The following is a 456,580-nucleotide window of genomic DNA, read 5'->3' on the forward strand; positions in this document are numbered from 1 at the left end:
CTACCTCAAGGCGGGCAAGGTCATCGCGATCGACTGCGTCAACGCGACCAAGGACTATGTCCAGGGTCGCATGATCGTCACCGCGGGGCTTCGCGCGACCGCCGAACAGCTCGCCGACGCCGAAACCCCGCTCAAGACGCTCCTGCCCGCCTGACGACTACCAGCTGATCGTCACGCCGACCGTGCCGCCGTAGCGCCGGCTGCGCGGCCCGTCGGCGTCGAAGCCGTAGTCGCCCTTCACATGCACCGCGACGCTTGTTCCCAGGCGCGCGATCAGCCCGGCGCCGACCTCGGCCTCGGTGCGGCCGAGATCGGTGCGGATCGGATCGCTGCCGAAACGCGTCGTCTGATCGCCGGAAAAGCCGTGCCACAGGCTCGCGTGGAGATAGGGCTGGAACCCGCCATATTCGCCCTGCAGCCGAAGCCCGGCGCGGCCGGTGAGCGAATCGCCCGTCGCGAAGTCGATCGTCGAAAAGCTGTCGGCGCGGTCGTCGAGCTTCACCTGCTGCCACAAGATCTGCGCTTGCGGCTCGAGCGTCCAATTGTCCGAGAGGGCGAGCGGATAGCCCGCTTCGAGCGAAGCGGTCCACCCCTTGCCGTCGACGTCGATCGCCTCGCCGGAACTGGCCGCGGTTTCGCCGTCGAACCAGCTGTGCATGACGACGGCATCGACATACCAACCGTTTTCGCCGACGAGCGTGGCATAACCGGCAAGGCTCGTCGCCTTGACGTCGATCCGGCCGACCGCCAGGTCGTTCCAGCCGATCGCCTGTCCGCGCACGGTCCCGTCGGTCGACGAGCGTCCGACAAAGGCGCCGAGGCGGATATTCGTGCCGCCCTCGTCGCCGAAACCGGCAAAATCCTGGCCGATCTGGAAGCCCGAAAGATCGCCGTCGAGCGACGGGGCGACGTCGCCGTCCCATTTGATCTCGCTATTCTCGGCGAAGACGCGGCCCCAGGTCGCGGGCAGTGCGCCGCCGCCGCGCAGCAGCGCCTGTTCGCCGCGCCGTTCGTGGAAGGTTCCGAGCGTCGCACTGGCGAGATGATGCGCGACCGGCACGGTTGCGACGAAGGCGGCGACCTCGGGGCGATAGAGCGGCACGACTTCGCCGACTGCTGCGACCACGGGTGTGGCGCCGGGGGTCGGCGGCTCGGGCGCGACCTCGGGGTCGGGTGAGGGGAGCGGCGCGGGCTCCGCCGGCGGTTCGGGCGGCGGCGGCGGCGCTTCGGGTTCGGGCGCGGGCGGTGGCTCCGGCGTCGGCGTGGGCGGCGGATCGGTCTCGGTCACCGGCGGCGCGGGGTCGACCGGATCGGGATTGTCCGGCGTCGGTTCGGGCGGCGGCGGGGGCGGCTCGGGGGCCGGCGGCGGGGGCGGTGCCGAAGGTTCGGGGGGCAGCGGCGCGGGCGCAGGCTCGGGCGGCGGCGGCGTCAGCACCGGCGGCGCGGGGGCGGGCTCGGGCGGCGGCGGGGTTTCGGGCTCGGGCGTCGGTTCGGGCGGCGGCGGCAAGGTCGATCGGAGATACCAATTCTCGCCGCTGCCTGCCGTAGTGCCGCCGCGGAACAGAAAATATTCATAGGCGCCGACGGCGAGGCGGTTGTTGAGCGCGAAGGCACCGCTCGCGGTCGTCGCGCCACCCACCGCCTCGACGACGAGGATGCCGTTCTGCCGGGTAAGGGCGCCGGTTCCGCCCGCGTTGAGCACGGTGATTCCGGTCGTGCCCGAGGCGCTGCCGCCGTCGATCACCAGCTTGTCGGAAAGCGATGCGTCGTCGCCGAGGACGGTGTCGAGCAGCAGCAGCCCGTCGTTGCCGACATAATCGCCGCGTACCGTGAAGCTGTCGCCCGGCGTATTGCCGCCGTTGGTCAGGTCGATGCGTCCGGCGTTCACCAGGGTCGCGCGCTGGTCTGCGGCGAACGCGGCGATCCCGCTCTGCTGGCCGCCGCCGAAAATCGTGCTCGACGCGTCGAGTTCGAAGCGCCCGGTGCCCGTGCCGGCGTCGCCGAGCGTCAGAAAACCGTCGAACGTCAGTTCGCTGTCGTTCGTCGCCTGGATATTTTCCCAGCCGTCGAAGCGCGCGATCCCGTCCGTCGTGACATTGTCGAAAACCAGCGCATCGCTACCCACCCCGCCGGTGATCCGCGGCGACCCGCCGAGGTTCGCATTGGTCAGATTGGCAAGCCGCGCGCTGTCGTCGTCGCCGCCCAGGTCGACCATGCCATGCACGACGCCGCCGCCGTCCCAGACGAAGCTGTCGGTGCCGGCGCTCAGCAGCACGTCGCCGCCGACCGATCCGCCGGTGATCGTCACGCTGTCGGTGCCGCCCGACACGCTGATATTGCCGCCGATCGTCCCGCCCGACAGGATGATCGTGTCGTTGCCGAACCCGGCGACGAGGTTGCGGTCGATGACGCCGCCCGACATGTCGAAGAGATTGTCGGCGAGCTTCATATTGACGCGGCCGATCCGCCCGCCGGTCATCCGCGCGGTGTCGCCGTCGTCGAAGGCATCGACGATGCGCCCGCCGGTCATCAGGAACGTATCCATCGAACCGCCCTGATTGAGCGTGCCCACCTCGCCCCCGGTCATGACGAAGTCGTCGATGCCTTCGCCTTGCTGCACCTGGCCGGTGACGGTTCCGGCGCTGATCGAGAAGCTGTCGTTGCCATTGCCCTGGTCGACAGCGCCCTCGATCCGGCCGGAATCGATGACGATTATGTCGGCGCCGCCGCCGAAGCTGACGTCGCCCGCGATGGTGCCGGTGCCGCCGGCGGGGAGGGTGAGTTGATTGTTTCCGCCCGGATCGTCGAGCCCGCCTACAGACGTGCCACTTTCGCAGATATGGACATCGTCACCTGCGGTGGGCGTGAAGACGCATTGCGCAAGGGCGGGAGAAGCCTGTCCCAGCGCGAGGACGGCGACGGAAGACAGGAGTATCGGCCTGAGGGAATATTTCGCGGACATAGGACATCGCTCCCTTATCGGGTCGGTGTGCCCCCCTGTTCGTCGAGGCTTATTAACCGAATATTGCCAAACTGTTAAGCATCGATCGACGGCGCCGGCTCGTCGCCCAGCGCGCGCTTCAGCGTCGCCTTGATATTGCGGAGCAGACGGCGCAGCGCGATGATCACGACGACCGCGGCGACCGCGAGCAGGACCGCGATGACGATCGCCAGCGGCGGATAGGCGATGGCGAGCGCCAACAGTCCGCCGGTCGCGACATCTTCGCCGGTCGAGACCGCGGCGTTGCTGAATGGTTCGGGGCTGACGTTGACGACCGCGCGTGTCGTCGCCTTTGCCCCGTGGCTGAGCAGCGCGCCGCCGCCGCCGAGCAGGAAGGCGATGACCTGCCACGCCGGATCGGAGGAATCGACGAGGGCCAGCGCGAGGAGCGCCCCGCCCAGGGGCCGCACGATGCTGTGAACCGTATCCCAGGCCGAATCCACCCACGCGATCTTGTCGGCGAGGAATTCGGCGAGCGTACCCACCAACGCCACGCCAAGCACCCAGGGATTGGCGAGTATCTGCAGCGCCGCGAGATGTTCGGGGAGCGGCAGCCAGCCGAACCGCATCGCCACGCCGGTCGCCAATATGGTGAGATAGAGCCGCCAGCCGGCGAGGAGGCTGAGGCTGCCGGCGACGCCCAAAATCTCGACGATTCCCATCTTCTGCTCCCCGTCCCGGATCGCGTCATCGCACATCTGCTTGCACCCGTGTTCTTGCACCCGTCCGCGCGTGCCCGCAATGCCGCGATGAAATGCCGAGATGACAGCGTGGCGCGGCCCGGTTATCGCTTGGGTCATGACCGACGAAACTTCGCCGACCGCACCGCCCGAAGTCTTGCCCGACGGCGCCATTCCCGCCGCGACGCTGGTCATCATGCGGCCGGCGGACAGCGGCGGCCCCGACGAGATATTGATGGTCAAGCGGTCGGCGACCATGGCGTTCGCCGCGGGCGCCGTCGTCTTTCCGGGAGGGCGGGTCGATCCCGACGATTATCGCGTCGCGCGCCTCCATGGCTTCGGGGTCGACGAGGCCGACGGCGCGGCGCGTGTCGCCGCGCTGCGCGAGACGCTGGAGGAAACCGGGCTGGCGGTCGGCTGGCCGGGGTTGGCGGAAAAAGAGGTGGCGGAGGTGCGTCGGGCGCTGCTCGACGGCACGCTGCTTTCCGACATATTGGCCGCGCGCGGCGACCGAATCGCTCTGGAATCCTTCGTTCCCTTTGCGCGCTGGTGTCCGAACTTCAAGGAAGCCCGGACGTTCGACACGCGATTTTATGCCGTCGCCGCCCCGCCGCACAGCCATGAACTGACGGTCGAAGAGGCCGAGCACAGCCATATCTTCTGGGCGAGCGCCGAGGCGACGCTGGCGATGGCCGATCGCGGCGAACTGTCGGTGATCTTCCCGACCCGGCGCAATCTCGAACGCATCGCGCAAGCGTCTGACTTTTCGGGCTTCTCCGCCCATAGCCGGCAATTTCCGGTCGAGCTTGTCACGCCGTGGGTCGAGGACCGCGACGGGCACAGCTATCTGTGCATTCCGACCCACCTCGGCTATCCGGTGACAAGCGAAGCCTTCGACCGTGTGCGGCGCGGATAAACGCTATTCTCTGCGACAAGTTTTTCTCTATTTATTATTTACTAACATTTGGCGGGCTAGGGCAAAACGTCGTTGCAATTGCTGAAGGCCGTGCCTAAGAAGGCGCTGCAGAAGCAGACCGGGGAGGTTCCCTCCGGTGTGATTCGACAAGAGTAATCCAGTGGACGGAGAATAAGATGAACCTGCTTAAGAAGGCTGCGATCTCTCTCGCAGCGACCTCGATGATCGCGGCTCCGGTCGCCGCATCGGCAGCCCCCGCGGCTCGCGCAGCTTCGGCCGTTGACGGCCAGAGCGAACTCGAAGGCAGCACGAGCTGGATCATCGCTGTCCTCGCTCTCGTTGCCGTCGTTGGCGGCATCATCATCGCGTCGGACAACGACGACGACGAACCGACCAGCCCGTAATATCGGCTGATCGATACCGATACCAAAAGGCTCCGAGCTTCGCTCGGGGCCTTTTGTGCATTTGGGATTTCGGATATCGCTGGCCACCGCGCGAAGCCGCGGCGCCGCTCGGTCAGAGCATGATATTCCGCGCGGCGCGGGATCGTTCCAACGGGATCGCCTGCCGGGCGAGTTCGCCCCCCGCCGCGTCGATCGGCGCCAGCGCCAACGCATAATCCTTCGCGGCCATCGCTTCCGTTCCCCCCGCATCGGCAACGACCGTGCCCCAGGGATCGATCGCGACGCTATGGCCATAGGTCTCTCGGCCGTCGGCATGCGTGCCGCACTGCGCCGCCGCCACGACATGGCATTGCGTCTCGATTGCCCGCGCGCGCATCAGCACATGCCAGTGCGCCTCGCCGGTCGATACGGTGAAGGCGGCGGGAATCGCGATGATCGTCGCGCCGCGGTCGGCCAGCGCCCGATATAGTTCGGGAAATCTGAGATCGTAGCAGATGCTGAGACCCATCCGTCCGAGCGGTGTGTCGACGACCACCAACGCGTCTCCACCTTCATAGCTCGCCGATTCCCGCCAGTTTTCGCCCGAGGGCAGCGCGACGTCGAACATATGGATCTTGTCATAGCGCGCCCGGATACTGCCGTCGGCGGCGATGACATGGCTGCGGTTGACGCGCCGCTCGCCGTCGTCGGCGAGTAAGGGCATCGACCCAGAATGCAGCCAGATCCCGTGCTTTTGCGCCATCGCCTGTAGCGCCGAAGGCCAAGGGCTGTCGGCTTCGCGGGCAATATGCCCGCCCGATCGCGCGCGGTCGCGGTCGAGCAGCAGCGACATTTCGGGAAGGAAGGCCATCGCCGCGCCCTGCTCAGCGGCCGCGGCCAGCGCGCGATCAATCGTCGCCAGATTCGCATCGGGGTCGATGCCGCTCGTCATCTGGATCAGCGCGGCGAGCGGGGCGGGAGATGAAGCGTTCATTCTAGCTGGCTAAGCCCGAGCTGCGCCCCGGGCAAGCATGACAGTTCAGTGGCCAGCAAGGTTCGGAAGCGATAAGACGGGGCAATGTCCTATTCTCCCCCGCGCCGCTCGCTTCGTTTCGCCCGTTCACTTTTCCTGTCCGGTGCCGCCGCACTGCTCTTGGCGCCGCTAACCGCAAGCGCGCAGGACGGTGATCAGGCGACGACGGTGAGGAGTCAGGCGAAGAACGCCGACTGGCTCTATGCCGGCAGCGACATTCCGCGCGATACCGCGTGGCAGTTCGGCGTGCTCCCCAACGGCCTGCGCTATGCCGTGCGCAACAATGGCGTGCCGCCGGGGCAGGTGTCGATCCGCGTGCGCATGGACGTCGGCTCGATGTTCGAAACCGAGGAAGAGCGTGGCTATGCGCATTTGCTCGAACATCTGACCTTCCGCGGGTCGGAACATATCCCCGACGGCGAAGCAAAACGCATCTGGCAGCGCTTCGGCGTGACCTTCGGCAGCGATTCGAACGCGCAAACGACCCCGACGCAGACGGTCTACCAGCTCGACCTGCCCAGCGTGACGCCGGCCAATCTCGACGAAGGCATGAAATTGCTGTCGGGCATGATCCGCGCCCCGCGCATCTCCGAACTTGCGGTCGCCGCCGAACGCGGCGTGGTGATGGCCGAACTGCGCGAAGCCAACGGTCCGCAAAAGCGGATCGCCGACGCGACCAACGCGCATCTTTTCGCCGGCCAACTGCTCGGCGACCGCTCGCCGATCGGTACCACGGAGTCGCTTGGCAAGGCGAACGCAACCGCGGTCGGCGCCTTTCACGATCGCTGGTATCGCCCCGACCGGGCGGTGGTCGTCATATCGGGCGACGGCGACCCGGCCGAATTCGCACGGCTGATCGCCAAATATTACGGCGACTGGCAGGTGGACGGCCCGAATCCCGCGACGCCCGATTTCGGCAAGCCCGATCCGAACCAGCCCGCCGCGCTCGAGATCGTCGAGGCCAGCCAGCCGCTCGCACTCACCCTCGCGATGGTGCGGCCGTGGAAGAAGCGCATCGACACCGTCGCAAATACGCGTCGGCTCTACCTCGAATATCTTGCCCAGGCACTCGTCAATCGCCGTCTCGAAAACACAGCGCGCGCCGGGGGCAGCTATCTCGTCGCGACGGTCGAGCAGCAATATGTCAGCCGCAGCGTCGACGTGACGATGGCATCGATCGTTCCCTTGAGCGACTGGAAGGCCGCCCTCGCCGATGTCCGCGGGGTGATCGCCGACGCCGTGAAAACGCCGCCGTCGCAGGCAGACATCGACCGCGAGATGAACGAGATCGAGGCGTTTTTGCTGAAGGAGCTGGAGAACGCCCGCAACGAACCCGGTGCGCGGCTCGCCGACGACATGGTGCGCGCGGTCGATATCGGCGAAACGGTGACGAGCCCGCAGGGGCAGGTCGATATGTTCAAGGCGATCCGCGCCTCGGCGACGCCGCAGGTGATGCTCGACATCAGCAAGGCGATCTTCGCCGCGCCGGTCACGCGCGTCGTGCTGACGACGCCGACGTCGGCGGGCGGCAACGCCGCGGTGCTCGCCGCACTGAAGGCGCCGGTGACCGCGCGCGACGACCGGCTGGCGGCGGTCGACGCCGATTTCAAGCAGCTGCCCGCGCTCGGTCCAGCGGGGACGATCACGTCGACCAGCCCCATCCTCGGGCTGCGCGCCGAACGGATCGAATTCGCCAACGGCGTGACCGCGCTGGTTTCGAACAACAAGGTCGAACCGGGCAAGGTTCGCGTCAATGTGCGTTTCGGCACCGGCAACCGCAGCGTTTCCGCCGATGCGCCGAATCTCTTGTGGACCGGCGATTATGCGCTGGTCGCGAGCGGAATCGGCCCATGGGGCCAGAACGAGATCGACAAGCTGACCAACGGCCGCCAGATTCAGATGAATTTCGCGATCGACGACGACGCGTTCGAGCTGTCGGCCGAAAGCCGGCCCGCCGACCTTGCCGACCAGATGCGGCTCATCGCAGGCAAGCTGGCCGTTCCCCGCTGGGATCCGGCGCCGGTCGAGCGGCTGCGCATCGGCTATCTTACCGGCTACGACCTCAACGACGCGACGCCGAACGCGGTGCTCGACCGCAATTTGCGCGGCTGGCTGACCGACAATGACGCGCGCTGGGCCGCGCCCGACAAGGCGCAGATCGAGGCGCTGACGCCCGCTGCCTTCCGCGCCTTTTGGGAACCGCGTCTCGCAAGCGGGCCGATCGAAGTGCAGATTTTCGGCGACCTCGAAACGGTCGACTATAAGAAGATCCTAGCCGAAACGCTCGGCGCGCTGCCGCCGCGCAAGGTCCTCGCGCCGCCGAGCGGCCAAAAGGTCGCCTTCGCCAAGCATGTGACCGAGCCCGACATCGCCTATCACCGCGGCGAGCAGGGGCAGGCCGCAGCGATGACGGCATGGCCCACCGGCGGCGGCCTTGCCAGTCCGCGTGATGCGCGCGGGCTCGAGATTCTCGCGGCGATCTTCAACGACCGCCTGTTCGACCGCCTGCGCGCCGAACAGGGCGCAAGCTATGGCCCCGTCGTCGATAGCCACTGGCCGACCGGCTTCGACAGCGGCGGCTATCTGCTCGTCGGCAGCCTGCTGGCGCCAAAGGATCTCGACCGCTTTTATGCCATTGCGAAGGAGATCGCCGCCGACCTGGTGACGAAACCGGTCGGCGCCGACGAACTGGCGCGCAACGCCGGGCCGATCCGCGAACAGGTCGCACGGGCCTCGACGGGCAATGTCTATTGGATGTTCCTGCTCGAAGGCGCGACGCGCGATCCGCGCGTCGCCGCGGCGGCGCTGTCGATCCAGGACGACATCGCGGCGGTGACCGCCGCCGACCTCCAGCGGCTCGCACGCCAATATCTGGCGCCCGAACGGCAATGGTCGCTGGCGATCCTGCCCAAGGGGATGACGCTCGCCGACGCGTCGGCGCTGGATGCTTCGCCCGCGCCGGCAGCCGGAGGACGCTGATCGAGTACTGTCCCTAGGCGGTTTCGCCGCCGGCGGTGTGACGGCGCGTCCGCCTGATCCGCGGTTCGTGGTCGAGCTTGCCCTTGGCCATGATGTCGTGGCGCATCTTGGCGCGGACGTCGTGGATCGACGCGATCACCGGCCCCATCGCGACGCCGAGGTCGATCAGCACCGCTTCGGCGAGTTGCAGCGAGCTTTCGAGCGTCTCGGGCACCGCATCGTTCGCCCCAGCCTGATAAAGGGCTGCGGCATGGTCGGAATCGCGCGCCCGGCTGATCACCGGCAGGTCGGGATATTTCTGCTTCAGCTGGCGCGTCATGCGCAGTTGCTGCACCGGGTCGTCCATCGTCAGCACGATCGCATTGGCGTTTTCGATGCCCAGCCGGTCGAGGCTTCCGGCGCGCGCGACGTCGGCAAAACGCACCGAAAAGCCGTCGCGCCGCGCCGCCGCGACCGTGTCGATATCGGCGTCGACCGCGATATAAGGCCGGTCATGCTCGCGCAGCAGCTCGGCGACGGTGTGGCCGACGCGGCCAAAGCCGACGATGACGGTGCGCCCCTCGGGTGTCTCGTCGGTCTGCGTATCGCCGCTGCGCATCTCGATCCGCCGCGCGATGTCGTGGCCGACCCGCGCGAGCAAGGGCGTGATCGTCAACCCGATCGCGGTGACGAGCTGCCAGAATTCGGCGGTCGCGCGGCTGATCAGCTGCGCCTGAAGTGCGGTGGTCAGCACGATCAGCGTCGTCTCCGACGGGCTCGCCATGAGCAGCCCGACCTCGGCTGCCGTCCCGCGCCGCGCCGCGCCCGAAAAACGCAGCAGTGCGGCGGTGACGACGGCTTTGACCAGCACGACGCCGACGACGGCCACCACGAGCGCTGGCCACTGGCTGGCGATCGTCTTGAGATTGAGTCCCATGCCGACGCTGATCAGGAACACCCCGAGCGCGAGCCCCTTGAACGGTGCGGTGATCGCCTCGACCTCGCCATGATATTCGGTTTCGGCGATCATCAGCCCGGCGAGCAGTGCGCCGACGATCGGCGACAGCCCGACCGCCGCCGTCGCCAGCGCGGCGACGATCACGACGAGCAGGCTCGCCGCGAGAAAGAGTTCAGGGTCCTTCGCCCGTGCCGCCTGTGCGAAGATCTTTGGCAGCAGGAACCAGCCGCCGACCGCGAGCGCCGCGACGACGAGCCCGCCCTGCCACAGCGTCGTCAGCATCAATTCGGTGCTGTCACCCGATGCCGCCGGCGACAGCGCGGCAAGGACGAAGATGATCGGGACGAGCGCCAGATCCTCGAACAGCAGCATCGAAAAGGACGCGCGCCCGACCGCCGATTTGGTGCCCGCGATCGGCAGCACAAGTGCCGTCGACGACAGCGCGAGCGCGATGCCCAGGCCATAGGCGGCGGGGGTCGAAAGATTGCCGAGGAACAAGAGCGCGGTACCGAGGATCGCGCCCGCGATAAAAAGCTCCGCCGCGCCGATCCCGAACACGAGCTTTCGGAGTTGCCACAGGCGGCGAAACGACAGCTCGAGCCCGATCGAGAAGAGCAGCAGGATGATCCCGAACTCGCCGAACAGCGCGATATCCTCGGTCGAGGCGATCGTGACATGTTTGAGCCACGGATAATCGGCGGCGAGCGCGCCGAGCCCCGACGGTCCGACGAGCAGCCCGACGAGGATGAAGCCGATCACCGGCGAAATCCTGAAGCGCGCGAAGGCGGGGATGACGATGCCCGCCGCGCCGAGCACCACGAGCGCGTTGCCGATGGCGGAGGTTTCTGTTTCGGATACCATAAGGGCCGACCTTATGCAGGCCGGCCCCGATTGGCTAGATAGCTAACCCAACCTTTTTGGTTGTTTATGCGCCCATCTTCTTGTCGAGGTTTTCGACGATCGCCTCGAAGAAGCCTTCGGTGGTCAGCCAGTTCTGGTCGGGACCGATCAGCAGCGCGAGATCCTTGGTCATCTTGCCGCTTTCGACCGTCGCGACGCAGACCTTTTCCAGGTCGTCGGCGAACTTGATCAGCGCAGCATTGTCGTCGAGCTTACCGCGATGCTTGAGGCCGCCGGTCCAGGCGAAAATCGATGCGATCGGGTTGGTCGAGGTCGCCTTGCCCTGCTGGTGCATGCGATAGTGGCGGGTGACGGTGCCGTGCGCGGCTTCGGACTCGACGGTCTTGCCGTCGGGGGTCATCAGCACGCTGGTCATCAGGCCCAGCGAGCCAAAGCCCTGCGCGACGGTGTCCGACTGGACGTCGCCGTCGTAATTCTTACAGGCCCAGACGAACTTGCCCGACCATTTGAGCGCCGAGGCCACCATGTCGTCGATCAGGCGGTGTTCGTAGACGATGCCGAGCGCGTCGAACTGCGCCTTGAATTCAGCCTGGAACACTTCTTCGAACAGATCCTTGAAGCGGCCGTCATACGCCTTCAGGATCGTGTTCTTGGTCGACAGATACACCGGCCATTCGCGGGCGAGGCCATAGTTCAGGCTGGCCCGCGCGAAGTCGCGGATCGAATCGTCGAGGTTGTACATGCCCATAGCGACGCCCGACGACGGGAACTGGAAGACTTCCTCGTCGATCAGCGTGCCGTCTTCGCCTTCGAAGACCATGCGCAACTTGCCGGGGCCGGGGACGCGGAAGTCGGTCGCTTTATACTGGTCGCCGAACGCGTGGCGGCCGACGACGATCGGGTCGGTCCAACCGGGGACGAGGCGCGGGACGTTCTTCATCACGATCGGCTCGCGGAAGACGACGCCGCCCAGGATGTTGCGGATCGTGCCGTTCGGCGACTTCCACATCTTCTTGAGGCCGAATTCCTCGACGCGCGCTTCGTCGGGGGTGATCGTCGCGCACTTCACGCCGACGCCATATTTCTTGATCGCGTTCGCGGCATCGACGGTGATCTTGTCGTCGGTGCGGTCGCGTTCCTCGATGCCGAGGTCGTAATAGTGGAGATCGACGTCGAGATAGGGGAGGATCAGCCGCTCGCGGATCCACTGCCAGATGATCCGGGTCATTTCGTCGCCGTCGAGTTCGACGACCGGATTGGCTACCTTGATCTTGCCCATGCTTTCTGCCTTTTTCCTAGGGGAGTCGGAGTTGCAGCGGGCCTTAGGCAAAGCGGGACGATTGATCAACCGCCCGTCGTGCGTTCCCCCCGGTGCCGGACGGCAACGATCGGGCCGCCTTATCCATTGTCAGTATAGAAGCCGCCCCCTAGAAGAATGACCATGTCCATAATCATCTCATCGAACCGGCCCGGTGGCGGCATCAAATGGCAATGGCCCTCGGTTCATCCCGAAGGCCGGAAATTCCTGCTGATCTCGGGCATTATCACTCTTTGCCTGTGGCTGCTTCCCGTCTGGAACCTGTTCGGCTGGCTGATGCTCGGCGTGACAATATGGGTCGGCGCCTTCTTCCGCGACCCGGTGCGCATCACGCCGGCGAGTAGCGACCTGGTCGTCGCGCCCGCCGACGGGCTGATCACCCAGATCGCCGAAGTGCCGCCGCCGCCCGAAATCGCGGGTCCCGACGGGCTCGGCGCCGCGCCGATGCTGCGCGTCTCGATTTTCATGAGCGTCTTCGACGTCCACATCAACCGCACGCCCGTCGCGGGCACACTGCGCAAGCTCGTTTATATCCCCGGCAAATTCGTGAACGCCGACCTCGACAAGGCGAGCGAGGAGAATGAGCGCCAGCATTTTGTCGTCGAGCGTGGCGACGGCGTGCGCATCGGCTTCACCCAGATCGCAGGCCTCGTCGCGCGGCGCATCATGCCCTTCGTGTCGATGGGCAATGAACTCGCCACCGGCCAGCGCGTCGGCCTGATCCGTTTCGGCAGCCGCGTCGACGTCTATCTGCCCGCGGGCACCGCGCCGCAGGTGCTGCTCGGGCAGCGCACGCTGGCGGGCGAGACGGTGATCGCGCGGATCGGTGCCGCCGAGACGATTGAAGGCGTCGGGCAGTAGGGATGGCGGAGGAGGCCCAAGTTTCCCTTGATGCCGAGCATCGCCGCATCGGCGGGATTCCGCTGCGCGCCTTTGCGCCCAATGCGATCACGCTGCTGGCGCTTTGCTCGGGGCTGACCGGGGTCCGCTTTGCCATCGACGGCGATTGGGCGGCGGCGATAACGATGATCATCGTCGCGGGGGTGCTTGACGGAATGGACGGGCGGATCGCGCGGCTGCTGCGCGCGCAAAGCAAGTTCGGCGCCGAACTCGATTCGCTCTCCGATGTGATCGCCTTTGGCGTCGCGCCGGCGATGATCCTGTTCTTCTGGTCGCTCAACGCGGCGCCGAAGTTCGGCTGGACTGCCGCGCTTGCGCTCGCGGTCTGCTGCGCGCTTCGGCTCGCGCGTTTCAATTCGCGCATGGATGCCGAGTTTCAGCCGCACAAGTCGGCGGGCTTCAATACCGGCATTCCCGCACCCGCGGGGGCAGGCATGTCGTTCGTGCCCATCTATCTGTGGCTGACGACGGGCAACGACCTGTTTCGCGAATGGTATGTCGTGATGCCGTGGGCGCTCGGCATTGCGATGCTGATGATCTCGGCGATCCCGACCTATAGCTGGTCGTCGATCCGGCTGCGCCGGTCGTGGCGCCTGTTCGCGCTGGCGGGAGTCGGCCTCCTCGGCGCTGCGCTTGTCACCGCGCCCTGGCTGACCTTGCTTGCGGTCTCTGCGCTCTATGCCGCGACGCTGCCTTTCGGGCTCGCGAGCTATGCGAAGGTCAGGCGGCGCGGCTGATTGCCGGCTGCATCCGCACCGCGGCGCGGATCGGGCGCGGGGCATCGCGGCGCGCCGGCGAGCGGCGCAGCGTCATCTTTTGCGGCGCGGGGCCGGGTTGCGGCGCGGCGTCGGCCGGGAAGGCGCCTTCGCCGAGCAGCGCCGACAGAATCGCATCTTCATTATTCTTGAGCATGGCGAGGATCACCGTGACGCCGAGCCCCGCGGCGAGGGCGAAGAGAAGAGCGGCAGCGACCTGAACCATGATCTTGTCCTTTCGGCTTTCTTGTGCGAAACCTTTTGTTAACCAGCGACGGTTCCATGGTCTTTTCGTTCCATGTTCCCGTTTTGTTCTCAAGTGATTTGCGACGAACGGAGTCGCTTTGTCGCCGAACCGAGTCCGCCGCGCGCGACCGGTTGAGCGCGAAAAGGCGCCGATACCCCTTGCTTTTGGCGGCCAAGGCGGCTAACGGGCCGCCCATTCCACATGGAAGGCGCACATACCGGTGCCGGGTTCATCCCTTCGCGGATGCCTCGGTTCTTGCTTTCCAGAGGACTAACCGGAAGGAGAAAGACTATGGCGGCACCTGTCGTCACGATGCAGAATCTTATCGAAGCTGGCGCCCACTTCGGCCACCAGACCCACCGTTGGAACCCGCGCATGAAGCCGTATATCTTCGGCGCGCGCAACGGCATCCACATTCTCGACCTGTCGCAGACCGTGCCGCTCTTCGCGCGCGCGCTCGACTTCATCGCCTCGACCTCGGCCGCCGGCGGCAAGGTGCTGTTCGTCGGCACCAAGCGCCAGGCGCAGGGTGCGATCGCCGATGCGGCGCGCGCGTCGGGCCAGCATTTCGTCAACCACCGCTGGCTGGGCGGCATGCTCACCAACTGGAAGACGATCTCGGGTTCGATCAAGCGCCTCAAGACGCTCGAAGAGCAGCTTTCGGGCGACACCTCGGGCCTCACCAAGAAGGAAGTGCTCAACAAGACCCGCGAACGCGACAAGCTCGAATTGAGCCTCGGCGGCATCCGCGACATGGGCGGCATTCCCGACGTGATGTTCGTGATCGACGCGAACAAGGAAGAGCTGGCGATCAAGGAAGCCAACGTTCTTGGCATCCCCGTCGTCGCGATCCTCGATTCGAACGTCTCGCCCGACGGCATCGCTTTCCCGGTTCCGGCGAACGATGACGCCGCGCGCGCTATCCGCCTCTATTGCGAAGCGGTTGCCCAGGCGGCGACGCGCGGTGGCCAGCAGGCCCGCGCGAACCGCGGCGAAGATCTCGGCGCCGCGGTCGAGCCCGCCGCCGAAGCCGCGCTGACCGAAGAAGCGCCGGCCGCCGACGCCGCCGCTCCGGTGACCGAGGACGAACAGGTTCCGGCCGAAGCCGCAGCCGAAACCGAACGTCAGAGCGACGCCTGATCGCCTGCGGGCATGACGGGACGGCGCGGCAAAGGTTCGCGCCGTCCCTGTCATCCCTTTGACTTATCGCCCCGCCATGCGCGCGAGGCGTCCCGCGGGCCAGACGGGCTCGCCCCTTTTGAAAGGAATATTCCATGGCTGAAATTACGGCCGCTCTCGTCAAGGAACTGCGCGACCGCACGGGCGCAGGCATGATGGATTGCAAGAAGGCGCTCGCCGAAAACAATGGTGACATCGAAGCGTCGATCGACTGGCTGCGTACCAAGGGCCTCGCCGCCGCCGCCAAGAAGGCCGGCCGCGTCGCCGCCGAGGGCCTCGTTGGCGTCGCCACCGACGGCAACCGCGGCGCGATGGTCGAAGTGAACAGCGAAACCGACTTCGTCGCCAAGAACGAACAGTTCCAGGGCTTCGTCCGCGACGTGACGCAGGTCGCGCTCGCCGGCAGCATCACCGACATCGACGCGCTGAACGCCGCAGCCTATCCGGGCGGCGCCACCGTCGCCGAACAGCTGACGCAGAATATCGCGACGATCGGTGAGAACCAGTCGCTGCGTCGCTCGGCGATCGTCTCGGTGAATTCGGGCGTCGTTACCGGCTATGTCCACAACGCCGCCGCCCCCGGCATGGGCAAGATCGGCGTGCTTGTCGCGCTCGAATCGACCGCCGGTGCCGACGTTCTCGAACCGCTCGGCAAGCAGCTCGCGATGCACGTCGCCGCCGCCAACCCGCTGGCGCTGAACGGCGACGATCTCGACGCCGACCTCGTCGCGCGTGAACGCGCGATCGCCGAGGAAAAAGCCGCCCAGTCGGGCAAGCCCGCCGAAATCGTCGGCAAGATGGTCGACGGCGCGATCGCCAAGTATCGCAAGGAAAACGCGCTGCTGTCGCAGCTCTTCGTGATGGACGGCAAGACCCCGGTCGCCGAAGTCGTCGCCGCCGCCGGCAAGGATGTCGGCGCGACGATCACGCTCAAGGGTTTCGTCCGCTTCCAGCTCGGCGAAGGCATCGAGAAGGAAGAAAGCGATTTCGCGGCGGAAGTCGCCGCCGCCGCCGGCGTTTAAAAGGCACAATACGGACTGCCGCATTCGCCGCGGCAGTTCGCTTGGCAATGGCGCGTGCCCGTTCTAGGGTGCGCGCCATTCGCTTATTCATCGATACCAAGAGGTTCCCCCGCACATGGCATTGCCCGGCATGAAACGCATTTTGCTCAAGCTGTCGGGCGAGGCGCTGATGGGCCCCAGCCCGTTCGGCATCGACCCCGAAACGGTCGCGAGCATGGCGGCCGAGGTCAAGGAAGCCAAGGATCGCGGGCTTGAAATCTGCCTCGTCATCGGCGGCGGCAACATCTTCCGCGGCATGGCGGGCGCCGCCAAGGGCATGGACCGCGCGCAGGCCGACTATATGGGCATGCTCGCGACGGTGATGAACGCGCTCGCGATGCAGAATGCGCTCGAGCAGCTCGGCGTCGAAACGCGCGTCCAGTCGGCGATCGAAATGGACAAGGTGTGCGAGCCGGTGATCCGCCGCCGCGCCGAGCGCCATATGGAAAAGGGCCGCGTGGTGATCTTCGCCGCAGGTGTCGGGGCGCCCTATTTCACGACCGACAGCGGTGCCGCGCTGCGCGCCGCCGAGATGAAATGCGACGCGTTGCTCAAGGGCACGAGCGTCGACGGCGTGTATAACGCCGACCCCAAAAAGGACGCGAGCGCGGTTCGCTACGACACGCTGAGCTACGACCGCGTGCTCGCCGACAATCTGAAGGTGATGGACGCGAGCGCGGTGGCGCTGTGCCGCGACAATCATATCCCGATCGTCGTGTTCAACATCCGCGAGCCCGGCAATCTGGCGCGCGTTCTGGCGGGCGAGGGCGTTTCGACCGTCGTCGCGGACGCCGCCTGACAAGATCAAGAGAGGAAAGACAGATGGCGAAATATGACAAGGCCGACCTCGAACGCCGGATGCACGGCGCGGTCGAATCGCTGAAGCACGATCTTGCCGGCCTGCGCACCGGCCGCGCGCACACCGCGCTGCTCGATCCGGTGACGGTCGAGGTCTATGGCAGCCACATGCCGCTGAACCAGGTCGCCTCGGTCAGCGCGCCCGAACCGCGCATGCTGTCGGTGCAGGTGTGGGACAAGTCGAACGTCGGCCCGGTCGACAAGGCGATCCGCTCGGCGGGGCTCGGGCTCAACCCGATCGTCGACGGCCAGATGCTGCGCCTGCCGATCCCCGAAATGACGCAGGAACGCCGCAAGGAATTGTCGAAGCTCGCCGGCCAATATGCCGAAAAGGCGCGCGTCGCGGTGCGCAACGTCCGCCGCGACGGCATGGACAATCTGAAGCAGGACGAGAATAAGAAGGAAATCAGCGAGGACGATCGCAAGCGGTCGGAAACCGAGGTCCAGAAGCTGACCGACGCGACGATCGCCGATATCGACGCCGCCGCGACCGCCAAGGAAAAGGAAATCCTGGGCTAGTGCTATTCCGGGCTTATCTCTCTTCCGTTCGGGCTGAGCCTGTCGAAGCCCCGTCCTTTTCTTCCGAAAGAAAGAACGGCCCTTCGACAAGCTCAGGGCGAACGAGTTTTTAGGTTCTTCCTGTGACTGTTCCCGATCACGGCGCGCGCCATGTCGCTATCATCATGGACGGCAACGGCCGCTGGGCCAAGAAGCGCCTGCTGCCCCGCGTCGCCGGGCACAAGGCGGGAGTCGAGGCGGTGCGCACGATCGTGCGCGCGGCCGGCGACCTCGGCATCGAGGCGATGACGCTCTACGCTTTCAGCTCCGAAAACTGGAAGCGGCCGGAGGAAGAGGTCAGCGACCTGATGGGACTGATGAAGCGCTTCATCCTGTCCGACCTCGACGAATTCGCCGCGAACGATGTGAAGCTCAAAGTGATCGGCAACTGGCGCGCGCTCGCGCCCGACGTTGTCGCACTGATCGAAAATGCGCTCGAACGCACGTCGGGCAACAAGCGCACGACGCTCGCGGTCGCGCTCAACTATGGCGCACAGGACGAGCTCGTTCGCGCTGCGAGCGCCGCCGCCGCGCAGGGCGAGATCACTGCAGAGGCGGTCGAGGCGAACCTCGACACCGCCGATATGCCGCCGCTCGACCTGCTCATCCGCACCTCGGGCGAAGTGCGGCTGTCGAACTTCCTGCTGTGGCAATCGGCCTATGCCGAACTCTATTTCACCGACATTTTGTGGCCGGACTTCAAACCGGCCGATCTCAAAGCGGCGCTCGACCATTTCGCGCGCCGCGATCGCCGTTACGGGGGACTTTAAGGGCATGGCGACAGCGGCGAAATCGGATCTCTGGGTGCGGCTCGCGTCGGCGATCATCCTGTTCGCGATCGCGGGCACCGCGCTGTGGTTCGGCGGCATCGCCTTCGGTCTGCTGCTGCTCGTCGGCGGGGCGCTCGTCCTCGTTGAATGGTTTCAGCTCGTGAAGGCGATGACGCTCGGCAGCGGCGTCAAGACCGCGCTCCACATCCTCGGCCCGATCCTCGTGCTCGGCGCGATGGCGGGGCTCTGGTTCGTCCGCGACCATCTGGGCATGACCGCCGCGCTGTGGGTCTTCGGCATGGTGTGGGCGACCGACATCGGCGCTTATTTCGCCGGCCGCGCGTTCGGCGGCGCGCGTCTTGCGCCGACGATCAGCCCGTCGAAAACCTGGTCGGGGCTGATCGGCGGCATGGTCGCGGCGCTGATCGCCAGCGCGACGATCGGCGACCGCGCGGGCATCGCCGGCGTACCCTTGTGGATCGGCCTGTTCATGGGCCTCCTCGCGCAGCTTGGCGACCTCGCGCAAAGCTGGATGAAGCGCCGCGCCGGCGTCAAGGATTCGGGCAAGCTCATCCCCGGCCACGGCGGCCTCTTCGACCGCGTCGACGGCGTGCTGCCCGTGGCGCTGCTGCTCGGCGCGCTGGCCTTCGCCGGCCAGATCGCGGTGCGCGGCTGACATGACGCGCCGCCTCTCCCTCTTCGGCGCGACGGGCTCGGTCGGGCAATCGACCCTCGACCTCGTGCGCCGCGATGGCGAGGCGTGGCGGGTCTCCGTGCTGACCGCCAATTGCGACGTTGCCGAACTCGCGAAACTCGCCAAGGAATTTCGCCCCGACCTCGCCGTCGTCGCCGACGAAAGCTGTCACAACGCGCTCAGGCAGGCGCTCGCCGGAACGGGCATCGAAACCGCCGCGGGCGCCGCCGCGCTCGTCGAGGCGGCGCAGCGGCCCACCGACCTCGTCATGGCGGCGATCGTTGGCACCGCGGGCCTCGCCCCGACGATGGCGGCGCTCGCGGCCGGCACCGACGTCGCGCTCGCCAACAAGGAGGCGCTTGTCTCCTCCGGCGAGCTGATGACCGCGGCGGCACGCAAATCGGGCGCGACGATCCTGCCCGTCGACAGCGAGCATAATGCGATCTTCCAGTGCCTGGCAGGCGGCCGGATCGACCAGGTCCGGCGCATCATCCTGACCGCGAGCGGCGGGCCCTTCCGCACGATGCGCGCCGACGACATGGCGCGCGTCACGCCCGCACAGGCGGTCGCGCACCCCAACTGGTCGATGGGCGCCAAGATCAGCGTCGATTCGGCGACGATGATGAACAAGGGCCTCGAACTGATCGAGGCGCACCACCTGTTCCCCGTCGGGCTCGAACGGATCGAGATCCTCGTCCACCCGCAGTCGGTGATCCACAGCCTCGTCGAATATATCGACTGCTCGACGCTCGCGCAGCTCGGCTCGCCCGACATGCGCATCCCGATCGCGTCGGCGCTCGCCTGGCCGCAGCGGATGGCGACGCCGTGCGCGCCGCTCGACCTCGCGACCATCGCCCGGCTCGATTTCGAGGCGCCCGACGAGGTGCGCTTCCCCGCGACCGCGCTCTGCCGCGCCGCGATCGCCGAGGGCGGCGCGCGCCCGGCGCAGCTCAACGCCGCCAACGAGGTCGCGGTCGCCGCCTTCCTCGCCGGCCGTATCTCCTTCCCCGCGATCGTCGACACCGTGCGCCGCGTGATCGATGCCGACGCCCCGGCCGTGCCGGCATCGCTTCAGGACATATTCAGCGTCGATGCCGCATCCCGCGCGACCGCTCAGCATTTTGTGGACCAGTACGAACATGCCTGATGTGCCGCTTTGGCTTTATCTTGTTGCTTTCCTCGCTGTGCTCGGGCCGCTCGTCTTCGTGCACGAATATGGCCACTATATCGTCGGCCGCTGGTGCGGGGTGAAGGCCGAGACCTTCTCGATCGGTTTCGGGCGCAAGATCCTCGGCTGGACCGACAAACGCGGCACCGAATGGAAGATCGGCTGGCTGCCGCTCGGCGGTTATGTCCAGTTCGCGGGCGACCGCGATGCGGTCAGCCAACCCGACGCCGATTGGCAGCAACTGCCTGCGGAGGAGAAATCGCACACCTTCCCCGCGCAGCCGGTGTGGAAGCGCGCGTTGATCGTCCTCGCGGGGCCGGTGACCAACTTCCTGTTCGCCATCTTGATCTTTGCGGCCTTTGCGATGGTTTACGGCGTTGGCCGTACCCCGGCCGTGATCGGTGCGGTGGACGCGGACAGCGCCGCGCAGGAAGCGGGGTTGCGGGCCGGCGACAGGATCGTCCGCATCGACGGTCGGACGATGGATACGTTCAACGACATTCAGGGCGCGGTGGCGTTCAACCTTGGCAAACCCGCCAGCCTAGAGATCGCGCGCGGCAATGAGCGATTGAACGTCATATTGCGACCGCGGATAATTTCCGAACGCGACCCGTTCGGCAACAAGAGCGAGCGCGCCGTGATCGGAATACGTTCGGGTGCGCCGGTCTATACGGCCGTGGGTCCCGTCGCGGCGTTCCAGGAAAGCGCCGCGCAGACCTGGGAGATGGTGCGGCTGACGGGGAGCATCCTCGGCCAGTTCGTGACCGGCCAGCGTTCGATCAAGGATATGGGCGGACCGGTCAAGATCGCCAAGCAGTCGGGTGAGATGGCAACGCTGGGGATCGGCACGCTGATCTTCTTCGCCGCCTTCATCTCCATCAATCTGGGGTTCATCAACCTCTTGCCATTGCCGATGCTCGATGGCGGTCATCTGGCCTTTTACGCCTATGAAGCGATCCGGCGACGTCCCGCGCCCCCAGAGGCGCAGGAATGGGCGTTCCGATTCGGTTTTGTGGCGATCGCGACCCTCATGCTGGTCGTGACTTTCAACGATTTGGGCTCAATTGGCGTGTGGGACAGGATCGCCCGCTTGATTGGTTAGCGAGTCTGGGGCAGGGAGTGGCGCGCAATCCCGCGGTCAGGCGGGTTTGTCGCTTTTGAATTATTTTTTCGGGATGAACAGCGTGGCTTCACACAAATTTTCGGCGCGGACGCAGCTGTCGGTGGTTCTTCTGGCCGGCACGATGCTCGCGACGCCGTTGATGGCGCAGGAAGTTGCGCCGCCGCCCGTCCCCGCGCCGACGGTCCCGGCGCCGGCGCCCGAAGCGGTTCCGGCTGCGACGACGATCCAGTCGATCACCGTCGTCGGTAACCAGCGGCTCGAGGCGCAGACGATCCTGTCGTACCTGCGCCTGCGCGTCGGACAGCCATATGACCGCGCGGTGCTCGACCAGGCGCTGAAGGACCTCGCCGCGACCGAGCTGTTCAAGGATTTCCAGATCACCGACAACAATGGTGCGCTGACGATCCAGGTCGCCGAAAACCCGGTGATCAACCGCGTGATCCTCGAGGGCAACAAGCGCCTCAAGGAAGACAAGATCCGTCCCGAGATCAAGATGGCGCCGCGTCAGATCTACACGCGATCGAAAGTCCGCGCCGACGTCGCGCGCATCATCGAACTCTACAAGCGGCAGGGCCGCTTCGCCGCGACCGTCGAGCCCAAGATGGTCTCGCTCGACCAGAACCGCGTCGACGTCGTCTTCGAAATCAACGAAGGGCCGAAGTCGAAGGTCCGCCAGATCAACATCATCGGCAACGAGAAGTTCAGCGACGGTGACCTCAAGGACGAGATGGCGACCAAGGAGGCGGGACTGCTGACGATCCTGTCGTCGAACACCAGCTACGACCCCGATCGCCTCGCCTATGACCAGCAGAAGGTGCGCCTTTTCTACCTGACCAATGGTTACGCCGATTTCCGCGTGATTTCCGCGGTCGCCGAACTGACGAGCAACAAGCAGGACTTCATCATCACCTATGTCGTCGAGGAGGGCGAACGCTACAAGTTCGGCGACGTCGACGTGCAGAGCGAGATCCGCGACTTCCAGCCCGAGATGCTGAAGAAGCTGCTGCCGATGAAGACCGGCGACTGGTACGACGCCAAGCTGGTCGAGGATACGGTCGAAAGCCTCAGCGAAACGGCGGGCCTGTTCGGTTACGCCTTTGCCGACATCAATCCCGAATTCCGCCGCAATCCCGACGACCGGACGATGGCGATTACCTTCAACGTCGGCGAAAGCCCGCGGACTTATGTCGAGCGCATCGACGTCAACGGCAACACGCTGACCCACGACAAGGTCGTTCGCCGCGAATTCCGCCTGAACGAGGGCGACGCGTTCAACAGCTTCGGCGTCAAGCGCACCGAGAGCCGCCTCAACAGCTTGGGATATTTCCAGGAAAATCTGGAAATCGAGCGCAAGGAAGGCAGCGCGCCCGACCGCATCATCCTCGAAACCAATGTCGAGGAAAAGCCGACCGGCGAACTGTCGCTGTCGGCCGGTTTCTCGTCGATCGAGAATTTTCTGCTGCAGGCGTCGATCCGCCAGCGCAACTTCCGCGGTCTCGGCCAGCAGCTTCAGGCCTCGGTCAACTATTCGAGCTATTCGAAGTCGATCGAGCTTGGTTTCACCGAACCCTATCTGTTCGACCGCAATATCTCGATCGGCGGCAGCGTCTATCGCCGCGACCTCAATTCGTTCAACTTCATCGACAACGATCGCCGCACGACCTTCGAACAGGTCACGACCGGCGCGCAGATCAACGTCGGTGTGCCGCTGACCGAATATATGTCCTTCTTCGGCCGCTACAGCATCAACTTCGACGATGTGACGCTCGACAAGTCGATCTATTATTTCGGCGACGAATGCGATCCGCTCGTCGCCGGCCGCTATCTCTGCGATGCGATCGGCAGCCGCACGACCTCGCTGCTCGGCTACACGCTCGCCTATGACGACCGCGACAACCGCATTCGTCCGACGCGCGGCCAGTCGCTGTCCTTGAGCCAGGATTTCGCCGGGCTCGGCGGCAGCGTCAAATATGTCCGTACGCGCCTTCAGGGCAGCAAGCACTTCAACCTCGGCAGCCGCTTCATCCTCAACATCTCGGCCGAGGGCGGTTACATCTATCCGTTCGGCGGGCGCCCGACCCCGACCAGCGACAAGGTTCGTCTGACCGACCGCTTCTTCCTCGGCGAACCGCAGATGCGCGGCTTCGACATTCGCGGGGTCGGTCCGCGCGTCATCCGCTATGCCGCGACCTATGATCCGCTCAATCCGGTGATCGACACCAGCAACGACAATCGCGGCCAGATCGATGACGCGCTCGGCGGACGCGCTTATTATCAGGGCCGGATCGAACTCGATATTCCGCTCGGTACCGGCGCGAAGGAACTGGGGCTGCGGCCGTCGATCTTCCTCGACGTCGGTTCGGTATGGAGCGTGAAGCGTCCGACGCTGACCACGCTCGACGATTTCCGTGACCCCGCCGACGGCTTCACCAAATTCCTCTGCCGCAACGCGACCACGGGCGTCAGTCAGTTCGCGACCGAAACCGTTACGACACCGGAAGGCGGCGTCCCAACGCCGACCGGCGACTATACGACCTGCCCGGAAGGTTTCTCGTCGCTCGCGCCGTTCGAGGAACGCTTCTTCGGCGACACCTGGATGCCGCGCGTCGCGATCGGCGCCGGGGTCAACTGGAACTCTCCTTTCGGTCCCTTCCGGATCGACTTCGCTTACGCCCTTCGTAAAGAAGAGGGCGATGACACCAAACGCTTCTCATTCAATGTAGGAACCCAATTCTGATGAAGAAAATCTTTGCCGCTTCCGCGCTGGCGATCGCCGCGCTGTCGGTTTCGCCCATATTGTCGGCCCCCGCTCTCGCGCAGGCCAAGGGCGTCGGCGTTGCCGACGTCCGTATCGCCGCCGCGCGTTCGAACGCCTTCCGCACCGCATCGCAGCAGATCGAAACGACCTACAAGGCGCAGATCGATCAGCAGCAGTCGCGCGGCCAGACGCTGCAGGCCGAAATCAATGTCCTGATCGCGAAATATAACGAAGAAGCGAAAAAGACGCCGCAGAACCAGGCCGCGCTGCAGGCCGCCGCCAAGGCGGTGCAGGACAAGCGCCAGGCCGCACAGGCCGAACTCGGTCAGATCGGCGCGCCGGTCGACCTCGCCATCGCTTATGTCGAAGACCAGATCAGCGTCCGCATGAACGAGGCGATCAAGGCCGCGATGACCGCCAAGAAGATCGACCTGCTGCTCAACCCCGACGCGGTGCTCGCACGCGAGAATAACGTCGACATCACTGACGCGGTGGTGACCGAACTCAACCGTATCCTGCCGAGCGTGTCGATCGCGGTTCCGGCCGGTTACCAGCCCGGCCAGCTCGTCCAGCAGCGCAACCAGCAGCTGATGGATCAGGCCCGCGCAGCGCAGGGAACCGCGACCCCGGCCCCGGCCCCGACCGGCACCCAGCCGACCACGCGCTGATCCAATGGCGGACGGGGACAATGGGGCAGGGGCGCTGGGCCCGGTGGATATCCGCCGGATTCTGACGCTGTTGCCGCACCGTTATCCGATGCTGCTCGTCGACCGGGTGGAATCGATGGTGAAAGACACCTCGATCCACGCGGTCAAGGCGGTGACGATGAACGAGCCCTTTTTCCAGGGCCATTTCCCCGGCCGGCCGATCATGCCCGGCGTCCTCATCGTCGAGGCGCTGGCGCAGGCGGGCGGCATTTTGGCGATCGAATCGCTCGGCCTCGGCGGCTCGGGCAAGCTCGTCTATTTCATGGGCATCGACGGGGTGAAGTTCAGGAAGCCCGTCGAACCCGGCGTGCTGCTCGACCTCCACGTCACGATCCTTCAGGCGAAGCGGAACATCTGCAAGTTCGAAGGCCGCGCGATGCTGGGCGATAGCCTCGCGACCGAATGCCAGTTCACCGCGATGATCGCCGATCCGCCGAGCGACTGAGCGGACCGCCCTTCGTCGTCATCCCGGACATGATGACGAGGCAAGTGTTGCATTTTCGACTATTCGCCGTTAGGGGCAGCCGCTTCGCGGGCCCCGTGACGGGGAAAGCATCGACTCAGCCGCTGGTCGGTAACCAGCGGCACAGGAGCCAAGAGATGAAAAAAGACGTTCACCCCGACTATCACATGATCACGGTCAAGATGACCGATGGCACCGAATATCAGACGCGCTCGACCTGGGGCAAAGAGGGCGACGTGATGACGCTCGAAATCGACCCCACCGCGCACCCGGCCTGGACCGGCGGCACCGGACGCCTGCTCGACGCCGGCGGTCAGGTCGCGAAGTTCAACAAGCGTTTCGGCGGTCTCACCCTCAAGCGCTAATCCGCTTCGGGTTTACCCCAAGACTTTTGCAAGCGCGCTTTGCCACCCGGCAAGGCGCGTTTTGCGTTTCTGGTCGTCGATTGCGGGCGTGAAGCGCGTCGCGGTGCCGCGCATCGCGGCGGCGGCGCTCGCGAGATCGGGATACAGACCGGCTCCCGTCGCGGCGAGCATCGCGGCGCCAAGCGCGGTGCTCTCGACGAAGTCGGGCCGCTCGACGGTCAGATCGAGCATATCGGCGAGATCCTGCGCCATCCAGTCGTTCGCGGCCATGCCGCCGTCGATGCGCACCTCGGCCCAATCGACGCCGTCGGCGGCGAAGGCCGATTTGAGGTCGTGCGCCTGATAGGCCTGCGCCTCCAACGCCGCGCGCGCGACATGCGCCTTGCCGCTCGCGAAGCTCAGCCCCGACAGTGCCGCGAGCGCATCGGGCCGCCAGTGCGGCGCGCCGAGGCCCGCAAGCGCGGGGACCAAATAGACGCCGCCATTGTCGGCGACCGAGCGCGCCAATCCCTCGCTCTCGCCCGCGCTCGCCAGCAGGCCGAGCCCGTCGCGCAGCCATTTGATCAGGCTGCCCGCGACGAACACCGACCCTTCGAGCGCATAGGAGCGGACCTCGCCCTCCTGCACCAGCACCGTCGCGAGCAGGCGATTGTCCGATATGGGCCGCGCCGTGCCGCTCGCCGACAGAATGAAGGCGCCGGTGCCGAAGGTCGCCTTGGTCTGCCCGGGCGACAGGCACGCCTGGCCGACCGTTGCGGCCTGCTGGTCGCCCGCCATGCCCGTGATCGGGATCGCGCCGCCGAACAGCGCTGGGTCGGTCGTGCCCACCGTCGTGGTGCAGCCGGTGATTTCGGGGAGCAGCGCCTTCGGCACGCCGAGCAGGTCGCAAAGCCCGTCGTCCCAGCCCCCATTGCCGTTGATGTCCATCAGCAAGGTGCGCGACGCATTGCTCGCGTCGGTGACGTGCATGCCGCCGGTCAGGCGATAGACGAGGTAGGATTCGACCGTCCCGACCGCGAGCCGGTCGCCCGCTTCCTCGAGCTGCGGCCAATGCCGCAGCGCCCAGCCGATCTTGGTGCCGGAAAAATAGGGATCGAGCAGCAGGCCGCTCGTCGCCTGCACCGACCTCTCGTGCCCCGCCTCCTTTAGCGCGGCGCAGTCGGCGGCGGTGCGCCGGTCCTGCCACACGATCGCGCGGGCGAGCGGCTCGCCGGTCGCGCGGTCCCAGAACACCACGGTTTCGCGCTGGTTGGTGATGCCGATCGCCGCGACACGATCGGCGCCGCCCGCGCGCGTGATCATCTCGCGCGTGCAGGCGAGCGTCGCGTCCCAGATTTCGGCGGCGTCATGCTCGACGAGGCCGGGGCCGGGATAGTGCTGCCGTATCTCGCGCTGCGCGCTGCCGAGCGGGGCGCCGTCGGCCGCGAAAAGCATCGTGCGGGTCGAGGTCGTGCCCTCGTCGATGACGATGATCTTTTCGGCCATGGCATTCCCTCTCCCGTCGCTCTTCCACAAGCTCAGCACGAAACGGTGGAGGGGAGCAATCCCGTGCCAAGCAATTATCTTGCAATATCGCGTAATCCATGCCATATATTGTGCAGCGCAGCATGGCGGGCCTTCCCGCCGCAACCACCGGCAGCGTGATTTTCCCGTCCAAATCTGGCGCGGGACGAGCCGGACCAGCGCTTTGTCCCCAGAGGCACCCTTTCACGCGGGTCGTTTCGAACCCGCGGCCGTGCGCCGTCCGTTCGAACCGAACGGATGCTGTGCGCGTCGCCCCATGTGAGTATATTATGACGACTTTCAACGATTTTGGCCTGCACGCCGACATCAATCGCGCGCTCGCCGCCAAGGATTATACCCAGCCGACCCCGATTCAGCAGCAGGCGATCCCGCCGCTGATGAAGGGCCGCGACCTGTGCGGTATCGCGCAGACGGGCACCGGCAAGACCGCCGGTTTCTCGCTGCCCTCGATCCACCACCTGCTGACCTATCCGCATCGCCCGACCCCGCGCGGCTGCCGGATGCTCGTGCTCGCGCCGACGCGTGAACTTGCCGCGCAGATCGCGCAGAGCTGCCGCGACTATGGCCGCTTTACGAAGCTCAGCGTGTCGACCGTCTTCGGCGGCGTGCCGATTAACAAGCAGATCCGCGACCTGTCGGGCGGCGTCGATATTCTCGTCGCCACGCCCGGCCGCCTGCTCGACCTGATCGACCAGCGCGCGCTGCGCCTCGACGACGTCGAGATCTTCGTCCTCGACGAAGCCGACCAGATGATGGACATGGGCTTCATCCATTCGCTGCGCCGCATCGCCAAGCTGCTGCCGTCGCGCCGCCAGAATCTTTTCTTCTCGGCGACGATGCCGAAGGAAATCGCGCATCTCGCCGAACAATTCCTCGAGGAGCCGGTGACGGTGTCGGTGACGCCGGCAGCGACCACCGTCGAAAAGATCAGCCAATATTCGACCTTCGTCGAACAGAAGGAAAAGCAGGCGCTGCTCCATTCGGTCATTGCCAGCGAAGATATCGATCGCGCGCTGATCTTCACCCGCACCAAGCATGGTGCCGACCGCGTCGTGCGCCATCTCGCGGGCGCCGGGATCAAGGCGATGGCGATCCATGGCAACAAGAGCCAGTCGCAGCGCACCCACGCGCTGCAGGCCTTCCGTTCGGGCGACATCAAGCTGCTCGTCGCGACCGACATCGCCGCGCGCGGCATCGACGTGTCGGGCGTCAGCCATGTGATCAACTTCGAGATCCCGAACGTGCCCGAGCAATATGTCCACCGCATTGGCCGCACCGCGCGCGCCGGCGCCGAAGGCAAGGCGATCAGCTTCATCGCGCCCGATGAGCGTCCGTACATGCGCGATATCGAACGCGTCACCCGGTCCAAGTCGGCGCCGATGCCGCTGCCCGAGAATTTCAACGAGCTCGTCCGCAACCTGCCGAAGCCGGCACAGCCGCCGCGCGACACCGGCAGCAAGGGCCGCAACCCGCAGCGCCAGCGCGAAGACGCCCACCGCCAGCGTGACGGCGGGCACCGTGATGGGGGCCAGCCGCGCGGCGAGCGCGGCCCGCGCCGCGACGCTCCGGCGGCTGACGGCCAGCCGCAGCGCAAGCGCCGCTTCCGCCCGCGGAACAAGAGCGTCGGCGCGCACAAGGGCGCGGTGAAGCGCGTCGGTTAATCTCGAAACGTCATCAATTCCGTTCGTGCTGAGCTTGTCGAAGCACCGTTTTTTCCTCTAGCGTTCCGCAAAAGGAAGAACGGCCCTTCGACAGGCTCAGGGCGAGCGGATGTTGGGATGAACCACTTCCGGAAAAAGGGAGTGGTAAATGACTGACGGCGCAGGCGTAACGGCACCCATCGACACCCGGCAGAGCGAACGCAAGGTCATCCTGGCCTCGTCGCTCGGCACGGTGTTCGAATGGTATGATTTCTACCTCTACGGCCTGCTCGCGACGATCATTTCGGCGCAATTCTTCTCGGGCGTCAACGAAACCACCGGTTTCATTTTCGCGCTCGCTGCGTTCGCGGCGGGCTTTGCGGTCAGGCCGTTCGGCGCGCTCGTCTTCGGGCGCATCGGCGATCTCGTCGGGCGCAAGAACACCTTCCTCGTCACCATGGGGCTGATGGGCGCCTCGACCTTCCTCGTCGGCGTGCTGCCCAGCTATGCGTCGATCGGCGTCGCGGCGCCGATCCTGCTCGTCCTGCTCCGCCTCGTCCAGGGGCTCGCGCTCGGCGGCGAATATGGCGGCGCCGCGACTTATGTCGCCGAACATGCGCCCGAGGGCAAACGCGGCCTGTTCACCAGCTTCATCCAGACCACCGCGACGCTCGGCCTGTTCGCCGCGCTCGGCGTCGTGATCGTCATCCGCTCGGCGATGGGCGAGGCGGCGTTCGCCGACTGGGGCTGGCGCATCCCCTTCCTGATCTCGATCATCCTGCTCGGCGTCTCGCTTTGGATCCGCCTCCAGCTCGAGGAAAGCCCGGTCTTTCGCCAGATGAAGGAAGAGGGGACGACGTCGAAGGCGCCGCTGACCGAAGCCTTCGGACGCTGGGAAAATCTCAAATGGGTGCTCGTCGCGCTCTTCGGCGCGGTCGCGGGGCAGGCGGTCGTCTGGTATTCGGGGCAATTCTATGCGCTCTTCTTCCTCGAAAAGACGCTGAAGGTCGACGGCGCGACTGCGAACATATTGATCGCCATCGCGCTCGCGCTCGGCACGCCCTTCTTCATCTTCTTCGGCTGGCTCAGCGACAAGGTCGGGCGCAAGCCGATCATCCTCGCGGGCTGCGCGCTCGCCGCGATCACCTATTTCCCGGCGTTCCACATGCTGACCGAAGCCGCCAACCCGGGGCTTGCGGCGGCACAGACCCGGGCGCCGGTGACGGTGATCGCCAACCCCGCCGCCTGCTCGTTCCAGTTCGATCCCATCGGCAAGAACAAGTTCGATCGAACCGCGTGCGACGTCGCGAAATCGCATCTGGCCAAGGCCGGCGTGCCCTATGTCTCGCAAGACGCGGGGAGCGACTGGGCAACGGTTTCCATCGGACGCAAGGCGATCACGATCCCCGATCCGTCGGGCGGTCCCGGCCCCTGGCAGAATGCAGCGGGCATTTCGGGCCGGCTGGCCGAGATGGACGCGGCGCTCGCTGCCGCCAGCTATCCCGCCAAGGCCGACCCCGCCGCGATGAACAAGCCGCTCGTCGTCGCGATCCTCTTCTACCTCGTGCTGCTCGTGACGATGGTCTATGGTCCGATCGCCGCCTTGCTTGTGGAGCTGTTCCCGAGCCGCATCCGCTACACCGCGATGTCGCTGCCCTATCATATCGGCAACGGCTGGTTCGGCGGCTTCCTGCCGACGACGGCCTTCGCGATGGTCGCGGCGACCGGCAATATCTATTACGGGCTCTGGTATCCGGTGGTCGTGGCGGTCATCACCTTGGTGATAGGCCTTTTGTTCCTGCCCGAGACCTTTCGGCGTCCGCTCCATCCTCCGGCATAGATTGACCCTGCGTCCACGCGCGCTAGGGTCGCTTCACGCCTTGAGGGGGGCGCGTGATGATTGCTGACGATATGGATTTCGACGAGCCGCCGCCGCGGCGTCGTCCCTTGTTCCGGCGCAAGCGGGTGTTGATCCCGCTCGGCGTCCTGCTCGCTATCGTCGCCGGTTTCCTGCTGCTGCTGACCCCCGATACCGACCGCGACGAAATGATCGCCAAATATGGCGGCCCGGACGCGGCCTTCGTCGCGGGGCCGGCGGGCCAGCGTATCCACTACCGCGATCAGGGCCGCGCCGACGGCCCGCCGATCATCCTGATCCACGGCGCCAATGCCAGCCTCCATACGTGGGAGCCGCTGGTGAAGCGGCTCGGCGACACCTGGCGCATCGTCACGCTCGACCTGCCCGGGCACGGACTGACCGGCGCGACGCCCGACAGAGATTATTCGGCCGAGGGGATGATGAACGCCGTCGACGTCGTCGCGGCTAAGCTCGGGCTCGATCATTTCGTCCTCGGCGGCAATTCGATGGGCGGCTGGGTCGCGTGGCGCTATGCGCTCGCGCAGCCCGCGCGCGTCGATGCGCTGCTGCTGATCGACGCCGCGGGCATGCCGCTGCGACCGGGCGAGAAACGGCCCGAATCGAACGTTGGCTTCCGCGTCCTCGAATATCCCTTCGGCCGCTGGCTAGCGACGCGGGTGACGCCGCGGATGCTCGTCGAACAGTCGCTGCGCGGCTCGGTCGAGAAAGAGGACATCGTCGATGACGCGATGATCGACCGCTATTGGGAGCTGCTCCTTTTTCCCGGCAATCGCGAAGCCACGGTGCTCCGCGCGCGAATGGATCGCGAGCCCGAAATGGCGGCGCGGATCGGCGAGATCGCGGCGCCGACGCTGATCCTGTTCGGCGCCAGGGACCGCGTGATCAACCCCAGCGCCGCGAAGACGTTCAACGAGCGGATCGCGGGGTCGGAGGTCGTGATCCTGCCGGCTATCGGCCATTTGCCCATGGAGGAAGCGCCCGACGCGACCGCCGCCGCGATCGCCGACTTTCTTACGCGGCGGCTTGCGCCCGCGCCGGCTGGTCCAGAAACGCGCTGATCCGCGCCGAAATCGTCGCCGCGTGGGTGAAGGGGAAGAGGTGCGATCCCGGCACCACCTCGAGCACCGCGCCATCGATCAGGTCGGCGATCGCCTGGCCATGGCACGCCGGAACGACGCCGTCGCGCTCGCCCATCAGAATCAGCACCGGCGTGCCTTTGAGGTGCGGGAGCATCGCCGCACTCGTCCACCCCGCCATCGCCATCGACTGATAGGCGAGGCCGAGCGGGGTTGCGGTCGGCAGTTTGAGGCCGCTTGCCAGCATATCGTCGTCGAGCAAAGCCCCCCAGCCGATCCCCGGCGCGCCGACCGTCGGCGTCGTCGCCATCAGCACCAGCCGACGCACGCGCCCGGGAAACTGAATCGCGACCTGCTGCGCCAGCGCGCCGCCCCAACTGAACCCCGCGACGTCGATCACCTTGTGCCCGAGCCGGCCGGCAATCTCCATCACCACCGCCGCGATCGTCGGCGCGGCATAGGGCAGCAGCGCATCGGGCGATCCGCCGACGCCGGGCATGTCGAGCGTCCAGACTTCGCGGCCGTCGATCTGCGCGAGCAGCGGCGCGGCGGCGGCGATGTCGGCGCCGATGCCGTTGAGGAACAGGAGCGGCGTGCCGGGCGCGCCTTCGCGCCAGCGCGCGACGCGCAGGCTCAGGCCGTAAACATGTTCGGTGCTGATGGCGGGCCGGCCGCTGATCCTGCTCATGACGCGTGCCTTGGCATATCCTGATGACCGGCGAAAGACCGGTGCGCTAGCCCGCCCGCCTCGCGGCCTCCGCCGCCTGCTCGTAGCGCAGGCAGTCGAAAATCTTCGCGCCGGCCAGGAAGACCGACCCGGTGCACGCCAGCAGCAACAGCTTGCCGCCATAACCCGGATATTCGTGCAGATAGGCCGCGCCGCGCGCCATCGCGCCGACGGCGAGCGCATAGATGATCAGGCACGCCTCGAGGCGGGTCTTGATGACGAACAGGCGTCCGATCTTCTTCAGCATCGCCCTATCCCAAGCAAGCGCCGTGCCACCGGCGCAAATCGGGGATTCGGTGCACCGGGCTTATGGTAAATTGTAAGTTAATCCGACAGGTGGCGGAAGGGCGGGCGCTTGGAGATAGCGCGAAATCGGCCCGATCTGTCGCGTCCGGCCAGCAGCGGATCTATCCCGCCCGCGCGAACCAGATGACATGCCGCGCGCCCTTGCCGCTCGACCGCGCGCGGGTGGCGACTTCCTCGACCCGAAACCCCGCCGCCGCCAGCCGTCGCGCAAAACGAGCGTCGGGCGCGGCGGACCAGATCGCGAGCACCCCGCCCGGCCGCAGCGCCGCCTTCGCCGATGCGAGCCCCGCTGCCGAGTAAATCCCGTCGTTCGCCGCGCGCACCAGCCCGTCGGGGCCATTGTCGACGTCGAGCAGGATCGCATCATAGCGGCCTCGCCCGCCGGCAATCGCCGCCGCGACGTCGCCGATGACCAGCTCGACGCGCGGATCGTCGAGGCAGCCCGCCGCAAGCTTTGCCATCGGCCCGCGCGCCCAGTCGATGATTTCGGGGACGAGTTCGGCGACGGTGACCTTCGCGTCCGGACCGAGCGCCGCGAGCGCGGCGCGCAGCGTGAACCCCATGCCATAGCCGCCGATCAGCAGTTGCGCGGCCTCGGGCCCTCGCAGCCGCTCGCAGCTCATCACCGCGAGCGCCTCTTCGGAGCCGCTCATCCGGCTGTTCATCAATTCATTGCCGCCGATCGCGATGATGAAATCATCCCCGCGCCGGTACAGGCGCAGTTCGTCGCCGCCGGGGATCCGCGCCGTGTCGATCAGTTCGCGTATCTTCAAGCGATGTCAGTCCAGCTCGCCGAGGCTTAGTGCGGCGAGCAGCGCGCTCCGCGCCTTGCGCACATCGTTCGCCAGCGCCGCCGAAGCGAGATCGCCCGGCGCGATCGCCTCGGGCCAATGCGCCGCGACGATGTCCGCGATCCGGTCGAGCTTCGCCTCGTCGGCGACGAAGCGCGGATCGACGGTCGCGGGATCGGCGACGACGCGCAGGCGCAGGCAGGCCGGGCCGCCGCCGTTCGCCATCGACTGGCGGACATCGACGGGCAGCAGGCGGCGGATCGGGCCGTTGCCCGCGATATGCGCTTCCAGCCAGTTCCAGACGGCGGGTGTGTCCTGCGCTTCGGTCGGCAGCACCAGCCCCATGCCGCCGCCATCGGGCAGGGTGACGAGCTGCGCGTTGAACAGATAGGATTTGATCGCGTGCGCCAGGCTCACCGCGCTGGCCGGCACCTCGACGATCTCGACCGCGGGGAAGGCCGCGCGGATTTCGGCGTGCGCCGCCTCGCGGTCCTCGAACGCGGTCTCGTGCGTGAACAGCACATGCTCGTTGGCGACCGCGACGACGTCGTTGTGAAAGGCGCCGCCCTGGATCGCGCTGTCCGACTGGCGGATGAACAGCGTGCGCGCCGGATCGAGCCGATGCTTCCGCGCGATCGCCTTCGACGCGTCGAGGTGCTGGCGCGCGGGGAACCGCCCGCCGCCGACCCCATAGACGAAAATCTCGACGCCGGCCGCGTCGTGCCCGCTGCACAACCGCATATGGTTCGCCGCGCCCTCGTCGCCGAACGGCGCGGGCACGGGGGCGTGCACCTGAAACGCCGGATCGGCGAACGCAAGGCGAAGCTGCGCCAGCGTGCCCGGCCATTCGTGGCTGCGGTGCGGCATGGTGACGAGGTTCGCGACCGTCAGATGGCATTTGCCGTCGGCGCTGTCGGGCGCGGGCGAAACGGTCGCGGCGTTCGCGGCCCACATCGACGACGCCGACCAAGCCTGCGCACGCAAATGGCCTTCGGCGCCCTCCAGTGTCGTGCCGAGCGTTTCGAGCCAGGGCGCATCGGGCCGATCGAGCGGGACGAAAAAGCCTTGCGGCAGCCCGAGCGCCAGATTGTGGCGCATCTTCTCGATGCCTTGCAAAGCGGCGGCGCGCGGCTGCGACACGTCGCCGGCGTGACTCGCCGACGCGATATTGCCGCGGCTGAGCCCCGCATAATTGTGGCTCGGGCCGATGATCCCGTCGAAGTTGATTTCGGTGAGCATGGTTACCGCCCGATCCAGCTGATTTCGTCGCCCTTGCCGATGCCCAAAATCCGCGCCGCTTCGGCATCGATCGTCGCGTCGGCGCCGACCTTTCCGAAACAGCAGCGAAAATCCCCGAGCCGCCCGGTCGCGATCAGCGCGTCCTCGCCGTCGTCGGAAATGCCCGTCACCTCGACGTGGCTGGCATCACGCACGCTCGCGACCTGATCGGTACGCGCGGTCATTGTCGGGCCGCCGTCGAAGATGTCGACGTAATTTTCGAACGCGAAGCCTTCATTCTCCAGCATCCGCATCGCCGCACGACCCGTCGGGTGCGGCACGCCGATCACGCTGCGCGCATGTTCGTTCAGCATCGCGATATAGACGGGATGCTTGGGCATCAGGTCGGCGATGAACTGGTTGCCGTGGACCGCGTTGAACTGGTCGGCTTCCTGGAAATTCATCCCGAAGAATTTGCCCGCGACCCCGTCCCAGAAGGGCGACCCACCCGCCTCGTCGATCACCCCGCGCAGCTCGGCGAGGATTCGGTCGCCAAAGCGCGCGCGGTGGCGTGCGATGAACAGATAGCGCGAGCGCGCGAGCAGCAGCCCGAGCCCCCCGGCGCGCGCCGCGGGGTGCAAGAACAGCCCGCCGACTTCGGATGCGCCGTTCAGGTCGTTGCTCAGCATCAGCACCTGCGCGTGAAAGGTGCGGTTCAATTGTTCGCTATGCTTGCTGTCGGTGCCGATGCGATAGCTGTAGAAAGGCCAGCGCTGGCCTACCTGCCCGAAAATCTGGCAGGTGCCGCGCACTTCGCCGCTGTCCAGATCCTCGAGCACCATCAGATAGAGCTCGTCGGCGGGATATTCCTTGTCCGAATTGAAACCCGCCTCGGCGCGCTCGAGCTTGGCGCGCAGTGCCTTTTTGTCGGGGGGCAGGTTGGTGAAGCCGCCGCCGGTCAGCTTCGCCATTTCGTAAATGCTTTGCAGATCGCCCGGTTTGGCCGCCCGGATCACATAATTCACACAGTCCCCCGTTCCGCTATTCTCAACATGGTCAGCGCCGACAGCTGCGCCCTTTCGGCGAGGCTGTCGACGATCAGAAATTCGTCCGAGCTATGAATCGCGCCGCCGCGCGGGCCCATCGTGTCGACCACCGGAATCCCGCACGCGGCGATATTGTTGCCGTCGCACACGCCGCCGATCGCGTTCCAGCCGATCGGCGGCAGGCCGAGCGCCGTTCCGCAATCGCGCACCAGCTCGAACAGCCGCGTCGCGGCGGGATCGAGCGGCTTCGGCGGCCGGTTGAAGCCGCCATGGACGTGGCAATGCACATCATGCTCGCGCGACACCGCCGCGATGGCATCGCGCATCGCGGCTTCGGCCGCCGCCATCGCTTGCGGGGTCGTCGGGCGCATGTTGACGCGCAGGATCGCCTGATCGGGCACGATATTGTTCGGGCCGCCGCCGTCGATCTTCGCCGGATTGACCTTCAAGCTATCCGATTTGAGCGCGCCGAGCCGCAGCGCAAGGTCGGCCGCTGCGAGCAGCGCGTTGCGCCCCTCCTGCGGATTGCGCCCGGCGTGCGCGGCGCGGCCGTGGACGATCACCGAGAAATTGCCGCTCCCCGGCCGCGCGCCGGCGAGCGTGCCGTCGGGAAGCGCGGGTTCGTAGGTCAGCGCCGCGATCTTGCCCTTCGCGAGCTCGGCGATCAGCCGCGCCGACGCCTGGCTGCCCGTTTCCTCGTCGCTGTTGATCATCACGTCATAGCCGACGCGCTCCGCGAGCGGTGAGGCTTCGAGTCCCGCGAGCGCGGCAAGGATCACCGAAATGCCCGCCTTCATGTCGGCGGTGCCGGGGCCGTTGAGCACGCCGGGTTCGAGCCATTTCAATGTCTGAAACGGATGGTCGGCGGCAAAGACCGTGTCCATATGCCCGGTCAGCAGCAGCTGCACGGGCGCCTCGGGCCGCACGCGGAGGTGCAGATGGTCGCCGCGCTGGATGATATTGACGTTGCCCGCGGCGTCGACGCTCTCGACCGGATCTGCCGCGACGAGCCGGACCTCGCCCGGCAGGGCGGAAAAGGCGTCGGCCAGCGCGCCCGCGACGGTCTTGAGTCCCGCAAGATTGCCCGTGCCGCTGTTCACCGCGGCCCATCGCTCGACCTGCGCGAGCATGGGCGCGTCGGCGGCGCGTTCGAGCACGGAGGCCTCGGCGGTCGTGACGGAGTTCATGCGCCGGCTATAGACGTGCCTGCCGCCCTTTTGCCACCCCCGACGCGCTATGGCGTCTTTGCGGCAGGAGCGACGGGTTTGAGGAGCGGCGTATAACCGTGAAGCTGCAATGCCTTGCGCGGCGAAAGCGTCGCGGCGAGCGTGTCCAGCACTTGCCGCGCCCGCACATCCTTGTCCTGCGCGAACAGGGTGCGGGCGAGTTCGACCCGCGCCCGCTGGCGCACGTCGAGATTGCCGAAGGGGTCGAAAAAGGAATCGATGCGGCTCTTATCCTTGACGCCGGTCCAACCGAAAGGCTTGGCGCTCGCCGCGTCCTCGGCGATCGTCGTATAGCTCCGTGCGGCCTCTGCGAGCGATATCTTGCCCGTCAACATGCGGTGTCGCGTCTGGAACAGCCGCGCTTCGGGCGACGGGTTGCCCGCAGCGAAATCGGTGAGGACGCGTTCGATCCATTGCCAGTTTACAACGCCCGTGATCGCCTGCAGCCCGAGCAGGTTGAACGCGAGGATCGCACTGCGATGGTCCGCCGTCGTCGCCGCGCGCACGGCGGCGTCGTCGGGGCGGCCGAGGCTCGCGGCGGGCACGAACTCGATCGCGGGATCGTGCTTCAGGATCGCCTCGATGTCGGGCTTGTGAAAATATCCGACGACGACCAGCACGGTTTCGCCTTTCCGCTTGTGGGCGATCGCGCGGACGCGCTGCGCCTGCATGAAGGTGCGATAGAGATAGAGGCGGCGGGGCAGGTCGCGGTCGGCGCGCGGCGCGGGCTCGGTTGCCCATTTCTGCAACGGCGCGAGCGTCGCGGGATCGTCGGCCGAAAAGAAATCCCAATCGAGTATCTTGCGGTCGGGGAAGGTCAGGAAGCCCTGAAACCCCTGTGCCTTCCGGACTTCGAGCGGAGTATCGAGATCGAGGCCGAAGCCGAGCAGTTGGTCTTGGGCCGGCGGCATCCAGTCGATCGGGCAAAGCTCGGCCGCATTCTTCGCGGCCCAAGGCAGGATGATGCCCTGGATTTCATAAGTGAATTCGTAATAATCCTGCCGCGATGCCTGTTCGGGCGGGCGCTCGATGCACACCGCCGCAGGCTTTACGAGATCGAGCCAGGCCGCGAGCATCCCCGGCTGATCCTTTTCGGCGACGAGCTGGGCGGCGTGCTCGACGCCGAGGATCGTGACGCGCGTCCTGGCTTCTTGGGCCTGGGCGAGAGACGGAATGACGGCGAACAGAAGAGCAAACCACGGAAAGGCACGTCGCAGCACGGTCGATATCCTCGGCTAAGGAAATGGATGCTCGCATAGCATGGGTATCGGCGGGGGCAACGCGCGAACCCGCGATACGGTAAAGTCACTGCGGCGGGCCCGCCAATCGGGTAAACCCGCGCGCGAATCATCCCGAATCGTAATATATTAACCGAAAGTTCGGGACAGTCCGCTTACGCTGACGGACGATGATGAGTGGGAAGCGATGACTGCGGCCTTTATATTTGGCATTAACATGTCCGTGGCCGGCATCTTCGCCGTTGCGTTTGCCGTTGTCGCAGCGACCAACCGCACCGCGCGCGGCGCGGGGTGGCTCGCGCTCGGCTACGGCATGGGGATTCTCTATGTCGGCCTCGAATTTCTGCTGACGCAGCAGGTCGATCCGACCCCTGTCGGAATCGGCATTTTCCTCGTCTTCATGCTCGCGCTCAGCTTCGCGCTGGTCGGAATTGCGCATCATTATCGCGTGCCGCTGCCCCTGGCCGCGATGGCGGTGATATGGGTCCTCACGATCCTCGCGGTGCCCGTGATTTTCAGCATGACCTATGGTTCGACGTTGCGGCTCACTCTTTATCAGCTTCCCTATTTCGCGATGCAGTCGCTACTCGGGCTGGTGATCTGGCGGTCGGGCCGGCGCCAGGCGCTCGACCTGCTGCTGATCGCGTTGCAGGCGGTCGCGGCGATCATCTATGTCGCCAAGCCTTTCATCGCCGCGATGATCGGAACGGCGAATTCGCCGCAAGGCTATATGGCGACAACTTATGCCGCCATCTCGCAGAGCGGCAGCGTCGTCACGCTGATGGCGATCGCGCTCGTCATGCTGCTCGTGATCATGCGCGACACGACGGCGGAAATGGTCGCGCGTTCGGAAACCGATCCGCTGTCGAGCGTGCTCAACCGGCGCGGTTTCGAACATCATGCCGAACTGGCGTTTCTGCGCGGCGGGGCGGCGGTGCTGATCACCGCCGATCTCGACGATTTCAAGAAGATCAACGACAGTTTCGGCCATGCGGCGGGCGACGGGGTGATCGCGCATTTCGCTGCGATGCTGGTCGGTGCCGCGCCTGCCAATGCGATTGTGGGCCGCATCGGCGGCGAGGAGTTCGCGGTCCTGCTTCCCGACGCCTTGCTGTCCGACGGACGGCTTTATGCGGAAACCGTTCGTGCCGCGTTCGCATCGGCGCGATTGCCGGTGCTCGGCGTCGATCGCGGCTTCACGGCGTCGTTCGGTGTCGCCCAGCGAACCTCGGACCATTCGCTGTTCGAACTGGCGCGCCGCGCCGACGCCGCGCTCTATCGCGCCAAGGCCGCGGGACGGAACCAGGTTCGCGTCGCGCTCGGTGAAATGCCGCCTGTGCCGGCCGTCGGCGTCGCCTGACGTCAGACGCCGAGCAGCGGCGTGTCTTCATCGCGTGGCGGCGCGGGTTCGAAACCGGGCAGGGGCTCGAAGCCCTCTTCGCTGAGCTCGATCGACGCGAGGCCGCCGAGCTTGAAATGTCCCAGCCGCGGCTCTTCGTCCGACCGCCAGCTCTTGTTCAGGTTCAGCGCGCTGATGAACAGGTCGCCGCGGCGTTCGAACAGCAGATGCGGCGCCAGCGTCAGCGTCTGGCCGTTATATTGCGCCGTCACCAGCTTCTTGCGGGCGATGGCTTCCATCAATTTCAATCGTGTGTCGTCCATGGATCCGGATCATTAGGGGAGGGTGTCTTTTTTCGTTGTGCGTTGCAACGTAACCTACGCGGTGCGCATTGAAAAGCGCCCATTGCCAATCGAAACCAATCGCGGCATAGGGCGGCGGCCCTTTCCTCCCCGGGTCCACTGGCGCAGCCGCGCCGACCAGAGGGTGCTTGCATGACCGAATTTCTCGATCGCTCCGGCCTGTCCGTCGATTCGCGACTGGCCGATTTCATCGAACAGCGCGCGCTACCGGGGACCGGGCTCGACGCCGCCAGATTCTGGAGCGATTTCGCGGACCTGCTGGGCAAGTTCGCGCCCGAAAATGCCGCGCTGCTCGCCAAGCGCGAGGATCTGCAGGCCAGGATCGACGCATGGCACAAGGCCCGCGAGGGGCAAGCGCACGACGCCGCCGCCTATCAGGCTTTCCTGCGCGAGATCGGCTATCTCGTCCCCGAACCCGCACCGTTCAGCGTCGGCACGAAAAATATCGATCCCGAAATCGCGACGATGGCGGGGCCGCAGCTCGTCGTCCCCGCCTTGAACGCCCGCTTCGCCCTGAACGCCGCCAACGCGCGCTGGGGCAGCCTTTACGACGCGCTTTACGGCACCGACGCGCTCGACGCGCCGCCCGCAAAGCCCGGCGGCTATGATGCGGAGCGCGGCGCCGCGGTGATCGCGCGGGCGAAGGCATTCCTCGACGAAGCGGTGCCGCTCGCTTCGGGAAGCTGGGCCGACTGGCAGGGCGGGCAGCTCACGCTCGCCGACCCGGCGCAATGGGCCGGCAGCAAGTCCGGCGGCATTTTGCTCCGCCACAACGGCCTCCACATCGAGCTGGTCATCGACCCCGATAGCGCGATCGGCAAGACCGATCCGGCGGGGATCGCCGACGTCCTGCTCGAAGCCGCGCTGACGACGATCATCGACCTCGAGGACAGCGTCGCCGCGGTCGATGGCGAGGACAAGGCGCTCGGCTACACCAACTGGCTTGGCCTGATGCGCGGCGACCTCGTCGAAAGCTTCGACAAGGGCGGCAATACGGTGACTCGCGCGATGGCGGCCGACCGCGAATGGACCTCGCCCTCGGGCGAGGCGTTCACGCTGCACGGCCGCAGCGTGATGTTCGTGCGCAACGTCGGTCATCTGATGACGACGCCGATGATCAAGCTGCCGGATGGCGCCGAAGCGCCCGAAGGGCTGTGCGATGCGGTGATCACCAGCCTCTGCTCACTCCACGACCTCAAGGGCCTCGGCAAGCTGAAGAACAGCCGCGCGGGCAGCATCTATATCGTCAAGCCCAAGCAGCACGGGCCCGAGGAATGCGGCTTCACCGATCGTGTTTTCAACGCCGTCGAGGATATGCTCGGCCTCGCGCGCCACACGATCAAGGTCGGCGTGATGGACGAGGAACGCCGCACCAGCGCGAACCTCGCCGCGTGCATCGAAGCGGTGAAGGCCCGCATTGTCTTCATCAACACCGGCTTCCTCGACCGCACCGGCGACGAGATCCACACCTCGATGCGCGCGGGACCGATGATCCCCAAGGGCGAGATGAAGGCATCGGACTGGATCGCCTCCTACGAGGACCGCAACGTCCGCATCGGCCTTGCCTGCGGCCTTTCGGGCAAGGCACAGATCGGCAAGGGCATGTGGGCGATGCCCGACCTGATGCGCGGCATGCTTGAGGCGAAGATCGGTCATCCCAAATCGGGCGCGAACACCGCATGGGTGCCGTCACCGACCGCCGCGACCTTGCACACGCTCCACTATCATCAGGTCGATGTCTTCGCGCGGCAGAAGGAAATCGCCGGAGAAGCGGTGCCGTCGCTCGATCGCCTGCTCGCCATCCCCGTCGCGACGGGGCGCAACTGGAGCGAAGCCGAAATCGCCCGCGAACTCGACAATAATTGCCAGGGTATCCTGGGCTATGTCGTGCGCTGGATCGACCAGGGCGTCGGCTGCTCGAAGGTTCCCGATATCGACGACGTCGGGCTGATGGAGGACCGCGCGACGTTGCGCATTTCGAGCCAGGCGCTCGCCAACTGGCTGCTCCACGGCGTTTGCACCGAGGCGCAGGTCGATGCCGCGCTGGCGCGCATGGCGGCCAAGGTCGACGCGCAGAACGCCGGCGATCCGCTCTACGAAAAACTGTCGCCCGACGGCATCGCCTATCGCGCCGCGCGCGCGCTGATCCTCGAAGGCGTGACGCAGCCGTCGGGCTATACCGAACCGCTGCTACACAAATACCGGCAGATGAAAAAGGCGGGCTGAGCCATCGGCGCGGGGCTTTGCTTCGCCGCCGGTTGAACCCGTACCCCGGTGTCGGTAAGATAGACCTGTCAGAAAGGGATAGGCCGGTGCGGTTGGCCCGGCCCCCGCGTTCGCGGGTCCTGGCAGCCGTTCGGCGGCGAGCCCCATGACCTGGAACGGCGGCGTATCTTCGCGTTGCCGCATCGAAAGGTCGTGTCATGCAACAACAGATTTCGGTTATCACGCTCGGCATCGCGGACCTCGCGCGCTCGCGGCGCTTCTACGCCGATGGCTTCGGCTGGTCGCCGGTATTCGAGAATGAGGAGATCATCTTCTACCAGATGAACGGCCTCATGCTCGGTACCTTCCTGCAAGCTTCGCTGGAGGCGGATATGAACCGCCGCGGGCTTGTTCGCCCCGGATCCTTCGCGCTCGCACACAATGTCGAAAGTGCGGGGGCGGTCGACGCCGCGATCGACCGGCTTCTCGCAGCCGGGGGCGCCTTGCTCCGCAACCCCGATGCGCCGCCGCCCGGCGGCTATCGCGGCTATGTCGCCGACCCTGACGACCATGCGTGGGAAATCGCTTGGAATCCCGCTTGGTCCATCGACGGTGAAGGGCGCGTCGCCTTCGGACTTTGATCTCTTGCCCGAACGGTCGTTATAGGGTAGGGGGGTATAGTATGGTTCACCTCGCTTCCCGCCCCGATCTCGTCGCGCGCGTCCACCGTATCGCGGGGCAGGTCGCCGCCGTCGAAAAGGCGCTGGCGTCGGATGAACCCTGCGCGACGGTACTCCATCGCGTCGCGGCAGTGCGCGGCGCGGTGAACGGCTTGCTCGACGAAGTGATCGCCGAGCATCTGAAGGAGCATGTCGCCTTGCCCGGGCTGGACGACGATGCGCGCGCAGCGGGCGCCGAAGAGTTGCTTGCGGTCATCCGCCGTTACGCGAAATAAGACAGACCATGTCCGAATCCCCGTCCACCCAGCATCTGCACGACTTCCTCGGCGCCTCGCACGACGAGAATGCGAAGCGCACCCTTTGGGTCGTCGCGCTGACCTCGGTGATGATGGTTGCGGAGATCGCGGCGGGTTACTGGACCGGGTCGATGGCGCTGCTCGCCGACGGTTTCCATATGGCGACCCACGCCGGCGCGCTCGGGCTTGCCGCGCTCGCCTATCGCTATGCCAAGCAGCATCGCCACGATCCGCGCTACAGCTTCGGTACAGGCAAGGTCGGCGACCTCACCGGCTTCGCCTCGGCGCTGATCCTCGGCATCTTCGCGATCGGTATCGCGGTCGAATCCTTCCTGCGCCTGATCGACCCGGTGCGCGTCGATTTCGCGAGCGCGACGCTCGTCGCGGTGCTCGGCCTCGCGGTCAATGTCGTCAGTGCGCTGCTCTTGATGGGCGGGCATCACCATCACGGGCACGGGCATGACCATGATCACGGCCACCACCACGGTCACGACAATAACCTCCGCTCGGCCTATTTCCACGTCCTCGCCGACGCGCTGACCTCGCTGCTCGCGATCGGCGCGCTGCTCGCGGGGCGCTATCTCGGGCTCCACTGGCTGGACCCTGCGATGGGCATCGTCGGGGCGCTGGTGATCGCGCGCTGGTCGTGGGGGCTGATGCGCGACACCGCCGCGATCCTGCTCGACACGAACGACGATCAGGCCGCAGCGGCGATCCGCTCGCGCGTTGAGGCGGCGGGGGCGGTCGTCACCGACCTTCACGTCTGGCGCGTGGGGCCAGAGGCGCGCGCCGCGATCGTCGAAGTGACGGGCGACGTGTCGTGCGAGGAGCTGCGCGACCGGCTGAAGGATATCGTGGCGGTCGCGCATCTGACGATCGCGCTGCGCTGACCCGTCGATAGCGGTTGCGCTGCCACGCGATTTGATTAGAACATAGGGGGAACAAAATGGAGCCCTGCCTATGTCCGCCGCCGTCGACCCCGCCTATCGCCATTATCCGAAAGCAGCGCGCTATCATTCGCGCGTCGAGGCCGGCGGCGCCGCGCTGAAACTCTATCATCTGACCGCGCCCGACGCGCCGGTGCCGGACGATGTCGAAACGCTGGCGGCGCGGTGGTTCGCGGGGCAGACGCCCGCGACGCTCGCCAAGGATGATTGCGGCTTCGTCATCCTCCACCGCTGCGGCGCCGATTTCTATTTCCTGCTCGTGTCGGTGTGGCGCGGCTCGAACGAACTGTGGGAAGCGGTCTGGTACCGCCATGGCGACATGCCCGCCTTCGCGCCCTTCGACGCGGCCTATCCGCCGCGGCCCGGCGTCGTGCGCCCGACCTTCTGCGTCTGGGAACTCGGCATCGTCGCGCACGAAAGCGCGGCGTGGGCCCGCTATCTCGGTTCGCCGCGCGACGATGCCGCGCGGTCGCGCTGGGTTGATGACATCTTCGAAGGCGCGGTGTAGGCGCGAGCCCCTTTGGTCCTTCATCTTTTGCGGGAGTTTTGACGTGCAGATCGCGGTGCTGACCTTCGACGGCTTCAACGAACTCGATTCGTTCGTCGCGGCCGCCATATTGAACCGCCTCCGCGGGCAGGGCTGGGAAGCGCACATCACCGCGCCGACGCCGCGCGTCACTTCGATGAACGGCGTGACGATCGAGCGCCAGCAACCGCTGGACTTCGCGGCAAAGGCCGATGCGGTGATCGTCGGAAGCGGCATCAAGACGCGCGAGATCGCCGCCGATCCGCTGATGCTCGGCCGCATCCGGCTCGACCCCGCACGCCAATTGATCGGCGCGCAATGTTCGGGAACCCTGTTGCTCGCCAAGCTCGGGCTGATCGGCGATCTCCCTGCCTGCACCGACCTCACCACCAAGCCGTGGGTGATCGAGGCGGGCGTCGAAGTGCTCGACGCGCCCTTCGTCGCGCACGGCAATGTCGCGACGGCGGGCGGCTGCCTCGCGTCGCAATATCTCGCGGGGTGGATCATCGCGCGCCTCGCCGGGACGGCGGCCGCCGAAGAAGCGCTCCACTATGTCGCGCCGGTCGGCGAAAAGGCCGATTATGTGAGCCGCGCGCTGGCGGTGGTTCAGCCCTTCCTCGTGCCGGAAGAAGTCGCGCGCACCGCATAGCTGGCGATCCCATACAATACAGCTTGCTCCGCACCGCTATAAGGCGGCATTTTGCGGCAGAGGGCAATTGGGGGCAGGGCGATGACGGCACCGTTCAATTTCGGGCAGCTCAAATTTCTGAAGGCGCTGACCGAGGCGCTGTTCTACGAGGCCGAGATGGTGATTTCGGCCGATCAGGTCATCGCCAATGTCTGCGACCTGTTCGAAAAGATCGGCGGCACCAAGCTCGATGAGATCCGGCTGTCGCTGACCGCGACCGAACTGGTGCTCGGCGGACCTTTCTTTACCGAAAATGACGTCGCGGACCGCGTCGAACGGCTGACCGACCGTCTCAAGAACAGCCAGATCGACCTGTTTCAGGACATGGCGCGGCTGCGCGGCATCATCTATGCCTGCTATTACGGCCATTGGCAGCCGGGGCTGGAGCCCGGCGATCAGGGTGCCAACGCCGCCAATCCGGTGCACCGGCAGATCGGCTTCACGCTTCCCGCCTTCCGCCAGCGCGGCGACTATGACGTGCCGCTGGCGCCGGTCCACGGGCGCGAAATCGACCCTGCGCATATTCTCGACGCCGACAGCCTCGAGGATGAATATGACGTCGTCGTCATCGGCTCGGGCGCGGGGGGAGGGGTCGCCGCGCGCAATATCGCGGCGCAGGGTTACAAGGTGCTGATCGTCGAGGCGGGGCCTTTCTATCCCAGCCACGCGATCACCCACCACGAACTCGACATGATCGCGCGGCTCTACAAGCATGGCGCGCTGCAAACCTCGACCAACCGCGATTTCGTCGTGTTTCAGGGCCGCTGCGTCGGCGGTTCGTCGACGATCAACAACGGGATATGCCTGCGCGTCAACGAGGCCGGGCGGACGCATCCCGACGCGCAGGATGTGCTCGCCAAATGGGCGAGCATCGGCGCGCCGATCGACGCCGCCGCCTTTCACGCCAGCTATGACGCGGTGCAGGCGCGGCTCGGCATTGCGCCGATCGAACCGCGCAGCGGGCGCCACAACGGCCCGCACCTGATCGAGGGGTGGCGTGCTTATGCCGCGACGTCGAGCAACCCGCGCGACCAGCGCGCGGTCGCCGACTGGTTCGCCAAGAATTTCGGCCCGCCGAACACGGCCAGTGCCTGCGCTTACTGCGGCTATTGCAATTCGGGCTGCGCCTATGGCCGCCGCATGGGCATCGCGCAAACCTATCTGCCCGAGGCGTGCCGCGATTTCGGCGCGCGGATATTGCCCGGCACCAAGGCCGACCGGATCGTCTGGCAGACCGCCTATGACGGCCGGCGCGAGGCCGAGGCGGTGAAGCTGGTCCTGCCCGACGGATCGAAGCGCCTCGTCCGCGCGCGCGTCGGCGTCGTGGTCGCGGCGGGCACGATCGCCTCGTCGAAGCTGCTCGACCGCAGCGACATCGATCGCACCGGCTATCAAGTATCGCTCAACGTCGCTTCGCCGGTCGTCGCGCTGATGCCCGATGGCGTCGGCGGCGACGCGTGGGACGAGGACCAGATGTCGAGCTATGTCGACTGCGGCGACTATCTGCTCGAAAGCCATTTTCAGCCGCCGATGTCGATGGCGTCGCTGATGCCCGGCTGGTTCGGCGATCACGCGAGCCGCATGAAGAATTTCGGCCGCGTCCATTCGGCGGGCATCTTGTTCCCGGCCGACCGGCGCGGGCGGGTGAAGGACGGCAAGCTCGAATTCCGGCTCGACGCCAGCGACGACCTGCCGGTGCTGCGCGATGCGATGGCGACGCTGACCAAGGTCCATTTCGCCGCCGGCGCGCTCGAATGCTATCCCGCGCTGGCGAAGGGGCAAAAGGTCACGCCCGACATGGATGTCGATGCCTTTTTCCGCGATGCGATCCGCGAACAGGACGATGTGACACTGTCGAGCAGCCATCCGCACGGCGGCAATGCGATCAACGAGGATCCGCACTACGGCATCGTCGACCTCGATTGCCGCGTCCACGAAACGACCAATGTGCTCGTCACCGACGCCAGCACCTTCCCCAGCTGCATCCGCGTCAACGCGCAATGGACCACGATGGCGATGGCGCATTATGCGACTGGGCGAGGCGATCCGTTCGGGTGAAGGCTTTTTCCCAAGCCCGCTCGTGCTGAGCTTGTCGAAGCACCGTCCTTCTTTCTGACCTTGCGCGAAGAAAGAACGGCCCTTCGACAAGCTCAGGGCGAACGGCTATGGGGGCGGCCGCCATGACCTACACCGTCGCCGCCCTCTACCGCTTCGCCTCGTTCGATGATCCCGCCGCTTTGCGTCAGCCCTTGCTCGACGTCTGCGTGGCACAGGGCATCAAGGGAACGTTGCTGCTCGCGCACGAAGGGATCAATGGCACCATCGCGGGAACCGCAAACGGCATCGCCGCCGTTATCGGCCATATCCGCGCGCTTCCCGATTGCGCGGCACTCGACGTCAAATATTCGGCCGCCGCCGACATGCCGTTTCAGCGGATGAAGGTGCGGCTGAAGAAGGAAATCGTCACGCTCAAGGTCCCCGGGCTCGACCCCGCGCGCGAAGCCGCGCCCTATGTCGATCCCGCCGACTGGAACGCGCTCGTCGACGATCCCGACACGGTGCTCATCGACACGCGCAACGCGTTCGAGGTCGGTTATGGCAGCTTCGCGGGCGCGGTCGATCCCGGAACGCAAAGCTTTGGCGACTTCCCCGACTGGTGGCGCGCCAACGCCGACAAATTCGCGGGCAAGCGTGTCGCGATGTTCTGCACCGGCGGCATTCGCTGCGAAAAATCGACCGCCTTCCTGCGCCACGAAGGCGTCGAGGACGTCGTCCACCTGAAGGGCGGCATCCTCGCCTATCTCGAACAGGTGCCCGAGGACGACAGCCGCTGGCACGGCAGCTGCTTCGTCTTCGACGAGCGGGTGAGCGTCGGCCATGGATTGGTCGAGGTGGGCGAGAAGGATTGAGCCGTCAGCCCGCCGTGCGCGCCACGCCATATTCGACCCAGCCGAACGGCCGCGGCGTTTTCGGCATATAGGCGGCGCCCTGCCGGTCGACGGAAAATCCTGCCTTTTCATAGGCATCACCGATCGGGCGGGTCAGGTGGCAGTTACCGCCGATGCGCTTCCAGATCGGCTCGATCCGCCGCTGCCATTTCGCGACCCCCGCGTCGGGCGCGGCGCCATGCTCGAGGAACAGCGCCGTCCCGCCGGGCTTCAGCACGCGGCGGATTTCGGCGAGCACCGCCGCCTGATCGGTCACCGAACAAAGGGTGAAAGTCGTGACCACCGTGTCGAACCGCGCGCTTTCGAACGGCATCGCCTCACCGACGCCGCTCCGGATGTCGGCGTCGATCCCGCGCGCCGCCGCCGCCGCCGTGCTCATCGCGAGCAGCTCGGGCGAGGGGTCGAGGCCCGAAAAGCTCTCGATCTGCCCCGGCCGGTAGAATTCCATATTGATCCCGCCGCCGCAGCCGAGTTCGAGCACATGACCGCGCGCGAGCGGCACGACTTTGCTCCGCACCTTCATGATCTGCCCCTGCGAACAGGCGCATTTGATCAGCCGCGGCACTCCATGACGTTCCCACCAGCTTGCCATTCGCCAGTCTCCCCTTGGCGCGGAAGGTGACCCTTGCTAGCGCGGTTGGCAACACCCATCTGTGCCTGCCGCACAGCCAATGAAAGATCGCCATGCCCGCCGTTCACCACACCAAGATGCTCATCCTCGGTTCCGGCCCCGCCGGCCTCTCGGCCGCTATCTATGCCGCGCGTGCGGGCATGATGCCGATCGTGGTGCAGGGACTCCAGCCCGGCGGCCAGCTGACGATCACCACCGACGTCGAAAATTATCCGGGTTTCGCCGAGGTGATCCAGGGCCCGTGGCTGATGGAACAGATGACCGCGCAGGCGACGCACGTCGGCACCAGCATGATCTGGGACACGATTGTCGACGTCGACTTGTCGCGCCGCCCGTTCAAGCTGACCGGCGACGGCGGCGACGTCTATATGGCCGAAACGCTCGTCATCGCGACCGGCGCGCAGGCCAAATGGCTCGGGGTTCCGGGCGAGCAGGAGCTGGGCGGCAAGGGCGTCTCGGCCTGCGCGACGTGCGACGGCTTCTTCTATCGCGGCAAAAAGGTCGTGGTGATCGGCGGCGGCAACACCGCGGTCGAGGAAGCGCTGTACCTCACCAACCACAGCGACGACGTGACCTTGATCCACCGCCGCGATCACCTCCGCGCCGAAAAGATCTTGCAGGACCGGCTGTTCGCCAATCCGAAGATCAAGATCCTCTGGAACAAGCGCGTCGACCGCTTCGTCGCGGGCGAAGGCGTGTCGGGACTGGTCGGCGTCGACCTGGTCGACACCGAAACCGGCGAAGCAAGCCACGAGCCGACCGACGGCGGTTTCGTCGCCATCGGCCACAGCCCGTCGACCGAGCTGTTCAAGGGCAAGCTGCCGCTCGACGCCGACGGCTATCTCGAAGTGACCCCGGGCACCTCGCTGACCTCGACCCCCGGCGTCTTCGCCGCGGGCGACGTCACCGACAAAATCTATCGCCAGGCGGTGACCGCGGCGGGCATGGGCTGCATGGCCGCACTCGACGCCGAACGCTTCCTCGCCGAAGCCGAATATCACGCGATGGCGGACGCCTAGCCGGCTAGAGCCGCCAAAACCCGCGCCGCCAGCCAATCCCCATCCTCGCCGGCAAAGCTGTGCGACGCGCTGGCAAGGCGCTCGACGCGGACCGCGCCGGGCTCCTTTTCGATATAGGCGAGCGCCGGACCGCAGCTCTCCGCAAAGGCCTGCGCGGTGCGGTCGCCGGTCGCGAGCAGGATCGTCACCGGACAGGAAAGTTCGGCGAGCGCGCTTTCGAGGCGGTGGGCGAGGCTGTCCGCCGCCGCCGGTCGCGGCGCTTGTTTGAGCGCCGAAAGGCCGCGGAACAATTTGCGGAAATCGATCTCGCCTCGCAGCAGGCGGAGCAGGCTCTTCGGATCGCGCAATCGCGACAGGTAGCGCGCGCGGATGGCGGACGCGGGGGGCAGCGCGGGTTCGTCGCCACCGTCCTCGTCGGGCCCTTCGTAAGTCCACGGATTGGCGAGGATCAGCGCGCCCAGCGCGAGCGGCTGGTGCAGCAGCAGCGCGCTCGCCGCGTCGCAATTGCCGAAGGCGACGACGCGCGTGACGTGGGGCGCGGCCTGCCGAAAGGCGGCGATCGCGGCGGCGATGTCGGCGCCGCTTCCTTCGAAGCCGCGGTTTTCTCCTTCGCTGTCGCCGATCCCGCGCCGGTCGAAGCGGAACACGGGATGCCCGGCCGCCGCCACGTGCTGCGCCAGCATCGCCATGCCGCGGTGCGCGCCGCTGCGGATTTCATTGCCTCCCGACACGATCAGCAGCCCGGTGCCGCCGGGCGCATCGTCGAGCGACGCGGCAAGCGCGGCGCCTTCGCAATCGAAGGTCAGCTGATGCCGCATGTCTTGCCCCATGCGGCGATGTCGGCCGCGATCGCCGCCGCCATCGCGGCATCCTCGCCGGGTTCGGCGCGCAGCCAGAGCGGCGTGCCCGCGATGCCGTCGGCGCCCAGCGTGACGCTGCGCAGCGGTTTTACGGGTTGCGCTTCGGCGGCGCCCAGTTGGGCGACCATTGCGGGCGAAAGCGCATTGCCGGCGAGGAGCAGCGGCGCGGTTTCCGCTGCGGTCTGCAGGCTTTCGAGCGACGAGGTGAGCCCCGCCTCGCGGTCGGCGGCGACCCGCGCGCGCATCAGCGTCCTCAGCAGCGAGGCGCCGCCGACGGGGGCAAGGCGCCACCATGCCGCAACGCCGGCGCTATGATCGATCAGCGCGCCGCCGCGCACCGACGCGGCGATGACCGGGCCGTCGATACCCGCCGCAGCCTCGGCGAGCGCGTCCCGCCAGCGCATCAGATCGGCCTCGACCAGCGGAACAGGGCTCTCATTCTGCCCCGGCAGGTCGGGCAGCACCGCGGCGAAGCCATGTGCCGCCAGCGCGCGCATCGCGAGCACCAGCGTTCGGCGCGTGCGATTCGCTTCCTCGAACAGCGGCGGAACGATCAGGACGGTGGGGTGCGGAGAACCCGCGGGAGCGATGCGCAGATGATGTTCGGTCATACGCGCATCGGCTAGTTCAGCCGTTCACCTTGCGCCACGAGAAGGCGAGAAGATTGCCGTAGGTCTCAAAGATTTCGCCGTCGACCTCGTCATCGTCGATGACAATGCCGAGCCGGTCTTCCATCTCGGTGAGCACCGTCGCGACCGCCATCGAATCGAATTCGGGAAGTTCGCCGAACAGTCCGCTGTCATCGGTCAGCGCGGCCGCGCGCGCTTCGCCCAAGCCGAGTACATCGGCGAGCAGCGCGCGAAGGGTGGCGTCGACGCCGGTTGCGTCAGGGGCGGGTTCGGTCACGGGTCTTTCCTCAACAGCGAACGGGCAAAAGCCTTCAATGCCGGTCCCCATGCCGCGAGGCGCGACGGATTGAAAGCCTCGATGCGCCATAGCGGCTCGTGCCGGTTCATCCAGTCGCGTTTATAGGCGTCGTTGCCTGTGCCGAAATCGACGCGTTTCACTCCATCGACCTCGATGACATGACGGAACAGCGCCGCCGAGAGCAAAGTGCCGGGAGAGGCTTTCAGGCTGTCCTCGACATGCGCGAGCTTGTGGATGAAGGCGGTGCCGCCCTCGACCGTCCAGAACTGCGCCGCGACGGGCGCGCCCTCGATCCGCGCGATTCCCATGCGAAAGGTGCCGCGCGCGCTTTCCATTTCCGCAAAGGCGCGAAGCAGCGCGGGATGACCCTCTTCGGGTTTCCAACTCGCGGCATAGATTTGCTCATAGGCCGCCCAGCTGCCGGGATCGAAAGTGGCGAGCAGCTCGATCGCGACGACCCCCTTTTTCGCCTTGCGTTGGACGGTGCTGCGCAGCGCGCCGGGGCGGCTGGCCCACCAGCCATCATGGTCCAGATCGGACAGATCGAGCCAGTGGCGGTCCCCCGCCGGATTGGCTTTCACCCACCAGCCCGCGTCCCGAAGCGCGGAAGCGATTTGCGCCCGATCTTCATCGCGCAGGGGATAGAACGACAGCCGCGCTGCCTTGGCGCGCAGATCGTGAAACAGCGTGGTCAGCGCGGCAGCATGATCGCCGCGGCCCGAAAAAAGCGGCCGGATGGCAAAGCTATACCAGTTGGTGAGCCCCGCCAGATGCCCGGGCGTCTCGGTGCGCAGCGGCAGCCACGCGGCGGTGCCGTGCGCCGAACCGCGCGCATCGATGCGTCCCTGGCCAGCAAAGCCATGCGCCGCGAGTAGATCAAACCATTCGGCCCGGTCGAAAGGCGCGGCGAAACCTGCGGCGCGCGCCGCATCATCGTTAGCCTGATCTTCACCGTTCCCTTGCATCGTGCGGCCCTCTATCACCTCACTCCTAACAGCCGATGACCAAAGCCGAAAACCCGCCTTCGTATCCGATCGACCATCTCGCCCTTCGCGGCGCGGCGAATGCGGCTGCGCTGCTGATCGGCGACAAGGTCACGACCTTCGCCGAACTCGACGCCGGGGTCGGCCGGCTCGCCGCGTGGCTGCTCGAACAGGCGGGCGGACCCGGCGAGCGCGTTGCGAGCTGGAGCGCGAAGACAAGGACGGCCTGCCTGATGCCGCTCGCCGCGGCGCGTGCGGGGCTGATCCATGTGCCGGTCAATCCGCTGCTCAAGGGGCCGCAGGTCGCCCATATCCTTGCCGACAGCGGAGCGAAGCTGCTCGTCACCAATGGCTCGCGCGCCGACATGCTGGGTGATGGACGTCCCGAAGACTGCGCGCTGCAGGATCTGAAGATCGCCGAAGAGGTAATCGATTCGGGCGGGCAGGGACTACCGCCGTCGATCGCCGAGCCAGGCGACCTTGCCGCCATCCTCTATACCAGCGGTTCGACCGGGCGGCCGAAGGGCGTGATGCTGAGCCATGCCAATCTCTGGCTCGGCGCCGAAAGCGTCGCCTCCTACCTCAAGCTGTCTCCCGACGACCGGGTGCTCGGCGTGCTGCCGCTCAGTTTCGACTATGGGCAGAATCAGTTGCTTTCGAGCTGGTATGCGGGCGCGGCGGTCGCACCGCTCGACTATCTCACCGCGCGTGACGTCGTGAAGGCGGTCGCGCGGCACGGGATAACGACGCTCGCCGGAGTGCCGCCGCTCTGGGTGCAGCTCGTCGAGACTGAATGGCCCGCCGACACGGCGGGCCTGCTCAAACGTCTGACCAACAGCGGTGGGGCGCTGACGCCGTCGCTGATCGACGCGATGCGCCGGACCTTCCCGGGCGCCGACATCTACCCGATGTATGGGCTGACCGAGGCTTTCCGTTCGACGTATCTGGACCCCGCGCTGGTCGCCGACCATCCGACCTCGATGGGCCGCGCGATCCCGCACGCCGAAATTCTCGTCTGCCGCCCCGACGGCAGCGTCACCGCCGACGACGAGCCGGGCGAACTCGTCCACACGGGGCCGCTGGTGGCGCAGGGCTATTGGCGGGATGCCGAGCGCACCGCGCAGCGGTTCAAGCCCGCGCCCGCCGCGTCGCGCTATGGCGGCACCGCGGTCTGGTCGGGCGATACCGTCCGCCGCGACGCGTCGGGACTCCTCTATTTTGTCGGCCGCGACGATGCGATGATCAAGACTGCGGGCAACCGCGTCAGCCCGACCGAGGTCGAGGATGTCGCGGTCGCGTCGGGGCTGATCTATGAAGCCGTCGCCTTCGGGGTGCCCGACGCGCGGCTCGGCGCCGCGATCGTCCTGATCGTGCGCGGCAGGGGCGCCGCCGCCGACGAAGAGGGGCTCGCGGCTTGGCTTCGCCAGAACCTCCCCAATTTCATGCAGCCGCAGACCGTCGAATGGCGGGATGAACTCCCGCGCAACCCGAACGGCAAGCTCGATCGCGTCGCCATCGCCGCGGGCTGGACACAGGAGGAAGTGGTATGAAGCCGCATGGCCCGATCCCGCCCGGTTTCGTCGCCGATGCGGGCGGCATGCTGCTGATCGGCGGCGACCGCGCCGCGGCGCTCGCCGACGTCGCGGGCGACACGCCGCTCTTCGTCTATGACAGCGCGATGCTCGCCGCACGCGTTGCGGAATGGCGCGCCGCGATGCCCGCCGAGGTGCAGCTTCACTACGCGATGAAGGCGAACCCCTATGCGCCGCTGCTCGCCTTCATGGCAGGGCTCGTCGATGGCTTCGACGTGGCATCGGGCGGTGAGCTCAAGGCGGCCCTGGCGAGCGGGATGGCGGCGGCGGACATCAGCTTCGCCGGTCCCGGCAAGCGCGACCGCGAGCTCGAGGCGGCGATCAGTACGGGCGCGACGCTCAACCTCGAATCGGCAGGCGAGGCGGCGCGCGCGCTGTCGATCGCCGACCATCTCGGCGTGACGCCGAGCCTCGCGGTGCGCGTCAATCCCGATTTCGACCTCAAGGGGTCGGGGATGAAGATGGGCGGCGGCGCCAAGCCCTTCGGGGTCGATGCCGCCGAGGCTCCCGCGCTCGTCCGCCGCCTGATCGAAGTCGGCGCCGACTGGCGGGGTTTCCATATTTTCGCGGGATCGCAGGCGCTGGGCGCCGCCGCGATCGCCGAGACGCAGGCGCAGACCGTCGCGCTCGCCGCGCGGCTGGCGGATGAAATCGGCGCGACGCCGCCGCTCGTCAATATCGGGGGCGGCATGGGGGTGCCCTATTTTCCCGGCGATACGGCGGTCGATGCGGTGGCGGTCGGGCAGGCGCTAGGCGAAACGCTGCGTGCGCGCGACCCGATCCTCGCGGACAGCCGTTTCGCGATGGAACTCGGCCGCTGGCTCGTCGCCGAGGCGGGGGTCTATCTGACGCGCGTCGTCGATCGCAAGACCAGCCACGGCGAGACCTTTCTCGTCACCGATGGCGGCCTCCACCACCAGCTCGCCGCGAGCGGCAATTTCGGCACGGTGATCCGGCGCAACTATCCGATCGCCCTCGCCAATGCCTTCGGCCGCGAGCCCGCCGAAACCGTGTCGGTCGTCGGTTGCCTTTGCACCCCGCTCGACCGGCTTGGCGATCAGGTCGCTTTGCCACGCGCCGAGGTCGGCGACCTGATCGCGATCTTTCAGGCGGGCGCCTATGGCGCGAGCGCGAGCCCGGCGGCGTTTCTGGGGCAGGGGCCGGCGCGCGAAATGCTCGTCTGATGCTGCGCGAACTGTTCCCAATCGGGACAGTTTGATGCGCTCGCGGTCCAGACTTATGTCAATACTAACATTATGTTCACCCTTTTCGAGCAAGGACGAACGCTGACGATATGGCTGTCGCCGCTTAAGTTCCGGACCGCGGCTCCCCCGGCGGCTCGAAAGGTTGATGATTATGGCTTCGTTTCCCTCGCTCCGCATCGCGCGCGCCGCGCTCGTCTCGGGCATCGCCGCGACCGCGCTGACGGCGTGCATGGGCGCCGGCAACGCGCCGCAGCTTCCCAGCGCGAATTTCGTCGCGAACCAGGAAGGGCCGGGCGAGGAATATATCATCGGCCCGCTCGACGAGCTCCAGATCTTCGTGTGGCGCAATCCCGAACTCGGCGGCAAGGTCCAGGTGCGCCCCGACGGTCGCATCACCACGCCGCTGATCACCGACATGCCCGCGGTGGGGAAAACCCCCACGATGCTGCAGCAGGACATCAAGCTCCAGCTCAGCCAATATATTACCGATCCGATCGTCAGCGTGATCGTCACCAGCTTCAACAGCACCTTCTCGCAGCAGGTGCGGATCGTCGGCGCGACCGAGAAACCCGCCTCGATTCCGTTCCGCGCCAACATGACCGTGCTCGACGCGATGATTGCAGTCGGCGGCCTGGGCGAATATGCCGCTGGGAACAAGGCGCGACTCGTCCGTTTCGACAAGGGCAGTGGGAAGCAGCAGGAATTTGCCCTGCGGCTTAATGACCTGATCAAGCGCGGCGATATCAAAGCGAACGTGCGGCTTCAGCCGGGCGATGTGATCATCATCCCCGAAAGCATGTTCTGATATCGACCGGCGGCCACCCACCCATCTCCCAAGGATAGATTTCGAGCGATGAACAGCCTCTATGACGAATTCCGGGTGGCCGTGCACAGCGTCTGGACGCGCCGCTGGCTCGTGCTGGCGGTCGCTTGGGGCATCTGCATCCTCGGCTGGCTCGCCATCGCGTCGATCCCGAACCGCTACGACAGCCGCGCACGCCTGCTCGTCGAGATCAACCAGATCCTGCCCGACGAGGCGCAGGGCGGCCGGGGACCGCGCATCGACCAGATCCGCGAGACGCTGACCAGCGCGCGCAATATGGAAAAGGTCGCGGCGACGACCGGTCTGCTTCCGGCGGGTGCCAACGATCGCGAAAAGGCCGGCACGGTCGCGATGCTGCAAAAGAGTATCAAGGTCGTTCCGCAGCAGGACAATATCTTCGAAATCACCTCGAGCATCGCGGTGGGCAGCCTTTCCGACGCGGACAATGCGAAGCTCGCGTCGGGCGTGCTCGACAGCCTGATCACCGTGGTTCGCGACGATCAGCTGCGCGGCGGCCGGATGAACGCGCGCGAGAGTCTGAAATTCCTCGATTCGCAGATCGCCGACCGCGAAAAGGCGCTGCGCGAGGTCGAGGCGCGCCGCGCGGCGTTCGAGGCGCAGAATATCGGGCTGATCCCCGCCGGCGCCGGCTCGCCCGCGCAGCGCGTCGATGCGGCGCGCGCCGAACTCAGTCAGATCGATTCGCAGCTCGTCTCGGCGCAGGCGCAGCTCGCGGCGGCGAACGGCCAGCTCGCTTCGACCCCGCAGTCGATCCCCGGCGGAGGCGGCGTCGGCGGCGGTGTCGCGCGCCAGCAGCTCGCCGGCGCGCAGAACGAGTTGTCGGCGATGCGCGCGCGCGGCCTGACCGACGCGCACCCCGACATGATCGCGATCAAAAGCCAGATCGCCTCGCTGAAGGCTATCGCCGACCGCGAAGGCACGGGCGGCGGCGGCGGCATCCAGAACCCCGCCTATGCCTCGCTCGCCGCGATGCGTGCCGAGCGCCAGGCGACGGTGAGCGCGCTGTCGGCGCGCAAGAGCCAGCTCATGGGCGACATTGCGAAGATCACGGCGCAGCAGATCCAGAACCCCGGCATCGCCGCCGAATATGACCGGATCAACGGTGAATATACCGCGTTCAAGGCGCAATATGACAAGCTTCTCGCGCAGCGCGAGCAGGTACGCCTGCGCGGCGAGGTGCAAACCGAAACCGACGCGGTCAAGATCGAGCTGCTCGATCCGCCGTCGAAGCCGACGAGCCCCGCGGCGCCTAACCGGCCGCTGTTCCTGACGCTCGTGCTGCTTGCGGGGATCGGTGGCGGTATCGGTGCCGCCTTCGGATTGGCACAGGTGCGGACAAGCTATGCGACCGCGGCGAAACTCGAACGCGCGAGCGGGCTGCCGGTGATCGGCTCGATTACCGAGGTAGTGACGCCCGAACGCCATGTCGAGCGGCGCAAGAAGCTGGTCTGGCTGGCCAGCGGCGGCGGTGCGCTCGTCGGGCTCTATGCCTTGCTGCTCGTCGCCGAATTCATCCAGCGCGGCATGGTTGCGTGACGGGGGACGATGACATGAACGATCAACGCAAAGTCAAGCGCCCGCCCTCGCTCCTCGAACGCGCCGCCGATATGTTCGGGCTCGATCCCGCCGCCAACGCGCCGACGATCGACGTGTCGAACCTGCCGCCCGAGCCCGAGAAAAAGGCGAAGGCCAAGCCGGCCGAACCCGTGGTCGAGGTGCCGCAGCCCGAAATTCTCGAGCCGGTCGTCGAGGCCGCGCCCGCCGTCGAAACCGCCCCGGCACCGAAGCCGTCGCCGCGCAAGGACGTCGCAAAGGCTCCGCCCGCGATCGTCCCGACGCGACAGGGGACGATCGACCGCGAGCGGCTCGCCTCGCACGGCATGATCGTGCCCGGCACGCCGGTTACCGGCATCGCCGAAGAATATCGCATCGTGAAGCGCGAACTGATCCGGAATTTCGGCGGCGCAGGCAACCGTCCGATCCTGCCGCGCGGCCACCGCGTGCTGATCGCCTCGGCGAACCCGGGCGAAGGCAAGACCTTCTCCGCGGTGAATCTCGCGCTCAGCCTCGCGGTCGAGGCCGATCACGACGTGCTGCTGATCGACGCCGACATCGCGAAGCCGAGCGTGCTCGACGCGCTGGGTCTGGAAGACGGCCCGGGCCTGATGGATGCGCTCGCCGATCCGCATCTGCCGCTCGGCGATTGCCTGATCCAGACCGACATCGCGGGGCTGAAGGTCATGCCCGCCGGCACCCAGCATATGCATGACACCGAGCTGCTCGCCTCGGCGCGAACCGAAGCGCTGCTGGCGCAGCTCGAAGCGGGTGCGCCGGGCCGCATCCTGATCCTCGATTCGCCGCCGGTGCTCGCCGCCTCCCCCGCCGCCGTGCTGGCCGGCCACGTCGGTCAGACGATCATGGTCGTGCGCGCCGACGAGACGCTCGAATCGGCGCTGCGCGACGCGATCGGGTTGATGGGCGCGTGCCCGCATATCCAGCTGCTCCTCAACGGCGTGAAATTCTCGCCGGGCGGCCGCCGCTTCGGCACCTATTACGGGCAGGGAGGCGCGTGATGCGCTCCGCGACCATCCTGCGCCATGGCGCGGCGCTGGCGGCGCTTCTGCTCGCCGCGACGGCGACGGGCGCGCAGGCGCAATTTTCGGGCGATCCGGGCTCGGGCGCCGGCGAGGCGCCTTCGAGCGCGCCCGCTGCCGAAACGGGCCGCACGGCGGAACGCGGCGAACGCCAGCGTTCCCAGCGCCAGGTCGATGTCAGCCCCTATCTCGAGGTCGGGCAGGTGCTGACCGCCGATCTCAAGAACGGCGGCGACGTGCTCACCTACACAACCGTCGCGGCCGGCATCGACGCTGCGATCGTGACGCGCCGCGCCGAACTCGCCGCGACCTTGCGTTACGAGCGTCAATTCGGCTGGGGCGATCAGGGCGATACCGATGTCATCAGCGGCCTCGCGCGCGGACGGCTGGAAGTCGCGCGCGGCCTCAATCTCGAAGGCGGCGCGCTCGCGACGCGCACGCGCGCCGACGGGCAGGGCGCCGACAGCGGCCTGTTCATCGGCGACGCCAGCAATGTCGCCAACCTCTATTCGGTCTACGCCGGGCCGACGCTCGCGCGGCGGATCGGTGGGCTCGACTTCGGCGCCGGCTATCGCTTCGGCTATACCAAAGTCGATATCGACCAGCCCGCGATCCTGTCGCCCGGTGTGCAGCCGCAGGATATTTTCGACAGCTCAACCAACCATGTCGCCTGGGCCAGCGTCGGCGCGCGTCCCGGCGACCTGCCGTTCGGCTGGCAGGTGTCGGGCGGTTACGAGCGCGAGGATGCGAGCCAGCTCGATCAGCGTTACGAGGGCAAATACGCCCGCGCGGACGTCACCGTGCCCATCGGCCCGACGGTGGCGCTGCTCGGCGGCGTCGGTTACGAGGATATCGAGATCGGCCAGCGCGATCCGGTGCTGGACGCCAATGGCGTGCCCGTGCGCGACGCGAACGGCCGCTTCGTCACCGACAAATCGACCACTCGCCGCTTGTCGTTCGACACCGACGGGCTGATCTGGGATGCCGGCGTGATGTGGCGGCCGAGCCGGCGCACGTCGCTGACCGCCCGCGTCGGTCGCCGCTATGGCGATACTATCTATACCGGCAGCTTCGCCTACCGCGCCGACCATGCGACGACGATCCAGGTCGGCGTCTATGATGGGCTGTCGAGCCTCGGTCGCGGCCTTTCGGGCGGGCTTGCCGCGCTGCCGACGCAGTTCGACCCGACCCGCAACCCGATCGGCGGTAATATCAACCCGTGCGTATTCGGGCAGGAGGGCGGCGGCTGCCTCAATAACCAGCTCGGCAATGCGACCTCGGCGCAATATCGCAGCCGCGGCGTCCAGGCGACGCTGTCGTCGCGCTTCTCCGGTTGGGCTTATGGCGTCGGCATCGGTTACGACCAGCGCAAGCTGCTCGCGCCGCAACTGTCGCCGATCGGCGGGCTCAACGGGATCAAGGACGAGAGCTACTATCTCTTCGTCTCGGCGGGCCGCCAGCTCGACATGGATTCGGACCTCAGCCTCTCGGGCTACGTCAATTATTTCGACAATGGCGCCCCGGGTGCGAGCGACGTCCAGTCGGCCGGTTTGTCAGCCGCTTATGCGCGCCGCTTCTGGCGCGGCCTCACCGGGACCGCGGCCGCCAGCCTTAACGCCTTCGATCAGGACGGCTTCAACAGCCAGCTTATCGGCTCAGCTTTGGTGGGACTGCGTTACAACTTCTGATGGGTTCGACCCTTCGGGCAACGGGAATTCGCGATGTACGATCAATTTTATGGTTTCACCGGCCGTCCGTTCCAGCTGACGCCTGACCCGCATTTCTATTTCGAAAGCGGCACGCACCGCAAGGCGATGTCCTATCTGGGCTATGGTCTCGCGCAGGGCGAAGGCTTCATCGTCATCACCGGCGACGTCGGCGCGGGCAAGACGACGCTCGTCGGCCATCTGATGAACACGATCGATCCCAATCGCCTGACCGCGGTCAAGCTGGTGTCGACGCAGGTCGAGGGCGACGACCTTCTCCGGCTTGTCGCCGAACAGTTCGGCATCGAATGGGAAGGCGAGAGCAAGGCCGAACTGCTGCGCTCGATGGAACAATATCTGCGCGAACAGGCGCGCGCCGGCAAGCGCACGCTGCTGATCGTCGACGAAGGGCAGAATCTCGCCATCTCGGCGCTCGAAGAGCTGCGCATGCTCTCGAACTTCCAGCTCGGCGGCCATTCGCTGCTGCAGATCTTCCTGCTCGGCCAGCCCGAATTCCGCCAGACGCTCTTCCACTCGCCGACGCTCGAACAGCTGCGCCAGCGCGTGATCGCGACGCACCACCTCGACCCGATGGAGCCCGAGGAGGTCGAACCCTATATCCTGCACCGCCTCGGCAAGGTCGGCTGGACCGGAAACCCCAGCTTCAGCCCCGACGCGTTCGAGGAAATCTTCGATTACAGCGAAGGCGTGCCGCGCAAGCTCAACGTCCTCGTCAGCCGGCTTTTGCTCTATGGCGCGGTCGAACAGATGAACCGCATCACCGCGCAGAATGTCCGCTCGGTCGTCGCCGAGATCGAGGCCGATCGCGGCATCGACGCATCGACGCTCGCGCCGATGCCGGTCGAAGAGGTGGTCGCGGCCGCCGCGACGGCGGTCGCGCCGACCCCCGCGCCGTTCGCCGCCCCGACGGCCACGGACGAAACGCCCGAATGGCCGCAGCGCGCTACCGAACCCGCCGTCGAGGGCCCGGCGCCTTTCGCCGTGCCCGCCGAACCGGCGCAGGTCATCACGCTGACCCCGCCCGCAGCCGAAGCGGACGCGCCCGCAGCGCCCGAAGCGCCGCCGCCCGCCGCGCCGGCGATCGACCCCGAACATCTCGCGGCACTCGAAGCGCAGGTCGCCTCGCTCGAGGAGCGCCTCGTCGAACAGGATGCGGCGCTGCGCCGCGTGCTCGACCTGCTCATCGAATGGGTCGAGCGCGATCCCGAAAACGCACCCAATCCGGCGACGTCGCGGACCTGGGCCGCCTGACAAGCCGGCCGAAATCGGCTATCCCGCTGATGAAGGTGAGGGAAAATGCAGAACGGCCTGTCGGTCGATGTCGAGGACTGGTTTCAGGTCGGCGCCTTTGAGCGCACGATCGACCGCGCCGACTGGCCGACGCTCGAATGCCGGGTCGAGGCGAATTGTGATGCGGTGCTGCGCATTTTCGCCGATGCGGGCGCGACCGGGACCTTCTTCACATTGGGCTGGGTCGCCGAACGCTATCCCGCGCTGATCAAGCGCATCGTCGCGGCGGGGCACGAGCTCGCCAGCCACGGCTATGACCACAAGCGCGTCTTCAACATGACGGCGGACGAATTCGCCGCCGATCTCAAGAAGACGCGAGCCATCCTCGAGGATCTCGGCGGCGTGGCGGTGCGTGGCTATCGCGCGCCCAGCTTCTCGGTCGATACGCGCACGCCCTGGGCCCATGCTGTGCTCGCCGAACAGGGCTATGCCTATTCGTCGAGCGTCGCGCCGGTCGTCCATGACCATTATGGCTGGCCGCAAAGCCCGCGCCATGCGTGGCGGCCGGTGGCGGGCAGCGACCTCGTCGAATGGCCGGTGACGACCGCGCGCGTCGCGGGGCGCACATTGGCGGCGGGCGGCGGCGGCTTCATGCGGATGCTGCCCTATGGCTTCACGCGCTGGGCGATCGCGCGGATGAATGAAGAGGGGCACCCCGCGATCCTCTATTTCCACCCGTGGGAAATCGACCCCGGTCAGCCGCGCGTCGCCGACGCGCCGATCAAATCGAAGATCCGCCATTACAGCGGCTTGTCGGCCATGGCTGGCAAGCTCAGGAAGCTGCTCGCCGACTTCGAATGGACGCGCGCCGACGCCTTGCTTCCCGCGCAGCAGCAACGCGCGCAGCCGTGGCGCGTGGCGGCGTGAACACAACGGTGCTTGCCGCGAAGGACGGCTTTTCGGGCGCGCCGCTTTCCGACGCGGGCGAATGGGACGCCTATGTCGCCGCGCATCCGGAGGCGACCCCCTTCCACAGTCGCGCCTGGTGCGAGGCGATCACCAGCGCGACCGGGCATCGCTGTCACCTCGTCACCGCGCGCGACGCGGCGGGCGCGCTCACGGGTATTCTGCCGCTCCACCATATCCGCTCGCCCCTCTTCGGGCAGGCGCTCGTCGGCAGCGGCTTCGCGGTGGGGGGCGGCATCTTGGCCGACGATTCCGCCGTGGCCGCGACGCTGGCGCAAGGCGCGGCGGCGATGGCGAAATCGCTCGGCGTGCCGTCGGTCGAACTGCGCGGCGGCGCGCAGCCCGAAGGCGAGAGCTGGGCCCAAGAGGAAGGCGTCTACGCCGGCTTCGCGCGCGACCTCGCGGCCGACGATGACGCCGAGCTCCTCGCTATCCCGCGCAAGCAGCGCGCCGAGGTGCGCAAGGTGCTCGAAAGCGGGCTGACCGTCACCACGGGAAGCGACGCCGCCGAACGCCGCGACCATTACCGGATCTATGCGACCAGCGTTCGCAACCTCGGAACCCCCGTCTTTCCGAAAGCCTTGTTCGATGCCGTCCTCGACACCTTTGGCGACGAGGCGGATATTCTGACCGTGCGCGAAGGCGGCCGCCCCGTCGCGAGTGTGCTCAGCCTCTACTGGCGCGGCGTCGTGATGCCTTATTGGGGCGGCGGCACTGCCGACGCGCGGCGGCTGCGCGCTAACGAACTCATGTATTTCGCGCTGATGCGCCACGCGCGCGAACGGGGCTGCACGCGCTTCGATTTCGGCCGCTCGAAGCTCGGCACCGGCCCCTTCGCCTATAAGAAGAATTGGGGCTTCGAGCCGCAGCCGCTCGTCTACGCGCGCTGGCTCGCGGCGGGGGAGGCGCCGCGCGATACCAATCCGAACAGCGCCCGATACCGCCTCCAGGTCGACCTCTGGAAGAAGCTGCCGCTGTGGGCGGCAAACCGGATCGGGCCGCTGATCGCGCGCGGGCTCGGCTAATGCCCGAAATCCTGTTCCTCGTTCACCGCGCGCCTTGGCCCCCCGACCGCGGCGACCGGATCCGCAGCTGGCATATGTTCGAGGCGCTGGCGAAGCTCGCGCCGGTGCATCTCGCGGCGCTCGCCGATAATGAAGCCGATGCCAAGCTTGCCCGCGAAAAGATGGCCCCGCTTTGCAAGAGCCTGACGATCGAAGTGCGCAACGCGTCACGCCCGGTCGCGCTGGCGCAGGCCGTCCTGACCGGCGATCCGGTGTCGAACCGCTTGTTCCGCAGCGCCGCGCTCGCGCGCCATATCGACGCGCTGATCGGGCAGGGCGGCATCAGCCATATCGTCGCCTTCTCGGGCCAGATGGCGCAATATCTCCCCGCCCGTTTCGACGGGCCGGTGCTGATGGATTTCGTCGACGTCGATTCGGCGAAATTCGCGACCTATGCCGAACAGGACCGGCGCCAGCCGCTCCATTGGGTGCACAAGCGCGAGGCGCGCGTGCTCGCCGCCTATGAAGCGGTTGTTGCGCGCCACGCTGATACGAGCCTGTTCGTCAGCGAAGCGGAGGCGGCGCTGTTCCGCGGCCAAAGCGGCCTCGGTGACGACAAGGTGCGCGCGGTGGGGAATGGTATCGACACCGAGCACTTCGATCCGGCCGTCCCGTTGGAAACGGTCGGGGCGGGGGAGGGGCCGCTCGCGGTCTTCACTGGCCAGATGGATTACCGGCCCAATATCGACGCGGTGCACTGGTTCGCGTCCGGCATATTGCCGCTGATCCGCGCGCGCCATGCCTCGGCGCGGTTCGCGATCGTCGGCCGCGCGCCGACGGGCGAAGTGCGCGCGCTCGAAAAGCTGCCCGGCGTGACCGTAACCGGCGAGGTGCCCGATGTGCGCCCGTGGCTTGCCGCCGCCGATGCCGTGGTCGCGCCGCTACTGCTCGCGCGCGGGGTACAGAACAAGCTGCTCGAAGCGATGGCGATGGCGCGTCCCGTGGTCGCGAGCACCGCCGCCGCGACGGGGATCGACGCCGTGCCGGGCGAGCATCTGCTCGTCGCCGACGGGACGGAGGCGATGGCCGACGCCGTTTGCACGCTTTTCGACGACCGCAACGTCGCCGCAAAGATGGGGCAGGCTGCGCGCGCGCAAATGATCAAGCGTTACGGCTGGGACGCGCGCATGGCACCGCTCGGCGAGCTGCTGGGGCTGCCCGCATGACGCGCTGGCAGCGCCATCTTGCCGCCCTCGGCCTGCTCGCGGTCGTCATCCTCGCGCTATTCTGGCGCGATGCCGCCGACATGGCGGGCATCTGGTGGAATAGCTCGACCTTCACCCATTGCCTGCTGATGGTGCCGATGATCGGCTGGCTGGTGTCGCAGCGCGTATCGCTGCTCCGCCCACTCACGCCCGCCTTCTGGTGGCCCGCGCTTATCTGGATGGCGGGCGCGGGGCTGGTGTGGCTGGTCGGTGAAGCGGCGGGGGTCGGCCTGTTCCGGCAGCTCGGGCTCGTCCTGATGCTGCAGGGCGCGGTCGGCGCGGCGCTCGGCGAAAAGCTCGTGCGCGGATTGCTGTTCCCGCTCGGCTATGCGCTGCTGCTCGTGCCCTTCGGCGAGGAACTGGTGCCGCTGCTCCAGACCTTCACTGCGCATATCAGCGTCGTCTTGCTCCACCTCTCAAGCATCGCCGCCGAGATGCAGGGCGTGTTCATCACGACGAAGGCCGGTTTCTTCGAGGTCGCCGAGGAATGTTCGGGGGTCAATTTCCTGATCGCGATGCTCGCTTACTCGGTGTTCGCGGCGCATCTCTGTTTCAAAAGCTGGACGCGGCGGATCGTCTTCGTCGCGGCGGCGCTTGCGACAACGATCCTCGCCAACGCCCTGCGCGCTTATGGCACGATGGTCGCCGCCGAAATCTGGGGGATCGAGGCGGCGGGCGGCATCGACCATATCTTCTACGGCTGGATTTTCTTTGGTCTCGTCATCCTGCTCGTCATGTTCGTCGCGCTCCGCTGGTTCGACCGGCCAGCGAACGACGCCGCGGTCGATGTAAGCGGGCTGGGCGGCGTGCCGCGCTTTGCGGGCACGGCCAAAAGCGTGCTGCCTGCCGCGCTCGCGCTTCCGCTGGTCTTTGCCGGATGGGGGACGCTGATCGGCGGTCGCAGCGCGCCGCTGCCCGCGACAATGGCGATCATCGCGCCGCCGGGCTGGAGTGAGGTCATTCTCGAGCGCCCGATATGGTCGCCGCGCTTCGATGGTGCCGACCAGATCCGGCTCGTGCATTTCGTCGACGGCGCCGGGCGGCAGGTGACCGTTGCAATCGGGGGTTATGAGCGTCAGGCCGAAGGTCGCGAGGTCGTTGCCTTCGGGCAGGGCGCTGTCGATCCTGACAGCAAATGGGCATGGAGCGCGGCGCTCCCCGCGGTCGAAGGCGCGAAGACCGAACGCCTGCTCCATCCCGGCCCGGTGCTGCGCGATGCGGCCACCTGGTACGTTGTCGACGGCAGTGTGACGGGCGATCCCCGGCGCGCCAAACTCGCGGAGCTGCAGGCGCGGCTGCTTGGCGGCGACCCGCGCGCGCTGTCCTTGATCCTTTCGAGCGAGGAGCGGCACGGCGGCCTCGATGCGATCACCGATTTCGTTTCCGCGTCGGGTGGGGTCAAAGCAATGGCTGACCGCGCGCTGAAACTGCGATAGGAGCGCAGCATATGTGCGGCATCGCGGGCATCTATCATCTCGAAACCGCGAAGCCGGTCGACCCGGCCCGCTTGCGCGCGATGCTCCAGCCGATGCAGCATCGCGGCCCCGACGGGTCGGGCGAGTGGACCGCGCCCGGCGTCGGCCTGGCGCATCTTCGCCTGTCGATCATCGATATTGAGGGTAGCCCGCAGCCGATGGCGAGCGACGACGAAGCCGTCACGCTCACCTATAACGGCGAAATCTATAACTTCCGCGAGCTGCGTGCCGAACTCGAGGATCGCGGCCATCGTTTCCGCACCAGCGGCGACACCGAAGTCATCATCGCCGCATGGCGCCAGTGGGGCCCCGATTGCCTCGCGCGGCTCAACGGCATGTTCGCCTTCGCGATCCACGATCATGCGCGCGGGTGCCTGTTCCTCGCGCGCGACCGGCTTGGGGTAAAGCCGCTCCATTATGTCCGCCTGTCCGACGGCTCGGTGGCGTTCGCGTCCGAACTGAAGGGGCTGCTGCGCAATCCCTTGCTGCGTCAGGAAGCCAATCTCACCGCGATCGAGGATTTCCTCGCCTTCGGCTACGTCCCCGACGACAATTGCATCGTCGCGGGCGTGGAGAAACTGCCCGCAGGCCACTATCTGATGCTCGAACGCGGCAAGCCGGTGCCGGCGCCGACGCGCTGGTGGGCGCCCGATTTTTCGAAGCGGATCCGCGCATCCGAAGGCGAGGCGGCCGAGCATCTCGTCCACCTGATGCGCGCCGCGGTGACCGACCGCATGGTCGCCGACGTGCCGCTCGGCGCCTTCCTGTCGGGCGGGGTCGATTCGAGCGCGGTCGTCGCGCTGATGGCCGAAGCGAGCGCGAAAGCGGTCAAGACCTGCACGATCGGTTTCGACCAGGCGGCACTCGATGAGACGGCGTACGCGCAGCGGATCGCCGAGCGTTTCGCGACCGATCACCGCACGCGTACCGTTTCGCCCGGCGATTTCGCGCTCGTCGACCGGATCGCCGACATGTTCGACGAACCCTTCGCCGATGCGAGCGCGCTGCCGACCTACCGCGTCTGCGAACTCGCGCGCGAAGAGGTGACGGTCGCGCTGTCGGGCGACGGCGCCGACGAGGCGTTCGCGGGCTATCGCCGGCTCGTCTTCCAGCATCAGGAGGAAAGGCTGCGCGGGCTGATCCCCGGTTTCCTGCGCCGCGGCCTGCTCGGCCCGCTGTCGCATGTCTGGCCGCAGATGGACTGGGCGCCGCGCCCGCTGCGCGCCCGCGCGACGCTCGCCAGCCTCTCGAAAAGCGGGGCGGAAGGCTATGCCGAGGCGGTCGGCGTGACCGGGCCGGCGCAGCGCGCAAGGCTTTTCAACGATGCGGCACACCATGCGCTCGGCGATCATGTCGCCGAAGCGCGCTACTGGAAAGCGATGCGCGAGGCGCCCGCGCGCGAGGCGCTCGACCGCGCGCAATATGCCGACCTGATGATCTGGCTGCCGGGCGACATTTTGACCAAGACCGACCGGATGAGCATGGCGGTCAGCCTCGAGGCGCGCGAGCCCTTGCTCGACTATCGCCTCGTTGAATTCGCCGCGAGCCTGCCCGCGTCGATGCGCGTCAAGCGCGGCACGGGCAAGGCGATCATGAAACAGGCGATGGAGCGTTATCTGCCGCATGATATTCTTTATCGGCCGAAGATGGGGTTCGTGACCCCCGTGTCGGCGTGGTTCCGCGGCGCGCTCGCGCAGCAGGCGAAGGGGCTCGCGACCTCCTCGACGCTCGCGCGCTCGGGCTGGTTCGACATGGCCGAGATCGAACGCATCGTTGCCGCGCACCAGTCGGGCCGCCGCGACCATGGCCGGCTGATCTGGCAATATTTCATGCTCGAAAAATCGCTGGCGAAGCTGTTCGGGATTTGAACGGGCTGGCGATTTGGGGGTGGAAGGTGGATGTTTCATGATCCTCCCTGTGGCGAAGCCATGGGGAGGGGGACCGCCGCCGCAGGCGGTGGTGGAGGGGCGACGACGTTGCGTCATGGCCCCTCCGTCAGCGCTTCGCGCTGCCACCTCCCCATCGCTTCGCGACAGGGAGGATCGCTTGTTTCCGCAATCGACCGAAAACCGCCCACCATCCGAAAATCGCATAAGAAAAGGGCCGCGCCTCCATCCGGAAACGCGGCCCTTTCAAAAGGCTTCGGCCTGAAAAAGCTTAAGCTTCTTCGGCCTCGTCGGCAGCCGGAGCTTCCTCGGCGGCGAGTTCCGAAGGCGGGGTCGCGTCTTCGAACTCGTCCTCGCTGTCGGGTTCCAGCGCCGAAGCGACGGCTTCGGCCTGTTCTTCTTCGAACATCGCGGCGATGACGTCGATGCCCTGCTTCTGCATTTCGGCTTCGTCGGGCGAGCGCGCGACGTTGACGCCGACGGTCACGACGACCTCGGGGTGCAGCTTGACCTTGACGTCGACCAGACCAAGCGACTTGATCGGGCGTTCGAGCTCGACCATCGCCTTGGTGACGCCCTGGACGCCGTCTTCGGTCAGTGCCTCGACGATGTCGCGGACGGCAACCGAACCATAAAGCTGGCCTGTGTTCGACGCCTGGCGGATCAGGACGATCTGCTTGCCGTCGATGTCCTTGGCGCGGCCTTCGGCGTCGGTGCGACGCTCGGCGTTGTCGGCTTCGATCTTCGACCGGTTGGCTTCGAACAGCTTCTTGTTGGCGTCGTTCGCACGAAGCGCCTTATTGTTCGGCAGCAGATAGTTACGGGCAAAGCCGTTCTTGACGGTGACGACGTCGCCGATACCGCCCAGTTTCTCGATACGTTCGAGCAGGATGATTTCCATCTGTCCGCCCTCCTTACTTCACGATGTAGGGGAGCAGGCCGATGTGGCGCGAACGCTTGATCGCCTTCGCCAGCTCACGCTGCTTCTTGGTGGACACCGCGGTGATCCGCGACGGGACGATCTTGCCGCGCTCCGACAGGTAACCCTGGAGCAGGCGGACGTCCTTGTAATCGATGACCGGTGCGTCCTTCGCGCTGAAGGGGCAGGTCTTGCGGCGGCGGAAAAAGGGTCGTGCCATGCTACTGTTCCTTATTCTTCGCCGTCGCGGTCACGGCCACGGCCGCCGCGGCGTTCCTGCTTGCGCATCATCACCGACGGACCCTTTTCGAGTTCGTCGACCTTGATGGTGAGCCAGCGGATGATATCTTCGTTGATCGCAGCCTGACGCTCGATCTCTGCGATCGCTTCGCCCGACACTTCGGCCGACAGCATCACATAGTGACCCTTGCGGTTCTTCTGGATCTTGTAGGCGAGCTGCTTGAGGCCCCAGGTCTCGGTCTTGTGGACCTGGCCCTTATACTCGCCGATGACGTTGGTGACGGTTTCCGCCAGCGCATCGACCTGAGCCTGGCTCAGGTCCTGACGCGCGATAAAGACATGCTCGTAAAACGGCATGGTTTGCGTCCTTCGATTTGGCCGATCGCTGATTTCGCGCCAATCGCGAAACCCCTCCGGCTGTCGTCCGGCTTTGCCTATTGGTGCAAAGCAAACGGGGCGAACGGCACAAGGCCTCGCCCCGAATGAGCGCGCCTATACAGATTCGCGCGCGGAAATCAAGCGTGGAGGGCGAGCTTTTCCAGCAACTCGCGCCCGAATTCGGTGAGCGTGTCGTCGCGCGCGCCGAGGATCAGGATGCGGTCGCCCGGCTTCGCTTCGTCGAGCATCGCCGCGCCGCAGTTCGCGCGGGTCGTCAGATGGACGGCATCGCCGCCGCCCGCGACGATGTCGGCGACCAGCGCCTCGCTGCCGATGCTGCGGTCCACCGTGCCGCCGAAATAGACGGGATCGCAGATGAACAGCCTGTCGTCAGGCCGCATTCCCGCCGCGAAACTCGCCGCCAGCTCCTTGCCCATCTGGCGCAGCGGACCATAGCCGTGCGGCTGGAAGAAGAGCAGGGCGCGGCCGGGCAGTTCGGCCACAGCCGCCAGCGTCGCGGCGACCTTGTCGGGATTATGCGCGAAATCGTCGATGACGGTGACGCCATTTGCTTGCCCGAGCACTTCATAGCGGCGTGCAAGACCGGCGAAGTCCGCCAATGCCTCGACGGATTGTGCGACGGTCGCACCTGCCGCGTGCGCCGCGGCTATGGCAGCGAGCGCGTTGGCGGCATTGTGGCGGCCAGGCATGCGGAGCTTCACCTGATAGGCGGTACCATCGACATGGACAGCGAAGCGGCAGCCGTCGGGCAGTGCCTCGAAATCGCTGCCACGCACCGCCGCATTTTCGCTGAAGCCAAAGGTTACCACATTACGCCCCGACAGCAACGGCGCCGATTCCGGATCGTCGGCGTTGATCACCGCGACCCGCGCCTTCGCGGCGAAATCGCCGAACAGCTGGTGCAATTCGGCGAGGCTCTTGTGGTCGAGGCTGATGTTGGTGACGACCGCGACGTCGGGCGCGTAGAGCGCGATCGACCCGTCGCTTTCGTCGACCTCGCTGACATAGAGGACGGCGTCGCCGACCAGCGCGCTCGCGAAGGGCATTTCGGCGCCGGCGAAATTGCGCATCACCGCGCCGTTCATCACCGTCGGTTTCCGCCCCGCGCTTTCGAGGATCCAGCCGATCATTCCCGTCACGGTCGACTTGCCGCTCGTGCCGCCGACGCCGATCGCCTTGTCCGCCGCGTTGAACAGCGCCGCATTGAGCTCGGCGCGCGTCATCCGCGGGAGGCCGAGCGCGTTGGCGGCGGCGACATCGGGTACGCTGTCCTCGATCGCGGCCGAAGCGACGAGGGTCTGCCCCGCCTGCGGCCCGCTGCCGTCCTGCGCGAAAAAGGCGATGCCCTGGCCTTCGAGCCAGGCGAATTTTTCGGGCGTCCGGCCCTGGTCGCGGCTGCGATCCGACCCCGAAACCGCCGCGCCGCGCGCCGCGACGATCATCGCGAGCGGCAACATGCCCGACCCGCCGATGCCGCAGAAGAAATAGGATTTGTTTTCGGCCATCGCGGCGCGATATGGCTTTGGCGAAGGGTTTGCAAATAGAGATGGGCGCGATGCTTCTTCATCGTCACCCCGGACTTGATCCGGGCCTGCCTTTCTTGAAGGAAAAGGCGGATACCGGGTCAAGCCCGGCATGACGGAGAAGGAAAACGAGTGATGCGCATCGGGATCGTGGCCCCTTCCACCCCCATCCTGCCCGACGATGCCGAGGCTGTCCGCGCGGTCGTCAGCCTCGGCTACCCCGGCGTCGAGCTGGAATTCGACCCGCAATGCTTCGCCGTCGCCGGCCATTTCGCGAGCGAGGATGCGCAGCGGCTCGCCGCGCTGGTGACGATGGCGAACCGCGCCGATATCGACGCGATCTGGTTCGCGCGCGGCGGCTATGGCGCGTGCCGGATCGCGGAAGCTGCTGTCGCCGCGATGGAGCCGGTGGCGCGCGGCAAGGCGTTTCTCGGCTTTTCGGATCAGGGCAATTTGCTCGGCTGCCTTTATCGCGAGGGGTTCGACCATGTCGCGCACGGGCCGATGGTCGCCGACATCCGGCGCGAGGGCGGCGAGGCGACGGTGCAGCGCGCGCTCGACTGGCTCGTCGCGCGCGACCCGGGGGCGTGCGAAGCGGGATTGCAGCATGGCGCGCGCCACGCCGCGTTCAACCTGATGACGCTGTCGATGATGCTCGGCACCCCGCTCGAACCCGACCTGTCGGGGCATATATTGCTGGTCGAGGAGGTCAGCGAATATCTCTATGCCTTCGATCGCGTATTTTTCCATGTCACCAGCGTCCTTGCCGGGCGCGGGCTGGCGGGGCTCAGGCTTGGGCGGGTCAGCGACGTTCCCGAGAATGACCGGCCATTCGGCATCGAGGCCGAAGCGATCGCGCGTTACTGGTGCGAGCGCAACAATATTCCCTGGCTGGGCCGCGCCGACATCGGGCACGACGGGGACAATAAGGTGGTGCCGTTCGGCTTGCATCGCGCGGGGTGAAGGAATAGGCGCCCGTCCGTCGCCCCCGCGAAGGCGGGGGCCGCTAGAGTTAGAACGCCAACGGCCCCCGCCTTCGCGGGGGCGACGATAAGAGGTCAGGGTCATGCGCGCATTCATCTTTCCGGGTCAGGGCAGCCAGTCGGTCGGCATGGGCAAGGCGCTCGCGGACGCATCGAGCCACGCGCGCGAAGTGTTTCAGGAGGTCGACGACGCGCTGGGGCAAAAGCTGTTCCAGCTGATGAGCGAAGGCCCCGAGGACCAGCTCACCCTCACCGAAAACGCCCAGCCCGCGATCATGGCGAACGCGATCGCGACGCTGCGCGTGCTCGAAAAGGAAGGTGGAGTCGCGCTCGCCGCCAAGGCCGATTATGTCGCGGGCCACAGCCTCGGCGAATATAGCGCGCTCTGCGCCGCGGGCGCCTTCGACCTCGCGACCACCGCGCGGCTCTTGAAGACGCGCGGACAGGCGATGCAGGCGGCGGTGCCCGTCGGCGTCGGCGCGATGGCGGCGTTGCTCGGCGCCGACATCGAAACCGCGCAGAAGCTTGCCGACGCTGCGGCCGAAGGCGAAGTCTGCACCGTCGCCAACGACAACGATCCGTCGCAGGTCGTGATCTCGGGCCACAGGGGTGCGGTCGAGCGCGCGGTCGCTCTCGTGAAAGATTATGGTATCAAGCGCGGCGTGCTGCTCCCCGTTTCGGCGCCCTTCCACTGCCCGCTGATGCAGCCCGCTGCCGACGCGATGGCAGAAGCCCTCGGCGCCAATCCGCCCGCCGCGCCGCTCGTGCCGGTCGTCGCCAATGTCACCGCGAGCCCGGTCAGCGACGCCGACACGATCCGCGATCTGCTCGTCCAACAAGTCACCGGCCGCGTCCGTTGGCGCGAAAGCGTTGGGTCGATGGAAGATATCGGGGTCCAGCAGTTTGTCGAATTTGGCGGCAAAGTGCTGTCACCGATGGTCAAGCGCAGCGCGGCGGGCGAAGTCGAAACCATCAGCGTCATCTCGATGGACGACATCGAAGCGCTGCTGAAGACGCTCTAAACCAAAGATTTCAGGAGACCAAATATGTTCGATCTCACCGGCATGACCGCCCTCGTCACCGGCGCTTCGGGCGGCATCGGTTCGGCCATCGCGCAGGCGCTCGCCGCGCAGGGCGCGCGGCTTGCGGTGTCGGGCTCCAACGCCGACAAGCTCAACGCCTTCCGCGATACGCTCGGCGGCGACCATGTCGCGCTGCCGTGCAATCTCGGCGACGCTGCCGCGGTCGACGCGCTCGTCCCCTCGGCGGTCGACGCGCTCGGGCAGATCGACATCCTCGTCAACAATGCCGGGGTGACGCGCGACAATCTGATCCTGCGCATGAAGGACGATGAATGGTCGGACGTGATCCGCATCAACCTCGAGGCCAATTTCCGCCTCGCGCGCGCCGCCGCCAAGCCGATGATGAAAGCGCGTTTCGGCCGCATCATCTCGATCACCAGCGTCGTCGGCGCGACCGGCAACCCCGGGCAGGCCAATTATGCAGCGTCGAAGGCGGGCGTCACCGGCATGACCAAGGCGCTCGCGCAGGAGCTCGCTAGCCGCAACGTCACCGTGAACTGCGTCGCGCCGGGCTTCATCGCGACCGCAATGACCGAGGTGCTGCCCGACGCGCAGAAGGAGGCGCTCAACCAGCGCATTCCGGCGGGCCGGATGGGCGAGGGCAGCGACATCGCCGCCGCCGCCGTCTATCTCGCGTCGAAGGAAGCGGGCTATGTCACCGGCCAGACGTTGCATGTGAACGGCGGCATGGCCATGCTATCCTGACGGCGCGATCCCTCCGGACAGAAGGACGAGTCGATGATCAAGGCTTTGATGGCGGGTGCTGCGCTGGCGCTGGCAACGTTGCCCGGTGCGGTCGCGGCGCAGGATGGCGAGAAGCTCGATTGCGTCGCCCTGTCGGTGCCGGGCGACACCAGGGATTCGATCGGCGCGGCGATGGCCGGCGAGGGCGATGAGGCATCACGCGAAGCCCTGTTCAAGCAACTCGCGAGCATCACCGACGCCTGCGTCGCGCGCCACGGCGTCACCGCCGAGCAAAAGGGGCCCTATTTCGATTACGGCCTCGCGCGCATTTCGCGCGAATGGCTGGCGAAGGACATCGCCAAGCTCGACCTGTCGCCGGTGATCGTCGACAAGGCGCTCGACTTCGGACCTGCCGGCGCGAACCCCGACCTTTCGGCCGACATGACCGAAGAGCAGATCATGAAGATCGTTCAGGCCTATGTCGAATCCGGGGTCGATATCGACAAGGTCGACGGCGCGGTTTGGGAAAAGGTCGGCGCCTACGCCGCGGCGACCTCGATCTACTGGAACAAGCGCAAGCTGCTCGTGCCCTGATCTGAAACCGTCGCCCCCGCCTACGCGGGGGCGAGGGGCTTTTTAGAAGCTCGCCCGCGCCGTCAGGCGGAAATCGCGCCCCGCGAGCGGCACATAATCCTTGGTGAAGCTCGCATGGCGGCGCGCTTCGACGTCGAAGATATTGTTCGCCGACAGCATCAGCGTCAGATTCTTCGTATCGGGAAGCGGGCGCCAGCTCAGCGAGGCGTTGACCAGCGTGAAGCCGTCGGTCGGCGTCTCGAATTGCGCGACGCGTGTCTGGTCGTCGGTCCATTCGACCTCGACGCGCGCATCGATACGCTCGCCCTGCGCCTCGAGCCCGCCGAGCACGCGCAGCGGCGGGATGCGCGGGATATTGCGGTCGAGCCCGGCATTCTTGATCTTCGCGCGCGTCATGTCTGCGGTCACGTCGCCGACGATGTTGAAGCCGCCGATCTGCGCCAACCGCGCGCTAGCCTCGGCCTCGAAGCCATAGACGCGCGCGTCGCGCTGGAAATATTGAAAGACGGGCAGCTCATCCTCTTCGGCGCCGGTGGCGGCCGAATAGATGAAATTGTCGAACCAGTTCGAATAGCCGGTGAGGTTGAGGTTGAAGCCGTCGGACTTGAACTTGAACGACGCTTCGGCGCCCCAGTTCGATTCGCGCTTCAAATTCGGGTCGCCGACCTCAAAGCTCTGCGTCGCGATGTGCGGTCCGTTCGACAGCAATTCCTCGGCCGACGGCGCCCGCACCGCGCGCGATATCGAAACGCCGAACTTCGCGCCTTCGAAGATATCATAAGTCGCGCCGAGCGCGCCCGAGAAGCTGTCGAAATTGCGCTCGAAGCCCAGCGTCTGCGCGCGCACATTGGTCTTTTCGTAACGCGCCGCGGCCTCGAGCCCGAGCGGGCCCATCGTATATTCCTGCAGCGTGAAGAGCGCGAACTGGTCGGTCAGGTTGCGCGGGACGAAGGCTTCGGCGCCGACCGCGTTGAAATCGCGGTGACTGTACTGCACGCCGCTCGCGCCCCGCCAGCCGCCGCGGTCGTTCTGCGCCAGCTCCAGCCGGCCCTCGACGCCCTGGTTGGTAAAGATCGTGCCGACCTCGTCGCCCTCGAACTCGGTGTGCTTGTAATCGGCAAAGCCCGCGCGGACGCGCAGCTTGTCGAAGAATCCATCGCCCAACTCGACCTCGCCGCGCAGGTCCGCGCGCCATTGCTTCATCCCGATCGTGACCGGGCCTTCGCCATGGTCATGGCCGCCTTCCTCTTCCTCGCCGCCATGATCGTGCGCGGTGTTCGGGCGTGCGGGGACGCCATAATTGGTGTCGAAATAGCCGACCGAAATGCCGAGCTGGCCGCCGTCGTTGATCAGCGAGATGCCGCCGCCCGCGGTCCAGGTCTCGCTCTGGGTGTTATCGATCTTGCCGCGCTTGCCCGCCTGTTCGGTCAGCTCGGCCGCTTCGTCGAGATGCCCCTCTTCGACTTCATGCTCGGCGAGGTGGAGCAGGTCGCCGCGAATATCGGGGGCATAGACGAAGCCGCCCGAGCGCGTGTCGCCGGTCTTGCGCCAGCTGCCGTCGAGATGCGCGACGATCTGCGGGCTCAGCGCGACGTCGATCGAGCTGCCGATATTGCGGTCGTTCGCCGCGGTCGCATAGCCGCCGATCGCATCGACATGGACATGGTCGGCGGGGACTTTGCGCGGGATGCGGCGGTCGAACATATTCACCGCGCCGCCGATCGCCTGGCTGCCGAAAAGCAGCACCGCGGGGCCGCGCAGGATTTCGATGCGCTCGACAGTCAGCGGGTCGATCGTGACGGCGTGATCCGCCGACGTGTTCGACGCGTCGATCGATCCGATGCCATCGGTCAGGATTTTGACGCGCTCACCCGAAAAGCCGCGCAGAACGGGCCGCGATGCGCCGGGGGAGAAGCTCGTCGCCGACACCCCCGGTTGCCGCGTGAGCGTATCGCCGATCTGCCCGCGAATGTCGCGCGCCAGCTCGTCGCCCTCGAGCACCGATACATTGCCGAGGATGTCGAGGCTGCGGACATAAGGGGCGGTGACGACGATCGGTCCGCCGGAATGCACATCGTCGTCGTTGCTGGGCGCCGTGCTGTCCTGTGCGAAGGCCGGGGCGGCAAGGAAGAGGGCAAAAGTAAAACCGGCGGAACAAAGCAAGCGCATGGGGAGAGAGTCCTGTATTTTTGGCGACCAGATGGCGCGTCAGTAATGATATACTGTCACAGTGACAACCCCCGGCGCTCGTCCGGCCTGTCGTTCGTCGGACCGCGGGGCCCGTTGGTCGACAAGACCGATCATCGGCGGCGCAAGCGAAGCTGTCTTGCGGGGCTGCGGGCGGCGCCCTAGATCATGGGCATGACTATTGCTGCAAACAGCCTCGACCTGATCGGCAACACCCCGCTAGTGCTGCTGAAAGGGCCGAGCGAAGCGACCGGCTGCGAAATCTGGGGCAAGTGCGAATATGCCAACCCCGGCGGCTCGGTGAAGGACCGCGCCGCGCTCTATATCGTCCGCGACGCCGAAGCGAATGGCAGCCTGCGCCCCGGCGGTACGATCGTCGAGGGGACGGCGGGCAACACCGGCATCGGGCTGGCGCTTGTCGCCAATGCCTTGGGCTACAAGACGATCATCGTCATGCCCGACAATCAGAGCGCCGAGAAAATGGCGACGATCCGTGCGCTCGGCGCCGAACTGGTGCTCGTTCCGCCCGCCCCCTTCGCCAACCCCGGCCATTTCGTCCACACCTCGCGCCGCATAGCCGAGGAAACCGACAATGCGATCTGGGCCAACCAGTTCGACAATATCGCCAACCGCAAGGCGCATATTTTCGGCACGGCCGAGGAGATATGGGAGCAGATGGACGGGCGCATCGACGGCTTTACTTGCGCGGCGGGCACCGGCGGCACGATCGCGGGGACCGGGCTGGGGCTGAAGGCGCATAATTCGGACGTCGTCATCGCGCTCACCGATCCGCACGGCGCTGGACTTTATAATTATTATCAGTGCGGCGAACTGAAGCCCGAAGGGTCAAGCGTCGCCGAGGGCATCGGGCAGAACCGTATCACCGCCAATCTCGAAGGCGCGCCGATCGATACGCAGTTCCGCATCTCCGACGCCGAAGGGCTTGCGGTGGTTCGCCGCCTGCTCGACGAGGAGGGGCTGTGCCTCGGCCTCTCGTCGGGGATCAACGTCGCCGGCGCGATGGCGCTTGCGCGGCAGCTGGGCCCCGGCAAACGCATCGCAACCATCCTCTGCGACAGCGGGTTTCGTTACCTCTCGACGCTCTACAACCCCGAATGGCTGGCGAGCAAAGGATTGGAGGCGGCAGCATGAGCGTGCGGATCGACACCCCCTCGGCGCCGAAGCCGCAGACCGCGCCGCCAGCGCCGACGGCGCCGGTCAACGACACGATGCGGCGGTTGCAGATCGGCATCGCCGGCGTGCTTACCGTGCTGCTGCTCGTCGGCATGGCGGGGCTCATCGGCGAGCGCGCGCGCGAACGGGCCGAAGCCGAGGCTCCGGCAACCGCCGAGGTGAAGATGCCCGGCGAAGAGCCCGCCGTCGGCGCGCCGCTGGAGGAACTCGGCGTCCAGCCGGTCTCGCCGTCGTCGTCGAAGGATGAAAATGCGGCAACCTCGGTCAAGGTCCCGCAAGCGGTGGCGCCGGCGGCGACCGTTCCCGATCTCGAACCCGACCCCGAACTCCAGCGCGCGCGCCAGTCGAAACAGTGATCGCGGCATCGCGCGGGCCGGTGCTGCGCGCTTCCACTATCGCCGTCACGATTGTCACCTTCGCGTGGGTCGCGGGCGGACAGGCGCTGCTCGGGCGCATCGACCCCGCGCTCGCCGTCCCCTTGCTTGCGCCTCCGATGCTGCTTCTCGCCTGGTGGCAGCGCCGCGAGCCCGCCGCGGCGCGGCGGCGCACTTGGCTCGTGACGCTGGCGTTTCTGGTCGCCGCCCAGGCGCTGCTCGGGCTTGCGTTCGCGGGCTCGGCCGGCTGGTCGCAACTGCTGCTGATCATCGTCGCGGCGGGCGTTGCCGCATCGCTCGCCGATCTTGTCGTCCAGTGGCGTCCGCGTCCGGCATTCCTGCCATGGCTCGCCGCGTTCGCGCTCGCCGCCGGCTGGTTCGTGGCGGGGCACGCGCTCCTCGCCGCCCTCTACCGCCCCGCCGCGGCGCGCGCGGACGCGCCCGCCGTCACCATGCTCACCAGCCTGCCGCTGCGCTGGTCGGGCGGCGGCGACATCGCGGCGATGATCGCCGAGGGGACGAATGACGATCCGGCGCTCGCACGGCTGACCGCCGCCGGCCCGGTGTCGCTCGTCGACAGCCTCGTCGATCATGTCCCGCCCGCCGGCGGGGCGCTGCTGCTCGCGCATCCGCGCGCGCTCGCGCCGCGGGAACTGGTCGCGATCGATGCCTTCGTGCGCGGTGGCGGCCGCGCGGTCGTCCTCGCCGACGCGCTGTCGGGCTGGCCGGCGCTCCACCCGCTCGGCGATCCGCGCAACCCGCCGGTGACGAGCCTGCTGACTCCGCTCCTCGATCATTGGGGCATCACGCTTGCCGCCGCACCCGGCGCCGAGGGCGTGGCGCTTCCCGCCGATGTCGATGGCGCGCGGCTGCGGCTGTTCAGCGCCGGCCGCTTCGACCGCCTTCCTCCGCAATGCCGGACCTTCGCCGGCCGGCGCGTTGCCCGCTGTCCGATAGGGGGGGGCGAGGCCTGGCTCGTCGGCGACGCCGACCTCCTCTTCGCGCCGCTCTGGCAGCCGCTCGTGCCCGGCGCCGACCATTTGCGGCAGGCCGACACGATGGAGTGGCTCTCCGCGCGCCTCTGGCCCGGCGCGGGCACCGGCCTGCTCCGCCCGCTTTGGATTCGCGCCCGCGCGACCTGAGTCGGCGTTTTCGCCCCAATTTACCCCGATCGAAGCTGTCCGACGGTGCCTCCGCTGCGCCGCGCGACCGCCATTTACCCAATTCGGAGTGCTTTTTGCGGCAAATAGGGGCTAGATTCCCTATTTCACCCTAAAATACCCCTTTTCACCCCGATCTATAGTTGATACTCAGGAATCGGAGAGGGGCATTCTCCACCCGCGCCGAACCATCCGGAATCCTGCGATTCCGGGGCCGGGAAAGTTTTGCCCGGTGGCGCGATACGGGGGGCAGAGCGATGGCGATTGTGACGCCCGGCCAGTATGCGGGCACCAATTTCGCCGCGATCGATGGCAAGGGGCGCGTCGCCGTTCCCTCTCAGTTCCGCAACAATGTGCCCCTCAATGCGGACGGCCAGCGCGTGCTCTGGGTCGGTTTCCACGAAAAACTGCCCTGCCTCGTCGCTTATGGCCCGGACCAGTACGACCGGCTGAACGGCGAGATCGAACGCGACCGCGAAACCGCGCGGCTGCGCAACCTCGACTTCGACGAGGACGCCGAATTCAAGAAGCGCTTCAGCTATACCGAGCCCTACACGCTCGACGACAGCGGTCGTTTCCTTCCCAGCTTCATCCACCGCGACCGCGTCGGCGATGCCGGCGCGACGGCTTTTGTGGGCTCGGGCCGCCGCCTCGAAATCTGGTGGCTGCCGACCTTGGCCGAATGCGCCGACGCCGACCCGGTTCTCCAGCGGCTCGCGGCGTCGTGGGACGCGACGAAAGGGAAGGGGCGCAAGTGACCGACCTCCTCCCCAGGGATCCCCGCCACGACCCGGTCCTCCGCGAAGAAGTCATCGCCGCGCTCGCCATCGCCCCGGGTGAGCGCCATGTCGATGCGACCTTCGGCGCCGGCGGCTACACGCGCGCGATGCTCGCCGCGGGCGCCGATGTCGTCGCCTGCGACCGCGATCCCGACGCGATCGCCGAAGGGCGGGCGCTCGTTGAGGAAGCCGGCGGAAAGCTGACGCTGGTCCACGGCCGCTTCGGCGAAATCGACCGGCTGCTCGCCGAGCGCGGGATCGACGCGGTCGACGGCATCACCTTCGACATCGGCGTTTCGTCGATGCAACTCGACCGCGACGAACGCGGCTTTTCCTTTCAAAAGGACGGCCCGCTCGACATGCGCATGGCGCAGGAGGGCGAAAGCGCCGCCGACTGGCTCAATCGCGCCGACGAGGCCGAGATCGCCGACGTGCTCTTCCACTATGGCGACGAACGCCAGTCGCGCCGCGTCGCGCGCGCGATCGTCGCCGCGCGCCCGCTGACGCGCACCGCCGAACTCGCGAGCGTGATCCGCAAGGCGCTGCGCCATCCGCCTGGCGCGCCCAAGGATCCCTCGACCAAAAGCTTTCAGGCGATCCGCATCCACATCAACAGCGAGCTCGACGAGCTGGTCGCGGGCCTTTCCGCCGCCGAGCGGCTGCTGCGCCCCGGCGGCCGGCTCGCCGTCGTCAGCTTTCACAGCACCGAGGACCGGATCGTGAAGAATTTCCTGCGCGAACGCAGCGGTGGCGATGCCGCGGGTTCGCGTCACCGGCCCGCGCCGATCCCTCTGGCGCGGGCCGCAACCTTCGAGACGCCGGCGCGCAAGATACGCCCGGGCAAGGAAGAGGAAGCGCGCAATCCGCGCGCCCGTTCGGCGACGCTGCGCAGCGCGGTCCGCACCGCGGCGCCCGCCTGGCCGGATAGTTCGATGAAGGAGGCGATGTCATGCTGATGGCGGCCCGCAAGCTCCAGGGAATCGGCCTGGTCCTGCTCGTGCTCATCTTCGCGATGATGCTGTATCCGGTGTCGCTCAAGGTGGCGGCGACGCGCAGCGAATTGACGCGTATCGAACGCGATATCGTCCAGGCGCGCGACAATATCCGCTATCTCGAATCCGAACTCGCGGTGCGCGCCTCGATGCGCCAGCTCGAACAGTGGAACGCCGATGCGTTCGGCTATTCGGCGCCCGACGCGGCGCAATATCTGGAAAACGAACGCCAGCTCGCCTCGCTCGACCGGCTACCGCGCGCGCGCGGTGCCAACGAGGTGGCGCCGGTGCTGATGGCGATGGTCTCGCCGGTCGCGGTGCCCGCCGCGCCGAAGGACAGCCCGGTCGCCAGCGCACCCACGGCGACGAAGCCCGCGGCGGCCAAGCCCGCCGCACCCAAGCCGGTCCAGCTCGCGCAGGCCGATACCGGCGTGCGCAGCGACGTGACGCCGCGCATGGCGCCGACGCGCCGCCGCGAACAGCTCAAGATGATCGAGGATCAGTTGCTCGCCGAATCGACGCTCGCCGATCTGAAGCGCGCGGCCGCCCTCGAAGCCGCGGGAGGCAAGCCCGGCCGATGAACACGCTCGTCGTCCGACCGACGCGGGTCCGAACCGCCGGGGTGCGGCAGCAGATATTGCTGACCGCGCAACAGCGTTTGATGATCCTGATGCTGCTGTTCATGGCGGCATTTTTCGTCGTGTCGGTGCGTCTTCTCTATTTCGCGCTGTTCGATACCTCGTCGGGCCATTCGTCGGCCGCGGCGTTCGTCCCGGCACGCGCCGACATCGTCGACCGCAACGGCGTCCCGCTCGCGCGCACGATCGACGGCTATTCGATCCGCGTCGTGCCGGCGAAACTGCTAAACGACCGGCAATATCTGGCGGCCGAGCTGCACAAGATTTTCCCCGACATGACGCGCCAGGATTTGCTGGCAAAGCTGACCGGGCCGCGCCCGACCTATATCCGCCGCCGCGCGCTGCCCGATCAGGTCGCGGCGGTGAATGCGATCGGCGATGTCGGCTTCGACTTTCCGCGCGAAAAGGAACGCCTCTATCCGCAGCTGACCCTCGCGGCGCATGTGCTCGGCTTCATCAACGCCGACGGCCATGGCGTGACGGGGGTCGAAGGCGCGTTCGACCAGCGGCTGATCGACGAGGCGACGCGCGGCCAGCCGCTCGCACTATCGATCGACGCGCGCGTGCAGGGCGTGCTCGAAAGCGAGCTGAGTTCGGCGGTCACCAACCTCGAGGCGATCGGCGGCGCGGGCATCATCCTCGACGTCCACACCGGCGAAGTCGCCGCGATGACCTCGCTGCCGACCTATAACCCCAACAAGCTGACGGGTAGCGATCCGACGACGCGCCGCAACGCGGTCACCTATAATCTCTATGAGCTCGGGTCGACCTTCAAGCCGCTCTCGATCGGCGCCGCGATCGACGCGGGCACGGTGACCAGCATGGCGCGCCGCTATGACGCGACGGCGCCGCTCCCGATCGCGGGCTTCCGCATCCGCGACAGCCACCCCGGTCGCTGGTATAATGTGCCCGAGACGCTGATCGAAAGCTCGAACATCGCGACCGCGCGCATCGCCGACGAGCTGGGGCGCGAAAAGCTGGAAGCGCTGTTCCGCAGCGTCGATTTCGACAAGCGCCCCGAAATCGAGCTCAAGGAACGCGCCTTCCCGCTCTGGCCCAAAAATTGGGGCCGGGTGACGACGATGACGACCAGCTACGGGCACGGCATCGCGGTGACGCCGCTGCATCTCGCGAGTGCATACGCCGCGCTCGTCAATGGCGGCCTCTACCGTCCCGCGACGATGCTCAAGCTCGGCGACAAGCCGCCGCCGCAGGGGCGCCGCGTGTTCAAGGCGTCGACCAGCGCGCGGATGCGCCAACTGCTGCGGCTGATCGTTTCGGACGGCACCGGCAAACAGGCCGACGCGCCCGGCTTCCGGGTCGGCGGCAAGACCGGGTCGGCCGAAAAGCCGGGCGCGGGCGGGTATCGCCGCCATTCGCTCGTCTCGACCTTCGCCGCGGCCTTCCCGATGGATAATCCGCGCTATATCGTGCTCGTGATGATCGATGAGCCCAAGGGCAACGCCTACAGCTCGGGCCAGCGCACCGCGGGCTGGACCGCGGCGCCGGTGGTGCGCAAGGTCGTGACGCGCGCGGGTCCGATGCTCGGCGTATTCCCCGACGAAAGCCGCGACGTCGACGTCTCCGAACTCACGCCGCTGCTGCAAAGAGGCGAGGAAACGCACTGATGCGTCTCGCCGCGCTGCTCGAGGATCAGGCGCTGGAGGGGGGCGGTCCCGTGGTGACGGGGCTCGCGATCGATCATCGCAAGGTCGCCCCGGGAACCATTTTCGGCGCTTTCGTTGGCGAAAAGTTCAACGGCGAGGACTTCATTCCCGCCGCGGTCGAAGCGGGCGCGGTCGCGATCGTCGCGCGGCCCGAGGCGGAGGTGGAGGGTGCGGTGCATGTCGCCGACGCCAATCCGCGCCGCGCCTTCGCGCATATCGCCGCGCGCTTCTTCCATCGTTTCCCGGCGACCTCGGTCGCGGTCACCGGCACCAACGGCAAGACCTCGACCGTCGAAATGACGCGCCAGTTGTGGCGCATGGCCGGCTTCAACGCCGCCTCGATCGGCACGCTCGGCATCACGACCTCGATGGAGAGTGCCTCGACCGGGCTCACGACGCCCGACATCGTCACCTTTCTGTCGACCATGTCGGGCCTCGCCGCCGAAGGCGTCACCCACGCGGCGTTCGAAGCGTCGAGCCACGGCCTCGACCAGTATCGCACCGAGGGACTGCCGGTGAAGGCGGCCGCCTTTACCAACCTCAGCCACGACCATCTCGACTATCATGGCACGATGGAGGCTTATCTTCAGGCCAAGCTCCGCCTCTTCGCCGAGGTGGTCGAGCAGGGCGGTGCGGCCGTGGTCTGGGCCGACGATGACTATTCGTCCGCTGTGATCGATGCGGCAAAGGCGCGCGGCATCCGCCTGCTGACTGTCGGCACGAAGGGCGAGGCGCTCCGCCTCGTCTCGCGCGAGCCGACCCAGCTCGGCCAGTCGTTGATGATCGCGGCGGGCGACGCTACGCACAAGGTCAACCTGCCGCTGATCGGCGCCTATCAGGTCGCGAATGCGTTGGTATCGGCAGGACTCGTCATTGCGACCGGCGGCGACATTGGCCAGACGCTCACCAACCTCGCGCGGCTCCAGCCGGTGCGCGGGCGGCTCGAACGCGCCGCCATCACCAAAAGCGGCGCGCCGATCTATGTCGACTACGCCCACACCCCCGACGCGATCGAAGCCGCGCTCGACGCGCTGCGCCCGCATGCGGCGGGGCGCCTGATCCTCGTTTTCGGCGCGGGCGGCGATCGCGACCAGGCGAAGCGCCCCGAAATGGGCAAGGTCGCCGCCGCCAAAGCCGACGCGCTCATCATCACCGACGACAATCCGCGCGGCGAGGACCCCGCCGCCATCCGCGACGCGATCGCCGCTGCGGCCCCGAATGCGCAAGTGATCGGCGACCGCCGCGCCGCGATCGCCGCCGCGATTGCGGAGGCGCGCGCCGACGACATCATCTGCATCGCGGGCAAGGGCCACGAACAGGGCCAGATCGTCGGGCGCGGCGACGATATGCGCGTTATCCCCTTCGACGATGTGACCGTCGCGCGCGAGGAGGCGGCATGAACCCGCTCTGGACCGCTCGCGGCATCGCCGCTGCCACCGGCGGCACCGCCAACGCCGACTTCACCGTCCAGGGCGTCGCGTTCGACTCGCGCGAGGTGACGAAGGGCGATCTCTTCATCGCGATGAAGGGCGAGAGCGCCGACGGCCACGCCTTCATCGACAAGGCGATCGCGGCAGGCGCCGCGGGCATAATCTGCGAAACCCAAATCGACCATCCGCACGTCCGCGTCGCCGACAGCGCCGCCGCGCTGAACGCGCTCGGCATCGCTTCGCGCGCGCGCAGTCATGGCCGCATCATCGGTGTCACCGGATCGGCGGGCAAGACGGGGACCAAGGAGGCGCTGTTCGCCGCGCTCGACCGCTTCCGCCCGGGTAGGGCGCATCGCTCGGTCAAAAGCTACAACAATCATGTCGGCGTGCCGCTCAGCCTCGCGCGTATGCCGAGCAGCGCCGATTACGGCATCTTCGAAATGGGGATGAACCATGCGGGCGAGCTCGCCGCGCTGACGTGCATGGTGCACCCGCACGTCGCCGTCGTCACCACCATCGCCCCCGCGCATATGGAGTATTTCGGCAGCGAGGAAGCGATCGCCGACGCGAAGGGCGAGATTTTCGAAGGGCTCGAACCCGGCGGCACCGCGATCGTCCCGTTCGACAGCCCGCATTATGCACGGCTGCGCGCCAAGGCCGAACAGCATGCCGCGCACATCGTCAGCTTCGGGCTTAGCGAGGGCGCCGACGTCCGCGCGGTCGACTGGCTGCCCGATGGCCAGGGTGGCTCGCTCGTCACCGCGCAGGTGCAGGACTCGCTGCTCTGCTTCACGATCGCGCAGGCCGGCGCGCACTGGGTCGCCAATTCGCTCGCGGTGCTCGCCGCGGTGAAGGCGGTCGGCGGCGACCTGCCCGCGGCGGGCCTCGCCTTTGCCGAAATGGGCGGGCTGGCGGGGCGCGGGGCGCGCCACCGCATCGAGGTGCCCGGCGGCGACATCCTCGTCATCGACGAAAGCTATAACGCCAACCCCGCCTCGATGGCGGCGACGATCGGCCAGCTCGGCGCCGAATCCGCAGGCCGCAAGGTCGCGATTCTCGGCGCGATGAAGGAGCTCGGCCCGGACGGCGAGGCCTATCACGCCGCGCTCGCCGCTCCGCTCGTCGCGGCCGGAGTGCAATTCGCCCTGCTTGTCGGCGAAGAGATGGCGCCGCTCGCCAAAGCACTTGAGGGCCGCATCGATTTCGAGCATGTGCCCGCCCACTCGGCCGCGGTAGGGCGGCTCGGTGACCTGATCCGCCCCGGCGACGCCGTGCTGGTCAAGGGGTCGAACAGCGTCGGCCTGTCGCATGTCGTGACGGCGCTGACCAACGGGGATTATTGATGTTATATTGGCTGGCGGAATGGCTTGGCTTTCCGGGGGCGCTCAACCTCATCCGCTACCTGAGCTTCCGCTCGGGCGCCGCGGTCGCGACCGCGATGATCCTCGGGCTGTGGATCGGGCCGCGCTTCATCCTGATGCTGCGGATGCGGCAGGGGAAGGGGCAGCCGATCCGCGACGACGGCCCGCAGAGCCACCTCGCCAAAAAGGGCACGCCGACGATGGGCGGGCTGATGATCCTCATTTCGCTGATGATTTCGGCGCTCCTCTGGATGGATCTCTCCAACCGTTTCGTCTGGGCGTGTCTGTTCGTCTCCGCGGGCTTCGCGGTCGTCGGCTTCCTCGACGATTACGACAAGGTGACCAAGGCCAGCCACCGCGGCATTCCCGGCCGCGTGCGCCTGCTCATCGAATTCCTGATCGCGGGGGTCGCGGTGCTACTGATCGTGTCGCGCACCGGCACCGACCTTTATCTGCCCTTTTTTAACGACGTCTATGTCCCGCTCGGCCCGCTCTATTATGTCTTTGCGATGGTGCTGATCGTCGGTTTCGGCAACGCGGTGAACCTCACCGACGGGCTCGACGGGCTCGCGACCTTCCCGGTGATCATCGCCAGCCTGACCTTCCTCGTCATCGTCTATCTCTCGGGTAACGTGAAGTTCGCCGAATATCTCGGCATCCCGCACGTCCCCGGTGCGGGCGAGCTCGCGGTGTTCGCCGCCGCGATCATCGGCGCTTGCCTCGCCTTCCTCTGGTTCAACGCGCCCCCAGCCGCCGTCTTCATGGGCGACACGGGAAGCCTTGCGCTCGGCGGCGCGCTCGCGACGATCGCGGTCACCGCGCAGCACGAACTGGTGCTCGTCCTCGTCGGCGGACTGTTCGTGGTCGAGGCCTTGTCGGTGATCATCCAGGTCTTCTGGTACAAGCGCACCGGCAAGCGCGTCTTTCGCATGGCGCCGATCCACCATCATTTCGAGCAATTGGGCTGGCCCGAATCGACCGTCGTCATCCGCTTCTGGATCGTCTCGATCGTCCTCGCGCTGGCAGGGCTCGCGACCTTGAAACTCCGGTGATCACCTCGCGCGCCTTCGCCGGCCGCCGCTACGCGGTGCTGGGACTGGCGCGCTCGGGCCTCGCGACGGTCGAGGCGCTCGTCGCCAGCGGCGCGGGCGTCACCGCGTGGGACGAGCGCGAGGACGCGCGCGACGACGCGATGGCACTCGGCGCCGACATCGGCAATCCGCTCGAGATCGACCTCGTCGGTTTCGCCGGCGTCGTCGTCTCGCCCGGCGTGCCATTGAACCGCCACCCGATCGCCGCGCACGCGCGCGAAGCCCATGTCCCCGTCATCGGCGACATCGAGCTCTTCGCTGAAGCTGAGGGCGACCTTCCGCCGCACAAGCTCGTCGGCATCACCGGCACCAACGGCAAGTCGACCGTCACCGCGCTTGTCGCCCACATGCTCGAAAGCGCGGGGATCCCGACGCTGATGGGCGGCAATATCGGCCTGCCGATCCTCAGCCGCGAGCCGCTACCTGAAGGCGGCGTCTACGTCCTCGAACTGTCGAGCTACCAGATCGACCTCGCGCACAGCCTCGCGTGCGATATCGCGGTGCTGACCAACCTTAGCCCCGACCACCTCGACCGCTACGACGGCTTCGCCGGCTATGCGGCGTCGAAGGCGCGCCTGTTCAGCCTTCAGCACCGCGATCAGGTCGCGATCGTCGCGGTCGACGACGATCCGTCGAAGATGATCGCGGGACGCGTCAATCACCGCCTCCACCGCGTCTCGGGCAAGGATATCGACCCGGTGGACCAGGCGCGCTGGCCCGCGCTGCAGGGGCCGCACAACGCCCAGAACGCCGTCTGCGCGATCGCGGTGTGCCGCGTGCTGGGGCTGGATGACGAGCAGATCGAGCGGGGGCTCGCGACCTACAAGTCGCTGCCGCACCGCATGGAATTGGTCGGCGAAGCCGATGGTGTGCGCTGGTTCAACGACAGCAAGGCCACCAACGCGGCTTCCGCTGCACCGGCGCTGGCGGCATTCCCGCCGGCGCCGGACCAGCGTTTGCACTGGATCGCCGGCGGGCAGGCGAAGGGCGACGGGCTCGCCGCGTGCCGGCCCTGGTTCGGCCACGTCAAGCGCGCCTATCTGATCGGTGAGGCGATGGAGGGTTTCGCCGCCGAGATCGGCGACGCTGTTCCGCTCGAGCGGTCGGGCGATCTGGCGACGGCGGTGAAGCAGGCGGCGGCGGCGGCGCAGGCGGGCGATATCGTCCTGCTGTCGCCCGCATGCGCCTCTTTCGACCAGTTCAGGGATTATGAGCAGCGCGGCGACGCGTTCCGCGAACTCGTACAGGCGCTCGGGGCATGAGCGGGGGAGACAATATGGACGCGACGAACGAACGTCCGGTGATCGCCGCCACGCGCACGACCAAACGCCGCGGCCCGCGCCTCAGCCGCGCCGACCGCACCCCGCTCGGCCTCTGGTTCTGGGAGATCGACCGCGTCCTGCTGCTGCTCGTCTCGATCCTCGTCGCGGTCGGGCTCGTCGCGGTCGCGGCGGCATCGCCCGTCGCGGCGCAGAAACTCTCGACCTCGACCGCGGCGCTTGATCCGCTCTATTATTTCTATCGCCAGCTGATGTGGGTGATCGTCGGCGTTCCCGTGATGCTGATGGTATCGATGCTGCCCAAGCCGCAGGCGCGGCGCTTCGCCATTTACGGCACCGTCGCCTTCCTCTTCCTGCTCTTCCTCGTGCCGCTGGTCGGCACCTCGGTCAACGGCGCGCAGCGCTGGCTCGGCAGCGGGATGCTCCGTCTCCAGCCGTCCGAATTTCTGAAGCCCTTTTTCGCGGTGTCGCTCGCCTGGGTGCTGTCGCTGCGCCTTCACGACCAGAGCCTGCCCGTCGTCCCGCTCGCCGCAGCGCTCACCGGCGTCATAGCGCTGCTGCTGATGGGCCAGCCCGATCTGGGGCAGACGGTCATTTTCGCCGCGACCTGGTTCGTGCTCGTGCTCGTCGCGGGCCTCTCGATGCGGATCATGGGGATGCTCGCGGGCACCGGCGTCGCCGGCCTCATCCTCGCCTATTTCTTCTATCCCGTCGCGCAGCAGCGCATCAACATCTGGCTGTTCGACAAGGGCGACAGCTTTCAGGTCGACAAGGCGCATGCGACGCTCACCGCCGGCGGGCTGATCGGCACCGGCCCCGGCGCCGGGCTTGCCAAATTCCAGCTGCCCGAAGCGCACACCGACTATATTTTCTCGGTGATCGGCGAGGAGTTCGGGATGATCGCGTGCATCGCGATCGCGGCGCTGTATCTGGCAATCATCGTCCGCGTGCTCGTCCGCCTGCTCGACGAGGAGGACAGCTTTCTTATCCTCGCGGTCGCGGGGCTGATCGCGCAGTTCGGCGGACAGGCGGTGATCAACATGGGGGTGAACACGCAGATCTTCCCGTCGAAAGGGATGACGCTGCCTTTCATCTCCTACGGCGGCTCGTCTTTCATCGCTTTGTCGATCGGCATGGGTTTGCTCTTGTCGCTGACCCGGCGAAACCCCTATGCGGCACGGGTGTCGATGACCCGCAACTGGAACAAGAAATGACCGCAACCCGCCACTTTCTTCTCGCCGCCGGCGGGACGGGAGGCCATATGCTGCCCGCCTACGCCCTCGCGGGCGAACTGATCGCGCGCGGCCACCGTGTCGCGCTGGTCAGCGACGACCGCGGGCTGAAGATTCCGGGCGCGCCCGCCGAGATGGAAACGCATGTCCTGCCCGCCGGCCGCGTCCATGGCGGTCCCGTCGGCTGGCTCAAGGCCGCGCTCGCGATCCGCAAGGGTCGCAGACAAGCGATCGACCTGATCCGCGAGTTCGATCCCGCGGTCGTCGTCGGCTTCGGCGGCTATCCCTCGCTCCCCAGCCTGCTCGCGGCGGGCGCGACGCGGCGGCCGCGCGTGCTCCACGAGCAGAATGCCGTGCTCGGCCGCGTCAACCGCATGATGGCGCCGCGCGTCGACGCGGTCGCGGTCGCCTATCACAATATCCAGCGCTATCCCGCGGGGCACGAGCTCAAGAAACATATCACCGGCAATCCGGTGCGCGACGAGATCATCGCGATCCGCGACGACGGTTTCCCGCCTTTGCCCGAGGATGGCATCTTCCGCCTGCTCGTCGTAGGGGGCAGCTTGGGCGCGACGGTGCTCAGCGAGGTCGTGCCCGCCGCGATCGCGATGCTGCCGCGCGCCTTGCTCGACCGGCTGCAGGTCGTCCAGCAATGCCGTGAGGATGATCTGGAAGCGGTGCGCGCCCGCTATGCCGAGCTCGGTGTCGCCGCCGAATGCGCGTCCTACATCAAGGATTTCCCAGATCGGCTGCGCTGGGCGCATATGGTCATCGCGCGCGCCGGGGCGTCGACCGTCGCCGAACTCGCCTGTGCGGGGCGCCCCGCGATCTTCGTCCCCTATCCAAGCGCGATGGACGATCATCAGACGTGGAATGTCGTCGACCTCGTCGAAGCGGGCGGTGCGATCGCCTTTCAGCAGCCGGCCTTCACTCCCGCCGAGGTCGCGAAGCATATCCAGCGCATGGCGCTCGAACCCGGCGCGCTCGAGGAAGCCGCCGAGCGTGCGGCAAGCTGCGGCCTGCCGAACGCGACGCGCGACCTCGCCGATCTCGTCGAATCGCTCGTCGCGCCGCCGATGATGGACGTGATCCGCGTCGGCGCGCCGTCGCGCTCGGCCGCGGTCGCGGGCGGCGTCGCCGCCACCCGCGCGGGAGACAAATGATGCGCGGCGTCGCGACCGACATCGGCACCATCCATTTCATCGGCATCGGCGGCATCGGCATGTCTGGCATCGCCGAGGTGATGCACAATCTCGGCTATCAGGTGCAGGGCAGCGACATCGCCGACTCTTATGTCGTCGAGGGGCTGCGGGGGCGCGGGATCAAGGTCGCGATCGGGCATGAGGCCTCGAACGTCGACGGCGTCGCGGTGGTCGTCACTTCGACGGCGGTCAAGCGCGGCAATCCCGAGGTCGAGGCCGCGCTCGCGGGCCGCATCCCGCTCGTCCGCCGCGCCGAAATGCTCGCCGAACTGATGCGCCTCAAATCGACCGTCGCGATCGCGGGCACGCACGGCAAGACGACGACGACCAGCCTTGTCGCCGCGCTGCTCGACGCGGGCGGGATCGACCCGACGGTGATCAACGGCGGTATCATCAACAATTACGGCTCGAACGCGCGCCTCGGCGCCAGCGACTGGATGGTCGTCGAGGCCGACGAGAGCGACGGCAGCTTCCTGCGCCTCGACGGGACGATCGCGGTCGTCACCAACATCGATCCCGAGCATCTCGATCATTATGGCAGCTTCGATGCGATCAAGGACGCCTTCGTCGAGTTTATCGAGAATGTGCCCTTTTATGGCGCCGCGATGCTCTGCCTCGACCATCCCGAGGTGCAGGCGATCATCCCGCGCATCCGCGACCGCCGCATCATCACCTATGGCTTCTCCGCCCAAGCCGATGTGCGCGGCACCAATGTGACGCCGGGTCCCGACGGCAACCGCTTCGACGTCGTCGTGCGCGACCGCGACGGCAACAGCCGCACGATCGAGGGGATTCACCTGCCGATGTCGGGGCGTCACAATGTCCAGAACGCGCTCGCCGCGATCGCGGTCGCGCTGCACATGGGCGTCAGCGACGCGAAGATCGCCACTGGCTTCAACGGCTTCGCCGGGGTCAAGCGCCGCTTCACCAAGGTCGGCGAGATCGCTGCCGGAGACGGCGTCGTGACCGTGATCGACGATTACGCCCACCATCCGGTCGAAATCCGCGCCGTGCTTTCAGCGGCGCGCGAAGGGGCGGGGGCGGGGCGCGTCGTCGGCGTCGTCCAGCCGCACCGCTTCACGCGCCTGCGCGATCATATGGACGATTTCCAGCAGGCGTTTAACGACGCCGACATGGTGCTCGCGCTTCCCGTCTACGCCGCGGGCGAAAGCCCGATCGACGGCGTTTCGTCCGATACGCTCACCGCTGGACTGCGCGACCGCGGCCACCGTCACGCGCAAGTCGTCGCCGACGCGAACGCGCTCGCCGCGAGCCTCGCCGCGAGCATCCGGGCGGGCGAGCTCGGCGCGGGCGACATGATCATCTGCCTCGGCGCCGGCGATATCACGAAGATGGCGGCAGGTCTGGCGAGCGCGGTGGAGGCGGCGAAGTGACCTCCAACCCCAAAACCGCTCGTCCTGAGCTTGTCGAAGGACCGTCCTTTTCTTCCGCGACGGAGAAAGGGAAGAACCACCCTTCGACAAGCTCAGGGCAAACGGCATTTGAAAATGTTCGCGGCAAACTCACGCCCAAAGCCGCGCTCGCCCCGCTCGTCTGGTTCAAGTCGGGCGGTCCCGCCGACTGGCTGTTCGAACCGAAGGACGCCGACGATCTCGCCGACTTTCTGCGCGACCTCGATCCCGCCACCCCCGTGATGGCGCTCGGGCTCGGCTCGAACCTCATCGTTCGCGACGGCGGCTTCCCCGGCGTCGTCGTCCGGCTCGGCAAGGCGTTCGCGAAGGTCGAGGCGATCGACGCGACCACGCTGCGCTGCGGCGGCGGTGCGTCGGGCATCCTCGTCTCCTCGACCGCCCGCGACGCAGGCATCGCGGGGCTCGAATTCCTCCGCTCGATCCCCGGCACCGTCGGCGGCTTCGTGCGCATGAACGGCGGTGCCTATGGCGGCGAGGTCAAGGATATATTGATCGACGCCGACGTCGTGCTGCGTTCAGGCGAGCGCAAGTCGCTGCCGCTCGCCGATTTGGGCTACACCTATCGCCACAGCGAATTGCCCGAGGGCGCAGTCGTCATCGGCGCGACCTTCCGCGGCCGCCCCGGCGAAGCGCAAGCCATTCAGGCCGAAATGGACCGCATCTCGGCGAGCCGCGAGGCGTCGCAGCCACTGCGCTCGAAAACCGGCGGCTCGACCTTCAAGAACCCTGATGGACACAAGGCCTGGCAATTGGTCGACGAGGCCGGCTGCCGCGGCTTCGCCGTCGGCGGCGCGCAGGTCAGCGAGAAGCACACCAATTTCCTCATCAATACCGGCGAGGCGACGAGCGCCGACATCGAGGCCTTGGGCGAGGAAGTCCGCCGCCGGGTGAAGGCGAAAAGCGGCATCGAATTGCAATGGGAGATTCAGCGCGTGGGGAAGGCCAAGTGAGCCGGGGTCCGTGGCATGTCGCCGTCCTGATGGGCGGCTGGTCGGCCGAGCGCGAAGTGTCGCTGATGAGCGGCAACGGCGTCGCCGACGCGCTCGAATCGCGCGGCCACAAGGTCACGCGCATCGACATGGACCGCGACGTCGCGCAGCGGCTTGCCGAGGCGAATCCCGACGTCGTGTTCAACGCGCTCCACGGCGTCCCGGGCGAGGACGGGACGGTGCAGGGCATGCTCGACCTGATGGGCCTCAAATATACCCACAGCGGCCTCGTCACCTCGGTGATCGCGATCGACAAGGAGTTGACGAAACAAGCCCTCGTGCCGCATGGAATCCCCATGCCGACGGGGACGATGGTCGATAGCGAAAGCCTCTTTTCCATCGACCCCTTGCCGCGCCCCTATGTGCTGAAACCCGTCAACGAGGGCTCGTCGGTGGGGGTTGCGATCGTCAAGGACGACAGCAATTACGGCAACCCGATCGCGCGCGAAGCCGTCGGCCCGTGGCAGGAGTTCGACCGCCTGCTCGCCGAACCCTTCATCAAGGGGCGCGAGCTGACCGTCGCGGTGCTCGGCGATCAGGCGCTCGCCGTCACCGAACTGCGCGTCAAGTCGGGCTTCTACGACTATGACGCCAAATATACCGACGGCCTCACCGAACATGTCTGCCCCGCCGACGTCCCCGCGGACGTCGCGCAGCGGATGAAGGACCTCGCGCTTCAGGCGCACCGCCTCCTCGGCTGCAAGGGCGCGTCGCGTTCGGATTTCCGCTGGGACGACGAACATGGCCTCACCGGCATCTTCCTGCTCGAGGTCAACACCCAGCCCGGCATGACGCCGCTCAGCCTCGTGCCCGAACAGGCGCGCGCGGTGGGCATGGATTATGCCGAACTCGTCGAACGCATCGTGGGGGAAGCGTTGTCATGAGCAAGACACAGATCAAGCGCGGGAAAGCACCGCCCAGGCGGCCCGCGCGCGCGCCGAAAAAGCGGCGCAAGATCCAGCAGTCGCGCCTCAACGCGATCATCAACGCGCTGCCGGTCAGCCCGCAGCGGCTGCAGAAGATCGCCAACTGGACGATCGGGCTCAGCCTCTGCGCCGTCGTGGCGATCGCCGCCCACGCGACCGGCGTCACCGCCAAGGTCCACGAGGAATATGCCCAAGCCGTCGGCCGCGCGGGCTTTCAGGTGAAGAAGGTCGAGGTCGTCGGCGCCGACCGCATCGACCGGCTCAAGGTCTATGACATCGCGCTCGCGCAGAAGGACCGCTCGATGGCGGCGGTCGACCTCGAGGATGTCCGCGCGGACCTGATGAAATATGGCTGGATCAAGGATGCGCGCGTGTCGCGCCGCCTTCCCGACACGCTCGTCGTCGACATCGTCGAGCGCACCCCGGCGGCGATCTGGCAGCATAATAATCGCCTGTCGCTGATCGACGAAAAGGGCGTCGTGCTCGAACCCGTCACCGTCGCGACCATGCCCGACCTGCCGCTCGTCATCGGGCCGCGCGCGAACCAGCGGTCGCAGGATCTCGCGCGCCTGCTCGCCTCGGCGAGCAGCCTCAAGGAATTGCTCGCCGGCGCGACCTGGGTCGGCAACCGCCGCTGGGACCTCCGCTTCCGCAGCGGCGAGACGCTGTCGCTGCCCGAGGGCGAGGCCGAGGCGAAGGCCGCGCTCGCCAAATTCGCGCATATGGACGGCGCCAACCGCCTGCTCGGCCGCGGCATCCTCCGCTTCGACATGCGCGACCCCGCGCGCTTCGTCCTCCGCCTGCCGCATGAGGGGCAGGTGGCGCCCGCGAAGCTCGACGACATGCGCGCCGCGGTCGATGCCGTCGCCGACGCGGCGGCGGAGAAGGGCTGAGCCATGGCGCCGCCGCGCATCGAAAAGATCATCACCGCGCTCGATGTCGGGTCGTGGAAGGTCTGCGCGCTGATCGCGGGGCAGACCGCCGACGGCCAGCTCCACGTCCTCGGCACCGGCCAGCGCGAGAGCCGCGGCGTCCAGCGCGGCTATGTCGCCGACATGGAACAGACCGAACATGTCGTGCGCGAGGCGATCGAACAGGCCGAGCGCATCGCGGGCCTCAACATCGACGACGTCTGGGTCAGCTTCTCGGCGGGCAGCCTTTTGAGCGACGTCGCGCCGATCGAAAGCGAGCTCGGCGGGCACCGGATCGAGCAGGAGGATGTCGACGACCTGCTCGCCGCGGGCCGCGCCGGCATCGATCCCGAAGGCCGCATGATCCTCCACGCCCAGCCCGCGCTCTACACGCTCGACGGGCTCAACGGGGTCAAGAACCCGATCGGCCTTCACGCCGACCGCCTCGGCGTCGACATCCACATCATCATGGCCGACGGCGCGCCGGTGCGGAATCTCGAGGCGGCGGTGCGTCAGGCGCATCTCGACGTCAACGCGGTCGTCGCCTCGCCGATCGCCGCGGGGCTCGCCTGCCTGTCGGAGGAGGAACGCGATTTGGGCGTCGCGCTCGTCGAACTCGGCGCGGCGGTCACCACCGTGTCGCTCTACGCAGGCGGCATGCTCGTCGAAATGGCGTCGCTGCCCTTCGGCGCCAGCGACATCACCGACGACATCGCCTCGGCCTTCGGCATCCGCCGCAGCCAGGCGCAGCGGCTCCAGAGCTTCTATGGTTCGGCCTCGGCCAGTCCGCGCGACAATAACGAGATCATCGAGCTCGAACCCGGCGCGCCTTCGGGCGGCGATTCCCCGCGCATCACGCGCGCGCAGCTCGTCGCGGTGATCCGCCAGCGCCTCGACGCGATGATGGGAGAGATCGGCCGCACCTTGAAGGACCTCCATTTCGTCGGCCCGATCGGGCGCCAGGTCGTGCTCGTCGGCGGCGGCGCCGACCTCAAGGGCATCGCCGACTATACGCAGGCCGCGCTCGGCCGCGCCGCGCGCGTCGGGCGACCGCGCGGCTTGCACGGCCTGCCCGATGCGCATGGCGGCCCGGCTTTCGCGACGCTCGCGGGTCTGGTTCTCTATGCCGCATCGGACCCCGTCGACCTTCGCGACCTGCCGATGATGGCGCAGGATGTTTACAAGCCGGCGGGGACCTCGATCCTCCACCGGCTGATGGCCGCGTTGAAAAGCAGTTTTTAGCGATCGAATGGTCGAAAAGGTTAATTTTTTGGGTGATTCCGACGTCACAATAGTGCAATGCGGTAACAGTTATCCGGGCGGCAGGACCACCGCCCGACGGGTCGCAAGGTGCAGGGAAGCGGCATCGGTTCGCCGCTGCAGGGAGATTATTTGATGAGCATCAATATTGGCCCGCCGCAGGTCGACGAGCTGAAGCCGCGCATCGCGGTGATCGGCGTCGGCGGCGCGGGCGGCAATGCCATCGCAAACATGATCGCGGCGCGCGTCGAGGGCGTCGATTTCGTCGTCGCGAACACCGACGCGCAGGCGCTCAACGCCTCGCCGGCCGAACGGCGCATCCAGCTGGGGACGCAGATCACCCAGGGACTGGGCGCGGGTTCGCGGCCCGAGGTCGGGCGCGCGGCGGCCGAGGAAAGCATCACGCAGGTCGAAGAGGCGCTCAACGGCGCGCATATGTGCTTCGTCGCCGCGGGCATGGGCGGCGGCACCGGCACCGGCGCGGCGCCCGTGATCGCCAAGGCGGCGCGCGACCGCGGCATCCTGACCGTCGGCGTCGTGACCAAGCCCTTCATGTTCGAAGGCTCGCGGCGGATGCGCTCGGCCGATGCCGGCATCGCCGAGCTGCAAGAGCATGTCGACACCCTGATCGTCATTCCGAACCAGAATCTCTTCCTCGTCGCCAACCCGAACACGACCTTCAAGGAAGCGTTCACCATGGCCGACGAAGTGCTGCAGCAGGGCGTGCGCGGTATCACCGACCTGATGGTCATGCCCGGCCTCATCAACCTCGACTTCGCCGACGTGCGCAGCGTGATGCGCGAAATGGGCAAGGCGATGATGGGCACCGGCGAAGCCGAAGGCGACGGCCGCGCGCTCGAAGCCGCCCAGAAGGCCATCGCCAACCCGCTGCTCGACGGCGTGTCGATGGCGGGCGCGAAGGGCGTCATCATCTCGATCACCGGCGGCGAGGACATGCGCCTGATGGAAGTCGACGAGGCCGCGAACCATATCCGCGAGCTGGTCGACCCCGACGCCAACATCATCTGGGGCAGCGCCTTCAACGACAACCTCGACGGCAAGATCCGCGTCTCGGTCGTCGCCACCGGCATCGACGGCACGGGCGAAGCGGCGCAGGCGGCGCCCGCGACGCGCAGCTTCTCCTTCGCACCTGCCCGCACGGCTGCGCCCGCGCCGGTGGCCGAAGAAGTGGTCGAACCGGCTGTGCAGGAAGAGCCGGTCGCCGAAGCGCCGGTGGCCCAGGACAATGATCCGGCACCCGGCTTCTCGCTCGGCGATGCCGCCGAACCCGAAGCCCCCGCTGTGGCGGAAGAAGAAGAGCCGATGGAATTGTCGCAGGTCGCCGCGACCTATGACGATACCGCCGACGAACTGGTGCTCGACGCGCCCGAAGCCCCGGCGAGCGACTATCGTTCGGCGCCCGCGGCGGAGGCTCCGGCCGAAGCACCGGCGCGCTCGGTCGGCGGCGGCACGCTGTTCGAACGCATGTCGCGGCTCTCGCGCGGGGCATCGACCCCCGACGCCGAAGAGGGCGGCAAGGACGACGGGGTCGATATTCCGCGTTTTCTGGGACGGCAGAACAACCAGTAACGGGGCTATCGAGCGGCCGCCCGCCGGGCACGGCAGGCCGGAAATCGGGATGAGTTGCCCATGCGGCAGGTGAAATTGACGGCGAAGCCGGCGCGCGCGCGCTATCTTGTTCGCGCGCTCGGCGCGCTGTTGCTTGGAACCGCGGCGCTGGCGCCCGTACTGGCTCAGGTGACGCCGCCCGACCCCGCGACGAAGGCGGCGATGGAAAAGCGCACCGCCGCGCGCACCTTGCTGTCGTCGTCGCTCGCCCGCATCGCGGCGAACAACAGCGACACGGCGGCGCTGCTCGATGCGGGGCGCGCGTCGATCGATCTCGAGGATTATCGCGCCGCGCTCGGTTTCCTCGTCCGCGCCGAACAGGCTCGCCCGCGCGACGGCACGATCAAGGCGGCGCTCGGGTCGGCGATGGTCCATATGGAAAATCCGACGCGCGCGCTCGACTATTTCGGCGAGGCGCAGCTGATGGGTGCCCCCGAACGGCTGTTCCTCGCCGACCGCGGCCTCGCGCGCGACCTGCTGGGGCAACAGGACGCGGCGCAGCGCGACTATCAGCTCGCCCTGTCGATCGCGCCCAATGACGAATTGACGCGGCGCTATGCGCTGTCGCTCGGGATCAGCGGCGACGCCGATCGCGGAATCGCCATGCTGACCCCGCAACTCCGCGCGCAGGATCGCGGCGCGTGGCGGCTGCGCGCGATGATCCTTGCGATGAATGGCCGCGACAAGGAAGCGACCGAGATCGTCAACGCGACGATGCCGCCCGCGATGGCGCAGAATATCACCCCCTATCTGCTCCAGATGGACCGGCTCAATCCCGCGCAGCAGGCCGCGGCGGCGCATTTCGGCCGCTTCCCCAGCGGCCAGCCGGGTCCGAAACGTGCGCCTGTGCAGGTCGCGGCGGCGACGCCGGCACCCGCAGCGGCGGGCAAGCCGGCGGCGACCGACCGGCCGCGGCCCGCAGCAGCGGTAACGCCGACGCCCGCGCCGATGCCCGCCACGCGCAAACCCGAGCCTGCACCGGCGGTGCGCACACCCACGCCTGCGCCGCCGCCGGCCGCCCGGCCGGTCGCCGAGCCTCCCCCCTCGACATCCGCGCAGGCGGAGGCGGCGCGCTCCACTCTGGCGCCCGCGCGGCCCGCGGCGGCACCCGAACCGGTCGGTGCGGCCGTCGACGCCGGAAAAGGACCGATCGGTCCCGGATTTTCGATCGCCGATATGGGCCGTTCGACCGCGTCCACATCGCCGCCCGCGCCGGCCGCTTCTTCGCCCGCCACGAGCGCGGCTGCCGCGTCCGCCCCGCTCGCGTCGCTCGCCGACATCGTCGGGTCGATCGAAATCCCGGCCGAAGAGCTGAGCCGACCCGACAATGCGATCGGCGCCGACACGCTCGCGATGCTGCTCGAAGACAAGCGCAAGGCCGAAGCGGCCGAAGCGGCGAAGCGCGAAAAGGAGGAAGCGGCCGCCAAGGCGAAGGCCGAAGCCGACGCCAAGGCGAAGGAAGAGGCCGCGAAGAAAAAGGCGAACCCGGCGCGCATCTGGGTCCAGATCGCGACCGGTTCAAACCTCAAGGCGCTCGCCTTCGACTATAATCGTTTCGCCAAGCGCAACGCCGCGCTGTTCAAGGGCAAGTCGGGGTCGACCGCCGAATGGGGCCAGACGCGGCGCCTGCTCGTCGGGCCCTTCGCCAACCGCAAGGCGGCGCAGGACTGGCTCGCCGACTATAAAAAGGCCGAAGGCGACGGCTTCCTCTTCGACAGCGAGGCGGGCGAAACCGTCGACCCGATCAAGTGAGCGAGGCTAAATTGAACCCCAATCCTCCCTGTCGCGAAGCGATGGGGAGGGGGACCGCGCCCGAAGGGCGTGGTGGAGGGGCAGCGACCTCGCGTCATAGCCCCTCCGTCAGCGGCTTCGCCGCTGCCACCTCCCCATCGCTGCGCGACAGGGAGGATCTGCGTGATCGCTAACTGCGCCAGCGACCCCGCGCGCAGCCGTGGCCGCCGCCACCCCGAACCCGGCCGCGTCGTGCGCGGTCCCCGCGACGATTTTCAGCGCGACCGTGACCGCATCATCCATTCGATCGCCTTTCGCCGCCTGCGCCACAAGACGCAGGTGTTCGTCGCCCCCGACGGCGACCATTATCGCGTCCGCCTGACCCACAGTATCGAGGTCGCGCAGATCGGCCGCGGCATCGCGCGCGCGCTCGGGCTCAACGAGGATCTGACCGAAGCCCTGTGTCTGGCGCACGACATCGGCCATCCGCCCTTCGGCCACGCGGGCGAGGATGCGCTCAAGGCCGCGATGGCGGCGCACGGCGGATTCGACCACAATGGTCACACGCTGCGCACGCTCGCGCGCCTCGAATGCCCCTATCCGCTGTTCGACGGCATCAACCTGACGTGGGAAACTTTGGAGGGGCTCGCCAAGCATAACGGCCCCGTCGCAAGCCCCGGCTGGGCGCTCGCCGAAATCGACGGCGATTTCGGGCTCGATCTCGCCAGTCACGCCAGCCTAGAGGCGCAGGTCGCGGCGATCGCCGACGACATCGCCTATGACAATCACGACATCGACGACGGGCTGCGCGCCGGTCTGCTCGACCTCGACCAGCTGATGGCGCAGCCCTTCGTCGCGGCCAATTATCGCGCGGTCGAGGGGCGCTTCCCCGGCGCGCCACGCGACCGGCTGCTCCGCGAACTCGTCCGCGACCAGATCGGCGTGATGGTCAACGATGTGATCGCCGCGACCGCCGCCAATGTCGCCGATGCCGGCGTCGCGAGCGCCGACGAGGTCCGCGCCGCGGGCCACACGCTCGGCGGCTTCTCGCGCGAATTGGCGGCGCAGGAACGCGAACTCAAACGCTTCATGTATGCGAACCTCTATCACCACCCCGAACAGCTCGCCGCCGCCGAGGCCGCGAACCGGGTGGTCGCCGACCTCTTCGCCGCCTATGCCGCCGATCCCGCGTTGATGGGCGCCGACTGGGCGGCGCGGCTGCCCGGCGAAACATGCGCGACAAACCGGCATATCGGTGATTATATCGCCGGCATGACCGACCGCTTCGCCATCGACCGCTATGCCGATATCTTCGGCCGCGACGCGGTGCCCGCCGCGCTGGCCCATGCCTGACGCGCTGATCGTCGGGGCGACCGGGATGGTCGGTCGCGCGGTGATCGCCCGTTTCGGATCCGCACCCGTCACCGTGCTCGCGCGGCGCGAGGTCGAGGGACTGGCCCCGCATCACCGGGAACTGGTCGCGCCGTCCGAAGGCTGGGGCGACATCATCGCCGCCGAACGGCCCGCCGTCCTCATCTCCTGCCTCGGCACCACGATCCGCCAGGCGGGATCGCAGGCCGCCTTTCGCGCGGTCGATCACGACCTCATACTCGCCGCCGCGCGCGGGGCGAGGGCGGGCGGCACGCCGCACATGATCGCGGTCAGCTCGGTCGGCGCCGCAGCGAAGAGCGGCAATTTCTACCTCCGCACCAAGGGCGAGACCGAGGATGATCTCCACGCGCTCTGCTTCAATCGCCTCGATTTCCTGCGCCCCGGCCTGCTCCGCGGCGACCGCCCGGGGCCGCAGCGTCTCGCCGAAGGGCTGGCGACGATCGCCGCGCCGCTGACCGATGCGCTCCTCCACGGCTCCTTCCGCCGCTACCGCTCGATTTCGGGCGACCGTGTCGCCGCCGCGATCGTCGCGCTGGCCGGGCAAAAGGGTTCGGGCGTGTATATCCACGAAAACGACGCGATCCGCGCGCTCGCCGATTGACTCCGCCGGGGCGCGGCGCCAAGGCTCGCGGCGTCTGTCGGGTTCCGCCAAGGGATTCGACCGGCCGCGCGGGAGAGCGCGGGGGCAACCCCGCCACCGAAGGAGCAACCGCCCCGGAAACTCTCAGGTCAGCAGGACCGCGCAGGCTGGAACGGACACTCTGGAAAGCGTTCCGGCCAATTCTGCCGGAACCACCGAAGGGGTAACTCCGTGATATCATGGAGGAAAACTCTCAGGTTCCCGTGACAGAGGGGGCATGGCACAGGGCGGCACCGGGCCGCGCCTTGCCGTGTCAACGACGGGAGTGCGATATGCGCGAAGATGAAGAAACTCCGATCGAAACGGCGACCCTACCGCTCGACGCCTGGCACCGCGCGAAGGGCGGCCGCATGGTCGAATTCGCCGGCTATTGGATGCCGATCCAATATGAAGGCATCATGGCCGAACATCTCTGGACGCGCGAGAATGCCGGCCTGTTCGACGTCAGCCATATGGGGCAGCTGCAGCTTTCGGGCGACGGCGTTGCCGAAGCGCTCGAAACGCTCGTCCCCGGCGATATTTCGGCGCTGAAGCCCGGCCGGATGCGCTATTCGCTGCTGCTCGACGAAGACGGCGGCATTCTCGACGATCTGATGATCACCAACGAAGGCGACCAGTACGGCATCGTCGTCAACGGCGCGGTGAAGTGGGACGATATCGGCCACTTGCGCGAAAATCTTCCCGATCACATCACGCTCAATCACAATGAGGATTACGGCCTGCTCGCGCTGCAGGGACCGAAAGCGATCGATGCGCTCGCGCGGCTGGTGCCCGAAGCTGCGACGCTCGTCTTCATGCAGGCCGCCCGCGCGACCTGGCAAGGCCATGCGATCGGCCTTAGTCGCTCGGGCTACACCGGCGAGGACGGCTTCGAAATCTCGCTGCCGGACGAGGCGCTGACGGCCTTTGCCGACGCGCTCTGCGCGATGGACGAAGTCAAGCCGATCGGGCTCGGCGCGCGCGACTCGCTGCGGCTCGAAGCGGGCCTGCCGCTCTACGGCCACGACATGACCCCCGAAATCGACCCCGCCGAAGCCGACCTCGGCTTCGCGGTTAGCAAACGCCGCCGCGAGGAAGAGAATTTTCCCGGCGCCGCGCGCATCCTCGGCCATCTCGAGGACGGCCCGCCCCGCAAGCGCGTTGGCCTCACCGTCGACGGAAAGCTGCCGGTGCGTGAAGGCGCCAAGCTGTTCGACGGCGAGGATGAAATCGGGGTCGTGACCTCGGGCGGCTTCGCGCCGAGCGTCGGCGCACCGATCGCCATGGGCTATGTCCCGCGCGATCACGCCGCGCCCGGCACCGCGATCGCCGCCGAAGTGCGCGGCAAGCTGGTCCATTGCACCGTCACCGCCATGCCATTCATTCCACACCGCTATGTGCGCAAACAGGGAGCCTGATCGATGCCGCGTTATTATACCGAAGAACATGAATGGATCGACGTCGATGGCGATGTTGCGACGGTCGGCATCACCGACTTCGCGCAGGGCCAGCTCGGCGACATCGTCTTCGTCGAGGTTCCCGACACTGGCGCCGAACTGACCGCGGGCGGCGATGCCGCGGTGGTCGAATCGGTGAAGGCCGCCAGCGACGTCTATGCCCCCGTCGACGGCACCGTGACCGAAGGCAATGGACAGCTCGAGGAAGACCCCGCGCTCGTCAATTCGGACCCCGAAGGCGAAGGCTGGTTCTTTCGCATGACGCTGTCCGACAAGGGCCAGCTCGACGGCCTGATGGACGCAAAGGGCTACAAGGCCTTCTGCGACGCCCTGTAACCGATCGCCCCTCCCGCGGGCGGGAGGGGGAGGGATGCGATGACCGACGCCGCGCCAGCCAATTGCCGCCTGATGGTGGCGACGCCGATCTATGACGGCGCGCAGGGCCCCTATGTCCGCGCGGCGCTGGGTCTCGCGTTGGCGGCGCAGGCCGAGAGCGTGCCGGTGCGGTTCGAGTTCATCCTCCACGAAGCGCAGATCCACCGCGCGCGCAGCCTGCTCGCCGACCTGTTCGTGCAAAGCGATTGCAGCCATCTGCTCTTCGTCGATGCCGACATCGACTTCGCCGCCGCCGACATTTTCGCGATGATCGAGGCGATGGCGGGCCGACCGGACTGCGCGATCCTGGGGGCGGCGGTGCCGCGCCGCACGGTCAACTGGCCGCAGGTCGCGCGCGCCGCCGAGCGCGGACTGGCAAAGGACAATGCGGCCGACCTCGCCCGCTATGCGGGCGATTTCGCATTGAGCTTCCTGCACGCCGATCAACGCTTCGCGCTGACCGACCTCGTCGAGCTGTCGCAGCTCGGCACTGGGCTGATGCTGATCCGCCGCGACGTCGTCGAAACGCTCGGCGCGCGGCACCCCGAACTCGCCTTTCGCACCGATGCGCGCGACCGGCGGGGAACGGGTGTGGGCGAAAGCGTCCACGCGCTCTTCCTGCCCGAGATCGACCGGACCAGCGGCCTGATGCTGTCCGAAGACTATGCTTTCTGCCGCCGTGCGCGCGAAGCGGGCTTTCGCATCTGGCTCGCGCCCTGGGTCCGCACGACGCACAGCGGCCCCGCCACCTTTCGCGGATCGCTCGCCGATCTCGCCCCGCTTTTTGCTTCTTCTTCCGATAGCTGACCGGAGTATTTCATGCGTTATCTCCCTCTCACTCCCGATGACCGCGCGGCGATGCTCGGCGCTATCGGTGCGTCGTCGATCGACGACCTGTTCGCCGACGTGCCCGCCGAGGCGCGGCTCGATGGCCCGATCGCGGGCTTGCCGAACCATGCGAGCGAGCTGGCGGTCGAGCGCCACATGGGTGCGCTCGCACGCCGCAGCCGCGCCGCGGGCGAAGGTCCCTTCTTCCTCGGCGCCGGCGCCTATCGCCACCATGTGCCCGCCAGCGTCGATCATCTGATCCAGCGCGGCGAGTTCCTGACCGCCTATACGCCCTACCAGCCCGAAATCGCGCAGGGCACGCTGCAGATGCTGTTCGAGTTCCAGAGCCAGGTCGCGCGGCTGCTCGGCACCGACGTCGCCAACGCGTCGATGTACGACGGTTCGACCGCCTGCTGGGAAGCGATCGTCATGGCGCGCCGCATCACCAAGCGCGCCAAGGCTTTGCTCTCGACCGGCCTCCACCCGCATTACCGCAGCGTCGCGCGCACGATGGCGAAATATACCGGCGATGTGCTGGTCGACGGCGACCCCACCCTCGAAGCGGGCACCGACTGGACGGCGCTCGCGGGCAGCATCGACAAGGATATAAGCTGCGTCGTCGTCCAATATCCCGACATCCTCGGCCGCATCGACGATATGGCGAAGCTCGCCGAAGCCTGTCAGGCCGCGGGCGCACTGCTGATCGCGGTCGTCACCGAACCCGTGGCGCTCGGCCTCATCAAGTCGCCCGGCGAAATGGGCGCCGACATCGTCGTGGGCGAAGGGCAGTCACTCGGCGTCGGCCTGCAATTCGGCGGGCCCTATGTCGGCCTCTTCGCGTGCAAGACCAAATATGTCCGCCAGATGCCCGGCCGGCTTTGCGGCGAAACCGTCGACGCGAACGGCAAGCGCGGCTTCGTGCTCACGCTCTCGACGCGCGAACAGCATATCCGCCGCGAGAAAGCGACGAGCAATATCTGCACCAACTCAGGCCTTTGCGCGCTGGCCTTCAGCATTCATATGACTCTGCTCGGCGAAGCCGGCCTCCGCCAGCTTGCCGCGATCAACCATGGCCGGGCAAAGGCGGCGGCCGCCGAACTGGCGAAGGTGCCGGGCGTGTCGGTGCTGAACACCAGCTTCTTCAACGAATTTACTTTGCTGCTGCCAACCGCGGCGCGGCCGGTGATCCACAAACTCGCCGAAATGGACATCCTCGGCGGCGTTTCGCTCGGTCGCCTCTATCCCGACAACGACGGCCTCGAAAACGGCCTCGTCGTCGCCGTGACCGAAACCGTGACCGAGGCGGATATCGCCGCCTTCGCCGCGGCCCTGAAGGAGGTGCTGGCATGACCGCGCTCAACCGCGCCGGCTGGCGCCCCGAAATGAACGCCGCCGGCGGCGCCGACGACAATGTCACCTTCACCGGCAACCGCGCGCTGATGCTCGAAGAACCGTTGATCTTCGAGATCGGCGGCAACGACACCACCGGCGTCGATTTCGACGAGGACGCGCCCGCCGCCGATCTGGGCACGCTCGCGCGCACCGCGCCGATCGGCCTGCCGGGGCTCAGCGAGTCCGAAACGGTGCGCCATTACACGCGCCTCAGCCGTCAGAATTATGCGATCGACCTCGGGCTCTTCCCGCTCGGCAGTTGCACGATGAAGCACAACCCGCGCCTTAACGAGAAGGTCGCGCGGATGCCGGGCTTCGCCGACGTCCACCCGCTCCAGCCGCAGGAAACGGTGCAGGGCGCCTATGCGGTGATCCACGAACTCGCCGAATGGCTGATCACGCTCACGGGCATGCACAGCGTCGCGATGTCGCCCAAGGCGGGCGCGCATGGCGAGCTTTGCGGCATCCTCTGCATCAAGGCGGCGCTCGAAGCGCGCGGCGAGGATCGCCGCGTCATCCTCGTCCCCGAAAGCGCGCATGGCACGAATCCGGCGACCGCGGCCTTCGCGGGCTTCACCGTCGAGGATATTCCCGCGACCCCCGAGGGCCGCGTCGACCTCGAGGCGCTCAAGGCACGCCTCGGCCCTGACGTTGCGGGGGTGATGATCACCAACCCCAACACTTGCGGCCTGTTCGAGCGCGACATGAAGGCGATTTCGGACGCGGTCCATGGGGCGGGCGGCTACGTCTATTGCGACGGCGCGAACTTCAACGCGATCGTCGGCCGCGTGCGTCCCGGCGACCTCGGCGTCGATGCGATGCACATCAACCTGCACAAGACCTTCTCGACCCCGCATGGCGGCGGGGGACCCGGCTCGGGCCCCGTCGTGCTGTCCGAAGCTTTGGCTCCGTTCGCACCGCTGCCTTTCGTCACCAAGCAGGGCGATGGCTTCCGCTTGATCGAGGAGGAAAATGCGGGCGAGGATCATCCGCAGACCTTCGGCCGCATGACCGCCTTCCATGGCCAGATGGGCATGTTCACCCGCGCGCTGACCTATATCCTCAGCCACGGCGCCGACGGGCTCAAGCAGGTCGCCGAAGATGCGGTGCTCAACGCCAATTATGTTCTGCGCAGCCTCGAGGACGTGCTCGACGCGCCCTTCGCGGCGTCGGGCCCGTGCATGCACGAGGCGTTGTTCAGCGACAAGGGCCTCGCCGAAGGCTTCTCGACGCTCGACATCGCCAAGGGGCTGATCGACGAGGGCTATCACCCGATGACGGTCTATTTCCCGCTCGTTGTCCATGGCGCGATGCTCGTCGAGCCGACCGAGACCGAATCGAAAGCGGTGCTCGACCAGTTCATCGGCGCGCTGCGCAGCATCGCGATGCGTGCGAAGAATGGCGACCCGGCGCTCAAATCGGCGCCGCATTTCGCTCCGCGCGCGCGGCTCGACGAAACGCTCGCGGCGCGCAAGCCCGTCCTCGCCTGGGAGGATTGATGGCCGGAACGGCGCCCGGCCCCGAACGCCCCGAACCGCGCACGGGCGCCGGGTGCATCGCGGCCGGCGCGCTGTTCGGGGTCGTCGCGCTTCTCGGCTGGCTCATCGCGATCACCGCTTACGGTCTCGTCGTCGAACAGTGGGAGCTGGTGCGGGTCCGCCGCGAATTCAGCTATGACTGGGCGTTCGTCTATGCACCGTTGTTCGCGGTCGGTTTGGGGCTCACCGTGGCCTTCGCGGCGTCGCGCCGCGCGTCGGCGGCGCGAATGGCCTTGCTGATCACGATCACCGGCGCCATTGCCTTGCTCGCAGGGGTCGTCCTTTTCGGGCTCGGCGGGCTGATCTGACGGGGGAGGGGCGCATATGAGCTGGGACACGATTTTTCTGCTAGCCAATTATTGGGCCTTTGCCGGCTGGATCGCGCTCGCCTTCCTGCCGCGCGGGCCCAAGATCCTCGCGGCGATCCTCTATGTCGGCGTGTTCCTGCTCTGCCTCGCCTACACCGTGCTGATCGTCGGTTTCCTCACCGGCGGCATCGACCCGGGCGGCGCGAGCGGGGCCGATTTCACGACGCTGAAAGGCGTGATGAAATTGTTCGACAGCCCGGGCGGGGCGACGATGGGGTGGATCCATTATCTGGCGTTCGATCTGTTCACCGGCATGTGGATCGCGCGCGACGCCGACCAGAAGGGCTTCAGCCGCGCCGTGCAATTCCCCTTCCTGTTCCTGACATTGATGGCCGGTCCTGTCGGCCTCTTCGCCTGGCTGATCATACGCGAGCGCCGCGCGCGGGCGCAGACGACGCAGACGAAAAAGTGACGCCGCAACCCTGGATGCCGGCCGACGGCGGCGAGGCGGACAAGCGCCATGCGCCCGCGACGCTTCGTAACCGCGACGCCATCGCCGCCGTGCTCGCCGACTGGCTGCCGGCGGCGGGAACGGTGATCGAGGTCGCGAGCGGGTCGGGCGAGCATGTGATCCATTTCGCCGCGGCCTTTCCGCATCTCGACTGGCAACCGAGCGACCCCGATCCCGCCGGCCTCGCTTCGATCGTGGCTTGGCGCGCCGACGCCTGGCTCGCCAACGTCGCGCCGCCGATCGCGCTCGACGCGTCGGCATCCGATTGGCCCGTCGACCGGGCCGATGCGGTCCTCTGCATCAACATGATCCATATCAGCCCGTGGGAAGCGACGCTCGGCCTGTTCGCCGGGGCCGCGCGATTGCTCGCATCCGGCGCACCGCTGATCCTCTATGGGCCCTATACCGAACCCGATGTGCCGACCGCTGCGAGCAATCTCGACTTCGACGCCAATCTGCGCGCGCGCGATCCGGCGTGGGGGCTGCGCGACACCGATAGGGTCAAGTCGGTCGCTCGTGACGCCGGACTCGCCTTCGCCGAGCGCCGGGCGATGCCCGCGAACAACCTGATGCTGCTCTTCCGTCGCACCTGACGGACCTGACAGGGTCGGCCGATCGACGCTTTACCTCGCCGGTAGAACCGTTAGCTTTCTCATCAATTGCGCGCAAACGACGCGATTCGAGGAGAGAGAGGCGATGGGCCGCGACGTTTCGGAGCTGTTTACGTTCGACGAATTCCTGGCGCATTGGGCCGCCGAGCGTCCCGAGCGGGTGGCGATGCGCGAAGAGGATCGCGTCTACAGCTACGCCCAACTCGATGACCTCACCGCACGCGCCGCCGCGGCGCTGATCGCGGCGGGTCTGAAGAAGGGCGACCGCATCGCCTGGATCGGCAAGAACAGCGATCTCTATTTCACCCTTTTTTATGGCGCGGCGCGCGCGGGCATCGTGATGGCGCCGGTGGGCTGGCGCCTGTCGCCGGCCGAATGGGCGTTCATCGTCAATGACACGCAGGCGAAGATCGTCTTCGGGGGGCCGGGGTTCGAGGGATTGGCCGATCAACTCGCGGGCAAGCTCGCGAACGACCCGGCGATCATGAGCGCCACCGACGCATGGGGGATGATCGAGGGCGCGGCGCGCACGCCCTTCGCGCCGTCGGGCGCCAACGATGCGGTGCTCCAACTCTATACCTCGGGCACCACCGGCAATCCCAAGGGCGCGGTGCTGTCGAACCGCAATCTCTTCGCGCTGCGCAAGCATTCGAGCACGCTCGATATGCCCTACACCAAATGGGACGATGACGAGGCGGTGCTCGTCGCGATGCCGTGCGCGCATATCGGCGGCACCGGGCTCGGCATCATGGCGCTCGCGGCGGGGCTGCCCGGCGTCATCCTCGCCGAATTCAACCCCGACGGCGTGTTCGACGCGGTCGAACAGCATGGCGTCACGCGCTTCTTCATGGTGCCCGCGGCGCTCCAGATGCTGTTGATGCACCCGCGCTGCGCCAGCGTCGATTACAGCCGCCTCAAATATATCCTCTACGGCGCCGCGCCGATCCCGCTCGAATTGCTGCGCCAGTGCATCCAGGTCTTCGGCGCGCAGTTCATTCAGGCTTACGGGATGACCGAGACGACGGGCACCATCTCGATGCTGCCGCCCGAGGACCATGATCCCGCGGGCAATGCGCGCATGCGTTCGGCGGGCAAGGCGCTTCCCGGGGTCGAAATCGTCATTCTCGGCCCCGACGGGCAAGCCGTCCCCACGGGCGATGTGGGCGAGGTCGTCACCCGCTCGTCGAACAATATGCTCGGCTACTGGAACCTGCCCGATGCGACGGCGATGACGATGACCGACGACGGCTGGATCCGCACCGGCGACGCGGGCTACCTCGACGCCGACGGCTATCTCTTCATCCACGACCGGATGAAGGACATGATCATCACCGGCGGCGAGAATGTCTATCCGGCCGAGGTCGAAAGCGCGATCTTCGGCCACCCCGCGGTGCAGGAGGTCGCGGTGATCGGCATCCCCGATGCGAAGTGGGGGGAAACGGTGAAGGCGGTCGTGGTCGCCAAGCCGGGGAGCGCGGTGGAGGAAGCAGACATCATCGCCTGGGCGCGCGAGCGAATCGCGCCGTTCAAATGCCCGCGCAGCATCGACGTGATCGACGCGCTGCCCAGGAACGCCAGCGGCAAGATCCTGCGCAAAGACCTGCGCGCGCCCTATTGGGAGGGGTATGAGCGGATGGTGAATTGAACGGCCGGGCTGTCGCTCGCTTGTTTGCCGGCGGCCACAACACCAAATGATGGCTGCGGCCGGTAAGGGCAGGTTCATTTTCCCGATGCTTAGCGCGCGATCATGGAATGGCTTCTCGACTTTTACCGTCCGCTGAGTGCTGCCCTCGGCATGAGCACGGGCGCCTCGGATAGTCTGCTGCACGTGCATGGCGGCATGGTCGTCCTGTTTCTCGCCCGAATCGCGACCCAGCGTTCGCTCGCGACATGGACGCCGTTTCTGTTCGTTCTGGCGGCGGCGCTCGCGAAAGAAGGAGCCGATCGCATCGCGCACGGCGCATGGCGGATGCCCGACAGCGTCTTCGATGTCCTCAACACGATCTTCTGGCCCTTCGTCCTGATGGTAGGGCTGCGGTGGCGTCGGGCGCGGCCGGATGATTCCAGCGTCCGCGACCGGAGTGTGGGCGGCAGCTAACGGCCGGAAGCTGCCGATAGAGATGTGCGCCCCGGCGAAGGCCGGGGTCCAGACTTCTATCGCAAACCTAGTGTGTTTCCGCACTGGGCCCCGGCTTTCGCCGGGGATCACAAGGGTGGGGCAGCGTCCACTCACCACCCCAAAGCAGCGCTTTAAACTCCGTTCGCCGCGTGCACCCCGAAAGGCCGATGCGTTTTCCTCGTTGGCCTGCCATGCATGGGGGCAAGGAGGGCCTCACCTTAATGGTGGAGCGCGGCCGCCTTCTGCCGCGCACGCGCGCGCTGGAACCCGTCGCGCGCCATGCAGCGATCGAGCCATGCCCTCGTCGCATCCCCCAGCACATCGTCGGCGCCGAGCGTCGTCGCGAGGAAGGCCGCATAGCCGATCGCGATGTCGGCAATGGTGAAGCGCCCGGCGACGAGCCACTCGCGCCCGTCGGCGAGTTCCGCCTCGATGCTCTTCGCCCGGCCGCCGAAAAACGCCTTATAATCATCAACCGCCTGCGCGAGCCGCCGCTCAGCGGGTTCGACGCGCGTATAGCGGATCATGATCGCGAGCGGGAAGGTCAGCGTCGCGTCGCTGCGGTGCAGCCAGTTGCGATAATCCCAATAATCACCTTCGTTCCGCCGGACTTCGAGTGGCGTGCCCTCCGCAATCCGTTCGCAGATCGCGGCCGATTCGGTCATCAGCCGCCCATCCTCGACCCAGCCGGGGATGGTCATCAGCGGGTTCACCGCGCGATAATCGGGCTCGAACGCGCGCGGCGGGAATTTGAGCAGCTTGAGGTCTACGTCGATCCCGGCCTCCTCGACCGCCCACAGGCAGCGCAGCGAGCGGGCGTCGGGGCAGTGGTAGAGGATCGGTAACGTCATGCGGCAACCTCCTTGGGGCGGTCGATGTGGCGGCGATGCTCGCGCCAGGCGATGAACAGGCCCGACATGATGATCAGCGGCGCGCCGAGCCACGTGGTGTCGGCGGGCAGCGTGCCGAAAAACCACCAGCCGGCGGCGATCGCCCAGAGCAGGCTCGAATAATCCATCGGGATCACGACCGACACCGGCGCGAGGCGCAATGCGCCGGTCAGCGACATCTGGACGACCGCGCCGAGAAAGCCGAGTCCGATCAGCAACAGCCATTCGTGGCCGTCGTGCGGCGTGATGACGAAGGGCAGGGCGATGCCGAGCGGAATCATCGAGAGCAGGCTGAACCAGAAGACGATCGTCGCGGCATTTTCGGTGCGGCCAAGATCACGCACAGCGATGGTGATGAGCGCGGTCATGATCGCGCCGGTCAGCGCGACCAACGTGCCGGCGCCGTGCGTGCCGCCGAAACCGCCCGCGAAGCTCGCCAGCGGATCGAGCACGACGAGCACGCCGACGAAGCCGACGATCACCGCGCTCCACCGCTGCCACCCCGTCGCCTCGCCGAGCAGGAGGGCGGCGAAGATCACCGCAAAGATCGGCACCGAAAGGCTGATCGTCGTCGCCTCGGCCATCGGCAGCAGGATCATCGCGCCGAAATTGCACGCCATGCCGGTCAGCCCCATCAGCATCCGCCGCGCGTGCGCACCGATCCGCCGCGTCTTCAGCGACGAAAAACCGCTTGTCGCCATCACCCAGGCGAGCAGGAAGGGCAGGACGAGCGCCTGCCGCCAGAACAGGCTTTCGACGACATGGATGCCCGCCGCGTCGATCTCTTTGACGAGCACGAACATCAGCGAGAGGCTGACCATCGCGAACAGTCGCAACCCGATGCCGCCGAGATAATGCTGCGGCGGCCCGTGGATGGGGAGTGTGGGGGGCGGGGCGGGGGACGACGCGTCGCTCATTGGAAAATGCGCATATCAGCACGGCACGCGCGCGCAAGCCGTCATCCCCCTTGCCCCGTCCCTTCAATCCGGCTAGTGGCGCACTCCGGCCTAGGGGTATAGCTCAGTTGGTAGAGCATCGGTCTCCAAAACCGAGGGTCGCGGGTTCGAGTCCTGCTGCCCCTGCCATTATTTTGATGGTTTGGCCGGATTGACGAGAGGTTGGCAAAGCGCTCCTTCTCTGGATCAGCCTATCGGTTTCAAGGTCCTGTTTCGGTTTGGGTCGCCATTTCGCGTCGAAATGGGCGGGACGTCGGGTTGCTATCCGGCGCGCTGCTACGCATGGCATAGGCGCGGGCTGTTCGATTGCCGACGCTGGCGAGTGAGTTGATAGCGGCGAAGCAATTGAGGGCGGTACGGATACAGCAACGCCCCCGGTTCAGAGGCCGAGGGCGTTGCAGTCTATTTCTACCGTCTCGTCCGGTGGGCGATCATGTCGCGATGGAGCCCCAAGCTTTCCAAATTCCGGGGGACCCCGCCGTAACACATACCCACCCCATGGTGCCGCCCGGCGTGGGGACGCTGTTCCAGACCATCTCGCCCACAGCATGATATCTCGAGGAGGGCGCGGCGGACGCATAGCGCTCCGCTCGCTGCGTGGGCGCACGCAGCAGCCTGTCCGTCGTCTTGGCAAACTGAGACTGATCCTCCGACACTTCCATGAGCCGGAAAACTTGGACGTAATTCTCGGATGCGACAGTTTGGTTGGCGTAACAGCGAACGGCTTTGCTCCCGGTCGAACTGACCGTAAATGGTACGCCCGGAGCGCGCACGACCCCATCGACTTGAGCCGTTGCGACGGGACTACCCGCAACATTTTTGCTGTGCAGCCAAAGGACATATGTCTTCGTACTGTCGAGATTGACGCTCTGTTTCATGCCTCGAATGCCGGTCAGGGACGTCGCAATTTTGAAACCCCCTTCTACGGGATCCCAGCCGACAAACTCGGAGGTTCCGTCCGAGACCCAAGCTTGTGGGTCCAGAAGATCGTCACCATAGATCATCGGGACAATAGCGGCGCCATATTTCAGACCGATATTGTCGGTGGTCCCGACTCCGGCGAGATATTCGGTGTCGCGACCCCATGCCGACTGGAAGCCATATCGCTTCGACCACCGGTCGCCGTGCGACTGCCCGGAGGTATACCAGTCGGCATTGCCAATGACGTTGCGCGTCCGCATGACCAGGTTCACACCCGCGCTCGGATGGCTATAATTATTGACGTCCTGACCGCCCGTGTCGGTGAGTTGCGCGCCGGCCGTGACATTGTTTTCGAAATAACAGCGTTCAAGGGTAAGGTCGCCGATATTGTTGCGGATGCCGACGCCGCAATATTCGGCGATGACAGTGAAGGTCGAGCGATAGACGTAGGTTGCGTCGATCCCGTAATCATCGCAGCCGATGACGTAGCAGTTGAAGAGCTGAACGGTGGTAGAGAAGTCGGCGCCGCCCGTGCCGTTTCGTCCGAACTTGAGACCCGTCTTGCAATGACGATGGAAACAGGAAATCATCGTTAGGTCGAGAGCGTTGCGGAACTCCACTCCGACGCCGCTGAAATTCTCGATATTGAGATCATAGTTATAGACGTGGCCGATCGAGCCGCTGCCCTTGGTGTAGAGGAGGCCATTCGTTCCGAGGCCATCGCCTTCCGTTCCCTCGCTGCGCAATTCGAGATGGCGGAAGTGCACCCAATCCTTACTGACCGTAAAGCCTGTCTCACCGTTCTTTACGATGAATCTGGTACCGCGGGACTGACCCTCAATGACAATATGCTGCGCGTCGATCGTGAGGCCCCCGACAAGATAGGCGCCACTGCACAGCAGCTTGCCGCCACCGGTCGATTCCAGGTGGTCGATTGCCGCTTGAACGGACGATGTGTCGTCTGCCACGCCATCGGCCGTAGCGCCGAACATTTCGGGCGTGACATATTTGATCGCGTCCTGAACATTGCCGCCTTGAGCAAGGCCCACCATGTCGCCGCCCGCGGAAGAAGCAAGCTCATTCCGGAGTTCCTCGCAACTCATATATTTTCTCCTTTGTAAGATCGCGGGACCATTTCCCCGATCTGAACAAAAGAAGAACAAATGAAATCCTACATTGCACCCTATTTCGTACGACCTCTCTCCTATTTCGTAAGTCTGCCGCTGAGACTGAGGGCTTGGATCTCGGGTGCCGAGGGTCGCGGGTTCGAGTCCCCTGCCAGGCTGTCCGATCGCTAACGTAGGACCCAGGGCGACCGACCGCCGCGCGGGCTTTGCAGTCGATCAACCGCCTCCCCGCGCCAGCCGTGCCTCGAGCTTGCTGGCGCGCGCCTTCGCCGACGCATCTTTCGCTTCGGCAAGCGCTGGCGTCGCCTTCGCGAGGAGCCGCCGCGCTTCGGTTTGGTCGCCGCTTCCCAGCGCCGCTTCGGCGAGCGCGAGGTCGGCGGCCGCGCCGATGTCCGGATTGCCGAGCAGCTGCGCCATTTTTTTCCGGTCGAGGCCGGTCAACAAGCCGCGCGCGTCGGCGAAACGGTCGTTGGCGATCAGGCATTCGGCCGTGAAATAGCGCACGACATGCGTGAGCGGATAGTCGGCGCCAAAGGCGGCGCGCGTGGTCGACAAGGCGTCGTTGGCGATTGCCATCGCCTGCTGGCGGCGGGACGTCTGGCACAGCGCCGACGCATAGTCGGTCTGGCCGACGAGCGCCTGGTGCGATTGCGGCCCGGCCAGCGCCGCCGCCCCCCGCCAGACGCGTTCGGCTTCGCGCGCCGCGGCATCATATTGTCCGAGCGCGGCGAAACTCTCGAACCGCGTCGAATGCAGACCCAGCGTGAAGCGGTGATCGGGGCCGAACCTTTTCTGCATCGCGGCGAGGAGCGGCACGCTGGCTTTCAGCGCCTCGTCATGCCGTCCCGTCATCGACAGGCTGTTCAGCCAATGCTGCCGCGTGACGAGCGTATCGGGATGGTCGGCGCCCCGGATGCGCGTCGAATCGCGCACGATCGCGCGCGCGACCGGTTCGGCCTCGTCGGCGCGGCCGAGCCGCATCAAGGTCAGCACGAGCGACGAGCGCGCCTTGAGCAATTGCCCCGCCGGAACCTCGCCGCCCGCCGCTTTGCCGATCCGCACCGCGCGCTGGAACGCGCGCTCGGCGGCTTCGATGTCGGCCATATAGCCATAGGCGCCTTCGGCCGAGGCGAGGGCGAAGCCGACGCGCCCGCTGTCGCCGCGTGCCCCCAGCCGCTCACGCTCGGTCGCGAGCAGCTTGCCCGCCACCTCGAGCCGTTCGGGCTGGCCCGACGTCGATTCCATGTGGATGCGCCCGAGCCGGCCGACCACGGCATCGTCGCTCGCCGCCTCGCCCGCCTTGTCGAACAAGGCGTCGGCGCGCGCATATTCGGCGCGCGCGGTGTCGGAATCGGATCGCTGGTGAAAGGCGCGGGCGACCGCGAGATGGAGCCGCGCGGCGACATGCGGCGCTCCGGCGAAACGCTGGTCGATCTGCTGGCTCGCGCGCTTGATCGCATCGATCACCGTCTCGTCGGCGCTCGATTTTGCGGGATCGGGGCTGCCGAGCACATCCTCGGCGATGAAGGCGTAGCTGGTTTCGGCGAGTTCGCGCGCCGCCACCGCCTGGTTGCGCTGATGCCAGGCATAGACGGCGAGCGCCGACGCGGTCAGCAGCCCGATACTCAGGCTGGCGAAGGCGGCGCGAACCCATGGACGCCGCGCGGCGCGCCGCTCTTCGAGCCTTTGTTGCTCGGCGAGCCGCGCCGCGCGTTCGGCTTCGGCTTCGGCTTCGGCGCGGCGCTGCGGCAGGCGATCGAGCCGGTCGGCCAACTCTTCGGCGCTCGCGAGCCGGTCGGCGGGCGCACCCGCCGCGGCGCGCGCGACGTCGTCCCGCAGCAACGGATCGGCGACGCGCGCTTCCCAGCCCGGCGCCAGCGCCGCCGAGAAATCGCCGATGACGAGCTGATAGAGAATGAGGCCGAGCGCATAGATGTCGCTCTTTACCGTTGGCACCGCTTCGCCCGCGAGTTCGGGCGCGCGATATGCCAGCGTTCCCGATCGCGGCTCGTCCCTGCCGAGGTCGGCGTCGAGCGATCCCGGGTCGGTGATGTGGTAATTTGCGAGGACCGCGTCGTCGAGCAGCCGCCCGCTACCGAAGTCGACCAGCCGCACCACCGGCTCGTCGTCGACCCGGTCGATCAGGATGTTCGCGGGTTTCAGATCCTTGTGCAGGACGCCCATGCCATGCACCGCCGCGAGCGCGCGCGCGATCATCGCGGCGACCGACAGGCGTTGCTCCAGCGGAATGGCGGATAGGCCGCCCGCGGCCTCGGCCCACGCCAGCAGATCCTCGCCGCCCCAGGCATATTCGAGGAAGAAGGGTGCGGTGTCGAAATTCCATTCGTGGAGCGCGGGGATCGGCGCCGCCTTGCCCAGCCCGGCGAACAGCAGGCGCGACAGCGCCGCCTCGCGCTTCAGGCTGCGCAACCGGTCGGGCGCGTCGGCGAATTTGAAGACGCGCGCCTCGCCGGTCTTCGCCTGCCGCGCGCACCAGACATCCTCGCTGCCCGTATCGCCGAGTGGACGGTCGAGCTGCCACAGCTTGCGGCCGGGCACGCTGTCGCCCGGCGCAAAGGCGAAGCGCGGCGCGAGCGGGGTGTCGATGCTCTCGACCGCGACCGGCGCGACCAGCCGGTATCCGACCCGCGGCACGGTGGCGATGATCGCATCGGCTTCGCCGCCCAGCGCCTTGCGCAATTTCGATATCGCGGTGGCGAGCGAGCCTTCGACCACGGTGACGCCCGGCCATACGGCATCGAGTATCTCGTCCTTCGTGACGACCTCGCCCGCGCGCAGCAGCAGTTCGTGCAACACCTCGAGCGGCTTGCCCTCAAGCGCGACGGCGCGCCCGTCGACGCGCAGCGCCCAGCTCGCTTCGTCGAAATCGGCGTTCGCGAAATGCCACAGGCGCCGCCGGCGCCGCGACGAATGGGTTCCCGACATAGAAATCACAGCCCCCCGATCATTCTTTAGAAAAGCTTTAGAACAGGATCAGGACGCGAATTCAAGGATGTGCGAGCACCGTATCTCGAATGATCGGGGAGGCGAAGATGAGCAGCAATAACGAGCAGCCGGTCCGGCGCGTCGAGGACATCCACGGCTTTTTCCGCACCGGCACCGTCCGCGGCGTCGGAAACTGGTCCGAAACCCATGTGAGTTCGTCGAGCAGCGGCGGGGGCGGCTATATCCATAACGGGTCGGGCCACATCTCGGCGCCGACGGTGAGCGTGTCGTCGACGACCACCGAAGTGATGCGCTTCTTCATGGAATATGGCGAGGACGACGAGGAAGAAGTGACGATCAAGGGCGGCGGCTTTGCCGCACGCGAGGGGCAGCGAGTCACCGTTATCCGCATCGGCTCGCGCCCCGGCTGGGGCTATAATGTCGGCTATCACAACCATAATACGGGATCGACCTATACCCCGGACCACCGGCTCGAATGGCCGCTCGACAAACGCCCGTCACGCAAGATGATATTCTTTGCCCCGATCATTGGCGCGATGCTGGGCGCGGCGGTATTGTGGTGGTTTTTCGCCTTGGGCGCCTTTGGCTGGGCACTCTACGCCTACAGCAAGAAAAATGGCGAATATCAGCGGCTTAAGGCGGCGGTGCGCCAGCGCGTCGACGAGCTCGTCGTCGAAGCGAAGGCCGGGCACGGCCGGATTCGCAGCGCTAACGACAGCGAAGCCGCGTGATCGGGGGAATGGGAATGCGTCGCAACTGTAAACATCATGCTCTGCTCCCCGTGCTGCTCCTTGCGGCCTGCGGCAGCGGTGAAACGCCTTCGGGTGGGGCGGCCGGCACGACCGCGCCGCAAAAGGCCGGTGCTGTCGTCCCGGCCGCCTCGCTCCCCAAGGGCGGATCGATCGAACAGGACCGCGAAGGCGCGCTTCGCGCCGCGGGCTATCAGCAGCGCGGCGGAGCTTGGATGGCAAGCTGCGAAGCCGACATCGAGCCGGTGCCCAAGGACAGTTGGTACGGCCTCGAAAGCGCGGAGATGCGAGATATCAACGGCGATGGGGCCGCCGAGGCGGTGATCAGCGGCGGCAGCAGCTATTGCTTCGGCAACACCGGCCTCTCGTTCAAGCTGCTCGCCAAATCGGGAACGGGCTGGAAGCTGATGGCCGACAGCATGGGAATCCCCGCCTTCCATCGGCGCAAGGGCATTGCATGGCCCGACATCGAGATCGGGGGGCCGGGATCCGACTGTTTTCCCTTCCTGCGCTGGGACGGCCGCAAATATGCCTATGGCGGGCGCTCGCTCGAAGGGCGAATCTGCGAACTCGCTCCGAAAGCGCAGGTGAGTAAAAGCGGTCTGCCGATGGCGACCGGCCTCTGGGCGCGCAACCATGCCGCCTGCGATGCGCTGGCGCGCGGGCAGGGCGATCCCGACTTCATCTTCGACGGCAAGATCATGACCGGCCCGCAGGATTATTACAGTGTCACGCCGTTCAAGGCGCTCGGTGACGGGCGCTACCGGACCGGCGGTGAGCATGAGCGGCAGGTCATCGACATGAATGACCCCAAATTCATCATCGTGGTAGAGGGCAATTGGTGGAGCGGCGGCTACACTTGGTGCTCGCCCGCGCAAAGCTGGAAGCCGTGGGAATATTCGCCGGAGGATTATTCATGATCCGTTCGCTTTTCACGCTCGCATCGGCGCTGCTGCCGGTCGCCGCGCTGGTCCAGTCGCAGCCGCAGCCCAAAGCCTGGCCGCGCGAGGTGCAGGCACTCTATGACGAGCTCAAGGCCGAATGCCGCGCGGGCGGCGGCAAATTCGTCCCCGACCGCGCGAATTTCGCGGTCGAGACCGAAGTGACCGGTGACGGCAAGCCCGACTGGGTGGTCGAGTACAGCGCGGCGCATTGCACCAATCAGGGCTATTCGGCGTGGTGCGGGACGGCGGGCTGCATGATCGCGATCCTGGGATCGGCGCGCGGCGGCGGTCTCACCGAAATTTTCAGCAACAACGTCCGGGGCTGGGAGGCGGTGAAGCTCGACGGCGGTCGCACCGGACTCGGCCTGTCGGTGCATGGCACCGCGTGTGGCAGCGTCGGCGCCGACATGTGCCTCGAAGTGCTGCGCTGGGACGGTCGCAAATGGGTGCTCGCGGCGCGGCGGCGTGGGACGGCCGCCGATCTTGGCCCCGACAGCGGCGAGCCTGCGTCGCCGCCGCCGCCGGGCCATGACGCGCGCTGGCAGTTCGGCGGCACCGGCGCGGGGGCGGTCGCGGCGGTGACGGGGCATCCCGAATTCATGGCGCTGGGTCTGCGCTGCCAGCCGGGCGGGGGACTCTATATGAGCGTCGTGCCGACGAAGGCGCTGCGTCTGCCGCCCGCGGGGCGACCGCTCCTGATCGGTTTCAGGAGCCACGCGGAGTTTACCGAAACGACGCAGCAACTGATGCTCGAGCCGGGTAAGCCCGATTTCAGCGGCACGCTCGACCCGGCGACGAAGGCGCTGCTGACCGGCGCCGACACCGACCTCGCCGTCTATGCCAGCACCGACGGCGGCGACGAATGGCGGGAGATCACCTATCTGTCGCTCGCCGGCTCGACCGCGGCGATCCGTTCGCTCGAACGGCAATGCCCGCAGGCAGCGGCTGCCTCGTCTGCGGCGAAGCCCGGGCAATCGCGGGCCGTGCCGCTGCCTGTCGGCTATTATGTCGATATGCGCATCGGCACCTGTGCCAAGCCGTTCGCCGACGGAACCCTTTATCTTGCCGAGGATCGCCTCGTATCGCCTTACAACAGCTGCAAGTTCACCAGCCTCAAGATGGTCGATGGCCAGAATTTCCGGCAAACCGAAAGCTGTCCGGACGAGGACGGGCGGCCGACCGCCGGGGCGACCAACTACCGCGTTACCGGGCCCCGGTCTTTCGCAGTCGAAACCTATAGCGAAGACTGGACCTGGTGTCCCGCCGCGCAGCTTCCTGCAAAAGCGCGCTTCTACAAGGGGGCGGGGCGATGATCAGCCGAGGCGGCGCGCGCAATCATGCCCGTTCGGTGCCTCCCAAATCGGCCGCCGCGACATCCCGCTCGTCGGCGCGTCCGGCGCCCCCCAATATTATTCGGGTTGCGGCGGCGGGAAAATCTGCTGATCAACCCGTATCGGGCAGGCGGGGCGTGGGCATGTTGGCAAAGCATAATATCCTGATCGTCGACGATCACCGCATTACGCAGAGCGGGTTGCGGTTCCTGTTCGGCTCGCTCGACCGCTATACGGTCGTCGGGGCGCTCGATCGCGGCGCGACGGTCAATGCCTTCGTCCAGTCGCAGCCCGTCGATCTCGTGATCCTCGACCTCAATCTGCCCGACGTGCGGGGGATCAACGTGCTCGCCGAAATCGTCGGCTCGCGCGACATGACGGTGATCATCCTGACGGGCGAGACGCATGTGAACGAGATTCATTCGGCGCTGAAGCTCGGCGCGCGCGCGATCGTCAGCAAGTCGGACTCGCTCGATCATATCGTCGCCGCCTGCGACGCGGCGCTCGCCGGCGAAATCTACGTCTCGCCGCATATCGGCGAAGCGTTGGGTAAGTTCCAGCAGCCGCCCGTTGCGCTGTCGTCGCGGCAAATGGCGATTCTTCACTATCTGGCGCAGGGTGAAACGAACAAGGAAATCGCCTATCGGCTGGCGATCGCGCCGCCGACGGTGTCGTTCCATATCGCCGAACTGCGGCGCAAGCTCGACGTCCCGCACAATCGCAAGATCGTCGAGCGCGCGAACGAGCTAAACCTGCTCTGATCGCGCACCGAAAAGCGGATGCAGCGCCATTTCGCTACACGCGGGCTTGATCGCCATCATCGCGACCAGCTGGCTGAGCCGCCCGCGCGTCACCGTCGTGTCGTCATAGGTCAGCGCGATCGTGCGGCCGACCGCGGTGCCGGCGTTCAACGCGGCTTCGAACGCCGCGCGGTCGTCGAAATCGAGCAGCGTCCAGCCGTCGAGTTGCGACCCCAATTCATCGGCGGACACCGGCGTGACCGAGGGAAAGGCGGCGGGCAGCGTGATCCGGATTTCTGTCCCGGCGGCGCTTGACGCAACGATCCTCATCGACCCGCGCAGCGTGTCGATGATACGCCGCGCCGACCCGAAGCCCGATCCGGTGCCCTCGTCCTTTTCGTCGGAGCGGATCCGCGTCGCGGTGCCGGCGTTGAGCGCGGCGACGAGGTCGGCCGGCATGCCGGCGCCGCTATCGCGGATCGTGATGATCGCGCATCCGTCTTCCAGCGCAAGCGTGATGCCCGCGCCGCCGGTTTCGGTATATTTGTAGCTGTTGCTGAGCAGGTTGGCGAGCGCGCGCATCAGCAAGGGCCGGTCGGAAATGATCGTCACCTTGTCCACGACGCGGACGTCGAGAGTCAACTTCTTGCCCGCGAAAGGCGTTTTGAACATCATCGACAAGGGTTCGACCAGCGCCTCGGCGCGGAAGCTGCTGAGCGCGATGAAACCTGAATCGCTGGCCGCTATATTGGCGCCGGAGATCGTCGTCGACACGATCTCGCTCAGATAATCGGCCGAGCTTTCGAGCATTTCGACCAGTTCGTCGTCGGCATCCGTCCGGTTCTGGCGCTTGAGCACCGCGATCGCGCTGTTGAGCGCCAGGATCACCTGCCGGCTGTCGTGGCCCGATGCGTGGAGCAGCGCATTCTGGCTGTTGACCGTTTCGAGCGCGAAGGCCTTTTCCTCGGCAAGCCGCGTCGCGCGCTCACTGATTTCCAGCCTTTCGCTCAACGACTGCGCATATTTCCAGTCGGCGACGACCTTGTCGCGCTGGATTTTCTTGAGGTTGAGCCCCAGCGCGACGGTTACCATCACCGCTTCGAATAGCCCCACCGGTCCGGCGAGGTGCCAGTTGATGGGCAGCCAGGCGAAAATGCCCATCGACGCGATCGCCGCATAGACGATGAAGAGCGCGAGGCTCGCCCAGCCGACGAAGAGCGGCCAGAGCTGGAAGCCGAGCTGTTTCATCGCGGCGTAGCCGACGAAGGGAAGGAACAGCGCGACCGCTACCGCGACCAGCCACGTCGCGACATGCAGGAGGAAGCGCAGCTCGGGCGGGTAATAGGCGAGGCCCGGCTGGAAGAGCATGATTGCGAGCGCGAACCAGATCAGCGCCTTCAGCACCATGTCGCGCCGCGGAAAATGGGTCGCGGTGTCGACGAAGCTCCGGCAGAATTGCGCCATCGACGCGGCAAAGCCGCATTTGATGAAGTCCTCTACCGCCAACCCGGTCAGCGGTTTGTCGTAGAGGAAGAAGATCGTGATATAGCCTTCGGAATGGATCGTGTTCAGCGCGAAAAAAGCCTCCGCGACCGCCAGCCACAGAAATTCCCTGAAACCCGTGATCGAGAAGAAGAGGAAGTTGAGCAGCAGCAGTGTCAGCGCGCCGACCACGACGCCCGACACCATCGAGATATTCGCGCGCCGTTCCTTGAAGAAGGTGCCATAGCTGTTGATCTTCAGCGGCATATAGGTCGAATTTTCCGAAATAAACTCGATGGCCACCAGCGCGTCCTGACGCGGGCCGAGGACGAGTTCGGAGCTGAAGGCCTGATATGTGCCGAGATTTTGCCGGGCGGCCTGCGGATCGGTGCCATCGACCACCAGGGCGAGGCGGCCCCCTTTTGCTTCATAGAGCCGGAAGTGTTTGAGCGACCCGCGGCCCGTGGTCAGAATCCAGCTTCCTTGCTCGTCGCTGGCATTGCGGACCTGCAGCAGAACGACGGTGCGTGTGCCCGGCGGCCCGAAGTGGATGGTCGAACCCTCCACCTGCTGAAGCGGGCCTTGGAGGATGGCGTCTAATTGCGGCGTCCGGATGTCGCCGGGGCGCTTGGCGAAGCGTATGAAAGGCGCCAGATTCGGCGCATCCTCATGCGCATGTAGTTCGAGCACGGGCAATGCGTCCGGCGCGGCCCATGCCGGCTGCACCAGTCCGAGCAGCGTGAAAAACAGGACGGCAAGCAGGCTTCGCATCATGGACACCCGTCGTTCGCTTACGGGGCCAGCGGTTCCATCATGTTCACGGAGGGCAGACGCGCAAATCTACGCGCTTCCCCCGAATACCCACCCCCCGGTGACGGGTCACCGTAACGGCCGAGCGGCCCGCTGTGCAAGCATGACGTCAACGGTCCGTCGCAAATTCACCCAAAAAAACATTGGGTAGACGCTCGGGGGACCGTCGCCCTAGTCAACGCGCACAAAGCTGAAAGATGCCAGTCATCCGATCAGCTGGGGGACGCACATTTCGAGGTGGGGGTGACCAGCCGGAGGACCAAAGCGTTCTCCGGCGAACCCTTTGCCATCTGCAATGTCGAGGGGAGTCATATCATGTCGCGTATTTCGAAATCCCGCCTGCTGGCCACCAGCGCGATCGTCGGCCTGTCGATCGGCCCGATCGCGGCGCCCGTGGCGGCGCAGGACTCCTTTGGCATTCACAACGATCAGCCCGAATTGCTGGAGATCATTGTCGAAGAGGAAGATGCCGATGTCGAGGGGCTCGACATTGGCGTCTATGCTGACAATGGCCCTGTCACCGTCGACAATGCCGGTGAGATTCGCGGCCTTGGCACCAGCGTCGGCAGCGCCAACAGCCGTCCGAGCGGTGGTATTGTTATCGCGCAGCCCGGATCGAGCGTCACCAACCGCGACAGCGGCGAAATCACCGGCGGCTCGAACGGCATCGCCACCTCCTATTTCTTCAGCGAGGACGAAAATGACAACGAGCTGCCGCCCGAAGCGCGCGCGGCCGACACCGCCGTCACCAACAGCGGACTGATCCGCGGCGAAGCAGGCTCGGGCGTCGCGCTTGCCGGCGGCGGCAGCGTCACAAACAGCGGCACGATCCAGGGCCTCACCGGCAATGTCGGCAACGGCGCGCAGGGCATCGGGGTCGTGATTTCCGAATTCGCCGATCGCATTGCCGAGGGCGTGACCGGCGTCGGGATCATCACTAACAGCGAAACCGGCCTGATCGAAGGGACAGTCTTCGGGGCGCTGCTTCAGGGCGGCGGCACGATCGACAATGCCGGTATCATTCGCAGTACCGGCAATCCCAATCCCGCGACGCCGGGCGTCAGCCCCTTCGGTATCATTCTCACCGCCTCGCCCGATCAGGTCGGCCGAACCGCGACCGTCAATAACAGCGGAACCGTTTCGGGCTTTCTCGGCATACTCGCGGGCGGCTCGCTGGACACGGCGGTCATCAACAACAGCGGCACCATCAACGCCCCGACGACCGCGATCTTCGCGAACCTGACGGGCGACCTCGTCGTCAATAACGAAGAGGGTGGCGAGATCACGTCGAACGGCTTCATCACGATCAATTCGACCGGTGGGACGTTGACGCTCGACAACGCCGGGCTGGTGCGCAGCAATGCCAATACCGCGATCAACATCCGCACTGCGGGCGCTTCGATCACCAACAGCGGCTTGATCGCCGGCGGCGGAAACGACGGCATTTATGCGAACGCCGACGGCGTCACGACGATCGACAACGCCGAAGCCGGCGTGATCAACGGCGCGGCGTCGGGCATCCATGCCGAATTCGGCGGGCTCGAGCTCACCAACGCCGGCACGATCCACGGCGACGGCGTCAATCCCGGCTTCGACGCGCCGCCCGACGCGGGCGTCACCATTTCGGGCGGGGTCAGCTCGGTCACCAACAGCGGCAGCATCACCGGCAACCGCTTCGGCATCACCACCGCCAATTATTTCAATCCCGCGACCGGCCAGCTCCAGGGTCTCGCGACCGGTACCACCGTGGTCAACAGCGGCAACATCTATGGTTATGCCGACGATGGCGTGCGCCTGATCGGCGGCGGCAGCGTCACCAACAGCGGCGAGATCGGCGGCCAGATCGACGCCTTTGCCGACGGCGTGTCGATGTTCGCCTATACCGACCAGGCGAACGAGGATTATAGCGCGCTCGTCACCAACGAGGCCGAGGGGCGGATCATCGGCGTCCGCTTCGGCGTCATCCTGTCGGGCGGCGGCGAAGTCATCAACGACGGCGAGATCATCGGCGCGTCGGGCGGCGTCTATATTCAGGGCACCGCGCTCAACAGCGACCCGAACGAGGAACGCAGCGGGCTCACCGCGAACGTCGTCAACCGCGGCACGATCACCGGGCTCGGCGATTTCGGCGGCACCGGCACCGAAGGCTATGGCGTCGGCTTCGGCAGCGACATGTCGAGTGCGACGCTGGTCAACAGCGGAACGATCAGCAGCGATTTCGCGGAAGGGGTCAGCCACGGCTCGCTTGCCGACCTGACCATAACCAACGAGGAAGGCGGTGTGATCACCGGCGCCACCTCGGGCATCTACAGCGGCGCGGGCGGCACGCTGACCGTCGACAATGCCGGAACCATCCGCGGCGACGGCGTTTATGACGGCTTCGACGCGCCGCCCGACGCCGGCATCACGATCGGCACCGCGGCGTCGAGCGTGACCAACAGCGGCACGATCTCGGGCGCCGGCGCGGGCATCAGCACCACCGCATTGTTCGATGAGGAAATCAACGCGCTCGTCGGTCTCGCCGTCGGCACCGAAATCACCAACAGCGGCAGCATCCTTGGCGAAGCTAATGACGGTGTGCGCCTGATCGGCGGCGGCACCGTCACCAACAGCGGGTCGATCCGCGGCGAAGGTACCGCCTTCTCCGACGGCGTCTCGATGTATGCCTTCACCGATCAGGCGAACGAGGATTTCAGCGCCTCGGTCGTCAACGCCGAAGGCGGCGAGATCGAGGGCTCTCGCTTCGGCATCATCCTGTCGGGCGGCGGCGCGGTCGAGAATGCCGGCGACGTCACCGGCGTCGACGGCGGCATGTTCCTTCAGGGCACGGCGATCAACACCGATCCGGGCGAGGATCGCAGCGGCCTGACCGCAAGCGTCGTCAACAGCGGCACGATCACCGGCACCCGCGCCGACGAGATCAACGGCTACGGCGTCGGCTTCGGCAGCGACCTCTCGACCGCGACGCTCGATAACAGCGGGACGATCAGCAGCGTGGCGGCGGCGGGCGTGTTCCACGGCACGCTCGGCGACGTGACGATCAACAACAGCGCCGACGGGGTGATCGAGGGCGCCGCCTATGGCGTCTACGCCGACGGTGAAGGGACGCTCGACCTCAACAATGCCGGCACGATCCAGAGCGCCGGCACGGGTATCGAATCGACGACGCAGACGAACCTCGTCAACAGCGGCACGATCACCGGTGATGGCGGCATCGCGGTCCAGCTCGGGGCGTTCGATGATAATGTCACGCTGGGCACGGGCAGCGCGATCACGGGCCTCGTCGACGCGGGCGACGGCACCGACACGCTGACGCTCGACGGCGACGTGCTCGAACTCACCGAAGCGCAGCAGCTCACTGCCGCCAACGGCTTCGAGGCGCTCGACGTCGCGGCGGGTTATTGGTCGACATCGGGCTTCGTCGGCGAATTCGGCAACGTCACGATCGACGAAGGCGCGTCGCTCCAGGTAAACGAAGTCGACCTCGGCGAGGAAGGCACCTCGTCGCCGATCCTCACCTCGACGGTGCGGACCGACGGTCTGCTCGTGCTCAACTTCGGTGAGGACGAAACCGTCTCGGCGCTCGATGATCTGACGATCGACGGTGCGGGGCAGCTGCAGCTGATCGGCGACGCCGTGTTCACCGTTGATACCGCGAATATCGCGCACACCGGCGGCACGATCATCTCCAACGGCGGTCTGGTGCTCACCGGCGTTCTCCAGGGCGATGTGCGAACCGAAGGCGATGGCTATTTCGAACTCGGCGCTGGCGGGACAGAGGGCAGCTTCTCGGGCAATATCGTCAACAACGGCCGCTTCGTCTTCAATCGCTCGGACAACTATGACTTCCTCGGCGATTTCTCGGGCAATGGCGCGCTCGACAAGATGGGCGACGGCACGCTGACCTTCATGGGCGACTATGCCTTCGAAGGCGTGACGAACATCCTCGGCGGCTCGGTGCGCATCGGCGGGACGATCGATCCGACGACCGATTTCAATCTCGGCAACGGCGGCACGCTCGACATCACGGGCAAGGACCAGACGATCGGCGGCCTTGAAGGCCAGGAAGGTTCGAACGTCGAACTCGGCGACAGCGAGCTGACCGTCGACCAGCCGGGGAACACAGCCTTTGGGGGCAGCATTTCGGGCACCGGCAGCTTCGTCAAACAAGGTGAGGGCACGCTCAACCTGACCGGCGACAGCACCTACACCGGCCCGACCTCGGTCAACGGCGGCACCCTCGCGGTGAACGGCTCGATCGTCTCGCCGGTCACCGTCAACAGCGGCGGCACGCTCGGCGGCAACGGCAGCGTCGGTTCGACCACGGTCGGCGATGGCGGTACGATCGCGCCGGGCAACTCGATCGGCCGGCTCACCGTCAACGGCGACCTCGCTTTCGCCGCCGGCTCGACCTACGAGGTCGAAGTCAACGCCGCGGGCGAAGCCGATCGCCTCGACGCCACCGGCGCGGTGACGATCGACAGCACGGCCAGCGTCGCCGTCCTCGCCGAAGACGGCGAGTATAATGGGCGGACAGACTATGTGATCCTGACCGGCGCGGGCGGCATCACCGGCACCTTCGGGACGGTGACGAGCGATCTCGCCTTCCTCGATCCGCTGCTGCGTTACGACGCCAATTCGGTGATCCTGTCGCTCTATCGCAACGACATCGACTTCGCCGACATCGCGATCGGTTTCAACCAGGCGAGCGTCGCGACCGCGGTGCAGGCGCTCGGGATCGACAATCCGCTTTACGAAGCGGTGCTGGTGCAGAATGCGGCGACCGCGCAGGCCAGCTTCGGCGACCTGTCGGGCGAAATCCTGGCGAGCGCGATGAGCGGGCTGACCGACGACAGCCGCCATCTGCGGAACAGCCTGATGGGCATGAAGGCACCCGCGGAAAGCGGCGCATTCGTCTGGGGCTCGGCCTTTGGCGGCTGGGGCGATTTCGACGCCAATCGCGGCAATTTCGCGATGGACACCGACCACAAGGGGCTCGTCGCCGGCGTCGGCTTCGGCGGCAACGGCTTCGCCGCGGCGCTGTCGGCAGGGATCGGCGGTTCGGACTTCCGTTTCGATGGTCGCAATGACCGCGCCGAGGTCGACAGCAAATATCTCGCCGCGCACGCCACCTATGGCAGCGGTGAAGGGCTGCGCGGCACCGTCGGGGTCAGCTACGCTTGGCACGACATCGACACCAGCCGCGGCATCAGCGGCGCGCCGCTCGCCCAGACGCTGACGTCGAAGCGCGACGCCGACACGCTGCAGATATTCGGTGAAATCGGCTATGACATCACCGCCGGCAACACGGCGATCACCCCCTTTGCCCGGCTGGCGCATGTCGACACCGGCAGCGACGCCTTCACCGAAACCGGCGGCAATGCCGCGCTGACGGTGGGCAAGGCTGACCAGAAGACGACCTTCCTCAGCCTCGGCGCACGCGCCCAGTTCAATGCGGGACAACCGGGCTTCCAGCCCTATCTGTCGGCGGCATGGAACCGCGCCTTCAACGACCGCGGTGCCCCGATCGTCTCGCGCTTCGTCGCGGGCGGGCCGGCGTTCGACATCATCGGCATCGCGATCCCCAAAAATTCGGCGGAGGTCGAGGCCGGTTTCGAATTCACCACGGGGGCCTTCCGCCTCGGCGCTGCCTACACCGGCACGCTGGCGTCGGATCGCAGCGCCCATGGTGCACGGGTGACTGCGCGCATCGCCTTCTGACAGCGACCCGGTCGGAAGCGGCTCGCGCAGCCTGAGGCCGAGGCAACACCCGTTGCCTCGGCCTCATCCTTTTGTCGGGTTCGTCAGAATTTGACGCTCAGGCCCGCGGTGATCCGGCGATCGGTCAGGCCCTGGAAGCAGAGCAGCGCCTTGTTGTTCACGCAATATTGGTTCTGGTCGCCGCGCAGCAGGTTGATGCCCTCGACGCCGACATTGATATGATCGTTGATGTCGTAATTGATGCTGGCGTTGAGCTGGCCCCGCGCGCCATTGATCAGCGGCAGGCCAAAGAAGAAGGGATCGTCCGACACATAGCTCGAACGCCACGTATAGCGCACGCGCGCGTTAAGTCCGTATTTGTCGTAGAACAGCGTTGTATTATAAGAATATTTCGACAGGTTGGTCAGCGAGATCAGGTCCTGCGAACCCGGATAGCCGAGCTGGGTGAACACCGTCCGGGGCCCGTCGGCGGTGCGATACTCGCGCGCCGAGCCGCCTGCCTTCTGGTAGGTGAAATTGCCGATGAAGCCGAAGCCCGAGGCGAAGCCGAGCACATCTTCCCACGCCGACAGATCGTGCTGGAAGGCGACCTCGACGCCGGTTTGCGTCGTCGTGCCTGGCACGTTGAAGGTCGAACTGCGCGGAACGCAGATGCCGACGCCCTGGATCGGGTTGTTGATGTTGCGGTTGGCGATCGGATTATAGATGCCGCCGTCGGGGCACGAGGGGTCGATCGAAATATTGAGGTTGCCGTCGGCGTCGAGGTTGGGCGCCGGGTCCTCCTGCCGCTGCGCGAACAAATTGGTGCGGCTCTTGTGGAAGAAACCGATGCTGATCAGGCTCGACGGCGCGAAATAATATTCGCCCGACAGGTCGAACGACCACACCGCTTCGGGGACGAGGTCGGGATTGCCCACCGCGACCGGCGTGTTCGCGCCGGTGCCGAAGGAGAAGGAGGTCGACAGCGTGTCGAAATTCGGGCGGCGGATATCGCGCGCGATACCGGCGCGGACGAGGAAGCGGTCGGCGGGTTCGAGCACCAGGTTGAAGCGCGGCAACAGGAAATTATACGAGCTTTTGGCGATCGTCTGCCCCGTGACCTCGCCGTTCGCGATATTGTTGCCGGTCGAGGACAGGCTGGTGTGCAGCCAGCGCAGACCGGCGTTGCCGCGCACCGGCATGCCGGCGATTTCGCCCTCCATATTCGCCTGGAAATAGGCGGCGTTCGTCGTTTCCTTGATCTTGAAGAAACCCGCGAAGGATTCGGTCGGCGTCGTCAGCGGCGCGACGGGCGGCCCCTCGGTCGCGGCGGCATTGCTCGCGTCGATCGCGGCGTTGAGCGCGTCGAGCACCTTCGCGGGATCGTCGAACGCCAGCCCGCCGTCGATCAGCAGGAAGTCGGAGAAATAGAGCCGGCGCCCGTCGGCCGCGTTGAAGTTGCTCGGCCCCGGGATCAATATATCGGAAAACAGGTCGCCCGACGGCCGGTTCCACGCGCTCGTCGTGTTGGTCAGGCTGACGTTCCGCGAAAATTCGTTGTTTTCCGCCGAGGTCCGGTTCCAGCGATAACCGAAATCGACCGAGGTGACGAAAGGATTGAGGTCGCTCGTGTCATAGGAGAAATCGAGGCGCGCCGCGCGTTCCTGATTGTCGGTCGAATTGGCGCCCTGCGCCACCTGTTGCAGCTGGTAATTGGCGGGATCGAGCAATTGTGCCGCGGTGGGCGCGAAGGGGCTCGACTGGTCGATGCCGAACTGCAGCGTGCCACCCCTGAGATCGAATTCGATCGGCACGCCATTGTCGATGCTGCGCCCGATTTGCGGTTGCGGGCCATTGGGGTTGATGAAGTCGAGCGTCGTCGAGAAGTTCGGAAAGTCCGATTTCGAGGTCGACAGCGATACTTCCGCGCGCATCCGCAGCTTGTCGGTCACCTGCCAGTCGCTGCCAAGGTCGAACACCCGGCTCTTGGTGACGCGCGCGCCCGTGTCGCTCGACGTGCGCATATTCGGATCGATCACCCCTCCGGTGGCGCCGCCGATGCCGATGGTGCCGGCAACCGTCGCGTCGACGCTGCCAAGGTCGATCGGGCCGTTCGGTCCGTCGAGCTTGCCCCAGTTGACGGTTTCGAACGCCGTGTTGTCGGTCGCATCGACGACCGACGGCGTCGCCGTGCCCGAAATCTGCACCCGGTGGCTCTGCTGCCCGCGCGTCTGGTTGTTGAGCGTCGCGTCGAAATAGAATTTCAGGTCGTCGTTCGGTTTCCATTCCAGCGCGGCGGTGCCGTTGTAGGTTTCATATTCGTAATTCTCCAATCCCTGCTGAAGGAACTGGATGCGCAGAAAGGGAAAGGCCTCGGCGCTCGGGCCCGATCCGGGAAGGACGACCGCGTCGCGGTCGACGCGCGGTTTGAACGCGGCGACGTCCTGCCGGGCATAGCTCCCGCTCACCACGATGCCGATCTCGCCGATGCCGGTGTCCCACCGGTTGCCGAGCGTGGCGGACAGCCGCGGCAGGGTCGATTTCGACAGGTCGCTGTTTTCCATCTGCGCGCGCGCGGCGATCAGCGGTTCCTTGAGCTCAAGCGGGCGGATGGTGCGGAGGTTGATCGTGCCGCCGACCGATCCCTCGATCGTCTGCGCGGTCGGCACCTTGGTCACCTCGACCGATGCGATCAGCGCCGCGGGCAGATCCTCGAAACTGATACCCGACCGGCCGGCACCCGATCCGATCGTCGACACGCCATTGATTTCGGTCCGGTTGGCATCGGTGCCGCGGATCTGCACCGCGTTGCCGACGCCGGCTTGCCGGGTGATCTGGACCCCGGTGACATTCTCCAGCACTTCGGCCAAATTCTGGTCGGGCAATTTGCCGATATCTTCGGCCTGGATGACCTCGACGATATTGTCGGAGGTGCGCTTTTCGCCCAGCGCGGTGGCAAGGGAGCTGCGGATGCCCGTGACGACGATCGCGTCATCGCCCGCCTCGTCGGCAGGGGCCGTATCCTGTGCCGCCGTGTCCTGCGCAAAGGCGGGAACGGCGAGCATCGATATGGCGGTCGTGCCCAGCAGAGTTGCTGCCAAATTCATCTTACCGCGCGAAACGCGCCCGAGGCTGCCCCGAATCATCCCACTCTCCCTCATTGCCTTTGTTTGGAGAGAAGCTCCTCTTGTCACACCAATATGTCAACCCATGATCCAGACCATAAGCGGGTTGATATTGTCCTACCTCTTGTATAGTCCAATAGGCGAGAATCATAAAAAGGGTGAGGCGCGGTGCAGATAAGGGCGATTCTAACGGTAGCGATGCTGGTCTCGACCGCGCATCCGGCGCTGGCGCGCGACCTGCTCGTGGCCGATCAGGCGCAATATAAGGCCGCGGTGAAAAAGGCGCAGCCGGGCGACACGATCATCCTCGCCGACGGCGAATGGCGCGATTTCCAGATCGTCTTCACCGGCACCGGCACCGTCGCCAAGCCGATCGCGCTGACCGCGCAGACCAAGGGCAAGGTGCTCATCACCGGCCAGTCGAACCTGCGCATCGGCGGAAAGCATCTGCTCGTCTCGGGCCTCGTCTTCAAGGGCGGCGCCAGCCCGACCGATCAGGTGATCAGCTTCCGCCGCGATTCCAAAACGCTCGCGAGCGACAGCCGTGTCACCGAGACCGTGATCGACGGCTTCAGCAAGTCCGACCGCCGCGCCGAGGATATCTGGGTCGCGCTCTACGGCACCGGCAACCGCGTCGATCATTCGCATTTCGAGGGCAAGACCAACGCGGGCGTGACGCTCGCGGTGATCCGCCGCGCGGGCGATCCGCTCGATAACGGCCACCGCATCGATCATAATTATTTCGGCCCGCGCCCGCCCCTGGGTTCGAACGGCGGCGAGACGATCCGTATCGGCACCAGCGAGGAATCGCTGTCCGACAGCCACACGGTCGTCGAACGCAACATCTTCGACCGCACGAGCGGCGAGGTCGAGATCGTCTCGGTCAAGGCGGGCGGCAATATCATCCGTGAAAATCTGGTGCTCGAAGCGCAGGGCGCCTTCGTGCTCCGCCACGGCAACGGCAATCTCGTCGAGCGCAACATCTTCTTCGGCAAGGGCGTGCCCGACACCGGCGGCGTGCGCATCATCAACCGCGACCAGATCGTGCGCGACAATTATTTCGAGGGTCTCGCGGGCAGCTCGTTCAAGAGTGCGATCACCGTGATGAACGGCGTGCCCAATTCGGTGATCAACCGCTATCATCAGGTCGCGAACGCGCGCATCGAAGGCAACAGCATCATCGACGTCGCGCGCATCACCCTCGCGGCGGGCGCCGACGCCGAACGCTCGGCGCCGCCCGTGGACAGCAAGTTCGAACGCAATCTGATCGTCGGCGCAAAGGGTGCGGACCCGTTCCGCGCCGAAGGCGAGATCGGCGGCATCGCCTTCGCGGGCAATGTCGAGGCGAAGGTCGCAAAGCCCTTGCTGGCCAGCGGCGTCGAGCAGCGCGAAGTCGTGCTCGAACGCGCCGCCAACGGTCTGCTTTATCCCACCGATCCGGCGCTCGCTGCGGTCGGCGCGCCGCGTGATCTCAAACCCGTCACGCGCGAAGAGGTCGGTGCGAGCTGGTATCGCGGCGACGCTCCGGAGGCGGCGTTCGGCACCGGCGCCACGCGGCCGCTCGCGGCGGGCGCATCGCTGGCGCAGGCGGTCGCCGATACGAAAGCGGGCGATACGCTGATGCTCGCCACCGGCACCTATGACGTCGCCGCGCCGCTGACGGTGCGGCACCGGCTGACCATTGCCGGCGCCAAGGATGCGAAGCCCGTGCTGCGCGTCGCGTCGAACCTCGCGCGGATCGCGGGCGGCGGCGGGCTGCGGCTCGAAAACCTCGCGATCGACGCCAGCGCGGCCCCCGGCGACGGCGCGCTGATCGCGGTCGAGGGCGGCGTCGCGCCCAACTATAGCATCGCGCTCAAGGGCGTGTCGGTGCGCGGTCCGGGCAAGGGCCGTCTTGACGGCATCGCGATGGCGCCCGGCACCTTCGCCGACGATGTGACCGTCACCAACAGCGATTTTTCCGCAATGGGCGTCGTCGTCGCCGCGACCGGCGAGCAGGAGCCGAAGGGCTGGTATCCGATGGAGCGGCTGACGATCGCCGGCAGCCGCTTCGCAGGCGTCGCGATGGTCGCCGACCTCTTGCGCAAGGGCAGTGACGAAAGCACCTTCGGTCCCTGGTTTTCGATGACGGGATCGAGCGTCGCCAATAGCGGGGCGGACGGCGTGTCGCTGCGCGTCTCGGGCGCCCAGCACACCGACATTGCGCGGAACAGCTTCGCCAAGTCGGACGGCATCGTCGTCATCCATTCGGTCGGCGCGCCCGAAACGCGCATCGCGTCGAACGCCTTCGCCGCGACCCCGGCGCCGCGCATCGAGGAACTGGTCTGGAAAGGCCCGCCGCGCGGGCAGCTCAACGGCAATGTCGTGGAGGGGCGCCCGTGACCCGCACGCTTGCGCTCCTGCTCGCCGCCGCCACGCTGCCGGCCGTTCCCGCCGCGGCGCAGACCCCGCCCGCGGCTTCGGCGCAGGCTTTCGCGCCGCTCTTCGCCGCCGAAATCGAGCGCGCGCGGCGCGACGTTGACGCGTCGATCAAGGCGGGCATCAACGTGCCGGTGCCCAAGGATCCCGGCGGCGGCTTCACCCACGAGCAGCACAAGCGCAATTACCGCATCATCTTCGAGGGCGGCCAGCTCTTCCGCCTGACCGGCGAGGCGCGCTACCGCGACCATGTCCGCGACCTTTTGCTCGCCTATGCCGATCTCTATCCGGGGCTCGGACCACACCCGGCAAAGGCGAACCAGAACGCGGGGCGCCTCTTCTGGCAGAGCCTCAACGACAGCGTCTTCCTCGTCAACGCGGTGCAGGGCTATGCCGAGATCCGCGATGCGCTGTCCGCCGCCGACCGCAAACGGATCGACGACAATGTGATCCGCCCGATGGCGCGCTTCCTGTCGGACGAATCGCCTCAGGTCATCAACCGCATCCACAATCACGCGACGTGGGCGGCGGCGGGCGTCGGCCTGTCGGGCTATCTGCTCGGCGACCGCGACCTCGTCGACAAGGCGCTGCTCGGGCTCGACAAGAGCGGCAAGGCGGGCTTTCTTCGCCAGCTCGATCTGCTCTTCTCGCCCGACGGCTATTATGCCGAAGGCCCCTATTATCAACGCTATGCGCTGCAACCCTTCGTCGTCTTCGCGGCCGCGATCGCCGCGAACGACCCCGAGCGCAAGATCTTCGAATATCGGGGCGGCATCGTGCTGAAAGCGATCCGCACCGCGATCGACCTGACCCACGACGGCTATTTCCTGCCGATCAACGACGCGATGCCCGACAAGAGCCTGCGCACCGAGGAGCTCTATCACGCGGTCGCCATCGGCTATGCCGCGACCAAGGACCCGGCCTTCCTGTCGATCGCCGACTGGCAGGGGCGCACCGTGCTGACCCCGGCAGGGCAGGCGATGGCCGCCGACCTCGCGGCGGGTAAGGCAAAGCCCTGGCCGTTCGGCTCGCGGCTGCTGTCCGACGGCCCCGACGGCAAGGGCGGCGCGCTTGTGCTGCTCCGCACCAACGCCGATCCGGCGGGTCCGCTGCTCGTCGCCAAAAACACGGTGCAAGGCATGGGTCACGGCCATTTCGACCGGCTCGGCTGGCTCTATTATGACGAAACCGGCGCGGTCGTGACCGACTATGGCGCCGCGCGCTTCCTCAATGTCGAGGCGAAGCACGGCGGGCGCTATCTGCCCGAAAACGACAGCTGGGCGAGCGCGACGATCGCGCACAATACGCTTGTCGTCGATGAGCAAAGCCACTTCGCAGGCGACTGGAAAGCCGGAGAAAAATCCGGAACGCGCCAGCTCGCCGCATCACTCGAAGGCCCGACCCGCTACACGATCGCCGAAATCGACAGCGCGTATAAGGATGTCGCAATCCGCCGCGCGCTGCTGCTGGTCGAGATCGACGGCCTCGCCAATCCTCTGACGCTCGATATCCTCCACGGAACTGGCAGCGGCAGGCATGTCTATGACCTGCCGCTGCATTTTTCGGGGCATATCATCGACAGCGACATCGCGTTCGACCGCCATCTCGCCGAGCGCCCGGTGCTGGGGAAGGCGAACGGCTATCAGCATCTGTGGGTCGACGGGACGGGGACCAAGGCCGGCAAGGCGCGGCTGACGTGGATGCAGGGCAGCCGCTTCTACAGCTACCATATGCTGCCGCCCGCGGGTGCGCGCTTCATCGTCGCCGAAAGCGGCGCGAACGATCCCGAGTTCAACCTGCGCCGCGAACCCGCGCTGATTCAGCGCGTCGACGGCGCCGCCAACGCGACCTTCGTCAGCCTGCTCGAACCGCACGGCGCCTATGACGCCGCGGCCGAGACGGTGGTCGCGAGCAGCGCGCGCGTCGCGGCGCTCGAGCATCGCAAGGAAAAGGGCGCCGATCTCGTCCTGATCACCCTCGTCGACGGCCGCCGCCTCGCAATCGCGGTCGCCGACGACGTCGCCGCCGATGCGAAGCACAGCGTCGCCGTCGATGGCCGCACCCTCGCCTGGACCGGCCCCGTCGGCCGCCTCGACCTCGCCAAGACCGGAGCGAAAAAATGAGCAATATCAAAGGCCGCTTCCGCTGGGGCGTGATCTCGCTGATCGCGCTCGCCACCGTGATCAACTATATCGACCGCAACGCGCTCGCGGTGATGTGGCCCGAGGTGTCGAAGGAGATCGGCGCCACCAAGGAAGATTACGCGCTGCTCGTGACGATCTTCATGATCTTCTACGCCTTCGGCCAGTCGCTCTTCGGGCGCATCTTCGACGCGATCGGCACGCGGATGGGCTTCACCCTCTCGATCATCGTCTGGTCGCTGTCGATCGCGGCGCATGCCCTCGTGCGCTCGATGCCGCTGCTCGTCTTCCTGCGCGCGACGCTCGGGGTCAGCGAGGCGGGCAACTGGCCTGGCGCCGCGAAAGCGAACGCGCTCTGGTTCCCCTCGCGCGAACGCGCGCTGGCGCAGGGCATCTTCAACGCGGGCGCCTCATTGGGCGGCATCATCTCGGCGCCGCTGATCGCCTTGCTCTTCGTCCAGTTCGGCTGGCACGGCACCTTCCTCCTCATCGGCGTGCTCGGCTTCATCTGGCTCGTGCCATGGCTGTGGTTCTACAAGGCCGATCCCGACAAGCATCCGGGGCTCAGCGAGGAAGAACGCACCTATATCCTGACCGGCCGCACCGAGGCCGGGCGCGACGACGGCCGCCGCGTGCCGCTCGGCGAACTGCTGCGCTATCGGCAGAGCTGGGGCGTCATCCTGTCGCGCTTCTTCCTCGATCCCGTCTGGTGGCTCTTCGTGTCGTGGCTGCCGATCTATCTCGCCGAAACCTTCGGCTTCGACGTCAAGCAGATCGGGCTTTTCGCTTGGGTGCCCTTCGTCGGCGCGATGCTCGGCAGCCTGTTCGGCGGCTGGTTCGCGGGGCGGATCATCACCGGCGGCGGCGGCGTGCACAAGGCGCGCACGCTGAGCATCGCGATCGGCTGCGCGATCATGCTGCCCGCGTTGCTGCTGACGATCGGCGCCGGCGATCCGTTGACCGCGGTGCTGCTGATCGCGTGCATCCTGTTCGGCTTCCAGATGGCGATCGGCAATATCCAGACGTTGCCGAGCGACTATTTCGGCGGCGGCGCGGTCGGCAGCCTCGCGGGGATCAGCGGCACCGCGGCGGTCGCGGGTACGCTGATCACCACCTGGCTCGTCCCGGTGCTCACCAAGACGAGCTACGCACCGATCTTCGCGCTCTCCGCGGCGATCGTACCGATCTCTTTCCTGTGTTTCTGGCTGGTCGGCGGTCGCGTCGAACCGGTCGCTACCCAATCCACCCACGATCAAGAATAAGGAAATGCACCACATGAATCTCCAGGGCAAAACCGCGCTCGTCACCGGCGGCGGCCGCGACATCGGCCGCTCGGTCTCGATCGCGCTCGCGCGCGCCGGCGTCCGCGTCGCGATCAACTACAACAGCGGCCGCGAAGCCGCCGAGGAAACGCTCCGGACGATCAAGGACGCGGGCGGCGACGCCTTTCTGGTTCAGGCCGACGTCACCGACAGCGGCGCGGTCAAGGCGATGCTCGAAGAGGTCGGCATCGCGTTCAGCGGCCGGCTCGACATCCTCGTCAACCTCGCGGGCGGCATGGTCGCGCGCAAGACGCTGAGCGAGATGGACGAGGACTTCTTCGACCATGTCATGACGCTCAACCTCAAATCGGCCTTCCTCGTGCTCCAGGCGTCGCAGCCCTTCCTCGGCGAAGGATCGGCGGTGGTGAACGTCTCGTCGCTCGCCGGTCGCGACGGGGGCGGTCCGGGCGCCTCGATCTATGCGACCGCGAAGGGCGCGCTGATGACCTACACGCGTTCGATGGCGAAGGAACTCGGCCCGCAGGGCATCCGCGTCAACGCGGTCTGCCCGGGCCTGATCGGCACCAGCTTCCACGACATCTTCTCGAAGCCCGAAGGCCGTGCCGCGACCGCGAACAACACGCCGCTCCGCCGCGAAGGCCATCCCGACGAGGTCGCCGACACGATCGTCTATCTCGCGTCGCCTGCCGCGAGCTTCCTCGCCGGCGTCTGCCTCGACATCAACGGCGGACTGGGCTTCTCGTGACGCGCTGGCTTGTCGCCTCGGCCGCCTGTGCCCTGCTTGCGAGCGGGGCGCAGGCGGCGCCGCGCGAGCGCACCGACGCGCCGCCGCTCGAGCCCTACAAGATCATCCTCGTCGGCGATTCGACGATGGCGCCGCACAGCGGCTGGGGCGGGGCGTTTTGCGCGCACCACGTCAAATCGTCGGTCGCGTGCCTCAACGCGGGGCGCGGCGGGCGTTCGACGCGCAGCTATCGCCAGGAAGGCAGCTGGGACATCGCGCTCGCCGAGGCGAAGGTGCCGGGCTATCGCGGCACCTGGGTATTGATCCAGTTCGCGCACAACGACCAGTCGTCGAAATCCGAACGCTGGACCGACGAGACGACCGAATTTCCCGCCAACCTCCGCCGCTTCGTCGAAGAGGTGAGGGCGGCGGGCGCCATCCCGGTGCTCGTCACCCCGCTGACGCGGCGCGAGTTCAAGGGCGGCAAGCTCCGCAACACGCTCGCGAGCTGGTCGGACCAGATCCGCGGCGTGGCCAAGGCGATGGACGTGCCGCTCGTCGATCTGAACGCGCTCAGCGCGGCACAGGCGCAGGACATGGGTGCCGAGACGGCGACCAAGCTCGCGCAGGTCCCGCCGACGCCCGAGGAACTCGCGGCGGCGAAAGCCGGGACGACGCTGCCCGCGCGCCCGGCGCCGCCACCGCCGCCGCCGATCACGGGCGACGGCGCGCGTGGGCAGGTGACGCGCAAGTTCGACTATACGCATCTCGGCAACGTCGGCGCCGAAGTCACCGCCAAGCTGGTGACCGAGGCGCTCGCCCGGGCGGTGCCGGGGCTCCGGAGCCAGCTCGTCCGCTGACAAAACATGTATGGCAAAATGGACTAACCAATCTGCCATACACAGTGGTTGACAATCATGCTGCGATGTTCGACAGCATTGGTCATAACAGAATCGATATTTGGGAGAGACGAAGTGAATTCTCGTAATCAGTTCCGCGCGCGCACGCTCCGCGCCGCCCTTCTGGCTGGCGCCGGCACGACTCTGCTCGTCGCCGCGATGCCCGCGATGGCGCAGGACGCCGCAGCGCCCGCCGCGCAGGATGAAGAGGACGCGATCGTCGTCACCGGGATTCGCGAGACGATCCAGAATTCGATCAACACCAAGCGCGAGGAAACCGCGATCGTCGATGCGCTGTCGGCCGACGATATCGGCGACCTGCCCGCGCTGTCGGTCGGTCAGGCGATCCAGACGATCACCGGCGCGACGACGCACCGCGAAAAGGGCGATGCCTCCGAAATCGCGCTGCGCGGCCTCGGCCCCTTCCTTTCGAACGCGACGTTCAACGGCCGCGACGCGACCAACGGCAGCGGCGACCGCTCGGTCAATTTCAACCAGTTCCCGTCCGAACTCGTCAACAATATCAAGATCTACAAGACCCAGCAGGCCGACCTCGTCGAGGGCGGCGTCGCCGGCACGATCGAGATCGGCACGCTGCGCCCGCTCGATTTCGGCAAGCGCCGCATCCAGGGCGAGGTCAAGGCGCAGTACAACCCCTATGGGGACCGCATCGTCGGTGGATCGGGTGGAATCGGCTGGCGCGGCACGCTGAGCTATGTCGACCAGTTCGCGAACGACACGATCGGCATCGCGATCGGCGTCCAGCGCAACGACACCAACAACCCCGAGGAAACCTACGCCGCATCGACGACCTGGACCGCGTGCCAGGCCGACATCACCGTCGCCAACAACAACTGCAACGAGTTTGAACGCGACGAATATGGCGAGGGCCATCCCTTCTACCTCGTCCCCAACGCCTATACTTTCCGCCAGATCAGCGAAGTCGACAAGCGCGATGCCATCTTCGGCGCGATCCAGTGGCGGCCGTCGGACCAGTTCAACATCAACCTCGACGTCCAATATTCCGACCGCACCTTCGTCGAGAGCCGCCGCGACCTCAACCTGTCCGAAGCGCGTCGCAGCCTGACCGACGTCGTTTATGACGAAAACGGCATCGTGCAGAGCTTGAGCGGACAGAGCGCGCTCGAATCGAACGGGTCCGAACTGTCGCGCGCCGAGGAATATCTGGGCGGGGGCCTGTCGGTCGAATGGCAGCCGAGCGACCGGCTGACGCTGACCGTCGACGGCAGCTATTCGCGCACGATCCGCGTCGAGGACGAACGCAATGTCCGTTTGCGTACCGATCCCAAGGATCTCAACGGCGATACCACCGTCTTCAACAACATGCGCATCCCCTATACTTACGAGATCACGCCGGGCAGCTTCGTCCCGACGATCACGATCGATCCGCGCTTCGATCTCAACAACCACGACCTCTTCTGGGACGATGCGCGCTTCCGCCGCGACCAGAGCCGCCGGCATAACGAGATCATCGCCGGCCGCTTCGACGCCGGATATGAAATGGACGGTTTCCTGAGCAAGCTGTCGGCCGGCGTCCGCTGGTCCGAAATGACCTTCCGCGACTATGACGTGCGCAACGAGGATTTCGATCTCACCACCGACATCGACGAAGAGCGCCGGATCAACAATCTGTGCCGCAACCGGGCCTTCCCGCAGACCGGCTTCCTGTCGGCGGCCGACGACAATTCGATCAACAGCTGGGCGACCTTCGACGTCGATTGCCTGTTCCGCGAATATACGGGCAGCGAAGACCCGGGTGCGCTCGCGGACAAACGCTCGCCGGCAAACCGCGACGTCACCGAACGCACGCTCGCCGGCTATATCATGGCCGATTACGACGCCGACCTCGGCAATATGCCGGTGCGCGGCAACATCGGCGTGCGCGTCGTCAGGACCGACGTCACTTCGAACGGCCTGCGCAGCGAACTCACCATCATCGACAATGGCGACGGCACGATCCGCCTCGACACCACCGGCGATTTCGAAACGGTGACGATCAAGAGCAGCAACACCCGCATCCTGCCCAGCGTCAACGCGATCTTCGAAGTCGCACCGAACACGCTGCTGCGCGTTGCGGGCTATCGCGCGATGTCGCGCCCCGCGCCGAGCGCGCTTGGCGCCGGCCGCACCTTCCAGATCGACGCCGACGACTTCACCTCGGTCGAGGAAGCGATCGGTAACGTCCGCGCCAACGGCAGCCCGCGCCTGAAGCCGCTGATGTCGTGGAACGCCGACGCGGCAATCGAATGGTATCCGAACAAGGACAGCCTCCTGTCGGCGACGGTCTATTACAAGCAGTTCAACGGCGGCTTCCAGCCGGTGGTGTTCGACGAGCAATTCGTCATCGACGGACAGACGGTGACCGTGCCGGTGACGCAGACGCGCAACAGCCCCGACAAGTCGCGCATCTACGGCCTCGAACTCACCGCCGCGACGCGCTTCAGCTTCCTGCCCAAGCCGCTCGACGGCCTCGGCGCGAAGGTCAGCTATAACTATGCCGACTCCAATTTCGAAAATCAGGACGTCAACCTCGGCGACCAATATGATCCGGAAACCGACACCGTGTCGCCGGGCATCATCCCCGCGGCCGGCCTCTCGGGCTATTCCAAGCATGTGCTGTCGGCGCAGGCCTACTACGAAATCGGCCCGGTATCGCTGCAGGCGATCTATAACTACCGGTCGAAATATTATCAGGACTTCGTCGGCGGCAACAGCCAGCTGCGCTATGTCGGCCCCAGCGAAACCGTCGATTTCCGCGCGTCGATGGATCTGATGCCCGGCGTTTCGCTGCGCTTCGAGGCGCTCAACATCTTCAACGAGCCCAAGGCGACCTATATGCCGGTCTATGGCAGCAGCCGTCAGTATCATTACTATGGCGCCAAATATTTCGTCGGCCTGCGGGCGCGGATTTAGGCGGAACGGAAACTAAGTTCGGTCATGGGCTTCAAACTCGTCCTACCTGATTGTATGGACTCCCATACGCCTATGTGGGGAGATGATTGAACATGGCCGAACGCCGCCTTTTCGAGGATGTCGCCGATACGATCCGGCGCCTGATTCTCGATGGAACCTATCCGCCGGGAACGCGGCTGCCCGGCGAGCGCGAACTGTCCGAGCGGTTCGAGGTCAGCCGGGTGACGATCCGCGAGGCCGAGATCGCGCTGCAGGCGACGGGGTGGATTCACATCCGCACCGGTGCGGGTGCATATGTCGAGGCGGTCCTGCCCGGCGACAATGCGATCCTGCCCAAGGTCAGCGCGTTCGAGCTGACCGAGGCGCGCTCACTGTTCGAGGCCGAGGCCGCGGCGCTCGCGGCGCCGACGATCTCGAGCGAAACGCTCGAAAAGCTTGACGAATTGCTCGCCCTGATGGCTGACGACAGCAAGAGCGAGGAAGAAATCAGCGCGATCGACCGCGAGTTTCACATGACGATCGCCGCCGCGTCGAGCAACAAGGCGATCATCCATGTGATCGAGAGCCTGTGGCGGATGCGCATGGAATTGCCCGAAGTGCGGAGCAGCCATTCGCTCGTCTGCCGCAAGGACGGCGCGGCGCGTCAGGCCGAGCACGCCGACGTCGTCGCCGCGCTGCGCAATCGCGACGCGACCGGCGCGCGGCTCGCGATGCGCCGCCATTTCAACCGCCTGCTCGAATCGATGCTCGACGAGACCGAGGAGCGCGCGATGGTCGAACTGCGCCGCCAGTCGGCCGAAAGCCGCCAGCGTTATCTGCTGAGCGCAAAACTCGCCTGATGCCTGACGCGCCGGGTCCGGTCGCGGCGCTGCTGGCCGCGCGCCTTTCGGGGCAGGCGCTTCCCGCCTTTCCCGCGCCGGTGCCCGCGACGCTGGCCGAAGCCTATGATGTGCAACAGCGGCTGACAGCCGCGCTCGGCGCGCCGGTGCTCGGCTGGAAGGTCGGGCGCATCCCGCCCGCGCTCGTCGAAACGCTCGGCGCCGAGCGTGTTGCTGGACCGGTGCTGCGCGTCGCCGAACTCGACGGGGACAGACCGGGGGAAGCACTGATCTTCGACGGCGGCGCGGGCGCGATCGAATCCGAGGTGATGCTGCGTCTGCGCGCGGTGCCCGATGGACGCGTGACCGGGGACGACGGCGCCCGCTGGATCGACGAGATCCGCGCGGGGTTCGAGGTCGCAAGCTCGCCCGCGCCCGACGTCCACGATCACGCCCCCTATGGAATCGTTGCCGACATCGGCATTAACAACGGCCTGCTGCTCGGCCCCCGGCTTGATCCCGACGATTTCGCGACGCTCGCGGTCGAAACGCGGATCGACGGCGTGGCGGTCGGCACCGGGCGCCCGATCGACGTACTCGACGGCCCGTGGGGATCGCTCGATTTCCTCGCCGACCTTCATCGCCGCGGCGTCATCGAGCTCAAGTCCGGGCAATGGATTTCCGCCGGCGCGATCACCGGGGTCCACCCGATCGCGATCGGCCAGACCGCGACGGCGCGTTTCGGCTCCGTCGCCGCCATCGCCTGCGTCGCCGCCGCGGAAACCGGATTCATCGCATGATCGCTCCGCCCCGACACATCGCCTGTTTCGGCGAAATCGTCATGCGCGTCTCGGTTCCCGAGGGCGAGTTGCCGCTGCAATCGGCGCGCTTCGGCGCGCATGCCGGCGGCGCCGAGGCCAATGTCGCGGTCGCGCTCGCCGCGCTCGGTCGCGCTACCGCGATGATCAGCGCGGTTCCCGAAGGCCCGATCGGCGACGGCGTTATGGGCGAACTGCGCCGCCACGGCGTCGATACCGCGTCGGTGCTTCGACCCGCGGGCCGCATGGGCCTCTATTATCACCTCCCCGGCGGCCCGATGCGCCCCGCCGAGGTCGTTTACGACCGCGCCGGCTCGGCCTTCGCGACGGCGGCCCCCGAGGACTGGGACTGGGACGCGTTGCTCGATGGTGCCGACTGGCTGCATGTCTCGGGCGTCACCCCCGCGCTCGGTCCCGACAGCGCCGCCGCGACGCTCGCAGCGGTCACACGCGCCCGCGCGGCCGGGATCGGCGTGTCGTTCGACGGCAATTGGCGCGGCCGTCTGTGGGAGCGCTGGCAGCCCGATCCGGCGGCAATCCTGAAACCGATCGTCGCGCAGGCGACCTTGCTTTTCGGCAATCATCGCGACGCGGGGCTGCTTCTCGGCCGCGAATTTTCGGGCGAGGGCGAAGACCGGCGGCGCGAGGCCGCGCTGGCGCTATTCGACCATTTCCCTTCGCTCGACCATATCGCCTCGACCGCGCGCGAAATCCTCGGCCCCGACGTCCACCGGATCACCGCGCGCATCGATACCCGCGACGACCGCGGCGTGAGCGAGCCCACCCTCGTGACGCCGGTGATCGACCGGGTCGGGACCGGCGATGCCTTCGCGGCGGGGGTTCTCGACGGCCTGTGGAGCGGCAAGGACCTCGCCGATACGGCGACGCACGGCCTCGCTTTGGCGGCGCTCAAACATGGCTTGCACGGCGATTTTGCGCCCTTCGCGCGCTCGACGCTGGACCGCGCGTCGAGCGCCGCACAGGATATTGCGCGCTAGGGGCCATTGCGGTAGACGCCGCCAGCAGAGGCCACGTCCTCGCCCGCGCCAGGCGGGTTCTCAAGTCCGGGACGGCCCGGCAGCTCTGAAACGGAGGCTGCCATGGCCTGGATATATTTGACGATCGCCGGAATTTTCGAAATCGTGTGGGCTTTTTCGATGAAGCAGTCCGAAGGCTTCACGCGCCCGGGCGCGACCGCCATCACCATCGCCGCGATGATCGTGAGTTTCGCGCTGCTCGCGCTGTCGATGAAATCGCTCCCGCTCGGCACCGCTTATACGATCTGGACCGGCATCGGCGCGGTCGGCGCGTTCCTCGTCGGCATCTTCATCCTCGGCGAACAGGCGAACGCGATGCGGATCGTCGCCGCGCTGCTGATCGTCAGCGGCCTCATCCTGATGAAGCTGTCGTCGCCCGCCTGAGCGCGGGCACCCCGACAAGCGAGGCCACGTCCTCCCCGGCGCATCCCGCAGGTGCGCCGGCATCAGGTCCGGGACGGCCCGGCGACTCCCAAAGGAGGCCGCCATGCCCGCCAAGTCCGCCGCATCCATTTCCCACGCGAGCATCGGATCGCAATCGGGCGTGCTGCTCGACTATCTGCCGATCCTGATCTTTCTGGGCGTGGCGCTGCTGCTGTCGATCCTGTTCGTTTTCCTGCCCATCGTCCTCTCGCGCTTCACCGGAACGCACGCGCCGGACAGCGAGAAACTGTCGGAATATGAATGCGGCTTCCCGGCGTTCGACGCGTCGCGCAAGCCGTTCGACGTCCGCTTCTATCTCGTCGCGATCCTCTTCATCATTTTCGATCTGGAAGCCGCCTTCCTCTTTCCGTGGGCGGTCGTCGTGCTCGACCTCGGCTGGGAAGCGTGGGGCGCGATGATGGTATTCCTCGGCATATTGACGGTCGGGTTCGTCTACGAATGGAAAAAGGGCGCGCTCGATTGGGAATGATGCCCCGTCGCTCGCCGGGGCTATTCTGTGAGAATGGCCCCGGCGAGCATTAGGCCGAGCGGCGGGAAGACCGCCGTCCTAATCGCGCAAGATGTGAAGGATGTGGGGCTGCGGGCGCGTGAAACCGCGCTCCAGCCGTGCCAGCCCGTTTTCGTCGATCCGCGCCCTGTCGACCAGTTCGACGCGGAAGCGCCCATGCAGCGCCCGGATCGCCCGGACATTGGCCTCGCCGCCAAGCGCGCCGATTATGTCGGCGGGCAGTGCCGATGCGTCGTCCAGGTCGCCGCTGTGCCGGATCGCCGCCCGTGGGGCGGCCGCACCGCCGCCGCCGGCCAGCGCGCCGCGGATTTCCTCGGCGACCAGATCGGCCACCGGCCCCAGCACGACCTGCGCCGCATTCTCCGACGGCCGGATGATGCCGCGCGCGCCGAGCGCCGACAGCGCCGCGTCGTCGACCGCGCTCTGGTCGGCGACGATCAGCCGCAGGCGCGTGGTGCAGGCATCGACGCTGACGAGGTTGGCCGCGCCGCCGAGCGCCGCGACGAAGGCTTCGCCGCGTGCGCCGCCCGCCGATGCGGTCGCGGCCTCGGCGACCTCGCCGCGCTCGCGCCCCGGCGTGGTCAGGTCGAAACGGCGGATGAAGAAGCGGAACAGGCCGTAATAGAGCAGGGCATAAGCGGCGCCGATCGGCAGCAGCAGCCAGGGCCGCGTTGCAAGGCTGAAATTGAGCACATAGTCGAAAAGCCCCGCCGAAAATCCGAAACCGAGCTTCACGTCGAGCGCGTTCATCAACGCCATCGACGCGCCCGTCAGCAGCGCGTGGATCGCGTAGAGCAGCGGCGCGACGAACATGAAGGTGAACTCGATCGGCTCGGTCACGCCGGTGAGGAAGCTGGTGAAGGCAAGGCTGAAAAGCATGCCGCCGACCGCCTTCTTCCGCTCGGGCCGCGCCTCGTGATACATGGCGAGGCAGGCGGCGGGCAGGCCGAACATCATCACCGGGAAAAAGCCCGACATGAACGCGCCCGCGTCGGGGTCGCCCGCGAAGAAACGGCGAAGGTCGCCCGTCGCGCCTTCGAAGTCGCCGACGACGAACCAGGCGGCATTGTTGATGATATGGTGCAATCCGGTGACGATCAGCAGCCGGTTGAGCGCGCCATAGACGAACAGCCCGATCTCGCCCGAGGCCACGACGGCGCGGCTTGCGGTGTCGATCGCGCCGCTGATATGCGCATAGCTGTAGCCGATGAGTGCCGCGAGCAGCAGCCCCGCGACCCCGCTGGCGATCGGCACGAACCGGCGGCCGCCGAAGAAAGCGAGATATTCGGGGAGCGCGATCGTCGCGAAACGATTGTAGAAATGCCCGCCGATCAGCCCCGACAATATGCCGACCGGGACTTCGAGCCGGTCGATCAGCCCGACCGCCCATTGCTTTGCCGTCAAGGCGGCCGCGGCTTCGGGAAGTCCCGCGCCGATGTCGGGGGGCGGGGTCATGAAGGTCTGCGCGCCGGTCGTCGTGACGAAATAGCAGACGACCCCCGCAAGCGCCGCGGCGCCATTGCCGTCGCGTGCGAAACCGACCGCAACGCCGATCGCAAAGAGGATGCCGAGATTGTCGAAGATCGCCGCGCCCGCCGCCGAGATGAAGGCGATGTCGAGCAGGTCGGGCTGGCCGATGCGCAACAGCAGGCCCGCGATCGGCAGCACCGCGATCGGCAGCATCAGCGCGCGGCCGAGTGGCTGGAGCGTTTCGAGAATCTTCCTCATCGACGTGTCTCCTCGAACGCGCGGGCGAGCGCGCGAACCTCCGCCGCCGACTTGCATTGCAGCGCGAGTTCGGCATGCGCGCGCGCCTCGACCAAAGTCAGGCCGCGCACGATCTGTTTCGCTTCGGCGACGAATCCCGGCACTGCCGACAATTCGGTGACGCCGAGCCCGATCAGGATCGGCAGCGCCGCGGGATCGGACGCGAGGCCGCCGCAGACGCCCACCCAGCGCCCGTGAACGGCGGCGAGACGGCACGTCTCACCGATCATCCGCAGCACCGCGGGGTGCATCGCGTCGACCCCGGCGGCGACCGCCGGATTGCCGCGGTCCATCGCCAGCACATATTGGGTCAGGTCGTTGGTGCCGATCGAAAGGAAGTCGGCTTCGGCGGCGAGCAGGTCGGCGGTCATCGCCGCGGCGGGGGTTTCGACCATCACGCCGACCTCGACCGGCGCCGTTACACCCATCTCGCCGCGCAGCCGCTCGACCACCGCGCACACCTGCCGCAGTTCGTCAACGCTGGCGACCATCGGAATCATGATCTTGCATTGCCCGGCGGGTTCGACGCGCAGGATCGCGCGAAGCTGCGTTTCGAGCAGGTCGGGCCGCGCGAGCGCCACGCGAATGCCGCGCTGGCCGAGTGCCGGATTTTCCTCGGTATCGATCGGGATATAGGTGGCGGGCTTGTCGCCGCCGATGTCGAGCAGGCGGACGATCACCGGCCTCTCCGCGAGCGCATTGGCGATCCCATGATAGGCGGCGTGCTGCTCATCTTCCGACGGCGCGGTCTCGCGCCCCAGGAACAGGAACTCGCTGCGCACGAGCCCCGATCCCTCGGCGCCCTGCGCGGCGGCGGCCTGCGCTTCGTCGACGCTGCCGATATTGGCGAAGATTTCGATGCGCGTGCCGTCGGCGCTGTGGCAGGCGTCCTTCGCCGCCGCCTGCGCTGCTTCGCGCCGCGCGTCGCGCTTGGCGAGCCGGGCGGCGAATGTTTCGGTGTCGGCGGGCGAGGGCGCCACCGTCGCGTGGCCCAGTTCGGCGTCGAGCAGCAGCGGCGCGCCATCCTCAATGCTGTCGAGCGCATCGCCCATCGCGACGAGCGCGGGCAGACCCATCCCCGCGCACAGGATCGCGACGTGCGACGTCGGGCCGCCGCGCGCGAGGCAGATGCCGGCGGGCTTCGCCGCGGCCAGCGTCACGAGCTGCGACGGCAGCAGATCCCCGGCCACCACGATCGCGCCCGCCGGAACGTCCGCGCCGCCCAGCGCCGTCCCGGTCAGCGCCGCGAGCATCTGTCGCTCGATGTCGATCAGGTCGTCGATGCGTTCGATCAAATGGGCATTGCCCGTCGCGCGGATCGCGTCGATCTGGTCGTGGATCGCGCCGCGCCACGCGAAACCGGCGCTGCCTCCCTCGGCGATGCGCCTCTCCGCGCCTGCGAGCAGTTCGGGATCGTCGATCAGCGCAAGATGCGCCTGCATCACCGACGCGACGCTGCCGCTCGCCCCGTCGGCGCGCACGGCGATGCTCGTCCGAACTTCGTTTCGCGCCGCGAGCAGCGCCGCGCTTTCCTCGGCAGCTCCGCTGCCCTCGCGCGCGACGGTAATTTCGGTCTGCCGCAGCCGCGCGGCGGGGCCCATGGCAAGGCCGGGCGAGGCGATCACGCCGCCGATCTGCCCCGCGCGCAGCGGACTGGCCGCGGCGGCGGGCAGGGGAGCCACGACCGCGGGCGCGCCTTCACCCATATCGGTCGCGAGCAAGGCGACGATTGCCGCGAGCGCCGCCTCGGCATCGTCGCCGCGCGCCTGCACGACCACTTCGTCGCCGAAAGCTGTGCCAAGCGCGAGCAAGGCGACCGTGCTCCGCGCATCGCCGCGCTTGTCGCCCTTCACCAGATGCACGTCGGCCTCGAAACCGCGCGCCGCTTCGCCGATCCGCGCGGCGGGCCGCGCGTGGATGCCATGCGGCAACGACAGCGTCACCGCCTGCTCGACCAGCGTCCCGTCATCGGACCGGCGGCGCGCTTCGGCTTGCACGGGCACGAGCGTCATCAACGCCTCGCACGCGCCGATCGCGGCGTCGGTCGTGCGGCGGCTGATTGCAAAGGCTTCGGCATTGGTGACGATCACCGGGGTGATCAGGCTCGTCGCCGCGAGCGCGACCGCATCGAGGTCGAAACGGATCAGCGGGTCGCCGCGCGATACCATGTCGCCGGCGACAACGAGCGGCGTAAAGCCTTCGCCCTTCAGCATCACCGTATCGAGCCCGATGTGGATCAGCACTTCGGCGCCCTCGGCGCTGCGCAGCGAGACCGCGTGACCCGCATCGTGCAGCGTCACCACCTCGCCGTCGAACGGCGCGACGACGGTATCGCCGAGCGGCTGGATCGCGACCCCGTCGCCCATCATCCGCTGGGCAAAGACCGGATCGGGAACATCGTCCAGCGTCGTCGCCCACCCTCGGAGCGGAGACGTGATGATCAGGCTCATCGATTTAGAGCGGTTTTCGACCATTTCAGGGCACCGTGATTGGGCCAGGCAGTCCGCTGGCGAGGCGCGGCGCGCGGCAGGGGCTGGTAGCCCCTGCAAGCGCCGCAACGCGGCCAGCGGACTGCCTGGCCCAACCGCTCCGCGGCGGGCCGATTTTGGCCCATTGCTGCGTCGAGATGTCTTGGAATATCGACATATACCTACGCCATCCCTCCTTGCACTGAGCCAAAATCGGCTCCGTCACGGCGACCTGAAATGGTCGAAAACCGCTCTGATCCCCAAAACTTCCGCCGCTTATGTGCGGCTTGTGTATCATTGCACGGCTTGAGCAAGGCTCCGCGTCGATTCCGAAACAATCCCGCCGCCGATCCACGTCGCGCGCGGGTCGAGACCGGCATCCAGCCATACCCAGTCGGCGCGCTGTCCCGGCGCGATCGCGCCAATGCGGTCCTCCAGCGACAGGAAAGCGGCGGGCGTCGCGCTCGCCATCGCCGACACGTCGGGGACGGAGAGGCCGGTGACCTCGACTGTCTTGCGCAGCGCAGACGCCATGTCGAGATGCGTGCCCGCCAGCGTGCCGTCCTCGAAGATGCAGACGCCGTCCTTCACCGCGATGCGCTTGCTCTGCAGCGTGAACTCGCTGACGTCGGTGCCGACGCTCGGCATCGCGTCGGTGACCAGCATGATGCGGTCCTTGCCCTTCGCATGCACCGCGAGGCGCACGACGGCGGGATGCAGATGGACGTCGTCGACGATCAGCCCGCAATAGCTGTCCGAATCGAACGCCGCGCCGACCGCGCCGGGATTGCGGTGGTGCAGCGGCGACATCGCATTGAACAGGTGCGTGAAACCGGTCAGCCCCGCGCCGATCGCGCGCTGCGCTTCGTCATAGGTCGCGTCGCTATGCCCCGCGCTGACGATCACACCGTGCCGGACGAGGGTGCGAATATCCTCCTCGTCGCACAGTTCGGGCGCGAGCGTCAGCATCACGCGCCCGCGATGCGGCGCGGTGAGCGTCGCCAATATCTCGGTATCGAGCCTTCGGATGCGATGCGCTTCGTGAATGCCGCGCTTCGCCTCGTTGATAAACGGGCCTTCGATATGGATGCCGACGACGCCCGGCACGCCTTGCTCGATCGCGGCATCGACCGCGGCGAGCGCCGCAGCGATTTGCGCGGGCGTGTCGCTGATCAGCGTCGGCAGAAAGGCGGTGGTGCCGAAGCGCGCGTGCGCGGCGCCGATCGCCGCGATGGCTGCGACATCGACCTGATCGTTAAACAGCACCCCGCCGCCGCCGTTGACCTGCGTATCGACGAAGCCGGGCAGCAACCAGCCGCCCTCCAGGTCGACCTCGCGGTCGGCGGGCGCATCGCCGGGATCCGAGACCGCAGCGAGAACGCCGTCGATCACGGTCAGATCCGCCGCCTCGACGGCGCCGCCCGGCAGCGCGATCCGGCCGTTGTGGAAACGAAAGATCATAAAGTCTCGGTAACCTTGTTGAGATGCGGTGGCGAGTCGGGGTCCTGGCCGCGCGCGAGCGCCAGCGCGCTCGCCATGCGGTAAAAGCTCTGGATCATCAGCACCGGTTCGATCGCCGGGTGCGCGGCGAGGACGGGCAGGTCGCCGTCGCCATCGGCAAGCAGCACCGTCGCGCCGCGTCCGCGGAACTCGGCCGCCGCGTCGCGCACGCTGGCGGCCGCCAGGTCGGTGCCGCCGAACGCCAGCACGTGAAAGGCGTCGCCGACGATCGCCATCGGGCCGTGGCGCACTTCGGCGGCGCTGAAGCTTTCGGCATGCAGCGCCGAGGTTTCCTTGAACTTGAGCGCGGCCTCCTGCGCGACGCCGAGGCCGTAACCGCGGCCGAGCACGAACAGGTTGGTCGCGCCCCGAAAGGCCGCGACCGCCGGCGACCAGTCTAGCGCGAAAGCCTGCTCGAGCTGGCCGGGCAGGGCGGTCAGCGCCGCGTCGAGCACCTCATCCTCGGCCCAGGCGGCGACGAGCGCGGCGATGGCGGCGAGCGAAGCGATATAGGATTTGGTCGCGGCGACCGATCGTTCGACCCCGGCGGAGAGCGGGATCACCACATCAGCCAGGCCCGCGAGCGGCGTCGCCCCGGCATTGACGAGCGCGACGACGAAGGCGCCGGCGTCGCGCTGCTGCTCGACCGCCGCCAGCAGGTCGGGGCTCTTGCCCGACTGCGACACCGCAAGGCACAGGCGGTTTCCCGCGACCGCGGGCGCGTCATAGAGCGACGCGATCGACAGCGCGGCCGACGCGGTCGGCGTCCCCGTCATCGTCTCGATCAGATATTTGGCATAGGTCGCGGCATGGTCCGACGACCCGCGCGCGCAGGTCACCACCGCGGCGGGGGGCGAGGCGCGCAGGCGCCGCCCGATGGCGGCGAAGGCGTCGCGATTCGCGGTCAGCATCGCGGCGACGGCGGCCGCTGCCTCCCCGGCTTCCTGCTCCATCAACGTCATTCGTCCGTCTGTTGCGGCGTTCGGCATCGTCCATCACTCTCCGGATCGGGCGACGTGACGCCATCCGATCATTGGTATTATATAGGTTATATAGGTCTCATCAAGAGGTATGTTTGGGCGATCAGATTTTAATGATCCATCCCTTGCGGCGCAGCCATTCCATCGCGCCCCAGATCAGCAGCATATAGAGAAGGATGGGGATGAGCGACGCGACCGGATCGCCCAGCGTTTCGCGCAGCGCGCGGAAGGGCAGGAGCAGCAGGTCCCATGTGACGACGCCCGCAGTCACCTGATGCAGCGTATAGGCCGCGATCGCATTGGCGCCGAACGCCAGCATCGCGGTCGCGGCAACCCCGGGCTTGCGGCCTTTGCGGTCGAGCCAGTGATGCAGCAGCGCGAGCGCGAGGACGGTGATGCCGCTGGTGACGAGCACGAAGCTGCTCGACCAGATATCCTTCACGATCGGGAAGGCGAGGCTCCAGGCGCCGCCGACCACCAGCATCGCGGCGCCGATCATCGCGAGCCGCCGCGCCGCGGGACCTTGGCGGCGGATCAGCATCTCGCCGATCGCGACGCCGATCAACCCTTGGGCGATTGCGGGGAGGGTGCCCAATATCCCCTCGGGATCATAGCCTTCGGGGCCTTTCACATAGAGGTGACTGCCGAGCAGCAGCCGGTCGACCGACGCGACGAAATTATGCCCGCGCGCCCAGATGTCGGTCGCGAGACCGTCGAGCGACGGCAGCAGCGCGAGCGGCCAGTAAAGCGCGAGGATCGCCGCCGCGATGATCAGCCGCGCGCGGGGTCCCGCCAGCAGGAACAGCAGCGCGCACGCGCAATAGACCAACCCGATTCGCTGGAGCACCCCGAACAGCCGCCAGTCGCCCGACGCGAAGCTGGTGAACCAGTAAAGATTGCTGAGGATGAAACCGAGCAGCAGCAGGCGGCCGGTGCGGCCGAGGATATGCCGGCGCTGCGCCGAATCGAACGTCGCGTCGCGCATAGAAAATGGGATGGCGATGCCGACCATCGTCAGAAAGCCGGGAAAAACCAGGTCGGCGAGGGTAAGCCCGTCCCAACTCACATGGAGCAGGATCGGCGCGACATCGGCTTCGGCGCCATATTTCATCGCCGCGGCCGAATTCACCAATATCATCCCGGCGACGGTCAGCCCCCGCAGCACGTCGAGTGAAATCAATCGCATGGCTTTTCTCCCCCGGTCGCCAGCGCCCCCTCGGGCGGTATCTTGGCGCTGCCATAAATTTGCAATGGACAGCGCGTTGGATTTGTAGTCTATTGGTAATAGTCCAAGGACGCAATTGGTCTTATAGAGATTGTGGGAAGGCAATCTGGACCGGATTGGATGGGGGAAAAATAAAATGATCAAGGGGCCTGCCAAGACTTATCGGATTCGCCACAGCCTGCTCCAGGGGATTTGCGGGGCGGCACTGGCGAGCGCGATGATCCTTCCCGCCGCGGCGCAGGAAAGCACCGTGCCGGTATCGGCGGACGAGGAAAAACCCGATGACATCGTCGTCACCGGCATCCGCGCCAACCTCGAATCGGCGCAGAACCGCAAGCGCAACGCCGACACTGTCGTTGATTCGATCACCGCGGAGGATATCGGCTCCTTCCCCGACAAATCGGTCGCCGAAGCGCTGCAGCGCGTCCCCGGCATCACCGTCATCCGCTTTGCGGGCACCGACGACACCTCGCACTTCTCGGCCGAGCCCTCGGGCGTCGTCATCCGCGGCCTCAACCAGGTGCGTTCCGAATTCAACGGCCGCGACACCTTCAGCGCGAACAGCTCGCGCGGCCTCAGCTGGCAGGACATCTCGCCCGAGCTTCTCGGCGGCATCGATACCTACAAGAACCAGACCGCCGATCTGATCGAGGGCGGCATCGCGGGCACGGTAAACCTGCGCACGCGCGTGCCGTTCGATCAGGACGGGCGGCTCATCTCGATTTCGATCAAGAACACCTATGGCGACATCGCCGAGAAATCGACGCCCGAAATCTCGGGTATCATTTCGGATCGCTGGCAGACGGGAATCGGCGAGATCGGCCTGATGCTGAGCGGTGCCTATTCGCACGCGATCACCGCGAGCCAGGGCATACAGTTCGATCGTATGGCGATCTTCGACGGCGTGTTCGGCCCCGGGAAACAATATATCCCGAGCGGCATCTACATGCGCGACAATGAATATGACCGCAAACGCTACGGCGTCTCGGCCGCCTTCCAGTGGCGCTCGAACGACGGCGACATGGAACTGACCGGCCAGTATCTGCGCTCGCAATATAACAACAGCTGGCGCGAGCATGCGATCTATTCGAGCGCGTTCAGCATCTACGGCCAGCCGAGCGACTATCAGGTCACCGATCCGACGCTCGTGAACCCGCTCACCGGCACCGCGCCGTTCCAGTTCGACGACGACGGCAATTTCCTCAGCGGCTGGTGGTCGGCGCCGCGCCCCTATGTCGGCGAAGGCGACGCCAATCTCGGGCTGGGCGTCAACGAGGATGGCGAGGCCTTCTTCAATCGCTGCTACGGCTGGGAAGGCTGCGTCCCGCAACAGCGCGCGCCGCAGGTCGACACCGCGGCGAACGCGCTCAAGAACAAGCAGATCACACAGGATTTCGGCCTCAATTTCCGCTGGGATGTTTCGGACCGCCTGCGTGTCACGCTCGACGGCCAATATGTCGACGCCAGCGTCCAAAACTACAACGCATCGGTCACCGCGCGGACCTTCGCCGACACCTTTGTCGACCTGACGGGCAAATATCCGCGCCTCGAATTCCTGCCCAACCAGGCCGAGAACATCAATCTGTCGAGCGGCGGGCTGAACAACCCGAACAATTATTTCTACTACGCGGTCACCGATCACACCGAGGACAGCGACGGCGAGGAGGTCGCCTTCCGCGCCGACGTCGAATATGATGTCGATTCGGGCTGGCTCGACGCGATCAAGGTCGGCGCGCGCTACGCCGACCGCGATCAGACGGTGCGCTGGGGCGCCTATAACTGGGCGAATATCTCGAACACTTGGACCTTCACGCAGGCGCCCTATTTCAACATCGACAGCCCCGCCTATGCGCCGGGCACCAACGGGCTCCACACCTTCGGCGGCGATTTCTTCGCCGGCAACCAGATCAATCACAACAGCTTCGCCTTCTTCAACATGGACATGTTGTCGAATCGCGAACAGCTGGCGGCGGCGCTCGGACGGCCGTCGATCGGCGTCGGCGATTATTATCCCGTCTGTTCGGGCGAGGGGTATCGCGGCGCGGAGACGATCGAAAAGGCCTTCGGCTGCTATTTCCCGAGCGAAGTCCACCGCGTCAGCGAACGCACCATCGCCACCTATGCGATGGCGAAGTTCGGCGGCGACAGCCTCGCCATCGGCGGCGTGCCGATCTCGGGCAACATCGGCGTCCGCCTTGTCTGGACGCGCGACGATACGGTGGGCGCGACCACCTTGCCCGTTCCCTTCACGCCGACAGGGCTTCTTTGCGAGCGGGGGACCGATCCGGGCCCGCCGCCGCGCCCGACGGCATCATCGGGCTGCGTCGTCACGCAGCAGGAGATTGATTTCAGCAACGGCGCGACCGTTGCCGACACGACCAAGGTCAATCATTTCCACGCGCTGCCCAGCTTCAACATCAAGTTCGACTTGACCGACAGGCTGGTATCGCGATTTGCCTATTCGCGGGCGATGTCGCGCCCCGATTTCGGCCTGCTCCGCAATTTCCTGACGGTGAACCGGCTGACGCCGAACCTGAACGATTTTTCGGACGAGAATGTGACGCGCGACGCGGATGGCAATGCGATCGCCTATGATTGGCAATATACCGGCCAATCGGGCAACCCCAGCCTCAAACCGATGACGGCCGACCAGTTCGACCTGACGCTCGAATATTATTTCGGCCGGTCGAGCTCGTTCACCGCGACAGGCTTCTACAAAAAATTCTACGATTATATCCAGGCGGGCCAATTCAACCTCGAAGTGACGAACAACGGGGTGACCGAGGACGTCCGCGTCAACCGGCCGGTCAACGGCGACGGCGCGAGCATCTATGGCGCCGAATTCGCCTTCCAGACCTTCTTCGACTTCCTGCCGGCGCCGTTCGACGGCTTCGGGGTGCAGGCGAACTACACCTATGTGAAGAACGACGGGATCGAGACGGTCAATTTGACCAACGAGACCGCGGGTGGAACGGCGGGCGGCGGCCTTACCTATGAGGATAGCACGGTAAAGGCCAATGCGCTCGAAGGCATTTCGAAGCACAGCTACAACCTCGTCGGCATGTATGAAAAGGGCCCGGTGTCGGCGCGCGTCGCATACAACTGGCGCTCCAAATATCTGGTGACCGCGATCGACTGCTGCGTCGGTTTCCCGATCTGGCAAAAGAGCACGGGCTATCTCGACGCCTCGCTCCGCCTCCGTGCGACCGCGAATATCGAGTTCGTGCTGGAGGGCACCAACCTGCTCGGCACCGACACCGTGCTGATGCAGCAGGTCGACGGCGACGGAACGCTCAAGCCCAACGCCTGGTTCAAGAACGACCGGCGCTACCAGCTCGGCGTGCGGCTCAACTTCTAAAAGGGGGAAGGGGCGTCGGTCCATTGGGGCTGGCGCCCACTTTCTTCCGCGTTAAGCTAGGCCGCCATGGGGGATAGGTTCGAACTCGTTATCGTCGGCGGCGGGACCGCGGGGTGGATGTGCGCCGCGGCCTGCGCCGCCAAGCTCGACCCCGCGCGCTTCCGCGTCCGCCTCGTCGAATCCGAGGAGATCGGGACCGTCGGCGTCGGCGAAGCGACGCTGCCCCAGATGAAGGATTTCAACGACTTCCTCGGGCTCGACGAAGCCGAATTCATGCAGGCGACGCAGGCGACCTTCAAGCTCGGCATCGAGTTCGTGAACTGGGGGCGCGAGGGCGACCGCTACGTCCACCCCTTCGGCACCTTCGGCCGCCCGATCGGCGAGGCCGATTTCTTCAGCTACTGGATCCGCGCGCACCTTGCCGGCACCGCGGCGCCGCTCTCCGACTATTGCTTCCCGATCGTCGCCGCGCTGCAAAACCGCTTCATGCTGCCGAGCGGCGACGCGAACGACGTGCGCAATGCCTTCGCCTATGCCTATCACCTCGATGCCTTCCTCTACGCGCGTTACCTGCGCGGCTGGGCCGAAGCGCGCGGGATCGAGCGCGTCGAAGGGCGGATCGTCGAGGTCGAGCAGCATAGCGAAAGCGGCGACATCGCCGCGGTGAAGCTGGCGTCGGGCGCGCGCATCGCCGGCGACCTGTTCGTCGACTGCTCGGGCTTTCGCGGGCTGCTGATGGCGCAGACGCTGGGGGTCGGGATCGAGGACTGGTCGCACTGGCTGCCGTGCGACAGCGCGGCGGCGGTGCCGTCGGCGCGCTCGGCGGACTTTCATCCCTATACGCGATCGACGCGGCGCACGGCGGGCTGGCAATGGCGCATCCCGCTCCAGCACCGCACCGGCAACGGCTATGTCTATTCGAGCGCCGACATTTCGGACGATGAGGCGGCGGCGACCCTGCTCGCCAATCTCGACGGCGAGGCGATGGCCGAACCGCGCGTGCTGCGTTTCAAGGCGTGCAAGCGCGAGAAGGCCTGGGCGCATAATTGCGTCGCGATGGGGCTGGCGAGCGGCTTTCTCGAGCCGCTCGAATCGACCAGCATCTATCTCGTCCAGATGGCGATCATGCACATGCTGACGCTGCTGCCGTCGGGCCCCGCGATCGACCCGGCGCTTCCGTGCGAACTCAACCGCGTGATGGACATCGAATATGACCGCATCCGCGACTTCCTGATCCTCCACTATATCGCGAACGAGCCCGACGCGCCGCTATGGGAGCGCGTGACGGCCATGGACCTCCCCGACACGCTCGCAGACAAGATCGACCGTTTCCGCCACCGCGGCCATGTTCAGGCCTATCGCGACGGGCTGTTCGGGCCGCCGAGCTGGCAGGCGGTGTTCGTCGGGCAGGGGATCGAACCGCGCGCCGCCGACCGCCTCGCCGACGTGCTGCCCGCCGCGACGGTCGACGAGCGCCTCGCGAACCTCGCCGCGACGATCGCCGACGCCGCGGCGACCGCGCCCTCGCACGCCGACTTCATCGCGCGCTATTGCCCGGCGCCCGCGCCATGACCGGTCCGGTGCAGCAAGTGATCGTCCATGGCGGCGGCGTCGCGGCGGCGATGGCGGCGCTCGCGGTCAGCCGCGCCTATTCGCGGCTCGGCACCGACGTCGTCTGGGTCGATACCGGCGAAGCGCCCGCACCGCACGCCGCGCTGATCGCGCCGCCCGACCTCGCGACCTTCCACCGCCTGCTCGGCATCGACGAAGCCGCGCTGCTCCGCCACGCCGCCGCGACGATCAACATGGGCCAGCAATTCGCCGGCTGGTCGGGCGGCGACGCGGCTTTCCTGCATGCCTATGGCGACGCGGGCAGCGCCTTCGCCTCGCTGCCCTTCGTCCAGCACTGGACGCGCGCGCGCGCCGCGGGGCTGCGCGTCGCGCTCGAGGATTTCTGCCTCGCCGCCGCCGCCGCCAAGCAGGGCCGCACCGGCGCGCCGCGCGAGCCGGCGACGCGGCAGGCGGTCAAGGCGGGCTGGCACCTCGACGCGGCGGGCTACGCGAAGCTGCTCCGCGCCGCGTGCGAGCAGGCCGATATTCGCATCGTCCCCGGCGCGGGCGCCGTTCCGCACCGAGGGGGCGCAGGCCTCGACCGCATCGACCTCGCGGACGGCGAGCAACTCGGCGCCGACCTGTTCATCGACACCGACGCCGCGCTGATCGCCGCAGTCGACGGCGGCGCGGAAGCGCGCGCCGGCTTCTGCGACCGCATCATCACCGCGTCGGCGCCCGCCTTCGACCCGCTACCGCTCTACAGTCGCGTCGCCGCGCACCCGGCGGGATGGCTGGCGATGATCCCGCTCGCGAACCGCACCGCGATCGAGTTCGCCTACGACAGCGCATCCTTGGCCGACGCCGGCGCTCCCGCCGCTCTCGCGGCGGCGCTTGGGCGCCCCGCCGACACCGCGCCGCCCGCCGCGTTCGGGGCGGCCGCGCGCCCGCGCCCGTGGATCGGTAATGTCGTCGCGGTCGGCCCTGCGGCGGGCGCCGCCCCGCCGCTCGACGGCGCCGAACTGCTCCTGCTCCAGCTTGGCATCGCGCAGCTCGTGCTGCTCTGGCCGATCGACCGCGCTGCGATGCCCGAAGCCGCCATTTACAACGAGGAACTCGCCGGCACCCGCGCGCGCGTCGCCGACTTCACCGCGCAGCATTTCCGCCTCAACGCCCGCACCGGCGAATCCTATTGGGACGCCGCGCGCGCCGCGCCGGTCTCGGCCGAACTCGCCGCCAAGATCGACCTGTTCGCCGCGCGCGGCATGTTCGCGCATTATAATCACGAGGCGCATGTCGAGGACAGCTGGGCGCTCGTCATGGCGGGGCATGGCGTGACCCCACGCAGCTTCGATCCGCAGGCGCTGCTCGTCGAAGATCAGGCGCTGATGGCCGAATTCCAGCGCCAGCTCCGCGCCGTCGCGAGCGACGTCCACGCGATGGAAAGCCACGCCGACGCGTTGCGGCGGATACGCGGATGAGCGCGCGGGCGCGCCCCGTCCGGCGCATCGTCATCGTCGGCGGCGGCACCGCGGGCTGGATGACCGCCGCGGCGCTCGGCCGCGCGCTGTCGGGGCAGCCGCACGGCATCACCCTCGTCGAATCCGACGCGATCGGCACCGTCGGCGTCGGCGAAGCGACGGTGCCGCCGATCCACGATTTCAACCGCTACCTCCGCCTCGATCCGGCCGAGTTCCTCCGCGCGACGCACGGCACGATCAAGCTCGGCATCGAATTCGAGGGCTGGGGCGGGGCGGACCACCGCTATTTCCATCCTTTCGGCTATCTCGGCATCGAAATGTCGGGCATCCATTTCCACCATTTCTGGCTGCGCCATCTCGCGGCGGGCGGCGACGCCGATCACGGTCCCTATAATCTCGAAACGATGGCCGCGCGCGAAGGCGCCTTCGCTCCCGCGACGCGCCACGGCCCGGTGCATCATGCGGTCCATTTCGACGCCGCCGCCTATGCGCGCTTCCTGCGAACCTATGCCGAGGAAAAGGGCGTGAACCGCATCGAGGGCAAGGTCGCCGACGTCCGCCTCGATCCCGAGGATGGCTTCATCACTTCGCTCGCACTCGGCGACGGACGCGTCATCGAAGGCGACCTCTTCGTCGACTGCTCGGGCTTTCGCGGCCTGCTCATCGAGGGCGCGCTCCACACCGGCTATTCCGAGTGGAGCCATTGGCTCCCGTGCGACAGCGCGGTCGCGATGCCCTGCGAAAATGTGGGCGATCCCGCCCCGTTCACGCGCGCAACCGCGCGCGAGGTGGGCTGGCAATGGCGCATCCCGCTCCAGCACCGCACCGGCAACGGCCATGTCTATTCGAGCGCGCATCTGGACCATGACGAGGCCGAGACGTTGCTGCGCTCGCGCCTGCCGGGCGCACCGCTCGCCGATGCCAACCGGCTGCGTTTCGTCGCGGGGCATCGCAAGGCGATCTGGAACCGCAACTGCATCGCGATCGGGCTCGCGGGCGGCTTCCTCGAACCGCTCGAATCGACCTCGATCCATTTGATCCAGACGACGATCGTCCGCCTGCTCGCGCTGCTGCCGCGCGATGCGATCGACCCGAACGTCGTCGCACGCTTCAACCGCGACGCGCTCCGCGAATATCAGGTGATCCGCGATTTCGTGATCGCGCATTATGCGCTCGCGAACCGCGACGATACGCCGTTCTGGCGCGATGTCGCCGCGGCGGGAATGCCCGACAGCCTCTCCGAACGGATCGAGGCGTTCCGCACTACCGGCAATATCCTCTTCGAACCCGGCGACCTCTTCGGCCCGACCAACTGGTATGCGGTGCTGACGGGGCAGGGGGTTCGCCCGCAAAGCTGGCACCCGATCGCCGACAGCCTGTCCGACGCCGAACTCGCCGCGCGTCTTGCGACATTGCGCGGCCGCGTCGCCGAACAACTCGCCGAACTGCCGCCGCATGGGGAATTTCTGCGAGGGTTGAACTAATTACCGCCGTGCTCCCGCGAAGGCGGGAGCCCATCACCTGATCGCGCTATCTTGCGCCGACCGGAGATGGATCCCCGCCTTCGCGGGGACACGGCAATTCATTTCGCGTCGTTCGGCTTCAGCCGTTCAGCTCCGCCACCACATCATAGGCATCACCGCGATAGAAGCTCTGCGTAAACTCCGCGGTGCGCCCGTCGGACAGAAACCCCCGCCGCTCGATGAACAGTCCCGGCGTGCCGGGCTCGATCTCCAGCATCTCGGCCTGTTCGGCCGTCGCCGCGATCGCGCGGAGCCGCTGCAGCGCGCGGACGGGCAGGTGCCCCGCCGCCTCCAGTGCTTCATAGAGCGACGCGCCCACCGCCTCGACCGACGGGAGGCAATAGGCGGGGATCGTCGCGATCTCGAGCGCCATCGACGTGTCGTCGGCATAGCGGATGCGGTGAAAACGATAGACGAGCGATCCCGGCGACAGGCCAAGCGACAGCGCCTCTTCGGGGGTCACCGCGCCCGCGGTCTTGCTCACCCATCTGCTGTGCGGCTTGCGCCCGCGCGAGATCATATCCTCCGAAAAGGAGGTGAGTTTCGAAAAGCTCTTCTCGACGCGCGGCCGCGTGACGAAAGTGCCCGCGCCGCGCCGCCGCGTGACGATGCCGTCGGCGACCAGCCCGTCGATCGCCTTGCGCACCGTGATGCGCGACACGTCGAATTCTTCGGCCAGGTCGCGCTCGGTTGGGATCGCTTCCTCGGCCTTCACGACCTGTCCCTCGATCGCGTCGCGCAGGATTTTCTGCAACTGCAGGTAAAGCGGTGTCGGATCGTCCTTCTGGAGCGGACCCACGCGTTCGATCAGTGACAAGGACGATGCTCCACCTGGTTGCCCGGCGCGCCGGTCGGATAGGACCAGCGCCGGATTCCCATGTGTTGCATTGGTATCGTTCCGTCAACCTTGTTGCGACTTATTCGCGCGAAAGCCCACGTTTGATCGCCTCCGTCAGCGCGTGGTCGGGGGTGTCCTGCGACAATTCCCACACCATTATGCCGCCCGCCTTTTCGGCCGCCAGCCGCGCCTTCTTTTCGATCGTCGCGGGGCTGTTGTGGGTGATATAACGGCAGCCCGCGCACCGATCGCCGATCACATCGGCTTTGGTCGCATTTATGCCATGTGCGTCGGCAATCTCGCGATAGGACCAATTCGCCTTCGCGCCGCCGAACCCATAACCGTAAAAGGGCACGCCGAGGACGAGTCGCTCGCGCGCGACGCCGCGCGCAAGCCACAGGTCGAGATCGCGCGCCGCCATCGCATAGCTGCTGTGCTCGGCGCCCGCTTCGCCCCAACTCGGCCCGATCGCGTCATAGGACATGACGTTGACCAGATCGAAATAGGGGATCGAACTCACCGGGATCATCCCGCCTTCATAGGAAGCGGTGGCGCAGGTCAGCAGCTTGCCGCGCGTCTTCATCGCTTCGGACAGCGCCGCGATGAAGGGCATATAGTCGCCCGCGCGGTCGATTTCGGTGAGCAGCGCCCCCTCGATGTCGATATCGATCCCGTCGAGTCCCAGCGTATCGGCAAGCTCGACCAGCGCCGCGACCGTCGCCGCGCGCCGCTCGGGCGTCAGCAGCGCCTTCCAGTCGCCCGAACAGCCGGGGATCACGCCGCCCGCGGTCGAGATCAGCACCTTCGCCCCGCTCGCCTGCAGCCGCGCGACCGTCCCCCGCAAGGCCGCGACCGACATATTCGCGCCCGTCTCGTCCTCCATGCACGTCATCCGTCCCGCTTCGACGAAGCGCCCGTCGGCGTCGGGGTTGGCGAAGGACAGGTTGTAATGCGTGAAGGCCGAAAGATCGGTGCGCGCGATCGACAGGTCGAGCCCCTTGAACGCCGCAAGATAGCCGACCACAACGGGACGCCGCTCGTCGGCTCGGGCGGGCAGCGACAATACTAATGTAAAACCAATCAGAATCGACGCGATGAGGCGAAAAGCGCGAATATTTGCCATTTTATCAGTTTCCCCTTGAATTCCGCCCGATCCGAAAGGCGTTGACCCGTCCGCGACTACATGACAAATTAGATACAAATTGTCGAGCGGGAGAAAATTGATGCGGGCTGCGGGGTGGATCACGATGGCAATGGCGGTGCTCGCCGCGCCGCAGACGCTGGCGGCCGAGGCGGGGTCGCAAGCATCGCTCGACCGCCTCGCCGACACACTCGGCTACCGCCTCACGATGGTCGACAATGGCCCGACATGCCCGGCGGGGATCGAAGGCTGTTTCCTCACGACGATCACCCTGACCGTGCCCGAAACGCTGCCCGCCGACATGCCGACCAAGGGGCTCGCGCTCTATTTCAGCTTCGTCAACCGGCTGCCGCTCGTCGAAAGCGACATCTTCGCGCACCGGCTGATCAACGGCGACGTCCAGCAATTGACGCTGAAGCCCGGCGCGACGCTGCGGCCCGGCGCGCGTCACGAGATCAAGCTGTGGGGCGTCGGCTCGAATTTCTCGAAGGCGTTCGGCATGCCCAATGCCTATCTCGTCGCCGACGGGCTCGAACCGCGCACGATCGCCGCGACGCGCGCGGTGATCGATCCCGACACCGGGCTCGAAACCTTGCCCTTCGTCGCGCCGATGACCGACGAGGCGAAGCTTGCGACCAAGAGCGAGGCCGATAAGACGCGCTGGCTCACCGCCGAGCGCGCCTTCGACCTGCAGGCGGGCCGGCTCGCGCCCGAAGCCACCGGCGTCGTGATCCTGCCCAAGCCCGCAAAGGCGGTGCAGGGCAAGGGGCAGCCGGTCGACCTCGGCCGCGGCGTCGCGCTGACATTGAGCGGCGTCGAGCGTGGCGCGATCGCACCCGCGCTCGCGGCGCTCGGCGCCAAGGAAGGCGCGTTGCCGCTGACGATCCACATCGATCGCGCCGCCGCCGCGAAGCCCGAATCCTATATCCTCGACGCCAGGGCATCGGGCATTGCGATCACCGCGCACGACGCCGCGGGCGCGAGCCATGCCCTGCGCTCGCTCGCGCAGCAGGCGGCGTTCGAAAAGGGCAAGCTCACACCGCTGCACGTCGAGGACGCCCCCGAATATGGTTTCCGCGGTCTCCACATCGACCTCGGGCGCAATTTCCACGGTCGCGAGGAGATATTGAAGCTCGTCGAGGCGATGGCGACCTACAAGCTCAACAAGCTCCACCTCCATCTCGCCGACGACGAGGGCTGGCGCATCGAAATCCCGGCGCTTCCCGAACTCGCCGAAATCGGCTCGAAGCGCTGCCACGATCCGTCCGAGCGGACGTGCATCCTGCCGCAACTCGGCGCCGGGCCCGACGGCATGGGCGGCGTCAACGGCTATCTTTCGGCCGCCGACTATGTCGCGATCGTCGAGGCCGCGGCGGTGCGGCAGATCGAAGTCATCCCGTCGATCGACATGCCCGGCCACAGCCGCGCCGCGATCAAGGCGATGGAGGTGCGCCACGCGCGTCTGACCGCGGCGGGCAAACAGGCCGAGGCCGACGAATATCGCCTCATCGACCCCGCCGACACGACCGAATATCGCAGCATCCAGAATTACGACGACAATACGCTCAACGTCTGCATTCCCGCGACCTATCGCTTCGTCGATACCGTCGTCGATGCGCTCGCCGCGATGCACAGCCAAGCGGGCGTGCCGCTCAAGACCTTCCACCTCGGCGCCGACGAGACCGCGGGCGCGTGGGTCAAATCGCCCGCGTGCAAGGCGATGATCGCCGAAAATGGCGGCGATGCCGGCAAACTCACCCCGCGCTTCATAGAGCGCGTGACCGCGAGCCTCGCGGCGAAAGGCCTGCGCACCGGCGGCTGGAGCGACGGCATGGGGCATACCGAAACCGCGGCCATGCCCAAGCAGCCGCATCTGGTGCAGACCAACATCTGGGGCGTGCTCCACACCGGCGCGATCCGCGAGGCGCACGACCAGATGAACCGCGGCTGGGATACGGTGCTCTCGATCCCCGACCTCGGCTATTTCGACATGCCCTATGCGCCGCATCCAGACGAAGGAGGCTACGACTGGGCCTCGCGCGGGGTCGATCCATATCAGGTCTATGGCTTCATGCCCGACAACCTGCCCGCCAACGCCGCGACGATCCGCAACATCCATGCCGAGGGCAAGCCGATCGAGGACAAGCCGGTCCTCGAGCCCGGGCACCGCGTCGCGGGATTGCAGGCGCAACTGTGGAGCGAGACGATCCGCACCGACGCGCAGGTCGATTATATGCTCTTCCCGCGCCTGCTCGCGCTCGCCGAGCGCGCCTGGGCGCCCGCGCCCTGGACCCCGCCCTATCAGGCGGGCACCAGCTACGAATGGGGCGACAGCCGCGTCGACGCCGCGAAGCTCAAGGCGGGCTGGCAGGATTTCGCCGGGCGCGTCGCGGCGCAGTGGCCGATGCTCGAAAAGATCGGCGTCGCCTATCGCGTCGCGCCGCCGGGTGCGCGGATCGCGAATGGCAAGCTCGAGGCGAACAGCATGTTCCCCGGCACCGCGATCGAATATCGGGTCGAGGGCGGCGCGTGGACGCGCTATACTGGGCCCGTCGCGGTCGGCGGCGCGGTGGACCTGCGCAGCCGCTCGGCCGACGGCAAGCGCGCCAGCCGGACGGTGCGGGTCGAACCCGCCCGCTAAGGGGCAGGGGAGACGAAGTGAGCGGGACGTTGGAAGAAATCGCCGGCAGCGACCATGGCGCGATCGCGCGCGCGGTCGCGGCCGCCGAGCAGCCCGTCGTCATCCGCGGCATCGCGGCCGACTGGCCCGCGGTCGCCGCGGCGCGCGAGGGCGACGAAGCCATTGCCGCCTATCTTGCCGCGCGCGACAATGGCAAGCCGCTCACCGTGCTCGTCGGTCCGCCCGAAACCGGCGGGCGCTATTTCTACACCGACGATATGCGCGGAGTGAATTTCCGCAGCGAAAAAATGCCGATGGCGGCGCTTGTCGAGCAATTGCTCGCGCTGCGCGATACCGCCGACGCGCCGACCCTCTACGCGGGATCGACCCCGACCCCCGAGAGCGTCGCGAGCTTCGCCGCCGAAAACCCGCTCCCCCTCGACACCGGCGTCGACCCTCGCATCTGGGTCGGCAACGCCAGCCGCATCGCCCCGCATTACGACATGGCGGCGAATATCGCGGTGGTCGTCGCGGGCCGACGGCGCTTCACGCTTTTCCCGCCCGAGCAGATAACGAACCTCTACGTCGGCCCGGTCGAGCGCACGATCGCGGGCCAGCCGACGAGCATGGTCGACCCCGACCATCCCGACCACGCGCGCTACCCGCTCTATGCCGAGGCCGAGCGCCACAAGCTGGTCGCCGAACTCGCGCCCGGCGACGCGATCTACATGCCGCCGATGTGGTGGCACCATGTCCGCAGCGAGGGCGCGCTGAACGTCCTCGTCAACTACTGGTTCGGCCAGCGGCCCGACCGCTTCCCCTTTGCCGCGCTGATGCTCGCGATGCACTCGATCCGCGAACTGCCCGACGCCGAACGCGCCGCGTGGAAAAGCTGGTTCGACCATTATGTCTTCGGCGAGGGGGCGACGCACGCCGTCGATCACCTCCCGCCGCACGCGCAGGGCGTGCTCGGCCCGCCGTCGCCGCAGCGCGACCGGATGATCATCGACTATGTCGTCGGCTTCTGCCGAAGCGGCGGCAGCGGCTAGGCCGCCTTCATCCACACGACGAGCGCAAAGCGCGTCGCCTTCGTCGGCAGCGTGCGGTGCGGCGTAAAGCGGTCGAGAAACAGCGCCGTCCCCGCCGGGCATTCGGGCCGCACCCGCGGCAGGCCCGCAAGCCGCCATTCGGGAATCTCGAACCCCTCGTCGCCCGCGCTCGCGAGCGGCGCCGGCTGGCGCCCCGCCGCGACCTCGAGCCCCCCGCTCTCGGGTCCGGCATCGCTCAGCGGAATCCACGCGGTCACGACAACCTTGCCGCACCCGGTCCCATCGTCGCGCGCGACGTCGCTGTGCCACGCATGGCGATGCTCGGGAAAGCAAGCGATGCTCGCGCGCACGCGCACGATCTTGCCCGACAACGCGCGGCCGCCGAGCTGCTCGGCGGTTTCGACCAGCCGCGGATCGTTTGCGAGCGCCTGCAACCGCTCGCCACGATGGGCATCGGTGCAGACCGCAATGCGCAGCAAATTCGCGATGCTGCGCTCGTGCGCGTAAACGCGGTCGATCCGCTCGGCCAACGGTGCTTCAGGACTGCTCTGCCCGAACGGCAGGTAAAGCGCCCGCGCCACCCGGTCGATATGCTCGGCAATGTCACCCGCCGCCGCGCGGACCAGCGCGGGATCGAAGATCGGCACCGCCGCATAACCCTGCTCGGCGAACTGCGCCGCGCTCATCGCGCGCGCCCGAAGGTCGTGATCGTCGGCCATTCGCCGCCGGTCTCGACACGCGCATCGATGCCATAGACGGCGCGCAGCCGTTCTGCGGTCAGCACCTCGGCGGGCGTGCCGTCGGCGACGATCCGCCCGCCGTCGATCAGCAGCAGCCGGTCGCAATAGCGCGCCGCCATGGTGAGGTCGTGGAGCACCGCGATCACCAGCCCGCCGCCGTCGGCTTCGGCGCGCAGCAGCTCCATCACGTCGATCTGATGCCCCGGATCGAGGCTCGCGAGCGGCTCGTCGGCGATCAGCGCCGGCGCCTCGACCGCCAGCGCGCGCGCGAACAGCACCCGCGCGCGCTCGCCGCCTGACAGCTCGGTCGCGATCCGCTCGCGCAGTTCGAGCACGTCGGCGCGGTCCATCGCACGCTCGATCGCCGCGCTGTCGGCATCGGCAATCCGCGACATCGGCGCAAGGTGCGGCAGCCGCCCCAGCCCGACGAGCCGCTCGACCGTCAGCGGCCAGTGCAATGTCTGCCCCTGCGGCACATAAGCGATGCGCCGCGCGAGTTCGCCGCGCGGCATCGCCGCCGCATCGACCCCGTCGACCTCGACCCTTCCGCTTGCCGGCACCAGCGCGAGCATCGCGCGCGCCAGCGTCGACTTGCCCGCGCCATTGGGCCCGACGATCCCGGTCAGCGTGCCCGCGCCGAACGCGGCGCCGACATCGTGGACCACCGCGCGGCGGCCGAGCGTGACGCCGACATGATCGAGGACCAGGCTCACCATAGCCGCCGCTCCCGCATCAGGTGGAGAAGGAAGACCGGCACCCCCAGAAAGGCGGTGACGACGCCGAGCTTGAGCTCGTTCGTCGTTGGAATGATCCGCACGCCGAGGTCGGCGAGCGTCAGCAGCGCCGCGCCGCCGATCGCCGAGGGCAGCAGGATCGCCGACGGGCTGCGATCGGTCAGCGGGCGGATCAGGTGCGGCACGATCAGCCCGACAAAACCGATCGCCCCTGACACCGCGACCGCGCCGCCGACCCCGATCGCGGTGCCGATCAAGAGGCGCAGCCGCGTGCGCCGCAGGTCGGTGCCAAGCGCCTGCGCCGCATCCTCGCCGAGCGTCAGCGCATCGAGCGCGCGCCCGTTCCACAGCAGCATCGCACCGCCGATCGCGATGCACGGCAGCGCGATCCACACATGATCGAACGACCTATTCTCGAGGCTCCCGAGCAGCCAGGTCATGATTTCCATCGCCGCGAAGGGATTGGGCGACAGGTTGAGCGCGAGGCTCGTCCCCGCGACCGCAAGCGTCCCCACCGCGATCCCGGCGAGGATCAAGGTGAGCGGGCTTTCGGCGCGGCCCGCGAGAACGAAAAGCAGCGCGAGCGAAACGAGCGCGCCCCCGGTCGCGAGCAAAGGCAGCACCAGAGCATGGATTTCGGCGAGCCCGAAATAGATCGCCGCCACCCCGCCGAGCGCCGCCGCGTTCGACGTCCCGAGCACCGACGGCTCGGCGAGCGGATTGCGCAGATAGCCTTGCAATGCCGCCCCCGCGAGCCCGAGCATCGCGCCGACCGCCAGCGCCAGCAACGTGCGCGGCAGGCGCAGGTCGAAGAGGATGATCGACGCGACCCGGTCGCCGTCGCCGCCCGCCGCCGCGAGCAACCGCGCCACCGACAGGTCGACCGCGCCGAACAGCAGCGACGCGACCGCAGCGACGAGCGTCAGCGCCGCGAGCGCGGCAATCAGCGACCAGCGCGGCAGGGCAAAGCGGCTCATGATCGGCCCCCGTCGTGCCGCGCGATCTGCGCCGCCATGCTACGCGCCGCCTGCGTATAGGCAGGGCTGCCGCACACCGTCCACGCCTGCGGAACGCTGATGCGCGGAATATCCGCGATCGCCGGATGGTGGAGCATCTCGCTCCCCTGGTCGGTCACCACATCGGTCGCGCTCTCGACGATCAGGAAATCGGGCTCGGCGGCGACCATCTCCTCGAGGCTCAGTTGCGACAGCGGCGGCTTGCCGAGCTTGCCGGCAAGATTGACCAGCCCGACGCGCGTCATCATTTCGTCGATCAGCGTGCCGGTGCCGGTCATATAACCGCGCCGCTGATAATAGGCGGCGACGCGGCCCTTGCCCGGCTTCGGAAGCCCTGCAAGTTCGCCTTCCATCCGCGCGATCAGCGCCGCGCCGCGCTCAGGGTGGCCGACCGCCGCCGCGGTCTCGCGGATCGACGTGTAGATTTCACCCAATGTGTTCGCGGTCGCCAGATCGAGCAGCGGATAATGTTGCTGCGGCAGCGCGCGGAGCGCCGCGCTGCGGCTCGCGGGCATGCCGACGATCAAATCGGGCTCGATCGCCAAAATCTGCTCGGCCGAATTGCTGAGTAGCGGGATGCCGTGCGCCTTCGCCGCCTCGCCCGACATTTCGGCGTCGGTCGCGTTCTTCGTCAGCCCGGCGATCTGCCCCCGGTCGGCGAGCGCGAGCACGAGCTGGTCGGCGCACAGGTTGATCGAAACGATACGCTGCGGCACCGCCGGCGCCTTCACGGGCGGGGCGGGGGAGGCCGCCCACAGCAGCCCCACGCCGCTCGCGAGCAGCGCGGCCGCCGCCAAAAGGCCGCGCCGCCGCATCAGAACTCGACCCCTTTCTGCGCCTTCACATTCTGCTCGCGGAACGGATGCTTCACCTGCGCCATCTCGGTGACGAGGTCGGCGGCGTCGATCAGCGGCTGCGGCGCGTTGCGCCCGGTGATGATCACATGCGTCATATGCGGCTTCGCGCCCAGCGCCTCCAGCACCTCGCCCACTGGCAGATAATCGTAACGCAGCACGATATTGAGCTCGTCGGCGATCACCATCGCATAGTCGGGATCGGCGATCATCCGCTTCACTTCCTCCCACGCTTCGCGCGCGACCGCGATGTCGCGCGTCCGGTCCTGCGTATCCCAGGTGAAACCTTCGCCCATCGGCTTGAATTCGATCAGGTCGGGGAAGCGGTCGAACACCGCCTTCTCGCCGGTCGTCATCGCGCCCTTCACGAACTGCACGACGCCGACCTTCATCCCGTGGCCGATCGCGCGCACCGCCATGCCGAGCGCCGCCGAGGTCTTGCCCTTGCCGGGACCGGTGTGGACGATGACCAGCCCCTTTTCGACCGTCTTCGCCGCGACCTTCTTCGCCTGCGCCGCCTGGATTTTCTTCATCTTCGCCGTGTGCTCGGCGTCGCTCCGCGCCTTCATCAGAAGCGCGCCCGCACGCCGCCATAGGCCGCGCGGCCATAGGTGCCGTAATGGAAGGCGGTCGCATAATCGGCGTCGAACAGATTGTCGACGCGGCCATAAATCTCGAAATTCGGTCCCACCGGGAAGGAGGCGCGGATCCCCGCGAGTGCATAGCCGTCGAGCGGCACCGCATTCGCCGCATCGTCGAAACTGTCGCCGACCATCGTCAGCGTCGCGCCCATCGACAGGCCGAACGACCAGTCATAATCGGCCGACAGGCTGACCGCATGTTCGGCGCGGCGGGGCAGGCGCTTGCCGTCGAACGCGGGGCGCCCCGACCGGTCGCGCGCGTCGATATAGCTGTAGGATGCGGTGACGTTCAGCGCATCGACGGGCTTCAGCGCCAGCGTCGCCTCGACCCCCTTGGCGCGCGTGCGGTCGATATTGCCATAGGTGAAGGTCGCATTGTCGTAATTGATCTGGTCCGTGGTATTGCGCAGGAACGCGGTCAGCGAAACGAGCGCGCGGCCGTTCGCCAGGCTTTGATCGATGCCGATGTCATAGCTTTTCGACCGCTCGGGGCGCAGCGCGGCATTGCCGCTGAACGCGTCGTAAAGCTGATAGAGCGACGGCGCCTTGAAGCCTTCGCCATAGCTCAGCCGGAAATTGGTCGCGCCCGCATTCGGCGAATAATTGGCGTTGGCACCCAGCGTCGTCGCGCCGCCGAACTGACTGTGATCGTCGTGGCGGACGCCGCCCGACAGCGACAGGCCGGCAAGCGGCTGGACGATCGCGAGCGCATAGGCGCTGTCGATATTGGCCTTCTGGCTGTCGGTCGATCCAAAGCCGAAGAAATCATAATCGGGGCGCTCATGTTCATAACCAAAGATCAGCTTCGCCTGCTGCACCGGCGTCACGACGCCCTGATATTCGAAGCGCAAATTACTGCCCGAATAGCCATAATCGGGCGCCGTCCCGCGCACGAAATAATAATCGCGCTCGTTGCGCATCCATGTCACCGCCGCGCGGCTGGTGAAATTGCCGTCGAACAGGCCGAGGTTCAGCCCCGCATAGCCTATATATTGGTCGAGCTTGGCGACGTCGGCGCTGTCGGCGGGCGCGCCGAAGAAGCTGTCATAATCGAGGTCGGCGTTGATATAATAGCCGCGCAGATCGAGGCTCAGCGCATCGCTGAACGCGACCTTCAACCGCGCATTGCCCGCGAAATTCTTGTATCCGTCCTTCTCGGTGCCGACCGCCGCCGACGAAATGCCGTCGGTGCGGAAATAAGCCCCGCCGATCCCGCCCGAAATCGCCCCGGCGGTGCCCGACACGTCGGCCTTGGCATTCAAACTGTCGCTATAGCCATATTCGGCCGAGGCATTGGCGGCGAAGCCCTCGGCGGGCGTCGCCGTCATCAGGCTGACGACGCCGCCGATCGCCTGGCTGCCGTGGACGACCGAGTTCGACCCGCGCAGCACCTCGATCCGGTCGATATTGCCGGTCAGCAGATGGCCGAAATCATATCCGTCGCCGATGCCGCTCGGATCGTTGACCTTCACCCCGTCGATCAGCACGAGCGTCTGCGTCGTTTCGGCGCCGCGCAGCGATATGCTCGCCACCGATCCGGTGCTGCCCGACCGGTTGAAACGCACCCCGGGCGTCGTGGCGAGCAGGTCGACGACATCGACCGACTGGCGCCGCGCGATCGTGTCGCTGTCGATGATCGTGATCGCCTGGCCGACTTCGTCGCGCGATTGCTCGATGCCCGACGCGGTGACGACGATATCGTCGCCGCTTTCGCCGCCCGCCGTTTCGGCCTGGGCCGGCGTCGCCACGGCCAATGCGATCAGCGAAATAGTGTTAAACTTCAACATGGCTAGGCCCCGCACGCCGGCAACGAAGGCGGAGCCTGCCGATGCGCGGGCGCGACCGGCCGATGCTGGCGGCGCAAGTGGCGTCATGCCTGCGACCCCGGCACCGAGGCGGCTCCAGCCGCCTGGTCGTCGCTCGACGGAAACCTCCGTGCCGCGGCCTTTCCCTGGGCCTTGGCATTGAGCGACCCACGCCGGCAGGTCTCCTGGCTCGCGGGTCAGGGCTTGATGCACGCCTTCCCAGGTCACCCCAGTGGCTGCCCGGATCATGGGTCCGGGCGGTGCATCGCGCTCGCCGCTTACAGTTGCAGGGACAGCCTCGGTTTCGGCGCGCCTTCCGGCGCGCCTACCGCGTTCCCTATTAAGCCCTCTCGGGCACCGGCGCGATCATGCGCGGGGCAAGCCCCGCACGCGCCGCCCATAGCGCAGCCACGCTTTTGCGCAATCGGCTTTTATCGGGACGGTATCGACCTTCCCCCTTGATGGGGGAAGGATACGCAGCCTTGCCACGAATGTGGCTAGGCGAAGTTGGATGGGGGTGATGGTGCGCCCTTGCACCCTCGTTTCAGGCCGAAACCGCACCCCTACCGCTGCGACTAAGCCAGCAAGCTGGCAAGTCTCGCTACCTCCCCCATCAAGGGGGAGGGAACTCGGGCGGACAAGAACTGAATTCTTACAAACCCTATGCTTCCACCCGCTCGACCACCATCGCCGCGCCAACCCCCATCGCGCCGGTCAGCACGACCAGCCCGTACCGCCCGCCGCACGCATCGAGAGCGTCGAGCAGGGTCGAGGTCAGGATCGCCCCGCTCGCGCCCATGGGATGGCCCTTGGCGAGATGCCCGCCGCTGACGTTGACCCGCGCCGGATCGGCGTCGCGGTCGCGGTAGAATTTGGCGATGGTGACCGCGAACGCCTCCATGAACTCGATCCGGTCGATGTCGCCCATCGTCAGCCCCGCGCGCGCCAGCACCTTGTCCATTGCGGCAAACCCCGCGGTCAGCGACGCCGCCGGATCGCCGCCGCTCTCGGCAAAGGCGACGACGCGCGCGCGCGGCGCGATACCGAGCCCTTCGCCACCCACCAGCGCGAGCCCCGCGCCATCGCAGATCGGCGGCGCGTGCGCGATGCTATGCAACGGCTCGAAGGTCGCGCCCTCGAGAGCGCCCGCATATTGCGCCTGCAATTCGCCGAACGCCGCGGGCGCGGCGGCGAGCGTCTCCGCGCTCGTTTGCGGCCGGATACATTCCTCGCCGTCGAGCGATCCGGTCGCGATGCGCGATTTCTGAAGCGCGGCGTCACTTTCGGCCGCGCCCGCCTTCTGCTGCGAGGCGAGTGCGACGGCGTCGAGTTCGGCGCGCGTGATCCCCTCGACGTGCGCGAGCCGGTCGGCGGCGAGCACCGGCGGCACGAAGCGCGCGGGCGGGGGCAATTCGTCGTCGGTGTAATATCGGGCGCGATCGCCGAGGAAGGGCGCGCCGCTCATCGACTCGACCCCGCCCGCGAGCGCCACCGCGATCTCGCCGCTTGCGACCTTCGCCACCGCCTGCCCGATCGCCGACAGCCCCGAAGCGCAATAATTGTTGATGCTGTGCGCCGCCGTGGCATCGGGCAGCGCCGCGTGCAGCTTCGACACCAAGGCGATATGCCCGCCCTGCGCGCCGCTCTGCGTCACGCAGCCGAGGATCAGCGCGTCGGGCACGAACGCGCCGCATCGCGCCGCGAGCGCCGCCGCCTGGCTGCGCACCAGTTCCTGCGGGCTGAGCTTGGCGAGCCCGCCATCGGGCCGCGCCTTGCCGCGCGGCGTGCGGACCGCGTCGTAAAGATAGGCCTCGGTCAAATCAGGTGCCGACCACGAAGCTGACCGCCGTGGTCGCGCTGCCGCCGACGTTGAAGGTCGCGAAGTTGCGCGCGCCCTCGACCTGATAGTCGCCCGCATTGCCCGTCACCTGCCGCCAGCCATCGAGCAGCATCCGCACCCCGGTGGCACCGACCGGATGCCCGAGCCCGATCAGCCCGCCCGACGGATTGACCGGCAGTTTTCCGCCTATGGCAATCGTCCCGTCCTCGACCGCGCGCCAGCTTTCGCCCGGTTTGGTGATCCCGAAATGATCGATCGCCATATATTCGGTGATCGAGAAACAATCATGCACCTCGACCCCGTCGCACGCATAGATGTCGGGCATCTCCGCGCGCCGCAGCGCGTCCATCATCGCCTTGCGAACACTAGGAAAAACAAAGTCTTGGCCGCGACTATCCCGAACCTTGGTCGAATAGAGCAGCGGCGCCGTCGCATGCCCCCAGCCCTTGATGCGCGGAATCGAGTCGATCGAAATCCCGCGCCGCTTCGCATAGGCTTCGGCGACCTCGCGCGAGGCGAGGAAGATTGCCGCGGCGCCATCGGTCACCTGTCCGCAATCGGATTTGCGAAGCGAGCCCTCGATCAGCGGGTTGACCGCGTCATTCTCGCCGAGATGATCGTCGGTCACCGCCCAGCCGCGCGTTTGCGAATTGGGATTGCGCTTCGCATTGGCGAAATTATTGGCGGAGATCCCGCGCAGATGCGCGCGGTCGAGCCCGAAGCGTTCTTCATATTCCTCGGCGACGCGCGCGAACATGTACGGCCAGAGGTAGCGCGCCTCCTGCGCCTCGCGCCCCGCCCACGCCGCAGCGCCGAGATATTCGGCGGCGCGCTGGCCGGGGACGTTGCGCATCAATTCGATGCCGAGCACGAGCGCGAGGCCGTAGCGTTCGGCCTCGATCTCGGCGGCGGCGACGAGGATCGCGATGCTGCCCGACGCGCAGGCGGCCTCGTGGCGCGACGCCGGGATGCCCGCGAGGTCGGGATGGACATGGCCGAAGAAGCCGCCGAGCTGGCCTTGGCCCGCAAACAGTTCGCCGACGAAATTGCCGACATGCGCGGTTTCGACTTCCTTCGGCTCGATGCCCGTCGCGACGAACGCCGCTTCGGCGACGTCGCGGAACAGCTCGAACAGCCCGCCGCCCTCGCGTTCGAGGTTGCGCGCGAAGTCGGTCTGCGCGCCGCCGAGGATGAAGACGTCCCTTGCCATGTCAGGCTTCCTTTTCGAGGGTTGCGAGCGCCATTTCGCGCACTTCGCTGCGCATCACCTTGTTGGTGACGTTGCGCGGCAAGGCGTCGAAGCGGAACAGGCGCTCGGGCAATTTGAACACCGCGAGGTCGTGACCGCGCAGATAGTCGGCGACCTCGCCGATCCCGACGTCGTCGGCGCCGCGCGGGACATAGGCGAGGCCGATCCGCTCGCCCATCGTCGGGTCGGGCAGCGAGAAGGTGCACGCCTCGGCCAGCAACGGATGGCCGCCGAGCAACTGGTCGATTTCTTCGGGCGAGATGTTCACGCCGCCGCGGATGATCAGATCCTTGCAGCGCCCGACGAAGCGGTAGAAGTCGCCGCCCTCGGCGATCTCGAACAGGTCGCCGGTGCGGAACCAGCCGTCGTCTGTGAAGGCTTCGGCGGTGCGCTCGGGGGCGTTGTGATAGCCCTCGAACAGCGTCGGCCCGCGGATTTGCAGTTCGCCCGACACGCCGTCCGCTTCGATCGGATCGCCGCCGCCCGGCGGGACGAGCCGGCTTTCGATATTCGGCGCACGGCCCTCGCCATAGGGGCGCTGGTAGGTGCCGCGGCGCGGGAACAGGCTCGCGCGCTTGTCGGGGTCGGGCATGTCGCCCTCGCCGGTGATGAAGCTCATCCCCTCGTTCGACCCGAAGACGTTGACGATGATGATGCCGAGCTTTTCCTGAAAGCCGCGAACCATCGCAGGTGCGAGCGGGGCCGAACCCGAAGCGATGACGCGCAGGCTCGACAGGTCGACCGAGGCGAGCAAAGCCTCATTCTGCAGCAGCATGTTGAGCACCGCGGGCGGCGCGATCGTCAGGCTCGGCCGCTCGGTCGCGATCTGCTTGAGGTAGACGCCGGGGTCGAAGGGGTGGTGCAGCACCATCGTCCCCGCGCTGGTCAGCCAGCACATGGTAATACCGCCGATGCTCGCCATGTTGATGAGCGGGAAGGGGTTGAGCAGCACATCGCCCGGCCCGACCTTCATCGCCTCATAACCCGCGCCCGCCACGGCGATCCAGTGATTGTGGCTGCGCGGCACGCCTTTGGGCACGCCGGTGGTGCCCGAGGTCCAGCAGATGGTGAAGATATCGTCGGCGTCGACCGGGTTCGCCGCGACATGCGCGGCGAGCGCGGCTTCATCACCGACGCCGGTCGAGAGGTCGAGCGCCTCGTCGGGCGGGTTGGGGCCAAAGGTCATCAGCCGGATGCCACCCAGCAGCGGCGCCGCGACGCCGACATGATCGCATCCCTTGACCGTCGTCGCGCAGACGAAGGCTTTCGGTTCGACGACACCGATCATGCCCTTCAGCTCGTGGCTGCGATACTGCACTGCCGCCGGGCTGACGATCGCGCCGATCTTCGCCGCGGCGAAATAGAGCGCGACGAACTCGCTGATGTTCGGAAGCTGGACGAGCAGTACATCGTCTTTGCAGATCCCGGCTGTAACGAGCGCGCCCGCGATCCGGTCTATCTCGGCCTCAAGCTCCGCATACGTCAGCCGTTGTGGCTCGCCGAACGCGAAGTCTCCGCGATTGGGCGCATCGACCAGCGCCAGCCGTCCGGGATGCGCCGCCGCATTGGCCACAAACAGGTTGGCAAACGTCTCGTCACCCCACCAACCACTCTCGCGATACCGCCGCCTTTTATCCTCTCCCGCGACGATCATCTCAGGCGGCCAGCACGCTGTTCGGTCGCATGCCGATATCGTCGCCGCTCGCCCACACGGTGTGCGTGCCCGAGCAGATGCGTTCGGGCAGGATGATTCGGCACACCGGTCCCGCCTCGATATTTTTCGCGTCGATCAGCACGCATTCGGATCGGTCGGTTTCGAGGTCGGCGATGAAGGAGACGAGATAGCCGTCGTCCTCGTCTTTCGCATTAATCCGCGGCGCAAAGGGCGCCTCGCTGCCAAAGCGGCCGGGACCGAACTCGTAGCTTTCGCTCGTCCGGGCGTTGAGGTCGTGTTTCACGAGGCCGCGAAACAGAAACCAGCCCGGCTCGGGGATCGCGCTATAGGCGTAGCGATAGGGCTTGCCCGCATAGCGGTGGTTGAACATGCCGAATTCGAGGTCGCGGTCGTCGAGCCGCTCTTCTTTCGTCTCGCCGGTCTTCAAATTGAAGCGCCAGCGGTGAAGGCGCGGCTTGAGCAATCCCTGGTCGAGATAAGCCATCATCCGCTCGAGCCCCTCGGGCGCGTTCGGATAGGACTTCGGCATCGGCTCTTCCTGATAATAGCCGTCGAGGATGATCTCGTCGCCTTCCTCCCACGCGTTGAGCCAATGCAGCGTGTAGGTGGGCTCGGCCTCGAACCAGCGGATATCCTCGGGCTGCCCGTGGCGCGGAATGATCGCGAAGCGCGTCTTTTCGTCGGGGTGGAACTGGACGACGTGCAAATTCCGTTCGAGCAGCTCTTCGTTCCAATAGAGCGGCATGTCGTTGAGGATCGTGTAATTTTCGGTGAACGCCATGTCGTGCGGCAGCCGCGGCCCCGCGAGCGGCACGGGTATATAGTGCTTGAGCCGATTGTCGGCGCCCACGACGCCATAATGCATGTAAGGCGCGTGCTTGGAGTAATTGAAGAACATCAGCTCGCCGGTCGCGAGGTCGACCTTGCAATGCGCCGAAATGCCGTCGAGCGGGACCCAGCTTTCGGTGCCATGTTGTTCGAGCGTGAACGGGTCGAGCCGATAGGCTTCGCCGCATTGGTAGAAGGTCGAAATGATCTTGCCCGCATGGATCGCGACGTCGGTCGATGACGAATCCTTGAGCCACTCCTGCGCACCCCAGCCATGGCGCGTCGATTTGTGCGGCGGCTCCATCAGCCCCGCCCACAGCGAGCGGCCCGCTTCTTTCTCGGCCTCGAACCCCTTGGTGCGCACGAAGCGGCTGCGATAGCTGGCGCGGCCGTCCTTGAAGCTGATCGCGTGGATGAAGCCGTCGCCGTCGAAGGGGTGATAGCGGCCGATCGGCTCGTGGATCTGGTTTTCGCCGGTGCGTACATAAACGCCGTCGATGTCGGTCGGGATATTGCCGATCACCTCGGCATCGCCATCGGCGAAGATCGCGTTCCATTCATTATAGGTCGGGCGCCACGCGCCTTTCATATAGGGATGGTCGTTCGGCTGGATCGTGGTCCGGATCGTTTCGACGAGTTCGGCGGTCATGCGATGACTCCTGCGGTTGCTGCAAAGCGCGGCCGTGCGGCGGCGACATCATATTCGGAAACGAGGCGGTCGACGATGGCGGCAACGGGTTCGATGTCGCGCACCGCGCCGACGCCTTGTCCTGCGGACCAGACATTCTTCCACGCCTTCGCATCGTCCTGCGCGTCGGAGAAGTTCGGGCGCTTGTCCTCGGGCATGTTCGCGGGGTCGTAGCCCGCGGCGATCAGGCTCGATTTCAGCCAGTTGGCGGTCACGCCGGTGATACCTTTCGAAGGGATGATATCCTCGGCGCCCGCCGCGACGATCATCTCCTTGTACCCCGGCACCGCCATGCTTTCGGCGCAGGCGATCAGCGAGGTGCCGAGATAGGCGAAGTCGGCGCCGAGTATCTCGGCCGCCCGCACCGCATGGCCGGTCGAGATCGCCCCGCCGAGCACGAGCGGTCCGTCCCAGAACTGCCGCACCTCCTCGACGAAAGCGAAGCCTGCGGTCGCGCCCGTATGTCCGCCCGCGCCCGCCGCGACGAGCACCAGCCCGTCGACTCCGGCGGCCGCGGCCTTGCGCGCGAAGCCCACCGAATTGACGTCGGCGAAGACGAGCCCGCCATAGCCGTGAATTTCCTCGACGACGCGCGCCGGGCTACCGAGCGCGGTAATCACCAGCGGTACCTTGTGACGAACGACGCAGGCGAGGTCTTCGGGCAAGCGGCTGTTCGACGGATGGACGACGAGGTTCACCGCCCACGCCGCCGCTTCGGGATCGTTCGACAGCGCCGAATCGATCCGGCTCACCCAATCCTCGAGGTCTTCGGAGGTGCGCGCATTGGGCGCGGGGAAGCTGCCGATCACGCCCGAGCGCGATGCGGCGATCACCATCTCGGGACACGAGACGAGGAACATCGGCGCGGCGATCGCGGGCAGGCGCAGATTGCGCGTAAGCGCCGGTGGAAGGCCGTTTTTCGGCACCTTTGATCCTCTCTAAATTATCTCACTTGCATAACGATACTTAAAGACGATAAGAGTCGCAAGGCCAGAAAAACATCGCGGGGCAAATCCGACGATGGTGGGAGGGAGAGACATCATGAAGAAGCATTTGGTCGCGCTGCTTGCTGCATCGGCACTTGCCAGCCCCGCCGCCGCCTTTGCGCAGGACGCGGCGCCCGCCGAGGACCAGGGCGGGCTCGAAGAAATCATCGTTACCGCGCAAAAGCGCGCCGAGGGGCTGTCGGACGTGCCGATCTCGATCTCGGCGGTCAGCGGCAAGCAGGTCGAAAGCTACGGCCAGACCAACCTCGAGCAAATCTCCTCGTCGGTCCCGAACCTCAAGATCACCCAGACCGCGATCGCCAACCGCATCGCGATCCGCGGTATCGCGTCGGGCGACAACAAGGGGTTCGAGCAATCGGTCGCGATGTTCGTCGACGGCGTCTATTACGGCCGCGACCAGCTCTCGCGCCTGCCGCTCGTCGACATGGAGCGCGTCGAGGTGCTGCGCGGGCCGCAACCGACCTTGTTCGGGAAAAATGCGATCGCGGGCGCGGTCAACATCACGACGCGCAGCCCGACCGACGAATTCGAAGGCTCGATCAGCGGCCTCTATGAATTCAACCACAAGGAATTCCAGCTCACCGGCGTGCTTTCGGGCCCCTTGAGCGACGGCATCGAAGCGCGCATCGTCGGTTACCACCGCTCGATGGACGGCTATTTCTACAATCAGGAGCTCGATCGCGACGAGCCGAACGTCGACGAATATTATTTCCGCGGCAAGCTCGAATTCGACAAGGGCGGTCCCTTCGCGGCCGAACTCAAGCTCGAATATGCTGACTTCGAAATGAAGGGGCAGCCGCGCGATGTGTTCGGCGCGGTCGGCAATTACAATGCCGTTTTCCAGGGCCCCTTCTTCGTCAGCACCGACCCCGACTATGTCCGCGAGGACAATGGCTATGAGAGCAAGAACAAGGTGTTCGGCGCGACATTGAATGCCGACTTGGAACTCGGCGACCACACGCTGACCTCGGTATCGTCGTTGCTCGATTACAAGACGCGCGAGATCGTCGACGTCGATTTTTCGGGGATCAGCTTTCTCGACGGCACCAATTTGCGCGAGGATTATCGCCAGTTCAGCCAGGAACTGCGGCTCGCGTCGCCCGGCGGAGAGGCATTCAATTATATCGCGGGCGTCTATTATCAGCACGCGAAGCTCGACGTGCAGGACTTCACGCTGTTCAACCCGACCTTCCTCGCGCTGGGGGCACCCTTCAGCGCGCTTGGCGATACCAGCAACGATCGGGATTATGCGCAGAAGTCCGACCTGATTTCGGGCTTCGCGCAGGGCGAATTGTCGGTCACCGACCAGCTTCGCATCACCGCGGGCGCGCGCTTCAACCATGAGAAGAAGACGGGCAGCCGCAGTCTCGCGATCGTTCAGGGGCCGCTCAGCACCGCGCCCGCGCCGGTCGTCGCGGCGGTGTTCCGCGCGCTCAATATCGAGGCGCACAGCATCTCGGGCAAGATCAGCGAGGACAGCTTCAACCCGATGGTCAACGTCCAGTATGACGCGACCGACGATCTGATGCTCTACGCCTCCTACGCCAAGGGCACGAAGGCGGGCGGCTTCGACATCCGCTCCAACTCGCTCCCCACCTCGACGACGGTGGCCAAGCCCGGCGCGTTCGAGTTCGAGGATGAAAGCGCCGACAATTTCGAGGCCGGCCTCAAATACAAGGGGCGCAATGTCGCGTTCAACCTCTCGGTCTATCGCACCGATTACAAGGATCTTCAGGTCAACATCTTCGACGGCACGCTGAACTTCAACGTCCGCAATGCCGCCGAAGCGCGCACCCAGGGTGTCGAGGCCGATTTCCGCGCCGCGCTCGCGCCCGGGCTGACGGTCAGCGGGGCGGTCGCCTATCTCGACTTCAAGTTCAGCAACTTCACCGATGGCCAATGCTATTATCTGCAGACGCCCGACGCGAACGGCTTCTGCGACTATTCGGGCAAGCGCAACGCGCTCAGCCCCAAATGGTCGGGCAACCTCAATGTCGATTACACGACGCCGGTGACGAGCGACATGAAGGTCGCGTTCAACGTCAACGCCGACTTCTCCTCCTCCTATATCGCGGCGGCGAACCTCGACCCGCGCACGCATCAGGACGGCTATGTGAAGCTTGGCGCGCGGCTCGCGCTGGCTGAGGTCGACGACCGCTGGGAGGTCGCGCTGATCGGCCGCAACCTCACCAACCAGCGCATCCTGCAGACCGCGAGCTCGATGCCGCTCGCGACGACGATCACACGAAACGCCGGCAACGCCTATAACGGCATCGTCGACCGGCCGCGCACGATTGCGGTGCAATTGACGGGGCGTTTCTGATGCAGCGGGGAGGGTGGTTCGGCGCCGCCCTCCCTGTCGTAGGTGCCAGCCTTGTCGGCATCCCATGCTTCGTTTAGGGGGCGGGGAGAAGTAAGGACGGCTTATTTGAAACACGACCGCACCATCAGGGCCTGCTCGATCTGGCGCGCGCTCGATGTCGTCGGCGATGTGCCGGTCCTGCTGATCATGGAACAGACGTTCCTCGGCATCCACAGCTTCGACGAATTCGTCGCGCGCACCGGCCTCGCGCGCTCGGTCGTCAACGGCCGCCTCAAGAAGCTGGTCGAGGAGGATTGCCTCGCCAAAATGCCCAAGAAGAACGGGCGCGGCTTTCATTATATCCTGACCCAAAAGGGCCGCGACCAGTTCCCGAACGGACTGATGATGCTGCGCTGGCAGCATAAGTGGGAGGCGGACAGCCGCGATTTCCAGGTCCGGCTGCATCATGCGACGTGCGGCCATGCGACCGAGCCGGTGCCCGTGTGCGCGCATTGCCGGGTCGAGATCGATCCGCGCGACGTCGACTGGCGCGAAGGGCCGGGGCTCGCACAGGTCGTCCCGCATTACGAACGCCGCCGCTTCAACGGCGAAATCGGCGCGCGACGCCCCGGCGGCCGCCCGCTCGTCGACACGATGATCGAACTGTTCGGCGATCGCTGGGCGACGCTCGTCGTCCGCGCGATGTTCACGCACATCAACCGCTTCGACGACATCCAGCGCGACACGCTGATGGCGACGAACATATTGACCGGTCGCCTCGAACGGCTCGTGCGGCAAGGCATTTTGAAGACCGTGCCCTATTCGAGCCACGCCGACCGCGTCGAATATCGCCTGACCGACAAGGGGCGCGATCTTTACCCGGTGCTGCTCGCGCTGCTGCAGTGGGGCGACAAATGGTTTTCCGACGAGCGCGGGCCGCCGGTGTTGCTGACGCATCGCCCGTGCGGCCACGACCTCCACATGGTCGCGGCGTGCAGCCATTGCGGCGACGAACTCGCGCTGTCGAACAGCCGCTTCACGATCGAAGAGGCGGGCTAGGGTCCTGACCCTAAGCTCAGGGCAGGATGTGGCCCTCGTCGCGGCGCGGCATCGGCGCGACGAAACGCAGCACGAGCGCGGAGAGCAGAAGCCAGCCGGCGGACCCGAGGATCGCCGCGGGCAAGCTGCTGAGGTCGGCGACCAGCCCGAGCGTATAGGCGCCGAGCGCCATCGCGCCGAAGGTCACCGCCTGATAGATCGACAGGCAGCGGCCGAGTATCTCTTCGGGTGAGCGGAGCTGCATCGCGACGTTCAGCGTCGTCAGCGTCGACACCCATGCGCCGCCCGCGACGAAGGCGGCGACCATCAAGGCGGGGAGGTTGGCCGTGAGCGCGACGGGCAGCATCGCGGCGGCGAAGATCAGCGACGCCGTCGTCACCACCCGGTCGCTGCCCCAGCGCCGCCGCGCGGCCCCGACCCACAGCGCGGCAAAGATCGATCCCGCGCCAAAAGCGGCAAGGCACAGGCCATAGACGATCTCGGTCCCGTGCAGCCGGTCGCGGACGAGCGAGGGAAGCAGCGCCTGAAACCCCGCCGCGCCGAAACCGAAAGCGAAACCGCGGATCAACACGCGGCGCACCGGATCCGAATGCGCGCAGAATCTGATGCCCGCGGCGATCGCCGTCAGCATCGGCGTCCTTCGCGGCGGCTGCGTTTCGGGATGCCAGCGCAGCAGCACGACGATCAGCGCGACATAGCTTAGCGCGTTGAGTCCGAAAGCGGCGGCGGTGCCGACGATCGCGACCAGCATCCCGCCGAGCGCGGGCCCGACGCTGCGCGCGAGGTTGAACGCGATGGTGTTGAGCGCGATCGCTTGCGGCAAATCCCTGGGGCCGACCTGCAAGCGCACCGACGCCTGCCATGCCGGGCCGTTGAGCGCGGTGCCGCACCCGACCGCGAGCGTGAAGAACAGCAGCGTCAGCGGGGTGATCGCATCCATATAGGTCGTGGCCGTCAAGGCCGCCGAGACGATCAGCATCCCCGTCTGCGCCGCGAGCATCACGCGCCGCCGGTCGAAATTGTCGGCGATCGCGCCCGCGAAGATGCCGAGCAGCATCACCGGGATCGTCGTGCTCGCCGCCACCAGCGCGATCAGCAGGTGCGATTGGGTCAGCTCGGTCATCAGCCACGCGGCCGCAACCGACTGGATCATCGATCCCATGTTCGAAGCGAGGTTGGCTATCCAGATCGCGCGAAAGGCCGGGTAGCGAAAGGGCGCAAACGCGGATGGCGGTTCGGGGCTCACTCCGTTCCGCCTACCGCCCGCCCGCCATCATCGCAACCCGCTCAGCGGATGGCGGGCCCGCTCGTGTCGGTATATTCGCGGCGCAGTTCGACCAGCCGCCGCTTCATCGCCGCGATCGGGGCCTTCATCGCCGGGTCGTCGATCCGGTTGTCCATCTCGGCGGGATCACTCTCGAGGTCGTAAAATTCCCACGCGTCGAGCCCTTCGCCATAGAAGCGCACGAGTTTATACCGCTCGCCGCGCACGCCATAGTGCGCGCGCACCGAGTGGAACCCCGGAAATTCATAGTAATGATAATAAACATCTTTGCGCCAGTCGCGCGGCGTGCGGCCGGCCAGCAGCGGCGTCATCGACCGGCCCTGGATCGTCGCCGGGCCCTTCACCCCGGCATAGTCGAGGAAGGTCGGCGCATAGTCGATATTCTGGATCGGCGCCGCGATGCGCGTGCCCGGCCGGATATGCCCCGGATACTGGATCAGGAACGGCGTGCGCATTGATTCTTCATAGATGAAGCGCTTGTCGAACCAGCCATGTTCGCCAAGGTAAAAGCCCTGGTCGGAGGTATAGACGACGATCGTGTTCCGATCGAGGCCGCTTTCCTCCAGATAGTCGAGCACCGCGCCGACGCCTTCGTCGACCGCCGCGATCGTGCCCAGATATTGCTGCATGTAACGCTGATATTTCCACAGCGCGAGGTCGCGGTCCGACAGCGGCGCGGCGTTGAGCCGGTCGTTGTCGGCCTGCATCGCCGCATCCCATTCGGCCTGCTGCGCGTGCGTCATGCGGTCGAATGCGCCCGGCCAGCGATTATAGCGCAGCTGCGCCGATCCTTTCGCGACCGTCATCTTGAGGTCGTGCCCCTCATACATGTCGCGATAGATGTTCATTTCCTGCGTGCCGGCGGCGATACGGCCGCGGTAATCGTCGAAATAGTTTCCGGGCACCGGAAAGGTCACGCCCTGATATTTCCGCACATGGCGCAGCGCCGGCATGAAATTGCGGTGCGGCGCCTTGTGGTGAATCAGGATCGCGAAGGGTTTCGACTTGTCGCGCCCGGTCTTCAGCCAGTCGAGGCTGTACTGCGTGATCAGGTCGGTGGCATAGCCTTCGACGACGCTGCGCCCCTTCGGGGTGATGATGTCGGGATTATAATATTCGCCCTGGTCGTCGAGCACCTTCCAGTCGTCGAAGCCGATGCCTTGGGGCGAATGGTTGATGTGCCATTTGCCGAACATCGCGGTCGCATAGCCCGCCTGGCTCAGCGCGCGTGGCCAGACCCAGACCTTGTTGTCGAACCGCTGGCCGTTCTGCGTAAAGCCGTGCGCGTGGCTCTGGCGTCCGGTGAGCAGCGTCGCGCGGCTGGGGCCGCAGAGCGAATTGCCGACGAAGCTTTGCGTGAAGATCGCGCCATTTTTCGCGATCCGGTCGATGTTGGGTGTCGGCGCGAGCTTCGACAGCGGCGAGCCATAGGCCGAAATCGCCTGATAGGCGTGGTCGTCCGACATGATGTAGACGATGTTCGGGCGCGCGGCCGGCTGCGCCCCCGCCGCGGCAACGAAAGCGAGCGGGAGCGCGAGCGCGACGGGAAGGCGAAAGCGCATCTATTCGGTAAGCTCGAAGCTGGCTTCCTGACCCTCGGCCGACGAAGGTCCTACCCATAGCTTGAACTGGCCGGGTTCGCTGCCCCAGCTCATATCCTGCCGTGTGAAGGCCAGATCGGCGTCGGTCAGGGTGAAGCGGACCGTCCGCTTCTCACCCTTCTTGAGGCCGATCTTCTCGAAGCCTTTCAATTCCTTGACCGGACGCGTCACCGATCCGACGAGATCGCGGACATAGAGCTGCACGACCTCCTCGCCGTCGCGTGCGCCGCTGTTTGTAACCGTAACGCTCGCCGTCAGCGTCTCGCCCGGGCGAATCTTGGCTCTGTCGAGCGTCACCGGCGAATAGGAAAAGCTCGTATAGCTGAGGCCATAGCCGAACGGATAGAGCGGCGTGTTCGGCGTATTGAGGTAGCGCGATACATATTTCGCGTTGGGATCCGCCGGATTGATCGGCCGCCCGGTGTTCTTCATGTCGTAATGGATCGGCACCTGCCCGACGTTACGCGGAAAGGTCACCGGCAGCTTGCCCGACGGATTATACCGGCCATAAAGAACGTCGGCGATCGCGTGGCCGCCCATCGTGCCCGGATACCAGGCCTCGAGGATCGCGTCGACATGGGCGTCGGCCCATTCGATACTGTTCGGTCGCCCGCTCATCAGCACGAGGATGACCGGCTTGCCGGTCTTCTTGAGCTCCTGGAGCAGCGCCAACTGATTGCCGGGCAGGTCGAGCGAGGTGCGGCTCGCCGCCTCGCCGGTCATGTCCCAGCGTTCGCCCATCGCGGCGATGATCACGTCCGATTTCTGCGCCAACGCGATCGCTTCGGCGAACCCGTCGGTCTTGCCCGCGTCGGCGAACGCATAGCTTGCGCCCTTGGCATAGGTGACGCTCGTCCCCTTTGGCGCGCCCGCCTGCATCCCTTCGAGCAGGGTGACCGGCCGCGTCTTGCGGTCGCCCGCCGCCGACCAGCTGCCGATCATATCCTCCTTGCTGTTGCCGAGCGGGCCGATCACCGCGATCGATTTCGCCGCCGCGGCGAGGGGCAGGGCATTGTCCTTGTTCTTGAGCAGAACGATCGACTTGCGCGCGACATCGCGCGCGGCTTCGAGGAAGTCGGCGCGATAGATGGTCGCCTTTTCGCGCGCTTCATCGGAATAGCGATAGGGATCCTCGAACAGGCCGAGGCGGTATTTCATTTCGAGGATCGCCTTCACCGCGGCATCGATGCGCTTCACGTCGACCTTGCCTTCGGCGACCGATTTGGCGAGGTGGTCCATGAACACCGCGCCCTGCAGATCCATGTCGACACCCGCGTTGATCGCCTGCTCGCCGGCTTGCTTGAGGTCTTTCGAATAGCCGTGCGGGACCATTTCGTTGATCGACGTGTAATCGGTTACGATGAAACCCTTGAACCCCCATTTATCGCGCAGCACCTCGGTCAGCAGATAGTGGCTGCCCGACGCCGGCACGCCGTCATATTCGTTGAACGAGGTCATGAAGGTCGCGGCGCCCGCATCGGCTGCCGCCTTGAACGGGGGCAGATAGACGTCGCGCAGCGTGCGTTCCGAAATATCGACCGTGTGATAATCGCGCCCCGCCTGCGCGGCACCGTAAGCGGCGAAATGCTTCGCGGTCGCCAGCACGGTATCGACGCGCTTCAGATCGTCGCCCTGGAAACCGCGCACGCGCGCCGCGGCGATCTTGCTGCCGAGGTAGACATCTTCGCCCGCGCCTTCGGACATGCGGCCCCAGCGCGGGTCGCGCGCGACGTCGACCATCGGCGCGAAGGTCCAGTGAATGCCCTCGGCCGAGGCTTCGGTTGCCGCGATTCGTGCTGCCTTTTCAATGGCTTTTAGATCCCAACTCGCCGATTCGCCGAGCGAGATGGGGAAGATGGTGCGGTGACCGTGGATGACGTCATAGCCGAAGAGCAGGGGAATCTTGAGCCGCGTTTCCTCGACCGCCAGCCGTTGCAGGTCGCGCGTATATTTGGCGGTGAAGGCGTTGAAGATCGACCCGATCCGGCCCTTGCGGATATCGTCCTGATAGCCTTGGCGCATCGTCGGACCGGTCGAATCCCAGTCGCTGGTCAGCAGCGACAATTGGCCGATTTTTTCGTCGAGCGTCATCTTCGCGATCAGTTCGGCGATGAAGCGATCCATCTTCGGATCGGGGCGCATCCATCCCGCCGAATCCTCCAGGGCGGCCTCGCTCTTGCTCGCTGCCGGTTTCGCCATCAGCGGAGCGGGGGTGAGCTGTCCTGCCACCATCAGGGTGGCCAGCGTCAGGCATGTGAGGTTGCGCGTCATCGGCGGCATGATTCGTCCTTCCCGGTCGGGTCTGTTTATACATTTGTCACGCGGATTGGCCGAATTTCGGCCGAAAACCGGCTGGCCCCCGATCGCATCCATCTGTGTCGCTTCCCCCTATACAGCTATCGTGAAACCGGTTACAAATCAAAAAAACAACGACGCGGTTTTCGCGACTCGTCGCTGCACGGTGGCAAGGCCGGGCGGCTGGCAAGGCGAGAGCGGAAATGGTCGGGGCACAAAAAGGGAGGATGCCGTGAAGGTTTCAAATCAATTTCAGATCATGGTCGCGCACCGGCCGCGCGCGCGTCGGTTCGCCGCCGCGCTTGCATGGAGCAGCGCCGGCGCCGCGCTGGCGATCGGCGTCGCAACGCCCGCACATGCCCAGGTTTCGAACGCCTCGCTTCGCGGTACGGTGAAGGCTGAGGGCGGCGTTTCCCAGGTCACCGCGATCAACGTCAACACCGGCCTGACGCGCAGCGTCGCGGTGGGCGCGAACGGCACCTACAATATCGCGTCGCTCCCGGTTGGCACCTATCGCCTTGAGCTGACGACGCCGGGCGGCGTCCGGCGGACCGACGAATTCACGCTGTCGGTCGGACAGAGCGCGGTGCTCGACTTCGATTTCTCGCAGCCCGACATCGCCTCGGCCGAAGGTGACGCGATTATCGTCACCGGCACGCGCATCCGGTCGCTCGAAGGCGGCGAGGTCGGCTCCAACATCACCCAGCGGCAGATCGAAGTGCTGCCGCAGAACAACCGCAACTTCCTCGCCTTCGCCGATCTCGCGCCGGGCGTGCAGTTCGTCACCGGCGGCAACGGGCAATCGCGGTTGCAGGGCGGCGCGCAGGACAGCCGCAGCGTCAATATCTTCATCGATGGCGTGGGGCAAAAGGACTATGTTCTGAAGAATGGCGTCACCGGCCAGGATTCAACGCAGGGCAATCCCTTTCCTCAGCTCGCGGTCGGCGAATACCGGGTCCTTTCGTCGAACTACAAGGCCGAGTTCGACCAGGTGAGCTCGGTGGCGATCACGGCGGTGACCAAGTCGGGCACCAACGAATTCCACGGCGAAGCCTTCATCGACTATACCGACCAGAGCCTTCGCGAAGCGCGTCCGAACGAGCTCACGACGTCCAAGGTCAAGACCAAGGACTTCCAGTTCGGCGGCGCGCTCGGCGGCCCGATCATCAAGGATATGCTGCATTTCTTCGTGACTTATGAAGGCAAGCGGCAGGAAAATCCGGTCGATGTCCGGCCGGGTCTCAACCTGCCGGTCGACTATTTTCCGTCCGAATATCAGGGCGTGTTCGGGCCAACCAACGCAACCTTCAACGAAGATCTTTATTTCGGCAAGCTCAGCTTCCAGCCGTCGAACAGCGACCTGATCGAGGTGTCGGGCAAATATCGCAAGGAAAGTGGCGAGTTTCTGTCGAGCGGCATCAACGCGCGTAGCACGATCAGTTCGCAGGATGTCGAGGAACTGCGCGTGACCGGCCGGTGGGAACATACGGCGGACAATTGGATCAATGATTTCAAGCTGACCTATGAAGACGTCAAGTGGGCGCCGACGCCGGTCGAATTCGGCAACGCGTTCCTCTTCGCCTATGCGGGCCCGTCGCCGACCAATCCGCAGCCGGGCGTGATTGTCCGCGACGATCTTTTGCGGATCGGCGGGGGCGGCAATTATCAGGAGAAAGGCCAGAAAGGCTGGGGCGTTCAGAACGACTTCACCTGGACCGGGTTCGAAGGCCATACGATCAAGGCCGGCGTGAAGGCCAAGTGGGTCGAACTCAACACGCTCCAGCTCGGTAACTTTAACCCCCTCTACACCTATAACACCGCGTTCAATCCGGGCGGCGGCAGTTTCAACGACGATGTTCCGTATCGCGTTCAGTTCGGCGCGCAGACCGGCAACGGCAGCCCGATCGTCAATTCGAAGAATTTCCAGTTCGGCATCTATGTCCAGGACGATTGGGAAGTTACCGACCGGCTGACGCTCAACCTTGGCGTGCGCTGGGATTATGAGCGGACGCCGGCCTATCTCGACTTCGTCCACCCCGCCGACGCGGTGAATGCGGTGTCGCCGGCCAACTATCCGAACCTGATCAACGCCGATTACGACATCAACGACTTCATCTCGACGGGGTCGGAACGCAAGGCGTTCACCGGGGCGTGGCAACCGCGCATCGGCTTCAGCTACGAACTCGACGACGAGGCGCGCTATGTCCTGTTCGGCGGTTTCGGCCGCTCGTATGACCGCAACCAGTTCGACTTCCTGCAACAGGAAATCAGCGTCGGTTCCTATACTACCCGCACGTTCAACTTCATCACGGGCGACCCGGAGAACAGCTGCGTGCCCGGCCCGACCTGCGTTCCCTGGGACCCGATCTATCTGACCGAAGCGGGCCGCCAGCAATTGCTCGCTGGCGCCGGGCCGGGCGGCGGGCGCGAACTGCGTTTCATCGACAACGACCTCAAGGTGCCCTATTCGGACCAGTTCAGCCTGGGTTTCCGTGCTCGCGTGACCCCGCTGTTCGAAGCCGAAGTCGGCTATAGCCACATCGAGAGCAAGGATGGTTTCGCCTATTTGCTCGGCAACCGCCGCCCCGACGGCACCTTCTTCCCGCCGGCGCCGGCAGCGCCGGGATCGCCCTTCGGCTTCGCGCCTCCGGGTTTCGGGTCGATCATCATCGGGACGAACGGTCTCGAAACGAGTGCGGACTCGGGTTATCTCAAGCTCGTCAAAAATTACACCGCGGCGTCGCCGTGGAGCTTTGCGGCGACCTATACCTATACCGAGGCCGAGGAGAATCGGAACTTTGGCGAGGTATTCAGCCTCGATTTCCCGTCGCTCGACGATTATCCGATCACGCGGTCGAGCGGGGTGCGCAAGCATCGCCTCGTCGCGACGGGGTCGGTCGATCTGCCGATCGGCGTCACGCTGTCGGGCAAGTTCCAGATCGCTTCACCGCCCTATCTGAAGCGCTTCATCGACGTCGGCGGCGCCAATCCGTCGCGCAACGTGATCTCGAACGAGGCCGACGGCAACGGCGATCGCTGGGGTTTCCGCCAGATGGACATCGCGATCACCAAATATATCCCGTTCCGGTTCATCAGCGAGGAATCGCGTCTGCGGCTTCGCGTTGACATTCTGAACCTGTTCAACGACCGCAATTATGTCGATTATAACAATGATCCGACGTCGCCCGACTATCTGAGCATTTCGGGCAACGGTGTTGGCGGAAACCCGCCGCGCACGATCAAGCTTTCGGCCGGTTTCTCATTCTGACCGGCTGACCGGGCGCCCGGCTCCGCACCCCCTCCCGCGGGCCGGGCGCCTCAATTTTTCTGGAGTAGTTCATGTCGTTTCGCAGCGGGGTCCTTTTTCTGCCCCTGATCGCGCTGGCTACCGCCTGCACCCCCGGTCCGGCGCCCTCCGCCGCCGCCCCCGCGCCGACGCTGGCGCCCATGACCGAGGCGGCCTTTTCGGAAGAGCTGACCGAGCGCACCTTCCGCTATTTCTGGGACACGACCGATAGGGAGCGGTGCCTCGCGCCCGATCGCTGGCCGAGCAATCCCTTCTCGTCGATCGCCGCGACCGGTTTCGCGCTCACCGCTTTTGGCATCGGCGCCGAGCGCGGTTACGTCACGCGCGCCGAGGCCGCGCAGCGCACCCGCGACTGCCTGAACTTCTACTGGACCGCCCCGCAGGGGCCCGCCGAGACCGGAATGGCGGGCCACAAGGGCTTCTTCTATCACTTCCTCAACAATGAGGACGGAACGCGGCGCGGCAAGACCGAGCTTTCGACCGTCGATACGTCGCTGCTGCTCGGCGGCGTGCTCTTCGCGCAAAGCTATTACGACCGCGACACGCCCGTCGAGGCCGAGATCCGCGACCTTGCCGAGAAAATCTACACCCGCGTCGACTGGACCTTCGTCCAGCGCGAAAACAGCGATATCCCCTCGGCCAATGGCGGCGGGCGGAAGGCGATCGCGATGGGCTGGTATCCCGAACGCGGCGACGGCGGCGATTTCGGCACGCACGACTGGGTCGGCTATAATGAGGGGATGCTCGTCTATATCCTCGCATTGGGTTCGCCGACGCACCCCGTCGGCAAGGATGCGTGGGACAAGGGCTGGGCGGCCGATCTCGAAAAGGATTGGGGCAGCTATTACGGGCAGGATCATCTCCAGTTCGAGCCGCTGTTCGGGCACCAGTACAGCCATGTCTGGGTCGATTTCCGCGGCATCCGCGACGCGTTCATGCGCGGCAAGGGCATCGACTATTTCGAGAACAGCCGCCGCGCGACGCTGGCGCAGCGCGCCTATGGTGCCGACAATCCGAACAAATGGTCGGGTTACAGCGCCGATATCTGGGGCTGGACCGCCTCCGACGGGCCCGGCTATTCGGAAGGCAAATATAGCGTCAACGGCACGCCGCGGAACTTCAACGGTTATATGGCGCGCGGCGTCAGCGCGATCCGCGTCGTCGACGACGGCACGATCGTCCCGACCGCGGCGGGCGGCTCGGTCGCTTTCGCGCCCGAGGCGGCAATCCCCGCGCTGATGGCGATGCGGACGCAATATGGGCCCAGGCTCTATACGCGCTATGGTTTCAAGGATGCGTTCAACCCCAGCTTCGCCTTCACCGATTTCGGTTCGAAATCGGGCGCGGTCGACCCCGTCCACGGCTGGGTCGCGAACGATTATCTCGGCATCGATCAAGGACCGATCCTCGCGATGATGGAGAACCATCGCAGCGGACTGGTGTGGAAGGTGATGCGCAAGAATCCGCATATCGTCCGCGGATTGAAGCGCATCGGTTTCACCGGCGGCTGGCTGGATCAGGCCAAGCCCGAATAGGGTGCCTCAGCAATCCTTTCCGATACAAAGATCCGCAACCACCGGATAATGATCGGAGGGCAGCTTGCCGCCGGTCTGGTCGGTCAGCGTCGCATGGCGCAGAACCTTCACCTCGTCGCTGACGAAGATATGGTCGATCGGGCTCGCGTCCATCCGCGCGATGTCGAAGCCGGTGAAGGTGCCGAGCGGGCCGTAGTGCGGCGTGCGGCTGATCGTGCGGCTGTCGTGCAGCGCGCCCTTGCCCGGCTCGACGATCGCGGCATAGGCGGTGCTCGTCGCCGGGCTGTTGAAATCGCCCATCAGCACCGCACTCTCGCCCGGCTTGCGCTCGCCGTCGATCCAGCGGCGGATCTGCCGGGCGCTTTCCTGCCGCGCGACCTCGCCGACATGGTCGAAATGGGTGTTCACGACGAGCAAATCGCGCTTCGCCGTCCGGTCGTGCAGCCGCGCCCAGGTCGCGATGCGCGGCAGCGCGGCGTCCCAGCCCTTGCTCGGCACATCGGGCGTCGGCGACAGCCAGAAAGTGCCCGATCCGGTCAGCGCGAAGCGGTCGCGGCGGAACCCCAGCATCGAATATTCGCCTTTCTCCTTGCCGTCGTCGCGCGCGACGCCGACGAATTGATAGGCGGGCAGATCGGCCTCGACGGCTTGCTTCTGGTTCTGCAGCACCTCCTGCATCCCGACGAGGTCGGGCGCCTGATAGGCGACGAGCGCGATCAGCGCCGCGCGGCGGTGCGGCCAGGCGTTGCCGCCGTCCGACGCGATATCGAGCCGGATATTATAGGTCATCGCTTCATAATGATCGGCGCGCTCTTTCGCTGCCGCGGGCAGCGCAAGCAGTGCCGCCGCGAGGAGCAGGGCTTTGCGGGTCATCCGAGATTTCCTCCGTTGGCGGCGATCACGCTGCTATAGAAACGCGCGCTGCGCTTCGGCGTGCGGGCCTGCGTTTCATAATCGACATGGACGATACCGAACCGCTTCGAAAAGCCCAAGGACCATTCGAGATTGTCGAGCAGCGACCATGCCATATAGCCGCGCACGTCGACACCCTGCCGGATCGCATCGCCGATCGCCGAGATATGGGTGCGGAGGTAATCGCAGCGCAGCGGATCGTCGATCCCGTCGGGGCCGGCCTTGGGCGGGTCATAGAAGGCGGCGCCGTTTTCGGTGATATAGACGGGAATGTCGCCATAGGTGTCGCGAAACCAGATCAGCATGTCGGTGAGCGCGGGTGGATAGACTTCCCAGTCGGTGGTCGTGTGCGTCGCGACCTGCCGCACCGGCGACGCGCCGACGGGCCATTGATGCGGGTCGGCCTTCACGACGTTGCGGGTGTAATAGTTGATCCCGATGAAATCGAGCGGCTGGCAGATGTCCTTAAGATCCTCGGCCGACCATTGGGGCCAGGCTTCGCCGAAGATTTCGGCGAGTTCTTCGGGATAAGCGCCTTTGAGCGCCGGGTCGAGATATTGGCGGTTCATATAGGCGTGGGCGCGCGCGGTCGCGGCGACATCCTCCGCGCTGTCGCTCGCGGGATATTTGGGCTCGATGTTGACGACGAGGCCGATCTCGTGTGCGCCTTCGCTGCGATACGCCTGCACCGCGCGGCCGTGCGCGCGCATCAGATTGTGGCTCGCGATCGGCGTCTCGAACAGGTTGCGATGCCCGGGGGCGAGCGCGCCGTGCAGATAGCCGCCGTCGGTGATCACCCACGGCTCGTTCAGCGTCACCCACTTCTTCACCCGCCCGTCGAGGCGGCGGTACATCACCGAACCATATTCAGCGAACCAGTCGGCGCTGTCGCGGTTGAGCCAGCCGCCCTTGTCGTCGAGCGCCGCGGGCAGGTCCCAATGGTGGAGCGTCAGCAGCGGTTCGATGTCGTGCTTCAGCAGTTCGTCGACCAGCCGTTCGTAGAAATCGAGCCCGGGTTCATTCACGCGCCCGATACCCTCGGGCAGCACGCGGCCCCAATTGACGCTGAAACGATAGGCCTTGAGCCCCAATTCCTTCATCAGCGCGACGTCGGCGGGCATGCGGTTATAATGGTCGCATGCGACGTCGCCGGTGTCGCCCTTCGCCGCCATCAGCCGGGGGTCGTGGCTGAAGCGCTGCCAGATGCTTGCGCCCGCGCCGTCGGCGAGCGGCGACCCCTCGATCTGATAGGCCGCGGTCGCCGCGCCCCACAGGAAATCGTCGGGGAAAATCGTCTTCGTCATTTTCTTTCCTTGGTCTTCTTGTTTGCCGCCGCGTCGGGCGGCGTGGGGAGGCGGTGAGAGAGCAGCCAGAGATAAAGCGCGGGATCGTCATAGGCCGGGTCCCAACTGTTATGTCCGAGGTCTGGGTAGATGGTCAGCCGCGAAACCCGGCCGCCGCAGGCGCGGATCGCGCGCGCCATCGCGAAGCTGCCCTCGGGTACGACGACATCGTCGCGGTCGCCGTGAAAGGCCCAGATCGGCGTGTCTTTGAGCGCGCAAGCGGTCGCCGTCTCGCCGCGCCCCGCGACCGGCGCGACCGCCGCGAAGCGGTGCGGCTCGGCCGCGGCCCAGCGCCAGCTCGCATGGCCGCCGCGGCTGAGCCCGGTCAGATAGATGCGCGTGCGGTCGATGCGCAGCGTCTTGGTCACATGATCAAGCAGTTCGTCGAGCTTCGCGACGTCCCAGTCCTGATCGGCGCCGAGCAGCGGCGAGACGGTGACGAAGGGAAAGTCGGGGGTGCGGTCGGCGATCTTCGGTGGGCCGTGGACCTTGACCTTGGCGACGTCGTCGCCGCGCTCGCCCGATCCGTGGAGGAAGATCAGCAGCGGCCAGTTCGCCTTGGAATCGGCGGTGTAGCCGCGCGGCAGGAACAGCTGATAAGGGTAATTGCCCGCCTCGATCGCGGGTTGCGGGTTTTGGCCGTCGCCTTGGGCGAAGGCTGGCGGGGAGAAAGCCAACGCGATGGCCGCGAGCGGAGCAAAGACGAACGAGTTTTTGGACAGCTTCAACAAATTGCTCCTGATAAATTTCATCCCTTCACGCTCCCGGTCAGAAGCCCGCTCAGATAATAGCGTTGCAGCGCGAGGAAGAGGATGAGGACGGGAAGGGTGGTGACGACCGCGCCGGCCATCATGATCTCATAATCCTGCACATTCTGGCGGCTGTTCGCGGCGAGCGCGACGGGCAGCGTGTAGAGGTCCTGATCGGCGAGGATGATCAGCGGCCACATGAAATCGTTCCAGCTCGACAGGAAGACATAGAGCGCCAGCGTGACGATGATCGGGGTCAGGATCGGCAGGACGATCCGGCGCAATATCTGCCCCTCGCTCGCGCCGTCGATGCGCGCCGCCTCGAGCATCTCGTCGGGGATCGACAGACAATATTGGCGCACAAGGAAAATGCCGAAAATCCCCGCGAGCCACGGCACGAGCGCGCCGGCATAGCTGTTGACGAGCCCCATCGCCTTGAGTTCGAGGAACAGCGGCAGCATCCCGATCTGCCCCGGCACGACGAGCGCCGCGACGAGCAAACGGAAGGTGGCGTCGCGGCCCCTGAACCGCAGCTTGGCGAAGGCATAGCCCGCCGGAATCGTGAAGAGCAGCGCGAGGCCCGTCGCGAGCGTCGAAACGAGGATGCTGTTGAGCAGGAAGCGGCCGACGCCGAAACTGCCGAAGAGCAGATGGTAATTTTCGAGCGTCGGGCTCGCGGGCCACAGCGGCGGCGGAAAGTGCGCCGCCTCGCCGCGCGCCATCAAGCTGACCGAGATCATCCAGAGTAGGGGCGCGATCGTGACCAGCGCGACGAGCGCGGCGAGCAGGGTGACGGACCAGCGGTGCAGGCTCATATCGCACCGCTCCGCTTTGCGAGGCGTAATTGCACCAGCGTCACCGCGAGGATGCAGAGGAAGAGCAGGAAGGCGACCGCCGCGCCCGACCCCAGGTTCCACCATTTGAACCCCTCCTCATACATGAAATAGAGGATGGTGACGGTCGACTGGGCGGGGCCGCCCTGCGTCATCACATAGGGTTCGGCGAACAGCTGGAACATGCCCGCGACGGTGAGCACCGAGACGAGCAGCACCGTCGGCGCGATCGCGGGCAGGGTGACGTGGCGGAGCCGCGTGAACCACCCCGCGCCGTCGATCCGCGCCGCCTCGTCGAGTTCGCGCGGCACCGTCTGCAGCGCGGCGAGGAAGATGATCATATTATAGCCGAAAGTCTTCCACCCCACGAAGAGCAGGATCGCGGGCAGCGACGCGGTCGGACTGCCCAGCCAGTCGACCGGCGGCACCCCGAAGAAGGAGAGCAGATAGTTGAGCAGCCCGTAACGCGTGTGGAGCAGGTAGCGCCACACCACCGCGGTGGCGACGAGCGTCGTGACATAGGGCGCGAACAAGGCGACGCGCCACACCGGCCGCCATTTGAGCCAGCGCGAATTGACCAGCATCGCGGCGAACAGTGACAGCGCGACGATGAAGGGGGTGCCGACCGCGACGAACAGCAATGTGTTCGTCATCGCTTTCCAGAACAGCGGATTTTCGAGCAGACGCTCGTAATTCTGGAAGCCGACGAAGCGCAGGTTTCCGATGTCGGCGAGCGCGTAAATGTCGAAATCGGTGAAGCTCAGAAACAGCGAGGCGATCGCGGGCAGCACGAAGAAGAGCAGGATCGCCGCGAGCGCCGGCGACGACATCGCCCAGCCCGCGCGCGCCTCGCTCGCCCGGCCGACCGCTTTCATAGTGCCCGCCCCTTATCGAGCATCCATCGCCGCTTTTCGAGCAGCCGGTCGGCGCGCGCGTCGATCTCCTTCGCGGCCGCATCGACGCTATATTGCCCGCGCACCATGCGCTCGGCGACGATCTGCATCTCGGTGACGATCCGCTCCCACTCGGGCACCTTGGGCAGCGCGGTTGCGCGTTCGAGCTGGACGCGGAAGGGCGCGACCGCGGGGTCGCGCATCAGCCCCGCCGCGGTCCACACCGAGCGCCGCGCGGGCAGGTCGCCCGTCGCCTCGTGAAGCGCGAGCTGCGCGACCGACGCTGTCAGCCGCGCCACCAGATCCCACGCCGCCTTGCCATGCGCGCTCCCGGCAAAGACCACGAGGCTCGACCCGCCCGGGGCTGCCGATCCGATGCCTTCGGGGCCGGGGTTCACGGCGGTGCCCCAATCGTCCTGCCGCTCGGGGCCGAGGCGGCGCTTCATGTCGCCGATCGTCCACGGGCCCGACAGGAACAGGCTGAAATGGCCGCGCCCGAATTCGGTCCAGACATTCGAAATCTGCGCCATCGAAACCCGCGGCGCGAGCCCCTCGTCGAACAGCGATTTATAGAAAGCCAGCGCGGCCTTGAACTCGGGTTCCGAAAAGGCGCCGCGCCCGCTCTCGTCGCGCAGCATCCGCGCCCCCGCCGACAGCGCCAGCGTCGTCAGCTGCTCATATTCGTTGAGCGGATAGAGCAGCGCGAAATTGCCGTCGCCCGCTTGTTTTTTCACCTTGTGAAGCGCCGCCTTCCACTCCGTCCAGTCGGACGGCGGCGCGGCATAGCCCGCGCGCGCGAACAGATCCTTGCGATAAAATTGCAGCCGCGTGTCGACATACCAGGGGACGCCCCACGTCTTTCCCGCGATGCGGTTGGTGTCGATCACCGCGCCGAACTGGTCGGCGAGCAGGCGCCTCGCATATGGAGGAACCGGCTCGATCGCGCCGATGGCGGCCAATTCGGCGATCCAGCTGTTGCCGACCTGCCCGACGCTCGGCAGCGACCCGCCGGCAAAGCCCGTGAGCAATTTCTCGTGCGCCGCGGTCCATGGCAGCGGCTGGACCGCGATCGGCGGCGCGTCGGCGGGCCAGGCGATGCCCCCCAGCAGCGCGGGCAGGCTCGCCGCCTCATTGCCCATCGCCCAGATCGTGAGTTCATCGTTCGGGCGCGCGTCGCAGCCGCCGAGCAGCGAGGCGAGGGGCAGCGCGGCGAGCACGCCGGTCATATGGCGGCGCGTCAGCTGCATCGGCAAAGGCGCGCCAGTCGGCTCACGTCGGCGACGCTCCCGCTGCAGCGCTCGCTCGTGGGGCGCCGGGCAGGCTCGCGGTGGTGCCGCGCGCGATGAGGTTAGGGTTCAGGATCGTCGCGCTCGCCGCGGCGAGCGTGTCGCCGCGAAGCAGGCGGAGCAGCATCATCATGCCGGTCGACCCCAGCCGGTCGATATTGACCTGCATCGTCGTCAGTCCGGGGCTCAGGTGACGCGCGAGCGGAATGTCGTCGAAGCCCGCGACCATCACGTCGCCGGGCACCGACACGCCCGCGCGCGCCAGTTCGGCGATCAGCCCGACCGCCATCTGGTCGTTCGCGGCAAAGACCGCATCGGCGGGAAGCTGCCCCTCGACGATCAGCCGCGCCGCCTTCTCGCCGCTTTCCTCCGAAAAATCGCCGGGCAGGATCACCGGGCTGCGTTCCTTGGCGATCTTCGCCATCGCGTCGACAAAGCCGCGCTGGCGGTCGCGCGCGTCGCGGTTGTGCTTGGGCCCCGCGATATGGACCACCTGCCGCGCGCCCTGTGCCAGGAGCGCCTCGGTCATCGCATAGGCGCCGCGATAATTGTCGACCGCCACGAATGGCAGGTCGAGCGAACCCGCATCATAATTGAGCAGCACCGTGGGCAGCGCCGGATCGAGATAGTCCGACAGCAGTTCGGGCTTCAGATCGGGCGGCATGACGAGCAGCCCGTCGACGCGGCCGCGCATCGCGGCGATCGCCGCGGCGGTCTCGTGCGTGCTGCCGTGCATGTTGCCTAGGAGCAGGTGCATCCCCGATTCATGCGCGACCAGGTCGATACCGCGGATGATTTCGGAAAAGAATTCGCCGAACAGGTCGGGCAGGATGACCCCGACGGTGTCGGTCTTGCGCCGCGTCAGGCTGCGCGCGCCGCTGTGGGGAACGAAGTTCAGCTTCTTGACCGCCGCCATCACCGCCGCGCGCGTCGGCGCGGTGACATTGCCGAGCCCGTTGATCGCGCGCGACGCCGTCGCGACCGAAACTCCCGCCTCGCGGGCCACATCCCTCAATGTCGCCATGCCGCTGGCCCCCTTTCCCTCATATGGCGCCGGGCCGCCGATGCGACTCCGTTGCTCTTTCGCCGGGCGCGGAAACGGCAACAGCGTAACCGGTTACAATGGCGAAATGCAAGGTCATTTCCCCATCGTCTCCAACGCTTTGCCGTCGGCGTCGAACAGGTGGAGATGGCAGGGTGCGAAGGACGCGGCGACCGTGTCGCCCTCGCCGAGGCTGCCGTCGTCGCGCAACTGGCACGCGAGGGGGACGCCCGCTTCGCGCGCGCCGAGATGCAGCGTCGCCAACCCGCCGAGCCGCTCGATAAAGCTGATGGTGAAGGGCAGCGCGCCCGGCGCATCGCCGATCGCGATATCGTCGGGCCGGATGCCGATCGACAGCGGCGTCCCGGCCGCCAGCGGCGCCGCGAGCGCGGGCAGGGCGATGCCGCGGCCGTCGGCCAGCATTGCGCGCCCGTCTTCGGCCATCGTCGCGGGCAGGATGTTCATCCGCGGCGTCCCGAGAAACTGCGCGACGAAGATATTCGCCGGCCGGTCATAAAGTTCGCGCGGGGTGCCGACCTGTTCGATCCGCCCTCCGCGCATCACGATGATGCGGTCGGCGAGCGTCATCGCCTCGACCTGATCGTGCGTCACATAAAGCGTCGTCGTGCCGAGCTGGCGGTGAAGCTCGGCAAATTCATAGCGCATCCGCACGCGCAGATCGGCGTCGAGATTCGACAGCGGCTCGTCGAACAGGAAAATCTGCGGCTGGCGGACGATCGCGCGTCCGATCGCGACGCGCTGCCGCTGCCCGCCCGACAGTTCCGCGGGCTTGCGATCCAGCAGCGCCTCGATGTTCAATATCGCCGCCGCGCGGCGCACCGCGGCATCGATGGCAGCTTTGTCCATCTTCGCGATGCGCAGCCCGAACGCCATATTCTCATAGACGGTCAGGTGCGGATAGAGCGCATAGGATTGGAAGACCATCGCGATCCCGCGTTCCGACGGCGCGAGGTTGGTGACGTCGCGGTCGCCGATGCGGATACGGCCGTTCGTCAGTTCCTCAAGCCCCGCGACCGATCGCAAAAGCGTCGATTTGCCACACCCCGACGGCCCGACGATCACGGTGAATTCGCCGTCGGCGACCGCGATCGACACATCCTTCAGGACCTCGGTCGCGCCGAAGCTCTTGCGCGCGCTCTCGATCGACAATCCGGCCATGATCCCCCGCGTTCCCCGATCCTCAGTGGACCGTGACGCCCGCGCCCGCCTGCCGCACGGGCGCGCGCCCGGCGGCGATGGCAAAGACGCACAGCGCGACATAACAGGCGGCGGGCAAAATCAACGCGGCGGTATAGCCGACAGCGCCCGACAGCAGGCCGATCAAATAGGGGATCGCCGCGCCGCCGACGATCGCGGTGCACAGCAGCCCCGACGTCGCCTCGGCGCGCGCGGTCGAGCGTTCGAGCGTCAGCGTGAAGATCACCGGAAACATGATCGAATTGAACAGGCCGATCGACAGCGCGACGAAGCCCGCGCTCACCCCGCCGACGAACACGATATAGAGGCAGAGCAGCGCCGCGATGGCGGTAAAGATGACGAGCAGCTTCGATGCCGAGAAACGCGCGAGCAGCACCGATCCGATCGCGCGGCCTACCATCGCGCCGCCCCAATAGAGCGCGACCGCCTTGCCCGCTTCCTGCAACGACACGCCGGGAACGCCGTCGCTGCCCATGATCCAGCCGAATGTGCCGAAAGGCGCATCGGACTGGCCCCAGATCGCATCGCTGTTGAGGAACAGCGCCATCTGCGTCCCGATCGCGACTTCGGCGCCGACATAGAGGAAGATCGCGACTCCGCCGAGCAGCGCCCAGCGCGACGAAAAGGCCTCGCGGATCAACTCGCCCATTCCGGCGCGCTCGCCGATCGGCGCGGGCGGCACCGCTTCGTTGACGATGCGCCGGCTGAACCAGAAGAAGAACAGCAGCGCGATGATCAGGCCGCAAATCCAGAAATAGGCCGCGTCGATCCCGCCGAGCGCCTGCGCGCGCACCGCTTCGGTCACCACGGTGCCTTCCTTGACCTCGACGCCTTCGAGGAACAGATGCGCGCCGATCAGCGGGCCGAGGAAGGTGCCGAAACTGTTGAAGGTCTGGCTGAAGGTCAGGCGGAAATGGCTGCGTTTCGGATCGCCGAGCGCCGCCGCGAGCGGGTTCGCCGCGACCTGCAGGATGGTGATGCCGCTCGCGAGGATGAACAGGCCCGCGAGCACGAGCGGATAGACGGCGAGGTTTGCCGCCGCGAGCATGACGAGGCAGCCGACGACCATCGTCGACAGCGCGGTCAGGATCGACGGCACCGAATGAAAGCGCGCGATCAGCGCCGCGGCGGGGAAGGACATCAGGCCATAGGCGATGAAAAAGGCCGATGCCGACAATTGCGCCTCGGCATCGCTCAGCGTGAAGATACCCTTCACCGCGGCGACCAGCGGGTCGATCAGCGACGTTATGAAGCCCCAGGCGAAAAACAGCACGGTCACCGCGGCAAAGGCCGCCATGGCATTCGACCGGCCGCTACTGTGAGCGGTCGCCTGGCTGGGCAGGTTCATTCGGAATATCCTCTTCGCCGTTACTATGTTATGCGGCGGGTCTAACGGGGCCTCGGAAGCAATGCAACCGGTTACATCGGCATCGATGCCGCGCGCCTCCGCGCTGCTCCGGCGGCCCTCCCGAATCGCGTGAAATAATCGTTCGTCCCCCACTGGCGCGCGCGGGCGCGACTGGTTACATGGGCCGCCACCAAATGATTCGCGTGTGCCGCCCCGAAAGCTTGGGGGCAGGCGCCGCCCGCACCAGAAAGTGGCATCCATGGAAATCATCACCGGCCTGACCTTCGACGACGTGCTGCTGGTGCCCGGCGCGTCGGACATCCTTCCGTCGGACGCCAATCTGTCGACCCAGCTGACCAGCGAAATCAGCCTCAACATCCCGGTCCTGTCGTCGGCGATGGACACGGTGACCGAGGCCGACATGGCGATATTGATGGCGCAGATCGGCGGCATCGGCGTGCTTCACCGCAACCTGACCGTCGAGGAACAGGCCGCCGCGGTGCGGCAGGTCAAGCGTTTCGAAAGCGGCATGATCGTCAACCCGATCACCATCACCCCCGACGCGCCGCTCTCCTACGCGACCGCCTTGATGGATCAGCACCGGATTTCGGGCATTCCGGTCGTCGAAACGGGCGGCAAGCTCGTCGGCATCCTGACCCACCGCGACGTGCGCTTCGCCGACAATCCGGGGCAGCCGGTGCGCGAGTTGATGACTGCCGAAAATCTCGCGACCGTGCGCGCCGGGGTCGGGCAGGACGAGGCGCGCAAATTGCTCCACCAGCGCCGCATCGAAAAATTGCTCGTCGTCGACGACGATTATCACTGCATCGGCCTGATCACCGTCAAGGACATGGAAAAGGCGGTCAATTTCCCCGACGCGACGAAGGATGGGAACGGCCGCCTGCGCGTCGCCGCGGCGACGAACACCGGCGATAGCGGCGTCGAACGCGCCGAGGCGCTGCTCGAGGCCGAATGCGACCTCATCGTCGTCGACACCGCGCACGGCCACAGCAAAGGCGTCGGCGAGACCGTTGCCCGGATCAAGAAATTGTCGAACCGCGTGCAGGTGCTCGCGGGCAATGTCGCGACCGGCGACGCGACCAAGGCGCTGATCGACGCGGGCGCCGACGGCGTGAAGGTCGGCATCGGACCGGGTTCGATCTGCACCACCCGCATCGTCGCGGGCGTCGGAGTGCCGCAGCTCACCGCGATCCTCGACAGCGTCGAGGCGGCGTCGAAGCTCGGCGTGCCGGTGATCGCCGACGGCGGCCTTCGCACCTCGGGCGACGTCGCCAAGGCGCTTGCGGCGGGCGCGTCGAGCGTCATGGTCGGATCGATGCTCGCGGGCACCGCCGAGGCGCCGGGCGAGACCTTCCTCTATCAGGGGCGCACCTATAAAAGCTATCGCGGCATGGGCAGCGTCGGGGCGATGGCGCGCGGCTCTGCCGACCGCTATTTCCAGCAGGATATCAAGGACCAGATGAAGCTGGTTCCCGAGGGCATCGAGGGTCAGGTGCCGTTCAAGGGGCCCGCGAAGGACGTCATCCACCAGATGGTCGGCGGCGTGAAGGCGGCGATGGGCTACACCGGCAGCCGCACGCTCAAGGATTTCCGCGAGCGCGCCAAATTCGTGCGCATCACCAATGCGGGCCTCCGCGAAAGCCATGTTCACGACGTCGCGATCACGCGCGAGGCGCCGAATTATCCGGCGGGCTGAGGCCGGCCGGTGACGCCCGCAGCGCGCATCCAGGCGGCGATCGAGATTCTCGACGCCATCGCCGCCGCCGCGCGCGAGGGCGGGGCGCCCGCCGACGCGATCTTCGCCGAGGCGATGCGCGCGCGCCGCTATGCGGGGTCGAAGGACCGCCGTGCGATCCGCGGCCATGTCTATGACGCGATCCGCGCCGTGCGCTCGGCGCCCGCCTCGGGCCGCGCGGCGATGCTCGCGTTCGCCGATGCGCAGCCCGAACTCGCGGCGCTCTTCGACGGCTCGCCTTACGGACCCGCGCCGATCGCCGCCGACGAACCGCGCGCCGAGGCCGGGCTCGCCGCCCAGGCGCTGATCGACCTCTTTGATCCGCTCGTCGGCGAAGACGAGCATGACGCGATGCTGACGCGCGCGCCGCTCGACCTCCGCGCCAACCGCATCAAGGCGACGCGCGACGATCTCGCCGATCTCTTTCCCGAAGGCGAAGCGATCCCCGGCGGTCCCGACGGCTGGCGCCTGCCGCCCGAAACCGCCGCCATCCAGCATCCCGCCTATGCCGAAGGCCGCTTCGAGGTGCAGGATGCCGCGAGCCAATATGCCTCCGCGGCTTTGGACGCCGCGCCCGGACAGGCGATCGTCGATCTTTGCGCGGGCGGTGGCGGCAAGACGCTCGCGATCGCCTCACTCACCAGCGACGACGCCGACATCCTCGCGTGCGACACCAACCGCGCCCGCCTCCAGCAACTCGCGCCGCGCGCCGAACGCGCGGGGGCAACGCGCATCGAAACGCGCCTGCTCAATCCCGGGCAGGAGCCCGCGATGCTCGCCGACTGGCGGGGCAGGGCGGCGCGCGTCTTCGTCGATGCGCCCTGCTCGGGCAGCGGCACCTGGCGGCGCAGCCCCGAACTGCGCTGGCGCCTCACCCCGGCGCGGCTCGACCGCCATCTCGCCGATCAGGCGAAGCTGCTCGCCATCGGCGCCGATCTGGTGGCGCCCGGCGGCAAACTTCTCTATGCTGTCTGCTCGGTTATCGCGCGCGAGGGGCGGGCACAGGTGGATGATTTTCTGAACCGGAATCCGGGCTGGACGGCCGACGCGGGCTATCTCCCCGAGGCTATCGGCCGCGCCGCGGGCGCGGGTTTCCTGCTGACTCCGGGGCACGACGGCTGCGACGGATTTTTTCTCGCACGGCTGACATCGCCATGTTAGCATCCCCTGCAATGAAGCGATGGGAGAATGCGATGCGCATCAGTTTTCTGGCTATTGGCGCCGGCCTTGTTCTGGCCAGCCTGCCGACCGCCTCCGATGCCCAGCGCGCCGACAACGACATCTTCCCCCGCTCGATCGCGCTCCAGCAGGAAGGGCATCAGGCGCAGGAAGCCGGCGACCTCGACCAGGCGATCGACTTCTATGAATCGGCGCTCGCCGCCGACCCGCGCAACCGTTCGGCGATCATCGCGCTGGCGCAGGTCGCGCGCGCGCAGGGGCTGCCGGGCAAGGCGATCGGCCTCTATCGCGAGGCGCTGATCCTCGAACCCAAGGACATCGTCGCGCTGACCGGGCAGGGCGAGGCGCTCGCCGACAAGGGGGCGCTCGAACTGGCGCGCGAAAAGCTCGCCGAGGCCGAGCGCGTCTGCGGCGCCAAATGCCCGCAAGTCGCCGCGCTCGAAAAGACGATCGCGTCGAGCGCGTCGAAACGGGTCGTCGCCGCGGAGGCACTGGTGCCGACGCCGGTCGTCGCGACGGTCAAGCCCGCCACCGGCCAGAACTGAGAAATTACGCGCCGAGCGCGCGCGCCAGCGCCACCCACTCATCAACGCTGACGGTTTCGGCGCGCCGCGTCGGGTCGATGTCCAGCGCCTCGGCCGCCGCGACCGCGCCCTCGATCCCTTTCAGGCTCTGCCGCAGCATCTTGCGCCGCTGGCCAAAACCCTTCTCGGTGAGCTTCGAGAGCAGTTTCGGGTCGACGCCCGCGGGCTGATCGCCCGGCGTCACATGGACGATCGCCGACATCACCTTGGGCGGCGGGGTGAAGGCCGACCGGTGCACCTTCATCGCGATTTTCGCATTCGAGCGCCACTGCGCGAGCACCGCGAGCCGGCCATAGGCGCCCGTCCCGACCGGCGCGACGATCCGCTCGGCGACCTCGAGCTGGAACATCAAGGTCAGCGATAGCCAGCGCGGCGGCCACGCCGCGGGCTCAAGCCAGCGCGTGAACAGCGCGGTGCCGACATTATAGGGCAGGTTGGCGACGATATGATAGGGCGCCCCGCCGGTCAGCGCGTCGACGTCGACCGCCATCGCATCGCCCGCGATCACCGTCAGCTGCCCCGGAAAGGCTTCGCCGAGCTCGGCGAGCAGCGGCAGACAGCGATCGTCGCGCTCGACCGCGATCACCTTTGCCCCCGCGCGCAGCAGCGCCCGCGTCAGCCCGCCTGGGCCCGGCCCGACCTCGAACACCGTCGCGCCGTCGAGATCGCCCGGAAGCGCCGCGATCCGGTCGAGCAATTGCTCGTCGAACAGGAAATTCTGCCCCAGCGCCTTGCTCGCCGACAGGCCATGGACGCGCACCGTCTCGCGCAGCGGCGGCAGCGGCGTGCGCGGCTGGACCGTCACTTTGCGGGCGCACAGCCGCGCTCGCGCGCCGTCGCCATGCGCGCGGCCATCGCGATCGCCGCGATCGTCGGCCCGGCATCGGCGCGGCCGGTGCCGGCGATGTTGAAGGCGGTGCCATGGTCGGGCGAGGTGCGGATGATCGGCAGCCCGAGCGTCAGATTGACCCCGTCGTGGAAATGCAGCGCCTTGAACGGCGCGAGCGCCTGATCGTGATAGCCGCACAGCAGCGCGTCATATTGGTCGCGGATGCCGGGCGCGAACAGCGCGTCGGCGGCAACGGGGCCATCGACGGCGATGCCCTCGCTCGCCAGCTGGGCGACCGCGGGCTTCATGATCCGCTCCTCCTCGCCGCCGAGCTGGCCGCTCTCGCCCGCGTGCGGGTTGAGCCCCGCAAGCGCGATGCGCGGCGTATCGATGCCGAAATCGCGACGCAGTCCGCGCGCGACGATCCGCGCCTTGGCGACGATGAGTTCGCTCGTCAGCCGCTCGGGCACCTCGGCGAGCGGGATATGCACGGTCAGCGGCACGACGCGAAGCGACGGTCCCGCCAGCATCATCACCGCATTGGTCGCGGTCACGCCGCAGCGTTCGGCGATGAATTCGGTCTGCCCGGGATGGGTGTAGCCGATGCCGTGCAGCGCATGTTTCGATACCGAACCGGTGACCAGCGCCGAGCTCGCCTGGTTGCGCGTCAGCCCGATGCCGGTTTCGAGCGCATGGAGCGCGCACGTCGCGCCGGCCGGTGTCGGCGATCCGGGGGTCAGCGGGCCGCTGTCCTCGAGATGCCAGACGGGCAGCGCCTCGCCAAAGGTCCGCACGACTTCGTCCATGTCGCCGACGCGCGCCACGGGCCCGTCCCACACGGCTTCGATCGCGGCGATGTCGCCGATCGCGACAAAGGGAGGCAGGCGGTTTTCACCGCGCGCGGCCCATGCGCGCGCCGTGACTTCGGGGCCGACGCCGGCCGGGTCACCCATGGTAACCGCGATCGGGCGTCGAGTGCTCAATTCAAACATCAGCTATATTCGATCACGGCATCCCGGCGCAGGTCGCGCAGATAGCGCTGGGCCCGCTTGTTGACCTTTTCCTCCAGCAGCTTCTGCTCGATCTGTTCGAGGTTCGGCGCCGTTGCGGTCTGCGGCATGTCGCGGCCGCAAAGGACAAGGACGCTCACGCCTTCGTTCGCGGCGCCGAAGGGCTGCGTCGTCTGGCCGACCTGAAGGTTGACGAGCGTCGCCTGGAGCGGCGCGGGCAGCGCGCGCATTTCGATATTGTCGCGCGACACGACGCTCGCGCCCAATTGCTGGGCCACCGCGTCGGCGGCGCCGCAACCGGCGATCGTGCGCGTCGCTTCGGCAAATTTTCCAGCGAGCTCGGACGCCTTTTCCTGCGTCGTTCCGGCCGGAAAATCGAGCGAAATCTGCTTGAGGCTGAGCACCGCGTCGCGCGGGTCGGCGGTCAGCACCTGGCGCCGGTCGATCAACAGCATGATCGAAATGCCGCCGGGCACCTCGATCGGCCCGACCAGCTGGCCGGGCTGCATCTGCGTCGCGGCCTCGCCCATCGACGCGGGCAGCTGTGCCGCCTTTACCCAGCCGAGGTCGCCGCCGACGACGGCGGTCGACGCTTCGGAAAACTGGCGCGCATAGGCGGCGAAGCTGCCGCCCGCCTGCAGCGCCTGGATGATCTTTTTGGCGTTTTCGGTGACCGCGGCCATATTGTCGGGGGTCGCCGACAGATAGATTTCGCCAAGATGGAATTCATCCTGGCCCTTCGCGGCTTCCATCTGCTTGACGATCAGGTCAACCTCTTCGGTCGATACGTTGGTCGTCGACTGGATATTGCGCGACAACAGGCGATCCCACGCGAATTCGCCGCGGATCTGCTGTTTCACCGCCGCGGCGGACGAGCCTTTCGACGCCAGATATTCCGAAAACTGCTCGGGCGTCTGCTTGAAGCGTGTCGCGAGCCGGGCGAACTGCTCGTTGACGACATTTTCGTCGATCGCGATTTCGACCGCCTTGGCTTCCTGAATCTGCAATTTCTCGTCGATCAGGTTGCTGAACACCTGGTTGCGCAGTCGCTCGATTTCCTCGGGCGGCAGCTCGACATTATTGTTCGCGATGCGGATCAGCGCCATGCGCTGTTCGATGTCGGTCGCGGTGATGATCTCGCCGTTCACCGTCGCCGAGGGGCGATAGACGTTCGGCTTGGCGTCGCCGTAAAGCTGCACATTGCCGGGGATGTTGAGGCTGGTCGTCGGCACTTCGCTGTCGGGGACGGTCTGGGCCAGCACGGGCGCCGCGCCGACGGCGGCCAAGGCGATCAGGCCGGTCATGGTCGAAAATTTGGTCATCTTTACCCTATTCGAGAAAGTCCGGACGCTCCGTATCAGCGGACACGCCCGATGGTCCAGCGCAATCCGCCTCGGACGCCATTTGATGTCGCCGCATAGCTCGCAGACGCTGAACCTAGGCTGAGCGAAGGGCGTCCGCTTTGGGGTGGGGAGCGGACGTTCTCACTTTCGTCATCCCGGACTTGATCCGGGATCCATTTCTCCGGTGCTGGCGTGAATGGACCCCGGATCAAGTCCGGGGTGACGATGTGTGAGGGGCGACTTCCGGCCGATTTCTGCTCTCAGAACCCCAGATTCCTGAACGCGATCCGGAACGAGAAACTGTTGCCGCGCCGCGCGTCGCCGGTGTCGGCATAGTCGCGCCGCCAGGTCAACGCGATCGACAGGCATTCATCGTCATAGGCGAGCCCGAGCCGGTGTCGAATCGGCTCGAACCCGTCGGCACCGCTCAGCGGGTCGTCGCTCTGCTCGGTCAAATCGACGATCGCCGAGCCGAACAGCGACCAATGTTTCGCGAACGCGACGCGCCCGCCGGCCCGCACTTCCTCGCGATCCTGCAAATCCTCGCCGAGCAGCAGGATGTCGCGGTTGAGCCGCGAATAGCCGACCACGGCATAGGTCGAGCGGCTGCCGATCGTCGCATCGAACTCGTTGCGGCGGACCGCGAGATTATCCTTGTCGAGCCGGTAGCGGTGGGTGAGGCGCAGGAAATCGCGATACGCAATCGTCGTACGCCCGACGATGTCCGACGAGCGATCGGTCAGCCCGGTACCGTCGGGGAACAGGCTGGGCTTGTCGGTCAGGCGATAGCTTTGCCCGACGATGCTGTTGATGTTGAACCCCGGGCGGCTGTAATTCCATTCGAGGCCATAGGTGATGCGCGCGCCGTCTTCGAACCGGTCGTGGCCGTTGAAGCGGTTGATCGCGAAGAGATTGCTGTCCTCAAGATCGAAGGCGCGCGAATCCTCGTTCGGAATGTCGAGATTCTTGATCGGCGGGGTCGCGACGACCTGGACGCGCGGGGTCAGCGTCTGCGTGCCGCCGGCGAATTCGCCGATGAAGGGCCAGCGCATGTCGGCCGCCACCGCGGCGATCGCGCGCGCCTGCCAGCCCGACTTGCCGCGATAGCCGGGGATCGCGGTCAGCAGATTCTCGTCGCTGTGATAGACGTCGCCGCGCACGAGCGCGGTGAGCGTGACTTCCTGCCCGAGCCCGGTCAGCCCGCGCAAATTCCACTGCGCGCCGGCAAAGGCGCGCTGCGTGTCCTGCCCCGCGGTGCGGCCGATCGCCAGCGTGTTGAGTTGCAGCTCCAACTGCCCGCCAAACAGCGGATCGTCGAGCCGCTGGCGGTAATCGATGATTGGCAGCGCGATCGGCTGCTGGCCCTGAATGTCGTTGACGCGCAGCGTCTGCGTCGCCCAGCCGGCGATCGAGAGATAGGAGTTACTGCCGATCCGCTCGAGTTCGAACGTCGAGCGCAGCCGGTCGTCGCGGCTGATGTCGTAACGGCGCATGAAGGTGCGGTCGGTTGCGATGCGTCCCGAATAGGTGAGGCTCCAGCGCGGATCGAACTGAAATTTGCCCGCGCTTTCCAGATAGCCGCGAAAACGTTTCTGTGTATCGGGGGTCTCGCCGACCAACGGGACGAGCGAGCCATAGGTCGCATAGCCGTTGATCCGGAACGACCCGATATCGGTCAGTGCGCGGAACTCGCCTTCCAGCATCGGCGCCGCGTCGGTGTAGAGGTGCGGCGTGATCGTCATGTCGCGGTCGGGGGCGATGCGCAAATAATAGGGGACCGCGATCTCGAACCCGTTGCTGCGGTCGAGCCGGATTTCGGGGACCAGGATGCCGCTGCTCGGCTCGTTGTTGATCGAATGGCTGAGGCCGGGGAGCGGGATTAGCGGCAGGCCGAAAATCTCGATCCGTGCGCCCTTGTAGCGAACCTTGTTTTTCGCCCTGTCGTAAAGCACGCGAACGGCGCGGACCTGCCAGCTCGGATTCTTCGGGCAACCCTCATCGTCCTCGACCGGGCAGGGGGTGTAGGCGGCATTCTCCAGCTCGATATTGCCGTTGTCGAAGCGCGTGCCCTTGACCGCCGCGAGGCGCGATCCGTTGTCGAGCACGACGAGCAGATTTTCGACGACGCCGTCGCGCAAACTGTCGGTCAGTTCGATCTTGTCCCCATAGGCGATGTCGCCTTCGGGGTTCTTGATCATGACATTGCCCTCGGCGAAAACCTGTCCCGTCTGCCGGTTCCACGTCACCTTGTCCGCGCGCATCTCGACCGCTTCGCGGTTCATCTGGACATTGCCCTCGGCAACGACGACCTCGGTGTCGCCGTCGTAATTGAGGTTGTCCGCGGCAAAGCCGATCTGCTGCTCGCTCGCGGTATCGGGCGCGTCGGATGTCGTCGGGACGACGTCGGGGGTCTGGAGGTCGGGTTCGCCGATCACCTCTTCGGGCTGGGCCGGATTCGCCTCGCTCTGGGCCAGCACCGGGCTCGCCGCCAGGGCCAGACCGCTCGCCGTCGCCAGCCAGAACGGCCGCGCACCCGCCGCCCGATGGAACAAAGCCCAGCTCATTTAATCCCTTTGTCCCGAACCCTATATCGACGTCTTCCGGCTTGGACCGGCAGCTTTGTTTTTGCAACTCGCAAGCGAAACCCCTATCGGTCCGCCACGTTCCAATCAATCATCGCATGAGAAAGTTAAGGCATGGACATTCAGTTTGTCGCGCAAATCGATGCGTCTGCCGACGTCGTCGCATTTCCGGTCCGCAAGGGCGAAGCCGGGGCGCTCGGAGCGCTGCTCGGCGCCGCCGCGACGCAGGCGCGCTTCGATGGCGCGGCGGGCACGCTCGCGGAGACCGCGGCGATCGACGGCGCACAGGCGAAGCGCCTGCTGCTCGTCGGCATCGGCGAGGGCGGCGAGCAGGATCTCGAACGCGGCGGCGCCGCGCTGACCGCGAAGCTGCAGACGAGCGGCGTCACCCATGTCCATGTCGATTTTGCCAGCGCGGGGCAGAGCGACGCCGACGATGTGCTCGCCTTCGCGATGGGTGTGCGCCTCCGCAACTGGCGCCTCGACACCTATCGCACGCGCCTCGCCGACAAGGCGAAACCGAGCCTCAAGACGGTGACGATCGCCTCACCGCACGGCGACCTTTCGGCGCGCTGGGCCGAGAATGAAGCGATCGCCGAGGGGGTCGCGCTGACCCAGACGCTCGTCGCCGAGCCGCCGAACATCCTCTATCCCGAAAGCTTCGTCGAACGCTGCCAGCATCTCGCCGACCTCGGCGTCGAACTCGAAGTCCTCGACGAACGCCAGATGAAGGCGCTCGGCATGGGTGCGCTGCTCGGCGTCGCGCAGGGTTCGACGCGCCCGCCGCGGCTGCTCGCGATGCGCTGGAACGGCGGCAATCCCGGCGATGCGCCCGTCGTCTTCATCGGCAAGGGCGTGACCTTCGACACCGGCGGCATCAGTCTCAAGCCCGGGCCGGGCATGGACATGATGAAGTGGGACATGGGCGGCGCGGGCGCGGTCGCGGGCGCGATCAAGGCGATCGCTGGGCGCAAGGCGAAGGCGAATGTCGTCGGCGTCGTCGGGCTCGTCGAAAATATGCCCGACGGCAATGCGATGCGCCCCGGCGACATCGTCACCACCATGTCGGGCCAGACGGTCGAGGTGCTCAACACCGACGCCGAAGGCCGCCTTGTCCTCTGCGACGCGATCAGCTGGGCGCAAAAGGCCTATGATCCCAAGGTGATCGTCGACCTCGCGACGCTGACCGGCGCGATGGTGATCTCGCTCGGCCACGAATATGCCGGCATGTTCGCGAACGACGAGACGCTCGCCGCCGGCCTGCTCGCGGCGGGCGAGGCGTCGAACAACAAACTGTGGCGCTTCCCGCTCTCGCCCGCTTACGACAAGCTGATCGACAGCCCCATCGCCGACATGAAGAATATCGGCCCGCGCGAAGGCGGCTCGATCACTGCGGCGCAATTCCTCAAGCGCTATGTCGAGGACGGCGTCGCCTGGGCGCATCTCGACATCGCGGGCATGGCGTGGGGCGACAAGGACGGCCCGGTCTGGGCCAAGGGCGCGACCGGCTACGGCGTGCGCCTGCTCGACCGCTATATCGCCGCGAACCACGAAGGCTGAGCGGGGCAGAAAGAAGGATAGGGAGGGGAGCGTGCCGCGCGTCGACTTCTACCGGCTGACCCGCGACCCCGTCGAACGCGTGCTCCCCGCGCTCGCGACGCGCATCCTCGGCAATGGCGACCGCCTGCTGGTGGTCGCCGCCTCGGCGATGCAGCGCCAGGCGATCGACGAGGCGCTCTGGACGCTCCAGCCCGCCAGCTTTCTGCCGCACGGCCACGCCGGATCGCCCGACGAGGCGATCGAGCCGATCCTGATTTCGGGCACGCTCGACCCCTCGCCCCCCAATGGGGCTACCCTCCTCGCGCTCGCCGACGGCGAATGGCGCGACGAGGCGCTGGGGTTCGAGCGCACCTTCCTCCTCTTCGACAACAGCCGCATCGACGACGCCCGCGCGCTCTGGCGCACGCTCGCCGCGCGCGACGATGTCGACAACCGCTTCTGGAAACAGGACGAAAACGGCCGCTGGTCCGAAGGGCCCTAGCGCCCATGCGCTCTGTCCTTGCGATACCGCGAAAGCGCGGCTAGAGGCGCGCGCATCATATAACACAGCACGCAGGAGCTTTCCCATGGCGGTCACCCGCACCTTTTCGATCATCAAGCCCGACGCGACGCGTCGCAACCTCACCGGCGCCGTCACCAAGATGCTCGAAGACGCCGGCCTCCGCGTCGTCGCCTCGAAGCGCATCCACATGAGCCGCGAACAGGCCGAAGGCTTCTACGCGGTCCACAAGGAGCGCCCCTTCTTCGGCGAACTCGTCGATTTCATGATCAGCGGCCCCGTCGTCGTCCAGGTCCTCGAAGGCGAAAACGCGATGCAGGCGAACCGCGACATCATGGGCGCGACCAACCCCAAGGACGCCGCGCCCGGCACGATCCGCAAGGAACTCGCCGAGAGCATCGAAGCGAACACGGTGCACGGTTCGGACAGCGACGAGAATGCCGCGATCGAGATCGCCTATTTCTTCAAGCCCGAAGAAATCGTCGGCTAAGCCAACCGGCAAATCGATACGAAGAGGCCGCCGGAGCGATCCGGCGGCCTTTTTCGTCAACCGTCGGAATTTCCGGCGCGCAAGGTCGCTTCTCTTTCCGCTGCTTCCTGCTGTGCCTGTTGTCTTATCCGGTAATCCGAACGGAAATATTCATCGGCTTCGCGGAGATGCGCTATTCCATCTTCGTCCCAGCCTGACATTTCGGCATCGTCGATCAGTCCGGCGAGCCCGTTCAAGAAGATGGCATAATAGTCTGGCAGTTCTGACATCGCGCGAGCCTGCCACTGTGCGGCGGGCTAAGCAACGACTCTAAAACTCGTCCGCGACCGCCATCAGCCCAGCCAGCTTCCTCGGTGCGACCGCCAGCCAGCTCTTGCGAAGCCATTCGCCGATCGCGTCCCAGTCGGTGTCGCCCAGATCGAGCCGGATGCCGATCCAGCCGTCGCCGAAATAGGCCGGCCGGTAATAACGCGCTTCGTCCATCTCGATCAGCGCCGCCTGCTCGTCGGCACCGCTGATCTTGACGAGGATCGCGACCTTGCCGTCGCCATGATGATCCTCGGTGAAATAGGCGAATTTCTTGCCCTTCACGATGCCGAAGCAGGGCATGCCGTGCGATACCACCTCGTCGGCCTCGGGCAGCGTCATCGCGAGCTCGCGGACGCGGCCGCGTAGATAGTCGGGCGACCGCTCGCGCGTCACAAAGGCCGCGAGCGTCGGCGGGTAAAGCTGGTGCTCGGCGAATTGCACCCGCCGCGCGAGGCTTTCGGCGGTGTCGCCGGGGATGATCGCAACCGCGGTCTGTGCGAGCAGCGGGCCCTCGTCGACGCCGGGCGTCACGATATGGACGCTGCATCCGCCGAACTTGTCGCCCGCCTCGATCGCCTGGCTGTGCGTGTTCAGCCCTTTGTAGAGCGGCAGCAGGCTGGGGTGGATGTTGATCATCTTGCCCGCCCAGCGCGCGACGAAATCGTCTGACAGGATGCGCATATAGCCCGCGAGCGCGACGAACTCGGCGCCCGCCGCGCGCACTTGTTCGTCGACCAGCGCGTCGAACGCATCGCGGTTCATGCCCTTGTGCGACAATCCCCACGTCGCGATGCCCTCGCCCTCGGCGATTTTCAGCCCCGGCGCGTCGGGATCGTTGCTCGCAACAAGTACGAGCTGATAGGGGCAGGCTTCGGCCTTCGCGGCATAGAGTAGCGCCGCCATATTGGTGCCGGCGCCTGAGATCAGGACGGCGACCTTGGCTTTCGTCACAGGGCCATTCCTTTGATCCGTTCGTGCTGAGCTTGTCGAAGCACCGTTCTTTTCTCTTCTGCAGTTGAAAGGAAGAACCGCCCTTCGACAAGCTCAGGGCAAACGGTTTTGGAAATTATCCGTGGTGCGTCGCACTCCACGCCGCCATCGCGCTCCACGTCTCGGCGCTTCCCGTCACCGTACAGCCCTTTTCGCCGTCGACGATATGGCCGACGCGGAACACCGTTTCGCCCGCAGCTTCAAGCGCCGCAGCCACCTCGGCGACATCGGCTTCCGCCACGACGACCGCCATGCCGATCCCGCAGTTGAAGGTGCGCGCCATTTCCTCGGGCTCGATATTTCCTTGCGCCTGCAGGAAGGCCATCAGCCTCGGCTGCGCCCACGCGTCGGCATCGACATGCGCGTGCAAGGTCTTCGGCAGGATGCGGGGGATATTCTCGAGCAATCCGCCGCCGGTGATATGCGCGAGCGCGTGGATCCTGCCGGTCTTCACGAGCGGGAGCAGGCTCTTCACATAGATGCGCGTCGGCGCCATCAGCGCGTCGATCAGCAGGATATTCTGGTCGAACAGGGCCGGGCGATCGAGCTTCCACCCCTTGTCCGCCGCGAGCCGGCGGACGAGCGAAAAGCCGTTCGAATGCACTCCCGACGACGCGAGCCCCAAAATCACGTCCCCCGCCGCGACCTTGTCGGCGGTCAGCACCTGATCGCGCTCGACCGCGCCGACGCAGAAACCCGCAAGATCGTAATCGCCGTCCGAATACATACCCGGCATCTCGGCGGTCTCGCCGCCGATCAGCGCGCAGCCGGCCTGCTTGCAACCCTCGGCGATGCTCGCGACGACCTCGGTCGCGACATCGTTGTCGAGCTTGCCGGTCGCATAATAGTCGAGGAAAAACAGCGGTTCGGCGCCCTGCACGATCAGGTCGTTCGCGCACATCGCAACCAGGTCGATGCCGACGCCGTCATGCTTGCCCGATTCGATCGCGAGCTTCAATTTCGTGCCCACGCCGTCGTTCGCCGCGACGAGCAGGGGGTCGTTGAACCCCGCCGCCTTCAGGTCGAAGAAGCCGCCGAAGCCGCCAAGGTCGGCATCGGCGCCGGGACGGCGCGTCGCACGGGCGAGCGGGGCAATGGCACGGACCAGCGCGTTGCCGGTCTCGATCGATACGCCGGCCTGCGCATAAGTGTAGGAGGCGGGTGAGTTGTGCTTGGAATCCATGGCCAGCGCGACTAACGACTCTGGCCACGAAATGCCATGATTTCCTTGTCCGGGGGCAAGCTTTTGGGCAAAGCATAGAGAAGATATGATTTCGGCCGCTTTCCCCCGCTTCGCCCCAAGCTTTTCCTTCGACGCGCTGCGCGGCCGCGATTGGCGCTGGGCCGCGCTCTTCGGCCTGTTCCTCGCGATTCTGCTCGCCGGAATCGTCGATGGTCAGATCACCCGCGGCGACCGCGGCATCACCCCGATCAACAGCAGCGGCGATTTTCTCGCCAGCGGCATTTTGGTCGACGTTACCGGCGACAATGCCGACGATGCGCGCTCGAAGGGCTGGCGCGAGGCGCAGCGCAAGGGCTGGGCGCAGCTCTACCGCCGGCTGAACGGCACCGACGGCCCTGCGCTCACCGATTCGGTGCTCGACGGCATCGTCACCTCGATCGTCGTCGAGGAAGAACAGATCGGGCCGCGCCGCTATGTGGCAAAGCTCGGCATCCAGTTCGACCGCGTCCGCGCCGGACAGATATTGGGGGTCAGCGGCCGCACGCTCCGCTCGCCGCCTTTGCTCGTGATCCCCGTTTATTCGATCGATGCCATCCCGCAGGTGTTCGAACAGCGCAGCGCCTGGCAGCGCGCCTGGGCCGAATATAATACGGGGCAGAGCGCGATCGACTATGTCCGCACCGCGGGCACCGGCGCCGACACGCTGCTGATCAACGCCGGGCAGACCGGTCGCCGCGGCCGCGTCTGGTGGCGCGTGATCCTCGACCAATATGGCGCCGCCGACGTGCTCGTGCCGATGGCGCGCGTCGAATATTCCTACCCCGGCGGGCCGATCAAAGGCATTTTCACCGCGCGCTTCGGCCCCGACAGCAAGCTGATCTCCAGCTTCACCATGACCGGGCCGAGCCCGGCGGCGCTGCCCGACATGATGGAAAAGGCGGTCGCGCGGATGGACCGCATCTATACCGACGCGCTGACGGCGGGCATTCTCAAGACCGACACCTATCTCGTGCTCGAGAAACCGGTCGAAAAGGAAGATCTGCCCGAGGATCTCGCGACCGAGGAAGAGATACTGCCCAGCGAGATCGACGCGAGCATCCCCACCGCGCCCGCCGCGGGCGTGCAGAGCTTCACGGTGCAATATAGCTCGCCCGACGTCGATTCGGTCACCGCGACCGAACGCGCCGTCGCCGGCGTCGCGGGCGTCCAGTCGGCGTCGACCACCAGCCTCGCGCTCGGCGGCATGTCGGTGATGCGCGTGACCTTCCGCGGCGATCTTGCGGCGTTGCGCGCGGCGCTCGCGGCGCGCGGATTCAACGTGCAGGAAGGCGGCGGTCAGCTCAGGATCAGCCGCTGATGGGACAGATCGCGCTACCGCTCGACTGGAGCGCGGGCGGCTCGAACGACGGCCCGCTGATCGTCGGTACCAGCAACGCCGACGCGGTGCGCTATCTGCGCCATGTCGCGACCTGGCCCGTTCGCACCGCGGTGCTCACCGGTCCGCGCGGCTCGGGGCGCAGCCTGATGGGCCGCCTTTTCGCGCGCGAAACCGGCGGCCGCGTCATCGACGGAGAGGGCAGCGTTTCCGAAGAAGAGATTTTCCACGCCTGGAACGCCGCGCAGGCGAGCGGCACGCCGCTGCTGATCATCGCCGATGCGCCGCCGTCGGAATGGAATGTCGCGCTCCCCGACCTTCGTTCGCGCCTCGCCGCCGTCCCCGTGCTCGCGATCGGCGAGCCCGACGACTGCCTCGCGCGCGATCTGATCGAGGCACTGTTCGCGCAGCGCGGCGTGGCATTGGCACCCGGCGTCGCCTCCTATATCGTCCCGCGGATGGAACGCAGCTATGCGATGATCCACCGCGTCGTCGCGGCGCTCGACGCCGCCTCGCTCGAAAAAAAGGGCGGGATCACCGTTCGTCTTACGCGTGAAACATTACTGTCACAGGGGCTGATCGATCCCGATCTCCTCGAAGGACAGGAAACGAGCACATGTCGATAAGTGGCGGACCTCTTCGCGCCGACAATGACGCCGATACGGCCATTCCGTCCTTCGGTCCCGAACGTTTCTTCAACCGCGAACTGTCCTGGCTCGCCTTCAACCGGCGGGTGATGGAGGAGGCGCGCAATCCCGCGCATCCCCTGCTCGAACGCCTCCGCTTCCTTTCGATCTCGGGCAGCAACCTCGACGAATTCTTCATGGTCCGCGTGGCGGGGCTCAAGGGGCAGCAGCTCCAGGGCATCGACGACCCTTCCGCCGACGGCCGCTCGCCGGGGCAGCAGCTCGCCGAAATCGAGGCCGAGGTGCACCGCCTCGTCGACCAGCAGCAGAGCGAATGGCAGTTGCTCCACCGCCAACTCGCCGAACAGGGCATCGTCGTTCACGGCGCGGGGTCGGACAAGGAAGCGCTCCGCCGGGCGCTGCGCCAATATTTCATCGAACAGATTTTTCCGATCCTGACCCCGCAGGTGCTCGATCCGGCGCACCCCTTTCCCTTCATCCCGAACCGCGGCCTCGGCGTGATCTTCGATCTTCAGCGCAAGACGAGCGGCGAGACCGTTCGCGAGCTGGTGATGATCCCCGCCTCGCTGGCGCGCTTCGTGCCGGTTCCTGGCGAACCGGGCGCCTTCGTGCCGATCGAATATCTGATCGAACTGTTCGGCGACCTGCTGTTTCCGGGTTTCACGATCCGGTCCCTGGGCGTGTTCCGGATCATCCGCGACAGCGATATCGAGCTCGAGGAAGAGGCCGAGGATCTCGTGCGCCTGTTCCGCACGGCGATCCGCCGCCGCCGCCGCGGCCGCGTGATCCTGATGGAACTCGAGGCCGACATGCCCGCCGAAATCGCCGAGGTTCTGGGCGCCGATATTCAGGGGCACGAGGCGATCGTCGCCAAGATCGGCGGCTTCATCGGGCTCGCGGCGCTGTCGGCGCTCGTCGACGTCGATCGCCCCGACCTCAAATTCCCCGCCTATTCGCCGCGCTTTCCCGAGCGTATCCGCGAACATGGCGGCGACTGTTTCGCGGCGATCCGCTCGAAGGACATCGTCGTCCATCACCCCTATGAAAGTTTCGACGTCGTTCTCTCCTTCCTGCGGCAGGCGGCGGCCGACCCCGACGTCGTCGCGATCAAGCAGACGCTCTATCGCGCCGGCGACCAGTCGCCGGTGATCCGCGCGCTGATCGAGGCGGCCGAAGCGGGCAAGTCGGTGACCGCGGTCGTCGAACTCAAGGCGCGTTTCGACGAGGAGCAGAATCTGCTCTGGGCGAACCAGCTCGAACGCGCCGGCGTGCAGGTCGTCTACGGCTTCATCGAGTGGAAGACGCACGCCAAGATTTCGATGGTCGTGCGCCGCGAAGGGCAGGGCTATCGCACATACTGTCACTTCGGCACGGGCAATTACCATCCGGTCACCGCGCGCATCTATACCGACCTCAGCTTCTTCACCGCCGATCCGCGCGCGGGCCGCGATGCCGCGCAGCTCTTCAACTATATCACCGGCTATGTCGAACCCGAACGACTCGACCTCATCACCATGTCGCCGCTCAACATGCGCGCGCATCTTTGCGAGCTGATCGACGCCGAAACCGCGGCGGCGAAGGCGGGGCGGCCGTCGGGCGTCTGGGCCAAGATGAACAGCCTCGTCGACCCCGACATCATCGACAAGCTTTACGAGGCCAGCGCGGCGGGGGTGCCGATCGAACTGATCGTGCGCGGCATCTGCTGCCTGCGCCCCGGCGTGGCGGGGCTTTCCGAAACGATCCGCGTCAAATCGGTCGTCGGCCGCTTCCTCGAACATAGCCGGGTCTGGGCCTTCGCCAACGGCGCGTCGCTGCCGCACCGCGCCGCCAAGCTCTATATCAGCAGCGCCGACTGGATGCCGCGCAACTTCGACCGCCGCGTCGAATATATGATCCCGATCGAAAATCCGACCGTCCATGATCAGATACTCGATCAGGTGCTCGTCGCGAACCTCATCGACAATGAACAAAGCTGGATATTGCAGCCCGACGGCACCTCCGAGCGCGTGGAGCCGGGAGACAAGCCTTTCAATTTGCATCATTATTTTATGAACAACCCGTCGCTTTCGGGCCGTGGCACCGCGCTTCACAAGCGTCAGGACGTGCCGACGCTGGCCTTCGATATGCGTGAAGATTGAGAAGAGGTTGAACTTCCTGCGCAGCTCCCGACAAGCGGTCAGCCGGTCCGCCGTCATCGACATCGGCTCCAACTCGGTCCGCATCGTCGTTTATGAAGGCCCGTCGCGCGCACCCGCGGTGATCTTCAACGAAAAGGTCGCCGCCGGCCTCGGCCGCGGCCTCGCGATCGACGGCCGCATCGCGCCCGAGGATGCGACACGCGGCATCGTCGCGCTTCGCCGCTACGCGCTGCTCGCGAAGCATATGGATGTGAAGACGATCCAGTGCGTCGCCACCGCCGCCGTGCGCGACGCGGCGAACGGTCCCGACTTCATCGCCGCGGCCGCCGAAGCCGGGCTCGATATCCGGCTGCTCTCAGGGGAAGAGGAGGCCGAAGCCGCAGGGCATGGCGTGCTTTCAGCGATTCCCGACGCGCGGGGCATCGCGGTCGATCTGGGCGGTGGCAGCCTCGAACTGGCCGAAGTTTCGGATGGCCGGGTCGGCCGCTGCGCCTCCTTCCCGCTCGGCGTGCTCCGCCTGCCCGCGCTGCGCCAGGATGGCGAGCAGGCGTTCGAACGCGCGATCCGCAAGATGCTCCGCGCCGCCGGCTGGCCAGGCGAGGGGCTCAGCGGGCTGCCGCTCTATCTCGTCGGCGGCTCGTGGCGCGCGCTCTCGCGTCTCGACCTCGAACTCACCAAGGATCCGCTCGCGGTGCTCGACCAGCATACGCTGCCGCGCAGCGCGCTCCGCCGCCTGATCCGCGCGACCAAGAGGCTGAGCTTCGAGGAATTGCGCGCGATCCCCGGCATGGCATCGAACCGCGCGGCCGCCTTGCCCGACGCGGCGGCGCTGCTCGCGGCGCTCGTCAACATCCTCGACGTCCCCGAAATGACGGTCTCCTCATCGGGCCTGCGCGAAGGACTGCTCTATCAGGCGCTCGATGCCGAGACGCGCGCGCAGGATCCGCTGATCGTCGCCGCCGAATTCGAAGGCCGCCGCCTCGCGCGTTTCGCGCCGCACGGCCGCGCGATCGCCGACTGGATCGCGCCGCTTTTTGCCGACGAAGGACCGGCCGATAGCCGCGTCCGTCTCGCCGCGAGCCTGCTCAGCGACGTTGCCTGGTCGGCGAACCCCGATTTCCGCGCCGAACGTGGTACCGAGATCGGCCTCCACGGCAATTGGCGCAGCATCGACATTCCGGGCCGCATCCTGCTCGCGCGCGCGCTTTACGCGGGCTTCGGCGGCGCCGACGCCGAATTTCCCGCGATGGGAGCGCTCGTCGCGCAGGAACGGCTAGCGCGCGCGCGGCAATGGGGTCTTGCGATACGCCTTGCCCAGCGGCTGACCGGCGGGGTCGAGGCTCCGCTCAAGGCCAGCGGGATTGTGCTTGTCGAGGGCAGGCTGCGGTTGTCCCTCGACGCCGGCTGGCATCATCTGGCAGGCGAATCGGTCGAGCGCCGCCTCCGCGTTCTCGCGCAGGCGCTCGATGCGAAACCGGAACTGGTGCTGCTCTGACAATGAAAAAGCTGTGTGTCGCCGCGAAGGCGGGGACCCATCTCCTGCCGGCTCGAAATAGGACCGTCCGGTAATGGACCCCCGCCTTCGCGGGGGCACACGATCTTTCGATCAGACCTCGCTTGTCACCGCGGCGTCGATCTCGCTCATCACCAGCTTGCCGTTCTTGACGGCAAAGCCCATCCGGCCTTCGACCAGGTCGAGCGCGGCGTGGCCGAACACGTCATAGCGCCAGCCTTCCATCATCTGGATGCCTTTGCGCGCGCCCGCGGCAAGCGCCTCGAGATCGTCGCTGCGCGCGATCAGCCGCGCCGCGACATTGAGCTCGCGCGCCCGGATCTTGAGCAGCAGTTTCAAAAGGTCGGCGACCAACGTGCCTTCTTTGCCGAGTCCCGGGCCGCGCGGCGCGCGGTCGGGCATGTCGTCCTTCGACATCGGCTTGGCGTTGGTGATCGCGTCCATCAGCCGGCCGCCGATGTCGTTGGTGCGCCATGTCGCCGACAGCCCGCGGACGCGGCCAAGCCCGTCCTGATCCTTCGGCGGATGCGCGGCGAGGTCGGCGAGCGTCTCGTCCTTGACGATCCGGCCGCGCGGCAGATTCTTGTTCCGCGCCTCGCGCTCGCGCCAGGCGGCGAGCGCCTGCAACCGGCCGAGCACGTCGAGTTTGCGCGTCGGCACCTTGATCCGCTGCCACGCCTTGTCGGGATCGACGCTGTAATTGGCGGGGTCGGCGAGCTTCTCCATCTCCTCGTCGAGCCAGTGGCCGCGACCGGTCTTGATCAGCTTGTCGAGCATCATCGGGAAAATCTTGGCGAGGTGCGTGACGTCGCCGATCGCATAGTCGATCTGGCGCTTGTCGAGCGGACGGCGGCTCCAGTCGGTGAAGCGCGCGCCCTTGTCGAGCTGCAACCCGATCCACGCCTCGACAAGGTTCGAATAGCCGACCTGTTCGGCCTGACCCAGCGCCATCTGGCCGATCTGCGTGTCGAAGATCGGGTGCGGCGTCTTGCCGGTCAGGTTGAAGATGATTTCGACATCCTGCCCGCCCGCGTGAAAGACCTTGAGCATGTCCTCATTGTCGACGAGCAGGTCGAGCAACGGCTTCAAATCGATGCCGGGCGCCATCGGATCGATCGCCGCGGCATGGTCGCGGTCGGCCACCTGGATCAGGCAAAGCTCTGGCCAGAAGGTGTTTTCGCGCATGAATTCGGTATCGACCGCGATGAAATCGCTGTTCCGAATGAGGTCGCAGAATTCGACGAGCGCGGCGCTGGTTTCGATCAACGGATGGACTTGCATAGCGCGCCTATACAGCTAGTTGAAAGGAACGGGCAGGAAAAATTGCCCGCGCTCTTCGGGTCGCGGAGCCGGAACACCGGCCAAGGGGAAAACGAAGGGATTTGGGGCATGATGTGGCTCGGTTGGGCGCTGGCGGCGCTCGGTTTTGTAATGCTTTTCGGGCAATATGCGGCGGGGCAGGCGGATATTTTCGTCTCGATCGCCAATCCGCGGCCGCTCGATGAGGAGATAATGGTCGTGACGCTGAAGGGCTGGGGGTTCGCCGCCCATGCCGCGCAGCCGTTCCTCACACCCGAATCCGATCATGGCCTCTGCGACGTGCGTGTGTTCGCGACGCGGCGCCAGATGCTCGTCGCGATCGCGACTGTCGGATTCCTGCGCCCGGTGACGGTGGCGTGGCGCGCGCACGCCGGCGTCCTCCCGCTGGGAGAGGCGTGATGCCGATCGTCAAGCTCCGCGAGGAGGGCCGCTGGACCAATTATCACGGCACCGGGACCTGCGAGGCGGCGACGCGCTTTGCGCTGCGCAGCGGCGACGCCGAGCGCGGGCGCGACGAAATCGCGATCGCCGCCAGAACCGTGCGGGACTGGCTCGCCGAAGCCGCCGCTGCCGGGCGCTGCGTCCGCCCGCTTGGCGCGGGCTGGTCGCCTTCGAACGTCAACATCGCCTCGCAAAGCTGGCTGCTCCACACGCGCCGCTTCAATCGCTGCTTTCGGATCGATGCCGACGATGTCCGTCCCGGCGTCGACGCCGCCGCGCTGATGCTCGTCGAAGCGGGGGCGCTCGTCGACGAAGTGTCCGACAAGCTCGAGGCGCAGGGCCGCTCGCTGTGGACCAGCGGCGCCGGCAACGGTCAGACCTTCGCGGGCGCGTGCGCCACCGGCACCCACGGCTCGATGATCGCGCGGGGCGGTATCCAGGATCATATCCGGGCGGTGCAGGTCGTCACGCCCGGCGGCATCCACTGGATCGAACCGGAGAGCGGCGTGATGAGCGACGCGTTCATCGCCGCGACCGGATCGACGCCGCTGCGCGACGACGATGTCTTCGCGGCCGCCCAGCTTCCCGTCGGCGCGCTCGGTATCATCACCGCGCTCGTCGTCGACAGCGTGCCCCGATTTCTCGTCCGCCCGATCCAGAATCTGCGCAAGGTCGCCCCTGGCGCGCTCGACTGGCTCGCCGCGGGCGATTTCCGGCGCTTCTCGGCGACCTATGCGCTCGACCGGGACCCCGATTTCGTCCAGATGATCGTCAACCCCTACAAGCCGTTCAAGCGGCCCGCGATGGTGCGATTCCTTTATCGTGAACCGTGGCGCGACGATTATCCCCGCGCGACGCCGGGAGAGCTCGGCGCCGGCTATGACGCGCTCAGCCTGCTCGGACGGCTGCTCGACGATTATCCATGGGCGCGGGGGTCGCTGCTGCAGTTCGCGATGAAGCTGGGCTACGCCGCCGGCCCCGACGTCGACGATCCAGCCGTCACCGGCAGCTGGGGCGAGGGGCTCGACACGCACCGCCCCATGGCGGACCTGTTCAACGCCTCGGTCACCATCGACCGCGCCGACCTTGCGCAAGCGTTCGAGCGGATCTGTGCGGTTTATGCGCGCCATGGCGGCTCGACCGTCGTTACGGTGCGCTTCATGGAGCGTGCGCAGGGATTGCTGGCGCCGGCGCGTTTCACGCACAATGCGGTGATCGATTTCGATGGGCCGCGCAGCCAGCGCACCGCCGATGCCTATGCGCGCGTCGTCGACTGCCTCGATGCCGAGGGGATCGCCTTCACGCGGCACTGGGCGAAAAGCTGCCACCTCGACGCGGCGCGGGTCGCCGCCGATTATGGCGAGGATTTTCGCCGCTGGCGCGCGGCGCAGGGCCGCTTGATGCCCGATCCCGCGCACCGCGCGCTGTTCGGCAGCGAAGTTCTCGACGGGCTCGGGCTGACCTGTTGATTGCGCCCTCCACCCTTGACAAATCGCTCGCCGCGCTGCCTTAGGCGCGGCCATCTCGGCGCGTTTTTCCTGCGCGCCTTCCCGGACATTGAAAGACGATCAAATGCACGCCTATCGCACCCACACCTGCGCAGATCTTCGCGCCGCCAACGTCGGTGAGGAAGTTCGTCTCTCCGGCTGGGTGCATCGGACGCGCGAACATGCGAATGTGCTCTTCGTCGATCTTCGCGACCATTATGGCATCACCCAGATCGTCGTCGAGACCGGTTCGGATCTCTATCCCACGGTCAACGCCCTTGGCCCCGAGTCCGTTCTGACCTTCACCGGCAAGGTCGCCGCGCGATCGCCAGAGACCCTCAACCCGAAGCTGGCGACCGGTGAGATCGAAATCTACCCGAGCGCGGTGACGGTTCAGTCGGCCGCCGATCGCCTGCCGTTGCCCGTGTTTGGCGACACCGAATATCCTGAAGAAATTCGTCTCACGAACCGCTTCCTCGACCTGCGCCGCGAGCGGCTGCACAAGAATATCGTGCTGCGTTCGAACGTGATTTCGTCGCTGCGCCGCCGGATGATCGATCAGGGCTTCACCGAATTCCAGACGCCGATCCTGACCGCGAGCAGCCCCGAGGGCGCGCGCGACTATCTGGTCCCGAGCCGCGTTCACCCGGGCAAATTTTATGCGCTGCCGCAGGCTCCGCAGATGTTCAAGCAGCTGCTGATGGTCGCGGGCTTCGACCGCTATTTCCAGATCGCACCCTGCTTCCGCGACGAGGATGCGCGCGCCGACCGTTCGCCGGGCGAATTCTATCAGCTCGATTTCGAGATGAGCTTCGTCACGCAGGACGATGTGTTCGCCGCGATCGAGCCGGTCCTGCACGGCGTGTTCGAGGAGTTCGCCGATTTCGACGGCAAGGGCCGCACCGTCTCGCCGCTGCCGTTCAAGCGCATTCCCTATCGTGAATCGATGCTGAAATACGGCAGCGACAAGCCCGACCTGCGCAACCCGCTGCTCGTCCATGATGTCGGTGAGCTCTTCAAGGGATCGGGCTTTGGCCGCTTTGCGTCGATGGTCGAGGAAGGGCAGGTCGTCCGTGCCGTTGCCGCCCCCGAAACGCACGAAAAGAGCCGCAAGTTCTTCGACGAGATGAACAGCTGGGCGCAGTCGGAAGGCTTCCCGGGGCTTGGCTATGCGACGCAGAAGGACGGAGTGTTCGGCGGTCCGATCGCCAACAATCATGGCCAGGAAGGCATGAAGGCGATCGCCGACGCGATGGGTCTCGGCCCGAACGACGGCATCTTCTTCGCCGCGGGCGTGGAAGCGAACGCGGCGAAACTCGCCGGCCTCGCGCGCACGCGCGTCGCGGATCAGCTCGGCCTCATCGACAAGAGCCGCTTCGAATTCTGCTGGATCGTCGACTTCCCGATGTTCGAGGCCGACGAAGACACCGGCAAGATCGACTTCAGCCACAATCCCTTCTCGATGCCGCAGGGCGAGATGGACGCGCTGACGGGCAAGGATCCGCTCGATATCCTGGCCTATCAATATGATATCGTCTGCAACGGCGTCGAACTGTCGTCGGGCGCGATCCGGAACCATCGTCCGGACATCATGTACAAGGCGTTCGAGATCGCGGGCTACAGCCAGGCCGATGTCGACGCCAACTTCAGCGGCATGATCAACGCCTTCAAGTTCGGCGCGCCGCCGCACGGCGGCTCGGCGCCGGGCGTCGACCGCATCGTGATGCTGCTCGCCGACGAACCGAACATCCGCGAAGTGATCGTCTTCCCGATGACCCAGAAGGCCGAGGACCTGATGATGGGCGCCCCTGCGCCGGTCAGCGAAAAGCAGCTCAAGGAACTCAGCATCCGCCTCGTCGACGGTCCGAAGAGCTAAGGCATGGGTGAACAGCCGTGCGAACACCGGCTGGGAACGCCGGACGGCGAGATTTGCTGGTTCGAATGGGGCGACCGTTCGGACCGGCCCTCGCTGCTCCTGCTCCACGCCACCGGTTTTCACGCACGCCTTTGGGACCAGGTGGTCGCTGCCTTGCCCGCGGGAACGCATGTCGTGGCGCCCGACCATCGCGGTCATGGGCGCAGCTTTCGCCCTGCGACCCTCGCCAGCTGGTCGGCGACTGCCGACGCGCTGCTCCCGCTGCTCGACGGCCTTGGTGGTCACCCGCTCGTCGGCTGCGGCCACAGCATGGGCGCCTATGTGCTGACCCGGCTCGCGTCGCAGCGGCCGGCCGCCTTCGCCCACCTCGTCATGATCGATCCGGTGATCATGGATCCCGCCCTCTACGAGGGCGAGAGCGCCAAGCCGATTCCCGATCCCGCCGGCCATCCGGTGGCGCGCCGCCGCAACGCATGGGCCAACGCGGAAGAGATGCGGGCGCGCTTCGCCGATCGGCCGCCCTACGCGAACTGGGATCCGCGCGTGCTCGCCGATTATTGCACCTATGGCCTGCTTCCCGCAGCCGATGGGGAAGGGCTCGAACTGGCCTGCCCGCCGGCGCTCGAAGCATCGGTTTATCAGAATGCGCTGCGCACGAGCCCGCACGAATGGCTGCATTATCTGTCGGTGCCATCGACACTGATCCGCGCGCCGACCGGCGAGCGCGGCGGCGAACTCGACTTTTCGTTGAGCCCGACCTGGACCGGCCTCGGTCCGGCGATCGGCGCCGAGCGTGACGAACTGTGGGCTGAGCATAGCCATTTCATTCCGATGGAGAATCCGGCGCGCGTTGCCGCGCTGCTCGCCAATTTTCTCTGATACGGACGCGCGCAACGAAATCGGCGCGCGCTGTGCCAGAAAATGACATCGGCGTATCGCCCGCTTGGTGCGAAGGGCGACGCGCGCTAGGGTGGGCGGATGAGCATTGCCCTTTCCGATTATGAAACCGGCGCCAAATATGACGGCGACTATTCCGACGATCTCGGGGAGCTCGAGGATCGGCTCGAACGGCTCCAGGCCGCGCATATCATCCACGGCCAGCGCAGCATCATCATGTTCGAAGGCTGGGACGCGGCGGGGAAGGGCGGGATCATCCAGCGGCTGACCGCGTCGCTCGACCCGCGCTTTTTCGAGGTATGGCCGATCGGCGCACCGACCGATGAGGAAAGGGCGCGCCATTTCCTCTGGCGCTTCTGGAAACGCCTGCCCGGCAATCGCGAAATTTCGATCTTCGATCGCAGCTGGTACGGCCGCGTCCTCGTCGAACGCGTCGAGGGCTTCGCGAGCGAGGCCGAATGGCGCAAGAGCTATGACGAGATCAACGAATTCGAGGCGCAGCTTACCGGCAGTGCGACCAATCTCGTCAAGCTGTTCGTCCACATCACGCAGGAGGAGCAGGACGAGCGTTTCGCCGCGCGCCTCGACGATCCGTGGAAGCGCTGGAAGACGGGCACCGAGGATTATCGCAACCGGTCGAAGCGCAAGGACTACCTCGCCGCGATCGAAGAGATGTTCGCGCAGACCAACACGCGGTGGGCGCCGTGGAAGGTGATCGACGGCAACCACAAGAAAGCGGCGCGCATCGCGGCGTTGACCCATATCGTCGAAACGCTCGAAGCCGCGGTGCCGATGACGCCGCCCGATCTAGATCCCGCGGTGGTCAAGCTCGCGGCGAAAGCGTTCGGATACAAGCCCAAGGACTAGTACGGACCCTGGGTTTTTCGGCCCGCTCGGCTAGCAATTCCGGCCCCCTGCCGCTACATGGGACGGCATGAGCCGCGCCAAGAGATCCGACGACTGGGGTTTTCCCCGCTGGCGCCCCTATGGCTCGTCGCGCGAGGCGCAGAAGATGCGCCTGTGCGACCGTCATGGCTGCACCAACCCCGGCAATTGCCCCGCGCCCAAATCGCCGAACAGCTCCGAACGCTGGTATTTCTGCGAAGCGCACGCCGCCGAATATAATCGCGGCTGGGACTATTTCGCCGGTCTTTCGGCCGAGGATGCCGCGGCGCGCGCCGCCGAGGAGGCGCAGGGCGCGCGCAGCTATGCCCGTGCGCAGCATTACACCTGGGGCGGCTCGGGCGACGGCAGTCGCAGCGCCGACGAAATGCGCGCGCTCGAAATTCTCGACCTCGAACCCGATGCCGATTTCGAAGCGACGAAAAAGGCGTGGCGCAATCTGGCCAAAGAATGCCACCCCGACGTCAAACCCGGCGACGCCGAGGCCGCAAAGCGCTTCGCCGCGGGGCAAGCGGCGTTCGAGGTGCTGAAGCAGGCCGAAGAGCGGAAGAGCTGGAAGCCGGCCTAGCGAGCGATCTGGTCGGCGGCTTGGCTGGGTCCGGCCGAAACTAGCCGTCGCCCCCGCGAAGGCGGGGGCCGCCATCGGCCTTGCGCTACCTCTCCAGCGGCCCCCGCCTTCGCGGGGGGCGACGGGTTGCGGAACGTCCGCTCACCACCCCCAAACCACCGCTATTTATAAACGCACGCGTCCAGCCCGTCGCGCCGCACTACGCCGATGCGCGCGGTGATCGTATTACCGTAACGCCGCGTGAAGCCTGAGGGGCTGATCGCCTCGCGTTTCTTCGGCAGCGGCAGGATCGCGGCGATCCGCGCCGCCTCGCGCGGGGTCAGCTTGGCAGCGCCATGCTGGAAATAGCGCTGTGCCCCCGCTTCGACGCCATAAGTGCCGATGCCCGTCTCGGCGACGTTGAGGTAAACCTCCATGATCCGCCTTTTGCTCCAGATCGTCTCGATCAGGAAAGTGAACCACACTTCGGGCACCTTGCGAACATAGCGCGTCCAGCCGCTGCCCTGCCACAAGAAGGCATTCTTCGCGGTCTGCTGGCTCACCGTCGATCCGCCGCGCAGTTTCTTGCCCTTGGCGTTGCGCTCGATCGCCTCTTCGATCGCGTCGCGGTCGAAACCGTTATGGCTGCAGAATTTGCCGTCCTCGGCCGCGATCACCGCGCGCACCATGTTGCGGTCGATGTTCGACAGGCTTTCCCAATCCTTGGTGATGCCGTTGCTGTCGAGCAGCATCGTCAGCGTCACCGGCGGCGGCACGACGGCGTAGACGAGTACCCACACGACCGAGATCGCGACGAACCAGAGCAGCCATTTGAACGGACGGAGATACCAGGGGAGCTTGCGCTTCTTCGCGCGGGAGGAGGTTGCCATGGGCGCAAATTAACCGCTTGCCGTTTCGAGGCAAGCGGGCTTGATCGGTCGATCGAATTTCGAGAAGAAAAGCGATGAAAGGAAGGCTCCCATGCCGCTTCGCTCCGTCCTGCTCTTCGCCACGCTCGCCTTCGCCGCGCCGGCCCTCGGGCAAGAGGGCGGCCGCGCTCTTTGCCCCGACCGGCCGGGGCTCGGTACGCCCGCCTGCACGCTCGATGCGGGCGCAACGATGCTCGAGATCGGGATCGCCGACTGGACGCTCGATCGCAACGCCGACAGTCGCACCGACGGCCTCGCCTTCGGCGACGCGCTGCTCCGCGTGGGGCTCACGCCGTCGCTCGAAGCCCAGATAGGTTGGACGATGCTCGGTCATGTACGCGAACGCGACCGGACGACCGGCGATGTCGCGCGATGGACGCGGACGGGCGACGTCACGCTCGCGCTGCGGCAAAATCTCCGTAATCCCGATGGTTCGGGCTTCTCGGCTGCGCTGATGCCCTATGCGACGCTGCCGGTCGGGGGTCGGGGCGTCGGCGCGGGCGATTGGGGGGCGGGATTGATCGTGCCGGTCAGCTTCGAGCTTGGCGCGGTATCGCTCGGGGTCTCGCCGCATGTCGACGCGGCGGTCGACGCCGACGGCGACGGGCGCCATCTGGCCTATGGCTCGGTCGTCGGCCTCGGCTTCGGCGTCTCCGACGATGTCTCAGCGGCGGCGGAAGTATCGCTGACCCGCGACCGCGACCCCGACGGTCGCACAACCGAGGCGCTCGCCGGCCTCTCGGCCGGATGGCAACCCGGCCCCGACAGCCAATGGGATGTCGGCGCCAATCTCGGCCTCAATCGCGCCAGCCCCGATATCGAACTCTATTTGGGTTTCGCGCATCGTTTCTGAGATTTGCGCGCCAGGCCTAACCGTCGATGTTGTTGTCCGGTGATCGTTTAGCCGACAAGAAAAGCTGCGCGAGCCCGTACGGCGCTGCGCCCAGCGCGCAAATCAGAGCGGCGCCGATGGGAAAGACGATCAATGCCATTCCCGCCCCTCCGCGAAGGTCGCTCGTCAATCCGACCCACACACCATAGGCGAGAAAAAGCACCGCCCCGAAAAGACAGGCGAACCAAAATCTTTTGAAATATAGCAAGATTCTCGAGAACAGGCCGGGACGACCCGACGCCTCGACGGCCAAATGACGACGGTATCTTGTCAGTAGATCCATCGGCTAGCCGCGATACCCTCGAAAAACCGCCAGCGGGCGAAAAGGATGGGCGCCGATCAGGCGCCCACCAGCCGCCGGTCGCCGGCGAGCTTGAGCATCGCCTTTTGAAGCTTTTCGAAGGCGCGCACCTCGATCTGGCGCACGCGCTCGCGGCTGACGTCATAGACCTGGCTCAGATCCTCGAGCGTCTTCGGATCGTCGGTCAGGCGGCGCTCGGTCAGAATGTGGCGCTCGCGTTCGTTGAGCGTTTCGAGCGCCTCGTTGAGCAGCGCGTGCCGCACGTCGCGCTCCTGCGCCTCGGCGACGCGTTCGTCCTGCAGCGGGCCTTCGTCGCCGAGAAGATCCTGCCACTGGCTGTCGCCATCCTCGCCCATGGGCACGTTGAGCGAGGTGTCACCGCCCATCGCCATGCGGCGGTTCATGCTGACGACCTCGTCCTCGGTCACGCCGAGGTCGGTCGCGATCTTCGCGACATGCTCGGGGCTGAGGTCACCATCCTCGAACGCCTCGAGATTGTTCTTCATCCGGCGGAGGTTGAAGAACAGCTTCTTCTGCGCCGCGGTGGTGCCCATCTTGACGAGGCTCCACGAACGGAGGATGAATTCCTGGATCGAGGCGCGGATCCACCACATCGCATAAGTTGCGAGGCGGAAGCCGCGTTCGGGGTCGAACTTCTTCACGCCCTGCATCAATCCGATATTGCCTTCGCTGATCAGTTCGCTGACCGGCAGGCCATAGCCGCGATAACCCATCGCGATCTTCGCGACGAGGCGGAGGTGCGAAGTGACGAGCTGCGCCGCCGCCTCGCTGTCTTCATGCTCCTGAAACCGCTTAGCGAGCATATATTCCTGCTCGGGCGTCAGAAGCGGAAATTTGCGGATTTCGGCCAGATAGCGGTTCAGGCTCGCCTCACCGCCGAGCGCGGGCACCACTGCCGGAACGTTGCTTTTGTTAGCCATAGCGTCTTCCCTAAAATTCCAGAGGAGAGATATGCCGCGGTTGACATCCACGGTCAAAATAGATTTTCATTCGAAACCTAAACGCGCAATTCATCGATCAGTTCCCGCATGTCCGCTGGGAGTTCGCTGTCGAGCGCGATCCTGTTACCGGTCACCGGATGAATAAAGCCCAAATGGGCCGCGTGCAATGCCTGCCGCGCGAAATTCCGCGCTTTCAGCACCTCCGACAGCGGCTTTTTGACGCAGCCATAGACCGGGTCGCCGACGAGCGGGTGGCCGATATGCGCCATATGGACGCGCACCTGGTGGGTGCGCCCGGTTTCGAGCCGGCATTCGACGAGCGTCGCGTTCTTCAGCGGCTCGATCGTCCGGTAATGAGTGACCGCACGCTTGCCGCGTCCCTCGGCGACCACCGCCATTTTCTTGCGGTTGGTGCTCGACCGGCCGAGCGCGGCATCGACGGTGCCGTTCGCGGGCAGTGGGCGCCCCGTCGCGATCGCGAGATAGCGGCGGTCGATGCTGTGCGCGGCGAATTGCTTCGCAAGTCCTTCGTGCGCCCTGTCGTGCTTGGCGGCGACGATCAGCCCGCTCGTATCCTTGTCGATGCGGTGGACGATCCCGGGGCGCGCGACGCCGCCGATCCCCGACAATTGCCCTGCGCAATGGTGAAGCAGCGCATTGACCATCGTGCCGTCGAGATTGCCGGCGGCGGGATGGACGACCATCCCCGCGGGCTTGTCGACGACGATCAGATGCTCGTCCTCGAACGCGATGACGAGATCCATGTCCTGCGCGACATTGTGCGCGGGCGTTGCGGCGGGCAGGCGGACCTCGATCGTCGCGGGCGCGGCGGCTTTCGCCGATGGGTCCCACAGGATCGCGCCGCTCGCATCGGCGACGCGTCCGCCCTTGATCAGCGTCTTCAATCGTTCGCGCGAAAGGGATGGAAGCGCCTCGGCCAGCGCCCGGTCGAGCCGCAGCCCGGCCGCGCTGTCCAGAAGCGTCACGGTAAGTATCTCGTCGTCCCCCAACATTGACGGGGATATGGGGCCGGGGCGCCGATTTTCAAGGGGCCGGGGCGCGCCCCCGATGACGGTAAGTGAGGTGAATGGACCAGGAACCAGCTTGCCCTTGCGCCTATCCGTGCCCTAGGAGCGACCCACGCCGGAAATATCCGGCCACTGCGCTGGGGAGCCTGTTCATCCATGTCCGACGATCGCGTCGATTTCGCCTCGATGCTGGCCTCGCGCCTGTGTCATGACCTCTTGAGCCCGGTCGGCGCCTTCGCCAACGGCCTCGAACTGCTCGCCGACGAAAAAGACCCCGAAATGCGGGCGCGGTGCATCGAATTGCTCGAACAGAGCGCGCGCACCTCGGCGAACAAGCTCAAATTCTTTCGCCTCGCCTTCGGCTCGGCGGGCGGTTTCGGCGAACTCGTGCCGGCCGACGAAGCGAAGTCGGCGATCCAGGGCATCATCGGCGACCGCGCGATCACGCTCAACTGGATGATCGGTGCCGAGCCGCTGCCCAAGCCTGCGGTCAAGATAATCCTCAACCTGTCGCTGCTGCTCGTCGATGCGCTGGTGCGCGGCGGCCGGCTCGACATCGGCTGTGAAAAACAAGGTGAGGCGGTCGAGATTGCGCTCCATGTCGAGGCCGAGCGCATCTTCCTCGACGCCGATGTCGAACGCATATTGGCCGAAGGTGAAGGCGCGACTGCGATGACGTCGCGCACCGCGCCCGCCGTGCTCGTGCAGGCGGTCGCGCGGCAGAGCGACGGCACCGTCATGCTGGCACGCGAAACGCCGACCTCCTTGCTGGTCGGAGCTGTCCTCCGCGGCCGCGGGTAAAGCCACTTTTAACCATTGTCCGCCATGGTGAGCCCTCAATTTTGGGGCGCACCGGGACGGCGATGGACGATCTGCTGAACGACTTTTTGGCCGAAACGGCGGAAATCCTCGCCGAAGCGGGCGGGGCGATCGTGGCGTGGGAGGCGGATCCCGCCGACCGCGCGCAACTCGATGCTATTTTCCGGTTCGTGCACACGATCAAGGGCAGCTCGGGCTTCCTCGCCTTGCCGCGGGTGACGGCGCTGTCGCACGCTGCCGAAGATGCGCTCGATCAGGTGCGCCGCGGCAACCGCGTCGCGAACGCCGCGCTCATCACCGGCGTGCTCGGCATCCTCGACCGGCTGAACGAGCTGTGCGCCGCGCTCGGACAGGATGGAACCGAGCCGGCGGGCGATGACCGCGACGTGATCGGCGCGCTCGCCGAACGCGGAGCGGACGAAGAGGCCCCGCGCGAAATCGCGGGCGTTCCGCTGCGCCGCGAGGACGATCTTGGCGCCGATTTGCAAGGCTGGCGTTCGATCCGCGTCCCGCTGCCGCTGCTCGACAGCGTGATGACCGGCGTCACCGACATCGTGCTCGCGCGCAACGAATTCGCGCGGATGCTGCGCGAATCGGGCGCCGACCTGTCGCTGATCGCCTCGTTCGACCGCCTGTCCGATTCGATCGCTGGGATGCGCCAGTCGGTCAGCCAGATGCGAATGCAGCGGATCGACAAATTGTTCGCACCGCTGCCGCGCATCGTTCGCGATCTCGCGCAGGAAATGGGCAAGAAGATCGCTTTCCAGACGAGCGGCGGCGAGGTCGAACTCGACCGCGAAATGATGGAGAATATCCGCGACCCGCTGATCCACATCGTCCGCAACGCGATCGATCACGGCGTCGAGCCGCTCGAGGATCGCGTCGCGGCGGGCAAGGAGATTACCGCGACCATTTCGGTGTCGGCGCGCCAGTCGGGCAATCAGATCGAAATCGAAATCCGCGATGACGGCCGCGGGCTCTCTCCCGATGCCCTCGTTGCGAAAGCCATTGCGGCGCGCCTTGTGACCGCGACCGAAGCGCGCGCGCTCGGGCCGAAGGAGAAGCTCGAGCTGATCTTCCGGCCGGGATTCTCGACCGCCGCGAAGGTCACTGCCATTTCGGGCCGCGGCGTCGGCATGGATATCGTCAAGGCGAATGTCGAAAAGATCGGCGGCATTGTCGAACTGCGCAACGACGAGGGCCGCGGACTGACGATTCTGCTTCGCGTGCCGATGACGCTGACGATCATCTCGGGCCTGATGGTGCGCGCGGCGGGGCAATATTTCGCGATTCCACGCGGCGCAGTGCGCGAAATCCTGCTCGAAAGCGGCGATACGGTGCGTATCGACCGCGTCGGCGGCGGCGAACTGGCGACGGTGCGCGGCGAGCAATATCCGCTGCTCCGCCTTGAAACCATACTCGGCCGCGAGCGCCATGACGGCGACGACGTCGAAGATCGCGCGCTCGTCATCGTCCGGCCGGGGCAGGGGCAAAGCTATGCGCTGAGCGTTGCCGCGATCCACGATCATGAGGAACTGGTGATCAAGCCCGCCGCGCCGATGATCATGGCGACGGGGCTTTATGCGGGAACGACGCTTCCCGATAACGGCCGCCCGGTGCTGCTGCTCGACGTTCAGGGCCTGCTCGCCGCCGCCGCCATCGATGCGAGCGAGGCGGGCCGCAGCCGCGACCGGACCGCCGAAGCCGAAGCCGAGGCGGTGGCGGCGCGCAATGCCGCGCAGTTGCTGCTTTTCCGCGACATGAACGCCCGTATTCGCGGCGTCCGCCTGTCGGTGATCGAGCGGGTCGAGGAATTACCAGCATCGGATTTGTTCGAAAGCGCGGGGCGGATACAGGTCCGGATCGGCGACGAAATCTTCCCGGTTCATGCCGCGGCGCTGCCAGGGGGCGAGGCGACGCTGAAACTGCTTCGCCTCTACGACGGGCAGGCGGTGCTCTGCTATCCGATCGCCGAGGTGATCGACATCGTCCGTCTGCCCGACGCGGTGCGGCCGTCGGTGGCGCCCGGGCTGATCGCGGGGGTCGTGCTTGTCGGCGGTGAGCCGGTCGAGCTCATCGATCCCTTCTGGCTGATGGAGCAATATGCCGCGGGCGCGCCGGCCGCGCTGGCGCCGCGCCAGCCGTTGTGCCGGCTTGCCGACGATCGCGACGGCTGGGGCGACAATTTCCTCGCGCCGATCCTGCGCAGCGCCGGTTACCGGGTGATCGCGGACGGCGACCCGTCCGACGAGGCGCCCGACGTGCTGCTCTGCCTCACCGGCGACGACGCGCTCTGCTTGCAGCTCGCCGGGGGCGTCCCGGTGATCCGGCTGCGCACGTCGATCGCGGCGGCGGGACCAGAGGACGAAACCGTCTATCGCTACGACCGCCAGGCGCTGCTCGATGCGATGCGCCGCAGCGTAGGGGGAGCGGGCCAATGATGGAAAAACTCTATCTCGTCGCGCGCATCGCCGACACGCGCGTCGCGCTGCGCAGCAGCGCGATCCATTCGGTCGTCACCGTCGGCACCCCCGTCGAGGTGCCCGGCGCGCCGCCGCATGTCGCGGGCCTCTTCGCGCTGCGCAGCCGCGTCTTCACCCTGATCGATCCGCATGTCGTAATCGGCCTTGCCGCGGTGCCCGTCGCGCCGGGACAGCGGGTGATCGTCGTCGAGGTCGCCGAGCATGGTTATGCGCTGCTCGCCGATGAGATCGAGGATGTCTGTTTCATCGAGGCGCCCGAGACGCGCATCGCCGGAAAGCTGCTGCCCGGCTGGGCGCGCGTCGCCGATGCGATGATCGAATATCAGGGTGCTTCGCTGCTCGTCGTCGACCCGTCGAACTTTATCTCGCTGCCTTCCTTAAAAGCCGCATGAATCTGGCCGTTTATTAACGGGCTGCACACGTCTTGGTCATACATATGCCCAAATCCCGGGGGTCGGAGTTAATTGAATGTCGAAATCTTGTCTGGTGGTCGATGACAGCAAAGTCATTCGCAAGGTCGCGCGCCATATCCTTGAAAGCATGTCCTTTGCCGTCGATGAAGCGGCCGACGGGCAGGAGGCGCTGACCTTCTGCCGCGCCAATCGGCCCGACGTCATCCTGCTCGACTGGAACATGCCGGTGATGAGCGGAATGGAGTTCCTCGGTGCGTTCAACGATCTCGATTACGGGCATCACGAGCGGCCGCGCGTCGTGTTCTGCACCACCGAAAACAGCATCGACCATATCCGCGCCGCGATCGAGGCGGGCGCCGACGAATATGTGATGAAGCCGTTCGACCGAGAAACGCTGGAAGGAAAATTGCAGCTCGTCGGCATCGCCTGAATTCGGAAACCCTAGCGCGTGGCTCAACCGCAACCTTCGATACCGGACGCAGAACCAACCGCACGCACCGTGCGCGTGATGCTCGTCGACGACAGCCTCGTCGTTCGCAGCATCCTCGAACGGATCGTCGATCAGCGCGCGGGGCTCAAGATCTGCGCTTCGGTCGCCTCAGCGCAGGACGCGCTTGACTATCTATCGCGCGAACCCGTCGATGTCGTCGTGCTCGACGTCGAAATGCCCGGCATGAACGGCCTCGACGCGCTGCCGCACATATTGGAACGCGCCGAAAAGGCGCGCGTGCTCATCCTCTCGTCGAACTGCGTCGAGGGCGGCCCCGCGGCGATAGAGGCGCTTGCGCTCGGCGCCAGCGATACGCTCGCCAAGCCCGGGCGCGGCAGTTTTTCGGGGCGCTTCGCCGACGTGCTGACCGAGCGGATCATGACGCTCGGCCACCGGCAGGATCATCCGGCGCCGGTGCCGGCCGCCGAACGCCGCGCGGCGCAGCCCGCCGCGCTCGCGATCGACACCGACCAGCCGATCGAGTGCATCGCGGTCGCGGCGTCGACCGGCGGCATTCCCGCCTTCACCAATTTCCTCGCGCACCTCGATCCGCGGATCAGCGCGCCGATCCTGCTCACCCAGCATCTGCCCGACGCCTTTATGGAGTTTTACGCGAAGCAGATCGGGATGATGACCGCGCGCCGGGTGCGCGTTGCCGAAGCGGGGATGGCGATCGAGCCGAACTCTATCTATCTGGCGCCGGGCGATGCGCATCTGATCGTCGTCGAGGGCCGCGGGCGCCGCGAAATCGCGCTCGATCGCCACCCCGTCGACAATGGCTGCTGCCCGTCCGCCGATCCGATGCTCGCTTCGGTCGCCGAAGTCTACGGCAAGGGCGGCATCGCCGTGATCCTCAGCGGCATGGGCCGCGACGGCGCGCTCGGCGCGGCGCGGCTGAAGCAGGCGGGCGGGACGATCTTCGCGCAGGCGCCCGAAAGCTGCGTGATTTGGGGCATGCCGGGTGCGGTGGCGAAGTCGGGCATCGCGGCGGCGACGCTCAATCCTGACGCGATCGCGCTGATGCTCGGCAGCTTCCTTCCCGGACGGCGCAAGCTATGATGGGGGGCAGCGCCAGCGAATCGGCCTATCGCGTCCTGATGGGCGTGCTCGAATCGCGCACGGGCCAGACGCTTTCGCCGAGCCGCATCTGGCGGATCGAAATGTCGCTCAAGCCCGTCATGCAGCGGCACGGGATCGCCGATCTCGACGCGCTGGTCGCCGCGCTCGTGACCTCGAACAGCCGCGCGCTGCTCGACGACACCGTCGACGCGATGCTCAACAACGAAACATATTTCTATCGCGAATACAGCGTTTTCGACGAGATAGCTGCGACAGCACTTGAGCAAATTCGCGAGATCAACAAACTGCGCCGCCGGCTGACGATCTGGCATTGCGGCGTGTCGACTGGGCAGGAAGCCTATTCGATGGCGATGCTGATCGCCGAACAGGGCGCGAAATGGGCGGGATGGCAGGTCGACATCGTCGGCACCGACGTCAGCCATCATGCGATCGGCCGCGCGCGCGTCGGCCTCTACACCCAGTTCGAGATCCAGCGCGGGCTGCCCGTTCAGCGGATGGTGCGCTGGTTCGACCAGACCGAGGGCGGCTGGCTCGCCAAGGCGGACATCAGGCGCCGGATCGATTTTTCGGTGCAGAACATGCTCACCGACCGGCCGCCGCTGGCGAGCCCGGCCGACCTCATCTTCTGCCGCAACCTGCTGCTCTATTTCTCGGCACCGATGCGGCAAAAGGCCTTTGCGCGGCTGCGCGCGATGGCGGCGCCGCAGAGCTTCCTCGTCCTCGGTGCGGGCGAAACCGTGCTCGGGCAGACCGACCAGTTCGTCGCGAGCCCGCGCCTGCGCGGCCTCTACGAGCCCGCAGACCAACAGGTCCGCCGACCCGATTCGCGCTCGATCGCCGCCTGACCTTGCTTTTTGCGCCCCGCTGGCGCAATCGACGGATTGGCAAGAACAGGACGGGCCCGCAAAGCGCATGAGCGATTTTATCGAACGCTGGTCTCCCAATTTCGACGAGCGTTCACTGCCCATTTCGATGATCATTCTCCACTATACCGGTATGAAGACCGGTGCCGAAGCCATTGATTGGCTTGCCGATCCCGACGCTAAAGTGTCGGCGCACTATGTCGTCAGCGAGGATGGCCAGATCACCCATATGGTGCCCGAGGACAAGCGCGCCTGGCACGCGGGCAAATCGCACTGGCGCGGCGTCAGCGACATCAATTCGGCAAGCGTCGGGATCGAGATCGTCAATCCGGGGCATGAATGGGGCTATGTGCCCTTTCCCGACCCGCAAGTCGCCGCGGTCGTCCGGCTCGTCCACCTGATCAAGGACCGGCACGCGATCACGCGCGGCAATGTCGTCGGCCATTCGGACATCGCCCCGACGCGCAAGCAGGACCCGGGCGAGCTTTTCCCCTGGGAAGAACTAGCGCGCCGCCGCCTCGCGCTGCCGCGCCCGACAAAGAAGCTCACCGACCCCTTGTGGACCGACGCGGGATTCCTGCTCGCGCTCGAACGTTTCGGTTATGACGTGACCGATGGCTTCGCGGCGACGGTGGCGTTCCAGCGCCGCTTTCGCCCCGAACTGATCGATGGCACGATCGATGGCGAATGCCGCGCGATCCTGCTCGCGCTGCTGCTGCCGCAGCCCGAGGGCAATTGACTCGTCAAACCCGGCCGGAAGGCTTATAATCACCGGCGCCAGAGGGTCGGGCGATCGCCGCCGCGCAAGCGGGGGAGGAAAGTCCGGGCTCCACGGAAACCACGGTGCCGGATAACGTCCGGCGGGCCGGTCTTCGGATCGGTTCAGGGAAAGTGCCACAGAGAGCAGACCGCCCAAGGCTTCGGCCCGGCGAAAGGTGAAAGGGTGCGGTAAGAGCGCACCGCGCGGACGGTAACGGACGCGGCATGGCAAACCCCACCGGGAGCAAGGTCGAATAGGGATGGCACGGAGAAATCCAGGGTCGGTTCCGGCCCCGCCGTCCGGGTTGACTGCTTGAGCGTTCGGGCAACCGTCCGCCTAGAGGAATGATCGCCTATCCCCGCAAGGGGTGGACAGAACCCGGCTTACAGACCCTCTGGCAATTCTCTCCAGCCCCCGCGTGCGGGAACGCCCGCGCACGGGCCGCGTTCTGAAGGAACCAGAAAGGGAGACGAACCATGAAAGTCGTCGATGACCATGTCGAAGTGACCGAGACCGAGGCAAGCAGCGGGGTAAAGGGACATAATGTCCGCTATGTACTGGCCATTTCGTTGATCGCGGTGATCATCGTGCTGTCGGCCGTATGGATTATTCCGGCACTGCTGCAGCCCTGATTCGTGGGCGGTCATTGAGGGTTCCGGTATCTGAATCTGTTGGCGCTGCGTCACTTGGTGCCGGCGTGCAGGGTCGTTTGGGCTGATGTCGGCTTTGGCGTGGGGAGGTGTCGCTTACCTTTTTCGTCATCCCGGACTTGATCCGGGATCCATTAGGGCGACGGTAGCTGTGGACCCCGGATCAAGTCCGGGGTGACGATGAAAGAGAGGCAACTTCCGGCCGTCAGCGGTCAGTCGGGCCCGCCTAAAAAAACGCGATCCCGAGGAAGGCGACCAAGATCAGCTCGCCGGATAGCCCACCGCCATCACTTCCCATTCCTTCGGCCCGGCGGGAAGCTGCACGGTGCGCAGATCGCCCACCGCGGCGCCGCGTAGTGCGCGGGCGAGGGGGCTGTTCCAGCCGATCCGGCCTTCGCCGGCCTCGGCCTCATCATCGCCCACCAATGTGACTACGCGCCGCGCGTCATCGTCATCGGCGAGTTCGACCGTCGCGCCGAACCAGATACGGCTCTTGTCGGGTTGCCCGGCGGGGTCGACGACGCGCGCCGCCTTCATGCGCCGAGCCAGAAAGCCCAGGCGCCGGTCGATCTCGCGCAGCCGCTTGCGGCCATAGATATAGTCGCCATTCTCGCTGCGGTCGCCGTTGCCTGCGGCCCAGCTGATCACCTCGACCAGCTTGGGCCGCTCGTCGCCCAGCAGCGCGTCATATTCGGCGCGCAGCGCGGCATAGCCCGCCGGGCTGATGATGTTGGTCTTGTCCCCCGCCATGCGGTTCCTACCCCGGCGTGCGCTTGCCGAGGTAGAAGCTCAGCGGCGCCTGCGTCCGCGCCGAGCCGCCGTCGCGCAGCGTGTCATAGACGACGGCATTTTCGAGCACGCGCTGGACATAATTCTTCGTTTCGAAGATCGGGATCGCTTCGATCCAGTCGAGCATCGGGATCGAACCGGTGCGCGGGTCACCGTTGGCGCGCAGCCATTTGTTCACATTGCCCGGCCCGGCATTATAGGCCGCGACCGCGAGCGGATAGCTGCCGCCATAATAGCGCAGCATCTGCTGAAAATAGGTCGACCCCAGCGTCATGTTGTAATTGGTGTCGGTGGTCAGCGACCCCGCGTCATAGCTCATCCCCAGCTTGCCCGCGACTTCGCGCGCGGTGCCGGGCATCAGCTGCATCATGCCGCGCGCGCCGGCATGGCTGATCGCGGCGCGGTCGAACTGGCTTTCCTGCCGCGTGATCGCGTGGATGAAGGTCCAGTTGCTTTCGTGGCCCGACGGCACGCGCACCGTCGGGAAACCCGATACCTCGACCGCATCAAGGCTGTTCGCCTGCGCGCTGCGGCCGATCATCACGCCGAGGTCGGGGCGCCCGATCTGCTTGGCGAGCTGCCCGGCGAGCACATGATCGGCGGGCGAGCTCGCCTGTTGCGCGAGCGCGCGCAGGAAGGCCGATTGCTCGCGCCACGCGCCGATCTCGCCGAGCGCACGCGCGGCGCGCACCAGCCGGTCGTCCTCGAACGCGCGGCGCTCGGCGCTGCTGACCTCGATCGTCGGGTCCGGCGTCGGTTTGGGCTGCGGGCGGTCCAGCCGCTCGAGCGAAAGCTGGCCATAGAATTGGTCGTAATGCTGCGCCGCGTCGTTGAAATGCGCGTTGGCGCTGGTGCGGTCGCCCGCTGCCAGTGCCGCGCGGCCTGCCCAGTAAAAGCCCTTGGTGCGCGTCTGCGCCGAGCGCGCGGCCTCGCCATAGGCGCGAAAATGCCGCACCGCTTCGGCCGGGCGACGCAGGTCGTTCAGCGCGAGCTGCCCGGCGAGCCAGGCGAGCGAGGTATAATCGTCGCGCACGCCGAGCGGGGTTTCGCGAACGACGGTGCCGGGCGGCAGCGCGTCGTCGAGCTGTCGCGCGATATTATAGGCGGTCAGCTTGTCGCCGCCCGAATCGGCGAGCCGCGCGTTGGTGAGCAAGGTTTCCAGCCATTCCTCGGCGTCGGTCGGCGGTTTGGCCAGCGACCGCGGCGCGGCGAGCAGCGCGCGCGCTTCGCCGGCGCGCCCCGAGGCGCGCAGCCAGGTCGCCTTGGCGGTGATGTAGCCGGGGTCGGTGCGCGTCAGCGACGGGTTGGCGCTTTCGACCGCCGCCGCCTGAAAGGCCGCGTCGACCGCGCCGCTGCGCATCGCGAGCCGCGCGGCGAAGATGCTGCGCTTGGCGGGCGAGGTGTAGGCGAGCTGGCGGCTCGCCGCCGCGGTCGCGCCGAGCCACAGCAGCTTGTCCATGCGCGCATCATGGTCGGCGGGGGTGATCGCGCCGGGAAACATGCTGAGCGCGCGGCTCGTTTCATAATCGTCGAGCGGCCCGCTCGTCCACGCGCGGCGGACGGCGGCATTGGCGTCCTCGCGCCGGCCCGCCGCGTTGAGCGCGAGCGCGTAGCGAAGCTGCCCGCTCGCGGTCTGCGGCGGATAGGACTGGAAATAGGCGAGGGTGCGCTGCGGATCGTAGCTGTCGAGCGAGATCGCTTTCTCCGCGCGCGTGCGCAGCTTCTCGGCATCGGGCCAGCCGCGGTTCGCCATCAGAAAGCGCGAGAGCTGGTCGAACGACGCGCCGGTGTTCGCGGTAAGGCGGCGCCATTCCATCACCGCATCGCCGACCGAATTGGGCGACGGCGGCGGTCCCGATACCGATGCGAGCCCCATCTGGGCCCGATACCAGGCCATTTGTTCGGGGGTGAGTTCGCTCGCATGAGCGACGGTGGGGATCAGGAGGGCCGCAGCGAGGGCCAAGCGGGAAATGCGGGGCAGCGTGGTCATGACGGCCATGTTAGTGCCAAACTCCTTGCGGGGCGCTGAATAGACGTCCAATAGCGGCGCGCTGGCCGGATTCTACCGGTCGCAGCGGGTCATTGTAAAGGAGCGGAGCATGTTTTCGGGTTCGATTCCCGCTTTGGTGACGCCATTCCGCGACGGGGCGTTCGACGCGCCCGCCTTCGCGCGCCTCGTGGACTGGCAGATCAAAGAGGGCACCAGCGCGCTGGTCCCGTGCGGAACGACCGGCGAGAGCCCGACGCTCGGCTTCGAAGAACATTATCAGGTCATCGACACCTGTATCCAGGCGGCGGCGGGGCGCGTTCCCGTGATCGCCGGTTGCGGGTCGAACGACACCGCGACCGCGATCCGCCACATGCGCCACGCGCAGGCCGCCGGCGCCACCGCCGCGCTCGTCGTCGCACCCTATTACAACCGGCCGAGCCAGGAGGGGATGATCGCGCATTTCCGGGCGCTCGCCGATGCGAGCGACCTGCCGATCGTCGTCTATAACGTCCCCGGCCGCACCGTCGCCGACATCAGCGCCGAGACGATGTGCAAGCTCGTCGCCGAAATCCCGAGCGTCGTCGCGATCAAGGACGCGAGCGGCGACCTCGCGCGCGTGACGGCTCACCGTGCTGGCGCGGGCGCGGATTTCTGCCAGCTTTCGGGCAACGACGACCTCTGGCTCCCGCACGCGGTGATGGGCGGCGTGGGCTGCATCTCGGTCACCGCCAATGTCGCGCCGCGCCTCTGCGCCGATTTCGCCGCGGCCTGCGCGGCGGGGGACTGGGCGCGCGCGCTCGTGCTCCACGACCGCCTGTTCGATCTGCACAAGGCGATGTTCTCCGACACCTCGCCCGGACCGGTCAAATATGCGCTGTCGCGTCTCCACGACTGGTTTTCGCCCGAAGTGCGCCTACCTATCATCCCGGCGTCCGACGCATCGTGCAAGGCCGTCGATGCCGCGCTGTCGTCGGCAGGAGTGATCTGAGCTTTCGTCATGGCCCGCCCGCAGTCCGCCGCCGAATTCGACAAGAAAAAGGTCGTCGCCGAAAACCGGCGCGCGCGCTTCGACTATGCGATCGAGCAGGTGTTCGAGGCCGGCATCGCGCTGCAGGGCACCGAGGTGAAGTCGCTCCGCTTCGGCGAAGGCACGATCGCCGAAAGCTATGCCGAGGTGACCGGCGGCGAGGTGTGGCTGATCAATGCCAACATTCCCGAATTCAGCCATGGCAACCGCTTCAATCACGAGCCGAAGCGCCCGCGCAAGCTGCTGCTCAATTGGCGCGAGATCAACAAGCTGCACGCGGGCGTGATGCGCCAAGGCATGACGCTCGTGCCGCTCTCCGTCTATTTCAACAGCCGCGGCCGCGCCAAGGTCGAGCTCGCGCTCGCCAAGGGCAAGAAGGCGCACGACAAGCGCGAGTCGATCAAGGAACGCGACTGGAAGCGCGACAAGCAGCGGCTGATGAAGGACCGCGGATGAGCGGCGGCAAGCCCAAGGATAAGGCGGCGGTGATGAACTGGATCCGCCGCAACTCGCCGACGCGCGAGGAGCTGCTCGAAAGCCGCTTCATCAAGCCCTTCGCCCACCGCGTCGCGCACAGCCATTTGTGGCGCTTCACGCGCACTTCGGTGCCGCGCGGCACCGCGCTCGGGCTGTTCGTCGGCATCTTTTTCCTGATCCCCGGCGTGCAGATTTTGGGCGTCGCGCTGCTCGCGCTGCCCGTTCGCGCGAACATTCCGATCGGCGCGGCGATGACCTTCCTGTCGAACCCCGTGACGACGCCCTTCATCATCCTCGCCTCGGTGTGGCTCGGCGACTGGCTGTTCGGGCTTCACGCCAACAGCGCGACCTTTTCGGCGATGATCGAGCATGGCGCCTCGGCGGGCGAGTGGGTGCGCTGGGTGTTTTCGGACGCCGCGCCCGCGATGCTCGCCGGGCTGTTCGTGATCTCGGTCGTCTCGGCGGCGGTGGGCTATGTGCTCGCGACGCTGTTCTGGGACAATTGGATTCGCCTGCGCTGGCGGCGGAAACTGGCGCGCGCACGCGACCAACGACTTGAGGCATCGACGAGCGACACGGCCACCGGTTGAACCGCCCCGAAAGCGGGGCGTATAGCTGTCGCATCGCTGATCCGCGGTGTTTTTCGACGGCGCGGATCGTCGCTTCAAATCGATAATCGGGGAATATCATGACTCGCTTGAAACTCTCTTCGCCGCTGCTGGCGACCGCCGCGCTTGGCGCGCTGATACTCACAGCCATTCCCGCGTCGGCGCAGGAACAGGCGGCGCCCGCTGCCGCCACCGACGCTAAGCCTGAAATCGGCGACTTCGGCTTCGACCTCACCGGCATGGACAAGAGCGTCCAGCCGGGCGACGATTTCTATGCCTATGCCAACGGCACCTGGGCGAAGAACACCCAGATCCCGGCCGACAAGTCGAATTACGGCATGTTCACCGCGCTCGCCGATCTGTCGCAGAAGCGCACGCAGGAAATCCTCGAAGCGGCGAAGGCCGATCCGAACAGCATGATCGGCCGCGCCTATGCCTCCTATCTCGACGCGCCGGCGGTCGAGGCGAAGGGCCTCGCGCCGATCCAGCCCTGGCTGAACAAAATCCGCGCCGTCGACAAGGCCGGCCTCGCCAAGCTTCTTGCCGAAGCTGACCGCAGCGGCGTCCAGCATTTCTTCGGCGGCTATGTCGGACAGGACGACAAGAATCCCGAGGTTTACATCTACACGATGTTCCAGGGCGGCATCGGCATGCCCGACCGCGATTTCTACCTGAAGGAAAATGAGCGGAACACCAAGCTGCAGGCCGCTTACCTGAAGCATCTCGAGAACGTCCTGACGCTCGCGGGCGAAAAGGACGCCGCCGCGCGCGCCAAGGCGATCTACGACTTCGAAAAGCAGGTCGCGACCGTCCACTGGGACAAGAATGACAGCAGCGACGCGACCAAAGTCTATAACAAGATGACGATCGCCCAGCTCGCAGAGGCCGCGCCGGGCTTCGACTGGCAGAGCTTCATCCGCGGCGTCGGCGTCAATGAGGATTCGATTCTCGTGTCGCAGCCGAGCGCCTTCACCGGCGAGGCGAAGCTGCTGGCGGGCGCGCCGATCGGGGTGATCCGCGACATGCTGATCGTGCGCAGCCTCGACGGCTTTTCGGGCGTGCTGCCCGACGCGGTCGCGGAGGAGGCCTTCTCCTTCTACGGCACCGCGCTGTCGGGCACGCCGCAGATGCAGGAACGCTGGAAGCGCGCTGTCGATTTCACCACGAACAATATGGGCGAGGCCGTCGGCAAGGATTATGTCGCGAAATACTTCCCGCCCGAAACCAAGGCGGCGATGGACATACTCGTCAAGAATGTGCTCGCGGCGCTCGACACGCGCATCACCAATCTGACGTGGATGCAGCCCGAAACCAAGGTGAAGGCGAAGAAGAAGCTCGCCAATTTCACCACCAAGATCGGCTATCCCGATCGCTGGAAGGATTATAGCACGCTCGAAATCAAGGCCGACGACCTGTTCGGCAACGCGCTGCGTTCGAACCAGTTCGCGCACGACGACAATATCAGCCGTCTCGGCGGCCCGATCCGTCGCTGGGAGTGGGGGATGACCCCGATGGAGGTCAACGCTTACGCCAATTTCGGGATGAACGAGATCGTTTTCCCCGCCGCGATCCTGCAGCCGCCCTTCTTCGATCCGCACGCCGACGATGCGATCAACTATGGCGGCATCGGCGCGGTGATCGGCCACGAAATCAGCCATCATTTCGACGATCAGGGCGCGAAATATGACGAGACCGGCAAGCTCGCCGACTGGTGGACCCCTGCCGACGTCGCGGCGTTCGAAGCCGCGGGCAAGGCGCTGATCGCGCAATATGATGCCTATGAAGTGCTGCCCGGTGAAAAGCTCGACGGCACCTTCACGCTGGGCGAGAATATCGGCGACCTCGCCGGGCTGACGATCGCATACGACGCCTACAAGAAGTCGCTCGGCGGCAAGGAAGCGCCGGTCATCGACGGGCTGACCGGCGACCAGCGCTTCTTCCTCGGCTGGGCGCAGGTCTGGCGGCGCAACTATCGCGAGCAGAATCTGTCGCAGCGCATCACGACCGATCCGCATTCGCCCTCGATCCAGCGGACTTGGGTCTCGCGCAATCTTGACCCTTGGTATAAGGCCTATCAGATCAAGCAAGGCCAGAAGCTCTATCTGGCGCCCAAGGACCGCGTCCGCATCTGGTGATGCGCCACTGAGAAAGACTGTCATTTGACCGTGCAAAGCCTGCCCTCCGCTGATGGTGATGTCATCAGGGGGGCGGGCCCCGCCGGGCTCTTGTCCACTCCGGCCAGCCTGTCGCCGGTCGACAAGGCGATACTCGGCGGATTGGCTTTGCTGTCCGCCGCGCTGCTGTTCTGGGCGACGCGCGAAATGGTGCTCGCGGCCGGCTTCCTCGCCGGGCTTGCCGTCGCGGCGGGCGGGGTGCTGCTCGCGCGCCGCCTGTTCCCCGCGGCGGTGGCGGGCGAGGCGGTCGCGCCCGACTGGACGATGCTGCGCCAGGCGGTCAATCACGACGATGTCGCGATCGCGGTGACCGACCGCGCGGGGCGGATGGTCTGCGCGAACGACCTGTTCGGAACATGGTTCAATGGCTTCGTGACGCCGCCGGGCCTCCCGCTCGAAGGGCGCGGCGCCGAAGAGCTGAAAAATGCCGGCCGCATCGCGTGGCGCGACGGCGAAGGCTATGCCGAGGATATCGCGATCGGTCCGCTGCAATTGCGCGCGCAGGTGACGCGCACGGGGCAGTCGGAGGATTATCTCGTCTGGCGCTTCGCGGCGCTCGAACGGCTCGATCTCGTCGCCGAAATCGTCCGGCATCTCGACGGTCCCGCGGGCCGCACGCTTGGTCATTCGGGGGTGATGGCGGCGCTCGTCAGCTCCGAAGGGCGGCTGCGCGTAGCCAATCAGGCCTTTCTTGTCCGCGCGCTGGGCGAGGATGACGCGGTCCATTATGCCGGCCGCGACGTCGCGCCGATGATCCGCCTCGACGATGCCGGCGCGCTCTATTTCGCGCGCGAAGGCGACCGCGCGACCCCGGTGCGCCTGATCCAGATCCCGCTCGCCCCCGCCGACAGCAACACGCCGATGCTGCTCGCGCTGCTCGACGAGGAAATGGGCCCGACCGACCGCGGCACCGCGCAGACCTATGTCGAAACCCTGTTGTCGCTGCTGCCCTTCGGGCTCGCGATGGTCGATCGCGACGGGCGCTTCCTTTACATGAACCGCGCTTTCGTCCGCGCGGCGAGCCTGCCCGAAGGCAGGATGCCGCGCTACCCCGGCGACATCGTCGTGGGTGAGGACAAGGGGCCGCTCGCCGACATGATCCGCCGCCACAGCAGCGGGCAGCAGGTCGGCGGCGACCTGTCGATCCGTCTCGCGGGACAGAGCGGCGATCCGGTGTCGATGCGCGTCGTCGGCGTGCGCGGGCTCGGCGAAGCGGCGGTGCTCCTGAGCCTCAAGGATTCGAGCGAGGAATCGCGGCTCAAGCGCCAGGTCGCGCAGGCGTCGAAGATGCAGGCGGTCGGCCAGCTCGCGGGCGGCGTCGCGCACGACTTCAACAATATTCTGACCGCGGTGCTCGGCGCCTGCGACCTGATGCTGATGCGCCACACGCCGGGCGACAGCGATTATGACGATATTCAGCAGATCCGCAGCAACGCCAATCGTGCCGCCAGCCTGACGCGGCAATTGCTCGCCTTCTCGCGCCAGCAAACATTGCGGCCGCAAATCCTGCAGCTCCCCGACGTGATCTCCGAAGTGTCGCATCTTTTGAAGCGGCTGATCGGTGAGACCGTCCAGCTCTCGGTGCATCACGGCCGCGGGCTCGGCGCGGTGCGCGCCGATCCGGGGCAGCTCGAACAGGTGATCATCAACCTCGCGGTCAACGCGCGCGACGCGATGCCGGGCGGCGGGACGCTGACGATCGAAACCTATCCGGTGTCGGCCGCCGACGTGCGCCAGATGGGCAATGAATTCATGCCGCCCGCCGATTATTGCGCGCTCAAGGTCAGCGACACCGGCACGGGCATTCCCGCCGACGTGCTGCCCAAGATTTTCGAACCCTTCTTCACGACCAAGGATGTCGGCAAGGGGACCGGGCTCGGGCTTTCGACCGTCTACGGGATCATCAAGCAGTCGGCGGGCTACATCTTCGCCGACAGCAAGCCGGGGCAGGGGACGAGCTTTTCGATCTATCTGCCCGTCCACCGCGCCGGGGGCGATGCGCCCGTCGCGCCGCCGCCGCCGGCCAAGCCGAAGAAGAGCCAGTGGGGCACCGGCACCATCCTGCTCGTCGAGGATGAGGATATGGTGCGCGCGGTGGCGGAACGCGCGTTGACCCGTGCGGGTTATAGCGTCGTCACCGCCTCGCAGGGAGAAGAGGGGCTCGAGCGCTTTGCGCAGATGGAGAAGGTCGATTTGATCATCAGCGACGTCGTGATGCCGACGATGGATGGCCCGGCGATGGTGCGCGCGATGCGCGCCAAGCGCCCCGACCTGCCCGTCCTTTTCATGTCGGGCTATGCCGAGGAACAACTGCGCCAGTCGATCGACATCGACGACGTCGCCTTCCTGCCCAAGCCCTTTTCGGTCGCGCAGCTCGCCGAGGCGACGTCGGCGGCGCTCGACGACGCCGCGCATCGGGTGCCGAATGGCCAGTAACCATCGCATCCTGCTCGTCGAGGACGATGTGCTGATCGGCATGATGCTCGCCGACATGTTCGACGCGCTCGACCTTCCCGAACCCGCGCAGGCGACGAGCAACGAGGAAGCGCTCGCGCTGATCGCCGCCGAACCGCTCGGCGGTGCGCTCGTCGACATCAACCTCGGCGACGAAAAGGGCTGGCCGGTCGCCGACGCGCTTGCCGCCAAAAACATCCCCTTCGCCTTCACCTCGGGCGGCGGCGACGTCATTCCGCCTGCGCACGCGCATCGCAAGCTGATCACCAAGCCGTTCCGGATCAGCGACATCGAAGCGGCGCTCGAGGAATTTGGCGCTTCATAATCCGTCGCCCCCCCCCGAAGGCGGGCGTCGAAGAATATTTTGTTCTCCTCTTGTTCCATGAGAACAAATGTGGCACATGGTTCCGGCGTTGCGATGCTTCCGCTGTCGCTCTAGAGCTGGAAAGGGACGGCAAATGGCCGGACAATTGTCACTCGTCGAATCGGGGAAATCAGTGAACAACACGGACAGGCAGAAGGCGCTCGACGCCGCGCTCGCGCAGATCGATCGCGCGTTCGGCAAGGGCTCGGTGATGAAATTGGGCTCGAAGGAAGCGATGCAGGTCGAGGCGATCTCGACCGGTTCGCTCGGGCTCGACATCGCGCTCGGCGTCGGCGGGCTGCCGCGCGGCCGCGTCATCGAAATCTACGGTCCCGAAAGCTCGGGCAAGACGACGCTCGCGCTGCACACGCTCGCCGAAGCGCAAAAGACCGGCGGCACCGTCGCTTTCGTCGACGCCGAACATGCGCTCGACCCCGTCTATGCCCGCAAGCTCGGGGTCAACATCGACGAGCTGATCGTGTCGCAGCCCGACACCGGCGAACAGGCGCTCGAAATCGTCGACACGCTCGTCCGCTCGAACGCGATCGACGTGCTCGTCGTCGACTCGGTCGCCGCGCTCGTCCCCCGCGCCGAAATCGAAGGCGAAATGGGCGACAGCCATGTCGGCCTGCAGGCGCGGCTGATGTCGCAAAGCTTGCGCAAGCTCACCGGCTCGATCAGCCGCTCGCGCTGCATGGTGATCTTCATCAACCAGCTGCGCATGAAGATCGGCGTGATGTACGGCAATCCCGAGACCACGACCGGCGGCAACGCGCTCAAATTCTACGCCTCGGTCCGCCTCGACATCCGCCGCACCGGCCAGATCAAGAATGGCGACGAGATCGTCGGCAACACCACGCGCGTGAAGGTCGTCAAGAACAAGGTCGCGCCGCCGTTCAAGCAGGTCGAATTCGACATCATGTACGGGCAGGGCATTTCGAAGATCGGCGAGATTCTCGACATCGGCGTCAAGGCCGGGCTCGTCGAGAAATCGGGTGCCTGGTTCAGCTATGACTCGATCCGCATCGGTCAGGGCCGCGAAAATGCGAAGAATTTCCTGACCGAAAACCCCGAACTCAAGGAACGGCTCGAAGCCGCGATCCGCGGCCGCACCGACGAGGTGGCCGAGGAAATGATGGCCGGCCCCGACGACGAGGGCGACGACGACAATTGATCCGATAGCCATCCGGCCGGTTCGCCTTGCTCGAACCGGCCGGCCGACGGCGGCGGGCCACCAGCCCCTTTGACCTGCACCCTCTCCCCCTCCCCAGCAGGTCGGCCCGCCCGCCGTTGATCCTTGCGCCGCCCTTGCCAGCGGCTACAAGCGGCGCATGCCCGCGATCCGCCTCTTCGGCCTGCCCACCGACATCAACAGCAGCTTCGAACGCGGTGCTGCCGCCGGTCCCGCCGCGATCCGCGCGATGCTGTGGAGCGACCGCGGCAATATGGCGAGCGAAATCGGCCCGGAGATCGGCAGCGACATCGCCCTCACCGACGACGGCGACCTCCCGCTGACCGAGGACACCGCGCAGGACGACGCGGCGATCCGCCGCCACATCGCCTATGTGCGCGAAGATGGAGATATTCCGCTCGCGCTCGGCGGTGACCACGCCGTCACCTTTCCGCTCGTCGAGGCGGCGGCGGCGTGCCACGGGCCGGTGACGATCCTCCACTTCGACGCGCACCCCGATCTCTACGACGATTTCGCCGGCAACCCGCGCAGCCATGCCTCGCCCTTCGCACGCATTTGCGAGGCGGGCCACGCGAAACGGCTGGTGCAGGTCGGCATCCGCACCCTCACCAATCATTGCCGCGAACAGGCGGCGCGTTTCGGGGTCGAAATCGTGCCGATGGCCGATTTCTCCCCCGACCGCGTCCCGGTTCTGGGCGGCCCCCTTTATATCTCGATCGATCTCGACGGCCTCGACCCGTCGGCGGCGCCCGGGGTGGCGCATCCGGAGCCGGGCGGCCTGACGGTCCGCGAACTGCTCGCGGTGCTGCACAAGCAGACCGCGCCGATCATCGGGGCGGACATCGTCGAGCTGCATCCCGGCCGCGACGTCGGCGGCGTCACCGCGATAGTCGGCGCCAAATTCGTTCGCGAACTGGCGGCGCTGATCGACCGCAACGGCCCTTATCGGCCCTGATCCAAAGGAAAGCCCATGAGCCTGATCGTCCACCACCTCAACAACAGCCGTTCGCAGCGCATCCTGTGGCTGCTCGAAGAAATCGGCGCGGCGTACGAGATCAAATATTACGACCGCGATCCCGTGACCAATCTCGCCCCGCCCGAACTGCTCGCGGTGCATCCGCTCGGCAAGTCGCCGGTGATCGAGGACGATAGTCGCGTGATCACCGAATCGGGTGCGATCACCGAATATCTCTGCGAGCGGCACGGCGGCGGGCATCTGGTTCCCGAACGCGGCAGCGCCGCGCACATCACGCACCTCGAATGGCTGCACTTCGCCGAAGGGTCGGCGATGACGCCGATCCTGCTGCGTATCTACACCGCGCGGCTCGGCGACGCCGCGGCACCGATCGAGCCGCGCATCGCGCAGCAACTCGACGCGCACTTCGCTTATATGGAAAGCCGCGTCGGCGAGAATGGTCATTTCATTGGCGACGAGCTGTCGGCCGCCGACATCATGCTGAGCTTCCCCGCCGAAATCGCGATCATGCAGGGCATGGCGCCGCGCTATCCCAAGCTCGCCGCCTTCGTGAACGCGTGCCACGACCGGCCGGCGTGGCGCCGCGCGCGCGAAAAGGGCGGCGCCTATTATGGCTATTGATTGTCGCGGTCGTGCGCTGCTGACCGCCGCAGCCTTGATGGCCGGAGTTCCGGCCGCCCTCGCCGCGCCGCCAACGCTCGCGCCCGAGGTCGATCGTCAGATTGTCGCCCCCGAAGGAAAGGATTTCAAACCGACGGCGATCGATGAGGAAGGCGCGATCGACCGGTTCGCCGAATATACGCTCGCGCTGGAGAAGCGCGATTTCGCGGCCGCCTATGCGATGTTCCGTCTGTCGTTCCAGGCATCGAACCCCCGGCTCGAATGGGAAATGAACCTGCGCAAGCGGGAAACCTTGTGGACCGACGGGCAAATCCGCCCGCTGCGCCTCAGCTGGTATCTCGATCCCGCCGGGCAGCCCGCCGGGCTCTATGCCGCCTTCGATTTTCGCGGCGACCGCAAGGACGGCACGATGGACTGCGGCTATGTCGTCGTCCACCGCGCGCAGCCGGGCGCCGGCTGGACCGTCGTGCGCACCGACACCTCCGAAGTGCCGCCCGAGCTGATCGAGGATGGCGTGCCGAAGGCCGACGTGCTGCGCCAGCTGCCCTGCTATCTGGGCAAGGGCATCGCCACAGCCTTTTGATCCCAAAGCTAATTTTGGCTTGTTCATAGCTGTTTGCCTGCTGCATCACGTCGCGGGCGCCGAGACCGAATCGTGGCGCAGAAGCGGAGCCGGGGCGCGGTTATGCCGCGACGGTTCCGGTGATCGACGAGAACCAGTACACGCCGGTCATCGAGCGGATAAAGCTGATGGCGGCCGAACGGTGCGGGCGGCAGAGCGTCCGCTATGGGCGCTTCTTTTTCGACAATGAGATCGATGTCGAGCGCGGCGTCACGATCATCAAGGATTTCCGTCAGGCCTTTTCCTGCTTCGATCCCGCCACCGATCCCTACAAGCCCGTGCCGGCCGACTGGAAGGCGAGCGCGGCCGACACCGCGGCCGCGACCCAATATGTGACGCGCTTTCTGGACAATCTCGACGCCGGTAACGGGCGGGCGCTGGCGGCGATGATGGATCCGCAGCTCGAGGCGACGACCGAGGAAATGAACCGCTTCAGCCGCGAGGCGAAGGCGCACCAGACAGGCTCGGGCAGCTTCACGGCGCGGCTGGACGGCTGGATGAACAATCCCCCCGACGCCAGCTATCCCGGCGCCTATGCGCTTTTTGCCGTCATCAGCTCGCATCCCGGGATTGCCGGGACTTGCGGGGGCGTGCTCGTCTATCGGGTCGGCGAGAGCAAATATCAGATCGCGCAATATGACGTGCGCTATGTTTCGCAGAAGCTGATCGACGAGGAGGGGATGAGCGACGAGGAACTCGATCGCCTCTGCCGACGCTAGATGGCAAGTGCGACCGCGCGCATCGCGCTTGAGAAACGCGTCGTTCCGCACTAGATCGCGCGCATGATATCGACCAACGACATTCGCCGCTCCTTCCTCGACTATTTTGGGGGGACGGGGCACCATATCGAGCCGTCGGCGCCGCTGGTGCCGTATAACGACCCGACGCTGATGTTCGTCAACGCGGGCATGGTGCCGTTCAAGAATGTCTTCACGGGGCTCGAAAAGCGCCCCTACAGCACCGCCGTGTCGGCGCAGAAGTGCGTGCGGGCGGGCGGGAAGCACAATGATCTCGACAATGTCGGCTATACCGCGCGGCACCATACTTTCTTTGAAATGCTGGGGAATTTCTCCTTCGGCGACTATTTCAAGGAACAGGCGATCCACCATGCGTGGACGCTGATCACCAAGACCTGGGGCCTCGCGCCCGAGAAGCTGACCGCGACCGTCTATCACACCGACGACGAGGCGTTCGACCTGTGGAAGAAGATCGCCGGCCTGCCCGACGAGCGCATCATCCGCATCGCGACGAGCGACAATTTCTGGTCGATGGGCGACACCGGGCCGTGCGGGCCGTGCAGCGAAATCTTCTATGATCATGGCGACCATATCTGGGGCGGCCCGCCGGGATCGCCCGAAGAAGATGGCGACCGTTTTGTCGAGATCTGGAACCTCGTGTTCATGCAATATGAGCAGATGCCGGGCGGCGAGCGCGTCGATCTGCCGCGGCCGAGCATCGACACCGGCATGGGGCTCGAGCGCGTCGCGGCGGTGATGCAGGGCGTCCACGACAATTATGACACCGACACGTTCAAGGCGCTGATCGCGGCGTCGGTCGACCTGACCGGCGTGCCCGCCGAAGGCGCGACGCAGGCCAGCCACCGGGTGATCGCCGATCACCTCCGCGCATCGAGCTTCCTTGTCGCAGATGGCGTGCTGCCGTCCAATGAAGGACGCGGCTATGTGCTGCGCCGGATCATGCGGCGCGCGATGCGCCATGCGCATCTGCTCGGCGCGAAGGATCCGCTGATGCACCGGCTGCTGCCGTCGCTGACCGCCGAGATGGGCGCCGCCTATCCCGAACTGATCCGCGCGCAGCCGCTGATCGCCGAGACGCTCGAGCGCGAGGAAACCAAGTTCCGCCAGACGCTCGACAAGGGGCTGAGGCTGCTCGACGAGGCAACGGTGGGCATGGGCAAGGGCGATACGCTGGCGGGCGAGGTCGCGTTCAAGCTCTACGACACTTTCGGCTTCCCTTACGATCTGACCGAGGACGCGCTGCGAGCGCAGGACATCGCGGTCGACCGCGCGGGCTTCGACGCGGCGATGGCGCAGCAGAAGGCGGCGGCGCGCGCGGCGTGGAAGGGCAGCGGCGAAAAGGCGTCGGACGAAATCTGGTTCGACCTCGCCGAGACCAACGGCAGCACCGAATTCACCGGCTACACCTCGACCGCGGGCGAAGCGACGGTAATCGGCCTCGTCAAGGACGGCAAGCCGGTCGACGAGGCGAAGGCGGGCGACGAGGTCGTCGTGCTGACCAACCAGACGCCCTTCTATGGCGAAAGCGGCGGCCAGATGGGCGACGCCGGGACGATCGCGACGCTCGAAGGCGCAAAGGCGGTGGTGAGCGACACCGGCAAGCCGCTCGGCCGCCTGCACACGCATCAGGCGAAGCTCGAAGCGGGGACGCTGAAGGTCGGCGACACGGTGCAGCTGACCGTCGACGCCGAACGCCGCGACCGCATTCGCGCCAATCACAGCGCGACGCACCTGCTGCATGCGGCGCTGCGTAACCAGCTGGGTGGGCATGTGACGCAGAAGGGCAGCCTCGTCGCCGAAGATCGCTTCCGCTTCGACTTCTCGCACCCGAAGGCGCTGAGCGCCGAGGAGATCGTGCAGATCGAAGCCGATGTTAACGCGCAGATCCGCGGCAACGAGGCGGTGTCGACGCGGCTGATGACACCCGACGACGCCGTCGCGGCGGGCGCGTTGGCGCTGTTCGGTGAGAAATACGGCGACGAGGTGCGCGTGCTCAGCATGGGGGCGGCGGATGATAAGTCATATTCGGTCGAGCTTTGCGGTGGCACGCATGTTCGCGCGCTGGGCGACATCGCGCTGTTCAAGATCGTCAGCGAAAGCGCGGTTTCCTCGGGCGTGCGGCGCATCGAGGCGCTGACCGGCGAAGCGGCGCGCGTTTGGCTCAACGGCCGTGACGAGGCGCTTAAAAGCGCGGCGGCGGCGCTCAAGACGTCCCCCGACGAGGTGCCGGCGCGCGTCGCGGCGCTCGCCGAGCAGCTCAAGAAGGCCGAGCGCGAACTGGCCGATGCGAAGAAGGCGTTGGCTCTTAGCGGTTCTGGCGGCGGCGGCGGTTCGGCGGCGGGCCCCGCGGTCGAGCAGGTCGGCGATGTGGCCTTCCTCGCGCAGGTGGTCGACGGGCTCGATCCCAAGGAATTGCGCGGCACGGTCGATGGCCTCAAGAAGCAGGTCGGCAGCGGCGTCGCGATGCTCGTCGCGGTCAACGACGGGCGCGCCTCGGTTGCGGTCGGGGTGACCGACGACAGGACCGGCAGCCACAGCGCGGTCGATCTGGTCAAGGCGGCGGTCGCGGCGCTCGGCGGGCAGGGCGGCGGCGGCCGTCCCGACATGGCGCAGGGCGGCGGCCCCGACGGCGGCGCGGCGAACGCTGCCGTGGCAGCGGTCAAAGCCGCGCTCGCTTGAAACCGACCAAGAAGACGCGGCGCGTCGATCATGCCGAGCGGCTGATCGCCGCTCCGCTGGTTGATGTCTTCGCGGCCTTCACAAGCGCGACAAAGCTCGCGCAATGGTTGCCGCCCGAGGGTGCGACGGGGACGTTCGAGCATGTCGATCTGCGCGCGGGCGGCGGCTTTTTGATGCGGCTGACCTTCGACGACGCCGATGTCGAGACCAAGAGCGACGACGATAGCGATGTCGTGGAAGTCTATATTCCGACGCTCGACGACGGGCGGCTGGTGGTGTGGCAGGTCGAATTTGAGTCCGACGACCCGCGCTTTTCGGGGACGATGGAGATGCACTGGTATCTGTCGCGGCAGGGCGGCGGCACGCTGGTGACGATCGACGCGCACCATGTGCCGCCGGGGATTTCGGCGAAGGATCACGAGGTGGGGTTGAATTCGTCTCTGGCGAATCTGGCAGCTGTGGTGGAGGAATAGCCGTCGTCCCCGCGAAGGCGGGGACCGCAGGCCACATTGCGCTAGGCCGATTGCGGCCCCCGCCTCCGCGGGGGCGACGATTGAGTTTATCCTTCGACCCCCTTCGCCTTCCCCCACGCCCTTGCGGCGGTGTAGCCCAGATAGCCCGTACCGAAGAGCGCGTAGAGCGGTTCGGGGATGCCCGCGAGATAGGCGTTCATGCCCTCGGCGATGCCCTTTGCCATCTCGGGCCGCGCGGCGGCGATCAGGCCCATCGGGATCGCCCAGAGCAGCAGCGCATACATGACGTAGAGGAAGCTCGGCCGTGCGCGGCTGGTCCAGGGGTCGGCGCTGCTCGCCTCGGCGACGATCGCGGTCATCCGGGTGCGGATCGCCTCCATTTCCTGGCTGCCTTCAAGTTTCAGCAGTTCGAGCTTGGCGCGGTCGCGCGCTTCGGGGTCGGGGATGATCTTGTCGATCAGCTTGGCGATGGGGCCGATGAGGCCTTCGATGATGCTCATGTTTCGATGTCCTTTTGCTGGAAGTTGTCAAAGTTCATAATACGTCCCGGTATAATGATACCCGTCGGCGCGTCGGGTCAGTCCGGTCCGACGCGGTTCGCGAGCCAGCCGTAGAGGAAAGCTTCCTGGCTCGGGCGGCGTTCGGCGAGCGCGATGTAGCGTTCGCCCTGTAGCGCCTCCATCGCGCGGAGAAGGACGGTCTCGCCGCCCCTGCCGCGCGTCTTCAAAAAGCCGTCGAGTGCCGACAGAGTGCGCGGGCCGATCTCGCGGTCGACCGCGATGTCGGGATAGTCGCGCGCGGCGCGGTTGAGCGCGTTGAGCGCGCGCTGAAGGAAGCCGGCGGCGGTTCCGGTGCCCATGTTGACGCCGGTGTCGAACAGTTCGGCCGCGATCTTCGCGGCGCGCAGCGCGACCCTGTCGAAGCGGGGGTGCAGCCAATAGAGGCGGCGATAGATCGACGCCGCGTCGGCGCGCGGCAGGTCGCGCATCGCGCCGGCATAGCCTTCGGCCCTTGCGACCGCTTCGGTGATTCCCCAGCAAGTCGGGCCGCCGCGGTCGGCGGGGTGGTTTACATAGCGGCCTTCGCGGTCGATGACGGCGTCGATCAGCGCGTCGGCGTCGGTTGCGAGTGGGTCGGGTTTTGGCATGATTCACTCCTTCTGGTTTGTCTAGCAAGTAAAACGAACCATATTGGAATATTGTAGGAAAGGCTTTTTCGCGATGCGGGCTTTGCAGGTGCGTGAATTGCTCGCCGATCATGGCGGCGCGGGGCTGGCCGATCTGGCGGTGCCGGTGCCCGGACCCGGCGAAGTCCGTGTGCGCGTGCGCGCGGCGGCGGTGAATTTCCCCGACCTGCTGATGACCTCGGGCGGCTATCAGTTGAAACCCGAACTTCCCTTTGTGTCGGGGCTGGAGTTCGCCGGGGAGGTCGATGCGGTGGGCGAGGGGGTGACCGGCTGGACGGCGGGCGACGCGGTCGTCGGCGGCAATCGTTTTGGCGCGATGGCCGAATATGCAGTGGTTCCCGCGAGCGCGTTGCGCGCGAAACCCGGCGGTTTGAGCTGGGAGGAAGCGGCCGCCTATCCCGTCGCCTATCTGACCGCCTATGTCGCGCTCGTCCGTTGCGCGCGGATCGAGCCCGGCGAGTGGCTGCTCGTCCACGGCGCCGCAGGCGGCGTCGGGCTGGCGACGGTCGATTTGGCGAAGGCGCTCGGCGCGCGCGTGATCGCGGCGGCGAGCAGCGAAGAGAAGCGCGAAGCGGTCGCGCGGCTTTATGCACCCGATGCGGTGATTGCGGCGGGGCCGGGGTTCCGCGAAGAGGTGAAGGCGCTGACCGGCGGCAAGGGCGCCGATGTGATCTTCGATCCGGTCGGCGGCGATGTCTTCGACGAATCGACGCGCTGCATCGCTTTCGGGGGACGCCTGCTCGTCGTCGGCTTTGCCTCGGGCCGGATTCCCGAGGTGTCGGTCAATATGCCGCTGATCAAGGGTTTCTCGGTCGTCGGGGTGCGCGCGGGCGAATATGGCCGGCGCTTTCCCGAACGGGGAGCGGAGAATGTCGCGGCGATCGACGCGCTGGCGCACGGGGGAAAGATCCGGCCGCACGTCCATGCCGCGCTCGACCTCACCGACTGGCGCGAAGGGTTCGCGATGCTCGAACGGCGCGAGGCGGTGGGGAAGGTCGTGTTGAAACCGTGACGGGACGAGCGGTGCTGGGATAATTTTGCGACATCGCGCCGTCATTCCCGAACCGGGACGTCGCGGCGAAGTCGCCGCATCATTCGAGAGGATATGACGTGAAGACAGCTATCTGGATTGTCGCTTCGCTGGGTTTGGCGCTGCCGGCCGTTGCCGCCGCGCAGCCGCCGCAGGGTGGCGGGCGCATGTTCGAGCGGATGGACGCCAATGGCGACGGAAAGCTCGACAAGGCCGAAATCACCAAAATGATGGAAATGCGCGCCGAACGGCGGGGCGATGCGACGCTGAAGAGCCCCGAAAAGATCGACGCCTTCATCAAGCGCGCCGATACCAATGGCGATGGCGCGGTCGACAAGACCGAAATGCAAGCCACCCGCAAGAAGCGCGCCGCGCCGCCGCCGCCGGCAGAGGGCGACGGTGAGGGCGAAGGCGAGCCCTAAAACAGATCCCAGAGCGGATTGGCGGGGTCGGCGAGCAGCTTTGCAGTGAGCGCGAAGGACATGACGACGAGCAGCGGCCGCACTCCGCGCCCGCCGAAGCGGATCGCGAGCCGCGCGCCGAGCTGATTGCCCGCGACATTGGCGGCGGCCATCGACAGGCCGAGCAGCCAGAGGACGTGGCCGCCGACGATCATCGCGAGCAGGCCCGCGATATTGGTCGCGAGATTGAGGAATTTCGTGTTGCCGATTGCGCGCACGAACCCGAGCCCGCCGAGTGCGACGAGCGTCAGCGTCAGGAACGAGCCGGTGCCCGGACCGAAGAAGCCGTCGTAGAAGCCGAGCGCGGCGACAACGAGGGTGAGGCCGAGCGGGCCGGTGCGCGCGTGGCGATCGACGCTGCTCATCGGCGGCGCGAGCAGGAAATAAAGGCCCATCGCGATCAGGAGGACGGGCACGAAGGCGGCGAGGAAATCCGAGCCGACATATTGGACCGCCGTCGCGCCGAGCACCGAGCCCGCAAAGGCGCCCGCCGCGGGCCAGGCGAAGCGGCGGAGATCGACGTGCCCCGCGCGCCAGAAGGTCGCAAAGGCCGACCCGGTGCCGATCGTGCTTTGCAGCTTGTTCGTCGCGAGCGCCGATACGGGCGGCACGCCGGCGGCCATCAGCGCCGGAATGGTGAGGAGGCCGCCGCCGCCCGCCATCGCGTCGATCGTCCCCGCAAGAAAAGCGACCGCGATGAGGAAGGCGAAGATTTCGGGAGCAAATTCCATGCGGGCGCTCGTAGTGTGCTGTATCGCAATGCTCAAGCGGCGGCGATCTGGATCGCCTGATAGAGGAAAGTCGCGCCGATGATCGTGAGGATCCAGCGGCGACTCGCCCGGAAATGCGCCTCGCTGATGCGGTCGAGGATCGCGCCGCCGACCATGATGCCCGCCATCGACGCGAGCACCGCGACCGCAGTGACGGGCAGCGGGACGACTTCACGCGCCGAGACGCCGAACAGCACGGCGCCGTAGATGAGAATCTTTGATGCATGGCCGATCGCCTGCATCACCGCCTTGGTTGCTACGACCTGGTGCCTGTTCAGCTTGCTGTGGATGAAAAGCAGGTCGGTCACCGGGCCCGACACGCCCGAGACGAGCGCGAGTCCCGTCGAGACGAAACCGCCGCCCATCGCGTGCCAGCGATTGGTCGCATCGAGCGCGAGCCAGCGTTCGGGCAGCCAGACGAGGGCCGGCATCAGGCCGAGGCCAAGGAAGACGTAGAATTTGGTTGGGGTGAAGATCAGCAGCGAGAAGAAGCCGATCGCGGCCGCCGCGCCGATCCCGAACCAAAGCAGGACCGGCCAGGCGACATGCGCGCGGTGCAGCAGGGCGCGCCAGACGTTCGATGCGAACTGGATTACGCCATGGAGCGCGAGCGCGGGGGCCACGGGCAAAATCCACGCGAGCACGCCCATGAAGACAAGGCCGCCCGCCATGCCGAAAATGCCCGAGAGGATGGACGTGAGGAATGCGGCGGCAACGATCAAAAAGCCTGCCTGCATTGTCGTCCGCTTTCTTGCTGCGCGCGGCCGCGCGTTGAGGGGCCTCGCCAATGGCGAAGCCATGCTGTCAGCAAGCTGTCAATGTGTTTGGAAAAATTGGTCGGGACGAGAGGATTCGAACCTCCGACCCCCACACCCCCAGTGTGATGCGCTACCAGGCTGCGCTACGTCCCGACCGGCCCGATTGGGCAGGCGAGGCCCCTAGCGCGCCTTGGCGGGGGATGCAAGCCGCGATGGCGGCTTTTCGGCCGATTGATGCCGCGGGCTTGATCTCGCCGCCGCGGACCCCATTTCGGGCGCGGCTGCCACGGGGGAGGCGCGTGCACGACCGGTTGCGCGCAAGGCCCCTGCATGATAGGCGCCGCGCCATATTTGCGCGCTCGCTCCGGAGGGGATCGGGTGCTGCCTGTAACGAAAGTTTTTCATCCATGTCGACGCAATTGCTTCTGACCCAGGCGGCCGGATCGGGCGGCGGGGCTGCCGGTTTCCTGATGCTGGTCCCCTATCTGCTGATCTTCGCGGTGTTCTGGTTCTTCCTGATCCGCCCGCAGCAGGTGCGTGCGAAGGAACATCGCGCCAAGGTCGCGGCGGTCAAGCCGCGCGACCAGGTGGTGACGGGCGGCGGCATCGTCGGCAAGATCACGCGCGTCGACGATGATTTCGTCGATGTCGAAATCGCACAAGGGGTGAAGATCAAGGTCGTGAAGTCGACCCTGGCCGACGTCCTCCAGCCCGGTGGCAAACCCGCCAACGACTGACGCGGCGGGGCCGGCTCTCCCGCGGCCCTCGCTCTTGCTATCGGATCCTCAAGACTATGCTCGATTTCCCGCGCTGGAAAACCATCGGCATCAGCATCATCCTGCTGCTCGGTATTCTCTTTTCCATCCCCAGCTTCCTGCCCGAACCGACGCGGGAGAGCCTGCCGTCGGTTCTGCAGGCGAAGGTCAATCTGGGCCTCGATCTGGCCGGTGGTAGTCACCTGCTGCTCGAGGCCGACATTGCCGACCTCCGGAAGACGCAGCTCACCAACATGGAAAAGACGGTGCGCACCGCGATGCGCGCCGAAAGCGGCCCCGACGACGACATAGCGATCGGCGAGCTGTCGAATGCGGGCGGCCGGATCAGCTTCCTCGTCCGCGACCAGACGCAGCTCGATGCCGCGCGCGAACGATTGTTCAGCGAGACGCAGGGCGCCGGGCTGACCGGGCAGCGCGACTGGAGCATCGACGTCATCGACTCGCAGCGCATCGTGCTGACCCCGACGAGCGCGGGACAGGCGCAGGCGGTCGCGAATGCGATGGATACCGCGCGCGACATCATCGACAAGCGCGTCAACGCGCTCGGCACGCGCGAACCGACGATCATCCGCGAAGGCAATGACCGCGTCGTCGTGCAGGTCCCGGGGCTGCAGGATCCGGCGGCGCTGAAGGAACTGATCGGCAAGACCGCGCGCCTCGAATTCCGCATGGTCGACACCAATGCCGACCCCGCCGAAGCCGCTGCGGGCCGCGTGCCGGTGGGCAGCGAAATCGTCCCCTATGCCGAGGGTGAGGGTAGCGGCGCACCGTTCGAAGTGCTGCGCCGCCAGGTGATGATCAGCGGTGAGCAGCTGATCAACGCGCAGCAAAGCTATGATCCGCAGAGCAATCAGCCGGTCGTGTCGATCCGCTTCGATTCGGGCGGGTCGAGCACCTTTGCCAAGGTGACCGCGCAGAATGTCGGCAAGCGTTTTGCCATGGTCCTCGACGGCAAGGTGCTGTCGGCGCCGTCGATCAACGAACCGATCCTGGGCGGCAGCGCGCAGATTTCGGGCAGCTTCAGCGTCGCAAGCGCCAACGCGCTGGCGATCTCGCTGCGCTCGGGCGCGCTGCCGGTGAAGATGACCGTCGTCGAGGAACGCACCGTGACCCCCGAACTCGGCGCCGATTCGATCCGCAAGGGCGCGATCGCGGGCATCATCGCCACCGTATCGGTGCTGGTGCTGATGATCGTCGTTTATGGCCGGTTCGGCATCTATGCCTGTATCGCATTGATCTTTAACGTCTTCCTGATCGTCGCGATCATGGCGGCGTTCAACGCGACCCTGACGCTACCGGGTATCGCGGGTTTCGTGCTGACGATCGGCGCCGCGGTCGACGCGAACGTGCTGATCAACGAGCGCATACGCGAGGAACTCAAACGCGGGCGCAAGGTGTTTCAGGCGGTCGAGCTCGGCTATACCGAAGCGAGCCGCGCGATTTTCGACGCGAACGTCACCAACGTCATCGCGGCGTCGCTGATGTTCTGGTTCGGCTCGGGTCCGATCAAGGGCTTCGCCGTCGTGCTGACCATCGGCATCGTCACCAGCGTCTTCACCGCCGTGACCGTCACGCGCATGTTCGTCGCCCATTGGCTGCGGACCAAGCGTCCGACGGCGATCAACATTTAAAGGAGGGAGCGAAAGATGCGTCTGCTCAAACTCGTCCCCGACGACACGAACATCGATTTCCTGCGGTGGCGCAAGGTCGCCTCGTTCATGAGCTTTTTCTTGGTCGTCATCTCGATCGCGCTCGTGGCGGTGAAGGGATTGAACCTCGGCATCGACTTCGTCGGGGGCCAATCGGTCCGCGTCGAATTCACCGGCACGATGCCGCCGATCGACGACATCCGCGACAAGGTGGGCGACATCGGCCTTGGCGAAGCGACGATCCAGCAGTTCGGATCGGACAAGGCGGTGTCGATCCGCACCGCGCTGCCCGACGGCGACAAGGCCGCGGCCGAACGCGCGGGACAGCAACTCGTGTCGGGAATCCAGAAGGCGTTCCCGAATGCGAAGGCGGGATCGGTCGAAACCGTGTCGGGCAAGGTGTCCGAAGAGTTGCTGCGTACCGGTGCGATCAGCCTCGCGCTCGCGATGCTCGGCATCTCGATCTATATCTGGATCCGCTTCGAATGGCAGTTCGGCGTCGGCGCGCTGGGGCGCCTGTTCCACGAGGTCGCGCTGACCTTTGGCTTCTTCGCGGTGACGCAGCTCCAGTTCGACCTCAACAGCGTCGCGGCGCTGCTGACGATCGTCGGCTATTCGCTCAACGATACGATCGTCGTGTATGACCGTATCCGCGAAAATCTGAAAAAATACCGCAAGATGGACATCGTTCCGCTGCTCAACCTCAGCATCAACGAGACGCTGTCGCGCACGGTGATGACGAGCGTCGCAATGCTGCTCGCGCTCGGCATGCTGCTGATCTTCGGCCCCGACGTGATCTTCGGCTTCACCGCCGCTATCCTGTTCGGTGTGTTCGTCGGCACCTATTCGTCGATCCTGATGTCGACGCCGGTGCTGGTGTGGCTGAAGGTCGGTCCGCACAGCTTCGTTCCGCGGACGACCGCGGGTATGGAAGGCGGCGAACGCATCGAGCGCAAGGACGACGGCGCGGTCGTCTGATCGTCAGCATTTGAGAATAACCGGCGCCGGTCCGCTCTGCGAGCGGGCCGGCGTTGCCGTATCTAGCCCCCGGCGCAGCGACGCAGATGGTCGGCGAGTTCGCGGCCGTTGCGGTCCCAGTCGAAGCGGCCGCCGAGGCTGGATGCGACGTCGGCGGCAGAGGGCGGGCTCGCGAGTATGGCCTGAACGGCTTCGGCGATCGCCTGCGGCGCGCGCTCGACGATGCGGCCGGCGATTGGCGACGTCACCAGCTCGGCGGCGCCGCCCGCGTTGCTGATCACGATCGGTGTGCCGCAGGCGAGCGCTTCGACCCATGCATTGGCGAGGCCTTCGCTCGCCGACGGCATGACGACGGCGTCGGCGGCGCGATAGAGTTGCGGCAGGTCGGCGTTGGCGACGGGGCCGAGGAAATGGACGCGCGCTTCGACGCCGAGTTCGCGGGCGAGCGCGCGGTAACGGGCTTCTTCTTCGCCGGCGCCGGCGAGCCAGTACTCGACGCCGGGCAGCGCGGGCAGCGCCGCGATCACCAGCGCCTGTCCCTTGCGCGGGATGAGCGCGCCCACGGTCAGAATCGCGGGGGAATCGTCCATGCCGAGCGACGCGCGCGCCGCGGCGCGGTCGCCAGGATGGAAGCGCGCGGTGTCGATGCCGGTATTATGGACGGCGATCTTGGCGCGATCGATGCCGATCGCCGCCATGTCGCCGCGCATCGCTTCGGACACCGCGAGCAGGCCAGCGGCTTCGGCGCCGGCTTCGATCACTTGCGATCTTGTTGCGGGGTCATGGCCGAAATGGCTGATGTCGGCGCCGCGCGCCTTGGCCGAAAAGGGAAGACCCAGGGCGCGGGCCACGCGCATGGCGGCGGGGCCGTCGGGGTAGAAGAATTGGGCGTCGACGACGTCGAATTTGCGATCGCGCACCGCGCCGAGGACCGCGCGCGCCACCTGTGCGGAGTTGAAGCGCGCGCCGTAGCGCGGGATCAGCGTGAAGCGCGGGCGCAGGACGGTGACGCCGTTCCATTGCTCGGTTTGCGGCAGATTGCGGAGCGCGCGGTAGCGTTTGTGCAGCGACAGCGGGAAGGGCGGCAGGCCGACCGGTGCGACGATGATGAGCTCGATCCCGGGCTGTGCGGCGAGCGCGCGCAGGCTTTTCTCGACGAACAGGCCGAAATTCGGCCGCGCGGCGTCGGGGAACAGCGTCGCGATGCTGAGGACGCGCAGGGGTGAGGGGATGGGCACTCAGAGCGTGCGGAGCAGGCGGACGGCGACGGCGGCCCAGGGCGGATTGCTGACGACCTGCTGGCGCTGGCCGGTGCCGAGCGGGAGCAGGTGGAGCTTCTCGCCGTCGACGTTGAGCAGCCGCGCGAAGAAGAAACGGCCCGCGGGGCGTGGCACGAGCAGATCGCGGTTGAGCATGCTCGCCCAGTCGCCCTTGATGCGGCGGCACCAGATTTCGTCGCCGGCGCGATAATCGCCGATCGACGAGGTGACCCGCACCGCGACCATATCCTCGCCCGGGCGCGCGGTCAGCGCCTGCTCGACGCGCGTCGGTGCGGTCGCGCCGTCGGCGGAGAGCAGCGCGGTGATCGTGAGCTGCGTATCCTGCGGCAGCTGGACGAGCTCGGCGGCGTCGACACCGAGCGCTGCGGCGATGCGGTTCATCCAGCCGAGCGACAGCGTGCGCGTGCCCGTTTCGAGGCGGCCGATCGTTTGCGCCGTGGTCGGCGGGACGCAGCGCTGGCCGACCTCCTCGAGCGTCAGGCCCTTGGCGCGGCGGACGGAGCGAATGCTGTTGATCATATGGCTGACCCTCGAATAACCAAATCGGTTTCTTCTTTCCTACAAAATAATCCAGTGTCAAGCCCGGTGTGCAGCAAAGGAGAATCGCATGACCGCACGCCGCCTCGAAACGCGCATCCACCCCGACGACCGGATCGATCCGGGCAAGGCGGGGCCGCAGGTGATGCGGCATGTGACGGTGAATGTCGCCGAGAGTCCGATCGCCTGGCTGGCGTCGCGGGGGATGCTCACGCCGGCGCAGCTCGGGGCGGGCTTCGCGGCGATTATGAGCGCGCCGGATTGGCGGCGCGGGTGACGATGCGCTGGGATGCCGCGCCGCCGGGCAAGAGCCGCGGCGGCGCGCGCGCGTCGGATGCGTCGCTGGCGCGGATCGACGCGCATCGGCGCTTTCACGCGGCGCTCGATGCGGCGGGGCCGGGGCTGGCCGATATTTGCTGGCGGGTGATTTGCGCCGGGGAAGGGATCGGCGGCGCGGAGAAGGCGTTGGGTTGGCCGGCGCGGTCGGGCAAACTGGTGCTCGGTCTGGCGCTTGACCGGCTCGCGCGCTTTTATGGGACGGGGTGAAGCGCGCTAGCAGGGAGGGGGTTCCGTCCCTTAGGCCGGCTTGTCATAGGTATATGCCACGCGCTTCGACATCATCAAATAAGCTGTCCAAACGACAGCAAAAACACATGATATTCCAGCCGCACGTAGTGCGTTCGGAACAAGCGACGCGCGATAATCAGCGATGTCTGTGAAAAAAGCTGCCTTCATGGCAAAATCCGCCAATATCGGTATCAGCGTCAGGCACCAGAGGCCGATGACGGCGATCCGGATGGATGACCAGCGGCGGGCGGCAATGAGCCGATAGGCGAGAAAGATCGAAACAGCGGCGGCAACAAAACCCAGTATCCAGCTGGAGCTGATGTAGCTTTGTGTATTGGGGCCGAATAGAACCTCGTTGAGCATCGCAGCCTCTCTTACATTCGCCATCGCTCTGAGCAATAACAGGATCGGACATACGATCAGGAGAAGAAAAACCAGAAACGCAAGCCACCCACCGACGCCGACAAGTTTTTCTCGTGCGCTGTTGTCTTCCATTATTTCTCCCCTTCGGCGCGCCATGTCGTGTCTTTGTGCGATTGCCAAGGCTTTCGGACGTCACCCCAGCGCTTCGACCTCCTCGGCCAGCGCCAGCCAACGATCCTCCGCGGCCGCCTTTTCCTCGCGCAGCGTGTCGAGCTTCGCCGTCAGCGCATTGAAGCGTGCGTTGTCGCGCGTGAACAGGCTGCCGTCGGACAGCTCGGTCTCGATTCCCGCCATCTCCGTCTCGATCTCTTCGATCCGGGCGGGGAGGAGGTCGTAGTCGCGCTGGTCCTTGTAGCTGAGCTTCTTGCGCGCGGTGGGTGGCGGCGACGGTGCGGCGCCTGATGCTTTGGCCTTGGCGGCATTGGGTTTGACGCGTTTCGCTTCCCAATCGGCATAGCCGCCCGCGACGATATCGACCTTGCCGGTTCCGTCGAGCCCAAGCGTCACCGTCACCGTGCGATCGAGGAAGTCGCGGTCGTGGCTGACGAGCAGCACGGTGCCGGCATAGTCGGCTATGACTTCCTGGAGCAGGTCGAGGGTTTCGAGGTCGAGGTCGTTCGTCGGCTCGTCGAGCACCAGCAGGTTCGATTCGCGGGCGAATTCGCGCGCGAGGAGGAGGCGCGAGCGTTCGCCGCCCGAGAGCGCGCCGACGCTCGCCTCGACGACGGCGGGATCGAAAAGAAATTCCTTCAGATAGCCTTGGATATGCTTTTTGACCCCGCGCACCTCGACCCAGTCGCCGCCGCCGGCGAGGATATCGCGGACGCGCTTTTCGGGCGAGAGCAGGCTGCGCTGCTGGTCGATGATGATGCCGTCGAGCGTCGGGGCGAGCGTGATCTTGCCGCTGTCGGGCTGAATCTCGCCGGTGAGCAGCTTGAGCAGGGTCGATTTGCCCGCGCCGTTGGCGCCGACGATGCCGATGCGGTCGCCGCGCTGGACGCGGAAGTCGAGGTTTTTGATGATCGTGCGGTCGCCGAAACTTTTCGACACGCCCTCCGCAACGATCACCGATTTCGAGCGCACATCGTCGTTGGCGAGACCGAGCTTGGCGACGCCGGGGCCGCCGATCATCGCGGCGCGGGTGGCGCGCATTTCCTTGAGCTTCTCGAGCCGGCCCTGATTGCGCTTGCGCCGAGCGGTGACGCCGCGTTCGAGCCAATGCGCCTCAAGCCGCAGTTTCGAATCGAGTTTCTGTGCGGCGCGCGCTTCCTCGGCGGCGACGGCGTCGCTCCATTCCTCGAAACCGCCGAAGCCGATCTCCTTGCGGCGGATGCTGCCGCGGTCGAGCCACAGCGTCTGGCGTGTCAGGCGGGTGAGGAAGGTGCGGTCGTGACTGATCACGACGAAGGCGCCGGTGTAGCGCGCGAGCCAGCTTTCGAGCCAGTCGATCGCGGCGAGGTCGAGATGGTTGGTGGGCTCGTCGAGCAGCAGCACGTCGGGGCTTTGCGCCAATGCCCTCGCCAGCGCGGCGCGGCGCCGCTCGCCGCCCGAGGCGCTGGCGGCGGTGCGGCTCATGTCGATGCCGAGCTGGTCGGCGATCGCGGCGACTTCGAAGGCTTCGGGGGCATTGGGCGGGGCGACGGCAAAATCCATCAGCGTCGCGAACGGGCGGAAGTCGGGTTCCTGTTCGAGCATCACGACATGGGTGCCGGGGACGATCGTGCGCTTGCCCTTGTCGGGGTCGATCCGCCCGGCGAGCAGCTTGAGCAAGGTCGTCTTGCCCGCGCCATTGCGGCCGATCAGCGCGAGGCGGTCGCGTTCGCCGACATAGATGTCGAGGTCCTGGAACAGCCAGCCGCTGCCCTGGACCAGGCCGAGGCCTTCGTAAGAAAGAATGGGTGCTGCCATGATGAACGGCTCGCTACTGGCGCGTTCAGCATCATGCAAGCGCCGTCCGCGCAAAGGCCGGAACGGGTCTGCTCCGTCTGCGTTACGGAGCGGAGATTATATCGGGCGGGAAGCCCGGTTCGCAGGAGAATGAAATGACGAAGCAAATGCTCGCAGCTATGGCATCCGGTCTGGCCCTGATGGCGGCGGTGCCCGCCGTCGCGCAGCAAGGAGGTTCGACGGTGACGGCAGCAACGACCCAAGGTCCGATCCTGAGCTTCAGCGTCAGCGAGGAGGTGCGCTCGCGCCCCGACCAGGCGACCGTCGGCGCCGGGGTGACGACGACCGCGCCGACCGCGGTCGAAGCGATGCGCGCCAATGCCGCGGCGATGGACAAGCTGATCGCCGCCGCGAAGGCGCGCGGGATCAAGGCCGAGGACATCCAGACGAGCGGCATCAACCTGTCGCCGCAATATGACTATAACAACCGCACCGACGGCCAGCCGCCGCGCTTCCTTGGTTATCAGGTCAGCAACACGGTGCGCGCGACCACGGGCAAGATCGACGACATCGGTCCGCTGCTCGACGCGCTGGTCGCCGCGGGCGGCACCAATATCGACGGGCCGTGGTTCGGCATGAAGGACGCCGATGCCCAACTGGTCGGCGCGCGCGGCGCGGCGATCAAGGCGGCTGAGGCGAAAGCTCAGGATTATGCGAAGCTTGCCGGTTTTCGCGGCGTCGAGCTGGTCTCGATCAGCGAAGGCAGCTTCAGCGGCCCGCAGCCGCCGATGCCCTATGCGCGCGGAATGATGGCGGCCGAGGCGAAGGCGACGCCCGTCGAACCGGGGCAGGTCGCGAACACGCTGACGCTGAATTTCCAGTATCGGCTGGTTCGGTAGATCATAATCCGTCGCCCCCGCCTTCGCGGGGACGACGTTTATGCCAGCTCTCCCTCCGCCCACGGCCACGGCCGTTCGCGGAACCATTTGGTGATGATATATTTGCGGCCCTTGCGCACCTTCATCCCGTGGTGGAGGGTTTCGGGGTTGGCGGTGCCGTCGGGCCGCACATTGTTCCACGCGAGCAGCTTGCCGACCTCGGGCTGGTGCATCTTGCCGGTCGCGAGGAAGCGGGTGGCGCCGCCCGCGGCCGGTTCGTTGAGATAGATCATCAAGGTCCAGCTCCGCTGCCCGGGAATCGCGCAATAGGTCTCCCAATCGGCGCCGTGCGGGTCGAAATAGTCGGTGTGCGCCTTGAACTCCTGTCCGACGTCGTAGCGCTGGCCCTGCATCGGCTCGCCATATTCGAGCGGAATGCCGGTGAGGTCGTGGAGCCGGTCGTTCAGCGCGATCACCAGCGGGTCGCGGTGGTCGAGATCGCAGGTCGTGCTGGTGCGAAAGGCGTCGTCGCCATTGGGATCGGCGATGGTCGAGGGGCGCACGTCGCGGTCGATCTGCGCGATCAGCGCGGTGCAGGTTTCGGCATCGAGGAAGTGCGACAGCATGAACTGCTGGAGCTTCGGCGTCGGTGCGCGGCGGATGCCGGGAACGGCGGCGAGCCGATCGGCGGTGCGGTCGGCGCCCGAGGTCGCCATGTCGACATGTTTGTTCCCGGCCATGGCGCGCTTTTACCGGCCTAGCCCGACACGAACAATGCTTGACGAAGGGGGAGGGCGCGCCTATCGCCGCGCGCTGTCGCAGGCGGTTTCGCCCGACATGTGGCGACCATAGCTCAGTTGGTTAGAGCGCCGGTTTGTGGTACCGGAGGTCGCGGGTTCGAGCCCCGTTGGTCGCCCCATTTTCTCTATCTTCATGCATATGCGGGATTTGGGGTGACTCTCAGTCCCTATCGGATTATTGCGTTTGGACGTAATTTTCTAATGCGAGGATGAGTCTATGTCCGCTGTCTGGGATTTCGCCGATTTCGACGATCATGAACATGTCCACATGTTCCGCGATCGCGCCAGCGGACTTACCGCGGTCATCGCCGTCCACTCGACGCATCTCGGGCCGGGCGCGGGCGGGGTGCGTTACTGGCATTATCCGCAGCGCGCGGCGGCAATCACCGACGCGCTGCGCCTGTCGCGCGGGATGAGCTACAAGAATGCGATGGCGGGGCTGCCGATGGGCGGCGGCAAGGGCGTGATCCTCGCCGACGAAGGCGCGGCGAAGACCCCCGAACTGCTCGCGGCGTTCGGCCGTGCGGTCGATTCGCTCGGCGGTGCCTATGTGACCGCCGAGGATGTCGGGATCACCGACGCCGACATGGTCGAGATCGCCAAGCAGACGAAGCATGTCAGCGGGCTTCCGGTGGCGAGCGGCGCCGATGCCGGCGGCGATCCGGGGCCGTTCACCGCGCTCGGCGTCTATCTGGGCATCAAGGCGGCGATTCGCGAAGGGCTGAACACCGACAGCGCCAAGGATGTGCGCATCGCGATCCAGGGCGTCGGCAGCGTCGGCGGCGGCGTCGCGCGGCGGCTGGCGGCCGAAGGCGCGAAGCTGACCCTCGCCGACGTCAATCTGGCGCGCGCGAAGGCGCTCGCCGAAGAGCTCGGCGCCGAGCTTGCCGATTCGGCGGCGATCATGGAGGTCGAGGCCGACGTGCTGAGCCCCAATGCGCTGGGCGCGATCCTGACCGAGCAAAGCATCGAGAAACTGCGCGTCCCGATCGTCGCGGGCGGCGCGAACAACCAGCTTGCGACCGCGGCCGACGGGCAGCGCGTGCACGACCGCGGGATCGTCTATGCCCCCGACTATGTGATCAACGCGGGCGGCATCATCAACGTCGCGCTCGAATATCTGGGGCAGGGGAGCCGCGAGGAAGTCGAGAGCCGCATTCACCAGATTCCGGGCCGGCTGGCCGAAATCTGGGCCGAAAGCAAGGCGAGCGGGACGCCGGCTTCGGTCGTCGCCGACCGGATGGCGCAGAAGTTGATCGGACGGGGCTGAACTGCTTCGAGGGCTGGCGCGGAACGGTAATTCCGCTAAGCCAGCTTTGCATGAAACGGCATTTCTATCTGGTCGCGGGCTGGGCGTCGTTGGGGCTTGGCGCGATCGGCGCCTTTCTGCCGCTGCTGCCGACCGTGCCGTTCGTAATTCTCGCGGCCTTCTGCTTCGCGCGCTCGTCGCCGCGGCTCGAAGCCTGGCTGCTGAACCATCCGCATTTCGGGCATCATATCGTCGCGTGGCGCGAGAAGGGGGCGATCAGCCGCAAGGGCAAGATCGCCGCGACGGCCGCCTTCGCGCTGAGTATCGTGCTGGCCGCGATCTTTTCGCCCTGGCCATGGGTGATGTTGCCGGTGATCGCCGCGGCGGTGACCGGGAGCTGGATCTGGACGCGGCCGGAGGGGTAAGCCCTAGTTGATGATTTCGGCGCGTTCGTCCGCGCGCAGTGCGGCCAGTCTTTCTCTCCACGATTGCAGTGCTTCGGGCGTCAATCTGGCCCAATCGGTGATTTCGCAGATGATCTTGAGCGGTGCGCTGCTGCGATATGACCGGGTGGGATTGCCGGGAAATTTCTTGTCGGTGACATTCGGGTCGTTCTCGAATGCCCCGGTCGGCTCGACGGCATAAACACGCGGAACCGCGCCGCCTTTGTCGAGGTCCGCCGCGATCTCGGCGGCAAGCCCCGCACCGTCGACAAGAGCCGTGAAATAGATGTGGTTCATCACCACCTCGGGGCGATAGTTTGACCGGAATCCCGCGGTAAGGAAATCACCCACGCGCAAATCCGCGATTGTGCCGTGAAAGAATGGTCCCTTGTCGAGCACGTCGGTCATCGTCATCACCCCTATCCTGCAAGTCTGCTGTAGTCGGTGAGCTAGACGGAGCCAACGTCGCCAACCCGTAGAAACCTGCCATTCGGTATCGGAACGGGCCCGGGCGAGGCGAGGCAGCGGACTCTTGACGCGATGTTCCGGCCAGGCAACACGAGCGCCGCCGGGTCGCGCCGGGCAAATCGCTGGACCCTCCTGTCCGGCTCGCCTAAGGACGACGCGAAACCGATGCACGCCTATGCCAATCCGACCCGTTTTCTGGCGATCGCCAAGCCGCTGACGCCGTGGTTGCTCGGCGCCGGATTGCTGCTTGTGCTCGGCGGTGCGTTCGCCGGGCTGACGATGGTGCCGGGCGATTACAAGCAGGGCGAAACCGCGCGAATTCTGTATGTTCATGTGCCGTCGGCGTGGCTCGGCATGGGCGGCTGGACGTCGCTCGCGATCGCCGGGCTGGTGCAGCTCGTGTGGCGGCATCCGCTGTCGGGGATCGCCGCGCGCGCGATTGCGGTGCCGGGGATGCTGTTCACCGCGCTTTGCCTCGCGACCGGATCGATCTGGGGCAAGCCGACGTGGGGCACCTGGTGGGAGTGGGACGGGCGGATGACCTCGATGCTCGTGCTGCTCTTCCTCTATGCGGGCTTCATCGCGCTGACGAGCGGCGATGACGGACAGCGGCAAGGCGGTTCGCTGTCGCGTGGCGCGGCGATCTATGCGCTCGTCGGGGCGATCAACATCCCGATCATCAACCGCAGCGTCGTGTGGTGGAACAGCCTGCATCAGGGACCGAGCATCACGCTGTCGGGATCGAGCATCGACAATGCGCTGCTGTGGCCGCTGGGCTTGACCGTGCTCGGCTTTTCGCTGCTATTCGGGGCGATCGTGCTGATGCGGATGCGGCGGATCATCGCCGACAACCGCGTCGCGGCGCGATTGCGGCGACTGGCCGACGAGGAGGAATAGAGGCGTGACGGGGGTGATCAGCGGGGGCGGCCAATGGGCGTTCGTCGCCGCGGCCTATGGACTGACGGCGGTGCTGACCGCGGCGGTGCTGTGGACGAGCTGGCGCGCGATGAAAAAGGCCGAGAAGCGCAGCGATGCGCTGCGAAAGGATCGCAAGTGAAGGCGAAGCATCAGCGATTGATCCTCGCGCTGGTCGCGCTCTGCGGCGTTGCGGGTGCGGGTGTGCTCGCGGCGAGCGCGCTCAGCGACGAGGCGGCCTATTTCCGCACCCCGGTCGAGATACAGGACGGCAAGGCCGCGGTCGGTGAGGCGATGCGGCTGGGCGGCATGGTCGCCAAGGGCAGCATCGTGCGCCAGGCCGACGGGCTGACGATCCGTTTCGTCGCGACCGACGGCAAGGCGTCGGTGCCGGTCGAATATAAAGGCATTGTCCCCGACCTGTTCGGCGAGGAGAGCGGCATGGTGGCCGACGGCCGGATGCGCGCCGACGGGACTTTCGTGGCCGATCGTATCCTCGCGAAGCATGACGAGCGCTATATGCCGCCGCAGATGGGCGAGATGCCCAAGGATATGAAGGCGGCGGCCGCGACATGATCGCCGAAACCGGTCTGGCCCTGTTGTGGATCGCGGCGGCGCTTGCTTGCCTGTCGCTGGTCGCGGGAACGCTGTTCCTTCGCGGTGGTTCGAAGGATCTCGCGTCGCTCGTGCGCCCGGCGAGCGTCGCGCAGGGGGTGCTGACCACGGCCGCCTTCGGCCTGCTGATCGCGCTGTTCGTACGCTCCGACATGTCGGTCGAACTCGTCGCGCGCAACAGCAACAGCCTGAAGCCGATGATCTTCAAGATCGCGGGGACCTGGGGCAATCACGAAGGATCGATGCTGCTGTGGCTGATGATCCTGTCGCTGTCGGGCGGGTTGATCGCGATTTTCGAGAAAAGGCTGCGCGAGGATACGCTGGTTGCGACCCTCGCGGCGCAGGCGGCGCTGAGCCTCGGTTTCTTCGCCTTCCTGCTCTTTTCGTCGAACCCGTTCAAGCGGTTGCCGGTGGCGCCGCCCGACGGGCAGGGGCTCAACCCGCTGCTCCAGGACATCGGCTTGGCATTTCACCCGCCGACGCTCTACGTCGGCTATGTCGGGCTGTCGGTCGCGTTCAGCTTTGCCGTCGGGGCGCTGATCACGCGCGAGATCGGCCCGGCTTTCGCCCGCGCGATGCGGCCGTGGGTGCTCGGAAGCTGGATTTTCCTGACATTGGGCATCACCGCGGGCAGCTATTGGGCCTATTATGAGCTTGGCTGGGGCGGCTGGTGGTTCTGGGACCCGGTCGAGAATGTCTCGCTCGTGCCGTGGCTCGCGGGCGCGGCCTTGCTTCATTCGGTCGCGGTGACCGCGACGCGCAACGCGTTGCGCGCGTGGACGGTGATGCTCGCGGTGATCGGTTTTTCGATGTCGATGGTCGGGACCTTCATCGTGCGGTCGGGGCTGTTGACGAGTGTTCACAGTTTCGCGGTCGATCCCGAGCGCGGCACCTTCCTGCTCGTGCTGATGGCGATCTATATCGGCGGCGCGCTGACCTTGTTCGCGCTGCGCGCCGGGGCGGTCGCCGAGGGCAAGAAATTCGCGCTGCTGAGCCGCGAAGGTTCGCTGGTGATCAACAATCTGCTGCTCACGACGATCCTCGCGCTCGTGCTGCTCGGCACGCTCTATCCGATCGTCGCCGAGGCGATGGGCGAGAAGATTTCGGTCGGGCCGCCCTATTATAACCGCGTCGCGGGGCCGCTCGCGTTGATCCTCTGCCTCGTGATGGTCGCGGGGCCGTTGCTCAGCTGGCGCAAGGACGACGGGAAGCGGCTGTGGTCGCGGCTGCCGCTGGCGCTGTTCGCGGGGGCGGCGGTGCTCTTTTCGCTGATCCTGTTCGGCGGCAAGGTCGGTATCTTGCCGCTGCTCGGGATGACCGTCGCCGGGATCGTCGCGGTCGCGAGCCTCGCGCCGCTGTGGGGACGCAACCTCCGCCGCACGCCGCTGCCGACCTGGGGCATGGTCGTCGCGCATTTCGGCGTCGCGGTGTGCCTAGCCGGCATGGGCGCCGAAAGCGCGTTCATCAAGGAGCGGCTGGTCGCGGCGGCGCCGGGCGAGGACATAAGGATCGGCGATTTTTCGGTGAAGTTCGCCGGGGTGAAGCCGGTCGCGGGGCCGAATTATACCGCGATCGAGGGGACGCTGGTCGCGACGACATCGTCGGGAAGCAGCTTTACGATGAAGCCCGAGGCGCGCACCTTTCCGGGCCTGATGGGCACCGCGCCGACCGAGACCAATGAAGCGGCGCTGCTGACGCGGCCGGGCGGCCAGCTCTATGCCGTGCTCGGCCAGCCGGTGACGGGCGACGACGGCCGCGCCGACCGCTACCAGATCCGCCTGTGGTGGAAGCCGCTGGTATGGTGGATCTGGCTCGGCGGCGCGCTGATCGCGGTTGGGGCGACGCTGTCGATGCTCGGCCGCGCGCAATTGCTGGCGATCTGGCGCGCGCGGCGTGCCCGCAAACTGGAGGAACGTTTCGCGCCATGAAGAACCGCTGGGTCCTGTTCGTGCCGCTGGCGATCATGGGGTTGCTGTTCGGCGCCTTCATCTATCGGCTGGTGACGCCCGCCGAGACTCTGATCCAGTCGCAGTGGATCGACAAGCCGATGCCCTTGTTCGACCTGCCGCCCGCGACCGCGGGGGTCGAGGGGCTGAAGAGCAGCCAGCTCGCCGACGGCAAGCCGCGCCTCGTCAATGTGTTCGCGAGTTGGTGCATCCCGTGCCGCGCCGAGGCGCCGCAGCTCGAGGCGCTGAAGGCCGCGGGGGTGCCGATCGACGGCATCGCGATCCGCGACCGGCCCGAGGATGTCGCGATGTTCCTGCGCGAATATGGCAATCCGTTCGACCGCATCGGCGCCGACATGCAGAGCAGCGTCCAGATCGCGCTGGGATCGTCGGGCGTGCCCGAAACCTTCCTGATCGACGGCAAGGGCATCATCCGCGAGCAGATTCAGGGCGTGATCCTCGCCGATCAGGTGCCCGAAATCGTCGCGAAGCTCGAGGCGATGAAGTGAGCCTGCGGCTGATCCTGCTCTGCCTGCTCGGCGCGCTGGCGCTGCCGCTGGCGGCGCAGGACCGCTTGCCGCCGGCGCCTTATGCCTATCAGCAGCTTAACGATCCGGCCAAGGAAGCGCGCGCCAAGGCGTTGATGGAGGAATTGCGCTGCCTCGTCTGTCAGGGGCAGTCGATCGCCGACAGCGACGCGCCGCTCGCGGGCGATATGCGGCACGAGGTGCGGAGCAAGATCGCGGCGGGCGAGAGCCCGGACGAGATCAAGGCCTGGCTCGTCGCGCGCTATGGCAATTGGGTGAGTTATGACCCGCCGTTCGACGGCGCGACGGCGCTATTGTGGCTGGGGCCGCTCCTGTTTCTCGCGATCGGCGGCTGGCTGGCATTCGGGCGGTTCCGGCGCGGCAAGGATGATGTGGAGGACGCGGCATGACCTGGCTGTGGGTCCTGCTCGCCGCCGTGCTGACGATCGGCGGCATTTTCTGGCTCGGCAAGCTGCCCGCGGCGGCGCGGCCGCTCGCCGGGGCGGCGGTGATGCTGGGGCTCGCGGGCTATGCGCTGCAGGGCAATCCCTCGCTGCCGGGTAAGCCCGTGGCGGCGGCCGAGGAGCCCGAGGGCTTTGGCGAGGCGATCACCGATCAGCGGCAGGGGATGGCCGAACGCTTTGGTCCCGCGGCGCAGTGGCTCGGCATGTCCGACGGCTTCGCGCGCACGGGCAAGACCGAGCTGGCGGCGAAGACGCTCGAAAAGGGGCTGGAGAAATATCCCGACAATGTCGACCTGTGGGTCGGGCTCGGCAACGCGCTCGCGGCGCATGGCGGCGGCATGATGTCGCCCGCGGCGGCGCTCGCGTTCGACGAGGCGGCGAAGCGCGATCCGTCGCATCCCGCGCCGCCCTTCTTCGCGGGGCTCGCGCTCGCGCAAGGGGGCGACCTCAAGGGCGCCGAGGCGGTGTGGAGCGGGCTGCTCGCGCGCAGCCCCGCCGATGCGTCGTGGCGGCCCGATCTCGAGGTGCGGCTGGCGCAGATCAGGCAGGCGCTGGGGCCGCGGCTTCCTTCTGAAACTCCGGCCAATGCACCGGCCGGGGGCGTCCCAAATTGAAACCTGTTCCAAAGGCGCGGGCTCGTCTAAAGGCGCGCGATGACTGCTGAGTCGCAACAGGCGGGCGGGGGCGCCGCGGGCGCTGTCGAAGCTGCTGCCGATACCGGCCATCAGGGCCATGGGCATGAGGGTGATGGCAAGCTGAAGCTCGCCGTCGGCGCGATCGGGGTCGTGTTCGGCGACATCGGCACCAGCCCGCTCTACGCGTTTCGCGAAACCTTTGCCGGGCACCACCCGATCGAGGCCGACCGGCTGCACATCTATGGCGTCCTGAGCCTCGTCTTCTGGTCGATGATGCTCGTCGTCACCTTCAAATATGTGCTGACGATCATGAAGGCCGACAACAAGGGCGAGGGGGGCAGCCTTGCGCTGCTCGCGCTGATCAGCCGCTCGTCGGGCGAGAAGCGCTGGACCTGGCCGATCATCCTGCTCGGCGTGTTCGCGACCGCGCTCTTCTATGGCGACAGCATGATCACCCCGGCGATGTCGGTGCTCTCGGCGACCGAGGGGCTGAGCTACGTCAACAAGGGGTTCGAGCCCTATATCGTGCCGATCGCGCTCGCGATCCTGATCGGGCTGTTCGCGATCCAGTCGCGCGGGACCGCGAAGGTCGGGATGCTGTTCGGGCCGATCATGCTTGCCTATTTCACGATGCTCGCGATCCTCGGGATCATCCATATCGTCGATCATCCGGGGATCATCCTCGAAACGCTGAACCCGGTGAACGCGCTGCGCTTCTTCTACGTCGACGGCTTCACCGCCTTCATCGCATTGGGCGCGGTCGTGCTCGCGGTGACGGGGGCCGAGGCGCTTTATGCCGACATGGGGCATTTCGGGCGCGGGCCGATCGGCCTCAGCTGGCTGACCTTCGTGCTGCCCGCGCTGATGCTCAACTATATGGGGCAGGGCGCGATGGTGCTCGATGCGGAGATGGGGCCGCGCGGCGACCTGATCGCCGATCCCTTTTTCCAGATGATGCCCGATGCGTGGCAGATACCGGTCGTCATCCTCGCGATCCTCGCGACGATCATCGCGAGCCAGGCGGTGATTTCGGGCGCCTTCTCGCTGACGCAGCAGGCGATCCAATTGGGCTTCATGCCGCGGCTGCGCGTCGAACACACCAGCGCGTCGGCGGCGGGGCAGATTTATATCCCGATGGTCAATTGGGGGCTGATGGTGATGGTGATCCTGCTCGTCCTCGGCTTCGGATCGTCGAGCAACCTCGCCGCCGCTTATGGTATCGCGGTGACGGGGGCGATGTTCATCGACACCTGCCTGATGAGCGTCGTGCTCTTCACCTTGTGGAAGTGGCCGGCGTGGAAGGCGCTGCCGATCCTCGCGGTCTTCTTCATCGTCGACATCGCCTATTTCGGCGCGAATCTGATCAAGGTGCCCGACGGCGGCTGGGTGCCGCTGGCGATCGGCCTGACGATCTTCACCATGCTCACCACCTGGTCGCGCGGGCGCAAGCTGATGCAGCAGGAAATGGCCGAAGGTGCGATGCCGATCCCGGTGTTCGTGAAGTCGGCGGCGAACAGCGCGACGCGCGTTCCGGGGACCGCGGTGTTCATGACGTCGAGCAGCGACGGCGTGCCGCACGCGCTGCTCCACAATTTGAAGCACAACAAGGTGCTGCACGAGCGCATCATCCTGCTGACGATCAAGATCGCCGACGTCCCCTATGTGCGCGAAGAGAATAAATGCGCGCTCGACGATCTGGGGCAGGGGTTCCACCGGCTGATTCTGAATTACGGCTTCATGCAGCCGATCGACGTGCCCGCCGCGCTCAAACGCGTGACGAGCTGCGGCGGCGAGTTCAAGATGCTCGAAACGAGCTTTTTCCTCTCGCGCCAGACGTTGATCGCGGCGAGCAAGCCGGGCATGCCGATCTGGCGCGAAAAGCTGTTCGCGTGGATGCTGCGCAACTCGGAAAGCGCGATGGAATATTTCCGCCTGCCCACGAACCGCGTCGTCGAACTGGGCAGCCAGGTCGCAATCTGACGCGACCGGCGGAGCATGGGCGCCCGATTAACTTTCCGACATGTATAGATAAGCGTTTGAACATTCGGGTCGGTCTTGCGATGCAAGCGGTGAACCCACGAAGGCGCGCGACAGATGGATGCCGATGACCGCGATGCGTTGATCCTGCCGGTGCCGCCGGAACCCTTCACGCTGATTCTCGGGCCCGCTATACGCGGCGCATCGGACGACGCGATCGAAACATCGCTCCGGCATATGGGGTTGCAGCCCGAGCGGGTTCGCGATGTCGGCGCCGATCTGGATGCGCGGGTTGCGGCACCATCTTTTCGCGTGAGGTTCGGGGCGGTGTCGGTTCTCGCCGGCCGCGCGGCGCGCGCGGCGCTCGACCTCGCCGATCCCGATCACCCGTCCACGAGCCTGCTCGCCGCCAGCCTGCCGCGCGGCTGGCGCGAAAGCGGCGATTGCTGGATCTTCGTTCCGGAAGATCGCGGGGCCGCGGCATCGGCGCGCGCACAGACGACGCGGATGCGCGAATTCTTCAAGACGATGGTGCTGATGATCGACCTGTTCGATGCCAGCCACATCTTCTGGTCGCCCGCGCGGCTCTGGTCCGATGCGCCGCAGTTCCGCGCCTCGATTGCCGAAATGCTGGCGAGCGGGATGCCGCCGGTGCTCCACCTGGTCGCCTTTCGGCGCAAGGATCTGGGCGATGGCGCGAGCATGCGAACGCGCGGGCTGGCGCTGTTCGCCGGGCAGGAACTCGAGGCGCGCATACCGGGCGGTTGGACGGTCGCCGAAATGGTGCGGCGACTGTCGCGGCTCGCGCTCGACATGATGCTCAACGGCCCGGTCCAAACCGCGCGGACGATGCGCGGGCTGGATGCGGGCGAGTGGATCGACCTGCTGCCGCCGATGGATGGCGCGAGCCAGAGGTCGACGGTGATCGTCGAATTCGGTCGCGACGGTTGATCGGGCGCGGCTGGCATGGGGCGCCGGCGGCGCAGGCCGGGTTCCAGCGCCACCATTTGATCCCGATCGCCTTGCTGCGGCGACCACAGATGGCGGCGATGTTCGATCACCTTCGCGACGAGGGGTTCGCGCTCCATCATTTCGACCGCAACGGGCTGGTGCTGCCGGCGTGCGAGCCGGCCGCGCTGCGATCGGGGCACGCCCTGCATCGCGGGCCGCATCAGGGGTATAGCGACGTCGTCGCCGCGCGGGTCGAGCGGATCAGGGCGCATTTCGCGGTGCAGGCGGCGGCGGACCTGCGAGGCGCGCGGCGCACGGCGGTCATGCGCCTGCGCTTGCTGCAGGACACGACGCGGCGCGCGCTGACCGACCGGCACCGCGGCGGCTTCTGGCTCAACCGGCGCGACCCGATGCGGCTGTTCGTCGACCGCCCCTATCTGGACGAAGCGATCGAGCGGTTGTTTGGAGGATAGGGCGGCAGCGAGCGACCGGTGGTTGCCGTTCCCTTTATCGTCACCCCGGGCTTGACCCGGGGCCTGCCTTGCCTTTTCGCCGTCGCCAGGAAGAAAAGGCGGGTCCCGGGTCCAGCCCGGGATGACGAAGCTGGAGAAAGCAGTGGCAGCTCTCCACCCCGAAGCAGCCGTTGCCGTCTGGCCGGGCTATGTTGGGCCTACAACCGCACCTTCGCTTCGAGTTCGCGGCGCGCGGCGAGATATTGCGCTTCGAGTTCGGCGACATATTCGGCGACCGGGCGCACCGCGGTGACCGGGCCGATGCCCTGGCCCGAGCCCCAGATATCCTTCCACGCCTTGGCCTTGGTATTGCCGCCCGAACCGAAGTTCATCGTCTTCAAATCGCCTTCGGGCAGATTGTCGGGGTCCATGCCGGCGGAGACGATCGACTGACGCAGATAATTGCCGTGCACGCCGGTGAAGAGGTTCGAATAGACGATGTCGGCCGCGCGCCCCTCGACGATGCCGTTCTTGTAGCCGTCCTCGGCATTCGCCTCCGCCGTCGCGATGAAGGCGCTGCCGATATAGGCGAGGTCGGCGCCGCACGCCTGCGCGGCGAGGATCGAGCGGCCGTGGCCGATCGCGCCCGACAGCGCGACGGGGCCGTCGAACCATTCGCGGATTTCCTGCACCAGCGCGAAGGGGGACTGGCGCCCGGCGTGGCCGCCCGCGCCCGCGGCGACGGGGATCAGGCCGTCGGCGCCCTTTTCGACCGCCTTGCGCGCGAAACGGTCGTCGATGACGTCGTGGAGGGTGATGCCGCCCCAGCCGTGGACGGCTTGATTCAGCTCCTCGCGCGCGCCGAGCGACGTGATGGTGATCGGCACCTTCCACTTGGCGCAGGTCGCGATGTCGGCTTCGAGCCGGTCGTTCGATTTATGGACGATCTGGTTGACCGCATAGGGCGCCGAAAGGCGGTCGGGATTGTCGCGGTCCCATGCGGCGAGTTCCTCGGTGATCCGGTGCAGCCATTCGTCGAGCAAGGACTGCGGCCGCGCGTTGAGCGCAGGGAAACTGCCGACGATCCCCGCCTTGCACTGCGCGATGACGAGATCGGGGCCCGATACGATGAACAGCGGCGAACCGATGACGGGCAGGCGCAGGCGGTCGAAAATCGGGGGAAGGGCCATGAATCAGTCTCTCCGGTTGCCAATTGCAACTGACCTTAACGTAAACGGAAGGTTGCGCAAGATGTTCAGTCGAAGGCGGGACCCTTGAGCTCGACGATATTGCCTTCGGGGTCGGCGATGTAGATCGACGGGCCTTCGCCCTCGGCGCCGTAACGCGGGCCCGCCTGCTCGATCGCGACGCCGTGGCGGTCGAGGTGGGCGCGGATCGCCGCGTCGTCGAAAGGGGTGATCGCGATGGCGAAATGGTCGACGTTGCGGCCCTCCTTGCCCGGCGCCGCGCCGCCCATCGAGCCCAGCTTGCCGTCGATGGTGACGAGGTCGATCAGCGAACCGCCGGCGCGCAGTTGAAAAAGCCCGATTTCGGCCTGCACGCGCTCGTCGGTGCAGCCGATAACCTCGCGGTAAAATGCCATCATGCGGTCCACGTCGACGACGCGAAGGACCACATGGTCGATCGTGCGAAGGGTGAAGGGGGGTATTTCCATTGGCAGTCACTCCTCGAATTTCTTGCGCGGACGGACTTTCTAACTTGGGCGTGCCCCCGCTGTCCATCGAGCGCAGACGGGGGTTGGTCCGGCGGCGGTTGCGGCGGGCCGCGGGGTGCGACATGATCGCGCGATGCAGTTGCTCCAGCCCAGCCTCTTGCCCCCCGCGGCCGACATCGCGCGGCACCGCCACCGCGAACCCTATGCGACGGTCGTGCTGGCGGGCGCCTACGAAGAGGCGGGCGATGCCGGACGGATCGCGGCGCAGGCGGGCGAAGTGCTGCTGCACGGGCCGTTTTCGGCGCATCGCGACCGGATTTCGGCGAAACGGACGATGGTGCTCGACCTGCCGCTGCCGTTCGACGGGCGCGAATGGCCGGCGCGCGCGCGGATCGCCGATCCCGACCATATAGTCCGGCTGGCCGAACGCGACGCGGTCGCGGCGGTGGCGACGCTGCTCGGCGAACTGGTGCCGGTGGCGGCCGCCGATGAGGAGGATTTGCCCGACCAATTGTCGGCGGCGCTGCGGACTTCCGCACCGCCGCGGATCGGGCAATGGGCGGCAGCGCGCGGCCGGTCGCGCGAGCATGTCTCGCGCAGTTTCGAGACGCTCTATGGCGTACCCCCCGCCGCCTATCGCGCCGATTGCCAGGCGAAGCGGGCGTGGCGGATGATCGTCGAGAGCAAGGACAGCCTTGCCGGGATCGCGGTCGAGGCGGGCTATGCCGATCAGGCGCATATGACGCGCGCGGTGACGAAGGTAACCGGACTGTCGCCGCGGCGCTGGCGGATGGCGGCGGGCTGATCGGGGCGGTTTTGGGTGGGGAGCGGACGTTCCTCATTTCGTCATCCCGGGCTTGACCCGGGACCCGCCTTCCTCTTCCTCAATGTCGAAAAGACAAGGCAGGCCCCGGGTCAAGCCCGGGGTGACGATAAATGGGACGACAGCTTCCGGCCGATACCCGCCCTCAGTTCCCCGCAAACCCATGCGCGGCGAGCCAGCTCGCCAGCAGCGCGAAATATTCGGGCGAATCGGGCCGCTCGGTGCCGTCGTGCTTGGGGTCGAGCGACGTCTTGAGGTCTTCCGACATCTGCATCGCGTGATCGGCGCCCGCGATCACATGCACCTCCATATTGGGCATCTGCGGCGCGATGGCTTTCAGGCGCTCGGCCGAATCGGCGACCGGGACGACCGCATCGTCGGCGCCAAAGAGGATGAGCGTCGGCACGGTGACCGCCTTCATATTGACCAGCGGATCATTTTCGATTTCCTTGCGCCAACCCGACACGTCGCGGTCGCGGAAGGTTTCGCCCATATAGAGATATTTGAACCACGGCTTGGTCTTGATCCCGTCGAGCTTCGCCTGCGCCTCGGCGCGGCTCACCGTGCCGCGCATATAATCGTCGACGGCCTTGCGCGCCGCGACCATCTGCTCGATGTCGGCCTTAGAATAGCCATTGGCCTTCAAATGGTTTGTCGAGGAAAAGATCATCTGGACGTCGGCGGTCACCACCGGCGCCGACACCGCGACGACGAAGGCGAAGTCGGGGCTTCGCGACGCGGCGAGCGGCGAAATCCAGCCGCCCTGGCTCAGCCCCCAGGTGCCGATGCGCCGCGGATCGATCCGCGGGTCACTCTTCAGGCTCCGCGCGGCGGCGATCGCATCGTCGGCGAGGACCGCGAAGTCGCCCCCGGCATCCTGCGTGCCCGACCGGCCCGATCCGCGCCGGTCGTAGGTGAAGACGGCAATGCCGAGCGCCGGCAGGACCGTTTCGAGATGATCGTAGAGCGACGCCGAACCGAGCGGCGACGACGCGCTGTGCGTCACGACGATCGCCGCGACGGGCTTGCCGCTGACCGGCAGATGAAGCGTCCCCGCCAGTTCGCGGTCGCCGCTGGTAAAGCGGCGTTCCTCGGTCACCACCTCGGTCGTCGCGGGCGCGCTCCACGGCAGGCCGGGCGATTTCGGCGCCGCCTGCGCGGCGGGCAGCGAAGCGAGGCTCGCCATAAGGGCGAACAGCACGGCGGCGGGACGCGTCACTTCTTCAGCCCGATCTCGCGCAGCCGTTCCTGCAGATAGTCGTCGGCGGTGATCGGCGCCGGGTAGAGGTTCGGGTGCGACGCGTCGATGCAGCTTTCGAGCGTTTCGATCGGATAGTCCGAGCGGAAGTGGAGGAAGAAGGGCATCGAATAGCGCGCGACGCTTGCGCGGCCCGCGTCGGGGTTGCGGACGCGGTGCGTGGTCGAGGGCAGCTTGTTGTTGGTCAGCCGCTGGAGCATGTCGCCGACGTTGACCGCCATCGCGCCGGGCGGCGGCGAGACGGGAAGCCAGCTGCCGTCCTTGTCGAGGATTTCGAGCCCCGCTTCCTCGGCGCCGAGCAGCAGCGTGATCGTGTTGATATCCTCATGCGCCTCGGCGCGGATGCCCTTCGCGGGCGCTTCGACGGGCGGGTAATGGAGCAGGCGCATCACGCTATTGCCGTCGGCGACGGTGTCGTCGAAGAAATCGGGCGCGAGGCCGAGGTAGCGCGCGATGCCCGACAGGAGGCGCGCGCCGACGCGGTCGAATTCGGCGAAGAGCTTGTCATAGGCGGTGCGAAAGCCCTCGACCTCGGCGGGCCAGACATTGTTCGGCTGTTGCGCGGCGAGGCGGTGGCCGGCGGGCAGATCGCGGCCGACGTGCCAGAATTCCTTGAGGTCGACTTCCTTCGCGCCCTTGGCGATCTCGGTCCCGAACGGCGTATAGCCGCGCGCGCCGCCGCCGCCGGCGATATGATAGGCGCGCTTGACCTCCTCGGGCAGCGCGAAGAACGCCTTCGCCTTCGTCCAGGCTTCGTCGATGAGCGCGGGATCGATGCCGTGATCGGTGATCATCGCGAAGCCGAAGCGTTCGAACGACGCCCCGAAATCCTTCGCGAACTGGTCGGCGGGAAGCGACATGGAAATGACGGGAACGGCAGCGGTCATGCGATTATAGTCCATCTGAAAGGGGCGGCGCCCGCAGGCGCGTCATAAACCCCGATCTAGGCGCTACGGCGGGCGCGTTAAAGGGAAAAAGGCGGTTCCGTCCCGCGTGTGGCTCGGCTAAGCCCGCTCCATGAGCAAGCAATATTGGCTGATGAAATCCGAACCCGACGCCTATGCGTGGGACCAACTCGTCAAGGACGGCAGCGGTATCTGGGACGGGGTGCGCAACCACACCGCGAAGCTCAACATGATGGCGATGAAAAAGGGCGACGAGGCGTTCTTCTATCACAGCAATATCGGCAAGGAATGCGTCGGGATCATGGAGATCACCGAGGAAAGCTTCCCCGATCCGACCGCCGAAAAGGGTTCGCCTTGGGTCGTGGTGCGCGTCGCACCGGTGCGCGCGCTCGCGCACCCGGTGACGCTCGCGGCGATCAAGGCCGACCCGAAGCTCGCCGACATGGACCTGATCCGCCAGTCGCGGCTGTCGGTCGGACGCGTGACGCCCGCCGAGTGGAAACATATATTGAAGAAGTCGGAAAAGCCCGAGGGCTGACCGCTTACTGGCCGCGCAGCTTCGCCTGCAGATGCTGGGCGACCGACACATGGAGCGGGTGGACGAACTCGCAGCCGTAATTATTGCCGTCGGCGCGGCGGACGACGGCTTCCAGAGGCTGGAGCCCCGGCAGGTTGACCCAGATATGCTTGCCGATCTGCGGCCGGAATGATGTCACCATGCGAAAGCCGGTCGACGACAGGTCGAACAATTCGACGTTGAAGGGGTTGAGCCCCGGTTCGCGGAAGCGCGCACGCGCGGTCACCGGCGCGCGTTCGGCGCCGCGCCCGGCCTTGGGCGCCTTCTTGGTTTCGATGGTGCGATTCCCCAACACGGATTCGGTCCCTGCATGTCATTCTTGGTCGCGGCAAATTTAGGGCATCGCTGGTTACCGCAAAGTAAAGCGATATGGTGAAGCGCAGCTATACCGGGGGAACGTCGCCGACCGCCATCAACTGGCTCGGAAAGGGCGCGGCGAGCGCCACCGCGGCGCGCCATTCGCCGCTCAGCCAGGTCGCTTGATCTTCGGGGTGCAGGATCACCGGCATGGCCTTGGGCTGATGATGCGCGACCAGCCGGTTCGCCTCGGTGGTCAGCATCGCGAAGCACGGCCAGTCCTCGCCCTGCCGCACCACTCCGGCAAAGGCGAAGATCGGCTGCGAGGGCACGGAAAACCAGTGCTGTCGCCGCGCGCCGCCCGCTCCCGACCAATAGGCAAAGGCGGTCGCGGGGATCAGACAGCGCAGTTCGGCATGGCGCAAGGTGCCGATCCAGAACGGGCTGGTCAGGTTGCGGACGTGCGTGACGGGCTCGGTGCCTTGCGGCGGCGGGGGGACGCCCCACAGCTTCGGGCGCAGCCAGCGCCGCGACCCGCCGCGCCCGTCGCTGACGATTACCGGCGCGGGGCAGGCGGGTGCGACATAGTCGCCGGTCCACGGGTCATCCCCCGCCTCGGCGCCGAAAGCGGCGGCGATCGCGCTTGCGGGCGCGTCGAGGCGGTAGAGGCTGGTCATCGGCCCGGCGTCAGTCGGTTCCGCGCACCCGCCCGCGCCCGGCCTTGATGCTGCTTCGCGCCTTCTTGCTGTCGACGCGCCTCGCCTTGGCGGCCTTGCTCGGCTTTGTCTTGATGCGGCGTTCGGGACGCACGAGCGCGGCGTCGATCAGCTCGTTCAGCCGCGCGCGCGCATCGGCGCGGTTCGCTTCCTGGGTGCGGAAACTGCGCGCGAGGATGACGAGTTCGCCCGCCGACGTCATCTTGCTCCCGGCGAGCGTCTTGAGCCGGCGATAGGCGTCGGGCGCGAGGCCGAGCGCGAAAACGTCGACGCGCAGCTGGCACGCGGTCGCGACCTTGTTGACATTCTGGCCGCCCGGGCCCGACCCCGCGAGAAACTTCTCGGTTATCGCGCTTTCGGGGATTTGAGGGTTCGAACTCATTACCAGCGGGCCCGAGGCGTCAAAATGGCGAAGATATCGGACGAAAATGCCCGCCGGGGAACAGTGGTTCTGTTTCCAAGGGCATTTTCGTCCGATATCTTCGCCATTTTGACGTCCCTTCGGGATTTGATCGATTTTGCTCGGGGCTGCGTCGGCAAGCCTTGGAATATCGACATATACCTACGCCTTGCCTTCTTGCCCCGAACAAAATCGCTTCAAACCTCGGGTCCGCTGGTAATGAGTTCGAACCCTAACCACGCGTCGGCTCCGCTCCCTCCGGCGCCGCGAAGCCCAGCGCAGCAAAGGCGTCGGGAAAGGGCGCCTCGGCAATTATCGACGGCTTGACGTCACGTTTTACGACCAGCCGTTCGGCGTGGAGCAGGGTGCGCGTCTTCGTGCCGCCGCGCCCATAGACGGGGTCGCCGACGAGCGGGAAGCCGAGCCCTTCGAGCGCGTGGACGCGCAGCTGGTGGGTGCGGCCGGTTTCGGGGCGAAAGCGGAGCAGCGCGCGGCCATCGACCACCGCGAGTTTCTCCCAATGCGAAACCGACGGCTTGCCTTTCGGGTCGCCGACCATGCGCCAGCCGGTCTCGGCGGTCGAGGTCTTGGCGAGCGGCAGGTCGATCGTGCCGCTGTCCCCCTCGGGCACGCCGTCGACGATCGCGAGATATTGCTTGTCGACCTCGCGGTTTTCGAAGGCGCGGGTGAAGCGGCCGTGCGCCTTGGGATTGCGCGCGAGCAGCAGGCAGCCCGACGTGTCGCGGTCGAGCCGGTGGACGGCGAGCGGCCAGCGCTTGAAGCCGAACCGCAAGGAATCGAGATGGTTTTCGAGGCTGAGGCTGCCGTCGCGCGGCGCGTCGACGGGAAGCCCCGCGGGCTTGTCGATGACGAGGGCCTCGCCGTCGAGGAAAAGGACACGATCTGAAAGGAGCATGGCGCGCTATAGGCGGGCCGGCGTTCAGTCGAAAGCGTAAACGTCCATCGCGAGCAGCCCATAAGTGACGCTGTGGTGCAGCCGTTCGGCCTTGATCGGTGTCCCGCCCGCGCCCATCGCAACGAACAGCGGCAATATATGGTCGGTGGTCGGGTGATTATCGGCGCCGTGCGGGGCGCGTTCGATGCTGTGGAGGACGCCATCGACCGCGCCCGCCGCCATGCGTTCGGCGATCCAGTCGGTGAAATCGGTGACCCACGCTGGCGCCGGAGCATCGATCGGCAGGCGCGCCGAGAACAGCGCGCGGAGGTTGTGCGTGATGCTGCCCGATCCGACGACAAGCACATCCTCGTCGCGCAGCGGCGCGAGTGCCTGGCCGAGCGCATAATGCCAATCGGGCGAGGCGTTCGAGGCGATCGAGAGCTGGACGACCGGAATGTCGGCCAGCGGGTAGATCAGCGACAGCGGCACCCATGCGCCATGGTCGAGCCCGCGCTCGTGGTCGGCGGTAACGGCGAGGCCATGGCCGGCAAGCAACTCGACGACACGGCTCGCCAGCGCCGGATCGCCCGGCGCGGGGTAGCGCATCGCGAACAGTTCGTCGGGGAAGCCGCCGAAGTCGTGGATCGTCGGCGGCGCGGGCGACGCGGTCACCGTCGCACGGCCGCCCTGATACGCCGCATCATGGTGCGCCGAGACGACGAGGATCGCGCGCGGGCGCGGCAATTGACTGCCCAGCCCCGCGAGAAAATCCCGCGCCGGGCTTGGCTCGAGCGCCATCATCGGCGAGCCGTGCGAAAGGAAAAGGCTCGGCAGACGGCGCATCGGGTCAGGCAATCAGCTTCGCCGCGGTCTTCGCGACACGCTCGCCGAGATAGCGGGCGCCGCCAAGGTCGGCTTCGCTCGGCTGGCGCGATCCGTCGCCATCGGCAATCGTCGTCGCGCCATAGGGGGCGCCGCCCTTGACCTCGCCGACGCCCATCTGGCCGGCATAGCCATAATCGAGCCCGACGATCGTCATGCCGAAGTGGAGCAGGTTGGTGAGGACCGAGAAGAGCGTCGTTTCCTGCCCGCCGTGCTGCGATGCGGTCGAGGTGAAGGCGGCGCCGACCTTGCCGTTCAGTTTGCCCTGCGCCCACACGCCGCCGGCGGTGTCCCAGAAACTCGCCATCTGGCTCGCCATCCGCCCGAAGCGCGTCGGGGTGCCGACGACGATCGCGTCGTAATTGACGAGTTCATTGGGGTCGCCGAGCAGCGGATGCGCGGTGTCGGTCTTGAAGCCCGCGGCCTTCACCACCGCTTCGGGCGCGGTTTCGGCGACGCGGCGGATGTCGACTTCGGCGCCTGCCGCACGCGCACCCTCGGCGACGGCGTCGGCCATCTGCTCGATATGCCCATAGCTCGAATAATAAAGCACCAGAACCTTAGCCATCGTTACGTCCTTTCGTTGGAGAAATCGGGTGGGGTGGGCCGCCGCCGGGGGAGGGAGGGCGGCGGCCCGGGGGTGTCAGGCGGCCTGTTTCAGCCCGTCGATCGCGGTCGCCGCGCGGGCGATCGCCTCGCCGTCGGTCTGGTGGCCGTCGGCGGCGATGACATGCACGTCGGTGATGCCGATGAAGCCGAGGATATGCCGCAAATAACCGCTCGCGAAATCGACCTGGCTGCCGAGCGGCACGCCGCCGGAGGCGAAGACGATATAGGCGCGCTTGCCCTTCAGCAGCCCTTCGGGACCGGCCTCGGTGTAGCGGAAGGTGCGGCGCGCGCGCGTCACCTGGTCGATCCAAGCCTTCAGCGTCGCGGGGATCGCGAAATTATAAATGGGCGCGGTGATGACGATCGTGTCGGCCGCCTCGATCTCGGCGATCAGTTCTTCGGACCCGGCGAGCAGCGCCTTCTGCTCGTCGCTGCGCTCGGCTTCGTCGGTGAAGTTGGCGCCGACCCAATGTTCGGTGAGGAAGGCGGGCGGGGTGAGGCCGAGGTCGCGGCGCGTGACGGTCGCGCCATAATGCTGCTCGACGAGGCGGGCTTCGAGCTGGTCGGCGAGGCGGCGGGTGGTCGAGCCCGACTGGCGGGCGCTGGCGTCGATGCGAAGAATATGGCTCATGGGAAAGCTGCCTTTCGAAAAGAGAGGGGGTGGGCCGCCGCCAGGGAGGGGGAGGGGCGGCGGCCCGGGGGCGTCAGAGGCTGTCGACGAGCACCAGTTCGGCGTCGTCGAGCGCCTCGACGGTGATCGTGCCGACATCGCGGAGCGCGATGCCGTCGCGTGGGTCGGCCTCCTCGCCGTTGACGCGGATGCGGCCCTTGGCGGCGACCAGATAGGCATGGCGCCCGGCTTCGAGATCGTAGGAGACCTGCTCGCCGGCGTTCACCGTCGCCGCGGCGACGCGGGCGTTGGCGCGGATCGGAAGCGCGTCATCGCCCTCGATGCCGCTCGCCAGCGTCACGAACTGCCCCGACCGGTCGGCCTTGGGGAACTGGCGCGCGCCCCAGCCGGGGTTGCCGCCTTCGCGATCGGGAATGATCCAGATCTGGAACAGCGTCGTTTCCTCATCCTCGAGGTTGAACTCGCTGTGCGTCACGCCCGTCCCGGCGCTCATCACCTGGACGTCGCCCGCGGCGGTGCGGCCGGCGTTACCCATGCTGTCGCGGTGGCTGATCGCGCCGGTGCGAACATAGGTGATGATTTCCATGTCGCGGTGCGGGTGCGGGGGGAAACCCGACTGCGCCGCGATGGCATCGTCGTTCCAGACGCGCAGCGCGCCCCAGCCCATCCGCTTCGGATCATGGTAGTTCGCGAAGGAGAAATGGTGACGGGCGTCGAGCCAGCCATGGTCGGCGTGGCCCAGCGTGTCGAATTTGCGAATATCGATCATTGGCCTTGTCCTTTGCTTGCCGCCCCCTTGGGCCTGAGCGCCCGGCGGCTCATCTGTTGAGGACAAGATAGGCGCTTGGATCGTTTCGAAAATAGCGTAGATGGAAAACCATCGTTTCCAATTGAGGGGTATTCCATGGCGCTTCCCGACTATGAAGGCTGGGCCTGTTTCGTCGCCGTCGCCGATGGCGGCAGCTTCACCGCCGCCGCCGCCGCGCTCGGTCTGTCAAAGGCGAGCGTGTCGAAGGCGGTGACGCGGCTTGAGGCGTCGCTCGGCATCACCCTGCTGCACCGGAGCTCGCGCGTCGTCGCGGTGTCGACCGCGGGGGCGGGCCTGCTCGACGAGGCGCGCGCGATGGTCGCGGCGGCGACCGCAGCGACCGAGGCGGCGCGCGGCGACCGGCTCGACCTCGCGGGGCCGATCCGCCTCGCGGCACCGATGAGCTTCGGGATCAAGGTGCTCGGCCCGCCGCTCGCGGCCTTCCTCGACCGGCATCCCGCGGTCGAGATCGAGGTGCTCTTGAGCGACGCGCGCAACGACCCGGTCGCCGAGGGGATCGACCTGACCTTGCGCATCGCGCCGCTCGCCGATTCAAGCCTGCTCGCGCGGACGATCGCGCCTGTCGCGGCGTCGGTGATCGCGAGCTCCGCCTATCTGGAAAAGCATGGGGTGCCGAAACATCCGCTCGACCTCGCGGGCCACCGGCTGATCGGCTACGGCCACCGCCAGCGCGCGATGCCGCTCCATTTCCACCGCAGGGGCGAGGAAGCGACGGTGCTCCCGACCGGACCCTTGTTCGCGAACAACGGCGACATCGCGGTGCCGCTGGTGGTCGCCGGGGTCGGGATCGCGCTCCTGCCCGACTTCATCGCCGCCGACGCGCTGGCGTCGGGCGCGGTGGTGCCGATCCTCACCGACTGGTCGCCGCCGCAGTCACATCTGCACCTGTTATCGCCGCCGTCGCGGCTGCGCCCGGCGCGCGTGCGGGCGCTTTCGGACCATCTCGTCGAAACGCTGAAAATCTCCTGCACCGGCGCGCACGACCAATATCTGGCGCTGCATAAAGGATGATGGGCGCGCGGCCGACTGTGACAAATAGGCCGCGACTCGTGGATTTACGCGGGTTAAATCAAAATTAACCTTTTCCCTTCATTAGTTTCGTGGTTAATGTTCCGGCAGTCCTGCAGGGGGTTTGGTCGGTGACATCCTTGATGGTCATGCGATCGGTTCGCGGGATCATCGTGGGAAAAAGGGGTGCCCAATGCGCGTACTGCTGATCGAGGACGAGCCGACGACCGCGAAAGCGATCGATACGATGCTCACGACCGAAGGCTTCAACGTCTATACCACCGACCTGGGGGAAGAAGGCCTGGATCTGGGTAAGCTCTATGATTACGACATCATTCTGCTCGACCTGAACCTGCCCGACATGCACGGGTATGACGTGCTGAAGAAGCTGCGCACCGCGAAGGTGCAGACGCCGGTGCTGATTCTGTCGGGTATTTCCGAAATGGATTCGAAGGTGCGCTCGTTCGGCTTCGGTGCCGACGATTATGTCACCAAGCCGTTCCACCGCGACGAGCTGGTCGCGCGCATCCATGCGGTCGTCCGCCGCTCGAAGGGCCACAGCCAGAGCGTCATCAAGACGGGCAAGCTCGCGGTCAATCTCGACACCAAGACGGTCGAGGTCGATACGACGCGCGTGCATCTGACCGGCAAGGAATATCAGATGCTCGAGCTGCTCTCGCTCCGCAAGGGCACGACGCTGACCAAGGAAATGTTCCTCAACCACCTTTATGGCGGGATGGACGAGCCCGAACTGAAGATCATCGACGTCTTCATCTGCAAGCTCAGGAAGAAGCTGGCGCTCGCATGCGGCGGCGAAAATTACATCGAGACGGTCTGGGGCCGCGGTTACGTCCTTCGCGACATCGACGACGAAGGCAATGAGGTGCGCCGCGTCGCCTGACGCACAGTGCTTCAACCATTTACCGAGGGAAACCGGCGCGGAGCGATCCGCGCCGGTTTTCTTTTGGGCGCGGGTGGCCGGTTTCGGCCGATAGCCACCCTCGCGCATCACATTCGTTCAAGAAATTGGGCATGCCTCGCGATTAGGCCGGTCGCATGACAAGCCTCTCTCCCGCTTCGCCGCGCCCGTTTGTGGCGCTTTCCGGTTTTCGCTTCCGCCTGTGGCCGATCCTGCTCGCCGCGGTGCTGATGCAGGCCATCCTCGAGCTGGGCCGTATTCCGGCACGCGAAATCTATCGTGCGGGGGCGCCGCTCTGGGATGGCTATATCTCGGTCTTCCTGCTCCTGGCGATCGCGTTTCAGGCGCTGCTCGGGCTGGCCGCGATCCTCGCGATGCGCCGATTGCTGCCCGCCGCCGACCCGCATCTGCGCTGGCCACCGGGCGCGAGCTATGTCGGGATCGCCTTTCTGATCGGCGTCGGCATGGGGCTGGTGATGCTGGTTGCCGATTATTGGCCCGCGCTCGCCGCGCAGACCGCACCGGACATGAGCTATTCGAAGGCGCCGCTCGATTCGGCGGGCTATCTGCTCGGGATGATCACGACGGGGCTGGCCGAAGAGACGATCTTTCGCGGGCTGCTCGTCGGGATGCTCGTCGTGCTGGTGCCGGGGCGGCTGCGGATCGGGGCGCTCGACCTGCCCGTCGCCGCCTATCTCGTCGCGCTGATGTTCGGGCTCGCGCACTGGAAGTCTTTCACCGTCGACCCCTTTTATCAGGCGATGGCGCAGCAGATTTACGCCTTTGCGTGGGGGCTGATCTATGTCTGGCTGATGGAGCGGTCGCGGAGCCTGCTCGCGCCGATCGTGGCGCACGGGATGGGAAATTTCACCGAGGTTGCGATCGTGATCGCGCTCAACGCGCTGTGGGCGTGACGCGCCAAGGGCGGCCGCGAGGCCGCCCTTGCGTCGTTCCGGCGATGATCAGGCGGCGATCGGGCGCCGGCTGGCCTTGACCGCGACATATCCGAACAGGATCGCGGCGAGGAGGAGCGCGCCCTGCGCCGCGGCGAACGGGGGTTCGGTGCCGTTCGGGGCAAGGGCGTTGAGCGCGGGGACCTTCAGGAAGGACTGCACCACCAGCACGAAGAGGTTGAGGTAGAGCGCGGCGGTCGCGCTGGCCGCATAGACGGTGGCGGCGCGGCCGGCGAGCTTGCGGCCGTAAAAAGCAGCGAAGGCGAAGATGAGGATCAGCGTCGAGAGGATGCCCGTGCCGAGCGCCGGGGTGAAGGCGACGATCGGGAAGAGAAAGCCGGTGAGGCTGGTGAGCAGGGTCGCCCAGAGGAAGATGTGGGTCGTGCGGCGGAGGAGGCGCCCGCGCGCGAAGGCGGGAAGGGCGATGAGGCCCGCACCGATGCCGATCAGGCTGATCGCGACATGGAGTGCGGTGAACTGCGGGATGGTGAGGCCGAGGATCATGGTCGTTACTCCTTGTTTGGAGCGGACGGCGAGCGGGTCGCCGCCCCGTTCGGTCAGCTGTTGATGAAATCGAGGAGGTCGGCGTTGAAGCGGTCCTGATGGGTGACGGTCAGGCCGTGGTCGGCGCCTTCGTAGATTTTCAGCACCGCATGCTTGACGATCTTGACCGTCGAGCGGGCCGAAGCGTCGATCGGCACGATCTGGTCGTCGTCGCCGTGGAGGACGAGTGTCGGCTTGTCGAACCGCTTCAAATCTTCGGTGAAGTCGCTTTCCGAAAAGGCGCGGATGCTGTCGAGCAGGCCTTTGAGGCCGCCGTTCATGCCCTGCCGCACGAATTCGTCGCGCACCGCCTCGCTGACCGCCGCGCCGTCGCGGTTGTAGCCGTAGAAGGGCAAGGTGAGGTCCTTGAAGAATTGCGGGCGGTTGTCGAAGGTGCCCTTGCGGATGCCGTCGAAGACGTCGATCGGCAGGCCGCCGGGGTTGGCTTCGGTCTTGAGCATCAGCGGGGGGACCGCGCCGATCAGCGCGACCTTGGCGACGCGTGCGGTGCCGTGGCGGCCGATATAGCGGGTGACCTCGCCGCCGCCGGTCGAGTGGCCGACGAGGATGACGTCTTTCAGACCCAGCTGTTCGATCAGTTCGGCGAGATCGTCGGCATATTGGTCCATATTATTATTGTCCCAGACCTGGTCCGAACGGCCGTGGCTGCGCCGGTCGTGGGCGATGGTGCGAAAACCCTGGTTCGCGAAAAACACCATCTGCGCGTCCCATGCGTCGGCGCTGAGCGGCCAGCCGTGCGAGAAGATGATCGGCTGTCCATCCTTCGGACCCCAGTCCTTGAAGAAGATGTTGGTGCCGTCCTTGGTGGTGATGGCGGTCATGTCATGGTTCCTTTCGCTTCGAGAAGGGCGGGGTGTCCGTCCCGGTGAAACAACAGATACGGCGATGTGTGCTTGATCGGGATTGGCGGACGCGACATTATCCGGTCCGATTCCGACAAAGGAGCCGCGATGCCCAGACTGACGGTGCCCGACGAAGCCAATGTGCCGCTCGTCGAGGTCGGAATGATGCTTTATCCCGACTGCCAGATCGGCATGGTCCACGGCATCACCGACCTCTTCGACGTCGCCGGGCGGTTCGCGATCGACCATGGCCGCCGCCCGATCCGCGCCAGCCACTGGCGCTTGCAGGAGGGCGGGGGCTTCGCGCGCTGTTTCGACAGCCATCCGGACGAGCCGGCGGGTAATTCGCCCGCGGTGCTGATTGCGCCGGGGAGCCTGCACAAGCTGCTCGAGGCCGAGGAAGTCGCGCCTTATGCGCGCTGGCTGGTCGACCGGCACGCGCAGGGAGCGGTGCTCGCTTCGAATTGCGGCGGCGCCTTCGCTCTCGCGGCGACGGGGTTGCTCGCGGGGCGGCCGGCGACGACGCACTGGTTTTTCGCCGAGGAGTTCAGGGCGCGCTTTCCCGAGGTGCGACTGGAGGCCGACCGGATGGTCGTCGACGATGGCGACATCGTCACCGCGGGCGGGCTGATGGCGTGGACCGACCTGGGGCTGCGCATCGTCGAGCGGCTGCTCGGCCCGACGGTGATGATGGAAACCGCGCGCTTCTTCCTGATCGACCCGGCGGGGCGCGAGCAGAAAAACTATGCGAGTTTCGCGCCGCGGCTGACGCACGGTGACGAAGCGGTCCTGAAGGTGCAGCACTGGTTGCAGGCGAAAGGCGCCGGACCGGTCGCGGTCGCCGAGATGGCGCGCGAGGCGGGGATGGAGGAACGCACCTTTCAGCGCCGTTTCAAGGCGGCGACGGGGATGACGCCGGTCGAATATGTCCAGCATCTGCGCGTCGGCAAGGCGCGCGAACTGCTCGAGTTCACCAAGCGCACGGTCGACCAGATCGCGTGGAGCGTCGGATATGAGGATGCGGCGGCGTTCCGCAAATTGTTCCACCGTCTGATCGGCTTGTCGCCGGGCGAATATCGCCAGCGTTTCTCGACGCCGCAGTCGCTCGCCGAGGTCGCCTGAAAATTTTTTCTTGCCCCGCGTCGATTTGACGGCGGCTCGTTCGTCGTCTGGATACGAGCCGCTGTTGGCCCGATCAAAAGGAGATGGAAAATGCGTGTGATGGTTTTCGTGAAAGCGACCGAAGACAGCGAAAAGGGCCTGCCGCCGACCGAGGACATGACCGAAATGTTCGAGGCGATGGGCAAATTCAACGAGGAACTGGTCAATGCCGGCGTGATGGTCGACGGTGACGGACTGAAGCCTTCATCGGCGGGCAAGCGCATCGCATTCGACGGCCCCAACCGCGCCGTGATCGATGGCCCCTTCGCCGAAACGCGCGAGCTCGTCGCAGGCTATTGGATCTGGGAAGTCAAGGATATGGACGAAGCGGTCGCGTGGGCGAAACGCTGTCCCAACCCGATGCCGGGGCCGAGCGAGCTCGAAATCCGACCCTTCTATGAAATGGAAGATTTCGGCGACGCGCTGACCCCCGAACTGGCCGAGCGCGAGCAACAGCTGCGCGACAGGCTCAGCGGCCAATAATCGATGCCGGTCGCCATGCTTGCCTCCCCGGCTCCCTTGCCCGAGAAGGCACGCATGGCGACGGACGAAACTCGCGGCCAGATCCGCGATCAGGCCCATCGGGCGATAGAGGCGATATTCCGGATCGAGCGCGCGCGGCTGATCGCCGCGCTCGCCCGGATGACGCGCGACGTCGACCGCGCGGAGGAACTGGCGCAGGAAGCGCTGCTGATTGCGCTCACCGAATGGCCGAAGAGCGGTGTGCCCGACCGACCGGGCGCCTGGCTGACCGCCGCGGCGAAGCGGCGCCTGATCGACGGCGTCCGGCACGACGCGATGCGCTCGCGCAAACAGGCCGAAATCGGCCGCGAACTCGATGAGGAACAGGATATGCGCGTGGAAGCCGCCGAAGCGGCGTTCGACGATCCGCTGGGCGATGAGTTGCTCGGGCTGATCTTCGCCGCCTGCCACCCCGTGATTTCGCCCGAGGCGCGCGCCGCGCTGACGCTGCGGCTCGTCGGCGGGCTGACCGTCGAGGAGATCGCGCGCGCTTTCCTGTCGAACGAGGCGACGATCGCGGCGCGGATCACGCGCGCTAAGAAGGCGATCGCCAAGGCGGGCGCCCAGTTCGAGGTGCCACGCGGGGCCGAGCTGGCGGCGCGGCTCGGTTCGGTGCTCGAAGTCGTCTATCTGATCTTCAACGAAGGCTATGCCGCGACCGCGGGGCCGTCGCTCGTCCGCCCGCCGCTCTGCGCCGAGGCGCAGCGGCTGGCGCGCATCCTCGCCGGGCTGATGCCCGAGCAGCCCGAGGTGCTGGGATTGCTCGCGCTGGTCGAGATCCAGGCATCGCGGCTGACGGCGCGCGCCGGGCCCGACGGGGGCTTCGTGCCGCTGACCGAGCAGAACCGCGCGCGCTGGGACCAGCTGCTGATCCGGCGCGGGCTGAATGCGCTGAACCGCGCGGAGGCGCTGGGCGGTGCCGGAGGACCCTATGCGCTGCAGGCGGCGCTTGCGGCGTGCCATGCGCGGGCGCGCACGGCGGAGGCGACCGACTGGCGGCGGATCGCCGCGCTCTACGACCGGCTCGGGCAGGTGATGCCGTCGCCCGTGGTCGAACTCAACCGCGCGGTCGCGCACAGCATGGCGTTCGGCCCCGAGGCGGGATTGCGGCTCGTCGACGAAATCGCCGATGGCGCAATGCTGCGAAACTATGCGCCGCTCCCCGCCGCGCGCGGCGATTTCCTGCTCCGCGCCGGCCGCCGCGACGAGGCGCGGACGGCCTTCGAGGCGGCCGCGGCGCTGACCGGCAATGAGCGCGAGCGCGACTTCCTGCTCGAACGCGCGGCGGCGTGTAGCGAATGACGGACATGCGTATCGAGACCATCGGCGCCGAGGGGCAGCCGCTCGTCGTGATCGACGATTTCGCGCCCGATCCCGCTGGCCTGCGCGCTTTCGCCGCGGCCGCTGATTTTTCCCCGGCGCTCAACCATTATCCGGGGGTGCGGGCGGCGCTGCCCGAGGCCTATCTGGCGACGCAGCTCCCGCTTATCGCCGAGGCGGCCGCCGCCGCCTTCGAACGGCGGGGGGCGCCGCGTGTCGTCGATGCGAGCTTTTCGATCGTGTCGATCCCGCCCGGCGCGCTGACGATCCCGCAGCGCCTGCCGCATGTCGATGCCTTCACCGAGGACCGCATCGCGCTCGTCCATTATCTCTCGCCCGAAGGCGGCGACGGGACCGCCTTTTTTCGCCATCGTGCGACGGGATTCGAGACGGTCAATGCGGCGCGGCGCGATCTCTTCTTCCGCCATCTCGATACCGAGATGCGCCACGGCGGGGTCCCGCCGCCCGGGTATATGCTGGGCGATACGCCGTTGTTCGAACGCATCCGGACCGAGCCGGCGCGTTACAATCGCGCGCTGCTCTATCGCAGCTGGAACCTGCACAGCGGCGCGATTTCGGCGGCCAACCCGCTATCGGCCGATCCGGCCCAAGGGCGGTTGACGGTGACCGCCTTCCTGTCGATCGATTGACGGACGCCCGCCGCAGATTTCCAACGGTCCTTCGCCGAAAATCCGCTGATGTTCCGGAACGGGACAACGGTCCGCCGCACTTCGGTGTAAGGCGTGCGACGAACGGCCTATGGGCGCCGGCGCTTTCCTCTTCGAATATTAGGACAAACTCGTGGCCTTTCCGATCCGCACCCTGGTTTCCGCCGCGCTTGTCGCGGCCGCGCTGGCGAGCCCGGCGCTCGCGCAGAGCAAGTCGATCACCGGCATCGACGCGCTGCGCGAATGGAATCTCGTCGTGCTCGGCAATCTCGAATCCTCGTCCGAGGTCGAGGGACGTACCTTCGTCGGCGGCAATCTGACGGGCAATTCGTCGAATTACGGCATCCGCGCCACAACCTCGCCGAACGGCCAGCCGGGGCTGACCGTCGTCGGCAACGTCACGGGCAGCCACAAGAATCTGAACAACGGGTCGGGCGCGGTCGTCGGGGGCAATGTGACGAGCGGCTTCAACCTCAACGGTCCGAACCAGACGGTGAAGGTCGGCGGGACGATCAACAACACCAACATCAACCAGAACAGCGTCCTGTCGAACCTCGACCGGAGCAACCCGGCCTTCGGCCTGGGTTTGCAGCAGCAGAAGGCCGACCTCAAGAGCAGCCTCGGCAGCCTGTCGTTCGACATGGGCACGCTGGCGGCGAACAGCCAGATGACGGCGCAGGGCAATCGGGGCATTTTCAACGCGCAGCCGAACGCGCAGGGGCTCGCCGTGTTCAACATCACCGCCGCCGACCTCGACAAGATTGGCGAGATCCAGTTCAATCTGGGCGGGGCCGACACCGCGGTCGTCAACGTCAGCGGCCGGTCGGTCAATCTCAACGACAATTTCCTTGGCGGCACCAACAATCTTGGCGAACGGGTGATCTGGAACTTTCCCGATGCCGAGGAACTGAAGCTGACCACCGCCTGGGGCGGGTCGGTGCTCGCGCCGCTCGCCGATGCCGAGACGCGCAATTACATTCAGGGGTCGGGGGTGTTCGGCAACCTCAGGCAGAATGGCGAGATGCACGTCGGCATCTTCAAGGGGGGCTATGCGACGCCGCCGTCGGGCGGCACATCGACCGGCGGCGACAGCTCGACCGGGGGCGGAACGTCTGGCGGCGGCGGATCGACCGGCGGCGCGGTGCCGGTGCCCGAGCCGGGGATGTTCGGCCTGTTCGGGCTGGGGGTCGCGGGGCTCATCCTGTGGCGCCGCCGCCGCGCCAGCCGGGATGATGGATAACCGTCAAGTCGTTTGTCGATTCGAACGCGCCGCTCGTCGAAGGAGTAGACGGGCGACCGCGCGGCATATGGCAATGAAATAATATATCTTTTTCCGGAAGGTCGCGGCTCGCGCGACGATCCGATCGCGCCCGTGCGCCCAAAGGAGATGCGTCGCCGACCCAATTTCGCCCCGGCGGCGGTCATGGCCGAACAGGCCGATGCGACCGCCCCCTTCGTTTCCCCCACCGAAGGCTCTCCCCATGAAATTCCCCCACGCCATCAGCGGCCAAAAGGACAGCGACTGCGACTGTCTGCCGCGCCCCGAAACCTCCGCCAACGTGCGCACCCTGACGCCTTTCCTCCTGCGTTATCGCGATGCCTGGTTCGGGATGGAGAAGCGCGTGGCGTTCGAGGCCGAGGATGTCGCGGCGGCGCTGGTGATGATGGAGCGCGAGCCGATCGGCGAATGGGCCGAACTGTCGAGCGGCGATAAGGTGATTTGCCGCCGCGGGCACGAGCCGGGCGGGGCGGCCGATTATTGGGTGGTCGATTAGGGTCCCGACCCGCTTCAATCGAGCGCCTTTCCCATGCGGACCAGCGGCACGGCGACGCCGCCCGGACCGGGCGCCGCGACTTGTTCGATGGGGGTGTAGCCGCAGGCGCGGTAGAGCGGCTCGCCCGACAGCGTCGCCATCATTTCGGCGCGGCGGAAGCCCCCGGCGCGCGCCGCATCCTCGCAGAGTGCCATGACGAGACGTCCGACGCCGCGGCGGGCGAAGTCGGGATGGGTGTACATGGCGCGGATGCGCGCGGGGTCGAGCGGGGCGGGATCGCGCAGATCCTTGCTGTGGTCGCCGCCATAGAGCGTCGCGCGGTGCGACCAGCCGCCGCAGCCGGCGATCCGGCCCTCTTCCTCGACGATGAAATAGGTGCTGTCGGCGATGAGCTGGGTATCGAGGCCCATCACCGCATGGCTCGCCGCGATCTGTTCGGGGCTGAGAAAGTCCTTCTGCAGCTCGGCGATGGCGAGCGCCATCACGGCGCGCAGCGCTTCGAGGTCGGCGGGGGTGGCGATACGGTGCGTGAACATGACCCGGCCATGACGCGCCGCCGGCGTCCGCGTCAACCGGCGTGCGCTGCCGCGATCGCGGCTTCCTTTTCGGCGCGGAGCTTTTCGGTGTGGAGCAGCTTGTCGGCCATCGCCTGCCACGCCGCGGCGGCGCGCAAATTGCGGTCGCGGACCTGCGTCAGCGCCGAGGCCTCGGCCTCCGCGGTGCATTTTTCGGCCTGTGCGACATAGAATTCGATCGTGGCCGACATGGCTGCTCCTTTAAGGGTTCGGGTCGATCAATCGACCATTTCGGCGATCAGGCGCCGGAGCTCGCGGCGCGACAGCGTCGGGCGGCGGCGGCGCGGCGGGGTCGCCGTCATCGCCTTGCCGGCCAGCGACAGCGCGGGCAGAGCGGGGAAAATAGCATTGTTGTTATGGAATGGTGTCATCATCTTTATCTTTGATTTAAAACGAAAATTGCTTGGGTTGGAGATGGAAAGGGAGCGCCCCGGAAGGCGCGGCGGTATCGCCGGCGGCGGGCGGATGCGCGAGGTGCGACACCCGGCCCGCCGCGCGGGATCGGTGCGGATCAGGCCTGCTGGAGGTTGATCGCCGAAACCTTGCCGTTGCGGCCGGTTTCGAGTTCGTAGGAGACGCGCTGCTCCTTCTGGAGCGTGTCCATGCCCGCGGCCTGGACCGCGGTGATGTGGACGAAGCTGTCGCCCGAGCCGTCTTCATTCTCGATGAAGCCGTAACCCTTGTCGCTGTTGAAGAATTTTACGGTGCCGATGGGCATGGGGTGTTTCCTTTCACGAGAAACGGGAATCCACCGGCAAAAGCACCGGCGGAGCTGGTAGCATGTGAAGGGAAGATAGTGCCCCGAAGGGCCGTAAATTTCCGTCGCAGGCGACGATAGCTTCGCGAATATGGCGGTTTTGCTGTAAAAGTCAAGGTTTGGGGGATTGGGGAGCGTCTCAACCTCCGTCATTCCCGCGTACGCGCTACGCGTCGCCTTCGGCTCCGCGGGGATGACGAGGTGGGGTAGGCGCATCAGCCGCTCGCACTTTTGCGCGCCTTCCCGCCTTCGGGCGCCGGGTCGTTCGCGGGGGCGGGCAGGTGGAAGAAGGCGCGGCGGGCGGCTTCGCCGGCGATGCGCAAGGGGGCGTTCTCGGTGTCGCGCAGTATTTCATAGAGCTCGAGCTCGTCGTCATCGAGCGCGCGGGCATAGGCGGGGTCGCCGAACTGGCCCTCTTCATGGCCGTAAAAACCCTCGGGCGGCGGGAAGTCGGTGCGCCAGTCGCCGGCGCGGTCGTCGAACCAGACGGTCATCGCCGCGGCCGCCTCCTCGGGCGTTTCGACGCTGTCGTATTCGTCGCCCAAATCGTCGGAAATCTGCGCAACTTCATTCGCGATTTCGCTGTCCTGCCACAGCGCGGCGAGCGGGTTGGCGTTGTTGTCGCGGCCGGCGAGCCAGAGGGCGAGGGCGGCATTATGTCCCTCGGCGTCGCTGTTCTCCGCATCCAGGTCGAAGAGCGCGAGGAAGCCCGGCCAGTCGCCGGCGACGATCTGCGCGAGCATCTCCTCGCCGGCTTTCGCGGGGGTTTCGACCATCTTGTCGAGCCGCGCGAGCATCGCGAGGCCGAGGCGCGATTCGATGCGGCGGCGCTTGTAAAGGCTGCGGTCCTCTTCGCGGTAGACGGTGGTCATCTCGTCATGCCCCCAGATCGCGCGGTCGAGCAGCTCGTCGGCGAGCCGCCCGCGCGCGATCAGCACCGCCGCCGCCCAGCCGAGCCGGAACGCCGCGCCCTGCGGCTTGTGCTTGAGATCGTAGGTGGCGCGCGGCGACATGCCGACCGACGCGCTGGCGATCTTCACCGACCCGGTGGTCGCCAAGCTCTCCAGAAACGCGCGCTGGAGTTTGGGTGTCCAGTGATAGCTGCCGGGGGCGGGGATGTCGGCGGGATTGGGCGTGGCGTCGTCCATCGATTCGTCCTTTCGGTTGTGTGAAACCGACAGAATGAACCATATGGGTGAAATGTAGGAAAGGGATTTTCTCTATGGAAGAATGTCCAGTCCGGATTGTTGTTCCCCTTGCGTTCCGGCTTACAGCGCGCTATGCGAGTAGCGCTGACTTGCTCCCTTATTCTCACTTGGCCCGGATCGGGTGCGGGTACGAGAGTCGGGGACCATCGTGTGGCGATTAGCCTCGCGGTGCAGGTCGATGCGTCAGCGGCTATTGCCGTGGGCGCTTCGTCTGGAGGACGCCCGCACGCCCCGGCTACGACGTGCGAGACTGGTGTTCCGTCGTTGGCGGCCTGTCGTCCAGTCTCCGAACTTAAGTGTCGCCCGGGGCGGGGAGCCGCGCAAGAGCTTGACGCGCCCAAAAAGCTGTTATGCTGGAGGGGGGAGTTATTATGCGTGGACGCGGAGTTGCATCGATGTCGGTCGCGGCGATGAGTCGCTGGTCGGCAGTCGCTTTGGGCCTGGCCCTTATTCTCACTTGGCCCGGATCGGGTGCGGGTACGAGAGTCGGGGACCATCGTGTGGCGATTAGCCTCGCGGTGCAGGTCGATGCGTCAGCGGCTATTGCCGTGGGCGCTTGGTTAGCCGGGGGGAACTTTGACGGCAGGCCCCACAGCTAGATCGACGAAGGTGCCAGCATCTCTATGCAGGCGTGTGCGCTCGATGAAGGTGCTGGTTTCAGCATGGCATGAAATCCGCCGCAATGCGGAAACTTCCCAAACAGAACAAACGAAGCAAGCGGCTTTAAGGTTTGGCGAAAACTTGCCTCGAAAGCTCCGCCAGCTTCAGGACCGGCTTCGAGATGGTTATGAGTTCTCGCCAGCTTTCGGCGCTACTCCGCCAAAGGGAAAAGGGAAGACTGGGAAGCGGCCCATAGTAGTTGCACCGCTTGAAGATCGCATTGTGCAGCGCGCAATATTGGACGTACTGCAAGACGCTAAGGAGGTTCCGGACGTCCAAGCTGTTTTGGCGACCAAAACTTCAATCGGAGGTATTCGAGGAAGGGGCGTCGATCACGCGATCCAGATATTTGCGGAGCGGGTGGAGGCTGGCGACAAATATGCAGCAGGTTCGGATATCTCGGGTTTTTTCCAGAAAATTCGACCTCGCGATGTTGTGACGTTCCTAATTAAAGCTGGTGTGGAACGGGACTTTGTCGAGCTAGTAAAAGATGCGCTGACGGTTGAGCTTATTAATGAAAGTCAGCTTAGTTCGGAAGACCGAGCTTTATTTCCAACAGGAGAAGATGGCGTCGCGCAAGGATGCCCGTTGTCCGCGCTTGCGGGGAACATCGTTTTGCACGAGTTCGATGAGCGAATGAACGATCGGGGCATTACGTGCATTCGCTATATAGACGATTTCATTATTGTTGGAAAAAGCCGTCGTTCTGTTGAGGCGGCGATGAAGGCCGCAAAGGTCCTTCTCGCAAAACTCAATATGGACATCTATGACCCGGTGACCTCGCCTAAAAAAGCTTTTTCCGGGCCGATCGATACTGGCCATGAATTTCTTGGATATCAACTGATACCCGGCCGGTACCCGCCTTCGAAAGCGTCAGCGGAGAAGTTTCTGGCCGGGATTGGCGGCCTGATTAATGAAGGGAAGCGCTCGATAAAAAAAGCGGTTGCTGATCGGAAGCTGAATAGTCGGGATCGCTGCTATGTGCAGACATTGGCCTCTGTGGATAATGCAATCGGTGGATGGCGCGGCTCATTCAAATCTAGCGTGAACTCTGACGATTTTGTTCAATTGGACGATCTGATTGATAGAAGATTACATGATTTCCGGAAATTCTATTTGCAGCACTTGGCAAATCAGCCCTCCCGCCGTCAACGCCGAGCTTTGGGCGTCAGACTCCTAAGCGAACCTAGGTAATTCGAAGGTTGTCATGACCACATCTGACTGGGCCTTGATAATCAGCATCTTTTCGTTGCTGATCGCGTTGGCAGGGTTCGTTTGGAATGTCTGGTCGAAGTTCATTTATCCTAAACCGAAGATGAAGGTCAGCTTTATGCTGATGAAGCTTGACGGCAGTAGTCCACCTCTTCGTTTATTCGTCCTTAAATTCACTAATTTCGGTCCGGGCGAAGTTGTCATCGATTGCGCCGTTGCGCGTCCGAAAAGGTCGCTTTTTCAATGGCGCGTGGCTCTCGGAATGCTCAACCCGATCGACAAGCTATGGCAACCAGAAAAGGCGACCGGCCCATTTGCGGGAGGGCTGCCTAAAAAACTTGCAGCTGGAGAGGAGCACTCGCTGTACTTTACCCACACAGCTGAAATGTGGCTCAAGGAAGACCTAGAAGCGGTTGGTGTGCATGATAGCTTCTTGCGTTCGCATTGGGCTTCGAAAGCTGATTTTCGCCGAGCTCGAGAACAGTTCCGGCGAAATTTTCCCGCTTAGCTTAGTCGAGAGTCGCACTTATCGGGTAGCTAAGCCCCATTCGCCGCGCTCAAAATCGCCCGCACGCTCGCTGTCGCGACGTCGGTGTCGAGCCCGCACCCGAACAGGCTTTTCCCGTCCGCGGTGCGGCATTCGACATAAGCCGCGGCCTGCACATTGCTGCCTTGGCCGATCGCGTGCTCGCTGTAATCGACGATGTCCATCACGGGGCCGCCGCTTTCGCTCAATGCGGCGATGACGCTCGACATCAGGCCGTTGCCGCGACCGCTGACGCTGCGCGGGGTGCCGTCGATGGTGAGCTTGCCGGCGAAGATGCGGTCGGTGCCGCTGTGGGTCTCCGACCAGTCGACGAGCTGGAAGCGCTTGGCTTCGGTCGCGAGATACTGGCCCTCGAACGCGTGCCAGATATCCTCGGCGCCGAGTTCGCGGCTGGTTTCGTCGGCGAGCGCCTGGACGATATGGCTGAAGCTCGCCTGCATTTTCTTGGGCAGTTTCAGGCCCTTGTCCTGTTCGAGCACCCAGGCGACGCCGCCCTTGCCCGACTGGCTGTTGACGCGGATCACCGCTTCGTAGCTGCGGCCGAGGTCGGCGGGGTCGATGGGGAGATAGGGGACTTCCCAGCGTTCGTCATTCTGGCGCTCGCGCGCGGCGAAGCCTTTCTTGATCGCATCCTGATGGCTGCCCGAAAAGGCGGTGTAGACGAGCTCGCCGCCATAGGGGTGGCGCGGGTGGACGGGCAGATTGTTGCAATATTCGACCGTCGCGATGACCTCGTCGATGTTCGAGAAGTCGAGTTCGGGGTCGACGCCCTGCGTGTACATGTTGAGCGCGACGGTGACGAGGCAGGTGTTGCCGGTGCGCTCGCCATTGCCGAACAGGCAGCCCTCGACGCGGTCGGCGCCCGCGAGCAGGCCGAGCTCGGCCGCCGCGACGCCGGTGCCGCGGTCGTTGTGGGTGTGCAAGCTGATGATCGCGGCGTCGCGGTTCGGCAAATTCTTGCAGAAATATTCGATCTGGTCGGCGTAGATGTTCGCCGTCGAGGCCTCGACCGTCGCGGGGAGGTTGAGGATGATCGGCTTGTCCGCGGTCGGCTGCAGGATCTCCATCACCGCCTCGCAGCAGGCGATGCTGAAATCGAGCTCGGCGGTCGAGAAGGTTTCGGGGCTGTATTCGAAGCGCCAGTCGGTGCCGGGCAGGCGCGCGGCATTGTCGCGGAGCTGCTTCGCGCCCTCGATCGCGATGCCCTTGATCTCGTCCATCTCCATGCCGAAGACGATCTTGCGCCACGCGGGGCTGACCGCGTTATAGACGTGGACGATCGCGGCCCGAGCGCCTTCGAGGCTGTCGAAGCTGGTGCGGATAAGGTCGGCGCGGCTCTGCGTCAGCACCTGCGGCGTGACGTCGTCGGGGATGCGGCCGGTGCGGACGAGGTTCTGGATATAGTCGAAGTCGGTCGCGCCGCTGGCGGGGAAGCCGACCTCGATCTCCTTGAAGCCCGCCTTGACGAGCAGGTCGAAGAAGCGCGTCTTCTTCTCGGCATCCATCGGGTCGATCAGCGACTGGTTGCCGTCGCGGAGGTCGGTCGAGAGCCAGATCGGCGCCTTGGTGGTGACGCGGGTGGGCCATTCGCGGTTCGTCAAGGGAACCTGCGGGAAGGCGCTATACTTGACCGAAGGGTCGCGGAGCATGGTCATGGGGTTGGAACTTCTTCTGCTGTCGGTTGCGGTGCTTTGTCGATCGGACCCTTGAGCGGGTGGCCGCGACTAGCGCGCAGCCAGTGTCACGCCCAAGGGCGTGTAAGTCGCAGAAGAAGAAGGGCGTTGCCGCGCATGGGCGCCCTAGTGATGCAAAATGTCGCGCTTGGCAAGGGGGGAGTGCGAAAATTGCGTCGCTGCTCTCTCCCTCCGTCATTGCGAGCGCAGCGAAGCAATCTCCAGCCGCCGGCCTTGTGCGAGGTCGATGGCTGGAGATTGCTTCGTCGCCTTCGGCTCCTCGCAATGACGAGGTGGGTTAGGGGCTCAGCCTGTCACCCACTCAACCTTCGCATCGTTGAAATCGACGACGTCGGCGAGTTCGTGGACGTTGGGATAGCCATAGCCGACGAGGTTGATGAAGGTCTGGATGTTGAGCGCGAGCGGCGCGGATTTGAGCGGCACGGGGCTTTTGTGGTTCGAGAAATTATTGTTGCAATAGATGAGGATGGGGCGGTTCGGGTCGGCGCCGATCACCGCGGCGAGGCTCTCCGCGGTGAAGTCGGTGAGGGGGAGGTTTACCGCGCCCTTGATGTGGCCGCGCGCGAAGGCGTCCTTCGAGCGCGCGTCGAGGAGCAGGGTGCCGGGTTTGGCGGCCGCGGCCTTGAAGGCGTCGAAGGCGATCAGGCGCTGGGCGCGTTCGGGGGCGACGCTGGCGGTGAGCGCCTGGAAACCGGGATAGTCGATCTGCGGATTGGCTTGTGCCAGCGCCGGGGTGGCGACGAGGATGGGGGCGAGAGCGAGAAGCAGCGTGCGCATGGTGATCCTCCCTTGAATGCGGGGAAGCTAAGCCGCGCTTGCTGGCTCTGCGATGAACCGAAAATGTCGCCGGGCCGCGAAGAGACCCGCGGCCCGGCGTAGTGCAGGGGATGGTTGCGGAGCGGGCCTCAGGCGGCTTCGCTCTCGTCGTCCTCGTCCCAGGGTTCGTAGACCTCGTCCTCGATCAGATTGTCGACCGCGTGGACGCGCACGCCGACGACCCAGTCCTCGAGCGGGCCTTCCCAGCCGGCCTCGACTTCGCTGAGCGCCTCGGCGGCGTCGCCTGAAGAAAGGGTGGGCGGGCGGTCGCCGACGAGGTCGAAATCCTGCACGCCGTCGTCGGGCGGGGTGATATAGACATGCGGGTCGAGCCGGACGTTGGTCCAGCCCGCGGTGGCGGCGAGGCCCTCGACCTCGACGATCAGCAGCGGATTTTCCTCGTCGCCGTCGATCCCGGCGTTCACTTCGACGATTTCGCGTACCAGTTCGCTCATCACACGGCTCCTTGTGCGAAAAGGGGCGGGACCATGCCGGTCCCGCCCCGTGATACGCGGCGCGTGTGACAGATTGGCGCGTGTCTTACTGCTTTTCGAACGCGGCGTGGATTTCGAGTTCGACTTCGTCGCTGACCATCGGAATGCCCATCGAGACGCCGAAATCGCTGCGCTTGATCGTGGTCTCGGCCTCGAACCCGACGGTTTCCTTCTTGTTCATGCCGACGCCCGCGCCGTGGAAATCGACGTCGAGGGTGACGGGCTTGGTCACGCCGTTGAGCGTGAGGTTGCCGGTGACCTTCGCTTCGTCGCCGTCCTCGTCGACGACGACGCTGGTCGACACGAATTTGGCGTCGGCGGGATTGGCGCCGAAGAAGTCGGCCTTGCCGCCGTCCTTGCCGGGGCGGAGGAGGTGGCTGGTGAGGCCGGCGCTGGCGGTCGTGACCTTCGACACCGGGATCGTCACATCGACCTTGGCGGCGGCGGGGTTGGCGGGGTCGATGACGAGCGTGCCGGTCACGTCGCCGAAGATGCCGCTATATTTGCTGAAGCCGAGGTGGTCGACTTCCCACACGACCATCGTGTGGCCGGGATCGGCGGCATAGGTGCCCGCGGTGACGCGCGACTTGTCGGGCGCGCCGGGGGCGGAGCCGCCCTGGGCGACGACGATCGGGGTCGCGACGGCGGCGATGAGGGCGATGGCGGCGAGGGGGGCAATGCGGCGCATGAACGATCTCCTGCTGGGACGGCGGACGCTAGGCGAAGGCGAGGGATGGCGTCAACAAGCGGCGAAGAAACGCAGCGTTTCGGTTCGCATCGCGGGGCGCACGTCGTCGCAAGACGCTTGTGCCCTGCCGCATTTCATGCTGCTACGCAGGAAGGCACGAAGGCTGGGGGGGCCTGGCGGCATGGATAGCGTGTTTGCCCGCGAAGCGGGCGAGATCGGGAATGCCTTTCTGGCGGCGCCGTTCGAGGCGGACGGCTGGAACGCGGCGCTGCGCCTGTTCGCACGCCGCACCGGATCGACACATGCGCAACTGATCGGCATCGGCGCCGACGCGGCGCTGTTCAACTTCATGCCCGACATCGACGCGAGCTATCAGCGCGAATTCATCGAGATCGAGGCATGGCGGCCCGAGGTCAACTGGCGCGTCGCGGCGACCGGGCGCCCGCTCGAGGTGCTGAGCGAGAGGCATTACGATGTCGTCCGCGAACGGAGCGGGACCGACGAATATGAAGAACATATCCGCCGCTGGGGCGGGGTTCAGGGCTGCCAGACCACGTTGATTCAGGGCGAGGGGCTGCTCGTCGGAATGGCGGCGCTGCGGACCGAGCGCGACGGCCGGACGGGCGAACGCGACCTGCAATTGTTCGGGACGGGCGCGCGCCACGCGCTCGCGGCGATCCGGATGCAGCAGGCGATGGCGGGGCGCGGCGCCGAGATGACGGTGGCGGCGTTCGACGCGATCGGCGTCGCCGCGCTGCTGATCGACCGGCACGGCGCGGTCGCGGCGCTGTCGGGCGTCGCCGATGCGATGCTGAGCGAAGGGCCCGACGCCGCGCTGTGCCTGCGCCACGGGCGGCTGGGCGCGGTGCGGCGCGACGCCGACGCGCTGCTGCAAGCGGCGCTTCGCAGGGCGCTGGACGACCCCTCGGCGGACGGCGCGGTGCAGCAATATTGGATCGAGTCGCCGCGCGCCGGCGCGTCCGGGGTCCTGTGCGAGCTGTTCCGGCTGCCGCGGCGCGAATGGGATTTCGGGTTCGAACCGCGCGTGCTGGTCGTCGCGCGCAAGGCGGCCGACATTCCCGCGATGCGCGCGGTGCCGCTGCGCGCCGCGCTCGGCCTTACCGCCGCCGAGGCCGAGATCGCGCTGCGGCTCGCCAACGGCGAAGCGCGCGAGGCGATCGCGGCGGAGCGCGGGACGAGCGCGCAGACGCTGGGCACGCAGATCAAGTCGATCCTGCGCAAGAGCGAGGTCGGGCGCGAAGCCGAACTGACGGCGCTGGTGAACCGGCTGTTGCGCTGAGGGGAGCGGACGGAGCGGCCGGGAAAGGATATCGACGGCGGGTCGCTGGCCGCCGATACCCCCCCGCCGGACGCCGGCGCATCAACGGCCGCGCCCGGTTTTCGATTGCCCCCCACACAATCAGGGCCCCAGACGGCGCGGTATCAGCGATTTAGGAAGAGGACATACCCCGTGCGGGGTATATGCGACGAGCCGAGTTTGCGTTGGCGGGCGCGTCGCGCCGGGGGTCAAGGCGCGCGGCGTGCCTCGAACCAGTCGCGCAGCGCCGCGGCGGCGCAGCCGGTGAAGCCGTAGCTGCCGATGGGCGAGCAGCTGTTCGGGCGGCTCGCGCGCGCGACATTTTCATAGCCTTCGACCTTGGAGGCCCAGCTGCCGCCGCCGACGGCTTCATCCTCTTTCAATTCCTCGCGCAATTCCTTGGGCACGCGGTAGCGTTCGGTTTCGGGCTGCTGCGCGCAGACGACGATCTCGCCCTCCTGCGCTTCGGGGCAGGGTTCATCGCCATAGGTATAGAGTATCGAGGTGCGTTCGGGCGGCGTGCTGGACTGCGCGAGGCTGCCGTCATCCTCTTGCGCGAGCGCCGGCGCGGCAAGCGCGAGCGCCGCGAGGAGGGGGAGGAGGCCGGCTTTCTTCTTCGTCACAATCGCATTCCCAGACCCCGGTCCCTAGCATCGCAGATGAAGCGCCGCAGATGAACCTAAGCCGAACTGCCCCCTGCATAATTGCCGTAACCCTTTGCGCTTTCGGCGCGAACTGGGTGGCGACGGGGGCCGGCGCGGGGCCGATGCCTTCCAGATGGAGACTGCCCATGAAAAACCAAGCCTTTTTCGCACTGCTCGCCGCGGTGCTCGCTCCCTTGTCGGTCGCGGCGTTCACGCCGCAGGCCTATGCGAAGCCGGTCTATGTCGGTGTTGACGGTGGCAACATTGCGGTGAGCGGCTATGATCCTGTGAGCTATTTCGAAGAGGGCGGGGTGCCGGTGAAGGGCGACGCGGCCTTTGCGGTCGAGCATGACGGGGCGGTCTATCATTTCGCCAGCGCCGAACATGCGGCGAAATTCCGCGCCGATCCGGCGGCGTTCATGCCGCAATATGGCGGCCATTGCGCGTGGGCGATGTCGCGCGGCTATCTCGCGCCCGGCGATCCGCTCGCCTATGCGATCGTCGACGGCAAGCTTTACCTGAACTTCAATCAGGAGGTGAAGGCGAAGTGGGACAAGGACCGCGCAGGCTTTATCGCGGCGGCGGAAAAGAATTGGGCGGCGATGCCCGACGACGCCAAATTCGGCGAGTGAGGCCGGCCGGAGCCGGGGACGGCCTTTCGTTCCCCGGTTCCCGTCCGCCAACGAAAAAATTTCGATTATGCGACACGGCCTTATCGCCCTGCCGTGCACCAAGCTCGACGACCTGCGCAACTTTCGACCGGCCCACGAGTATTCATGTCCCAGAAAGGGCCACGTCAACGGGCGGGCCTGAGCTGCGGGGGCAGCTGGTTCAATTGAAGGAGTAGGGTATGGGTGCCGTTTCGAAGAGCTCGGGCGCGATGTTGATGCTGGCGATGCTCGCCGCACCGGCGACGGTCAGCCTGACGGCGCAGGCGCAAGAGCAGGCGCCGGAGCAGGCGCAACAGACGTCCGACAGCGAAGTCATGACGACCGTTTACGGTCAGCTGCCTTCGCCCGACCAGATGACCAAGGGACCCAAGGTCGAAGGCATCATCTCGGCGCGCAGCGACGGCCGGATCCAGGTTACGACCGCGGACGGCAACAACACGCCGATCTCGATCGCCGAATATACCAAGATCAAGAGCAGCGGCGGCTTCCTCGGCCTCGACCGCGACAAGCTCGCGGCGAATTCGCTGCTCAACGGCCTTCCGGTCAGCGTCGACACCCTGCAGTGGGACGGCGGACTGGTGGCGAACGAGGTCAGCCTCAAGAGCAAGGATCTGCGCACCGCGTCGATGATCCACACCGGCACCGACCAGCGCTTCGCCGAACAGACGGCGGCGACCGAGGCCCTGCGCGGCCGCGTCGGCGACATCGACCAGTATAATGTCAAGGCCACGACCAACGTGAACTTCGACACCGGCAAGGCGGTGCTGTCCGAACAGGCGAAGGCCGATCTTTGCAACGCGGCGAACCAGGCCGAGGGCATGGACAATGCGCTGCTGCTCGTCGTGGGCTACACCGATTCGACCGGCAGCCAGGAGCTCAACCAGGAGCTCAGCGAAAAGCGGGCGGGCCGCGTGGTCAACCATCTGCAGCAGGCCTGCGGCTGGAAGCCCTATCGCATGCTGAGCCCGACCGGCATGGCCGAAGCCGACCCGGCGGCGGACAACACCACCCCCGAAGGCAAGGCGCAGAACCGCCGCGTCGCGGTGAACATCCTGGTCAGCAAGGGCCTCGATGGCATGTAAGCCTGGATGGCAGGCAAGATAAGCGGGGCGGGCCTTGGCTCGCCCCGTTTTTTTGGGATTCAGTCCGCAAGAATATCGAGCGACGCGCCGATCGCTTCCCAGACCTGCGCCAGTTCGTCCGCAGTAATGCAATAGGGCGGCATCACATAGAGCGTATTGCCGAGTGGGCGGAGCAGCACGCCGCGGTCGCGATAAAAAGCGATCAGGCGCGGCGCGAGATTCGAGAGATAGCCCGCGTCGGGGACGGTGATGTCGAGCGCGGCGATCGTGCCGAGGCGGCGCGGGTTTTGGGCGCGCGGGTCGTGCGAGAGTAAAGACAGATGCGCAGCCTGTGCGTCGACGAGCGCGTCGATCCGCTGCTGCACGGGCTCGTCGCGCCAGATTTCGAGATTGGCGTTCGCGGCGGCGCAGGCGATGGGATTGGCCGTGTAACTGCTTGAATGATAAAATGTCTTCGCGCGGTCGGTCGAGAAATGCGCTGCGAAGATCGGCTCGATGCAGAGGGTGACCGCGAGCGGCAGGCTGCCGCCGGTCAGGCCTTTCGAGAGGCAGACGATGTCGGGGATCACGCCCGCCTGGTCGCACGCGAAGCGCGTGCCGGTGCGGCCCCAGCCGGTCATCACCTCGTCGGCGATGAACAGCACGCCGTGGCGCGCGCAGATGGCGCGCATCTCGGCGAGCACCCATGCGGGGTAGACGAGCATCCCGCCCGCGCCGAGGATGAGCGGTTCGACGATGAAGGCGGCGGGCGCGCTGCCCGTTTCTTGGCTTGCGCAGGCGGCTTCGAGCGCGTCGAGCGTGGCTTGCTCCACGCCTTCGTGCGGGAAGGGGATGGTGTCGACGTCGAACAGCAGAGGCTGCCAGGCGCGATTGTAGACGCCGCGCTCGCCGACCGACATCGTGCCGATCGTGTCACCGTGATAGCTATGTTCGAGGACGAGGATGCGGCTGCGCGCCTCGCCGATGTTATACCAATAGCCGAGCGCCATCTTGAGCGCGACCTCGACGCTGGTCGAACCCGAGTCCGAGAAGAATACGCGGGTGAGCGGGTCGGGGGTGATGCGGATCAGTTCGGCGGCGAGCGTCTCGGCGGGTTCGTGCGTCCAGCCGGCGAAGATGAGCTGGTCGAGCTTTTCGGTCTGGTCGCGGATCGCGGCCATGATGCGCGGGTGCGCATGGCCGTGGGTGGTGACCCACCAGCTCGAGATGGCGTCGATCCAGCTTTGGCCGTCGGCGGCGTAAAGTTTGGCGTCTTTGGCGCGCGAAATCAGCGGGATGGGGTCGCCGAGGCCGTGCTGGGTGAAGGGGTGCCAGACGGGGGAGGTATCGGCCATATCCAAATTCCGTTCGTGCTGAGCTTGTCGAAGCACCGCTCTTCTTTGGCGGCGGATAAGAGAAGGACGGCCCTTCGACAAGCTCAGGGCGAACGGTGTTGGGTTAGGCGAAGTCGGCGATCTGGAAGTTGGCTTCGAATGCCGCTGCCAGCGTTGCGCTGTCCAGCGGATCGACGATCGGCAGGCGGCCGAGGCGACGGACACCCGAGATGGCGGCGATGATCGCTTCGCTGTCCTCGACCCCATCGCCGAGGAAGGCTAGGCCGTGGATCGGGACGTTGCGGGTGCGGAGCGCTTCGATCGTGAGCAGGCTGTGGTTGATCGTGCCGAGCGCGGTGCGCGCGCAGACGATCACCGGGATCTGCCAGCGCGCGAACAGGTCGGCGTAGAGGGTGGTGCGCGTGACGGGGACGAGCGCGCCGCCGGCGCCCTCGATGATCAGGTCGCCGGGCGGCGGCACGAGCGTTTCGAGATCGATGTTAACGCCGTCAATTTCGGCGGCGCGATGCGGCGAGGCGGGGGTGACGAGGCGGTATGCTTCGGGCAGGACGGGCACGCCGGCGAGGCGCGCGACGGCTTCGCTGTCACTCTCTTCTTCGAGACCCGACTGGATCGGTTTCCAGTAGGGAGCGCCGGTCGCCTGCGCCAAAGCGGCGGAAAAGATGGTTTTTCCGATGCCGGTGTCGGTGCCGGTGACGACGAAGCGCGTCATGCCGCGGCCATCGCATGCGCCAGCGCGTCGGCCATCGCGTCGATGTTAGCTTCGTCAACATTGAGCGTGATCGCGATGCGCAGACGCGCGGTGCCCTCGGCCACCGTCGGCGGGCGGATGCCGCGGATGTCGAAGCCCGCGTCGCGGAGGCTGCCCGCGATGCGCATCGTGCGATCGTTGTCGCCGATGATCACGGGCAGAATCTGGGTGCCGCTGGCGGGGATTCCCAAGGGCACGAGGCGCTCGGCGGCGTGGCGGACGAGCGCGTGGAGGCGCGCCTGGCGCTCGGGCTGGTTCGCGGCGATCTCGATCGCCTGGCGGACGAGCCACGCGATCAGCGGCGAGGGCGCGGTCGAGAAGATGAACGGGCGGCCGCGGTTGACGAGGAAGTCGCACGCGATCGCGGGGGCGCAGAGCAGGGCGCCCTCGGCGCCCAATGCCTTGCCGCAGGTGTGGAGGGTGACGAGATTGTCGCGGCGCGGCAGCGCGTGCGCGAGGCCGGCGCCGCCGGGACCGAAGACGCCGGTGGCGTGCGCTTCGTCGACGATCAGCACGGCGTCGTGGCGGTCGGCGACCTGCGCGAGCTGTGTCAGCGGGGCGCGGTCGCCGTCCATCGAATAGAGGCTTTCGACCGCGATCCACGGCGTTCCGGCGCCGCCGCCGGCGCGCCAGCGCGAAATGATGTCGTCGAAGGCTTGCGCGTCGTTGTGCGCGGCGGCGACATGGCCCGCGCGGCCGAGCTTCATGCCGTCGTGCGCGCTCGCGTGGATCAGCTCGTCGTGGACGACGAGGTCGCCGCGCTGCGGCAGCGTCGCGAAAAGCGCGGCGTTGGCGGCGAAGCCGGTCGCGAAGAAGAGCGCGGCCTCGCTGCCATAATGGCGCGCGGCGTGCGCTTCGAGCGCTTCATGCTCGGGGTGGTTGCCGCGGAGCAGGCGCGAACCGCCCGAGCCCGCGGGAAGGCCGCGTTCGATGCCGGCGGCGAGCGCATCGCGCAGCGCGTCCGAATCTGCGAGGCCGAGATAGTCGTTCGACGCGAAATCGCGGCCGGTGCGCGGCGCGAGCGTGCGGCGGCGGCTGTCCTGCGCGAGCGCCGCGAGATCGGCGCGATGGGCGGCGAAGGGAGAGGGACCCGGCATCGGGGTTCCCTTAGGGCATCCGGTCGAAATGACAAACCCGCGCGTGCCGGCTCAGCGGCGGCTGAGGGCAAGCTTTTCTTCGTCGGTCAATCGGTGAGGTTGGGCGATCGGTTCGAGGGTTTTTGCGTCGAAAAGTGGCGACCGCCGGCGGTCGCCCGAGACGATGTCCTTGATCGCGCGCACGAAAAAGCGACGCATCAGCGTCGGTGTGCCCATTTTGGGCAGGTGGCTGGCGTCGCCGGTCGCGTCCTGCGTGAAGAGATGGCCGCGCGGTGGTCCGAACACCGTTCGCCTTGCCGGATCGCAGGCGGCGATCAGGATAGTGATGAAGGGCAGCTTGCCATTCTTGAACGTGTTGAACAGCGGCGTGCGGCAGCAGGCGGCGTACCAGCGCAGCGTCGGCGCGTCGGTCAGGTGGAGGCAGGCGAGCTGGTCGCGGCCGGTGTCGATCCGCATATGCGCGCAGCGGGTCTGGTAGAGCGCAGTGCCGCCGTGCGCGTCGAGCAGGCGTTCGGCGTGGCCGAGATGGTGCGTCAGCTTCTGGCAGTCGGTGCAATGGCAGACGACATGGTCGCCCCCGCCCGAGATGACCTGTAGGGTTCCGGTGACGGTCCCGCAATCGCAGGCGAAGGAGAGGTCGGATGCCATGATCCGGCCGTAGCTCTTCGCCCGCGATTGCGAAAGGCCGTCAGTTCTTCGACTTGTCGACGAGCTGGTTCTTGGCGATCCACGGCATCATCGCGCGGAGTTCGGCGCCGGTCTTTTCGAGCTGGTGCGCGGCGGCGGCCTTGCGGCTCGCCTTCAGCTCGGGCTGGCCGGCCTGATTGTCGAGCACGAAGTCCTTGACGAAGCGGCCCGACTGGATGTCGGCGAGGACGCGCTTCATTTCCTTCTTCGTTTCGTCGGTGATGATGCGGGGGCCGGTCTTGATGTCGCCATATTCGGCGGTGTTCGAGATCGAGTAACGCATGTTCGCGATGCCGCCTTCATAGAGGAGGTCGACGATCAGCTTGGTTTCGTGGAGACACTCGAAATAGGCCATTTCGGGGGCGTAGCCCGCCTCGACCAGCGTTTCGAAACCCGCCTGGATCAGGTGGGTGATGCCGCCGCAGAGCACCGCCTGTTCGCCGAAGAGGTCGGTTTCGCACTCTTCCTTGAAGGTCGTCTCGATGATGCCGCTGCGGCCGCCGCCGACCGCCGAGGCGTAGCTGAGGGCGAGCGCTTTCGCGAAGCCGTTGCCCGACGAACCCGCGCCCTGTGCTTCCTGCGCGACCGCGATCAGGCAGGGGACGCCGCCGCCCTTCTGATATTCGCTGCGCACGGTGTGGCCGGGGCCCTTGGGCGCGACCATGAAGACGTCGATGTCGGGACGCGCGTCGATCAGGCCGAAGTGGATGTTGAGGCCGTGCGCGAAGGCGAGCGCGGCGCCGGGCTTCATGTTCGGGCCGATGTCGTCGGCGTAGATCTTCGCCTGATGCTCGTCGGGGGCGGCGATCATGATCACGTCGGCCCATTCGGCGGCTTCCTTGTTCGAAAGCACCTTGAAGCCCGCGGCTTCGGCCTTTTTCGCGGTCGCCGAACCGGGGCGGAGCGCGATCGCGACTTCCTTGACGCCGCTGTCGCGCATATTCTGCGCGTGGGCGTGGCCCTGGCTGCCATAGCCGACGACGGCGACCTTCTTGCCCTTGATCAGATCCTGGTCGGCGTCGCGATCATAATAAACCTGCATGTTCTTCTTCCCTTATTTTCATTCGTCATGCCGGACTTGATCCGGCATCCATGGACCCCGGATCAGGTCCGGGGTGACGAAGGTTGAAACGTCATTCTGTAATTCTAGAGCGCCTCCGACCCGCGGGCTATGGCGACGACGCCGGTGCGGCCGACCTCGACCAGCCCGCATTCGCGCATCAGCGCGATGAAGCGGTCGACCTTGTCGCTCGTCCCGGTGATTTCGAAGATGAAGCTCGACAGCGTCGTGTCGACGACCTTGGCGCGGAACACGTCGGCCATGCGGAGCGCCTCGATGCGCTTGTCGCCGGTGCCCGCGACCTTGACGAGTGCGATCTCGCGCTCGACATGCGCCTCGCCCGCGTCGTTGAGGTCGACGACCTTGTGCACGGGCACGAGCCGGTCGAGCTGCGCGATGATCTGGTCGATGATCGGCGGCGGGCCCGAGGTGACGATCGTGATGCGGCTGAGCGCGTGGTCGGCGGTGATGTCGGCCACGGTCAGGCTTTCGATATTATAGCCGCGCGCGGTGAACAGGCCGGTGATCTTGGCGAGCACGCCGGCCTCGTTATCGACGGTGATGGCGAGCACATGGCGCTCGCCGGCTTCGGTCTTGATTTTCATGTGTTTACACCAGTGCCTTGGCTTCGTCGTCCATCGTGCCGGTGATGTCGTTCGGCTGAAGGATCATGTCGGTGTGCGCGGCGCCCGACGGGATCATCGGGAAGCAGTTGGCGAGTTTCGCGACGCGGCAATCGACGATCACCGGTCCCGGCGTGTCGATCATCTTGCTGATGCCCGCTTCGAGTTCGCCCAAGGTGTCGATGCGCAGCCCCGTCCAGCCATAAGCTTCGGCGAGCTTCACGAAATCGGGCAGGCTGTCCGAATAGCTGTTCGAATAGCGGCTTTCATAGGTCAGTTCCTGCCACTGGCGGACCATCCCCATCCATTCATTGTTGAGGATGAAGATCTTCACCGGCAGGCGGTACTGCGCGACCGTGCCCATTTCCTGAATGTTCATCTGCAGGCTGGCTTCGCCCGCGATGCAGATGACGAGGCGGTCGGGGTTGGCGATCTGCGCGCCGACCGCGGCGGGAAAGCCGTAACCCATCGTGCCGAGCCCGCCCGAGGTGAGCCAGCGGTTCGGCGCCGAGAAGCCGAAATGCTGCGCCGCCCACATCTGGTGCTGACCGACCTCGGTCGTGATGATCGGGTCGCGGCCGCGCGTCGCGTCGAACAGCGCCTTCACCGCGCGCTGCGGCATGATGTCGGCCTCGGCTTCCTTCTTTTCGGGGAAGTCGAGGCAGCGCGTCGCGCGCCAGCCGTCGACGCGGCGCCACCATTCGCCGAGGTCGCGCGCCTTGTGGCCCTTGTCCTGCCATGCCGCGATCAGCGCATCGAGCGCGCGGCCGGCGTCGCCGACGATCGCGAGGTCGACGGGCACGATCTTGTTGATCGAGCTGCGGTCGATGTCGATGTGGATCTTCTTCGATTCGGGCGAAAAGGCATCGAGGCGGCCCGTCACGCGGTCGTCGAAGCGCGCGCCGACCGCGATGATCAGGTCGGCGCGGTTCATCGCCATATTCGCTTCATAGGTGCCGTGCATGCCGAGCATGCCGAGCCACTTGTCGTCGTCCGACGGGAAGGCGCCGAGGCCCATCAAGGTCGAGGTAATCGGCGCGCCGGTCAGGCTGACGAGCTGGCGCAGCGCCGCGCTCGCATTGGGGCCGGCGTTGATGACGCCGCCGCCGGTGTAGAAGACCGGGCGCTCGGCCGCGGCGATCATTTCGATCGCTCGGCTGATCGCATCGGCATCGGGTTCGACCTGCGGGCGGTAGCTGTTGTGCAGGATCTTTTCGGGCACGACATATTCGCCCGTCGCGACCTGCACATTTTTCGGGATGTCGATCACGACCGGGCCGGGGCGGCCGTGGGTCGCGATATGGAAGGCCTCGTGCAGGATCGCGCCGAGCCGGTCGGGGTCCATCACGAGATAATTATGCTTGGTGCAGTGGCGCGTGATGCCGACGGTATCGCATTCCTGGAACGCGTCGGTGCCGATCAGCGCAGTCGACACCTGGCCCGTCAGCACCACCATCGGGATCGAGTCGAGCAAAGCGTCGGTGATGCCGGTGACGGCGTTGGTCGCGCCGGGCCCCGAGGTGACGAGCACAACGCCGGGCTTGCCGGTCGAGCGCGCATAGCCTTCGGCCGCGTGCGTCGCCGCCTGTTCGTGGCGGACGAGAATATGCTTGATCGTCGGGTGTTTGTAGAGCGCGTCATAGATCGGAAGGACCGCGCCGCCCGGATAGCCGAACACCGTGTCGACCCCGAGGTCGACCAGCGCCTGAACCACCATGTCGGCACCACTCATTTCCGTCACGACGAAACTCCTTTCAGCAACAAAAAAGGCAGCGCCTTGTGCGCTGCAACAGGATGCGGGCAATAGGTGTATGATTCTATCCTGTCAACAGCTTATCACGTAATATTATTGCTAATTGTCCAATTGAATCGATGTTTAATGACTCTTCGTGGCGTGGCCAGTCGGCGGGTGACTGGTGGCGGAACCACGTATATTGGCGCTTCGCATATTGGCGGGTGGCGGCTTGCGCGGCTTCGAGCGCGTCGGCGCGGCTGATTTCGCCGCGGAGAAAAGCGGCGATCTGCGGCACGCCGATCGCGCGCATCGCGGGAAGATCGGGGTCGAGATCGCGCGCGAGCAGGGCTTCGACTTCGGAGATCGCGCCGCCCTCGAACATTTGGACGAGGCGGGCATCGCAGCGTGCGCGGAGCCAGTCGCGCGGGGGCAGGAGGATCAGCGGGGCGAGGGCGATGTCGTCGGCAATGCCGCCTTCGCGCGCCTGCTGCCAGTCGGCGAGAGTGCGGCCGGTCGCGCGGACGACCTCGAGCGCGCGGGCGACGCGCGTGGCGTCGGCGGGATTGAGGCGTTCGGCGGCGGCGGGGTCGGCCATCGCCAGCGCGGCATGGGCGTCGGCGACCGGAAGTGCGCGCACGGCGTCGCGGACCCGCGGGTCGATTTCGGGGACGGGCGCGATGCCATGGAGCAAGGTGCGCAGGTAAAGGCCGGTGCCGCCGACGAGGATCGGAATCCGGCCTGCTGCGTGCGCCTCGGCGATGCTGTCGCGCGCTTCGGCCGCCCAGCGTGCGGCATTATGCGCTTGCGATGCGTCGACATGGCCGAACAGGCGGTGCGGCACGCCGCCCATCTCTTCCTCGGTCGGGCGAGCCGAAAGGATGGCGAGGTCGGCGTAGACCTGGCTGGCGTCGGCGTTGACCACTGTTGCGTTTCCGGGCGCCGCGTTTCCGGACGTCCCGTTTCCGAGCGATTTTGCGAGCGCGACCGCCAAAGCGCTCTTGCCGCTGGCGGTGGGTCCGGCGATAAGCGCCACGGGCGGCCGCGCTTTCGCGGTCAAGATAGAAGGAGATGCCATGTTCGTCGCGACGCTGATAGCAGCCGGGAAGCTGACCGACGAGGTGGTTCGCGAAGGGATAGACCGGTTGGCCGCGACGGGGCACGATGTCGGTGCGCCGCACTGGCTCGACGAGCATGACGCGGCCGACATCGTCTTTCACGGCAGTCTGGTCAGCGCGCGCAAGGAACTGGCACAGATGGACCATGGCGCGCTCGACATCGTCGTCCAGCCGCTGGGCGACCGGACGAAAAAGCTGATCATCGCCGACATGGATTCGACGATGATCACGGTCGAGTGCATCGACGAACTGGCCGATTATGCGGGGCTGAAGCCGCAGATCGCGGCGATTACCGAGCGCGCGATGCGCGGCGAGCTCGATTTCCGCGCTGCGCTGACCGAGCGCGTCGGGCTGCTCGGCGGGATGCCCGAGAGCACGCTGGTCGATTGCCGGATGGAGCGCGTGCGGCTGACGCGCGGCGCGCGCACTCTGGTGCAGACGATGAAGGCGCATGGCGCATATTCGGTGCTCGTGTCGGGGGGATTTATGCCCTTTGCCGGGCCGGTGGCCGAGGCGATCGGGTTCGACAAGGTGGTCGCGAACGAGCTGGAGATCCGGGACGGCAAGCTGACCGGCAAGGTGCTCGAACCCGTCGTCGACAGTTCGGCGAAGCTCGAGACGCTGAAGGCCGAGGCGGCGAAGCACGGCCTGCCGCTCGCCGAGACGCTTGCCGTGGGGGATGGCGCGAACGACATACCGATGATCACGTCGGCGGGGCTGGGGATCGGCTATTATCCGCATCCCGCGGCGGGCGAGGCGGCGGCGGCGGTGATCCGGCATCATGATTTGACGGCGTTACTGTGGGCGCAGGGCTATTCGCGGCGGCAGTGGGTTATGGGGTGATGATCGTTGCCGCGATCGTTCTGGCCGTGGCAGCTTGGATCGCGTCTCTGGCAGTTTTGAAAAGCTTGCGCTCGGGCGACGCTCAGCCCGCCAGCTTTTTCCTGATGCGGTCAGGAAGGGCCCCGATAAGTCGCAGTAAGCGGGCGGGACTGTTCTGGTTTCATTTGGCGCCATGGCTGCTGCTGGCGCCGCTGTGTGCCATCCTTTGCGCAGGCGCTTTTTATGCCGACTTCACCTTTCCGGCCTGCGATGAAGTCGATCGACAATCTTGCGTCGTGCGATAGCGTTGCCGCGGCGCATAACGAGTGAGGTACGGATGACCAAGCACCGCATCTATTCGATCAGCGTCGCGAGCGTGTACCCGCATTATATCGCCAAGGCGGAGAAGAAGGGGCGGACCAAGGCCGAGGTCGACGAGATTTTCTGTTGGCTGACGGGCTATAGTCAGAAGGCGCTTGAGGGCGAACTGGCGAAGGGCACGAGTTTCGAGGAATTCTTTGCGGCGGCGCCGAAGCTCAACCGGGCGCGCGAGTTGATCACGGGTGTGGTCTGCGGCATTCGGGTCGAGACTATCGAAGACCCGCTGATGAAGGAAATCCGCTATCTCGACAAGCTGATCGACGAACTCGCCAAGGGCAAGGCGATGGCGAAGATTTTACGCAGTCCGGCGGAATAGCTGCGGCCCGTGTTAACAGCGTTATCTTTGACGACGGCAATATTTACATTGTTAACTTGGGGCTGATCTACGCGGTTTCCGGGGCTGCCATCTCTTCGGTCAGCCACTCGCGGAAGCGCCGCATCGCGTCGCTTTCGGGACGCGACATCAGGCGGGTGAGCCAGTAGCGGCCGGCGTCGATGCTGACCGCGAAGGGCTGGACGAGAAGTTCGGCGGCAAGCTCGCGCGCGAACATCGCGGGCGGGGCGAGCGCGACGCCCTGGCCCGCGGCCGCGGCCGCCGCCATCAGCGCCGAGCTGTCGAAGACCGGGCCGCGCAGGACCGGGACGGGCACGCCGGCGGCGGCGAACCACAGCGCCCATTCGTCGGCGCGATACGAGCGCAGCAGGCGTTCGGGGACGAGGTCGGCGGGTTTCTGAAGGCGCGCGGCGATCGCGGGGGCGCAGAGCGGTGCCAGCGGCGCGGCGAGCAGCGGCTCGGCATGGGTGCCGTGCCACGCGCCGTCGCCGAAGCGGATCGCATAGTCGAGCGCCTCGCCTGCGAGGTCGACGCGGTTGTTGTTGGTCGCGATGCGCAGGTCGATCGACGGGTGCGCGCGCGCGAAGGCGTCGAGGCGCGGCAGCAGCCAGCCGGTCGCGAAGGTGCCGACGACGCCGACCTTGAGCGCCTCGCGGAAGCGGCCGCCCATATATTGGTCGAGCGTAGCGGCGACGCGGTCGAACGCCTCGGCGACGACGGGGACGAGCGCGTGGCCTTCGTCGGTGAGCGCGAGGCCGCGCGGCAGGCGGTGAAAGAGCCGTGTACCGAGGCGGCGTTCGAGCTCGGCCACCTGATGGCTGACCGCGCCCTGGCTGACATGGAGTTCGAGCCCCGCGCGCGTAAAATTGAGGTGGCGTGCCGCGGCCTCGAAGGCGCGGAGGGCGTTGAGCGGGAGCTGGGCGCGGTCCATGGCCTGTCATTAATTATTCTCATGGCTTTGTCGAGAAATGATGCTTTGTCGCGAGGCGCGTCGCTTGGCATTTTTGGGGCGAAGGGAGACAAAAAATGTTCGATGCAATCAGCCTGTTCGCCTGGCTCGCCGCGGTGAGCGGGGCGCCGGTTCCGGCGGTCGATCCGCTGACGCGGCCGATCGAGAGTTCGCATGCGGCCCAATGGCTGGCGCCCGCGGAGCCCGAGAAAGTCTTCGGGAAGACCTATCTCGTCGGTTTCGCGGGGATGAGCGTCGCGCTGATCGACACCGGCGACGGGCTGATACTCGTCGACGGCGCGTTGCCGCAGGCGGCGCCCGCGATCCTCGCCAATGTCCGGGGGCTGGGCTTCGATCCCAAAGACATCAAATTTATTCTGAGCACCGAGCCGCATTTTGACCATGCGGGCGGGCTCGCGGCGCTGGCGCGCGACACCGGCGCGACGGTGGTGGCGAGCGAGCGCGGGGCCGAAGGGCTGCGGGCGGGCCGCCACGCGAAGGACGATCCGCAGCTTGCCTATGGTGGCAGCTGGCCCGCGGTGGAGCGCGTGCGCGTGATGCGCGACGGCGAGGTGCTGACGCTCGGCAAGACCGCGATCACCGCGGTCGCGACGCCGGGGCACACGATGGGGAGCATGAGCTGGCGCTGGCCAGCGTGCGCCGAAGAAAATGGGGGAAGCACCTGCAAGACGGTCGTCTTCGCATCGAGCCTCAACCCGGTCTCGGCCGAGGGGTATCGCTTTACCGCGCCGGCCGGCGCGCCCTTTGTCGAGGGCTTTGCGGCGAGCTATCGCAAGATGGATGCGATGCCGTGCGACATATTGATCGCGGCGCACCCCGACAATGCGGGGTCGGGGCGGTACAACGACCGGCCGGGCGCATGCCGCGCCTATGCCGACCGTTCGCGGAAGCTGCTGGTGAAGCGGCTGGCGGAGGAGCGAAGCGCGGCGAAATAGCAATCAATTCTGCGCCTTTTCAATCTTGTAAGCCCCCGCAATCGCGCTAGTCTGATGAGTTTACGGGGGATCGCTTGATGTTGGACGCCGCCTTGCTGTTCGCTTTCCTGCCGGCTGCGGCGCCCGCGCCGCCCGTCACCGGCAATTCCGTCTATTCGCAGCAACTGCTGGCGTGGAATCCCGGCGAGATCCGCTGCGATGGCGCGGCGGTCGCCGGCACGGCGCTGCGCCCCGCCGTCGATGTGGCGACGATGGACCCGCAGCGGATCAAGCCCATATCCTATCGCTTCGCGATCGACGGCGCGGGGCGCACCCACTCGATCGTGCGCGACGCTGGCAGCGTTTCACCCTTCGGTCAGGATATCGGCCCGGCGCTGGCGGCGAGCCGCTTTACCGCGAGCGCGCCGCGCGCGAATTGCGAAATAGGCTATTCGCCGCAATTTGCGTCGCTGGCGCAGGCGCCGCTCGCTGACATCGCCGCCTATTCGATCTTTCCGACCGGGCTAAGGTTGCCCAAGGCGGGTTGGGACCGCTTCGCCGCCGTCGGCGATTGCCGCGACAAGCCGCGCCCGGTCGCGCTGCTGCGCGCGCGTCCCGATTTTGCGAAGCTGAGGCTGAAGGCGACGCCCGGCGCGCGCGACTGGTCGCTCGTCGCCTATGACACCGACGCTGAAGGCACCCCGGTCAATGTGCGCGTCGCGGAGGGCACCGGAAGTGAGGAACTCGACGCGGCGGCGGTCGAGGCGGTGCGTGCGTCGCGCTTCACCGGCGGCGCGCGGACGGGCTGCCTCTATCCCTATTGGCGCGGCGCTGCGAAAGTCGCGGCGCCCGAACGGCCCGACAAGGCGGCGATGCGCCCCGCAAACGCCGTCTGCCCTGCGAAGATCGAGTGGGCGAGCCGGCCGACCACCTCTTATCCGACCGCCTATCGCAAGCGCGCGATCGAGGGCTGGGCGATGGTTTCGTTCGACGTCGCGCCGTGGGGCGAGGTCGGCAATGTCAAGCTGCTCGAAGCGCAGCCGTCGGCGGATTTCGGGGGGCAGGCGATCTCAATCGTGCGCAGCGGCCGCGTCGTGCCTTCGGCGCGGGGCGCGTCGGGCTGTGTCGAGACGGTGAAATTCCTGATCCCGGACCGCGGCGGGATGGCCGACGACGACGAGCCGCCGGTCACCGACTGATCGCGCGAGGTTGCGCTATTTATCGACGACCAAGCAAGGCTGGCCGTTCTTGCGGAGGGCCGCGCAGAAGCTTTCGGCTTCGCCCTTGTTCGCGAAGCCGCCGGCCTGGAGGCGGGTGAGCTTGCCGCCCTTGACCAGATAGGGCTGGCGTCCGGCGAAGGCGGGATTCTTCTTTTCGAGCGTCGCCCAGAGTTTGCGCGCATTGCCTTCGACGCCGAAGGCGCCGAGCTGCGCGCGCCACGGGCTGGCGGCGGCGGCGCTGTGGACGCGAACGGGGGTGGGCGTCGTCTTTGCCGGTTCGGGCTTGGCGGGTGCGGGTTCGGCCTTGGCGGGTTTCGCCGGTGTGGGCGCAGGGGCAGGAGGTAGCGTGCCGCTTTTGGGCGGCGGCGCGTAAGTGGTGCCGGGCGCCGTCTGACCGGTCGCCGCGACGGCGTCGGCGGTCGCTTCGGCGGCGGCCGCTGCCGCCGCGCTGGCGGCGGGCGAGGACGGCACGGCGACGCTGCGGATCGGTTCGGGAACCTTCGCGGCGGGTGACGGCGCCGGCTGCGCCTTGATCACCGGCGGGGGCGTGTAGCTGGTGCCGGGGGTCGAGGCGGGCAGGCTCGCGGTCTTGATCGGCGAGGCGGGCGCGGGTTTCGGCGCGGGCGGCGCCGCGGCGCTGACCGCGGCGAGGCGCGCCTGCTGTTCGCCGCGCTCGATGTCGGGGATCATCGCGAGGCCGCGCTGGCGCTGGTCGAGCGGGATCAGATTGTCGAGCTGGACGAGGCGCGCCGAGGCGATGGCGAGCCCGGCGTCGCTCGCGCGCTTGGTCAGCGCATAGGCGCGCGGCCAGTCCTGCGCCGCGAGGTCGCCGTTGAAGTGCGCGGTGCCGAGGACATATTGGGCGCGCGGTTCGCCGCGTGCGGCCGAGCGGGTGATGAACGTCATCGCCTCTTCGCGGCGGTTCGCGGTGAAGAGGACGAGGCCGAGATTGTCCTCGGCCTGCAAATGTCCCTGTTTGGCGGCGCGGCGATACCAGGCTTCGGCCTGCGCCAGATCGGTCGGCACGCCGCGGCCGAGCTTGTATGCCTGGCCGAGGTTGAACTGCGCATCGGCGTCGCCGGCGATCGCGAGCGGGCGCCATTCGGCGACCGCCGCCTGATAATTGCCCGCTTGCCACGCATCGACGCCGTCCTTGACGTCGGCAAGGGCGGGCGCCGCCAGCATCGACGCCAGAGCGAGCGGCAGGGCCAGTGAAATGGCGGTGCGGAACGAACGCATCTTATTCTCCAATGACTTGCGCGGCATGACAGCGGCTGCAGTCCCCGGATGCTTCATAGCGCCAATTGGCTAACACGGTGTTAGCGACAATATGCGGCGCGACCGACTTGATCCGTTCTGGGACAAGTTGGTCTTGAGGGGTTGTTTACCATAGGTGTGAGGAAGTCGTTCACCCTCTTTTTATCATCGTTAACCCAATTTTAGCGCCCCGCATGGCATCCCTTCGCCGATTTTAGGATTTCCGAGGGGGTAAACGCAGTGCGCGTATTGGCATTGGCTTCACAGAAAGGCGGGTCGGGCAAGACCACGCTGTCGGGGCACCTCGCGGTGCAGGCGCAGCTTGCCGGCGCCGGCCCGGTCGTCCTCATCGACATCGATCCGCAGGGCTCGCTCGCCGACTGGTGGAACGAGCGCGAAACCGACCTTCCGGCCTTTGCCCAGACCACGGTCGCGCGGCTCGCCTCCGACCTGGAAATCCTGCGCCAGCAGGGCTTCAAGCTCGCGGTCATCGACACGCCGCCGGCGATCACCATGGCGATCCAAAGCGTGATTTCGGTCGCCGAACTGATCGTCGTCCCGACGCGCCCGAGCCCGCACGACCTGCGCGCCGTCGGCGCCACGGTCGACCTGTGCGAACGCGCGGGCAAGCCGCTGGTGTTCGTCGTCAACGCGGCGACGCCTAAGGCGAAGATCACCAGCGAGGCCGCGGTCGCGCTGTCGCAGCATGGCACGGTCGCGCCGGTCACGCTGCACCACCGCACCGATTATGCCGCGTCGATGATCGACGGCCGCACGGTGATGGAGGTCGACCCTAACGGACGCTCGGCCGACGAAATCCGCCAGCTGTGGACCTATATGAACGATCGCCTCGAAAAGAATTTCCGCCGCACGATCTTTGCCGCGCCGGTCCCGACGCAGGGCAATTACGGCGCGGTCCGCCCGATGGGCGGTGGCTTCGGCCGCCGCATCGCCGGTCAGTGACGGGAGCGGGAACCATGGGCGAACCGAAACCCCTCGCATCGCTGAGCGCCGGCCTGCTGGCCCGCAAGGGCGGAGCGCGTCCCGCGATGCGCCGCCAGCCGCTCGGCAGCGGCCCCGCACCGCTGAACAGCATGGGTTATGACGACCTCGGCTGGAACGACATGGGCTATGATGTCGATCCCGACCAGTCGGCCGAACCCACGCGGATGCTCGACCTGAAACCCTTGCTCACCGGATCGGTGCCGGCGCACAATGTCGAGGCCGAACATGCGGTCGACGACAGCGCGCATCTCGAGCTGGCGCAGGAAGTTGCGGACGATTTTGCCGGGCCGACCGACGATTATGGCGCCGACCAGTTCGAGGCCGAAACGCACGAAATCCCCGAGGTCGTCCGCCAGCAGGAATCGCTGATCGAACGCGTCGCCGCGGTGGCGCGCAAGGTCGAGGCGCGTCCTGAGGCCGCGCCGAAGAAAGAAAAGGCGCCGCGCGCGCTGCGGGCCCGCGAAAAGGCGGCCTTCACGCTGCGCCTCGACGCCGAGCGCCATTTGCGTCTGCGGCTTGCGAGCGCGGTGACGAACCGGTCGTCGCAGGTGATCCTGACCGATCTGCTCGACGAATATCTGGCGTCGCTGCCCGAAATCGACGCGATGGCGAGCCGCCTGCCGGCCGCGCGTCCGGCGCGCGCAAAGCGCTGACGAACCAAGAGGGGGACCCGTCATGAACCGCAAGTTGCTGAAGAAGCTGGCCCTTTCGGGCTTCGTCCTCGGCGTGGCGACCGGATGCAGCGGCATGGGCAAGATGGCCGATGCGCCGTCGCGCGCTGCCGGCGCGCCCGCGCTCGCCGCCAAATCGGCCGACAAGGCGCGCGCCGCGCTCGAAGCGGGCAAGGCGAGCAAGGCCGTCGGCCTCGCCGAAGCCGCGGTCGCGGGAAGCCCGCGCGACGCGGGCTTTCGCGCGCTGCTGGGTCAGGCTTACCTCAACGACGGCCGCTTCGCATCGGCGAGCGCGGCGCTGACCGAGGCGATGGAACTCGGCGCGACGGACAGCAACACGATCCTGTCGCTGACGCTGTCGCAGATCGCACAGGGCAAAAATGCCGAGGCGGTATCGTTGCTGACGCGGCACCGCGACACGGTTCCGGCGTCGGACCTCGGGCTGGCGCTCGCCTTGGCCGGCGATGCCGAAGGATCGCTCTATGTGCTGGGCCAAGCCGCGCGCGCCGAGGGTGCCGAGGCGCGGACGCGGCAGAATTTCGCGCTCGCGCTCGCGTTGTCGGGCCGCTGGGCGCAGGCGCGCATCGTCGCGTCGCAGGATCTGTCGCTCGACAAGCTCGAAGGCCGGATGGCCGAATGGTCGAAGCTCGCCGAACAGCCGAATGCGCAGGTGCGCGTCGCGGGCCTGATCGGCACCGAGGCGCAGCAGGATGCGGGGATGCCGGTCCGCCTCGCGCTCAGCAATTTCGCCGATACGCAAATGGCCGCGGCCGAGCCGGTAAGCGAGCCCGCGACCCAGATTGCCAGCGCCGATCCGGCGCCGGTCGCCGACTATGCGCCGCCGCCGCCGGTGCTTGCCCCGGTGCTTGCCGACGCGGGCAGCGCGATCCGCAGCGTCGAATTGCCGATGCCGGTGCGCGGCGAGGGCGGCGTGGTGCCCGTCACCGAATTGCCGCAGCCGCAGCCGGCGGGCGAGATGATTCTCGCCGAAGCTACCCCCTATCGCGCTGCGCCGCGTGTCGCGGGCGAGGGACGCATCCGCCCCGCGCAGCAGCAGGCGCTTGAACTGGCGACGGTGCTGATCCCCAAGGCGATGGGTTTCGACGCGAAAAAGCCCGACGGTTGGGCGGTGCAGCTTGGCGCCTATGACAGCCTGGCGATCGCCAAGGAAAAATGGGGCACACTGAAGAAGCGTAACGGCGTGCTCGGGAATTTCCCGGCATCGAGCCATGCCGCGACGGTCAAGGGCCGCACTTACTATCGCCTGACGGTCAACGGCCTAGCCTCGCGCACCGACGCGACGAGCCTGTGCAACCAGCTGAAAGCGCAGGGGCAGAGCTGCTTCATCCGTGCGATGGGCGGCAGCGAAACGATCCAGTGGGCGGCGAAGGCCGGTTCGATGCGGCTCGCATCGCGCTAAAGGATTTTACCCGGATAAGGGGGGAGGGGCGTGGCCGCGAGGCTGCGCCTCTCTGTTTTTTGGGGTGGCCGCGACCGACGGCAGCTGAGGGTCAGAAGCGAAAGAAATAGGGCATGCTTTCGAGTGTCTCGACGACCTTGCATTTGGCGCCCACGCTCTTGCAACTGCCCATCACCGAACGTTTCGCGCCGCCGGGCGTGCCCGCGAAGCCGGCATAATATTGGCCTTCCTTGTCGCGCGCGATCGCGAAATGGCCATTGCCGCCCCATAAGCCGACGACGCAGTCCCGGCCGCCCGCCTCGCGGCACGCCGTCATCGCATATTGTTCGGCCTGCTCGCGATTGTCGCCGCGCAGCGCGCCATAGCTATAGCCGGGCTGGCCCGACGCCGAGCGCCAGAAGGCGATCGCGGCGAAGCTGTTGACCATATAGCCGCCGACATATTCCTGTTTTTCCTGTTGAAACGGGATGACCTGTCCGGGCGCGGCCGGGGGGCGGGCGTCACCATAGATTTGTTGCAGCACCTGCGGCGGCGGGGCGTTGCAGGGGAGCCCTTGCGCGCAGGGGATGCCCTGGACGGGCTGCATCTGCGCGGCGGCGGCGGTTGCGAAGAAGGCGGCGGCGAGAGCTGGAACGGCGAATCGGCGCATCGGATCATTCCTCGCTATTGTCGGTCGTCCGCCGAGGAGTATCGAATTAGATCAGCGAGATAAAGCCGGTATCAGCGTATCCGCTGGCCGCCTTTCCACATCATCGTCGCGCGGCCCTGCACCGGCATGCCGTCAAAGGGGGTGTTGCCGGCCCAGGCGGCCATTTTCTTCGCGTCGACCTGCCACGGCGTGCCGTGGTCGACGAGGATGAGGTCGGCTTCCTTGCCCACGGCGAGGTTGCCGGCGTCGACGCCGAGCAGGCGGGCGGGGGTGCCTGCGAGCAGTTCGAACAGGCGGCCGGGCGAGACATGGCCGTCGCGCACGAGGCCGAGGCCGAGCGCGAGCAGGGTTTCGGCGCCCGCCATGCCGGGCAAAGCCTCGGCGAAGGGGAGGCGTTTGTCCTCGGGGCCGCGCGGGTCGTGGCCCGACGACAAGATGTCGATCGTGCCATCCTTGATCGCGGCGAGGCACGCGTGGCGGTCGTCCTCTGAGCGCAGCGGCGGTGAGAGGCGCGCGAAGGTCCGGAAATCGCCGATCGCGGTGTCGGAGAGCAGCAGGTGCGCGGGGGTGATGCCGCAGCGGACGGGGAGCCCCTTCGCCTTGGCGGCGCGGATCAGGTCGAGGCCGCGCGCGGTGGTGACCTGGCGGAAATGGACGGAAGCGCCGGTTTCCTCGACGAGCGCGAGGTCGCGCGCGATCGCCATCGCCTCGGCGATGGCGGGGGCGGAGGCGAGACCGAGGCGCGTCGCCATCTCGCCGTCGGTGGCGACCGCGCCCGCGGTGAGGCCTTCGTCCTCGGCATGGATGATCGTCACGAGGCCGAGCGAGGCCGCGTAGGACAGCACGCGGCGCATCACGCCGCTGTCGGCGATGCGGCCGCGGCCGGTGGCGATGGCGCGCGCGCCCGCTTGCTTCATCAGTCCGATCTCGGCGAGTTCCTTGCCCGCGAGGCCCTTGGTCGCGGCGGCGAGCGGGTGGACCCAGAGGTCGGGCTTGCCGCCTTTCGCTGCGCGCTCGACCAGCCCGGCGCCGTCGAGCGGGCCGCTGTCGGGCATCAGCGCGGCGCGCGTGATGCCGCCGAAATGAAAGGCGGGTTTGTCGGTCGCGAAGACGCCGAGGTCGATGATGCCGGGGGCGAGCCACTGGCCCTTGGCGTCAACGGTTTCGGTGCCGTCGGGGATTTCGGTCGGGTCGAGCGCGGTGATGCGGCCGTTTGCGACGAGCAGGCTACCCGCGCGCGGCGTGTCGCCATCGATCAGTTGCGCATTGACGATGTGGAGCGGTTTCAGTTCCATCCCGGGACCCCCCGCTTGCGGCGCGTCAATATGTCGAGGCACGCCATGCGCACCGCGACGCCCATTTCGACCTGTTCGGTGATCGTCGAGCGCGCGGGATCGTCGGCGATGCTGCTGTCGATTTCGACCCCGCGGTTCATCGGGCCGGGGTGCATGACGATGGCGTCGGGCTTGGCCTTTTCGAGCCGCTTCGGCGTGAGGCCGTAGAGCGCGTGATATTCGCGCGCCGAGGGCAGGTACGCGCCGTCCATGCGCTCATTCTGGAGGCGGAGCATCATCACGACATCCGCATCCTTGATGCCTTCGTCCATGTCGGTGAAGGTGGTGACGTGCATCCGCTCCATCGCGGGCGGGGTCAGCGTCGGCGGCGCGACGACGCGCACTTCGTTGCCGAGCAGCGTCAGCGCGAGGATGTTCGAACGCGCGACGCGGCTGTGGAGGACGTCGCCGCAGATCGCAATCGTGAGGCCCTCGACGCGGCCGAGGCGGCGGCGGATGGTAAGCGCGTCGAGCAAGGCCTGCGTCGGATGCTCGTGGCGGCCGTCGCCCGCGTTGAGGACGGGGCAGTCGACCTTGTCGGCGATGAGCTGGACCGCGCCCGACGAAGCGTGGCGGATGACGATCGCGTCGGCGCGCATCGCGTTCAATGTCATCGCGGTGTCGATCAGCGTCTCGCCCTTCTTCACGCTCGACTGCGCGGCGTGCATGTTGACGACATCGGCGCCGAGGCGCTTGCCCGCGATCTCGAACGAGAGAAGCGTGCGCGTCGAATTTTCGAAAAAGGCGTTGATGATCGTCAGGCCCGCGAGGCGGTCGTCATGCTTCGATGCGCCGCTGCGGTTGAGTTCGACCCACTCTTCGGCGGCGTCGAGGACGTAGGAAATCTCCCACGGGGTGAGCGGGGCGATGCCGGTGAGGTGGCGATGGCGAAAGGCATCGCCGCCGGGCGGATAGTCGCTGGCGGGTCGGGTGGTGGAGCTTGTCATTAAAGGGGAGCGTTTAGGTGGGTGCGGCGAGTCTGGCAAGTGCGGAAGGGGTGACTCCGGCGATATTGCCGGCCAGACGCGCGGAACATTGCCCTGTCGTCTAATGGTAGGACACCGCACTTTGACTGCGGCGGTCATGGTTCGAATCCATGCGGGGCATCTAGCGTTCCAATTAGCCGCGCGTCATCGCGTCGATCGCGCCTTGCAGGATGAACGCCGCGGCGGCGCTGTCGACGCGTGTCGCGCGTTTGGCGCGGCTGACGTCGGCGGCGATCATCGCGCGCTCGACCGCGGCGGTCGACCAGCGTTCGTCCCAGAGGAGCAGGGGCAGATGGAGCGGGGCGAGGTTGCGCGCGAAGGCGCGGGTGCTTTGCGTGCGCGGGCTGTCGGTGCCGTCCATGTTGAGCGGCAGGCCGACGACGAGGCCAACGATATTGTGCTGCGCGATCAGCGCCTTGAGTGTTTCGAAGTCGACCGAGAATTTCTTGCGGATGATCGTCTTGTCGGGGGTCGCGAAGCTCCAGTTCGTGTCGCAGAAGGCGACGCCGATCGTCTTGGTGCCGACGTCGAGGCCCGCGAGGCGGCCGCCGTTCGGGAAATGGGCGGCAAATTCGGGGGCGGTGGTGGTGATCATCGAGCGGGACCCCGGATCAGGTCCGGGGTGACGAAAGAGGAGAAGCGGGCGCGGTCGGCTCGGGCAACGGTTCCGCCGGCGGCGGCACCGGCGACGGCTTGCCCTCATAGGTCGCGAGGCGGCGCAAGGCGTCGGCGCGGACGTTCGCCCAGAAGAGGGTGATGTCGTAGACGTGATAATTGTTACCGGGGAGCACATAGCCCGCGACGACATATTCCTTGGCGATGTCGGCGTCGCCGATCATCAGGAAGCCGCGCGTATCGTCGCAGGCGGCGCCGATCTTGCCCGCGATCAGCGACCCCGACTTGAAGCCTTCGGTGGGCTTGAGCGTGCCGATATTGGCCTCGGGCGGCGCGGCGGTGTCGGGGATGCCGGTGAGGGGGTTGGTGCAGAGCATCCGCGTATCGGCGCGCGGGCGGCCGTCGAAGCCGATCGTGCCGTCATAGGCGTCGGTGACCATCACCGGATCGGCGGGGTCGGCGAAACTCGCCCAGCTGAGGATGCAGCCTTTTTGCTCGGGCGTCTGGCAGGCGGGCAGGCCGAGGCCGGCGATGTCGGTGTCGAGGCTGACCGGCCAGCCGATGATATAGGCGGCGGCGATCCGCTTCGCGAGCGGCGTGCCCGCAATCTTCGTGCGGAGCAGGGTGGTGAGGTGGAGCGCGCCCTGGCTGTGGCCCGCGAGGATGATCGGCTTGTCCTTTGGCTGCGCGGCGAGGAAGGCGTCGAACGCTTCCTCGACGTCGCGATAGGCCGAATCGATCGCCTTGCCGGCGGTGACGCGGTCCTGCGCGAGGAAGGCGCCGAGCGTCGCCTGGCGATAGCGCGGCGCCCAGATTTCGCCGGCGTCGGCAAAGGCGCTCGCCATGCCCTGCACGAAGAGGTTCGCGCGGTGGTCCGAATCGCGGTCCTCGAGCGGGGCGTTCCAGCTCGAGCGGCTGTAATAGCTGGTCGGGTGGACGAAGAAGACCGCGGCGTTGCCTTTGGGGACGGGCGCGGCGGCGGCCGTCTGCGCCGCCTTGGCGGGCGGGATCAGCTGGCCGGATGCCTTTTCGCCCGGAAGCTCGGTGCCGGGGGTCTCGCTGCCGTCGGCGGCGGGGCGCCATGCCGAGGGGTCTTTTTCCATTCCCGGCCGCGCGAACCACATCTTGGGGTCGTCATAGGCGTTGGGCGCGACCGCGGCCTGCGGCTTGAACTCGGTGCTGGGCACGAAGGCGGTGCGCGCGATCCAGCCGGGGAACAGCTGGTACACGACCCCGGCGGCGAGGATGAGGAGGATGATCGCGGCGATGAAGTAGAGGAATTTGCGGGCCAAATGGGGCTCCATGCGGTCGGGGAGAGGCAAGATCCGCCCTCTCTACCCGTTCGCCCTGAGCTTGTCGAAGGGCTGTCCTTCCTTCGAGGAAAGGAGGACGGTGCTTCGACAAGCTCAGCACGAGCGGATGAGGGGCTATTCGTATCGACCGCATTTGGCTTGCCGCGCGCTGTGAAACAAGCCCAGATGTCGGCATGACCGATGCAGCCGCAGCCGGCGCCGCCGCCGATTCGCCTTCCCATCCACCGCTTGCTTCGGCGCGCCTCGACGACAGCGATCCGCCGTGGCCGCTGCGCCCTTGGATCATGGCGGCGATCTGCGCCGTCGCGGGGCTCGCCTTTCACCTGCTGATCGACCACCATTATGACGATGCGCTCGCGCATTGGCGGAGCGCGCTGGCGGCGGGGGTCGCCGCGGCGACGGTGGTGTTCGTGCTCGGGGTCGAGCGGCGGCGCTGGCACTGGGCGCTGGGCTTCGCGCTCGTCTGGGGCGTGATCCTCGGGCTGATCGCGCGGACGACCGCGGCCTATAATATCCAGGGCAATCCGGTTGAATGGCCCTTTTGGTCGGGCATTCTCGCGGTGCTCGTCGCGACGCCGCTGTTCCAGACGCGGCGCGACGTCGCGCCCGACTGGCGGTTCTGGAAGCTGTGGGCGATGCCGTACGAGCGGCTGCACAGCCATGCGTGGACCGATGCGGTGATCGGCGCGGCGAGCTTGGCCTTCATCGGCATCACCTTTCTGCTCACCGTGCTGATCGGGCAAATGTTCAAGCTGATCGGGATCAACCTGATCTTCGACCTGCTGGACGGCGAATGGTTCGGCTGGATGCTCGCGGGCGCGGCGTTCGGCGGGGCGGTCGGTCTGTTGCGCGAGCGCGACAAGCTCGTCGCGACGCTGCAGCGGCTGGTGATGATCATACTCGCGGTGCTGGCGCCGGTGCTCGCGGTCGCGCTGGTGCTCTTCCTGCTCTCGCTCGCGGGGACGGGGCTGCAGAAACTGTGGGATTCGGGATTTTCGACCGCGGCGGTGATGATGGCAGTCGCGGCGTTCGCGGTGCTGCTCGCCAATGCGGTGATCGGCAACGGCGGCGACGACCGCGCGACCAATCCCGCGCTGCGCTGGGCGGCGCCGGTGCTGGCGGTCGCGGTGCTGCCGCTGGCCGGGATCGCTTATTATTCGATGCACCTGCGCGTGATCCAATATGGCTGGACCCCCGAGCGCATCTGGGGCGTGATCGCGGCGCTGATCGCGCTCGCTTATGGCATCGCGGGGCTGTGGGCGGTGGTGAAGGGGCGACGCAATTTCGACGATCTGCTGCGGCCGCTGCAGCAGAAGCTGGCGATCGGGCTCGCGCTGCTCGCGCTGTTCCTCGCATTGCCGATCCTCGATTTCGGGGCGATTTCGACGCGCGACCAGCTCGCTCGGCTGAAATCGGGGGCGACGCCGGTCGAGAAATTCGATTGGGCGGCGATGGCCTATGATTTCGGTCCGAGCGGGCGCGCGGCGTTGGCGGAGGTGGCGCGCTCGCCGCGGAAAGAGCGCGCCGACGCCGCGAAGGCGGCGCTGGCGGCGAAGAACCGCTGGGACCTGACCGGGCCGCGCGGCGCGCTGCTGCTGAAGCCGTTCGCCGAGCGGTTGCGTGTCATTCCCGCGGACCGCGCCGTGCCCGCCGCGGCGCTCGACCGGATCGCGGGAAGCTATATGTGCAGCCGCGCCAAGGCGTGCGTGGCGCTGTGGCTCGACGACAAAAGGATCGGCGTGCTCGGGCAGAATGAGCCGGGCGATGCGCTGAATTTCGACTTTGTGACGCAAAATGACGCCGGCCAATGGGTGCAGGGCGATTGGGCCAAACCTGCGCCCGCGAAAAAGCCGGCGGTCGATTTGTCGAACGCGCGGATCGAGGTCGAAACGGTGACGCAGCGCCGCGTGCTGGTGAACGGCGAGCCGGAATCGGGGGCGTTCGACTAGCTTCTCCCGAACAATCTCTCCCTCGTCATTCCCGCGAAAGCGGGAACCCAATTGCCACCGTCGCGGGCTGGGTTCCCGCTTTCGCGGGAATGACGAGGGTTGTTGCCGAGTTTCGATGGCCACATCTTGATGCGATCCGGTGGGGATGCTAGCGGCGCGGCTTCGTTAAAGTTAGGGCGATCATGGCAATCGATCAGGCAACAGTGAGAAAAATCGCGTCGCTGGCGCGCATCGCGATCAGCGATGCCGAAGCCGCCGCGATGGAAGGCGAATTGAACGGCATTTTGGGCTGGGTCGAGCAACTCGGTGAGGTCGATGTGACCGGGGTCGAGCCGATGACCGCGGTGATCCCCAACACGCTGCGGCTGCGCGACGATGTCGTCGACGCCGACCCGCTGACCGGCGGCAACCGCCGCGACGACGTCCTCGCCAATGCACCCGCGCCCCAGCACGGCTTTTTCGGCGTGCCGAAAGTGATCGAATAATGACCGAACTGACCAACCTGACCGTCGCAGAGATCCGCGACGGGCACCGCGCGGGCGATTTCAGCGCCGTCGAGGTCGCCGAGGCGTTCAACGCCAATGTGGCGGGCGCGAAGGCGCTCAACGCCTTCATCGTCGAGACGCCCGAACATGCGATCGCCGCGGCGAAGACGGCCGATGCCGATCGCGCGGCGGGGACGCTGAAGCCGCTCTCGGGCGTGCCGATCGGGATGAAGGATCTGTTCGCGACCAACGGCGTCCAGACCACCGCGGCGAGCCATATGCTCGAAGGTTTCGTGCCGCGCTACGAATCGACCGTCTCGGCGAAGCTGTGGGACGCGGGTTGCGGCATGCTCGGCAAGCTCAACCTCGACCAGTTCGCGATGGGGTCGTCGAACGAGACGAGCTATTTCGGCAATGTGATCAGCCCGTGGAAGCGCAAGGACGGCGGCAATGCCGCGCTCGCGCCCGGCGGCTCGTCGGGCGGGTCTTCTTCGGCGATCGCGGCGCGGCTGTGCCCCGCGGCGACGGGGACCGACACCGGCGGCTCGATCCGCCAGCCCGCGGCCTTCACCGGCATTTCGGGGATCAAGCCGACCTATGGCCGCTGCTCGCGCTGGGGCATCGTGGCATTCGCGAGCTCGCTCGATCAGGCGGGGCCGATGGCGCGCGACGTCAAGGACTGCGCGATCATGCTCGAGAATATGGCGGGCTTCGATCCGAAGGATGCGACGAGCCTGAATATGGCGGTGCCCAATTGGGAAGCGGCTTTGTCGAGCGATCTCAAGGGCAAGACGGTCGGTATTCCCAAGGAATATCGCCTCGAAGGCATCGATCCCGACATCGACGCGATGTGGGATGCGGGGATCGCGATGCTGAAGGATGCGGGCGCGGACGTGGTCGAGATCAGCCTGCCGCACACCAAATATGCGCTGCCGGCCTATTATATCATCGCGCCGGCCGAAGCCTCGTCGAACCTCGCGCGCTATGATGGTGTGCGGTACGGTTTGCGCGATCTGCCGCAGGGTGCGGGGCTGCAGGACATGTACGCCGCGACGCGCGCCGACGGCTTCGGGCCCGAGGTCAAGCGCCGCATCATGATCGGCACCTATGTGCTGTCGGCGGGCTTTTACGACGCCTATTACACGCAGGCGCAGAAGGTGCGGACGCTGATCGCGCGCGATTTCGAACAGGCGTTCGGGGTGTGCGACGTGATCCTGGCGCCGACCGCGCCGTCGGCGGCGTTCGGGTTGGGCGAGAAGATGGCCGATCCGCTGGCGATGTATCTGAACGACGTGTTCGCGGTGCCCGCGAGCCTTGCGGGGCTGCCCGCGATGTCGGTCCCGGCGGCACTGAACCGCGAAGGGCTGCCGCTGGGGCTGCAGATCATCGGCAAGGCGTTCGACGAGCAGGGCGTGCTGAACGCCGGCTTGGCAATTGAAGAGCGGGCGGGCTTCACGGCGCGGGCGGAGAAGTGGTGGTGAGTTTGAACCTGTCCGTTAAGCCTATCTATGGATGGGGCTGGACGGACGGGGCTGGCACCGTCGAAGCACCAAGTGAGTTTACAGCCATTGCCGAACGCAGCGGAGATCAATTGGTGGGTGTCATCGGACCGGGTGAATTCTCCGGTTGGAAAGTTACCATGTCGAAAAGACATGCCGGACCTTTTGACGGGTTGGTGAATGTGGCGATTCAGAACTATGGCGCAGAGGAAATATTCTCCGGTTCTGCGGAGATATCGAAGGACTTGATGGAATAATGAGCGACTATCGCATCAAGGGCGAAACCGGTGAGTGGGAGGTCGTGATCGGCCTCGAGGTCCATGCGCAGGTCACCTCCAACGCCAAGCTGTTTTCGGGCGCCGCGACGGCGTTCGGGGCCGAGCCGAACACGCAGGTGTCGCTGGTCGACGCCGCGATGCCGGGAATGCTACCGGTGCCGAACCGCGAGTGCATCCGTCAGGCGGTGCGCACGGGGATGGCGATCGAGGCCGAGATCAACAAATGGTCGCGCTTCGACCGCAAGAATTATTTCTACGCCGACCTACCGCAGGGTTACCAGATTTCGCAGCTTTATCATCCGCTTGTCGGCGAAGGTTCGCTGACGATCGAGGCGGATGAAAAGGCGGGCCTGCCCGAAGCGAAGCGTATCGGGATCGAGCGTATCCATGTCGAGCAGGATGCCGGCAAGCTGATGCACGACCAGCATCCGACGATGTCATACGTCGACCTCAACCGTTCGGGCGTCGCGCTGATGGAGATCGTCTCGCGCCCCGACATGCGCTCGCCCGCCGAGGCGGGGGCCTATGTCCGCAAGCTGCGCTCGATCCTGCGTTATGTCGGATCGTGCGACGGCAATATGGAAGAGGGCTCGATGCGTGCCGACGTCAATGTCAGCGTGCGGAGGCCCGGCGACGAGTTCGGGACGCGGACCGAGACGAAGAACGTCAATTCGGTGCGCTTCGTGATGGCGGTGATCGAGGGCGAGGCGAAGCGCCAGGTCGAGCTGATCGAAAGTGGCGGCACGGTGGTGCAGGAAACGCGGCTGTACGATCCCGACCGCAACGAGACGCGCTCGATGCGGTCGAAGGAAGATGCGCATGATTACCGCTACTTCCCCGATCCCGACCTGTTGCCGCTCGAACTCGACGATGCGTTTCTGGCCGAGTGCCGCGACAGCTTGCCCGAACTGCCCGACGCCAAGCGCGCGCGCTATCTGGCGGCCGGGATTTCGGCGTATAACGCCGACGTGTTGACCGCCGAGGTCGAGAGCGCGCTGTGGTTCGACACGCTGCTCGAGACCGGCGCGAAGCCGGCTGCGGCGGCCAACTGGGTATCGAGCGAGTTGTTCGGCGCGCTCAACCGGCTCGGCAAGGGGTTCGACGATTGCCCGGTCACCCCGGCGCAGGCGGGCGAACTGCTCGGCCTCGTCGCCGACGGCACGATTTCGGGCACCATTGCGAAACAGGTGTTCGAAAAGATGCTCGAAAGCGGCGACGCCGCGGGCGTGATCGTCGAGCGCGACGGCCTGAGGCAGACGAGCGACACCGGCGCAATCGAGGCCGAGATCGCCAAGATCCTGACCGCCAATGCCGACAAGGTCGAGCAGTATAAGGGCGGCAAGGAAGCGCTGTTCGGTTTCTTCGTCGGGCAGACGATGAAGGCGATGCAGGGCAAGGCGAACCCGCAGGTGGTGAACGAGCTGCTCAAGAAGGCGCTGGGCTGAGGATGCGCGCGGCTCTTCGCGCGCTTCTGGCTCTCTGGCTGCTGATCGCCGGCGCTACGCTTGCGCGGGCCGAGACGGTCGTCTTCACCGACGTCAACGTCGTGCCGATGGACGCCGAGCGCGTGATTCCGCGCACGACGGTGATCGTCGCCGACGGCGTGATTGCCAGCATTGGGAGCAAGGCGAAGCTGCCCGCGGGCACCAAGGTGATCGACGGCAAGGGCGCGTGGCTGGTGCCGGGGCTGGCCGACATGCACAATCATGTGACGAGCCGCGACGACCTGTCGCTGCTGCTCGCGAATGCCGTGACGACGATGCTCAACATGGGCGAGGCGACCAACGCCTTCAACGGGCGGACGCGGATCGCAGTGAACAAGGGCGAGGTGCCGGGGCCGCAGGTCTTCACCGCCTTTGTCGTCGATGGCGACCCGCAATATGGTCATTTCGTCGTGCGGACGGCCGACGAAGGGCGCGCGATCGTGAGGCTGGCGAAGGCGAACGGCTACAGCTTCATGAAGGTTTACACGAACCTGTCGGCCGAGGCTTTCGCGGGGCTCGCCGACGAGGCGAAGCGCCAGGGGATCGGCGTCGTCGGGCATAATGCGAAGGCGGTCGGGCTCGCGGGGCAGCTCGCGGCAGGGCAGGCGATGGTCGCGCATGTCGAGGAATTCTTCTACGGCTTCTTTCCCGAGCCGCCGGCGGACGATCCGAACGCGCCGCCGGACGATGCTCGGATCGCCGATGCGATCGCGCTGGTGAAGGCGCATGGCGCCTTCGTGACGTCGGACCTGTTCAACTACCGCACGATCGCGGCGCAGTTCGGCAAGCCCGAGGTGGTGAAGGCCTATCTGGCGGCGCCCGAAGCGCGTTACCTGTCGCCGGGCGACCGGATCGGCTGGGCGCAGTCGGGCTATCAGAAAAAGGCGGTCGATCTGTCGCGCCGCGTGGCGTTCGAAGCGCGCTTCGTGAAGGCGATGGCCGATGCCGGCGTGCCGTTGATCACCGGCGGCGATGCGCCGACGATTCCGGGGCAGGTTCCGGGCTTCGCGCTGCACGAAGAGATCGACGCGATGCTCGCCGCGGGGCTGACACCGTGGCAGACGCTGTCGGCGGCGACGCGCACGCCGGGCGAATTCATCGTGAAGACAGTGCCGGGCGCGGCGAAGTTCGGCGTGGTGGCGCCGGGCTATCGCGCCGACCTGTTGCTCGTCGCCGAAAATCCGCTCGAAAAGCCCGCAACACTCCGCGCGCCTCTCGGCGTGATGGCGGGCGGGCGCTGGCACGACGCGGCGGCGCTGAAGGCGATGCTCGCCGACGTCGCGGCGAAGCGCGTCGTTCGCTAGAAGCGCCGGGTGCCCGCCGCCCAGTCGCCGCTGTCGCACTGGCCCGAGAAATTGGTGATCGCCTGTATCGTGATGCGGCCCGAACGGCGATCGACGGTCAGTTTCGGCTTGTTGAGGCCGTTGATCCGGTAGCTCGCGGTGATGCGGTCGGGGGTCACGACCAGATTGTCGAGATCCCACCAGCCATGATCGTCGCCGCTGTGGATCGGCGCGACGAGTTTGGGCCCGAGGTGGATGCGGCCATGGTCGCCATAAAGTTCGATCTGGACGTCGCTGTTGAAGCCCTGCGCGCTGTTCGACAGTTCGTTGCTCCATTCCCATTTATGGTTGCGGGGGTTCCAGCTGTAGCGCGGATTGTTCTGGACCGTCGGACGTGTGCCCGCGCCATAGCAGACGAGAACGAGCGAGCCGGGGTCGCGGTAGCCGGGCTCGGCGGCGGGCTGATGATGATCGGCGGGCGCGGTCGCGTCGGCGTCGCGGCAGTTTTCGGCCGGGACGGCGATCAATGCGCCATAGCGCCCGTCGACGGTCGAAACCGAGATGCAGCGGCCGGTGCGCGCATTCCACCAGAAGGTGTAGCGTTGGTCGCCGACGGTGTTGGAGAAGCGCGATTCATAGCCGCGCGCGAGAAGTTGGGTCTCGCCGCCCGCGGCGCGCGCGCCGGCAAGATCGGCGACGTCGGGCGCGGATTGCGCGAAGGCGGCGGCGGGAACAAGGGATGCGAAGAGGAGAGCAGCGAGAAGCGGTCGCATCGTGGGACTCCTGTTGCTGTGCGGCGCGATGTTACCAATGTCGATGATGCCCCGACAGAGCGATTCGTCCCTAATCGACCGCTTTCCAGACGCTGCGCCCTTCCTTGATGGTTTCGCGGACCTTGATCGCCTTGATGCCGTCGACGAGCGTCGTCAGCGGGTTCTTGTCGAGGATGACGAAATCGGCGAGCAGGCCGGGCTTGATGCGGCCCTTGCGGTCTTCCTCGAAGATTTGCCAGGCGGGGCCGGTGGTGAGTGCCTGTAGCGCGGCGTAGGGGCCCAGCCGTTCCTTTGCGCCACTGACGACGCCGGTGGGCGAGACGCGCGCCATCGAGGTCCAGAGCATGAAGCGGGTATCGAGCGGGGTGACGCTGTAGTCGCTGTGGTTGGAGGCGATCAGTCCCGCGGCGCGCGCCGAGACGAACGGACTGATGAAATCGACCACTGCGTCGGGGAAATTGGTGCGGTGAATATCGGCCCAATACCAGGCGTGGTTCGAAAAATAGGCGGGGCCGACCCCGATGCGCTTGTAGGCGGCGAGCTGATCGGGGCGCTGGAACTGCGAGTGGATGACGATCGGGCGACGGTTGTCGGCAGCGGTAATGCCGAGCGCGTCGAAGCCCTTGATCGCCATGTCGATCGCCGCGTCGCCATTGGCGTGGACGAAGAGCTGCCAGCCGCGGTCGTGGGCCTTGCGCGCCAGACCAAGGAATTCCGCGTCCGACATGCCGGGATGGCCGTGCCATGGATGATCGCCGGCAGGGCTGCCGCGCGCATAGTCGCGCGTGAAATAGCCGGTGCGCGCCTGCACCGATCCGTCGAGGATGAATTTGATTCCCTGCAATTTCACATGGTCCTGATAGACGCCGAACTTGCGATCGGGACCGGCGAGCAGCGCGTCGAGCTCGGTGTAGATGGGGAGCAGCGCGAGATCGATCTTGAGCCGTTCGCGCGCGGCGGCGCTGGTAAGGAACGCGATGTCGGCGCGCTGCGTCGCACCGTCCTGTGCGTGGGTGTAACCCTCTGCGAAATAGCGATTCTGCGCCGCGTCGAGCGCCGCGAGCTTCTGCTCGGCGCTGGGCTGCGGCAGCTTGGCGAGGAGGATGAACATCGCCTTTTCAAGGAGGACGCCGTTCAGCTTGCCCGCACCGTCGCGCAAGATCATCGCGCCGGGCGGGACGGGCGTGCTTTCGTCGATGCCCGCGGCGGCCAGCGCGGCGCTGTTCGCGACGGCGCCGTGCAGCGAGACGTGAAAGACGACGATGGGCCGGTCGCTTGCCACGGCGTCGAGCTCGGCGCGGGTGATGTGCCGCTTTTCCGCGAGCGTTTCATGGTCATATTGCCAGACGATCACCCAGCCGCCCTTGGGAAGCGCGCGCGCGGCGACATGATCGCGGATCGCGGCTTGCAGGCCAGCGATGTCGGTTACCGGCAGCCCGCCACCATCGCGCAGGTCGAGTCCGCCCGTCATCATCGTCGCAAGGGTGAAGTGCGAATGCGCGTCGATAAAGCCCGGCAGCATCGTCGCGCCCGCAAGGTCATGGACGACGGCGTCTTTGCCGGCAGCCTTGCGCGCGTCCCGCTCGCTGCCGGCGAAGGCGATGCGATCGCCCGTGGTCACGACCGCTTCGACGGTCTGCGGAGTGGCGCCGTCCATCGTGATAATCGGACCGCCGCGGTAAAGGGCGGTATCCTGCGCGATGGCGGGCGTGGTGGCCGCCAAAAGGGCCGCGATGACGGTGGTGATTTTCATGTTGTCTCTCCCCGGCGCGATGTTGGCTGCTGAGGCGAGGGCTGGTCAAGTAGTTAGTATGCTATCCTCCCTGTCGCGGGGGATGGGGAGTGCAGGAGGAGCCGCGGCGTCGCGTTATTGCCCCTCCGTCAGCGGCTACGCCACTGCCACCTCCCCACGCCTTCGGCGCAGGGAGGATTTGAATTACACCTGCTGCGGCGGCACTTCGTCGGGGCCACGCCCGGGCTGGTCGATATCGCCGCCGCCGGGGCTGCCGGGGATTTCGACCGGCTGACCGGCGGGGTCCTCGAGCGGCGTCGGCTGGGTCGGCCGTTCGGGCGGTGCGACCGGATCGATGATGTCGGGCTTGGGCTTGGGCAGCGGGTCGGCGGCCTTGACATGGAGGTCCGAGGGGTAGGGCATCATATATCTCCTTGACCCGATCAACGAACCGGCGCGACGCATGTTCCGCCAGCGGGCGCCAAGCATGTTCCGCCCGCGGAAGGGGGGCTTTGTGCCCTTGCCCTTGGCCGCGTGTCTGCTATAGCCCCGCGCGGCCCGCACGGGCGTGCGCGGCAGCGCGCGATTTCGTGCACCCGGCCGAAAACACCTGCGGGCGTGGCGGAATTGGTAGACGCGCTGGTTTTAGGTACCAGTATCGCAAGATGTGGGGGTTCGAGTCCCTTCGCCCGCACCAATCCGCAATGCAGGCCGGGATCATGGGGAACTCCGCCATTTTGGCGGGGTTCGATACGAGATTTTGAGCAAGGATAAGACCAAGGCAATGAAGACCGTCGAAACGCTGAACGAAGGCCTGAAGCGCGAATATCGCGTCACGATCACCGCCAAGGATATCGACGCGCGCGTCGACGACGAGGTGAAGAGCATCGCCCCGACCGTCCGCATGCCCGGTTTCCGTCCCGGCAAGGTGCCGCCGAACCTGATCCGCAAGATGCACGGCCCCGCGCTGTCGGCCGACGCGCTCAACAAGGCGATCGACGCCGGGGTGCGCGACCTGATGGCGAAGGAAAAGCTTCGCCCGGCGCTGCAGCCCGCGGTGACGCTGGCCGATGGTTATGAAACCGGCAAGGACGCCGAAGTCACCGTCGCATTGGAAGTGCTGCCCGAAATCGAAGCGCCGTCGATCGACGGGCTGAAGCTCGAGCGCCTGACCGTTCCCGCCGACGACAAGGCGGTGATGGCGAAGATCGAGGAATTCGCCGCGCAGATGAAGCGGTTCGAGGAAGCGCCGAAGACGAAGAAGGCCGCGACCGGCGACCAGGTCATCATCGACTTCGCCGGCAGCGTCGACGGCGTCGCGTTCGACGGCGGCACGGGCGAGGACATGGCGGTCGAAATCGGTTCGGGTCAGCTGATCCCGGGCTTCGAAGACCAGCTCGTCGGCGTCAAGACCGGCGACGAAAAGGTGCTGAAAGTCACCTTCCCGGACGAATATCCGGTCGAGAATCTGAAGGGCAAGCCCGCCGAATTCGCCGTCACGGTGAAGGAAGTGAAGGTTCCCGCGGCGTCGAAGATCGACGACGAGTTCGCGAAAACGCTCGGCCTCGAAAGCCTCGACAAGCTCAAGGAGCTGATGAAGGATCAGGTCGAGCAGGAACTCAACGGCCTGACGCGCACCTATATGAAGCGCAAGCTGCTCGACCAGCTCGCCGCTGCCCATGATTTCGACGTGCCGCCGACGATGGTCGAGGCCGAATTCAACCAGATCTGGCAGCAGCTCGAGCATGAAGCGAGCCACGAGGAAGATCCCGAAGCGGCGAAGGCCGAGCTCGAGAGCGACCGCGACGAATATCGCAGCATCGCGGTGCGCCGCGTCCGCCTCGGCCTGCTCCTGTCGGAAATCGGCCAGGCGCATGGCGTGCAGGTCTCGCAGCAGGAGATGCAGCGTCTCGTCATGCAGGCGGCGCAGCAGTATCGCCCCGAAGACCGCCAGCGCTTCGTCGAATATGTCCAGCAGGACGCGCTCGCCGCCGCGCAGCTCCGCGCCCCGCTCTATGAGGACAAGGTCGTCGACTTCCTGTTCGAAAAGGCCGAGATCAGCGACCGCGAAGTGACGCGCGAAGAGATCGAGGCGGCGATCGAAGCCGATGATGACGGTCACGTCCACGGCCCGGGCTGCGGTCACGACCATGACCATGACGCGAAGCCCGCCAAGAAGGCGGCCGCGAAGAAGCCCGCCGCCAAGAAGGATGCGGTGAAGGAAGAGGCCAAGGCCGAGGAAGCCCCCGCCAAGAAGGCGCCGGCGAAGAAGGCCGAAGCCAAGGCCGAGGACAAGCCCGCGGCGAAGAAGGCTGCTCCGGCGAAGGCCGCTGCGGCCGAAAAGGCCGAGCCCGCGAAGAAGGCTCCGGCCAAGAAGGCTGCGGCGAAGAAATAAGCTTCGGCTGACAATCGACAAAAAGGCCGGGTGGAGGATGCTCCACCCGGCCTTTTCGTTTGGAGCTAACTCCCTCCCTCGTCATTCCCGCGAACGCGGGAACCCAGTTTCAACCTAACGGATCAAAGCCAAAGTCTTCGGCAAGGTCGCGCCAATCGGGGTTAGCGCTCTCGATCAGTTCGAGCTTCCACGCGCGATTCCATTTCTTGACGCGCTTTTCGCGCTGGATTGCAGCGTCCATCGTCGCATGCTGTTCGAACCAGGCCAGCAGCTTCACACAATATTCTCTCGTGAAGCCGGGGATGATGCCTTCGCGATGCTGGTGGATGCGTTGAGCAAGATTAGACGTGACGCCGAGGTAGAGCGTGCCATTGCGGCGCGAGGCAAGGAGGTAGACGGTCGGGCTGAAGCTCTCGTGCATCGACGGCGCTACTGGGTTCCCGCTTTCGCGGGAATGACGAAGAGGGGAGGGGCTATTCGCTTCACCCTCAAATCACATCCATATTATAGCAATGCCAGCTGAAGATCGCGGCCGCGCCGCGGTGCGGGCGCCAGGCTTCGGCCAGTTCGCGCGCCAGCTTCTCGCTCGGGCGCGCCCCCAATTGCAGGATGCGGCCGACGGCCTCCTGCACCGCGAGGTCGCCCGCGGGCCAGATGTCGGGGCGGCCTTCGGCGAAGAGCAGGTAGATTTCGGCCGACCAGCGGCCGATGCCCTTGACGCGGGTGAGAAGCGCGATCGCTTCCTCATCATCGGCGGGAAGCGCGTCGAAGGTCAGATCGCCGTCGAGGATGAGCTGCGCGAGGCTTTTGGCATAGCCCTGTTTCTGCCCCGACAGGCCGCAGGCGCGCAGCGTGTCGAAATCGGCGGCGGCCATGACTTCGGCGGGGCAGCCTTCGCCGAATTGCGCTTCGAGCTTGTTCCAGATCGAGGTCGCCGCGGCGACACTGACCTGCTGGCCGACGATGGTGCGAAGAAGCGTCGTATAGCCGGGCGCGCGGATGCGCGGCTCAGGATAGCCCGCGTTGCCGAGCGCGCGCGCGAAATTGGCGTCGCGCTCCGCCAGCGCGTCGATTCCCGCGTTCAGCTGCTGCTGGCTGAGGCCCATCGCATATTCTCCTTTTGTTCCCAAAGTTGCTGATAGCAACGCTTGATTTGGCGCGCAACGCGCGACATAGCGCCTGCGACAAGAAACCTATGGGGACTAGCATGGCCAAGCTGATTGTCGTGACGCGCGACGGAACCGAGCATGAGATCGAAGGCGACACCAGCCTGACCGTGATGGAAAATATCCGCGATGCCGGTTTCGACGAATTGCTCGCGCTGTGCGGCGGCTGCTGTTCGTGCGCGACCTGCCACGTGCATGTCGAGGCGGGCGACAAGGACGCCATGCCCGCGATGAGCGAGGACGAGAACGACCTGCTCGATTCGACCACCGACCGCGACGATAATTCGCGCCTGTCGTGCCAGATCCCGTTCAGCGACGCGCTCGACGGCCTCCGCGTGCGGATCGCGGCGGAGGATTAGGCCTTATTGGCCCGTCGTCGCGACCGCGTAGAGCGCGATCGCGGCGGCGTTCGAGATATTGAGGCTTTCCATTCGCGGCGAGATGGGAAGCTTTGCCAGCACGTCGCAATGCTCCATGACATTGTGGCGCATCCCGTCGCCTTCGGAGCCGAGCACCAGCGCGACCTTGCTGCCGTCGAGCGTCGATCCCAGAGTCGTTTCGGTGTCACCCATCAGCCCGATGCGCCAATATTGCGCCTCGGCGATCTCCTCCAGCGCGCGCGACAGGTTGACGACGCGCACCCACGGCACCGTTTCGAGCGCGCCCGACGCCGAGCGCGCGATGACGCCGCTTTCGGGCGGGCTGTGGCGGTCCTGCGTGATGATCGCGGCGGCGTCGAACGCCGCGGCCGAGCGCAGCACCGCGCCGATATTGTGCGGGTCGGTGACTTGATCGAGGATGACGAGCGGGCGCTTGCTCTCCGCATCGACCTCTTCCTGGAGCAGGTCGCCGAGATGGATGTTCTCGAGCGGGTCGACCTCGATCACCAGCCCCTGATGCGGCGCGTCGCGCGCGACGAGTCGCGCGAGATCGGCGACGTCGGCGTAGCTGATCGGAATCACCGGCGGCAGGTCGAGCTGGCCCAATGCCTCGCGCGTGCCCCATATGCGCTTGACGGTGCGTTCGGGGTTGGCGAGCGCCGCCAATACGGCGTGACGGCCCCAGAAACGGACGGCCTGGCCGCGCGAATTCTGCCCCTGCGGGCGGCGATGACGGGAAAATTGCCTCATGCGGGCGCCTTTCCCATGACTGGCATTGACAGGCAAGCCTCGTTTCGCCATTGGACCGCTTCCCAAAGCGGGCCCCAAGGACAGGTGGCCGAGTGGTTAAAGGCAGCAGACTGTAAATCTGCCCGGGTTTCCGTACGCTGGTTCGAATCCAGCCCTGTCCACCACCCTCTGGTCTGAGGGCATCCCAAAACTCCCTAGAAATGGCAGAAAACCTAGCGTATACTCGCATAGGTCGGCTCCCTGCATCCCACTCCGTTCCACTGCAGCTCAGCAAAAACTGTGGGGAGAATGTGGGGATAGATTTTTTGACCTTCGAGAATCGGCCTCCCAAGTGTGGGGATAAAAATTTGGGGTAACCCTATGAAAAAGCTTACAGCTTTCGCGATCAAGGCAGCTATGACACGTCCTGGTACCTACCAAGACGGTGACGGGCTGTTTTTGAAAGTAAGCAAAAGCGGTGGAGCGTATTGGCTTTTGCGTCTGCAACGTGACGGCAAGCGTCATGACATCGGCTTAGGCAGCGCCAAATTGTTATCGCTCTTGGAGGCTCGTCAAAAGGCCAACGAACTTCGCAAGGCGGTCAAAATCGATCGCCGCGACGTGCTAGCGGAGAGGAAAGATGAAGCCGCGGCCAAGGTAACTTTCCGCGAAGCCGCGCGCCAGTATCATGTAGAAAATGCGGCGGGCTGGAAAAGCGCCATCTATGCGCGCCAATGGCTCGCGGCTCTCGAGAGCCACGCCTTTCCGAAATTGGGCGACGTTCCGACCGGGCGAATCACGGCGGCGGCGATTATCGACGTGCTGTTGCCGATTTGGCAGGAGATTCCTGAAACGGCGCGTCAGGTGCGCAACCGGATCTGCGTCGTCCTCGATTATGCGCACGCGAAAGGCTGGCGCTCCACCGAAGCTCCGTCGGGCAATGGCAGCCTGAAAGCCGGGCGTGGATTGCCCCGTCAGATCAAGTCTCGAGAGAATCGCAAGGCGATGCCCTACAGCGCGCTGCCTGCCTTCCTCGCGGTTTTGCGACGAAAGCCGGCTTTCGGGCGGCTGGCGCTCGAACTGCTCATCCTTACCGGCGTGCGCAGCCAGGAGGTTCGGCTCGCGACATGGGCCGAGTTTGATTTCGAGGGGCGCCTCTGGACTATTCCCGCCGACCACATGAAGCGGGACAAGGCGCACATGGTCCCGCTATCCGACGCGGCTCTCGCGGTGCTGGCCAAAGCGAATGCCTTTCGGCTTCCCGATACCGATGTCGTTTTCCCAGGGGTGGCCGGAAAGTCGATGTCCGACATGACGCTGCTGAAGGTGCTACGCGACATGAAGGTACCGTTCCATGTCCATGGTTTCCGGTCCACATTCACCGACTGGGCAGCCAACGAAGACTTCGCCGACGCCGTGGTGGAGGCGGCGCTGGCTCACAAGACACCCGACGCCGTGCAGGCGGCTTATCGCCGGACAACCTATCTCGGTACGCCGGCCCAGCCGGGCGCGCGTGTCAGGCTGATGGAGGCGTGGGGGAGCTATTGTGGCGGCAGCGCCGCCGGAACGGACAATATGGCTCCGCTGACCGAAGGCGAGCGCAGCCTCGATTGAGCGCGCACTGGCGGCGGCCGGCTGCCGTCAGAGGTTGCGGGTTTTCACAGTAGGCCGCGCAATGGGCGAGGATTCGGCCTGCTGCGAAAGCGTCTGTCCGGCCTTCAGGACGTGAGCCGTCCGGCCATCCAGTTTTCGATCTCCGATTCACGCCATGCGACGCATCGGCGCGTGAGCTGGAGCTGGCGGGGAAAGCTCCCGTCGCGGATTTGTCGGTAGAGCGTCGCGCGGCTGAGGCCGGTCCGGTCGAGCACGCTTTGCATTCTCAGAAAACGGTCGGGTTCCATGGCATATCCTGTCTTCGCTTTGGCGCTCCCGAACCCGATCTGGATGCATAGCGTTCCTGATATCAAGGCCCGCCAGCCGGTGGCGGGCAGGCGTGCGGCAGCGCTTCGCCATGCCGCCGGAGGATGCAGGAACGCACCATGGAATGCGCCGCCCTGCGCGCAAACCATCCGACGGTGCCGGGTCAATCGAACCATGGACCGCTGAGCGGCGCGGCAAGATAGCGGCGCGCGACGCGGACGAGCCTTTGCACCCTGAGGCGGTAGGACGCGCTCTCGATCTGCTATCGCCCGGCAGCTATCCGCCGCGGGCTTGCCCGGCAAGTCCGGAAGGCCCGTCTTTCCGGAAACGCCGATATCCGGAGCGGAAAGATGTGCTTTTCCGCTCCGGACGAAAGCTCCGACTTCCGATATCTTTTTGTCCTGGCCCGCTGCCGCCTGGCCCAGGACGGGCGATATCTAGAAGCGAACTCCGAGCGTGACGCCATAGGTTCGCGCCGCGTTGACATAGGCAATATTGCTGCCCCAGAATTCGCTGGGATCGTCAACAACAAGCGCCACGCGCTTATTTGTCAGATTTCGGATCCACAGCGACCCGTACACGCCCTCGCCGGGGCTGGTGTAGGAGAGGCGGGCATCGACGGTCGCGAAATCGCCGAGCCGGACGATATTTTCCTTCGACGTGTAATAATGGCCGCGATATTTCAGGTTCACCTCGGGCGCGAAGGTTCCGAGGCTTGTGTCGAGATCGTAGCGCATCGACGCGTTGAGGTTGAAATTCTCCGCGAGCGGCAGCTTGTTCCCGATGAGCGCGGGATCGGTGGATCGCCGGATCGAGGTGTCGGTAAAGCCCGTGCCGAGGTTCAGCCGGAGATTGTCGACCGGCACGGCCTCGATCTCCAGCTCGGCCCCGAGCATCCGCGCTTTCGGCAGGTTGCTGAGAAGCTGGAGCCCGCTGTTGGGGACGAGCTGGTTCGTCTGATAGTCACGGAAGTCGTAGAGATAGGCGCTGGCGTTCACGCGCAGCCTGCCGGGGATGAGGCTGCTTTTCACGCCGATTTCATAGTCGGTGACCGTTTCGGGGCGCACCGAGAGAATGCTCCCGTCGGCGTTGAGCACTTCGCTCCGCACGTTGGCGGTCGGCTTGAACGACCCGCCCTTGAAGCCGCGCGAGACGAGCGCATAGATCATGGTGCCCGGGCTGACCTGATAGTCGAGGGCGATCTTCCAGCTCAGATTTTTCCAGCTTTCCTTCCCGCCGAGCGATGGCTGCGCCGCCTGGAGCAGCGTGCCCAGATTCTGGGTTTCCACCGCGCGCTTGAAATCGGCGGCCTGGAAAGACGTGCGCGGGACGCTCGTCGGGAAATCCCAGCGCGACCGGAAGATATAGAAGATGTCCTTGTTCTCCCAGGTATAGCGCGCCGCCGCCGTGAGCATGAGTTCAGGGGTGATCTCGTAGGTTGTATGCGCAAAGACGGCGTAGGATTCGGTGCCCTGCCGCTGGCCGCGGGTATAGAGCACGGTGTTCGCATTGGGATAAAGCGTCTGGCCGAGCCACTCGGTCGCATCCCAGCTCAGCCGCGCCTTGATCTTCTCGTCCATATAGAAGCCGCCCACGATCCACTTGAACGGACCGGTTGCATTCGAGGCAAGGCGAAGCTCCTGCGTCCATTGGCGCACATTGGTCATGTAGTATGCGTTGAGGATCGGCACCGGCGACGTGTCGCCGTCGGTCATATAGGCCTGCTTGGCTTTCAGATAACCCGTTGCCGACGTGAGCGTGACGGGGCCGAGGTCGATGTCGGCCGTGAAGGAAATCGGGAGATGCTTCAGATTCCCGTCGGGGTTTCCGTCGATTTCGGTCACGCGATACTTTGTCGACGCGCCGAGATTCTGAAATCCGTAGTCGGCTTGCAACTCCGCCACGCTGCGCCCGTCGACCAGGGGACCGAACCCCGGCTTCGACGCGAGGCCCGGCGTGCTCTTCCACGACAGAACCGGGGAATTCCGGTTGAAATATTGCGCGCGCAGCACGGCGTGTACCCGATCGCTCGGTTCCCATTCCACGATGCCGCGAATGCCATAATAGTCGTTGCCGATCTTTTGCCGGGTGACGGTGTTGTAGACATCGCCATCGGACCTCTGGCCGGTGTAGGCGATGCGGATGCCGAGCGTGTCGCTGAGCGGACCGCTGATGGCGCCGTTGACGATATTCTGGTTGAACCGCCCCAGCGTCACATCGGCATAGCCGCTCCACGACTTGGTGGGCATGGCCGAAATGAAGCGAATGGCGCCGCCGGTCGCATTGCGGCCGAAAAGCGTGCCCTGCGGGCCGCGCAGCACCTCGGCGCGTTCGATGTCCCAGGTGAGCGCCGATTGCGCGAGCGCGGCGTTCAACGGCACGTCGTCGAGATAGACCATGTTCGAGGTCGTCGCGTTCGGGTTGAAATCGGACTGCGCGATACCGCGGACCGACAGACGCGGTACGCCCTGCGCCTCATCGATCTGGACATTGGGAATCTTCGCCGCGAGGTCGTTGATCGTCTGCATGGTCGCCAGCGCCTCGGTGCCGAGGACGGTCATCGAGATCGGTACCTTCTGGGCGCTTTCCTCGCGGCGCTGGGCCGTCACGAGGATTTCGGTCAGGCCGGCACTCTCGTCGGTCGCGGTTTCTGCGTCCGGTGCGCGGGTCTCCTGCGCTTCGGCCTGCGCGGCGGTCGTGAGCGCGATGGCGCAAGCGCTCGTCAGAAGCGTCGATTTCAGCCAGTTATCCATAACCATCCCCTTTCGTTCGGTCCCTCGGCGGTGCCGGCAGAAAGGAGGACAAGGCTCGGAGCGACTTTGGTAACGCGAAGTTGCTTTCAAGCGATCCGGTGCGGGCCGGATCGGAATAGTCGGGGGAGACGGAGCCGCTAGGCGCGGATACGGCAGGGAAGGCCGCGCATGAGCCACGACCCCATGACCGGATCGAGATCCGCGTCCGCGTTGCTCGTGCACATGTTGATGCTGGTCTCGGCGACGCCGAACGGGTCGGCCGGCGTTGGCCCGCGTTCGGGATACCACCAGCGATCGGCATGAACGACATCGGGAGCGAAGCGCTCTTCGATCCGCGCCATCTGCCGCGCCGACCCGACGGGGGTCTCGATCGTGACCCATTGCTCTGCCTCGATTCCGAGCTTGCTCGCGAGGTCGGGGTGCAGGGTCACGAAAGGATGGGGATTCTTGCGGCGGAAGGCCAGCGTCTGCTGCGAGCTTTGGTGGAACCCTTCAAGCTGCCGTCCGCCGGTCGTCAGGATCAGCGGATAATCGGGCGCATGGTCGAAGACGCCGGACCAGCGGAAATGCGGCAGCGGGTCCTGCCCCCATTCTTCCATCATGCTGCTGCGCAGTTCGACCTTGCCCGACAAAGTGCCATAGGCGCGGGCGGAGGGTGGCGGCGGGCCGCTATTGTCCGGGTGGCGCGCAGCCGCTCCCGTCACCGGGCCGAAATGCCCCGCAACCGCGTCGAATGTCAGCCCTGCAGGTTCGAGCATCCGGTTGTAGAAGGCTTCGGCGCTTTCGGGCCACCAGTCTTCCTGCCCGCATCGCCGGCCGAGATCGCGAAACAGATCATAGTCGCTGCGATGCTCGTGCTCGGGCGCGATGGTGGCGGCGTTTGCCTCGACATAGTCGCCGGACCATCCCATGAACCCTCCACCGACCGAGAAATAGGGTTTCTCCAGCCAGTGCGCGGCGGGCAGCAAATAATCGGCGAGGCAACTGGTGGCGTTCAGGAACAGATCGTGGACCACCAGCAGTTCCAGATTGTCGCTGAGCAGCGCCGTGCGCGCCTCACCGCTATTGGCGCTGCCGCCAACCGGATTATGCGTCTGGATGACAAGTGCTTTCACCGGATAGGGGCGCCCGGACAGGATCGCCTGCCACAAGGTCGGTTCGTGCGCGCTTGAAATCCATTCGGGAATACCGCGCTTGCCGTACCAGGCCTCGCTCATCGCCTCGTCCAGCCGGTCGTAGCCACCGATGCTTCCGAAGCGATCGGCGCCCAGCGCCTTTGCGCGCTGTTCCCTCGATATCGTCTCGGGCGCCATCCAGTCGGCGTTCGCGAGAATGTCGCGCGGCGGTCCCTTGAGCATATGGCCGCCCGGCCGGTTCAAATTGCCGGTGATCGCGATGAGGCACGCCATGATGCGCCCTTGCTGCACCGCCGTCACCCCTGACTGGCAGAGGCCATTGCCGCAGCCGAATACGGTCGGTCCATCGCCGGACATCATGTGGGCAGCGGCGCGAATGTCTGCCTCCGGAACCCCGGTGATGGCGGACACGCGATCAAGGGGATATTCGGCTGCCCGCGCCTTCAAAGCCTCGAAGCCGATTGTCTCGCGGGCGACGAAACCGGCATCGTAGCGACCGGACGCGATGATCTCATTGAGCAATCCCAAACCGAGCGCGGCATCGGTACCCGGCCGTGACTGCAGCCAGAGGTCGGCGCGCGCGGCCTCGTCGGTACGCGCGGGATCGATGACGACGAGCCGGGTTCCTTCGGCGAAGGCCTTTTCCATCACGCGCCACGCGGGTCGCGCCGACTGCGTCGGCCGGCGACCCCAAAGGACCAGCGTTTCGGTCACGCCGGGCACGGGCGAAGACGCATGGGTCGGCCCGAAGCCATAGGTCAGATATTCGCCCATGGCCGTCGGCCCGACGCAGATCTTGTCCTGCGCGACCATATTGGGGCTGCCGATAAGGTTCATGAAACGCTTGCCGATGCCGGCATCCGAACCGCGCGTGGTGCCGCAGGAATGCGCGATACTCTCCGGGCCGTGGTCGGCGGCAAGCTGCATGAGCTTTGCGGCGATTTCGTCGAGCGCCTGTTCCCATGAAATCGGCTCCCACTCGCCGCTGCCGCGCGCGCCGCTCCGTTTCAGCGGACGATGAATGCGATCGGGCGAATAATGGAGTTGCGGAGCCTGCGCGCCCTTCGGGCAGATAAAGCCGCCAGTCCTCGGGTGATCGCGATCCCCCTGAAGCCGCACCACCTCGCCCGCCTTCAGATAGGCGATATGGCCGCACTGCTGCGAGCAGGTGAAGCAAATGGTGCGCTTCTGGATCGTTTCGGACACCGGGCAGCCTTTTCTCTAGTGAAGTCCTCTGTTCCGGCGACAATCGAAGCGCCTCGACTGGTAACGCGCGGCGCTTATTTTTTGAACCGGTTCCGGAGGCGGGCGATCGCGCGTGCCCGCGGCGGATGATGTGCAGGGAAGGGGCGTGCCGCCTGCTGGCGACACGAAGCAAGACGTGCGCTGTTCGAAATTTCGTCGAGGCGGGCAGGGCAATTGTTCCGCCTGCCCGAGGCTGTGGGCGTGCGGGAAAACCGGAAGCGATTCTCTCGCCTCCTTGTCCGGCTTTGGCTGCTTTGGCGAGCCTCCCTGCCTTTCGATGCGGGAATTTTATCATCCGGAACAGCGCCCTACCCGAAAAAGGGCTCGCGACAATTTTTCTTATTGACTGATCAATCAGTCAGCGAAATATTCGCACGGTAAGCGGGGCCAGGAGCGGAAATCCGACGGCGGCCCGTCGCGGCTTCGGGAGAGGAATCTTGAAAATGGCAAACGCGTGCCGCGGTGCAAAACCGCAAAGTCAGCGAGGGGAGAGTCGTCCCACCGGCCCGGCGAGGCTCCGCGATGGCATCGGAAGACTGATCATCCGGTGATCTGAAAACGGGCCATCCGTTTCGGCCGCCCGAACAATCGCTGCACCCGTCCCGTTCGGACTGCTTCCGTTCGTCCTTTCCGGCTTCGGCCTTGTTCCCCGATTTTCGGGGAGGGGAGACTATTGCATGGTCGATGATCACGCGCTGGCATATTGGTTCCGCACCGAAGTCCTGCCGCTCGAAGGAGCGCTGACCCGCTTTTTGAGGCGGAACTGGCGCGCATCGCAGGACGTCGGCGACCTCCGTCAGGATGTCTACGAACTGACCATCTCGGGCGCCCGCAGAGAACTTCCGCACAACGCCCGCGCCTATCTTTTCACGGTCGCGCGCAATCATCTCATCAATCGCAGCAAGCGCGCCAGGATCGTCGCTTTCGATCTGATGGCCGAACCGGAGGTCGTGATCGCCGATGTCGATTTTCATGCCGCCGAGCGGCATCTGACCGCGCGGGATTCGCTCCGGCGCATTCAGGATGGCATGAACCGCCTCTCGCCGCGCATCCGTGAAATCGTCGAGCTTCGCAAGATGGACGGATTGAGCGCCCGCGAAACCGCCAGCCGTCTCGGTATCGGCCTCGACGCGGTGAACAAACAGACCGGCATGGGCGTGCGCGCGCTCGCGAATTTCGTGCAGGGCGGTCGCGGGCTGGTCGTCCGCCAGCCTCGTCGCATCACCGGGCGTACGGCCGTTTCGGCCGGCGCAAACTGATGCCTTCGCGTTCGGTCAATAAATGTCCGAGGCTTCGGCCGTCGACCGGAAAGAGCGTTCCCATTTTTGCCGGACCGATTGTCTCCGACCCGGAGTGCCGACCTTCCGGCGTTCGGGTCTCGCGCCGGACGACCGGCCGGCCTCTGCCAACAACGAGTTGAACGCCATGGCCTCGATCTCATCCCGACCCTGTTACCGGTTCATCGTGCTGGCGCTGCTCCTGCTCGTCTACGCCTCCAACTATATCGACCGGATCCTCGTCGCCGTGCTGGCGGAAGACATCAAGGCCGACCTGCAGCTTTCCGACGCCCAGCTCGGCGTCCTCGGCGGCCTCGCCTTTGCGATCCTTTATACCACGCTTTCCATTCCGTTCGCGATGCTGGCCGATCGATCGAGCCGGACCTGGGTGATTACCATCTGTCTCTCGGTGTGGAGCGTCTTTACCGCGCTTTGCGGGGTGGCGACCAGTTTCTGGCAAATTCTCTCGTTCCGTATGGGAGTGGGGATCGGCGAGGCGGGAGGTGTCGCGCCCTCCTATTCGGTCGTGTCGGCCTATTTTCCGCCCGACCAGCGCGCCCGGGCGCTTGCTGTCTACAGCCTCGGCGGCCCGATCGGGGCGTCTTCGGGCTATCTCCTGGGCGGCTTCGTCGCCGAGGTCGCCGACTGGCGCACCGCGTTCCTCGCCGTCGGGCTTCTTGGCCTGTTGCTCGCTCCGCTATTCCGTATCGTCGTACGCGAACCCGCATCCCGGGAGGTGAAGGAGGTTTCGGTTCCGGTCAGCCGCGTTTTCTCCATCCTGGCGCGTCAGCCGAGCTTCTGGCTACTGTCCTGGGGCGCCGCGATCGCCAGCATCCCGGGCTATGCCGTCCTGTTCTGGTTGCCGAGCGTCATGCAGCGCAGTTACGCGCTGCCGATGGAAGCGGCGAGCCAGATCGTCGGCATGCTCGTGCTCGTCGCCGGTGTTTCGGGTCTGCTGGCTGGCGGATGGCTTTCCGAAAAATCGGGCAAGCAGGACATGGCGGCTTATGCGCGGCGACCCGGTCTCGCGCTTGTCGCTGCGGCGCCTCTCTTCCTCGCCGGGCTGTATGCCGATCAGCTGTGGCTGACCCTCCCGTTGGTGATGGTGGGGCTTGCCATGTTCTACGCATGGATCGGGCCGAGCCTTGCGATCGTGCAGAATATGGTGCCCGCCAATATGCGATCGACCGCTCCGGCCTGCATGCTTCTCATCATCAATCTCGTCGGTCTCGGGGCGGGTCCGTGGATCGTCGGTCTGATCTCCGACGCCTTCTCGGCGCTTTCGGGTCCCGATGCGCTGCGGCAAAGCCTGCTGACGACTTTTCCTCTTTTCGCGGTCGGGGGCCTGATGCTGATGGCTGCGGCGCGGCGCCTCGATCTGCGGGCCGCAGCGGCGTGATATCGAGATCGTTTCGGTCTCGGCATTTTGCGGAGCGGCGAAGCGCGGACCAATGCGCCATGGCAATTCGCCCGGATGGCATTATGCCTGAGCTTCCTTCCGCGACGATCCAATCGATGAAAGGGTATCGAGCGATAATATGGCGAACCTAACGCAAAGCGCGCCGCGTGAAACGGCCGGCCGCAGGAAGAGCCGCAGCGAGATCGCGGCCGAACGGCGCAGCGAGATCATCGATGCGTTCATCGATTGTGTCCGGCGCCTTGGAATTCACGGCAGTACGGTCGAGCAGGTCGCCAAGGCCGCGGGCGTCAGCCGGACACTGATATTCCACTATTTCGGCGACATGGACTCGCTCTTGCAGGCGGCGCTGGAACGGATCGTGTCCAGTTCGGTCTATGGCCTCACCCTCCACGGGGAAGGGCTGGGCGCGCAGGAGCGCCGCAAGCGGCTGGTCGACTTCATCGTCAGCGGCGAACATTTCCAGACGCCGAGCGACGTGGTGCTGATGGCCGAACTTGTTTCGCTGGGCGTGCGCGACGCGGGCGTCGGCGACCTTGCCTGCCGCGGATATGGCGAGTCCATAGCGACGAAAGAAGCCGAACTGGCGGCCTGTTATCCGGAGGCCGATACCCCAGCGCGCCGGGCGGTCGCCTATGCGTTGATGTGCCTCTCGGAGATGCACTGGCATTTTACGGCGATCGGCCTGGGCGGCGAGGCGCGGAACCGGGACGTCCGGCTCGCCTGCAACGCGCTCCTCGGCATATTGGAGGAACCTCCGGTGAGCGGCGCCTGAAAGGGGAATGGCGAGCGGCTCCCTGGGATAGGCCGCGCGTCGCTTACGGCATATGCAAGATGCTGCCCAGCGTGGCGTAGGTCGGCCCACCGAGCCGCGCGACCGGTGCAAGCCGCCGCTGATCGATCTTGCCATCCCCGATCAGTTCGTCGTCGATATGAAAGCGGACGACCTCGCCGACGATCGCCTCCGCTCCGTCGGAGCCATATTCGATGCTCGAATGGAAGATGCATTCCATCTGGACCGGAGAGCCGGCGATGCGCGGCGCGGAGATCAACTCGCCGGGTATGAGCTCGACTCCCAGCAGCTCGGCCTCGCTCGCTTCGGGAGGATAGGGCGCCGATGTCGCGTGAGCGGTTTCAAGCAGCTTTTCGCTTACGATGTTGATGACGAAACATCGCTGCGCGAAAATGTTGCGCGCGGTGTCCTTGCGCCGGCCATTCTCGCGCCAGATACCCACCTGGAGCAGCGGGGGCATGTTCGAGACAAAGGTGAAGGCGCTGAACGGCGCGAGGTTCACGATGCCCCGGCTGTCGATCGTGCTGATCCAGGCAATGGGGCGCGGCACGACGATCCCGACCAGCAATTTGTAGATTTCCAGTTCGCTCAGGCTTTGGGGGTCGATTAGCATGGGGCGCCTTCTTTCCGAGCGGTTGTCGCAGGATGACGGTATGAAGGAAGACAGGCAGGGTCGGGAATTTGGTAACGCCTCCGCATGGCTGATCATTTTTGACCTTGAATTCGGGAAGGACGAGCGCCCGAACCGCAACAGATGCTGAATTCGATATTTACACGATATTTATCGAAAATTATTGCGGTCATCTTCCGATCCCTTTAGGAATGTGAAGGATCGGAGGACCGCTCAATCTCCGAGGGGAGTGGTCGCCGAGGACGTGCCCGCGCGTTGCGGCCCGATGCTGCGGCGTGTGAGTTCGGTTATCGACATGTTTGGCGCGGGTCGGCTCGCGACTTGGGAGGATAATATCTTGCGCGAACAGAACAATGGCAGCTCCGATTTCGATGTATCCGTTCTGGGGCTGGGTGCGATGGGAACCATCATCGCGCGCACGCTGACGGAAAGGGGAAAGCGCGTCGCGGTCTGGAACCGGTCGCCCGGCAAGGCGGAAGGTCTGCGCGCGAGCGGCGTCCATATCTGCGATACGGCCGAAGATGCGCTGAGGGCCAGCCCGGTATCGATACTGGTGCTGCTCAACAGCGAGGTCGCTCGCGAAACGCTCGGCGCACTGTGCGCCTCCGGCGCGCTCGCCGGGCGCGCACTGTGCGCCTCCGGCGCGCTCGCCGGGCGCACCATCGTCAATTACAGTTCGGGCAGCGCCGAAGAAGGCGAGGAATTGCAAAAGCTGGTTGCGGGGGCCGGTGCGCGCCTCGTCAAGGGGACGATCATGTCCTATCCGCGCAACATCGGTCATCCCGAAAGCTATTGCATCCATACCGGCGATCCGGGCGCCTTCGAGGATCATCGCGAACTGCTCGAACTGCTCGCCGGCCACGCGATCTTCCTTCCGTGGAAGGAGGCTTATGCTTTGGCGACCGCGATCAACGCCCAGACCTTCACGGCCATGCTTTCCTTTTTTGAAGTCGCGGGCGCCGCGCATCGCATGGGCCTGCCTGTTCGCCAGATGGCCCGGCAGATCAACGATGCTTCGCGCTTCTTCGCGGCCGACGCGATCGAGGACGCCCTTTGCCGCTTCGAGGGAGCCGGGTTTGCGGGCGATCAGGCGACGATCGACGTTCATGAGGCCGGCTTTACATATATCAGGGAATATATGCGGTCGCAGGGCGCTTCGACGCCGATTTTCGACGCCGTGTGCGAGGTGGTCCGCCGCGCGCAGCGCGAGGGTCACGGGGAGGCGGACATAGCGGCCACGACGAAAATCTTCGCGCCCGCTGAGGCGTTCACGGAGTAAAGTCGCGGGCGGTATGCTCAATTGCTGTCGGCGACAGGCGTGCGCCGCGGTGAAGCTCTCCGGAAAGCTTCGGACAATTCCTGCCTGTAAGCTTGCGCTTCCTTCGGCGAGGCGGACCCGCACGCACATGTTCCGGGCGTCAGAAGCTGGGTTATGGAATTTTTATCGTCATATGCGCCCGAATTCGGCGCGTATTTTCGTGTTTTGGCCGTTTGATCTCGATAAGAGTCGATATTTATCGAAAAATATTGCAGCTACGCCTCTGCGGCATTAAGGTGGGCGCAATGGCGAGGAATATGCGCCGCTATTCGAAAGCGCTGCATTGATCCGGCAGGACGGGAGCGGGCCGACAGGTGCCGGAAGCGGAAAGCAAAATATGAGCCATATCGCGGAGGAAGTTGCCGGGGAGATCATCCGGGTAGACGTCTTGATCATCGGTGCCGGAATTTCGGGCATCGGCGCGGCCCATCATATGAGGGAGCAGCTTCCGGACAAGGATTTCCTGATCCTCGAGGCGAAGAACAGCTACGGGGGGACGTGGGATACCCATCGCTATCCGGGCGTCCGGTCCGATTCCGACCTCTACACCTTCGGCTACAGGTTCAAGCCATGGGTCGGTCCGCCCGTCGCCGGCCGGAGCGAAATCCTGCGTTATCTCGAAGAGGCAATTGCGGAGGGCGGGTTCACCGACAGGATCCTATATGGTCACCGCGTCGAGACCTGCCGCTGGAGCAGTTCGGATGCAAGCTGGCTGGTCGAAGCGGTCCGCAATGGTGACGAGAAAAAGATAGTCTTCGCCGCGAATTTCCTCTGGATGTGCCAGGGCTATTACGATCACGAAAAGCCCTATCTCCCCGAATGGCCCGCGATGGGCGACTTTGCGGGGCGAATCATCCATCCGCAGCAGTGGGACCCCGAACTGGACTATTCGGAAAAGCGGGTCGTGGTCATCGGCTCGGGCGCAACAGCGGCGACGCTGGTGCCCGCGCTCGCCGAGAAGGCGGCGCAGGTCACCATGCTGCAGCGCTCGCCGACCTATTTCTATTGCGCTCCGAACAAGAACGAGCTTGCCGACAGGCTGCGGGAAATCGGGATCGACGAACCGACGATCCACCGCGTGGTTCGTGCCGAAGTCCTTCATGATCAGGAGCTTCTGGCGCGCCGCGCGGTCGAGGAACCCGACGCGCTCTTCGAGGAACTCAAAGTCGCCATTCGGGACTATGCCGGCGAAAGTTTCGAGTTCGATCCGCATTTCGTGCCGCGCTACCGCGTCTGGCAGCAAAGGCTTGCTTATTGTCCCGATGGCGATCTCTTCCAAGCCTTCGGCAGCGGCCGCGCGAACGTCGTCACCGACGAAATCGATCACTTCACCCGCACGGGAATCGTGACGAAATCGGGCGAAGAGCTCGAGGCCGATATCGTCGTTGCCGCCACCGGCTTCCGGTTGCTGATGATGGGCAAGATCGAATTCGAGGTCGACGGGCGGCCGGTCGACTGGCACGAAACCGTGAACTACCGGGGAATGATGTTCACGGGCGTGCCGAACCTCGTCTGGGTCATGGGCTATTTCCGCGCCAGCTGGACCTTGCGGGTCGATCTGGTTGCCGACTTCGTCTGCAAGCTTCTGGCGGAAATGGACCGGCGCGGCACGCGCAAGGTTGAAGTCGCGTTGCGCGAAGAGGATCGCGACATGTCCTTGCTGCCCTGGATCGATAGCGAGAATTTCAACCCGGGCTATATCGTGCGGGGATTGGCGGAGATGCCTGTGCGCGGCGACAAGCCCGAGTGGATGCACAACCAGGATTATTGGCGGGAACGCGACGAGTTACCGCAAATCGACCTGTCCGGCGCGGAATTTATCTACCAGTCGGGCCGCGCAGCCTAGCCGCCGAACGGCGGGTTCCATTCTCAGGCGATGCAGCTTTTCGGGGCGGCGGCCCGCGTGACGAATATCTTTGCGGGCGTTCCGACGGGCAGACGGCAATCCCTCGTGCGCAGGATGCCGGGCGCAAGCGCAGCCCGGCATCGACGGCGATCGGCGCCGGTCAGTGCTGGCTTTCGGGCATTCGGACCGTCAGCCCGTCGAGCGAGGCGTCGATCATGATCTGGCAAGCGAGGCGCGAATTGGCTTCCACGCCTTCGGCGATTTCGAGCATGTCATTCTCCATTGCACTGCGTTCGCCGGTCTTTTCGAACCATGCCGGATCGACATAGACGTGGCAGGTCGCGCAGGCGCAGGCGCCGAAGCAATCGGCATCGATGCCGGGCACGTCGTTATTCTTCGCCGCCTCCATCACGGAGACCCCGTCTTCGGCTTCGATCGTGTGGACGGTATCATCATGTTCGACAAATATGATCTTGGTCATTGTCCGCTCGCGCGCCGTCAGACGCGCGCCTTTTTCTGAGTGGTGGTGGTGAACAGGAGTGCGGCGGCGCTCAGAGGCGCCGGGGAATGACGACCTGCATCGAATTATAGCCGCGAACGAAGCTGTTCGGCACGCGCTCGGGCTCCGCCGTCACGACGATCTCGGGAAAGCGTGTTGCGATTTCTTCCCAGAGAATCTTCAGCTGGAGTTCGGCGAGCCGGTTGCCGACGCAACGATGAATCCCGAACCCGAACGACAGATGGCGGCGCGCGTTGGGGCGATCGATCAGATAATCGTTCGGTCGGTCGATAACCGTTTCGTCGCGGTTGCCCGACAGATACCACATGGCGACCTTGTCGCCCTCGCGTATCGTCTTGCCGCCGAGTTCGACGTCGCGGGTCGCGGTCCGGCGCATATAGGCCAGCGGCGTCTGCCAGCGGATCGTCTCCGATATCATCGAGGGCAAAAGCGCCGCGTCCCGGTCGAGCTTCGCGCGCTGCTCGGGAAACCGGTGCATGGCATAGACCGAACCGGTCATCGAATTGCGCGTCGTGTCGTTGCCGCCGACGATGAGGAGCATCAGGTTGCCCAGATATTCTTCGGGGCTCATGTCCTTCATCGCCGGGCTGTGCGCCATCATCGAGATGAGATCGTCGCGCGGCTCGGCGCCCGCCCGCTCGTTCCACAGTCCGATGAACACCGAATAGGCCTCGTCCATCACCGCCTGAAACTCGGCCTGCCAATTGTCCGGTGTGTATAACGGGCTCGTCGGGTCAGCCGAGATCATGTCCGACCAATAGGTGAGCTTTCGGCGGTTCTCGAACGGGAAATCGAAAAGGGTCGCAAGCATCTGCCCGGTGAGCTCGATCGAGACCTTGTCGACCCAGTCGAACGGCTCGCCGACAGGCAGGTCGTCGAGACATTTCTGCATCCTGCTGCGGATGAGCGGTTCGAGATCGCGCAGACGGCCCGGCGAGACCGACGGGGTGACGGCCTTGCGCTGGACGTCGTGCTTCGGCGGGTCCATTGCGATGAAGCCTGGTGCGAAATCATCGTCGAGCGTGATATTGGGGCTCGACGAGAAATTATTATGGTCGCTGTCGACCGCGACGATGTCGTGGAACCGCGTGACCGACCAATAGGCGCCGCCGGGATGTTGCCCGGACGGATGATAATGCACCGGATCCTCATGTCGCAGGCGCTCGAAATAGGGGAGTACCGAATCGCTCGCCCATAGCGCGGTGTCGGTAAGATTAATCGCATCGAGCGGCACGGAGTTCGCTCGTTCGTGCGCTTCCGCACGTGCATGTGCCAGGTCTGTGCTCATGGAATCTCTCCTCTTTCCGTATCGGTTCGGCGCCCGTCCTGCGCGAACGGTTCCCGGAACGCCCAACCGGAGTGGCGTTGCATCTCATATTATTACAACTGTTGTAATGTTGATCTCACAATATGATACTGCCGTCAATCCTGCTTCTGCGAGAGGTCGGGATCAGGCCCGGATGCGGGAGAAAAACGCGTCGATGACGGCTTTGTGATGTTCGGCGGCGGGCAGGTCCGGATAATAGACCCCGTTGAGGCCCATGCCGTCGAAAAGATAGCCGAGAGTAGCGGTCTCATGGTCGATGTCGATATCGGGGCGCAGCAAACCGAGGCCGCGCAATCGCTCCAGACTGGCTCTCCAGGTGGCATTGACCCGGTTACTGAGATCGATCTGCCGCATCCGCTGTGCCGGTCGCGAATAGGCGCCGGTCGTGAAGGCCAGCCAGACTTTCCACCAGCGTCGCAATTCTTCGGTCGACGGCATGGAGGCAAGGAGGGCGTCCCGGAATGCCTCGACGGTTTCGAAGATATCGAAATGACGCCGCTCTTCGAGAAGTTCGACCATATTGTCGAAGACGAAATCGAGCAATTCTTCCTTGTTGCGGAAATGATAGGTGAGCACGCCCGTGCTGACGCCCATTTCCTGCGAAATTTCGCGCATCGACGTGCCTTCGAGGCCGACCCGCGCGATCACATTCGATGTCGCGAGGGCGACCTCGTCGCGCCGTCCCTGTTCGGAATTGTCATATCGTCTTTTGGGGTTCGCTATATTTGGCACGACGTCCGCCCGCTCCTGTCCGGGCGCTTCCATCGGGCGAAGCGCGGGGAAGTGTCAACCGTCCACGTGGCAGGAGCGGGTGGCAGGCGCTCCGGCGGAAGTTTCTTGTCTTTCCGCTCCCGCGCCCGTCTGCCCGGGGTTCCAGGGCATCGCTAGAACGCCGAAATGCCGGTGATCGCGCGGCCCAGAATGAGCGTGTGGATGTCGTCGGTTCCATCGTAAGTGCTCACGGCCTCGAGGTTGTTCATGTGGCGAATGACATCGAAACCCGCCGAAATTCCGTTTCCTCCGAGCATGTCCCGGGCCTTGCGCGCGATGTCGAGCGCCTTGCCGACATTGTTCCGTTTGATGATCGAGATCATCTCGGGCGAATATTCGTGGGCATCGATGAGGCGGCCCACCCGGAGCGACGCCTGGAGGCCGAGGCCGATCTCGGTTGCCATGTCGGCAAGCTTCTTCTGATAGAGCTGCGTTGCGGCGAGCGGCCGCCCGAACTGGCGGCGATCGAGACCATATTGGCGTGCGGCCGCGTAACAGCTTTCGGCCGCGCCCATGACGCCCCAGGAAATCTCGTATCGGGCGCGATTGACGCAGTCGAGGGGAGCCCGAAGCCCGAGCGCGGTTGGCATGATCGCATCGCGGCCGACCACGACATCGTCGAGGTGGATCTCGCCATTGATCGAGGTCCGGATCGAGAGCTTGTTGCGTATCTTCTTCGTCGACAGGCCCTTGGCGCCCTTTTCGATGATGAAGCCGCGTATGGCCCCGCCATGGGCTTCGCTGCGCGCCCAGACGATGAACAGGTCGGCGATCGGGGCGTTCGAAATCCAGGTCTTCTGTCCGACAAGCCGGTAGCCGCTATCGATGTCGACCGCGCGCGTCTCCATCGCGCTCGCATCCGACCCCGATCCGGGTTCGGTGAGGCCGAAGCATCCGATCAGCTCGCCCCGCGCCAGCGCGGGCAGATACCGCTTGCGCTGTTCGGGCGAGCCATAGCGAAGGATGGGGTACATGACGAGGCTCGACTGCACGTTCATCATCGAACGATAGCCGGTGTCGATGCGCTCGATCTCGCGGGCGACGAGACCATATGCGACATAGGATGCTCCCGCGCATCCGAAGGCTTCGGGCATGACGATCCCGAGCAGCCCGTGTTCGCCCATTTCCCGGAACAATGCCGGATCCGAATAATCGTCGCCGAAATCCTCGTTCACGCAGGGAAGCAGGCGCTCCTGCGCAAATGCCCGCGCTGCGTCGCGAACGATCCGCTCGTCGGGTTCCAACTGGGACTCGAGGCAGAACGCATCTTCCCAGTCGAACGCGGTCATGGCCGGGCTGCGCAAAACATGTCGAGGCGTTTTCGCCTCATCGCGTCGATCACTGACAGGCCTCCCGGTCGATCGCGGCAGTCGCTCCGCGCACGCAATTCCATCTATTATCGATTTATATCTAATATGATTTCCTGCGTCAACGATCGAGCCGACCCGCGGAACTTTGCAGTCATCGCTAGAAAACTCGCCAACAAATAGAGTGTGTTTCGTAGCAAGGCCAAGACCGCGACCCCGGCTCTCATCCCGGCTTCCTCGATGGCGTGACGAATATTATCGATATTAATCGATTAAAAGCTTATGGTGGGGCAGGAGATGCCGGAAGGCGATTCGGTAAAAGGGACAGGGATGAGGGAGAGCGCGAAACGCTGCGGTCCGCGGCCGTACCCCGATGGTCCGGACCGCGGGAACGGGGAGTATGAGTGATGAAAGTCGCGATATTGGGCGGCGGCGTCATCGGGGTGACGAGTGCCTATTATCTTTCGCTTGCCGGTCACGAGGTCACGCTGATCGACCGGCGGCAGGGGCCGGGTCTGGAAACGAGCTTCGCCAACGCGGGCGAGATATCGCCGGGATATGCCTCGCCCTGGGCGGCGCCCGACGTGCCCCGCAAGGCGCTCAAGTGGCTCTTCATGGAGCATGCTCCGCTGATCCTCAAACCGCGGTTCGACTGTGCGATGCTGTCCTGGCTCGCCGCCCTCCTCGGCAATTGCACGGCGCGGCGCTACGTCGAGAACAAGGCGCGCATGGTCCGTCTCGCGGAATATAGCCGCGACCAGCTTCGGGAAGTCCGGGAGGCCACGGGTATCGCCTATGACGAGCGCATGCAGGGCACGCTGCAACTGTTTCGCACCGAGGCGCAGCTCGACGGTATCGCCAAGGATGTCGGCGTCCTTGCCCGCGACGGTGTTCCGTTCGAGGTCCTCGACCGGCGGGGTTGCGTGGCGGCCGAGCCGGGGCTGGCGCACTCCGCTGCGGACATCGCCGGCGGGCTGCGATTGCCCGCCGACGAAACCGGCGACTGTTTCAAATTCACAACTGCGCTGGCCGACGTCGCGCGATCGCAAGGTGCGACCTTACGCTTCGGGGAAAGGGTCGAACGGCTGGTGAGGGGCGCGGGCGGCATCGAAGCCGCCGTAACCGACAAGGGGGTCGTCAAGGCCGACGCCTTCGTCGTCGCGCTGGGCAGCTACTCGCCCGGGCTGGTGCGTAGTCTCGGGCTGCGGCTCCCGGTCTATCCCGTCAAAGGCTATTCGATCACCGTTCCCATCATCGAGGAGGCGCGTGCGCCGGTCTCGACCCTGCTCGACGAAAGCTACAAGATCGCGATCACGCGTTTAGGGGACCGTATCCGCGTTGGCGGCATGGCCGAAGTCTCGGGGTTCAATGCCGAGCTTCCCGAACGTCGCCGCCGCACGCTCGAACACTCGCTTTCGGGCCTTTTCCCCGCGGCCGGAAACCTTGAAGGTGCGACCTTCTGGTCGGGACTCAGGCCGATGACGCCCGATAGCACGCCCGTCGTCGGCCCGACGCCTGTCCCCAACCTTTTTCTCAATACCGGCCATGGAACGCTCGGGTGGACGATGGCATGTGGTTCGGCGCGCGTGATCAGCGACATGATGAGCGGGCTGTCGCCGCAAATCGAGACGCGCGATCTCGGCATCGCGCGCTATGGCGCCTGACCCAGGTGCATGGTCACGATAAATGAAAGGAAGATAGCGATGACAATCAAGCGGATCGATACGGGACCGCGCATGAGCGGAGCGGTTGTCCACAAGGACACGGTGTATCTGTCGGGGCAGGTGGGCACGCCCGGCGAGAGCGTCGGCGACCAGACCCGCGAGGTCCTCCGCGAGATAGACAGTCTGCTGGCGGCTGCGGGAACCGACAAGACGCGCCTCCTGAGCGCAACCATCTGGCTTGCGGATATCGCCGACTTTTCCGAGATGAACAGGGTGTTGGATGCCTGGGTGCCCAAGGGGCAGGCCCCGGCCCGCGCGACCGGCGAGTCCCGGCTCGCCGCACCGGGCTACAAGGTCGAGATCATAGCCATTGCGGCGCTATGACCGCCTTTTGCTGACACTCGGAAGGCCTGAGCCCGTGCCGGACGCGGGCGCTGCCGTGCCCGAGCGCGACGACCGGCGGGACTCGCGGGCGGATATTTCGGCCCGGCTGTCGAGGGACGGATGGGCGCGTCAGGCCGCGGCGGAGATGAGGGCTATGCTCGGCGCCGACGAAAGCGATTGGCGGCGTTTTGCCGGCGGTTGGGATGCAATGCCTCTAGATGCCTATATGGCCGACGGCGGCAGCTACCGGCGGCGGCGATATGGCGTCTTCGATATAGGTTCGCGCCTGATTACGCCCGTTCCCGCGCGGCCGCATTACCAGAGCCTCGGGCACAACAGGCTCAACGGCGGTATCGATCGATGGTTTGCGCCTTTGTCGGAGGATGTGGCCGGCAGCATCACGCTCGCGCGAATTCTCGAATGCTGCCGCGCGCTATATGCTCCCTTGGCACCGATCGTGGAAAGCTGGCGCGCCGAAGTGCACCAGTTCCGGATCGAGGCGATCGGGCGCGACGCCGGTCTTCCCACGCCCGAGGGGCGCCACCGCGATGGGGTCACGGCCGGCTTCGCGATGCTGATCGCGCGCGATGGTGTCGATGGGGGTGTGACACGCCTCTGGACACCTGGCGGCGGCCATTTGGCGAGTTTTACGATGACGGAGCCGGGCGAGGCGCTTTTCTTCGACGACCGCAGGCTCCTCCACGATGTCACGCCCGTAAGTGCGACCGCGAAAGTTTCCGGGGGGTGCCGCGATGTTCTCGTTGTCACCTTCGCGCCGGGGAACTGAGGCTGGCGATGCCGCAGCTCCGGGCGGCTCCATATCGATATATATTATGTAAATTCCATTCGTGGCGGCGCGGTCTCCGGCGATGCGTCATGCCTGCGATCGGGCTCGCGGCCACTGAAGGCAAAAGCGAAGGGGGCGGCCGCACGCGGATGACAAGTCGGCCGGATTGTCGAACTCTGTTAAAAATGACTTTGAAAACCGGGTTTTCGAGCGCGCACCCTGTCTGGGCCGGCGCGCGTCTCTCGTGGGGATGGACGCCGATCTCCTGTGCGTACGGCGCAAGGAGGGGCAGGAGGCCTCCGGACTGAGGATGAGAAATAGTCGATGTTTATTGATTATCTCTTGACATCGGTCCGGAGATAGCGGAGCTTCATCCCAGACGCCGGTCGCTTGGTGGCCGCGAGCTTCGGTGCGCATTGGCGCAGTTCAGGGATGGGAGCAGGACATGTATTCGATGGAAGCGGTGTTGGGCGCTCACCAGAAGCGCAACGAGCTATTGGCGGCGAGTTCGAACCCGCTCGCGGGCGGTGTCGCATGGATCGAGGGCGAGCTCTATCCGCTTGCCGAAGCGCGCATTCCGATCCTCGATCAGGGCTTCCTCCGGTCCGATCTGACCTATGACGTTCCCGCCGTCTGGGACGGGCGCTTCTTCCGGCTCGACGACCATCTCGAAAGGCTGGAAGCGAGCTGCGAGAAAATGCGCCTGCGCATGCCGATGGATCGCGCATCGGTCCGCGAGAAGCTCGTCGAGATGGTCGCAAAGAGCGGCATTCGCGATGCCTATGTCGAACTGATCGTGACGCGCGGCCTCAAGTTCATCCGCGAATATCAATCGTACGAGAATAATCTCTATCTGATGGTCATGCCCTATGTCTGGGCGATGCGGCCCGAGATGCAGATGACCGGCGGTCCGGCGGTGGTGACGCGCACGGTGCGGCGTACGCCGCCCGGCGCGATGGATCCGACGATCAAGAATCTGCAGTGGGGCGATTTCGTGCGCGGCTGGCTCGAGGCGATGGACCGCGGCGCGGTCTATTCGCTGCTTCCCGACGGCGACGGCAATATCACCGAAGGCGGCGGCTACAATGTCTGCGTGATCAAGGATGGCGTGCTGTCGACGCCCTCGCGCGGCGTTCTCGAAGGCGTCACGCGCAAGACCGTGCTCGAGGTCGCAGCGGCGAAGGGGTACAAGACCGTCGTCGATTTCGTCCCGGTCGACGACCTGTACCACGCCGACGAAATCTTCGTCTGCACCACCGCGGGCGGCGTCATGCCGATCACCGAACTCGACGGGAAGCAGGTCGGCGGCGGCCAGGTCGGCCCGATCACCCGCCAGATCTGGGAAGGCTATTGGGAAGCGCATTATGATCCCAAATACAGCTTCGCGATCGACTATCCCTGAGCCCGGGAGACGAGACGCATCCGGCTAGACAGCAGCCCTGCTCCGGTCCGACCGGGGCAGGGCTGTCGTGTTTCAGGGCCATGGGTTCGGGCCGTAGGGCGATAGCGGAGGATATCATCAGATGGGAACGGCGATGAACGAAGTCGAGCTCCTCCAGGCCGGGGGCCCTGCGCGCATATATTTCGGGTGGCGTATCGTCCTTGCGCTCTTCCTTTGCACGCTCGCGCTCTTCGGCGTGAGCATCTATTCCTTCATCGTCCTCGCCCATCCGCTCGGCGCCGAATATGGCTGGTCGGCAACGCAGACCGGCGCGGCCGTTTCGGCGATGTGGTTCGCGGCGCCGATGGCGCTTTTGTCGGGGCCGCTGATCAGGCGTTTCAATCCGTGGCACATCATATTCGCCGGCCTGCTCATGCAGGCGGCAGGTTTTGCGATGCTTCCCCTGATATCCAGCATCGAGTCGCTCTATCTGCTTCGCCTGATGATGGGCATTGGCAAGGTGACGCTGGTCATCGCGGTTCCGATCATCGTGACGCGATGGTTTTCGCGCCGCTTCGCGACCGCCATGGCGATCATCTGGGCAGGCGGTTCCGCGGGCGGCTTCATCATGGCGCCCGCAACCGACGCCCTCCTTCAGATTTTCGGATGGCGTATGGCGGCCGCCATCATCGCTGCGGCGATGGTCGCCGCCGTCATTCTGATCGGCCTGCTTGCACGCGGGCCGGCATCGCCGTCGGCTTTGGGGCTGGCGCCGGACGGAGGCCTCGTCTCGGCGAGCGACGCCGAAACGGCGGAGGCATCGGCGGGAGATGGCGCGGTCCTCGACTGGCGGGCGGCGCTCGGCCGTGTACAGCTTTGGGTCGCGGCGCCGATGCTGCTTTCGGTGATCGGCATCGGCATGGCATCGATAGCGGTCCTGACGCAGGAGCAACTCGTCCTCGAGAGCGCGGGAATATCGGCGTCGCTGGCCGCGACATTTCTCGGCCTGACCGCGGTGGGGAGCCTCACCGGTTCGGCGTCGATCGGCCTGCTGCTTGACCGGGCGCCGGCGCGCTGGAGCGGGCTGCTCATCGCCGCGGCGATCTTCGCGGGCCTTCTTGCCTTCGCCGGAATTCAGACGAATGGCAGCGCGGGGCTTGCCCTCGTTGCGGCGATAAGCTGCGGCTATGCCTTCGGAGCGGGCGAAGTGCTCTGGATTACCTTGACCAAGCGGCAATTCGGGACCGCGGCGTTCGCGACGACATATGGCGGATGGTATTTCGCGCTTCAGATTGGCTATGCCGCCGGGGGCGGCGTCGCGGGATGGGGATATGAGCGTTTCGGAGCCATGGGGTTCATCGGTCTTGTCGCCGTCATGTATCTTCCCGCCGCCTTGTTCAGCCTGACGCTCCGCGGCGCGCGCATCAAACCCGGACAGGAGGGCTGAGCGCGAGCCTGGCTCTCAGGTCAGCGCGATCCCGTTCGCGATCAGCTTCTCCCTGAGCGGGGCAAGATGCGTCCCGTAGTTCCGCCAGATCCCCGATGAACTGGTATAAATCCCCCCGCGCACCTGCGCCGCGCTGGCGGTGAGCGAAGCGGCGCTGTTCTGCGCAATATCGAGCGCGCTGTCGTGCCAGGGAAGGCCGCACCGGTCGGCGAGCCAGGGCGCAACCGTCCCGGGCTCGGCGACCAGCCGTTCATAATCGACGCGGATCAGGCGCTCGCCGAACAGCGAAGTCCAGTGGCGCATCAGGCGATCATAGGCGGCATAATATCGGGCGAGTTCGTCGAAATCATAGCTGAAGGGATAGGCGGCGCCGAACAGCGTGCGGAACATGGCGAAGCAGGAATCGACCGGATCGCGCCGGACCCATATGATCGGCGTGCGTGGAAAGGCCCGAAGGATGGCGCCGACATAAAGATAGTTGAAGGGAAGCTTCTCGATGATCGGGCCGGGGTGATCATTCCCGCCGGCGAGATCCTCATATTCGCCGGCGACCGCAGCGAAGTCTGCCTTCGCTGCCCGCTCGAACACATCGCCTCCCGCCGCCGGCGCGTGGCGAAGCAGCGCGGAGGAGAAATTGTTCGTTTCATTGTTCGAGCGGACGTGAGGCAATCCACCGAGGATGCGTTCGGTGAGCGTCGTTCCCGACCGCGGCAGACCGATGATGAAGATAGGCCGGCCCGCCGGCTCCTGCGGCGACAGCGGCGAGGCGGATCCGAAGGCTGCGGCGATGCGCCGCATCTTGTCCTCGTCCATCGCAACATCATAGCGAAGACTGCGCCGCCTGGCCGTGGCGCCGCGTTCGAACGCCGCGAAAGCTTCGTCGAACAGGCCGAGCTCGTGCAGCTCTTTTCCGAGCGCGTAGGAAAGGAACATCGTGTCTGAAGCATGCGGGTCGCGCGCAATGCGCGCCTGCAAGTCCTCGACATTGTTTTGTTCCGGCGTTGCGCGCGCCAATTCGGATCGCAGCAGGATCGCAGGACGCATGGCGGGGTCGATTGCCATCGCGCGCTCGCACGCCTCGAGCGCGTGCGAAAGCCGACCGAGGCTGCGCTCGCTCGTCGCATAATTGTACCAGAACTGGGCGTCGTCGGGCTGCAACTCCGTCGCGCGTCGATACAGGCGGTTGGAAAGCGTGTGACGATCGAGTTGCAACGCGAAAAAGGCGAGCGCGTCATGCGCGTCGGGCGCTTCGGGTCCGGTCGCGATTGCGGTGTCGAGCACCTCGATGGCGTCCTTGCGCCGGCCGAGTGCGATCAATGCTTCGAGGTAGAGGGCGTGCGCCGGTCCAAAGGAGGTCGCATCACTCGTCCATGACCGGAGATGGTCCACGGCGACGGCTGCCCGGCCGCTCCTGACGAGACGCGCCGCTTCGGCCAATTCCTCTTTCGAAGGCAACATGCGTCAGGGTTCCCGGATTTTTCGAACGTGGATGCCGATCCAGATCGTGTCGATGGTCGAGGGCGTTCGTCTTGCCTATCGAGGCCTGTGAAAAGTTCAATTAAAATCGAGTATTGTCCGGCCTTTTCGCATTTTGCGGTTCGGTTTTCGATTGCAGCTCCAATCATCGTGCCCGGCGAACGATATCCGCCCGCGCTCGATCGGAGCCTCGAAGTGCTGTCAAACGCGCATTTCCTCGACCTCCCACTGCGAATCGCGTGGCCTCGTGCGCTTCTCCAAGTCGATATGATTCGAGCGGACTTGGCGCAAATTCGCGATTGAGCTTCATGGATGGCGTGCGCCATGATCGAAGAACGGATTAATAAATACATATAAAATCATATAGTTAGACTAATAATCTTGATAGATCGGCGCTCGTTCTCTCGCTGTCCATCGCGCGTCACATCGCGATCATCCATCTTGCAATGCCAACAAATATCGAGTATCTGCAATGCGAACGGGTGAATGCGGCTAAAGTTTGCAGGCCCGGCGGAGGAGCGGCGGCATCGGCTAGGCGATGCTGTCTGTCTCGACATGGGAGGATTAGATATGCGGTCGAGGGACATTCATTTGGTCCGGCTTCTGGGGGTTACGGCGCTGAGCGGTGCGCTGGCTTCGCTGGCAACGCAGCCCGCGCTGGCGCAGGATGCGCCGGCCGCGACACCGGCAGCGGAAGAGACAAGCTCCAGCAACGATATCGTCGTGACGGCCAATCGCCGCCAGCAGGATGTCACGCAGATTCCGTATAACATCACGGCCGTGACCGCGGAGTCGATCGAGCGCTCGGGTGTGGCAACGCTCGAGGATCTGTCGCGTCAGGTTCCCAACCTGGTGGTGACGTCGAGCGGCAACCAGTTCCTCGGTGCCCAGCGCCAGATCATGCGCGGGCTGAACGCGTCGGCCAACAACCGCAACGGCGTGGCGCTCGAGCAGAATCCGGTCGGAACCTATCTCGGCAACGCGCCCTATGCGAGCTACTTCCAGGTCGAGGACATCGAGCGCGTCGAAGTCCTGCGCGGCCCGCAGGGCACCCTCTACGGATCGGGCGCGCTCGGCGGAACCATTCGTCTGATTCCCAACCAGCCTGCGCTGGGCCGCTTCGAAGGCCGCCTCAAGGCGAGCGCCGCCGATATCGCGCATTCCAAGGACTATGATTACGGCTTCGGTGGGCTCGTCAACATCCCGGTCGGCGAAACGCTGGCGGTGCGCCTCTCGGCGAGCCACGATTATGAAGGCGGTTTTATCGACACCTACGGGATATTCGCGCGCGGCAGCGATGATCCGATCGGCAAGCCGATCCTGGCCGATCCCAGCCAGCCGCAGACGAGCGCGCCCTCGGTCTACAATAAGAAGGACGCGAACACGTCGCGTGTGACCAATATCCGCGGCGCCATCCGCTGGCAGCCGGTCGCCGAACTCGACATCACGCTCGCGCACAATCTGTCGCGCCTGAAGGGGTTCGGACCGTCGAACGATACGCCCGCCTACGACGGTGGTCCCGATCCGCTGGCGCCGTCGATCAGCTATCCCGACACGGGCGAATATGAGGTCGTGGCGCGCAGTCGCCAGCCGTTCGAGCGCACCTCGAACATGACGACGCTCGACATGAGCTACGACCTCGGTTTCGCCACCCTGTCGTCGACGTCCAGCTACTTCAAAACCGACGGCGAGGTTTGGGTCGACGGCACGTGGGGCAATCTCGGATTGCCGCCCGCCTATCTTCCCTATTACTCCGGTTCGCCGATCAATCCGCGATACAATGCGATCTACCAATATTCCGACCGCACGACCTCGAAGACGCAGGAACTGCGCCTCGTGTCGAACGGCGACGGCCCGATCGATTATACCGTGGGTCTCTACTATCAGAACGAGAAGGCGCGAACCGCGTGGAACGGTCATGCGCCGGGACAACAGGCCTATAATCAGCTTCCCGGCGTGACGACCCCCGGCCTCGGCCCGCTCGGTCCGGAAGAATTCATCTTTGCGGTCTCGGGCACCAATCGCTTTATCGAGAAAGCCGCCTTCGGCGAAGTCACCTGGCACGCGATCGAGGGCCTCGACCTCACCGCCGGCGTTCGGGTGTTCGAGCAAAAGCTGAAGCGCTCGGTCGACAATATCCTTCCGGTGTTCGGAATATCCGAGAGCAGCGTCAATTCGGCGAAATTCTCGGATGCGAAATTCCGTTTGAACGCGACTTATGAATATTCGGACGGTCACCGCGTTTATGCGACCTTCTCGCAGGGCTTCCGGCGCGGCGGCGCGAATGCCTTCGCGCTGACCGGTTTCATTCGCGAGCCGGCGTCGCTCCTCAACTATGAACCGGACTCGGTCGACAATTTCGAGATCGGGGTAAAGGGGCGCTTCGATAATGGATGGCGTTACACCGCCGACGTCTTCCTCGCCAAATGGAAGGACCCGCAGATCGGCGGCTTTACCGCTGTCAACTTCTGGCCGGCGGTCTTCAACGGCAAGGAAGCCGAAAGCAAGGGCTTCGAGTTCGAGCTGTCTGGCAATATTACCGACACGCTGAGCTTCCAGGGCGGTTATGCCTATACCAAGGCGACGCTGACCAAGGACTTCTGTGTGGAGTCGGGCGATGGCAGCGGCGTTCCGGGTGCCGATATTCCGTGCGCGATCGTCGGCACCAAGGGCACGCCCTTGCCCTCCGCGCCGCGTCACAGCGGGACCTTCTCGCTCAATTATGAGCATGACCTCAACGACGAGGACACGATCACCGCCTCGTTCAACGGCAATTACAAGGGCAAGTCTCGTATGAACCTGCCGACGTTGGGTCAGCGCTACCCGACGATTTCGTCCTACTGGCTTTTCAACGCCTATGTCGGATGGAGCCATGGTCCGGTCAGCGCATCGCTCTTTGCCCGCAATCTGTTCGACAAGCGTACGGTGTTTGCGGTCAATACCCGCATCACGCCCTATGCGCCGATCGATCTCTATGAATCGGTCGGGCGGCCGCGCACGATCGGCATCGAACTCGGATATAAATGGTAGAGTAAGGGTGGCAGCAAATGGCCGGGACATTGTCCCGGCCATTTTTGTGCCGATAAACGAGCATGCCCGTCGTTGTTGTGCTGGGGAAGGATGCGCGCCGCGCGTCAGCGAATGCCGTGAGTCATGTTGCGGGCCAGAGCCGCAGGCGATCAATCGCCCTCGTCATCCGGGGAAGCGTCTTCGTCGTCGCCGTCATACGGTAATTCGATTGTCCCGCCATTGCGGGCGGCATCGAGAAGAAATTCGCGCGGTTCGAGATGATCGGGAATATAGAGACGGGCATAGGCGATCGCGGCCTTCGTCGACTCCTCGAAATATTCTTCGGTGATGGTTCCGTGACGGCGGACCGAGATCTGCCAGACGCTGTCGAGAATCCCGAGGCGTATCTCGAACTTCTTTTCGGGCTCGCGAATGACCGGCATGTGGAAGATGCGATTGAGCCGGTCGTAGCTCGAGGTTGAAAAGGAAAGGGCGAGAACCTTATCCACATTATGGGCGTCAACGCCCCCGTAGCCGCCGTAGATGATCTTCAGATAGGGCGGATTGCTGTTGTAGAACTCCATCGCGCGGCGCGCGTCGATGCGGTAAAGATCCTGCCAGGTTTCGATCAGCCGGGCCTCGATCGGAGTCCGGTGAACATCCAGCAGTTCCTCGCTGCAACGCGACGCGAGCGCGACATAGGCCGCCTCCTTTGTCGGGAAGAAATGATAGACCGAGGCGGGCGGAACGTCGGCCCGCTCGGCAATCTGGTAGAGGCCGATCGCGTCGGGCGCTTCTTCGCGAAGGAGTTCGGCGGTGGCATCGAGCAGCGCGGCATAGCGGCGGACGCCGCGCCCGCGCGAGGGCGCGCGCGGGCTCGCGCCGCGTTTGCGGGCCGCTGCCGGCTTTTCGGTCGCCTTGATACTCGCCATCCCAAAATCCCTGTCCTGCCAACCCGCTTTCGGGTCTAGATGAGTCTCAAAAACGGGGCAACCTCGGAGCCGTTGTTCTCTTCTTGCCCGGCCATGCGGCCTGCGCCGTCGGGCGTTGCGCGCCGGCCCCGGAGCCTTTTGCCCCCGATGGACCGCAAGGTCTGCTTTCCGCTCGCGGGAGATCTTCGCGGCGCCGGACAAGACCGGACGTGCCATGAGGAAAGCCAGCTTGCGATCGAGCGGCAATAGCATTGGCACATCTATATGGAATAGCCAGATAATAATCGTGAAATGGCGCGACGTGTCGCGATCCGCTCTTGGTCATGCGGCGCGATGGCATCTCGATTGCGGGGTGGATTATCCAAATTTCACGGTTTCTTCGGGACGGAACTGTCCCGCGCCGGTCCTGATGGCCGCCTCGGTCGTCAGTGGCTTGATTCTCGATAAATATTCATATTATGCTGAGGCGGCCATTCGGTTCGTAGCGGCGCCGGGGAGCAGGAGGATTGTGCATGACGACGGAATTTCGCCACTATACGAGCTTTCGGGTGAGGTTCGCCGAAATCGACGGCCAGATGGTCGTCTTCAATTCGCGCTACCTTGAATATGCCGACAATGTGCTGACCGAGTTCATGCGCAGGGTCGACGTTCCCGTGTCTGGCCCGCAGTCGTTCGAGATGCAGGTCGTGCAAGCCACCGTGAAGTACAAGCGCGCGCTCCGGTTCGACGACGAGGTCGAAGGCTGGCTGCGTGTCGAGCGTGTCGGCCGGTCGAGCGTCATTTTCGAGATCGAGTTTCGCATCAAGGGGGCCGCGGAAGCGTCCGCCTCGGTCACGCTCGCCTATGTGCATGTCGATCTTGAAACCGAGAAGTCGCAGGAAATTCCCGCCTCGGTACGAACCAAATTTCTAGGCGAGCTGTAATGGTGGATCGCCGGCACTCAGATGTGCGGGATCGGCCGGAGCCATCGCAACCTGTCCCGTCAGGCAAGGCGCCGATCCTGGCCGGGCCCGCGATGCGCGAACATGGTCGATCGACCACCGGCGAACTCATCGAACCGCGCGAGGCGACCATCCGCCGTCCGCGACAGCAGCGCAGCCGCGAGCGGTTCGAAGCCATTCTCGATGCCGCGGAACGAATTTTGCAGGCGCGCGACCCGCACGAGGTGAGCATCTACACGATCGCCGAGGAGGCGGATATGCCGCCGCCGTCGATCTATCACTTCTTTCCCGACGGCAATCATGTGTTCATGGCGCTCGCCGAGCGCTATTTCGAGATGTTCCTGGGCGGGCTCGAGAGCATCGAGGGGAAGCGGTTCGACGATTGGCAGTCGCTCGTGGAATTTCGCTACGCTCTTTCGCGCCGCTTCTTCAACGACAATGTCGCGGCCCGAAAAATCCTTCTCGGCGCCGCCGCGACCTGGGCGATCCGTACGCGCGACATCGACACCAACCGCCTTTTGGCGCGCGGCGCGATCGTCGAGCTCAACCGCTTTTTCATCCTGCCGAAGGTGCCGGGACTGGTCGATCGTGTCACCGAAACGATCATCATGAACGACGCCATCTGGGCCCTCTACGACCATCGGTTCGGGCACTTGCCCGGCGATGAAGAGGTTTTCGCCCGCCGCGCACGCCTGGGCCACATGCGAACCTATCTGCCCGAATATCTGGCTATGCGCGACGCCGTTCTTACCGTCGAGGAAGCGGCGGCGATCGCCTTCTAACCGCCTTGCGCCGGTTGCCAACTCGCCGCGCGGCGCGTGCCGAGCCGGCGAACGGAATGGATGGCTGGCCTGAAACTAACCGCTGGAGGCATCGTTGAACCAAATACAGACCGGCGCCTCTTCCGGAACGGCCGTCGTCGCGGCGTCGCTCCTGACCGGCGTCAACCAGCTGCTCGTCAACGTGCAGCCCCTGCTCTTCGGAGTGCTCGCTGTCCGGCTCGGGCTTGACGACGCGGAACTCGGGTATCTCGGAGCGGTCGTGATTGCAGCCCTGACGCTCGGCTCCATTTCCGGTCCTTTTTGGGTCCGCCGCACAAATTGGCGTCTCATTTGCGCTCTGGCCCTCGTCGGCGCGGCGGCCGCCTTCGCCCTCGGCGCCGTGGCAACGACGCTCGATTCCGCGCTTCTCATATTCGGTGCCGCCGGACTGTTTCTCGGCCTTCTCTCGCCTCCCGCCTTCGGTTGCCTCGGTGAAGCCGAAAATCCCCCGCGCGCATTCGCGATCTCGGTCGTGGCGCAAAGCTCGCTGGCGGCGGCAAGCACGCTTGCCCTGTCGTTCGCCATCATCCCACGCTTCGGGGCGCCCGGCGCTTTTGTTTCGGTCGCGATTGCGGTTGCCGCCGCGCTTCCTCTCTGTCGGTTGTTGCCGCGGGGCGCAGGCCCGGTTCGGCAGGTATCGGCGACGGTCGACGGAGTGCCGCTGCTGTCGCGCGCCGCCATCCCCGCCTATGCCATGCTCTTTGCCAAGGGAGTCTTCGTCGCGGGGATTCTCGGTTACTGGATTTTCGTCGAGCGGATCGGTGTCGCCCACGGTATCCCGGGCGAGCGCATCGGTCTCACGATCAGTCTTTGCGCGGTTGCGAGCGCAGCGAGCGCCGGAATCGTCGGCTGGCTCGCGGGTCGCGTCCGCCTCGCGGCGATGATTGCGATCGGAACGACGATCGTAATCGGCGCCTTCATCGCGCTCGGCGTGCCCGGCTTCCTTGCCTTCGCCCTGTCCAATTTCCTTTTCGCATTCGGCTGGGGTTTCGCCCAGTCGGCCTATTGGGGCCTGCTTCGTGAGGTCGATGCGACAAACCGTCTCTTCGTGGCCGGTCCCGCCGCCGCCGGGGTCGGCGGCGTCGCCGCGGGGATGGCGGCCGGACCGATCATTGCCGCCGCCGGTCTGCCGGCGATGACGCTCGCTTCGGGTGTCGCGCTGTCGGCGGCGGCGCTCATCGCCTTTCTCGTAGCCGGCTCGCTTCGTGTCCGCCGGTCGCTGACGGCCGGTGTCGATATGCGGACGCCCGAACGGAATGATCAGACGCTCCGCCCCCCGGGCGAGGCGGTCTGAATGACCTGTGCGTCGTGGACCTTTTTCCCGGTATCGTTCCTTTCGCCGCTTCGAACAGGGCCGTCGCCACGGTCCTGGGGTGGCGACCCCGCACCGCCGGGCTGTGCTCGAGCGCGTCGATGCAACCGAACGCCGTCCCGGTGGCTTGCCCCGTAGCCGGTACCGATCAATGTCCCGGATGGCTTATTGGCCCGAGGCAGCCATTGGAGACGGCTCGGCTGCGGAAGCAGGGCGCGTCAGATGACGCGCGAGCGCCTGGTAGGCGAAATATATCTCCGCGAATCCAAGCGCCCAGACCCAGCCGGCGAGAAAGAAGAAGTTCAGGATCAGGTTGGTTTCCTCGCCTGGAATGGCGATGATTCCCTCGAGCAATGCCATGATCACGAAGCTGACATTCACCAGCATGATGCCGAAGGCGTGAGCCTGCTCTCCCACGCGCGCCAGCCGGACTGCGAAATAGACGAGGAAAATGTTCGCGACGATGCCGCAGGCAAAGAATGCATAGGGGAGAATGGGCTGTATCGGCGGATAGGCGAGGAGAGCATAGGCAAGCGGGAAACCTCCCACCAGCAGGAGCCATTTTGTCGTCTTTGAAACGTCGAAACCGTGCGTGAGCTTGGCAAGGCCCAGCGTTGCAACGACGGGAATGCCGATGCTGCGCGAAAAGGCGTCGCAGACCATCGAAATTTCGAAGGAAAGCTGGAAGCCGAACGTGACCCAGAGCGCGAAATTGAGCGCCGAAAAGCCGAGAATCGCCCATTCGGCGCCGAGTAAAATATTGCCCTGACGCCAAAACCGGTAACCGAGGCCAAGGCCCGTCGCGACCAGCGCCAACATGCCGCTGGCGATCAGAATGTCCCGCAGATCCACAATTGCCCTCCCGTCAAAGCTATAACCGATTATTATCAGTTTTCTCTTGCTTGCCTAGCGAAATATTGCTTCGTGGCTGGTTGACGCGTTGCGCGACGCGAATCCATTTGTCTGAGGATATGCAGGGATTATGGGTGGTATAACCTTCGCCTGCCATGGGCCGACAATATGATGGCTTTCAGAAATAAGCGGATGTTTATCCGTCAATGTGGTCCGTTGCCCGAGAGGCCGGCCGCCGGAAACAGGGCGGCGGCACGATCAGATGGGAGAAGATGATGAGCGAGAGATTCGGTTCGATGGCGCTTCTGGGCTGCGCGGCGCTGGCGCTGGCTTCCTGCGACGCGTCAAAAGATGGCGGCACCACGGGCGGATCGCTCGACGCGGCTGAAAAGGCCAGCGAGGCTTTGCTCAGGACGGGCGGCAACGGCGATAATTGGGCCGGCATCGGTTATGGCTATGATGAGCAGCGCTTCAGTCCGCTCGCCGACATCAACGACAAGAATGTGGGTGAGCTCGGTATCGCCTGGTTTGCCGATCTCGAGGACGCACGCGGGCAGGAAGCGACTCCCGTGGTGGTCGATGGGGTGATGTATGTCAGCCACGCCTGGTCGAAGGTCGATGCGTGGGACGCGGCGACGGGCAAGCAGCTCTGGTCGTTCGATCCCAAGGTTTCCGGCGAGCATGCGGTCAAGGGGTGCTGCGACGTCGTCAACCGCGGTGTTGCCGTCTGGGGCGACAAGCTTTTCGTCGGCGCGTTCGACGGGCGCCTGATCGCGCTCGACAAAAAGTCGGGCAAGGAAATCTGGTCGACGCAGACTGTCGATGCGTCGAAGCCCTATACGATCACCGGCGCCCCGCGCGTCGTGAAGGACATGGTGCTGATCGGCAATGGCGGCGCCGAGTTCGGGGTGCGCGGCTATGTCACCGCCTATGACGCCGATACCGGTAAGGAACGCTGGCGCTTCTACACCGCGCCGAACCCGACCAAGGCAAAGGACGGCGCCGCGTCGGATGAGATTTTTGCGGCTAAAGCCAACGCGACCTGGTCCGACAAGGGCGAGTGGCAGACCTCGGGCGGCGGCGGCACCGTGTGGGACGCGATCGTCTACGACAAGGATCTCGACCAGATTTACCTCGGGGTCGGCAACGGCAACCCGTGGAACCATGGCACGCGCTCGAACGGCGAGGGCGACAACTGGTTCCTCTCGTCGGTCGTCGCGCTCGACGCCTCGACCGGCAAGTATAAGTGGCACTATCAGGAAACACCCGCCGAAACCTGGGACTATACCGCCACGCAGCCGATCATCCTCGCCGAGCAGACGGTCAACGGCAAGCCGACGAAGGTGCTGTACCACGCGCCCAAGAACGGCTTTTTCTTCACCATCGACCGCATGAACGGCAAGCTGATCGATGCCAAACCCTTCGTCGACGGGATCAACTGGGCCACGGGCTACGACCTCGCCACCGGCCGCCCGATCGAGAACCCCGAGGCGCGTTTCTACAAGACCGGCAAGCCTTTCATCGCGATCCCGGGAGCGATGGGCGCGCACAACTGGCATCCGATGAGCTTCAACCCGAAGACCGGCCTTGTCTATATTCCCGCGCAGCAAGTCCCGCAGGGTTATCTTGAGGACATGAACGAGCTCGACCGGCGCCAGCTTCTCGGATTCAATACAGGAAGCTCGATGACCGGGGGTGTCCTCCCCGACGACAAGGCGGCGTTCAAGGCGGCGGTCGCCGCGACCACCGGCCGCCTCGTCGCCTTCGATCCGCGCACCGGCAAGGTCGCGTGGGGCGTCGATTATCCCGCCGCGTGGAACGGCGGTACGATGACGACCGCGGGCAATCTCGTCTTTCAGGGAACGAGCACCGGCCGCTTCCGCGCCTATGCCGCGGATACGGGCAAGCAGCTCCTCGACCTCGACATGCAGTCGGGAATCATCGATGCTCCCTCGACATTCCGGGTCGGCGGGGTGCAATATGTCGCGTTCATGACGAGCAAAGGGGGTGTCTTCCCGCTTGCCGCCGGGGTCGCCGGCGGCGTGACGCGAAAAATCCCGAACATTCCCCGCCTCGTCGTGCTCAAGATCGGCGGCACGATGAAATTGCCCCCTCTGCCGGCTGCGACCGCGCTTGCCTGGAATCCGCCGCCGCAATTCGGCACCCCGGCACAGGTCGCCGCCGGCAAGGTGCATTTCGCCCGCTATTGCCTGGTGTGTCACGGCGACAGCGCGATCGGTAACGGCTTCACCCCCGACCTCCGCGTCTCGGGCACGCTTGCCAATGCCGATGCCTGGAAGTCCGTGATCATCGACGGTGCGCTCAAGGACCGCGGCATGGTCAGTTTCGCGAAAGTGATGACGCCCGCCGACGCCGAAGCGATCCGTGCCTATGTCATCGACCGGTCGAACTGGACCAAGGCAAATCTCGCGGAAACCGGTCAGCCTTTCGGTCGCTGATATTCTGCCGGGCCCTTTCGGAGCATGTGGTGCCATGCTCCGAAAGGCCAGGCGATCTGCTTCGCCGATCGCGCATGTTGCCGGCATTCGCGCGGGTGCGTCGTCGTCATGGGTGCGCCGCGCCCGCGCGCTAGTTTTCCCGATAAAAATATCATTTTGCCGGGAGCGGGAAGCGCGCGCGCCATGCGAATGACGCCGGCTGGCCTGTTGCAGCGCGCTCGGCGCAGTCCCGGTGCGGCCGCGTTCACGGCTCATGACCGTGCCGATTCTCCGAGTTTCCGGCGAGTATGAATATGCATCGCGTGCGATGATTCTCCGTCCGGCCATGCGCCGATCGGTTGTTGACTCCCGTCCATCCGTGAGCAATTATCGATTTATATCGAAAAAATCGGGAGACGTCATATGTGGTCGGACAAGCGGGCGAGGGAGCTCAAGGAGCGCGCCGAGAAGGTCATTCCGAACGGAATGTATGGTCATGAATCGACCCGGCTTCTCCCCGAGGAATTCCCCCAATTCTTTCACCGGGCCGAGGGCGCGCGGCTCTGGGACGCCGACGGCAACAGCTACATCGACTATGTGTGCGCCTATGGCCCCAATCTCTTCGGGCATGGCTATGCGCCGATCGAAGAAGCTGCGCGCCGGCAGCAGGAGCTGGGCGATACGATGACCGGCCCGAGCGAAATCATGATCGATCTCGCCGAAGCGTTCGTTGCGCAGGTGCAGCATGCCGACTGGGCAATGTTCTGCAAGAACGGCACCGACGCGACGACAATGGCGATGACGCTGTCGCGCGCGCATCGTGGTCGCAAGATCATCCTCTATGCGACGGGTACATATCATGGGGCGGCGCCTTGGTGCACGCCGCGCCCGGCCGGGATCATTCCTGAGGATCGCGCGGCGATCGTCTATTATAGTTACAATGACCCCCAGAGCCTCGAAGATGCCTTTCGCCAGTATGAGGGCCAGATCGCCGGCGTGTTCGCCACGCCGATCCGTCACGAGGTCTTCGTCGACAATTACGAGCCCAGCCTCGAATATGCGCAGACCGCGCGCCGTCTCTGCGACGAAAATGATGCGCTCCTCATCGTCGACGATGTCCGGGCCGGCTTCCGGCTTGCGCGCGGGTGCAGCTGGGAGCCGCTCGGCGTCCTGCCCGATCTCGCCTGCTTCGGAAAATGCATCGCGAACGGCTATCCGATTTCGGCGCTTCTGGGCTCCGACAAGGCGCGCAACGCTGCGAAGGAAATATTCGTGACGGGCTCCTTCTGGTTTTCGGCGACGCCGATGGCAGCCGCCATCGAAACGCTGAAGCAGATCAGGACCACCGACTATCTCGAGCGGACGCGCGCATCGGGCGATCGGCTGCGGGCGGGGCTTGAGGCCCAGGCTGCCGCGCACGGCTTTTCGCTGCGTCAGACGGGGCCATCGGTGATGCCGCAGATGCTGTTCGACGACGACCCCGATTTTCGTGTCGGCTATGCATGGACCGTCGAATGCCTGAAGCGCGGCAGCTACATCCACCCTTATCACAACCAGTTCATCTCATATGCGCATGACGACGCCGTGATAGACGAGACACTGGCGGCAACCGACCTCGCCTTTGAGGCGCTCAAGGGACGCATGGGGTCTCTCGAACCCCATCCCGTGCTCATGCAGTTGCTGTCAGCGAAGGCGTCCTGACCCGGGCAAGATTTGCGGACAACGCGGCGTCGTTCCGCGGAGCGGCGCCGGTTTTGTATATCTTCCATCGCGCAGCGATGGGTGTTCCTGTTTCCCGCAGAGGGCAGCGAGCGGCCCTGGTCGCAAGCGGCAGCCGGCTGCCTTTTCGGCGCGGGGCCGGAACCGGGGCTCCGGATCATGAGGGCCTTGCCGAACGCTTCAGTCCGCGGCGAAATCCCCAATCCGGAAATTGCGGCCGAATGCGAGGGCCAGTGTCTCGGCATTGAGGGGATCGAGCAGGGGAAGCCGGCCGAGCGAACGAACATTGCCCATGGTGGCAATTGTCGTTTCGCTGTCCGGATTGGTGTCCCCGACGAAAGCGATGCCGGCGATCGATATCTTCCGCGCCCGCAGCGCCTCGATCGAGAGCAGGCTGTGGTTGATCGTTCCGAGGCCGGTTCTGGCAACAAGGATCACGGGCAGGGCCCAGCTTGCGAACAGGTCGGCCATGGTGAGTGAGCGTGTGAGCGGGACAAGGGCCCCGCCCGCGCCTTCGATCACCATCGGACCGTCAACGGGCGGAACCACGAGACGCGCCGGATCGATCTCGACGCCGTCGAGTTCGGCCGCGCGGTGGGGAGACAGCGGGGGTGTGAGCCGATAGACTTCGGGCAGGCGCCGTTCGACGCCGAGCGGCCGGACGGTGTCGGTATCGGCACCGTCGGCGAGGCCCGTCTGTACCGGTTTCCAATATGTAGCACCCAGTGCGCCGGCGAGCGCGGCGGCGAAAACCGTCTTGCCCACATCGGTATCGGTTCCGGTAACGACGAAGCGGGCGGTCATCGCCTCCTGATGTGTCGCCCGCGATTCAGCCATGTGTCGGGATCATGTAAAGGAAGCGGGTCGGCACCTTCGCACGATAGACGATCTTGCGGCCTTCGGGCATCCACAGGAACTCGCCGGGGGAAATGACGTGCGTCTTGCCGTCGCCGTCGATCTCGAGTTCGCCGTCGATCACGAAAATGCCTTCATTGAAAGGGAGCTCGAAATCCACTTCGCCCGGAGCGATCTCGGAAATGCCCGCGCGCATGCCGACCTGATGATCGGCGGTCAGGAATGCAAAGGCGGTCGCAACGCCCGATGGCTTTCCAGGCTGGCGCGGAAGCTTTTCGATCTTCGAGATAGTGCCCATTCATCGTCTCCTGCGAGCGGGTCGGTGTCCCCGAGGTGGTGATGCCCCCGACCGAGGGAGGCCGTCGCCGGGCCTCCGGTCCGACCGATTACCCGGCGTGCGTATCAGTCGCTCTGTCAATACTCAATTAAAATCGATTATCTTCGGTGCGATCGGGCGATAGCGGCAAATTTCCGGCCGCGGCCGATTGCCCGATCAGACCTCGCCCGAGGCCGCTGCGGGCTGCCTCGCCCGCCGCTATCGATCCGCGCCTGCGCCGCGACGCCTCTCTTTCAGCCACGCGATGATCCATTGCGGCCGCCGCGCGAAGCCGAGCAGCAGGCCGGAAGCGATTGCAGCGCATCCCGAAACGAGCACCAGCTCGACATCGCGCGCCGCGAAGAGAAAGCCCGCGATTGTGGGGATGATCGCAATGCCCGCGAGCTGCGCGGCCGGGGCAAAGGGCAGGGCGGCACGACGCGGATCGGCGTCGCTCAGGATGCTCGAGAGAACCGGCACCGACGACAGCCACCATATCCCGAACCCGGCGGCAGCGATGGCGGACCCCGGCCATGCGAACCACGCTCCGGCCGAGAGCAGGAGGAGCAGCGTCGTGCCCGTCAATCTCAGGCGGTCGTGCCTGCTGCTCGGGATCAGGCATGCCGCGAACGCTCCCACCGCCTGACCGGCGAGGCTCGACGAGAGGATGGTCGCAGCCGCCGGGGCGCTCACATTCTCGCTTTCGAGCCAGACGCCGGCATAGGCCCAGATCGTCAGCACGCCGCCGACGAACAGGAACATCACCGCGAGCCAGCGAATGCCCATGGCATCGGGTCTCCCGGTCCCTTGGTCTGTTCCCATTTCGGTCGCGGGCGCCGGGCCCGCGCCGAGGCGGCGCGGCAGGAAGGGAAGTCCGGCGAGCATCGCGGCGCTGGCAATCGCGAGCGAGAGCAGAAGCTCTTTGCTCGTCGGCGCCGGCCAGAAGAGAGCGAACCATTGCAAATGGAGAAACTGGCTCGTCGCCTGCGCGAGAAGATAGGCGGCCGCCCACTGTCCGACCCGGCTCGTCGCCGCGATCGCCATGCCGGCGATGCCGACGAGAAAGCCGCTGCCAAGGCCGGCGACCATCCGGAAGACAAAAAGCATATCCGCGCTTCCATGCAGCGTCTGGAAATAATTGGCGGCCGCAACCAGCAGTATCGCCAGCCCGGCGATCGCCCTGACCGAGGCGTGCTTGAGGGCGGGAATGGCAAGGCTGCTCCCGATCGCAATGGCGATGACCTCGGCGGCCGACAGCAGGCCGAGGCGATCCGGTTCGATCAGGCCCTCGCCGACGAAAGCCGCATAGAGAAGAGGCTGGATGCCGAAAATCAGGATCGCGAGCGAACCGAGAATGATGCTCGTCGCCGTCTGCGCCGGTCTTGGCGAAGCGCCATTTTCCTCGGACGCTGGTCCAGTCATTCGCGCTCCCCCTTTTTGCCCGGGTCGCCGGGCGATATTTGCCTGCCCGCCGACCCGTCCTCTGCCCGCGATCCAAGTTTGCGAATATATATCGATTCTTTTGCGCCTTCAATTGCCAGAATTCGGTTGACTCGAATGAGGATGTGGGCATATTTTCGACTAAAATCGGTTATTGGGTCGTCGTCGGCCACATGGAAGAATTGCCCGGGTGATCAGGGGTGCGCCCTCGAAAGGCGGCCGTCCCGGGCGATGGCCACTGCGCTTGCTTGGCTGAAGGGAGAGTCCGAATGAATGCTGCCGCGTCCGCTACGAAGAAATCCGATTTTGTCACGGCACCCTTCGGGACGCCGGTCGGCGACGTGATGGAAATTATCCGGCGCGATGGCGGCATTGTCCTCGAGGGCGTGCTGTCGCGTGACGAGGTCAGGCAGGTCAACGACGAACTCGATCCCTATCTCTACGATTATCACACCGGATCGCAGGGCGGCGACGAACTCATGAAGGAGTTCTGGGGCGCCTTGACGAAGCGGCTCACCAATGTCGTCGTGTTGAGCAAGACCTATCGCGAACGCTTTCTCTCGCGGCCCGAACTCCACGACTATATGGCCGCCATGTTCAAAGGGGTGAGCGACAGCTTCTGGGTGCAGGCGACTCAGGCGATCGAGATCATGCCGGGCGAGAAGGCGCAGATGCTCCACCGCGATGTCGGCAACTATCCCGTTTTTCGCAATTCCGGCCCCTCGGCCCCGGAAGTGACCTGCAACACTCTGCTGGCACTCGTCGATACCGACGAGGCGTGCGGGGCGACGCGCGTCATACCCGGAAGCCATGAGTGGGACGCCGAGCGCGAATATGACGACGGCATGACGGTTCCGGCCGAGCTGAAAGCAGGCTCGATCTTCTTTTACTCGGGCAAGCTGCTCCACGGCGGCGGTGCCAATCGCTCGCAGAATGTCCGGCGGCGCGTCATCGCGACCGCGTTCAACGCGGGCTTCCTCGTTCCCGAAGAAGCCTATCCTTTCACGGTCCCGCTCGAACTCGCGCGAACAATGCCGCAGCGGCTTCAGCAGGCGCTCGGGTTCCGTTCCTTTCACCAGCGCGATCCGGTCGGCGGAAGCCTCTGGCAGCATAATTACGAAGAACTCGCCGACTTTCTCGATCTCTGAGAGACCTGGCTGCCTGGTCCATGCGGCCGGACCGGCAGCGAAGGTCCGTGCCGGGGACGGCGAAGCACGGCGCATTTGCCGACCCGATTTTCCCATATGACCGATCGATCGGGCGCTGCCCGGTGGGCGGCGTACGGCGTCTCCGCGGGAAGAAGAGAGGAGAAGTCTCCGGATCGCGACCCTCGATGGCCGGGCGCTGCGGCTGCACGCGCGCGGCCGGGAAGGGGCTGGCGCGGTGATGCCGGCTCGCCAATCTTGACCCGCGACAATAGTCTTGATTCTCGATAAATAACGACTAAAGTTTTCACGGTCCAGGTCGGCGCTATGGCGACGACGAGTCTGCTTGCTCGTTCCGACCGCGACGCCCTCTGTCGGGGCCAAGTCCCGGCAGGGCGGGGGTTTCTTCTCGGGAGATGATGGCAATGGCGGAAGAGAGCGGCAAATTTCCTTGGAGAACCAGCTTCTGGTGCGCCGAATCCGTCGAGCCGGAGAATCGTCTCGGCCAGCAGGATGTCGACGTCGATCTGGCCGTGATCGGCGGCGGATTCGCCGGCATGTCGTGCGCCTATTATGTGAAGAAGGCGCGCCCCGATCTCTCGGTCGCGGTTTTCGAATCGGAATATATCGGTTTTGGCCCAAGCGGGCGTAACTTCGGAGCCGTGGCGCCGGGCGTCCGCGAACTGCGCGCCGGGATCCTCGATCTGCCCGATCCCGTAGAGGATCGGTTTGCGGTCCAATGGTATCTCGGCAAGCGCGAGGAACTCGAGCGACGCATCGCCGAGGGCGGTATCGATTGCGAGTATCGCGACGAGCAATTGATGATGCAGGCGCTCGACGAGCCGGCATGGGAAGCGATGCAGCGCGAGTCCGAAGTCCTGAAGGCCCGCGGCACGCCGCATCTGCTGCTCGACACGGCGGCGCTCGAGAAGGAAATGGCGCTTCCCTACCGGCCGCTCGGCGGGATCGTCCGGACGGCTTGGCGCGCGGTGCAGCCCTTCAAGCTGGCGCGCGGCTTCGGCCGGCAACTCCGCGACATGGGCGTCGCCGTCCATGAGGGAACCCGTGTGACCGACTTCTCGGACCCGGGTGACGCAGTGGTCCTTCGCACCTCCGATGGCGCGACGATCACCGCGCGCAAGGCGGTGCTCGCGACCAACGCCTACACCCATCACCTTCCGAAGGCTGCCGATCTCGTCAACCCGCGCCACACCTATGTGATCGCGACCGAGGCGCTCGACGAGGCGCGTCTCGCATCGCTCGGCTTCGGAACCTACAAGTTCGTCGAGGACTCGGGGTTCGTCTTCTATTATTCGCGGGTCTACAAGGGCCATCTGCTGATCGGTGGCGGCGAGCTGACGACCGGCTTCTTCACCCCTTCGACTGTCGACCATGATGCCGACACCAAGACGGTGGAATTCCAGCGGCTCTACGACGAAATGGTGCGGCGCTGGCCGCAACTCGACGGCGTGAAGATCGAGGCGGCATGGGCGGGTCCGATCGACATGACCGAGAATTTCGCGCCGGTTATCCGGACGCTTGACACCATGCCCAATGTGACGGCCTGCGTCGGCTTCAACGGCGAAGGACTGATGTCCGGGAGCCTCGCCGGCTTGCTCGCGATCGGGCAGATCCTTGGCCCCGACTATGTCGATCCGGATGCCGAGCGCGTCAGGCAATATCTGCTCAAGCCGATCGATTGACGGCCATGAAGATCAGCGCCCCATCCCTGAAACTCGATCTTGCGGTTACCGAAATCGTCGTCCGCGACGGCGAGCCCGTCGTGATGTGCCGTGTCGGCGTCTACGATGCCACGGCGAAGCTCGACGGCAAGGATGTCGTGGCTGCGCTTCGCTCGTTGATGAAACCCTCCGTGCTGTTCTCGATCGTGCGGTTGGCGTTACGCGGCAAGGCGCGCGAGAAAAAATAGATGCCCGCGTCCGCAGATCAGAGGACGGGCTCCGATCGATTCCAGGATGCTGGTTGCCGGCAATCTCCATCGCACCGCGCCGGGACAGGCAGCGGACGCCTACACGAAAGGGAGCGGAATGAGTCAGCTTGAGGGTAAGAAGATATTGATCACGGGCAGTACGCGCGGCATCGGGTTCGGCATGGCTGAAAAGATGGCGGCGCTCGGTGCGTCGCTCATTCTGACGGGCCGCGACCAGACCGCCGCCGACGCCGCCGCGGCGGAGCTCGCTTCGGCAACCGGTGCGAAGGTCGCCAGCCTCGGCGCGCCGCTGACCGACGAGGACGCGGTGAACGGCCTTGTCGACCGGGCGGCCGCGATATTCGGCGGCATCGATGTCCTCGTGAACAATGCGGGAATCGATTCCGACGGTCCCGCGCTCGACCATGCGCTCGAGGATTGGCGGCGGGTGATCCACGTCAATCTCGAGGTTCCCTTTCGCCTCGCCCAGCAGGCGGCGCGGCATTTTCTCTCGGAGGGCAAGGGCGGTGTCGTCATCAATGTCGCCTCGGTCGCCGGGTTCAAGGCCATCGACGAAGCCAGCTCCTATGTCGCTTCCAAGCATGGCCTCGTCGGCCTGACCAAGGTGCTCGCGCTGGAATGGGGCCGCAAGAATATTCGCGTCTGCGGGATCGCGCCCGGCCTCATCAAGACCGACATGACCCAATATATCTGGGGCAACGAGGCCGGCCAGGCTTATGTGAACAACAAGATCCCGATCGGCCGTATCGGCCTGCCCTCGGACATCGGGGCGTTGACCGCTTTCCTCGCTTCCGAGGATGCGGGCTTCATTCATGGCGAGACGATTATCGTCGACGGCGGAGCGACGATCGACTGATCCGGCCGCGGGGCATCGGGGGCGATGCAGGACCGGCGGCCATGGGCCGCCGGTCCGAAAGCGCGCGCGGCGCCGACTTCGCCGAACGCTCTAGGCGCCGATGGTGGCACTTTCTTCCAGGGGCTTGAGCAGGAAATTGGGGTCCGCGAGCACGCCGTCGACCTCGATCCAGCCCAGCGCGCGGCCGGACATCGACCAGCCGAGCAGGCGCTGGACTTCTTCGGGATAGCTCGCGACGAGGTCCGGCGTCAGCGCAAGATAATGATTCTCTTCCTGTCGTACGAAAGAGGCGTCGAGCGCGAAGGTCACACCGGTACGCCACTCGCTCCCGGTTCGATTGGTCCCGCCGCCATGATAGACGCCGCCCAGGAAAAGGAGCGCCGAACCGGCCTTCATCTCGGTGGGAATCGCCTCCTCGGCGAGAGGTTTGCGCTCATCGTCCCAATGATGGCTTCCCGGAACCACCATGGTGCCGCCATTCTCCGCGGTGAAGTCGGTGAGCGCGATCATGACCTGCAAGCGCGCCTCGCGGCCGAAATTGCGGCTCCAGAAGAAGGCTCCGTCGTCGCGGTGCAGCGCTTGCCCGCCTTCGCCGGGGCCGATCTGGATCGCCTGGCTGACGCCGACCTGAAGATCGCAGGTCACCTCCATATAGCTGTCGCCCGACCAGCGATGCTGCGGCACGCACACGAAATGCCTCGCGGCCGGAAGGTAAAGGGGATGGGTGACGACATCGGCGCTGTAGCGCGTCTTTGCGAACAGCGCGGAAAGCCGGCGCGTATTCTGGCCAAAAAAGGCATCTCGCCCGGTCGACTGCTGCTCGATCAGCGGAAGCAGGTCGTCGCGCATGCCCGCCAATTGCGCAGACGTCAGGAAGTTCTCGATGATGACCCCGCCGTCGCGGTCGAGCACCGCGATGACCTGTTCGATCGACGCTGTCGTCCCATCCAGTCGTTCCATGGTCATCTTCCGCTCTCCTTACCGTGCCTTTTCATGACCACAGCAAAAATTTATACAAAACTCAATAAAAATCGAGTATGGGCATCGCATCGCGCCTGGAATTGTGATGCGCGGTTAGGTCAGGGGATGGGGTTTATGGCCAGCTTGGAGCCACAACGGGCGGCTGCAGACAGGAAGCGCGAACCAGGTTTCATCCGGTCGCGCCCGTTCTGCGAAAGGAATTGAGGATGCGTATCGCCGTCCTGAAGGAGCTCGCCGGCGGCGAGACCCGCGTCGCCGCGACCCCCGAAACCGTGAAGAAATTCATCGGGCTGGGCGCCGAAGTTGCCGTTGAATCGGGGGCGGGCGACCAGGCCTCGATCGCCGATGCCGACTATAGCGCGGCGGGCGCATCGGTCGGCAGCCGTGCCGACACGTTGAAGGGTGCGAACATCATCCTCGGCGTGCAGGGGCCCGATCCCAAGGGGCTGTCGGGCTTCGCCGATGGCGCCTGGCTCGCCGCCGGGCTCAATCCGTTCGGTGAGCGCGCGCGCGTCGACGGCTATGCGAAGCTCGGGATCGAGGCGCTGGCGATGGAATTCATGCCGCGCATCACGCGCGCGCAGTCGATGGACATTTTGTCGAGCCAGGCGAACCTCGCGGGTTACAAGGCGGTGCTGATGGCGGCGAACGCCTATGGCCGCGCCTTTCCGATGATGATGACCGCTGCGGGTACGGTCAGCGCGGCGAAGGCGTTCATCATGGGCGTCGGCGTCGCCGGGCTTCAGGCGATCGCGACCGCGCGCCGCCTCGGCGCACAGGTCAGCGCGACCGACGTGCGTGCCGCGACCAAGGAACAGATCATGTCGCTCGGCGCCAAGCCGATCTTCGTCGAGAGCGTCGCGGGGATCGAGGGCGAGGGCGCGGGCGGCTATGCCACCGAGATGTCCGACGAATACAAGGCGGCGCAGGCCGAACTCGTGTCGTCGCATATCGCCAAGCAGGACATCGTGATCACCACCGCGCTGATCCCAGGGCGCCGTGCGCCGCGGCTCATCAGCGACGCGCAGCTTGCAACGATGCGCAGCGGCAGCGTGATCGTCGACATGGCCGCTGAAAGCGGCGGCAATGTCGAAGGATCGGTCTCGGGCGAGGCGAAGAAGATCCACGGCGTCACCGTGATCGGCGCGAAGAATATCGCGGCGCTGATGCCCGCCGATACGAGCGCGCTGTTCAGCCGCAACCTGTTCAACTTCCTCTCCGCCTTCTGGGACAAGGAAGCCGGCAAGCCCGTGCTCGATGAGGAAATCGGCAATGCCGTCCGCCTGACGCAGGGCGGCAAGGTCGTCAACGAGCGGCTTCTGGCATGAACGCGATTCTTGCCGGTATCGGTTTCATCGGCCTGTTCGTTCTCGGCATCTGGCTCGTTGGCCGGGACCGGGTCGCACCCCGCGCACCGCGCTGCGACGATGGCCGCATATCCATCGAGGATTTCCATCATCGCGTGCAGCGGGCGGAGCAGGCGGCCCGAAGCAAGGCCGACCCTTCCGGGCTGCGGCCCTGATCTTTCGGAGCAGACTTATGGACTTCATCGCCATTTTTTCGATTTTCGTACTGGCCTGCTTTGCCGGCTATTTCGTCGTCTGGTCGGTGACCCCGGCGCTGCACACGCCGCTGATGAGCGTCACCAACGCCATTTCGTCGGTGATCATCGTCGGTGCACTGATCGCCAGCGCCGCCGCGGGTTCGGCGACCTCGAAATGGCTGGGCCTCGCCGCCGTGGTGATGGCGAGCATCAATATCTTCGGCGGCTTCGCCGTCACGTCGCGCATGCTCGCGATGTACAAGAAGAAGGAGCGCTGAGATGGACATTCAGGCCATTCTCTCCGCTGCGACCGGCGGCCATGGCGCGGTAAATCCGTACGCGGCGATCGCCTATCTGGTGTCGGGCATCCTCTTCATCCTCGCGCTGCGCGGGCTGTCGTCGCCAGCGACGGCGCAGAGCGGCAACCGCTTCGGCATGATCGGCATGGGAATCGCGGTCGTCACCACCATGCTCACACATGCGCCGATGGGCGCCGATGGCGTGCTCGACACCATCTCGCTCGTCGAGATCCTCGTCGCGATCGGTATCGGCGCCGTGATCGGTATCGTGATGGCGCGCAAGATCGCGATGACCGCGATGCCGCAGCTTGTCGCGGCGTTCCACAGCCTTGTCGGCCTCGCCGCGGTCGCGGTGGCCGCCGCCGCCTATCTCAACCCCGTCGCCTTCGGCATCGCCGATGCCGCGGGGCAGATCCATGTCGTCAGCCGCGTCGAAATGGGGCTTGGCATCGCGATCGGTGCGATCACCTTCTCGGGGTCGGTCATCGCCTTTCTCAAGCTCAACGGCAATATGTCGGGCTCGCCGATCATGCTGCCCGGGCGGCATGTCATCAATCTCGGCACGCTCGCCGCGATCGTTGCGCTGACCGCCTGGTTTACGCAGGACCAGTCGCCGTGGGTGTTCTGGACGATCACCGGCCTCAGCTTCCTGATCGGCTTCCTGCTGATCATCCCGATCGGCGGCGCCGACATGCCCGTCGTTGTGTCGATGCTCAACAGCTATTCGGGCTGGGCGGCTGCGGCAATGGGCTTTACGCTCGGTAACACGGCGATGATCATCACCGGCGCGCTCGTCGGCTCGTCGGGTGCGATCCTCTCCTACATCATGTGCCGCGCGATGAACCGCAGCTTCATCAGCGTGGTCGCGGGCGGCTTCGGCGCCGACGCCGCGGCAGGCGATGGCGGATCGAAGGAACAGCGCCCGTGGAAGCCGGGCAGCGCCGACGACGCCGCTTTCCTGATGAGCCAGGCCGAGAATGTCATCATCGTCCCCGGTTACGGCATGGCGGTCGCGCAGGCGCAGCACGCGCTGCGCGAGATGGCCGATGTGCTCAAAAAAGAGGGCGTGAACGTCAAATATGCGATTCACCCGGTCGCGGGGCGTATGCCCGGCCATATGAACGTGCTGCTCGCCGAGGCGAACGTGCCCTATGACGAGGTGTTCGAGCTCGAGGACATCAACGGCGAGTTCGCGCAGTGCGACGTCGCGTTTGTCATCGGCGCCAACGACGTGACCAATCCGGCGGCGAAGACCGACAAGACGTCGCCGATCTACGGCATGCCGGTGCTCGACGTCGAAAAGGCGAAGACCGTGCTGTTCGTGAAGCGTTCGATGGGCGGGGTCGGCTATGCCGGCGTCGACAACGAAGTTTTCTATATGGACCAGACGATGATGCTGCTCGGCGATGCCAAGAAGATGGCCGACGACATCGTCAAGGCGCTGAGCGGCAGCGGGCACTGAGGCATGAATGGAGCGACGACGAGCCGAGGTGCATTTTCCGGGACCGACGCGCGTCGGCGGTCCGGCGAGGCGCTCCCGCCGGCTTCGGATCGCTGTTCCTGGATGCATCGATGCGCTGGGGTCTCCGCTTGCAGCGACGAACCTCCTTTCGGAACACTGCCCGCCGTATCAGCGACCGTTCGGCGAGCAGTGGACGGCATCCCGGCACTCTGGAACCCGGTGCGGGATGCCGTCACTATCCGGCGCCGGCGATGTTCGTTGCCCGGCTCCGCGCTGCCGCCGTTACGGCAACGCGGCCGCGCGGTGAGGGCGAGGGTCTCCCCTTGCTTTCCGGCGCCGCCGCGCTGATCCTGCACCATAATCAGGCCTGCCGGGCATAAGACCGGAGGCGCAAAAAGAACGGAGAGATGACCCGTGGCGAATGACCCGACCAGCGACCCTGTAGTGCCGCTCGATCCGGCATGGCCGAAGATGTCGCTCGCCGATGCCTCCGCTGCGCTCACCGCACCGGGGGCTCCGTTCGAGATGGACACGGTCATGATCGGCGGGATCCCGACGCGGACCTGGAAAAATATCCCGCACGACCTTGGCGCCCTGCTCGATATTTCGCGCCAACATGGCGATCGGCCGTTCACGATCCTCGATGAGGAGCGCGTGAGTTTCGAGGCGAACTGGCGCGCGGTTGCGACCTTCGCACGCGCGCTCGGCGACATGGGCATCGGGAAGGGCGACCGCGTCGCGCTCGCGATGCGCAACCTTCCCGAATGGCCGATGATCTTCTTCGCGATCACCTCGATCGGTGCGATCGCCGTGCCGCTCAACGCGTGGTGGACCGGCACGGAGCTGGCCTATGGCATCCGGGATTCGGGTTCCAGGCTCCTGATCGTCGATGCCGAGCGCTACGAGCGGATCGCCGAACATCTGGAGACGATGCCGGCGGTCGAACGTGTCATCGTAGCGCGCGCGGGGACAGCGCCCGATCGTACGACGGCGCTCGAGGATATCGTCGGCACGACCGGCGATTGGGCCGGTCTACCGGCCACCGGGCGCCCGGTCGTCGCTCTCGACAGCGACGATGACGCGACAATCTTCTATACGAGCGGGACGACGGGCAATCCCAAGGGAGCGCTCGGAACCCATCGCAATCTCCTCACCAACATCCTCTCGACGGGCTTCTCGTCGGCACGAAGCTTCCTGCGGCGCGGCGAGGCCTTGCCCGCGCCGACGCCGCGTACGATGCTGACCGTGATTCCCATGTTCCATGTCACCGCCTGTTCGGCGACGCTGATGGGCGCCATGGTGGCGGGGCACACGACGGTCTTCATGCGCAAATGGGAGCCGGTGCGCGCGATGGAGATCATCGAGCGCGAGAAGGTCAATCTGACCGGCGGTGTGCCGACGATCGCCTGGCAGCTCATCGAGCATCCCGACCGCGCAAAATATGATCTCTCCTCGCTCGAGGCGATCGCCTATGGCGGCGCGCCCTCCGCACCCGAACTGGTCAAGCGCATCTATGAGGAATTCGGGGCGCTGCCCGCCAATGGCTGGGGGATGACCGAGACGATGGCGACGGTGACCCACCATTCGTCGGAGGATTATCTCAACCGCCCGACGAGCGCGGGGCCGCCTGTCGCGGTCGCCGACCTCGAAATCCGCGCCGACGACGGCGTGACCGTACTGCCGACGGGGACCGTCGGCGAGCTCTGGGCACGCGGGGCGATGATCGTGAAGGGCTATTGGAACAAGCCCGAGGCCACCGCGGAAACCTTTGTGAAAGGCTGGGTGCGCACCGGCGATCTCGCCCGCCTCGACGACGAGGGCTTCGTCTATATCGTCGACCGGGCGAAGGACATGCTGCTGCGCGGCGGCGAGAATATCTATTCGTCCGAGGTCGAGAATATCCTTTACGAACATCCTGCGGTGACCGATTGCGCGATCATCGGCATTCCGCACCGCACGCTCGGCGAGGAACCGGCCGCCATCGTCCATCTGGCGCCGGGAACGAGCGCGACCGAAACCGAACTGCGGGACTGGGTCCGCGCGCGGCTGGCGGCGTTCAAGGTACCCGTCGCAATCCGCTTCGTGACCGAGACCCTGCCGCGCAACGCCAATGGCAAGATCCTGAAGAAGGATCTGAAGCTGCTCTTTGCCGATCGGGAGGGCGAGGCCGCCGCCTAGCGCCCCGACGCCGGTCGCTTGATTTGCGGCCGGCGGATGCTGGAATGCGGCTATTGCAATCGATAATGTGTGTGGCGGTTTTGCGGCCGCTCCGGGAGACCCGGACCTTGGGCGGTCGATGTTCGCAGCCGTTACGAAGTCCGTCAGCCTCCGGGCCCTGTTCTGCTACGACCCATGTCCACGGCACTTGCGCATTGCCTCGGCGCCTAAATTCGCCAGCGTCGGAAAGCTTTTGGCGCGATCGCGGGCATGTGCCGATGCCGCGGTGCCACGAATGGCGCGGCCCTTGATGCCGTGGAAGATCGCGGCAAGGCGGAAATAGTTGAAGGCGATGTAGAAGTCCCAATTGGCGATGCCGTCGCGGCCGGTACGCCTGCAATAGGCCGCGACATAGTCGGCCTCGGACGGGATGTTGAGCGCCGCGAGGTCCGCGCCGTCGAGCCCGGCGACGATATGCGGCGGCATCTGGTACATCATCGCATGATAGGCGAAGTCGGCGAGCGGGTGGCCAAGGGTCGAGAGTTCCCAGTCGAGCACCGCGATCACGCGCGGTTCGGTAGGGTGGAAGATCATATTGTCGCAGCGAAAATCGCCATGGACGATGCTGCTCTCGTCACCCGCCGGAATGTTGGCGGGCAGCCATTCGACCAGTGCATCCATGGCGGTATCGCGGCCGGCGTCGCTGTCTTCGTGATATTGTTTCGACCAGCGTCCGATCTGCCGCGCGAAATAATTGCCCGGTTTGCCGTAATCGCCAAGGCCGAGCGCGTCATAGTCGATGCCATGGAGCCGCGCGATCGCGGCGTTCATCGCATCGAAATATGCCGGTCGCTGATTGCGATCGACGCCTGGGAAGGTTGCATCCCAAAAGATACGCCCTTCGACCATCTCCATCACATAAAACCAGGTGCCGATCACGCTGTCGTTGGTGCACAGTCCGTGGATATGCGCGACGGGAAAGCCCGTTTTCCCGAGCGCCGTCAGAATGCGCGCTTCGCGGTCGATGGCATGCGCGCCCGTCAGTATCTGGCCTGGCGGCTTGCGGCGAAGCACATAGGCGGCGGCCGGCGTCACCAGCTTGTACGTCGGGTTCGACTGCCCGCCCTTGAACTGCTCGACGCGAAGCGGCCCGGCAAAGCCTGCGACATGCCCGGTCATCCAGCGCGCCAGCGCTGCCTCGTCGAAGCGATAGGCGTCGCGCACCGGGGTCGTTCCGACGTTCGCGTCCTGCGCCGGCGCGCTCATATCTGCGCTTCCTTCCAGTCGCGCTTGATCTTCTTCGCGAGGCTCCATTTGTGAACCTCGGTCGGGCCATCGTAGATGCGGAAGGCACGAACCTCGCGGAACACCTGTTCGACGATCGTCCTGTCGGTGACGCCGGTGCCGCCCATCACCTGGACGCAGCGATCGGCAATGCGCATCAGCGCTTCGGATACCGCGACCTTCGCCATCGAGCTTTCGACTGTGCCGAGCGATCCGGTGTCGAGCACGCCCGCGCACCAGTCGATCATCAGTTCGGCCTGCTTCAGGTCGATCATATTCTCGGCGAGCATGAAGCCGACGCCCTCATGGTCGATCAGCGGCTTGCCGAACGCCTCGCGGCGGTTGGCATAGTCGGTCGCGATCTCGTGCGCGCGGATGCACGCGCCGAGCCAGCGCATGCAGTGCGACAAGCGGGCAGGGGAGAGCCGCACCTGCGCATAGCGGAAGCCTTCGCCGGCCTCGCCGAGCATCTGGTCGGCGGGAACGCGCAGATTGTCGATCGTCAGCGTCGCATGGCCGCCGGGCATCGAGCTGTCGATCGTGTTCGGCACATGGTCGATGCGGATCGCGGGGTCGGGCAGGTCGATCAGGAACATACACGCGCCTTCATCCGCCTTCGCCATCACGATGCCGACGCGCGCGCCCTGTGCCCCGGTAATGAAGGTCTTGCGGCCATTGATCACCCAATGATTGCCATCGGGACGGCAGGTCGTCTTCATCATCGATGGGTCGGACCCCGCGCCGCCCTCGTCGGCGGGCTCGGTCATGAAGAAGGCCGAGCGGACGCGTCCGTCGACCATCGGTTTCAGGAAACGGTCCTTGAGTTCGGGGCTGCCCTCCTTGCCGAGCAGGTACATATTGCCCTCGTCGGGCGCCATCGTGTTGCAGGCGAGCGGGCCGAGCGGCGACAGGCCGCTCTTGATGAGCACCACCGCGGTCTCGCGCTGGTTGAGGTGGCTGCCGTCGCCGAGAATGTGCGGCGTGAGCACCTCCGCGGCGCGCGCATGGTTGCGCATTTCCATGACCAGCTCGTCGGTCGGTGCGCCGTGATGGTCGCGGCGCGGATCCTGCTCGTAGGGAATGATGGTTTCGCGAACGAAGGCTTCGACTTTTGCCGCGATGGCCAGCGCCCGATCCGATATGGTCATGCCACGAGACCCCGGACTGTGGGCGCGCGCGAAGTCTCCACCGAGTATTTCCTGCTCATCATGGTCTCCAATTTCTTTCGGGTAGCTGGCGGTCGGAGGCCGGGATCAGGCGGAGCGGACCGAGACCGGGCCGAACCGGACGCCCGCCTCCTTCATCCACACCGCCGCCTTTGCCGGATCGAGCGCGCGTTCGGCCGTATAGATGCCCGGCGCGAGCGGAACGCCCGATGCCAGCCCGGCCGCCCCGTCGAGCAGCATCGCGATGGTGATCGCCGTGATCGGGGCGGTATCGCGCGGCGCGACCACTTCCTGCCGGATGACGACACGGCTTCCGTCGCTCGCGGTCCCGCGCGCCTCGATCACGATCTCGTCGGATGAAAGCCGTTCCTCCAGCCACGATAGGGAATCGCCCCAGGTTTCGAGGACCGTGACATCGCGTGCGCCGGTCGCTGCGCCGATGGCGACCGCATCGACCGACACCGCCGGCGAGCCTTCGAGCTTGCGCCCGCCGGTGCCGGTGTAGTCGGCCTTTCCTGCTTCGCCGGTGACCCATTTGTAAATGCCCTGCGAGCGCAGCGGCATGCTGGTGCAGGTGCCGAGGATACGCTCGAAGTCGGCGCGGGTCGCGGGTCCCGACGGACCGTCGTTGCGGTCGATCACGATACCGGCCGTGACCGCTTCGACGCTCGAAAGCTCGCTGCAGAGAGCGAGGATCGCCATCAGCGCGCCGCCGCAGAACCAGTTGGAGGCGATCGTGATCGAGCAGTCGTCCATGGCATGCATGCCGATCGCGAATTGCAGACCCATCTCGAACGCGCCGCCCGTGACGGCTACATAGGGAATGGCGTGATCGCTCGCGAAACGCAGCGCGTCGCCGGTCTCGTCCATCAGGAAGACGGCCATCGCGCTGAATTCGCCGTGCGGCAGGCCGAGGTCGGGGACATTTCCGCAGATGTCTGCCGCATAGGCGACCGCGTTGCCCAGTTCGTCGGCAAATGCCTGCGCGGCGGCAAGATTGCGACCGGCGATCGCAAGCGGAACGTGCGGATGGCGCAGACGAAGCTGCTGCGCGGTTTTCCGGCCCGTGATCCCGTGGCCGCCAATGAGGAGAATGGGCTTCATCGGACTCTATCTTTCATGGTTCGAGGAATGTCGAAGCGTGGGCACGCCGCCATGCCGCAGCTCTGGAGGTCCGGCGGAAGCCGGCTGGAGGGCGGCGCATCCTCTCATGGAAGATCGCGTTTGCCGGGTCGCCAGACGGCGATCGTCAGTGCCGGCAGATACAAGGCCATGATCAGCAGGGGAAAGGATGCCGGAGACAAGCGGTCGAACGCCCAGCCGCCGACAGGGCCGCCCAGCGCATAGCCCGCAGCGAGCGCGCAGCTCCAGCCCCCATAGGTATAGGCGAAGAGCCGCGATCCGAACTGCCGTTTGGTGAGGGTGATCCAGAGCATCTCGTTCGCGCCGATGCCGACACCGAACGCAAGCGCCCCGACGGCGGCCGCCGCAACGCCATGATCGTGCTGGAGGAGAATGAGAGCCGCGAGACCGGCGGCGAGGAGAAAGGCGACCAGAAGGTTGCAAAGGCCGAGCTTCCAGCGATCGAGAAGCCAACCGATGATGATCTGGCCGGCGGCGGACGCGGCGGCGGTCAGGCCGAGGAAGGTGGCGGCCAGTTGCACCGAAATGCCGCCTGCTTCCATCAGCGACGGCACCTGGCTCATCGCCGCAAGGGCGCCGATCCCGCTCAGCATTAGCGCGATGGACATGATTGCGGCCGTGACGAAATTGATCGACCTGAGCTCGGAAGCCTGCACCTTCGGCGCGGCGCTCGCGTCCGGGCCGCCCGCCGGGTCGAGGGGCAGGACCCGCGGATCGCCATCGAGTCCGATGCCGATGGCGGCGGGATTGCGGGCGCCGCGGCACAGCAGGAAAATGACAAGGGTGGCAACCCCCATGAGCGCGCCGAGCGACAGCGCCGCCTCGCGCCAGTCCATGAACGATAGCAACCGCTCGGTCGCGGGGGCCATGACGAAGCCGCCGAAGGATCCGCCGCACCAGGCCAGCGCCATCGCCGTGCTGAAACGGCGCGAAAACCATGTCGTCACCATCACCGGCACCGAGACGATCGAGACGACTTTCCCGACTCCCATGACGACGCGCAGCAGATAGAGCTGCCAGAAACTGTCGATACTCCCGACCAGCGCGAGGCAGACGACCTGCAGCAGCAGTCCGCCGATCAATATCGTGAAGGCGCCGAACCGGTGAATGGCCGGTGCGATCACCAGTGCCAGCGGGGCTATCAGCCACATCGCCGAAACGAGCGACCCGGTGGCGGCGGAGGACCAGCCAAACTCTCTTGCCAGCGGGTCTGTCAGGATGATGAAACCGAACAGCGTATTGCCGTAGATCATCATGGTCGTAAGGAACATGGCGAGGACGATACGCCAGCCGAAATAAAATCCGGTTCGCGGCTGCGGCGGTCCCGCCGTCAAAATCCGAGCGTCGTCCATTTCTTTTTGTCTCCCGTCCCGCCGGTCGGGCAGCGCTGAAACGCTTCACATGGACCGGCAAGAAAGTCGATAATTACCGATATTTTGGCATGGGGCAAGCCCATAGCCACGATCGAGCGGCTGCGGGGCCGATCGGCCGCCTATGCGATCGACCGGCCGAGTTCCTCTACCGTCTCGAGATGGGCATCGCGATATTCGGCACCGCTCTCGACGTCGAGCAGGAGATGCGTGTGAATGCGCCGGATGCCGCAAAATTTGAAGATTCCTGTGGTGACCTGCGTGTCGAAAGCCGTGTAATAACCGTGCTTGGTATAGCCGTCGTTGCTGCCGCCGCCAACGCCGAGCAGATAGACCGGAATGTCGCGCATGGTGCCGACAACCTTGCCTTCTTCGAATCTGAACGCCCAGCCAGCGATGAAGACGCGGTCGATCCAGCCCTTGAGAACGGCCGGAAACGACCACCAATAGACGGGGAAGACCAGGACCAGCGCATCGGCCGCGTCCACGCGCGCCTGATGGGCGCGCACGTCATCGGGAACCGGGGTCTTGCCGTGGTAATGGTCGAGGTCGGGCTGGCCGAAGCCGGGCGAGAAGCCGTCGTTGGGCAGGTTGACCGCATCGACCGAGTGGCCGGCGGCTTTTGCGCCTTTGGTGAAGGCGGCCTCGATGGCGGCCGAAAAGGACGCCGCATCGGGCTGGGACTGCACGATCAATATCCGCATCGCTGACTTTCCTTGCCGATAGGTGCCGCAGGACATGAGTCAATAACAGATAATTATCGTATAATCTGCTGTCGAGATTGCAATGTAGATTTGGGAAAAGCTGGATGTTCCTGTGGCTGGAAGCGAGCATATGTGCGGATGGCTTCGGACGCAGAATGAGACCTTCGTCTCGATCACAAGAACCATGGACCCGACAAGGGCTGCCGGAGATATTCGCGGGCGACCCGTGCAAGTCGCTGAACGCGCAGCCGGTACGAACTATTCTCGATACGCCAGCGCCGCTCTGCAATCGACGAGCCGAAAAGCGCGCGTGCTATATCCTGGTGACCGGCACCGTCGAGAATGGCGTCACCGACGCGCAATTCGGCAATCCACTGCGCCGCGCGCCTCTCTCGAGGCATCATCGAGGCGGGGAGATTGCGGCGCTGGGCAAGGACGACAAACTGGCGCAGTGCTTCGAGCTTGGACTTTGCCGATTCCAGACCTGTCACGCGATGCTCGACGAGTATGGGACCAGCGAGCAGTGTCCCGTCGTGCAGGTCAAGACGGATCGTCCAATGCCCATCGCTCATTAGCCAATGTTCGGCGTGATTATCGTCGATCTCTACCGAGACGAATGCGGCAAGTGCTCGAATGTCGAACAGGTCTTCGGCGACGCTCCGCTCGTCCACCGGCCGGCCGCGTAGGACGCGACCATCGACTTCGACACTCCAGATTGGCCGCGCCTCCGGGGCAGGCAGCGCGGGGTTGACCCACCCGAGCAGCCCGAATTCCCCGGGTGCGGCGCAGCAAGGATTGTCCCTCATAGCCCAGGCATGGCGATAGCGATGACTGCGGCGAAGCCATTCCCACGCGAAGATGCCGCGATCGCATAGCAGAAGCTCGCCATAGGGTTCAGCCGATCGCCAATCGACGGCGGGCCCCGTGAGCGTCACACCAAATAGTTCAAGCTCGTGAGCCTCGCGGGCTTCACGCTCGTGCCTTTCGCGCTCTGGGGCCGCACCGCTTTCCTCGCCGAGCGGGTGCTCGGCAGCATCGTCACCTCGGGCATCAAGGTGATGGTGCTCGGCGTCATCGTCGGCATCGGCTCGGGACTCTTTTCGGAGATGCTTGGCGGGGCGGCGGGGCGTGATCTCGACGTCGAGCAGGCGATGGCGCTCGCGCTCGCGGCGCTGGCATTGCTCGGGCTCGGCATTTTCGGCCCCGGCATCGCCTCGGGGCTCGTCGCCGGCGCGCCGCAGCTCGGCGCCGGGGCGGCGGTCGGCACGGCGGCAGCGGCCGCGGGCACGATGGTCGTCGCGGGCGCCGCCGGTATGGCCGCCGCGCGGCTCGGCGGCGGCGCGGCGCTCGGCGCGGTGCGCGCAGGCACCGCGATGGGCAGCGCCGCGGGCACCGCCTGGTCGCTCGGGCAGGAGGTGCGCGGCTCGAAATCGCCCGGCGCCGGACTCGCGGGGCTCGCCACCGCCGCCGGCGGCGCGGCGGGCGAGGCGATGCGCGGCGCGGCCGCGCGTGCCGGGCTTGGCGCGGCGGCAGCGCGCGGGCGCGATGCGGCATGGAACGCCGGCACGAACCGGAGCGGCGGCGGGCAGGGTGCATCTTCGGTGGCCGCGCCGGCGGGGGCCGCGCCGGTGGCCGGGACACCCGCCTGGGCGAGCGCGATGAAAGCCGACCAGCGCCGCCGCTCGGCGCGCCAGGCGGCGATCCACACGCTGTCGAGCGGCGATCGCGGCGGCAGCGGCGCCAACCCTGAAATCAGCGAAAAGGAGGATTGAGGCCATGCGGTTCAAGCGATCGGTCGAGCGCTACGGGCGGACGCCCGAGCCGGTGACCCCCTATCAGCGCGCCGCGCAGGCCTGGGACGAGCGGATCGGCTCGGCGCGTGTCCAGGCGCGCAACTGGCGGATTATGGCGCTCGGCGGGCTTTTGCTCTCTGCGGGTCTCGCAGGCGGCCTCGTCTGGCAGTCGGTGCAGAGCCGCGTCACGCCCTATGTGGTCGAGGTCGACCGTTTGGGGGAAGCGCGCAGCGTCGCGCCCGCGATCAAGGCTTACCGGCCGACCGATCCGCAGATCGCGTGGCACCTTGGCAGGTTCGTCGCGAACGTCCGTTCGCGGTCGCTCGATCCGGTCTTGATGCGCGAGAACTGGCTCGCGGCCTATGATTTCGCGACGCCGCGCGCCGCGCTCTTTCTCGGCGAATATGCAAGGAGCGCCGATCCGTTCGCCGAGGTCGGCCGCCGCACCGTGTCGGTGCAGGTCACGAGCGTCGTGCGCGCGTCGGAGCGCAGCTTCCAGGTCAAATGGACCGAGCAGGCCTATGAGCGCGGCAGCCTGTCGGGAACCTCGCGCTGGACCGCGATGCTCACCGTCAAGGTGCAGCCCCCGCGGTCAGCCGATGTGCTGCGGAAAAATCCGCTCGGTCTCTATGTCGACGCGATCGACTGGAGCCGCGAGCTCGAAACCCCCACCGATCGCTCGGGCCCCGCGCAGGCGATGCCGACGCCGGGCGATAGTCTGCCGCCCGGCTCGCCGGCCGATGCCGATCGCACCCCATCCGAACCCCTCGATCCGCTCGAAAGGAGCCAGCCATGATCCGTATCCTTTTCCTGTCGGCGAGCGCGCTGTCGCTTGCCGCTCCTGCGATGGCCCAGCCCGGCGCGGCGGTGGCGGCCGCGAACAAGGCGGCGCTGCGCGAGCCGTCGCGCGCGGGCTATGTCGACGCGGTGCAGGTCTATCCCTACGCCGAGGGCGCGCTCTACCGGCTCTATGCCGCGCCCGGGCGCGTGACCGATATCGCGCTGCAGCCCGGCGAGGCGGTAACCTCGGTCGCCGCCGGCGACACGCTGCGCTGGACCGTCGGCGACACGGCGAGCGGCAGCGGCGAGGGCAAGCGCACGCATATATTGGTGAAGCCCTTTTCCACCGGGCTTCGCACCAACCTGATCATCACGACCGACCGCCGCGTCTATCATCTCGAACTCGAGAGCCATGCGAACGGCGCGATGGCGGCGCTCGAATGGCGCTATCCGCACGACGAACTGATCGCGCTGCGCCGCGAGGAGGCGGCTGCCGCGGCGGCGGCTCCGATCGCGTCGGGGCTCGCGGTCGAGCGGCTCGATTTCCGCTACGCGATTACGGGCGACAAGCCGGCGTGGCGACCCTTGCGCGCCTTCGACGACGGGCGGCAGACCTTCATCGAATTCGCGCCGTCGATCGCGGTGGGCGAGGCGCCGCCCTTGTTCGTCATCGGCGACGAGGGCGAAGCCCAGCTCGTGAACTACCGCGTCGCGGGGCGCTATTATGTCGTCGACCGGCTGTTCGGCGCCGCCGAACTGCGCCTTGGCGGCAAGAAGCAGCAGGTCGTGCGGATATCGAGCGCGCGGCCCAAGCGGAGGAAAGGCCAATGACCGATCCTCAGCATCCGCCTGCCGGCGCAGCGCCTCAGAAAGCCGACCCCGAGACGCTGGTGCTGCGCGGCGCGCCCGGACGCGTGACGCGCTTCCGCCGCGGCGCGATCGTCGCCATCGCCGCCGCCGGATCGACCGCGATCGCCGTGGCCGCGTGGCTGGCACTCAAACCGGCGTCGTTCACCCTCGTCGCCGCAAGCGACGACAAGGTGGTGGGCGCAAAACCGCCGCCCGACGCGCTGGAGGGCGCCCCGACGGGCTATGGCGATGTTCCGCGGCTCGGACCGCCGCTCCCCGGCGACCTTGGAAGACCGATCCTCGATCATCAGCGTCGAATGGGAATGGCGCCTGGCGAGCCCGCCGACGAGGCAGCGCGGCGCGCCGCGCAGGAAGCCGAAGCCGAGCGCCAGCGCCTCGCTGCCGAAGCGCGCGCGGCGCGTGAATCGGGCCTCATGCTGCAAACGCACGGCGATGCGGCAAGCGCGCCGGCCGTGACCGTTCCGGTTGGGGCGTCCGAGACGGCGTCGCTGTTGCCGGTACCCGCAGCGACAGCGACGGCGCCCGACGCCAACGGGCAGTCGAAGGCGGCGCTGGCCGGGCGCGCCAATGACAGTGCCGATACCAACCCGCACGCGTTGGCCGCGCCCGCTTCGCCTTGGACCTTGCAGGCGGGGAGTATCATCGCCGCGAGCCTGATCACGGGGCTCAACTCGGACCTGCCGGGGCTGGTCACCGCGCAGGTCACCGAAAATGTCTATGACAGCGTCACGGGGCGCTCGCTGCTGATCCCGCAGGGCTCGCGGCTGATCGGCCGCTACGACAGCGACATCGCGTTCGGGCAGAGCCGCGCGCTCGTATTGTGGCAGCGGATCATTCTCCCCGACGGATCGTCGATCCGGATCGACAATGTGCCCGCGACCGATACCGGGGGCTATGCCGGTCTCACCGACCGGATCGACCGGCATGGCTGGCAATTGCTGAAGGGCGTTGCGCTATCGACGCTGCTCGGCGTCGGCAGCGAACTGAGCTTCGGCAGCAGCGAAAGCGATCTCGTTCGTGCCTTACGCGAATCCGCGCAGCAGGGCGGTGCGCGTGCCGGCGACCGGCTTGTCTCGCGCAACCTCGACATCCCTCCGACCTTGCGCGTGCGTCCCGGCTGGCCGCTTCGCGTTGTCGTTCACAGCGATATCATGTTGCGGCCCTGGCAGGCGCGGGGAGACTGACGATGGCAGCTATCAGCCTCAAGCGGCTCCCCGAGCGAACGCCGGTCAAGCTCGTGATCAACCTCATGCCCGACCTCCACGCGCGCATCGGCGAATATGCCGCCTTCTACCGCGAGCAATATGGCCGCGAAGAGCCCGTCACCGAGCTGATCCCCGCGATGCTCGAAGCGTTTTTGGGCAATGATCGCGCGTTCCAGCGGCGGCGCCGCGAACGGGGCGGGGAGGGGGAATGATGATAGCCTATGCTTCGCGCACCGGTACGCGCCGCAACCTCGATGCCTTGCGCCGCGCCGGATGGCGGCTGATGGTGTCGGCGCGCGGCGTGCTGCGGACGGAAGGTTTCCGCTACGCCCTCGACAATGGCGCGTGGACCTCGTTCCAGCGCGGCGAGCCGTTTGACGAAGCCGCCTTCGAGCGCGCCTTGGCCCGGCTCGGTGCCGGCGCGGACTGGATCGTCGTTCCCGACATCGTCATGGGCGGCATGGCATCACTGAAATTTTCGCGGACCTGGCTCGCCCGGCTCCGCAATCGTCGTGTCCTTTCCAATGCGCGCTTCATGATCGCGGTCCAGAACGGCATCATGCCGGCGCATGTCCGCGGCCTGGTGGGGCCGCGCGTCGGGGTCTTCGTCGGCGGCGATACCGAATGGAAGCTGGCGACGATGGCGAGTTGGGCAAGCTTTGCACGCGCGCGCGGCGCAACATGTCACGTTGGCCGGGTCAACAGCGCCCGGCGTATCCGTCTTTGCGCGGCAGCCGGCGCCCACAGCTTCGACGGATCGGGCGTGTCGCGCTTTGCCGAGGCGCTGCCGCGGCTCGATCTCGCGAGACGGCAGGCCCGATGACTGCGCCGACACCCGGCGAACATGTTCATGCCAGGATCGCCGCTTGTCAGCGAATGCAGCTTTACCTAGCTTCTCGTGCGGCCAACCAAGGTTCAATGCGCCGGATGGCCTCTTCGACCAGGTCGGTCGAGACAGCGAAGCTGAGGCGTATGAAACCCTTGCCGTCGACCGGATCGAAATCCAGTCCGGGCGCGATGGCCACGCCGGTATCGCGCAGCAACGCTTCGCAGAAGGCGAGGCTGTCATCGGTCAGGTGGCTGACGTCGGCATAGATATAGAAGGCCCCGTCGGGAGGCGCGATCCGCCGGAGACCCATTTCCGGAAGGGCTTTGAGCAGGAGTTCGCGATTGCGCGCGTAGGTTTCGATATGGGCTTCGAGTTCGTCGCGGCAGTCAAAGGCGATCAGGCCGGCGTGCTGGGCGAGCGAGGGCGGGGTCAGGAACAGATTACCCATTCGGGCGCGAGCGGCATCGATCAGGCTCTCGGGAACGACAAGCCAGCCAAGGCGCCAGCCCGCCATGCTGAAATATTTGGAGAAGCTGTTGACGACCAGCGCATCTGGCGCGTGCTTCAGCATGGTTTCGGCGGCAAGCGTATAGCTCAGTCCGTGATAGATTTCGTCCGAGACGAGCGCGATGCCGCGGCGCTTGCAAACCTCGGCGAGGGCCCGGAGCTCCTCTGGCGGGATGATCGTGCCCGTGGGGTTGGCCGGACTCGCGACGATAAGTCCGTCCGGGGCGGGCTCCAGTCGCTCGATGGCCTCGGCTGTGATCTGGAACCGTTCGGCTTCGCCGCACGCGAGCTCCACCGGCTCGAGATGAAGCGCTTTCAGCGTGTTTCTATAGGCAACATAACCGGGCCTCGCGAGGGCGACGCGCGCGCCGGGGGAAAACAGGCAGGAAAGGGCAAGGACCAGCGCCGGCGAGGCGCCGCATGTGAGGATGACCTGTTCGGGGTCGACCTGGACCCCATAGGCTTCTTCATAATGGGCCGCGATACGTGCTTTCAGACCCGGGCTTTCCCAATAGCCCATGCCGTCGGTATCGAGGATGTCGTGCGCCGCCCTGATTGCGGCCGACGGGGCGCCGGTCGACGGCTGGCCGAACTCCATGTGGATCACCGACCGTCCTTCGGCCCGTAGCCGGTGCGCGAGCCGGCTGATGGCGATGGCGTGAAAGGGATCGATCTCGACGGGCATGGGGAAACTGGCTCCTGTCCTGATCATCGCGCTGCGATGACGATGATTTCGATCTTGTAGGCGGGCGTCGCGAGCCTGGCCTCGCCGGTCGCGCGCGCAGGCGCGTCCTTGCCGTCGATCCATTTGTCCCAGACGGCGTTCATCTCGGCGAAGTCCGCCATGTCGGCGAGCCAGATCGTCGCCGACAGAATCTTTGACTTGTCCGACCCAGCCTCCGCGAGCAGCGCCTCGATCTGGCCGAGGATCGCCTGCGTCTGGTTCGTGACGCTTTCGCCCGGGGCACCGACCTGGCCGGCGAGATAGATGGTGTCGCCATGAACGACGGCCTGGCTCATGCGGGCGCCGGACTGGATGCGGGCGATGGTCATGTCTATTCCTTTCGACCGGTTGACGGGATCAGCATGCGCCATAGCGCGCGATTGAAAGATCTTCAGCCTCGATGTCGGGCGCACGGCCGCTGACGAGATCGGCAATCAACCGGCCCGACCCGCAGGCCATCGTCCAGCCCAGTGTGCCGTGACCGGTATTGAGGAAGAGATTGTCGTAGGGCGTCGCGCCGATGACGGGCGTGCCGTCGGGGGTCATGGGGCGCAAGCCCGACCAGTAGCTGGCGGCTTCGACATCGCCGGCGCCCGGGAACAGGTCGGTGAGCGAATGGACGAGCGTCGCGCGGCGGCGCTCGGGCAGCGCATTATTATAGCCGGAAATCTCTGCCATTCCGCCGACGCGAATGCGGTCGCCGAGCCGCGTGATCGCGATCTTGTAGCTTTCGTCCATCAACGTCGATTCGGGCGCACGCGCCGCATCGACGATCGGGACGGTGATCGAATAGCCTTTTACCGGGTAGACGGGCAGCCCCAGTCCCAGCGGTCGCAGCATCGCCGCCGAATGGCTGCCGAGCGCCAGGACATAGCGATCGGCGGCGATCCGCCCACGGTCGGTTTTTATTCCGGTAACACGCCCGCCCTCGACCGCCAGCGAACGGATCGCTTCGCCATAATGGAATTGAACGCCGCGTTCGGCTGCCATGGCGGCGAGTGCGACGGTGAACTTGAAACAGTCGCCCGTCTCGTCATTGGGAAGACGGAGACCGCCGACGATCTTTTCGCGCGCTGCGGCGAGTCCGGGTTCGGCCGTGATGCACCCCTCGCGGTCGAGCAGTTCGAACGGGACGCCACCGGCCTGGAGGACGGCAATGTCCTTGGCGGTCCCGTCGAGCTGCTTTTGCGTCCGGAACAGTTGCAGCGTCCCCTGCATCCGTTCGTCATAGGCGATACCGGTATCGGCGCGCAGCGCCATGAGCCGGTCGCGGCTATATTCGGCAAGCCGCACCATTCGCGCCTTGTTGACCGCGTAGCGCGCGCCCGTGCAGTTGCGCAGCATCGCGAACAGCCAGCCGAGCATCTCGCGATCGATCGCCGGCTGGAGGATCAGCGGGGCGTGGCGCATCATCAGCCAGCGGATCGCCTTTTGCGGAATGCCGGGTGCGGCCCATGGCGAGGCGTAGCCCGGGGAGATTTCGCCCGCGTTGGCAAAGCTTGTTTCGCGTGCGGGTCCGGGGTGGCGGTCGATCACGACGACATCATGCCCGGCCTCGGCGAGATACCAGGCCGACGCGACGCCGATGACGCCGCTGCCAAGGACAGCGACCTTCATGCTTTTTCTCTCCGTCTCATCGGGCGGTATCCATCGGGTTGTCGGGGTGGTCAGCTCAGGCGCGGCGTGTCGATACCGGGCAGATGTCGTCAGCCGATCGCCGCATCCACATTCCGCGCCACCAGCGGCAATGGCAACCCGCCCGGCTTCAACACGAGGTCGTGGAAGTCGCGGATGTCGAAGCGGTCGCCAAGCGCCGCTTTCATCCGCTCGCGCTGATCGAGGAGGAAGGTGTCGCCAAGCTTGTAGGCGAGCGACTGCCCCGGGATGCCGCAGGAGTAGCGAAGCGTTTCGGATTCGATCTCGCGCTCCGACATGAAGCTATGTTCGCGCATATAGTCGCGAGCCTGCTCAAGGGACCATCCGAGCGCGTTCATCCCGGTGTCGACCACGAGCCGGCATGTCAGGAAGGCATCCATCATCAGTCGCCCGAATTTCTCCGCGGGCTCCTCATACATCCCGAGTTCGCCGGCGAGCGTGGCCGCATATTCGGCCCAGCCTTCGTTGAACGAGGAGAAGCTCGACTTCTTGCGCAGTTCATGAAGCTCTTCATTCTCGTTTTGCGAGGCGATGTGGAAATGATGCCCGGGGACGAGCTCATGGTAGGTGAGCGCGCCGATGTTGAGCAGCGGGGCCTGGGACAGGTTGACGGCGTTGAACAAGTAGCGCCCGTCAGGCTGGTGCGGCGACGGCATCGCGTAATAGCCGAATGTCATCGATCCGGTGAGCTCGGGTGCGAGAGGCCGAACGCCATAGGCCGCCCTGGGTTTGAACCGGAAAACTTCGTCGACCTTTGGCACCATGCGATTGATGTAGCGCTGGAAGACGTCCGCAATCGCCTCCGGTTTTTCCGCCCGCCACTTCGGATCGGCCGTCAACGCTTCGAGATAGGCTTGGGGATCGTCCTTGAACGCCATCTCGTCGAGCAGCGCTCGCATTTGCGCCCTGACCTCGCGCATGCGTTCATGCCCGCGCGCGTGAACTTCCTCGGGCGTAAGCTCCAGCGTGGTGTGCAGGTGCACCAGCTCGGCATAGACTTCGGCGCCGCCCGGATACTGGCTTAGCCCGACGGTATCGGGCGCATTGGCCGCATAGGCGGAATCCTCGAGATAGGCGATGAGCGAGTCGAATGCGGGCAGCACCGCCGTATCGATCGCGGCCTGCAGGTGCGCAGCGAAATCTTCCGAGCCGGGGCCGCTCACGCGGTCCGGGGACATCGCCAGATCGTTGATCGCGGCCGTCCGCGCATTCCGCATCAGCGGGCCGCAATGCTCGAGCTGCGGCTTGGGGATGAAAATGCCGCGCTCGGCCTGACCGCGGGTGCGCTCCTCCATCTGCGACACCAGCCGCGCATAATCATGCACCAGCGCGAGATAGCGATGCTGATCGCCGCGTGATTTCACTTCGAGTGCAGCGAAGACGGATTTCAAGGTGTTGAGCAGATATCCGCCGCCATAAACCGTCGGCAGGAAGGCGACCGGGAAGGAGGCGTCGATTATCAGCCAATACCAGTCGCTGCAGCGCGACCAGATTTTCGCCTGCCCGCGTGCGATCTCGAAGGTCAGGCCGAGGTCGCCGGGCAGGACCCCCGCATCGACCGCGTCCGCCCGTTCGAGCAGGTCGCTTCCGAGCGTCGCGACGCGGACGGCCTCGTCATATCCGAGGTCGGGCAAGCGCGTCGGCATGATGCCTTGTGCGAGCACCGCGAAGGGTGATTTGCCGCGCTCGCCGATGACCTCGTCGATCACCTTGAGAGCGAGGTTCATGTTGCGCGTATCGAATGGCATTAGCTGATCCGTTCATTTTTCAAGGCGTCATGCTCATGACGACCGACGGCATTCATGGTGGCTTCGCAGGAGGCTCCGATGGACGGTGTGCCCGAGCCTCAGGGCATATCCTCGCCCAGATATCGCGCTCGCAGATGGCGCTCGAGCGCAGATGCCGACAAAGGCGCGCCGGTCGCCTCGGTAACCAGTTCGTTGAACGGCATCTGGCTCGCCTTGGCGTGGATACGCGGGCCGACCCACGCGCGATACGGAGCGAAGTCGCCTTCGGCCAGATTTGCGAGGACGGCCGGATCGTCCTTCACCGCCTGCTCGAAAAGCTGCGCCGCGAGGCTCACGCCCAGCGCATAGTTCGGGAAATAGCCGAACAGCCCGACAGCCCAATGCATGTCCTGGAGGCAGCCTGTCGCATGATCGGGAGGCCGGCGTCCGAACATCGCCTCCGACATGTCGGACCATGCGGCGGGGAGATCCGCGACCTTGAGATCGTCGCGAAGCAGGGCCTGCTCGATGCGATAGCGGAGGATGATGTGAAGCGGATATGAAATCTCGTCGGCCTCGACGCGGATGAACCCGCTCCCCACGCGCCGATAGGTATTGAGAAGATTGGAAGCGGTCCAGCAATCGGGATTGCCGCCAAAGGCTGCCGCGCACTGCGGGGCGAGCCAGGACAGGAATTCGCGGCTGCGGCCGGCCTGCATCTCGACCATCGTCGACTGGCTCTCATGGGCGGTTGCGCCGCGCGCCTGCCCGACGGGCGTGAAGGCATGTTCCCGCGGGAGTCCCGCTTCGTACAGCGAATGGCCTGCCTCGTGCAGCGTGGCGAGAATAGCATAGCGCACATTGTCCGCGTCGAACCGTGTGGTGATGCGATTGTCGCCCGGCGACCCCGCCAGCGCGAAGGGGTGCGGAGCCGCGTCGATGCGCACATGGGCAAGATCGTGCCCGACGGCCTCGACCAGCTTGTAGGAAAGTTCGCGCTGCCGGTCTGCCGAGAAATCGCCTTCGAAAGGGATCGGGTCCGGCCAGCTTTTCTGACGCTCGATGACGTCGGCGAGTAGCGTGGGAAGGAATCTCTCAAGATCCGCGAAGATGGGATCGACGACCTGCGTGCTCAGGCCCGGATCGAACTCGTCCATCAGCGCGTCGAAGGTGCTGAGCCCCAAAGCTTCTCCCTTCGCCTTTGCTACCTCACGGTAGATCGGCATGAGCTCCTCGAAGGCAGCGCCGAAGGGTGCGAAATCATTGGACTGCTTGGCTGCGAGCCAGATCGGCTGGATGGCAGAAACCCGGCGCGACCTTTCGAGCATCAGCTCCTTGGGAACCGCGGTGCTATGACGCCAGATGCGCCGCATCTCGCCGAGATTGGTGCGTTCGACCGGCTCCAGCGCGCCCGCCGCCGCAGCCGCGGTCTCGAGCAGCTCTTCTGTTTCGGGCGAGGCGATGAGGTCGGTGCAGGTCGCGTCGATCGCCGCCATTTGCTCGCTTCGGCTCCAGGCGGCTCCGGGGGGCATATGTGTCTGGCTGTCCCAGAACAGGGTCGCGCGGGCGGCACCCAGCCGGCCGACCGTTCCAAATCGCTCTCCGAGCGCCGTATAGGCCCGGTTGTCATTCGGAATGTCCATAACCTCTCCACGCACTCCCATCGAGTCCAACGCGCATCGTCCATGCATATCTGTATGCTATGACGCGCGAATGCAAGATTTTTAACCGGAGAATTTGACAAGGATTCGAACAATCCTAGCTATTTTCTGGATATTAAAATGCAATAATGCATGTTGACATGGCGGGTGCCGTTTGAAATTCTTGTCCAAGCGCGACGACCGCCGACGTGATGCGGTCGCCGCTCGAACAGGAGGCCTTACGTGACGCTGCTGCTGACAAATGCCCGCATCTTCGACGGCGTGAACGAGGAATGCGCCGAAGGCATGTCTGTCCTGATCGACGGCAGTCACATTCGCGAAGTCTCCGAAAAGGAAATCCGTGCACCGGATGCGCAGGTCATCGACGTCGGCGGAAAGACGCTGATGCCCGGACTCATCGATCTTCACACCCATGCCTACACCGCCGATGTCGACCTGACGCAGCTCGAAAAGGTCGGTACGCCCTATAACGCCCTTCATGCCGGGCGCATGCTGCGCCACGGCCTCCATTGCGGCTTCACGACGATGCGCGATATCGGCGGGGGCGACTGGAGTTTGGCCAAGGCTCTTAAAGACAAGATCATCGAGGGGCCGCGCTTCTTCTATGCCGGCAAAATCCTCTCGATGACGGGAGGGCACGGCGATTTTCGGGACATGCACGATAGCGAGCATGAATTCGGAGCCTGTTCGTGCAGCGTGGTCGGCACGATGAGCGTGATCGCCGACGGCATCGATGAGTGCATCAAGGCGGCTCGCGAAGAGCTCCGGCGCGGCGCCCATTGCATCAAGATCATGGGGTCGGGCGGCGTGACCTCGCCCCTCGATCCCATCTGGATGAACCAGTACCGGGACGACGAGATACGGGCCATCGTTCGCGAATGCGAGGAGCGCCGGACCTATGTCTCATCGCATTGTCACCCGGCGAGCGGCGTCCGCCGCTCGGTGGAGGCGGGGGTCAGGGTGATCGAGCATGGCACGCTGATGGATGCCGAAACGGCGGCATTCGTCGCCGGGAAGGGTGCGTATGTCGTTCCCACGCTGGCGATCATCTTCGCCCTCATGGAAGGGGGGAGCGCCATGGGAATTTCGTCCGTCGTCATGGACAAGCTCAAGGTCGCCCATAAGTCGGCTATCGAGGGACTCGATCATATGCGGTCGGCCAATGTGAAGCTTGGCCTTGGCACCGATTTGCTCGGCGAACTCTATGATCAGCAATGCCGCGAATTCACCCTGCGGCGCGAAGTATTCGAGCCGATCGAAATCCTGCGCCAGGCGACGTCGATGGGCGCGGAAATCCTGATGCACGAAGGGCGACTGGGCTGCGTCAAGCCCGACGCATTCGCCGATCTCATCGTCGTCGATGGCGATCCGCTCAAGGACATCGGCTTGCTGTCGCAAAATGGCGAGCGCCTCGACCTCATCATTCGCGACGGCGAGATCATCAAGAACCGGCTGTAGAGCCGCCGGGCGCGCGGTGAGCGCTGAACTTGCAGGATCGGCTCAGTCGATGACGGGCTTGAGCCCCGGATCGCCGACCGCGAGCGCGCGCTTGAAGGCGGGGCGCCCGGCTATCTTCGCCAGATAGGCCTTCAGCTTCGGATAGGCGGCGATTTCGCGTGGCACGAACAGCCGCATCGTGGTCAACGGGAACGCCATGATGATGTCGGCTGCGGTAAATTCATCCCCCGCAAAATAGGGCGCTTCCGACAAGCGCTGCTCGACGAGAGCGAAGGCGCGATTGCCGCGGCCGCGCAAGGCCTCGGCGATATCGGGATTCGCAGGCTCGATTGCCGGGATGATCATCTCGACCATGAGCGCCGACATCAGCGAGGAATTGGCGAAATGAAGCCAGAACAGATAGTCCGGATACGCAGCATCCGACGGTGGCAGAGCAAGCCGGCCGCCGCCGAGGCGGTGGATGATATATTCGATGATCGCGCCGGACTCGCCGAGAACCAGGGCGTCATGCGCGATGACGGGCGCCGTCCCGAAGGGCGTCAGCGCCTTGTAGACGGCCGGCGCCGCCCCGGTTGCCGGATCGCGATCATATTTCTGAAGGACATAGTCGATCCCCAGTTCCTCGCAGAGCCAGATGATACGGTCCGACTGGGAGATGCCCAGATGATGGATCGTCAGCATCGTCAGCGCCTGCTTCCCGTCGGCGCTTCTTGAACCGCCTCCGACAACAGGGCCTCGACATAAGGCGCGAAGGAGCGCCAGACCTCGAGATGGAAACTCTCGGGGGCGGTCCGCCACACGATGATTTCGGCCTTGTGGAACAGGGTTCGCGCACAGGTGCCGACAGGGAAGGCGCCAGTCGCCAAATCCAGCGGGCAACCGCTCGCCAGCCAAATCTCCGCCTCCGGGCCGCCCAGCGTGATCGCGACCTGCCGGTGACTGACGTCGACAAAGGCTCCGCCGAGAGCGGACAACCGCTTGCCCGCCTCGGACATGGTCGATGCTGCTGTTCCGGTCGCCAGAACCAGCCATTCGTCGGGCCCCAGCCATAGCGCATCGAGCCCGTCGCCCGATGCCGAGCGGCAGGCTGTGCGCGGGAGCGAAAGCCCGAGGATCGCCGAGGCCTTCTCGATCGCCCCCTCGCGGCAGCGCAAGATGTGGCGCGACCGGGTATCTGAATGCACGACCGGGCCGCGCTGGTCGTTTCGGTCAGTCATTGAGACGTTGCCCTTCGGGATCGACGAAAACGGTCCCCGTCACTTTCACCGCGATGTTGCCATCGGGCATCGGCACCACAAGCGACTGGTCCTCGATGGCCCGGCCGTCCTTGATCATCGCGAGCGCGATCGAGCGGCCGAGCGACGCGCTATAGTAGGACGATGTCACATGGCCCAGCGACGGCCCCCCGGCCGGCGCCATGAGCTGTGCGCCCTCTTCAAGGACGATCGACGGATCGGTCGTGAAGAGGCCGACAAGTCGCTTGCGGCCCTTTGCCAGGAGCGCAGGCCGTTCAAGAGAGCGTTTGCCGACGAAATCGGGCTTCGCCTTGCCGATGGCCCAGCCAAGCCCGACGTCTTGCGGAGTGACCGTGCCGTCGGTTTCCTGTCCGACGATGATATAGCCTTTTTCGGCGCGCAATATGTGCATCGCCTCGGTGCCATAAGCGGTGAGGCCGAGCGTCTGCCCCCGAGCCCAGATCGCCTCCCAGACCTGACGCGCCTGACCCGAGGGGATGTTGACCTCGAAGCCGAGTTCGCCGGTGAAGCTGACGCGCATCAGCCGGGTCGGTACGCCGCAGATTTCGGCATCGCCGACGCTCATATGGGGAAAGGCGGCAGCCGAGATGTCGAGCCGCTCGGCCAACGGCGCCAGCAGCTCGCGGGCGAGCGGGCCCTGGATCGCGATCACCGACCATTGCTCGGTCGTCGAGGTCAGCCAGACGTCGAGATCGGGCCATTCGGTCTGGAGATAATCCTCCATGAGCCCCAGGACCCGCGCCGCTCCGCCGGTCGTCGTGGTGACGTGGAAGCGATCGCTCGCAAGCCGGGCGATGACGCCATCGTCGAGGATGAAGCCGTCTTCGCGCAGCAGCACGCCGTAGCGGCATCGTCCGACGCCGAGCTTTTTCCAGGCGTTGACGTAGAAGCGCTCGAGGAACTCGGCCGCGTCGGTCCCGACGACCTCGATCTTGCCGAGCGTCGAGGCGTCGAAAATGCCGACCGCGCTCCGGACTGCCAGGCACTCGCGGTCGACCGCTTGGCGCATCGTCTCTCCGGCACGCGGAAAGTAGCGGGCGCGCTTCCATTGCCCGACATCTTCGAAGACCGCGCCTTTCGCTTCGGCCCAGCCGTGGATCGGGGTGCGCCGCGCGGGATCGAAAAGTTCGCCGCGCGCGCTCCCCGCCAGCGTACCGAAGGTGACCGGGGTATAGGGCGGCCGAAAGGTGGTGAAGCCGACGGCTTCGACCGCTCGCCCGGTGTCAGCGGCGACGATTCCGAGCGAGTTGATATTCGACAGCTTGCCCTGATCGGTCGCCATGCCGGTGGTGGTGTAGCGCTTGACGTGCTCGATCGAGCGGAACCCCTCGCGGGTCGCAAGGGTGAGGTCCCGCGCCGTCACGTCGTTCTGCCAATCCACGAAGGCCTTGACGCGCAAAGTGTTCCTGCCGTGCGGGAGCGCGCCGATGACGCCGCCGTTGCCGATAGACTGGCGCACGTCGGCTCGCGGGGGCAGCGGGGCCGCCACGATTTTGCCGCCGCTCGTCTTGGCGGCGTCTATTCCCGCCCACCAGCCGTCTTTCAACGCGTCTGCCAGTTCGAGGCGTCCGCTTGCGGCGCCGACCGTTCGTTCGTCCTCGACCGAGCCCGACGGCACATAGGCCTGGACGTCCGCGCTCCACGCCATTTGGCCGCGCGACTGCGAGGCGAGATGAATCGTCGGCGTGAAGCCGCCGCACATCAGGACGGCATCGCACGCAAGGCGTTCGCGGCGACCGCCGGCGACGATATCTATCGCATTCACGCGCAATTTGCCCCGCGTTCCCTCGATGCGGGCATCGCGGATGATGCGGAAGGGGGCGCCCGAAACGGCTGCGCCAGGCCGGACGTCGACCAGCACCGTGGCCATCCCGGCGCTCGTCAGTTCCCGCGCGACGCGATATCCGGCGTCATGTGCGGTCACCACCACCGGGCGGGCGCCGACGGCGACACCGTAGAGCTGGAGATAGGTTCGCGCCGCGTCGGCGAGCATGATTCCGGGGCGATCATTGTCGGGAAAGACGAGGGGGCGTTCGATCGCGCCGGTCGCCAGTATGACGCGCGCCGCCCGAACCTGCCAGAGCCGCTCGCGGACAGGAGCGGCGCCATCCTCGACATGGTCGCCGAGGCGCTCGGCAAGGCCGATCATATTGTGCGGATAATAGCCGAACGCCGTCGTGCGCGGGAGCAACCGGACATTGGGAAGCGCTGCGAGCCTCGCGAGTGTGCGGGCGGTCCATTCGGTGGCGTCCTCGCCATCGATGCGCGCCTCGCTCGCAGCGAGAAGCGATCCACCCATGCGCGGACGATCGTCGCAGAGGATCACGCGCCCGCCTCCGGCCGCCGCCGCCGATGCGGCCGCGAGCCCGGCCGGACCCGCGCCGACGACAAGCACTTCGCAGTGCGCGTAACGCTGCGCGTAGCGGTCGGGGTCGGGTGCGTCGGGCGCCACGCCGAGCCCGGCCACGGCGCGAATGCGCGGTTCGTAGACCGCGTCCCAGGCGCGGCGCGGCCACATGAAGGTCTTGTAGTAGAAGCCGGCGGGCAGGAAGCGGCTGAGGCGATCGTTGATGCTCCAGCGATCGTGCTCGAGGCTCGGATTGCGGTTCTGGCTGTACGCGACGAGCCCGTCGACCAGTTCGACCTGCGTCGCCGGAAGATTGGGTGTGACCCGCCCGCGACCGCGAACGATCGTGACCAGGGCATTCGGTTCGTCGGCCCAGGCGCCCAATATTCCGCGCGGCCGGTGATATTTGAACGAACGCCCCACGAGGTGAACATCATTGGCGAGCAGCGCGGAGGCGAGCGTGTCGCCCGCAAAGCCTTCGTAAATGCGGTCGTCGAAACGGAAGCGCAGCGGACGGCTGCGATCGACGAGGCCGTGCCCGGCCAGACGGTATTTCTGGGTCATGACGCACCGGTCTCCGGCAGGGGGTCGTCCACGCGGTAACTTGCCAGAATCAGGTCGGTGCGCGTGTCGCGGAGGATGTTGAAGAAGCGTGCGCAACCATGCGAATGGCGCCAGCGTTCGCGATGAGGGCCGCGAATATTGTCGCGGCCATAGAGAAACGAACCCCATTGCTCGTCGTCGAGCGCCGCAGGCACCGGCGGCCGGGCGATATGCGCCTGCCCTCCGTAGCTGAATTCGATTTCGGGGCGGTCGCCGCAATAGGGGCAGGGGATGAGAAGCATCGCCGGTCTCAGTGCGCCACCGCCGCCGCGGCCGCTTCGTCGATCATGTAGCCGTCGCGGAAGCGTTCGATCGTGAAGGGCGCATTGAGCGCGTGAGGCGCATCGGTCGCCATCGTATGCGCCAGCAGGTGCGCAGCGCCCGGCGTCGCCTTGAACCCGCCTGTCCCCCAGCCGCAATTGACATAGAGGCCGGGAACGGATGTCTTCGCGATGATCGGCGATCGGTCGGGCGTGACGTCGACGATCCCGCCCCAGTTGCGCAACATCCGCATTCTGCGGAATTGCGGGAATATCTCGCAAATCGCCTCCAGCGTATGCTGTGCGACGTGAAGCCCCCCGCGCTGGGTGTAGCTCGTGTATACGTCGGTGCCCGCGCCGATCACCAGTTCGCCCTTGTCGGACTGGCTGATATAGGCGTGGATCGTGTTCGACATGACCACGCAGGGCAGGACCGGCTTCACAGGCTCCGACACCAGCGCCTGCAACGGGAAGCTCTCGAGCGGCAACCGCAGGCCTGCCATGCTCATCACCACGCTGCTGTTGCCGGCCGCGGATACGCCGACCTTCGCCGCCCGGATCGCGCCGCGGGACGTCTGGACCCCGATCACCTGCCCCGAACGGTCGCGGTCGATCCCTGTCACTTCGCAATTCTCGATGATGTCGACGCCCATCGCGTCGGCAGCCCGGGCGTACCCCCAGGCCACGGCATCATGGCGAGCGGTGCCGCCGCGGCGTTGCAGCGCGGCGCCAATTATCGGGTAGCGCATGCCGGGATCGATGTTGAGCGGCGGGCAATAGGCCTTGGCCTGCTCGGGCGTCAGCCACTCGTTGTCGACACCGTTCAACCGATTGGCGTGGATGTGACGCCGGAACACCTGCTCGTCATGGACCGTGTGGGCCAGCATCATCACGCCGCGCCGCGAATACATGACATTGTAGTTCAGTTCCTCGCTCAGCGTGTCCCACTTCCTGACCGCATGATCATAGAGCGACGAGCTCTCGTCGAAGAGGTAGTTCGAGCGGATGATCGTCGTGTTGCGGCCGGTGTTGCCGCCGCCGATCCAGCCCTTTTCCAGCACGGCAATGTTGGTGAGCCCGTAGTCGCGGGCGAGATAGAAGGCGGCGCCGAGGCCATGGCCGCCGCCGCCGATGACAATGGCGTCATACTGCGATTTGGGCGCCGCGGCGCGCCACTGCTCGCGCCATCCCGAGTGATTGCGCAGTCCGTGGCGAATAAGCGAGAAGAGCGAGTAACGCTGCATGTCAGTCACGCACCGGAACGGTGTGGTTGAGGACAAGGCGGCCGCCATCGGCGTAAAGGATCTGGCCGGTCATATAGGAGGAATCCTTGCTGGCCAGGAACGCGGCGATGCCGGCAATCTCTTCGACGTCGCCGACGCGGCCGAGCGGCGTTCGGGAGAGCACGGCACGCAGCGCGTCGGCATCGCGCAGAAGCGTGTTCTGGGCCAGATCCGTGGCGATGGTCCCGGGACCGATCGCGTTCACGCGAATGCCGGACGCGGCGAGCGCCAGCGCCATCGCGCGGGTCATCTGGTTTATCCCGCCTTTCGACACGGCGTAGGCGAGTTGATCGCCGATCGCCACCACCGCGTTGATCGAACTCATATTGATGATCGAACCCGGGATGCCGTAAGCGACCATCTCGCGGGCGACATGCTGACTCATGAGAAAGACGGACTTGAGATTGACGCCGAGCACCCGGTCGAAATCGGCTTCCGCCAATTCGAGGAACGGAGCCTTGTGGACGATGCCGGCGACATTGACGAGCACATGGGCAGGTCCACCCCATTCGAAGATGTCCGCCAGGCATCTTTCGACGTCTTGCGCGCTTGATACGTCGAGCCCGTAGCCCCGTACATCCGTACCGCTTGCGTCGAGCCGGGAGGCTTCCGCTCCGACCTTCGCGACGTCGATATCGCACATCGCCACCTGATATCCGTCATCGAGAAAGCGCGATGCGCAGGCGAGACCGATTCCCCGCGCGGCGCCGGTGACTATGACCAGAGGTTTGACGTGCTCGCTCATACCGCCTCCGCTGCTCCGGAACGACGCGGGTCCGCGCAGGCACTGGCGACGCCGCCGGGCGAAATATGGATGCCCTCGTAGCTGCCGGCATGGAAGCTCCACGGGCTCGTCAATTCGAATTGCAGGCCCCGCGCCGCGGCCGCTGCGTGTATTGCGGGCGTCCCGCAATCGAGCTCGACCGCGACGCTGTTCGCCGTGCTCCCGCCATAGATCGGCCCGCCGATCCGCGGCCGGTGCACCGATGTCTCGATATCCATACCGAAATCGAGGATGTTCAGCGCGTTGGTCACACAATTCTGGATCAACGCCACGCTCGGCGATCCGGCCGCAAGCAGGGGCTTGCCGTTCGAACCGAAGATGATGTGCGGCGCGACATAGCAGGTCGCGCGGTCGCCGGGTTTCGGCATGTTGCGCGCGAAGTGAGCGGCGCCGGACCACAGGCTCATGCCGTCGACCATCAGTCCGTTCATCCACGGCAGCGACATGACCGAGTGGAGGACCGTCGCGACATTGCCGTCGCGATCGACCACCGTCAGATGGTTCGAGCCGGGGTAAGGGGAGCGCGCCGGATCGACCGGCACGGGGTCGCGCATCTTCATGAGCTCGAAGCGCATCGCCGCATAATCCTTCGACAGGATCGTCTCGAGCGGGGTCGGCCAGCTGTTGGGGTCGCCTTGCGCGGCCCCGTCGAGCGGGACCTCGAGGCAGAAGCGCGACAGCCAGTACAGGCTGTCCGCGCTGTCGGTCGGCATGCCCCATTCAGCGAGCGGAATCTGCTCGATCAGGTTGAGGATTTCGATGATGTGAGTGCCGCCATTGTCGGGCGGCGGCGAACCGGCGATCCTTTGCCCGCGATAGCTTCCCCAGGCGGGCTCCATCCAGCGCGGCGCGAAGCGGTCGAAATCCTCCATCGTCAGCACGCCGCCGGCGGCACGAACGGTTTCGACCACCTTTTCGGTAAAGCGCGACCGGTAGAAATAATCGACCCCGCCGGTTGCCATCTTCTCAAGCGTATCGGCGAGCCGGTGGTTGACGACGACCTCGCCGGGGCCGCGCAGCGCATTGTCGCGAAAATAAATCTCGCGGCCGTCCTCGCTGAGGCCGATCTTGCCCGCCTGCTCGAACATCATGCCATAGAGAAAGGGATAGATCGGAATGCCCGTCCGCGCGAGCTCGATAGCCGGAGCGGCAAGTTCCTCACGCGATTTCGTCGCATGGCGCTCGCGCGCGGCTTCCCATGCCGCCCAGAAGCCCGGGACTGCAACCCCGCGTCCCGTGGCGAGGTCCGCGCCGGTTATTCCGCCAAGCCCGGCGAGCGGCGCGTTCATCGAACCGTTGAGATATCGGGTAGCCCCCGTCGCGGCGTCATAGTGCATCATGCTGAGCATGCCGAAGGCGGTGGTCATATGCGGCTCGACCACCGTTTGCGCCAGCGAGGCGGCAAGGATTGCGTCCACTGCATTGCCACCAGCGCGCAAGATCGCGGTGGCGACGCGCGTTACGATGGGGTGCGAGGAAACTGCGACCCCCTCCTTGCCCGAAGCCATGCGTTTCCGGCCGAAAATCGCACGGTCGGAAAGCTGGCGGATATCGTCGACGTCGAACATCATCAAACTCCCGGGGACTTGGTCTTGAGGCAGCGAATAGTCACGCGAAGGCGCTCATGCCGCCTTTTCCGATGCTGTAATCGCGCGGCGGGGTTTGGCGCATCAGATGCTCGACGAAATAATCCCATTGGCGCCGCAGAAAGTAGGGCTCTGCGAGATAGAAATGCGTGCCATTGGGCATGTAGAGCAAATCATAGGCGCGGTTGGCCTGGTTGAGCGCCGCGCAAAGCTGCAAGGTGACGGCTGGAAACGCATTTTCATCCATGTCGCCATAGGCGAGAAGGAGCTTGCCTTTCAGGTTGGCCGCGAGGACGCCATTGTCCAGCTTCCGGTAATTGTCGGGGACAGCCCCGGCGTCGGGCCTGAGGCGCACGCCGTTGCCATAGTCGGGCAGGGGGCCGCCGCCTGCATAATAGAGGCCGTGGAAATTGTGACTTCCGGCCGACGAGAAGGCGACCTTGAAGACGTCCGGATGACGCAGGATGGCACGCGCCGAGGTATATCCGCCCGCGCTATGCCCATAGACGCCGATGCGGTCGCCATCGAGCGTTGGGTCGCGTTCGCAAAGCTGCCTCAGGACCTCGACATGATCGTCGAGGCAGACGTCGCCCGAGGCCTCATAGCCGGCGTCCTGGAATGCTTTCGATCGCAGCGGCGTGCCGCGTCCGTCGACGACAACGACGGCGAATCCGAGCGCCGCAAAGGCTGCGCGACCATGATAGCCGACACCGAAACGCCCCGCCGCGAAATTATGCGGTGCGACCACGATCTGCGGCCCGCCGTAGATCGCCGTGACAACCGGCGCCGCGGCGCCGGTCGCACCGTGAGGACGGTAAATCGCGCCGTAGAGATCGGTGACCCCGTCGGCGGCCTTCGCGACGAAAGGTTCGGGCGGGCGCCAGCCGGTTTCATAGAGCGCGCTCGCATCCGCTTCCTCGAGCGGCGCAATAATCCTGCCGTCATCGGTGGAACGCAGGACCGTCGTGCCGGGCGTCGAGACCGTCGACCAGCTGTCGATGAAGACGCTGCCGTCGGGTGAAATCGCAGATGCAGGGCGCGCCATGCCGAAGATGCGCGCGAGCAAGGACTCCGGAGGTCCGTCGACCATATGATCGGCTGCCTCGGGACTGAGGAGCGTCAGATTTTGACCGTCGAGGTCCACGCGGTACACGCGGCGCTGGTAGGGATCGCCCGGTTCGCGGCCCGAGGCCGTGAAATAGATACGTCCTCTCGCTTCATCGACCCCAAGCACATCGCGCACGGGCCAATCGCCCGCAGTGATCGGGTTGATCAGTTCGCCGGTCGAAAGATCGTACAGGTAAAGATGCCCGTAGCCGCTGCGTTCGGAATACCAGATCGCCCGGCTGCCGCCGGCGATGATCCGGCTGTTGGGCTGCTTGTACAGTTCGGCGCCGAGCTTGAGAAATCCCGTCGTCGGTTCGGCGATGGGGATGCGAAGCCCCCCAGTGGCCACGTCGATCTCGAGAAGCATCGTCGCCCCGGTCCTGTCGGGCGCGGTGGCGACGAACACCCGGCGGCTGTCGGCGGACCAGCCGAGCGGCTCGAGATGGATGATCCCCTCACCGAGATCGCGCCCGAGCGTGTCGTGGAGCAGGATCGGCACCCGCCGGCCCGTGGCGATTTCGATCGCACAGGCGCTGAACAGGGGGCCTCGCTCCCCGACGAGCGCCTGCTGCACATGATAGGCGCGCGGCCGGGCGCTACCGTCCTGCGGCACCGATTCCAGAAAGGGATAGGGTTCGATATGCCGCTCATCGACCCGCCCGCCGACGACATATTTTCCGTCGGGCGACCATGACCAGCCGAAGGGCATCAGCGGGATGTTGGCCTGGCGCCGCGCGATCGCAAGCAAGGCGGCATCGGGATATTTGCCCCAGGCGTAACTCTCCTCGCCATCGTCCGTGAGGCGGCGTTCGGCGCCGCTCGCGATGTCGAGCACGGCAAGATCGTGGCCGCGCACGACCAGCGCCTGGTCCCCCGCGGGCGATAGCAGCAGCCCGGGCTTTGCCCCCTCGATCGCCCCAAGCTCCTCGGCAACGCCGGAAATGACCCGCCAGCGGCGCCCGCCATGGTGCAGCACGCATTCCCCGTCCGCGGCAATGGACTCTACCATCAGCAGGTCGGCATTCGCCGCTTGTCCCGCTGCGGTCGCGATCGCGCTTGCGGCGGCCGCATGGTCGAACGCCGGGCGGCGCGTTCCGCCCTCCACCCAGATATACCGGCCTCCTCCGGCCAGCTCGCGCCGATACCAGAAGCTATTGGCGCCCACCCAGTTCGGCCGCACGCTCTCGTTCAAGACCAGGCGCATCACGCTGGCATCCAGCACGGCTTCGGCGGCCCGATATCTTGCCAGCATGTCCGCGGCGCCGGAGGCGGGTTGGTCCAATGCCTCGTCGTCGGCTGCTACCGGGGATTGGTTCATCGAGCGAACTCCGATTGATCGCGGGGGGAGGGTGCCGGCGCGGGGTCCAGGCTGGTCGCGAGCGGCGGTGGAAGACGACAAGCTAGGGTCCCTTGCGCGGCCCTATCAAGGCCGCCGGGACGCTTTCAGCGGTTTTCAAAAGAGATTTGGCCGAGGGCGAAAATCCGGTGTCCTGTCGAACGCGGCGCGGCGAAGACGAGGCCGGGCGGGGCCTTCATGCCCGGCCGATCGGCGATGTCTGGATCTCCAGCCAGGACCGGACATCCGGGGGCACCAGCGGGCCGATCGACCCGAGGACGGCCGCATGATAATCGTTGAGCCAATCGAGTTCGGCATCGGTGAGCAACGCGGTATCGATCAGCATTCGGTCGATCGGCGCCATCGTGATCGTCTCGAATCCGAGCATCGGCTTCGTTGCGCCGGGGATGTCGCGCGGGACGGCGACGACCAGATTCTCGATCCGGATGCCATAGTCGCCCTCCTTGTAGTAGCCGGGCTCGTTCGACAGGATCATTCCTGCCTCGATGCCTGCGTCACCCGGCCGGGGTGCGGCCAGCATGTGGGCCGGCCCTTCATGGACGTTGAGAAAATGCCCGACGCCATGGCCGGTGCCGAGGGCGTAATCGAGACCGACCTCCCACAGCGCCCGCCGCGCGAAGGGATCGAGGCGAAAGCCCATCGTACCGGCCGGGAAGGTCAGCCGGGCAATGGCGATATGACCCTTGAGCACGCGGGTGAACCGGTCACGGATCTCTTGACGCGCGCCGCCGATAGCGACCGTTCGCGTGACATCGGTGGTTCCGCCGGAATATTGCCCGCCAGAATCGACGAGATAGATGCTGTTCGGATTTATCGGCCGGTCGGTCTCCGCCGTCGCATCATAGTGCGGAAGCGCGGCATTGGCGTCGGCCGCCGAAATTGTCGGGAACGACAGGCCATGAAACCCTGCCTCCGCGCGGCGGAACCCGGCGAGGCGTTCGGCCGCCGACATCTCGGTCTGCCGTCCCTTCGGCGCTTCGCCGGACAGCCAGTACAGGAATTGCGTGAGAGCGGCGCCGTCGCGGAGATGCGCTTGCTTCATACCCTCGATTTCGACCGGGTTCTTGATGGCCTTGGGCATGCGCGTCGGGTCGGCCATGTCGCGAACCTGCGCGCCGCCCTTGGCCAGCGCTTGATAGACGGCGATGGGCGAAAGGTCGGGATCGACCGCGACGCGCCGCCCCGCCATCCTTTCGAGCGCCGGGTAGAAATCATCGTAGCCAAAGGTCCGCACCCCGGCTCCCAGATGCCGGAGGACTGCGTAGCTCAACTTGCTTTCATCGACGAACAGGTCGACGCTGCCATCGCTCCAGCAGATGCCGAACGCGTAGGCGAGCGGCGCGAATTCCACATCGCTCGCGCGGATGTTCAGGAGCCAGGCGATGGAGTCAAGCGCAACCAATATGGAGGCGTCGAGCTTGCCGGCCCTCAGCAGGTCAGCGACCGCGCAACGCTTGTCGTCCGAACTCATCCCGGCCTTTTCGATCGGCTGGACGAACATCGGTGTGGCCGGGCGGCCGGGTTGGTCGAGCCAAAGGCGGTCGAGCGGATTTGCCGCGACCGGTATCAACTCTACGCCCGATACGGCGAGCGTCGACGTGATCTGGTTTATCGAGGTGCGGGTATACAGGCGCGGATCATAACCTATCCGGTCGCCGCCCCGGCCATGCTCGGCCAGCCATGCGCCGGGGCCGGTGTGCGGCACTGGTGCGATCTGATAGCAGTCGCCGTCGACCTGGTCGCGCGCTGCGACCGTGTAGCGGCCATCGACGAATAGCGCCGCTCGATCCATCAGCACTGCGGCCGAGGCGGTCGAACCCTTGAAACCCGTCAACCATTCGAGCCGTTTGGCATAGGCTGCCGGATATTCGGTGATGTGCTCGTCGCCCGTCCCAAGCAAAAAGCCGTTCAGACCTACCCCTGCCAGTTCCGCCCGCAAGGCTATCAGATGCTCAAGGTACCTGCTCATGACGATCGGAACAATTCTTCTGCCTACGCTTCCTTTCGGGCAGTGCTCGGCGGCCAGCGATCATCGCGGGCAAGCTCGCCCGAAGGAAGGGGAGGGGACGTGTCAGGCGCGCGGACCTTTGCGATCGTTCGAGCGATATGCCTGTCAGCGAGCCAGTAGATCGTTGCGCCGATCACGACCGCGGGGAACGCCACGGACAGCGAGGCCATCTGCAGTCCGCTTTCAGGGCCGAACACATGATCCGACAACAGCCCGACCAGGACCGGGCTGATCACCCCGAACAACGTCGACGAGACCGTCGAGATCGCAAAGAATCGTCCGAGGAGCTGCGGGGGCGCGAGGTCCTGGACGACGGTCGGCAGCAAGGAGTTCCCCCCGATCCCGAGGCCCATTTGAATCGTCGCGATCACGAAGATTTCGGTAGGAGTCCGGGCGAAAAGGTAGAGCGGAATGATGAGGGCATAGAGCGAATATCCGATCTGCGACACCCGCACCGGAGTCATGACGCCCCACCTCGATTTCATGGCCTTGGCTGCGCTGCCGGCAAGAACCAGCCCGCCCACGCTGCCGAGCACCATCGCCGTTCCCAGTCCGGCGCCGACCGCACCTGGGGTCATTTCGAACTTGCGCATGAGTATGATCGGCAGCCATGTGAAAACCGCCGATGCTCCGAGTATGACGAGGCCGAAGGGTACGAACACGGCTGAAATCGCTTTCCAGTTCGCGGCCAGATAGGCGCGGAAATTCAGCTCTGGCAGCTCGACGGCGGTTGGCGTTGAGATGGGCGCAGGAGCAGGCTGTGAATTGAGGCGAAGGAAAACAATTGCGATGGCCAGAACCGGGCCGGGCAAGGCTACGGCGAAGAAGACAAGGCGCCAGGTTTCGCGCGTGAACTCTCCGGTCGGGACCAAATGGCTGATCACGCCGATATGATCGATGATCAGGCCTGCGAGCGCGATGCCGACGCCGCCGCCGACGACGGACGCCGCATAGTAAATGAAATTGGCCGTCATCCGCTGCTTTTCGGCGAACAATTGGGGTATCAGCGCAAAAACGATGATCGACAGGCCGGCCTCACCAGCCCCGAGCAATGCGACGCTGGCCAGCAGCGAGGGATAGCTTGTCGCCAGGCCACAGGTCGCGATCCCGATCGACCAAACAATGACGCACAGCGACAGGAGGACGCGGCGATCCATCCGGTCGGCAAGCCAACCGAGCGGAAAGGCGGCGATACTGGCGAACAATACGGCACCGAAGCCCTGCAGGCTTCCGATTTGCGTGTCGCTGAGATGCAAATCCGCCTTCAACTGCTGCGAGAGGAGGATGATGACCTGCCGGTCGATGACCGCGTAGAGCGTAGCCACCGAGAGGACGAGAAGCGCATACCAGGATGCGAGTGATGCCCGCGATTGCATTATCTTGATTTCCCCTCCTGCAGCGATGCTGCCATCGCTGTCCGGACTTCAGGCAAGTCGGCGTGGTCGGTGGGCGCGCGGCGTACTCGCCCGCGGTCCCGATTGCTTGCGATGGCTAGAGCCGCAGCGCGAAGCGCAAACCGCGGCTGATGGCCGCAGGGAATACGCTCAGGTGCGTTTCGTTTTCGAAGACGATGGCCTCGACTTCGCATGGAGCCGGGGCTTCGAGCGCGCGCAGGCGGCCGGCCAATGCCACCGCATTGGTGACCATCGCGAACGATGTGAGCATCGCCTGCATCTGTTCGCGCGTCACGCCGGGATGGACCGGCACATGATCGGCCAGCTTTTCCTCGAGCTCGCCCAGGGTGAACAAGACGCGCGGTGCGACTTCGCCCGCCGCAACCGGAGCCGTGAGCTTGATCTCGTCGTCGAGGATCGCCCCGCCGCTCCAGTTGATCGACGGACTGCCGACGAGATAGGTCTGATAGGCGGCGGGATGATTGAACAGGACGTGCAGCGCAAACAGTCCGCCGAAGGAATCGCCCCACAGGATGTTGTTGCGGCGATCGGTCGCGTAAGTGGTGTCGATAAGCGGCCGCAGTTCCTCGATCATGAACCGGTGAAAATTCTCCGCGTCGCCATAAATCGCGCCCTGGGTGATCGGCGACGCTTCAAGCCCCGCGAGCGTAGCCGCGTCGGGCTGGGTCGGCAGCAGGTCGGCGCAACGCGCACGCGACGCAAAGGCCCAATCCTTGCCATACCCGATTCCCACCAGATAGGCAGGCTTCAGTTCCAGGCCCACCGCCTGCATCAGAAGCGTGTCGGCAAATGTGTGAAAGATGAAATCTGCGTCGTTCAGATATATAACGGGGAAGCCTTCCGGCGGCGGATCGCCCGCCCACTCGGGCTTGGCTACATAAACCCGATATGTGCGCCCGGTGGACTCGGAGGTCATGTCCCATTGTTCGCAATTGGCGCGCTCAACGGGCAGTCGGACGGGCGCGGTGGAAGCCGGTGACGGCGCTATCTCGGCGATCGGGTCAGTCATGAAACACCTTTTGATGAAATGGCGGTCAGACTAGCCATCGATTCCCGGCCCGTCTTTCGCCCCTCGCCAAAAAGATTTCGCATGCCGCCAAATGGGCGAACGCCGAGCCGTGCCGGCTGTGTTCAGTTCGGCGAAAATGTTCAAGGAAACATGGACGGCCGTTCAGCTTCGCGGCAATGCGCTGCGCCGGCGAAGCTCGCTCGGAGTGGCGCCGAAGTGCCTCTGAACGGCGACCGTGAAGCTCGATGCGCGATTGTAACCGACCGCATAGGCAATCTGCGTGATCGAGGCGTCCCGCTCGTTGAGGAGTTCCAGCGCCTGCTGCATGCGCAGGCCATGGACATAGTCGAACACGGACTGGCCGAGTATCTGCCGGAACCCGCTGCACAGGGCGCTGCGGCTGAGCCCGACGCGGCGCGCCAGCACCTCGAGCGAAGGCGGGGAGGCCAGATTATCGGCCAGCACCTGCTGCGCCTTCAGCACCCCCCGCGCCGTCAGCCGCGTCGTCTCGGGCGAGGTGAAGCCTTCGCTATGGTCGAAAGCCTCGAACATCTGGCAGATGATCTCGATGGCCTTCGATTGCAGGAACAATCGCCGCCTGTGCCCCTCAAGCGGGCAGCCATGCACGTCGTCGAGGCACCGGAACATCGCGGCCGACAATGGCAGCGCGCGGCCGGCTGTCTGCCGCAGGTCGCCGTTGAGGAAATCCTGGACGTCGACCGGCAGCTCATGCTCGCCGCCCGCGAAGAGCGCCTTCAGGGTATTCCGATGGATGACGATGTAGATATATCGTGCCACCCCTGCGAGCGTCACATCGGCGGGTGGCTGGTATTCGGGTTCGATGATGAGCGCCGTACCCGGCCCTTCGAAGCTCACCGGCTCTCCGTCATGCGCGACATATTCTCCATCGCCGCTGCTGGCGACGTAGAGCTGCAACGTGTCGGGCGACAGGACATGACTCGATTGCGGCGAGTAATATTCGGTCTCGCTGAAAATCATGTAGAAGCCGTCGGTAAACCCGCAAAATTCATGTTGGCCGGTCCCGAAGGAGCCGCTTGCGCCGAAGCGATAGTGACGGTTGTCGCTCAAGCGGACGAAGGCATCGGGGAGCTGCCCTTCGGCTATGACCGGGTCGATCGCATAGTCGTCGATCGCATAGTGGATGGTAAGCTGTTCGGCATCCCGGTCGGGGGAGGGGAAGCGGCGCGCAACGGGGAGTCGGGAGGAAGTCCGCGCCTGTCGCCGCGGTGCAATCCAACCCGCGCCGAGCCGAGGTCCGTGTTTCTGCCCGGCGGAGAGTTCGTCTGACGCTTGCATCGCTTACAGTCCTCTTAGGTGTCGATGCAGTTCAGCCCGGTTCGCGGAGCTGGTCAAGTAAAAATACAGCATCGTCAAAAATTGGAATTTTGGCCGCGAGCGAAATCCATTTGGCGGTGTTCGAAAGGCGGATGGCTTGCTCTCCCGCAGAAAAGGCTTTCAGATGCGGGGCGGGCCACGCGAGAATCCTCCGTCGGCGACAATATAGCAAACATACATTTATGTATTATGACGAGGGAGTGTTTTGATGACCGGGACCATCGGAAAAAGCTGTCTTTTGTCGGCTAGCGTGGTTGCGCTATGCTTGACGGCGAACCACGCGAAGGCACAAGTTGCACCTGATAGCGTCGTCCTGCCGGCTGTTGCCGACGAGGTTCCGAACGATGGTGAAATTGTCGTGACGGCCAGCAAGCGCGAAGAGAAGCTGCGCGATGTCCCCTCGGCCATCACCGTGCTTGGAGGCGATGCAATCGAGCGGCTCGGCATCCAGTCGGTTCGCGACTATGCCACGCTCACGCCCGGCCTGACCGTTCAGGACGATGGCACTCCTGGCTCGGGGAAAGTCTATATCCGGGGTCTGCAGACAGGGGCGCTCCAGCAATCTGCCACGACGGTAGTCTATCTGGATGACGTGCCGTTCACCGCCAGCTCGTCCAATGGCGGCGGCGCATTCGTTGCGCCCGATCCGGAGCTCGTCGACCTCGATCGCATCGAAGTGCTGAAGGGTCCGCAGGGCACGCTTTATGGCGCGTCGAGCCTCGGCGGCGTCATCCGGATGATCTCGAAGCGGCCCGACCCGTCAAGCTTCTCTGCCAGTGTCCGGGCGGAAGCGACCGCGGTCGACGGCGGTGGTTTCGGTTATCTGGCCAATGCCAGCGTCAACATACCCCTCGTGGCGGATCGGCTGGCGGTGCGGGCAACGGCATTCTACCGGCGCGCGCCGGGCTATGTCGACAATATCGGTACCGGCACCAAGAACGTCAACGAAAGCGATTCGAAGGGCGCCCGCCTCGCGATCGGATGGACGCCCACCGACCGGCTGACGATCGATCTGGTGGGCCAGTTCCAGGACACCGATACAAATGGCCTGGCGCTGCAGGACAATGTCACGGGCACCTTCACGCCTCTCTATGGCAAGCGGAAATACAGTCAGTTCTTCGACGCGCCATCGAGCACTCGCTACCGGCTGGTGTCCGCGACCGGAACTTATGATGTCGGGATCGGCCGGGTGATCGCCGTTGCCGCCTATTCCGAGAGCAAGCTGCATACCGAGAACGACTTTTCGGCGAGCTATGTGCCCATTCTCCCGCTCCTCGGACTGCTCGGCTACAACTATCCGGCGAACACGGGCTTTGCCTATCAAAGCACGATCCCCCAGAAGAAGAAGACTGCCGAACTCCGCTTTGTCTCGAACAGGCTTGGCCCGGTCGAATTTCTCGTCGGCGGTTTCTACACCCATGAGCGAGTGGATCCGCTCACGACCGATATCGTCGCGCGCGACACCGCGACCAACACGCAGCTTCCGGGCGCCCTCGGCTCCTTCATCTCCTCCCCCATCAGGGACCGGTACGAAGAGCTGTCCGCCTTCGGCAACCTCACATTCTATCTCTCGGATAACTTCGATATCACCGGCGGTGCGCGACTGGCGCACTACAAGGAAAATTTCACCCTGAACTACAGCGGCGTCTATTATGACGCGTTGCTGGGCGGACCGCAGCAGACACCCGGGCTCGACGCCAGCGAGAATCATGCATCCTATCTCGCGACGGTGCGCTGGCGGCCGACAAGCAACCTCAGCCTGTTCCTCCGCGCCGCAAGCGGCTTCAGGCCGGGCGGTCCGCAGCCGGCTGTAGCCCCGCCAGCAGGCGCTCAAACCGTGATCAACCCTGACACGGTCTGGAACTATGAAGCGGGGATCAAGGGCGACTTCCTCGACAGGACGCTGAGCCTCGAGGCCTCGGTTTACAGGATCGATTGGAAGAATATCCAGCTCTACACGATCTTCCAGAACCAGATCGTGCTCGCCAATGCCGGCAAGGCAAAGGTCGAGGGCTTCGAGGTCTCGGCTCTGGCACGCCCGTCCGATCGGCTGAGCATTGGCGTCAATGCCGGCTACACCGATCCGCGGCTCACCAGGATCGATCCCGGCGTGAGCGCTGTCATCGGCGCAGCGGCCGGCGACCCGATCCCCTACACACCGCAATGGACTGTCGCGGCAACCGTAGACCAAAGCGTTCCGCTCGGAAACGATGTCGAAGGGCAGCTGGGGGCAACGATGCGCTTCCAGTCGGAAATGTTCACCTCCTATCCGAGCAGCGTGACCGCCCCGAACGTGAAGCTCCCGTCGATCGGCACCGTCGATCTGCGGGCAGGTGTGAGCTTCCGGCAATATCTGGTCCAGTTCCGCGTCGACAATGTTTTGAACGAGTTCGGCATCATCAACTACGCGCCCGGCACGCCCGGGGTCCCGGCGACGGCAAACATCATCCGTCCGCGCAGCTTCACCTTGTCGCTGAGTGCCAAGTTCTAGCGGGGCCGGCGCGTCCCGGTATCACCAGCCGGGCAATGCGCGGTCGATTGGAGCCTGTCGCCGGGGGGAGGCAGGCTCCCTTTTTAATAGGTGCCGCATATTGTGGGCGGGCTAGGCGAAGCCCCGGGTTCGGAGGCGTGTCGCGATCCGGGCGGTGGCACCGGATCGCTATTTGCGCACCCGGCGCGACATGCGGAAGCGCAACGGTTCCCGGAGAAATTAAGTTGGCGGCGAAAATCATCGATGGCCGTAAGTTGGCAGCGAAGCTGCGCGAGGCTTTTGCTCTTCGCGTGCAGGCGCTCGAGGCGTCCGGGGCATGTCCGCCGGGTTTGGCCGTCATCCTCGTCGGAGAGGACGCAGCCTCGGCCGTCTATGTCCGCAACAAGATCAGGGCCTGCGAGGCGACAGGGATCAAATCCGTCAGCCATCGACTGCCGTCGACGGTATCCAATGCCGAACTGCTCGGCATGATCGTCGAACTGAATGCGGACCCCGACGTGCACGGGATCTTGGTTCAACTGCCGCTCCCTGCGCATATCGATGTCGCGCGGGTGCTCGAAACGATCGCGATCGAAAAGGACGTCGACGGGTTTCATCTGTATAATGTGGGTGCGCTGGTAGCTGGGAATACCGTTTTCCCGCCATGTACGCCCTATGGCGTTGTGAAGCTGCTCGAAAGCGAGGGCGTGTCGGTGGAAGGCCAGAATGTCGTCATCGTCGGGGCCAGCAACATTGTCGGAAAGCCGATGGCGCTCATGCTGATGGCCCGCGATGCTACGGTTGCTATCTGCCATGCGAAGACCCGAGACTTGGCCCAGTTCACCATTCTTGCGGACATTCTTGTCGTCGCGGCGGGCGTGCCGAACCTGATTTTGCCCCAGATGGTGAAGACCGGCGCGATTGTGATCGATGTCGGCATCAACCGGCTGCCGGACGGGACAATCACTGGCGACGTCGATTTCGCCGGCGTCGCGCAGAAGGCGGCAGGCATAACGCCGGTACCGGGCGGGGTCGGCCCGATGACGGTCACCATGCTTCTGGAAAACACGATTGCATCGGCGGAGCGCGCGAGTGCGCGGCAGAGGCTGGGGCTCACTGAAGCACGCCATGATTGATGTCCGCGCGATCTGAACAGGCGCCCGATGGGCGAGCCGTCCCCGATGTTGTTTGGCATTATTGAGCCGCGAGGCGCATATGGCTTTGCGGCGATCAGCGCTACTCATGCGCGTTTGCCGTAGACGGCTTCACCGGATTGCCCGTGCCGGCCTGGTCCGTGATTAGCGGCGGCGGCCTTTGCCACAGAATCAGGATAGCGCTTCCGGTGAGGGTCGCGAGTGCCGACCAGAGCAGATCGGAGGGCGCGATGATCGCGCATGAGGCCGTGAAAATCACGGTGTCGATGCCAAGCTGAATTTTCCCCGGGTTCACGCCGTGGCGGCGCTCGATCCACAGAAACAACGCGCCGAACCCGCCTACGCCAGCGCCATGCCTCGCCAGCGAAAGGGCGCCCATCCCGAGCATCGCGCCTGCCGCGAGCGCCGCGATCGGCTTGCTGAGCACGTCGATGTGGAATGCCAATGGGGTGAGGCCGGACAGGATGGACAGGCACAGGCTCGCCGCGACGGTTTTGACCAGGAAGCCCCGGCCCATCGCGCGCCCCGCGAGCAGGAAGAATGGCACGCTGAGGATCATCAGCAAGATTCCGGCTTCGATCGGAACGAAGTAGGAGATCAGCAACGCGATTCCCGAAAGCCCCCCGATAATAAGGCGAGCGGAAGAAAGCAGCGCGAGGCCGGCGACTATCAACAGCGAACCGACGAAGATCGCGTAGGCATCTTCGAATGTGGCGCGCGTCGGCCAGGCGCGATCGAGCGGCGGCGGTTCGGCATTCCCTATGTGCTCCGTCATCGGATGTCATCACGCCCCTGGCTTTGCCGCGACTGCCGGATTGCGACGCGGACATGCCGGTTTGTCCGGCTTCGGCGCGAGCCCGAGCGGGCGGTGAGCGCTCTCGGCGATCCGGCGAGTCGAAGCCTCCTCGGCTCCGGCGGCCTATCGATGAAACGAATAAATTAGGCAATAGTGCATTATTTTGCGGGCGGGATTGGCGTTTCGCCATCGAAGGCCCGTAAACAATCGAGGAAATATAGGAAAATCGCGCGCATCCGAAGGCGCGAAGGCCGGGCCTTTGCCGGGAAAAATATGGAGGAGACTGTGCCGAATTTCTCTTGCGGTGTGACATGCAGTTGTGCATTAAACTCATATGAAAGGAAGGGGGAGGCTGTGACGAGACGCTATTCCGCACTGTCGCTGATACGCGAAGGGTTGAGCGGCCAGCGAGGCTGGGAGCCCGCGTGGAGGGAGGCGGCGCCCAAGGCGGGATATGACGCGGTCATCATCGGCGGCGGCGGACACGGTCTTGCCACGGCCTATTATCTCGCCAAGAATCACGGCATGACCAATATCGCCGTGATCGAGCGGGGATGGATCGGCGGCGGTAACACCGGGCGCAACACCACCGTGATCCGGTCGAATTACTTCTTTCCGGAGACGGCGCAATTCTTCGATTTCGCGCTGAAGCTCTACGAGGGCCTGTCGCGCGAGCTCAACTACAACATCATGTTCTCGCAGCGCGGGATCTGGATTCTCGGCCACGACCGGCACGGCATGGAGATGCTCAATCGGTCGGCCAATGCGATGCTCCTCAATGGCGTCGATGCGGAACTCCATGACGCCACCTCGGTGCGCAGGAATATTCCGGGGCTGAACGACAATCCGCGTTTCCCGATCCACGGGGCGCTCAACCAGCCCCGCGCAGGCACGGCGCGTCACGATGCCGTCGCCTGGGGATATGCCCGCGCCGCCTCGCGCCTCGGGGTCGATATCATCCAGAATTGTGAGGTGACCGGCTTTCTTATCGCGAACGGCAAGGTGCGCGGGGTTGAAACGAGCCTGGGCATAATCGGCACCGGCAACGTCGGGATGGCCGTGGCCGGGCACTCGACGGCGCTCGCAGCGAAGGCGGGCGTCCGGTTGCCGATCAGCTCATACGGTTTGCAGGCTTTCGTGTCCGAACCCGTCAAGCCCTGCCTCGACACCGTTTTGCTCTCGCCAGCGACCGGGACCTATCTCAGCCAATCGGACAAGGGCGAGCTCGTGATCGGCGCGGGGCTGGACATATTTCTGTCCTATGCCCAGCGAGGCAGTCTGCCGTGGATGGAGCGCGCGGCCGCCGGGGTGGTCGAACTCTTCCCGGGTTTCTCCCGCATGCGGTTTCTGCGGCAATGGGCGGGACTTGTCGACGTCACCCATGATTCCACCCCGATCCTCGGGAGGACCCCGGTCGACGGCCTCTATGTCAACGGAGGCTGGGGGACGGGCGGCTTCAAGGCGATCCCGGCAGGTGGTTGGTGTCTGGCCCACCTCATGGCGACCGGGCAGTCGCATCCTCTCGCGGCAGGCTTCGGCCTCGAACGCTTTCAGACCGGCGCCCTGATCGACGAAGCGTCGGCCGCCGGCATCGTGCACTAAGGACCCAATATGCTGCTGATCAACTGTCCCTACTGCGGGCCGCGCGCCGAACTCGAATTCCGCTGCGGCGGCGAGAGTCATATCGAGCGGCCTGGCCCCCATGGTGACGTCGATGACGAGGCCTGGGCGGATTATCTCTTCTATCGGCAGAATCCGAAGGGCGAGCACCGCGAGAGATGGGTTCACGCCGCTGGCTGTCGGCGCTGGTTTAACGTGGCGCGGGACACCGTCACGCACCGGATCAATGCGGTCTACCAGATGGGGGAAAGCATGCCCGTGACGGGAGATATCCGGTGACCGGATGGCGAAACAATGCGGGGACGACGATCGATCGTTCTCGCCGGGTGAATTTTACCTGGGCGGGTCGTTCCTATGAGGGGTTCGGGGGCGACACGCTCGCCTCGGCCCTCCTCGCCAATGGTGCCTCGATCGTCGGGCGAAGTTTCAAATATCATCGGCCTCGCGGCCTGATCGCCGCAGGCCTCGAGGAGCCGAACGCTATCGTCCAGCTCGAAGCCGGTGCGGCCACGATACCCAACATGAAGGCGACGCAGGTCGAACTATATGAAGGGCTGGTGGCCAGTCCCGTCAATAGCTGGCCGAGCGCGACATTTGATGTCCTGGCGGTGAATTCGCTGGTGAAGCGCTTCATTCCCGCCGCTTTCTACTACAAGACATTCCTGTGGCCGAACTGGCACTTGTTCGAGCGGTGGATTCGCAAGGCTGCGGGTCTTGGCGTCGCGCCGCAACACCCCGACCCCGACCCGTACGAGCATCGCTTCGAGAATATCGACACGCTTGTGGTGGGATCAGGGGCGGCGGGCCTTGCCGCTGCGGAGGCTGCCGCGGCGAGCGGAGCGCAGGTGTTGCTCGTCGAGACCGACGCGGTCCTTGGCGGAGGGTTGCTGGCGTCGACCGAGCCGGTCGAAGACCAGTCGCCGGCCGCGTGGCGCGACTCCGCGCTCTCGCGGCTTCGGGCGCTTCCCAATGTGAAGATACTCGCGCGCACGATGGCGTTCGGCTTCTATGATCACGGGCTGGTCGCCCTTTGCGAACGCCTAAGCGACCATCTGCCGCTGTTGCAGCGCAGCGGGCCGCGCCAGCGGCTCTGGAAGGTTCGTTGCCGCCGCGCGATCCTGGCGACCGGGGCTTTCGAACGACCGATTGCCTTTTCGGGCAATGATATCCCCGGCGTTATGCTGGCATCTGCCGCCCAGACTTACGCGCTTCGCTATGGTGTTGTCCCTGGAAGGCGGATCGTCGTCGCCGCGAACAATGACAGCGGGTATGAAGCCGCCTTCGCACTCCAGGACGCCGGGGCGACGATCGTCGCCATCGTCGACACGCGGGCCGAAGCGCCTGTAGCTGCCCAGGCTGCTTCCCGTTCGATCCGTGTGATCTTCTCGTCTGCACCGGTCTCGGCGCGCGGCGGGCGCCGGGTGAAATCGCTCTCGATCGGCGATGCGGCCGGCGGATCGGCGCGCGAGACCTTGCAATGCGACACGATCCTTACCGCCGGCGGCTGGAATCCGGCGGTCCACCTGCATTCCCAGTCGGGCGGCTCGCTCGCGTTCGACGAGGCGCTGCAGGCGTTCCTTCCCTCCCAATCCGTCCAGGAAGCTCCATGCGTGGGGGCGGCAGCCGGCCTGTTCGATATCGAAGCCGCGATTTCCGGCGCGCGCGCCATTGCGCGCGGCGACGAACCAATCCGCTCCGTCCCCGTTGCGGTCGGCCCGACACGTCATTTTGCCGACGGCGACGTCGCCGCGCAGACCGCGTGGCTCGATTTCCAGAACGACGTCACCGTGGCAGATGTCCAGCTGGCTTCGCGCGAGAGCTTCCGCTCGGTAGAGCATCTCAAGCGCTACACAACGCTCGGCATGGCCTCGGACCAGGGCAAGACGTCCAATGTCGCGGGTATCGGTGTCCTCTCGCACCTGTTGGGCAAGCCGCCGCAAGCGATCGGCACGACCAAATTCCGGCCCCCTTATGATCCCGTAACGATCGGCGGCTTTGCCGGCCGGGCTGTCGGACAGGATCTCATGCCGGTCGCGCACCTGGCAGCGCATCACGAACAGATGGCCGCCGGTGCACAAATGGAGCAATATGGAGGCTGGCTGCGTGCCGCCTGGTACAGGAAAAGCGATGAAGCCGAGGAAGCCGCGGTTCGCCGCGAGGTGCTCGCGGTCCGCAATTCGGTCGGGCTGTTCGACGCTTCGCCGCTCGGCAAGATCGAGGTCAAGGGTCCTGACGCCGCCGAATTCCTGCAGAGGATGTATGTTAACGGCGTGCGCAACCTGAAGGTCGACCGGTGCCGCTATGGTCTCATGCTGAACGAGCATGGCGTGGTTTACGACGATGGCGTGTTCGCGCGGATCGGAGAGAATCACTTCCTGGTCGGCACGACCAGCGGCCATGCCGCGGCGATCACCGATATCTTCAACGAGTGGCTGCAGTGCGAATGGCGCGATCTGAATGTTCTGGTCGAGAATGTCACCACCGGATGGGCGGTGATGAACGTGGCGGGGCCGAAGGCGCGCGACGTCCTCAAGACTGTCGGGACCGATATCGATCTGTCGTCCGCGGCCTTCCCGCATATGACCTATCGCGAAGGGCGCGTCGCCGGCGTTGAGGCGCGGGTCGAGCGTGTCAGTTTCTCGGGCGAACTCTCCTACGAGGTGGCCGTGCCGTGGAGCTACGGCGCTTCCTTATGGAATTGCTTCATGCGCGCCGGGCGCAAGTTTGGCATCGCACCGTTCGGCATCGAGGCGCTGATGGTGATGCGTGTCGAGAAGGGGTTCCTGCACATCGGCTCCGATACCGACGGGACGACCTACCCCCAGGACGTGGGATTCGGTCCGGCGATCGCAAAAAAGCCGGATGACTTCGTCGGCCGCCGATCGACGACACGTCCCGACGGGCTGCGCAGCGATCGCCGCCAGCTCGTTGGACTTGAAGTCGTCGACGGGGGCGGGCCGATCCCGATCGGCGCTCATCTGCTTCCGAGGGGATCGACCGACCCGCGCGGCACCGAGGGCTGGGTGACGTCGAGCGTGATGTCCCCGACCTTGCAGAAGCCGCTGGCCATGGCGCTGGTTGCTGCGGGCTCCGCTCGCATGGGTGAGGACGTCCGCACCTGGCATCTTGGACAGACGCGACGGGCCCGGATCGTGGATCCGCGCGCCTACGATCCCGAAGGAGCACGGCTCGATGTTTGATCGCGATGGTTCGGCGACGCTGGTTCGCCGCGGACCCTCGGGGCTGGCCGGCTTCAACGAGGCGGGCGCCGCGCTCACGCTGGAGGACGGGCTCGGGGTAGGAAAGGTGCAGTTCCTGAGGGGAACCACCGCCGCCTATTTTTCCGATCTGTTTGGCCAAGCCGCCCCGGCCGACCGCCAGTCGCTCGCGTTGGACATGGTCGAGGTTTCCTGGCTCGCACCCGACGAATGGCTTCTGACCGGCGAAGAGGCCGAGGTGCTCGCGATGATCGGACGCGCGGCCGTGATCGGAGATTCCTGCCTCGCGACGAACCTGTCGCACGCGCGTAAGGCTTTTCGGCTTTCGGGGGCCGGCGCGCGCGACAGGCTCGCCGCGGTCACGCCGCTCGATGTGACCGATGCTGCGATGGCGGTGGGCGACGTCGCGCGGGCGCCGCTGAGCGACACGGGAATGTTCATAGCACGCTTGCCCGATAGCGAAGGGCAGCCGGTTTTCCGGATCGTCGTCGATCAAACCATGGCCGCCCATGCCGTCAGAATGTTGCGCGGGCCGGCCCTGACTCCAGGAGTTGATTCTTGATTACAGAATTTGTGCTGCGTTTTCGCGCGCCGGACCGCCCCGGCATCATGGCCGCCCTCGCGACGCTGCTTGCGGCCAATGGGTGCGATGTGCGGGGTGCCGAGGTCTACGGCGACGACGATACTTGCGGCTTCTTCTGCCGCATGGTCTTGACCGGCTCTTCGCCACGCGAGGAACTCGCGGCGATCATCGAGCCCACCGCGCGCGATCTCTCGCTGGACTGGGAATTGCGCGATCTTGGGACCAGGCTCAAGGTCCTGATTGCCGTTTCCAAGTTCGGACATTGCCTCGTCGACCTCATTCACAAGCGCGAGATCGCGCAGCTGCCGATCGACATCGTCGGTGTCGTCTCCAATCACGAAGCGATGCGCAAGACCGTCGAGTGGCACGGGCTACCCTATCACCATCTGTCGATGGATCGGGGGAAGCCTGCGCAGGAAGAGGCGTTTCTGTCTATCATCGAGCAAAGCGGCGCCGAACTGACCGTCCTCGCGCGTTACATGCAGATTCTTTCGGATGACTTTTCCGCGAAGCTCTCCGGGCGTTGCATCAATATTCACCATAGTTTTCTGCCGAGCTTCAAGGGCGCGAAGCCCTATCACCAGGCCCATGCCCGCGGCGTGAAGCTGATCGGCGCGACGGCGCATTTCGTGACGCCCGAACTCGATGAAGGACCGATCATCGAGCAGGATGTGCGCCGCGTATCCCATTCGGTGACGGCCGAAGAAATGGTCGCCATCGGCCGCGAGATCGAAGCGTCGGTGCTGAGCCGCGCCGTCCGCTGGCAAGCCGAGCACCGCATTTTCCAGAACGGCAACAAGACCGTTGTCCTGTCGTCGATCTAGGGCATTGCTCGCGGCGAAACCGGTGGTCTGTTTCGACGATAGGGACAGGTCTGCATGTTTTGATCGCGCTGGCGGAAATATGATCTCGCCGTTTCGCATTTGTCGAAAACGTGGGGTGCGTGACGGGAAAGTGCTTCGCGATGAGCGGGACGGGAGTATGAGCCGCCGGGTCAGGCCAGAGGTTTCCGTGCCTCTGCGCTTTGTAACTGGGTGCATATATGGCATGGGCGTCTCTGACGCCTTGTAAGGCCCAGCTGGAAGCATTGATCATGGTTGGCCGCACGCCGAAGAATACAATTCAGGACTGGATTGAAGCAGCCAAGCGAATGCTGGTTGAAGAGGGCATTTCCGGGCTCAAAGTCGACCGCCTCGCCAATCGCCTCGGCGTGACGCGCGGGGGCTTCTACCACCACTTCAAGGATCGCGACGAGTTCTTCGATCAGGTCATCCAATATTGGGAAGCGACCTGCCGGTTCTTGCCCGACGATGCACCGCCGTCGAAGCCCGCGGAAGCCGCCGACTGGCTGGACCGCGCGGTGGCGCGGCTTATCGAGGGCGACGGGTACGATTATCAGTTCGATCTTGCGGTGCGCGAGTGGGCGCGCGGTGACAAGCGCGCGGGTTGGGCCGTGGAGCGTACCGATCGGGAACGGTTGGAGCGTCTGCGCGCCTTTTTTGAAGCGCTCGGCTACGACCGCCAGCACGCAGCGATCAGGGCGCGTGTCTTTTACTATCACCAGATCGGCTACTATGCGATCGGCGTGCTGCAGAGCATCGCCGAACGCCGCAAGAACGCAGATCTCTATATCGAGATCATCTGCGGCGAGGAGAAGCTGGCCGCGGCCCGCGCGAACGCCGGGAAGAACCGAAAGGTCCGCGCCGCCTGAGTGGTTGCGGGGCAGCACCGCGGCTCGACCACGGACGAGAGTTTGCCTGCCGCTGCCATCTTCCATTGACGGGAACCCCGTCGGCGTTCCGATGTGCGTTCTGCTGTCCCAAAAACATTTTTGCGTCGCCCACCCGGCGACCGCTTCGCGATCGATTCTAGGGATCGAGAAGATCCGCAGGACGCCTTCTCGATCCGGGCCGCAGTTGATTGTCGAATGCTGGTGGATAACCTTGTCTCAGAAGCGATAGCGCAGGCTGGCGGTGACGTTGGCCGGGTCGCCAGCCATATTCCCGTAAACAAGAGTTTGATAATTATTGATAAAATATTTCTCGTCGAACAGGTTCTGAACGTTCAGCTGAAATGACCAGCGTCCTATGTCATAAGTCAGGCTTGCATCGACGACTGTGTAGCCGGGGATGTCGATGGTTGCGCCAGTGTAGGATGTCCGAACTGCATCTACATATCTTGCGCCGCCTCCGATCGTGAGGCCGCTGAGGGCTCCCTGTCCGATCGTGTAGGTCAAGAATGCGCTAAAGCTATTTTCGGGAAGATAGAGGACGCGTTGGCCGATGGCGGATGCGTTGGTGTCCTTCACGACCTTTGCATCGAGATAGGCATAGCCGGCATTGATCTGAAAGCCGTCCCCGATCTCGCCGAGCGCCTTCAATTCGAAGCCGCGATGCTTGACCTCGCCGACCGGGCGGTAATAGTCGATACCGTTGAGGTTCCGGTCAAATGCCGCAAAATTCTGCTGAACAATCTGATAGACGGCACCCGTCAACAGCAAGCGTCCTTTGAAGGCCTTTGCCTTGACGCCCAGTTCATATTGCTCCCCCGCCAGCGGCGGCAGAACATTCTGGTCGACCATCAACCGTGGTTGGGGGCTGAAGGACTCGCTGTACGAGGCATAGAGATTGGTGTTGTCGAATATTTCATAAGTGAGCCCGGCGCGGGCGCTTACCTGACCGGGGACGTCATAGACCTGGACCGCGCCGTTGGTGTTCCGTTTAGCGTCGGGCTTGGAATAGGACGCACCGAGCAGAAGCGAAAGGCGATCTGTCGGCTTGAACACCGACTGACCGGCGAGCGTCAGGGTCTTTGTGCGAATGAAAGACGCGAAGGGAAAGAGAGGATTGTTTGCCAGGCGATCGTTGAACGCCCGCCGGATATTTTCGGTGGTATCGAAGATGTTGATTGTCCCTGTACCCCGCGGCGAGTTGGTCGTCGTCTTCTGATCGCTGTCCTGATAAAGCGCCGCCAAGGAAACGAAACTTCCGGCGAGACCCAGCCCGTCCAACTTGTAGATCGCAGAGGCACCGATGCCGTAATTGACAGTGCGGACGGCGGATCGACGGTTCACCTGAAACGAGGCATCCCCGTTTGCCTGAAGATTATAGGCGTAGCCGGCCGCGCCCGATTGGCGCGCGTCCTCGTAATTTCCTTTCAGTATCAGTTCGAAGTCGTCGTTGGGAGCCCAGCGGATGTTGGAGGTGCCGTAAAAGGTGCGGCTGGTGACGGCGATATCGCGCGAGCCGAGAAAAAACGAGCGCGGGACGTCGGCGGGTTCGCCATTGGCGTAGACCGGGATACCGTCGAACGACGTTCGCCGATACCTCTCATAGCCAGCGTGCGCGAACATGCTGAGCGTGTCGGTCATGTCGGCGTCGATGCCGCCGTAAACAAGCGATTTCTTTCGCGACAATTCATCAATGAAACTGTCGCCCCGATCGTGGGCGACGATGCCGATGAGGCGGACGTCGCCATTTTTGTCCACCGGGCCGGCGAGCTGCGCCTCGCCGCGAAAGGCATTCCACGAACCGGCCTTGACCGACACGTAGCTGGGCGTATTTGCCTTGGCTCCCTTCGTCACATAATTGACGAGCCCGCCGGGACTGGAAATGCCGTAAACGACCGATGACGGGCCTTCAACAATTTCAAGGCGCTCGAAGATAGCGAAGTCCGGCTCGTAGGAGGTAAAGGTCGATATGGCCGTGATGCCGTCGATCGCGCGCCCGGCGGTGAAGCCGCGCAGCTTGATCACCGTGCCATTATTCGACGGATTGCCGCCGTGGATCGCGCCCGGCGTATAGGCCGCAATATCGCCCAGCGTCCGCAGGTTCGCCGCCTTGATAAAGTCCTCGCTGACAAGGCTAATCGATTGCGGGACCTCCTCAATCGGCATGGGAAGATTAGTGGTTCCGCGCGTGTCCGCGTCAAGAAAACGGTAGCTGCCCGTGACGATGATTTCTGCGTCGTCGGAAGCCTCGGTTTCTTGCGCGAAAGCGCTGCTGTCGAAACCCGTGGCGAGAAGGCCGGCCCATGCCAAAGTAGCCGCTGTTGAAGCCCGAAAATTGAGATGCGTCATATCGGTTTCCCCCATCCAGTTTGGATGGCGCAGGTTAAGGGGATATTTTATCCAATTTCAAGTCATGTTATGTCTGCGCCCCGATTTTTGGCTTTTCTGCTCTCGCGACGGTCAGCCGCTCCTCGCCATCAGCTTCCCCCAGCTTGAAACAAACTGCATCTTTCCATCTGGCCGGGGCCGCAGAAAGCGGATGGTTCTTTGGTCGGCCGGCGGCGTGTTCGCGCGCGTCCGGAAGGTGTCGTTCCCGATGGGGTCGAGAAAAATCGGCGGCTTGTCGTCGCTCGAATTGTCATAGGTGAGAAATTTGTCCGCCGTGCGAAGAGCGAGACCGCCGCCGTCGCGATCGATACGATAGCGGTCGGCAATATCCTCATAGATGCCGAGATAGGGAGCGAGGTCGACCGGCCGGTCGTCCACGGGGGGCTCGACAGGACGGATACCCGTCCATGATTGCATGATCGGATCCATGAACGTCTCGATCAGTTGGTCGCCGTTGTCGGAATTGGTCAGCAACGCTATGACCCGCCCCGAAGGCGGGTGGGCATAGAGCTTGGAACGAACCCCGGGACCGCTGCCGCCATGACTCAGCACGCCGCCCGGCTGGATCATCCAACCGAGGCCGACCTGGTCGGCCCATGCGCCGATCGGCGCGAATGCGGCGGTAGGGGTCGCCATGGCGCGCGCCGATCGCGCCGAGACTATGCGCTTGCCATTCGGGCCGATTCCATCGTTGATCAGGGCGCGAGCGAAAGTGACTACATCGATCGCGGAGGCCATCTGCGTCGATCCGGCGGGGGCGAGGCTGGTGGCGAGAAAGGCGCGCGTGGTTTGAACCAGCTTGCCCGACGCGGAGTCCGTGAGATCGCCCACGCTCACCCTGAAGCGCGGCGCGTCCAGCGGATCGACCAGCGCATGGTGCATGTCCAGCGGGTCATAGATTTTTTCCTTCGTCAGCCAGTACCAGCTTCTCTCGCGGACCTTCTGGACCAGATAGCCCGCGATGACCGTTGCGACATTGTTGTAGGAGGTCTCCGCGCCCGGCGAAAACAGCTGCCCGAGCGCCGCGCACCGGTCGATAGTGTCGACGATGCGTTCCTGGTCTGGTCCATATTCGGGCAGCCAGGCGCCGTCGATCCCGCTGGTGTGATTGACGAGCATTCGGCAGGTAATGCGTGCTGCGGATTGCATGTCGCCCAGCCGCAAATCGGGAAGGTGCTTGAGAATGGGATCGTCGAGCGTGATGCGGCCCTCGTCGACGAGCTGCATCAAAAGGGTCGCGTTCATCACCTTCGTGATCGAACCCAGATGCATCAGCGTGTCGGTCGTTACCGGATCGCGGGTCACGCTGTTGCGAAGCCCTGACGCCGCACTGTGCAACATCTTTCCGTCCCAATAGGCGAAAGACGCGCCGGTGACGCCAATCGCTTTCCGCGCCGCGTGCAGCTTCGCGGCATAATCGTCCGGCTCATCGACAGGGGGGGAGGCTGGATTCGATCTGGTCTCGGCTTGCGCAGTCGTGCCTCCGGCCAGGGCTGCGGTGGCGATTGCGCCCGCCGAATGCCGGAAAAATTCTCGCCTGCTCGCCATATCAAACTCCTTTTCCAACCTGCCCATCCGTCCGCGTGCTCGGCCTCGGTCAGCCTCCCAGAACCGCCTTTAGTTCGACAAATTCATCGAACCCGAATGCACCCCATTCGCGTCCATTGCCGCTCATCTTGTAGCCGCCAAAGGGAGCCAATATGTCGCCCGCAACGCCATTGACAGCGATGCGGCCCGCACGCAGCCGGTTGGCAACGGCTGCCGGATCGTCGCCATCGCCGCTCCACAGATAGGCGGCGAGGCCATAGTCGCTGTCGTTGGCGATCCGCACGGCGTCGTCGACATCGTCGTAAGCGAGGATCGACAGGACTGGCCCGAAAATCTCCTCTCGCGCGATCGTCATCTCGGGCGTGACATCGGCGAACACCGTCGGCCGCACATAATAGCCGGTGCCGAGGCCGTCGGGTTTTC

Annotated in this window: 405 protein-coding genes, 6 tRNA genes, 1 other RNA gene, 3 pseudogenes and 3 riboswitches (1 of these 418 cut by a window edge); of the genes and pseudogenes, 241 read left to right on the forward strand and 174 right to left on the reverse strand. The window is 65.9% G+C overall.

Translation table 11 applies throughout. From position 1 onward, the window contains the following. Window positions 1-154: oxidoreductase C-terminal domain-containing protein (locus VFG17_RS17940; RefSeq protein WP_325031418.1), on the forward strand; the 154-nt coding region annotated here is incomplete at its 5' end. A 3-nt stretch (window positions 155-157) separates the two neighbouring features. Here the strand turns inward: VFG17_RS17940 and VFG17_RS17945 are convergent. Next, window positions 158-2,962, reverse strand: a complete 2,805-nt coding sequence (locus VFG17_RS17945; RefSeq protein ID WP_325030749.1) for an autotransporter outer membrane beta-barrel domain-containing protein — start codon at window positions 2,960-2,962, stop codon at window positions 158-160. A 74-nt stretch (window positions 2,963-3,036) separates the two neighbouring features. Continuing rightward, window positions 3,037-3,663, reverse strand: a complete 627-nt coding sequence (locus VFG17_RS17950) for a DUF4126 domain-containing protein (protein ID WP_325030750.1) — start codon at window positions 3,661-3,663, stop codon at window positions 3,037-3,039. Window positions 3,664-3,799: 136 nt separating this feature from the next. Between VFG17_RS17950 and VFG17_RS17955 the strand changes: the two genes are divergently transcribed. Then, on the forward strand, window positions 3,800-4,597 hold the full coding sequence (locus VFG17_RS17955; RefSeq protein ID WP_325030751.1) for an NUDIX hydrolase: 798 nt from the start codon (window positions 3,800-3,802) through the stop codon (window positions 4,595-4,597). A 176-nt stretch (window positions 4,598-4,773) separates the two neighbouring features. Next, a complete protein-coding gene (locus VFG17_RS17960; RefSeq protein ID WP_179499452.1) occupies window positions 4,774-5,001 on the forward strand; it encodes a hypothetical protein in 228 nt (75 codons plus the stop codon). A gap of 112 nt (window positions 5,002-5,113) precedes the next feature. On the opposite strand, the gene VFG17_RS17965 is transcribed toward VFG17_RS17960, so the two are convergent. Further along, window positions 5,114-5,974 carry a carbon-nitrogen hydrolase family protein gene (locus VFG17_RS17965; RefSeq protein WP_325030752.1) on the reverse strand — a complete coding sequence of 287 codons (861 nt, stop codon included), beginning with the start codon at window positions 5,972-5,974 and terminating at the stop codon, window positions 5,114-5,116. 84 nt (window positions 5,975-6,058) lie between these two features. Between VFG17_RS17965 and VFG17_RS17970 the strand changes: the two genes are divergently transcribed. Further along, window positions 6,059-8,992: a M16 family metallopeptidase gene (locus VFG17_RS17970; RefSeq protein WP_325030753.1), complete on the forward strand. Its 2,934-nt coding sequence runs from the start codon at window positions 6,059-6,061 to the stop codon at window positions 8,990-8,992. A 13-nt stretch (window positions 8,993-9,005) separates the two neighbouring features. Here VFG17_RS17970 and VFG17_RS17975 read toward each other — a convergent pair whose 3' ends face one another. Then, window positions 9,006-10,790: a cation:proton antiporter gene (locus VFG17_RS17975; protein WP_325030754.1), complete on the reverse strand. Its 1,785-nt coding sequence runs from the start codon at window positions 10,788-10,790 to the stop codon at window positions 9,006-9,008. A gap of 64 nt (window positions 10,791-10,854) precedes the next feature. Next, window positions 10,855-12,069 (reverse strand): NADP-dependent isocitrate dehydrogenase, encoded by a 1,215-nt coding sequence (locus VFG17_RS17980; RefSeq protein ID WP_325030755.1) that lies wholly within the window; start codon window positions 12,067-12,069, stop codon window positions 10,855-10,857. A 162-nt stretch (window positions 12,070-12,231) separates the two neighbouring features. On the opposite strand from VFG17_RS17980, the gene VFG17_RS17985 reads away from it, so the two are divergent. Further along, window positions 12,232-12,969: a phosphatidylserine decarboxylase gene (locus VFG17_RS17985; protein WP_325030756.1), complete on the forward strand. Its 738-nt coding sequence runs from the start codon at window positions 12,232-12,234 to the stop codon at window positions 12,967-12,969. 2 nt (window positions 12,970-12,971) lie between these two features. Further along, window positions 12,972-13,745, forward strand: coding sequence for a phosphatidylcholine/phosphatidylserine synthase (locus VFG17_RS17990; RefSeq protein ID WP_325030757.1), 774 nt, complete (start codon window positions 12,972-12,974; stop codon window positions 13,743-13,745). Here the strand turns inward: VFG17_RS17990 and VFG17_RS17995 are convergent. Next, window positions 13,729-13,989 carry a hypothetical protein gene (locus VFG17_RS17995; protein WP_325030758.1) on the reverse strand — a complete coding sequence of 87 codons (261 nt, stop codon included), beginning with the start codon at window positions 13,987-13,989 and terminating at the stop codon, window positions 13,729-13,731. The genes VFG17_RS17990 and VFG17_RS17995 overlap by 17 nt on opposite strands. A gap of 312 nt (window positions 13,990-14,301) precedes the next feature. Here VFG17_RS17995 and rpsB point away from each other — a divergent pair, with 312 nt between their 5' ends. The 12 genes from rpsB to rpmE all read left to right on the forward strand — a co-directional run bounded on the left by rpsB (window position 14,302) and on the right by rpmE (window position 25,714). Next, window positions 14,302-15,150, forward strand: coding sequence for a 30S ribosomal protein S2 (rpsB, locus tag VFG17_RS18000; RefSeq protein WP_325030759.1), 849 nt, complete (start codon window positions 14,302-14,304; stop codon window positions 15,148-15,150). Window positions 15,151-15,284: 134 nt separating this feature from the next. After that, complete coding sequence (gene tsf, locus VFG17_RS18005) at window positions 15,285-16,211, forward strand: translation elongation factor Ts (protein ID WP_325030760.1); 927 nt, start codon at window positions 15,285-15,287, stop codon at window positions 16,209-16,211. 115 nt (window positions 16,212-16,326) lie between these two features. Next, complete coding sequence (gene pyrH / locus VFG17_RS18010) at window positions 16,327-17,049, forward strand: UMP kinase (RefSeq protein WP_325030761.1); 723 nt, start codon at window positions 16,327-16,329, stop codon at window positions 17,047-17,049. 23 nt (window positions 17,050-17,072) lie between these two features. Next, the gene (frr, locus tag VFG17_RS18015; protein ID WP_325030762.1) at window positions 17,073-17,627 is read left to right on the forward strand and encodes a ribosome recycling factor; all 555 of its coding nucleotides are present in this window, start codon (window positions 17,073-17,075) and stop codon (window positions 17,625-17,627) included. 122 nt (window positions 17,628-17,749) lie between these two features. Next, window positions 17,750-18,436: a polyprenyl diphosphate synthase gene (uppS, locus tag VFG17_RS18020; RefSeq protein ID WP_325030763.1), complete on the forward strand. Its 687-nt coding sequence runs from the start codon at window positions 17,750-17,752 to the stop codon at window positions 18,434-18,436. A gap of 4 nt (window positions 18,437-18,440) precedes the next feature. Then, window positions 18,441-19,112: a phosphatidate cytidylyltransferase gene (locus VFG17_RS18025; RefSeq protein WP_325030764.1), complete on the forward strand. Its 672-nt coding sequence runs from the start codon at window positions 18,441-18,443 to the stop codon at window positions 19,110-19,112. A 1-nt stretch (window position 19,113) separates the two neighbouring features. After that, window positions 19,114-20,277, forward strand: coding sequence for a 1-deoxy-D-xylulose-5-phosphate reductoisomerase (locus tag VFG17_RS18030; RefSeq protein ID WP_325030765.1), 1,164 nt, complete (start codon window positions 19,114-19,116; stop codon window positions 20,275-20,277). After that, the gene (gene rseP / locus VFG17_RS18035; protein WP_325030766.1) at window positions 20,270-21,400 is read left to right on the forward strand and encodes an RIP metalloprotease RseP; all 1,131 of its coding nucleotides are present in this window, start codon (window positions 20,270-20,272) and stop codon (window positions 21,398-21,400) included. The genes VFG17_RS18030 and rseP overlap by 8 nt, the downstream gene beginning before the upstream one ends. 73 nt (window positions 21,401-21,473) lie before the next feature. Further along, entirely contained in the window at window positions 21,474-24,158 is a 2,685-nt protein-coding gene (bamA, locus tag VFG17_RS18040; protein ID WP_325031419.1) for an outer membrane protein assembly factor BamA, read from the forward strand. After that, window positions 24,158-24,847: an OmpH family outer membrane protein gene (locus VFG17_RS18045; RefSeq protein ID WP_325030767.1), complete on the forward strand. Its 690-nt coding sequence runs from the start codon at window positions 24,158-24,160 to the stop codon at window positions 24,845-24,847. The genes bamA and VFG17_RS18045 overlap by 1 nt, the downstream gene beginning before the upstream one ends. A 4-nt stretch (window positions 24,848-24,851) precedes the next feature. Further along, window positions 24,852-25,331 carry a 3-hydroxyacyl-ACP dehydratase FabZ gene (gene fabZ / locus VFG17_RS18050; RefSeq protein WP_325030768.1) on the forward strand — a complete coding sequence of 160 codons (480 nt, stop codon included), beginning with the start codon at window positions 24,852-24,854 and terminating at the stop codon, window positions 25,329-25,331. A 155-nt stretch (window positions 25,332-25,486) separates the two neighbouring features. Beyond that, window positions 25,487-25,714, forward strand: coding sequence for a 50S ribosomal protein L31 (gene rpmE / locus VFG17_RS18055; RefSeq protein ID WP_037555096.1), 228 nt, complete (start codon window positions 25,487-25,489; stop codon window positions 25,712-25,714). Between the two features lie 12 nt (window positions 25,715-25,726). On the opposite strand, the gene VFG17_RS18060 is transcribed toward rpmE, so the two are convergent. Continuing rightward, window positions 25,727-27,199, reverse strand: coding sequence for a glycerol kinase (locus VFG17_RS18060; protein WP_325030769.1), 1,473 nt, complete (start codon window positions 27,197-27,199; stop codon window positions 25,727-25,729). A 308-nt stretch (window positions 27,200-27,507) separates the two neighbouring features. Here VFG17_RS18060 and VFG17_RS18065 point away from each other — a divergent pair, with 308 nt between their 5' ends. The 3 genes from VFG17_RS18065 to VFG17_RS18075 all read left to right on the forward strand — a co-directional run bounded on the left by VFG17_RS18065 (window position 27,508) and on the right by VFG17_RS18075 (window position 31,815). Then, window positions 27,508-28,899: a DEAD/DEAH box helicase gene (locus VFG17_RS18065; protein ID WP_325030770.1), complete on the forward strand. Its 1,392-nt coding sequence runs from the start codon at window positions 27,508-27,510 to the stop codon at window positions 28,897-28,899. A 148-nt stretch (window positions 28,900-29,047) separates the two neighbouring features. Then, window positions 29,048-30,718: an MFS transporter gene (locus tag VFG17_RS18070; RefSeq protein ID WP_325030771.1), complete on the forward strand. Its 1,671-nt coding sequence runs from the start codon at window positions 29,048-29,050 to the stop codon at window positions 30,716-30,718. Window positions 30,719-30,774: 56 nt separating this feature from the next. Then, window positions 30,775-31,815 (forward strand): alpha/beta hydrolase, encoded by a 1,041-nt coding sequence (locus VFG17_RS18075; RefSeq protein WP_325030772.1) that lies wholly within the window; start codon window positions 30,775-30,777, stop codon window positions 31,813-31,815. Here VFG17_RS18075 and VFG17_RS18080 read toward each other — a convergent pair. The 7 genes from VFG17_RS18080 to VFG17_RS18110 all read right to left on the reverse strand — a co-directional run bounded on the left by VFG17_RS18080 (window position 31,769) and on the right by VFG17_RS18110 (window position 38,367). After that, complete coding sequence (locus VFG17_RS18080) at window positions 31,769-32,521, reverse strand: alpha/beta hydrolase (RefSeq protein WP_325030773.1); 753 nt, start codon at window positions 32,519-32,521, stop codon at window positions 31,769-31,771. The two genes, VFG17_RS18075 and VFG17_RS18080, sit on opposite strands and share 47 nt — an antisense overlap. 46 nt (window positions 32,522-32,567) lie before the next feature. Next, window positions 32,568-32,807, reverse strand: coding sequence for a hypothetical protein (locus VFG17_RS18085; RefSeq protein ID WP_037555101.1), 240 nt, complete (start codon window positions 32,805-32,807; stop codon window positions 32,568-32,570). Between the two features lie 160 nt (window positions 32,808-32,967). Continuing rightward, window positions 32,968-33,639 (reverse strand): spermidine synthase, encoded by a 672-nt coding sequence (locus VFG17_RS18090; RefSeq protein ID WP_325030774.1) that lies wholly within the window; start codon window positions 33,637-33,639, stop codon window positions 32,968-32,970. A gap of 6 nt (window positions 33,640-33,645) precedes the next feature. Next, a complete protein-coding gene (locus tag VFG17_RS18095; RefSeq protein ID WP_325030775.1) occupies window positions 33,646-34,896 on the reverse strand; it encodes an N-succinylarginine dihydrolase in 1,251 nt (416 codons plus the stop codon). Between the two features lie 2 nt (window positions 34,897-34,898). After that, on the reverse strand, window positions 34,899-35,900 hold the full coding sequence (locus VFG17_RS18100) for an arginine N-succinyltransferase (RefSeq protein ID WP_325030776.1): 1,002 nt from the start codon (window positions 35,898-35,900) through the stop codon (window positions 34,899-34,901). Further along, on the reverse strand, window positions 35,897-37,108 hold the full coding sequence (locus VFG17_RS18105) for a hydrolase (protein WP_325030777.1): 1,212 nt from the start codon (window positions 37,106-37,108) through the stop codon (window positions 35,897-35,899). The genes VFG17_RS18100 and VFG17_RS18105 overlap by 4 nt, the downstream gene beginning before the upstream one ends. 47 nt (window positions 37,109-37,155) lie before the next feature. After that, window positions 37,156-38,367, reverse strand: coding sequence for a hypothetical protein (locus VFG17_RS18110; RefSeq protein ID WP_325030778.1), 1,212 nt, complete (start codon window positions 38,365-38,367; stop codon window positions 37,156-37,158). Between the two features lie 235 nt (window positions 38,368-38,602). Between VFG17_RS18110 and VFG17_RS18115 the strand changes: the two genes are divergently transcribed. Next, window positions 38,603-39,745: a GGDEF domain-containing protein gene (locus tag VFG17_RS18115; protein WP_325030779.1), complete on the forward strand. Its 1,143-nt coding sequence runs from the start codon at window positions 38,603-38,605 to the stop codon at window positions 39,743-39,745. Window positions 39,746-39,747: 2 nt separating this feature from the next. On the opposite strand, the gene VFG17_RS18120 is transcribed toward VFG17_RS18115, so the two are convergent. Then, window positions 39,748-40,047: a hypothetical protein gene (locus VFG17_RS18120; protein ID WP_325030780.1), complete on the reverse strand. Its 300-nt coding sequence runs from the start codon at window positions 40,045-40,047 to the stop codon at window positions 39,748-39,750. 171 nt (window positions 40,048-40,218) lie between these two features. Here VFG17_RS18120 and VFG17_RS18125 point away from each other — a divergent pair, with 171 nt between their 5' ends. The 8 genes from VFG17_RS18125 (at window position 40,219) to VFG17_RS18160 (ending at window position 48,337) form a co-directional block, all read left to right on the forward strand. After that, window positions 40,219-42,312, forward strand: a complete 2,094-nt coding sequence (locus VFG17_RS18125; RefSeq protein WP_325030781.1) for a malate synthase G — start codon at window positions 40,219-40,221, stop codon at window positions 42,310-42,312. A 197-nt stretch (window positions 42,313-42,509) separates the two neighbouring features. Beyond that, window positions 42,510-42,932 (forward strand): VOC family protein, encoded by a 423-nt coding sequence (locus VFG17_RS18130; RefSeq protein WP_325030782.1) that lies wholly within the window; start codon window positions 42,510-42,512, stop codon window positions 42,930-42,932. Window positions 42,933-42,973: 41 nt separating this feature from the next. Further along, the gene (locus VFG17_RS18135; protein WP_325030783.1) at window positions 42,974-43,246 is read left to right on the forward strand and encodes a metal/formaldehyde-sensitive transcriptional repressor; all 273 of its coding nucleotides are present in this window, start codon (window positions 42,974-42,976) and stop codon (window positions 43,244-43,246) included. A gap of 8 nt (window positions 43,247-43,254) precedes the next feature. Next, entirely contained in the window at window positions 43,255-44,157 is a 903-nt protein-coding gene (gene dmeF, locus VFG17_RS18140; RefSeq protein WP_325030784.1) for a CDF family Co(II)/Ni(II) efflux transporter DmeF, read from the forward strand. 70 nt (window positions 44,158-44,227) lie between these two features. Next, window positions 44,228-44,722 carry a hypothetical protein gene (locus VFG17_RS18145; protein ID WP_325030785.1) on the forward strand — a complete coding sequence of 165 codons (495 nt, stop codon included), beginning with the start codon at window positions 44,228-44,230 and terminating at the stop codon, window positions 44,720-44,722. Window positions 44,723-44,765: 43 nt separating this feature from the next. Then, window positions 44,766-45,389 carry a DJ-1/PfpI family protein gene (locus VFG17_RS18150; RefSeq protein ID WP_325030786.1) on the forward strand — a complete coding sequence of 208 codons (624 nt, stop codon included), beginning with the start codon at window positions 44,766-44,768 and terminating at the stop codon, window positions 45,387-45,389. 81 nt (window positions 45,390-45,470) lie between these two features. Further along, entirely contained in the window at window positions 45,471-47,486 is a 2,016-nt protein-coding gene (locus VFG17_RS18155; protein WP_325030787.1) for a GMC family oxidoreductase N-terminal domain-containing protein, read from the forward strand. Window positions 47,487-47,608: 122 nt separating this feature from the next. Beyond that, window positions 47,609-48,337 (forward strand): rhodanese-related sulfurtransferase, encoded by a 729-nt coding sequence (locus tag VFG17_RS18160; RefSeq protein WP_325030788.1) that lies wholly within the window; start codon window positions 47,609-47,611, stop codon window positions 48,335-48,337. A gap of 4 nt (window positions 48,338-48,341) precedes the next feature. Here the strand turns inward: VFG17_RS18160 and VFG17_RS18165 are convergent, their stop codons facing one another. Beyond that, window positions 48,342-48,968, reverse strand: coding sequence for a class I SAM-dependent methyltransferase (locus tag VFG17_RS18165; protein WP_325030789.1), 627 nt, complete (start codon window positions 48,966-48,968; stop codon window positions 48,342-48,344). A gap of 92 nt (window positions 48,969-49,060) precedes the next feature. Here VFG17_RS18165 and trxB point away from each other — a divergent pair, with 92 nt between their 5' ends. Then, complete coding sequence (trxB, locus tag VFG17_RS18170) at window positions 49,061-50,026, forward strand: thioredoxin-disulfide reductase (RefSeq protein ID WP_325030790.1); 966 nt, start codon at window positions 49,061-49,063, stop codon at window positions 50,024-50,026. On the opposite strand, the gene VFG17_RS18175 is transcribed toward trxB, so the two are convergent. The 4 genes from VFG17_RS18175 to VFG17_RS18190 are packed head-to-tail and all read right to left on the reverse strand — an operon-like array spanning window position 50,023 to window position 52,778. Next, window positions 50,023-50,844, reverse strand: coding sequence for a hydrolase 1, exosortase A system-associated (locus VFG17_RS18175; protein WP_325030791.1), 822 nt, complete (start codon window positions 50,842-50,844; stop codon window positions 50,023-50,025). The two genes, trxB and VFG17_RS18175, sit on opposite strands and share 4 nt — an antisense overlap. Continuing rightward, entirely contained in the window at window positions 50,829-51,497 is a 669-nt protein-coding gene (locus VFG17_RS18180) for a hypothetical protein (protein ID WP_325030792.1), read from the reverse strand. The genes VFG17_RS18175 and VFG17_RS18180 overlap by 16 nt, the downstream gene beginning before the upstream one ends. Window positions 51,498-51,513: 16 nt before the next feature. Further along, window positions 51,514-51,792, reverse strand: coding sequence for an acyl carrier protein (locus VFG17_RS18185; protein ID WP_037555119.1), 279 nt, complete (start codon window positions 51,790-51,792; stop codon window positions 51,514-51,516). Next, window positions 51,789-52,778 (reverse strand): GNAT family N-acetyltransferase, encoded by a 990-nt coding sequence (locus VFG17_RS18190; RefSeq protein WP_325030793.1) that lies wholly within the window; start codon window positions 52,776-52,778, stop codon window positions 51,789-51,791. The genes VFG17_RS18185 and VFG17_RS18190 overlap by 4 nt, the downstream gene beginning before the upstream one ends. A gap of 35 nt (window positions 52,779-52,813) precedes the next feature. Here VFG17_RS18190 and VFG17_RS18195 point away from each other — a divergent pair, with 35 nt between their 5' ends. The 12 genes from VFG17_RS18195 (at window position 52,814) to VFG17_RS18250 (ending at window position 68,566) form a co-directional block, all read left to right on the forward strand. Then, complete coding sequence (locus tag VFG17_RS18195) at window positions 52,814-54,346, forward strand: acyl-CoA ligase (AMP-forming), exosortase A system-associated (RefSeq protein ID WP_325030794.1); 1,533 nt, start codon at window positions 52,814-52,816, stop codon at window positions 54,344-54,346. Continuing rightward, entirely contained in the window at window positions 54,343-55,572 is a 1,230-nt protein-coding gene (locus tag VFG17_RS18200; RefSeq protein ID WP_325030795.1) for a pyridoxal-dependent decarboxylase, exosortase A system-associated, read from the forward strand. The genes VFG17_RS18195 and VFG17_RS18200 overlap by 4 nt, the downstream gene beginning before the upstream one ends. 172 nt (window positions 55,573-55,744) lie before the next feature. Beyond that, on the forward strand, window positions 55,745-56,398 hold the full coding sequence (locus VFG17_RS18205; RefSeq protein WP_325030796.1) for an XrtA/PEP-CTERM system exopolysaccharide export protein: 654 nt from the start codon (window positions 55,745-55,747) through the stop codon (window positions 56,396-56,398). A 48-nt stretch (window positions 56,399-56,446) separates the two neighbouring features. Beyond that, window positions 56,447-57,973 (forward strand): XrtA system polysaccharide chain length determinant, encoded by a 1,527-nt coding sequence (locus VFG17_RS18210; protein WP_325030797.1) that lies wholly within the window; start codon window positions 56,447-56,449, stop codon window positions 57,971-57,973. 14 nt (window positions 57,974-57,987) lie between these two features. Then, window positions 57,988-59,010 (forward strand): P-loop NTPase, encoded by a 1,023-nt coding sequence (locus tag VFG17_RS18215; protein WP_325030798.1) that lies wholly within the window; start codon window positions 57,988-57,990, stop codon window positions 59,008-59,010. Continuing rightward, window positions 59,010-60,719, forward strand: coding sequence for a hypothetical protein (locus VFG17_RS18220; protein WP_325030799.1), 1,710 nt, complete (start codon window positions 59,010-59,012; stop codon window positions 60,717-60,719). Before VFG17_RS18215 ends, VFG17_RS18220 begins: the two co-directional genes overlap by 1 nt. 33 nt (window positions 60,720-60,752) lie before the next feature. Then, entirely contained in the window at window positions 60,753-62,009 is a 1,257-nt protein-coding gene (locus tag VFG17_RS18225; protein ID WP_325030800.1) for an XrtA/PEP-CTERM system-associated ATPase, read from the forward strand. Between the two features lie 45 nt (window positions 62,010-62,054). Further along, a complete protein-coding gene (locus VFG17_RS18230; protein ID WP_325030801.1) occupies window positions 62,055-62,915 on the forward strand; it encodes an XrtA system polysaccharide deacetylase in 861 nt (286 codons plus the stop codon). Then, window positions 62,912-63,979: a FemAB family XrtA/PEP-CTERM system-associated protein gene (locus VFG17_RS18235; RefSeq protein ID WP_414712971.1), complete on the forward strand. Its 1,068-nt coding sequence runs from the start codon at window positions 62,912-62,914 to the stop codon at window positions 63,977-63,979. The genes VFG17_RS18230 and VFG17_RS18235 overlap by 4 nt, the downstream gene beginning before the upstream one ends. Further along, window positions 63,979-65,184: a TIGR03087 family PEP-CTERM/XrtA system glycosyltransferase gene (locus VFG17_RS18240; protein ID WP_325030802.1), complete on the forward strand. Its 1,206-nt coding sequence runs from the start codon at window positions 63,979-63,981 to the stop codon at window positions 65,182-65,184. Before VFG17_RS18235 ends, VFG17_RS18240 begins: the two co-directional genes overlap by 1 nt. Next, window positions 65,181-66,659: an exosortase A gene (gene xrtA, locus VFG17_RS18245; protein ID WP_325030803.1), complete on the forward strand. Its 1,479-nt coding sequence runs from the start codon at window positions 65,181-65,183 to the stop codon at window positions 66,657-66,659. Before VFG17_RS18240 ends, xrtA begins: the two co-directional genes overlap by 4 nt. 11 nt (window positions 66,660-66,670) lie before the next feature. Then, window positions 66,671-68,566, forward strand: coding sequence for an XrtA/PEP-CTERM system amidotransferase (locus VFG17_RS18250; RefSeq protein WP_325030804.1), 1,896 nt, complete (start codon window positions 66,671-66,673; stop codon window positions 68,564-68,566). A gap of 289 nt (window positions 68,567-68,855) precedes the next feature. Here the strand turns inward: VFG17_RS18250 and rplI are convergent, their stop codons facing one another. The 4 genes from rplI to VFG17_RS18270 form a co-directional block, all read right to left on the reverse strand. Then, on the reverse strand, window positions 68,856-69,485 hold the full coding sequence (gene rplI, locus VFG17_RS18255; RefSeq protein WP_325030805.1) for a 50S ribosomal protein L9: 630 nt from the start codon (window positions 69,483-69,485) through the stop codon (window positions 68,856-68,858). Between the two features lie 13 nt (window positions 69,486-69,498). Then, window positions 69,499-69,723: a 30S ribosomal protein S18 gene (gene rpsR, locus VFG17_RS18260; protein ID WP_037554562.1), complete on the reverse strand. Its 225-nt coding sequence runs from the start codon at window positions 69,721-69,723 to the stop codon at window positions 69,499-69,501. 11 nt (window positions 69,724-69,734) lie between these two features. Further along, the gene (rpsF, locus tag VFG17_RS18265; protein WP_095386440.1) at window positions 69,735-70,100 is read right to left on the reverse strand and encodes a 30S ribosomal protein S6; all 366 of its coding nucleotides are present in this window, start codon (window positions 70,098-70,100) and stop codon (window positions 69,735-69,737) included. Window positions 70,101-70,258: 158 nt separating this feature from the next. Beyond that, window positions 70,259-71,647, reverse strand: a complete 1,389-nt coding sequence (locus VFG17_RS18270; protein WP_325030806.1) for a Mur ligase family protein — start codon at window positions 71,645-71,647, stop codon at window positions 70,259-70,261. Window positions 71,648-71,800: 153 nt separating this feature from the next. Between VFG17_RS18270 and VFG17_RS18275 the strand changes: the two genes are divergently transcribed. The 4 genes from VFG17_RS18275 to VFG17_RS18290 all read left to right on the forward strand — a co-directional run bounded on the left by VFG17_RS18275 (window position 71,801) and on the right by VFG17_RS18290 (window position 75,008). After that, on the forward strand, window positions 71,801-72,628 hold the full coding sequence (locus VFG17_RS18275) for an LD-carboxypeptidase (RefSeq protein ID WP_325030807.1): 828 nt from the start codon (window positions 71,801-71,803) through the stop codon (window positions 72,626-72,628). Between the two features lie 103 nt (window positions 72,629-72,731). Next, entirely contained in the window at window positions 72,732-73,670 is a 939-nt protein-coding gene (gene fabD / locus VFG17_RS18280) for an ACP S-malonyltransferase (protein ID WP_325030808.1), read from the forward strand. Window positions 73,671-73,694: 24 nt separating this feature from the next. After that, window positions 73,695-74,435, forward strand: coding sequence for a 3-oxoacyl-[acyl-carrier-protein] reductase (fabG, locus tag VFG17_RS18285; RefSeq protein ID WP_325030809.1), 741 nt, complete (start codon window positions 73,695-73,697; stop codon window positions 74,433-74,435). 33 nt (window positions 74,436-74,468) lie between these two features. Then, window positions 74,469-75,008: a hypothetical protein gene (locus VFG17_RS18290; RefSeq protein WP_325030810.1), complete on the forward strand. Its 540-nt coding sequence runs from the start codon at window positions 74,469-74,471 to the stop codon at window positions 75,006-75,008. A gap of 42 nt (window positions 75,009-75,050) precedes the next feature. Here VFG17_RS18290 and VFG17_RS18295 read toward each other — a convergent pair whose 3' ends face one another. Further along, window positions 75,051-77,177 (reverse strand): TonB-dependent receptor, encoded by a 2,127-nt coding sequence (locus VFG17_RS18295; RefSeq protein WP_325030811.1) that lies wholly within the window; start codon window positions 77,175-77,177, stop codon window positions 75,051-75,053. Between the two features lie 192 nt (window positions 77,178-77,369). Between VFG17_RS18295 and VFG17_RS18300 the strand changes: the two genes are divergently transcribed. From VFG17_RS18300 to VFG17_RS18455, 32 genes are all read left to right on the forward strand, one after another. Continuing rightward, entirely contained in the window at window positions 77,370-78,347 is a 978-nt protein-coding gene (locus tag VFG17_RS18300; RefSeq protein WP_325030812.1) for a cysteine synthase A, read from the forward strand. Next, complete coding sequence (locus VFG17_RS18305; protein WP_325030813.1) at window positions 78,344-78,745, forward strand: hypothetical protein; 402 nt, start codon at window positions 78,344-78,346, stop codon at window positions 78,743-78,745. The genes VFG17_RS18300 and VFG17_RS18305 overlap by 4 nt, the downstream gene beginning before the upstream one ends. Beyond that, window positions 78,742-79,905, forward strand: a complete 1,164-nt coding sequence (locus tag VFG17_RS18310; protein WP_325030814.1) for a Gldg family protein — start codon at window positions 78,742-78,744, stop codon at window positions 79,903-79,905. The genes VFG17_RS18305 and VFG17_RS18310 overlap by 4 nt, the downstream gene beginning before the upstream one ends. 275 nt (window positions 79,906-80,180) lie before the next feature. Next, window positions 80,181-80,681: a division/cell wall cluster transcriptional repressor MraZ gene (locus tag VFG17_RS18315; protein WP_325030815.1), complete on the forward strand. Its 501-nt coding sequence runs from the start codon at window positions 80,181-80,183 to the stop codon at window positions 80,679-80,681. Beyond that, on the forward strand, window positions 80,678-81,658 hold the full coding sequence (gene rsmH, locus VFG17_RS18320; RefSeq protein ID WP_325030816.1) for a 16S rRNA (cytosine(1402)-N(4))-methyltransferase RsmH: 981 nt from the start codon (window positions 80,678-80,680) through the stop codon (window positions 81,656-81,658). The genes VFG17_RS18315 and rsmH overlap by 4 nt, the downstream gene beginning before the upstream one ends. Continuing rightward, a complete protein-coding gene (locus tag VFG17_RS18325) occupies window positions 81,652-82,275 on the forward strand; it encodes a hypothetical protein (protein ID WP_325030817.1) in 624 nt (207 codons plus the stop codon). Before rsmH ends, VFG17_RS18325 begins: the two co-directional genes overlap by 7 nt. Continuing rightward, window positions 82,272-83,960 (forward strand): penicillin-binding protein 2, encoded by a 1,689-nt coding sequence (locus VFG17_RS18330; protein ID WP_325030818.1) that lies wholly within the window; start codon window positions 82,272-82,274, stop codon window positions 83,958-83,960. The genes VFG17_RS18325 and VFG17_RS18330 overlap by 4 nt, the downstream gene beginning before the upstream one ends. Next, complete coding sequence (locus VFG17_RS18335) at window positions 83,960-85,399, forward strand: UDP-N-acetylmuramoyl-L-alanyl-D-glutamate--2,6-diaminopimelate ligase (protein ID WP_325030819.1); 1,440 nt, start codon at window positions 83,960-83,962, stop codon at window positions 85,397-85,399. Before VFG17_RS18330 ends, VFG17_RS18335 begins: the two co-directional genes overlap by 1 nt. Next, complete coding sequence (locus tag VFG17_RS18340) at window positions 85,396-86,772, forward strand: UDP-N-acetylmuramoyl-tripeptide--D-alanyl-D-alanine ligase (RefSeq protein ID WP_325030820.1); 1,377 nt, start codon at window positions 85,396-85,398, stop codon at window positions 86,770-86,772. The genes VFG17_RS18335 and VFG17_RS18340 overlap by 4 nt, the downstream gene beginning before the upstream one ends. Further along, complete coding sequence (gene mraY / locus VFG17_RS18345) at window positions 86,772-87,842, forward strand: phospho-N-acetylmuramoyl-pentapeptide-transferase (RefSeq protein WP_136173809.1); 1,071 nt, start codon at window positions 86,772-86,774, stop codon at window positions 87,840-87,842. The genes VFG17_RS18340 and mraY overlap by 1 nt, the downstream gene beginning before the upstream one ends. Next, complete coding sequence (murD, locus tag VFG17_RS18350) at window positions 87,839-89,143, forward strand: UDP-N-acetylmuramoyl-L-alanine--D-glutamate ligase (RefSeq protein ID WP_325030821.1); 1,305 nt, start codon at window positions 87,839-87,841, stop codon at window positions 89,141-89,143. The genes mraY and murD overlap by 4 nt, the downstream gene beginning before the upstream one ends. Beyond that, entirely contained in the window at window positions 89,140-90,375 is a 1,236-nt protein-coding gene (locus tag VFG17_RS18355) for a putative peptidoglycan glycosyltransferase FtsW (RefSeq protein ID WP_325030822.1), read from the forward strand. The genes murD and VFG17_RS18355 overlap by 4 nt, the downstream gene beginning before the upstream one ends. Next, the gene (gene murG, locus VFG17_RS18360; protein WP_325030823.1) at window positions 90,372-91,556 is read left to right on the forward strand and encodes an undecaprenyldiphospho-muramoylpentapeptide beta-N-acetylglucosaminyltransferase; all 1,185 of its coding nucleotides are present in this window, start codon (window positions 90,372-90,374) and stop codon (window positions 91,554-91,556) included. Before VFG17_RS18355 ends, murG begins: the two co-directional genes overlap by 4 nt. Next, window positions 91,556-92,989 carry a UDP-N-acetylmuramate--L-alanine ligase gene (gene murC, locus VFG17_RS18365; protein WP_325030824.1) on the forward strand — a complete coding sequence of 478 codons (1,434 nt, stop codon included), beginning with the start codon at window positions 91,556-91,558 and terminating at the stop codon, window positions 92,987-92,989. Before murG ends, murC begins: the two co-directional genes overlap by 1 nt. Continuing rightward, complete coding sequence (murB, locus tag VFG17_RS18370; protein ID WP_325030825.1) at window positions 92,986-93,978, forward strand: UDP-N-acetylmuramate dehydrogenase; 993 nt, start codon at window positions 92,986-92,988, stop codon at window positions 93,976-93,978. The genes murC and murB overlap by 4 nt, the downstream gene beginning before the upstream one ends. After that, entirely contained in the window at window positions 93,975-94,901 is a 927-nt protein-coding gene (locus tag VFG17_RS18375) for a D-alanine--D-alanine ligase (protein ID WP_325030826.1), read from the forward strand. The genes murB and VFG17_RS18375 overlap by 4 nt, the downstream gene beginning before the upstream one ends. Next, on the forward strand, window positions 94,898-95,836 hold the full coding sequence (locus tag VFG17_RS18380; protein WP_325030827.1) for a cell division protein FtsQ/DivIB: 939 nt from the start codon (window positions 94,898-94,900) through the stop codon (window positions 95,834-95,836). The genes VFG17_RS18375 and VFG17_RS18380 overlap by 4 nt, the downstream gene beginning before the upstream one ends. A 3-nt stretch (window positions 95,837-95,839) precedes the next feature. Further along, window positions 95,840-97,096 carry a cell division protein FtsA gene (ftsA, locus tag VFG17_RS18385; RefSeq protein WP_325030828.1) on the forward strand — a complete coding sequence of 419 codons (1,257 nt, stop codon included), beginning with the start codon at window positions 95,840-95,842 and terminating at the stop codon, window positions 97,094-97,096. Window positions 97,097-97,249: 153 nt separating this feature from the next. Further along, window positions 97,250-98,704 (forward strand): cell division protein FtsZ, encoded by a 1,455-nt coding sequence (ftsZ, locus tag VFG17_RS18390; protein WP_325030829.1) that lies wholly within the window; start codon window positions 97,250-97,252, stop codon window positions 98,702-98,704. A gap of 60 nt (window positions 98,705-98,764) precedes the next feature. After that, a complete protein-coding gene (locus tag VFG17_RS18395) occupies window positions 98,765-100,495 on the forward strand; it encodes an SPOR domain-containing protein (RefSeq protein WP_325030830.1) in 1,731 nt (576 codons plus the stop codon). Window positions 100,496-100,651: 156 nt separating this feature from the next. Next, window positions 100,652-101,827 carry a deoxyguanosinetriphosphate triphosphohydrolase gene (locus VFG17_RS18400; RefSeq protein WP_325031421.1) on the forward strand — a complete coding sequence of 392 codons (1,176 nt, stop codon included), beginning with the start codon at window positions 100,652-100,654 and terminating at the stop codon, window positions 101,825-101,827. Continuing rightward, window positions 101,820-102,467, forward strand: coding sequence for an NAD-dependent dehydratase (locus tag VFG17_RS18405; RefSeq protein ID WP_325030831.1), 648 nt, complete (start codon window positions 101,820-101,822; stop codon window positions 102,465-102,467). The genes VFG17_RS18400 and VFG17_RS18405 overlap by 8 nt, the downstream gene beginning before the upstream one ends. Window positions 102,468-102,526: 59 nt before the next feature. Then, window positions 102,527-102,617, forward strand: a riboswitch (glycine riboswitch). Further along, window positions 102,618-102,726: riboswitch (glycine riboswitch) on the forward strand. 52 nt (window positions 102,727-102,778) lie between these two features. Continuing rightward, complete coding sequence (gene gcvT / locus VFG17_RS18410; RefSeq protein WP_325030832.1) at window positions 102,779-103,903, forward strand: glycine cleavage system aminomethyltransferase GcvT; 1,125 nt, start codon at window positions 102,779-102,781, stop codon at window positions 103,901-103,903. A gap of 3 nt (window positions 103,904-103,906) precedes the next feature. Continuing rightward, window positions 103,907-104,278 carry a glycine cleavage system protein GcvH gene (gcvH, locus tag VFG17_RS18415; RefSeq protein WP_325030833.1) on the forward strand — a complete coding sequence of 124 codons (372 nt, stop codon included), beginning with the start codon at window positions 103,907-103,909 and terminating at the stop codon, window positions 104,276-104,278. 39 nt (window positions 104,279-104,317) lie between these two features. Next, on the forward strand, window positions 104,318-105,124 hold the full coding sequence (locus VFG17_RS18420; RefSeq protein WP_325030834.1) for a hypothetical protein: 807 nt from the start codon (window positions 104,318-104,320) through the stop codon (window positions 105,122-105,124). A 12-nt stretch (window positions 105,125-105,136) separates the two neighbouring features. Continuing rightward, window positions 105,137-106,495, forward strand: coding sequence for an aminomethyl-transferring glycine dehydrogenase subunit GcvPA (gene gcvPA / locus VFG17_RS18425; RefSeq protein WP_325030835.1), 1,359 nt, complete (start codon window positions 105,137-105,139; stop codon window positions 106,493-106,495). Between the two features lie 32 nt (window positions 106,496-106,527). After that, window positions 106,528-108,036, forward strand: coding sequence for an aminomethyl-transferring glycine dehydrogenase subunit GcvPB (gene gcvPB, locus VFG17_RS18430; RefSeq protein ID WP_325031422.1), 1,509 nt, complete (start codon window positions 106,528-106,530; stop codon window positions 108,034-108,036). Then, a complete protein-coding gene (locus VFG17_RS18435; RefSeq protein WP_325030836.1) occupies window positions 108,036-108,383 on the forward strand; it encodes a hypothetical protein in 348 nt (115 codons plus the stop codon). Before gcvPB ends, VFG17_RS18435 begins: the two co-directional genes overlap by 1 nt. Window positions 108,384-108,399: 16 nt before the next feature. Continuing rightward, window positions 108,400-108,855 carry an ABA4-like family protein gene (locus tag VFG17_RS18440; protein WP_325030837.1) on the forward strand — a complete coding sequence of 152 codons (456 nt, stop codon included), beginning with the start codon at window positions 108,400-108,402 and terminating at the stop codon, window positions 108,853-108,855. 14 nt (window positions 108,856-108,869) lie between these two features. Then, window positions 108,870-109,487: a DUF938 domain-containing protein gene (locus VFG17_RS18445; RefSeq protein WP_414712980.1), complete on the forward strand. Its 618-nt coding sequence runs from the start codon at window positions 108,870-108,872 to the stop codon at window positions 109,485-109,487. Between the two features lie 103 nt (window positions 109,488-109,590). Then, entirely contained in the window at window positions 109,591-111,150 is a 1,560-nt protein-coding gene (locus VFG17_RS18450; RefSeq protein ID WP_325030839.1) for a fatty acid--CoA ligase, read from the forward strand. Window positions 111,151-111,252: 102 nt separating this feature from the next. Continuing rightward, entirely contained in the window at window positions 111,253-111,603 is a 351-nt protein-coding gene (locus VFG17_RS18455; protein WP_325030840.1) for a hypothetical protein, read from the forward strand. Window positions 111,604-111,842: 239 nt separating this feature from the next. Here the strand turns inward: VFG17_RS18455 and VFG17_RS18460 are convergent, their stop codons facing one another. Continuing rightward, complete coding sequence (locus VFG17_RS18460) at window positions 111,843-112,475, reverse strand: glutathione S-transferase (RefSeq protein ID WP_325030841.1); 633 nt, start codon at window positions 112,473-112,475, stop codon at window positions 111,843-111,845. Further along, on the reverse strand, window positions 112,472-113,431 hold the full coding sequence (locus VFG17_RS18465) for a DMT family transporter (protein ID WP_325030842.1): 960 nt from the start codon (window positions 113,429-113,431) through the stop codon (window positions 112,472-112,474). The genes VFG17_RS18460 and VFG17_RS18465 overlap by 4 nt, the downstream gene beginning before the upstream one ends. A gap of 92 nt (window positions 113,432-113,523) precedes the next feature. On the opposite strand from VFG17_RS18465, the gene VFG17_RS18470 reads away from it, so the two are divergent. Continuing rightward, a tRNA-Trp gene (locus VFG17_RS18470) sits at window positions 113,524-113,599 on the forward strand. A gap of 302 nt (window positions 113,600-113,901) precedes the next feature. Here the strand turns inward: VFG17_RS18470 and VFG17_RS18475 are convergent. After that, a complete protein-coding gene (locus tag VFG17_RS18475; RefSeq protein ID WP_325030843.1) occupies window positions 113,902-115,494 on the reverse strand; it encodes a hypothetical protein in 1,593 nt (530 codons plus the stop codon). Between the two features lie 240 nt (window positions 115,495-115,734). Next, window positions 115,735-118,464: a protein kinase domain-containing protein gene (locus tag VFG17_RS18480; protein WP_325030844.1), complete on the reverse strand. Its 2,730-nt coding sequence runs from the start codon at window positions 118,462-118,464 to the stop codon at window positions 115,735-115,737. 107 nt (window positions 118,465-118,571) lie between these two features. On the opposite strand from VFG17_RS18480, the gene VFG17_RS18485 reads away from it, so the two are divergent. The 4 genes from VFG17_RS18485 (at window position 118,572) to VFG17_RS18500 (ending at window position 122,270) form a co-directional block, all read left to right on the forward strand. Continuing rightward, on the forward strand, window positions 118,572-119,216 hold the full coding sequence (locus VFG17_RS18485; protein ID WP_325030845.1) for a hypothetical protein: 645 nt from the start codon (window positions 118,572-118,574) through the stop codon (window positions 119,214-119,216). 14 nt (window positions 119,217-119,230) lie between these two features. Continuing rightward, the gene (locus tag VFG17_RS18490) at window positions 119,231-120,154 is read left to right on the forward strand and encodes a hypothetical protein (protein ID WP_325030846.1); all 924 of its coding nucleotides are present in this window, start codon (window positions 119,231-119,233) and stop codon (window positions 120,152-120,154) included. Beyond that, a complete protein-coding gene (locus tag VFG17_RS18495) occupies window positions 120,151-121,491 on the forward strand; it encodes a hypothetical protein (RefSeq protein ID WP_325030847.1) in 1,341 nt (446 codons plus the stop codon). The genes VFG17_RS18490 and VFG17_RS18495 overlap by 4 nt, the downstream gene beginning before the upstream one ends. Window positions 121,492-121,652: 161 nt before the next feature. Further along, window positions 121,653-122,270, forward strand: a complete 618-nt coding sequence (locus VFG17_RS18500) for a response regulator transcription factor (RefSeq protein ID WP_325030848.1) — start codon at window positions 121,653-121,655, stop codon at window positions 122,268-122,270. On the opposite strand, the gene VFG17_RS18505 is transcribed toward VFG17_RS18500, so the two are convergent. Then, window positions 122,256-124,505, reverse strand: coding sequence for a sensor histidine kinase (locus VFG17_RS18505; protein WP_325030849.1), 2,250 nt, complete (start codon window positions 124,503-124,505; stop codon window positions 122,256-122,258). The genes VFG17_RS18500 and VFG17_RS18505 overlap by 15 nt on opposite strands. A gap of 351 nt (window positions 124,506-124,856) precedes the next feature. On the opposite strand from VFG17_RS18505, the gene VFG17_RS18510 reads away from it, so the two are divergent. Further along, window positions 124,857-130,262: an autotransporter domain-containing protein gene (locus tag VFG17_RS18510; protein WP_325030850.1), complete on the forward strand. Its 5,406-nt coding sequence runs from the start codon at window positions 124,857-124,859 to the stop codon at window positions 130,260-130,262. 83 nt (window positions 130,263-130,345) lie between these two features. Here the strand turns inward: VFG17_RS18510 and VFG17_RS18515 are convergent, their stop codons facing one another. Next, the gene (locus tag VFG17_RS18515; protein WP_325030851.1) at window positions 130,346-133,342 is read right to left on the reverse strand and encodes a TonB-dependent receptor; all 2,997 of its coding nucleotides are present in this window, start codon (window positions 133,340-133,342) and stop codon (window positions 130,346-130,348) included. A gap of 222 nt (window positions 133,343-133,564) precedes the next feature. Between VFG17_RS18515 and VFG17_RS18520 the strand changes: the two genes are divergently transcribed. The 11 genes from VFG17_RS18520 (at window position 133,565) to VFG17_RS18570 (ending at window position 147,351) form a co-directional block, all read left to right on the forward strand. Beyond that, complete coding sequence (locus VFG17_RS18520; RefSeq protein ID WP_325030852.1) at window positions 133,565-135,748, forward strand: chondroitinase-B domain-containing protein; 2,184 nt, start codon at window positions 133,565-133,567, stop codon at window positions 135,746-135,748. Further along, window positions 135,745-137,907 carry a heparinase II/III domain-containing protein gene (locus tag VFG17_RS18525; RefSeq protein WP_325030853.1) on the forward strand — a complete coding sequence of 721 codons (2,163 nt, stop codon included), beginning with the start codon at window positions 135,745-135,747 and terminating at the stop codon, window positions 137,905-137,907. Before VFG17_RS18520 ends, VFG17_RS18525 begins: the two co-directional genes overlap by 4 nt. Beyond that, window positions 137,904-139,187, forward strand: a complete 1,284-nt coding sequence (locus VFG17_RS18530; protein ID WP_325030854.1) for an MFS transporter — start codon at window positions 137,904-137,906, stop codon at window positions 139,185-139,187. The genes VFG17_RS18525 and VFG17_RS18530 overlap by 4 nt, the downstream gene beginning before the upstream one ends. Window positions 139,188-139,191: 4 nt before the next feature. Next, a complete protein-coding gene (locus tag VFG17_RS18535; protein WP_325030855.1) occupies window positions 139,192-139,953 on the forward strand; it encodes an SDR family NAD(P)-dependent oxidoreductase in 762 nt (253 codons plus the stop codon). Next, window positions 139,950-140,792: a rhamnogalacturonan acetylesterase gene (locus VFG17_RS18540; RefSeq protein WP_325030856.1), complete on the forward strand. Its 843-nt coding sequence runs from the start codon at window positions 139,950-139,952 to the stop codon at window positions 140,790-140,792. The genes VFG17_RS18535 and VFG17_RS18540 overlap by 4 nt, the downstream gene beginning before the upstream one ends. 114 nt (window positions 140,793-140,906) lie before the next feature. Beyond that, a complete protein-coding gene (locus VFG17_RS18545; protein WP_325030857.1) occupies window positions 140,907-143,765 on the forward strand; it encodes a TonB-dependent receptor in 2,859 nt (952 codons plus the stop codon). A 92-nt stretch (window positions 143,766-143,857) separates the two neighbouring features. Beyond that, the gene (locus VFG17_RS18550; RefSeq protein ID WP_325030858.1) at window positions 143,858-144,604 is read left to right on the forward strand and encodes a FadR/GntR family transcriptional regulator; all 747 of its coding nucleotides are present in this window, start codon (window positions 143,858-143,860) and stop codon (window positions 144,602-144,604) included. Further along, window positions 144,604-145,383 (forward strand): 2-keto-4-pentenoate hydratase, encoded by a 780-nt coding sequence (locus VFG17_RS18555; RefSeq protein ID WP_325030859.1) that lies wholly within the window; start codon window positions 144,604-144,606, stop codon window positions 145,381-145,383. Before VFG17_RS18550 ends, VFG17_RS18555 begins: the two co-directional genes overlap by 1 nt. Next, window positions 145,380-146,399 (forward strand): sugar kinase, encoded by a 1,020-nt coding sequence (locus tag VFG17_RS18560; protein WP_325030860.1) that lies wholly within the window; start codon window positions 145,380-145,382, stop codon window positions 146,397-146,399. The genes VFG17_RS18555 and VFG17_RS18560 overlap by 4 nt, the downstream gene beginning before the upstream one ends. 102 nt (window positions 146,400-146,501) lie before the next feature. Further along, on the forward strand, window positions 146,502-146,822 hold the full coding sequence (locus VFG17_RS18565; RefSeq protein ID WP_325030861.1) for a multidrug efflux SMR transporter: 321 nt from the start codon (window positions 146,502-146,504) through the stop codon (window positions 146,820-146,822). Window positions 146,823-146,925: 103 nt separating this feature from the next. Beyond that, window positions 146,926-147,351: an NADH-quinone oxidoreductase subunit A gene (locus tag VFG17_RS18570; RefSeq protein ID WP_414712972.1), complete on the forward strand. Its 426-nt coding sequence runs from the start codon at window positions 146,926-146,928 to the stop codon at window positions 147,349-147,351. 78 nt (window positions 147,352-147,429) lie between these two features. On the opposite strand, the gene nagE is transcribed toward VFG17_RS18570, so the two are convergent. The 5 genes from nagE to VFG17_RS18595 all read right to left on the reverse strand — a co-directional run bounded on the left by nagE (window position 147,430) and on the right by VFG17_RS18595 (window position 155,291). Beyond that, on the reverse strand, window positions 147,430-149,118 hold the full coding sequence (gene nagE / locus VFG17_RS18575; protein ID WP_325030862.1) for an N-acetylglucosamine-specific PTS transporter subunit IIBC: 1,689 nt from the start codon (window positions 149,116-149,118) through the stop codon (window positions 147,430-147,432). Beyond that, the gene (gene ptsP, locus VFG17_RS18580) at window positions 149,115-151,607 is read right to left on the reverse strand and encodes a phosphoenolpyruvate--protein phosphotransferase (RefSeq protein WP_325030863.1); all 2,493 of its coding nucleotides are present in this window, start codon (window positions 151,605-151,607) and stop codon (window positions 149,115-149,117) included. The genes nagE and ptsP overlap by 4 nt, the downstream gene beginning before the upstream one ends. Window positions 151,608-151,919: 312 nt before the next feature. After that, entirely contained in the window at window positions 151,920-153,086 is a 1,167-nt protein-coding gene (nagA, locus tag VFG17_RS18585) for an N-acetylglucosamine-6-phosphate deacetylase (protein ID WP_325030864.1), read from the reverse strand. Further along, the gene (locus VFG17_RS18590; protein WP_325030865.1) at window positions 153,083-154,114 is read right to left on the reverse strand and encodes an SIS domain-containing protein; all 1,032 of its coding nucleotides are present in this window, start codon (window positions 154,112-154,114) and stop codon (window positions 153,083-153,085) included. The genes nagA and VFG17_RS18590 overlap by 4 nt, the downstream gene beginning before the upstream one ends. Window positions 154,115-154,208: 94 nt before the next feature. Next, the gene (locus VFG17_RS18595) at window positions 154,209-155,291 is read right to left on the reverse strand and encodes an acyltransferase family protein (RefSeq protein ID WP_325030866.1); all 1,083 of its coding nucleotides are present in this window, start codon (window positions 155,289-155,291) and stop codon (window positions 154,209-154,211) included. A 175-nt stretch (window positions 155,292-155,466) separates the two neighbouring features. Between VFG17_RS18595 and VFG17_RS18600 the strand changes: the two genes are divergently transcribed. From VFG17_RS18600 to VFG17_RS18615, 4 genes are all read left to right on the forward strand, one after another. Continuing rightward, window positions 155,467-158,688, forward strand: a complete 3,222-nt coding sequence (locus VFG17_RS18600) for a TonB-dependent receptor (protein ID WP_325030867.1) — start codon at window positions 155,467-155,469, stop codon at window positions 158,686-158,688. A 66-nt stretch (window positions 158,689-158,754) separates the two neighbouring features. Next, entirely contained in the window at window positions 158,755-160,260 is a 1,506-nt protein-coding gene (locus tag VFG17_RS18605) for a tryptophan halogenase family protein (RefSeq protein ID WP_325030868.1), read from the forward strand. After that, window positions 160,257-161,720: a tryptophan 7-halogenase gene (locus VFG17_RS18610; protein WP_325030869.1), complete on the forward strand. Its 1,464-nt coding sequence runs from the start codon at window positions 160,257-160,259 to the stop codon at window positions 161,718-161,720. The genes VFG17_RS18605 and VFG17_RS18610 overlap by 4 nt, the downstream gene beginning before the upstream one ends. Beyond that, window positions 161,717-163,204 (forward strand): tryptophan halogenase family protein, encoded by a 1,488-nt coding sequence (locus tag VFG17_RS18615; protein ID WP_325030870.1) that lies wholly within the window; start codon window positions 161,717-161,719, stop codon window positions 163,202-163,204. Before VFG17_RS18610 ends, VFG17_RS18615 begins: the two co-directional genes overlap by 4 nt. A gap of 118 nt (window positions 163,205-163,322) precedes the next feature. Here VFG17_RS18615 and VFG17_RS18620 read toward each other — a convergent pair whose 3' ends face one another. After that, window positions 163,323-164,060 carry a GntR family transcriptional regulator gene (locus VFG17_RS18620; protein WP_325030871.1) on the reverse strand — a complete coding sequence of 246 codons (738 nt, stop codon included), beginning with the start codon at window positions 164,058-164,060 and terminating at the stop codon, window positions 163,323-163,325. 100 nt (window positions 164,061-164,160) lie between these two features. After that, window positions 164,161-165,204 (reverse strand): glycosyl hydrolase family 18 protein, encoded by a 1,044-nt coding sequence (locus VFG17_RS18625; RefSeq protein ID WP_325030872.1) that lies wholly within the window; start codon window positions 165,202-165,204, stop codon window positions 164,161-164,163. A gap of 100 nt (window positions 165,205-165,304) precedes the next feature. Here VFG17_RS18625 and VFG17_RS18630 point away from each other — a divergent pair, with 100 nt between their 5' ends. Further along, window positions 165,305-167,863, forward strand: coding sequence for a family 20 glycosylhydrolase (locus VFG17_RS18630; RefSeq protein ID WP_325030873.1), 2,559 nt, complete (start codon window positions 165,305-165,307; stop codon window positions 167,861-167,863). A gap of 17 nt (window positions 167,864-167,880) precedes the next feature. Further along, entirely contained in the window at window positions 167,881-168,891 is a 1,011-nt protein-coding gene (locus tag VFG17_RS18635) for a cupin-like domain-containing protein (protein ID WP_325030874.1), read from the forward strand. Here the strand turns inward: VFG17_RS18635 and VFG17_RS18640 are convergent. The 11 genes from VFG17_RS18640 to VFG17_RS18690 all read right to left on the reverse strand — a co-directional run bounded on the left by VFG17_RS18640 (window position 168,888) and on the right by VFG17_RS18690 (window position 181,887). Then, window positions 168,888-169,610 carry a hypothetical protein gene (locus VFG17_RS18640; RefSeq protein WP_325030875.1) on the reverse strand — a complete coding sequence of 241 codons (723 nt, stop codon included), beginning with the start codon at window positions 169,608-169,610 and terminating at the stop codon, window positions 168,888-168,890. The genes VFG17_RS18635 and VFG17_RS18640 overlap by 4 nt on opposite strands. Continuing rightward, window positions 169,574-170,347, reverse strand: a complete 774-nt coding sequence (locus VFG17_RS18645) for an ABC transporter ATP-binding protein (RefSeq protein WP_325030876.1) — start codon at window positions 170,345-170,347, stop codon at window positions 169,574-169,576. Before VFG17_RS18645 ends, VFG17_RS18640 begins: the two co-directional genes overlap by 37 nt. Beyond that, window positions 170,341-171,342 carry an iron ABC transporter permease gene (locus VFG17_RS18650; protein WP_325030877.1) on the reverse strand — a complete coding sequence of 334 codons (1,002 nt, stop codon included), beginning with the start codon at window positions 171,340-171,342 and terminating at the stop codon, window positions 170,341-170,343. The genes VFG17_RS18645 and VFG17_RS18650 overlap by 7 nt, the downstream gene beginning before the upstream one ends. After that, the gene (locus VFG17_RS18655; RefSeq protein ID WP_325030878.1) at window positions 171,339-172,196 is read right to left on the reverse strand and encodes an ABC transporter substrate-binding protein; all 858 of its coding nucleotides are present in this window, start codon (window positions 172,194-172,196) and stop codon (window positions 171,339-171,341) included. Before VFG17_RS18655 ends, VFG17_RS18650 begins: the two co-directional genes overlap by 4 nt. Further along, on the reverse strand, window positions 172,196-172,804 hold the full coding sequence (cobO, locus tag VFG17_RS18660) for a cob(I)yrinic acid a,c-diamide adenosyltransferase (RefSeq protein ID WP_325030879.1): 609 nt from the start codon (window positions 172,802-172,804) through the stop codon (window positions 172,196-172,198). Before cobO ends, VFG17_RS18655 begins: the two co-directional genes overlap by 1 nt. Beyond that, window positions 172,804-174,663, reverse strand: a complete 1,860-nt coding sequence (locus tag VFG17_RS18665) for a TonB-dependent receptor plug domain-containing protein (RefSeq protein ID WP_325030880.1) — start codon at window positions 174,661-174,663, stop codon at window positions 172,804-172,806. Before VFG17_RS18665 ends, cobO begins: the two co-directional genes overlap by 1 nt. Before the next feature lie 176 nt (window positions 174,664-174,839). After that, a riboswitch (cobalamin riboswitch) is annotated at window positions 174,840-175,057 on the reverse strand. 285 nt (window positions 175,058-175,342) lie between these two features. Beyond that, window positions 175,343-176,500, reverse strand: coding sequence for an acetyl-CoA C-acyltransferase (locus VFG17_RS18670; RefSeq protein ID WP_325030881.1), 1,158 nt, complete (start codon window positions 176,498-176,500; stop codon window positions 175,343-175,345). 1 nt (window position 176,501) lies between these two features. Next, window positions 176,502-177,731 carry an acetyl-CoA acetyltransferase gene (locus VFG17_RS18675; protein WP_325030882.1) on the reverse strand — a complete coding sequence of 410 codons (1,230 nt, stop codon included), beginning with the start codon at window positions 177,729-177,731 and terminating at the stop codon, window positions 176,502-176,504. A 1-nt stretch (window position 177,732) separates the two neighbouring features. Continuing rightward, window positions 177,733-179,424, reverse strand: a complete 1,692-nt coding sequence (locus VFG17_RS18680) for a class I adenylate-forming enzyme family protein (RefSeq protein WP_325030883.1) — start codon at window positions 179,422-179,424, stop codon at window positions 177,733-177,735. A gap of 1 nt (window position 179,425) precedes the next feature. Continuing rightward, entirely contained in the window at window positions 179,426-180,922 is a 1,497-nt protein-coding gene (locus tag VFG17_RS18685; protein WP_325030884.1) for a carotenoid oxygenase family protein, read from the reverse strand. Next, window positions 180,919-181,887 (reverse strand): nitronate monooxygenase, encoded by a 969-nt coding sequence (locus tag VFG17_RS18690; protein ID WP_325030885.1) that lies wholly within the window; start codon window positions 181,885-181,887, stop codon window positions 180,919-180,921. Before VFG17_RS18690 ends, VFG17_RS18685 begins: the two co-directional genes overlap by 4 nt. Before the next feature lie 115 nt (window positions 181,888-182,002). Between VFG17_RS18690 and VFG17_RS18695 the strand changes: the two genes are divergently transcribed. Both VFG17_RS18695 and VFG17_RS18700 read left to right on the forward strand, forming a co-directional pair. Then, a complete protein-coding gene (locus VFG17_RS18695) occupies window positions 182,003-184,291 on the forward strand; it encodes a TonB-dependent receptor (RefSeq protein ID WP_325030886.1) in 2,289 nt (762 codons plus the stop codon). A gap of 105 nt (window positions 184,292-184,396) precedes the next feature. Next, window positions 184,397-185,329: a winged helix-turn-helix transcriptional regulator gene (locus VFG17_RS18700; protein WP_325030887.1), complete on the forward strand. Its 933-nt coding sequence runs from the start codon at window positions 184,397-184,399 to the stop codon at window positions 185,327-185,329. 16 nt (window positions 185,330-185,345) lie between these two features. Here the strand turns inward: VFG17_RS18700 and VFG17_RS18705 are convergent, their stop codons facing one another. From VFG17_RS18705 to bglX, 3 genes are read right to left on the reverse strand one after another with little or no spacing between them, the layout of a single operon-like run. Further along, entirely contained in the window at window positions 185,346-186,575 is a 1,230-nt protein-coding gene (locus tag VFG17_RS18705; protein WP_325030888.1) for an MFS transporter, read from the reverse strand. A gap of 41 nt (window positions 186,576-186,616) precedes the next feature. Further along, window positions 186,617-188,176 (reverse strand): sulfatase, encoded by a 1,560-nt coding sequence (locus tag VFG17_RS18710; protein ID WP_325030889.1) that lies wholly within the window; start codon window positions 188,174-188,176, stop codon window positions 186,617-186,619. Beyond that, a complete protein-coding gene (gene bglX, locus VFG17_RS18715; RefSeq protein WP_325030890.1) occupies window positions 188,177-190,495 on the reverse strand; it encodes a beta-glucosidase BglX in 2,319 nt (772 codons plus the stop codon). Window positions 190,496-190,742: 247 nt separating this feature from the next. On the opposite strand from bglX, the gene VFG17_RS18720 reads away from it, so the two are divergent. Both VFG17_RS18720 and VFG17_RS18725 read left to right on the forward strand, forming a co-directional pair. After that, the gene (locus VFG17_RS18720; RefSeq protein WP_325030891.1) at window positions 190,743-193,778 is read left to right on the forward strand and encodes a TonB-dependent receptor; all 3,036 of its coding nucleotides are present in this window, start codon (window positions 190,743-190,745) and stop codon (window positions 193,776-193,778) included. Between the two features lie 71 nt (window positions 193,779-193,849). Further along, window positions 193,850-195,352 (forward strand): glucoamylase family protein, encoded by a 1,503-nt coding sequence (locus VFG17_RS18725; RefSeq protein WP_325030892.1) that lies wholly within the window; start codon window positions 193,850-193,852, stop codon window positions 195,350-195,352. A gap of 6 nt (window positions 195,353-195,358) precedes the next feature. Here VFG17_RS18725 and VFG17_RS18730 read toward each other — a convergent pair whose 3' ends face one another. From VFG17_RS18730 to VFG17_RS18770, 9 genes are all read right to left on the reverse strand, one after another. Beyond that, complete coding sequence (locus VFG17_RS18730; protein WP_325030893.1) at window positions 195,359-196,225, reverse strand: endonuclease/exonuclease/phosphatase family protein; 867 nt, start codon at window positions 196,223-196,225, stop codon at window positions 195,359-195,361. Then, window positions 196,222-197,568 (reverse strand): GH1 family beta-glucosidase, encoded by a 1,347-nt coding sequence (locus tag VFG17_RS18735; protein ID WP_325030894.1) that lies wholly within the window; start codon window positions 197,566-197,568, stop codon window positions 196,222-196,224. Before VFG17_RS18735 ends, VFG17_RS18730 begins: the two co-directional genes overlap by 4 nt. After that, window positions 197,565-198,335 (reverse strand): hypothetical protein, encoded by a 771-nt coding sequence (locus VFG17_RS18740; protein WP_325030895.1) that lies wholly within the window; start codon window positions 198,333-198,335, stop codon window positions 197,565-197,567. Before VFG17_RS18740 ends, VFG17_RS18735 begins: the two co-directional genes overlap by 4 nt. Before the next feature lie 20 nt (window positions 198,336-198,355). Next, window positions 198,356-199,171 (reverse strand): carbohydrate ABC transporter permease, encoded by an 816-nt coding sequence (locus tag VFG17_RS18745; RefSeq protein ID WP_325030896.1) that lies wholly within the window; start codon window positions 199,169-199,171, stop codon window positions 198,356-198,358. Beyond that, entirely contained in the window at window positions 199,168-200,064 is an 897-nt protein-coding gene (locus tag VFG17_RS18750) for a sugar ABC transporter permease (RefSeq protein WP_325030897.1), read from the reverse strand. The genes VFG17_RS18745 and VFG17_RS18750 overlap by 4 nt, the downstream gene beginning before the upstream one ends. Continuing rightward, window positions 200,061-201,329, reverse strand: a complete 1,269-nt coding sequence (locus VFG17_RS18755; protein ID WP_325030898.1) for an extracellular solute-binding protein — start codon at window positions 201,327-201,329, stop codon at window positions 200,061-200,063. The genes VFG17_RS18750 and VFG17_RS18755 overlap by 4 nt, the downstream gene beginning before the upstream one ends. Window positions 201,330-201,351: 22 nt before the next feature. Further along, on the reverse strand, window positions 201,352-202,392 hold the full coding sequence (locus tag VFG17_RS18760; RefSeq protein ID WP_325030899.1) for a LacI family DNA-binding transcriptional regulator: 1,041 nt from the start codon (window positions 202,390-202,392) through the stop codon (window positions 201,352-201,354). A gap of 114 nt (window positions 202,393-202,506) precedes the next feature. After that, window positions 202,507-203,589, reverse strand: coding sequence for a sn-glycerol-3-phosphate ABC transporter ATP-binding protein UgpC (locus tag VFG17_RS18765; RefSeq protein ID WP_325030900.1), 1,083 nt, complete (start codon window positions 203,587-203,589; stop codon window positions 202,507-202,509). 22 nt (window positions 203,590-203,611) lie between these two features. Continuing rightward, window positions 203,612-204,976 (reverse strand): sugar MFS transporter, encoded by a 1,365-nt coding sequence (locus VFG17_RS18770; RefSeq protein WP_325030901.1) that lies wholly within the window; start codon window positions 204,974-204,976, stop codon window positions 203,612-203,614. A gap of 259 nt (window positions 204,977-205,235) precedes the next feature. Between VFG17_RS18770 and guaB the strand changes: the two genes are divergently transcribed. The 3 genes from guaB to VFG17_RS18785 are packed head-to-tail and all read left to right on the forward strand — an operon-like array spanning window position 205,236 to window position 208,456. Further along, window positions 205,236-206,693, forward strand: a complete 1,458-nt coding sequence (gene guaB, locus VFG17_RS18775) for an IMP dehydrogenase (protein WP_325030902.1) — start codon at window positions 205,236-205,238, stop codon at window positions 206,691-206,693. 9 nt (window positions 206,694-206,702) lie between these two features. Then, window positions 206,703-207,893 (forward strand): RsmB/NOP family class I SAM-dependent RNA methyltransferase, encoded by a 1,191-nt coding sequence (locus VFG17_RS18780; protein WP_325030903.1) that lies wholly within the window; start codon window positions 206,703-206,705, stop codon window positions 207,891-207,893. A gap of 32 nt (window positions 207,894-207,925) precedes the next feature. Beyond that, complete coding sequence (locus tag VFG17_RS18785; protein WP_052182159.1) at window positions 207,926-208,456, forward strand: tetratricopeptide repeat protein; 531 nt, start codon at window positions 207,926-207,928, stop codon at window positions 208,454-208,456. Between the two features lie 4 nt (window positions 208,457-208,460). Here the strand turns inward: VFG17_RS18785 and rsmA are convergent, their stop codons facing one another. From rsmA to VFG17_RS18805, 4 genes are all read right to left on the reverse strand, one after another. Next, window positions 208,461-209,300 (reverse strand): 16S rRNA (adenine(1518)-N(6)/adenine(1519)-N(6))-dimethyltransferase RsmA, encoded by an 840-nt coding sequence (gene rsmA, locus VFG17_RS18790; RefSeq protein ID WP_325030904.1) that lies wholly within the window; start codon window positions 209,298-209,300, stop codon window positions 208,461-208,463. Continuing rightward, window positions 209,297-210,316, reverse strand: a complete 1,020-nt coding sequence (gene pdxA / locus VFG17_RS18795) for a 4-hydroxythreonine-4-phosphate dehydrogenase PdxA (protein WP_325030905.1) — start codon at window positions 210,314-210,316, stop codon at window positions 209,297-209,299. The genes rsmA and pdxA overlap by 4 nt, the downstream gene beginning before the upstream one ends. Continuing rightward, a complete protein-coding gene (locus VFG17_RS18800) occupies window positions 210,316-211,656 on the reverse strand; it encodes a peptidylprolyl isomerase (protein WP_325030906.1) in 1,341 nt (446 codons plus the stop codon). Before VFG17_RS18800 ends, pdxA begins: the two co-directional genes overlap by 1 nt. Window positions 211,657-211,937: 281 nt before the next feature. After that, window positions 211,938-214,241 carry an LPS-assembly protein LptD gene (locus tag VFG17_RS18805; RefSeq protein ID WP_325030907.1) on the reverse strand — a complete coding sequence of 768 codons (2,304 nt, stop codon included), beginning with the start codon at window positions 214,239-214,241 and terminating at the stop codon, window positions 211,938-211,940. A gap of 132 nt (window positions 214,242-214,373) precedes the next feature. Here VFG17_RS18805 and VFG17_RS18810 point away from each other — a divergent pair, with 132 nt between their 5' ends. The 3 genes from VFG17_RS18810 to ndk all read left to right on the forward strand — a co-directional run bounded on the left by VFG17_RS18810 (window position 214,374) and on the right by ndk (window position 216,808). Continuing rightward, window positions 214,374-215,819, forward strand: a complete 1,446-nt coding sequence (locus tag VFG17_RS18810) for a leucyl aminopeptidase (protein ID WP_325030908.1) — start codon at window positions 214,374-214,376, stop codon at window positions 215,817-215,819. A gap of 31 nt (window positions 215,820-215,850) precedes the next feature. Beyond that, window positions 215,851-216,300, forward strand: coding sequence for a DNA polymerase III subunit chi (locus VFG17_RS18815; RefSeq protein ID WP_325030909.1), 450 nt, complete (start codon window positions 215,851-215,853; stop codon window positions 216,298-216,300). 85 nt (window positions 216,301-216,385) lie between these two features. Further along, window positions 216,386-216,808 carry a nucleoside-diphosphate kinase gene (ndk, locus tag VFG17_RS18820; protein WP_054588335.1) on the forward strand — a complete coding sequence of 141 codons (423 nt, stop codon included), beginning with the start codon at window positions 216,386-216,388 and terminating at the stop codon, window positions 216,806-216,808. A 56-nt stretch (window positions 216,809-216,864) separates the two neighbouring features. Here ndk and VFG17_RS18825 read toward each other — a convergent pair whose 3' ends face one another. From VFG17_RS18825 to purM, 3 genes are all read right to left on the reverse strand, one after another. Then, a complete protein-coding gene (locus tag VFG17_RS18825) occupies window positions 216,865-217,077 on the reverse strand; it encodes a hypothetical protein (RefSeq protein ID WP_325030910.1) in 213 nt (70 codons plus the stop codon). Between the two features lie 40 nt (window positions 217,078-217,117). Beyond that, complete coding sequence (gene purN / locus VFG17_RS18830; protein ID WP_325030911.1) at window positions 217,118-218,068, reverse strand: phosphoribosylglycinamide formyltransferase; 951 nt, start codon at window positions 218,066-218,068, stop codon at window positions 217,118-217,120. 115 nt (window positions 218,069-218,183) lie between these two features. Further along, a complete protein-coding gene (gene purM, locus VFG17_RS18835) occupies window positions 218,184-219,290 on the reverse strand; it encodes a phosphoribosylformylglycinamidine cyclo-ligase (protein WP_325030912.1) in 1,107 nt (368 codons plus the stop codon). 85 nt (window positions 219,291-219,375) lie between these two features. Between purM and VFG17_RS18840 the strand changes: the two genes are divergently transcribed. The 4 genes from VFG17_RS18840 to VFG17_RS18855 are packed head-to-tail and all read left to right on the forward strand — an operon-like array spanning window position 219,376 to window position 224,945. Beyond that, window positions 219,376-220,647, forward strand: a complete 1,272-nt coding sequence (locus VFG17_RS18840) for a heavy-metal-associated domain-containing protein (protein WP_325030913.1) — start codon at window positions 219,376-219,378, stop codon at window positions 220,645-220,647. After that, window positions 220,647-221,291, forward strand: a complete 645-nt coding sequence (locus VFG17_RS18845; RefSeq protein WP_325030914.1) for an HdaA/DnaA family protein — start codon at window positions 220,647-220,649, stop codon at window positions 221,289-221,291. The genes VFG17_RS18840 and VFG17_RS18845 overlap by 1 nt, the downstream gene beginning before the upstream one ends. Further along, window positions 221,282-223,450 carry an RNA degradosome polyphosphate kinase gene (locus tag VFG17_RS18850; RefSeq protein WP_325030915.1) on the forward strand — a complete coding sequence of 723 codons (2,169 nt, stop codon included), beginning with the start codon at window positions 221,282-221,284 and terminating at the stop codon, window positions 223,448-223,450. Before VFG17_RS18845 ends, VFG17_RS18850 begins: the two co-directional genes overlap by 10 nt. 7 nt (window positions 223,451-223,457) lie before the next feature. Next, window positions 223,458-224,945 (forward strand): Ppx/GppA family phosphatase, encoded by a 1,488-nt coding sequence (locus tag VFG17_RS18855; RefSeq protein WP_325030916.1) that lies wholly within the window; start codon window positions 223,458-223,460, stop codon window positions 224,943-224,945. Window positions 224,946-225,056: 111 nt separating this feature from the next. Here VFG17_RS18855 and rnd read toward each other — a convergent pair whose 3' ends face one another. Next, on the reverse strand, window positions 225,057-226,244 hold the full coding sequence (gene rnd / locus VFG17_RS18860; protein ID WP_325030917.1) for a ribonuclease D: 1,188 nt from the start codon (window positions 226,242-226,244) through the stop codon (window positions 225,057-225,059). Between the two features lie 108 nt (window positions 226,245-226,352). Here rnd and VFG17_RS18865 point away from each other — a divergent pair, with 108 nt between their 5' ends. The 6 genes from VFG17_RS18865 to VFG17_RS18890 all read left to right on the forward strand — a co-directional run bounded on the left by VFG17_RS18865 (window position 226,353) and on the right by VFG17_RS18890 (window position 232,455). Beyond that, complete coding sequence (locus VFG17_RS18865) at window positions 226,353-226,682, forward strand: hypothetical protein (RefSeq protein ID WP_325030918.1); 330 nt, start codon at window positions 226,353-226,355, stop codon at window positions 226,680-226,682. After that, a complete protein-coding gene (locus VFG17_RS18870; protein ID WP_325030919.1) occupies window positions 226,682-228,193 on the forward strand; it encodes an FAD-binding protein in 1,512 nt (503 codons plus the stop codon). Before VFG17_RS18865 ends, VFG17_RS18870 begins: the two co-directional genes overlap by 1 nt. A 103-nt stretch (window positions 228,194-228,296) precedes the next feature. Further along, window positions 228,297-230,087, forward strand: a complete 1,791-nt coding sequence (gene aspS, locus VFG17_RS18875; RefSeq protein WP_325030920.1) for an aspartate--tRNA ligase — start codon at window positions 228,297-228,299, stop codon at window positions 230,085-230,087. Window positions 230,088-230,090: 3 nt separating this feature from the next. Beyond that, window positions 230,091-230,966, forward strand: coding sequence for an alpha/beta hydrolase (locus VFG17_RS18880; RefSeq protein ID WP_325030921.1), 876 nt, complete (start codon window positions 230,091-230,093; stop codon window positions 230,964-230,966). 99 nt (window positions 230,967-231,065) lie between these two features. Then, the gene (locus tag VFG17_RS18885) at window positions 231,066-231,851 is read left to right on the forward strand and encodes a polyphosphate kinase (protein ID WP_325030922.1); all 786 of its coding nucleotides are present in this window, start codon (window positions 231,066-231,068) and stop codon (window positions 231,849-231,851) included. Window positions 231,852-231,918: 67 nt separating this feature from the next. After that, window positions 231,919-232,455, forward strand: coding sequence for a J domain-containing protein (locus VFG17_RS18890; protein WP_325030923.1), 537 nt, complete (start codon window positions 231,919-231,921; stop codon window positions 232,453-232,455). 161 nt (window positions 232,456-232,616) lie between these two features. Here VFG17_RS18890 and mtgA read toward each other — a convergent pair whose 3' ends face one another. Further along, entirely contained in the window at window positions 232,617-233,324 is a 708-nt protein-coding gene (gene mtgA / locus VFG17_RS18895) for a monofunctional biosynthetic peptidoglycan transglycosylase (RefSeq protein ID WP_325030924.1), read from the reverse strand. 91 nt (window positions 233,325-233,415) lie between these two features. Here mtgA and VFG17_RS18900 point away from each other — a divergent pair, with 91 nt between their 5' ends. Further along, window positions 233,416-234,216, forward strand: coding sequence for a transporter (locus VFG17_RS18900; protein WP_325030925.1), 801 nt, complete (start codon window positions 233,416-233,418; stop codon window positions 234,214-234,216). Window positions 234,217-234,232: 16 nt separating this feature from the next. Here VFG17_RS18900 and VFG17_RS18905 read toward each other — a convergent pair whose 3' ends face one another. The 3 genes from VFG17_RS18905 to VFG17_RS18915 form a co-directional block, all read right to left on the reverse strand. Further along, window positions 234,233-234,355, reverse strand: coding sequence for a hypothetical protein (locus tag VFG17_RS18905; RefSeq protein ID WP_325030926.1), 123 nt, complete (start codon window positions 234,353-234,355; stop codon window positions 234,233-234,235). Between the two features lie 239 nt (window positions 234,356-234,594). Beyond that, complete coding sequence (rpoH, locus tag VFG17_RS18910; protein WP_037554693.1) at window positions 234,595-235,497, reverse strand: RNA polymerase sigma factor RpoH; 903 nt, start codon at window positions 235,495-235,497, stop codon at window positions 234,595-234,597. A gap of 77 nt (window positions 235,498-235,574) precedes the next feature. Continuing rightward, window positions 235,575-236,531, reverse strand: coding sequence for an RluA family pseudouridine synthase (locus VFG17_RS18915; protein WP_325030927.1), 957 nt, complete (start codon window positions 236,529-236,531; stop codon window positions 235,575-235,577). Between the two features lie 171 nt (window positions 236,532-236,702). Here VFG17_RS18915 and VFG17_RS18920 point away from each other — a divergent pair, with 171 nt between their 5' ends. The 9 genes from VFG17_RS18920 (at window position 236,703) to VFG17_RS18960 (ending at window position 244,086) form a co-directional block, all read left to right on the forward strand. Next, the gene (locus tag VFG17_RS18920; protein ID WP_325030928.1) at window positions 236,703-237,347 is read left to right on the forward strand and encodes a histidine phosphotransferase family protein; all 645 of its coding nucleotides are present in this window, start codon (window positions 236,703-236,705) and stop codon (window positions 237,345-237,347) included. 62 nt (window positions 237,348-237,409) lie between these two features. Continuing rightward, the gene (locus VFG17_RS18925) at window positions 237,410-239,806 is read left to right on the forward strand and encodes a chemotaxis protein CheA (RefSeq protein ID WP_325030929.1); all 2,397 of its coding nucleotides are present in this window, start codon (window positions 237,410-237,412) and stop codon (window positions 239,804-239,806) included. Further along, a complete protein-coding gene (locus VFG17_RS18930) occupies window positions 239,803-240,240 on the forward strand; it encodes a chemotaxis protein CheW (RefSeq protein WP_325030930.1) in 438 nt (145 codons plus the stop codon). The genes VFG17_RS18925 and VFG17_RS18930 overlap by 4 nt, the downstream gene beginning before the upstream one ends. Before the next feature lie 76 nt (window positions 240,241-240,316). Further along, on the forward strand, window positions 240,317-240,691 hold the full coding sequence (locus VFG17_RS18935; protein WP_037554703.1) for a response regulator: 375 nt from the start codon (window positions 240,317-240,319) through the stop codon (window positions 240,689-240,691). Window positions 240,692-240,760: 69 nt separating this feature from the next. Continuing rightward, window positions 240,761-241,810 carry a chemotaxis-specific protein-glutamate methyltransferase CheB gene (gene cheB, locus VFG17_RS18940; RefSeq protein WP_325030931.1) on the forward strand — a complete coding sequence of 350 codons (1,050 nt, stop codon included), beginning with the start codon at window positions 240,761-240,763 and terminating at the stop codon, window positions 241,808-241,810. Next, window positions 241,807-242,676, forward strand: a complete 870-nt coding sequence (locus tag VFG17_RS18945) for a CheR family methyltransferase (RefSeq protein ID WP_325030932.1) — start codon at window positions 241,807-241,809, stop codon at window positions 242,674-242,676. The genes cheB and VFG17_RS18945 overlap by 4 nt, the downstream gene beginning before the upstream one ends. A 67-nt stretch (window positions 242,677-242,743) precedes the next feature. Then, window positions 242,744-243,433: an N-acetylmuramoyl-L-alanine amidase gene (locus VFG17_RS18950; protein ID WP_325030933.1), complete on the forward strand. Its 690-nt coding sequence runs from the start codon at window positions 242,744-242,746 to the stop codon at window positions 243,431-243,433. A 38-nt stretch (window positions 243,434-243,471) separates the two neighbouring features. Then, window positions 243,472-243,856, forward strand: an RNA gene (rnpB, locus tag VFG17_RS18955) — RNase P RNA component class A. A gap of 74 nt (window positions 243,857-243,930) precedes the next feature. Continuing rightward, window positions 243,931-244,086: a hypothetical protein gene (locus VFG17_RS18960; RefSeq protein WP_167918259.1), complete on the forward strand. Its 156-nt coding sequence runs from the start codon at window positions 243,931-243,933 to the stop codon at window positions 244,084-244,086. 279 nt (window positions 244,087-244,365) lie between these two features. Here the strand turns inward: VFG17_RS18960 and greB are convergent, their stop codons facing one another. After that, window positions 244,366-244,854: a transcription elongation factor GreB gene (gene greB / locus VFG17_RS18965; protein ID WP_325030934.1), complete on the reverse strand. Its 489-nt coding sequence runs from the start codon at window positions 244,852-244,854 to the stop codon at window positions 244,366-244,368. A gap of 7 nt (window positions 244,855-244,861) precedes the next feature. Further along, window positions 244,862-246,892 (reverse strand): lytic transglycosylase domain-containing protein, encoded by a 2,031-nt coding sequence (locus tag VFG17_RS18970; RefSeq protein WP_325030935.1) that lies wholly within the window; start codon window positions 246,890-246,892, stop codon window positions 244,862-244,864. A gap of 100 nt (window positions 246,893-246,992) precedes the next feature. On the opposite strand from VFG17_RS18970, the gene dapA reads away from it, so the two are divergent. From dapA to VFG17_RS19035, 13 genes are all read left to right on the forward strand, one after another. Beyond that, window positions 246,993-247,871, forward strand: coding sequence for a 4-hydroxy-tetrahydrodipicolinate synthase (gene dapA / locus VFG17_RS18975; RefSeq protein WP_325030936.1), 879 nt, complete (start codon window positions 246,993-246,995; stop codon window positions 247,869-247,871). A 9-nt stretch (window positions 247,872-247,880) separates the two neighbouring features. Continuing rightward, the gene (gene smpB / locus VFG17_RS18980) at window positions 247,881-248,366 is read left to right on the forward strand and encodes an SsrA-binding protein SmpB (RefSeq protein WP_037554711.1); all 486 of its coding nucleotides are present in this window, start codon (window positions 247,881-247,883) and stop codon (window positions 248,364-248,366) included. Further along, on the forward strand, window positions 248,363-248,977 hold the full coding sequence (locus VFG17_RS18985; RefSeq protein ID WP_325030937.1) for a DUF2062 domain-containing protein: 615 nt from the start codon (window positions 248,363-248,365) through the stop codon (window positions 248,975-248,977). The genes smpB and VFG17_RS18985 overlap by 4 nt, the downstream gene beginning before the upstream one ends. Before the next feature lie 98 nt (window positions 248,978-249,075). Next, complete coding sequence (locus tag VFG17_RS18990; protein ID WP_325030938.1) at window positions 249,076-251,130, forward strand: M13 family metallopeptidase; 2,055 nt, start codon at window positions 249,076-249,078, stop codon at window positions 251,128-251,130. A gap of 90 nt (window positions 251,131-251,220) precedes the next feature. Continuing rightward, window positions 251,221-253,605 (forward strand): hybrid sensor histidine kinase/response regulator, encoded by a 2,385-nt coding sequence (locus VFG17_RS18995; RefSeq protein ID WP_414712981.1) that lies wholly within the window; start codon window positions 251,221-251,223, stop codon window positions 253,603-253,605. Beyond that, complete coding sequence (locus VFG17_RS19000; RefSeq protein WP_325030939.1) at window positions 253,595-253,948, forward strand: response regulator; 354 nt, start codon at window positions 253,595-253,597, stop codon at window positions 253,946-253,948. The genes VFG17_RS18995 and VFG17_RS19000 overlap by 11 nt, the downstream gene beginning before the upstream one ends. 133 nt (window positions 253,949-254,081) lie before the next feature. Continuing rightward, window positions 254,082-255,161, forward strand: a complete 1,080-nt coding sequence (recA, locus tag VFG17_RS19005; protein WP_325030940.1) for a recombinase RecA — start codon at window positions 254,082-254,084, stop codon at window positions 255,159-255,161. Between the two features lie 157 nt (window positions 255,162-255,318). After that, the gene (speB, locus tag VFG17_RS19010; protein WP_325030941.1) at window positions 255,319-256,134 is read left to right on the forward strand and encodes an agmatinase; all 816 of its coding nucleotides are present in this window, start codon (window positions 255,319-255,321) and stop codon (window positions 256,132-256,134) included. Between the two features lie 15 nt (window positions 256,135-256,149). Beyond that, window positions 256,150-256,776, forward strand: a complete 627-nt coding sequence (locus tag VFG17_RS19015) for a glutathione S-transferase (RefSeq protein ID WP_325030942.1) — start codon at window positions 256,150-256,152, stop codon at window positions 256,774-256,776. Next, window positions 256,766-257,359: a hypothetical protein gene (locus VFG17_RS19020; RefSeq protein ID WP_325030943.1), complete on the forward strand. Its 594-nt coding sequence runs from the start codon at window positions 256,766-256,768 to the stop codon at window positions 257,357-257,359. Before VFG17_RS19015 ends, VFG17_RS19020 begins: the two co-directional genes overlap by 11 nt. Before the next feature lie 119 nt (window positions 257,360-257,478). Next, window positions 257,479-258,117, forward strand: a complete 639-nt coding sequence (locus VFG17_RS19025) for a hypothetical protein (RefSeq protein WP_325030944.1) — start codon at window positions 257,479-257,481, stop codon at window positions 258,115-258,117. A 63-nt stretch (window positions 258,118-258,180) separates the two neighbouring features. Continuing rightward, on the forward strand, window positions 258,181-260,835 hold the full coding sequence (gene alaS / locus VFG17_RS19030; RefSeq protein ID WP_325030945.1) for an alanine--tRNA ligase: 2,655 nt from the start codon (window positions 258,181-258,183) through the stop codon (window positions 260,833-260,835). Continuing rightward, entirely contained in the window at window positions 260,832-261,308 is a 477-nt protein-coding gene (locus tag VFG17_RS19035) for an SRPBCC family protein (protein ID WP_325030946.1), read from the forward strand. The genes alaS and VFG17_RS19035 overlap by 4 nt, the downstream gene beginning before the upstream one ends. A gap of 86 nt (window positions 261,309-261,394) precedes the next feature. Here VFG17_RS19035 and VFG17_RS19040 read toward each other — a convergent pair whose 3' ends face one another. After that, window positions 261,395-261,808 (reverse strand): holin family protein, encoded by a 414-nt coding sequence (locus VFG17_RS19040; RefSeq protein WP_325030947.1) that lies wholly within the window; start codon window positions 261,806-261,808, stop codon window positions 261,395-261,397. Between the two features lie 77 nt (window positions 261,809-261,885). Beyond that, window positions 261,886-262,455 (reverse strand): glycoside hydrolase family 108 protein, encoded by a 570-nt coding sequence (locus VFG17_RS19045; protein WP_325030948.1) that lies wholly within the window; start codon window positions 262,453-262,455, stop codon window positions 261,886-261,888. Window positions 262,456-262,528: 73 nt separating this feature from the next. Here VFG17_RS19045 and VFG17_RS19050 point away from each other — a divergent pair, with 73 nt between their 5' ends. Both VFG17_RS19050 and VFG17_RS19055 read left to right on the forward strand, forming a co-directional pair. Beyond that, entirely contained in the window at window positions 262,529-263,506 is a 978-nt protein-coding gene (locus tag VFG17_RS19050) for an NADPH:quinone oxidoreductase family protein (protein WP_325030949.1), read from the forward strand. A 98-nt stretch (window positions 263,507-263,604) separates the two neighbouring features. Then, window positions 263,605-263,946 carry an EF-hand domain-containing protein gene (locus tag VFG17_RS19055; RefSeq protein WP_325030950.1) on the forward strand — a complete coding sequence of 114 codons (342 nt, stop codon included), beginning with the start codon at window positions 263,605-263,607 and terminating at the stop codon, window positions 263,944-263,946. Here VFG17_RS19055 and VFG17_RS19060 read toward each other — a convergent pair. The 3 genes from VFG17_RS19060 to VFG17_RS19070 all read right to left on the reverse strand — a co-directional run bounded on the left by VFG17_RS19060 (window position 263,943) and on the right by VFG17_RS19070 (window position 265,666). Beyond that, the gene (locus tag VFG17_RS19060) at window positions 263,943-264,716 is read right to left on the reverse strand and encodes a TSUP family transporter (protein WP_325030951.1); all 774 of its coding nucleotides are present in this window, start codon (window positions 264,714-264,716) and stop codon (window positions 263,943-263,945) included. The two genes, VFG17_RS19055 and VFG17_RS19060, sit on opposite strands and share 4 nt — an antisense overlap. A 32-nt stretch (window positions 264,717-264,748) precedes the next feature. Continuing rightward, on the reverse strand, window positions 264,749-265,492 hold the full coding sequence (locus VFG17_RS19065; protein ID WP_325030952.1) for a sulfite exporter TauE/SafE family protein: 744 nt from the start codon (window positions 265,490-265,492) through the stop codon (window positions 264,749-264,751). Between the two features lie 97 nt (window positions 265,493-265,589). Continuing rightward, window positions 265,590-265,666: transfer RNA gene (locus tag VFG17_RS19070), tRNA-Pro, on the reverse strand. A 254-nt stretch (window positions 265,667-265,920) separates the two neighbouring features. Between VFG17_RS19070 and yajC the strand changes: the two genes are divergently transcribed. The 3 genes from yajC to secF are packed head-to-tail and all read left to right on the forward strand — an operon-like array spanning window position 265,921 to window position 268,916. Beyond that, a complete protein-coding gene (yajC, locus tag VFG17_RS19075) occupies window positions 265,921-266,250 on the forward strand; it encodes a preprotein translocase subunit YajC (RefSeq protein ID WP_052182143.1) in 330 nt (109 codons plus the stop codon). A gap of 56 nt (window positions 266,251-266,306) precedes the next feature. Next, complete coding sequence (secD, locus tag VFG17_RS19080; RefSeq protein WP_325030953.1) at window positions 266,307-267,920, forward strand: protein translocase subunit SecD; 1,614 nt, start codon at window positions 266,307-266,309, stop codon at window positions 267,918-267,920. Window positions 267,921-267,935: 15 nt separating this feature from the next. Next, window positions 267,936-268,916, forward strand: a complete 981-nt coding sequence (secF, locus tag VFG17_RS19085; RefSeq protein WP_325030954.1) for a protein translocase subunit SecF — start codon at window positions 267,936-267,938, stop codon at window positions 268,914-268,916. A 62-nt stretch (window positions 268,917-268,978) separates the two neighbouring features. On the opposite strand, the gene VFG17_RS19090 is transcribed toward secF, so the two are convergent. Further along, window positions 268,979-270,154 (reverse strand): glycosyltransferase, encoded by a 1,176-nt coding sequence (locus tag VFG17_RS19090; protein ID WP_325030955.1) that lies wholly within the window; start codon window positions 270,152-270,154, stop codon window positions 268,979-268,981. Beyond that, window positions 270,155-270,715 carry a helix-turn-helix transcriptional regulator gene (locus VFG17_RS19095; protein WP_325030956.1) on the reverse strand — a complete coding sequence of 187 codons (561 nt, stop codon included), beginning with the start codon at window positions 270,713-270,715 and terminating at the stop codon, window positions 270,155-270,157. 163 nt (window positions 270,716-270,878) lie between these two features. On the opposite strand from VFG17_RS19095, the pseudogene VFG17_RS19105 reads away from it, so the two are divergent. Next, window positions 270,879-271,279, forward strand: a pseudogene (locus VFG17_RS19105) (DUF6456 domain-containing protein). A gap of 30 nt (window positions 271,280-271,309) precedes the next feature. Here VFG17_RS19105 and VFG17_RS19110 read toward each other — a convergent pair. Further along, window positions 271,310-271,795, reverse strand: coding sequence for a DUF2569 family protein (locus VFG17_RS19110; protein ID WP_325030958.1), 486 nt, complete (start codon window positions 271,793-271,795; stop codon window positions 271,310-271,312). A 60-nt stretch (window positions 271,796-271,855) separates the two neighbouring features. Beyond that, entirely contained in the window at window positions 271,856-273,631 is a 1,776-nt protein-coding gene (locus VFG17_RS19115; protein WP_325030959.1) for an ABC-F family ATP-binding cassette domain-containing protein, read from the reverse strand. A gap of 134 nt (window positions 273,632-273,765) precedes the next feature. Here VFG17_RS19115 and VFG17_RS19120 point away from each other — a divergent pair, with 134 nt between their 5' ends. Further along, window positions 273,766-274,509, forward strand: a complete 744-nt coding sequence (locus VFG17_RS19120) for an SIMPL domain-containing protein (RefSeq protein ID WP_325030960.1) — start codon at window positions 273,766-273,768, stop codon at window positions 274,507-274,509. 38 nt (window positions 274,510-274,547) lie between these two features. Here VFG17_RS19120 and VFG17_RS19125 read toward each other — a convergent pair whose 3' ends face one another. Continuing rightward, on the reverse strand, window positions 274,548-275,228 hold the full coding sequence (locus VFG17_RS19125) for a 2OG-Fe(II) oxygenase (protein WP_325030961.1): 681 nt from the start codon (window positions 275,226-275,228) through the stop codon (window positions 274,548-274,550). 102 nt (window positions 275,229-275,330) lie between these two features. Between VFG17_RS19125 and VFG17_RS19130 the strand changes: the two genes are divergently transcribed. From VFG17_RS19130 to VFG17_RS19140, 3 genes are all read left to right on the forward strand, one after another. Beyond that, a tRNA-His gene (locus tag VFG17_RS19130) sits at window positions 275,331-275,407 on the forward strand. Between the two features lie 98 nt (window positions 275,408-275,505). Beyond that, on the forward strand, window positions 275,506-276,558 hold the full coding sequence (locus tag VFG17_RS19135; RefSeq protein ID WP_325030962.1) for a Glu/Leu/Phe/Val family dehydrogenase: 1,053 nt from the start codon (window positions 275,506-275,508) through the stop codon (window positions 276,556-276,558). 50 nt (window positions 276,559-276,608) lie between these two features. Further along, window positions 276,609-276,962 (forward strand): YbaN family protein, encoded by a 354-nt coding sequence (locus tag VFG17_RS19140; RefSeq protein ID WP_325030963.1) that lies wholly within the window; start codon window positions 276,609-276,611, stop codon window positions 276,960-276,962. A gap of 3 nt (window positions 276,963-276,965) precedes the next feature. Here the strand turns inward: VFG17_RS19140 and arr are convergent, their stop codons facing one another. Continuing rightward, window positions 276,966-277,394: an NAD(+)--rifampin ADP-ribosyltransferase gene (gene arr, locus VFG17_RS19145; protein WP_325030964.1), complete on the reverse strand. Its 429-nt coding sequence runs from the start codon at window positions 277,392-277,394 to the stop codon at window positions 276,966-276,968. Window positions 277,395-277,613: 219 nt separating this feature from the next. Here arr and ccmC point away from each other — a divergent pair, with 219 nt between their 5' ends. The 10 genes from ccmC to VFG17_RS19195 all read left to right on the forward strand — a co-directional run bounded on the left by ccmC (window position 277,614) and on the right by VFG17_RS19195 (window position 285,951). Next, the gene (gene ccmC, locus VFG17_RS19150) at window positions 277,614-278,345 is read left to right on the forward strand and encodes a heme ABC transporter permease CcmC (RefSeq protein ID WP_325030965.1); all 732 of its coding nucleotides are present in this window, start codon (window positions 277,614-277,616) and stop codon (window positions 278,343-278,345) included. A gap of 4 nt (window positions 278,346-278,349) precedes the next feature. Continuing rightward, window positions 278,350-278,505, forward strand: a complete 156-nt coding sequence (locus tag VFG17_RS19155) for a hypothetical protein (protein ID WP_325030966.1) — start codon at window positions 278,350-278,352, stop codon at window positions 278,503-278,505. Next, window positions 278,502-278,939 (forward strand): cytochrome c maturation protein CcmE, encoded by a 438-nt coding sequence (gene ccmE, locus VFG17_RS19160; RefSeq protein WP_325030967.1) that lies wholly within the window; start codon window positions 278,502-278,504, stop codon window positions 278,937-278,939. The genes VFG17_RS19155 and ccmE overlap by 4 nt, the downstream gene beginning before the upstream one ends. Next, window positions 278,936-280,906, forward strand: a complete 1,971-nt coding sequence (locus tag VFG17_RS19165; protein WP_325030968.1) for a heme lyase CcmF/NrfE family subunit — start codon at window positions 278,936-278,938, stop codon at window positions 280,904-280,906. The genes ccmE and VFG17_RS19165 overlap by 4 nt, the downstream gene beginning before the upstream one ends. Next, window positions 280,903-281,433: a DsbE family thiol:disulfide interchange protein gene (locus VFG17_RS19170; RefSeq protein ID WP_325030969.1), complete on the forward strand. Its 531-nt coding sequence runs from the start codon at window positions 280,903-280,905 to the stop codon at window positions 281,431-281,433. Before VFG17_RS19165 ends, VFG17_RS19170 begins: the two co-directional genes overlap by 4 nt. A gap of 2 nt (window positions 281,434-281,435) precedes the next feature. After that, the gene (locus tag VFG17_RS19175; RefSeq protein ID WP_414712982.1) at window positions 281,436-281,861 is read left to right on the forward strand and encodes a cytochrome c-type biogenesis protein; all 426 of its coding nucleotides are present in this window, start codon (window positions 281,436-281,438) and stop codon (window positions 281,859-281,861) included. Continuing rightward, on the forward strand, window positions 281,858-282,529 hold the full coding sequence (locus VFG17_RS19180; RefSeq protein WP_325030971.1) for a tetratricopeptide repeat protein: 672 nt from the start codon (window positions 281,858-281,860) through the stop codon (window positions 282,527-282,529). Before VFG17_RS19175 ends, VFG17_RS19180 begins: the two co-directional genes overlap by 4 nt. Before the next feature lie 39 nt (window positions 282,530-282,568). After that, window positions 282,569-284,530, forward strand: coding sequence for a potassium transporter Kup (locus VFG17_RS19185; protein WP_325030972.1), 1,962 nt, complete (start codon window positions 282,569-282,571; stop codon window positions 284,528-284,530). Between the two features lie 114 nt (window positions 284,531-284,644). Further along, window positions 284,645-285,478 carry a hypothetical protein gene (locus tag VFG17_RS19190; protein ID WP_325030973.1) on the forward strand — a complete coding sequence of 278 codons (834 nt, stop codon included), beginning with the start codon at window positions 284,645-284,647 and terminating at the stop codon, window positions 285,476-285,478. Beyond that, window positions 285,400-285,951, forward strand: coding sequence for an AHH domain-containing protein (locus tag VFG17_RS19195; RefSeq protein WP_325030974.1), 552 nt, complete (start codon window positions 285,400-285,402; stop codon window positions 285,949-285,951). Before VFG17_RS19190 ends, VFG17_RS19195 begins: the two co-directional genes overlap by 79 nt. A gap of 197 nt (window positions 285,952-286,148) precedes the next feature. On the opposite strand, the gene VFG17_RS19200 is transcribed toward VFG17_RS19195, so the two are convergent. Then, window positions 286,149-287,120 carry a nitronate monooxygenase family protein gene (locus VFG17_RS19200; RefSeq protein ID WP_325030975.1) on the reverse strand — a complete coding sequence of 324 codons (972 nt, stop codon included), beginning with the start codon at window positions 287,118-287,120 and terminating at the stop codon, window positions 286,149-286,151. Between the two features lie 65 nt (window positions 287,121-287,185). Next, window positions 287,186-287,605 (reverse strand): VOC family protein, encoded by a 420-nt coding sequence (locus VFG17_RS19205; RefSeq protein ID WP_325030976.1) that lies wholly within the window; start codon window positions 287,603-287,605, stop codon window positions 287,186-287,188. A 133-nt stretch (window positions 287,606-287,738) separates the two neighbouring features. Here VFG17_RS19205 and VFG17_RS19210 point away from each other — a divergent pair, with 133 nt between their 5' ends. Beyond that, entirely contained in the window at window positions 287,739-288,410 is a 672-nt protein-coding gene (locus tag VFG17_RS19210) for an AraC family transcriptional regulator (protein WP_325030977.1), read from the forward strand. A 163-nt stretch (window positions 288,411-288,573) separates the two neighbouring features. On the opposite strand, the gene VFG17_RS19215 is transcribed toward VFG17_RS19210, so the two are convergent. Both VFG17_RS19215 and VFG17_RS19220 read right to left on the reverse strand, forming a co-directional pair. Next, on the reverse strand, window positions 288,574-289,647 hold the full coding sequence (locus tag VFG17_RS19215) for an alpha/beta hydrolase family protein (protein ID WP_325030978.1): 1,074 nt from the start codon (window positions 289,645-289,647) through the stop codon (window positions 288,574-288,576). Beyond that, window positions 289,644-290,573, reverse strand: a complete 930-nt coding sequence (locus VFG17_RS19220; RefSeq protein ID WP_325030979.1) for an isopenicillin N synthase family dioxygenase — start codon at window positions 290,571-290,573, stop codon at window positions 289,644-289,646. The genes VFG17_RS19215 and VFG17_RS19220 overlap by 4 nt, the downstream gene beginning before the upstream one ends. A 130-nt stretch (window positions 290,574-290,703) precedes the next feature. Here VFG17_RS19220 and VFG17_RS19225 point away from each other — a divergent pair, with 130 nt between their 5' ends. After that, a complete protein-coding gene (locus VFG17_RS19225) occupies window positions 290,704-291,129 on the forward strand; it encodes an EVE domain-containing protein (RefSeq protein ID WP_325030980.1) in 426 nt (141 codons plus the stop codon). A 4-nt stretch (window positions 291,130-291,133) separates the two neighbouring features. On the opposite strand, the gene VFG17_RS19230 is transcribed toward VFG17_RS19225, so the two are convergent. The 8 genes from VFG17_RS19230 to VFG17_RS19265 form a co-directional block, all read right to left on the reverse strand. Then, window positions 291,134-291,463, reverse strand: coding sequence for a PilZ domain-containing protein (locus tag VFG17_RS19230; protein ID WP_325030981.1), 330 nt, complete (start codon window positions 291,461-291,463; stop codon window positions 291,134-291,136). Window positions 291,464-291,551: 88 nt separating this feature from the next. Then, the gene (locus VFG17_RS19235; protein WP_325030982.1) at window positions 291,552-292,142 is read right to left on the reverse strand and encodes an SOS response-associated peptidase family protein; all 591 of its coding nucleotides are present in this window, start codon (window positions 292,140-292,142) and stop codon (window positions 291,552-291,554) included. A gap of 10 nt (window positions 292,143-292,152) precedes the next feature. Next, complete coding sequence (gene arfB / locus VFG17_RS19240) at window positions 292,153-292,563, reverse strand: alternative ribosome rescue aminoacyl-tRNA hydrolase ArfB (protein WP_325030983.1); 411 nt, start codon at window positions 292,561-292,563, stop codon at window positions 292,153-292,155. A gap of 250 nt (window positions 292,564-292,813) precedes the next feature. Then, window positions 292,814-293,497, reverse strand: coding sequence for an RNA pseudouridine synthase (locus tag VFG17_RS19245; protein ID WP_325030984.1), 684 nt, complete (start codon window positions 293,495-293,497; stop codon window positions 292,814-292,816). Between the two features lie 24 nt (window positions 293,498-293,521). Next, on the reverse strand, window positions 293,522-294,322 hold the full coding sequence (locus VFG17_RS19250) for a class III extradiol ring-cleavage dioxygenase (protein WP_325030985.1): 801 nt from the start codon (window positions 294,320-294,322) through the stop codon (window positions 293,522-293,524). Between the two features lie 4 nt (window positions 294,323-294,326). Next, the gene (gene wrbA / locus VFG17_RS19255; protein ID WP_325030986.1) at window positions 294,327-294,929 is read right to left on the reverse strand and encodes an NAD(P)H:quinone oxidoreductase; all 603 of its coding nucleotides are present in this window, start codon (window positions 294,927-294,929) and stop codon (window positions 294,327-294,329) included. A 75-nt stretch (window positions 294,930-295,004) separates the two neighbouring features. Further along, on the reverse strand, window positions 295,005-295,601 hold the full coding sequence (locus VFG17_RS19260; RefSeq protein ID WP_325030987.1) for an FMN-dependent NADH-azoreductase: 597 nt from the start codon (window positions 295,599-295,601) through the stop codon (window positions 295,005-295,007). 73 nt (window positions 295,602-295,674) lie between these two features. Then, complete coding sequence (locus VFG17_RS19265) at window positions 295,675-296,370, reverse strand: pirin family protein (RefSeq protein ID WP_325030988.1); 696 nt, start codon at window positions 296,368-296,370, stop codon at window positions 295,675-295,677. Window positions 296,371-296,505: 135 nt separating this feature from the next. Between VFG17_RS19265 and VFG17_RS19270 the strand changes: the two genes are divergently transcribed. The 3 genes from VFG17_RS19270 (at window position 296,506) to VFG17_RS19280 (ending at window position 299,271) form a co-directional block, all read left to right on the forward strand. Further along, window positions 296,506-297,441, forward strand: coding sequence for a LysR family transcriptional regulator (locus VFG17_RS19270; RefSeq protein WP_325030989.1), 936 nt, complete (start codon window positions 296,506-296,508; stop codon window positions 297,439-297,441). 190 nt (window positions 297,442-297,631) lie between these two features. Continuing rightward, window positions 297,632-298,339 (forward strand): response regulator transcription factor CtrA, encoded by a 708-nt coding sequence (gene ctrA / locus VFG17_RS19275; RefSeq protein ID WP_058804653.1) that lies wholly within the window; start codon window positions 297,632-297,634, stop codon window positions 298,337-298,339. A gap of 155 nt (window positions 298,340-298,494) precedes the next feature. Beyond that, the gene (locus VFG17_RS19280; protein ID WP_325030990.1) at window positions 298,495-299,271 is read left to right on the forward strand and encodes a CPBP family intramembrane glutamic endopeptidase; all 777 of its coding nucleotides are present in this window, start codon (window positions 298,495-298,497) and stop codon (window positions 299,269-299,271) included. A 48-nt stretch (window positions 299,272-299,319) separates the two neighbouring features. On the opposite strand, the gene VFG17_RS19285 is transcribed toward VFG17_RS19280, so the two are convergent. Further along, window positions 299,320-299,814 carry a hypothetical protein gene (locus tag VFG17_RS19285; RefSeq protein ID WP_325030991.1) on the reverse strand — a complete coding sequence of 165 codons (495 nt, stop codon included), beginning with the start codon at window positions 299,812-299,814 and terminating at the stop codon, window positions 299,320-299,322. Window positions 299,815-299,867: 53 nt separating this feature from the next. After that, window positions 299,868-300,695: an alpha/beta hydrolase gene (locus VFG17_RS19290; RefSeq protein ID WP_325030992.1), complete on the reverse strand. Its 828-nt coding sequence runs from the start codon at window positions 300,693-300,695 to the stop codon at window positions 299,868-299,870. A 129-nt stretch (window positions 300,696-300,824) separates the two neighbouring features. Between VFG17_RS19290 and VFG17_RS19295 the strand changes: the two genes are divergently transcribed. From VFG17_RS19295 to VFG17_RS19320, 6 genes and pseudogenes are all read left to right on the forward strand, one after another. Then, a complete protein-coding gene (locus VFG17_RS19295) occupies window positions 300,825-301,838 on the forward strand; it encodes a GlxA family transcriptional regulator (protein WP_325030993.1) in 1,014 nt (337 codons plus the stop codon). A gap of 90 nt (window positions 301,839-301,928) precedes the next feature. Beyond that, window positions 301,929-302,288, forward strand: a pseudogene (locus VFG17_RS19300) (YciI family protein); the annotation flags it as partial. A gap of 126 nt (window positions 302,289-302,414) precedes the next feature. Further along, window positions 302,415-303,701: an RNA polymerase sigma factor gene (locus VFG17_RS19305; RefSeq protein WP_325030994.1), complete on the forward strand. Its 1,287-nt coding sequence runs from the start codon at window positions 302,415-302,417 to the stop codon at window positions 303,699-303,701. 5 nt (window positions 303,702-303,706) lie between these two features. Beyond that, window positions 303,707-304,369: a DUF6445 family protein gene (locus VFG17_RS19310; protein ID WP_325030995.1), complete on the forward strand. Its 663-nt coding sequence runs from the start codon at window positions 303,707-303,709 to the stop codon at window positions 304,367-304,369. Window positions 304,370-304,520: 151 nt separating this feature from the next. Beyond that, window positions 304,521-305,627, forward strand: a complete 1,107-nt coding sequence (locus VFG17_RS19315; RefSeq protein WP_325030996.1) for a choice-of-anchor A family protein — start codon at window positions 304,521-304,523, stop codon at window positions 305,625-305,627. A 241-nt stretch (window positions 305,628-305,868) separates the two neighbouring features. Continuing rightward, the gene (locus VFG17_RS19320) at window positions 305,869-306,162 is read left to right on the forward strand and encodes a hypothetical protein (protein WP_325030997.1); all 294 of its coding nucleotides are present in this window, start codon (window positions 305,869-305,871) and stop codon (window positions 306,160-306,162) included. A gap of 14 nt (window positions 306,163-306,176) precedes the next feature. Here VFG17_RS19320 and VFG17_RS19325 read toward each other — a convergent pair whose 3' ends face one another. The 5 genes from VFG17_RS19325 to VFG17_RS19345 all read right to left on the reverse strand — a co-directional run bounded on the left by VFG17_RS19325 (window position 306,177) and on the right by VFG17_RS19345 (window position 308,642). Continuing rightward, window positions 306,177-306,698 carry a GNAT family N-acetyltransferase gene (locus VFG17_RS19325; protein WP_325030998.1) on the reverse strand — a complete coding sequence of 174 codons (522 nt, stop codon included), beginning with the start codon at window positions 306,696-306,698 and terminating at the stop codon, window positions 306,177-306,179. A 32-nt stretch (window positions 306,699-306,730) separates the two neighbouring features. After that, window positions 306,731-306,928: a hypothetical protein gene (locus VFG17_RS19330; RefSeq protein ID WP_325030999.1), complete on the reverse strand. Its 198-nt coding sequence runs from the start codon at window positions 306,926-306,928 to the stop codon at window positions 306,731-306,733. Between the two features lie 27 nt (window positions 306,929-306,955). After that, window positions 306,956-307,108: a hypothetical protein gene (locus VFG17_RS19335; protein ID WP_325031000.1), complete on the reverse strand. Its 153-nt coding sequence runs from the start codon at window positions 307,106-307,108 to the stop codon at window positions 306,956-306,958. A gap of 140 nt (window positions 307,109-307,248) precedes the next feature. Continuing rightward, on the reverse strand, window positions 307,249-307,455 hold the full coding sequence (locus tag VFG17_RS19340; protein ID WP_325031001.1) for a cold-shock protein: 207 nt from the start codon (window positions 307,453-307,455) through the stop codon (window positions 307,249-307,251). Window positions 307,456-307,709: 254 nt separating this feature from the next. Next, a complete protein-coding gene (locus tag VFG17_RS19345; protein WP_325031002.1) occupies window positions 307,710-308,642 on the reverse strand; it encodes a hypothetical protein in 933 nt (310 codons plus the stop codon). A 702-nt stretch (window positions 308,643-309,344) separates the two neighbouring features. On the opposite strand from VFG17_RS19345, the gene VFG17_RS19350 reads away from it, so the two are divergent. Together VFG17_RS19350 and VFG17_RS19355 are read left to right on the forward strand one after the other, a co-directional pair. Beyond that, entirely contained in the window at window positions 309,345-310,556 is a 1,212-nt protein-coding gene (locus VFG17_RS19350; RefSeq protein ID WP_325031003.1) for a reverse transcriptase domain-containing protein, read from the forward strand. A gap of 13 nt (window positions 310,557-310,569) precedes the next feature. Beyond that, a complete protein-coding gene (locus VFG17_RS19355) occupies window positions 310,570-311,082 on the forward strand; it encodes a hypothetical protein (RefSeq protein WP_325031004.1) in 513 nt (170 codons plus the stop codon). A 29-nt stretch (window positions 311,083-311,111) separates the two neighbouring features. On the opposite strand, the gene leuA is transcribed toward VFG17_RS19355, so the two are convergent. From leuA to VFG17_RS19375, 4 genes are all read right to left on the reverse strand, one after another. Then, window positions 311,112-312,776, reverse strand: coding sequence for a 2-isopropylmalate synthase (leuA, locus tag VFG17_RS19360; RefSeq protein ID WP_325031005.1), 1,665 nt, complete (start codon window positions 312,774-312,776; stop codon window positions 311,112-311,114). Window positions 312,777-313,100: 324 nt separating this feature from the next. Continuing rightward, window positions 313,101-313,592, reverse strand: coding sequence for a rhodanese-like domain-containing protein (locus VFG17_RS19365; protein WP_325031006.1), 492 nt, complete (start codon window positions 313,590-313,592; stop codon window positions 313,101-313,103). Window positions 313,593-313,720: 128 nt separating this feature from the next. Beyond that, complete coding sequence (locus VFG17_RS19370; RefSeq protein WP_325031007.1) at window positions 313,721-314,086, reverse strand: hypothetical protein; 366 nt, start codon at window positions 314,084-314,086, stop codon at window positions 313,721-313,723. Window positions 314,087-314,171: 85 nt separating this feature from the next. Then, a complete protein-coding gene (locus VFG17_RS19375; RefSeq protein WP_325031008.1) occupies window positions 314,172-314,813 on the reverse strand; it encodes a YceI family protein in 642 nt (213 codons plus the stop codon). A 181-nt stretch (window positions 314,814-314,994) separates the two neighbouring features. Between VFG17_RS19375 and VFG17_RS19380 the strand changes: the two genes are divergently transcribed. Further along, window positions 314,995-316,113: a helix-turn-helix transcriptional regulator gene (locus tag VFG17_RS19380; protein ID WP_325031009.1), complete on the forward strand. Its 1,119-nt coding sequence runs from the start codon at window positions 314,995-314,997 to the stop codon at window positions 316,111-316,113. Window positions 316,114-316,340: 227 nt separating this feature from the next. Here VFG17_RS19380 and VFG17_RS19385 read toward each other — a convergent pair whose 3' ends face one another. Then, window positions 316,341-316,754, reverse strand: coding sequence for a hypothetical protein (locus VFG17_RS19385; protein ID WP_325031010.1), 414 nt, complete (start codon window positions 316,752-316,754; stop codon window positions 316,341-316,343). 167 nt (window positions 316,755-316,921) lie between these two features. On the opposite strand from VFG17_RS19385, the gene VFG17_RS19390 reads away from it, so the two are divergent. Together VFG17_RS19390 and VFG17_RS19395 are read left to right on the forward strand one after the other, a co-directional pair. Further along, a complete protein-coding gene (locus VFG17_RS19390) occupies window positions 316,922-317,407 on the forward strand; it encodes a YHS domain-containing (seleno)protein (RefSeq protein WP_325031011.1) in 486 nt (161 codons plus the stop codon). Between the two features lie 218 nt (window positions 317,408-317,625). Continuing rightward, on the forward strand, window positions 317,626-318,528 hold the full coding sequence (locus tag VFG17_RS19395; RefSeq protein WP_325031012.1) for an OmpA family protein: 903 nt from the start codon (window positions 317,626-317,628) through the stop codon (window positions 318,526-318,528). A gap of 59 nt (window positions 318,529-318,587) precedes the next feature. Here VFG17_RS19395 and VFG17_RS19400 read toward each other — a convergent pair whose 3' ends face one another. The 8 genes from VFG17_RS19400 to miaA all read right to left on the reverse strand — a co-directional run bounded on the left by VFG17_RS19400 (window position 318,588) and on the right by miaA (window position 326,890). After that, on the reverse strand, window positions 318,588-319,862 hold the full coding sequence (locus tag VFG17_RS19400; protein ID WP_325031013.1) for an adenosylmethionine--8-amino-7-oxononanoate transaminase: 1,275 nt from the start codon (window positions 319,860-319,862) through the stop codon (window positions 318,588-318,590). Window positions 319,863-319,965: 103 nt separating this feature from the next. After that, the gene (gene bioD, locus VFG17_RS19405) at window positions 319,966-320,574 is read right to left on the reverse strand and encodes a dethiobiotin synthase (RefSeq protein WP_325031014.1); all 609 of its coding nucleotides are present in this window, start codon (window positions 320,572-320,574) and stop codon (window positions 319,966-319,968) included. After that, complete coding sequence (locus VFG17_RS19410) at window positions 320,571-321,710, reverse strand: 8-amino-7-oxononanoate synthase (RefSeq protein ID WP_325031015.1); 1,140 nt, start codon at window positions 321,708-321,710, stop codon at window positions 320,571-320,573. Before VFG17_RS19410 ends, bioD (VFG17_RS19405) begins: the two co-directional genes overlap by 4 nt. 51 nt (window positions 321,711-321,761) lie before the next feature. Continuing rightward, window positions 321,762-322,358, reverse strand: a complete 597-nt coding sequence (locus VFG17_RS19415) for a DUF6151 family protein (RefSeq protein ID WP_325031016.1) — start codon at window positions 322,356-322,358, stop codon at window positions 321,762-321,764. 40 nt (window positions 322,359-322,398) lie between these two features. Further along, on the reverse strand, window positions 322,399-323,439 hold the full coding sequence (gene ilvC, locus VFG17_RS19420; RefSeq protein ID WP_325031017.1) for a ketol-acid reductoisomerase: 1,041 nt from the start codon (window positions 323,437-323,439) through the stop codon (window positions 322,399-322,401). Between the two features lie 104 nt (window positions 323,440-323,543). After that, on the reverse strand, window positions 323,544-324,062 hold the full coding sequence (ilvN, locus tag VFG17_RS19425; protein ID WP_325031018.1) for an acetolactate synthase small subunit: 519 nt from the start codon (window positions 324,060-324,062) through the stop codon (window positions 323,544-323,546). A 4-nt stretch (window positions 324,063-324,066) separates the two neighbouring features. Continuing rightward, window positions 324,067-325,821: an acetolactate synthase 3 large subunit gene (locus VFG17_RS19430; protein WP_325031019.1), complete on the reverse strand. Its 1,755-nt coding sequence runs from the start codon at window positions 325,819-325,821 to the stop codon at window positions 324,067-324,069. Window positions 325,822-325,897: 76 nt separating this feature from the next. Continuing rightward, complete coding sequence (gene miaA / locus VFG17_RS19435) at window positions 325,898-326,890, reverse strand: tRNA (adenosine(37)-N6)-dimethylallyltransferase MiaA (RefSeq protein WP_325031020.1); 993 nt, start codon at window positions 326,888-326,890, stop codon at window positions 325,898-325,900. On the opposite strand from miaA, the gene serB reads away from it, so the two are divergent. Genes serB through VFG17_RS19450 form a run of 3 tightly spaced genes read left to right on the forward strand, consistent with a single transcriptional unit; the run spans window position 326,889 to window position 328,449 of the window. Beyond that, a complete protein-coding gene (gene serB, locus VFG17_RS19440; protein ID WP_325031021.1) occupies window positions 326,889-327,773 on the forward strand; it encodes a phosphoserine phosphatase SerB in 885 nt (294 codons plus the stop codon). The two genes, miaA and serB, sit on opposite strands and share 2 nt — an antisense overlap. Further along, on the forward strand, window positions 327,773-328,057 hold the full coding sequence (locus tag VFG17_RS19445) for a hypothetical protein (RefSeq protein ID WP_325031022.1): 285 nt from the start codon (window positions 327,773-327,775) through the stop codon (window positions 328,055-328,057). Before serB ends, VFG17_RS19445 begins: the two co-directional genes overlap by 1 nt. A gap of 32 nt (window positions 328,058-328,089) precedes the next feature. Further along, window positions 328,090-328,449: a DUF2200 domain-containing protein gene (locus tag VFG17_RS19450; RefSeq protein WP_325031023.1), complete on the forward strand. Its 360-nt coding sequence runs from the start codon at window positions 328,090-328,092 to the stop codon at window positions 328,447-328,449. A gap of 67 nt (window positions 328,450-328,516) precedes the next feature. Here the strand turns inward: VFG17_RS19450 and VFG17_RS19455 are convergent, their stop codons facing one another. Then, entirely contained in the window at window positions 328,517-329,398 is an 882-nt protein-coding gene (locus VFG17_RS19455) for a LysR family transcriptional regulator (RefSeq protein WP_325031024.1), read from the reverse strand. Window positions 329,399-329,493: 95 nt separating this feature from the next. Between VFG17_RS19455 and bla the strand changes: the two genes are divergently transcribed. Both bla and VFG17_RS19465 read left to right on the forward strand, forming a co-directional pair. Next, a complete protein-coding gene (gene bla / locus VFG17_RS19460; RefSeq protein WP_325031025.1) occupies window positions 329,494-330,372 on the forward strand; it encodes a subclass B3 metallo-beta-lactamase in 879 nt (292 codons plus the stop codon). Window positions 330,373-330,449: 77 nt separating this feature from the next. Beyond that, window positions 330,450-331,550: a TonB family protein gene (locus tag VFG17_RS19465; RefSeq protein WP_325031026.1), complete on the forward strand. Its 1,101-nt coding sequence runs from the start codon at window positions 330,450-330,452 to the stop codon at window positions 331,548-331,550. A 15-nt stretch (window positions 331,551-331,565) separates the two neighbouring features. Here VFG17_RS19465 and VFG17_RS19470 read toward each other — a convergent pair whose 3' ends face one another. Continuing rightward, window positions 331,566-332,810, reverse strand: coding sequence for an SPOR domain-containing protein (locus tag VFG17_RS19470; RefSeq protein ID WP_325031027.1), 1,245 nt, complete (start codon window positions 332,808-332,810; stop codon window positions 331,566-331,568). A 258-nt stretch (window positions 332,811-333,068) separates the two neighbouring features. On the opposite strand from VFG17_RS19470, the gene VFG17_RS19475 reads away from it, so the two are divergent. The 3 genes from VFG17_RS19475 to VFG17_RS19485 are packed head-to-tail and all read left to right on the forward strand — an operon-like array spanning window position 333,069 to window position 335,924. Continuing rightward, window positions 333,069-333,791, forward strand: a complete 723-nt coding sequence (locus VFG17_RS19475; RefSeq protein WP_136174082.1) for a ParA family protein — start codon at window positions 333,069-333,071, stop codon at window positions 333,789-333,791. Between the two features lie 14 nt (window positions 333,792-333,805). Continuing rightward, entirely contained in the window at window positions 333,806-334,486 is a 681-nt protein-coding gene (locus tag VFG17_RS19480; RefSeq protein ID WP_325031028.1) for a hypothetical protein, read from the forward strand. A gap of 22 nt (window positions 334,487-334,508) precedes the next feature. Beyond that, window positions 334,509-335,924 carry an SPOR domain-containing protein gene (locus tag VFG17_RS19485; RefSeq protein ID WP_325031029.1) on the forward strand — a complete coding sequence of 472 codons (1,416 nt, stop codon included), beginning with the start codon at window positions 334,509-334,511 and terminating at the stop codon, window positions 335,922-335,924. Window positions 335,925-336,015: 91 nt separating this feature from the next. On the opposite strand, the gene VFG17_RS19490 is transcribed toward VFG17_RS19485, so the two are convergent. The 3 genes from VFG17_RS19490 to VFG17_RS19500 all read right to left on the reverse strand — a co-directional run bounded on the left by VFG17_RS19490 (window position 336,016) and on the right by VFG17_RS19500 (window position 338,854). Further along, window positions 336,016-336,573 carry a DUF4189 domain-containing protein gene (locus VFG17_RS19490; RefSeq protein WP_325031030.1) on the reverse strand — a complete coding sequence of 186 codons (558 nt, stop codon included), beginning with the start codon at window positions 336,571-336,573 and terminating at the stop codon, window positions 336,016-336,018. Between the two features lie 71 nt (window positions 336,574-336,644). Then, on the reverse strand, window positions 336,645-337,868 hold the full coding sequence (locus VFG17_RS19495; RefSeq protein ID WP_325031031.1) for a dihydroorotase: 1,224 nt from the start codon (window positions 337,866-337,868) through the stop codon (window positions 336,645-336,647). Further along, window positions 337,859-338,854 carry an aspartate carbamoyltransferase catalytic subunit gene (locus VFG17_RS19500; RefSeq protein WP_325031032.1) on the reverse strand — a complete coding sequence of 332 codons (996 nt, stop codon included), beginning with the start codon at window positions 338,852-338,854 and terminating at the stop codon, window positions 337,859-337,861. Before VFG17_RS19500 ends, VFG17_RS19495 begins: the two co-directional genes overlap by 10 nt. Before the next feature lie 89 nt (window positions 338,855-338,943). Between VFG17_RS19500 and VFG17_RS19505 the strand changes: the two genes are divergently transcribed. After that, window positions 338,944-339,014: transfer RNA gene (locus VFG17_RS19505), tRNA-Gln, on the forward strand. 12 nt (window positions 339,015-339,026) lie between these two features. Here VFG17_RS19505 and ruvX read toward each other — a convergent pair. Together ruvX and VFG17_RS19515 are read right to left on the reverse strand one after the other, a co-directional pair. Further along, window positions 339,027-339,488: a Holliday junction resolvase RuvX gene (ruvX, locus tag VFG17_RS19510; RefSeq protein ID WP_325031033.1), complete on the reverse strand. Its 462-nt coding sequence runs from the start codon at window positions 339,486-339,488 to the stop codon at window positions 339,027-339,029. Between the two features lie 16 nt (window positions 339,489-339,504). Then, window positions 339,505-340,800: a DUF3089 domain-containing protein gene (locus VFG17_RS19515; RefSeq protein WP_325031034.1), complete on the reverse strand. Its 1,296-nt coding sequence runs from the start codon at window positions 340,798-340,800 to the stop codon at window positions 339,505-339,507. A gap of 194 nt (window positions 340,801-340,994) precedes the next feature. On the opposite strand from VFG17_RS19515, the gene VFG17_RS19520 reads away from it, so the two are divergent. From VFG17_RS19520 to VFG17_RS19545, 6 genes are all read left to right on the forward strand, one after another. Then, window positions 340,995-342,770 (forward strand): DUF4153 domain-containing protein, encoded by a 1,776-nt coding sequence (locus VFG17_RS19520; RefSeq protein WP_325031035.1) that lies wholly within the window; start codon window positions 340,995-340,997, stop codon window positions 342,768-342,770. A 182-nt stretch (window positions 342,771-342,952) separates the two neighbouring features. After that, on the forward strand, window positions 342,953-343,255 hold the full coding sequence (gatC, locus tag VFG17_RS19525; RefSeq protein WP_184644462.1) for an Asp-tRNA(Asn)/Glu-tRNA(Gln) amidotransferase subunit GatC: 303 nt from the start codon (window positions 342,953-342,955) through the stop codon (window positions 343,253-343,255). Then, entirely contained in the window at window positions 343,255-344,736 is a 1,482-nt protein-coding gene (gene gatA, locus VFG17_RS19530) for an Asp-tRNA(Asn)/Glu-tRNA(Gln) amidotransferase subunit GatA (RefSeq protein WP_325031036.1), read from the forward strand. Before gatC ends, gatA begins: the two co-directional genes overlap by 1 nt. Beyond that, window positions 344,733-345,011, forward strand: coding sequence for a hypothetical protein (locus tag VFG17_RS19535; protein WP_325031037.1), 279 nt, complete (start codon window positions 344,733-344,735; stop codon window positions 345,009-345,011). Before gatA ends, VFG17_RS19535 begins: the two co-directional genes overlap by 4 nt. Further along, a complete protein-coding gene (gene gatB, locus VFG17_RS19540) occupies window positions 345,011-346,477 on the forward strand; it encodes an Asp-tRNA(Asn)/Glu-tRNA(Gln) amidotransferase subunit GatB (RefSeq protein WP_325031038.1) in 1,467 nt (488 codons plus the stop codon). The genes VFG17_RS19535 and gatB overlap by 1 nt, the downstream gene beginning before the upstream one ends. Window positions 346,478-346,479: 2 nt before the next feature. Next, on the forward strand, window positions 346,480-347,820 hold the full coding sequence (locus tag VFG17_RS19545; RefSeq protein ID WP_325031039.1) for an amidohydrolase family protein: 1,341 nt from the start codon (window positions 346,480-346,482) through the stop codon (window positions 347,818-347,820). Here the strand turns inward: VFG17_RS19545 and VFG17_RS19550 are convergent. The 3 genes from VFG17_RS19550 to VFG17_RS19560 all read right to left on the reverse strand — a co-directional run bounded on the left by VFG17_RS19550 (window position 347,817) and on the right by VFG17_RS19560 (window position 350,727). After that, window positions 347,817-348,572 carry a hypothetical protein gene (locus VFG17_RS19550; protein WP_325031040.1) on the reverse strand — a complete coding sequence of 252 codons (756 nt, stop codon included), beginning with the start codon at window positions 348,570-348,572 and terminating at the stop codon, window positions 347,817-347,819. The genes VFG17_RS19545 and VFG17_RS19550 overlap by 4 nt on opposite strands. A 70-nt stretch (window positions 348,573-348,642) precedes the next feature. Then, a complete protein-coding gene (locus VFG17_RS19555) occupies window positions 348,643-350,325 on the reverse strand; it encodes an amidohydrolase (RefSeq protein WP_325031041.1) in 1,683 nt (560 codons plus the stop codon). 183 nt (window positions 350,326-350,508) lie between these two features. Beyond that, the gene (locus tag VFG17_RS19560; protein ID WP_325031042.1) at window positions 350,509-350,727 is read right to left on the reverse strand and encodes a hypothetical protein; all 219 of its coding nucleotides are present in this window, start codon (window positions 350,725-350,727) and stop codon (window positions 350,509-350,511) included. Between the two features lie 189 nt (window positions 350,728-350,916). Here VFG17_RS19560 and VFG17_RS19565 point away from each other — a divergent pair. After that, window positions 350,917-351,001 (forward strand) — tRNA-Leu (locus tag VFG17_RS19565). A gap of 87 nt (window positions 351,002-351,088) precedes the next feature. Then, window positions 351,089-352,699 (forward strand): trigger factor, encoded by a 1,611-nt coding sequence (gene tig / locus VFG17_RS19570; RefSeq protein WP_325031043.1) that lies wholly within the window; start codon window positions 351,089-351,091, stop codon window positions 352,697-352,699. Between the two features lie 109 nt (window positions 352,700-352,808). Here the strand turns inward: tig and VFG17_RS19575 are convergent, their stop codons facing one another. Both VFG17_RS19575 and VFG17_RS19580 read right to left on the reverse strand, forming a co-directional pair. Next, window positions 352,809-353,120 carry a GIY-YIG nuclease family protein gene (locus VFG17_RS19575; RefSeq protein WP_325031044.1) on the reverse strand — a complete coding sequence of 104 codons (312 nt, stop codon included), beginning with the start codon at window positions 353,118-353,120 and terminating at the stop codon, window positions 352,809-352,811. A gap of 67 nt (window positions 353,121-353,187) precedes the next feature. Next, window positions 353,188-353,805 carry a DNA-3-methyladenine glycosylase 2 family protein gene (locus VFG17_RS19580; RefSeq protein ID WP_325031045.1) on the reverse strand — a complete coding sequence of 206 codons (618 nt, stop codon included), beginning with the start codon at window positions 353,803-353,805 and terminating at the stop codon, window positions 353,188-353,190. Window positions 353,806-353,906: 101 nt separating this feature from the next. Here VFG17_RS19580 and VFG17_RS19585 point away from each other — a divergent pair, with 101 nt between their 5' ends. Beyond that, window positions 353,907-354,224 (forward strand): 2Fe-2S iron-sulfur cluster-binding protein, encoded by a 318-nt coding sequence (locus VFG17_RS19585; RefSeq protein ID WP_136174101.1) that lies wholly within the window; start codon window positions 353,907-353,909, stop codon window positions 354,222-354,224. 3 nt (window positions 354,225-354,227) lie between these two features. Here VFG17_RS19585 and rlmB read toward each other — a convergent pair whose 3' ends face one another. Then, entirely contained in the window at window positions 354,228-354,995 is a 768-nt protein-coding gene (gene rlmB / locus VFG17_RS19590) for a 23S rRNA (guanosine(2251)-2'-O)-methyltransferase RlmB (RefSeq protein WP_325031046.1), read from the reverse strand. Window positions 354,996-355,073: 78 nt separating this feature from the next. Between rlmB and VFG17_RS19595 the strand changes: the two genes are divergently transcribed. Then, window positions 355,074-355,159 (forward strand) — tRNA-Tyr (locus VFG17_RS19595). Window positions 355,160-355,355: 196 nt separating this feature from the next. Further along, a complete protein-coding gene (locus VFG17_RS19600; protein WP_325031047.1) occupies window positions 355,356-356,588 on the forward strand; it encodes a tyrosine-type recombinase/integrase in 1,233 nt (410 codons plus the stop codon). 104 nt (window positions 356,589-356,692) lie between these two features. Here VFG17_RS19600 and VFG17_RS19605 read toward each other — a convergent pair whose 3' ends face one another. The 3 genes from VFG17_RS19605 to VFG17_RS19615 all read right to left on the reverse strand — a co-directional run bounded on the left by VFG17_RS19605 (window position 356,693) and on the right by VFG17_RS19615 (window position 361,989). Further along, window positions 356,693-356,875, reverse strand: coding sequence for a helix-turn-helix transcriptional regulator (locus tag VFG17_RS19605; protein ID WP_325031048.1), 183 nt, complete (start codon window positions 356,873-356,875; stop codon window positions 356,693-356,695). Window positions 356,876-357,331: 456 nt separating this feature from the next. After that, window positions 357,332-359,647 (reverse strand): TonB-dependent receptor, encoded by a 2,316-nt coding sequence (locus VFG17_RS19610; RefSeq protein WP_325031049.1) that lies wholly within the window; start codon window positions 359,645-359,647, stop codon window positions 357,332-357,334. Between the two features lie 137 nt (window positions 359,648-359,784). Next, window positions 359,785-361,989, reverse strand: a complete 2,205-nt coding sequence (locus VFG17_RS19615; RefSeq protein WP_325031050.1) for a molybdopterin-containing oxidoreductase family protein — start codon at window positions 361,987-361,989, stop codon at window positions 359,785-359,787. A 716-nt stretch (window positions 361,990-362,705) separates the two neighbouring features. Here VFG17_RS19615 and VFG17_RS19620 point away from each other — a divergent pair. The 3 genes from VFG17_RS19620 (at window position 362,706) to VFG17_RS19630 (ending at window position 365,497) form a co-directional block, all read left to right on the forward strand. Beyond that, on the forward strand, window positions 362,706-363,287 hold the full coding sequence (locus VFG17_RS19620) for an RNA polymerase sigma factor (RefSeq protein ID WP_325031051.1): 582 nt from the start codon (window positions 362,706-362,708) through the stop codon (window positions 363,285-363,287). A 166-nt stretch (window positions 363,288-363,453) separates the two neighbouring features. Beyond that, window positions 363,454-364,704, forward strand: coding sequence for an MFS transporter (locus tag VFG17_RS19625; RefSeq protein ID WP_325031052.1), 1,251 nt, complete (start codon window positions 363,454-363,456; stop codon window positions 364,702-364,704). 139 nt (window positions 364,705-364,843) lie between these two features. Further along, window positions 364,844-365,497, forward strand: a complete 654-nt coding sequence (locus VFG17_RS19630) for a TetR/AcrR family transcriptional regulator (protein ID WP_325031053.1) — start codon at window positions 364,844-364,846, stop codon at window positions 365,495-365,497. A 43-nt stretch (window positions 365,498-365,540) separates the two neighbouring features. Here VFG17_RS19630 and VFG17_RS19635 read toward each other — a convergent pair whose 3' ends face one another. Continuing rightward, complete coding sequence (locus VFG17_RS19635; RefSeq protein ID WP_325031054.1) at window positions 365,541-366,128, reverse strand: flavin reductase family protein; 588 nt, start codon at window positions 366,126-366,128, stop codon at window positions 365,541-365,543. A gap of 355 nt (window positions 366,129-366,483) precedes the next feature. Here VFG17_RS19635 and VFG17_RS19640 point away from each other — a divergent pair, with 355 nt between their 5' ends. Both VFG17_RS19640 and VFG17_RS19645 read left to right on the forward strand, forming a co-directional pair. Further along, entirely contained in the window at window positions 366,484-367,425 is a 942-nt protein-coding gene (locus tag VFG17_RS19640) for an NAD(P)-dependent oxidoreductase (protein WP_325031055.1), read from the forward strand. Window positions 367,426-367,801: 376 nt separating this feature from the next. Beyond that, a complete protein-coding gene (locus tag VFG17_RS19645) occupies window positions 367,802-369,310 on the forward strand; it encodes an NAD(P)/FAD-dependent oxidoreductase (RefSeq protein ID WP_325031056.1) in 1,509 nt (502 codons plus the stop codon). 160 nt (window positions 369,311-369,470) lie between these two features. Here VFG17_RS19645 and VFG17_RS19650 read toward each other — a convergent pair whose 3' ends face one another. The 4 genes from VFG17_RS19650 to VFG17_RS19665 form a co-directional block, all read right to left on the reverse strand. Continuing rightward, on the reverse strand, window positions 369,471-369,791 hold the full coding sequence (locus VFG17_RS19650) for a 2Fe-2S iron-sulfur cluster-binding protein (RefSeq protein ID WP_325031057.1): 321 nt from the start codon (window positions 369,789-369,791) through the stop codon (window positions 369,471-369,473). 70 nt (window positions 369,792-369,861) lie between these two features. After that, complete coding sequence (locus VFG17_RS19655) at window positions 369,862-371,118, reverse strand: cytochrome P450 (protein WP_325031058.1); 1,257 nt, start codon at window positions 371,116-371,118, stop codon at window positions 369,862-369,864. A gap of 162 nt (window positions 371,119-371,280) precedes the next feature. Beyond that, a complete protein-coding gene (locus VFG17_RS19660; RefSeq protein ID WP_325031059.1) occupies window positions 371,281-371,889 on the reverse strand; it encodes a TetR/AcrR family transcriptional regulator in 609 nt (202 codons plus the stop codon). Window positions 371,890-372,041: 152 nt separating this feature from the next. Next, complete coding sequence (locus VFG17_RS19665; protein ID WP_325031060.1) at window positions 372,042-373,217, reverse strand: acyl-CoA dehydrogenase family protein; 1,176 nt, start codon at window positions 373,215-373,217, stop codon at window positions 372,042-372,044. A gap of 425 nt (window positions 373,218-373,642) precedes the next feature. Between VFG17_RS19665 and VFG17_RS19670 the strand changes: the two genes are divergently transcribed. The 5 genes from VFG17_RS19670 to VFG17_RS19690 all read left to right on the forward strand — a co-directional run bounded on the left by VFG17_RS19670 (window position 373,643) and on the right by VFG17_RS19690 (window position 378,898). After that, a complete protein-coding gene (locus VFG17_RS19670; RefSeq protein ID WP_325031426.1) occupies window positions 373,643-374,899 on the forward strand; it encodes a D-amino acid dehydrogenase in 1,257 nt (418 codons plus the stop codon). Window positions 374,900-374,938: 39 nt separating this feature from the next. Then, the gene (locus VFG17_RS19675; protein ID WP_325031061.1) at window positions 374,939-375,283 is read left to right on the forward strand and encodes a RidA family protein; all 345 of its coding nucleotides are present in this window, start codon (window positions 374,939-374,941) and stop codon (window positions 375,281-375,283) included. A gap of 154 nt (window positions 375,284-375,437) precedes the next feature. Then, window positions 375,438-376,070, forward strand: coding sequence for a 2OG-Fe dioxygenase family protein (locus VFG17_RS19680; protein WP_325031062.1), 633 nt, complete (start codon window positions 375,438-375,440; stop codon window positions 376,068-376,070). A 445-nt stretch (window positions 376,071-376,515) separates the two neighbouring features. Then, on the forward strand, window positions 376,516-377,472 hold the full coding sequence (locus tag VFG17_RS19685) for an aminotransferase class IV (protein ID WP_325031063.1): 957 nt from the start codon (window positions 376,516-376,518) through the stop codon (window positions 377,470-377,472). 133 nt (window positions 377,473-377,605) lie between these two features. Then, window positions 377,606-378,898, forward strand: a complete 1,293-nt coding sequence (locus VFG17_RS19690) for an MFS transporter (protein ID WP_325031064.1) — start codon at window positions 377,606-377,608, stop codon at window positions 378,896-378,898. Between the two features lie 15 nt (window positions 378,899-378,913). On the opposite strand, the gene VFG17_RS19695 is transcribed toward VFG17_RS19690, so the two are convergent. Next, window positions 378,914-380,356, reverse strand: coding sequence for a tetratricopeptide repeat-containing sulfotransferase family protein (locus VFG17_RS19695; protein ID WP_325031065.1), 1,443 nt, complete (start codon window positions 380,354-380,356; stop codon window positions 378,914-378,916). A 609-nt stretch (window positions 380,357-380,965) separates the two neighbouring features. Here VFG17_RS19695 and VFG17_RS19700 point away from each other — a divergent pair. After that, window positions 380,966-383,404, forward strand: a complete 2,439-nt coding sequence (locus tag VFG17_RS19700) for a TonB-dependent receptor (RefSeq protein WP_325031066.1) — start codon at window positions 380,966-380,968, stop codon at window positions 383,402-383,404. A 149-nt stretch (window positions 383,405-383,553) separates the two neighbouring features. Here the strand turns inward: VFG17_RS19700 and VFG17_RS19705 are convergent, their stop codons facing one another. Then, the gene (locus VFG17_RS19705; RefSeq protein ID WP_325031067.1) at window positions 383,554-384,567 is read right to left on the reverse strand and encodes a TetR/AcrR family transcriptional regulator; all 1,014 of its coding nucleotides are present in this window, start codon (window positions 384,565-384,567) and stop codon (window positions 383,554-383,556) included. Window positions 384,568-384,827: 260 nt separating this feature from the next. On the opposite strand from VFG17_RS19705, the gene VFG17_RS19710 reads away from it, so the two are divergent. The 3 genes from VFG17_RS19710 to VFG17_RS19720 all read left to right on the forward strand — a co-directional run bounded on the left by VFG17_RS19710 (window position 384,828) and on the right by VFG17_RS19720 (window position 387,371). Continuing rightward, window positions 384,828-385,238 carry a thioesterase family protein gene (locus VFG17_RS19710; protein WP_325031068.1) on the forward strand — a complete coding sequence of 137 codons (411 nt, stop codon included), beginning with the start codon at window positions 384,828-384,830 and terminating at the stop codon, window positions 385,236-385,238. Window positions 385,239-385,330: 92 nt separating this feature from the next. Beyond that, the gene (locus VFG17_RS19715; protein WP_325031069.1) at window positions 385,331-386,038 is read left to right on the forward strand and encodes a TetR/AcrR family transcriptional regulator; all 708 of its coding nucleotides are present in this window, start codon (window positions 385,331-385,333) and stop codon (window positions 386,036-386,038) included. Between the two features lie 94 nt (window positions 386,039-386,132). Further along, window positions 386,133-387,371: a hypothetical protein gene (locus tag VFG17_RS19720; RefSeq protein ID WP_325031070.1), complete on the forward strand. Its 1,239-nt coding sequence runs from the start codon at window positions 386,133-386,135 to the stop codon at window positions 387,369-387,371. A gap of 183 nt (window positions 387,372-387,554) precedes the next feature. Here the strand turns inward: VFG17_RS19720 and VFG17_RS19725 are convergent, their stop codons facing one another. Further along, window positions 387,555-388,241 carry a hypothetical protein gene (locus VFG17_RS19725; RefSeq protein ID WP_325031071.1) on the reverse strand — a complete coding sequence of 229 codons (687 nt, stop codon included), beginning with the start codon at window positions 388,239-388,241 and terminating at the stop codon, window positions 387,555-387,557. Between the two features lie 272 nt (window positions 388,242-388,513). Here VFG17_RS19725 and VFG17_RS19730 point away from each other — a divergent pair, with 272 nt between their 5' ends. Both VFG17_RS19730 and VFG17_RS19735 read left to right on the forward strand, forming a co-directional pair. Continuing rightward, complete coding sequence (locus VFG17_RS19730; protein WP_414712974.1) at window positions 388,514-390,700, forward strand: PQQ-dependent dehydrogenase, methanol/ethanol family; 2,187 nt, start codon at window positions 388,514-388,516, stop codon at window positions 390,698-390,700. A 402-nt stretch (window positions 390,701-391,102) separates the two neighbouring features. Further along, entirely contained in the window at window positions 391,103-392,380 is a 1,278-nt protein-coding gene (locus VFG17_RS19735) for an aminotransferase class III-fold pyridoxal phosphate-dependent enzyme (RefSeq protein ID WP_325031073.1), read from the forward strand. A 198-nt stretch (window positions 392,381-392,578) separates the two neighbouring features. Here the strand turns inward: VFG17_RS19735 and bioD (VFG17_RS19740) are convergent, their stop codons facing one another. From bioD (VFG17_RS19740) to VFG17_RS19750, 3 genes are all read right to left on the reverse strand, one after another. After that, the gene (gene bioD, locus VFG17_RS19740; RefSeq protein ID WP_325031074.1) at window positions 392,579-393,202 is read right to left on the reverse strand and encodes a dethiobiotin synthase; all 624 of its coding nucleotides are present in this window, start codon (window positions 393,200-393,202) and stop codon (window positions 392,579-392,581) included. A gap of 25 nt (window positions 393,203-393,227) precedes the next feature. Beyond that, complete coding sequence (locus VFG17_RS19745) at window positions 393,228-393,551, reverse strand: cupin domain-containing protein (protein ID WP_325031075.1); 324 nt, start codon at window positions 393,549-393,551, stop codon at window positions 393,228-393,230. Window positions 393,552-393,788: 237 nt separating this feature from the next. Continuing rightward, window positions 393,789-394,991: a hypothetical protein gene (locus VFG17_RS19750; RefSeq protein WP_325031076.1), complete on the reverse strand. Its 1,203-nt coding sequence runs from the start codon at window positions 394,989-394,991 to the stop codon at window positions 393,789-393,791. 287 nt (window positions 394,992-395,278) lie between these two features. Here VFG17_RS19750 and VFG17_RS19755 point away from each other — a divergent pair, with 287 nt between their 5' ends. The 4 genes from VFG17_RS19755 (at window position 395,279) to VFG17_RS19770 (ending at window position 398,961) form a co-directional block, all read left to right on the forward strand. After that, window positions 395,279-396,157, forward strand: coding sequence for a phytanoyl-CoA dioxygenase family protein (locus tag VFG17_RS19755; protein ID WP_325031077.1), 879 nt, complete (start codon window positions 395,279-395,281; stop codon window positions 396,155-396,157). A 422-nt stretch (window positions 396,158-396,579) separates the two neighbouring features. Then, window positions 396,580-397,857: an FAD-dependent oxidoreductase gene (locus VFG17_RS19760; protein ID WP_325031078.1), complete on the forward strand. Its 1,278-nt coding sequence runs from the start codon at window positions 396,580-396,582 to the stop codon at window positions 397,855-397,857. Between the two features lie 5 nt (window positions 397,858-397,862). Then, on the forward strand, window positions 397,863-398,084 hold the full coding sequence (locus VFG17_RS19765; RefSeq protein ID WP_325031079.1) for a hypothetical protein: 222 nt from the start codon (window positions 397,863-397,865) through the stop codon (window positions 398,082-398,084). A gap of 118 nt (window positions 398,085-398,202) precedes the next feature. After that, window positions 398,203-398,961: an SDR family oxidoreductase gene (locus VFG17_RS19770; RefSeq protein ID WP_325031080.1), complete on the forward strand. Its 759-nt coding sequence runs from the start codon at window positions 398,203-398,205 to the stop codon at window positions 398,959-398,961. A gap of 90 nt (window positions 398,962-399,051) precedes the next feature. Here VFG17_RS19770 and VFG17_RS19775 read toward each other — a convergent pair whose 3' ends face one another. Next, window positions 399,052-399,927, reverse strand: coding sequence for a phytanoyl-CoA dioxygenase family protein (locus tag VFG17_RS19775; RefSeq protein ID WP_325031081.1), 876 nt, complete (start codon window positions 399,925-399,927; stop codon window positions 399,052-399,054). 221 nt (window positions 399,928-400,148) lie between these two features. On the opposite strand from VFG17_RS19775, the gene VFG17_RS19780 reads away from it, so the two are divergent. The 5 genes from VFG17_RS19780 (at window position 400,149) to VFG17_RS19800 (ending at window position 405,424) form a co-directional block, all read left to right on the forward strand. After that, a complete protein-coding gene (locus tag VFG17_RS19780; protein ID WP_325031082.1) occupies window positions 400,149-401,270 on the forward strand; it encodes an NAD(P) transhydrogenase subunit alpha in 1,122 nt (373 codons plus the stop codon). Continuing rightward, window positions 401,267-401,464 (forward strand): hypothetical protein, encoded by a 198-nt coding sequence (locus VFG17_RS19785; protein ID WP_325031083.1) that lies wholly within the window; start codon window positions 401,267-401,269, stop codon window positions 401,462-401,464. The genes VFG17_RS19780 and VFG17_RS19785 overlap by 4 nt, the downstream gene beginning before the upstream one ends. A gap of 17 nt (window positions 401,465-401,481) precedes the next feature. Then, window positions 401,482-401,763, forward strand: a complete 282-nt coding sequence (locus VFG17_RS19790) for a proton-translocating transhydrogenase family protein (protein ID WP_325031084.1) — start codon at window positions 401,482-401,484, stop codon at window positions 401,761-401,763. 1 nt (window position 401,764) lies between these two features. Then, a complete protein-coding gene (locus VFG17_RS19795) occupies window positions 401,765-403,246 on the forward strand; it encodes an NAD(P)(+) transhydrogenase (Re/Si-specific) subunit beta (RefSeq protein WP_325031085.1) in 1,482 nt (493 codons plus the stop codon). 471 nt (window positions 403,247-403,717) lie between these two features. Then, window positions 403,718-405,424, forward strand: coding sequence for a class I adenylate-forming enzyme family protein (locus tag VFG17_RS19800; protein ID WP_325031427.1), 1,707 nt, complete (start codon window positions 403,718-403,720; stop codon window positions 405,422-405,424). A 165-nt stretch (window positions 405,425-405,589) separates the two neighbouring features. On the opposite strand, the gene VFG17_RS19805 is transcribed toward VFG17_RS19800, so the two are convergent. From VFG17_RS19805 to VFG17_RS21625, 7 genes and pseudogenes are all read right to left on the reverse strand, one after another. Continuing rightward, entirely contained in the window at window positions 405,590-406,669 is a 1,080-nt protein-coding gene (locus tag VFG17_RS19805) for a phosphotransferase (RefSeq protein WP_325031086.1), read from the reverse strand. Further along, window positions 406,666-407,835, reverse strand: a complete 1,170-nt coding sequence (locus tag VFG17_RS19810) for an acyl-CoA dehydrogenase (RefSeq protein ID WP_325031087.1) — start codon at window positions 407,833-407,835, stop codon at window positions 406,666-406,668. The genes VFG17_RS19805 and VFG17_RS19810 overlap by 4 nt, the downstream gene beginning before the upstream one ends. 105 nt (window positions 407,836-407,940) lie before the next feature. After that, window positions 407,941-408,957, reverse strand: coding sequence for a hypothetical protein (locus tag VFG17_RS19815; protein WP_325031088.1), 1,017 nt, complete (start codon window positions 408,955-408,957; stop codon window positions 407,941-407,943). 104 nt (window positions 408,958-409,061) lie between these two features. Beyond that, on the reverse strand, window positions 409,062-410,348 hold the full coding sequence (locus tag VFG17_RS19820; RefSeq protein ID WP_325031089.1) for an MFS transporter: 1,287 nt from the start codon (window positions 410,346-410,348) through the stop codon (window positions 409,062-409,064). A gap of 140 nt (window positions 410,349-410,488) precedes the next feature. Beyond that, on the reverse strand, window positions 410,489-411,070 hold the full coding sequence (locus tag VFG17_RS19825; protein WP_325031090.1) for an NAD(P)H-dependent oxidoreductase: 582 nt from the start codon (window positions 411,068-411,070) through the stop codon (window positions 410,489-410,491). Between the two features lie 173 nt (window positions 411,071-411,243). Then, window positions 411,244-411,741: a DNA -binding domain-containing protein gene (locus tag VFG17_RS19830; RefSeq protein WP_325031091.1), complete on the reverse strand. Its 498-nt coding sequence runs from the start codon at window positions 411,739-411,741 to the stop codon at window positions 411,244-411,246. Window positions 411,742-411,888: 147 nt separating this feature from the next. Beyond that, window positions 411,889-412,005: pseudogene (locus tag VFG17_RS21625) on the reverse strand (transcriptional regulator domain-containing protein); the annotation flags it as partial. Between the two features lie 18 nt (window positions 412,006-412,023). Here VFG17_RS21625 and VFG17_RS19835 point away from each other — a divergent pair. Genes VFG17_RS19835 through VFG17_RS19860 form a run of 6 tightly spaced genes read left to right on the forward strand, consistent with a single transcriptional unit; the run spans window position 412,024 to window position 416,541 of the window. After that, window positions 412,024-412,842, forward strand: coding sequence for a type IV secretion system protein (locus tag VFG17_RS19835; protein WP_325031092.1), 819 nt, complete (start codon window positions 412,024-412,026; stop codon window positions 412,840-412,842). Window positions 412,843-412,846: 4 nt separating this feature from the next. Then, the gene (trbF, locus tag VFG17_RS19840) at window positions 412,847-413,659 is read left to right on the forward strand and encodes a conjugal transfer protein TrbF (RefSeq protein ID WP_325031093.1); all 813 of its coding nucleotides are present in this window, start codon (window positions 412,847-412,849) and stop codon (window positions 413,657-413,659) included. Further along, on the forward strand, window positions 413,656-414,474 hold the full coding sequence (trbG, locus tag VFG17_RS19845; RefSeq protein ID WP_325031094.1) for a P-type conjugative transfer protein TrbG: 819 nt from the start codon (window positions 413,656-413,658) through the stop codon (window positions 414,472-414,474). Before trbF ends, trbG begins: the two co-directional genes overlap by 4 nt. Then, on the forward strand, window positions 414,471-415,697 hold the full coding sequence (locus VFG17_RS19850) for a TrbI/VirB10 family protein (RefSeq protein ID WP_325031095.1): 1,227 nt from the start codon (window positions 414,471-414,473) through the stop codon (window positions 415,695-415,697). The genes trbG and VFG17_RS19850 overlap by 4 nt, the downstream gene beginning before the upstream one ends. Window positions 415,698-415,699: 2 nt before the next feature. Further along, window positions 415,700-415,930: a DUF2274 domain-containing protein gene (locus VFG17_RS19855; protein ID WP_325031096.1), complete on the forward strand. Its 231-nt coding sequence runs from the start codon at window positions 415,700-415,702 to the stop codon at window positions 415,928-415,930. Next, entirely contained in the window at window positions 415,927-416,541 is a 615-nt protein-coding gene (locus tag VFG17_RS19860) for a hypothetical protein (protein ID WP_325031097.1), read from the forward strand. The genes VFG17_RS19855 and VFG17_RS19860 overlap by 4 nt, the downstream gene beginning before the upstream one ends. A gap of 61 nt (window positions 416,542-416,602) precedes the next feature. Here the strand turns inward: VFG17_RS19860 and VFG17_RS19865 are convergent, their stop codons facing one another. The 5 genes from VFG17_RS19865 to VFG17_RS19885 form a co-directional block, all read right to left on the reverse strand. Beyond that, window positions 416,603-417,739: an aminotransferase class I/II-fold pyridoxal phosphate-dependent enzyme gene (locus VFG17_RS19865; protein ID WP_325031098.1), complete on the reverse strand. Its 1,137-nt coding sequence runs from the start codon at window positions 417,737-417,739 to the stop codon at window positions 416,603-416,605. 23 nt (window positions 417,740-417,762) lie between these two features. Then, window positions 417,763-418,107 carry a RidA family protein gene (locus tag VFG17_RS19870; protein ID WP_325031099.1) on the reverse strand — a complete coding sequence of 115 codons (345 nt, stop codon included), beginning with the start codon at window positions 418,105-418,107 and terminating at the stop codon, window positions 417,763-417,765. A 28-nt stretch (window positions 418,108-418,135) separates the two neighbouring features. Next, window positions 418,136-419,395 (reverse strand): D-amino acid dehydrogenase, encoded by a 1,260-nt coding sequence (locus VFG17_RS19875; RefSeq protein ID WP_325031100.1) that lies wholly within the window; start codon window positions 419,393-419,395, stop codon window positions 418,136-418,138. A gap of 89 nt (window positions 419,396-419,484) precedes the next feature. After that, window positions 419,485-421,182, reverse strand: coding sequence for a DUF885 domain-containing protein (locus VFG17_RS19880; RefSeq protein WP_325031101.1), 1,698 nt, complete (start codon window positions 421,180-421,182; stop codon window positions 419,485-419,487). A gap of 98 nt (window positions 421,183-421,280) precedes the next feature. Further along, window positions 421,281-422,804 (reverse strand): carboxypeptidase M32, encoded by a 1,524-nt coding sequence (locus VFG17_RS19885; RefSeq protein WP_325031102.1) that lies wholly within the window; start codon window positions 422,802-422,804, stop codon window positions 421,281-421,283. Between the two features lie 240 nt (window positions 422,805-423,044). Here VFG17_RS19885 and VFG17_RS19890 point away from each other — a divergent pair, with 240 nt between their 5' ends. Then, complete coding sequence (locus VFG17_RS19890) at window positions 423,045-424,280, forward strand: amidohydrolase family protein (protein WP_325031103.1); 1,236 nt, start codon at window positions 423,045-423,047, stop codon at window positions 424,278-424,280. A 42-nt stretch (window positions 424,281-424,322) separates the two neighbouring features. Here VFG17_RS19890 and VFG17_RS19895 read toward each other — a convergent pair whose 3' ends face one another. The 12 genes from VFG17_RS19895 to VFG17_RS19950 form a co-directional block, all read right to left on the reverse strand. Continuing rightward, entirely contained in the window at window positions 424,323-424,961 is a 639-nt protein-coding gene (locus tag VFG17_RS19895) for a glutathione S-transferase (protein ID WP_325031104.1), read from the reverse strand. Window positions 424,962-424,963: 2 nt separating this feature from the next. Next, window positions 424,964-425,497 (reverse strand): sarcosine oxidase subunit gamma, encoded by a 534-nt coding sequence (locus VFG17_RS19900; RefSeq protein WP_325031105.1) that lies wholly within the window; start codon window positions 425,495-425,497, stop codon window positions 424,964-424,966. Next, on the reverse strand, window positions 425,490-428,447 hold the full coding sequence (locus VFG17_RS19905) for a sarcosine oxidase subunit alpha family protein (RefSeq protein ID WP_325031106.1): 2,958 nt from the start codon (window positions 428,445-428,447) through the stop codon (window positions 425,490-425,492). The genes VFG17_RS19900 and VFG17_RS19905 overlap by 8 nt, the downstream gene beginning before the upstream one ends. Next, complete coding sequence (locus tag VFG17_RS19910; protein WP_325031107.1) at window positions 428,444-428,728, reverse strand: sarcosine oxidase subunit delta; 285 nt, start codon at window positions 428,726-428,728, stop codon at window positions 428,444-428,446. The genes VFG17_RS19905 and VFG17_RS19910 overlap by 4 nt, the downstream gene beginning before the upstream one ends. Window positions 428,729-428,736: 8 nt before the next feature. After that, window positions 428,737-429,990, reverse strand: a complete 1,254-nt coding sequence (locus VFG17_RS19915) for a sarcosine oxidase subunit beta family protein (protein ID WP_325031428.1) — start codon at window positions 429,988-429,990, stop codon at window positions 428,737-428,739. 1 nt (window position 429,991) lies between these two features. Next, entirely contained in the window at window positions 429,992-430,774 is a 783-nt protein-coding gene (locus VFG17_RS19920) for an SDR family NAD(P)-dependent oxidoreductase (protein WP_325031108.1), read from the reverse strand. Next, window positions 430,771-432,381 (reverse strand): gamma-glutamyltransferase, encoded by a 1,611-nt coding sequence (locus VFG17_RS19925; protein WP_325031109.1) that lies wholly within the window; start codon window positions 432,379-432,381, stop codon window positions 430,771-430,773. The genes VFG17_RS19920 and VFG17_RS19925 overlap by 4 nt, the downstream gene beginning before the upstream one ends. Window positions 432,382-432,421: 40 nt before the next feature. Then, window positions 432,422-434,824 carry a S9 family peptidase gene (locus VFG17_RS19930; RefSeq protein WP_325031110.1) on the reverse strand — a complete coding sequence of 801 codons (2,403 nt, stop codon included), beginning with the start codon at window positions 434,822-434,824 and terminating at the stop codon, window positions 432,422-432,424. Between the two features lie 214 nt (window positions 434,825-435,038). Then, the gene (locus tag VFG17_RS19935) at window positions 435,039-436,832 is read right to left on the reverse strand and encodes an aminopeptidase P family protein (RefSeq protein ID WP_325031111.1); all 1,794 of its coding nucleotides are present in this window, start codon (window positions 436,830-436,832) and stop codon (window positions 435,039-435,041) included. A gap of 23 nt (window positions 436,833-436,855) precedes the next feature. Continuing rightward, entirely contained in the window at window positions 436,856-438,247 is a 1,392-nt protein-coding gene (locus VFG17_RS19940) for an MFS transporter (RefSeq protein WP_325031112.1), read from the reverse strand. Between the two features lie 115 nt (window positions 438,248-438,362). Continuing rightward, window positions 438,363-439,295 carry an alpha/beta hydrolase gene (locus tag VFG17_RS19945; protein WP_325031113.1) on the reverse strand — a complete coding sequence of 311 codons (933 nt, stop codon included), beginning with the start codon at window positions 439,293-439,295 and terminating at the stop codon, window positions 438,363-438,365. A 162-nt stretch (window positions 439,296-439,457) separates the two neighbouring features. Continuing rightward, window positions 439,458-440,612 (reverse strand): AraC family transcriptional regulator, encoded by a 1,155-nt coding sequence (locus VFG17_RS19950; RefSeq protein WP_325031114.1) that lies wholly within the window; start codon window positions 440,610-440,612, stop codon window positions 439,458-439,460. Between the two features lie 247 nt (window positions 440,613-440,859). Here VFG17_RS19950 and VFG17_RS19955 point away from each other — a divergent pair, with 247 nt between their 5' ends. Then, complete coding sequence (locus tag VFG17_RS19955) at window positions 440,860-443,142, forward strand: TonB-dependent receptor (RefSeq protein ID WP_325031115.1); 2,283 nt, start codon at window positions 440,860-440,862, stop codon at window positions 443,140-443,142. A gap of 224 nt (window positions 443,143-443,366) precedes the next feature. Continuing rightward, entirely contained in the window at window positions 443,367-444,257 is an 891-nt protein-coding gene (gene folD / locus VFG17_RS19960) for a bifunctional methylenetetrahydrofolate dehydrogenase/methenyltetrahydrofolate cyclohydrolase FolD (RefSeq protein WP_325031116.1), read from the forward strand. A gap of 100 nt (window positions 444,258-444,357) precedes the next feature. On the opposite strand, the gene VFG17_RS19965 is transcribed toward folD, so the two are convergent. After that, window positions 444,358-445,050, reverse strand: a complete 693-nt coding sequence (locus tag VFG17_RS19965) for a YitT family protein (RefSeq protein ID WP_325031117.1) — start codon at window positions 445,048-445,050, stop codon at window positions 444,358-444,360. A gap of 174 nt (window positions 445,051-445,224) precedes the next feature. On the opposite strand from VFG17_RS19965, the gene VFG17_RS19970 reads away from it, so the two are divergent. The 6 genes from VFG17_RS19970 (at window position 445,225) to VFG17_RS19995 (ending at window position 452,203) form a co-directional block, all read left to right on the forward strand. Then, window positions 445,225-446,673 carry a sarcosine oxidase subunit beta family protein gene (locus tag VFG17_RS19970; protein ID WP_325031118.1) on the forward strand — a complete coding sequence of 483 codons (1,449 nt, stop codon included), beginning with the start codon at window positions 445,225-445,227 and terminating at the stop codon, window positions 446,671-446,673. Between the two features lie 9 nt (window positions 446,674-446,682). Beyond that, complete coding sequence (locus tag VFG17_RS19975) at window positions 446,683-446,970, forward strand: sarcosine oxidase subunit delta (protein WP_325031119.1); 288 nt, start codon at window positions 446,683-446,685, stop codon at window positions 446,968-446,970. Further along, a complete protein-coding gene (locus VFG17_RS19980; protein ID WP_325031120.1) occupies window positions 446,967-449,891 on the forward strand; it encodes a sarcosine oxidase subunit alpha family protein in 2,925 nt (974 codons plus the stop codon). The genes VFG17_RS19975 and VFG17_RS19980 overlap by 4 nt, the downstream gene beginning before the upstream one ends. Then, a complete protein-coding gene (locus VFG17_RS19985) occupies window positions 449,884-450,471 on the forward strand; it encodes a sarcosine oxidase subunit gamma family protein (RefSeq protein ID WP_325031121.1) in 588 nt (195 codons plus the stop codon). The genes VFG17_RS19980 and VFG17_RS19985 overlap by 8 nt, the downstream gene beginning before the upstream one ends. An 11-nt stretch (window positions 450,472-450,482) precedes the next feature. Next, window positions 450,483-451,316: a formyltetrahydrofolate deformylase gene (purU, locus tag VFG17_RS19990; RefSeq protein ID WP_325031122.1), complete on the forward strand. Its 834-nt coding sequence runs from the start codon at window positions 450,483-450,485 to the stop codon at window positions 451,314-451,316. Between the two features lie 269 nt (window positions 451,317-451,585). Then, window positions 451,586-452,203: a TetR/AcrR family transcriptional regulator gene (locus tag VFG17_RS19995; RefSeq protein WP_325031123.1), complete on the forward strand. Its 618-nt coding sequence runs from the start codon at window positions 451,586-451,588 to the stop codon at window positions 452,201-452,203. A gap of 237 nt (window positions 452,204-452,440) precedes the next feature. Here VFG17_RS19995 and VFG17_RS20000 read toward each other — a convergent pair whose 3' ends face one another. The 3 genes from VFG17_RS20000 to VFG17_RS20010 all read right to left on the reverse strand — a co-directional run. Next, on the reverse strand, window positions 452,441-454,570 hold the full coding sequence (locus VFG17_RS20000; protein ID WP_325031124.1) for a TonB-dependent siderophore receptor: 2,130 nt from the start codon (window positions 454,568-454,570) through the stop codon (window positions 452,441-452,443). A 111-nt stretch (window positions 454,571-454,681) separates the two neighbouring features. After that, window positions 454,682-456,184 (reverse strand): serine hydrolase domain-containing protein, encoded by a 1,503-nt coding sequence (locus tag VFG17_RS20005; RefSeq protein WP_325031125.1) that lies wholly within the window; start codon window positions 456,182-456,184, stop codon window positions 454,682-454,684. Window positions 456,185-456,206: 22 nt separating this feature from the next. Then, window positions 456,207-456,580, reverse strand: partial view of an aldehyde dehydrogenase family protein gene (locus tag VFG17_RS20010; protein WP_325031126.1) — the end only. Its footprint extends 1,042 nt past the window's final position; the window shows 374 of its 1,416 coding nt (coding positions 1,043-1,416); the start codon falls outside the window, past its right edge — the gene reads right to left on this strand; its stop codon occupies window positions 456,207-456,209.

This window comes from Sphingopyxis sp. (assembly GCF_035686825.1).
Lineage (GTDB): Bacteria > Pseudomonadota > Alphaproteobacteria > Sphingomonadales > Sphingomonadaceae > Sphingopyxis.

Bases quoted from the DNA above. Each gene is read 5' to 3' on its own strand.
- trbG (WP_325031094.1), top strand. From the start codon at position 413,656: ATGATCCGTATCCTTTTCCTGTCGGCGAGCGCGCTGTCGCTTGCCGCT.
- VFG17_RS18025 (WP_325030764.1), top strand. From the start codon at position 18,441: ATGGCGACAGCGGCGAAATCGGATCTCTGGGTGCGGCTCGCGTCGGCG.
- ctrA (WP_058804653.1), top strand. From the start codon at position 297,632: ATGCGCGTACTGCTGATCGAGGACGAGCCGACGACCGCGAAAGCGATC.
- VFG17_RS19665 (WP_325031060.1), bottom strand. From the start codon at position 373,217: ATGACCGCGTTCGACTGGGAAGATGCGTTCTGCCTCGAGTCCCAGTTG.
- ruvX (WP_325031033.1), bottom strand. From the start codon at position 339,488: ATGATCACCACCACCGCCCCCGAATTTGCCGCCCATTTCCCGAACGGC.
- VFG17_RS18600 (WP_325030867.1), top strand. From the start codon at position 155,467: ATGATCAAGGGGCCTGCCAAGACTTATCGGATTCGCCACAGCCTGCTC.
- VFG17_RS19705 (WP_325031067.1), bottom strand. From the start codon at position 384,567: ATGCTATTGCCGCTCGATCGCAAGCTGGCTTTCCTCATGGCACGTCCG.
- VFG17_RS18805 (WP_325030907.1), bottom strand. From the start codon at position 214,241: ATGAGCTGGGCTTTGTTCCATCGGGCGGCGGGTGCGCGGCCGTTCTGG.
- VFG17_RS17955 (WP_325030751.1), top strand. From the start codon at position 3,800: ATGACCGACGAAACTTCGCCGACCGCACCGCCCGAAGTCTTGCCCGAC.
- ilvN (WP_325031018.1), bottom strand. From the start codon at position 324,062: ATGAAAATCAAGACCGAAGCCGGCGAGCGCCATGTGCTCGCCATCACC.
- VFG17_RS18750 (WP_325030897.1), bottom strand. From the start codon at position 200,064: ATGAAAGCGGTCGGCCGGGCGAGCGAGGCGCGCGCGGGCTGGGCGATG.
- VFG17_RS18950 (WP_325030933.1), top strand. From the start codon at position 242,744: ATGAGCGATTTTATCGAACGCTGGTCTCCCAATTTCGACGAGCGTTCA.
- wrbA (WP_325030986.1), bottom strand. From the start codon at position 294,929: ATGGCTAAGGTTCTGGTGCTTTATTATTCGAGCTATGGGCATATCGAG.
- VFG17_RS18595 (WP_325030866.1), bottom strand. From the start codon at position 155,291: ATGCGATTGATTTCACTCGACGTGCTGCGGGGGCTGACCGTCGCCGGG.
- VFG17_RS18105 (WP_325030777.1), bottom strand. From the start codon at position 37,108: ATGAACTCCGTCACGACCGCCGAGGCCTCCGTGCTCGAACGCGCCGCC.
- VFG17_RS19810 (WP_325031087.1), bottom strand. From the start codon at position 407,835: ATGACCATATCGGATCGGGCGCTGGCCATCGCGGCAAAAGTCGAAGCC.
- fabD (WP_325030808.1), top strand. From the start codon at position 72,732: ATGCGCGCATTCATCTTTCCGGGTCAGGGCAGCCAGTCGGTCGGCATG.
- VFG17_RS18870 (WP_325030919.1), top strand. From the start codon at position 226,682: ATGCCGATCGTCAAGCTCCGCGAGGAGGGCCGCTGGACCAATTATCAC.
- recA (WP_325030940.1), top strand. From the start codon at position 254,082: ATGGCCGGACAATTGTCACTCGTCGAATCGGGGAAATCAGTGAACAAC.
- ptsP (WP_325030863.1), bottom strand. From the start codon at position 151,607: ATGAGCCTGATCATCACGTCTCCGCTCCGAGGGTGGGCGACGACGCTG.
- VFG17_RS18905 (WP_325030926.1), bottom strand. From the start codon at position 234,355: ATGGCATTGATCGTCTTTCCCATCGGCGCCGCTCTGATTTGCGCGCTG.
- VFG17_RS19790 (WP_325031084.1), top strand. From the start codon at position 401,482: ATGGACTTCATCGCCATTTTTTCGATTTTCGTACTGGCCTGCTTTGCC.
- VFG17_RS18570 (WP_414712972.1), top strand. From the start codon at position 146,926: ATGCCCGCCAAGTCCGCCGCATCCATTTCCCACGCGAGCATCGGATCG.
- VFG17_RS19865 (WP_325031098.1), bottom strand. From the start codon at position 417,739: ATGCCCGTCGAGATCGATCCCTTTCACGCCATCGCCATCAGCCGGCTC.
- VFG17_RS17950 (WP_325030750.1), bottom strand. From the start codon at position 3,663: ATGGGAATCGTCGAGATTTTGGGCGTCGCCGGCAGCCTCAGCCTCCTC.
- VFG17_RS19630 (WP_325031053.1), top strand. From the start codon at position 364,844: ATGGCGAACCTAACGCAAAGCGCGCCGCGTGAAACGGCCGGCCGCAGG.
- VFG17_RS18455 (WP_325030840.1), top strand. From the start codon at position 111,253: ATGGAATGGCTTCTCGACTTTTACCGTCCGCTGAGTGCTGCCCTCGGC.
- mtgA (WP_325030924.1), bottom strand. From the start codon at position 233,324: ATGGCAACCTCCTCCCGCGCGAAGAAGCGCAAGCTCCCCTGGTATCTC.
- VFG17_RS19895 (WP_325031104.1), bottom strand. From the start codon at position 424,961: ATGCTGACGATCCATCATCTGGGCATCTCCCAGTCGGACCGTATCATC.
- VFG17_RS18275 (WP_325030807.1), top strand. From the start codon at position 71,801: ATGCGCATCGGGATCGTGGCCCCTTCCACCCCCATCCTGCCCGACGAT.
- VFG17_RS19555 (WP_325031041.1), bottom strand. From the start codon at position 350,325: ATGAAAATCACCACCGTCATCGCGGCCCTTTTGGCGGCCACCACGCCC.
- VFG17_RS19625 (WP_325031052.1), top strand. From the start codon at position 363,454: ATGGCCTCGATCTCATCCCGACCCTGTTACCGGTTCATCGTGCTGGCG.
- VFG17_RS19370 (WP_325031007.1), bottom strand. From the start codon at position 314,086: ATGAGCGAACTGGTACGCGAAATCGTCGAAGTGAACGCCGGGATCGAC.
- VFG17_RS18885 (WP_325030922.1), top strand. From the start codon at position 231,066: ATGAGCATTGCCCTTTCCGATTATGAAACCGGCGCCAAATATGACGGC.
- VFG17_RS19330 (WP_325030999.1), bottom strand. From the start codon at position 306,928: ATGTCGGCCACGATCGAATTCTATGTCGCACAGGCCGAAAAATGCACC.
- VFG17_RS19365 (WP_325031006.1), bottom strand. From the start codon at position 313,592: ATGCGCACGCTGCTTCTCGCTCTCGCCCCCATCCTCGTCGCCACCCCG.
- frr (WP_325030762.1), top strand. From the start codon at position 17,073: ATGGCGAAATATGACAAGGCCGACCTCGAACGCCGGATGCACGGCGCG.
- VFG17_RS18630 (WP_325030873.1), top strand. From the start codon at position 165,305: ATGCGGGCTGCGGGGTGGATCACGATGGCAATGGCGGTGCTCGCCGCG.
- VFG17_RS18130 (WP_325030782.1), top strand. From the start codon at position 42,510: ATGCAACAACAGATTTCGGTTATCACGCTCGGCATCGCGGACCTCGCG.
- VFG17_RS19355 (WP_325031004.1), top strand. From the start codon at position 310,570: ATGACCACATCTGACTGGGCCTTGATAATCAGCATCTTTTCGTTGCTG.
- VFG17_RS19520 (WP_325031035.1), top strand. From the start codon at position 340,995: ATGACCGATGCAGCCGCAGCCGGCGCCGCCGCCGATTCGCCTTCCCAT.
- VFG17_RS18045 (WP_325030767.1), top strand. From the start codon at position 24,158: ATGAAGAAAATCTTTGCCGCTTCCGCGCTGGCGATCGCCGCGCTGTCG.
- gcvPB (WP_325031422.1), top strand. From the start codon at position 106,528: ATGAACGCCGCCGGCGGCGCCGACGACAATGTCACCTTCACCGGCAAC.
- VFG17_RS19500 (WP_325031032.1), bottom strand. From the start codon at position 338,854: ATGACAAGCTCCACCACCCGACCCGCCAGCGACTATCCGCCCGGCGGC.
- VFG17_RS18655 (WP_325030878.1), bottom strand. From the start codon at position 172,196: ATGCGGCGGCGCGGCCTTTTGGCGGCGGCCGCGCTGCTCGCGAGCGGC.
- VFG17_RS18075 (WP_325030772.1), top strand. From the start codon at position 30,775: ATGATTGCTGACGATATGGATTTCGACGAGCCGCCGCCGCGGCGTCGT.
- VFG17_RS18760 (WP_325030899.1), bottom strand. From the start codon at position 202,392: ATGGCGACATTGAGGGATGTGGCCCGCGAGGCGGGAGTTTCGGTCGCG.
- ilvC (WP_325031017.1), bottom strand. From the start codon at position 323,439: ATGCAGGTTTATTATGATCGCGACGCCGACCAGGATCTGATCAAGGGC.
- VFG17_RS19470 (WP_325031027.1), bottom strand. From the start codon at position 332,810: ATGCGTTCGTTCCGCACCGCCATTTCACTGGCCCTGCCGCTCGCTCTG.
- VFG17_RS19600 (WP_325031047.1), top strand. From the start codon at position 355,356: ATGAAAAAGCTTACAGCTTTCGCGATCAAGGCAGCTATGACACGTCCT.
- VFG17_RS19285 (WP_325030991.1), bottom strand. From the start codon at position 299,814: ATGATCCTCGGCCTCACCATCCCGCAGTTCACCGCACTCCATGTCGCG.
- VFG17_RS18135 (WP_325030783.1), top strand. From the start codon at position 42,974: ATGGTTCACCTCGCTTCCCGCCCCGATCTCGTCGCGCGCGTCCACCGT.
- VFG17_RS19870 (WP_325031099.1), bottom strand. From the start codon at position 418,107: ATGACCATCGCCCGCATCCAGTCCGGCGCCCGCATGAGCCAGGCCGTC.
- VFG17_RS19995 (WP_325031123.1), top strand. From the start codon at position 451,586: ATGGTTGGCCGCACGCCGAAGAATACAATTCAGGACTGGATTGAAGCA.
- VFG17_RS19260 (WP_325030987.1), bottom strand. From the start codon at position 295,601: ATGAGCCATATTCTTCGCATCGACGCCAGCGCCCGCCAGTCGGGCTCG.
- rnd (WP_325030917.1), bottom strand. From the start codon at position 226,244: ATGCAAGTCCATCCGTTGATCGAAACCAGCGCCGCGCTCGTCGAATTC.
- VFG17_RS18295 (WP_325030811.1), bottom strand. From the start codon at position 77,177: ATGCGCTTGCTTTGTTCCGCCGGTTTTACTTTTGCCCTCTTCCTTGCC.
- VFG17_RS18770 (WP_325030901.1), bottom strand. From the start codon at position 204,976: ATGAACCTGCCCAGCCAGGCGACCGCTCACAGTAGCGGCCGGTCGAAT.
- yajC (WP_052182143.1), top strand. From the start codon at position 265,921: ATGTCGACGCAATTGCTTCTGACCCAGGCGGCCGGATCGGGCGGCGGG.
- VFG17_RS19750 (WP_325031076.1), bottom strand. From the start codon at position 394,991: ATGACTGGACCAGCGTCCGAGGAAAATGGCGCTTCGCCAAGACCGGCG.
- VFG17_RS19730 (WP_414712974.1), top strand. From the start codon at position 388,514: ATGATGAGCGAGAGATTCGGTTCGATGGCGCTTCTGGGCTGCGCGGCG.
- rpsF (WP_095386440.1), bottom strand. From the start codon at position 70,100: ATGCCGTTTTACGAGCATGTCTTTATCGCGCGTCAGGACCTGAGCCAG.
- VFG17_RS18710 (WP_325030889.1), bottom strand. From the start codon at position 188,176: ATGCGCTTTCGCCTTCCCGTCGCGCTCGCGCTCCCGCTCGCTTTCGTT.
- VFG17_RS18380 (WP_325030827.1), top strand. From the start codon at position 94,898: ATGAGCAAGACACAGATCAAGCGCGGGAAAGCACCGCCCAGGCGGCCC.
- VFG17_RS17990 (WP_325030757.1), top strand. From the start codon at position 12,972: ATGGCGGAGGAGGCCCAAGTTTCCCTTGATGCCGAGCATCGCCGCATC.
- VFG17_RS18985 (WP_325030937.1), top strand. From the start codon at position 248,363: ATGAGCGGCGGCAAGCCCAAGGATAAGGCGGCGGTGATGAACTGGATC.
- VFG17_RS19050 (WP_325030949.1), top strand. From the start codon at position 262,529: ATGCGGGCTTTGCAGGTGCGTGAATTGCTCGCCGATCATGGCGGCGCG.
- VFG17_RS18565 (WP_325030861.1), top strand. From the start codon at position 146,502: ATGGCCTGGATATATTTGACGATCGCCGGAATTTTCGAAATCGTGTGG.
- VFG17_RS18095 (WP_325030775.1), bottom strand. From the start codon at position 34,896: ATGCTCACCGAAATCAACTTCGACGGGATCATCGGCCCGAGCCACAAT.
- VFG17_RS20000 (WP_325031124.1), bottom strand. From the start codon at position 454,570: ATGACGCATCTCAATTTTCGGGCTTCAACAGCGGCTACTTTGGCATGG.
- VFG17_RS17980 (WP_325030755.1), bottom strand. From the start codon at position 12,069: ATGGGCAAGATCAAGGTAGCCAATCCGGTCGTCGAACTCGACGGCGAC.
- VFG17_RS19550 (WP_325031040.1), bottom strand. From the start codon at position 348,572: ATGCGACCGCTTCTCGCTGCTCTCCTCTTCGCATCCCTTGTTCCCGCC.
- VFG17_RS18155 (WP_325030787.1), top strand. From the start codon at position 45,471: ATGACGGCACCGTTCAATTTCGGGCAGCTCAAATTTCTGAAGGCGCTG.
- VFG17_RS17975 (WP_325030754.1), bottom strand. From the start codon at position 10,790: ATGGTATCCGAAACAGAAACCTCCGCCATCGGCAACGCGCTCGTGGTG.
- alaS (WP_325030945.1), top strand. From the start codon at position 258,181: ATGATATCGACCAACGACATTCGCCGCTCCTTCCTCGACTATTTTGGG.
- VFG17_RS19205 (WP_325030976.1), bottom strand. From the start codon at position 287,605: ATGGAAATACCCCCCTTCACCCTTCGCACGATCGACCATGTGGTCCTT.
- VFG17_RS19975 (WP_325031119.1), top strand. From the start codon at position 446,683: ATGCTGCTGATCAACTGTCCCTACTGCGGGCCGCGCGCCGAACTCGAA.
- VFG17_RS19685 (WP_325031063.1), top strand. From the start codon at position 376,516: ATGTATTCGATGGAAGCGGTGTTGGGCGCTCACCAGAAGCGCAACGAG.
- VFG17_RS19805 (WP_325031086.1), bottom strand. From the start codon at position 406,669: ATGAGCGCGCCGGCGCAGGACGCGAACGTCGGAACGACCCCGGTGCGC.
- xrtA (WP_325030803.1), top strand. From the start codon at position 65,181: ATGACGCGCTGGCAGCGCCATCTTGCCGCCCTCGGCCTGCTCGCGGTC.
- VFG17_RS18495 (WP_325030847.1), top strand. From the start codon at position 120,151: ATGATCCGTTCGCTTTTCACGCTCGCATCGGCGCTGCTGCCGGTCGCC.
- VFG17_RS18475 (WP_325030843.1), bottom strand. From the start codon at position 115,494: ATGAGTTGCGAGGAACTCCGGAATGAGCTTGCTTCTTCCGCGGGCGGC.
- ndk (WP_054588335.1), top strand. From the start codon at position 216,386: ATGGCGGTCACCCGCACCTTTTCGATCATCAAGCCCGACGCGACGCGT.
- VFG17_RS18160 (WP_325030788.1), top strand. From the start codon at position 47,609: ATGACCTACACCGTCGCCGCCCTCTACCGCTTCGCCTCGTTCGATGAT.
- VFG17_RS18665 (WP_325030880.1), bottom strand. From the start codon at position 174,663: ATGTTGAAGTTTAACACTATTTCGCTGATCGCATTGGCCGTGGCGACG.
- VFG17_RS18680 (WP_325030883.1), bottom strand. From the start codon at position 179,424: ATGATCGTCGCGGGAGAGGATAAAAGGCGGCGGTATCGCGAGAGTGGT.
- VFG17_RS18845 (WP_325030914.1), top strand. From the start codon at position 220,647: ATGGGACAGATCGCGCTACCGCTCGACTGGAGCGCGGGCGGCTCGAAC.
- VFG17_RS18640 (WP_325030875.1), bottom strand. From the start codon at position 169,610: ATGGCCGACGATCACGACCTTCGGGCGCGCGCGATGAGCGCGGCGCAG.
- VFG17_RS19495 (WP_325031031.1), bottom strand. From the start codon at position 337,868: ATGGAACTGAAACCGCTCCACATCGTCAATGCGCAACTGATCGATGGC.
- VFG17_RS18960 (WP_167918259.1), top strand. From the start codon at position 243,931: ATGAAAGTCGTCGATGACCATGTCGAAGTGACCGAGACCGAGGCAAGC.
- rseP (WP_325030766.1), top strand. From the start codon at position 20,270: ATGCCTGATGTGCCGCTTTGGCTTTATCTTGTTGCTTTCCTCGCTGTG.
- VFG17_RS19400 (WP_325031013.1), bottom strand. From the start codon at position 319,862: ATGGCCGATACCTCCCCCGTCTGGCACCCCTTCACCCAGCACGGCCTC.
- VFG17_RS19920 (WP_325031108.1), bottom strand. From the start codon at position 430,774: ATGAGCGAGCACGTCAAACCTCTGGTCATAGTCACCGGCGCCGCGCGG.
- guaB (WP_325030902.1), top strand. From the start codon at position 205,236: ATGGAAATCATCACCGGCCTGACCTTCGACGACGTGCTGCTGGTGCCC.
- fabZ (WP_325030768.1), top strand. From the start codon at position 24,852: ATGGCGGACGGGGACAATGGGGCAGGGGCGCTGGGCCCGGTGGATATC.
- VFG17_RS19395 (WP_325031012.1), top strand. From the start codon at position 317,626: ATGGGTGCCGTTTCGAAGAGCTCGGGCGCGATGTTGATGCTGGCGATG.
- VFG17_RS19855 (WP_325031096.1), top strand. From the start codon at position 415,700: ATGGCAGCTATCAGCCTCAAGCGGCTCCCCGAGCGAACGCCGGTCAAG.
- VFG17_RS19020 (WP_325030943.1), top strand. From the start codon at position 256,766: ATGGCTATTGATTGTCGCGGTCGTGCGCTGCTGACCGCCGCAGCCTTG.
- VFG17_RS19900 (WP_325031105.1), bottom strand. From the start codon at position 425,497: ATGACTGACCGAAACGACCAGCGCGGCCCGGTCGTGCATTCAGATACC.
- VFG17_RS18520 (WP_325030852.1), top strand. From the start codon at position 133,565: ATGCTGGTCTCGACCGCGCATCCGGCGCTGGCGCGCGACCTGCTCGTG.
- aspS (WP_325030920.1), top strand. From the start codon at position 228,297: ATGCACGCCTATCGCACCCACACCTGCGCAGATCTTCGCGCCGCCAAC.
- VFG17_RS19190 (WP_325030973.1), top strand. From the start codon at position 284,645: ATGGATGCCGATGACCGCGATGCGTTGATCCTGCCGGTGCCGCCGGAA.
- trxB (WP_325030790.1), top strand. From the start codon at position 49,061: ATGCCCGCCGTTCACCACACCAAGATGCTCATCCTCGGTTCCGGCCCC.
- VFG17_RS19635 (WP_325031054.1), bottom strand. From the start codon at position 366,128: ATGCTAATCGACCCCCAAAGCCTGAGCGAACTGGAAATCTACAAATTG.
- leuA (WP_325031005.1), bottom strand. From the start codon at position 312,776: ATGACCATGCTCCGCGACCCTTCGGTCAAGTATAGCGCCTTCCCGCAG.
- VFG17_RS19270 (WP_325030989.1), top strand. From the start codon at position 296,506: ATGGCGCTTCCCGACTATGAAGGCTGGGCCTGTTTCGTCGCCGTCGCC.
- VFG17_RS18505 (WP_325030849.1), bottom strand. From the start codon at position 124,505: ATGATGCGAAGCCTGCTTGCCGTCCTGTTTTTCACGCTGCTCGGACTG.
- bla (WP_325031025.1), top strand. From the start codon at position 329,494: ATGTTCGATGCAATCAGCCTGTTCGCCTGGCTCGCCGCGGTGAGCGGG.
- VFG17_RS19620 (WP_325031051.1), top strand. From the start codon at position 362,706: ATGGTCGATGATCACGCGCTGGCATATTGGTTCCGCACCGAAGTCCTG.
- rplI (WP_325030805.1), bottom strand. From the start codon at position 69,485: ATGGAAATCATCCTGCTCGAACGTATCGAGAAACTGGGCGGTATCGGC.
- purM (WP_325030912.1), bottom strand. From the start codon at position 219,290: ATGGATTCCAAGCACAACTCACCCGCCTCCTACACTTATGCGCAGGCC.
- VFG17_RS18305 (WP_325030813.1), top strand. From the start codon at position 78,344: ATGAGCGTGCGGATCGACACCCCCTCGGCGCCGAAGCCGCAGACCGCG.
- VFG17_RS18800 (WP_325030906.1), bottom strand. From the start codon at position 211,656: ATGACCAAATTTTCGACCATGACCGGCCTGATCGCCTTGGCCGCCGTC.
- VFG17_RS18230 (WP_325030801.1), top strand. From the start codon at position 62,055: ATGCAGAACGGCCTGTCGGTCGATGTCGAGGACTGGTTTCAGGTCGGC.
- VFG17_RS19490 (WP_325031030.1), bottom strand. From the start codon at position 336,573: ATGCGCCGATTCGCCGTTCCAGCTCTCGCCGCCGCCTTCTTCGCAACC.
- nagE (WP_325030862.1), bottom strand. From the start codon at position 149,118: ATGAGGAAGATTCTCGAAACGCTCCAGCCACTCGGCCGCGCGCTGATG.
- VFG17_RS18890 (WP_325030923.1), top strand. From the start codon at position 231,919: ATGAGCCGCGCCAAGAGATCCGACGACTGGGGTTTTCCCCGCTGGCGC.
- secF (WP_325030954.1), top strand. From the start codon at position 267,936: ATGCGTCTGCTCAAACTCGTCCCCGACGACACGAACATCGATTTCCTG.
- VFG17_RS18205 (WP_325030796.1), top strand. From the start codon at position 55,745: ATGGCTTCGTTTCCCTCGCTCCGCATCGCGCGCGCCGCGCTCGTCTCG.
- VFG17_RS18175 (WP_325030791.1), bottom strand. From the start codon at position 50,844: ATGCGGCATCAGCTGACCTTCGATTGCGAAGGCGCCGCGCTTGCCGCG.
- arr (WP_325030964.1), bottom strand. From the start codon at position 277,394: ATGACGATGACCGACGTGCTCGACAAGGGACCATTCTTTCACGGCACA.
- VFG17_RS19310 (WP_325030995.1), top strand. From the start codon at position 303,707: ATGCGTATCGAGACCATCGGCGCCGAGGGGCAGCCGCTCGTCGTGATC.
- greB (WP_325030934.1), bottom strand. From the start codon at position 244,854: ATGGCGGGGGACAAGACCAACATCATCAGCCCGGCGGGCTATGCCGCG.
- ccmC (WP_325030965.1), top strand. From the start codon at position 277,614: ATGCACGCCTATGCCAATCCGACCCGTTTTCTGGCGATCGCCAAGCCG.
- VFG17_RS18435 (WP_325030836.1), top strand. From the start codon at position 108,036: ATGGCCGGAACGGCGCCCGGCCCCGAACGCCCCGAACCGCGCACGGGC.
- VFG17_RS19755 (WP_325031077.1), top strand. From the start codon at position 395,279: ATGAATGCTGCCGCGTCCGCTACGAAGAAATCCGATTTTGTCACGGCA.
- VFG17_RS17960 (WP_179499452.1), top strand. From the start codon at position 4,774: ATGAACCTGCTTAAGAAGGCTGCGATCTCTCTCGCAGCGACCTCGATG.
- VFG17_RS18550 (WP_325030858.1), top strand. From the start codon at position 143,858: ATGGCCGAACGCCGCCTTTTCGAGGATGTCGCCGATACGATCCGGCGC.
- VFG17_RS17995 (WP_325030758.1), bottom strand. From the start codon at position 13,989: ATGGTTCAGGTCGCTGCCGCTCTTCTCTTCGCCCTCGCCGCGGGGCTC.
- VFG17_RS18190 (WP_325030793.1), bottom strand. From the start codon at position 52,778: ATGCAAGGGAACGGTGAAGATCAGGCTAACGATGATGCGGCGCGCGCC.
- VFG17_RS18340 (WP_325030820.1), top strand. From the start codon at position 85,396: ATGAACCCGCTCTGGACCGCTCGCGGCATCGCCGCTGCCACCGGCGGC.
- VFG17_RS19605 (WP_325031048.1), bottom strand. From the start codon at position 356,875: ATGGAACCCGACCGTTTTCTGAGAATGCAAAGCGTGCTCGACCGGACC.
- VFG17_RS19390 (WP_325031011.1), top strand. From the start codon at position 316,922: ATGAAAAACCAAGCCTTTTTCGCACTGCTCGCCGCGGTGCTCGCTCCC.
- VFG17_RS18900 (WP_325030925.1), top strand. From the start codon at position 233,416: ATGCCGCTTCGCTCCGTCCTGCTCTTCGCCACGCTCGCCTTCGCCGCG.
- VFG17_RS18500 (WP_325030848.1), top strand. From the start codon at position 121,653: ATGTTGGCAAAGCATAATATCCTGATCGTCGACGATCACCGCATTACG.
- VFG17_RS19265 (WP_325030988.1), bottom strand. From the start codon at position 296,370: ATGATCGATATTCGCAAATTCGACACGCTGGGCCACGCCGACCATGGC.
- VFG17_RS18865 (WP_325030918.1), top strand. From the start codon at position 226,353: ATGATGTGGCTCGGTTGGGCGCTGGCGGCGCTCGGTTTTGTAATGCTT.
- VFG17_RS19180 (WP_325030971.1), top strand. From the start codon at position 281,858: ATGACCTGGCTGTGGGTCCTGCTCGCCGCCGTGCTGACGATCGGCGGC.
- VFG17_RS18060 (WP_325030769.1), bottom strand. From the start codon at position 27,199: ATGGCCGAAAAGATCATCGTCATCGACGAGGGCACGACCTCGACCCGC.
- VFG17_RS19875 (WP_325031100.1), bottom strand. From the start codon at position 419,395: ATGAAGGTCGCTGTCCTTGGCAGCGGCGTCATCGGCGTCGCGTCGGCC.
- VFG17_RS19225 (WP_325030980.1), top strand. From the start codon at position 290,704: ATGAGCAAGCAATATTGGCTGATGAAATCCGAACCCGACGCCTATGCG.
- VFG17_RS19905 (WP_325031106.1), bottom strand. From the start codon at position 428,447: ATGACCCAGAAATACCGTCTGGCCGGGCACGGCCTCGTCGATCGCAGC.
- VFG17_RS19040 (WP_325030947.1), bottom strand. From the start codon at position 261,808: ATGAGCATCATCGAAGGCCTCATCGGCCCCATCGCCAAGCTGATCGAC.
- VFG17_RS18535 (WP_325030855.1), top strand. From the start codon at position 139,192: ATGCACCACATGAATCTCCAGGGCAAAACCGCGCTCGTCACCGGCGGC.
- bglX (WP_325030890.1), bottom strand. From the start codon at position 190,495: ATGCCGCCGATGACGCGCAACCTCACATGCCTGACGCTGGCCACCCTG.
- VFG17_RS18120 (WP_325030780.1), bottom strand. From the start codon at position 40,047: ATGGACGACACACGATTGAAATTGATGGAAGCCATCGCCCGCAAGAAG.
- VFG17_RS19200 (WP_325030975.1), bottom strand. From the start codon at position 287,120: ATGGCCCTTCCCCCGATTTTCGACCGCCTGCGCCTGCCCGTCATCGGT.
- VFG17_RS18825 (WP_325030910.1), bottom strand. From the start codon at position 217,077: ATGTCAGAACTGCCAGACTATTATGCCATCTTCTTGAACGGGCTCGCC.
- VFG17_RS19350 (WP_325031003.1), top strand. From the start codon at position 309,345: ATGAAGGTGCTGGTTTCAGCATGGCATGAAATCCGCCGCAATGCGGAA.
- VFG17_RS19220 (WP_325030979.1), bottom strand. From the start codon at position 290,573: ATGACCGCTGCCGTTCCCGTCATTTCCATGTCGCTTCCCGCCGACCAG.
- VFG17_RS19095 (WP_325030956.1), bottom strand. From the start codon at position 270,715: ATGATCAACAGCATTCGCTCCGTCCGCCGCGCCAAGGGCCTGACGCTC.
- VFG17_RS19770 (WP_325031080.1), top strand. From the start codon at position 398,203: ATGAGTCAGCTTGAGGGTAAGAAGATATTGATCACGGGCAGTACGCGC.
- VFG17_RS19850 (WP_325031095.1), top strand. From the start codon at position 414,471: ATGACCGATCCTCAGCATCCGCCTGCCGGCGCAGCGCCTCAGAAAGCC.
- VFG17_RS19545 (WP_325031039.1), top strand. From the start codon at position 346,480: ATGCGCGCGGCTCTTCGCGCGCTTCTGGCTCTCTGGCTGCTGATCGCC.
- miaA (WP_325031020.1), bottom strand. From the start codon at position 326,890: ATGGCATCTCCTTCTATCTTGACCGCGAAAGCGCGGCCGCCCGTGGCG.
- VFG17_RS18270 (WP_325030806.1), bottom strand. From the start codon at position 71,647: ATGGCCGAAAACAAATCCTATTTCTTCTGCGGCATCGGCGGGTCGGGC.
- cobO (WP_325030879.1), bottom strand. From the start codon at position 172,804: ATGAAGGCGCGGAGCGACGCCGAGCACACGGCGAAGATGAAGAAAATC.
- serB (WP_325031021.1), top strand. From the start codon at position 326,889: ATGTTCGTCGCGACGCTGATAGCAGCCGGGAAGCTGACCGACGAGGTG.
- VFG17_RS19280 (WP_325030990.1), top strand. From the start codon at position 298,495: ATGACAAGCCTCTCTCCCGCTTCGCCGCGCCCGTTTGTGGCGCTTTCC.
- VFG17_RS18840 (WP_325030913.1), top strand. From the start codon at position 219,376: ATGATTTCGGCCGCTTTCCCCCGCTTCGCCCCAAGCTTTTCCTTCGAC.
- gcvH (WP_325030833.1), top strand. From the start codon at position 103,907: ATGCCGCGTTATTATACCGAAGAACATGAATGGATCGACGTCGATGGC.
- VFG17_RS18485 (WP_325030845.1), top strand. From the start codon at position 118,572: ATGAGCAGCAATAACGAGCAGCCGGTCCGGCGCGTCGAGGACATCCAC.
- VFG17_RS19745 (WP_325031075.1), bottom strand. From the start codon at position 393,551: ATGGGCACTATCTCGAAGATCGAAAAGCTTCCGCGCCAGCCTGGAAAG.
- VFG17_RS18915 (WP_325030927.1), bottom strand. From the start codon at position 236,531: ATGTTGGGGGACGACGAGATACTTACCGTGACGCTTCTGGACAGCGCG.
- VFG17_RS19415 (WP_325031016.1), bottom strand. From the start codon at position 322,358: ATGGCATCCGACCTCTCCTTCGCCTGCGATTGCGGGACCGTCACCGGA.
- VFG17_RS18145 (WP_325030785.1), top strand. From the start codon at position 44,228: ATGTCCGCCGCCGTCGACCCCGCCTATCGCCATTATCCGAAAGCAGCG.
- VFG17_RS18555 (WP_325030859.1), top strand. From the start codon at position 144,604: ATGCCTGACGCGCCGGGTCCGGTCGCGGCGCTGCTGGCCGCGCGCCTT.
- VFG17_RS19575 (WP_325031044.1), bottom strand. From the start codon at position 353,120: ATGCACGAGAGCTTCAGCCCGACCGTCTACCTCCTTGCCTCGCGCCGC.
- VFG17_RS19480 (WP_325031028.1), top strand. From the start codon at position 333,806: ATGGGCGAACCGAAACCCCTCGCATCGCTGAGCGCCGGCCTGCTGGCC.
- VFG17_RS19675 (WP_325031061.1), top strand. From the start codon at position 374,939: ATGACAATCAAGCGGATCGATACGGGACCGCGCATGAGCGGAGCGGTT.
- VFG17_RS19445 (WP_325031022.1), top strand. From the start codon at position 327,773: ATGATCGTTGCCGCGATCGTTCTGGCCGTGGCAGCTTGGATCGCGTCT.
- VFG17_RS18480 (WP_325030844.1), bottom strand. From the start codon at position 118,464: ATGTCGGGAACCCATTCGTCGCGGCGCCGGCGGCGCCTGTGGCATTTC.
- rlmB (WP_325031046.1), bottom strand. From the start codon at position 354,995: ATGAGGCAATTTTCCCGTCATCGCCGCCCGCAGGGGCAGAATTCGCGC.
- VFG17_RS18085 (WP_037555101.1), bottom strand. From the start codon at position 32,807: ATGCTGAAGAAGATCGGACGCCTGTTCGTCATCAAGACCCGCCTCGAG.
- bamA (WP_325031419.1), top strand. From the start codon at position 21,474: ATGAACAGCGTGGCTTCACACAAATTTTCGGCGCGGACGCAGCTGTCG.
- VFG17_RS19065 (WP_325030952.1), bottom strand. From the start codon at position 265,492: ATGCAGGCAGGCTTTTTGATCGTTGCCGCCGCATTCCTCACGTCCATC.
- VFG17_RS19290 (WP_325030992.1), bottom strand. From the start codon at position 300,695: ATGACCGCCATCACCACCAAGGACGGCACCAACATCTTCTTCAAGGAC.
- VFG17_RS19650 (WP_325031057.1), bottom strand. From the start codon at position 369,791: ATGACCAAGATCATATTTGTCGAACATGATGATACCGTCCACACGATC.
- VFG17_RS19465 (WP_325031026.1), top strand. From the start codon at position 330,450: ATGTTGGACGCCGCCTTGCTGTTCGCTTTCCTGCCGGCTGCGGCGCCC.
- VFG17_RS18465 (WP_325030842.1), bottom strand. From the start codon at position 113,431: ATGAGCGACGCGTCGTCCCCCGCCCCGCCCCCCACACTCCCCATCCAC.
- VFG17_RS19235 (WP_325030982.1), bottom strand. From the start codon at position 292,142: ATGACCAGCCTCTACCGCCTCGACGCGCCCGCAAGCGCGATCGCCGCC.
- bioD (WP_325031014.1), bottom strand. From the start codon at position 320,574: ATGACGCGCTTCGTCGTCACCGGCACCGACACCGGCATCGGAAAAACC.
- rpoH (WP_037554693.1), bottom strand. From the start codon at position 235,497: ATGGCTAACAAAAGCAACGTTCCGGCAGTGGTGCCCGCGCTCGGCGGT.
- VFG17_RS19795 (WP_325031085.1), top strand. From the start codon at position 401,765: ATGGACATTCAGGCCATTCTCTCCGCTGCGACCGGCGGCCATGGCGCG.
- nagA (WP_325030864.1), bottom strand. From the start codon at position 153,086: ATGATCTTTCGTTTCCACAACGGCCGGATCGCGCTGCCGGGCGGCGCC.
- VFG17_RS18605 (WP_325030868.1), top strand. From the start codon at position 158,755: ATGGGGGATAGGTTCGAACTCGTTATCGTCGGCGGCGGGACCGCGGGG.
- VFG17_RS19375 (WP_325031008.1), bottom strand. From the start codon at position 314,813: ATGCGCCGCATTGCCCCCCTCGCCGCCATCGCCCTCATCGCCGCCGTC.
- VFG17_RS19860 (WP_325031097.1), top strand. From the start codon at position 415,927: ATGATGATAGCCTATGCTTCGCGCACCGGTACGCGCCGCAACCTCGAT.
- dapA (WP_325030936.1), top strand. From the start codon at position 246,993: ATGTTTTCGGGTTCGATTCCCGCTTTGGTGACGCCATTCCGCGACGGG.
- VFG17_RS19410 (WP_325031015.1), bottom strand. From the start codon at position 321,710: ATGCCGGGTCCCTCTCCCTTCGCCGCCCATCGCGCCGATCTCGCGGCG.
- VFG17_RS18935 (WP_037554703.1), top strand. From the start codon at position 240,317: ATGTCGAAATCTTGTCTGGTGGTCGATGACAGCAAAGTCATTCGCAAG.
- VFG17_RS19800 (WP_325031427.1), top strand. From the start codon at position 403,718: ATGTCGCTCGCCGATGCCTCCGCTGCGCTCACCGCACCGGGGGCTCCG.
- VFG17_RS19450 (WP_325031023.1), top strand. From the start codon at position 328,090: ATGACCAAGCACCGCATCTATTCGATCAGCGTCGCGAGCGTGTACCCG.
- VFG17_RS19670 (WP_325031426.1), top strand. From the start codon at position 373,643: ATGAAAGTCGCGATATTGGGCGGCGGCGTCATCGGGGTGACGAGTGCC.
- VFG17_RS19780 (WP_325031082.1), top strand. From the start codon at position 400,149: ATGCGTATCGCCGTCCTGAAGGAGCTCGCCGGCGGCGAGACCCGCGTC.
- VFG17_RS19930 (WP_325031110.1), bottom strand. From the start codon at position 434,824: ATGAACCAATCCCCGGTAGCAGCCGACGACGAGGCATTGGACCAACCC.
- VFG17_RS19335 (WP_325031000.1), bottom strand. From the start codon at position 307,108: ATGACACCATTCCATAACAACAATGCTATTTTCCCCGCTCTGCCCGCG.
- VFG17_RS19710 (WP_325031068.1), top strand. From the start codon at position 384,828: ATGACGACGGAATTTCGCCACTATACGAGCTTTCGGGTGAGGTTCGCC.
- VFG17_RS18180 (WP_325030792.1), bottom strand. From the start codon at position 51,497: ATGACCGAACATCATCTGCGCATCGCTCCCGCGGGTTCTCCGCACCCC.
- VFG17_RS18215 (WP_325030798.1), top strand. From the start codon at position 57,988: ATGAACGATCAACGCAAAGTCAAGCGCCCGCCCTCGCTCCTCGAACGC.
- VFG17_RS18695 (WP_325030886.1), top strand. From the start codon at position 182,003: ATGAAGAAGCATTTGGTCGCGCTGCTTGCTGCATCGGCACTTGCCAGC.
- VFG17_RS18460 (WP_325030841.1), bottom strand. From the start codon at position 112,475: ATGACGTTACCGATCCTCTACCACTGCCCCGACGCCCGCTCGCTGCGC.
- VFG17_RS19915 (WP_325031428.1), bottom strand. From the start codon at position 429,990: ATGCAGCGTTACTCGCTCTTCTCGCTTATTCGCCACGGACTGCGCAAT.
- VFG17_RS19950 (WP_325031114.1), bottom strand. From the start codon at position 440,612: ATGCAAGCGTCAGACGAACTCTCCGCCGGGCAGAAACACGGACCTCGG.
- rpsR (WP_037554562.1), bottom strand. From the start codon at position 69,723: ATGGCACGACCCTTTTTCCGCCGCCGCAAGACCTGCCCCTTCAGCGCG.
- VFG17_RS19965 (WP_325031117.1), bottom strand. From the start codon at position 445,050: ATGACGGAGCACATAGGGAATGCCGAACCGCCGCCGCTCGATCGCGCC.
- tsf (WP_325030760.1), top strand. From the start codon at position 15,285: ATGGCTGAAATTACGGCCGCTCTCGTCAAGGAACTGCGCGACCGCACG.
- VFG17_RS19250 (WP_325030985.1), bottom strand. From the start codon at position 294,322: ATGCGCCGTCTGCCGAGCCTTTTCCTTTCGCACGGCTCGCCGATGATG.
- VFG17_RS19825 (WP_325031090.1), bottom strand. From the start codon at position 411,070: ATGCGGATATTGATCGTGCAGTCCCAGCCCGATGCGGCGTCCTTTTCG.
- VFG17_RS19680 (WP_325031062.1), top strand. From the start codon at position 375,438: ATGCTCGGCGCCGACGAAAGCGATTGGCGGCGTTTTGCCGGCGGTTGG.
- VFG17_RS18125 (WP_325030781.1), top strand. From the start codon at position 40,219: ATGACCGAATTTCTCGATCGCTCCGGCCTGTCCGTCGATTCGCGACTG.
- VFG17_RS18745 (WP_325030896.1), bottom strand. From the start codon at position 199,171: ATGAGCCTGCACCGCTGGTCCGTCACCCTGCTCGCCGCGCTCGTCGCG.
- VFG17_RS18755 (WP_325030898.1), bottom strand. From the start codon at position 201,329: ATGCAGCTGACGCGCCGCCATATGACCGGCGTGCTCGCCGCGCTGCCC.
- VFG17_RS19245 (WP_325030984.1), bottom strand. From the start codon at position 293,497: ATGCTCCTTTCAGATCGTGTCCTTTTCCTCGACGGCGAGGCCCTCGTC.
- VFG17_RS18250 (WP_325030804.1), top strand. From the start codon at position 66,671: ATGTGCGGCATCGCGGGCATCTATCATCTCGAAACCGCGAAGCCGGTC.
- VFG17_RS18810 (WP_325030908.1), top strand. From the start codon at position 214,374: ATGGACATTCAGTTTGTCGCGCAAATCGATGCGTCTGCCGACGTCGTC.
- mraY (WP_136173809.1), top strand. From the start codon at position 86,772: ATGTTATATTGGCTGGCGGAATGGCTTGGCTTTCCGGGGGCGCTCAAC.
- VFG17_RS19775 (WP_325031081.1), bottom strand. From the start codon at position 399,927: ATGACCATGGAACGACTGGATGGGACGACAGCGTCGATCGAACAGGTC.
- VFG17_RS19885 (WP_325031102.1), bottom strand. From the start codon at position 422,804: ATGGACATTCCGAATGACAACCGGGCCTATACGGCGCTCGGAGAGCGA.
- VFG17_RS18510 (WP_325030850.1), top strand. From the start codon at position 124,857: ATGTCGCGTATTTCGAAATCCCGCCTGCTGGCCACCAGCGCGATCGTC.
- VFG17_RS18065 (WP_325030770.1), top strand. From the start codon at position 27,508: ATGACGACTTTCAACGATTTTGGCCTGCACGCCGACATCAATCGCGCG.
- VFG17_RS18335 (WP_325030819.1), top strand. From the start codon at position 83,960: ATGCGTCTCGCCGCGCTGCTCGAGGATCAGGCGCTGGAGGGGGGCGGT.
- VFG17_RS18405 (WP_325030831.1), top strand. From the start codon at position 101,820: ATGCCTGACGCGCTGATCGTCGGGGCGACCGGGATGGTCGGTCGCGCG.
- VFG17_RS18290 (WP_325030810.1), top strand. From the start codon at position 74,469: ATGATCAAGGCTTTGATGGCGGGTGCTGCGCTGGCGCTGGCAACGTTG.
- VFG17_RS18325 (WP_325030817.1), top strand. From the start codon at position 81,652: ATGCTGATGGCGGCCCGCAAGCTCCAGGGAATCGGCCTGGTCCTGCTC.
- VFG17_RS18165 (WP_325030789.1), bottom strand. From the start codon at position 48,968: ATGGCAAGCTGGTGGGAACGTCATGGAGTGCCGCGGCTGATCAAATGC.
- VFG17_RS18785 (WP_052182159.1), top strand. From the start codon at position 207,926: ATGCGCATCAGTTTTCTGGCTATTGGCGCCGGCCTTGTTCTGGCCAGC.
- VFG17_RS19060 (WP_325030951.1), bottom strand. From the start codon at position 264,716: ATGGAATTTGCTCCCGAAATCTTCGCCTTCCTCATCGCGGTCGCTTTT.
- VFG17_RS18730 (WP_325030893.1), bottom strand. From the start codon at position 196,225: ATGACCCGCAAAGCCCTGCTCCTCGCGGCGGCACTGCTTGCGCTGCCC.
- VFG17_RS18765 (WP_325030900.1), bottom strand. From the start codon at position 203,589: ATGGCCGGATTGTCGATCGAGAGCGCGCGCAAGAGCTTCGGCGCGACC.
- VFG17_RS19305 (WP_325030994.1), top strand. From the start codon at position 302,415: ATGGCGACGGACGAAACTCGCGGCCAGATCCGCGATCAGGCCCATCGG.
- gatB (WP_325031038.1), top strand. From the start codon at position 345,011: ATGAGCGACTATCGCATCAAGGGCGAAACCGGTGAGTGGGAGGTCGTG.
- VFG17_RS19015 (WP_325030942.1), top strand. From the start codon at position 256,150: ATGAGCCTGATCGTCCACCACCTCAACAACAGCCGTTCGCAGCGCATC.
- VFG17_RS17945 (WP_325030749.1), bottom strand. From the start codon at position 2,962: ATGTCCGCGAAATATTCCCTCAGGCCGATACTCCTGTCTTCCGTCGCC.
- VFG17_RS19910 (WP_325031107.1), bottom strand. From the start codon at position 428,728: ATGCTTCTCATCCCCTGCCCCTATTGCGGCGACCGCCCCGAAATCGAA.
- VFG17_RS18990 (WP_325030938.1), top strand. From the start codon at position 249,076: ATGACTCGCTTGAAACTCTCTTCGCCGCTGCTGGCGACCGCCGCGCTT.
- VFG17_RS19295 (WP_325030993.1), top strand. From the start codon at position 300,825: ATGCCCAGACTGACGGTGCCCGACGAAGCCAATGTGCCGCTCGTCGAG.
- VFG17_RS18420 (WP_325030834.1), top strand. From the start codon at position 104,318: ATGACCGACGCCGCGCCAGCCAATTGCCGCCTGATGGTGGCGACGCCG.
- secD (WP_325030953.1), top strand. From the start codon at position 266,307: ATGCTCGATTTCCCGCGCTGGAAAACCATCGGCATCAGCATCATCCTG.
- VFG17_RS18030 (WP_325030765.1), top strand. From the start codon at position 19,114: ATGACGCGCCGCCTCTCCCTCTTCGGCGCGACGGGCTCGGTCGGGCAA.
- VFG17_RS18355 (WP_325030822.1), top strand. From the start codon at position 89,140: ATGAGCGGGGGAGACAATATGGACGCGACGAACGAACGTCCGGTGATC.
- VFG17_RS19485 (WP_325031029.1), top strand. From the start codon at position 334,509: ATGAACCGCAAGTTGCTGAAGAAGCTGGCCCTTTCGGGCTTCGTCCTC.
- VFG17_RS18925 (WP_325030929.1), top strand. From the start codon at position 237,410: ATGGACGATCTGCTGAACGACTTTTTGGCCGAAACGGCGGAAATCCTC.
- VFG17_RS19645 (WP_325031056.1), top strand. From the start codon at position 367,802: ATGAGCCATATCGCGGAGGAAGTTGCCGGGGAGATCATCCGGGTAGAC.
- pdxA (WP_325030905.1), bottom strand. From the start codon at position 210,316: ATGTTTGAATTGAGCACTCGACGCCCGATCGCGGTTACCATGGGTGAC.
- VFG17_RS18315 (WP_325030815.1), top strand. From the start codon at position 80,181: ATGGCGATTGTGACGCCCGGCCAGTATGCGGGCACCAATTTCGCCGCG.
- VFG17_RS18440 (WP_325030837.1), top strand. From the start codon at position 108,400: ATGAGCTGGGACACGATTTTTCTGCTAGCCAATTATTGGGCCTTTGCC.
- gatC (WP_184644462.1), top strand. From the start codon at position 342,953: ATGGCAATCGATCAGGCAACAGTGAGAAAAATCGCGTCGCTGGCGCGC.
- smpB (WP_037554711.1), top strand. From the start codon at position 247,881: ATGGCCCGCCCGCAGTCCGCCGCCGAATTCGACAAGAAAAAGGTCGTC.
- arfB (WP_325030983.1), bottom strand. From the start codon at position 292,563: ATGAGTTCGAACCCTCAAATCCCCGAAAGCGCGATAACCGAGAAGTTT.
- VFG17_RS18070 (WP_325030771.1), top strand. From the start codon at position 29,048: ATGACTGACGGCGCAGGCGTAACGGCACCCATCGACACCCGGCAGAGC.
- VFG17_RS19935 (WP_325031111.1), bottom strand. From the start codon at position 436,832: ATGAGCAGGTACCTTGAGCATCTGATAGCCTTGCGGGCGGAACTGGCA.
- VFG17_RS18850 (WP_325030915.1), top strand. From the start codon at position 221,282: ATGTCGATAAGTGGCGGACCTCTTCGCGCCGACAATGACGCCGATACG.
- VFG17_RS19715 (WP_325031069.1), top strand. From the start codon at position 385,331: ATGCGCGAACATGGTCGATCGACCACCGGCGAACTCATCGAACCGCGC.
- rpsB (WP_325030759.1), top strand. From the start codon at position 14,302: ATGGCGGCACCTGTCGTCACGATGCAGAATCTTATCGAAGCTGGCGCC.
- murC (WP_325030824.1), top strand. From the start codon at position 91,556: ATGCGCGGCGTCGCGACCGACATCGGCACCATCCATTTCATCGGCATC.
- gcvPA (WP_325030835.1), top strand. From the start codon at position 105,137: ATGCGTTATCTCCCTCTCACTCCCGATGACCGCGCGGCGATGCTCGGC.
- VFG17_RS19760 (WP_325031078.1), top strand. From the start codon at position 396,580: ATGGCGGAAGAGAGCGGCAAATTTCCTTGGAGAACCAGCTTCTGGTGC.
- VFG17_RS19940 (WP_325031112.1), bottom strand. From the start codon at position 438,247: ATGCAATCGCGGGCATCACTCGCATCCTGGTATGCGCTTCTCGTCCTC.
- tig (WP_325031043.1), top strand. From the start codon at position 351,089: ATGAAGACCGTCGAAACGCTGAACGAAGGCCTGAAGCGCGAATATCGC.
- VFG17_RS19655 (WP_325031058.1), bottom strand. From the start codon at position 371,118: ATGAGCACAGACCTGGCACATGCACGTGCGGAAGCGCACGAACGAGCG.
- VFG17_RS18560 (WP_325030860.1), top strand. From the start codon at position 145,380: ATGATCGCTCCGCCCCGACACATCGCCTGTTTCGGCGAAATCGTCATG.
- VFG17_RS18685 (WP_325030884.1), bottom strand. From the start codon at position 180,922: ATGACCGCCGAACTCGTCGAAACGATCCGGACCACGATCCAGCCGAAC.
- VFG17_RS17970 (WP_325030753.1), top strand. From the start codon at position 6,059: ATGTCCTATTCTCCCCCGCGCCGCTCGCTTCGTTTCGCCCGTTCACTT.
- VFG17_RS18645 (WP_325030876.1), bottom strand. From the start codon at position 170,347: ATGGTGAGCCTGGTCCTCGATCATGTCGGCGTCACGCTCGGCCGCCGC.
- VFG17_RS18210 (WP_325030797.1), top strand. From the start codon at position 56,447: ATGAACAGCCTCTATGACGAATTCCGGGTGGCCGTGCACAGCGTCTGG.
- VFG17_RS19110 (WP_325030958.1), bottom strand. From the start codon at position 271,795: ATGGAAGACAACAGCGCACGAGAAAAACTTGTCGGCGTCGGTGGGTGG.
- VFG17_RS18945 (WP_325030932.1), top strand. From the start codon at position 241,807: ATGATGGGGGGCAGCGCCAGCGAATCGGCCTATCGCGTCCTGATGGGC.
- VFG17_RS19820 (WP_325031089.1), bottom strand. From the start codon at position 410,348: ATGGACGACGCTCGGATTTTGACGGCGGGACCGCCGCAGCCGCGAACC.
- VFG17_RS19955 (WP_325031115.1), top strand. From the start codon at position 440,860: ATGACCGGGACCATCGGAAAAAGCTGTCTTTTGTCGGCTAGCGTGGTT.
- VFG17_RS18930 (WP_325030930.1), top strand. From the start codon at position 239,803: ATGATGGAAAAACTCTATCTCGTCGCGCGCATCGCCGACACGCGCGTC.
- VFG17_RS19455 (WP_325031024.1), bottom strand. From the start codon at position 329,398: ATGGACCGCGCCCAGCTCCCGCTCAACGCCCTCCGCGCCTTCGAGGCC.
- murG (WP_325030823.1), top strand. From the start codon at position 90,372: ATGACCGCAACCCGCCACTTTCTTCTCGCCGCCGGCGGGACGGGAGGC.
- VFG17_RS19735 (WP_325031073.1), top strand. From the start codon at position 391,103: ATGTGGTCGGACAAGCGGGCGAGGGAGCTCAAGGAGCGCGCCGAGAAG.
- trbF (WP_325031093.1), top strand. From the start codon at position 412,847: ATGCGGTTCAAGCGATCGGTCGAGCGCTACGGGCGGACGCCCGAGCCG.
- VFG17_RS18300 (WP_325030812.1), top strand. From the start codon at position 77,370: ATGACTATTGCTGCAAACAGCCTCGACCTGATCGGCAACACCCCGCTA.
- VFG17_RS18195 (WP_325030794.1), top strand. From the start codon at position 52,814: ATGACCAAAGCCGAAAACCCGCCTTCGTATCCGATCGACCATCTCGCC.
- VFG17_RS19125 (WP_325030961.1), bottom strand. From the start codon at position 275,228: ATGGCCGGGAACAAACATGTCGACATGGCGACCTCGGGCGCCGACCGC.
- VFG17_RS19115 (WP_325030959.1), bottom strand. From the start codon at position 273,631: ATGGCAGCACCCATTCTTTCTTACGAAGGCCTCGGCCTGGTCCAGGGC.
- VFG17_RS18330 (WP_325030818.1), top strand. From the start codon at position 82,272: ATGAACACGCTCGTCGTCCGACCGACGCGGGTCCGAACCGCCGGGGTG.
- bioD (WP_325031074.1), bottom strand. From the start codon at position 393,202: ATGACCGCCCGCTTCGTCGTTACCGGAACCGATACCGATGTGGGCAAG.
- VFG17_RS18610 (WP_325030869.1), top strand. From the start codon at position 160,257: ATGACCGGTCCGGTGCAGCAAGTGATCGTCCATGGCGGCGGCGTCGCG.
- VFG17_RS20005 (WP_325031125.1), bottom strand. From the start codon at position 456,184: ATGGGCAGGTTGGAAAAGGAGTTTGATATGGCGAGCAGGCGAGAATTT.
- pyrH (WP_325030761.1), top strand. From the start codon at position 16,327: ATGGCATTGCCCGGCATGAAACGCATTTTGCTCAAGCTGTCGGGCGAG.
- rpmE (WP_037555096.1), top strand. From the start codon at position 25,487: ATGAAAAAAGACGTTCACCCCGACTATCACATGATCACGGTCAAGATG.
- VFG17_RS19325 (WP_325030998.1), bottom strand. From the start codon at position 306,698: ATGTTCACGCACCGTATCGCCACCCCCGCCGACCTCGAAGCGCTGCGC.
- VFG17_RS18880 (WP_325030921.1), top strand. From the start codon at position 230,091: ATGGGTGAACAGCCGTGCGAACACCGGCTGGGAACGCCGGACGGCGAG.
- VFG17_RS19340 (WP_325031001.1), bottom strand. From the start codon at position 307,455: ATGCCCATCGGCACCGTAAAATTCTTCAACAGCGACAAGGGTTACGGC.
- VFG17_RS19925 (WP_325031109.1), bottom strand. From the start codon at position 432,381: ATGTTCGACGTCGACGATATCCGCCAGCTTTCCGACCGTGCGATTTTC.
- VFG17_RS19135 (WP_325030962.1), top strand. From the start codon at position 275,506: ATGTCCGCTGTCTGGGATTTCGCCGATTTCGACGATCATGAACATGTC.
- VFG17_RS19000 (WP_325030939.1), top strand. From the start codon at position 253,595: ATGGCCAGTAACCATCGCATCCTGCTCGTCGAGGACGATGTGCTGATC.
- VFG17_RS19695 (WP_325031065.1), bottom strand. From the start codon at position 380,356: ATGTTGCCTTCGAAAGAGGAATTGGCCGAAGCGGCGCGTCTCGTCAGG.
- VFG17_RS18675 (WP_325030882.1), bottom strand. From the start codon at position 177,731: ATGGCAAGGGACGTCTTCATCCTCGGCGGCGCGCAGACCGACTTCGCG.
- VFG17_RS19345 (WP_325031002.1), bottom strand. From the start codon at position 308,642: ATGGACGACGCCACGCCCAATCCCGCCGACATCCCCGCCCCCGGCAGC.
- VFG17_RS19170 (WP_325030969.1), top strand. From the start codon at position 280,903: ATGAAGAACCGCTGGGTCCTGTTCGTGCCGCTGGCGATCATGGGGTTG.
- VFG17_RS19165 (WP_325030968.1), top strand. From the start codon at position 278,936: ATGATCGCCGAAACCGGTCTGGCCCTGTTGTGGATCGCGGCGGCGCTT.
- VFG17_RS18615 (WP_325030870.1), top strand. From the start codon at position 161,717: ATGAGCGCGCGGGCGCGCCCCGTCCGGCGCATCGTCATCGTCGGCGGC.
- VFG17_RS18220 (WP_325030799.1), top strand. From the start codon at position 59,010: ATGCGCTCCGCGACCATCCTGCGCCATGGCGCGGCGCTGGCGGCGCTT.
- VFG17_RS19580 (WP_325031045.1), bottom strand. From the start codon at position 353,805: ATGGGCCTCAGCCAGCAGCAGCTGAACGCGGGAATCGACGCGCTGGCG.
- VFG17_RS19785 (WP_325031083.1), top strand. From the start codon at position 401,267: ATGAACGCGATTCTTGCCGGTATCGGTTTCATCGGCCTGTTCGTTCTC.
- VFG17_RS18225 (WP_325030800.1), top strand. From the start codon at position 60,753: ATGTACGATCAATTTTATGGTTTCACCGGCCGTCCGTTCCAGCTGACG.
- VFG17_RS19880 (WP_325031101.1), bottom strand. From the start codon at position 421,182: ATGCCATTCGATACGCGCAACATGAACCTCGCTCTCAAGGTGATCGAC.
- VFG17_RS19690 (WP_325031064.1), top strand. From the start codon at position 377,606: ATGAACGAAGTCGAGCTCCTCCAGGCCGGGGGCCCTGCGCGCATATAT.
- VFG17_RS17985 (WP_325030756.1), top strand. From the start codon at position 12,232: ATGTCCATAATCATCTCATCGAACCGGCCCGGTGGCGGCATCAAATGG.
- VFG17_RS18240 (WP_325030802.1), top strand. From the start codon at position 63,979: ATGCCCGAAATCCTGTTCCTCGTTCACCGCGCGCCTTGGCCCCCCGAC.
- VFG17_RS19610 (WP_325031049.1), bottom strand. From the start codon at position 359,647: ATGGATAACTGGCTGAAATCGACGCTTCTGACGAGCGCTTGCGCCATC.
- VFG17_RS18970 (WP_325030935.1), bottom strand. From the start codon at position 246,892: ATGGCCGTCATGACCACGCTGCCCCGCATTTCCCGCTTGGCCCTCGCT.
- VFG17_RS19985 (WP_325031121.1), top strand. From the start codon at position 449,884: ATGTTTGATCGCGATGGTTCGGCGACGCTGGTTCGCCGCGGACCCTCG.
- VFG17_RS18650 (WP_325030877.1), bottom strand. From the start codon at position 171,342: ATGAGCCGCTTTGCCCTGCCGCGCTGGTCGCTGATTGCCGCGCTCGCG.
- VFG17_RS18115 (WP_325030779.1), top strand. From the start codon at position 38,603: ATGTCCGTGGCCGGCATCTTCGCCGTTGCGTTTGCCGTTGTCGCAGCG.
- VFG17_RS18445 (WP_414712980.1), top strand. From the start codon at position 108,870: ATGCCGGCCGACGGCGGCGAGGCGGACAAGCGCCATGCGCCCGCGACG.
- ftsA (WP_325030828.1), top strand. From the start codon at position 95,840: ATGGCGCCGCCGCGCATCGAAAAGATCATCACCGCGCTCGATGTCGGG.
- ftsZ (WP_325030829.1), top strand. From the start codon at position 97,250: ATGAGCATCAATATTGGCCCGCCGCAGGTCGACGAGCTGAAGCCGCGC.
- VFG17_RS18395 (WP_325030830.1), top strand. From the start codon at position 98,765: ATGCGGCAGGTGAAATTGACGGCGAAGCCGGCGCGCGCGCGCTATCTT.
- VFG17_RS17965 (WP_325030752.1), bottom strand. From the start codon at position 5,974: ATGAACGCTTCATCTCCCGCCCCGCTCGCCGCGCTGATCCAGATGACG.
- VFG17_RS18625 (WP_325030872.1), bottom strand. From the start codon at position 165,204: ATGGCAAATATTCGCGCTTTTCGCCTCATCGCGTCGATTCTGATTGGT.
- VFG17_RS18530 (WP_325030854.1), top strand. From the start codon at position 137,904: ATGAGCAATATCAAAGGCCGCTTCCGCTGGGGCGTGATCTCGCTGATC.
- VFG17_RS18080 (WP_325030773.1), bottom strand. From the start codon at position 32,521: ATGAGCAGGATCAGCGGCCGGCCCGCCATCAGCACCGAACATGTTTAC.
- VFG17_RS18590 (WP_325030865.1), bottom strand. From the start codon at position 154,114: ATGCCGAACGCCGCAACAGACGGACGAATGACGTTGATGGAGCAGGAA.
- VFG17_RS18490 (WP_325030846.1), top strand. From the start codon at position 119,231: ATGCGTCGCAACTGTAAACATCATGCTCTGCTCCCCGTGCTGCTCCTT.
- VFG17_RS18200 (WP_325030795.1), top strand. From the start codon at position 54,343: ATGAAGCCGCATGGCCCGATCCCGCCCGGTTTCGTCGCCGATGCGGGC.
- VFG17_RS19560 (WP_325031042.1), bottom strand. From the start codon at position 350,727: ATGCCCTACCCCTCGGACCTCCATGTCAAGGCCGCCGACCCGCTGCCC.
- VFG17_RS19185 (WP_325030972.1), top strand. From the start codon at position 282,569: ATGACTGCTGAGTCGCAACAGGCGGGCGGGGGCGCCGCGGGCGCTGTC.
- dmeF (WP_325030784.1), top strand. From the start codon at position 43,255: ATGTCCGAATCCCCGTCCACCCAGCATCTGCACGACTTCCTCGGCGCC.
- VFG17_RS19815 (WP_325031088.1), bottom strand. From the start codon at position 408,957: ATGAAGCCCATTCTCCTCATTGGCGGCCACGGGATCACGGGCCGGAAA.
- gcvT (WP_325030832.1), top strand. From the start codon at position 102,779: ATGCGCGAAGATGAAGAAACTCCGATCGAAACGGCGACCCTACCGCTC.
- VFG17_RS18450 (WP_325030839.1), top strand. From the start codon at position 109,591: ATGGGCCGCGACGTTTCGGAGCTGTTTACGTTCGACGAATTCCTGGCG.
- VFG17_RS19140 (WP_325030963.1), top strand. From the start codon at position 276,609: ATGAAACGGCATTTCTATCTGGTCGCGGGCTGGGCGTCGTTGGGGCTT.
- VFG17_RS19585 (WP_136174101.1), top strand. From the start codon at position 353,907: ATGGCCAAGCTGATTGTCGTGACGCGCGACGGAACCGAGCATGAGATC.
- VFG17_RS19945 (WP_325031113.1), bottom strand. From the start codon at position 439,295: ATGACTGACCCGATCGCCGAGATAGCGCCGTCACCGGCTTCCACCGCG.
- VFG17_RS18735 (WP_325030894.1), bottom strand. From the start codon at position 197,568: ATGACGAAGACGATTTTCCCCGACGATTTCCTGTGGGGCGCGGCGACC.
- VFG17_RS19380 (WP_325031009.1), top strand. From the start codon at position 314,995: ATGGATAGCGTGTTTGCCCGCGAAGCGGGCGAGATCGGGAATGCCTTT.
- VFG17_RS18725 (WP_325030892.1), top strand. From the start codon at position 193,850: ATGTCGTTTCGCAGCGGGGTCCTTTTTCTGCCCCTGATCGCGCTGGCT.
- VFG17_RS19210 (WP_325030977.1), top strand. From the start codon at position 287,739: ATGCAGTTGCTCCAGCCCAGCCTCTTGCCCCCCGCGGCCGACATCGCG.
- fabG (WP_325030809.1), top strand. From the start codon at position 73,695: ATGTTCGATCTCACCGGCATGACCGCCCTCGTCACCGGCGCTTCGGGC.
- VFG17_RS19320 (WP_325030997.1), top strand. From the start codon at position 305,869: ATGAAATTCCCCCACGCCATCAGCGGCCAAAAGGACAGCGACTGCGAC.
- VFG17_RS19045 (WP_325030948.1), bottom strand. From the start codon at position 262,455: ATGCCAAAACCCGACCCACTCGCAACCGACGCCGACGCGCTGATCGAC.
- VFG17_RS19765 (WP_325031079.1), top strand. From the start codon at position 397,863: ATGAAGATCAGCGCCCCATCCCTGAAACTCGATCTTGCGGTTACCGAA.
- gatA (WP_325031036.1), top strand. From the start codon at position 343,255: ATGACCGAACTGACCAACCTGACCGTCGCAGAGATCCGCGACGGGCAC.
- speB (WP_325030941.1), top strand. From the start codon at position 255,319: ATGCCCGCGATCCGCCTCTTCGGCCTGCCCACCGACATCAACAGCAGC.
- VFG17_RS18920 (WP_325030928.1), top strand. From the start codon at position 236,703: ATGTCCGACGATCGCGTCGATTTCGCCTCGATGCTGGCCTCGCGCCTG.
- VFG17_RS19120 (WP_325030960.1), top strand. From the start codon at position 273,766: ATGACGAAGCAAATGCTCGCAGCTATGGCATCCGGTCTGGCCCTGATG.